General features: G+C 71.3%; 370 protein-coding genes and 5 pseudogenes. 154 read left to right on the top strand and 221 right to left on the bottom strand.

Translation table 11 applies throughout. The features are described 5' to 3' along the window. Positions 1-108 precede the first annotated feature (108 nt). From OG885_RS02165 to OG885_RS02185, 5 genes are all read left to right on the top strand, one after another. Positions 109-342: a DUF2945 domain-containing protein gene (locus OG885_RS02165; protein ID WP_405725025.1), complete on the top strand. Its 234-nt coding sequence runs from the start codon at positions 109-111 to the stop codon at positions 340-342. Between the two features lie 7 nt (positions 343-349). After that, positions 350-598, top strand: coding sequence for a DUF3140 domain-containing protein (locus OG885_RS02170; RefSeq protein ID WP_405725028.1), 249 nt, complete (start codon positions 350-352; stop codon positions 596-598). 100 nt (positions 599-698) lie between these two features. After that, complete coding sequence (locus OG885_RS02175) at positions 699-1271, top strand: DUF4383 domain-containing protein (protein WP_405725033.1); 573 nt, start codon at positions 699-701, stop codon at positions 1269-1271. Between the two features lie 315 nt (positions 1272-1586). Beyond that, on the top strand, positions 1587-2192 hold the full coding sequence (locus OG885_RS02180) for a dihydrofolate reductase family protein (RefSeq protein ID WP_405725036.1): 606 nt from the start codon (positions 1587-1589) through the stop codon (positions 2190-2192). Positions 2193-2250: 58 nt separating this feature from the next. Then, a complete protein-coding gene (locus tag OG885_RS02185; protein WP_405725038.1) occupies positions 2251-2526 on the top strand; it encodes a DUF3253 domain-containing protein in 276 nt (91 codons plus the stop codon). An 84-nt stretch (positions 2527-2610) separates the two neighbouring features. Here OG885_RS02185 and OG885_RS02190 read toward each other — a convergent pair whose 3' ends face one another. From OG885_RS02190 to OG885_RS02240, 11 genes are all read right to left on the bottom strand, one after another. Beyond that, positions 2611-6900, bottom strand: coding sequence for a discoidin domain-containing protein (locus OG885_RS02190; RefSeq protein ID WP_405725041.1), 4290 nt, complete (start codon positions 6898-6900; stop codon positions 2611-2613). A gap of 249 nt (positions 6901-7149) precedes the next feature. Further along, positions 7150-10521 carry a CARDB domain-containing protein gene (locus OG885_RS02195; protein ID WP_405725044.1) on the bottom strand — a complete coding sequence of 1124 codons (3372 nt, stop codon included), beginning with the start codon at positions 10519-10521 and terminating at the stop codon, positions 7150-7152. A 342-nt stretch (positions 10522-10863) separates the two neighbouring features. Then, positions 10864-11874 carry a LacI family DNA-binding transcriptional regulator gene (locus tag OG885_RS02200; protein WP_399960073.1) on the bottom strand — a complete coding sequence of 337 codons (1011 nt, stop codon included), beginning with the start codon at positions 11872-11874 and terminating at the stop codon, positions 10864-10866. 115 nt (positions 11875-11989) lie between these two features. Continuing rightward, positions 11990-14023, bottom strand: coding sequence for a glycosyl hydrolase family 28-related protein (locus OG885_RS02205; RefSeq protein WP_405725048.1), 2034 nt, complete (start codon positions 14021-14023; stop codon positions 11990-11992). A gap of 196 nt (positions 14024-14219) precedes the next feature. After that, positions 14220-15836 carry a glycoside hydrolase family 13 protein gene (locus tag OG885_RS02210; RefSeq protein ID WP_405725051.1) on the bottom strand — a complete coding sequence of 539 codons (1617 nt, stop codon included), beginning with the start codon at positions 15834-15836 and terminating at the stop codon, positions 14220-14222. A gap of 124 nt (positions 15837-15960) precedes the next feature. Further along, the gene (locus OG885_RS02215; protein WP_405725054.1) at positions 15961-16836 is read right to left on the bottom strand and encodes a carbohydrate ABC transporter permease; all 876 of its coding nucleotides are present in this window, start codon (positions 16834-16836) and stop codon (positions 15961-15963) included. 17 nt (positions 16837-16853) lie between these two features. Beyond that, positions 16854-17813 (bottom strand): carbohydrate ABC transporter permease, encoded by a 960-nt coding sequence (locus OG885_RS02220; RefSeq protein ID WP_405725057.1) that lies wholly within the window; start codon positions 17811-17813, stop codon positions 16854-16856. Positions 17814-17941: 128 nt separating this feature from the next. Further along, positions 17942-19354, bottom strand: a complete 1413-nt coding sequence (locus OG885_RS02225) for an ABC transporter substrate-binding protein (RefSeq protein WP_405725060.1) — start codon at positions 19352-19354, stop codon at positions 17942-17944. Between the two features lie 455 nt (positions 19355-19809). Further along, positions 19810-20661, bottom strand: a complete 852-nt coding sequence (locus tag OG885_RS02230) for an SCO6745 family protein (RefSeq protein ID WP_405725063.1) — start codon at positions 20659-20661, stop codon at positions 19810-19812. 175 nt (positions 20662-20836) lie between these two features. Next, positions 20837-21586: a dienelactone hydrolase family protein gene (locus OG885_RS02235; RefSeq protein WP_405725066.1), complete on the bottom strand. Its 750-nt coding sequence runs from the start codon at positions 21584-21586 to the stop codon at positions 20837-20839. Between the two features lie 664 nt (positions 21587-22250). After that, positions 22251-24788 carry a discoidin domain-containing protein gene (locus OG885_RS02240; RefSeq protein WP_405725069.1) on the bottom strand — a complete coding sequence of 846 codons (2538 nt, stop codon included), beginning with the start codon at positions 24786-24788 and terminating at the stop codon, positions 22251-22253. Between the two features lie 327 nt (positions 24789-25115). On the opposite strand from OG885_RS02240, the gene OG885_RS02245 reads away from it, so the two are divergent. From OG885_RS02245 to OG885_RS02255, 3 genes are all read left to right on the top strand, one after another. Continuing rightward, positions 25116-26210 (top strand): DUF1996 domain-containing protein, encoded by a 1095-nt coding sequence (locus OG885_RS02245; RefSeq protein WP_405725072.1) that lies wholly within the window; start codon positions 25116-25118, stop codon positions 26208-26210. A 12-nt stretch (positions 26211-26222) separates the two neighbouring features. Continuing rightward, the gene (locus OG885_RS02250) at positions 26223-27983 is read left to right on the top strand and encodes a discoidin domain-containing protein (RefSeq protein WP_405725075.1); all 1761 of its coding nucleotides are present in this window, start codon (positions 26223-26225) and stop codon (positions 27981-27983) included. An 86-nt stretch (positions 27984-28069) separates the two neighbouring features. Next, positions 28070-29110: a LacI family DNA-binding transcriptional regulator gene (locus OG885_RS02255; protein WP_405725078.1), complete on the top strand. Its 1041-nt coding sequence runs from the start codon at positions 28070-28072 to the stop codon at positions 29108-29110. A gap of 5 nt (positions 29111-29115) precedes the next feature. On the opposite strand, the gene OG885_RS02260 is transcribed toward OG885_RS02255, so the two are convergent. Beyond that, positions 29116-29451, bottom strand: a complete 336-nt coding sequence (locus OG885_RS02260) for a hypothetical protein (protein WP_405725081.1) — start codon at positions 29449-29451, stop codon at positions 29116-29118. 71 nt (positions 29452-29522) lie between these two features. Then, the gene (locus tag OG885_RS02265; RefSeq protein WP_405725083.1) at positions 29523-30374 is read right to left on the bottom strand and encodes an MBL fold metallo-hydrolase; all 852 of its coding nucleotides are present in this window, start codon (positions 30372-30374) and stop codon (positions 29523-29525) included. Between the two features lie 223 nt (positions 30375-30597). Here OG885_RS02265 and OG885_RS02270 point away from each other — a divergent pair, with 223 nt between their 5' ends. From OG885_RS02270 to OG885_RS02280, 3 genes are all read left to right on the top strand, one after another. Then, positions 30598-31158 (top strand): hypothetical protein, encoded by a 561-nt coding sequence (locus tag OG885_RS02270; protein ID WP_405742545.1) that lies wholly within the window; start codon positions 30598-30600, stop codon positions 31156-31158. Between the two features lie 126 nt (positions 31159-31284). Next, positions 31285-35043, top strand: coding sequence for a CHAT domain-containing protein (locus OG885_RS02275; protein ID WP_405725085.1), 3759 nt, complete (start codon positions 31285-31287; stop codon positions 35041-35043). Positions 35044-35073: 30 nt separating this feature from the next. Next, a complete protein-coding gene (locus OG885_RS02280; RefSeq protein WP_405725088.1) occupies positions 35074-38238 on the top strand; it encodes a CHAT domain-containing protein in 3165 nt (1054 codons plus the stop codon). 21 nt (positions 38239-38259) lie between these two features. Here OG885_RS02280 and OG885_RS02285 read toward each other — a convergent pair whose 3' ends face one another. From OG885_RS02285 to OG885_RS02310, 6 genes and pseudogenes are all read right to left on the bottom strand, one after another. After that, a complete protein-coding gene (locus OG885_RS02285; protein WP_405725091.1) occupies positions 38260-39942 on the bottom strand; it encodes a CATRA conflict system CASPASE/TPR repeat-associated protein in 1683 nt (560 codons plus the stop codon). After that, the gene (locus OG885_RS02290) at positions 39914-40297 is read right to left on the bottom strand and encodes a CATRA system-associated protein (protein WP_405725094.1); all 384 of its coding nucleotides are present in this window, start codon (positions 40295-40297) and stop codon (positions 39914-39916) included. Before OG885_RS02290 ends, OG885_RS02285 begins: the two co-directional genes overlap by 29 nt. Before the next feature lie 324 nt (positions 40298-40621). Then, positions 40622-41176: a Pycsar system effector family protein gene (locus OG885_RS02295; protein ID WP_405725097.1), complete on the bottom strand. Its 555-nt coding sequence runs from the start codon at positions 41174-41176 to the stop codon at positions 40622-40624. A 284-nt stretch (positions 41177-41460) separates the two neighbouring features. Beyond that, positions 41461-42639, bottom strand: a complete 1179-nt coding sequence (locus tag OG885_RS02300) for a hypothetical protein (protein ID WP_405725100.1) — start codon at positions 42637-42639, stop codon at positions 41461-41463. A 92-nt stretch (positions 42640-42731) separates the two neighbouring features. Further along, positions 42732-43475, bottom strand: a pseudogene (locus OG885_RS02305) (delta-60 repeat domain-containing protein); the annotation flags it as partial. 283 nt (positions 43476-43758) lie between these two features. After that, a complete protein-coding gene (locus OG885_RS02310; RefSeq protein ID WP_405725103.1) occupies positions 43759-44172 on the bottom strand; it encodes a hypothetical protein in 414 nt (137 codons plus the stop codon). A gap of 371 nt (positions 44173-44543) precedes the next feature. On the opposite strand from OG885_RS02310, the gene OG885_RS02315 reads away from it, so the two are divergent. Both OG885_RS02315 and OG885_RS02320 read left to right on the top strand, forming a co-directional pair. Continuing rightward, on the top strand, positions 44544-45626 hold the full coding sequence (locus OG885_RS02315) for a hypothetical protein (protein WP_405725106.1): 1083 nt from the start codon (positions 44544-44546) through the stop codon (positions 45624-45626). 3 nt (positions 45627-45629) lie between these two features. After that, on the top strand, positions 45630-49586 hold the full coding sequence (locus tag OG885_RS02320; RefSeq protein WP_405725109.1) for a helix-turn-helix domain-containing protein: 3957 nt from the start codon (positions 45630-45632) through the stop codon (positions 49584-49586). A gap of 9 nt (positions 49587-49595) precedes the next feature. Here the strand turns inward: OG885_RS02320 and OG885_RS02325 are convergent, their stop codons facing one another. Then, the gene (locus OG885_RS02325) at positions 49596-49934 is read right to left on the bottom strand and encodes a thioredoxin family protein (protein ID WP_405725110.1); all 339 of its coding nucleotides are present in this window, start codon (positions 49932-49934) and stop codon (positions 49596-49598) included. 93 nt (positions 49935-50027) lie between these two features. Beyond that, positions 50028-51167, bottom strand: a complete 1140-nt coding sequence (locus OG885_RS02330; RefSeq protein WP_405725113.1) for a helix-turn-helix domain-containing protein — start codon at positions 51165-51167, stop codon at positions 50028-50030. A gap of 87 nt (positions 51168-51254) precedes the next feature. Here OG885_RS02330 and OG885_RS02335 point away from each other — a divergent pair, with 87 nt between their 5' ends. Together OG885_RS02335 and OG885_RS02340 are read left to right on the top strand one after the other, a co-directional pair. Continuing rightward, positions 51255-52310 carry a ferredoxin reductase gene (locus tag OG885_RS02335; RefSeq protein WP_405725116.1) on the top strand — a complete coding sequence of 352 codons (1056 nt, stop codon included), beginning with the start codon at positions 51255-51257 and terminating at the stop codon, positions 52308-52310. A 7-nt stretch (positions 52311-52317) separates the two neighbouring features. After that, the gene (locus tag OG885_RS02340) at positions 52318-53463 is read left to right on the top strand and encodes a fatty acid desaturase family protein (RefSeq protein ID WP_405725119.1); all 1146 of its coding nucleotides are present in this window, start codon (positions 52318-52320) and stop codon (positions 53461-53463) included. Positions 53464-53533: 70 nt separating this feature from the next. On the opposite strand, the gene OG885_RS02345 is transcribed toward OG885_RS02340, so the two are convergent. Then, entirely contained in the window at positions 53534-54118 is a 585-nt protein-coding gene (locus OG885_RS02345; protein ID WP_405725122.1) for a DinB family protein, read from the bottom strand. Between the two features lie 98 nt (positions 54119-54216). Between OG885_RS02345 and OG885_RS02350 the strand changes: the two genes are divergently transcribed. Next, complete coding sequence (locus OG885_RS02350) at positions 54217-54876, top strand: glyoxalase (RefSeq protein ID WP_405725125.1); 660 nt, start codon at positions 54217-54219, stop codon at positions 54874-54876. A 385-nt stretch (positions 54877-55261) separates the two neighbouring features. Here the strand turns inward: OG885_RS02350 and OG885_RS02355 are convergent, their stop codons facing one another. Both OG885_RS02355 and OG885_RS02360 read right to left on the bottom strand, forming a co-directional pair. Beyond that, positions 55262-55621, bottom strand: a complete 360-nt coding sequence (locus OG885_RS02355) for a DoxX family protein (RefSeq protein WP_405725128.1) — start codon at positions 55619-55621, stop codon at positions 55262-55264. 42 nt (positions 55622-55663) lie between these two features. Next, the gene (locus tag OG885_RS02360; RefSeq protein ID WP_405725131.1) at positions 55664-56155 is read right to left on the bottom strand and encodes a dimethylsulfonioproprionate lyase family protein; all 492 of its coding nucleotides are present in this window, start codon (positions 56153-56155) and stop codon (positions 55664-55666) included. Positions 56156-56236: 81 nt separating this feature from the next. Here OG885_RS02360 and OG885_RS02365 point away from each other — a divergent pair, with 81 nt between their 5' ends. Next, positions 56237-57088, top strand: a complete 852-nt coding sequence (locus OG885_RS02365) for a LysR family transcriptional regulator (RefSeq protein ID WP_405725134.1) — start codon at positions 56237-56239, stop codon at positions 57086-57088. Between the two features lie 77 nt (positions 57089-57165). Further along, a complete protein-coding gene (locus OG885_RS02370) occupies positions 57166-58296 on the top strand; it encodes a bifunctional class I SAM-dependent methyltransferase/NUDIX hydrolase (protein ID WP_405725137.1) in 1131 nt (376 codons plus the stop codon). A gap of 29 nt (positions 58297-58325) precedes the next feature. On the opposite strand, the gene OG885_RS02375 is transcribed toward OG885_RS02370, so the two are convergent. Next, on the bottom strand, positions 58326-59066 hold the full coding sequence (locus tag OG885_RS02375; protein ID WP_405725140.1) for an SDR family oxidoreductase: 741 nt from the start codon (positions 59064-59066) through the stop codon (positions 58326-58328). Between the two features lie 75 nt (positions 59067-59141). Here OG885_RS02375 and OG885_RS02380 point away from each other — a divergent pair, with 75 nt between their 5' ends. Further along, positions 59142-60785 carry an ADP-ribosylglycohydrolase family protein gene (locus tag OG885_RS02380; RefSeq protein ID WP_405742546.1) on the top strand — a complete coding sequence of 548 codons (1644 nt, stop codon included), beginning with the start codon at positions 59142-59144 and terminating at the stop codon, positions 60783-60785. A gap of 29 nt (positions 60786-60814) precedes the next feature. Here OG885_RS02380 and OG885_RS02385 read toward each other — a convergent pair whose 3' ends face one another. Together OG885_RS02385 and OG885_RS02390 are read right to left on the bottom strand one after the other, a co-directional pair. Beyond that, the gene (locus OG885_RS02385) at positions 60815-61147 is read right to left on the bottom strand and encodes a hypothetical protein (protein WP_405725143.1); all 333 of its coding nucleotides are present in this window, start codon (positions 61145-61147) and stop codon (positions 60815-60817) included. Continuing rightward, the gene (locus OG885_RS02390) at positions 61054-65679 is read right to left on the bottom strand and encodes a DUF4062 domain-containing protein (protein ID WP_405725146.1); all 4626 of its coding nucleotides are present in this window, start codon (positions 65677-65679) and stop codon (positions 61054-61056) included. The genes OG885_RS02385 and OG885_RS02390 overlap by 94 nt, the downstream gene beginning before the upstream one ends. Here OG885_RS02390 and OG885_RS02395 point away from each other — a divergent pair. Next, positions 65678-66430, top strand: coding sequence for a phosphotransferase family protein (locus OG885_RS02395; RefSeq protein ID WP_405725149.1), 753 nt, complete (start codon positions 65678-65680; stop codon positions 66428-66430). The genes OG885_RS02390 and OG885_RS02395 overlap by 2 nt on opposite strands. Here OG885_RS02395 and OG885_RS02400 read toward each other — a convergent pair. Next, positions 66417-67208: a class I SAM-dependent methyltransferase gene (locus OG885_RS02400; protein ID WP_405742548.1), complete on the bottom strand. Its 792-nt coding sequence runs from the start codon at positions 67206-67208 to the stop codon at positions 66417-66419. The genes OG885_RS02395 and OG885_RS02400 overlap by 14 nt on opposite strands. Before the next feature lie 220 nt (positions 67209-67428). Between OG885_RS02400 and katG the strand changes: the two genes are divergently transcribed. After that, the gene (katG, locus tag OG885_RS02405; protein WP_405725152.1) at positions 67429-69621 is read left to right on the top strand and encodes a catalase/peroxidase HPI; all 2193 of its coding nucleotides are present in this window, start codon (positions 67429-67431) and stop codon (positions 69619-69621) included. An 83-nt stretch (positions 69622-69704) separates the two neighbouring features. On the opposite strand, the gene moaA is transcribed toward katG, so the two are convergent. The 6 genes from moaA to OG885_RS02435 all read right to left on the bottom strand — a co-directional run bounded on the left by moaA (position 69705) and on the right by OG885_RS02435 (position 76916). Continuing rightward, positions 69705-70694 (bottom strand): GTP 3',8-cyclase MoaA, encoded by a 990-nt coding sequence (gene moaA, locus OG885_RS02410; protein ID WP_405725155.1) that lies wholly within the window; start codon positions 70692-70694, stop codon positions 69705-69707. Between the two features lie 26 nt (positions 70695-70720). Next, positions 70721-71848 (bottom strand): XdhC family protein, encoded by a 1128-nt coding sequence (locus OG885_RS02415; protein WP_405725158.1) that lies wholly within the window; start codon positions 71846-71848, stop codon positions 70721-70723. 149 nt (positions 71849-71997) lie between these two features. Next, positions 71998-74193, bottom strand: a complete 2196-nt coding sequence (locus tag OG885_RS02420) for a xanthine dehydrogenase family protein molybdopterin-binding subunit (protein WP_405725161.1) — start codon at positions 74191-74193, stop codon at positions 71998-72000. Then, a complete protein-coding gene (locus OG885_RS02425) occupies positions 74190-75170 on the bottom strand; it encodes an FAD binding domain-containing protein (RefSeq protein WP_405725164.1) in 981 nt (326 codons plus the stop codon). Before OG885_RS02425 ends, OG885_RS02420 begins: the two co-directional genes overlap by 4 nt. A gap of 3 nt (positions 75171-75173) precedes the next feature. Then, on the bottom strand, positions 75174-75818 hold the full coding sequence (locus tag OG885_RS02430; protein WP_405725167.1) for a (2Fe-2S)-binding protein: 645 nt from the start codon (positions 75816-75818) through the stop codon (positions 75174-75176). A 54-nt stretch (positions 75819-75872) separates the two neighbouring features. Continuing rightward, positions 75873-76916, bottom strand: coding sequence for a zinc-binding dehydrogenase (locus OG885_RS02435; RefSeq protein ID WP_405725170.1), 1044 nt, complete (start codon positions 76914-76916; stop codon positions 75873-75875). A 376-nt stretch (positions 76917-77292) separates the two neighbouring features. Between OG885_RS02435 and OG885_RS02440 the strand changes: the two genes are divergently transcribed. The 3 genes from OG885_RS02440 (at position 77293) to OG885_RS02450 (ending at position 80514) form a co-directional block, all read left to right on the top strand. After that, positions 77293-78213 (top strand): helix-turn-helix transcriptional regulator, encoded by a 921-nt coding sequence (locus tag OG885_RS02440; RefSeq protein ID WP_405725173.1) that lies wholly within the window; start codon positions 77293-77295, stop codon positions 78211-78213. 113 nt (positions 78214-78326) lie between these two features. After that, positions 78327-79388 carry a nitrous oxide reductase family maturation protein NosD gene (locus OG885_RS02445; protein WP_405725176.1) on the top strand — a complete coding sequence of 354 codons (1062 nt, stop codon included), beginning with the start codon at positions 78327-78329 and terminating at the stop codon, positions 79386-79388. 43 nt (positions 79389-79431) lie between these two features. Beyond that, positions 79432-80514, top strand: coding sequence for a methyltransferase (locus OG885_RS02450; protein ID WP_405725179.1), 1083 nt, complete (start codon positions 79432-79434; stop codon positions 80512-80514). Between the two features lie 89 nt (positions 80515-80603). Here OG885_RS02450 and OG885_RS02455 read toward each other — a convergent pair whose 3' ends face one another. From OG885_RS02455 to OG885_RS02535, 17 genes are all read right to left on the bottom strand, one after another. Next, positions 80604-80939 carry a TcmI family type II polyketide cyclase gene (locus OG885_RS02455; protein ID WP_405725182.1) on the bottom strand — a complete coding sequence of 112 codons (336 nt, stop codon included), beginning with the start codon at positions 80937-80939 and terminating at the stop codon, positions 80604-80606. A gap of 20 nt (positions 80940-80959) precedes the next feature. Next, a complete protein-coding gene (locus tag OG885_RS02460; protein WP_405725185.1) occupies positions 80960-81439 on the bottom strand; it encodes an SRPBCC family protein in 480 nt (159 codons plus the stop codon). A gap of 1 nt (position 81440) precedes the next feature. Then, the gene (locus OG885_RS02465) at positions 81441-81698 is read right to left on the bottom strand and encodes an acyl carrier protein (protein WP_405725188.1); all 258 of its coding nucleotides are present in this window, start codon (positions 81696-81698) and stop codon (positions 81441-81443) included. A gap of 56 nt (positions 81699-81754) precedes the next feature. Then, entirely contained in the window at positions 81755-83002 is a 1248-nt protein-coding gene (locus OG885_RS02470) for a ketosynthase chain-length factor (protein ID WP_405725191.1), read from the bottom strand. Further along, positions 82999-84267: a beta-ketoacyl-[acyl-carrier-protein] synthase family protein gene (locus OG885_RS02475; RefSeq protein ID WP_405725194.1), complete on the bottom strand. Its 1269-nt coding sequence runs from the start codon at positions 84265-84267 to the stop codon at positions 82999-83001. Before OG885_RS02475 ends, OG885_RS02470 begins: the two co-directional genes overlap by 4 nt. Beyond that, a complete protein-coding gene (locus OG885_RS02480; RefSeq protein WP_405742549.1) occupies positions 84264-84698 on the bottom strand; it encodes a cupin domain-containing protein in 435 nt (144 codons plus the stop codon). Before OG885_RS02480 ends, OG885_RS02475 begins: the two co-directional genes overlap by 4 nt. Positions 84699-84790: 92 nt before the next feature. Beyond that, entirely contained in the window at positions 84791-85936 is a 1146-nt protein-coding gene (locus tag OG885_RS02485; RefSeq protein WP_405725197.1) for a SchA/CurD-like domain-containing protein, read from the bottom strand. Between the two features lie 162 nt (positions 85937-86098). Further along, on the bottom strand, positions 86099-86752 hold the full coding sequence (locus OG885_RS02490) for a class F sortase (RefSeq protein ID WP_405725200.1): 654 nt from the start codon (positions 86750-86752) through the stop codon (positions 86099-86101). A 119-nt stretch (positions 86753-86871) separates the two neighbouring features. Continuing rightward, positions 86872-87408 (bottom strand): hypothetical protein, encoded by a 537-nt coding sequence (locus OG885_RS02495; protein ID WP_405725203.1) that lies wholly within the window; start codon positions 87406-87408, stop codon positions 86872-86874. A gap of 230 nt (positions 87409-87638) precedes the next feature. Then, positions 87639-89321 (bottom strand): FAD-dependent oxidoreductase, encoded by a 1683-nt coding sequence (locus OG885_RS02500; RefSeq protein ID WP_405725206.1) that lies wholly within the window; start codon positions 89319-89321, stop codon positions 87639-87641. A 166-nt stretch (positions 89322-89487) separates the two neighbouring features. Further along, positions 89488-90171 carry a response regulator gene (locus OG885_RS02505; protein ID WP_405725209.1) on the bottom strand — a complete coding sequence of 228 codons (684 nt, stop codon included), beginning with the start codon at positions 90169-90171 and terminating at the stop codon, positions 89488-89490. Continuing rightward, entirely contained in the window at positions 90168-91349 is a 1182-nt protein-coding gene (locus OG885_RS02510; protein ID WP_405725212.1) for a sensor histidine kinase, read from the bottom strand. The genes OG885_RS02505 and OG885_RS02510 overlap by 4 nt, the downstream gene beginning before the upstream one ends. Positions 91350-91440: 91 nt before the next feature. Continuing rightward, the gene (locus OG885_RS02515) at positions 91441-93648 is read right to left on the bottom strand and encodes an MMPL family transporter (RefSeq protein ID WP_405725215.1); all 2208 of its coding nucleotides are present in this window, start codon (positions 93646-93648) and stop codon (positions 91441-91443) included. Between the two features lie 227 nt (positions 93649-93875). Continuing rightward, positions 93876-94610: a D-Ala-D-Ala carboxypeptidase family metallohydrolase gene (locus tag OG885_RS02520; protein ID WP_405725218.1), complete on the bottom strand. Its 735-nt coding sequence runs from the start codon at positions 94608-94610 to the stop codon at positions 93876-93878. A 361-nt stretch (positions 94611-94971) separates the two neighbouring features. Beyond that, complete coding sequence (locus tag OG885_RS02525) at positions 94972-95454, bottom strand: hypothetical protein (protein ID WP_405725221.1); 483 nt, start codon at positions 95452-95454, stop codon at positions 94972-94974. A 30-nt stretch (positions 95455-95484) separates the two neighbouring features. Further along, positions 95485-95946, bottom strand: coding sequence for an SHOCT domain-containing protein (locus OG885_RS02530; RefSeq protein WP_405725224.1), 462 nt, complete (start codon positions 95944-95946; stop codon positions 95485-95487). 655 nt (positions 95947-96601) lie between these two features. Next, a complete protein-coding gene (locus OG885_RS02535; protein ID WP_405725227.1) occupies positions 96602-97261 on the bottom strand; it encodes an HdeD family acid-resistance protein in 660 nt (219 codons plus the stop codon). Positions 97262-97513: 252 nt separating this feature from the next. On the opposite strand from OG885_RS02535, the gene OG885_RS02540 reads away from it, so the two are divergent. Beyond that, positions 97514-98923 carry a DUF2252 domain-containing protein gene (locus OG885_RS02540; protein WP_405725230.1) on the top strand — a complete coding sequence of 470 codons (1410 nt, stop codon included), beginning with the start codon at positions 97514-97516 and terminating at the stop codon, positions 98921-98923. Positions 98924-98951: 28 nt separating this feature from the next. Here the strand turns inward: OG885_RS02540 and OG885_RS02545 are convergent, their stop codons facing one another. The 3 genes from OG885_RS02545 to OG885_RS02555 all read right to left on the bottom strand — a co-directional run bounded on the left by OG885_RS02545 (position 98952) and on the right by OG885_RS02555 (position 101431). Beyond that, on the bottom strand, positions 98952-99149 hold the full coding sequence (locus tag OG885_RS02545) for a hypothetical protein (protein WP_399964853.1): 198 nt from the start codon (positions 99147-99149) through the stop codon (positions 98952-98954). A gap of 128 nt (positions 99150-99277) precedes the next feature. Next, a complete protein-coding gene (locus tag OG885_RS02550) occupies positions 99278-99784 on the bottom strand; it encodes a hypothetical protein (RefSeq protein WP_405725233.1) in 507 nt (168 codons plus the stop codon). A gap of 18 nt (positions 99785-99802) precedes the next feature. Next, complete coding sequence (locus OG885_RS02555; protein WP_405742551.1) at positions 99803-101431, bottom strand: MFS transporter; 1629 nt, start codon at positions 101429-101431, stop codon at positions 99803-99805. 227 nt (positions 101432-101658) lie between these two features. Between OG885_RS02555 and OG885_RS02560 the strand changes: the two genes are divergently transcribed. Continuing rightward, the gene (locus tag OG885_RS02560; protein WP_405725236.1) at positions 101659-103728 is read left to right on the top strand and encodes a SpoIIE family protein phosphatase; all 2070 of its coding nucleotides are present in this window, start codon (positions 101659-101661) and stop codon (positions 103726-103728) included. Positions 103729-103770: 42 nt separating this feature from the next. On the opposite strand, the gene OG885_RS02565 is transcribed toward OG885_RS02560, so the two are convergent. From OG885_RS02565 to OG885_RS02575, 3 genes are all read right to left on the bottom strand, one after another. Then, positions 103771-106449, bottom strand: coding sequence for a LuxR C-terminal-related transcriptional regulator (locus tag OG885_RS02565; RefSeq protein WP_405725239.1), 2679 nt, complete (start codon positions 106447-106449; stop codon positions 103771-103773). A gap of 48 nt (positions 106450-106497) precedes the next feature. After that, positions 106498-107346 carry a class II glutamine amidotransferase gene (locus tag OG885_RS02570; protein ID WP_405725242.1) on the bottom strand — a complete coding sequence of 283 codons (849 nt, stop codon included), beginning with the start codon at positions 107344-107346 and terminating at the stop codon, positions 106498-106500. 145 nt (positions 107347-107491) lie between these two features. Continuing rightward, a complete protein-coding gene (locus OG885_RS02575; protein WP_405725245.1) occupies positions 107492-107668 on the bottom strand; it encodes a hypothetical protein in 177 nt (58 codons plus the stop codon). A gap of 224 nt (positions 107669-107892) precedes the next feature. On the opposite strand from OG885_RS02575, the pseudogene OG885_RS02580 reads away from it, so the two are divergent. Next, positions 107893-108502: pseudogene (locus OG885_RS02580) on the top strand (GAF and ANTAR domain-containing protein). A gap of 222 nt (positions 108503-108724) precedes the next feature. On the opposite strand, the gene OG885_RS02585 reads toward OG885_RS02580, so the two are convergent. Next, positions 108725-109405: a DUF4232 domain-containing protein gene (locus OG885_RS02585; protein WP_405725248.1), complete on the bottom strand. Its 681-nt coding sequence runs from the start codon at positions 109403-109405 to the stop codon at positions 108725-108727. A 230-nt stretch (positions 109406-109635) separates the two neighbouring features. On the opposite strand from OG885_RS02585, the gene OG885_RS02590 reads away from it, so the two are divergent. Further along, a complete protein-coding gene (locus tag OG885_RS02590; RefSeq protein WP_405725251.1) occupies positions 109636-112023 on the top strand; it encodes an ATP-binding protein in 2388 nt (795 codons plus the stop codon). Here the strand turns inward: OG885_RS02590 and OG885_RS02595 are convergent. The 15 genes from OG885_RS02595 to eccD all read right to left on the bottom strand — a co-directional run bounded on the left by OG885_RS02595 (position 111990) and on the right by eccD (position 144061). Beyond that, positions 111990-113498, bottom strand: coding sequence for a DUF4246 domain-containing protein (locus tag OG885_RS02595; protein ID WP_405725254.1), 1509 nt, complete (start codon positions 113496-113498; stop codon positions 111990-111992). The two genes, OG885_RS02590 and OG885_RS02595, sit on opposite strands and share 34 nt — an antisense overlap. 74 nt (positions 113499-113572) lie before the next feature. Continuing rightward, complete coding sequence (locus OG885_RS02600) at positions 113573-114256, bottom strand: DUF6766 family protein (protein ID WP_405725257.1); 684 nt, start codon at positions 114254-114256, stop codon at positions 113573-113575. 87 nt (positions 114257-114343) lie between these two features. Continuing rightward, a complete protein-coding gene (locus OG885_RS02605; RefSeq protein WP_405725260.1) occupies positions 114344-114751 on the bottom strand; it encodes a hypothetical protein in 408 nt (135 codons plus the stop codon). Between the two features lie 129 nt (positions 114752-114880). Then, positions 114881-116008: a mannose-binding protein gene (locus OG885_RS02610; RefSeq protein ID WP_405725263.1), complete on the bottom strand. Its 1128-nt coding sequence runs from the start codon at positions 116006-116008 to the stop codon at positions 114881-114883. Positions 116009-116071: 63 nt separating this feature from the next. After that, positions 116072-117046, bottom strand: a complete 975-nt coding sequence (locus OG885_RS02615; RefSeq protein WP_405725266.1) for an RICIN domain-containing protein — start codon at positions 117044-117046, stop codon at positions 116072-116074. Between the two features lie 411 nt (positions 117047-117457). Next, on the bottom strand, positions 117458-120385 hold the full coding sequence (locus tag OG885_RS02620; protein ID WP_405725269.1) for a hypothetical protein: 2928 nt from the start codon (positions 120383-120385) through the stop codon (positions 117458-117460). Between the two features lie 264 nt (positions 120386-120649). Next, on the bottom strand, positions 120650-135466 hold the full coding sequence (locus OG885_RS02625) for a hypothetical protein (RefSeq protein WP_405725272.1): 14817 nt from the start codon (positions 135464-135466) through the stop codon (positions 120650-120652). Then, complete coding sequence (locus tag OG885_RS02630; protein WP_399964828.1) at positions 135467-135832, bottom strand: hypothetical protein; 366 nt, start codon at positions 135830-135832, stop codon at positions 135467-135469. Then, positions 135829-136311, bottom strand: coding sequence for a YbaB/EbfC family nucleoid-associated protein (locus tag OG885_RS02635; protein ID WP_405725275.1), 483 nt, complete (start codon positions 136309-136311; stop codon positions 135829-135831). The genes OG885_RS02630 and OG885_RS02635 overlap by 4 nt, the downstream gene beginning before the upstream one ends. Beyond that, on the bottom strand, positions 136308-139520 hold the full coding sequence (locus OG885_RS02640) for an AAWKG family protein (protein ID WP_405725278.1): 3213 nt from the start codon (positions 139518-139520) through the stop codon (positions 136308-136310). The genes OG885_RS02635 and OG885_RS02640 overlap by 4 nt, the downstream gene beginning before the upstream one ends. Before the next feature lie 76 nt (positions 139521-139596). Further along, on the bottom strand, positions 139597-140094 hold the full coding sequence (locus OG885_RS02645; RefSeq protein ID WP_405725281.1) for a type VII secretion system-associated protein: 498 nt from the start codon (positions 140092-140094) through the stop codon (positions 139597-139599). 74 nt (positions 140095-140168) lie between these two features. Further along, positions 140169-140489 carry a WXG100 family type VII secretion target gene (locus OG885_RS02650; protein ID WP_329343124.1) on the bottom strand — a complete coding sequence of 107 codons (321 nt, stop codon included), beginning with the start codon at positions 140487-140489 and terminating at the stop codon, positions 140169-140171. Between the two features lie 61 nt (positions 140490-140550). Beyond that, positions 140551-140895: a hypothetical protein gene (locus tag OG885_RS02655; RefSeq protein WP_405725284.1), complete on the bottom strand. Its 345-nt coding sequence runs from the start codon at positions 140893-140895 to the stop codon at positions 140551-140553. 127 nt (positions 140896-141022) lie between these two features. Further along, complete coding sequence (gene eccB / locus OG885_RS02660) at positions 141023-142585, bottom strand: type VII secretion protein EccB (RefSeq protein ID WP_405725287.1); 1563 nt, start codon at positions 142583-142585, stop codon at positions 141023-141025. Between the two features lie 75 nt (positions 142586-142660). Next, on the bottom strand, positions 142661-144061 hold the full coding sequence (gene eccD, locus OG885_RS02665) for a type VII secretion integral membrane protein EccD (RefSeq protein WP_405725290.1): 1401 nt from the start codon (positions 144059-144061) through the stop codon (positions 142661-142663). 215 nt (positions 144062-144276) lie between these two features. On the opposite strand from eccD, the gene eccCa reads away from it, so the two are divergent. Beyond that, positions 144277-148272 (top strand): type VII secretion protein EccCa, encoded by a 3996-nt coding sequence (gene eccCa, locus OG885_RS02670; protein WP_405742553.1) that lies wholly within the window; start codon positions 144277-144279, stop codon positions 148270-148272. A gap of 196 nt (positions 148273-148468) precedes the next feature. Here eccCa and OG885_RS02675 read toward each other — a convergent pair whose 3' ends face one another. Then, positions 148469-149668 carry a S8 family serine peptidase gene (locus tag OG885_RS02675; protein ID WP_405742555.1) on the bottom strand — a complete coding sequence of 400 codons (1200 nt, stop codon included), beginning with the start codon at positions 149666-149668 and terminating at the stop codon, positions 148469-148471. Positions 149669-149844: 176 nt separating this feature from the next. On the opposite strand from OG885_RS02675, the gene OG885_RS02680 reads away from it, so the two are divergent. The 3 genes from OG885_RS02680 to OG885_RS02690 all read left to right on the top strand — a co-directional run bounded on the left by OG885_RS02680 (position 149845) and on the right by OG885_RS02690 (position 155542). Further along, the gene (locus OG885_RS02680) at positions 149845-153162 is read left to right on the top strand and encodes a right-handed parallel beta-helix repeat-containing protein (protein WP_405725293.1); all 3318 of its coding nucleotides are present in this window, start codon (positions 149845-149847) and stop codon (positions 153160-153162) included. Between the two features lie 88 nt (positions 153163-153250). Beyond that, positions 153251-154120 carry an alpha/beta fold hydrolase gene (locus OG885_RS02685; protein WP_405725296.1) on the top strand — a complete coding sequence of 290 codons (870 nt, stop codon included), beginning with the start codon at positions 153251-153253 and terminating at the stop codon, positions 154118-154120. Between the two features lie 231 nt (positions 154121-154351). Beyond that, positions 154352-155542, top strand: coding sequence for a beta-1,3-glucanase family protein (locus OG885_RS02690; protein ID WP_405725299.1), 1191 nt, complete (start codon positions 154352-154354; stop codon positions 155540-155542). An 84-nt stretch (positions 155543-155626) separates the two neighbouring features. On the opposite strand, the gene OG885_RS02695 is transcribed toward OG885_RS02690, so the two are convergent. From OG885_RS02695 to OG885_RS02710, 4 genes are all read right to left on the bottom strand, one after another. Then, a complete protein-coding gene (locus OG885_RS02695) occupies positions 155627-156667 on the bottom strand; it encodes an NAD(P)-dependent alcohol dehydrogenase (RefSeq protein ID WP_405725302.1) in 1041 nt (346 codons plus the stop codon). Positions 156668-156686: 19 nt separating this feature from the next. After that, entirely contained in the window at positions 156687-157481 is a 795-nt protein-coding gene (locus tag OG885_RS02700; protein WP_405725305.1) for an SDR family NAD(P)-dependent oxidoreductase, read from the bottom strand. Between the two features lie 7 nt (positions 157482-157488). Continuing rightward, positions 157489-158133, bottom strand: a complete 645-nt coding sequence (locus OG885_RS02705; RefSeq protein WP_405725308.1) for a TetR/AcrR family transcriptional regulator — start codon at positions 158131-158133, stop codon at positions 157489-157491. A gap of 100 nt (positions 158134-158233) precedes the next feature. After that, entirely contained in the window at positions 158234-159694 is a 1461-nt protein-coding gene (locus OG885_RS02710) for an MFS transporter (protein ID WP_405725311.1), read from the bottom strand. A gap of 219 nt (positions 159695-159913) precedes the next feature. On the opposite strand from OG885_RS02710, the gene OG885_RS02715 reads away from it, so the two are divergent. The 4 genes from OG885_RS02715 to OG885_RS02730 all read left to right on the top strand — a co-directional run bounded on the left by OG885_RS02715 (position 159914) and on the right by OG885_RS02730 (position 162868). Beyond that, positions 159914-160624, top strand: a complete 711-nt coding sequence (locus OG885_RS02715) for a TetR/AcrR family transcriptional regulator (RefSeq protein ID WP_405725314.1) — start codon at positions 159914-159916, stop codon at positions 160622-160624. Positions 160625-160687: 63 nt separating this feature from the next. Then, a complete protein-coding gene (locus OG885_RS02720; protein ID WP_405725317.1) occupies positions 160688-160948 on the top strand; it encodes a hypothetical protein in 261 nt (86 codons plus the stop codon). Positions 160949-160979: 31 nt separating this feature from the next. After that, the gene (locus OG885_RS02725; RefSeq protein ID WP_405725320.1) at positions 160980-161810 is read left to right on the top strand and encodes a PP2C family protein-serine/threonine phosphatase; all 831 of its coding nucleotides are present in this window, start codon (positions 160980-160982) and stop codon (positions 161808-161810) included. Between the two features lie 50 nt (positions 161811-161860). Beyond that, a complete protein-coding gene (locus OG885_RS02730) occupies positions 161861-162868 on the top strand; it encodes an MASE1 domain-containing protein (RefSeq protein ID WP_405725323.1) in 1008 nt (335 codons plus the stop codon). A 34-nt stretch (positions 162869-162902) separates the two neighbouring features. On the opposite strand, the gene OG885_RS02735 is transcribed toward OG885_RS02730, so the two are convergent. Further along, positions 162903-163742 (bottom strand): GntR family transcriptional regulator, encoded by an 840-nt coding sequence (locus OG885_RS02735; protein ID WP_405725326.1) that lies wholly within the window; start codon positions 163740-163742, stop codon positions 162903-162905. A 308-nt stretch (positions 163743-164050) separates the two neighbouring features. Between OG885_RS02735 and OG885_RS02740 the strand changes: the two genes are divergently transcribed. Then, a complete protein-coding gene (locus OG885_RS02740) occupies positions 164051-165478 on the top strand; it encodes a cellulose binding domain-containing protein (protein WP_405725329.1) in 1428 nt (475 codons plus the stop codon). Between the two features lie 70 nt (positions 165479-165548). Here the strand turns inward: OG885_RS02740 and OG885_RS02745 are convergent, their stop codons facing one another. The 4 genes from OG885_RS02745 to OG885_RS02760 all read right to left on the bottom strand — a co-directional run bounded on the left by OG885_RS02745 (position 165549) and on the right by OG885_RS02760 (position 168869). Further along, entirely contained in the window at positions 165549-166967 is a 1419-nt protein-coding gene (locus tag OG885_RS02745; RefSeq protein ID WP_405725332.1) for a hypothetical protein, read from the bottom strand. Positions 166968-167174: 207 nt separating this feature from the next. Continuing rightward, positions 167175-167255 (bottom strand): putative leader peptide, encoded by an 81-nt coding sequence (locus tag OG885_RS02750; protein WP_405742557.1) that lies wholly within the window; start codon positions 167253-167255, stop codon positions 167175-167177. A 113-nt stretch (positions 167256-167368) separates the two neighbouring features. Continuing rightward, positions 167369-168010, bottom strand: a complete 642-nt coding sequence (locus OG885_RS02755) for an NADPH-dependent F420 reductase (RefSeq protein ID WP_405725335.1) — start codon at positions 168008-168010, stop codon at positions 167369-167371. A 49-nt stretch (positions 168011-168059) separates the two neighbouring features. Next, positions 168060-168869, bottom strand: a complete 810-nt coding sequence (locus tag OG885_RS02760; protein WP_405725338.1) for an inositol monophosphatase family protein — start codon at positions 168867-168869, stop codon at positions 168060-168062. A 125-nt stretch (positions 168870-168994) separates the two neighbouring features. On the opposite strand from OG885_RS02760, the gene OG885_RS02765 reads away from it, so the two are divergent. Then, positions 168995-169903, top strand: coding sequence for a LysR family transcriptional regulator (locus tag OG885_RS02765; protein ID WP_405725341.1), 909 nt, complete (start codon positions 168995-168997; stop codon positions 169901-169903). Positions 169904-169972: 69 nt separating this feature from the next. Here OG885_RS02765 and OG885_RS02770 read toward each other — a convergent pair whose 3' ends face one another. Beyond that, positions 169973-170680: a DUF2238 domain-containing protein gene (locus OG885_RS02770; RefSeq protein WP_405725344.1), complete on the bottom strand. Its 708-nt coding sequence runs from the start codon at positions 170678-170680 to the stop codon at positions 169973-169975. A 70-nt stretch (positions 170681-170750) separates the two neighbouring features. Beyond that, complete coding sequence (locus OG885_RS02775) at positions 170751-171209, bottom strand: DUF5707 domain-containing protein (RefSeq protein ID WP_405725347.1); 459 nt, start codon at positions 171207-171209, stop codon at positions 170751-170753. Positions 171210-171453: 244 nt separating this feature from the next. On the opposite strand from OG885_RS02775, the gene OG885_RS02780 reads away from it, so the two are divergent. The 3 genes from OG885_RS02780 to OG885_RS02790 all read left to right on the top strand — a co-directional run bounded on the left by OG885_RS02780 (position 171454) and on the right by OG885_RS02790 (position 173617). Beyond that, positions 171454-172203, top strand: a complete 750-nt coding sequence (locus OG885_RS02780; RefSeq protein WP_405725350.1) for a hypothetical protein — start codon at positions 171454-171456, stop codon at positions 172201-172203. Positions 172204-172346: 143 nt separating this feature from the next. After that, a complete protein-coding gene (locus tag OG885_RS02785) occupies positions 172347-172697 on the top strand; it encodes a VOC family protein (protein ID WP_405725353.1) in 351 nt (116 codons plus the stop codon). Between the two features lie 296 nt (positions 172698-172993). Next, on the top strand, positions 172994-173617 hold the full coding sequence (locus OG885_RS02790; protein WP_405725356.1) for a histidine phosphatase family protein: 624 nt from the start codon (positions 172994-172996) through the stop codon (positions 173615-173617). A gap of 30 nt (positions 173618-173647) precedes the next feature. On the opposite strand, the gene OG885_RS02795 is transcribed toward OG885_RS02790, so the two are convergent. The 3 genes from OG885_RS02795 to OG885_RS02805 all read right to left on the bottom strand — a co-directional run bounded on the left by OG885_RS02795 (position 173648) and on the right by OG885_RS02805 (position 175687). After that, positions 173648-174316, bottom strand: a complete 669-nt coding sequence (locus tag OG885_RS02795; protein WP_405725359.1) for a Type 1 glutamine amidotransferase-like domain-containing protein — start codon at positions 174314-174316, stop codon at positions 173648-173650. A 72-nt stretch (positions 174317-174388) separates the two neighbouring features. Next, positions 174389-175189 (bottom strand): hypothetical protein, encoded by an 801-nt coding sequence (locus OG885_RS02800; protein ID WP_405725362.1) that lies wholly within the window; start codon positions 175187-175189, stop codon positions 174389-174391. 171 nt (positions 175190-175360) lie between these two features. After that, a complete protein-coding gene (locus tag OG885_RS02805) occupies positions 175361-175687 on the bottom strand; it encodes an ANTAR domain-containing protein (RefSeq protein ID WP_405725365.1) in 327 nt (108 codons plus the stop codon). A gap of 188 nt (positions 175688-175875) precedes the next feature. Between OG885_RS02805 and OG885_RS02810 the strand changes: the two genes are divergently transcribed. Beyond that, positions 175876-176874: a helix-turn-helix transcriptional regulator gene (locus OG885_RS02810; protein ID WP_405725368.1), complete on the top strand. Its 999-nt coding sequence runs from the start codon at positions 175876-175878 to the stop codon at positions 176872-176874. Here OG885_RS02810 and OG885_RS02815 read toward each other — a convergent pair. Next, positions 176822-177349 (bottom strand): NUDIX hydrolase, encoded by a 528-nt coding sequence (locus OG885_RS02815; protein ID WP_405725371.1) that lies wholly within the window; start codon positions 177347-177349, stop codon positions 176822-176824. The two genes, OG885_RS02810 and OG885_RS02815, sit on opposite strands and share 53 nt — an antisense overlap. A 109-nt stretch (positions 177350-177458) precedes the next feature. Between OG885_RS02815 and OG885_RS02820 the strand changes: the two genes are divergently transcribed. Beyond that, complete coding sequence (locus tag OG885_RS02820) at positions 177459-178268, top strand: phosphotransferase (RefSeq protein WP_405725374.1); 810 nt, start codon at positions 177459-177461, stop codon at positions 178266-178268. Positions 178269-178275: 7 nt separating this feature from the next. Here the strand turns inward: OG885_RS02820 and OG885_RS02825 are convergent, their stop codons facing one another. After that, a complete protein-coding gene (locus OG885_RS02825; protein WP_405725377.1) occupies positions 178276-179424 on the bottom strand; it encodes a hypothetical protein in 1149 nt (382 codons plus the stop codon). A gap of 162 nt (positions 179425-179586) precedes the next feature. Next, complete coding sequence (locus OG885_RS02830; RefSeq protein ID WP_405725380.1) at positions 179587-180828, bottom strand: MFS transporter; 1242 nt, start codon at positions 180826-180828, stop codon at positions 179587-179589. Positions 180829-180967: 139 nt separating this feature from the next. Here OG885_RS02830 and OG885_RS02835 point away from each other — a divergent pair, with 139 nt between their 5' ends. Further along, positions 180968-181903 (top strand): LysR family transcriptional regulator, encoded by a 936-nt coding sequence (locus OG885_RS02835; RefSeq protein ID WP_405725383.1) that lies wholly within the window; start codon positions 180968-180970, stop codon positions 181901-181903. A 99-nt stretch (positions 181904-182002) separates the two neighbouring features. After that, positions 182003-183145, top strand: a complete 1143-nt coding sequence (locus OG885_RS02840; RefSeq protein WP_405725386.1) for an NAD(P)/FAD-dependent oxidoreductase — start codon at positions 182003-182005, stop codon at positions 183143-183145. A gap of 23 nt (positions 183146-183168) precedes the next feature. On the opposite strand, the gene OG885_RS02845 is transcribed toward OG885_RS02840, so the two are convergent. The 5 genes from OG885_RS02845 to OG885_RS02865 form a co-directional block, all read right to left on the bottom strand. Continuing rightward, positions 183169-184125 carry an amidohydrolase family protein gene (locus OG885_RS02845; RefSeq protein ID WP_405725389.1) on the bottom strand — a complete coding sequence of 319 codons (957 nt, stop codon included), beginning with the start codon at positions 184123-184125 and terminating at the stop codon, positions 183169-183171. Positions 184126-184277: 152 nt separating this feature from the next. Further along, a complete protein-coding gene (locus tag OG885_RS02850) occupies positions 184278-184418 on the bottom strand; it encodes a hypothetical protein (RefSeq protein WP_405725392.1) in 141 nt (46 codons plus the stop codon). Positions 184419-184694: 276 nt separating this feature from the next. Next, complete coding sequence (locus OG885_RS02855; RefSeq protein ID WP_405725395.1) at positions 184695-185741, bottom strand: LLM class flavin-dependent oxidoreductase; 1047 nt, start codon at positions 185739-185741, stop codon at positions 184695-184697. A 240-nt stretch (positions 185742-185981) separates the two neighbouring features. Then, entirely contained in the window at positions 185982-186815 is an 834-nt protein-coding gene (locus tag OG885_RS02860; RefSeq protein ID WP_405725398.1) for a PIG-L family deacetylase, read from the bottom strand. Between the two features lie 265 nt (positions 186816-187080). Beyond that, positions 187081-188895 carry an alkyl/aryl-sulfatase gene (locus OG885_RS02865; RefSeq protein ID WP_405725401.1) on the bottom strand — a complete coding sequence of 605 codons (1815 nt, stop codon included), beginning with the start codon at positions 188893-188895 and terminating at the stop codon, positions 187081-187083. Positions 188896-189207: 312 nt separating this feature from the next. Between OG885_RS02865 and dctA the strand changes: the two genes are divergently transcribed. The 5 genes from dctA (at position 189208) to OG885_RS02890 (ending at position 195084) form a co-directional block, all read left to right on the top strand. After that, positions 189208-190662: a C4-dicarboxylate transporter DctA gene (gene dctA / locus OG885_RS02870; RefSeq protein WP_405725404.1), complete on the top strand. Its 1455-nt coding sequence runs from the start codon at positions 189208-189210 to the stop codon at positions 190660-190662. Next, positions 190662-191864: a glycerate kinase gene (locus tag OG885_RS02875; protein WP_405725407.1), complete on the top strand. Its 1203-nt coding sequence runs from the start codon at positions 190662-190664 to the stop codon at positions 191862-191864. The genes dctA and OG885_RS02875 overlap by 1 nt, the downstream gene beginning before the upstream one ends. A gap of 23 nt (positions 191865-191887) precedes the next feature. After that, a complete protein-coding gene (locus tag OG885_RS02880) occupies positions 191888-192787 on the top strand; it encodes a LysR family transcriptional regulator (protein ID WP_405725410.1) in 900 nt (299 codons plus the stop codon). 131 nt (positions 192788-192918) lie between these two features. Further along, on the top strand, positions 192919-193998 hold the full coding sequence (locus tag OG885_RS02885) for a tartrate dehydrogenase (protein WP_405725413.1): 1080 nt from the start codon (positions 192919-192921) through the stop codon (positions 193996-193998). A gap of 168 nt (positions 193999-194166) precedes the next feature. Next, positions 194167-195084, top strand: coding sequence for an NAD-dependent protein deacetylase (locus OG885_RS02890; protein WP_405725416.1), 918 nt, complete (start codon positions 194167-194169; stop codon positions 195082-195084). 120 nt (positions 195085-195204) lie between these two features. Here the strand turns inward: OG885_RS02890 and OG885_RS02895 are convergent, their stop codons facing one another. Both OG885_RS02895 and OG885_RS02900 read right to left on the bottom strand, forming a co-directional pair. Further along, positions 195205-195408 carry a cold-shock protein gene (locus OG885_RS02895; RefSeq protein ID WP_059190954.1) on the bottom strand — a complete coding sequence of 68 codons (204 nt, stop codon included), beginning with the start codon at positions 195406-195408 and terminating at the stop codon, positions 195205-195207. A gap of 270 nt (positions 195409-195678) precedes the next feature. Then, positions 195679-196605, bottom strand: a complete 927-nt coding sequence (locus tag OG885_RS02900) for a phytoene/squalene synthase family protein (protein ID WP_405725420.1) — start codon at positions 196603-196605, stop codon at positions 195679-195681. Positions 196606-196798: 193 nt separating this feature from the next. Between OG885_RS02900 and ligA the strand changes: the two genes are divergently transcribed. Continuing rightward, complete coding sequence (gene ligA / locus OG885_RS02905; RefSeq protein ID WP_405725423.1) at positions 196799-198910, top strand: NAD-dependent DNA ligase LigA; 2112 nt, start codon at positions 196799-196801, stop codon at positions 198908-198910. 94 nt (positions 198911-199004) lie between these two features. On the opposite strand, the gene OG885_RS02910 is transcribed toward ligA, so the two are convergent. Then, positions 199005-199691 (bottom strand): TetR/AcrR family transcriptional regulator, encoded by a 687-nt coding sequence (locus OG885_RS02910; protein WP_405725426.1) that lies wholly within the window; start codon positions 199689-199691, stop codon positions 199005-199007. Positions 199692-199744: 53 nt separating this feature from the next. Here OG885_RS02910 and OG885_RS02915 point away from each other — a divergent pair, with 53 nt between their 5' ends. Continuing rightward, entirely contained in the window at positions 199745-200863 is a 1119-nt protein-coding gene (locus OG885_RS02915; RefSeq protein WP_405725429.1) for an FAD-dependent oxidoreductase, read from the top strand. Between the two features lie 51 nt (positions 200864-200914). On the opposite strand, the gene OG885_RS02920 is transcribed toward OG885_RS02915, so the two are convergent. The 7 genes from OG885_RS02920 to OG885_RS02950 form a co-directional block, all read right to left on the bottom strand. Next, positions 200915-201280: a hypothetical protein gene (locus tag OG885_RS02920; protein WP_405725432.1), complete on the bottom strand. Its 366-nt coding sequence runs from the start codon at positions 201278-201280 to the stop codon at positions 200915-200917. A gap of 20 nt (positions 201281-201300) precedes the next feature. Further along, positions 201301-201696 carry a VOC family protein gene (locus OG885_RS02925; RefSeq protein ID WP_405725435.1) on the bottom strand — a complete coding sequence of 132 codons (396 nt, stop codon included), beginning with the start codon at positions 201694-201696 and terminating at the stop codon, positions 201301-201303. Then, positions 201693-202220 (bottom strand): hypothetical protein, encoded by a 528-nt coding sequence (locus OG885_RS02930; RefSeq protein ID WP_405725438.1) that lies wholly within the window; start codon positions 202218-202220, stop codon positions 201693-201695. Before OG885_RS02930 ends, OG885_RS02925 begins: the two co-directional genes overlap by 4 nt. 120 nt (positions 202221-202340) lie before the next feature. Continuing rightward, positions 202341-203078 (bottom strand): flavodoxin family protein, encoded by a 738-nt coding sequence (locus OG885_RS02935; protein WP_405725441.1) that lies wholly within the window; start codon positions 203076-203078, stop codon positions 202341-202343. Between the two features lie 62 nt (positions 203079-203140). Further along, a complete protein-coding gene (locus OG885_RS02940) occupies positions 203141-203857 on the bottom strand; it encodes a hypothetical protein (protein ID WP_405725444.1) in 717 nt (238 codons plus the stop codon). Next, on the bottom strand, positions 203854-204378 hold the full coding sequence (locus OG885_RS02945) for a SigE family RNA polymerase sigma factor (protein WP_405725447.1): 525 nt from the start codon (positions 204376-204378) through the stop codon (positions 203854-203856). The genes OG885_RS02940 and OG885_RS02945 overlap by 4 nt, the downstream gene beginning before the upstream one ends. 204 nt (positions 204379-204582) lie before the next feature. Then, positions 204583-208290, bottom strand: coding sequence for a helix-turn-helix domain-containing protein (locus OG885_RS02950; RefSeq protein WP_405725454.1), 3708 nt, complete (start codon positions 208288-208290; stop codon positions 204583-204585). Positions 208291-208481: 191 nt separating this feature from the next. Between OG885_RS02950 and OG885_RS02955 the strand changes: the two genes are divergently transcribed. From OG885_RS02955 to OG885_RS02965, 3 genes are all read left to right on the top strand, one after another. Next, complete coding sequence (locus OG885_RS02955; RefSeq protein ID WP_405725457.1) at positions 208482-209741, top strand: acyltransferase family protein; 1260 nt, start codon at positions 208482-208484, stop codon at positions 209739-209741. A gap of 124 nt (positions 209742-209865) precedes the next feature. Further along, on the top strand, positions 209866-211032 hold the full coding sequence (locus tag OG885_RS02960) for an MFS transporter (RefSeq protein WP_405742559.1): 1167 nt from the start codon (positions 209866-209868) through the stop codon (positions 211030-211032). Positions 211033-211130: 98 nt separating this feature from the next. Continuing rightward, positions 211131-212003 carry a LysR family transcriptional regulator gene (locus tag OG885_RS02965; RefSeq protein WP_405725460.1) on the top strand — a complete coding sequence of 291 codons (873 nt, stop codon included), beginning with the start codon at positions 211131-211133 and terminating at the stop codon, positions 212001-212003. Between the two features lie 56 nt (positions 212004-212059). Here OG885_RS02965 and OG885_RS02970 read toward each other — a convergent pair whose 3' ends face one another. The 11 genes from OG885_RS02970 to OG885_RS03020 form a co-directional block, all read right to left on the bottom strand. After that, positions 212060-212488 carry a VOC family protein gene (locus tag OG885_RS02970; RefSeq protein ID WP_405725463.1) on the bottom strand — a complete coding sequence of 143 codons (429 nt, stop codon included), beginning with the start codon at positions 212486-212488 and terminating at the stop codon, positions 212060-212062. A 260-nt stretch (positions 212489-212748) separates the two neighbouring features. After that, positions 212749-213381, bottom strand: a complete 633-nt coding sequence (locus OG885_RS02975) for a sigma-70 family RNA polymerase sigma factor (protein WP_405725466.1) — start codon at positions 213379-213381, stop codon at positions 212749-212751. Positions 213382-213563: 182 nt separating this feature from the next. Next, the gene (locus tag OG885_RS02980; protein ID WP_405725469.1) at positions 213564-214202 is read right to left on the bottom strand and encodes a hypothetical protein; all 639 of its coding nucleotides are present in this window, start codon (positions 214200-214202) and stop codon (positions 213564-213566) included. 81 nt (positions 214203-214283) lie between these two features. Further along, positions 214284-214796 carry a copper chaperone PCu(A)C gene (locus OG885_RS02985; RefSeq protein ID WP_405725472.1) on the bottom strand — a complete coding sequence of 171 codons (513 nt, stop codon included), beginning with the start codon at positions 214794-214796 and terminating at the stop codon, positions 214284-214286. Beyond that, positions 214793-217051 (bottom strand): heavy metal translocating P-type ATPase, encoded by a 2259-nt coding sequence (locus tag OG885_RS02990; protein WP_405725475.1) that lies wholly within the window; start codon positions 217049-217051, stop codon positions 214793-214795. Before OG885_RS02990 ends, OG885_RS02985 begins: the two co-directional genes overlap by 4 nt. Beyond that, a complete protein-coding gene (locus OG885_RS02995) occupies positions 217048-217365 on the bottom strand; it encodes a hypothetical protein (protein ID WP_405725478.1) in 318 nt (105 codons plus the stop codon). Before OG885_RS02995 ends, OG885_RS02990 begins: the two co-directional genes overlap by 4 nt. A 52-nt stretch (positions 217366-217417) precedes the next feature. Continuing rightward, positions 217418-218146 (bottom strand): YcnI family protein, encoded by a 729-nt coding sequence (locus OG885_RS03000; protein WP_405725481.1) that lies wholly within the window; start codon positions 218144-218146, stop codon positions 217418-217420. Positions 218147-218186: 40 nt separating this feature from the next. Continuing rightward, positions 218187-218765, bottom strand: coding sequence for a hypothetical protein (locus tag OG885_RS03005; protein ID WP_405725484.1), 579 nt, complete (start codon positions 218763-218765; stop codon positions 218187-218189). Between the two features lie 68 nt (positions 218766-218833). After that, complete coding sequence (locus tag OG885_RS03010; RefSeq protein WP_405725487.1) at positions 218834-219607, bottom strand: ABC transporter ATP-binding protein; 774 nt, start codon at positions 219605-219607, stop codon at positions 218834-218836. A 4-nt stretch (positions 219608-219611) separates the two neighbouring features. After that, positions 219612-220577: a FecCD family ABC transporter permease gene (locus OG885_RS03015; protein WP_405725490.1), complete on the bottom strand. Its 966-nt coding sequence runs from the start codon at positions 220575-220577 to the stop codon at positions 219612-219614. Between the two features lie 56 nt (positions 220578-220633). Next, the gene (locus OG885_RS03020; protein ID WP_405725493.1) at positions 220634-221677 is read right to left on the bottom strand and encodes an ABC transporter substrate-binding protein; all 1044 of its coding nucleotides are present in this window, start codon (positions 221675-221677) and stop codon (positions 220634-220636) included. A 144-nt stretch (positions 221678-221821) separates the two neighbouring features. Here OG885_RS03020 and OG885_RS03025 point away from each other — a divergent pair, with 144 nt between their 5' ends. Beyond that, a complete protein-coding gene (locus tag OG885_RS03025) occupies positions 221822-222388 on the top strand; it encodes a GNAT family N-acetyltransferase (RefSeq protein ID WP_405725496.1) in 567 nt (188 codons plus the stop codon). Here the strand turns inward: OG885_RS03025 and OG885_RS03030 are convergent. Beyond that, positions 222357-223271: an NAD(P)-dependent oxidoreductase gene (locus tag OG885_RS03030; protein WP_405725499.1), complete on the bottom strand. Its 915-nt coding sequence runs from the start codon at positions 223269-223271 to the stop codon at positions 222357-222359. The genes OG885_RS03025 and OG885_RS03030 overlap by 32 nt on opposite strands. 113 nt (positions 223272-223384) lie before the next feature. Between OG885_RS03030 and OG885_RS03035 the strand changes: the two genes are divergently transcribed. Then, on the top strand, positions 223385-223984 hold the full coding sequence (locus tag OG885_RS03035; RefSeq protein WP_405725502.1) for a TetR/AcrR family transcriptional regulator: 600 nt from the start codon (positions 223385-223387) through the stop codon (positions 223982-223984). Between the two features lie 33 nt (positions 223985-224017). Here OG885_RS03035 and OG885_RS03040 read toward each other — a convergent pair. From OG885_RS03040 to OG885_RS03055, 4 genes and pseudogenes are all read right to left on the bottom strand, one after another. Next, a pseudogene (locus OG885_RS03040) lies at positions 224018-224866 on the bottom strand (alpha/beta hydrolase); the annotation flags it as partial. 102 nt (positions 224867-224968) lie between these two features. Further along, positions 224969-226192, bottom strand: a complete 1224-nt coding sequence (locus tag OG885_RS03045) for an RNA-guided endonuclease InsQ/TnpB family protein (RefSeq protein WP_405725505.1) — start codon at positions 226190-226192, stop codon at positions 224969-224971. 174 nt (positions 226193-226366) lie between these two features. Beyond that, positions 226367-227059 (bottom strand): annotated as a pseudogene (locus OG885_RS03050) (alpha/beta hydrolase); the annotation flags it as partial. A gap of 233 nt (positions 227060-227292) precedes the next feature. Beyond that, positions 227293-228354 carry a LacI family DNA-binding transcriptional regulator gene (locus tag OG885_RS03055; RefSeq protein WP_405725508.1) on the bottom strand — a complete coding sequence of 354 codons (1062 nt, stop codon included), beginning with the start codon at positions 228352-228354 and terminating at the stop codon, positions 227293-227295. Between the two features lie 227 nt (positions 228355-228581). Between OG885_RS03055 and OG885_RS03060 the strand changes: the two genes are divergently transcribed. The 5 genes from OG885_RS03060 to OG885_RS03080 all read left to right on the top strand — a co-directional run bounded on the left by OG885_RS03060 (position 228582) and on the right by OG885_RS03080 (position 236145). After that, entirely contained in the window at positions 228582-229508 is a 927-nt protein-coding gene (locus OG885_RS03060) for a carbohydrate ABC transporter permease (RefSeq protein WP_405725511.1), read from the top strand. 4 nt (positions 229509-229512) lie between these two features. Further along, complete coding sequence (locus OG885_RS03065; RefSeq protein WP_405725514.1) at positions 229513-230433, top strand: carbohydrate ABC transporter permease; 921 nt, start codon at positions 229513-229515, stop codon at positions 230431-230433. Between the two features lie 70 nt (positions 230434-230503). Further along, positions 230504-231841: an ABC transporter substrate-binding protein gene (locus OG885_RS03070; RefSeq protein WP_405725517.1), complete on the top strand. Its 1338-nt coding sequence runs from the start codon at positions 230504-230506 to the stop codon at positions 231839-231841. 105 nt (positions 231842-231946) lie between these two features. Next, positions 231947-233986 (top strand): beta-galactosidase, encoded by a 2040-nt coding sequence (locus OG885_RS03075; protein ID WP_405725520.1) that lies wholly within the window; start codon positions 231947-231949, stop codon positions 233984-233986. Positions 233987-234105: 119 nt separating this feature from the next. Then, the gene (locus OG885_RS03080) at positions 234106-236145 is read left to right on the top strand and encodes an RICIN domain-containing protein (protein WP_405725523.1); all 2040 of its coding nucleotides are present in this window, start codon (positions 234106-234108) and stop codon (positions 236143-236145) included. A gap of 91 nt (positions 236146-236236) precedes the next feature. Here OG885_RS03080 and OG885_RS03085 read toward each other — a convergent pair whose 3' ends face one another. After that, positions 236237-237322: an FAD-dependent oxidoreductase gene (locus OG885_RS03085; RefSeq protein WP_405725526.1), complete on the bottom strand. Its 1086-nt coding sequence runs from the start codon at positions 237320-237322 to the stop codon at positions 236237-236239. A 167-nt stretch (positions 237323-237489) separates the two neighbouring features. On the opposite strand from OG885_RS03085, the gene OG885_RS03090 reads away from it, so the two are divergent. The 3 genes from OG885_RS03090 to OG885_RS03100 all read left to right on the top strand — a co-directional run bounded on the left by OG885_RS03090 (position 237490) and on the right by OG885_RS03100 (position 240159). Continuing rightward, entirely contained in the window at positions 237490-238359 is an 870-nt protein-coding gene (locus OG885_RS03090) for a hypothetical protein (RefSeq protein ID WP_405725529.1), read from the top strand. Beyond that, a complete protein-coding gene (locus tag OG885_RS03095) occupies positions 238359-239330 on the top strand; it encodes a hypothetical protein (protein WP_405725532.1) in 972 nt (323 codons plus the stop codon). Before OG885_RS03090 ends, OG885_RS03095 begins: the two co-directional genes overlap by 1 nt. Before the next feature lie 76 nt (positions 239331-239406). Then, positions 239407-240159: a hypothetical protein gene (locus tag OG885_RS03100; RefSeq protein ID WP_405725535.1), complete on the top strand. Its 753-nt coding sequence runs from the start codon at positions 239407-239409 to the stop codon at positions 240157-240159. A gap of 27 nt (positions 240160-240186) precedes the next feature. On the opposite strand, the gene OG885_RS03105 is transcribed toward OG885_RS03100, so the two are convergent. Genes OG885_RS03105 through OG885_RS03120 form a run of 4 tightly spaced genes read right to left on the bottom strand, consistent with a single transcriptional unit; the run spans position 240187 to position 252922 of the window. Beyond that, positions 240187-246282: a hypothetical protein gene (locus OG885_RS03105; RefSeq protein ID WP_405725538.1), complete on the bottom strand. Its 6096-nt coding sequence runs from the start codon at positions 246280-246282 to the stop codon at positions 240187-240189. A gap of 30 nt (positions 246283-246312) precedes the next feature. Next, positions 246313-248937, bottom strand: a complete 2625-nt coding sequence (locus tag OG885_RS03110; RefSeq protein WP_405725541.1) for a hypothetical protein — start codon at positions 248935-248937, stop codon at positions 246313-246315. Next, a complete protein-coding gene (locus OG885_RS03115) occupies positions 248934-251855 on the bottom strand; it encodes a DUF6603 domain-containing protein (protein WP_405725544.1) in 2922 nt (973 codons plus the stop codon). The genes OG885_RS03110 and OG885_RS03115 overlap by 4 nt, the downstream gene beginning before the upstream one ends. Before the next feature lie 5 nt (positions 251856-251860). Continuing rightward, positions 251861-252922 (bottom strand): WD40 repeat domain-containing protein, encoded by a 1062-nt coding sequence (locus tag OG885_RS03120; protein ID WP_405725547.1) that lies wholly within the window; start codon positions 252920-252922, stop codon positions 251861-251863. A 224-nt stretch (positions 252923-253146) separates the two neighbouring features. Here OG885_RS03120 and OG885_RS03125 point away from each other — a divergent pair, with 224 nt between their 5' ends. Next, the gene (locus OG885_RS03125) at positions 253147-254373 is read left to right on the top strand and encodes a DUF2235 domain-containing protein (protein WP_405725550.1); all 1227 of its coding nucleotides are present in this window, start codon (positions 253147-253149) and stop codon (positions 254371-254373) included. A gap of 81 nt (positions 254374-254454) precedes the next feature. Next, a complete protein-coding gene (locus OG885_RS03130; protein ID WP_405725553.1) occupies positions 254455-256401 on the top strand; it encodes a phospholipase D family protein in 1947 nt (648 codons plus the stop codon). Positions 256402-256416: 15 nt separating this feature from the next. Here the strand turns inward: OG885_RS03130 and OG885_RS03135 are convergent, their stop codons facing one another. Both OG885_RS03135 and OG885_RS03140 read right to left on the bottom strand, forming a co-directional pair. Further along, positions 256417-257295, bottom strand: a complete 879-nt coding sequence (locus tag OG885_RS03135; RefSeq protein WP_405725556.1) for a peptidoglycan-binding protein — start codon at positions 257293-257295, stop codon at positions 256417-256419. Beyond that, the gene (locus tag OG885_RS03140) at positions 257214-258038 is read right to left on the bottom strand and encodes a BTAD domain-containing putative transcriptional regulator (protein ID WP_405725559.1); all 825 of its coding nucleotides are present in this window, start codon (positions 258036-258038) and stop codon (positions 257214-257216) included. Before OG885_RS03140 ends, OG885_RS03135 begins: the two co-directional genes overlap by 82 nt. Before the next feature lie 164 nt (positions 258039-258202). Between OG885_RS03140 and OG885_RS03145 the strand changes: the two genes are divergently transcribed. Together OG885_RS03145 and OG885_RS03150 are read left to right on the top strand one after the other, a co-directional pair. Next, a complete protein-coding gene (locus OG885_RS03145) occupies positions 258203-258919 on the top strand; it encodes a peptidoglycan-binding protein (protein ID WP_405725562.1) in 717 nt (238 codons plus the stop codon). A gap of 9 nt (positions 258920-258928) precedes the next feature. Further along, entirely contained in the window at positions 258929-259612 is a 684-nt protein-coding gene (locus OG885_RS03150) for a peptidoglycan DD-metalloendopeptidase family protein (RefSeq protein WP_405725565.1), read from the top strand. Between the two features lie 57 nt (positions 259613-259669). On the opposite strand, the gene OG885_RS03155 is transcribed toward OG885_RS03150, so the two are convergent. Further along, the gene (locus OG885_RS03155; RefSeq protein ID WP_405725568.1) at positions 259670-260527 is read right to left on the bottom strand and encodes a nuclease; all 858 of its coding nucleotides are present in this window, start codon (positions 260525-260527) and stop codon (positions 259670-259672) included. 259 nt (positions 260528-260786) lie between these two features. Between OG885_RS03155 and OG885_RS03160 the strand changes: the two genes are divergently transcribed. The 3 genes from OG885_RS03160 to OG885_RS03170 all read left to right on the top strand — a co-directional run bounded on the left by OG885_RS03160 (position 260787) and on the right by OG885_RS03170 (position 263955). Continuing rightward, positions 260787-261917: an ABC transporter substrate-binding protein gene (locus tag OG885_RS03160; protein ID WP_405725570.1), complete on the top strand. Its 1131-nt coding sequence runs from the start codon at positions 260787-260789 to the stop codon at positions 261915-261917. Positions 261918-262054: 137 nt separating this feature from the next. Next, a complete protein-coding gene (locus OG885_RS03165; RefSeq protein ID WP_405725573.1) occupies positions 262055-263311 on the top strand; it encodes a sensor histidine kinase in 1257 nt (418 codons plus the stop codon). After that, on the top strand, positions 263308-263955 hold the full coding sequence (locus OG885_RS03170) for a response regulator (protein ID WP_405725576.1): 648 nt from the start codon (positions 263308-263310) through the stop codon (positions 263953-263955). Before OG885_RS03165 ends, OG885_RS03170 begins: the two co-directional genes overlap by 4 nt. On the opposite strand, the gene OG885_RS03175 is transcribed toward OG885_RS03170, so the two are convergent. Beyond that, complete coding sequence (locus OG885_RS03175; RefSeq protein WP_405725579.1) at positions 263948-264568, bottom strand: TetR/AcrR family transcriptional regulator; 621 nt, start codon at positions 264566-264568, stop codon at positions 263948-263950. The genes OG885_RS03170 and OG885_RS03175 overlap by 8 nt on opposite strands. Before the next feature lie 40 nt (positions 264569-264608). Then, complete coding sequence (locus OG885_RS03180; RefSeq protein WP_405725582.1) at positions 264609-264941, bottom strand: non-heme iron oxygenase ferredoxin subunit; 333 nt, start codon at positions 264939-264941, stop codon at positions 264609-264611. Between the two features lie 273 nt (positions 264942-265214). Between OG885_RS03180 and OG885_RS03185 the strand changes: the two genes are divergently transcribed. The 3 genes from OG885_RS03185 to OG885_RS03195 all read left to right on the top strand — a co-directional run bounded on the left by OG885_RS03185 (position 265215) and on the right by OG885_RS03195 (position 267891). Continuing rightward, a complete protein-coding gene (locus OG885_RS03185) occupies positions 265215-266573 on the top strand; it encodes a DEAD/DEAH box helicase (protein WP_405725585.1) in 1359 nt (452 codons plus the stop codon). 83 nt (positions 266574-266656) lie between these two features. Next, complete coding sequence (locus OG885_RS03190) at positions 266657-267340, top strand: class I SAM-dependent methyltransferase (RefSeq protein ID WP_405725588.1); 684 nt, start codon at positions 266657-266659, stop codon at positions 267338-267340. A gap of 227 nt (positions 267341-267567) precedes the next feature. Further along, positions 267568-267891, top strand: a complete 324-nt coding sequence (locus OG885_RS03195; protein WP_405725591.1) for a hypothetical protein — start codon at positions 267568-267570, stop codon at positions 267889-267891. Between the two features lie 37 nt (positions 267892-267928). Here the strand turns inward: OG885_RS03195 and OG885_RS03200 are convergent, their stop codons facing one another. The 4 genes from OG885_RS03200 to OG885_RS03215 all read right to left on the bottom strand — a co-directional run bounded on the left by OG885_RS03200 (position 267929) and on the right by OG885_RS03215 (position 270999). Further along, entirely contained in the window at positions 267929-268618 is a 690-nt protein-coding gene (locus OG885_RS03200; RefSeq protein ID WP_405725594.1) for an NADPH-dependent F420 reductase, read from the bottom strand. Between the two features lie 80 nt (positions 268619-268698). After that, positions 268699-268941: a DUF5133 domain-containing protein gene (locus OG885_RS03205; protein ID WP_405725597.1), complete on the bottom strand. Its 243-nt coding sequence runs from the start codon at positions 268939-268941 to the stop codon at positions 268699-268701. Between the two features lie 143 nt (positions 268942-269084). Continuing rightward, positions 269085-269786: a hypothetical protein gene (locus tag OG885_RS03210; RefSeq protein ID WP_405725600.1), complete on the bottom strand. Its 702-nt coding sequence runs from the start codon at positions 269784-269786 to the stop codon at positions 269085-269087. Between the two features lie 124 nt (positions 269787-269910). Next, positions 269911-270999, bottom strand: a complete 1089-nt coding sequence (locus OG885_RS03215; RefSeq protein ID WP_405725603.1) for a YihY/virulence factor BrkB family protein — start codon at positions 270997-270999, stop codon at positions 269911-269913. 104 nt (positions 271000-271103) lie between these two features. On the opposite strand from OG885_RS03215, the gene OG885_RS03220 reads away from it, so the two are divergent. From OG885_RS03220 to OG885_RS03255, 8 genes are all read left to right on the top strand, one after another. Then, positions 271104-272087, top strand: coding sequence for a tetratricopeptide repeat protein (locus OG885_RS03220; protein WP_405725606.1), 984 nt, complete (start codon positions 271104-271106; stop codon positions 272085-272087). 155 nt (positions 272088-272242) lie between these two features. After that, positions 272243-272683, top strand: coding sequence for a hypothetical protein (locus OG885_RS03225; protein WP_405725609.1), 441 nt, complete (start codon positions 272243-272245; stop codon positions 272681-272683). A gap of 126 nt (positions 272684-272809) precedes the next feature. Beyond that, a complete protein-coding gene (locus OG885_RS03230) occupies positions 272810-274333 on the top strand; it encodes an acyl-CoA carboxylase subunit beta (RefSeq protein WP_405725612.1) in 1524 nt (507 codons plus the stop codon). Between the two features lie 51 nt (positions 274334-274384). After that, positions 274385-276220 (top strand): fatty acyl-AMP ligase, encoded by a 1836-nt coding sequence (locus OG885_RS03235; protein ID WP_405725615.1) that lies wholly within the window; start codon positions 274385-274387, stop codon positions 276218-276220. Continuing rightward, entirely contained in the window at positions 276217-280209 is a 3993-nt protein-coding gene (locus tag OG885_RS03240) for a beta-ketoacyl synthase N-terminal-like domain-containing protein (RefSeq protein WP_405725618.1), read from the top strand. Before OG885_RS03235 ends, OG885_RS03240 begins: the two co-directional genes overlap by 4 nt. A 22-nt stretch (positions 280210-280231) precedes the next feature. Continuing rightward, the gene (locus OG885_RS03245) at positions 280232-281176 is read left to right on the top strand and encodes an alpha/beta hydrolase (protein WP_405725621.1); all 945 of its coding nucleotides are present in this window, start codon (positions 280232-280234) and stop codon (positions 281174-281176) included. Between the two features lie 122 nt (positions 281177-281298). Continuing rightward, positions 281299-282519, top strand: coding sequence for a PucR family transcriptional regulator (locus tag OG885_RS03250; protein WP_405725624.1), 1221 nt, complete (start codon positions 281299-281301; stop codon positions 282517-282519). 137 nt (positions 282520-282656) lie between these two features. After that, a complete protein-coding gene (locus OG885_RS03255) occupies positions 282657-283298 on the top strand; it encodes a cutinase family protein (RefSeq protein ID WP_405725627.1) in 642 nt (213 codons plus the stop codon). Positions 283299-283367: 69 nt separating this feature from the next. Here the strand turns inward: OG885_RS03255 and OG885_RS03260 are convergent, their stop codons facing one another. The 8 genes from OG885_RS03260 to OG885_RS03295 all read right to left on the bottom strand — a co-directional run bounded on the left by OG885_RS03260 (position 283368) and on the right by OG885_RS03295 (position 294618). After that, positions 283368-285089, bottom strand: a complete 1722-nt coding sequence (locus OG885_RS03260; protein ID WP_405725630.1) for a hypothetical protein — start codon at positions 285087-285089, stop codon at positions 283368-283370. Between the two features lie 521 nt (positions 285090-285610). Continuing rightward, on the bottom strand, positions 285611-286474 hold the full coding sequence (locus OG885_RS03265) for an endonuclease/exonuclease/phosphatase family protein (RefSeq protein WP_405725633.1): 864 nt from the start codon (positions 286472-286474) through the stop codon (positions 285611-285613). 47 nt (positions 286475-286521) lie between these two features. Next, the gene (locus tag OG885_RS03270; protein ID WP_405725636.1) at positions 286522-288546 is read right to left on the bottom strand and encodes a hypothetical protein; all 2025 of its coding nucleotides are present in this window, start codon (positions 288544-288546) and stop codon (positions 286522-286524) included. A 157-nt stretch (positions 288547-288703) separates the two neighbouring features. Next, complete coding sequence (locus OG885_RS03275) at positions 288704-290149, bottom strand: NlpC/P60 family protein (RefSeq protein WP_405725639.1); 1446 nt, start codon at positions 290147-290149, stop codon at positions 288704-288706. Between the two features lie 177 nt (positions 290150-290326). Next, complete coding sequence (locus tag OG885_RS03280) at positions 290327-291283, bottom strand: DUF1353 domain-containing protein (RefSeq protein WP_405725642.1); 957 nt, start codon at positions 291281-291283, stop codon at positions 290327-290329. A 99-nt stretch (positions 291284-291382) separates the two neighbouring features. Further along, positions 291383-291757, bottom strand: a complete 375-nt coding sequence (locus OG885_RS03285; RefSeq protein WP_405725645.1) for a DUF6083 domain-containing protein — start codon at positions 291755-291757, stop codon at positions 291383-291385. A gap of 182 nt (positions 291758-291939) precedes the next feature. Then, complete coding sequence (locus OG885_RS03290) at positions 291940-293349, bottom strand: AMP-binding protein (protein WP_405725648.1); 1410 nt, start codon at positions 293347-293349, stop codon at positions 291940-291942. A 195-nt stretch (positions 293350-293544) separates the two neighbouring features. Next, the gene (locus OG885_RS03295) at positions 293545-294618 is read right to left on the bottom strand and encodes an endonuclease/exonuclease/phosphatase family protein (RefSeq protein WP_405725651.1); all 1074 of its coding nucleotides are present in this window, start codon (positions 294616-294618) and stop codon (positions 293545-293547) included. An 87-nt stretch (positions 294619-294705) separates the two neighbouring features. Here OG885_RS03295 and vanR-Sc point away from each other — a divergent pair, with 87 nt between their 5' ends. The 4 genes from vanR-Sc (at position 294706) to OG885_RS03315 (ending at position 298068) form a co-directional block, all read left to right on the top strand. Continuing rightward, positions 294706-295377 (top strand): VanSc-type vancomycin resistance response regulator transcription factor VanR, encoded by a 672-nt coding sequence (vanR-Sc, locus tag OG885_RS03300; RefSeq protein WP_399964070.1) that lies wholly within the window; start codon positions 294706-294708, stop codon positions 295375-295377. Further along, a complete protein-coding gene (locus OG885_RS03305) occupies positions 295370-296452 on the top strand; it encodes a sensor histidine kinase (protein WP_405725655.1) in 1083 nt (360 codons plus the stop codon). Before vanR-Sc ends, OG885_RS03305 begins: the two co-directional genes overlap by 8 nt. Positions 296453-296619: 167 nt before the next feature. Next, the gene (locus OG885_RS03310) at positions 296620-297024 is read left to right on the top strand and encodes a nuclear transport factor 2 family protein (protein WP_405725658.1); all 405 of its coding nucleotides are present in this window, start codon (positions 296620-296622) and stop codon (positions 297022-297024) included. A gap of 30 nt (positions 297025-297054) precedes the next feature. After that, positions 297055-298068 carry a threonine/serine dehydratase gene (locus OG885_RS03315; RefSeq protein ID WP_405725661.1) on the top strand — a complete coding sequence of 338 codons (1014 nt, stop codon included), beginning with the start codon at positions 297055-297057 and terminating at the stop codon, positions 298066-298068. Here the strand turns inward: OG885_RS03315 and OG885_RS03320 are convergent. Continuing rightward, positions 298034-299026, bottom strand: a complete 993-nt coding sequence (locus tag OG885_RS03320) for a LysR family transcriptional regulator (protein ID WP_405725664.1) — start codon at positions 299024-299026, stop codon at positions 298034-298036. The genes OG885_RS03315 and OG885_RS03320 overlap by 35 nt on opposite strands. 217 nt (positions 299027-299243) lie before the next feature. Here OG885_RS03320 and OG885_RS03325 point away from each other — a divergent pair, with 217 nt between their 5' ends. From OG885_RS03325 to OG885_RS03335, 3 genes are all read left to right on the top strand, one after another. Beyond that, positions 299244-300239, top strand: coding sequence for a transcriptional regulator (locus tag OG885_RS03325; RefSeq protein WP_405725667.1), 996 nt, complete (start codon positions 299244-299246; stop codon positions 300237-300239). Between the two features lie 74 nt (positions 300240-300313). After that, a complete protein-coding gene (locus tag OG885_RS03330; protein WP_405725670.1) occupies positions 300314-300472 on the top strand; it encodes a hypothetical protein in 159 nt (52 codons plus the stop codon). Positions 300473-300661: 189 nt separating this feature from the next. Beyond that, positions 300662-302173, top strand: coding sequence for an FG-GAP repeat protein (locus OG885_RS03335; protein ID WP_405725673.1), 1512 nt, complete (start codon positions 300662-300664; stop codon positions 302171-302173). 63 nt (positions 302174-302236) lie between these two features. Here the strand turns inward: OG885_RS03335 and OG885_RS03340 are convergent, their stop codons facing one another. The 3 genes from OG885_RS03340 to OG885_RS03350 form a co-directional block, all read right to left on the bottom strand. Next, a complete protein-coding gene (locus OG885_RS03340) occupies positions 302237-303346 on the bottom strand; it encodes a hypothetical protein (RefSeq protein ID WP_405725676.1) in 1110 nt (369 codons plus the stop codon). A gap of 2 nt (positions 303347-303348) precedes the next feature. Beyond that, a complete protein-coding gene (locus OG885_RS03345; protein ID WP_405725679.1) occupies positions 303349-304410 on the bottom strand; it encodes a hypothetical protein in 1062 nt (353 codons plus the stop codon). Positions 304411-304763: 353 nt separating this feature from the next. Further along, positions 304764-305183 carry an alpha/beta hydrolase-fold protein gene (locus OG885_RS03350; protein WP_405725682.1) on the bottom strand — a complete coding sequence of 140 codons (420 nt, stop codon included), beginning with the start codon at positions 305181-305183 and terminating at the stop codon, positions 304764-304766. Between the two features lie 11 nt (positions 305184-305194). On the opposite strand from OG885_RS03350, the gene OG885_RS03355 reads away from it, so the two are divergent. Continuing rightward, the gene (locus OG885_RS03355) at positions 305195-305713 is read left to right on the top strand and encodes an adenylate kinase (protein ID WP_405725685.1); all 519 of its coding nucleotides are present in this window, start codon (positions 305195-305197) and stop codon (positions 305711-305713) included. A 40-nt stretch (positions 305714-305753) separates the two neighbouring features. Here the strand turns inward: OG885_RS03355 and OG885_RS03360 are convergent, their stop codons facing one another. Next, a complete protein-coding gene (locus tag OG885_RS03360; RefSeq protein ID WP_405725688.1) occupies positions 305754-306275 on the bottom strand; it encodes an AAA family ATPase in 522 nt (173 codons plus the stop codon). Positions 306276-306328: 53 nt separating this feature from the next. Next, on the bottom strand, positions 306329-307360 hold the full coding sequence (gene denD, locus OG885_RS03365; RefSeq protein WP_405725691.1) for a D-erythronate dehydrogenase: 1032 nt from the start codon (positions 307358-307360) through the stop codon (positions 306329-306331). A gap of 212 nt (positions 307361-307572) precedes the next feature. Between denD and OG885_RS03370 the strand changes: the two genes are divergently transcribed. From OG885_RS03370 to OG885_RS03380, 3 genes are read left to right on the top strand one after another with little or no spacing between them, the layout of a single operon-like run. Next, positions 307573-308772, top strand: a complete 1200-nt coding sequence (locus tag OG885_RS03370) for a serine hydrolase domain-containing protein (protein ID WP_405725694.1) — start codon at positions 307573-307575, stop codon at positions 308770-308772. A gap of 17 nt (positions 308773-308789) precedes the next feature. Then, on the top strand, positions 308790-310013 hold the full coding sequence (locus tag OG885_RS03375; RefSeq protein ID WP_405725697.1) for a serine hydrolase domain-containing protein: 1224 nt from the start codon (positions 308790-308792) through the stop codon (positions 310011-310013). A gap of 46 nt (positions 310014-310059) precedes the next feature. Continuing rightward, positions 310060-311604 carry a serine hydrolase gene (locus tag OG885_RS03380; RefSeq protein ID WP_405725700.1) on the top strand — a complete coding sequence of 515 codons (1545 nt, stop codon included), beginning with the start codon at positions 310060-310062 and terminating at the stop codon, positions 311602-311604. A gap of 13 nt (positions 311605-311617) precedes the next feature. On the opposite strand, the gene OG885_RS03385 is transcribed toward OG885_RS03380, so the two are convergent. After that, complete coding sequence (locus OG885_RS03385) at positions 311618-312403, bottom strand: helix-turn-helix domain-containing protein (RefSeq protein WP_405725703.1); 786 nt, start codon at positions 312401-312403, stop codon at positions 311618-311620. A 70-nt stretch (positions 312404-312473) separates the two neighbouring features. Between OG885_RS03385 and OG885_RS03390 the strand changes: the two genes are divergently transcribed. Next, positions 312474-313292 (top strand): phytanoyl-CoA dioxygenase family protein, encoded by an 819-nt coding sequence (locus tag OG885_RS03390; protein ID WP_405725706.1) that lies wholly within the window; start codon positions 312474-312476, stop codon positions 313290-313292. Continuing rightward, the gene (locus tag OG885_RS03395) at positions 313289-313567 is read left to right on the top strand and encodes a hypothetical protein (RefSeq protein ID WP_405725709.1); all 279 of its coding nucleotides are present in this window, start codon (positions 313289-313291) and stop codon (positions 313565-313567) included. The genes OG885_RS03390 and OG885_RS03395 overlap by 4 nt, the downstream gene beginning before the upstream one ends. Positions 313568-313582: 15 nt before the next feature. Here OG885_RS03395 and OG885_RS03400 read toward each other — a convergent pair whose 3' ends face one another. Beyond that, the gene (locus OG885_RS03400) at positions 313583-316402 is read right to left on the bottom strand and encodes an ATP-binding protein (RefSeq protein WP_405725711.1); all 2820 of its coding nucleotides are present in this window, start codon (positions 316400-316402) and stop codon (positions 313583-313585) included. Between the two features lie 141 nt (positions 316403-316543). Here OG885_RS03400 and OG885_RS03405 point away from each other — a divergent pair, with 141 nt between their 5' ends. From OG885_RS03405 to OG885_RS03425, 5 genes are all read left to right on the top strand, one after another. Next, positions 316544-317557 (top strand): helix-turn-helix domain-containing protein, encoded by a 1014-nt coding sequence (locus OG885_RS03405; protein ID WP_405725714.1) that lies wholly within the window; start codon positions 316544-316546, stop codon positions 317555-317557. Beyond that, on the top strand, positions 317554-318492 hold the full coding sequence (locus OG885_RS03410) for a helix-turn-helix domain-containing protein (protein WP_405725717.1): 939 nt from the start codon (positions 317554-317556) through the stop codon (positions 318490-318492). Before OG885_RS03405 ends, OG885_RS03410 begins: the two co-directional genes overlap by 4 nt. A 273-nt stretch (positions 318493-318765) precedes the next feature. After that, the gene (locus OG885_RS03415) at positions 318766-319734 is read left to right on the top strand and encodes an alpha/beta hydrolase (RefSeq protein WP_405725720.1); all 969 of its coding nucleotides are present in this window, start codon (positions 318766-318768) and stop codon (positions 319732-319734) included. Between the two features lie 20 nt (positions 319735-319754). Further along, the gene (locus tag OG885_RS03420; RefSeq protein ID WP_405725723.1) at positions 319755-320471 is read left to right on the top strand and encodes an alpha/beta fold hydrolase; all 717 of its coding nucleotides are present in this window, start codon (positions 319755-319757) and stop codon (positions 320469-320471) included. A gap of 111 nt (positions 320472-320582) precedes the next feature. After that, positions 320583-321035 (top strand): VOC family protein, encoded by a 453-nt coding sequence (locus tag OG885_RS03425; protein WP_405725726.1) that lies wholly within the window; start codon positions 320583-320585, stop codon positions 321033-321035. Here OG885_RS03425 and OG885_RS03430 read toward each other — a convergent pair. Next, positions 321032-321595, bottom strand: coding sequence for a dihydrofolate reductase family protein (locus OG885_RS03430; RefSeq protein WP_405725729.1), 564 nt, complete (start codon positions 321593-321595; stop codon positions 321032-321034). The two genes, OG885_RS03425 and OG885_RS03430, sit on opposite strands and share 4 nt — an antisense overlap. 177 nt (positions 321596-321772) lie before the next feature. Here OG885_RS03430 and OG885_RS03435 point away from each other — a divergent pair, with 177 nt between their 5' ends. Both OG885_RS03435 and OG885_RS03440 read left to right on the top strand, forming a co-directional pair. Continuing rightward, positions 321773-324778: a glycosyl hydrolase gene (locus OG885_RS03435; protein WP_405725732.1), complete on the top strand. Its 3006-nt coding sequence runs from the start codon at positions 321773-321775 to the stop codon at positions 324776-324778. 104 nt (positions 324779-324882) lie between these two features. Next, a complete protein-coding gene (locus OG885_RS03440) occupies positions 324883-325530 on the top strand; it encodes a dihydrofolate reductase family protein (protein ID WP_405725735.1) in 648 nt (215 codons plus the stop codon). A gap of 20 nt (positions 325531-325550) precedes the next feature. On the opposite strand, the gene pgm is transcribed toward OG885_RS03440, so the two are convergent. Then, positions 325551-327191, bottom strand: a complete 1641-nt coding sequence (gene pgm, locus OG885_RS03445) for a phosphoglucomutase (alpha-D-glucose-1,6-bisphosphate-dependent) (protein WP_405725738.1) — start codon at positions 327189-327191, stop codon at positions 325551-325553. A gap of 144 nt (positions 327192-327335) precedes the next feature. On the opposite strand from pgm, the gene OG885_RS03450 reads away from it, so the two are divergent. Beyond that, positions 327336-327971, top strand: coding sequence for a class I SAM-dependent methyltransferase (locus tag OG885_RS03450; protein WP_405725741.1), 636 nt, complete (start codon positions 327336-327338; stop codon positions 327969-327971). A 136-nt stretch (positions 327972-328107) separates the two neighbouring features. Continuing rightward, positions 328108-328614, top strand: a complete 507-nt coding sequence (locus OG885_RS03455) for a cupin domain-containing protein (protein ID WP_405725744.1) — start codon at positions 328108-328110, stop codon at positions 328612-328614. 64 nt (positions 328615-328678) lie between these two features. Here OG885_RS03455 and lexA read toward each other — a convergent pair whose 3' ends face one another. Next, positions 328679-329350: a transcriptional repressor LexA gene (gene lexA / locus OG885_RS03460; protein WP_405725747.1), complete on the bottom strand. Its 672-nt coding sequence runs from the start codon at positions 329348-329350 to the stop codon at positions 328679-328681. Positions 329351-329463: 113 nt separating this feature from the next. Between lexA and OG885_RS03465 the strand changes: the two genes are divergently transcribed. Next, on the top strand, positions 329464-330192 hold the full coding sequence (locus OG885_RS03465; protein WP_405725750.1) for a 2-phosphosulfolactate phosphatase: 729 nt from the start codon (positions 329464-329466) through the stop codon (positions 330190-330192). A 58-nt stretch (positions 330193-330250) separates the two neighbouring features. Here the strand turns inward: OG885_RS03465 and OG885_RS03470 are convergent. Beyond that, positions 330251-330615: pseudogene (locus OG885_RS03470) on the bottom strand (hypothetical protein); the annotation flags it as partial. A gap of 219 nt (positions 330616-330834) precedes the next feature. Between OG885_RS03470 and OG885_RS03475 the strand changes: the two are divergent. Together OG885_RS03475 and OG885_RS03480 are read left to right on the top strand one after the other, a co-directional pair. Next, positions 330835-332268, top strand: a complete 1434-nt coding sequence (locus OG885_RS03475) for a diacylglycerol/lipid kinase family protein (RefSeq protein WP_405725753.1) — start codon at positions 330835-330837, stop codon at positions 332266-332268. After that, positions 332261-332857 (top strand): phosphatase PAP2 family protein, encoded by a 597-nt coding sequence (locus tag OG885_RS03480; RefSeq protein WP_405725756.1) that lies wholly within the window; start codon positions 332261-332263, stop codon positions 332855-332857. Before OG885_RS03475 ends, OG885_RS03480 begins: the two co-directional genes overlap by 8 nt. Before the next feature lie 23 nt (positions 332858-332880). On the opposite strand, the gene OG885_RS03485 is transcribed toward OG885_RS03480, so the two are convergent. Continuing rightward, positions 332881-333312, bottom strand: a complete 432-nt coding sequence (locus OG885_RS03485) for a helix-turn-helix domain-containing protein (protein ID WP_405725759.1) — start codon at positions 333310-333312, stop codon at positions 332881-332883. A gap of 80 nt (positions 333313-333392) precedes the next feature. On the opposite strand from OG885_RS03485, the gene OG885_RS03490 reads away from it, so the two are divergent. The 4 genes from OG885_RS03490 (at position 333393) to OG885_RS03505 (ending at position 336177) form a co-directional block, all read left to right on the top strand. Continuing rightward, positions 333393-334241: a class I SAM-dependent methyltransferase gene (locus OG885_RS03490; protein ID WP_405725762.1), complete on the top strand. Its 849-nt coding sequence runs from the start codon at positions 333393-333395 to the stop codon at positions 334239-334241. Between the two features lie 103 nt (positions 334242-334344). Further along, positions 334345-335049, top strand: coding sequence for a GNAT family N-acetyltransferase (locus tag OG885_RS03495; RefSeq protein WP_405725765.1), 705 nt, complete (start codon positions 334345-334347; stop codon positions 335047-335049). 317 nt (positions 335050-335366) lie between these two features. Beyond that, positions 335367-335831 (top strand): cyclic nucleotide-binding domain-containing protein, encoded by a 465-nt coding sequence (locus OG885_RS03500; protein ID WP_405725768.1) that lies wholly within the window; start codon positions 335367-335369, stop codon positions 335829-335831. A 73-nt stretch (positions 335832-335904) separates the two neighbouring features. Next, positions 335905-336177, top strand: coding sequence for a hypothetical protein (locus tag OG885_RS03505; protein WP_405725771.1), 273 nt, complete (start codon positions 335905-335907; stop codon positions 336175-336177). 10 nt (positions 336178-336187) lie between these two features. On the opposite strand, the gene OG885_RS03510 is transcribed toward OG885_RS03505, so the two are convergent. Together OG885_RS03510 and OG885_RS03515 are read right to left on the bottom strand one after the other, a co-directional pair. Next, positions 336188-337018, bottom strand: a complete 831-nt coding sequence (locus OG885_RS03510; protein ID WP_405725774.1) for an SDR family NAD(P)-dependent oxidoreductase — start codon at positions 337016-337018, stop codon at positions 336188-336190. Positions 337019-337087: 69 nt separating this feature from the next. Then, positions 337088-339223 (bottom strand): glycoside hydrolase family 36 protein, encoded by a 2136-nt coding sequence (locus tag OG885_RS03515; protein WP_405725777.1) that lies wholly within the window; start codon positions 339221-339223, stop codon positions 337088-337090. Between the two features lie 76 nt (positions 339224-339299). Between OG885_RS03515 and OG885_RS03520 the strand changes: the two genes are divergently transcribed. The 5 genes from OG885_RS03520 to OG885_RS03540 all read left to right on the top strand — a co-directional run bounded on the left by OG885_RS03520 (position 339300) and on the right by OG885_RS03540 (position 346024). After that, positions 339300-340331, top strand: a complete 1032-nt coding sequence (locus OG885_RS03520) for a LacI family DNA-binding transcriptional regulator (protein ID WP_405725780.1) — start codon at positions 339300-339302, stop codon at positions 340329-340331. 66 nt (positions 340332-340397) lie between these two features. Beyond that, positions 340398-341726, top strand: a complete 1329-nt coding sequence (locus OG885_RS03525) for an ABC transporter substrate-binding protein (RefSeq protein WP_405742561.1) — start codon at positions 340398-340400, stop codon at positions 341724-341726. A 2-nt stretch (positions 341727-341728) separates the two neighbouring features. After that, complete coding sequence (locus OG885_RS03530) at positions 341729-342652, top strand: carbohydrate ABC transporter permease (protein WP_405725783.1); 924 nt, start codon at positions 341729-341731, stop codon at positions 342650-342652. Continuing rightward, entirely contained in the window at positions 342649-343473 is an 825-nt protein-coding gene (locus tag OG885_RS03535; RefSeq protein ID WP_405725786.1) for a carbohydrate ABC transporter permease, read from the top strand. Before OG885_RS03530 ends, OG885_RS03535 begins: the two co-directional genes overlap by 4 nt. Positions 343474-343489: 16 nt before the next feature. After that, on the top strand, positions 343490-346024 hold the full coding sequence (locus OG885_RS03540) for a cellulosome protein (protein ID WP_405725789.1): 2535 nt from the start codon (positions 343490-343492) through the stop codon (positions 346022-346024). 76 nt (positions 346025-346100) lie between these two features. Here OG885_RS03540 and OG885_RS03545 read toward each other — a convergent pair whose 3' ends face one another. Beyond that, a complete protein-coding gene (locus OG885_RS03545) occupies positions 346101-347606 on the bottom strand; it encodes an alpha/beta fold hydrolase (protein ID WP_405725792.1) in 1506 nt (501 codons plus the stop codon). Positions 347607-347783: 177 nt separating this feature from the next. On the opposite strand from OG885_RS03545, the gene OG885_RS03550 reads away from it, so the two are divergent. From OG885_RS03550 to OG885_RS03595, 10 genes are read left to right on the top strand one after another with little or no spacing between them, the layout of a single operon-like run. Further along, complete coding sequence (locus OG885_RS03550) at positions 347784-349040, top strand: ATP-grasp domain-containing protein (protein WP_405725795.1); 1257 nt, start codon at positions 347784-347786, stop codon at positions 349038-349040. Further along, positions 349037-349897: a Rossmann-like domain-containing protein gene (locus OG885_RS03555; RefSeq protein WP_405725798.1), complete on the top strand. Its 861-nt coding sequence runs from the start codon at positions 349037-349039 to the stop codon at positions 349895-349897. Before OG885_RS03550 ends, OG885_RS03555 begins: the two co-directional genes overlap by 4 nt. After that, the gene (locus OG885_RS03560) at positions 349894-350970 is read left to right on the top strand and encodes a PLP-dependent cysteine synthase family protein (protein WP_405725801.1); all 1077 of its coding nucleotides are present in this window, start codon (positions 349894-349896) and stop codon (positions 350968-350970) included. The genes OG885_RS03555 and OG885_RS03560 overlap by 4 nt, the downstream gene beginning before the upstream one ends. Continuing rightward, positions 350967-352016, top strand: a complete 1050-nt coding sequence (locus tag OG885_RS03565; protein WP_405725804.1) for a dipeptide epimerase — start codon at positions 350967-350969, stop codon at positions 352014-352016. The genes OG885_RS03560 and OG885_RS03565 overlap by 4 nt, the downstream gene beginning before the upstream one ends. Further along, positions 352000-353250 (top strand): MFS transporter, encoded by a 1251-nt coding sequence (locus OG885_RS03570; RefSeq protein ID WP_405725807.1) that lies wholly within the window; start codon positions 352000-352002, stop codon positions 353248-353250. Before OG885_RS03565 ends, OG885_RS03570 begins: the two co-directional genes overlap by 17 nt. Before the next feature lie 13 nt (positions 353251-353263). Beyond that, positions 353264-354052, top strand: coding sequence for a class I SAM-dependent DNA methyltransferase (locus OG885_RS03575; RefSeq protein ID WP_405725810.1), 789 nt, complete (start codon positions 353264-353266; stop codon positions 354050-354052). 21 nt (positions 354053-354073) lie between these two features. Further along, entirely contained in the window at positions 354074-355633 is a 1560-nt protein-coding gene (locus OG885_RS03580) for an ABC transporter substrate-binding protein (RefSeq protein WP_405725813.1), read from the top strand. Beyond that, positions 355630-356583: an ABC transporter permease gene (locus OG885_RS03585; protein ID WP_405725816.1), complete on the top strand. Its 954-nt coding sequence runs from the start codon at positions 355630-355632 to the stop codon at positions 356581-356583. Before OG885_RS03580 ends, OG885_RS03585 begins: the two co-directional genes overlap by 4 nt. Next, complete coding sequence (locus OG885_RS03590) at positions 356580-357401, top strand: ABC transporter permease (RefSeq protein WP_405725819.1); 822 nt, start codon at positions 356580-356582, stop codon at positions 357399-357401. Before OG885_RS03585 ends, OG885_RS03590 begins: the two co-directional genes overlap by 4 nt. After that, complete coding sequence (locus tag OG885_RS03595) at positions 357398-358960, top strand: ABC transporter ATP-binding protein (protein WP_405725822.1); 1563 nt, start codon at positions 357398-357400, stop codon at positions 358958-358960. The genes OG885_RS03590 and OG885_RS03595 overlap by 4 nt, the downstream gene beginning before the upstream one ends. Before the next feature lie 131 nt (positions 358961-359091). Here OG885_RS03595 and OG885_RS03600 read toward each other — a convergent pair whose 3' ends face one another. Beyond that, positions 359092-360372, bottom strand: coding sequence for a hypothetical protein (locus OG885_RS03600; protein ID WP_405725825.1), 1281 nt, complete (start codon positions 360370-360372; stop codon positions 359092-359094). Positions 360373-360432: 60 nt separating this feature from the next. After that, complete coding sequence (locus OG885_RS03605) at positions 360433-361893, bottom strand: hypothetical protein (protein ID WP_405725828.1); 1461 nt, start codon at positions 361891-361893, stop codon at positions 360433-360435. Between the two features lie 192 nt (positions 361894-362085). Here OG885_RS03605 and OG885_RS03610 point away from each other — a divergent pair, with 192 nt between their 5' ends. Further along, positions 362086-362655 carry a phosphoribosylanthranilate isomerase gene (locus OG885_RS03610; protein WP_405725831.1) on the top strand — a complete coding sequence of 190 codons (570 nt, stop codon included), beginning with the start codon at positions 362086-362088 and terminating at the stop codon, positions 362653-362655. A gap of 16 nt (positions 362656-362671) precedes the next feature. On the opposite strand, the gene OG885_RS03615 is transcribed toward OG885_RS03610, so the two are convergent. The 5 genes from OG885_RS03615 to OG885_RS03635 form a co-directional block, all read right to left on the bottom strand. Continuing rightward, complete coding sequence (locus tag OG885_RS03615) at positions 362672-363739, bottom strand: P1 family peptidase (RefSeq protein WP_405725834.1); 1068 nt, start codon at positions 363737-363739, stop codon at positions 362672-362674. 42 nt (positions 363740-363781) lie between these two features. Further along, complete coding sequence (locus OG885_RS03620; RefSeq protein WP_405725837.1) at positions 363782-364459, bottom strand: haloacid dehalogenase type II; 678 nt, start codon at positions 364457-364459, stop codon at positions 363782-363784. 77 nt (positions 364460-364536) lie between these two features. Then, positions 364537-369738, bottom strand: coding sequence for a family 43 glycosylhydrolase (locus OG885_RS03625; RefSeq protein ID WP_405725840.1), 5202 nt, complete (start codon positions 369736-369738; stop codon positions 364537-364539). 267 nt (positions 369739-370005) lie between these two features. Beyond that, positions 370006-370458, bottom strand: coding sequence for a hypothetical protein (locus OG885_RS03630; RefSeq protein ID WP_405725843.1), 453 nt, complete (start codon positions 370456-370458; stop codon positions 370006-370008). A gap of 95 nt (positions 370459-370553) precedes the next feature. Further along, positions 370554-371105 carry an FABP family protein gene (locus tag OG885_RS03635; protein WP_405725846.1) on the bottom strand — a complete coding sequence of 184 codons (552 nt, stop codon included), beginning with the start codon at positions 371103-371105 and terminating at the stop codon, positions 370554-370556. 369 nt (positions 371106-371474) lie between these two features. Here OG885_RS03635 and OG885_RS03640 point away from each other — a divergent pair, with 369 nt between their 5' ends. The 3 genes from OG885_RS03640 to OG885_RS03650 all read left to right on the top strand — a co-directional run bounded on the left by OG885_RS03640 (position 371475) and on the right by OG885_RS03650 (position 374947). Continuing rightward, positions 371475-372182, top strand: a complete 708-nt coding sequence (locus OG885_RS03640) for a DinB family protein (protein WP_405725849.1) — start codon at positions 371475-371477, stop codon at positions 372180-372182. 177 nt (positions 372183-372359) lie between these two features. Further along, positions 372360-373814 (top strand): hypothetical protein, encoded by a 1455-nt coding sequence (locus OG885_RS03645; protein WP_405725852.1) that lies wholly within the window; start codon positions 372360-372362, stop codon positions 373812-373814. Continuing rightward, complete coding sequence (locus OG885_RS03650) at positions 373811-374947, top strand: ARPP-2 domain-containing protein (protein ID WP_405725855.1); 1137 nt, start codon at positions 373811-373813, stop codon at positions 374945-374947. Before OG885_RS03645 ends, OG885_RS03650 begins: the two co-directional genes overlap by 4 nt. A gap of 5 nt (positions 374948-374952) precedes the next feature. Here the strand turns inward: OG885_RS03650 and OG885_RS03655 are convergent, their stop codons facing one another. Together OG885_RS03655 and OG885_RS03660 are read right to left on the bottom strand one after the other, a co-directional pair. Continuing rightward, positions 374953-375405 (bottom strand): GNAT family N-acetyltransferase, encoded by a 453-nt coding sequence (locus tag OG885_RS03655; RefSeq protein ID WP_405725858.1) that lies wholly within the window; start codon positions 375403-375405, stop codon positions 374953-374955. 74 nt (positions 375406-375479) lie between these two features. Further along, entirely contained in the window at positions 375480-376139 is a 660-nt protein-coding gene (locus OG885_RS03660) for a YceI family protein (protein ID WP_405725861.1), read from the bottom strand. 249 nt (positions 376140-376388) lie between these two features. Between OG885_RS03660 and OG885_RS03665 the strand changes: the two genes are divergently transcribed. Beyond that, on the top strand, positions 376389-377117 hold the full coding sequence (locus OG885_RS03665) for a carbonic anhydrase (RefSeq protein WP_399964272.1): 729 nt from the start codon (positions 376389-376391) through the stop codon (positions 377115-377117). 67 nt (positions 377118-377184) lie between these two features. Here OG885_RS03665 and OG885_RS03670 read toward each other — a convergent pair whose 3' ends face one another. Beyond that, positions 377185-378123 carry a hydrolase gene (locus OG885_RS03670; protein WP_405725865.1) on the bottom strand — a complete coding sequence of 313 codons (939 nt, stop codon included), beginning with the start codon at positions 378121-378123 and terminating at the stop codon, positions 377185-377187. Between the two features lie 200 nt (positions 378124-378323). On the opposite strand from OG885_RS03670, the gene OG885_RS03675 reads away from it, so the two are divergent. Next, positions 378324-379265 (top strand): hypothetical protein, encoded by a 942-nt coding sequence (locus tag OG885_RS03675; protein WP_405725867.1) that lies wholly within the window; start codon positions 378324-378326, stop codon positions 379263-379265. A 123-nt stretch (positions 379266-379388) separates the two neighbouring features. Continuing rightward, positions 379389-380192: a polyphosphate kinase 2 gene (gene ppk2 / locus OG885_RS03680; RefSeq protein WP_405725870.1), complete on the top strand. Its 804-nt coding sequence runs from the start codon at positions 379389-379391 to the stop codon at positions 380190-380192. A gap of 10 nt (positions 380193-380202) precedes the next feature. On the opposite strand, the gene OG885_RS03685 is transcribed toward ppk2, so the two are convergent. Together OG885_RS03685 and OG885_RS03690 are read right to left on the bottom strand one after the other, a co-directional pair. Continuing rightward, entirely contained in the window at positions 380203-380562 is a 360-nt protein-coding gene (locus OG885_RS03685) for a metalloregulator ArsR/SmtB family transcription factor (protein WP_329331850.1), read from the bottom strand. A 207-nt stretch (positions 380563-380769) separates the two neighbouring features. Further along, positions 380770-381144: a hypothetical protein gene (locus OG885_RS03690; protein ID WP_399964276.1), complete on the bottom strand. Its 375-nt coding sequence runs from the start codon at positions 381142-381144 to the stop codon at positions 380770-380772. Positions 381145-381537: 393 nt separating this feature from the next. Between OG885_RS03690 and OG885_RS03695 the strand changes: the two genes are divergently transcribed. Together OG885_RS03695 and OG885_RS03700 are read left to right on the top strand one after the other, a co-directional pair. After that, positions 381538-382722 carry a globin domain-containing protein gene (locus tag OG885_RS03695; RefSeq protein WP_405725874.1) on the top strand — a complete coding sequence of 395 codons (1185 nt, stop codon included), beginning with the start codon at positions 381538-381540 and terminating at the stop codon, positions 382720-382722. 491 nt (positions 382723-383213) lie between these two features. After that, a complete protein-coding gene (locus OG885_RS03700) occupies positions 383214-385151 on the top strand; it encodes a PAS domain S-box protein (protein ID WP_405725877.1) in 1938 nt (645 codons plus the stop codon). A 15-nt stretch (positions 385152-385166) separates the two neighbouring features. On the opposite strand, the gene OG885_RS03705 is transcribed toward OG885_RS03700, so the two are convergent. Both OG885_RS03705 and OG885_RS03710 read right to left on the bottom strand, forming a co-directional pair. Next, positions 385167-386867 carry a GAF domain-containing protein gene (locus OG885_RS03705; RefSeq protein WP_405742563.1) on the bottom strand — a complete coding sequence of 567 codons (1701 nt, stop codon included), beginning with the start codon at positions 386865-386867 and terminating at the stop codon, positions 385167-385169. A gap of 142 nt (positions 386868-387009) precedes the next feature. Further along, a complete protein-coding gene (locus OG885_RS03710; protein WP_405725880.1) occupies positions 387010-387705 on the bottom strand; it encodes a response regulator in 696 nt (231 codons plus the stop codon). A gap of 118 nt (positions 387706-387823) precedes the next feature. Here OG885_RS03710 and OG885_RS03715 point away from each other — a divergent pair, with 118 nt between their 5' ends. The 6 genes from OG885_RS03715 to OG885_RS03740 all read left to right on the top strand — a co-directional run bounded on the left by OG885_RS03715 (position 387824) and on the right by OG885_RS03740 (position 394524). Then, positions 387824-388252 carry a pyridoxamine 5'-phosphate oxidase family protein gene (locus OG885_RS03715; protein ID WP_405725883.1) on the top strand — a complete coding sequence of 143 codons (429 nt, stop codon included), beginning with the start codon at positions 387824-387826 and terminating at the stop codon, positions 388250-388252. A 36-nt stretch (positions 388253-388288) separates the two neighbouring features. Continuing rightward, positions 388289-388972: a class I SAM-dependent DNA methyltransferase gene (locus tag OG885_RS03720; RefSeq protein WP_405725886.1), complete on the top strand. Its 684-nt coding sequence runs from the start codon at positions 388289-388291 to the stop codon at positions 388970-388972. Continuing rightward, positions 388902-390830, top strand: coding sequence for a SpoIIE family protein phosphatase (locus OG885_RS03725; RefSeq protein ID WP_405725889.1), 1929 nt, complete (start codon positions 388902-388904; stop codon positions 390828-390830). The genes OG885_RS03720 and OG885_RS03725 overlap by 71 nt, the downstream gene beginning before the upstream one ends. A gap of 123 nt (positions 390831-390953) precedes the next feature. After that, positions 390954-391826, top strand: coding sequence for a formyltetrahydrofolate deformylase (gene purU / locus OG885_RS03730; RefSeq protein ID WP_399964297.1), 873 nt, complete (start codon positions 390954-390956; stop codon positions 391824-391826). Between the two features lie 55 nt (positions 391827-391881). Further along, positions 391882-393144 (top strand): serine hydroxymethyltransferase, encoded by a 1263-nt coding sequence (gene glyA, locus OG885_RS03735; protein WP_405725893.1) that lies wholly within the window; start codon positions 391882-391884, stop codon positions 393142-393144. Positions 393145-393156: 12 nt separating this feature from the next. Next, on the top strand, positions 393157-394524 hold the full coding sequence (locus OG885_RS03740) for an L-serine ammonia-lyase (RefSeq protein ID WP_405725896.1): 1368 nt from the start codon (positions 393157-393159) through the stop codon (positions 394522-394524). A 59-nt stretch (positions 394525-394583) separates the two neighbouring features. Here OG885_RS03740 and OG885_RS03745 read toward each other — a convergent pair whose 3' ends face one another. The 9 genes from OG885_RS03745 to OG885_RS03785 all read right to left on the bottom strand — a co-directional run bounded on the left by OG885_RS03745 (position 394584) and on the right by OG885_RS03785 (position 408849). Beyond that, entirely contained in the window at positions 394584-395189 is a 606-nt protein-coding gene (locus OG885_RS03745; RefSeq protein WP_405725899.1) for a sarcosine oxidase subunit gamma, read from the bottom strand. Next, entirely contained in the window at positions 395182-398502 is a 3321-nt protein-coding gene (locus tag OG885_RS03750; protein WP_405725902.1) for a sarcosine oxidase subunit alpha family protein, read from the bottom strand. Before OG885_RS03750 ends, OG885_RS03745 begins: the two co-directional genes overlap by 8 nt. A gap of 24 nt (positions 398503-398526) precedes the next feature. Then, complete coding sequence (locus tag OG885_RS03755; protein ID WP_405725905.1) at positions 398527-399759, bottom strand: sarcosine oxidase subunit beta family protein; 1233 nt, start codon at positions 399757-399759, stop codon at positions 398527-398529. 22 nt (positions 399760-399781) lie between these two features. Next, positions 399782-400642, bottom strand: coding sequence for a bifunctional methylenetetrahydrofolate dehydrogenase/methenyltetrahydrofolate cyclohydrolase (locus tag OG885_RS03760; RefSeq protein ID WP_405725908.1), 861 nt, complete (start codon positions 400640-400642; stop codon positions 399782-399784). A gap of 13 nt (positions 400643-400655) precedes the next feature. Further along, positions 400656-403094, bottom strand: a complete 2439-nt coding sequence (locus OG885_RS03765; protein WP_405725911.1) for an FAD-dependent oxidoreductase — start codon at positions 403092-403094, stop codon at positions 400656-400658. A gap of 206 nt (positions 403095-403300) precedes the next feature. Then, a complete protein-coding gene (locus OG885_RS03770; RefSeq protein WP_405725914.1) occupies positions 403301-404260 on the bottom strand; it encodes an ABC transporter substrate-binding protein in 960 nt (319 codons plus the stop codon). 13 nt (positions 404261-404273) lie between these two features. Further along, the gene (locus OG885_RS03775) at positions 404274-406274 is read right to left on the bottom strand and encodes an ABC transporter permease (RefSeq protein ID WP_405725917.1); all 2001 of its coding nucleotides are present in this window, start codon (positions 406272-406274) and stop codon (positions 404274-404276) included. Then, positions 406274-407359 carry a glycine betaine/L-proline ABC transporter ATP-binding protein gene (locus OG885_RS03780; RefSeq protein WP_405725920.1) on the bottom strand — a complete coding sequence of 362 codons (1086 nt, stop codon included), beginning with the start codon at positions 407357-407359 and terminating at the stop codon, positions 406274-406276. The genes OG885_RS03775 and OG885_RS03780 overlap by 1 nt, the downstream gene beginning before the upstream one ends. 20 nt (positions 407360-407379) lie before the next feature. Further along, positions 407380-408849 carry an aldehyde dehydrogenase family protein gene (locus OG885_RS03785; protein WP_405725923.1) on the bottom strand — a complete coding sequence of 490 codons (1470 nt, stop codon included), beginning with the start codon at positions 408847-408849 and terminating at the stop codon, positions 407380-407382. A 218-nt stretch (positions 408850-409067) separates the two neighbouring features. Between OG885_RS03785 and purU (OG885_RS03790) the strand changes: the two genes are divergently transcribed. After that, positions 409068-409949 carry a formyltetrahydrofolate deformylase gene (purU, locus tag OG885_RS03790; protein ID WP_405725926.1) on the top strand — a complete coding sequence of 294 codons (882 nt, stop codon included), beginning with the start codon at positions 409068-409070 and terminating at the stop codon, positions 409947-409949. A gap of 94 nt (positions 409950-410043) precedes the next feature. Here the strand turns inward: purU (OG885_RS03790) and OG885_RS03795 are convergent, their stop codons facing one another. After that, a complete protein-coding gene (locus tag OG885_RS03795) occupies positions 410044-410880 on the bottom strand; it encodes a 5,10-methylenetetrahydrofolate reductase (protein ID WP_405725929.1) in 837 nt (278 codons plus the stop codon). Positions 410881-410883: 3 nt separating this feature from the next. Then, entirely contained in the window at positions 410884-412560 is a 1677-nt protein-coding gene (gene betA, locus OG885_RS03800) for a choline dehydrogenase (protein WP_405725932.1), read from the bottom strand. 151 nt (positions 412561-412711) lie between these two features. Here betA and OG885_RS03805 point away from each other — a divergent pair, with 151 nt between their 5' ends. Further along, positions 412712-413509: an IclR family transcriptional regulator gene (locus tag OG885_RS03805; RefSeq protein WP_405725935.1), complete on the top strand. Its 798-nt coding sequence runs from the start codon at positions 412712-412714 to the stop codon at positions 413507-413509. A gap of 12 nt (positions 413510-413521) precedes the next feature. Here the strand turns inward: OG885_RS03805 and OG885_RS03810 are convergent, their stop codons facing one another. From OG885_RS03810 to OG885_RS03835, 6 genes are all read right to left on the bottom strand, one after another. Beyond that, a complete protein-coding gene (locus OG885_RS03810; protein WP_405725938.1) occupies positions 413522-414652 on the bottom strand; it encodes an aromatic ring-hydroxylating dioxygenase subunit alpha in 1131 nt (376 codons plus the stop codon). Positions 414653-414782: 130 nt separating this feature from the next. After that, positions 414783-415943: an NAD(P)/FAD-dependent oxidoreductase gene (locus tag OG885_RS03815; protein WP_405725941.1), complete on the bottom strand. Its 1161-nt coding sequence runs from the start codon at positions 415941-415943 to the stop codon at positions 414783-414785. Continuing rightward, positions 415940-416302 (bottom strand): bifunctional 3-phenylpropionate/cinnamic acid dioxygenase ferredoxin subunit, encoded by a 363-nt coding sequence (locus OG885_RS03820; RefSeq protein WP_399955510.1) that lies wholly within the window; start codon positions 416300-416302, stop codon positions 415940-415942. Before OG885_RS03820 ends, OG885_RS03815 begins: the two co-directional genes overlap by 4 nt. Before the next feature lie 196 nt (positions 416303-416498). Beyond that, a complete protein-coding gene (locus OG885_RS03825; protein WP_405725944.1) occupies positions 416499-417131 on the bottom strand; it encodes an MBL fold metallo-hydrolase in 633 nt (210 codons plus the stop codon). Then, positions 417131-418216: an S-(hydroxymethyl)mycothiol dehydrogenase gene (locus OG885_RS03830; protein WP_405725947.1), complete on the bottom strand. Its 1086-nt coding sequence runs from the start codon at positions 418214-418216 to the stop codon at positions 417131-417133. Before OG885_RS03830 ends, OG885_RS03825 begins: the two co-directional genes overlap by 1 nt. A 143-nt stretch (positions 418217-418359) precedes the next feature. After that, positions 418360-418959, bottom strand: a complete 600-nt coding sequence (locus OG885_RS03835) for a YciI family protein (protein ID WP_405725950.1) — start codon at positions 418957-418959, stop codon at positions 418360-418362. Between the two features lie 80 nt (positions 418960-419039). Here OG885_RS03835 and OG885_RS03840 point away from each other — a divergent pair, with 80 nt between their 5' ends. Together OG885_RS03840 and OG885_RS03845 are read left to right on the top strand one after the other, a co-directional pair. Further along, positions 419040-420308: an MFS transporter gene (locus OG885_RS03840; protein ID WP_405725953.1), complete on the top strand. Its 1269-nt coding sequence runs from the start codon at positions 419040-419042 to the stop codon at positions 420306-420308. A gap of 56 nt (positions 420309-420364) precedes the next feature. Further along, the gene (locus OG885_RS03845; RefSeq protein WP_405725956.1) at positions 420365-421222 is read left to right on the top strand and encodes a fructosamine kinase family protein; all 858 of its coding nucleotides are present in this window, start codon (positions 420365-420367) and stop codon (positions 421220-421222) included. Between the two features lie 5 nt (positions 421223-421227). Here OG885_RS03845 and OG885_RS03850 read toward each other — a convergent pair whose 3' ends face one another. Both OG885_RS03850 and OG885_RS03855 read right to left on the bottom strand, forming a co-directional pair. Continuing rightward, the gene (locus OG885_RS03850; RefSeq protein ID WP_405725959.1) at positions 421228-422247 is read right to left on the bottom strand and encodes a hemolysin family protein; all 1020 of its coding nucleotides are present in this window, start codon (positions 422245-422247) and stop codon (positions 421228-421230) included. Further along, positions 422244-423572 carry a hemolysin family protein gene (locus tag OG885_RS03855; protein WP_405725962.1) on the bottom strand — a complete coding sequence of 443 codons (1329 nt, stop codon included), beginning with the start codon at positions 423570-423572 and terminating at the stop codon, positions 422244-422246. Before OG885_RS03855 ends, OG885_RS03850 begins: the two co-directional genes overlap by 4 nt. A gap of 173 nt (positions 423573-423745) precedes the next feature. On the opposite strand from OG885_RS03855, the gene OG885_RS03860 reads away from it, so the two are divergent. Further along, positions 423746-424201, top strand: coding sequence for a tellurite resistance TerB family protein (locus tag OG885_RS03860; protein ID WP_399955485.1), 456 nt, complete (start codon positions 423746-423748; stop codon positions 424199-424201). 23 nt (positions 424202-424224) lie between these two features. Here the strand turns inward: OG885_RS03860 and OG885_RS03865 are convergent, their stop codons facing one another. The 4 genes from OG885_RS03865 to OG885_RS03880 form a co-directional block, all read right to left on the bottom strand. Next, positions 424225-425157 (bottom strand): M56 family metallopeptidase, encoded by a 933-nt coding sequence (locus tag OG885_RS03865; protein ID WP_405725965.1) that lies wholly within the window; start codon positions 425155-425157, stop codon positions 424225-424227. A 6-nt stretch (positions 425158-425163) separates the two neighbouring features. After that, positions 425164-425550 carry a BlaI/MecI/CopY family transcriptional regulator gene (locus tag OG885_RS03870; protein WP_405725968.1) on the bottom strand — a complete coding sequence of 129 codons (387 nt, stop codon included), beginning with the start codon at positions 425548-425550 and terminating at the stop codon, positions 425164-425166. Positions 425551-425579: 29 nt separating this feature from the next. Beyond that, positions 425580-426164, bottom strand: coding sequence for an ATP-binding protein (locus tag OG885_RS03875; protein ID WP_405725971.1), 585 nt, complete (start codon positions 426162-426164; stop codon positions 425580-425582). A 113-nt stretch (positions 426165-426277) separates the two neighbouring features. Beyond that, positions 426278-427951: a cellulase family glycosylhydrolase gene (locus OG885_RS03880; protein WP_405725974.1), complete on the bottom strand. Its 1674-nt coding sequence runs from the start codon at positions 427949-427951 to the stop codon at positions 426278-426280. A 249-nt stretch (positions 427952-428200) separates the two neighbouring features. Here OG885_RS03880 and OG885_RS03885 point away from each other — a divergent pair, with 249 nt between their 5' ends. After that, complete coding sequence (locus OG885_RS03885; protein ID WP_405725977.1) at positions 428201-428974, top strand: SDR family NAD(P)-dependent oxidoreductase; 774 nt, start codon at positions 428201-428203, stop codon at positions 428972-428974. A gap of 72 nt (positions 428975-429046) precedes the next feature. Here the strand turns inward: OG885_RS03885 and OG885_RS03890 are convergent, their stop codons facing one another. Then, positions 429047-429784 (bottom strand): GntR family transcriptional regulator, encoded by a 738-nt coding sequence (locus tag OG885_RS03890; protein ID WP_405725980.1) that lies wholly within the window; start codon positions 429782-429784, stop codon positions 429047-429049. Between the two features lie 175 nt (positions 429785-429959). Between OG885_RS03890 and OG885_RS03895 the strand changes: the two genes are divergently transcribed. After that, the gene (locus OG885_RS03895; protein ID WP_405725983.1) at positions 429960-430907 is read left to right on the top strand and encodes an alpha/beta fold hydrolase; all 948 of its coding nucleotides are present in this window, start codon (positions 429960-429962) and stop codon (positions 430905-430907) included. Here the strand turns inward: OG885_RS03895 and OG885_RS03900 are convergent. The 5 genes from OG885_RS03900 to OG885_RS03920 are packed head-to-tail and all read right to left on the bottom strand — an operon-like array spanning position 430904 to position 435797. Beyond that, positions 430904-431395 (bottom strand): carboxymuconolactone decarboxylase family protein, encoded by a 492-nt coding sequence (locus OG885_RS03900; RefSeq protein ID WP_405725986.1) that lies wholly within the window; start codon positions 431393-431395, stop codon positions 430904-430906. The genes OG885_RS03895 and OG885_RS03900 overlap by 4 nt on opposite strands. Before the next feature lie 27 nt (positions 431396-431422). Continuing rightward, positions 431423-432880 (bottom strand): carboxylesterase/lipase family protein, encoded by a 1458-nt coding sequence (locus OG885_RS03905; protein ID WP_405725988.1) that lies wholly within the window; start codon positions 432878-432880, stop codon positions 431423-431425. Then, positions 432877-434097: an amidohydrolase family protein gene (locus tag OG885_RS03910; RefSeq protein ID WP_405725990.1), complete on the bottom strand. Its 1221-nt coding sequence runs from the start codon at positions 434095-434097 to the stop codon at positions 432877-432879. Before OG885_RS03910 ends, OG885_RS03905 begins: the two co-directional genes overlap by 4 nt. Beyond that, a complete protein-coding gene (locus tag OG885_RS03915; protein ID WP_405725993.1) occupies positions 434094-434915 on the bottom strand; it encodes a fumarylacetoacetate hydrolase family protein in 822 nt (273 codons plus the stop codon). The genes OG885_RS03910 and OG885_RS03915 overlap by 4 nt, the downstream gene beginning before the upstream one ends. Positions 434916-434921: 6 nt before the next feature. Then, positions 434922-435797 (bottom strand): fumarylacetoacetate hydrolase family protein, encoded by an 876-nt coding sequence (locus OG885_RS03920; RefSeq protein ID WP_405725995.1) that lies wholly within the window; start codon positions 435795-435797, stop codon positions 434922-434924. A gap of 106 nt (positions 435798-435903) precedes the next feature. Between OG885_RS03920 and OG885_RS03925 the strand changes: the two genes are divergently transcribed. Together OG885_RS03925 and OG885_RS03930 are read left to right on the top strand one after the other, a co-directional pair. Beyond that, positions 435904-436626 carry an SDR family NAD(P)-dependent oxidoreductase gene (locus OG885_RS03925; RefSeq protein ID WP_405725998.1) on the top strand — a complete coding sequence of 241 codons (723 nt, stop codon included), beginning with the start codon at positions 435904-435906 and terminating at the stop codon, positions 436624-436626. Between the two features lie 41 nt (positions 436627-436667). Next, a complete protein-coding gene (locus OG885_RS03930) occupies positions 436668-437450 on the top strand; it encodes an SDR family NAD(P)-dependent oxidoreductase (RefSeq protein ID WP_405726001.1) in 783 nt (260 codons plus the stop codon). Positions 437451-437592: 142 nt separating this feature from the next. On the opposite strand, the gene OG885_RS03935 is transcribed toward OG885_RS03930, so the two are convergent. The 9 genes from OG885_RS03935 to OG885_RS03975 form a co-directional block, all read right to left on the bottom strand. Then, positions 437593-439569 carry a hypothetical protein gene (locus OG885_RS03935; protein ID WP_405726004.1) on the bottom strand — a complete coding sequence of 659 codons (1977 nt, stop codon included), beginning with the start codon at positions 439567-439569 and terminating at the stop codon, positions 437593-437595. Between the two features lie 90 nt (positions 439570-439659). Then, positions 439660-440073, bottom strand: coding sequence for a VOC family protein (locus OG885_RS03940; RefSeq protein WP_405726007.1), 414 nt, complete (start codon positions 440071-440073; stop codon positions 439660-439662). Then, entirely contained in the window at positions 440070-440864 is a 795-nt protein-coding gene (locus OG885_RS03945) for an ABC transporter ATP-binding protein (protein WP_405726010.1), read from the bottom strand. The genes OG885_RS03940 and OG885_RS03945 overlap by 4 nt, the downstream gene beginning before the upstream one ends. Further along, positions 440861-441721 (bottom strand): ABC transporter permease, encoded by an 861-nt coding sequence (locus OG885_RS03950; RefSeq protein ID WP_405726013.1) that lies wholly within the window; start codon positions 441719-441721, stop codon positions 440861-440863. Before OG885_RS03950 ends, OG885_RS03945 begins: the two co-directional genes overlap by 4 nt. Positions 441722-441727: 6 nt before the next feature. Next, the gene (locus OG885_RS03955; RefSeq protein ID WP_405726016.1) at positions 441728-442495 is read right to left on the bottom strand and encodes an ABC transporter permease; all 768 of its coding nucleotides are present in this window, start codon (positions 442493-442495) and stop codon (positions 441728-441730) included. A gap of 5 nt (positions 442496-442500) precedes the next feature. Further along, positions 442501-443508: an ABC transporter substrate-binding protein gene (locus OG885_RS03960; RefSeq protein WP_405726019.1), complete on the bottom strand. Its 1008-nt coding sequence runs from the start codon at positions 443506-443508 to the stop codon at positions 442501-442503. Between the two features lie 14 nt (positions 443509-443522). Continuing rightward, positions 443523-444890: an FAD-binding oxidoreductase gene (locus OG885_RS03965; RefSeq protein ID WP_405726022.1), complete on the bottom strand. Its 1368-nt coding sequence runs from the start codon at positions 444888-444890 to the stop codon at positions 443523-443525. 108 nt (positions 444891-444998) lie between these two features. After that, positions 444999-445919: an amidohydrolase family protein gene (locus tag OG885_RS03970; protein ID WP_405742565.1), complete on the bottom strand. Its 921-nt coding sequence runs from the start codon at positions 445917-445919 to the stop codon at positions 444999-445001. 502 nt (positions 445920-446421) lie between these two features. After that, positions 446422-447246, bottom strand: a complete 825-nt coding sequence (locus OG885_RS03975) for an SDR family NAD(P)-dependent oxidoreductase (protein ID WP_405726025.1) — start codon at positions 447244-447246, stop codon at positions 446422-446424. 127 nt (positions 447247-447373) lie between these two features. On the opposite strand from OG885_RS03975, the gene OG885_RS03980 reads away from it, so the two are divergent. Then, entirely contained in the window at positions 447374-448699 is a 1326-nt protein-coding gene (locus OG885_RS03980) for a hypothetical protein (protein WP_405726028.1), read from the top strand. A 1-nt stretch (position 448700) separates the two neighbouring features. Here OG885_RS03980 and OG885_RS03985 read toward each other — a convergent pair whose 3' ends face one another. Beyond that, positions 448701-450383: a hypothetical protein gene (locus OG885_RS03985; RefSeq protein WP_405726031.1), complete on the bottom strand. Its 1683-nt coding sequence runs from the start codon at positions 450381-450383 to the stop codon at positions 448701-448703. Between the two features lie 40 nt (positions 450384-450423). Next, positions 450424-451581 (bottom strand): methyltransferase, encoded by a 1158-nt coding sequence (locus OG885_RS03990; protein ID WP_405726034.1) that lies wholly within the window; start codon positions 451579-451581, stop codon positions 450424-450426. 321 nt (positions 451582-451902) lie between these two features. Here OG885_RS03990 and OG885_RS03995 point away from each other — a divergent pair, with 321 nt between their 5' ends. After that, complete coding sequence (locus OG885_RS03995) at positions 451903-452829, top strand: GNAT family N-acetyltransferase (RefSeq protein WP_405726037.1); 927 nt, start codon at positions 451903-451905, stop codon at positions 452827-452829. A 17-nt stretch (positions 452830-452846) separates the two neighbouring features. Continuing rightward, positions 452847-453626, top strand: a complete 780-nt coding sequence (locus tag OG885_RS04000) for a class I SAM-dependent methyltransferase (RefSeq protein ID WP_405726040.1) — start codon at positions 452847-452849, stop codon at positions 453624-453626. Here OG885_RS04000 and OG885_RS04005 read toward each other — a convergent pair. From OG885_RS04005 to OG885_RS04035, 7 genes are all read right to left on the bottom strand, one after another. Beyond that, positions 453605-454243, bottom strand: coding sequence for a class I SAM-dependent methyltransferase (locus OG885_RS04005; protein WP_405726043.1), 639 nt, complete (start codon positions 454241-454243; stop codon positions 453605-453607). The genes OG885_RS04000 and OG885_RS04005 overlap by 22 nt on opposite strands. Before the next feature lie 42 nt (positions 454244-454285). Next, on the bottom strand, positions 454286-454966 hold the full coding sequence (locus OG885_RS04010) for a response regulator (protein WP_405726046.1): 681 nt from the start codon (positions 454964-454966) through the stop codon (positions 454286-454288). A gap of 40 nt (positions 454967-455006) precedes the next feature. Then, positions 455007-456206 carry a sensor histidine kinase gene (locus tag OG885_RS04015; RefSeq protein ID WP_405726049.1) on the bottom strand — a complete coding sequence of 400 codons (1200 nt, stop codon included), beginning with the start codon at positions 456204-456206 and terminating at the stop codon, positions 455007-455009. Positions 456207-456501: 295 nt separating this feature from the next. After that, complete coding sequence (locus tag OG885_RS04020; protein WP_405726052.1) at positions 456502-458697, bottom strand: MMPL family transporter; 2196 nt, start codon at positions 458695-458697, stop codon at positions 456502-456504. A 160-nt stretch (positions 458698-458857) separates the two neighbouring features. Continuing rightward, on the bottom strand, positions 458858-459826 hold the full coding sequence (locus OG885_RS04025) for an SGNH/GDSL hydrolase family protein (protein WP_405726055.1): 969 nt from the start codon (positions 459824-459826) through the stop codon (positions 458858-458860). A gap of 264 nt (positions 459827-460090) precedes the next feature. Further along, positions 460091-460543 (bottom strand): flavodoxin family protein, encoded by a 453-nt coding sequence (locus OG885_RS04030; RefSeq protein WP_405726058.1) that lies wholly within the window; start codon positions 460541-460543, stop codon positions 460091-460093. 61 nt (positions 460544-460604) lie between these two features. Continuing rightward, positions 460605-461306: a hypothetical protein gene (locus tag OG885_RS04035; protein ID WP_405726061.1), complete on the bottom strand. Its 702-nt coding sequence runs from the start codon at positions 461304-461306 to the stop codon at positions 460605-460607. Between the last annotated feature and the right edge of the window lie 67 nt (positions 461307-461373).

Below are 461373 nucleotides of genomic sequence, written 5' to 3' on the forward strand. Positions count from 1 at the left end.
GTGCCGGCGGGGCCGCCTTCCGGAGGGAGGTGTCCGCGAAGCGCGTCGGGGCTGGGACCGGTACAACGCTCCGCCCTGCGGGAACTCGGAAGCCAGGAGGCTGAAGACATGACCAAGGACGAAAGCCAGGACAACAACCTGCGCAAAGGCGACAAGGTCACCTGGCGCAGCCACGGGAGCGAGGCGACCGGCAAGGTCGAGAAGAAGATCACCCGCCGCACCGAAGCCGCCGGACGGACGGTGGACGCCTCGCCCGACGAGCCGCAGTACGAGGTGCGCAGCGACAAGTCCGGACGATCCGCCGTCCACAAGCAGTCCGCCCTCAAGAAGCGAGGGAAGTGAGCCACGCATGGACCACGAGCAGACATGGAGCGAGTTCCGCGATCTGGTCACCATGGCGCCCGCGGAACTGGACAAGTGGCTCAAGACACCGGAGTCCCGAGACGCCGGACAGCACCAGGGCGGCGGTGAGTCCACCGGCCACGCCTCAGGCCGCCGCCACCTGGCGCAGCGCCCCTCCGGGGACGTCGCCGATACGACGTGGCGCCACTCCCTCATGAACTGGGGTCACGACCCCCTCTCCGGCCACGGCGGCTGAACGCGAGCCACTCCGGCTCACGGACCTCGTGGCAGGTGCAACCGTTGACACCGAACCATCGGAAAGGAGGGCATACCCCCCAGGGAGAGGATCACCTGACATGCAGCTCCGCGACGAACTGCCGGTCGATCACCAGCTCGCCACCGTCTACCGTTACGGCGCCGCGTTCTGCGGCGTGGTCCTGCTGATCTTCGGAGTTCTCGGCTTCGCCGACCGGCTCAGCCCGTTCGGCACCGACGGCGACACCATCGCCGGCATGACCACCAACGGCGCCCTCAGCCTCGTCTCCGTCGTCGTCGGCCTCGTGCTGATCGCCGGCGCCGTGATCGGCGGCAACTTCGCGTCCACGCTCAACATGACGGTGGGAACCCTCTTCCTCCTCAGCGGTTTCTGGCACATCTTCGTGCTGGACAAGGACGCGAACTTCCTCGACTTCGGCATGACCAACGTCATGTTCAGCTTCGTCATGGGCCTGGTGATCCTGACCTTCGGCATGTACGGCCGGGTCACCAGCAGGCTCCCCCATGACAACCCGTACTGGCGCCGCCGCCACCCGCGCCAGGCGGCCGAGGAGTCCCTGGCACGCCGACGCCGGCACGCAGGAGCGATCGGCTCCGCCGAGACCCCGACGGCGGCACTCCCCGGTACGGCCACCGACGGCACGGTCCGCTGACCGCTCCGTCCGCACACCCCGACCAGCAGCCGCCACCCACGACGTCGGCTCGGCCACGGTTGAATGCCACCGTGGAGAACATCTGGACACCCGCGCACCAGGCGGTGGAGAACGGGGACGCAGAGACGCTGGCACGGCTGCAGTGCTCCTGGCCTTCGGCGCCGACCCGCAGCTCCCGGGGCCCACCGGGCAGACTGGCAGACACCCCTGGACCTCGCCGCTCACTACGGCCATCGCGTTGCTCCACGGCGCGGCCGATGAGTTTGTGGGTCTCGGTCGGTCCAAGCTCGTGACACCCCACGAAAGGACACTGCCATGTCGGAGCTTCTCGTCGACTTCATCACCTCTCTCGACGGCTATGCGTCGGGAGAGGGATGGCCCGGGTTCTGGGGGCTGGAGGGCCCGGAGTACCTCGCATGGCTCGGCGAGCAGCCCGAGGTCACCTACCTGATGGGGGCGAACACCTACCGTCTGATGTCGGGCTTCGCCGCGGGCGAAGTCCCCGGTGGCCAGGACGAGTTCCGGCCCGAGGAAGAGGCGTCCGTCGACGAGCTCACGCGGGCGTCCAAGGTGGTGTTCTCCTCCTCGCTGGAGGAGCCTCTGGCGTGGGCCAACTGCACGCTCGTCCGTGACGACGCCGTCGAGGCGGTCCGCGCCATGAAGTCGACCGGCTCGGGGCTCCTCAGCACGATCGGCAGCCTCAGCCTGTCCCGGGCCCTGCTCCGAGCCGGACTCGTCGACCGCTTCCGGGTGGTGATGTTCCCGGTGATCACCGGAGCCACGGGCGAAGAACGCATCTACGACGGCTATCCGGACGTCGCCCTTGAGATGACCGAGCACCGCACCTTCGACGGCCGCATCCAGCTGGTCGAGTACAAGCCCCGCGTGCTCGAACACCCGCCGCTCGGCACCCCTGCGTAACGCCGCCCCATCTGGAGCTGGACCAGCGCGATTCTCACAGGGTGCCACACTGGATTGCATGGCGGAGAGGGACCGGGACCTCGCCCAGCGGCTGGAGACGGCGATCACGAACCTGCTGGAGCGTCGTGCCGACACAGCTTCGATCTGCCCGTCCGACGTGGCGCGCGAGGTCTACGAGGGCGACGACGACGGCTGGCGAGCGCTGATGGAACCGACTCGGCAGGCGGCTTGGCGTCTGGCGGCCGTGGGCCAGGTCGAGGTGACGCAGGGTGGACGGCCGGTCGTGGAGGGCGAGGCGCGCGGCCCCCTTCGTATCCGTAGGGCACGCCGCTGACACGCACATGTGCCCGCGCCCGCCGCGGTGTGCGGCGGGCGCGGGTTGTCGTTGTTGTTGCTATGGCAGGTGTGACCGGGTTTGTCAGCAGGGGTTGACGGTCAGTTTGAACGTGGTCGTCGTGTTGCGGATGTCCTGGGCGTTGTTGCCGGTGCGCAGGCAGTTGATGGTGGCCTCGCCGACGGCGGGGCCCTGGCCCGGTTCGGGCATCTCGTTGGCCCAGACGCCGAAGCCGGACTTGGCGTCCCACGCGTCGCCGCTCTTGCGGGCGCCGGTGATGGAGATGTCGTTGAGGATGGTGTCCTTCACCGGGTTCTCGGGCGTGGTGCCGTTGTACTTGGTCTGGAACATGAGGCCGCTGTAGGTGGGGTCGACGATGTCTACGTGACTCACCCGGATGCCCTGGAAGACCTTCGAGGCGGAGAAGAACCAGATGCCGGGGAAGGTCTGGTCGCCCCAGAAGTGCCCGCCGGCGCGGACGATCGAGATGTTCTCGAACGTCGTCGGATCGGTGCCGAAGCCGTTCATCGGGTAGCCGAAGTCGAGCGAGGAGATGGTGATGCCCGAGTAGACGAGGGTGTCCGCGATGTGGATGTTGCGGAAGGTGTTGTTGTAGCCGCCGTAGACGGCGACACCCGCGGCTCGCCAGGTCAGGGTGGTGGTGAGGTTCTCGTAGAGGTTGTTCTTCATGTCGGCGCCGCCTGCGTCGATGGCGGAGAACAGCGCGAAGCTGTCGTCGCCGGTGGCGCGGGCGTCGTTGTTGGTGACGAGGTTGTCGGTGGATCCGTTGGTCATGTTGATGCCGTCGGCGAACAGGTTGCGGATCCGGGAGTTCTTGATGGTCATGCGGTCGGTGTTGGCGCCCCAGTAGAGGCACACCATGTGCTCGTTCCAGATGTCGTCGATGGTGATGTCGGAGACGTTGGCGAAGTCGAAGACCTTGCCGGGGCCGTCGATGCGCGAGGTGTAGTTGCCGAAGTAGGCGAAGCCCTTGAAGAGCGAGCCCTTGGCGGTGGCGTCGGCGCGGAAGCCGATGTCGGTGTTGTCCTGGGTGCTGGGGGCGTGGAACTGGGTGTACCAGGGGCCGGCTCCGACGACCTTGACGGGCTTGCCGTAGACCTGGAACTTGCTGCCGGTCTCGTAGTCGCCGGGCGGGAGGTAGACGCCGACGAGGGTGTTGGTGGTGTCCATGCGGACCTTGTCCAGGGCGTTCTGGACGTCCTGGTGGGTGAATCCGGTGGGCACGGCGTAGGTCGCGGGGTCGGGGTTGGCGGCCGGGGCGGCCTGTTCGAGGTTGATGAAGTCGATGGTGTAGGTGGAGGTGTTGGCGGAGCCCTTCTGGAGGCGGATCGTGCTGCCGGCGGGTACGGTCTCGCCGAGCATGAGGTGTGCCTCGTCGTAGATGTGCCGTGGGGCGCCCGCGCCGGGCGAGTTGCCGGGTGAGGCCTCGGCGCCGTAGAGCCAGGCGTACTTGGAGGTGAGCGGGATGGCCTTCTTGAACGTGCCGTCGACGTACAGGTCGAGGGTGGCGTCGGTGCCGCCGCCGCCCGCCGCGTCGGGGATGGAGAAGCGGGTCACCAGGGTGTTGGTGGCGGCGCGGGTGGTGAACTCGACGTACTCGCCGGTGGCGTCGAGGCGGACGGCCTTGCGCCCGGAGGCCTCACCGGCGGGGTCGCCGACGGTGCGGTTGGGGCCGAGGACACTGGCGCCGCCGCCGGTGGTGCCGTCCTCCGCCTCGTACATGTCGTAGGGCATGTTGGCGCCGCGGCCGACGAACAGGGGCTGGGTGGCGGTGTTGTTGTCGCGCTTGACGGGGAGTTCGTTGGTGTCGGCGGCGAGGACGGTCTTGACGGTGTAGGTACCGTTGGCTGCGGTCCAGGGGCCGAGGGTGACGACGGTGGAGTCGCCGGGGGCGAGGGTGGCGTCGTAGGAGCCGGTCAGGGTCTTGACCGTGGTGCCCTGCTTGTCGAGGAGGGTGAGGGTCACGCCGTGGCTGCCCGCGGCGGTGGGCTCGGTGCCCTGGTTCTTCACGGTCGCCTTGAAGGTGACGGTGTTTCCGGCCGACGGGCTGGAGGGGGTGGTGGTGACCGAAGTGGTGATCACGTCGGAGCTGGCGACCGGCTTGACGACGAGGGGCGTGGGCCGGGTGTAGGTGTTGTTGGACTCGTTCTGCTCGATGACCGTGCCCGTGTCGTCGGCGACGGCGCTGAGTTCGTAGGAGCCGGCTTCACGCTGTCCGATGGAGGCGGTGACGGTGGTCGGTGCGCCGGCCGCGAGGGCGCCGACGTCGGCGGTGGCGACCTTGGTGCCTCCCAGGCGTACCGCGAGCTTGCTCGCCGCCGCGGCGGCGGCGCCGTCGTTGCGGACGGTGGCGGCGACGGTGATGGCGTCCGACTCGACCGGCGAGGCGGGTGTCGTGGTCAGGTTCGTCACTTGCAGGTCGGGGTTGGGTGCGGGCACGCCGATCACCTGGAGCTCGGCCAACTGGCCTGCCGGAGCACCGGAGTTGGCGGTGAAGCGGAGCCTGACGTCGGCGGTGCGGGCGGTGACGGGGATGGTGACCGTGTTGGCGCTCGCCGGGTCGAAGGCGTAGCTCTTGGCTGCGACCAGGCTGGTGAAGTCGGAGGCGTTCTGGTCCCGGCCGAGGACCTCGATGGTCTGGGTGCGGGCGGACCAGGCGCTGTCGGGGTTCAGCTTGAGGACGAGACGTTCGAGGTCGGCGTTGGCGCCGAGCTTGACGGTGAGGGTGTTGGGGTAGCTGCCCCCGGCGCCTTCCCAGTAGGTGGCGGTGCTGTTGTCGTTGGCGTTGGCGGCGACATACGTGTGGACGGTGGAGGAGGCGTCGATCGGCTTGCCGACGGCGAGGTTGGAGCCGTTGCCGCCGCTGCCGTTGCGGGTGACGCTGTTGCTGTTGCCCGACTGGTTGCCGGCGGCGTCCCTGGCGCGGACGTAGTAGGTGACGGTGCTGGTCGCGGGCTGGGTGTCGGTGAAGGTGGTGACGTTTCCGGCGACGCTGTCCCTGAGGACGTTGTTGGCGTAGATGTCGTAGCCGCTGACGCCGGTGTTGTCGGTCGAGGCCGTCCAGGTGAGCTTGATCTGGCCGCTGCCGGGCTCGGTGTAGGCCAGGTTCGCGGGGGCGGTAGGCGCCTGGGTGTCGCCTGCGTCGCCGACGCGGGTGACGGTGTTGCTGTCGGCGGACTGGTTGCCTGCGGCGTCATGGGCCCGGACGCGGTAGGAGACGGTCTGGTTGGCCGCGCGGTTGTCGGTGAAGGTGGTGGCGTCGCCCGCGACGGAGGTGAGCAGGGAGCCGTTGGCGTAGATGTCGTAGCCGGTGACGCCGGTGTTGTCGGTGGCCGCGGTCCAGGTGAGCTTGATCTGGCCGCTGGCGGGTTCGGTGTAGGCGAGGTTCGCGGGAGCGGTGGGTGCCTGGGTGTCGCCGCCGCTGGGGCCGTAGATCTCCAGCTCGGATATCTGGGCGGCGGGCTGTACCGAGTTGGCGGTCACCAGGACGCGGACGAAACGCGTGGTGGTCGAGTCGAGGGTGATGGTCGCGGTGTTGTCGTTCGCCGTGTTGAACGTGTAGGCCTGCGACGCCGAGAGGTCGGTGTAGGTGCTGCCGTTGGTGCTGCCCTGGATCTTGAGGGTCTGGCTGCGGGTCTCCCAGCCCGCGGGGAGCTTGAGGACCACGCGGTTGACGGCGAGTGAGGCGCCGAGGTCGGCCTCGAGCCACTGCGGGAGGGCGTTGTTGGTGCTCTCCCAGTAGCTGGCGCGGTTGCCGTCGTTGGCGTTGGGCGCGGCGTACACGTCGGTGTGGCTGCTGGCCTTGAGGGTCTTGCCGGAGGCGAGGTTGGTCGAGGACTCGCCCGCGGCGTGGACTTCGAGTTCGGAGAGCTGGGCGGCCTGCCAGCCGGTGTTGGCGCTGACGGCGATGCGGACGTAGCGGGCCTGTGCGGCGGGGAAGCCGATGGTGACGGTGTTGGCGGAGCCGGGGGCGAAGGTGTAGGCGGCGGAGCTCTTGAGGGTGGTGAAGCTGGTGCCGTCGGCGCTGCCCTGGACGGCGAGGGTCTGGGAGCGGCTCTCCCAGCCGGCGGGCAGCTTCAGGACGACCTCGTCGATGCGTTGGCTGCTGCCGAGGTCGGCCTGGACCCACTGGGGCAGGCTGCTGCCCGCGCTCTCCCAGTACGTGCCCTGGTTGCCGTCGGTGATGTTGGCGGCGGCGTAGCCGTTGTTGGTGTTGCTGGCCGAGGCGGTGTCGCCGAGCGCGATGTTGGGTCCGCCGGCGGCGTGGGCGGTCATCAGGGGGCCGCCCAGGGCCAGCAGGCTCGTGACGATCGCGGCGCTCAGCCACCGTGATCTCCAGGTGGGGGTTCTCATCGTTCCTCGCATTTCGTGATCGCACGTCGGGGTGCGGGTCGCGGCGCTGGTGAGGCGTACGCTTCTGACGCCATTGAATTCAGACTTTGCGTTGAACGGTCAGAGAGTTGCAGAGGATTGTCGCAACGTCTACAGATGCGGCACGGGGAGTTGTCAGGCGCCTGACCAGGCACGATGCCTCGCGTGAGCGCGGGCATGCCGGTTCGGCGACCCGCGCACGGCGGGCCGCCGAACCGTTCGCCGCGCAGGTCAGCTGCGGTTGATCACGAACTGGGAGCCCGGCTCGACGCAGACGTCGCCCTCCGCCGAGCCCGTGATGGTCACACCGGTCAGGGTGGCGCTGCCGCGGGCGCCGCCCATGGCGAGGACACCGCAGCCGTTGAGCGACTTGTCGATGCGGACGTTGCTCACCTTCACGCCCGGCATCGCACCGCCGCCGGTCTTGAACTGGATGCCGTCGTAGGTCGAGTCGTGGATGTCGGTGTCACGGATGGTCACCCCGGGGATGTCCGGCCCCTGCGCGAACAGCGTGATGGCACCGAACTCCTGGTCCTCGTTCCAGAACGCCCCGCCGGTGCGGTACAGCGCGTTGTTGGCGATGAGGGTCTGGCCGGAGAACGGGATCGGGTCGTGGTCGGTGGCCAGCATGATGCCCGGGTAGTTCATGGTGTCGGCGACGACGTTGTTCTCGATCGTGTTGCCGTAACCGCCGTACACCGCGATGCCGTTGGCGCGCCAGGGCAGTTGGACGGTGTTGTTGCGGAAGTGGTTGTCGTGGCCGACGTCGACCGAGGTGTCCTTGACGTACTTGCTCGCCCACACCGCGAGCGCGTCGTCCCCGGTGTTGCGGAAGGAGGAGTTGTACACCGTCGAATTGCGGGTGCCGTTGGCGAAGTTGATGCCGTCGGCATAGGTGTCGCGCACCCGCATGCCGGTGAACTCCAGGCCGTCGCCGGGGTTCCACAGCTCGGGGATGTTGGAGTAGTCGCGGCCGACCCACACACCGACGTTGGCGTGCTCGATCCACACGTTGCTGATCTTCGTGTTCTTGCCGAAGCGGCCGTTGAGGCCGACGCCGCCCTCGGCGTTGCCGTCGCCGCCCCGGATGGTGCCGGAGCCGAAGATCGCGAGGTCGGAGATCTTGGTGTTGTCGTCGATGTCGAAGCCGAAGTTGCCCTCGTGCGGGTGGTTGATACCGCCCGCGTCCTGGGGTGCGGTCAGCGTGTAGACCTGCGAGTGCCACATGCCGGCGCCGCGGATGGTCACGTCACGGATGCCGACCTGGTTGTACTGCCCGCGGTTGAGGGGGTCGTCGGTGAGGATCTTCTGCTCCTGGCGCCACTGTCCGGCGGGGATCCAGACGCAGGCGATGTCTCCGTTCTGGTCGGCCGTGACGGCCCGTTGGAGGGCGTCGGTGTCGTCGATGCCGTCGTTGGGCACCGCGCCGTAGGCGGTGATGGAGGTGCACTCGGCGGGCTTGGTGGCGGGCGGCGCCACCTGCTCCAGGTCGATCAGGTCCAGGACGTAGTAGGCGGCGGTGTCCCCCGCGTCGCGCTGGAGGCGGAAGATGGTGCCCGCGGGGTAGGTCGTGGTCAGCAGCGCCTGCGCCTCGTCGAACAGGCGGCGCGCGTCGCCGCCGGGACGGTTGGTCAGCCCCTCGGGTTCGTCCGTGCTGCCGTACAGCCAGCTGTGCTTGGACGACAGGGTCAGCTTGCGCACGAACGTGCCGTCGGCGTAGAGGCTGAGGGTCGCCTCCCGGCCGCCGCCGGCCGCCGCGTCGGGGATGGAGTTGCGTACGACGACGGAGTTGGCCGCGTTGGTGGAGGTGAACTCCACATAGTCGCCTGTGGTGTCCAGGCGTACCGACTCGCGGCCCGAGGACTCGGTGGCGAAGTTGGTGTGCCCGAAGGTCCGCTTGCTGTCGGCCGTCAGCAGGGTGCCCCGGTAGCGGTCGGTCTCCGCCTCGTACTCGGTGTACGGCAGGGCGGCTCCGCGTCCGACGACGATGGAGCGGGCGAAGACGTTGTTGTCCTCGTTGGTCTCGGTGACCGTGCCGGTGGCGTCGGCGGTGGCCGTCAGGGTCGCACCGCCGCTGCTGGCCTTCCAGGTACCGCTGATCGCGACGTCGGCCGTGTCTCCCGCGGCGATCGCGCCCGCCGTGCCCTTGAGGGTCTGCTCCCCCACGGTCACCTGCGTGACGCTGCCCGCCGGGACGGCGGTGGTGCCCCGATTGCGGACGGCGACGGTGAACGAGACGTCGGCGCCGACCGCGGGTGAGGTCGGGTTGGTGGTGATGCCGGTGACCGTCAGGTCGGGGCCCGGGCTCTGGGAGACGGTCAACTTTCCGGCCGCCGTGCGGCTGTTGTTGCTGTTGTCGGACTCGGTGACGGTGTCGCTCGGGTCGACGGCGGCCGAGACGGTGTAGGAGCCCGTCGGGCGCTTGCCGACAGGCACGTCGACCGTGGTGGACTGCCCCGCGGCCAGGCCTGCGACGGGGGCGGAACCGGCGACGGTGCCCTCGACGCTGACGTCGAGTGCGCTCGCGGGCGCGGCGGCGGTGCCGGCATTGCGGACGGTGGCCTTCACCGTCACCGGGTCCGCCTCGGAGGGGGCGGCCGGGGACCAGGTCAGGTCGGTGACGACGAGGTCGGGCTGCGGGGTGGCGGTGCCGAGCACCTCGATTTCGGCGACCTGTGCGCCGGGCGCGCCGGTGTTGGAGGAGAAGGCGAGGCGTACGTCGGCGACCCGGCCGGTGACCGGGATGAGGACGCTGTTGCCGCCGGAGGACGGACTGAAGGAGTAGTCGGCGCGGGCCTTGAGCGTGGTGAAGCCGGACACGCCCGTGGCGCGACCGAGGACTTCGAGGGACTGGGTCCGTGGCCCCCAGGCGGCGTCCGGGTTGAGCCTGACGCGCACCGCCTCGATGTCCGCGTCGGAGCCGAGCTTGACGGTGAGGTTCGCCGGGAAGCCCGCCGACTCCCAGTAGGTGCCGAGGTTGCCGTCGTTGGCGTTGGCGGCGACGTAGTTCTGGGTGGTGGAGGATGCCTCGACGGGCTTGCCCCGGGCGAGGTCACCCGCCTCGGTGGGCGGCTCCTCGGGTTCCTGCCCGGCGTCGCCGAAGACCTCCAGTTCCGACAACTGGGCCGCGTTCCAGCCGGAGTTGGAGGTCACCTGCACCCGCACATAGCGGGCGGTGGCGGCCGGCAGGTCGATGTCCACGGTGTTGGCGGCGGACGGGTTGAAGGCGCGGCCCTGTCCGGCGGCGAGGGTGCTGAAGGAGCCGCCGTCGGTGCTGCCGAGGACGGACAGGGACTGGGTGCGCGCTTCCCAGCCGGTGGGCAGCTTCAGCGCGACTCGGTCCAGGGGAACCGGCGTGCCGAGGTCGACCTGGACCCACTGCGGGAACGAGCCGGTGGGCCCTTCCCAGTACGTCTGCTGGCTTCCGTCGGTGACGTGGGCGGCGGGGTAGCCGCCGAGGGCTCCGCCGGCCGTGGCCGTTCTGCCCAGGGCCAGGTTGGTCTCGGCCGCGGCGTGTGCCGGGGCGGGGAGCAGTCCGGTGGCTGTCAGACCCGCGAGCAGCAGGCCGACCCCCAGCCGTCTGCTCAGGTTGATGCGTCTCATGGTGGCCTCTCCGCAATCCGGGCACGGTGCGGCGGCCCCGCCGCCACCGCCCGGACCGGGCCCGCGGGCGCGGCGGGGCCGGGGAGTGGGGGGTGACGGGGTCGCGCGCCGAGATCCCAGCACGACTTCATTGAGGGATGGCGCCGTTGAGTCGATTTATTGAGTAGTTATGTGACTCACTTGCAACGCTGAGGTGACAGGTTTCTCCAAAATGAAGCCCGTGTCAACGTCTCCGTCAGGTTCACGACAGGGAACTGTTGGAGAAACGACAACGGCACCGGTGTCGTGGCCGCCGGGGAGGCGGTGACACCGGTGCCGTGTGGCGAACGCGGGATCAGACGGTCATGCGGTGGGCGGCTGCGCGGTGGAACCGCGCACCACCAGCTCCGGCTCGAAGAGCAGCTCGCCCGGGTGCGCCGCGCTCCCCTGGATCTGGGCGCACAGCAGGTCCACCGCCGCACGCCCCATGGCCTCGATGGGCTGGCGCACGGTGGTCAGCGGCGGTTCCGTGCAGGTCATGAAGGCGGAGTCGTCAAAACCGACGACCGACACCTCACCGGGCACGGCCAGGCCCCGCCGGCGCGCGGCCCGGATGGCGCCCAGGGCGAGCGGGTCGCTGGCGCAGACGATGCCGGTCACCCCCGCCTCCAGCAGCCGGGCGGTCGCCGCCTGACCGCCCTCCAGGGAAAAGATCGACCGCTGGACCAGGGCGTCGTCCCACACCGTGCCCACCGCGTCGGCGGCGAGTCGGGCGGCCGCCAGCTTGCGGCGCGAGGGCATGTGGTCCTCGGGCCCCAGGACCAGGCCGATCCTCTCGTGCCCCAAGGACGCCAGATGCCGCCAGGCCTGCTCGACCGCGACCGCGTCGTCGCACGCCACGCACGGGAAGTCCAGCCCGTCGATGGAGGCGTTGACCAGCACCACGGGGATCTTCCGCTCCGCGAGCTGGTGGTAGTGCTCGTGCGGGGCGTCGGCCTGCGCGAACAGGCCGCCGGCGAAGATGACACCGGAGACCTGCTGTTGCAGCAGCAGCTCTACGTAGTCCGCCTCGGACACGCCGCCCCGGGTCTGCGTGCACAGCACGGGCGTCAGCCCCTGCTGGGCAAGTGCACCACCGATGACCTCGGCGAACGCCGGGAAGATCGGGTTCTGCAGTTCGGGGAGCACGAGGCCGACGAGTCGGGCCCGCTCACCGCGCAGCTGGGTCGGCCGCTCGTAGCCGAGCACGTCCAGAGCGGTCAGGACCGACTGACGGGTCGCCTCGGACACCCCGGGCTTTCCGTTGAGGACACGACTGACCGTCGCCTCGCTGACCCCAACCTTCTTCGCCACCTGAGCAAGTCGTCGTGTCATGAACGCAAGCCTAGCGCAAAATACGCAAGCCAATTGCAGAGGATTCCGATTTTCCGTCGTCTGCGCGACGCTCCACTCGCCCCTTTCAGGGCTTGCGCACGGAGCGCGCCGGACGTCACCAGGGTGCGGGCGCCGGAGGCTCCACCACCGGGGGCCGGTCCTCACAGGTGAGGGTGTTCGGCAGCATCCATCCGGCGAGCCAGCCCCCGTCGTTGCCGCCGAGGTCGGTCAGCGCGAACTCAGAGCCGCCGACCGGGAAGTTGAAGGAGCCGCAGTTGTTCACCCCGACCGCGCCGACATTGCGGGCGTCCACGTTCTCGAAGGTGGCGGAGCCTTTCGTACGGGCGCTGAGCACGGAGTTGCCGGTGCCGTCGACGCGGATGTCCTTGAAGTGAACGGACGGGATGTCGTAGAGGTCCTTCACTCCGTACTCGCTCACGAGCATGATCGCGTTGTGAGTGCTGTCGAGGTAGTGATCGCCCGTGACCCGGATGTCGGCGTCGATGGAACCGTCGAGGGCGTAGAGCCACAGGGCGCCCAGCCCGATGCGCCAGTTGAGGTCGAGGGTGCCGGCGCGGGCCGTGGTGTTGTCGGTGAGGTGCAGGAACCCGCCGAACGGGGTGGCGCCGAAGCGTGCGCCCGCGTGCAGTGCGCTGCCTTCGCGCACCGGGTCCGCGACGAGGTTGCCGCTGACGGTGTTGTCGCGACCGCCGTAGATCGCGATGCCGTTGGCGAGCGTCGGGGACTGCACCGTGTTGCGGGAGAAGGTGTTGCCGGAGTCGCCCGTCTTCTCCGACCACATCGCCAGGCCGTCATCACCGGTATTACGGACGAAGTTGTTGTGCACGAGCGAACTGGTCACGCCCGTATGGAAGTTGAGGCCATCGGCGATCTGGTCGACGATGACGTTGTCGCGCACGCGCAGGTTCTCCATGGGGCCGTCGAACCACAAACCGGCCTTCGTGTGGTGCAGATACAGACCGCTGATGGTGGAGTCGCTCATGGCGCCGCCGATCGCGTTGACCTGATCGGTGTCGACGCGGTCACGGACATCGCCTTCGACGGCGAAGCCGGACAGGTGCACGTCGCGGCTGCCGCCGTCCGCGGCACTCCTGCCGTACAGACCGACGCCGGTGTGGCGGGAACCGTCGGGCGCGGGAGCGTCCAGGGTGACCTGGCGGCCCTTCAGAACCGTGTGCCAGCTGCCCGCCCCGGTGATCGTGACGTCGTCGACCTCGATGTGCCGGTCGACCTGGAAGGTGCCTGGTGGAAGGTAGACGGGCCGGTCGACGCGGCGGGCGAAGGCGATGGCCCGCTCGATCGCGGGCGCGGCATCCCGCCGGCCGGTGGGGTCCGCGCCGAATCTGCGGACGTCCACTCCCCCACGAACGGCCTTCGGCGGCGCGACCAGCTGGGAATCGAGCAGATCCACCACGGTCCAGGGCGCGCGGCTGCCTGCGGGCACCGTCAACCGGACGCGGTCGCCCGCCCGGTAGGTGCGGTTCAGGAGCAGGCGCTGCTCGTCGTAGAAGTGCGTGGGCCTGAACGGCTTGTCGATCTCCGGGGTGGGCGTGGTCGCCGAGGGCACGCACGAGCACTCGGTGATCCACCAGTCGGGGTGCAGCAGGTCGGCGCGGGGGTCGTTGGTGAACGGGTACTGGTTGTAGAGCCAGGAGTACTGCGACGTGAGCGTCATGGTCGCGCGGTGTCGGCCGGCGAGGCGTACGTCGAGGGGCGCGGTGATGCCGCCGCCTTCCGGCGCGTCGGGAATGCTGTAGCGCACGGTCAGGGCATTGGCGGCGCGCGGCAGGACGAACTCGACGTACTGACCGGGCGTCAGCCGGACCGCCTTCCGTCCGGACGCCTCCGAAGCCAGGGTGTACGGGGTGCGATCGGGACCGATGACCGTGCCGTCCGTGGTGACGTTCTCGGCTTCCTGCTCGTCGAAGTCCACGTCCGCGCCGCGCCCGGCGACCAGTGCGGGATCCAGTCCGGCGCGGGTGACGACCGGACGGCTGCCGGATGCGTCGGGGGTGCGGGCGGGCGCCGCGGCGGCGATGCCGTCGGCCGCCAAGCCGAGAGAGAGCAGCGCACAGAACAAGGTGGTGGCTCTCGCGCCGGTGCGTGCGCGGACACGTCTGGAAGACATCGGGGGCTCGCTTCTGTCGGAGGGAAGGGCGCGGCACGTCGAGCGGTGAGCGGGTGAGGCAGGTGCAGTGATCGCGGACATGGACCTGCGCGGGGCGGCGCGGGCGGGTGGAACCTGCGCGCCCGGCCGACCTGCTCCGGACGGCGGGGCACGCAGAGAACGATGGACGGGGCGCACGGAGCGCCGTGCGTCTGCGTCAGGCGCCGTCGGCAGCCCTCAGCCACACCGCCGTGTCCGCCGGCAGCGTCCCGTCGGTCCCGAGCGGTCCGCTGGCCAACAGGAGTTCACGGTGCGGGGGAAGCCCGGCCGGCGCGGCGGACAGATTGACGACGCAGATCACTCCCCCCGGGCGCGCGAAGGCCAACACTCCTTCCTCGGCAGGCAGCCAGCGCATGGGCCCGTCGCCGAGACCCGGCTCGGCGCGGCGGATGCGCAGCGCCTGCCGGTAGAGCGCGAGCATCGAGGCGGCGTCGACGCTCTGGCGGTCCACGGCGTAGTGCGCCCAGTCCTCGGGCTGCGGCAGCCAGGGCTCGGCCCCCGCGCCGAACCCGTAGGCCGCGGTATCCGCCTCCCAGGGCAACGGCACCCGACAGCCGTCGCGACCGGGGTCGATGCCGCCGGAGCGGAAGTGCATCGGGTCCTGGATCCGGTCGAGCGGGATGTCCGCCTCGGGCAGGCCCAGTTCCTCGCCCTGATAGAGGTAGACCGACCCGGGCAGCGCCAGGGTCAGCAGCGCGGCGGCCCGGGCGCGGCGGGTGCCCAGGGCGAGATCGGTGGGAGTGCCGAAACGCTTGGTGGCGAAGTCGAAACCGGTGTCGTCACGGCCGTAGCGGGTCACGGTGCGGGTGACGTCGTGGTTGCACAGCACCCAGGTGGCGGGCGCGCCGACCGGGGCGTGCTCGGCGAGGGTGTCGTCGATCGTGCGGCGCAGCCGGCCGGGCTCCCAGGGGCAGGACAGGAAGTTGAAGTTGAACGCGGTGTGCAGTTCGTCGGGGCGCAGGTAGCGCGCGAAGCGTTCGGCGTCGGGCAGCCACACCTCGCCGACGAACACCCCGCCGTACTCGTCGGCGATGGCACGCCAGGACCGGTATACGTCGTGCAGCTCGTCCTGGTCGATGTACGGGTGGGGGTCGACGCCCTCCTCGAAGTCGGCGAGCGCGGGGTCCTTGGCGAGCAGTGCGGCGGAGTCGATGCGGACGCCGGCGACGCCGCGCTCGAACCAGAAGCGCAGCACGTCCTCGTGCTCCTGGCGGACCTCGGGGTGGGCCCAGTTGAGGTCGGGCTGTTCGGGGGTGAAGAGGTGCAGGTACCACTCGCCGTCCGGGACCCGGGTCCAGGTCGGTCCGGAGAACTGGGAGGGCCAGTTGTTCGGGGGCAGTTCACCGTTCTCGCCCCGTCCGGGACGGAAGTGGAACCGCTCCCGCTCCGCGCTGCCGGGCCCGGCGGCCAACGCCTGCTGGAACCAGACGTGCTGGTCGGAGACATGGTTGGGGACGATGTCGACGATGACGCGGATGTCGAGCGCGGCGGCCTCGGCGATCAGTTTCTCGGCTTCGGCGAGGGTGCCGAAGGCGGGACCGATGGTGCGGTAGTCGGCGACGTCGTAGCCGCCGTCGACGAGGGGTGAGGCGTACCACGGGGTGAACCAGACGGCGTCGACACCGAGTTCGGCGAGGTAGGGCAGTCTCGCCCGGACGCCCGCGAGGTCACCGGTGCCGTCGCCGTCGCCGTCGGCGAAGCTGCGGGGGTACACCTGGTAGATGACGGCGTCGCGCCACCAGTCGGCGGTGCGGGGCGCGTGAGGGGCTGCCACAGAGCGTTCCTTTCGGGCAGGAAGAAGGTCGGGCAGGAAGAAGGTCCTCGCCGCCGCCCCGGTTGCTGCGGGGCGGATGGACAGGGCGGCGGCGAAGCTCATTGGGGGTTCGGTGCGGTGGGCGTCAGCCCTTGAGGCCTCCCGCGGTCAGGCCGCTCATGATGTTGCGCTGGAAGATCAGGAAGATGAGCAGGGTCGGTATCGAGGCGATGGTCAGCGCCGCGATCAGCACGTTGACGGGCACGCCGTTGGACAGCGAGTAGATGCCGACGTTGAGAGTCTGTTTGGCGGGGTCGGGCAGCGTGAGCATCGGCCACAGGAAGTCCTTCCAGACTCCGACGACCGCGAAGATCGAGACCACGCCGAGGATGGGCCTGGAGATCGGCAGCACGATGGAGCGCAGGGTCCGCATCGGGCCTGCCCCGTCCATGGAGGCGGCGTCCAGGAGTTCCTGCGGGATGGAGTCGAAGAAGCGCTTGAGCAGGAAGATGTTGAACGCGTTGGTGACCGACGGCAGCCAGATCGCCCAGGGCGAGTTGAGCAGGTTGCGCTCCACGATCGGCACGTCCAGAACGGTCAGGTACTGGGGTACGACGAGGACGGTCGCCGGGATCATCAGCGTGGCGAGCATCATGCCCAGGATCGCCTTGCCCAGCACGGGACGGAGCTTGGACAGTGAGTACGCGGCCGCGACGTCCAGGACGAGCTGGAAGGCGAGGGCGCCGAACGCGTAGTAGAGGGTGTTGAACAGCAGCGTGGACAGGTCCATGACGTCCCAGGCCCGGCTGTAGTTCTCCGGTGTGAAGCTGTGCGGTGCCAGGGTGGGCGGGGTCTGGATCACCTCCTGGGTGTCCTTGAAGCCGCTGGAGACCAGCCAGTAGAGCGGCCCGAGGAACACGAGGCTGAATCCGCCGACGACCAGTGCGAAGACGGTCCAGTACACCGCCTTGCCCTTGCGTTTGGCGAGCACGGCCGGCGCGATGAGTGTGCGTGTGGACATGGTGGACTCCCCCTGGCCTACTTGTCCTCGGCGCGGCTGAGCTTGACGTACAGCGCCGAGAATCCGGCGAGCAGTACGAGGAGCATCAGACCGAGCGCCGCCGCGGCACCGTAGTTGTTGAAGTTGAAGGCGTACTGGTAGATGAGGTAGACGACGGTGGTCGTGGACCCCTCGGGGCCGGCGCCGCCGGTCAGGAGGAAGGGTTCGACGAAGACCTGCATCGTCGCGATGATCTGCATGAGCAGCATCAGCGACAGGATGAGACGGGTCTGCGGGATGGTCACGTGCCAGATCTTGCGGAACAGGCCCGCGCCGTCGAGTTCCGCCGCCTCGTACAGCTCGCCGGGCACTGACTGGAGTGCGGCGAGGTAGATCAGGGTGGCGCCGCCCATGTTCATCCAGGTCGCGGCGATGACGACGGACAGCATGGACAGGTCGGGGTCCTGGAGCCACTGCTGTTCGGGCAGGTGCAGGAAGCCGAACAGCTCGTTGAGGAGCCCGTATCCGGGGTCGTACAGGTACTTGAAGAGCAGGACCGAGGCGACGGGAGGCAGCATCACGGGCAGGTACACGAGCAGCCGCAGATAGCCCTGGCCGTGCCGGAACTCGTTGATGACCACCGCGACGACGAACGGCACGGCGAAACCGAGGACCAGTGCCAGGACGGTGAACAGCAGCGTGTTGCGCCAGGCCTGCCAGAACGCCGGGTCGTTGAAGACGGTTTCGAGGTTGTCGAAGCCGACCCAGGTCGTCTGTCCGCTCTCGGTCTTCTGGAAGGCGAGGAAGAACTCCCGGATCATCGGATACCAGGAGAACACCAGGAAACAGAGGACGGCTCCGATGAGGAAGCCGTGGGCCGTCAGATTGCGTCTGAGGCTTCTGGCGAAGGAACCGCCGGGGGCCGCGGGGCCCGCGGGGCGCGGCTCGGGAGGGCGGGGTGGTCCCGCCTTGCTCGGGGTCAGGCTCGGGGCCGACATCGTCGCTCCTCGGTACTCAACTGCCGTTGCTGCGGCCGTATCTGATGCCGTCGCAGCGGTCGATGCTGCTGCTGCCGTTGCTGCTGCCGGGCGGGGCCGCCGCGGTCGGGCCGCCCCGCCCCGGCCGGTCACTGGTTGGCCAGGACCTGGTTGACCTGCGACTCGGCGGTGGACAGGAGCTTGTCGATGTCGGCGTTCTTGTTGGTGAGGATGCCGGACATCACGTTGTCGAGGACCTTGTAGATCTCCTGGGCCTTCGGCGGCTCCGCCTTGCCCGGGACCGGGTTGTCCATGAACGCCTTGAAGTTGGCGACCGGCATGGTGGCGTTGGCCTGGCGGGCCGCGTCGTCCTTGGTCTTGGACTCGTTCAGCCAGAAGTTGGGCTGCGGGACCCCGACGGGAAGCTTGTCGGCCTTGGTGCGTTCCCAGTTGAACTGGCCCTTGCCGACGCTGAGGTTCTTGAAGTTGAGCCAGGCGATCGCGGCCTTGATCTTGTCGCCTGAAATGCCCTTCTTGATCATGTAGTTGTTGCCGCCGGCGAGGGTGCTCTGGCCCCCGGGGATCGGCCCCATGCCGAAGTTCTCGTACTGGGCGCCCAGTTGCTGGACCATGTACGCGATGTCGTCGGGCGCGGCGAGGAACATACCGAGCTTGTCGGTGGCGATCTGCTTCTGCAGGTCTCCCCACTTCAGCAGCTGGGTCTTGCCCATGCTGTCGTCCTCCCAGCGCATGGCGTGGAGGTTCTCGGCGACCTGCTTGCCGATGTCGTTGTTGAAGGCGGCCTTCTTGCCACTCGCGTCGACGATCTCGCCGCCGCGGCTGTACGTCTGCGCGGTGAAGTGCCAGCCGCCGGTGTTGCCGGCGCTGTACTCGCCGAAACCGGCGATGCCGTCGCCGAGGTCGGCGATCTTCTTGGCCGCGGCGCGGACCTCGTCCCAGGTGCGCGGCGGGGTGTCGGGGTCGAGGCCGGCCTGCTTGAAGAGCTTGCGGTTGATCAGCAGGCCCATCGTGTAGTTGCTCGTGGGCAGGCCGTAGAGCTTGCCGTCCTGCTTGAGCTGCCCGAGCACGTTGGGGTCGATGTCCTTGAGCAGCGGCACCGTCCTGTCGTTGACGTACGCGCTGATGTCGGCGGCGCCGCCCTCGGAGAGGACCTGGTCCAGGTCGGTGAAGTAGGTGTAGAAGACGTCCGGTTGCGACTTGGCCTTGAGCATCGCCGTGAACCGCGCCGGCTCCAGGCACTGGCCAGGGGTGGAGCGCCCCTCGATGGTGACGTTCGGGTACGTCTTGTTGAACTCGGCGACGTCCTCCTTCCACTCCTTGAGCTCGGCCGCCTTCGCCGTCGGGGGCATGCAGTCGATGGTGAGGGTCACCTTCGTCCTGGGGTCCAGCGGGGCGGACGGGTCGCTCGATCCGCTCCCCTCGGAGTTGTCCCCGTTGTCACTGCTGCTGGTGCCGCAGGCGGCCAGGGCGGTCAGTGTCAGAGCGGAGACGAGAGCGACCGCGCTGGCGCGGCGCGTACGACGGAACCGGGCAACTCTCATGGGTGGGTCCCCTTCGGGCATGACGTGGAGGAGGCCCCACCTTCGGTACTGGTGCGTTGTGGGGCGGGCCACACTCAACCACCACCGACAAGTGAACGCAAGATTGCGCGTCAAACTCGTAATTGCTCGACAATCGAGCGTCGTCTGGTCGGCAACGATGCAAGAGGGGTCCGGCGACCACCCTCGCCGGAACCACCGAGAGAGCAGCCCGGGCACCACGCCACGACCTGCACCCTGGTGCGTACCCGACGAACCGCCGGTAGCGACGGCAAACCGGAATCGGTGCCGCCGAGCGGCGGTCACACCCACCCGCGCCTGCAAGCTCCGGCGCTTAGGACGCAAAGGCTTGATAAGCGCGAAGGCCAGGCGCTGCGGTTGCCGCGCCTGGCCGTCCTCATGCCGACTTGGAGTGTTGGCGAACTCTGTTCATGCGGAGCTGCGATTCCTGCGGCGTGTCACTGTGAGCCTGTCGCCACCAGCCTCGCGGTGATGGGTTGGAGCTCGGTCATCAGTTCGTCGAGTTCGACGGGGGTCAGCGCGTCGTAGGGCGGGGCGGCCAGTTCGTCGGTCAGGGTTTCGATGCGTTGTTTGGTCTCGCGGCCCGCGTCGGTGAAGTGGCCGTCGGCGTCGATGAGTCCGCGTTCGCGCAAACGATCCATGACGGCGTCCAGACGCTTTCTCGGCAGGTGATGGATGCGTCCGAACGACTCCGCGGGGTGAATGCCCATGTCCAGCGCCGACAGCACATGGGCCTGCGTACCGCCGATGCGTGCCCCGACCAGAGCGGCGATGTGCCCGTCACCGCGGTGCTCGCGCAGCATCGTCGCAGAGTGCCACAGCCGGGCCACAGGGTCGCTCGGCACCGCGAGGGTGCGCATCCCGGCGTACATCACCCTGCCCTCCGTGGGCGCGCTCCTCGCGGCCTTGGTGATCAGGTCGGCGGCGCGCACCAGCCCCGCGGAATCGGCCAGCTCATCACCGAGGATCCGCCGTAGAGAAGCCACGCTCCCCCGCTCCCGTGCGGCGAGGGACGCCTCGGGCGGGATCGTCTCCCAGGCGCTGGGGATGTGCCGTGCCGCTTCCCCCTCGGCGAAGCTGTAGAAGGCGGCGTGCACCACCTCGGCCGGCACCCGCCCCAGCGGCGCCGCGCGGCTGGCGAAATAGCCGTCCCAGTAGGTGCGGTGGCCGAGCGCGGCCATTTCCTCATTGCACTCGTCCGCGAGGTAGGTGACCAGGCAGATCGGTTCCAGGAGCTCATACATGCGACGGGCGATGTGGGTCGTCGAATCCACGCGCGTCCTACCCATCAGGCTCTCCCCTTTGCTAGGTGTGCCGACTTGGACCGTCCCGCACGCCCAAACTCATCGGCAACCGAGATCCCTCCTCCCGCGCTCGAACACGGTTCCGCCACAGCCCCCGCCGCAATATGCGGCTACAACGACAGCATCGACGGCTGGGCTCGGTGGGCCCATCCCCGGAGCCTCAGCCGTTGGCCAGGATGCGATCGAGGAGGGCCAGCAGACGGTCCCAGTGGCGCTGCAGTCCGGCGGGGTCGAAGGCGTCGGTATCGGACATGGTGAAGCCGTGCACGGTGCCGGGGTAAATCTCGGAGGTGTAGTCGAGTCCTGCGGCTTGCAGGGCATGGTTGAGTTCGCCGAGAGCCTCGGGCGTCAAGTCGCCTTCCGCGTGGCCGAGATGGACCTGGCCGGTGATCTTGGAGAGCAGGCGGTGCAGGCCGTCGGGTCCGTCTGCCACCACGGGGCAGTGGAACCCGGCGACAGCGGCCACCTGGCCGGGGTGGGCAGCGGCCGTACGCAGCGCCAGGAGGCCGCCGATGCAGTAGCCGGTCACCGCGACCGGACCGGCGCCTACCTCGGGCTGTGCGGTGAGGAACCTGAGGTAGGCGTCTGCGTCACCCGGGACACGTTCGTCGGCCAGGTGCGCCTCGATCAAGGGCATCAGCTGGGCGAAGACCGCGGGCCGGGCGTCTTCGCCGATGTGCTCGGGAAGTTCGATCACCGGTGCGGGGCCGTGCCGGTAGAAGTAGTTGGGGACCAGCACGTAGTACCCGTGCCGGGCCAGTTCGCGGGCCATCTCCCGCACTACGGGCCGAATGCCGAAGCCGTCCGCGTACATCAGGACCCCTGGGTACCGCGCCCCGTAGTCGGGGAAGGCGACCAACGCGTCGGCCTGGCCGTCCGCGGTGGCAATGTGCAGCGTCTTGGTGGGCATGAACTCTCCTGTCGTGATTGACGTGTCGTGCGTGCTCTGGTCATCACGACAGGAGGCGGAGCCCGCGCAGCAGCGCAGGCCCGTTGGGCGCTCAGAGGAGCACCGGGTCACCAATCCGTGTGTGGCGCAATGCCGTCCCGGTATTCATGCTGCGCAGCGTAGCCCAGCGAACGCCGACCCCACAGGTGGTGCGTTCGTGCGCTGCTCTGGGTAGGAAGACCGGGTCGGTCCGGACGGCACATCTGAGGGAACTGGCATGACGGGGCACGTGTTCATCAGCTGCAGCCGGAAGGGCAGGTCCTACGTCGCCGACTCAAGTCCCGTCTCCACCAGGAGGGCATTTCGGGTTGGTCTATCTGCCTCTCTGCTGGGCCCGCAGACGTCGGTTCACCAAGGCGGGCTCATGGGTGGCGGACGTGGCCATGAGTGGGGAAAGCGATCCGTGGCTTCTGGCTCCGACGCCCGCCGCGGTGCTGCTGTGCTGGTTCGCCGTCGCGGCCCGGGCGGCGCAGGCCTTCCGCGACCGTCCACGCTGAGGCCCGTTGCCTGTCCCCCTTGATGGTTGCCACCAGGCCGTACCGCGAGACCGCGTCCGCCGGGACCCGTGGCTCGCGGGTCCCGGCGGGTGGTCAGGGGCGGCGCGGGGCGGCGCCCGTCGCGTCGGTCACGGGAACGACGTCAGCTTCGAGGGCACGGTGTCCGTCCCCGAGGTAGGTGCGCCGGTGTTGTTGACGACGTGGGCGTACTGGCCCTTGCCGCCGAGCGAGATCACCAGCACGTCGTGCAGCTTCACTCCGGCGTTGACCGGGACCTGGAAGCCGTGTGTCTGGACGATGGTCGGATCGGAGGTGTAGTTGCAGTAGCTGCCGAGTCCCCACGCCTCGTGCTGGGTCACGGAGTCGGCGACCTTGTAGGCGGCGTAGCCGACGATGCCGTCGTGGGTGATGGCGGCGGCGTTCGGGGCGTCGTAGGCCTTCTCGTTCTGGAAGAAGATCGTGCGGCCGCGTTCGCCGTTCCACAGGACGTCGTACTTGTTGAAGTGCTCCACGAACAGGCCCGTGGCCAGGACGTCGTCGCCGTTGACGCGCAGGCCGTAGTCGGCGCGGTTGGTGTCCCAGCCGACGCCGGTGCCGTGGTCGGCGCGCCACAGCCAGGTGTGGTCGATGACGACGTCGTCGCTGTTGACGACGACGGAGTTGGTGGCGAGGCCGGCTCCGGCTCCGCCGATGCGGACGAACACGTCCTGGACGGTGGTCGGGTCGGCGGAGTGGTCGGCGCCGGCGCCGGGCTGCCCGATCTGGAGGAGGGTGTCGGAGTTGACGGGGCCCGCGTCGATGAGGAAGCCGGCGAGTCGCACGCCGTCGACGTCGGCCACGTGCATGGCGTCGATGCCGTTGTCCGGTACGAGGGTGGCCAGGCCGAGTCCGAGGACGACGGTGTCGGCGCGGGTGACGTTGATGGTCTGGTCGAGGTGGTAGACGCCGGGTGTGAACAGGAGGTTGAGGCCCTGGGCGAGTGCCTGGTTGATGGTGGCGGCGGTGGCGCCGGGCTTGACGACGTAGAACTGGTCGAGCGCGAGGGAGGTCCCGGCGTTCGCCGGCCAGGAGACGCCGCGGGCGTTGGTGCGCTTGGCGGGCACGAACACCTTGTAGGTGCTGCCGTCGAGGTAGAGGAAGGGCTTCTCGCGGGAGACGGGCGTGGTGTCGAGGGTGGTGTACGGGCCCGAGTCGAAGTTGGTCGCCGGGGCGCCCTGCACACCGGTGAAGGTCATGTTCCACACGCCGTTGGTCCAGCCGCCGACGGAGCTGTCGCGGGTGTACCACTGCTGCTGGGAGTAGGGGCCCACGGTGCCGTCGATCTTGGAGTCGGCAATGTAGCCGCCGGAGGCCCAACCGTAGCCGTTCGGGGCCAGGTTGAGGCCGCCCTTGACGTGGATACGGCGGAAGGGGGCGGCCTGGGCGACGGCCCAGCGGTCGGTGCCGTTGGACGGTGTGATGGCGAGGTTCTCCGCCGAGCGCCAGAAGTTCTGGGTGGCGTTGCCGTTGAACCAGCCCGCGTCGACGGTGATGTCACCGTTGATCTGGGTGTCGTCGGGGTTGAGGCCGAGTCCGGAGATCGAGGTGTAGAAGCCGAGTTGGGCGTTGATGCCGTTGTAGGTGCCGGGCTTGAGCAGGAACTGGTAGCGGCCGTTGCCGAACTGGCTGGACTCCTGCTGGGCGAAGACGTCGTCGAACTTCTGCTGGAGACCCGGGGTGTTGGGGTCGACGACGATGACGTTCGGCCCGAGGTCGCCGCCGCCCTGGACCGGGGGAACGCCGCCGGTGGTGGTGTGGACGGCGACCTCCCACAGGGAATAGCCGTACCCCGTGGCGCGGACGGTGCCGTTGACGCGGAGGTAGCGGCCGGAGCCGGTGACGTCGTAGGAGGCCGTGCCGCCGCTCGCGCCGGTGACGCTCTTGAGGGTGCTCCAGTTCTGGCCGTCGGAGGAGGCCTGGATCTGGAACTCCTTGGCGTAGGCGGCCTCCCAGCTCAGGTCGATCTTGCAGAGGTCCTTGACCGAGCCGAGGTCGACCCGCACCCACTGCGGGTCGGATGCCTGGCTGGACCAGCGGGTGCCGGTGTCGCCGTCGAAGGCGGCGGAGGCGGGGGTGCCGGCGTTCTCCGTGGAGGAGGCCGAGGCGGGCCTGCCCTTCGCGGCGTTCGCCGTGTCGCAGGAGGACGTGCCGGTGCCTGAGGTGCCGAAGACCTGGAACTCCCAGAGGGAGTAGCCCCATGGGGTGGCGCGGTGGATGCCGTACATCCTGACGTAGCGGCCCTGCCCGGAGACGTCGAGGCTGTCGGTGCCTCCGTCGCCGCCGGTGACGGAGGTCAGGTCGGTCCAGGTGCTGCCGTCGGCGGAGGCCTGGATCTTGTAGTCCTTGCCGTAGGCCGCCTCCCAGGTGAGGACGACCTTCGAGAGCGTGGCGGTGGTGCCCAGGTCGACCTGGAGCCACTGGGTGTCGGTGGCGGCCGACGACCAGCGGGTGGCGGTGTTGCCGTCGACGGCGCCGGCTGCCGGGGTGCCGGCGTTCTCGTCGGAGGAGGAGGTCGCCGTCTTGCCTTGTGACAGCGGGAGTTCGGCCGCGCCGGCCGAGTGGGCGGCGGGGAGGGCGAGCAGCGCTGCCAGGGCGGCGAGCACGACGCCCATGGATCTGAGTCTCATGGAGGTCCCTGCGGGTGTGGTGGGGAAGGGAACACGGGGAGTTGCCGACGTGCAGGCGGATCGACACGCCAAGGGCTGCACCCCGACGCTTAGTTCACGTCTTGATTTAACTGATGAGTCGCAACTCCCGGCAAGCCTTCGGAAGTTGAAATCTTTCCGGGTCCGCTTCTGCCGGATCCCTTGACACCTTGATGACATGCCCTCAACACTCCTCGGCGGGAGAGCGCTCTCCCACAGCCGATCCGGCGCTCCCTGACGTCGAACCGCGCCACAGTGCCCGGCACCCGGCACTCGCTCCGGACCCCCACAGCACAGGAGGAGATCTCCATGTCATCGAGATCGAAAGGCCTGTCAGCCACGCTGATCACCGGCGCGCTCCTGCTGACCACACTCGGACTGAGCGGCGTCGCCGTCAGCTCCGGCCCGCCCACACCGCACAGCTCGGCCGCCCGGACGTTCGCGGCCACGCACTCCGGGCACGCGATGGCCGCGTCCGTCGCCAACTCACCCGAGGACCCGGACGGCGACGGCTACATTCCCGCGAACCCGCCGGTCACCGGCGTGACACCGTCCACGCAGAACCCGCCCCACCGCTACTTCCACGAGTTCCAGGCCAACTGCTCGGTCACCCACACCCGCCCCGACGACCCCATCGTCTACCCGCAGCAGCCCGGCACCTCCCACGACCACACGTTCATGGGCAACACCACCACCGACGCCTACAGCACCACGACCTCACTGGAGACCGGCGCCACCACCTGCAAGGCACCCGGCGACCGGTCCGGCTACTGGATGCCCACCCTCTACAACGGCGACCGGCAGATCCTCCCGGTGGGACCGCAGGTCATCTACTACAAGGCGGGCGTCACCGACTACACCAGCGTGCGCCCCTTCCCCAAGGGCCTGCGGTTCGTCGTCGGCAGCCCGATGCAGAGCGCCGACGAGTTCCGCCACCACCCCGGCTTCGTCGAAGGCTGGGAGTGCGGCGACAGTTTCTTCAACACCGAGTTCCCGGCGACATGCCCCGACCGCGCCGACGTCCAGCTCAACATCCGCTTCCAGGCGCCCAGTTGCTGGGACGGCAGGTACCTCGACACCCCCGACCACAAGAGCCACATGGCCTACCCCGTGGTCAAGCCCGGCACGAACGACAACATCTGCCCGGCCGACCACCCGGTCGCCCTGCCCATGATCGAGTTCAAGATGGCCTTCCCGGTCAACGGCGACATGTCCAAGGTGCGCCTGGCCAGCGGAGCGGGCCACACCTTCCACTACGACTTCTTCAACGCCTGGGACTCCCCCACGCTCAAGGCGCTGGTCGACCACTGCCTCGTCGGCGGGCTGCAGTGCGACGCACGCGGCTACGACCAGACCCACCCGGAAGCAGGCGCGGCACTCGACGTGCACTACCAACTCCCCTGAGGAGCACCAGCGATGACCCCACGACCCCGCACCCGCTCCAGAACCCGCCGCACCGCGGCACCCCTCACCGCCGGCGCCCTGGCCGCCGGCTTCCTCGTCGCACTTCCCGCCGCCCAGGCACACGCCGCCGGCAGCGTCGTCAAGGTCACCGGCAACCAGGGCTCCTGGCAGCTGACGGTGGACGGACGACCGTACCTGATGAAAGGACTGACCTGGGGCCCGAGCGTCGCGGACGCCGAGAAGTACATGCCGGACCTGCGGTCCCTGGGCGTCAACACGATCCGCACCTGGGGCACCGACGCCTCCAGCAAAGTCCTGTTCGACTCCGCGGCCGCCCACGGCATCAAGGTCGTCGCCGGTTTCTGGCTCCAGCCCGGCGGCGGCCCCGGCAGCGGCGGCTGCGTCGACTACGTGACCGACACCGCGTACAAGAACCACATGCTCGACGAGTTCCCCCAGTGGGTCCAGACGTACAAGGACAACCCCGGCGTGCTCATGTGGGACGTCGGCAACGAGTCCGTCCTCGGCCTCCAGAACTGCTACAGCGGCGCCGAGTTGGAGAGGCAGCGCGACGCCTACACCACCCTCGTCAACGACATCACCAAGAGGATCCACGCCGTCGACCCGGACCACCCCGTCACCTCCACCGACGCCTGGGTGGGGGCGTGGCCGTACTACAAGAAGAACGCGCCGGATCTCGACCTGTACGCCGTGAACTCCTACAACGCGGTCTGCGACATCAAGTCCGCCTGGGAGCAGGGGGGTTACACCAAGCCCTACATCGTCACCGAGACGGGTCCGGCCGGTGAGTGGGAGGTTCCCGACGACGCCAACGGCGTCCCGCTCGAACCCTCCGACCGGGCCAAGGCCGACGGCTACACCCGCGCCTGGGGCTGCGTCACGGGACACCAGGGCGTCGCGCTCGGTGCCACGATGTTCCACTACGGCACCGAGTACGACTTCGGCGGCATCTGGTTCAACCTGCTGCCCGCGGGCGAGAAACGTCTGTCGTACTACGCGGTGAAGAGGGCCTACGGCGGTGACACCACGCACGACAACACCCCGCCCGTCATCTCCGACCTGGCCGTGGAGGGCGACGCGGGCAAGGTGGCGGCCGGGCACGACCTTGTGTTGTCGGTGAGGGCCACCGACCCCGACGGCGACCCGCTCTCCTACGAGGTCCTCGACAACAGCATGTACGTCGACCAGAGCAAGAACCTGGCCTCGCTGCCCTTCACCGACCTCGGCGGCGGCCGGCTGAAGGTGACCGCACCCGACCGCCCGGGCGTGTGGAAGATGTACGTCAAAGTGACCGACGGGCGTGGCAACGTCGGCGTGGAGACCCGCTCGATCCGCGTCGTCCCACCCGTGCCGCCGGGCACCAACCTGGCCCAGGGCAGACCGGCCACCGCCTCGTCGTTCCAGGCGAGTTACGGCGACTGCCCCTGCCCCGCCGCCAACGCGGTCGACGCGAACCCCGCCACCCGCTGGGCCGGCGACTGGAGCGACCCCCAGTGGCTCCAGGTCGACCTCGGCACCCGCACCACGTTCCGGCACGTCCAGCTGTACTGGGAGGCGTCGTACGCGAAGGCGTACACCATCCAGACCTCCGACGACGGCCAGAACTGGCGGCCCGTGCACACCGTGTCCGACGGCAACGGCGGCATCGACGACTTCGACGTCACCGCGACGGGACGGTACGTCCGGGTCAACGGCACGGCGCGGGGCACCGGTTGGGGCTATTCGCTGTACGAGTTCGGCGTCTACGCCTGACGGTCGCCCTGTCGACTCGCGCCCCCGTCGGCCTGTCGCCGGAGAGCGCTCTACTGCTTGATCGGCCGGTCCGTTAGGGTGCCTGCATGCGCAGACGGGCCCCGACGTTGGAGGACGTCGCCCGGGAGGCCGGTGTCTCCCGGGCCACCGTGTCCCGGGTCGTCAACGGCACCCGCAACGTCGATCCGCAGATACAGGACCTGGTCCGCCGCGCCATCGACCGAACGGGATACGCCCCCAACCGGGCCGCCCGTTCCCTGGTGACCCGGCGGACCGAGACCGTGGCCCTGGTGGTGTCCGGCGCGGGAGACACCACGGACGCCGCCCAGAACGCCTTCGCCGCCCGTGTGTTCGCCGACCCCTTCTTCGGACGGGTGGTCGCAGGGGTCGTCGGCCATCTGCGCCCCCGCTCCCTGCACCCCGTGCTGATGTTCGCCGAGTCCGCCGAGGCCCGTCAGGAAGTGCTGACTTACCTGCGGCAGGGGCGTGCCGACGGCGCCCTGGTGGTCTCCACCCACGCCGACGACCCGTTGCCCGCCCTCCTCGCCGACGCCCGGCTCCCCGCGGTGCTCTTCGCCCGGCCCTCACGTCCGGTTCCGCTCAGCTACGTCGACCTGGCGCACCGGGACGGAGCACGCCTGGCCGCCGAGCACCTCCTCGCACGCGGCTGCCGCCGACTCGCCACGATCAGCGGCCCCTTGGACGTCGCCGCGAGCCAGGAGCGACTGGCCGGCTTCCGCGACACCCTCGCCCGGCACGGCCGCCCCTACGTCCCCGTCGCCGAGGGCGGCTTCACCCTCGACAGCGGCATCGCGGCCATGTCCGACCTGCTGGCCCGCCACCCCGACACGGACGGGGTGTTCGCGGCCAACGACCTCATGGCGCAGGGCGCGTGCCAGGTGCTGCGCGAACGTGGGCGCCGGGTTCCGCAGGACGTGGCAGTCGTCGGCTTCGACGACTCCAGCGTCGCCGTCACCTGCCGGCCCCAACTGACCACCGTCCGCCAGCCGGTCGAGGAGATGGCCGCTCAGATGGCCCGGCTGCTCGACGACCACGTCCACGGCCTACGGACCGAGGCGACCTCGGTCGTCTTCGAACCGGAACTCGTGGTGCGCGAGTCGGCGTGAGGATGTCATTCCTTCTGGATCGGTACGGTGATGTGCCTGTTACGGATCACCACTCGCTCCGCTTCGTCACTGATGAGGAAATCGTCTTTCACCGGCGTCGCCGTGATGACCTGCGGAACACTTCCGTCCGGTGCGTGTTCAACCAGGTTGAGATGAAGTTCTTCAGGAACCGGAACAATCGGTGGGGCCGCGAGCTCCAAGGTCAGTTCGAAGCCTTCGGTGTTGCACGCGCACGTACCCTCCACCGTGACCCAGCGCTCCCCCTTGCTGTTTCGATACGCCGTGGCGGTGAAGTCCCGAGCACCAGCGTCGCAGGCGTAATCGTTCGAAGACTCAGACATGCTGACTCCCATCGTCTAGTCAACCTCGCCCTTCACATGCGGCGGCGTGAGGAAACGCCCCAGGGCCACGGTCACGTTCCCGAGGGCCGCGGCTGTTCCCGTGGTACCGAACTCTCGGCAACCGCCATCCACTGGTCCAGGTCGGCCTGGGTGAACTCCGTCCACGGAGGGATCTCCGGGAGCCGGCGGAGGAAGTCGTAGGCCTCGGAAATCTTGGCGCCTTGGAGGACCGGGCAGTGACAACCAGCGACGGCCTCGGCGTTCAGGTGTTGGAAGTCGTCCACGACCCTGCCGAACTTCTCGCCGTCCAGCAGCGCCACCCACGGTGAGACCAGCCGTCCGCCGAAGAACTGGCCGTCGCGGAACTCGTCCCCGGACAGCGCCGCTATGTCTGGCATCGGGGTGGGTACGTTCGTGGCGAAAGTGTCGACGGACCACAGGACGCTGGTCCTCGAATCGAACAGGGCGCGCGTCGTGGGGTTGTCGTAGAGGGGCGGTCGTTTGGCGACCAGCGTGCGGTCGCCCACGTCTATCGTGTCGCCGTCGGTCATGAAGCGGCACCGGTTGACGGGGGTCTCCCACTCCTCGGCCATGCGGCCGATGGAGAACCACGTTGTCAGCAGCGTCGCGTTCGGGCATTCGGCCAGAACCGCCAGGAGGTTGCCGGCGTGGTCGCGGTCGTCGTGAGTGAGGAAGATCCACCGCACGTCCAGAGGATCCACGACGGACCAAGCCGCCTCCAACCACTGGGAACGCACCGCTGGCGCCCCGGTGTCCACGAGAACTGGCTCGGCTCCCCGGATCACCATCGAGTTCATAGGAAAGTGGCCGACCGGCGGGGCCTCAAGAGCCCACGGGATGACAAAGGTCTCCTCGGCGATCTTGTACGGCTGTAGAAGATCGAACGTTTCCATGGCCTGCATCGCTGCTCTCCCTAGAACGGAGTCGGCGCAGCGTCCTTACATCCAGTGCAGCCCCATAGCGGGGCACCGTCAAACGCAGAACCCAGCTTTCGCCCGACCCCACTGGCATTCCAGGGTCGCCTTCGGGTGCCGGCCGATCATCCCGCTGACACGGCCTCCACCCCCGTGGCAGGGTCGGCGGTGATCGATCCGGCAGAGGGAAGGGGCTTTCGTGGAAGCACGGATGTGGGACGCGCTGGTCGGCGTGGCGAAGGAGACGTACACCGCCTCGCTGGGCGAGGGCACGGTTCCGCGCCCGCTCATCATGCCGCTGGTGCGCGGCGAATTGGTCGGGATGATCTGGGCCCGCCCGCTCAAGGCCGGTCAGGACGCGCTCACCGGGATCGCGGAACTCGCGAACATCGCCGCGGCGGCCGGCGCGGACGAGGTGGTCCTGGTCTGGGAGACCCACGACGTCGCCACCGCCTGCGAGCTGCCCGTCGTCGGCCCGACGCCCTGTCTGAATCTGGCGCTCGCCACTCGGGAGGGGCACGTCCTGCACCAGTACCCCTACAACGAGGAACTCCTGTCCCGCAGTCCCGAGGGCTGGGCGTCCCTCGCCCCGGACTGGATGCCGGCCCCCGCGCCGCAGCCGGGCGGCGAACTGGTGCCGCCGATCCAGGCCGCGGTGGACTTCTCCTTCATCCCGATCGAGATCGACCATCCCTCGCCGTTCGGCGTCACCGTCGTACTGATGGAAGAGGACGGCTACCGGGTGAGCCTGACGGAAGCGTTCGCCTGTTGACCCGTCGCCCGAGGACTGGACCACCAGGCGATCCGTCCACGCCGCTGGATCGCCTGGCGGGGTCAACCTGTGTCACATCCTGTCAACTGTGCGTTTCGGGTGGGCGGAACGAGCAGACTGGTGTGCGTGGCGGACGTGGATGTGGTCGTGAATCGGATGCTGGCCCGTTTCGATGTGAGCCGCTCGTCGGAGGTGAACCGAGCGCTGGCGTCCGCGACTGAGGACCCGCAGAGTTGGCTGCGGCCGGCCGCAGGGCTGCTGCGCGCTTCGTGGAACGGGGACGGCCTGGGTGCGGCGGCTGCCGCGGTCGCGCTGATGGGGCTGGCGTTGGACACGGCCCCGCATGACCATCCCGGGCGCGCCCGCTGGGCGCTGCATCTGTGGCTGGCGGAACACACCCTCTCCACGCTGTACGGGGACTACCGGCTGTCCCAGGAAGTACGTCACCGTCTCGCCGCGCAGACCCAGAACCGCGCGGCGAACGATCCGGTGGCGGTCGCGGCCACGTACCCGGATCTTCCGCTGCCCCGCCACTTCGAGGCGCCAGCGCCCATCGAACACGACGCCGAACGCCTCGTCGCCGGGTTGCCCCAGGACGATCTCGCTCGGGCCACGCTGCTGGTCCGGCTCGCCCAGGCCGCCTACCAGCGCTACGAGTCCGGGAACACCGCACAGCTCACGGACGCCTGGGAACGGGCGCGTGCCGCGCTCTGCGCCGTGACGCCGGACCACATCGAGGCGGCGGCGGTCGGGCGTATGGCCGCCTATGCCGGCGTCGCCTGGTTCCGCCTGCACCTGCAGGACCATTCGGCGGTCGAGACCGCGGTCCGCGCGGGACGCCTCGCCGTGGACGCCGTGCACCGCACACGGGGCCACGGAGCCCCCTACGACCGGTACGAGGCCGCCACCGCGCACTTCGTCCTGGCGATCGCCCTGATGTCGGCGGCGACCGACCATCCGGACCTGGCGACCGTCGACGAGGCGATCGCCCACCTTGAGGCGTTCCGGACCGACGGGCCTCCGGACGACCGCGGCATGTACAGCGTCAACATGGCGTCCATGCTGAGCGCCCGGGGCTTTCTGGCGTGGTCGCCGGAGGACATGACGCGGTCGGATGAGCTGTGGGCCGCGCTGGAGCGCGAGTTGCCGGCCGGTCATCCGCTGCTTCCGCACATCGCGCTCAAGCGGGAAGGCGCGGCCAAGGTGGTTCGGCTGATGCGCACCTTCCCGTTCAACGTGAGCGGGTTGATCGGCGATCTGAAGCCGTTGTTGGGCGGTGTGCTGACGGAACTGCCTCCGTTGCAGTTGGACGCTCCGCTGACGCCACCCGGTTATGTGTCCCCCGGGTCGGGGGGACAGCCTGGGATGGAGTGGGACTCCGACAGTCAGGGTGTCCCCTTCTCCGCGATGACCTCACCGGTCGCCGAGCCCGTTTGGCCTCCCGGTCCGGACACCGTGCCCGCCCCGGGCCCGCAGCCGGCTCCCGAACCGGTCACCTCGCTGTTCGGGGCAACGCCGCCGCCGCTCGCCGATCTGCCGCCGGACGCGGCGGCCGTCTGGCGCAGCATGGTGGCGGACGACGGCACACCACTGGATCCGCGGCTTCTCGCACTCGCCGAGAAGGAGTTGCGCGACCGGCTCGCGCGACCGGGCCGGGACGACGGACGCGGCTGGATGGCGTCCGTCCTGGTCCATGTCATAGCCATCGGCTCCACCCTCACCAATGACCCGGCGCGGATGGAGCGCGCCGTCAGGTGCGGTGACGAGATGCTGGCGGACCTGCCTCAGGCCGGCCCCCACTACATCGACCTGTTGTGCACGGTGGAGAACTACCGGCACATGTACGGCGTGATGTGCCGGCACAGCGCGACCGTCGAACGCGCCGCGAGCGCCCTGCTCTGGGCCAGGGAGCAGCTGCCGGTGGGCTCGATCGCCTGGCTGGGCGGCTCGATCACCTATGCGCACGCGCTTTCCGACCTGTCCGGGCTGTTGCGCGACCCGGTCAGGTCGGCGGAGGCGGTACGCATCACGCAGGACGCGTTGCGGCGGCTGGAGGCACTGCCGGAGCAGGCGGCCGTCCTCGGCACGGAGTCGTTCCAGGGCCGTCTGCGCCCGGCGTTCGACCAGATCCACCGTGCCGTACTCGCCACCGATGCCTATGTGCGGGCGGACAACGACGCGTTCGACTCGGCCCAGGCGCAGTGGGATCCGGCAGCGGAACAGCTGCTGCCGCCGACCGCGAGGTTCGAGAGCGCCCGCTCGGCACTCCTGCGCGCCGTCGAGGGCCGCGCGTGGGATCAGGCCGCCGACGCCGCCGCCGTCGCACTGGACGTGCTGCCCCTGCTGACGTCCCGCGCACTGGGCCGGGACGATCGCCAGAACGCCCTGCGCACCGCGATGCAGGGCCGCCCCTACCTCATGGCCACCGCTCGCCGGGGTGACGCGGGTCTGCCCGACCAGATCACGGGGACCAGCCTCGGCCGTACCGGATGTGCCGTGGCCATCGCCGCGGGCCGGCCCGAGCAGGCGCTGACGTTGCTGGAACAGGGCCGGGCCGTACTGATGGCTCAGGACCTGGAAGCCCGTACCGACGTCTCGGACCTGGCCGAGGCCTGTCCCGGACTGGCCGCCCGATTCACGGCCCTCAGTGAGCGGATGCTGCGCGCCGAGCGGGCCGGCGCGGGTGAGGAGTCCGCGCGGGTGCGCGAACAGCACACCGTGGCAGAGGAGTGGCGGCTGCTGTTGACGGACATTCGGGCACAGCCCGGGTTCGAGCGGTTCCTGCTGCCGCCGACCGTCCGGCAGTTGCGGGACGAGGCCGCTCAGGGGCCGATCGTCATGATCAACGTCGACCCGCTGCGCTGCGACGCGCTCGTGGTGACAACGGGAGGCGTCAGGCATGTGCCTCTCGATGTGACCGAAGGCAATGTGGCCGACAGGGCGCAGGAGTTCCTGGCCGCGGTCGCCCTGGACAGTGACTCACCGCGCGAGCAGGAGCAGGCGCGCGAGGTCGTCTTCCGCACGCTGGAGTGGCTGTGGGACACCGTGGCCGAACCGGTCCTCGACGCCGCGGGTCTCACCGCGCCCCTCCCCCACGACACACCCCGGCAGACGATCCCCCGGCTGTGGTGGTCCGCCTCCGGCCCCCTGGCCCACCTGCCGCTGCACGCCGCCGGTTATCAACGCAAGGGCCACCTCGCCCAGCGGCGGTCGGTCCTGGACCGGGTCGCCTCCTCCTACACCCCCAGCATCAGGGCGCTGCGCCACGCCCGTCAGGCCGCCGCACCCGCCGGTGCGGGGGGCTCGTACCTGGCCGTGGCTCAGCCGACCGGGGCCGGCGGTGCCCCAGGGGCGTCCGCCAGGGAAGTGGCCTCGGTCGCACGGGTGTTGGCGACACTGCGCATCCTGGACGGCCCCGATGCCACGCCTGCCCGGGTGCTCGCCGAGCTGCCCGCAGCAGCCGTGGTGCACTTCGCCTGCCATGGCGTGAGCGATACGGAGAATCCGGCCGCGAGCCGACTGTCCCTGGCGGGCGGTCCGCTGAGCGTCGCCGAGATCTCCCGGCAGCGACTGCCCCACGCACAGCTCGCGCTGCTCCTCGCCTGTCACACCGCCCGGACCAACCGGCTGCCCGACGAAGCGATCCACCTGGCGTCGGCCTTCCAGGTGGCCGGCTTCCCCCAGGTGATCGGCGCCCTGTGGGAAGCCGCCGACCTGGCATCGGGCAAGCTGACGGAGCAGTTCTACCGCGCCGTCCGCGGTTACGGGTCCGGCATCGACGTACGCCAGTCCAGCCGCGCCCTGCACGTCATCGTGCACGGCCTGCGCACCCGCTACGCCAAGTCCCCCGCCGTCTGGGCGCCCTACATGCACACGGGATGCTGAGCACGGTGCGGACGGCCACAGGGGCGTCGGATGCCGTCTGACAGAGGCGAAGGCTCGCAGGACACGGCCCGCGCGCTCTACGAGGAGGGCGTCGCCGTTCTGGAGGAGGCCCGTCGGCTGCGTGACGAGCGTCTGCTGTCACGCGCCGTAGGACTGCTGCGGCGCTGCGCGGACACGGCGGACACGCGTGTCGCCGCGCTGTCTGCGCTGGATGTGGCGTTGAAGACCCTTTACTCCTGGACCGGGGAGCTCACCGACCTGCACGGCGCGACAGCGGCCGGACGAGCGGCGCTCGACGCCCGTGGCGGGAGCCATCCGGACCGGGCGGCTGCCATGGTGAACCTCGCCGACTCATTGCGCGTACTGGCCGAACGGACCGGGGACGACGACGCGTTGGACGAGGCGATACGGCTGGGTGAGGCCGTGGACGCGCAGGGGCACACCGATCCGTTGCTGCGCGTCGTGACCCTCAACAACCTCGGATTGTGCCTGCGGGTGCGGTTCGAGGCCGGCGGCGACCTCGCGGACGTCCGGCGCGCCGCCGACTTCGGGCAGCGGGCGGTGGACGCGATGCCGGACCAGTACGCCGATGCCGCGTCCGTGCTGTCGAACCTCGCCGGCACCCATCAGACGTGGTTCGAGCGCAGCCACGAGCGCTCGGCCCTGGACCGGGCCGTGGAGTTGGGCCGTCGAGCGGCGAAGGCCGCGCCCGATGGGCATCCGTCCCGGGCGAGCATCCTGTCGAACCTCGGAACGGCGTTGCAGATCCGCTGCGAGGCCACCGGTGACAGCGCCGATCTGCGGGCGGCCATCGAGACGGGCGGCGCCGCCGTGCGGGCCACGCACCCGCACGATCCGGCGCTGCCGGCCAGGCTCGCCAACCTCGGTACCGCGCACGTGACCCGGTTCGGCCTCAGCGGCGATCCCGAGGATCTCGACCACGCGGTCCGGCTGTTGGAGAGGGCGATCGAGGCCACCGAGGCCGATGACCCGGCCCTGGCGGGTCGGCTCGCCAATCTGAGTGTGGCGGCCCGGCTGCGTTTCGACGGGCGCGGGAGCACAGCCGATCTCGACCTGTCCGTCAGCGCCGCACGGCGGGCCGTTGGGGAGTGCCGTTCCGGCCGCCAGGGCCTGGCCGGGCACCTGTCCAACCTCGGCGCGGCGCTGCGGGCGCGCTTCCGGTCGAGCCGGGATGCTGCCGACGCCGAGGAGTCCGCGGCGGCCTTCCGTCAGGCCCTGGACCTGAGTCCCGCCGACCACCCGCGGCGTGCGGCCTTTCTGTCCAACCTCGGCGGTGTCCTCTACGAGCGGGCCGCGCTCGGCGACGCGGTGACGCTCGGCGATACGGCAGCGCTCGGCGATATGGCAGCGCTCGACGGCGCGGCGACGCTCCGCGATACGGCGCCACTCGACGGTGCGGCAGCGCTCGGCGATACGGCAGCGCTCGACAGCGCGGCGACGCTCCGCGATACGGCACCACTCGACACTGCGGCGTCACTCGACACTGCGGCGACGCTCGACGATACGGCGACGCCGACTCACCACGTGGCCGCCGCGGTGCGCGTCTTCCGCGAGGCCGCCGAGATGCCGACCGCGCAGACCCGGGTGCGGGTGGCCGCGGGTGCCGCCTGGGGGCGTCTCGCGGCCGAACTCGGCGACTGGGACACCGCTGTCGCGGGCCTGCGCCTGACCGTCGGGCTGCTCGGCCTGCGTGCCCCGAGGGAACTGGACAGAGAAGACCAGGAACGGGAGCTGGCCGAGCACACCGCACTCGCCTCGGACGCCGCGGCCTGCGCGATCCGCCTCGGTGACCTTCCGCAGGCGGTGACCCTGCTGGAGCAGGGACGCGGCATCCTGCTCGGCCAGGCACTGGACGCCCGCACCGACCTCACCGACCTGCGCCGCCGCGACGCGGCCCTGGCCGACCGTTTCCGCGAGGTGTGCCGCCATCTGGACAGCCCGGTGCCCGACCCGGGGCAGGCCGACGCCGACGGCACCGCCGTCCAGGAACGCAGGGCCCTGGCCGGCGAGTTCAACGCGGTCCTCGAGGCGATCCGCGCACTGCCGGGTTTCGGGACCTTCCTCGGCCCGCCCTCCTTCAGCGAGTTGGTGCCGCCACCGGGCACCGGGCCCGCGGTCCTGGTCAATCTCAGCGAACTGGGATCCGACGCCCTGATCGTCCACGGCGACCACGCGTCCCGCGTCCCGCTGCCGCTCGCGACACCTGAAGCGGTCCGCGCCCAGGTATCCGTCCTGCTCACCTCGCTGGAGGCCATCCAGGGCGAGGACACCCCCGACCGTGACGCCCGCACACGGCACGAGCAACACATCCTGGGTGTGCTCGACTGGCTGTGGCACGCGGTCACCGGGCCGGTCCTGCGCCGGCTCGGCACACCCGCGACGCCCGATCCCGGCCTGCGCCCACGGGTGTGGTGGGTCCCCACCGGCCTGCTGTCCTTCCTGCCCCTGCACGCCGCGCAGCGCCGCGACACACACGGGGACCCGGGCGAGGGAGGAGCACTCGACCGTGTGGTGTCCTCCTACAGCCCCACCCTGCGCAGCCTGTCGTTCTCCCGTCGCCCGCAACCACCGGGACGCGACCGGCTGCTCATCGTCTCCGCGGCGGCCTCGCCCGGGCATGCCGCCCTGCCCGCCACCCGCCGGGAGACCGCGCGCCTCGAGGCGCTCCCGGTGGCCAAGACACTGCTGGCCCAGAACACCGCCACCCGCGACCGGGTCCTCACCGCGCTGGCGGACCACAACTGGGCGCACTTCGCCTGCCACGCCACGACCGACACCGCCTACCCGTCACGCAGCGCCTTGGTCCTGCACGACCACGACAGCGCGCCGCTGCGGGTGTCGGACATCGTCACGGCCCGGCCCACCGACGCCAAGGTCGCCTATCTCTCGGCCTGTTCGACCGCGCAGGGTGCGGCGCTCCTCCCCGACGAGGGCATCCACATCACCTCGGCGTTCCATCTCGCGGGCTACCGGCACGTGGTCGGCACGCTGTGGCCCGTCGACGACCATCCGGCCGGCCGCATCACCCGCGACTTCTACCGCGGGGCCGGCACCGCCGAAGGACTCTCCGCCGAGTCGGCCGCGTCCGCACTGCACTCAGCCGTACACGCCGCCCGGCGGCGCATGCCCGGACACCCCAGCGTCTGGGCGGCACACGTCCACGTCGGCGCCTGACCCGCGGTGGCGCCCCGCATCTCATGCGGGAATCCACAGCCAGGCATGCTGACGGAACTCCTTCACCTCGACCAGGCGCCGTTCGAAGCGTCGCGCGTCCAGCCCCGGATACCCCTCGCCGACGACGTAGGCGTACAACTGCTCGGAGACCAGCACGGCGAGGTCGATGTCGGGATGCTCGGTCAGGGCACCCCGCAGTACCGCGCTGTTGAGCAGTCGGCTGACGTCCACGATCGTGGACCCGGCGAACCCCAGCGCGGCGATCCCGACCGGCCCGAAGGCCGTGGACATGCGCAGCCGCATACGGTCGCGGTAGCGGTCGTTGTCGGCCACCAGACGTGTCTGCCAGGACAGGAGCAACTGCGGCAGCGCGCGGTGCAGTTCGGCGTCCGCCGGGAGGAAGACGTTCATTCCGTCGCCGGTGTCCTGGTGGTCGGTCTCCTCCATCCGATGGCCCATGTCGCCGAGCACCTCCCGCACCAGGGCGGCGAGCCGCTCCTGCACCCGCGCCTTGTCGGGGGAGGTACGGCTGCTGTAGCGCTCGATGTCCACGGCGAAGCCCATGCGCACGCTGATGCGATCCGGTCGGGGAGGCGGCTCCGGCCGCGGCGGCTCCACGAAGGTGACGTCCTGCCGGGCGAGTCGGCCGAACTCTCGAGCCACCTCTCGCGTTGTCTCCAAGTACTCCGCGTCGTCGCCCAGTTGACTGCCGAGCCACTCGGCGAGCCGCCGGTCGCCGGGGAACGGCTCCGCAAGCGCGTCGGTCATGTTCCCGACGGCTATCTCCACGGTGCGCCTCATCGCGCGTACGTCCCTCAGGGCCGACGTCAGGTCGGCCTCGTCCCGCCGCAGCCGGGCCAGGGCGGTGACATCGGTCGACTCCCGCTCCAGTGCGGCGCGCACTTGTGCGACGTGGCCGTCCGCCCTGTCGATGAGCTCCTTGAGCTGCCCTCCGTCACCCCGAACGCGGGCCTGATAGCGGAGTTTCGCCGCGTGCATCAGATAACGGGCCAGTGGCGGCATCGCCGGATCACCCTGGCTGAACGTCCACGCGCTCAGCTCGGCAGCCCGCGCCGCGGGGGCGAGCACGACGACACGCCGCCCCGCCTGGTCCTCGTCCGGTGACACCTCCCACACGGCCATCGCGTCCCCGGTGCTCCAGCCGCGCTGCCACCAGTACGGGGCGTTCTCCGCGCCGGGCAGCACCGCACGCACCTCGTGGGCGATCACGTCGAGCGGCGGCACGGAGGGCCCGGCGACCTCCGCCTGGTACACCCGTACGACGCCGAGCTGGGCGTCCATACCGCCCGCCGCCAGCTCGTCCCACCATCGGTCGAACTCGACCCAGCCGGGCGGCGACGCGGAGCCGATGCGCAGCCGGCGGGAGGGGGTGTCCAGCGGGGCGGCGAACACCATCGACAGGTTCACGACGTCGTGTTCACGGCGCACCACGGCCTGGTAGTCCGCCGCCCGGTCCTGGATCGCCGCCGCGGCTCGCCCCGGAGCGAGCATGCCGGCGTCCAGCGGCAGGGCGGTGGCCAAGCCGGTGTCCGGAACCTCGTCGATCATGCCGAGGCCGTCCCGGCAGCGGTCCCACACATCGCGGATCTGCCGGTAGGCGGACTTGGCGTGCGGACCGTCGGTCGGTGCGAAGACGTGCACCACGAGTTCCTGGTCAGCGAGCGGGCGTTCCGCTTCCGTCACCGTCACCTCCCGGACCGTCCGTGGAGGCGTCGGCCCGCTCCTCCCGTCGCGTCCCCTCCTGTTGCCCGCCGAGCGCGTGCACCAGGTGGTTGGCCCGGTCGCGGGTCCGCTCCGGTACCGGGATCACCGACTGGGTGCCGATCCTGGTCACCCGCACCGGCCCGGTCAGTTCCAGTTCGGCGGTGGCCTCACGCAGTGCCTCGCCGTCTCCCCGGGCGAGGGCGTCGGCGAGCGAGCCGACGATCGCGTCGACGCGCTCCCAGCGCTGCGGCGCGAGGTGCCACTCGATCAGATCCTGCAGAACGTTGACGGCGTCGTCACGTGCCTCGTCGTCGATCGGAACCCCACCGGCCATGTACGCCCCTCTGTCCGCCGCCCGCGCAGATGCCGACTCAATGTAGCGTCCGCGTGACGCTGTGTCCGCTCGGTCCCGACTCTCCCCGCACCACTCCGCTTCCCGTCCGCGTCGCCCTGCCGCGTGCCCGGTCAGCCATGGCCGACGAGGACCAAGGGGGCCCAGTGGGACGGCAGTTCGGCCTAGCGGGGGTCCAGCACGGCTCGGCTGATGCCCAGGTCGGGCAGTCGTGTAGCCAGTTCCGGGGATCCGGCCCTGAGTTCGGACACGTCGTTCACCCGCACTCCCCCGTTCGCGAGCTCTCGCGACGGCGCCTCGCCTCGCTCACCCCGCCGTCTCAGCCGCGCTCAGAACCGCCGCCACCGCCAGGCCCAGCAGCGCGAAGAGCAGCAGGCCGATGCTGCGGCTGACCCAGCGGAACTTGCGGCGGGCCACGAGAGCGTTGGCCCAGATCTGGTCCACGACGGCGGCCACCAACGCGTCCTCGTCCCGCAGCAACTCGGTCAGCCGGTCGCTGTAGTCGGAATGGCTCGCGGAGTAGGCCCGGCCTATGTGGTCGTAGAAGAGCAGGCTGGTGGGCATGGTGCCGACGGTGAGCTGTTGTCTGGGCCACAGCACCAGCCCCGCGGTGAGCCCTGCCGCCACGGTGCACGCAGCGGACGCCGCCGCCGCGGAGGCGAACCAGACCGAGCGATCGCCGTCACCGTTGACCAGGCTGTACAGGACGCCGGCGACCACTCCGGCCGCCGTGAGAGTCGCGGCGGCCTTCGCCTCCGCGTGTTTGATCCAGTCCCGGATGGTGTCCAGGATCCGCCAGGCGTTGTCCGATCCCGCCTGCTGAGGGACGACGTCCGTCGCCGCCGTGGACTCTCCTGCCATCGCTTGGCTTCCTTCCACACATCGGCTCCGAACAGGTGGCCGGAAAGCCCGCCACCACTCCGGGGCGGACCCGGGCGCCACCAATCGTTTCCAACGAAGGGAGGATTCATACCCTTGACGCACCTCCTCGCGCGCAGGAGGTGGTCGGCCTCTCGCCCGGAACGACGCCTGAAGTGCGATCGCTCTCAGGCGCGAGTGTGATGAGGAGGACCGTGGCAGGCGCCTCGGGCGCTTGTGAGCGCGGCTTCCACCGCTCCCCAGTCGCCGTCGAGTTGCCGCGTTGACTACGGACAGCTGACTGCGGTGTCGCCGGGGCCGGTGGCGCAGGTGTCGGTGCCGGGGCCCCCGTTGAGGGTGTCGGCGCCGTTGCCGCCGGTCAGGATGTCGGTGCCGGCTTCGCCGTTGAGGGTGTCGTTGCCGTTGTCGCCGCTGACCTTGTCGTTGCCGGGGCCGCCGTTCAGGGTGTCGGCACCGTTACCACCGCTGATGGCATCGCTTCCGGATCCGGCGTAGACGATGTCGTTGCCATTGGCCGCGTTGATGTTGTCGTTTCCGCTGAAGGAGCAGATCACGTCATTGCCGGCCCTGCCCGAGAGGTTGTCGGCGCCGGGGGTGCCGAGGATCGTGCAGCCGTGAGCGTTGTTCACCGTGGTGGCCACGCTGTCGGTGTCGTTGCCGGGCGTCGGGTCGGATTCGGTGGCGTCGGCCGTGGCGGTGTCGGAGAGGGCGCCGGTGGCGGTGGGTTCCACCACGACTGTCACGTGGGTGCTCGCGCCGGGGGCGAGCGTGCCCAGTGCACAGGAGGCACCGGTGGCAGTGGTGGTGCAAGTGCCCTGGCCGGGAACGGCTGTCAGCACCCGGCCGGGGCCGGTGAGGGTGTCGGACAGGGTGACGTTCGTGGCCGAGTCAGGGGTGCTCTGGTTGGCCACGGTCACCGTGTAGGAGGCCTGATCACCCAGACTGACCGTGGTCGGCCCCGTCTTGATGACGGCCACGTCCGTCCCGGAAACCTCTGCGGTGCCGACCTCGTAGCGGGCCAGCGCGAAGTCGTTGTTGCCCAGGCCTGCGGCGACGATCTTTCCGTCCGGCTGCCGTGTTACCGCGAGCGCCTGGTCGTTGCCTCCGCCGAAGTCAGTGGTCACTTTGCCATCGGCGCTGAAAGAGGTGTCCAGGCTGCCGTTGGGCGTGTACCGCGCGAGGGCGAAATCGCCGGTGCCGGCCGCACCGGCGGCAACGATCCTCCCGTCGGACTGCAGGACCATCCCGGACGCCCCGTCGTTGGCACCCGTGATCGCTGTGGTCACCTTGCCGTCGGAGTCGAACGTGGCATCGAGGTCGCCCTGGGAGGTGTAGCGGGCCAGCGCGAATCTGCCGCCGCTCAGGCCCGCAGTGACGATCTTGCCGTCGGGCTGCACCGCCACCCCTGACGCACGCTCGCTGGTTTCGCCGAAGTCAGTGGTCACTGTGCCGCCGGTGCCGAAGGAGGTGTCCAGACTGCCGTCGCTGTTGTAACGGGCAGCCCGAAGTCCCCGTCCGGCTGCCCGTCGACGACTGCCTCCCCCGCCGCGATGATCCTGCCGTCGGGCTGCAGTGCCACCGCGACCGCGGCGAAACCAGCACCGAAGCCGGAGATCACCTTTCCGTCGGAATCGAAGGAGGTGTCCAGGCTGCCGTCCGCGTTGTAGCGGGCCAGCGCGAAACTGCTGCCGCTCCGACCTGCCGTGACGATCTTTCCGTCAGCCTGCATCACGACCGCCTGGGCCACGTCGATGTCACCGAAGTCGGTACTCACCTTTCCATCGGTGTCGAAGGAGGTGTCGAGACTGCCGTCGCTGTTGTAACGGGCCAGCCCGAAGTTGAAACCCGGCCCGGTCGCGCCGGCGGCGACGATCTTGCCGTCGGGCTGCAGGGCCACCCCGTGAGCCTCGTCGCCGCCTCCGGTGAAGTCGGTGCTCACCCGCCCGTCGGTGTCGAAGGTGGCATCCAGACTGCCGTCGCCGTTGTAGCGGGCCAGCACGAAGTCGCCGCCGCTCCGGCCGGCAGCGATGATCTTCCCGTCGGGCTGCGACGCCATCGCGAAAGCCACATCGTTGCCACCGAAATCCGTGGTCACCTTTCCGTCGGTGTCGAAGAGGGTGTCCAGGTCGCCCGGTGCCGCCAGCGCGAGGCTGGGGCAGAACACCACGAGCGCAACAGACACGGCCGCCACCACCCCGGCACGGCCACTACCGGGCCGACGCCTGCCCGCGGCACCAGAGGTGCGCTGTGTGCCCCTGAAGAGAGGAATCCACCAGGTCATGGCCGCTCACACTGCCTTCCGCTGTCACGCCGTACTGCGGTCAGTCCGGAGCCGGCATACCTCTCGGTCCCCTCGCGCCCGGGGCCGGTCCCCGGACGTACGGCGCACGCAGCCGACCGGGCTCAGCCCACAGCCTTTCCCCTCACCGTCGACGGCGCTCCTCGGGTTCCGCCAAGTGGTGCTGCGCCAAGGCAGTACTTGCCTGCGAAGCACGTGCCGCCTGAACCGACCGGGTTCCCGGCGCGGTCCGCGCGCGGGAACCCGGGGTGTGCCGGATCAGGGATCAGCGGTAGCAGTAGGCGGTCTCGCTGGTCGCCCCGATGGTGGTCCTGACGAAGTAGCCGACGCTGTCGGCGCCGCCCTTCACCTTGGCCGGTACGGTGAACGACACGGTCCTGCTGCGCTGGTCCACGGGGGAGCTGCTCGCCACGGCGAGGTCCTTGGTGCCGGCGAACGTGGTGACGTACAGGGCCGTCGCCCCGGGGCCGCTGTCGTTGACCCGGGCCGTGACGGTCACCGACTGGTTGTGGAAGGTGACCGAGATGTGGTCGGCGCCGCTGGAGGAGTTGCCGACCGCAGGGCAGGACCGGGCCGCCACGGCCGGGAGCGCGGAGGACGGTGCGGCCGCCGTCGCGCCCAGTGCCAGTGCCGACACGGCCGACATGGCCAGAAGCGAGATCGTGTTCTTGCGGATCATGGTTCGTGTTCCTTTCCGGCATGACGATGTGTCACGCATGGGTGAGGGGTTGAGGCCAGGACCGCCAAAAGGCCGCCGCTTGCTGCGGACGACCGCGGTTCGGGCTTGCCACCACCCTGCGGACCAGCGCTGGGCCACCGCCAGAGGCGCCCCGTATTCCTCCCGGTCATTGCCCGGAATACGCGGCTGACCTGCGGCGGAGCGGTCGTGGGGAAAACCCCTTGAGGAGTACGCCGCCCAGCCGGTTGCCGCAGGTGCACGCATGCGGGCGCCATGGGCGCGCTCCCTCGCCCGGCTCTGCGTTCATGCGCCGGGTGAATCCGGCACGTCACCGCACCCGCCGTCGTTCGGGGCGGCCGATGCTCATGGACGTGAAGCAGAAATCCGGCGCTCGCCGCCCGTTCCCCCTGCCCCTCCGTCTGCTCTACCTGCTGTGCCTGCTCCCTGTGCTGGCCCTGCTGCCCCCGTCGACCCCTGCTGCCACCACCCCGGTCCGGGCCGCGCCGTCAGCCCTGCCCGGCGGGAAGACCACCTTTGTCGTCGCCACCGCGAAACTCCACAACGGCACGGTCTACGACAACTGGACACAGCTCGGCTGGTACCGCTTCGACGCGTCGACCGGCCAGGTCCGGGCTGAGACCTTCGTATGGCGGCAGAACGCGCCTGCGGACCAGCTCCGGCGCGAACGGGCCGGGACCCTGCCCGACGCCAAGTGCAGCGGAGGCGTCGGGCAGGTGACCCGCTGCCAGGTCATGACCGCCCCCGGCTACTCGGCCCAGTCTTCGCCCCAGCCCCCCGTGCAGCGCACCGGCGGATACGGTCTGCGGTCGCAGAACGGCACCACCTACCTCGACATCCGCTGGCCCCGAGGCGTCACCGAGACCTGGTCGGTACATCCCCTGTCCTCCCTGGTGCGACTGGAGTGGGTGAGCTCCAACAACAGCACCACGGGATACGCGTACGGCAGCAACGCCCCGATCAGCGAACGGCGCGGGATGGACACCGTGCAGGGGCACGGAACGCTGCCGTACACGAGCACCGGCTGGACCCGGGACACGGTCAAGAAGGAGGAGCACTCGGGGTTCCAGCCCTCGCTCTACCAGCGCTGCCCCACCACCACCTGGTGCCTGACCCACTTCCAGAAGACCAGCACGGTCTGCGACTGCGGCCAGGACCGTCCGGCGACCTCGATCGAGTACTACATCACCCGGGTCAGCAGCAGGGACAGACGAGACACCCAGTGGCACTGGTGCTCCTGTCTGGTGCAGGACCACGGCACCTGTTATGCGGGAAACTCCCACATCAAGCCGCTGCTACAGATCATCGACGACGACCATCGGTTCCGTGGCTACGTGGGAGCCGAGGCGTCGTTCTACCCCTATGAGACGACGGACCACAGCGACCCCCGGCGCCAGGACATGCTCGGTGTGTTCCGGTTCGCCGAAGTGGGGTGACCTGTGGACGACACGGGGGAACCGGCGGCACCGGACTTCGGCGCGAGGATGAGGGCGCTGCGGGAAGCCCGCGGCATGTCGCTCAGCGAACTCGCGGTCGCCGTCAACTACAGCAAGAGCCATTTGTCCAATGTGGAGAACGGACGGAAACGGCCGCACCGGGCCCTGGCCGAACGGCTGGACACCGCGCTCGGGGCCACGGGCGAGCTGACCCGGCTGTGCCCGCAGTCCACGGCACGGCCCGGTCAGCTTCCCGGGCCGTGTCCCTACCGAGGGCTCGCTCCCTTCACCCAGAGCGAGGAGCGCTGGTTCTTCGGCCGTGAGGACGCGACCGGATCACTGCTGGCGAAAGTCCAGGAGGCGGTCCGTGCGGGCCGAGGGACGGTGATACTGCTCGGTGCTTCTGGAGTGGGGAAGTCGTCGCTGGTGAGGGCCGGCCTGCTGCCCCGCCTGGCGGAGCAGGCGGCCGGGCTGCCTGCCGAGGAAGCGGCCCTCACCCCGGTCGTGGTCACGCCGACCGCACGGCCCGTCGAGCAGCTGGCGGCCGCGCTCGCGGAACCGTTGGGGCGCCCGTCCGCGGACCTGGCCGACGTACTCGCCGCGGGTCGTTTTCCCGAGGGCGGCGAGAAGCTGCTGCTCGTCGTGGACCAGTGGGAGGAGGTGTTCGCGCTGTGCGCCGACGCCGCGCAGCGCGCCGCGTATGTGACGGCGGTGTGCCGGGCGCCGTTCGCCGTCCTGGCGGTGCGCGCCGACTTCTACGACCGGTGCCTGGCCCATCCTGATCTCGCGAAGGCGCTGGCGGAAGGGTCGGTGCCGCTGGGCGCGATGTCACGCGCGCAACTGCTGCGGGCCGTGCAGCGGCCCGCCGAACTCGCGCGACTGCGCGTGGAGCCGGAACTGGTCCGGCGGCTGCTGGAGGATCTCGACCCCACCGGCCGCGGCTGGGAGCCGAGCAGTCTGCCCCTGCTGTCCCATGCGCTGTTGACGACGTGGCAGCACCGCACCGGCCCTGACCTGACCGTGCAGGGCTATGAGAAGGGCGGCGGCCTGCGCCGCGCGATCGCCGAGAGCGCGGAGGCGGTCTACCAGGAGCTGTCCGCGACCGAGCGGGAGAGCGCACGGCACCTGCTGCTGGAACTGGTGCAGGTGGGAGAGCAAGGAGCGGACACTCGCCGCCGGTCCCGGCTGGACCGGCTGGCGCCCGGGCAACGGGCCGTGGCCGAAGCGTTCACCCGGGCGCGGCTGTTGACCTGCCAGGACGCGACGGTCGAGCTGAGCCACGAGGCGGTGCTGTGGGCCTGGCCCCGCCTCGCGGGCTGGATCGACGCCGACCGTGCGGGGCTGCGGCTTCGCCAACGCATCACGGACGGGGCGCTGGCCTGGGAACGGGCGGGGCGGGCGGAGGAACTGCTGCTGCAGGGTGCCGCACTGACGCTGGCCTGCCAGTGGGCCACCGACCACCCCGGGCCCGAGGCGCTGCCGGCCCGGGACCGGGCCTATCTGAAGGCTTCGGGGCATGCCGCGCAACGTGGGGTCCGCCGACTGCGACGACTGCTGGTGGCCTTGGCCGGCGTGACGGCACTCGCGGTACTGGCGAGTGTGCTGGCCGGGTTCGGCCTGGCGCGCGCCCGCGAGGAAACCACGAAGGCCCGGGCCGGGCAGGCGGCCGCGGTCGCGGACCGATTGCTGGCCACCGACCCGGGACGGGCGGCAGCGCTGGCGGTCGCCGCACACCGCTACGCACCGGATTCCCAGGCGGCAAAGGAGGCGGTCGCGGCGGCGGCCGGCGTACCGGTGGCCCGTCGTCTGACGGGCGCCGGCGGCAGACGGCTCTCCGCCCTCGCGGTGAGCCGGCCGGCGCAGGGCACGCCGGCGCTGCTCGCGAGCGGAACCGAGGACGGGCTGCTCACCCTGCGCGGCGCGTACGCCGACCACGGCCTGCCGGCCGGCGGGCCCGCATGGCACCACCGGATCGGACACGGCACCGCGACCGCGGTGTACGGACTGGCCTTCAGCAAGGACGGAAGCACCCTGATCGCCGGGACCGGCGATCAGGTACGGCTGTGGCAGGTGAGGCACCGACCACAGCCGCACCTCGCTGACGGCAGGGTGCTGTGGCGGGCCCCCGAGCGGTACCGGGGCGCTGTGAGCGATCTGCGGCTGTCCCCCGACGGCACGGCCCTGGCGGCGGCAGTGACACATCCCGCGGGTGGATACGTCCTGGTGTGGGACTGCGACGCCCATGGTCCGCGAGGCGGCCCGGTGAGCACCCTCAGGCTGCCGAACCCCAACCCGAAAAGCCGGACTCCGTCCAAGGACAGGCAGAAGTACGGCAACCCTTACGCCGTCGCCTTCTCCGCCACCGGACGGCTCCTCTCCGCGGCCGGCTCCCACCGCGGTTCCACCGGACGGGATCGAGGGATCGCCGCCGTGTGGCGGCGCCCAGCGGACGTGGGAGGGGCCGGCTTCGTCCTGCACGGGACGCTGCGTCTGAGAACCAGTGCGCCCGAGGCCACCCTCTCACCGGACGGAAAGCGGCTGGCCGTGTCCGTCGGCGACGGCTCCCTGCGCATCTGCCCCGTGGCCGGACTGCGAGAACCCTTCGTCTGCGAGGGAGCCGTCGACGCGCCGCGCCTGGGCGAGTACGCGGCGGGCATGGCCTACAGCCCCGACGGCAGGCTCCTGGCGGAGGCCGACCACAACGGCCCGGTCCGGCTGCGCGACGGGCTCACCGGGCGACCGCTGCTCACCCTGCCCCATCCGGGCAGCCTCGTCTCTCTCGCGTTCTCCCCCACCGGCGACCTGCTGCTGGCAGGCGCCGCCCGCAGCGACGAGATCAGCGCCTGGAGACTGCCCCTCGACACTCTGCTCGGGCACACCGCACCGGTTGTGGCATCGGCCATGCCCGCGACCGGGACGTGGCTGGCCACCGCCGACCGGCACACCGTGCGGCTGTGGGACACAAGCAGCCACGAGACGCGCCCCGTCGCCGAACTGCGTCCCGCCGACCACCTGTCGGCCACGGGGGAGGTGACCGCCCTGGCCACCGACCGCGAAGGCGCCCGGCTGGCCGTGGCGACGAGCGACAACGTGGTCCTGCTCTATGCCGTCTTCGGCCGTGCCCGCCTCCGCTACCTCGGTACGGCCGGACAGTTCTCCACGCTGCGTCCGGTGTACTCGGTGGCCCTCTCCCCCAGCGGCGACCGGCTCGCCTTCGGCAACGACGAGAAGGGCGTCCAACTGTTTGACGTACCTCGGACGCCGGGTGAGCGCCTGCCTGCTCCCCTCGCCCGTCTCACGCTCGCCCCCGCCGACCGAAGCCATGTGCTGTCGCTTGCCTTCTCCTCCGGCGGGGACCGCCTCGTGGGAGGCACCGAGCGGGGTGGACTGGCCGTGTGGAACACCCGGCGGGCGACCACCACCGAAAAGGCGAGGTCCGGTGGGGGCCCGAGCACTCCCGCGCTGCACGTCCTGTCGGCCCACGCAGACGGGGTCACCTCGGTGGCCCTCCTCGGCACGTCAGGATCCCGCCTGGCCACCGGCGACCAGCAGGGCACCGTGAGGCTCTGGCGCTGGAACGAGTCCGCGACGCTGCCCCTGTCCCCGGCGGGCGACGCGACAGCCGTGCACACCGGCGCCGTCACCGCGCTCACGGCCACCCGTGACGGCACCCGCGCGGCCAGCTCCTCCACGGACGGCTCCGCCCTCGTGTGGGACACCACCACAGGCGTTCCGCGCATCCGCTACCGGCTCGACGTCCAGGACGAGTCGCTCACCTCGGCCCGCCTCGCCCCGGCCGGCGACGACCTGTGGACCACGGGCACGGCCACCGCCCGCCGCTGGCCCACCTCCTACGCCGCCGCCAGGACGACACTGTGCCAGATCCTGGGCGAGACCGGCCTACATCCCACGGACGCCCGCCTGTTGCCGCGTGCCGGGACGGCAAGCGCGTGCGGCTGACCGGGACGCTCAGAGGTGGCCGTCCAAGAGGTTCCGCACCTCGGCGAGGGTCATGGGCCCGGTGCCGTGCGCCACTGCCTCGCCCTCCTTCAGCAGGACGCAGGACGGGGCTCCGGTGATCCCGTAGCGCTCGGTCGCCGCCGGACAGCGCGTGATGTCGGTGCGGACGACCGTCAGGCGGCCGGTGTGGTCGTCGGCGATGGCACCCACGACGAGGTCCATCGCCCGGCAGGGCTCGATGGCCTTGGGCCACGTCCCGATGAAGTAGGCGAGGACCGGAACCCCGCTCATCCGGAGGATGAAGTCGAACTCCGCGTCCTCACGGGGTCGGTGCACCCGCGTCGCCATGCAATCCCCTGGTCTCACGTTCCGTCATGCCACCCCCATCATCCCTTGCGGAACGAGCCACGGTTCCGCGTCCGCGGGTGGCGGACGTGCCCGTCAGCTGTGCCGAAGACCGACCGCCAGCGTCAGTTCGAGGACCCGCTGCGGCGATGCGAGATCCGGGAACAGCTCCCGCAGCTGTGACATCCGGTACCGGACGGTCTGCGGGTGGACGAACAGCGCCGCCGCCACCTCGTCCCGTCTGCCCTGGTGCAGCAGCCACTCCCGCAGTGTCTCCTCCAGGCGCCGGGCGGTCGCGGGGGGCAGGGTCCGCAGCGGTGCGAGGGCTCGGGCGCGCAGGTCGGCGTACGCGTCCACGTCGGCGCTCAGCACCAGCTCGGGCAGGTGGTCCTCGGTGTCGTGGATGTCGGAGGAGAGGGAGCGTGCGCGGGCGGCTCGTGCGTACGAGGCGGAGGCGCGCGTCCAGGGCCGGGGCGGGCCGACCACGGCGGCGCGGTCGGTCAGCTGCCGCAGGAGGTGGGATCGGTCGGCGTCGGGGACGAGCAGCACGCCGGTGGCGTCCGGCAGGTCGTCGAGGACGAGGGTGCTCGGGTCGAGGGTGCGGTAGGCGGGCCGGGCCTGGCCGGCGGGCAGCAGGACCGCGGTCAGCGACAGGGGCGGCTGCCACCCGGCCCGCTGGGCGGAGACCAGCAGCACGTCCGGGCTCGCGCCGGCGAGGAGGTCGCGGGCCAGGTGCTCCAGGTGGCGCTCGTGGTCCCTGCCCCGGGCGGCCAGTTCGTCGGCGTGGCCCGCGGCGCTCGCGGCGGAGAGCTCGTCGATGTAGGCGAAAGTCAGCTCGGCGAACTTGGCGACCTCGGCGGCGGGCAGACCCGCGGGTACGGCACCCGCTGCGAGGCCTCGCCAGGCCACGCGGGCGCCGACGCGGTAGGCGCTGAGCAGGGCGTCCATCGAGCGGCCGTCGCGGACTTCGCCACGGCCCAGTTCGTAGGCCGCGTCGCCGCCGTCGCCGGCGGTGGCGTTCCCGCTGGCGAGGTCCAGGTAGTGGCCCAGGGCGGTGCGGACGGCTCGGCGGATGGTGGCGCCCATGTGGCCCGACAGGGCGTTGGCGTAGGAGGGGACCTCGTCGATGATCGCCTGCACGACTTCGTCGGCGGTGGTCTTCAGCGCGGCCCGAAGCGCGGTGACCGTCGTCTCATCCAGGGCCAGCTCGCTGGCCCTCCGGATTACTTGGCTCACGTTTTTATTCCCTGCGAACAATTCCACCGACCAGATTCACGTCCTTCGGTCAGGACTTTACGCCCTGAGACGCAGCAAGCTGGAGCCATGACGAGTACTGCCCTCCGCAGCAGGGCATGGAAACTGCTGGAGATGGTCACGACGCCGCTGCTGCCGTCGGACTACCTCGACCTGGTCAGCCCGCTGCGTGCGGGCGCGGACCTGCGCGGGCGCATCGAGGCCGTACACCCCGAGACGGGTGACGCGGCGACCATCGTGATCAGACCGGGCCGCGGCTGGCGCGGCCACACGGCCGGTCAGTACGTGCGGGTCGGGGTTGACGTCGACGGCGTGCGCCTGTGGCGTGCCTACTCCCTCACCTCGCCGACACACCGCCCGGACGGCCGCGTCACGATCACCGTGAAGGCGATCCCGGACGGCAAGGTCAGCAACCACCTGGTCCGCAAGGCGAAACCGGGCACGCTGATCCACCTCGACCAGGCGACCGGTGACTTCGTGCTGCCGCGGGCCAAGCCCGCCAAGGTGCTCTATCTGACGGCCGGCAGCGGCATCACGCCCGTGATGGGCATGCTGCGCGACACCGAGTTCGACGACGTCGTCATGGTCCACTGCGCGCCCCAGCCGCACGACGTGATCTTCCGGAACGAGCTCCACGACCTGGTCGCGGACAAGAAGCTCCGGCTCACCGAGGTGCACACCGACACCGACGGCATGCTCGACATCGCCCGGCTCGACGAACTCGTACCCGACTGGACCGACCGCGAGACCTGGGCCTGTGGGCCCGCGGGCCTGCTCGACGCCGCCGAGAAGCACTGGAGCGAGCACGGCGTCCCCGAGCGTCTGCACACCGAACGCTTCCGCCCCAGCATCGTCGTCGCCGGCGACGGCGGCGAGGTCACGTTCAGCACCACCGGCAAAAAGGTCGACGCGGACGGCGCCACGCCGTTGCTGGACGTCGGCGAGGAGGCCGGCGTGCTCATGCCCTCCGGGTGCCGCATGGGCATCTGCTTCGGCTGCATCACACCGCTCAAGGCGGGCGCCGTCCGCGACCTGCGCACCGGCGAGATCACCGAGGCCGAGCCGGGCGTCCTCATCCAGACCTGTGTGTCCGCCGCGGCGGGCCCCTGCGACATCGAACGGTAGGAACACCTTGACCGCTATCGACCCCACCGCCCACCTCACCGCGGAGCAGATCGAGGAACTGGGCCGCGAGCTGGACGCGATCCGCGACGAGGTGATCGCGAGCCGCGGCGAGAAAGACGCCGCCTACATCCGCAAGGTCATCTCGGCGCAGCGCAAGCTTGAGCTGGTCAGCAGGGGCGTCCTGCTGTTCTCGATGTTCCCGCCCGCGTGGCTGATCGGCACCGCCGGTCTCTCGGTGGCGAAGATCATGGACAACATGGAGATCGGCCACAACGTCCTGCACGGCCAGTGGGACTGGATGCGCGACCCGAAGATCCACTCCACCACCTGGGAATGGGACCACGTCTCGCCGTCCGACCAGTGGAAGCACTCGCACAACGAGCTGCACCACACGTACACCAACGTGATCGGCAAGGACAACGACCTCGGCTACGGCATCATGCGCGTCGACGAGGACCAGAAGTGGCATCCGTTCCACCTCGGCCAGCCGCTGTGGAACTTCATCAACGCCTGCTTCTTCGAGTACGGCATCGCGGCGTACGACCTGGAACTCGGCAAGAACCTGAACAAGCGCCGCCGCAAGAACCCGGAGTTCCGCGCGCGGGCCAAGGCCGTGGGCCGCAAGATCCGCAAGCAGGTGCTCAAGGACTATGTGATCCACCCGCTGCTGTCGGGTCCGTCGTTCCTCCCCACGCTCGGCGCCACGTTCACCGCGAACCTGGTCCGCAACCTCTGGTCCCACTCGGTGATCATGTGCGGGCACTTCCCCGAGGGCGTACAGGTCTTCGAACGCCGGTCCATCAAGGGCGAGACGCGAGGCCAGTGGTACCTGCGCCAGATGATGGGCTCGGCGAACATCAGCGGCAGCAAGGCCATGCACTTCATGACCGGCAACCTCTCGCACCAGATCGAGCACCACCTCTTCCCGGACCTGCCGAGCAACCGGTACGCCGAGGTCGCGGTGAAGGTGCGCGCGCTCTTCGAGAAGTACGAGCTGGAGTACGTGACCGGCCCGCTGCCCAAGCAGGTCTTCTCCGCGTGGCGCAAGGTCGTCCGGCTCTCGCTGCCGAACAAGACGGACAAGACCCACAAGACGAACAACAAGCCCCTGGTCGAAACGCCGGACCGCGAGCAGGAGCTCGTCGTCGCCTGATTCCCGTATCGGGGCAGATTGGCTGTAGCTGTTCAGATCCGGCCCGGCAGCAAGGACTGCCAGGCCGGATCTAGCCCTTGTCCGGTACGGCAGCCCTGGCGGCCTGCTCGATCTTCGCGTAGTAGGACGCGCGGGCTTCCTCGTCGATCCGCTGCTCGTACTCGGGGCGCAGCCCGGTGCGGCCGTCGAGGCTCTCGCGCAGGATGTCGGCGTGCCCGGTATGCCGGATGGTCTCTCCGAGGACATGGACCATGACGGCGAACAGGTTCGTGTTGGGGTAGGGCTCCGACCACCACGGCACATGGCCGGGGGCGTCGAGGGGGAGCTCCTTGATCGTCGCGTCCGAGTGTTCCCACGTGCGGCGGTAGAACCCGGTGATCTGATCGCGCGTCTCGTCCTCGGCCGCCCAGAGGTCATCTCCGTCGTAGTCCTGCCACCGGGGCAGCGGTTCCGGGGAAGGGCGGTCGAAGACCTCGCCGAAGTACCTGGCCTCGACGGCGGCCACGTGCTTGACCAGGCCGAGGAGGTTGGTCCCGGTCACGGTCAGAGGCCGGCGGGCGTCGTATTCGGACAGACCGTCGAGTTTCCAGAGGAGCGCCTCGCGGTCCCGGCGCAGTCTGTTGTGCAGGTTGTCTTTCGCGAACTCATCGATCATGCGGCATGAGCCTGCCATGGGCTGCCCGTGGTCTCAAGATCGTATGAGGGACCGGTCAGGATCGGAGAAGCCTCGGAGTCGGTGCCTGTCCTAGCGTGATGGTCATGGCAACCAAGACTCCCACCGCGGCCGACATCTCCCTCACGTCCGTCACCCTGGAGGTGACCGACCTCGCCGCCGCCGACGCCTTCTACCGGGCGTTCGGCGTGGACGCATATGTACACCTCCAGGCGTCGGAGGCTCCTTCCACCGGGTTCCGCGGCTTCACGGTCGCGCTCACGGTCTCCCAGCCGGGCACCGTCGACGGCTTCGTCAGCGCCGCCGTGGACGCCGGCGCCACCGTGCTCAAGTCCCCCTCGAAGTCCTTCTGGGGCTACGCCGGCGTCGTCCAGGCGCCGGACGGCACGATCTGGAAGATCGCGACCTCGGCGAAGAAGGACACCGGCCCCGCGACCCGCACGGTCGACGAGGTGGTCCTCCTCCTCGGCGTCGAGGACGTGAAGGCCACCAAGCAGTGCTACGTCGGGCAAGGCCTGACCGTGGCCAAGAGCTTCGGCGGCAAGTACGTCGAGTTCACCCCCGGTCGGCACAGCCGCGTGAAGCTGGCGCTGTACAAGCGCACGGCCCTGGCCAAGGACCTCGGCGTCGCGGCCGACGGCACCGGCTCGCATCGCGTCGTCCTCGGCGGCGCCGACGACGGCTTCACCGACCTGGACGGCTTCGTGTGGGAGGCCGCACCGCCTGCCGCCAAGCCGTGAGCGGTGTCCGAGGGATGTGCCCGGCCTGACGCGATCGCCGAACGGCTGCCGTGGCTCGCTCCTGACCTTCGGCGGCCCTCAGCCCCGCGCCCGGCTGCACGGCATCGCCATCCGCACTGGGACGGTTGCCGGCCACACTGCGCACCGCCGCGACCGACCGCGTCGCCGAAGCCGACGCACACCGCCGACCCACTCGCCGAACGACCAGGACTGGCATCTGCTGTTGTGGTCGCAGACGCCGGAGCAGGAGCAGGCCGTAGCGTCCAGGTGGGCGGCGTCGACGCCGCCGAAGGGTGGGTAAAAACCTCCTGCCGCCCCCTCGTGTGCCGGTCATGCGGTCACCCGGAAGCGGTCTCCGTTCTACCGCCCTCGCAAGGGGGTGTGATCACAGTCTGACGGCCGGCCAGACGGTCACGGCAGCGGTCGCGATGAGTCCGATGTTGAGGGCGATCCGGCGGTCTCCATCGGTCAGGTGCACGGCGATCGCACCGGCCTGAAGGAGGACGAAGCCGATGGCCGCGGCCGGAGCCAGCGCGGGCGCGATGCCGGTCAGCGGTGGCAGGACCAAGCCGAGCGCGCCGAGTATCTCGACCGTCCCCAGCGCTCTGAGGGCGGGCAAGGGGATGCGGTCGACCCAGGCCATCATCGGGCGGAGCTGCTCGGGGCTGCGGACCACCTTCAGTGTGCCCGCGTAGCAGTGGAAGAGGGCGAGCAGGCCCGCGACGAGCCAGTAGGCGATGTTCATCGTTTCCGTTCTCCGTGGAGGCGCTGTTCCGTCGGGTCGGGTTCAGGCGAGGTGGGCCAGTTCGGTCGCGTAGCGGCTCATCGCGTCGATGGTGGCCTGTCGTGTCAGCGGCCGGCTGTCGGCGAACGCTGCCTGGAGGTCTCGGAAGTACTGCACGTAGAGGTCGGGGGTGAAGGTGCTGAGCAGGACGGCGGGCTGGTCGGTCACGTTGGCGAAGGTGTGCGGGGTACCTGGCGGCACCATCACGAGCGTGCCTGCCGTGGCGTCGTGGTCGTCGTTTCCGACGGTGAACCGCACGGTGCCCGACAGGACGTAGAAGCCCTCGTCGTGTTGGGCGTGCCGGTGCTGCGGCGGCCCCTGGGTATGGGGGGCGAGCACGGACTCGGCGATCGCGAGACGGTGCCCGGTGTGACTGCCGTCCTCCAGAACACGCATGCGCGTGGTGCCCAGAACGATCGTCTCGCCGTCGCCGGGACCCACCACCGACAGGACGGAACCGGCTTGCGGCTCGCCGCTCTTCGCTTCTTCGGTCATGCTCACGAGTGCACCGCCGGGAGCCCGCCCGTGTCCAAGACCCATCCCGCGGCGCCGATACCCCGTGGGTATCGTTGCAGCGTGGAGCTACGGACCTTGCGCTATTTCGTGGCGGTCGCCGAGGAACTCCATTTCGGCCGGGCCGCTACCCGACTGCATATGAGCCAGCCGCCGCTGAGCCGGGCGATCAAGCAGTTGGAGGCCGACGTCGGGGCGCTGCTCTTCGCCCGCTCGCCGACCGGCGTCACGCTCACGCCGGTGGGCACGGTGCTGCTCGACGAGGCGCGCGCCCTGCTCGACCATGCCGAGCGCGTTCGTGTACGCGTCAGCGGGGCGGCCGGCGCCGCGACCATCACCGTCGGCATCCTGGGCGACGGCTCGGACCCGGGCGCGTCCAGGCTGGCGGCCGCCTACCGTCGAAAGCACCCCGGCGTCGACGTCGTCGTCCGCGACACGGACCTGACCGATCCGACGTGCGGGCTGCGCGCCGGGCTGGTGGACGTCGCCCTGACCCGGGCGCCGTTCGACGAGACCGCTCTGACGGTGCGTGCGCTGCGAGCCGATCCGGTGGGCGTGGTCCTGCGCGCCGACGATCCGCTGGCCCGCCACGACCGGTTGCGGCTGGCCGAGCTGGACGACCGCCGCTGGTTCCGGTTCCCGCAAGGCACCGACCCCGCCTGGCAGGCGTACTGGAACGGCGGCAAGCCGCGCGAGGGGCCGGTCGTGCGCGCCGTTCAGGAGTGCCTGCAGGCCGTGCTGTGGAACGGCACGGTCGGCCTGGCGCCGCTCGGGCACGACCTGCCCCCGGAGCTGGCGGTGGTACCGCTGACCGACATGGCCCCGAGCCGGGTGGTGGCGGCGTGGAACGAAGACGACACCAACCCCTTGATCCGGTCCTTCGTCGACGTCGCGACAGCCGCGTACCGCAACTGAGCACGGGCACACTGCCTGCGCGCCCACACGTTCCTCTCACGACTCCCCACCCCTCCATCCGGCAAGGAGCCCTCCCGGTGGCCCACACGACGCCCGCCACATGGAACACGTACTACGCCGACGGCGGCGCGTTCCGTCCGCTCGGTGACGCAGAACGACGCCTGCTCGCCCAGCACGCGCCCGCAGCGGACGGCGCCCTGGCCCTGGATGTCGGCTGCGGGCTCGGGGAGTTGGCCCGCCATCTGGCCGCCGCCGGATACACCGTCGACGCCGTGGACCACTCCGGCACCGCCCTGGCCCGCGCCCGAGCCGACACCGCCCCCGACACACCCGTCACCTACCTGCTGCACGACATCGAACACGGTGACACCGACGAACTGCCCCACCCTGCATACGACCTGATCACCTGCCGTCTGAGCTGGGCGTTCATCCATGACCGCACCCGCGTGCTGAACCGGCTGCGCGAACGCCTGCGCCCCGGCGGCACTCTGTGCGTCATCACGCCCGTCCCCTCCGCCGTCCCGGAGGACAAGCGCGGCATCGCCCTGGACGAGGAGGAGATCGGTCTGCTGTGCGGGGGCTGGAAGGTCGCCGACTGCCACGACGCCGACGGCCTGGCGTTCCTCGTGCTGCGCGAGCCGATCATCCGGACGGTCCGGTGTGCCGCCAAGGGGCGGCCGTCCCCGCATGCCCTGACCGGAGCCGGCGTCGTCGTCACCGACTCGCGGGGTCGGATCCTGCTCGGCTGGTCGGCCCGTCGCGAGGTGTGGGAGCTTCCCGGGGGCAAGAACGACGCCGATGAGGACTTCGTCGCCGCGGCCGTGCGGGAGCTGGAGGAGGAGACCGGGCTGGTCGCCGACCTGGAGGACGCGCGGCTGCTGGCCCTGCTGATGGACTCCGTCCATGGCATCCCCCGGCTGACGGCCGCCGTCCGCGTCCCCGCCTTCAGCGGCGAACCGGCCGTGCGCGAACCGGACTTGATCCGGCGGTGGGAGTGGATGGAGCCCGCCGACCTGCCCCACCTGCCCCAGCCGCTGTTCACACCGAGCGCGCACGTCATCAACACCGTCCGGCCCGGCCTACTGCCCGACCTGCCGCCCGTCCACCGCTATCCGATCACCGCCACCGCCGCCCCCGCGCCGGCCCCCGCGCCCGCCGAACAGACCGCCGGAGCCGACGAGTTGCAGCAGACGACGCCCGACCGGTGACCAGCGACGGCTGCCGACAGCGGCCGGCGTCAGAAGTACTCCTGGTTGATCGACTGGAGAGATATTTCGAGGATGTGGACGTGGTCCGGTGCGACCAGCACCTGCACCACCTGGTCCGCGACATCCGCCGCCAACAGCCCCTTCTGCCGCTGCCCGTCGGCCATGCGCTTCCGGAGTTCCGGTCGGGTGATGCCGGCGCCTTCGTTGGTCAGGGTGAATCCGGGAGAGACGGTGGTGACACGCACGCCGGCCGCTGACAGTTCGAGGCGTAGTCCGGCACTGATCCGGTCGACCGCCGCCTTGGAGGCGGCGTAGACCGACTGTGCCGCGTGCCGGACCCGTTGGCCCGCCAGTGAGCTGATGTTGATGATCTGGCTGGCCTCACCGCGGGTGAGGAAGGGCAGCGCGGCTCTGGTGACGTCGAGCAGCCCGAGTACGTTGACGTCGAGGAGTTCCTGCCATTGTTCGCGTTCGCCGTCCGCGACGGTGTCCAGACGAACGATGCCCGCGTTGTTGACCAGAGCGTCGAAGGCGCCCACCTGGGCGCCGATTCGGCTGATCGCCTCGCCGGTCGCGGACGCGGAACGCAGATCCGCCGGTACGGGCAGCCCGCCCGTGCGGGCTACGGCGTCCGCCAGCCGCGCGCCGGGGCGAGCGAGCAGGAGCGGCACGGCTCCGGCGGCCGAGAGTGCCTCCGCGATGGCCAGTCCGATGCCGGCCGAGGCCCCCGTGACCAGAACGCGTCTTCCGTTCAACGTGCGTGTGCGCAAGGTCAGTTCCGTCCCGTCGTCGTGCGCGGTCGTGGTGCCGTTGTCCCATGTTCCAATGTCCGGGGGGTGATCTCCATGGACGTGCTGGCGTTGGAGCTGGAGACGGCGGTCGTTGACGCCGTGTCTGCGGGGTACCGGATCTGGCGGTCGGTGTTCGCGGCCCGGGGCAAGCTGCTGACCAGTGACGACTGGGCTGGGGTGCTGGCGCGGTCGATGTCCTCGGGGTCGTCGGTGGGTGTGGTGGCAAGGGACCTCCTGAGTTCCCGGGGTGGGTGCCGCGACAGCGAACTGCCGGACAGGGAGGAGCTGGACGCCGTCGCGGCGACGGCATGGGAACCGCTGATCCGCCAGGGCACCGCTCAGGACGGCGTACGGGAGTGGCTGTACCAGGCCGCGCGGATCGGGATGCGCTGCGTCGCCTTCAGCGTCACCTGCCCCGCCCTGGTCGAGGAGAGCCTGCACCGGCTGGGCTGGGGCGAGTTGGTCGTTGCGGGCGCCTTGGACGAGGTCCTCGCGATGGTGCCCGGACGAAGGAGCGCGGACGTCGGCCGGCCCGGTCCGCTCACCTTGGTCAGCGGATCCCCTTGGCTCATCGAGCATTTCCATGAGCGCGGGGCGCGGTGCCTGGCGGTCGCGAACAAGTTCTCGTCGTACCTGGTCGAGCCGGTGCCCGGCGTCACGCTGGTACAGCCACGGTTCATGAGTCTGCCGGCAGCTCTCGATTCGCTGCACGACAGCGCTACAGGCCTGCGCGGAGCGACCGCGCCGCAGCGCGAGCGCCTGTGGGGAAGTCTGGCGGGACTGGCCCTCGGTGACAGCGTGGGCAAGCTCGTCGACAAGCGGCCGGCGCCGCGACTGGATCGGGAGACCGAGGAACTTCTGGCCGATCTGACCTCGGGCCGGGAGCCGCCGGCGGGTTTCACCGGCCGGGTCACCGACGAGACGGCGCTGCTGTTCGCCTCGCTCGACGTCCTTCGCGTGCAACGGCGTATGTCCCGGGACGCGTTCGAGGCGGTGCTGCGCCGGATCAACCCGCTGGGCGGACGGCAGATCTACAAACTCCGAGCACGGCGGGACCTGTTCAGCGTCGCCGAGGACGGGGTGACCAACGGCTGCATCTCGCGGTGTGTACCGCTGGCGTATCTGTACGGGCCGGAATCCTGCGGCGATCTGGTGTTCGAGGTCCACAAGCTGGTGTCGGTGACTCACTTTTCGCCGGACTCGATGATGGCGGCGATGGTGTTCACCTTGCTCCTGTCGGGATTGCTGCGCGGTGAACCCCCTGATGTCGCGGTCGAGTTGCCGCTTCGCGTGGCGCAGACCCTAAGGCGCCTCGTGCCGGGCGGCGACGCCGTACTGGAGGCGCTGCGTGCGGCGGCGGTCGTACCTGGTGACGGGCGGCCCGCCGATGTGGTGGACCGCATCGAGGACGAGTTCGGGATGGCGGTGGAGGCCAGGTCGTCGGTGATCGCTGCCATCGCTCTCGCGGTGGCCGACTGTCCGATGGCGGCCACGACGGGGCTGCTGCTGCGTCGGCGCGGAAGCTGGGATCTCGACTCGACGGCCGCGCTCTACCTGGCGCTCGCGGGGGCCGTACGACCGGCCGAGATCCCGACGAAGTGGGTGTCCAGGATCGAGGCGAGGACCGGCCGCAACCTGGCCGTGGAGGCGCGGATGGTGGATGCCGTCCGTACCGAGACGATCAACGCTGGTTCCTGACGGCCGGGCGCCGAGCCCGGTCGGTCACCTCACCTCGCCTCCCCGTGCAGGAGATCGAAGGTGAAGACGCCGCCATGGCCCGCGGCACAGACGCGCCGCTCGTTCGTGAACCAGGCGCAGGCTCGGAGCGGGTGCGCTACGCGGATCATGGTCAGGCAGACGCCCTCGGGTACGTCCCACACACGTAGTTCCCCGGCCTCGTCGACGCTCGCGAGCAGGTTGCCGGTGGGATCGAAGGCGACTGACCGGACCGTTCCCGTGTGTCCCGTCAGGTCGGCCACGACGGTGGGCGGCTCACCGCGCCACAGCCGAATGACCCGGTCCTGCCCGCCGGTGGCGAGGAGACCGCCATCGTGCGCCACGTCGCAGGCGGTGACCCAGCCGGTGTGCCGGGACGGATATCTCCTCGATTCCGTGCTCGACTTCCTTCCCGATCCGCCGTGCGGTTCGGGAAGCACAGCATCCCGTCGTCGCCGGTGCTGACGACCCAGCGGCCGTCGGGCGAGAACGCGCAGGTCCGGGCCCATCCCTCATGGCAGTGGGCGTCATGGAGGAGTCGGCCTTCCAGGTCGAGGACGGTGACCCGCCCGTCGCTTGCGGCGGCGGCGATCCATGAGCCGTCGGGAGAAAGAGCTGTCGAGAGAACGCTGCGCCGTGCCTGGCCGGGGAAGTCGGCGAGGAGCGCACCGCTGTGTGCGTCCCAGCGTCGGATGCGGCCGTCGTCTCCGCTGCTCAACAACCAGTTTCCGGAGGCGTCGACGGCGACGGAGGTGGTCGCCCCGTCATGGGCGTCGATGAGGCGTACGGTGTCGCCGGCCGCGGACTGCAGACGAATCGACCCGTTGGAGCTCGCCGCGGCGACACGCCGGCCGTCGGCGGAGACGGCGCAGTCACGCCAGTGGGACACGTCCGTCTCGATGACGGCGCGCGGTCGTCGCCGCCCTATGTCCCACACGCGTACGCTCTCGTCGCCCCCCGAGGTCACCAGCAGGCCGGCGGAGCCGGTCGCCATCGTGCGCACCCCTGACGGATGGCGGCCCAGCACGGTCGGCAGTGCTCCTGCGGCGGGATCCCACAGACGTACCTCCGGGTCATCGCCCGCCGTCGAGATCAGGCCGCTGTCGCGGTCGAAGGCACAGGCCCAGATCGCGCCCGTGTGTCCTTCGAGTACGGCGGACTGTGTGCCCGTCCGGAGGTCCCAGATCCGCACCAGCCGGTCGTCCCCGACGCTGACCAGCGTGTGGTCGCCCGGGCCCGGGCACAGCGCGCGGACGTAGCCGCTGTGTCCCCGCAGGACCGCGCGCTCGGATCCGTCGGCCGCGTTCCACAGCCGTACCGTGCGATCGCCGCCCGCGGACGCGATCCACTGCCCGTCGGGGCCGTAGACACAGGTCCGGACGGCTCCGGTGTGACCGGTGAGCGTCATCAGCGGCTCCCCGGTCGGAACGTCCCAGATCTTGACCGTGTGGTCGTCGCTGCCGCTGGCCAGGCGTGTGGAGTCGGGGCTGAACGCGCAGGTGCGCACTGGCGCGGCGTGGCCGGCCAGGGTGGCGAGGGCCGTGCGGTGGGTGGCGTCCCAGATCTGTACGAGGTGATGGTCGTCCGCGGTCGCGATGAGTCGGGCATCGTGGCTCACGGCGCAGGCGCGCACGGTTGCGCGCTCGGCGGGAAGCGCACCGAGAAAGGCCCCGGTGGCCAGGTCCCACAGCCGCGTCCGCCGGTCCTCGCCCGCCCCGGCCATCCACTGGCCACCGGGTTCGACGGCACATGCCTTGACGGCGCCGCTCGGCCCGCCCGACTCGGGCGGCGGTTGGTCGAACCTCGCGGGATCCCAGAGCAGGATGGTGCCGTCGACATCCGCGGTGGCGAGCCAGGCTTCCTCGCCGTCGCTGCCCGCCGCGCTCGCCCAGATCGCGCCCCGGTGCCCGAGCAGCTCCGCCCGCAGCCCGGTGTCTTCGCCGTCAACGCCCCACACCCGTACGGTCCGGTCGTCGCCGGCCGTCGCGAGCCAGGTTCCGTCGGCGGCCGCGGCGCAGGCGCGGATCCACCCGGTGTGTCCGTTGAGGAGCAGGCGCATCTCCCCGGTCTCGACGTCCCACACCCGGGCGCTGCCGTCAGCGCCCCCGCTCGCCAGCCATCGGCCCCGCGGATCGACGGCGAGGGCGCGCACCGGGCCGGTGTGTCCGCGGAGCGTTCTGAGCAGCACACCGTCCCCGGCGTGCCACAGCCGGACGGTGCCGTCGTCGCCGCCGGTCGCGAGCCACGATCCGTCCGGCCCCGCGGCGCAGGCCCTGATCCACCCGGTGTGGCCGGTCAGCGTGAGGCGTACGGTGCCCGACTTGACGTCCCACAGGCGGATGAGGCGGTCGGCTCCGGCGCTGGCCAGCCAGTCGCCGCGCGGGCTGACGGCGGCGGCACGCACGGCTCCGGTGTGGCCGGTCATCGTCCTGGTGACGTCTCCTTCCCCGCGCAGCGACCGGACGGTGATGGTGGCGTCGTCGCCGGCGCTGGCCACCCAGCGGCCCAACGGGTCCACGGGACAGGCCCAGTTCATGCCCTTGCCGGCCCCGTCGGCGAAGACATGCTGGACGTGGCCGGTGCGTACCTCCCAGATCCGTACGACGCCGTCTCCGCCGGTGCTGGCCAGTAGCTGTCCGTCCCGGCTCGCGGCGCAGGCCCAGACCCCTGACGTGTGGCCGGTCAGCGTGCGTCGCAGGGCCGCGTGCGGGAGGTCGGCGGGCGGCCACGCCGGACGCAGCCGCGGCTCTGTCAGACCCGACTCGAAGGCGGAGATGCACGGTTCGAGGTCCGAGGTTCTTTCCAGGCGGCTGAGGAAGACTGAGGTGAGGGCGTGTTCGGGCCGGGTGCCGGTCAACAGGTGCGCGCTGCGGCCGATCGCGCGATGCAGTGCCCGCGCTTCGGGCGAAGTCGCCCGGGCCAGATCCTCCTCGACGGCGACCGGTCCGAGCACTTTGAGCTTTTCGGTCAAGTAGCCCAGGTGACGGCAGAGTTCCTCGAACTCATCGCCCGCACCTGCTTCGGGCAGGTGGTGTCCGAGGTTGCGCCACATGTAGGTGTCGTCCGCGGGCAGCCGCCACCAGGGACGCGGACGCTGACCATCGCCCCGGGCGCCGTGGAAACCGTCCGTGCCGTCGACCCCTTCCATCGCCTTCGCGATGACCGCCGCCAGGAGCTGCCCGTTGAGTTCCGTGAGTCCTGCCGCGCCCACCCGCGTGCGGAGGTAGTCCCGGATCACGTCGTGGAGGCGGACACCCCGACCGGTGGCCGTCGGCAGCGCCAGGGAGAGATCGACCAGGTCCTCGCAGAGCAGGTCGGCCTCAAGGGGCGAGAGGTCCCCGGTCGCCGACCAGAAGGTCTGCACCGTGGACGCCGGGATGTCCTGGTCCTCGGGGAACACGGCGAGTTCCAGGAACCTGGCGAGGTCGTCGCCGGAGAGACTGTCGAGGCTCGCCTCGACCGTGGCCGCCACGGCGTCCGCGCGGTCCTCCGAGCGCCGGACGTCCAGGGCCGTCGGACCCTTGGCACGCAGACGTTCGTCAATGCGTTCACCGGCTACGGCGGCCGACTCACCGGCCGCGACATAACGCCGCAGTGCCTTGTTGACGAGGGACAGCAGCACGGGCCAGCGCCCGGTGCGGGCGAACAGCCGATGGGCGATGTGCATGGGCAGGTCGGGCAGGCCACGCGACAGCAGGGTGAGCGCCTCGTCGTCCGTCATCGCTCCGACGACCACCGACACGGAATCCGCGGGAAGAATGCTGCTGACGCGTGTGGTGATCAGTCGGGCGCAGTTCTCGGCGCCGCTCAGGAAAGGGCGGAGTTGGGATCGGGTCCATACGTCGTCGATGACGATGAGAAACCGGCGGGCGCCGATGAGTTCACCGAGCCGAATCCCCGCGACATCCGGATCGGAAAGGGTGGGGCGCGTTCCCGAGACCATCTCCGAGAGGTCGTTCAGTTTCTCCGCCAGACGTCCGGCCGTGGTCTCCTCCCCCACGGTCACCCACAGGACACCGTCCGGAAATCGGCTGCCTGTCTCGGGTGCGAGGCAGGTGGCAACGGCGAGCGTGGTCTTGCCGAAGCCGCCCGCGCCGCGCAGTGCCGTGGTGATGGCCACCCGGCCCGGTTCCCGCCGGCCGAGGAGCGAGAGTAGTTCCCGGGCCTGGACGTCGCGCGGGACCGGAGCCACGGTGACCGGCGGAACCATCCAGATGCGACCACGCGGTGGTTCGGGAGGCCGGACGGCGGTGGCCGCGCGGAGTTCGGTGAGCGCCTGGTAGATCTGACCGCTGAGGTCGGAGGGTGACTCGAACGTGGCACAGACGATCTCGGAAGTGAGCAACGCCTGCCGGAACGCCGCTTGTCGGGCGGGATGGACGAGATCGGCGAACGTACCCACCGGGACGAGAGCGTGTTCGCTGAGCATGAAGATCAGCGTGGGAATGCCGTGGGCCCGAGCGGTTGCATACTCCAACTCGGTGTACGAGACATTCGGGCGGTCGACCACGGGTGAGCCGTACCGGAAGCCGATGATGCCGACATAGATGTCCGACTCGACGACTTGACGTTCGCAATACGACGCCGGGGCCTCGTCGCGTGCCGAGAACTGTGACATCTCGACCGGAATATCGCCCGCCTTGAGAACCGCGTCACGAGCGGCGTCGACAAATGTCCGCGCGGCCGGGTACGCGCTGAATTCGGATGTATGGCTGACGAAAACCTTGCGCGGCACAACGCCCACCGGCCCAAGGTACCGCAGACCGAGGGCCCGGTGACCAGGTATCACGGCACGAACGGCAGGGCGCTGTCGGCCGCGTCGCACGCGAAAAACCCGGCGACGTCGGCGATCAGGCCCGGGATACTGGTGGCCCATGGATGAGGTCGAAGTCGTCGTCGCCCATTCCGAGCGCGCGACGCTGCGCGTCGGCGACGTGTTCCTGAAGGTGGACGCCGATCAGGCGCGCATCGACATCGAGGTCGAGGCGATGTCCCTCGCACCGGTCCCGACCCCGGCGATCCTCTGGCGCAAACCGCCCGTACTCGCGACCGCCGCACTCCCGGGGACCACGCTCGGACGCCTCGGCGGACCGGCGACCGGGTCTCCGGCGGCGTGGGCCGCGGCGGGCGCCGCCCTCCGCACGCTGCACGACGCGCCCCTGCCGCCGTGGCAGGGCCGGGCCGGGCGGAGCATCGAAGAGTTGACGAAGGAACTCGACGCCGAGTGCGAGTTGCTCGTTGCGCACGACGTCCTGCCGACCGACCTGGTCACCCGCAACCGCCAGGTCGCCGAGGCCGCGCTGCGGCCATGGACTCCGGCGTTCACGCACGGCGACCTGCAGATCGCGCACGTCTTCGTCGACGCCGACGAGGTCACCGGCATCATCGACTGGTCCGAGGCGGGCCGGGGCGATGCCCTGTACGACCTCGCCACCTTCATCCTCGGACACGAGGAGCACCTCGACGACGTCATCGCCGGCTACGGCACCGACATCGACCTCGACGTGATCCACGCCTGGTCGTCGCTGCGAAGCCTGCTGGCGGTTCGCCCGCTGATCGAGCAGGGCTTCGACCCGTTCGCACCTGGCTGCGAGGTGGACGTGCTGAGATCCGTCAGCCCGGCTTGACCGCCAAGGTCGCGAAATAGCTCGACAGGTAAGCAGCGGACGCGTCCGAGTGGTGTGGTGCTTCTGCGAAGCCGGTGAGGACGAACCCCGCCGCGAGTTGCCCGCCGATCTGGTCGGTGAGGGTGTGGCTGTATTCAAGAGCGGCATCCGCGCCGAACTTTGTGGTGCGTTCCTCGGCGGAGTAATGCGTGACATCGCTGTAGGGCAGTTTGTGTACGACGATCAGCTCGCCGCGCTCGTCGAGCGCCTCGTGGTCGAACAAGTACGTATCCGGGTTGAGGAAGCCCGCGAGTAGAGTTCCGCCCGGTCGCAGCACGCGGAAGCACTCGCGCCACACCGGCGCCAAGTCCGGTGCGAACAGGTTCGAGACCGGATGGAAGACGACGTCGAACGCCGCATCGCCGAAGGCACCGAGGTCGCGCATGTCGCCCAGGACGGTGCGCAGCTCAAGCCCGTCGCGTGCCGCCACCATCTCGTCCTGACCGAGCTGGCGGGGCGAGTTGTCGAACACCGTGACCCGCGCCCCCGCTGCGGCGAGGATCGGACCCTGCTGGCCACCGCCGGACGCCAGGCACAGCACGTCCTTGCCGGTCAGATCCGTCGGCAGCCAGGAGCGGTCGACCGGCTCACGTCCGACGAGGACGATCGACCAGTCGCCCCTGCGGGCACGCTCGACATCCTCGGCACTCACCGGCCTCGACCACTCATTGCCCTCTTGGACATATTTGTCCCAGGCCGCCCGATTGTGGGCAACGGGGTCGACACCCATGTCCTGCACGATCAACTCTCCCTGCTACGGCCAAGCGGGTACCTGCGGTACCGACAGTCAGTGCCGCCAGCCAACACGATCGCAGGGTGCGCACTCAACGAGGTTTCCATCCTGTGGGCCCGATGACTGCCTCCGCGCGCGTGTCGGATTGCCCGACTCCGGTAAAGCGAACAACGTCAGGAGCAACAACCGGCAAAGGGACATATCCGACCAGGAAGCAGGATGACGCATGCCCGGCAGTGAGAGCGAGAACCCGGCAATCCCCTCCCCCACCCCCACGGCGACCCGGCCGCGGACGAACCGGGACTGGTGGCCCGAGCAACTGGACCTTCAGGTTCTCCATCAGCATTCGTCGCGTTCGAATCCGATGGACAAGGGCTTCGACTACGCCAAGGAGTTCGCGACCCTCGACGTGGAAGCGCTCAAGCGTGATGTCTTCGAGGTGATGACCACCTCGCAGGACTGGTGGCCGGCCGACTACGGTCACTACGGCCCGCTCTTCATCCGCATGAGCTGGCACTCCGCGGGAACGTACCGGACGGCCGACGGCCGGGGCGGCGGCGGTGCCGGCGCGCAGCGCTTCGCTCCGCTGAACAGCTGGCCGGACAACGCGAGCCTGGACAAGGCGCGTCGGCTGCTGTGGCCGGTCAAGCAGAAGTACGGGCAGAAGATCTCCTGGGCGGACCTGCTGGTCTTCGCCGGGAACTGCGCCATGGAGTCCATGGGGTTCAAGACCTTCGGGTTCGGCTTCGGGCGGGAGGACCAGTGGGAGCCGGAGGAGATCTTCTGGGGACCCGAGGACACCTGGCTCGGCGACGAGCGCTACAGCGGGGACCGGGAACTGGGCGGCCCGTTCGGCGCCGTACAGATGGGCCTGATCTACGTCAACCCGGAAGGCCCCAACGGCACCCCGGATCCGCTGGCCGCGGCCCGCGACATCCGTGAGACGTTCGGGCGGATGGCGATGAACGACGAGGAGACGGTGGCGCTCATCGCCGGCGGCCACACCTTCGGCAAGTGTCACGGGGCGGTCGACCCCAGCTACGTCGGCCCCGAGCCCGAGGGCGCTCCCATCGAGCAGCAGGGGCTGGGCTGGCGGAACACCCACGGCAGCGGAGTCGGCGGCGACGCGCTGACCAGCGGGCTCGAAGGGGCGTGGACGTACGAGCCGACGAAGTGGGACAACGGATTCCTCGACAACCTCTTCGGCTACGACTGGGAGCTGACCACGAGCCCGGCCGGTGCCCACCAGTGGACGCCCACCGACCCCTCCGCCCGGGACAAGGTGCCCGACGCCCATGATCCGTCCAAGCGGCACGCCCCGATCATGCTGACGACGGACCTCTCGCTGAAGCTGGACCCGGTCTACGGCCCGATCGCCCGGCGCTTCCACGAGAACCCGGACCAGTTCGCCCTGGCGTTCGCCAAGGCGTGGTTCAAGCTGCTGCACCGCGACATGGGTCCCCGCTCGCGCTACCTCGGCCCGTGGATTCCCGAGCCTCAACTGTGGCAGGACCCGGTTCCCCCGGTCGACCACGACCTGATCACCGACACCGACATCGCCGCCCTCAAGGCGACCATCCTCGCCTCCGGCCGGTCCGTCCCCCAGCTCGTCACCACCGCCTGGGCCGCGGCCGCCAGCTTCCGCGGCACCGACAAGCGCGGCGGCGCCAACGGGGCCCGCATCCGGCTCGCACCGCAGAAGGACTGGGAGGTCAACGCCCTCCCCGAAGTCACCGAGACGGTACGCGCACTCGAGCAGGTCCAGCAGGACTTCAACGGCTCACAGACCGGCCGGACGAGGGTCTCGCTCGCCGACCTGATCGTCCTGGGCGGCTGCGCGGCCATCGAGAAGTCGGCGGCCGACGCCGGACACGAACTGACCGTCCCCTTCACACCGGGGCGCACGGACGCCACACAGGATCAGACCGACGTGGAGTCGTTCGCCGTCCTCGAACCCAAGGCGGACGCGTTCCGCAACTACCTCAAGGCGGGCGAGAAGCTCTCCCCCGAGACGCTCCTGCTCGACCGAGCGAACATGCTCAACCTCACCGCCCCCGAAATGACCGCCCTGATCGGCGGCATGCGCGCCCTCGGCACCACCTACAAGGGCTCCGCGCACGGCACTCTCACCAACCGGCCCCAGACCCTGACCAACGACTTCTTCGTCAACCTCCTCGACATGCGCACCCAATGGTCCGCCTCGGCCACGGACGAGAACGTCTACGAAGGCCGGGACCGCGACACCGGCGAGGTGAAGTGGACCGCGACCGCCGTCGACCTGGTCTTCGGCTCGCACTCCCAACTCCGCGCCCTCAGCGAGGTCTACGCCTCCCATGACGCCGACGCGAAGTTCGTACGGGACTTCGTCGCCGCCTGGGACAAGGTGATGAACCTCGACCGGTACGACGTCCGCGCCTGAGCGAGCCCCAGGGCCCCAGGTCAGGAGCTCCCTGAGCTCCTGACCTGGGGGTATCGAAGACGTTCCCTCTCAAGACGTCGCCCTCAGCCTCCGATGGCGGACATCGGTCGGTCGGGCTGTACGAACGTCGGGTCGTCCAGGCCCGCGCCCGCCTTCTTGCCCCACATCGCCGTCCGCCAGATGCTCGCTATCTCCTCGTCCGGGGCGCCGGAGCGCAGGGCCGCGCGCAGGTCCGTCTCCTCCCGGGCGAACAGGCAGGTGCGGACCTGGCCGTCGGCGGTCAGGCGGGTGCGGTCGCAGGCCGCGCAGAACGGGCGGGTGACGGAGGCGATGACGCCCACCACATGCGGGCCGCCGTCGACGATCCAGCGCTCCGCCGGGGCCGAGCCGCGCTTCTCCGAGCCCTCTTCCGTCAGCTCGAAGCGGGTGCGCAGGGAAGTGAGGATGTCGCCCGCGGTGATCATGCCGTCGCGCTTCCAGCCGTGCTGGGCGTCCAGGGGCATCTGCTCGATGAAGCGGAGTTCGTAGTCGTGCTCGACCGCCCAGGCGAGGAGGTCGGGGGCCTCGTCCTCGTTGAGACCGGGCATCAGGACCGAGTTGACCTTCACCGGGGTCAGGCCCGCCTCCCGGGCGGCGTACAGGCCCTCGATGACGTCCTTGTGGCGGTCCCGGTGGGTCAGGGTCTTGAAGACGTCCGGGCGCAGGGTGTCGAGGGAGACGTTGACCCGGTCCAGGCCCGCGGCCTTGAGGGCCGTCGCGGTGCGCTTGAGGCCGATGCCGTTGGTGGTCAGGGACATCTGGGGGCGGGGCTCCAGGGCTGCCACGCGCTCGACGATGCCGACCAGGCCGGGGCGCAGCAGGGGCTCGCCGCCGGTGAAGCGGACCTCCTCGATGCCGAGGGAGGTGACGGCGATGTCGATCAGCCGGACGATCTCGTCGTCGGTGAGGAGGTCGGGCTTGGCCAGCCACTGCAGGCCCTCCTCGGGCATGCAGTACGTACAGCGCAGATTGCACCGGTCGGTCAGCGACACACGCAGGTCGGTGGCCTGCCGGCCGTAGGTGTCGATGAGCACGTTGCTTCCTCTCTCCGGCCGGCGCTTCACACCGCCGCCGGCACGTGACCGGTGTGCCCGTGAATGGGGCCGGTGCGCTGGGACAGGGGCAGGCCGGTGCCCCGGTTCCGATCGGCGATGATCTCCGCGGCGATGGACATCGCCGTCTCCTGCGGTGTGCGGGCGCCGAGGTCCAGGCCGATCGGGGAGCGCAGTCGGGCCAACTGGGCCTGGGTGAGGCCGACTTCGCGCAGGCGGCGCAGCCGTTCGTCATGGGTGCGGCGGGATCCCATCGCGCCGACGTATCCGACGGGCAGGTCGAGGGCGAGCCGGAGCAGAGGGATGTCGAATTTGGCGTCGTGAGTGAGGACGCAGATCGCGGTACGGGCGTCCACGGCCGTCTGCGCCAGGTACCGGTGCGGCCAGTCGACCACCACCTCGTCCGCGTACGGGAAGCGGGCCGGGGTGGCGAAGACGGGGCGGGCGTCGCACACCGTGACGTGGTAGCCCAGCAAGTCACCCGCCCGGCTGAGCGCGGCGGCGAAGTCGACGGCACCGAAGATGAGCATACGGGGCGGGGACGCGTGGACGTGGACGAGGACGGACAGCCTCTCGGGGCAGGTGTCCGCGTCGCCGCCGACCTCGACGCGTGCGGTGCGTCCGGCCCGTAGCAGGGCACCGGCCTGTGCCGTCACCTCCCGGTCCAACTCGCCGTTGCCCAGGGTTGCGTGGGCCGCGTCACCGATGACACACACCGTACGGCCCAGGAGTTTTTCAGGTCCGTCGACCACCTGTGCCACGGCGGTGGGCCGACCGGACACGACCTCCGCGAAGGCGGCGGCCAGATGGGGCTGCGCGGCAGGGTCGACGCGCTGGACCAGGACGTCGAGTTCGCCGCCGCAGGTCAGTCCGACGGCGAAGGCGTCGTCGTCGGAGTACCCGAACCAGGCCCGCTGAGGCGCACCCCCGTCCTTGAGTACCTGCCGGCACAGCTCGTGGACGGCGCCCTCGACGCAGCCGCCGGAGATGCTGCCGACTGCGTTGCCGTCCGCGTCCACCGCCACCGACGTACCGACCGGCAAAGGTGCGCTGCCAGTGACGTCGACGACGGTGGCCAGGGCGAACGGACGTGCCTCACGGCACCAGCGGTGCAGTGTGTCCGCGATGTTGAACATGGGCCTGTCTCCGTGGGTGTGGGGAAGGGCCGCCGCCGCGCTCCACGGGGGCGCGAACACGACGGCGGCCCTGAGAGGTCCGGCAGCCGGACGGGCAAGGGGGTGTCCTGGGCACCGCGCTTCTCCTCCGCGGCCCAGAACACCCCGGCTCAGATCAACGCCTCGGCGGTGATGGGCAGTTCGCGGATGCGACGGCCGGTGGCGTTGTAGACGGCGTTGGCGATGGCGGCCGCCACACCGACCTGGACGATCTCCCCGATCCCCTTGACACCGAGGGGGTCGGCATCGGGGTCCTCGCCCTCCAGGTAGATCGCCTTGAGGTCGCGGATGTCGGCGTTCACCGGGACGAGGTAGTCGGCGAGGCTCGCATTGACGATCCGGCCGTCGCGGTGGTCGGTGACCGTGTGCTCCAGGAGGGCCTGGCCGATGCCGCCCACCATGCCGCCCAGCGCCTGACTGTCCGCCAGCTTGGGGCTGACGACGCGGCCGACGTCGTACACACCGAGCATCCGCCGCACCCGGACCAGGCCGAGCGTGGCGTCCACGCCGACTTCGGTGAAGACCGCGCCGTAGGAGAAGTAGGAGTGGCGCGCGGGTTCCGGTGCTCCGGCGTAGGCGCCGTCGGCTTCGAGGTGGGTGAGCTTGTTGCGGGTCAGCAGCCGCTGGTAGGTCTCGCCTCGGGTGGGGTTGTCCTGGACGTGCAGTCGGCCGTTGCGGACGACGACGTCCTCGGCCTTGACGCCGTACAGCGGCGACTCCTCGTCCTCGACGGCCAGCTTGATCGCCTGGCCGCGGACCTTGTTGCATCCGTCGAGAACGGCGGAGCCGACGACCGTCATGGTCATCGAGCCGCCGTGCGGCGGGGTGGGCGGATAGAGGGAGTCGCCGAGCCGGAAGGTCACGTTGCGCATGGTCAGCCCGAGGGCGTCGGCGGCGACCTGGGTCTGCGAGGTGTAGGTGCCCGGCCCCATGTCGATGGTGGCGGCCTCCGCCACCGCGGTGCCGTCGGCGTCCAGACGGACCCGGGCCTGCGCGGGAAAACGCCCGGGGTCGTACACGGCCGCGGCCATGCCCAGGCCTATCAGCCAGTCGCCGTCGCGCGTCGAGCGGGGCTTGGGGTTGCGCCGGTCCCAGCCGAACTCCCGCGCGCCGACGCTGTAGCACTCGCGCAGCCTGCGGGTGGACCAGGGCAGCCCGTTCGACTCGTCCTCGGCCGGCTCGTTGCGCAGCCGCAGCTCGATCGGGTCGACACCGAGCCGGTCGGCGAGTTCGTCCATGGCCGACTCGATGGCGAAGGACGCGTTCGAGAAGCCCGGACCGCGCATCCACAGCGGGGTGTTCACGTCCAGCGGTACCTTGCGGTACTCCTGGCTGACGTTGGGCGTGCTGTAGAACATCTGCCCGGCGAGCATGATCGCCTCTTCGAACTTCTCGTACGAGGAGGTCTCCGCGTCCATCTCGTGCACCATGGCGGTGAGGCGGCCCCGCCGGTCGCTGCCGAGGCGCAGACGGTAGTCGTAGGAAGGCCGGAAGCCGGTGCCGAAGTACATCTGCCGGCGGGACAGGACGAGCTTGACGGGGCCTTTCAGCTCGCGGGCGGCGAGCGCCGCGACCACCGTGTGCGGCCAGCAGCGCAGGCCGCTGCCGAAGCCGCCTCCGACGAACGGGGAGATGACCCGCACGGATTCCATGGGCAGGTCGAAGACCGTGGAGAGTTCGGTCTGGGTGCCCACCACCCACTGGGTCTTGTCCCACACCGTCAGCTTGTCGCCGGTCCAGCGGGCGATGGTGGCGTGCGGTTCCATCGGGTTCTGGTGGTTGCGCGCCATGCGGTAGTCCAGGTCCAGACGCACCGCCGCGTCGCGCAGCCCGGCCTCCGCGTCACCGCGGGCGTACTTGGTCGGCTCGTCCGGCTTCGCCTCCGCCAGGTCGGTCGACGGCTTCTTGGCCTCGTAACGCACCTTGACCAGGCTGGCGCCGTGCTGGGCGGCCTCCAGGGTGGTGGCGACGACGACGGCGACGGGCTGGCCGTGGAAGAGGACCTTGTCGTCCTGGAAGACCCGCAACCTGCCACCCTCGGGGTTGTTCGAGCCGGGGTTGTCCCGGTACGGCAGCTTCGGCGCGTTGCGATGATGGATCACCCGCAGCACGCCGGGCTGTTTCTCGGCGGCGCTCGTGTCGAGCGAGGTGATACGGCCGACGCCGATGCCCGCGTCGACGATGACCGCGTGCAGGACGCCGTCGACGTCGTGCTCGGCGGCATACAGGGCCTTGCCGGTGACCTTCAGCCGCCCGTCGACACGGGACAGCGGGGCGCCGACGGCCGCCTGGGGCTGGGGACTCACTTCGTACCTCCCACGACACGCAGCTGACGCTCGACGGTCCGCTTGAGCAACTCGGGCTTGAACCCGTTGTATTGAAGGGTCCGCGCACCGTCGGCGGCCTTCTCCGCGGCGGCTGCCCAAAGGACTGCCGAGGGGCGTTCACCGATGAGGGTTCGCTCGACGGCGGGCAGCTTCCAGGGCACGGTGCCCACTCCCCCGGCGGCGACCTTCGCCTCGCGGATGACCCCACCCCGGACGTGCAGGGCGACAGCCGCCGAGGTGAGGGCGAACTCGTAGGACTGCCGGTCGCGGACCTTCAGATAGCCGGACTTCAGCGGGCGTGGGAGCGCGGGGATCTCAACCGAGGTGATCAACTCGCCCTGACGGAGGGCCTGTTCATGGTTGGGGGTGCTGCCGGGCCGCAGCAGGAAGTCCGCGAAGCGGATACGGCGTTCCCCGTCCGGACCCAGCAGGTGCACGGTCGCCTCCAGGGCGGCGAACGCCACGGCGACGTCGGAGGGGTGCGTGGCCACGCAGGCGTCGGAGGTGCCGAGGATCGCGTGGGTGCGGTTGTGGCCCTCCAGGGCGGCGCAACCCGAACCCGGCTCACGCTTGTTGCAGGCGGCGGTCACGTCGCGGAAGTAGGTGCAGCGGGTGCGCTGCATGACGTTGCCGCCGATGGTGGCCATGTTGCGCAGTTGGGCCGACGCGCTCAGCTCCAGCGACTCGGAGATGACCGGATACAGCGCCCGCACCTTGGGATGGGCGGCGGTCTCGGCCATCGTCACCAGCGCGCCGATCCGCAGGCCGCCGCCCTCGGTGGCTTTGACCTCGCGCAGCGGGAGGCCGCTGATGTCGACGAGGGTCTCGGGGCGTTCGACGGTCTCCCGCATCAGGTCGACGAGGGTGGTGCCGCCGGCGATGTAACGGCCGCCGCGTCGACCGGCGTCGAGGGCCTCACGGGTGTCGGAGGCACGGGTGTAGGAGAAGGGACGCATGGCTCACTTCCCCGCCGTCTGCTGGACGGCGCGCGCGATCTTGACGTAGCAGCCGCAGCGGCAGATGTTGCCGCTCATCCACTCCCGGATCTCCTCCGGGGAGCCGGTGTGGCCCTCCTTGATGCAGCCCACGCCCGACAGGATCTGGCCGGGAGTGCAGTAGCCGCACTGGAAGGCGTCCTCGTCGATGAACGCCTGCTGGAGCGGGTGCAGTTGGTCCCCGTCGGCGAGGCCCTCGATCGTGGTGACCTCGGCGCCCTCCAGCCGAACCGCCAGCGTCAGACAGGAGTTGACGCGCCGCCCGTCGACCAGCACCGTGCACGCTCCGCAAGCCCCGGCGTTGCATCCCTTCTTGGAGCCGGTCAGGTCGAGGTGCTCGCGCAGCAGATCGAGGAGCGAGGTGCGGTTGTCCACCGTCACCGTCCGCCGGGTGCCATTGACCGTCAGAGACACCCTGCTGGTGGGCGCCACGGCAGCCGCCGCGTCCTGCGAACCGACCAGGACGGACCCTCCGATGACACCACCCGCGACGGCTACCCCGCCGACCGCGGTCGTGGTGGCGATGAAGGTCCGCCGGGTGGGCGCCGAGAGGGACACGTCAGGCTCGGTGGGGCGTGGTGGGACGGCGGACACGGGTTCAGTGGACATAGGTGCTCCTTCGCGTGACGGTACGGCTCGGCGGCATGGAGGAGAGGGAAGCGGTCAGCTGTTGACGAGGACCTTGAGGGTCTTGCGGTCGGCCATGTCCTGGTAGCCGGCCGGGACGCCGTCCAGGTTCGTGGTGACGTCGAAGACCTTGCCGGGCTCGATGGCGCCGCTGAGGATGTCGGGCAGCAGTTCCTCGATGTAGGCGCGCACCGGCGCGGGTCCGCCGGCCAGGCGGATGTTGTGGCGGAAGAGGCTGCCGAAGCCGATCGGGGCTTCCTCGTACTGCGGGACGCCGACCCGGCTGATGACGCCGCCCGGGCGGACGACACCGACGGACTGCTCGTAGGCGGGCAGGTTGCCGACGCACTCCAGGACCACGTGCGTGCCGTGCCCGCCGGTCAACTCCCTTACCTGGGCGATGCCTTCTTCGCCCCGTGCGGAGATGACGTCGGTGGCACCGAACTCCCGGCCGAGGTCGGTGCGCGCCTGGTGACGGCCCATCAGGATGATCTGCTCGGCGCCGAGCCGCCTGGCCGACAGCACGCCGAGCAGGCCGACGGCGCCGTCGCCGATCACGGTGACGCTGGTGCGCTCACTGACCCCGCCCGCGACGGCGGCATGGTAGCCGGTGCCGAGAACGTCGGAGAGCGTCAGCAGGGACGGAATGAGGGCCGAGTCCGGGGCGACGGGGAGCTTGACGAGGGTGCCGTCGGCGAGCGGGACACGTACCGCCTCGGCCTGCCCGCCCTCCTCCGGCACACCGTCCCAGAAGTTGGCCTGGGCGTGGGCGCAGGAGGTGTGCAGACCCTCGCGGCAGAACGCGCAGGTGTTGTCCGAGAGGGCGAAGGGCGCGACGACCAGGTCACCCCTCTTGACCGTGGTCACCTCCGAGCCGGTGTCCTCGACGACGCCGATGAACTCGTGCCCCATCCGCGCGGGACCGTCCTCGGGCTTCGCCGACGCATATGGCCACAGGTCGCTGCCGCAGATGCAGGAGGAGGTGATGCGGACCAGGGCGTCGGTGGGGTGCTTGACGACGGAGTCCGGGACGTTCTCGACTCGCACGTCGCCGGCGCCGTACATGAGGGTTGCGCGCATGATGTGTTCTCCGATGGTGGTACGTGTCCAGTGCCTGTCGGCTCCTGGCCGACGCGGCGGAGCGCCGGGTCCGCTCGCGCTCCGGTGCACGGTCTTCGGTCCGACGCGGCGGCCTCCGCGACGCTTCAGGACGCCCCTTGCGATCCCACACAACCGCCCTCGCCGCAGCCGAGGAAGGTCGTGTTTATGGGGGGTATAACCTCAACCCCCCAACGCGCGGCCGATGACCGCGCGAACGACGAACGCGGTCGCACCGACCACGAACGTGCCCAACGCCGGCACATTGACGACGGGCAGCATCCGGACGGGCCGGCACCTTATGGGGGGGTACAAACTCGACCTCCCTAAACGGCCACCGGTCGCTACCGTGGACGAAATGGAGCAACGACCCGACAACCGCACCGAGATCCGGGACTTCCTCGCCAGCCGCCGAGCCAAGATCACCCCGGAGGAGGTCGGGCTGCCCACCAGTGGCCGGCGCCGTGTCCCGGGACTGCGCCGCGAGGAAGTCGCCGTCCTGGCGGGTGTGAGCACCGAGTGGTACACCCGGCTGGAGAAGGGCCACATCAGCGGAGTGTCGGAAGACGTGGTCGAAGCGGTCGCCAAAGCGCTCCAGCTCGACGAGGACGAGCGCACCTATCTGTTCGACCTCGCCCGCGCCGCGAGACCAGCGGGCCGTAAGCCGACCCGCCGCAAGGACGTCCCTGTGCCGTCCCGCATCCAGTGGATGCTCGACTCCATGACGATGGCCTCAGCGTCCGTCCAGAACGGCCGTCAGGACATCGTCGCCGTCAACCCGCTGGCCCGAGCCCTGTTCGCGCCGCTGTTCGACAGCGCCACCACCGAAAAGGGGAACCGCCCCAACTTCGCCCGCTACATCTTCCTCGACCCGGGCTCCCAGGAATTCTTCGTCGACTGGGACAAGGCCGCCCGCATCACAGCCGCCCTGCTGCGCGCCGAGGCCGGACGGGAGCCTCACGACCGCACGCTGCGTGATCTCATCGGCGACCTGTCCACGCTCAGTCCCGACTTCCGCGCGCTGTGGGCCGCCCACGACGTCCGTATCCAGCACCACGGGCCCAAGAAGTTCCGGCATCCCGACGTCGGCCCCTTGGAACTGACCTATCACTCCCTGGCGCTGCCCCTGTCCGACCGGGCCGTCCACGACCTGGTCGTCTACGTCACCGAACCGGGCACCCCCTCCGAGGACGGGTTCAAGCTCCTCACGAGCCTGGCGGCCCCCCAGCGCCCGGCAACCGACACCACCGACGCCTCTCGACGAGAGGCCACACCCTGAGATCGCGGAGCCGACTGCCGCGGGGCACCTCTCACGACGCGCCGGCTCCGTGACACGCCGCCGGACGGCCTATCGGGACCCTTCACCGATCTTCTGGTCATAACGTGCGGAATATGATGAAAACTCATGTCACCTACCTGGCATGTGCCGCCGCACTCACCGGAGCGGCGCTCGGCGCCGGCCCGGCGGTCGCCGCGGACCACATGACGCACCTGGTCTTTCCAGGAGAGTCGATCCAGAAGGCCGTGGACGCCGCAGCGCCGGGAGACACCGTTCTGCTGACCCCCGGCACCTACCGCCAGAGCGTCAAAGTGACCACGCCCGGCCTCACCCTGCGCGGCACGGGCCCCGAGACCGTCCTGGAGCCGGCCAAGACCAAGGCCGCCGAGAGCTGTGGCGAGAACGGCAACGGCATCTGTGTGGTCGGCACGAAGGACAAGAACATCGAAGGCGTCACCATCGCCTCCCTGACCGTGACCGGCTTCGCCAAGGCCGGGGTCATCGGCGTGGGGACCGACAGGCTGACCGTACGGAACGTGACCGCCGCGAAGAACGGGGTGTGGGGGATCGCGCAAGAGCGTTCGGTCCGCAGCGTCCTGCGCCACAACACCGTCCGGGACAGCGGGGACGCCGGCGTCTTCCTCGCGAACACCATCCGAGCCGAGGAGGGCGCCGTCGACACGGAGGGAACCGTGGTCGAAGGCAACCTCCTGCAAGGCAACCGGATCGGTGTCACCGTCCGGCGGCTGCGGAACCTCACCGTCGCGCACAACCGTGTCACCGGCAACTGCGCGGGCATTTTCGTCGTCGGCGACGAGAACAAGCCGAGGGCCGGTGCCCTGACCGTGCGCGACAACCGCATCGCACGGAACAACAAGTCCTGCCCCAAGACCGCGCGGCTCGACGCGATCCAGGGCTCCGGCATCGTACTCACCGGCGCCGAGGACACCCTGGTGACGAAGAACCGCGTCACGGACAACGTCGGCGACTCCTCGATGTCGGGCGGCATCGTCCTGCTCAAGAGCTTCGTGGGCACCGCCAATGACCGCAACCGCATCACCGGCAACGTGCTGCAGGGCAACTCCCCTGCGGACCTCGTCAACGCGGACACCGGCGAGGGCAACACCTTCCAGGGCAACACCTGCCGGGCGTCCAGGCCCGCAGGACTGTGCTGACGGCCGCGGAACCGCTCATGAACTCCCAGAAGGAGGGCGGCCCATGACGACCGCACAGACCGCACAGACCACGCAGACCACCCACACCGCACAGACCTCACCTACCGCGCCGGCCGCACCGCCGTCACCCATGCGGCTCAGGGAACTCGCGTTCGGAGCGGCATGCGCGGCCGCCCTCCGCGCGGCCACCCGGCTGAACGTCGCCGACGCCCTCGGTGACAACCCCCAGACCGCGGAGGAACTCGCGGCCGCGGTACGCACCGAACCCAAGCCGCTACGACGGCTGTTGCGGGCCCTGTCCTGCTACGGCGTCTTCGCCGAGCAGCCGGACGGAACCTTCACCCACACCGACATGTCCCGCCAGCTGCGCGTGGACGACCCGCACAGCCTGCGCGACATCGTCCTGTGGTGCACCGAGCCGTGGACCTGGGACGCGTGGCCGCGACTGGACGAGGCGGTGCGCTCCGGCCGCAACGTCGTACAGGAGCTGTACGGCAAGGAGTTCTTCCCCTACCTCAACGAGGACGCCCCGGAGTCGGCCGACGTCTTCAACCGGGCCATGACGACCTCCAGCATGCAGTCCGCGCGCGATGTCGCGCGTTTCCTCGACCTGTCGGCAGCCACCTCGGTCGCCGACATCGGGGGCGGTCAGGGGCATGTGGTGGCGAGCCTGCTGGAGAAGTACCCGGCGCTGCACGGCACCCTGCTCGACCTGCCGCGTGTGGTGGAGAACGCCGACGCACGCCTTCGGGCGGGAGGCGCACTCGCCGACCGGATGCGCCTGGTACCCGGTGACTGCCGGGAGGACGTCCCGGTCAAGGCCGATGTGTACGTCATCAAGAACATCCTGGAGTGGGACGACGACAGTACGACCCGGACGCTGCGCAACGTCATCCGGGCGGGCGGCCCGGGAACGCGGGTCGTGGTCATCGAGAACCTCGTCGACGACTCCCCCTCGATGCGGTTCAGCACCGCGATGGACCTGCTGCTGCTCCTGAACGTGGGCGGCGCCAAGCACACGAGCGCCAGCATGGTCGACAGGCTGACCACGGCGGGCCTGGTCATCGACGACGTACGCCCGGTCAACCCCTATCTGCACGCGTTCGACTGCACCGTCCCCGAGTGATCGAGTCCCCCGGCGAAACCCTTCACGAACCGCCGGTCGCCGGGCACGCAACCCTCGCGTGCCCGGCGACCGGCGGTTCATCCGGTGCTTCAGGAAGGGGCGTTGTCCCGCTCCCAGCGGTAGAAGCAGCGCGCCATGGCGTCCTTCGGTGAACGCCAGGTCGCCGGATCGTACGCGGTGACGTACGCCGACAGCCGCTCGCTGACGTCCCGGAACTCGGGATGCCCGGCCACCTTGGCGATCGCGGGTCCGGGGTCCCGCTCCGACTCGATGAGGTGCAGATAGACGTCGCCGAACTGGAAGAGGCTGCGGCGGGCGACTCCCACGAGGTGGGGCAGCTCACCCCGGTCCGACTCCTCGAACACCTTGGCGATGTCGAGGGCCGACTCCGGCGCCATGCGGGCGATGATCAGGGATTGGTGCATCGTCCTGCCCTCCGTCCGGTTCAGTCGGACAGCACCGGCGCGGGCCGGCGCTCCGTGGCTGCCTGCTCGATCCGGTCCCGGATCAGGGCCATCTGCACCTTGGAGTTCCGGTTGATGTTGTCGGTCATCCAGGCGTCGTCGACCGGTGCGTCCGGCTTCATCGCGAAGTCCTGGGTCCACACCATCCGGGTGCCCTCGAGCACCTTCTCGTACTGCCACACGATGTTCATGTAGGCGAAGGGCCCGGTCTCGACCCGGCGGGCCCGCACCGTGAGCGTGTCACGGTCCGGCTCGCGTTCCGACACCCAGCTCCACACCTTCCCGTTGTCGTCGGGGTGCATGGTCAGCCGGAAGGTGGTCCGGTTCCCCTCCTCGGAGAGGATCTCGGCCGAGGCGTACTCGCTGAACAGCTGCGGCCAGCTCGCGACGTCGTTGGTCATGTCCCAGACCAGGTCGAGCGGCGCACCGATGGTGATCTCGTTCTGGGTGTGCCCGGCCATGTCAGGCTCCCGCCAGTAGAACGCTGTTGACCAGTTCGAGGAACTGCTGCGGGGTCTTGCTCTTCTCCGCGTCCGGAGGCATGGGCGTGCCGTACCGGTTCTCCAGCTCACCCACGATGCCGAGCAGCGCGAGGGAGTCGATCCCGAAGGTGTCGAAGCCGGTGTCGTAACGCTGCCGGAGGTCCTCCGGGGGGACGGTGACTCCGGCGGACTTCTTCATGAGCTCACTGAGCTCCTCCACGGTGATGCGGTCACTCATGCGGTGTGTCTCCCTGCTGTGTCGGGTGCTGTGTGATGAGTGCTGGCGATGCCCCGTCACGAGGCGCCGCCGGCGCCGCGCCGGAGCACGAGCGCCGAGTTCGACCCCATGAGTCCTCGGCTGAGGACGAGCGCCGTGCGCAGTTCGGCCGCACGGGCGCGCGAGGTCACGAGGTCGAGGTCGTGGCAGGCGTCGAAGACGTTGGGGGTGGGCGGGATCAGACCGTGCTCCATCGCGAGCACCGCCGCGGCGACGTCCAGGACGGGCGCCGCCGAGTAGCTCCGGCCGGTGCCGGTCTTCGGCGCCGTGACGGGGACGCGCCTGCCGTGCGTACCCAGAGCGTCCACGATCGCCAGTGCCTCGGCACGGTCCGCCTCCGGTACACCGAGGGCGTCGGCGAACACCACGTCGATCTCCTCGGGCGCGCAGTCCGCCTCTTCCAAGGCGCCCAGGACGGCCTGGACGAGCCCTTGCCGGGACTGCTCCCAGCGGGAGGCGCCGGTGAACGTGGCCGCGTGGCCCGCCACGGTGGCGCGCACGGACGCACCCCGTTGCCGGGCCGAGTCCTCGCTCTCCACGACGAGCATGGCGCCGCCTTCGGCGGGAGCGAATCCGCAGGCCGCCGAGGTGAAGGGGCGGTAGGCACGGTCGGGCTCGTCGACGGTGCTCAGCTCCTCGTAACCGAGCTGGCAGACCATCGAGTAGGGGGCGAGCGGCGCCTCGGTCGCGCCGGCCACGAGCACGTCGGTGCCGCGCCGCACGGCCCGGGCCGCGTGTGCCACGGCGTCGAGGCCGCCCGCCTCGTCGGCGGCGACCACACCGCACGGGCCCTTGAAGCCGCGGCGGATGGAGATCTGGCCGGTGCTCGCGGCGTAGAACCAGGCGATGGACTGGTACGGCCCGACGAAACGGCTGCCCTTGTCCCACAGCTGCTGCAGTTCCCGCTGCCCGAACTCGCCGCCGCCGGAACCCGCCGCGGTCACCACACCCACGGAGAACGGCGCCGCGTCCGTTTCGCTGCGGCCGAGGCCGGCGTCGTCGAGCGCCTGGTCGGCCGCGGCCATCGCGAAGTGGGTGAACCGGTCGGTCTGGACGAGGTAGCGCTCCTCGACCAGGCTCGGCGGGTCGAAGTCCCGGACCTCGCCGCCCACCCGCAGCGGCAGGTGCCCGCATCCCTCGCGGGTGATCCGGTCCAGGACGCTGATGCCTTCCTTGGTCGACTTCCAGAAGGTCTCGGTGCTGGTTCCGTTGGGCGCGACCACGCCGATCCCGGTGAGGGCCGCGCGCCGGGGATGTCCGCTCATCGTGTCTTCTCCCTCGGCAGGGTCAGGACCACCGCGGACTGGAAGCCACCGAATCCGCTGCCCACGGAGAGAACACTGTTCAGCCTTCGCTCACGGGCGACGCGCGGGACGTAGTCCAGATCGCACTCGGGGTCCGGCGTCTCGTAGTTGGCGGTGGGCGGGACGACCTGGTGGGCCAGGGACAGCGCACAGGCGACGAGTTCGATCGCGCCGATCGCGCCGAGGGAGTGGCCCACCATGGACTTGATGGAACTCATGGGTGTGTCGTAGGCGTGTGCGCCGAGGGCCCGTTTGACCGCGGCCGTCTCGTGCCGGTCGTTCTGGACGGTGCCCGAGCCGTGCGCGTTGACGTAGTCGATCGCCGTACGGTCCAGCCGGGCCTGGTCCAGGGCGCCCTCGATGGCCCGGGCCATCTCCAGGCCCTCGCCGGTCAGACCGGTCATGTGGTAGGCGTTGCCGAACGTGGCATAGCCGCCGATCTCGCAGTACACGTGGGCGCCGCGGGCCCGGGCGTGTTCGAGCTCCTCCAGGACGAGGACCGCGCCGCCCTCCCCCATGACGAAGCCGTTGCGGTCCGCGTCGAAGGGGCGCGAGGCGTGGGCGGGATCGTCGTTGTTCGGGGAGGTCGCCTTGATCGCGTCGAAGCAGGCCATGGTGATCGGTGAGATCGGCGAGTCCGACGCCCCGGTTATGCAGATGTCGGCCCGGCCCTCCTCGATCGTGTGGAAGGCGTATCCGACCGCGTCCAGGCCCGAGGTGCAGCCGGTGGAGACCGTCTGCACCGGGCCGCGGGCCTCGAAGCGCTCCGCCACCGTCGAGGCGAGCGTGCTCGGCGCGAACGCCCGGTGCAGCTGCGGGCCGGCCTGCCGGTGGTCCACGTCCCAGCGCTTGCCTCCCTCGCTCACCAGCACGTAGTCGTGCTCCAGTCGGGTGGTGCCGCCGACCGCGGTGCCCAGGGAGACCGCCACGCGCCACGGGTTCTCCGCGGCGAGGTCGAGGCCGGAGTCCCGTACCGCCTCCTCCCCGGCCGCCAGGGCGAACTGTATGTACCGGTCGCACCGTGCGATCTGCTCCGGGTCCAGGCCGTGGGCCGCCGGGTCGAAGTCGCACTCGGCGGCGATCCTCGAACGCAGCCCGGCCGGGTCGAAGAAGGTGATGCCCCGCGTCGCCGTGCGCCCGTGGGACAGCAGGTCCCAGAAGGCCGGCACTCCGATGCCTTCGGGGGCGACGACGCCCATGCCGGTGACCGCCACGCGCCTGGTCATGAACGGACCTGAGGCTCGGCCACCCGTCCCACGCTCGTGTGGGTCGGCTCCGCCGCGATCGGCACCCCGTCCGCGTCCTCGGTGTCGACATGGCCGAGCGGCGGGCTCGGGGCGAGCGGGCCGAGGTGGAAGACCATGCGGGCCTCCACCTTGCCGACGTTGCGGAAGCGGTGCCGCATGTAGGCGGGGATCAGCAGCCCTTGCTCGGGCTGCAGCGGGTGGGTCTCGCCGTCCAGGTCCACCTCCAGCTGTCCGCAGAGGACGTAGATGAACTCCTCGGAGTAGGGGTGGTAGTGCTCGGCGATGCGGTCGCCGGGCTGCACGATGGCCACGCCCATGAAACCGCTGGTGGAGCCGACGGTGGCAGGGGTGAGCATGGCGCGCAGATCCCCGCCGCGCCGGGTGTTGGGCTCGACCTCGCTCAGGTCCACGATTCCAGGAAGTTTGTTCACGACGTTCCTCCGAACATGTGTTGCACCGGCACGGGGCGTGGACACCACGGCCCCGATGCCGACGTGCCGAATCAGGCGTCGGGCGCCTGGCGGTCGGTGACGAGTTCCATGCGGGGGACGCTCAGGTGGTGAGCCGGGACGCCGTCCTTCAGCGCCGCGCCGCCGAGAGCTTCCGTGTCCAGGAGTTCCGCGATCTCGGTCGCCTGGGCTGGGTCCGACAGACCCGGCATGGCAACGTTGTCGAGGCCGCCCCGTACGTCCACGAGCCGCACCACCACGTCATCGCGCTGGAAGATCGTGCTGCGCAGCAGCGGCGTCTGCGGATCGTTGGCCGCTGCCACGTCCTGACGGGCGAGCAGCTCGGCCAGGCGCATCCCGCGCCCTTCACGGGCCGGGTAGTACAGCGCCTGCCGTACGGCGCCCGCGCTGTCCTGGCCCGATGTCACATGGTGTACGGCGGGCAGCGCCGCGCGGGTGAAGAAGAGCCGCGCGGCCTCCGGGTCGTCGAGGTCCCTGTCCTGCTCCAGGTAGGGGTTGATGGCTTCCTCGACGGCACGTACCTCGGGCTGCTTGGCGACATGGCGCAGCGCGGCGAGCAGGTCGCCCCGCACCTCGATGGCGCGGACCACCCGGTTGCCGTGCATGAACAGGGAGGTGCGGCACAGCTGGGTGGTGTCGTCGACCCGCGACTCCGGCGAGGCGTACCCGGCCAGGATCGCGGCCACGGTCTCCTCGCTGCCCGGCTTGACCGTGAACGTGAGCGCGTGCCGGACCAGGCCGTCACCGATCCTCGGGGACGCCTGGAGCCCTCGGGCGCCGGGCTCCACGGCCGCCGCGGGGCCGCCGGTCTCGCGCACGACGTGGAAGCGAAGTGACCGGGTGTCACGGACGCAGCTGTGCAGTGGCTCCACCATCCGCACGTGGTCCTCACTGTTCACCCAGGTGAGGAACGGCGGAGCACTCTCCCACTCGCTGGTGATGAGCCATTGCGAGGGGTTCTCGATGGACTGGCACAGCTGGTCGCTGACATGCCCGGGGACCGACGCGACCTGGTTGCACAGTTGCTCGTACGCCTCCAGGAACTGCTGCTGGGCACCTTCGTAGACGTCCACCAGCAGGACGACACGCAGCCGGGAGCCGTCGAACACGGACTGAGAGACGCGCTGCGACGCCTCTCGCATGAGGGATTCCGAAACACGTTCGGACGTGGTGGTCATCCTGCGCACATCTCCTTGACGGGAAGGAACCGGACGGGTCTCGCTCACGTCGACGTGTGCCTCCGACGTGCTCGATCCCCTCGATCCTGAGCCCGCTGCCGAAACCGCGCGACTCGTATGCCCCTGGGCGGGCGACCCCGGACCCCGGCGGACGGGGCCCGCTCAGACCAGGTGGGCGAAGACCACCAGGTTGTCCGTGTAGTCCCTGACCGTACGGTCGTAGTCACCCGCACAGGTGATGAGCCGGACCTGCGCCTGGTCCGTGTCGGCGTAGACGCGCCGGCTGGGGAAGTTGTCCTTCTCGAACGTCTCCACGTCGTCGACCACGAAGGACGCCGTGCGCCCGTCGTCCCGTCGCACCTCGAAGGAATCGCCCTTCTTCAGCTCCCCGAGGTCCGCGAAGACGGCCGCCGAGGTCATGGTGTCGACGTGACCGGCGATGATCGATGTGCCCGCCTCTCCCGGGGAGGCTCCCTTGGCGAACCAGCCGACGAGATTGGTGTCGTCGGCCGGGGGCGGCTGGAGCTGACCGGTGCTGCCGATGGCGAGTTCCGTGAACGGGGCGTCGACGGAGATCTTCGGAATGAGCAGGCGTACGGGTCTCGCTCGCGGCAGATGTTTCCCCGCGGTCCGTTCGGCCGGCGGAGCCGCCGCGGCTTCGGTGTGCGGGGCCTTGGGCGGGCGGGAGGCGTCGGACGGCGTGGTGTCGTTGCCGCCGAACAGGACCATGGCCAGCACCAGGGCCGCTACCGCGCCCACCACCAGCGTTTTGGTGCGGGGCTCGTTGTCTGCGAGGGAAGAGGGACGGGCTGCCATCGGGTGCTACCTCACCGGGGCGTGGCGGAAGATCGGACGAGGGACTGCACGGGGGAACCGGCGGGGCCGCCACGCGACACGCGCGTGGCGGCCGCAGCGGCTATCGCAGAGGGCATGGCTCAGGCCATGCTTTCGGCGGTCTTCTTACGGCGCGCCGCGTACAGACCGGTGGCGGCGACCGCCAGGGCGGCCAGCCCACCCGCGGTCACGGCCGGCGAGGCCAACGCGCCGCCTCCGGTGTGCATTCCACCGCTCGGCTTCTCCTCGCGGCCGCTCCACTCGTCGCCGCCGTCCTGCTTGCCGCCCCAGGAGTCCTCCTGCTTGCCGCTGCCGGAGTCCTTGCCGTGCTCCTTGTCCTTGTACGTCTCCGGGTCGAACTTGGGGTCCTTCGCGGTGTCCGAACCGTCGGGGTTCACCGCGGTCAGGGCTCCACCACCGGTGTGCATGCCACCGCGCGGCGAGTCCTGGTCACTGTCCTTGCCGTGCTCCTTGCCGTAACCGGAGTCCTTGTCGTGCTCCTTGCTGTAGCCGGAGTCCGAGTCGTGCTCCTTGCTGTAACCGGAGTCCGACTGGTCCTCCCAGTCGTTCCCGGCGGCGTGGGCGCCGGGGGCACCGAGAACGAGGACGGTCGAAGCCGCCGCGGTGGCAAGGAGCATGCGAGCAGAGTGCATCTGACATTCCCTCCGCCGAGGAGCGGACAGCTGGCGCTTCGTCAGCTGAGGTGACCCGTCCTCGACATGATCCACCGTCAGTGCGCACGGCTCCTCGCACCACTCGGGACGATCGCTCGGGTGAACTCACCCTCCGCCGAACGGGAGTGGGATCCCGCCCCATGACACGGCCGACCGGCCCCGCCGAGGGGACTGGTCGGCCGTGTCTGCCGAGGTCAGACCGTTGCCAGCAGCGTGGTCAGAGCGTGGCGGAGCGCTGATTCGGCGTCAGGCTCGGGCGCTGTGGCCCGCCAGGCCACGAACCCGTCGGGTCGGACAAGTACGGCGCCTTGCGGCGTCGTTCCATGGACGGCCGACCAGTCCGTCTCGCCCTCGGGCGTCAGCTCGGCGTCGGAGGCGCCGCCTACCCGGTACGAGGCGAGAGGGACGGACAGCGACGCGGCGACACGGATGGCCGCCTCGTGCCAGCCACTTGGGTGATCGGCGTCGCTGAGCAGGACGAACGACCGCTCGTAGAGATCCAGGGTGGAGATCCGCTCGCCCCGGTGGCGGACCGCCAAGTGCGGCGCCCTGCTGCCGGGTTCCCCGGACAGGTCGAAGCGTTCCGGTACGACCGGGGCCTCGGGGTCGGTACCGAGGACGGCGCCGCGTGGATAGCGGTAGCCGAGGACCGCGCCGAGCATGCCTCGCTGCGGGCCGCCGCCTCCGCCGCCACCGCCCATGCCGGGGGGCGGAGCGAAGCCGGGGTGGCTGTGCTCCACGGACCGTTCGGAGGCACGGGCGCCGGTCGCCTCGGCCACAGGGCGCCGCTCCGCGTCGTAGGTGTCCAGGAGCGCCTCCCCTGCCCAACCGTCGAGCACTGCGGCCAGCTTCCACGCGAGGTTGTGCGCGTCCTGGATGCCCGTGTTGGAGCCGAAGGCTCCGGTGGGCGACATCTCGTGGGCCGAGTCGCCGGCCAGGAAGACCCGTCCTGACCGGTAGCTACGGGCGACCCGCTGGGCGGCGTTCCAGGGAGCCTTCCCCGTGACCTGGACGTCGAGGTCGGCCACGCCGACGGCACGCCGGATGTGCTCCGCGCACCGCTCGTCGGTGAACTCCTCCAGCGTTTCGCCGTGTTCGGGATGCCAGGGAGCGTGGAAGACCCAGTTCTCCCGGTTGTCGACCGGCAGCAGCGCCCCGTCGGCCTCCGGGTTCGTCAGGTAGCAGACGATGAAACGGCGCTCGCCCACGACATCGGCGAGGCGGCGGGACCGGAAGGTGATGCTGACGTTGCTGAACAGGTCACCGGGACCGTTCTGGCCGATGCCGAGCTGCTCGCGCACGGGACTGCGGGGACCGTCGGCGGCGACGAGGTAGTCCGCGCGGATGGTGGTGTGCTCGCCGGTCTCGCGGCTCTTGACCACCGCGGTGACACCGTCGGGGTCGGTTTCGAACGACAGCAGTTCGGTGCCGTAGCGCAGATCGCCACCGAGCCGCTCGGCGTGGTCGAGCAGCACCGGCTCCAGGTCGTTCTGGCTGCACAGACACCAGGAGCTGGGACTGAAGCGGGCCAGCGCACCGCCCGCGTCGATCTCCTTGAAGAGCCACTCGCCCGCGTCGCCCACCAGGGTGGGCGTCTGGAGGATCCCGTGGTTGTCGTCCAGGGTGGCGGCGGCCTCCCGGATCCCGGGCTCGACTCCGGCCGCCCGGAACAGCTCCATCGTCCGGACGTTGTTCCCGCGCCCACGGGGGTGGATGGAGGTGCCGGTGTGGCGCTCCACCAGGGTGTGCCGTACGCCCAGTCGGCTCAGGAACAACGAGGTCGACAGGCCGACGAGAGAACCGCCGACGATGAGGACAGGGACGTGATGAATGGTGTGGTCGCTCCGGTCGTCGCTTCGTTCCGTTCTTCGGTCCATGACCCGCCTCCAGCTCGTGGTGTCTGCCGACTCGGCCGATTCGGCCGCGACCCTCATCCATGCCCCTCGGAATCGCCACGGGCCCAAGCTTCACCCGCTCAACTCGCCGGGTTCGCCGAGTCAGCGGACACGCTCGCGTTCCGTGCCCCACGGACAGCACGGGTTTTCAGGCCTGCGGACCTGACCGCGGTTTCACCAGGCCGCTCTGGTAGGCGATGACGACGAGTTGCGCGCGATCGCGGGCGTGGAGTTTCGTCATCGCTCGCTGGATGTGGCTGCGTACGGTCATCGGGCTCAGGACAAGGTGCTCGGCGATCGCGGTGTTGGATTTGCCGAGCGCGGCCAGTGCCATGACCTCGCGTTCGCGGTCGGTGAGAGTTCTGACGTCGTCGGGCAGGGCGAGGAAGTCATCGGTGTCGGGGGTGGCGAGGAACCGGGCGATGAGGGTCCTGGTGGCGGTGGGCGACAGAAGGGCCTCGCCCGCCGCGACGGTGCGGATGCCGGACAGCAGGACCTCGGGGCTGACGCCCTTGCCGAGAAAGCCGCTCGCCCCGGCGCGCAGGGCCTTGGCCACGTTCTCGTCGTTCTCGAAAGTGGTGAGGACGAGTACGTGGACCTGCGAGAGCTCTGGCCGGGCGCAGATCGCCGCGGTGGCGGCCACTCCGTCGACGCCCGGCATGCGCAGGTCCATGACGACGACGTCCGGACGGTACTCGGCGGCCCGGTCGACGGCTTCCCGTCCGTCGGCAGCCTCGCCGACCACGGTCATGTCCTCGACCGAGTCGATGAGGATGCGGAAGGTGGCGCGCAGCAGGGCCTGGTCGTCGGCGAGCAGGACACGGATGGTCATGGGGCGGAGCCTTCGTCGTGACTTTCGAGCGGAAGGGTGCAGGCGACTTCGAAGCCGCCCTGCGGACGGTGGCCCGCGTGGAAGGTGCCGCCCACGGCCGTGGCACGCTCACGCATCGTCAGCAGGCCGAAGCCGCCCACGGAATCGGAGGAGCCGGCCGGGGAAGCGTCGTTGGTGACGGTCAGCGTCACGTAGTGCGGGGTGTAGGCCAGGCGAACCGCGGCCGTCCGTGTGGCCGCGTGCTTGCTGACATTGGTCAGCGCCTCCTGGATGATCCGATAGGCCGTCAGGTCGAGCACAGGAGTGAGGCGATGCGCGTCACCGTCGACCGTGACGGTCACCGCCAGCCCGGCCGCCGCGCAGGTGTCGACCAGCTCTGAGAGGTCCTGCAGTCCCGGCGCGGGGGTCAGGCCGTCCTCCGGGTCGGACTCCTGGCGCAGCAGTCCGACGGTCGCCTTCAGCTCGCGCAGTGCAGCGGACGTCGTCCGCGGCAGCCTGGCGATCATGTCGAGCGCCTGGTCGGGATGGGTGCGTGCGAGGTGGGCGGCGGTACCGGCCTGAGCGTCGGCCAGGGTCAGATGGTGGGCGACCACATCGTGCAGTTCGCGCGCGATGCGCATACGTTCCTGGATCACCCGGCGCCGTGCCTCCGCCTCGCGTTCCCGGACCGCGTGCTCGGCGCGGGCCGCCCCGTACTCGCGGCGCACGCGGACATAGCTGCCCAGAGCGGCGGAGAGCAGTACCCATGCCGTCGGATTGACGACGGCGAGTACGGGCGAGTCGTGGAACGGGGCGACGAAGAACCCGGTCGCCACGATGCCGGCCACGGCGACGCACGCGCTGTTCCACGTCGTTCGGCGGCGGCTCTGGACGCTCAGGGAGTACTGCGCGACCAGCAACGGCGCCATCACGAGGGGAGTCAGCAGGTAGCCGAACGCCCCCTGGGCCAGGACACACAGCAGGGTCACCGCCATGACGGGAACGGTTCGTGTCCGGCGCCATCGCAGGGCGGCGCAGCCGACGACCGCCAGCGCGACACCCGGCCACAGGGCGGCCTCGGCCAGGACGGCCCAGGTGACCAGGACACTGGCCATCGTGATCGCGAACAGCAGGACCAGCGTCACGGCTTCAGCCGCCTTGGGACGGCTCGCCGCCCAGCGCCGCCAGCTCGTGTTCATCTCGCTCCGGGGGAAGTACCAGGGCAGTCATCGTCACATACCCGCGGTCCGCGGGGCCCGTAGGCCGACCCCGCGGACCGCGGCTCAGGCATCAGACGCGCGCCGGTTCCTGTGTGCCGGGCGCCCTCTGCGCATCCGGCACCTGAGGCGTGCTGAGCCCGGCGCCTTCGACATCGACGCGGGGCAGCACCCGGTCGAGCCACTTCGGCAGCCACCACGCCCTGTCGCCCAGCAGGGCCAGCACCGCGGGCACGAGCGCCATGCGGACGACGAACGCATCGAACAGCACCGCCACGGCGAGACCGAAGCCGATCGTCTTGATCATGGCCTCCCCCGCTCCCATGAATCCGGAGAAGACCGCGATCATGATGACCGCCGCGGCGACCACCACGCGGGCGCTGTGCCGGAAGCCGGTGACGACCGCCTGCGGGGCGCTGTCCCCGTGGACGTACGCCTCCCGCATCCGGGCGACGAGGAACACCTCGTAGTCCATGGCGAGACCGAACACGATGCCCACCAGGAAGATCGGCATCAGGCTCATGATCGGCCCCGGCTGCTCCACGCCCAGCAGTGCGGCGCCCCAGCCCCACTGGAAGACCGCGACGACCGCGCCCAGAGCGGCCAGCACGGACAGCAGGAATCCGAAGGCGGCCTTGACCGGCACGAGCAGCGAACGGAAGACGACCAGGAGCAGGAGGAGGGCGAGGATCACGATGACACCCAGGTAGGGCACGAGCGCGTCCTGGAGGGCCTGCGCGATGTCGATGTTCATCGCGGTGCTGCCGGTGACCTCGAAGGTCGCCCCGGTCTCCCGCTCCAGCCCGGCGCGTTCCTGACGGATCGTCTGGACGAGGTCCTTGGTCTTCTCCTCGTTCGGGCCGGTGGCCGGGACCACCGAGAACAGCGCGGCGTCGCCTGCCGGGTTCAGCCCGGCCGGCGAGACGGACACGACGCCTTCGGTATCGCCGATCGCCTCGGTGATCCGGGCGACGGCGGCCTTGGGGTCGTCCACGCCCTTGACGTCCGCGACGACGGTGAGGGGTCCGTTGAAGCCCGCGCCGAAGCCCTCCGCGAGCGCGTCGTAGGCACGCCGTTCCGTGGACGAGACCGGCTTGGACTCGGCTCCCGGCATGCCCATCTCCAGCTGCGCGGCGGGCAGCGCGAGCACGCCCAGGCCCACCACGCTCGCCACCAGCACGGTCACCGGACGGCGCAGCACGAACCCCGCCCAGCGCGAACCGCCGTTGTCCGCGGACCGGTTCACCCGGCCGCGCTTGCGGGCGGCGCGGGAGAGCACCGCGTTCGGCCACATGCCGAGCAGGGCGGGCACGAGGGTCAGGGCGACCAGGACCGCGACGACCACGGCACCCGCGGCGCACAGCCCCATCTTCGTCAGCATCGGTACGCCGACCACGGACAGCCCGGCCAGCGCGATGATGACGGTGAGGCCGGCGAACACGACGGCCGAGCCGGCCGTACCGACGGCCAGGCCCGCCGCCTCACGCGGCGCATGCCCGTGCGCGCGCTCCTCCCGGTAGCGGGAGACCACGAACAGGGCGTAGTCGATGCCGACGGCCAGGCCGAGCATCGTGGCGAGCGTGCCGGTCGTGAGGGAGAGGCCGAAGGTGCTGCCGAGGGCCAGGATGGCGGCCATGCTGACACCGACGCCGATGAGGGCGGTCAGCAGCGGCAGTCCTGCGGCGGCCAGCGAGCCGAAGGTGATCAGCAGCACGACCGCGGCCAGGACGATGCCGATCGCTTCGGCCGATCCGCCCGCCGCCGGCTGTTCGGCGAGCGCGGTGCCGCCCACCTCGACGGTGAGCCCGGTGTCCCGGGCCTGCCCGATCGCCTTCTCCAGTGCGGTCTTGTCGGCGTCGGTGAGATCGCCTGCCTCGACCTTGAAATTGACGGTGGCGTACGCGGTGGAAGCGTCCTCGCTCACCGCCTTCGCGGCGAACGGACTCACCGCGCCGGAGACCTCGGGCTCGGCGGCGGCATCCTTGACGAAGGCGTCGATCGCGGCACGGTTGGCCGCGGCGGTGACCTTCTCCCCCGCGGGAGCGACGAACACGATCCGCGCGGTCGCGCCGTCGGCGGCCGAGCCGGGGAAACGCTCGCCGATGAGGTCGAAGGCCTTCTGCGCCTCGATGCCGGGCATGAAGGACGTGCCGTCGTCGGACGCGGCCGGGGCCTTGGCGGCGCCGAGGCCGACGGCACCGAGGAGCACGGCCCACAACAACGTCACGAGCCAACGGCGCCGGAAGGCGGTTCGGCCCAGCCGGTAGAGCAAGGTAGCCACGGGAAACGGGTCTCCAGGTCTGGTCTCGGGTGGACCACCAGGCTCCCCCGCGGGCCCGCCCGAGGGCGTCGTGCCCGTGCGCGCACTTCCGCTTGGTGACACAGCACCAGCGGGCCCGCACTCCTCATCCTCAAGGAGGAGACGCTCAGGCCATGATCGACGGCATGCGGCGGCCGACCTCTGGGCCGGTCGGCCGCCGCACAGGGATGATCAGGTGTGACGCCCGGTCAGATGCCGCAGGTCGGTGCGGACCAGTAGGGCGAGGGGTCGAGCGCCACATGTGTGTGATCGTTGTGGTCCGGGTAGCCCGGGCCGAGGATCTCCGAGAACCCGTGCGTACGGGCCTGCTGGGCGAGTCGGCACAGGCTCACCGAGCCGGTCAGGTCGGCCGCGTCGCCGTAGAGGTGGCGGCTGGTGGACGAGCCGCCGACCGCGCTGTTGCAGGCGTAGGAACGAAAGCCGCTCGAGATGGAGATCGGCACATCACCCAGTGCGTGGCGCATCGCCTCCAGTTTCCACATGGTCTTCAGGGCGTTGGCCTTGGCCGTGGCCGCGGAGACCGCACCGCCCGACCAGTCGGCATTGCACTTGTTGAGTTCCGCGTAGGCGAAGTGGACCGGCGTGCAGTCCGCGTCCTGGAGGGCGTAGATCTTGGCGTAGGTCGCGGGGCCCGCCACGCCGTCCGCGCTCAGGCCGTACGCCGACTGGAACTTCGCGACAGCCGCCGCGGTCCGGGCCCCGTACTGGCCGTCGTACGACAGGCGCTCGCCGGAGGTCACCCATCCGGCGACACGTATCTGCAGCTGTGTCACATCACTGCCGGAGGTTCCCTGGGAGAGGGTGCGGCCCCAGGTGTAGCAGTCGTCGGCCGCGGCGGTGCCCGCTCCGAGCCCCACCCCCACCACCGCTCCTGTCAAGACCATGACAAACGAGGCGACCAATCGTGCCACCCGTATCAACATTCCGGCCTCCCGACCGCGCGTCCCGAACCAGCTCGGACCAAGGGATGGACTGCCACGGCGTGGCCGTCCACCGCTCAGCGTGAGGCCGGTCGGCTACGCGCGTCAACCGCGCGAACTCCCGTCATTTGTCCAGACCTTGGCGGGGTCGCCTGCGCCGTTCGGCGGGCAGGCCGGACAGTGCCGCCCGGTTCGGCCGACTGGAGGCGGAGTCGACCGAGGGGCGGCCACGCACGGGCGAGCGGCCGGATCAGCGGTGCACCCTGGGCGAGGGTCCGGACGCTGACCGGCCGCGGCTTCTGCGCTCGACGTCTCTTGCCGTATGTCGACCAGACGGTGTCTCGCAGGTCGGCCCGATCCTTGTTCACGCGGGCCCGTGCGGCGTGGAGACCGGTGGGCGATCCTCGGCCATGGGGGGTGCCTCGGACAGGTCGTAGAGGTTGTCCCGCTGGACCACGCACAGCGCCCAGATGATGAAGCCGGACAGGGCGATCATCACGACCGACCACACCGGGTAATACGGCAGGGAAAGGAAGTTGGCGATGATGACGAACCCGGCGATGACCACGCCGGAGACGCGCGCCCAGGTGGCCGTCTGGAACAGCCCGATACTGACGATCACGGCCACCACGCCCAGCGCGAGATGGACCCAGCCCCAGCCGGTCAGGTCGAACTCGAACACGTAGTTGCGCGTCGTGACGAAGATGTCGTCCTCGGCGATGGCCATGATGCCCCGGAAGATGTCGAGCAGGCCGACGAGAAAGAGCATCACGGCTGCGAAGGCGGCCAGGCCGGTCGCCCATTCCTGCTTCGCCGTGTGGGCCGGCCGGGTATGTGTCGCGGTCATCGTGCGCCTCGATTCATGTGGTCCGAATGCTCAGCCACCGGTGGTGCCGGAGGCGGAACCCGCGTGCTGGGTCGACCCCTGGCCGGCCAGGACCAGGTCCTTCGCCCTGCGGAACTCCTCGTCCGTGATGTCGCCGCGCGAGCGGATCTCGGACAGCTTGGCGAGCTCGTCGACGCTGCTGGTCCCGCCGGACGCGGTCTGCCTGATGTAGGCGTTGAACTCGTCCTGCTGCGCACGTGCCTGGGCGATCTCCCTGCGCCCCATGTTCTTGCCGCGGGCGATCACGTAGACGAACACGCCCAGGAACGGCAGCACGATGGTGAACACCAGCCAGCCGGCCTTCCCCCACCCGCTCATGGCGTCGTCGCGGAAGATGTCGACGACGATCCGGAACAGCAGGATGAACCACATGATCCACAGGAAGAACCAGAGCATGCTCCAGAAGACGCTCAGCAGGGGATAGTCGTACGCCAGGTACGTCTGCGCGCTCATCTCTCTCCTCCGTCCCGGGCACTCGCCCGGCCGCCGTTGCGTGCTGTGCTCAGCGTGGACGGGACCAGCACGCGGTGGCCTCACCCGATGCGGGTGAACGGGAAGCGGCCGTCAGCCGCCCGGTACCAGGCGGTGGAGGCCACGTACTCGCCGAGAGCCAGGCCGGAGACGGCCCACCCAGCCACACAACCAGCCACGGCAGCCAGCGCCGGACCGCGGTGCGCACCGGCTTGCGCGGCAGGTGCCGGCACCGCTCGCACGGCGTTCCTCACCGCGCTCCCGCTCCGCATGACCGTCGCGGCATTTGCTCCCCGTTGGCTCCAGGACCTGCTGGCCGACTCGCTCCGGGCGGTTCTGGGAGTGCGCGGCGACACGCTCGACGAGCTGCGCGAGGTCTTCTCCGCCACCGGCGCGACGAGCAACACCGCAGGAACCGTGGGCGTGGTCGTCACCTTGGTGTCGGCGACCGCGTTCAGCCGGGCGCTTCAGGCGGCCGGGACAGCAGCCGGGCCGGGGCGCCGGCCCGCAGACTCTCCACGATCGAGTGACCGTGTACGCGTGCGATGTCGGAGGTGTGCGGGACGCGCACACGTGGCGGGGTTCTCCGACCGTGACTCACGGGTCCGCCCCGCGGATCGCCGGGCCGCGTGCGGTGTCATGCCGCCGCGTCGGGGGCCCGCGGCCCCTGGGGCAGCGTCTTTCGCAGGACGGCTCGCCAGGCGAGGGCGACCGCTGCCTCGGCCAATCCCAGCAGGACGAGCCACAGGCCGAGCAGCCGGGTCAGGGCGCGGGCCGACTCGGTCGGCAGCGCGAGCACCACGATCCCGGCGACGATGCCGAGCACGGCGGCGGCCGCGACGACGCCACGGTGGGGCAGGTACTCGACGGAGATCGCCGTGTAGAGGGTGAGGATGCCGGACACCAGCCAGACGGCCCCCGTGATCAGCGAGAGCGCGGCGATGGTCTGAAGGGGGTTGCGCAGGCTCAGCACCCCGGCCAGGACGTACAGCACGGACAGGAGCAGTCCCGGCAGCCGCTCGTGCCCCTCCCGCCCGAAGACGGCAACGAACCGGAACGCGCCGGCCGCCAGCAGGTACAGGCCGATGAGGACGGCCAGGACGTGCAGGGTCGCCTCCGGCCAGACCAGCACCAGCACCCCCGGCACGAGCGTCGCCGCGGCCGATGCCAGGAGCCAGGTCCAGGACCGGCCGAGCCGCGCGAGTTCCGCCGCGGAGTCGCCGGTGGCAGGGTGGGCCGCCCCGTCGGGCCCGTACGGCTGCCCGGTGCTCGATACCGGTTCACGCGACATGGTCATGGCTCCTCCTCGCGTGATCAGCCGTCGCTCCGAGAGCCGGCGGGGCGGGTGAAGGGGTGTGCACACCCGACCGCTCCAGGGTCACGCCTACCGCTCGGTGACCGGCTCACCCACCACGGGTGAACCATCGGCGCCGCCGTGGCGGTGAGCTGGAAGTCCCCCGGCGCCCGGCTCATCCGGCGCCCGCACCGCGCACCGACCGCTTTCCCCGTCGTCGTCCTGGCGCCGGGCACCGAACCAGGAGGCGGGACCATGACCGTGCCGAGCGTTTTCACCACGTCGCTGTCCCCGGCCGAGCGAGCGACGTACGGCAGGGAGGCGCGTCGGCGGGCGCCGCGTTCGTCCCACGGCTGGTACGAGGCCGCAGCGCAACGGCTCGACCCCGTCGAGGTGGTGGAGCGTCAGTCGGCGGAGCGGGTACCGGAGTTGGTGCCGATCCGCTACGGCCGCATGCTGGAGTCGCCGTTCCGTTTCTACCGCGGCGCGGCCGCGATCATGGCGGCCGACCTGGCGGCCCTGCCCGACACCGGGCTTCAGGTGCAGCTCTGCGGGGACGCCCACCCACTGAACTTCCGGCTGCTCGCCTCGCCGGAACGGCGGCTGGTCTTCGACATCAACGACTTCGACGAGACCCTGCCCGGGCCGTTCGAGTGGGACGTCAAACGGCTGGCGGCAGGTTTCGTGACGGCGGCCCGGGCGAACGGCTTCTCACGCAAGGAGCAGAACAGCACCGTGCGGGTCTGTGTGCGGGCCTACCGGGAGCGGATGCGCGAGTTCGCCGGCATGCGCACCCTGGACATCTGGTACGCACAGGACGCCGCTGACCGGCTGCACGAGCTGCTGGCCTCGGCGATGGACAAGGAAACGGCGCGCCGTACGGCTCGTGCCGCGCGGCGGGCCCGCACGCGTACCCATCTGCGGGCCTTCGACAAACTGACCGAGATCACGGACCAGGGCCGACGTATCACCCCCGATCCGCCCCTGATCACCCCACTCGACCAGCTGATGGACGATCCTTCCGAAGAAGGGCGCGAGAAGGAGCTCCGCGGCCTCGTCGACCAGTACGCGCGGACCCTGCCGTCCGAACGCCGCCACCTGCTGCGCCGCTACCGTCTGGTGGACATGGCCCGCAAGGTGGTGGGCGTGGGCAGCGTCGGCACGCGCTGCTGGATTCTGCTCCTGCTGGGCAGGGACGACGACGATCCGCTGCTGCTTCAGGCCAAGGAAGCCGGGGAGTCGGTGCTGTCCGCCCACACGGGCGGTGACCGTTACGACAACCAGGGGCGCCGGGTGGTGACCGGACAGCGTCTGATGCAGACGACCAGTGACATCTTCCTGGGCTGGACGAGCGTCGTGGGCTTCGACGGTCAGGACCGGGACTTCTACGTGCGCCAGCTGTGGGACTGGAAGGGCATCGCCCAGCCGGAGACCATGCAGCCGAGCCTGCTCGACCTCTTCGGCCGGCTCTGCGGGGCGTCCCTGGCGCGCGCACACGCCCGCTCCGGCGACCCCGTCGCCCTCGCCGCCTACCTGGGGGCGGGCGACGGTTTCGACCGTGCGCTCACCGAGTTCGCCCAGGCGTACGCCGACCAGAACGAGCGGGACTTCGCGGCGCTGGAAGCCGCGCGCCGCTCCGGTCGGATCAGGGCGGAGCGGCTCTGAGCGGACTCCGCCGCTCACCATGGGCCCGTCACTCCGGTAGCTGGCGCATTTCCAGGACGCGCAGGCCCAGCGACTGGCACCTCGCCAACAGGCCGTACAGGTGCGCCTCGTCCACGACGGGGCCGTACAGGACTGTCTGCCCGGCCATCACCACGTGGCCGAGTTCCGGAAAGGCCTTGGCCAGCGTTTCCGACAGGTGTCCTTCGACTCGGATCTCGTAGCGCACGAGCTCTTCTCCCACGGAGTGCGAGGGACGGGTGGACGGTGCCCTTGCCTGCGATCGTCTCGCCCCCGTGTCGGCTCGGGCCTCACCCGGTACAGGTGACCGACCGGGCGCCGGCCGGACGGCGGCCATCAGTGCGTCAAGACGATCTTGAAGAGGATGATCAGCAGGCCGAGCACCAGATTGACCGACGCGGTGGCCGCCATCAGCCGGGGCGAGGCACCGGCGTGCCGGGCAGCGGCCACGGACCAGCCCACCTGGCCGGCCACGGCGACGGCCAGGGCCAGCCAGACGGCGCCGCGCACGTCCATGCCCAGGAGCGGGCTGACGGCCACGGCCGCGGCCGGCGGGACGGCGGCCTGGACGATCGGCCACTCGTCACGGCATACGTGTGCCACGACCCGGCGGTTCAGGGGCTGCTGCGCGAGGCGGGCGCCGAACAACTGGGCGTGCACGTGCGCGATCCAGAACACCACGCCGGTGAGCAACAGCAGCAGCACCAGCTCGGTGCGGGGGAACGAGCCGAGGGAACCGGCGCCGATCACCACGGAGGCCGCGAGCATGGATCCGTAGACGCCGCCGGTGTAATCCTCTCCCGCTCCCCGGGACGTGCTCGGGGCGGTCTTGATCCTGGACACGGGCGGCTCCCTCCGGACTCAGTGCGTCGAACCCGTCGCTTCGGCCGGAACGTCGTCGTCCTGCCGCCGCGGCCTGCTCTCCCGGGCGGTCGGCAGGTGCGGGGTGACCAGGAAACTGGCGAGAGCGATACCGCCCGTGGCCAGGATGGCCGCCTTCAGACCGTCCAGTTGCGCGGCGGCGTAGGAGTCCGCGACGGCTTCCGCCTCGGACGCCGGCAGTCCGGCGCGCTCGGCGGCCGTGCGCACCTGGTCGGTGGGGACGAAGCTGATCCCGGCCTCCAGGGAGACACCGACCTGGTCACGCGTCGCTTCGGACAGCTGAGGATGGTTTTCCACCTCTGCCGTGAAGGCGTGTGCCAGCGCACCGATGAGGATCGACCCGATGAGTGCGGTGCCCAGCGCGGAGCCCAGATTCTGTGCCGTGAACTGCAACCCTCCGGCCTCGCTGCGTTCCTCCTCGCCGACGCTGGACTGCACGACATTGCCCAGCTGCGAGGCGAGCAGGCCGATGCCCACGCCCAGCAGGGCCATGGCTCCGGCGAACTGGGCGTCGTCGATGGCCGGCTCGATGGTGGCCAGCAGCCACACGATGGAAGCCGCGAGGATCAGCAGGGCCAGCCGAACGACCCGGCGCGGCCCCAGGATCCTGCCCAGCGACGACGCCGACAGGGAGGTCACGAACATGGTCACGGACACCGGAAGCAGACGCAGCCCCGTCTCGAAGGCGTCGAACCCCTGAACCACCTGCAGGTACAGCGGGATGGTGAAGAACAGCCCCAGCAGGATGAGGTTCTGGCTCAGCAGCGTCAGCAGCCCGGACCGCAGCACCGGTCTGCCCAGCAGCGACAGGTGGACGAGAGGGTCGGCGCCGGCGTCGTCGCGTCGACCCTCCCAGTGCCGGAAGACGGCCAGGACGGCCACCCCGGCCGCCACGACGAAGAGCGTGGGGGCGAAACCGAGGACGGTGAAGGGAGCGTTGCGGGGCTGCACCCACCCCCAGGAGCTGCTCTGCAGTACCCCGAGCACGCAGAGCCCCAGCCCGGCCGCGGAGAGCACCGCGCCGACCCAGTCCAGCCGGGGAGGCGGACCGGTCGGGGCGGGCGTCGCGATCACCCGCCGGCACAGCAGGACGGCCACGACGATCACGACCTCGCCGGCGAAGACCAGCCGCCAGGTCAGATACGTCGTCACCCAGCCGCCCAGCAACGGGCCGACCGCGATGCCGGCGCCGGCGAGCCCGCCGATGACCGCGTAGGCCACCGCCCGGTCCTTCCCGCGGTACGACTCCGCCACGAGGGCGGCCATGGCCGGCAGCACCATGGCCGCACCGAGTCCCTCGATGACGGACCAGCCGAGGGTCAGGACCCACAGCGTGGGTGCCACGGCGGTCAGCGCCGAGCCGACCGCGTAGACGACCAGTCCCACGAGGAACATCCGGCGACGTCCCAGGATGTCCCCGAACCTGCCACCGATGATCATGAACGCGGCCATGACCAGCGCGTACAGGGTGATGACCGCCTGGATGGCGGTCACCTCCGTGTCGAAGTCCTCGACCAGCTGGCTGACGGACACGTTCATGACGGAGGTGTCCAGGACCATCAGGAACTGGGCCGTTCCGAGGACGATCAGCGCCTGCCAGTGCTTCATGCCCGCCATGGTCGGAGCTCCTTCCGGCGGCACGTCCCGGCCGCCGTGGCGCCCGGTGTCTGCCCACCGTGGCCGCGGCCGACCCGCGGGGACCTCCCCCACCGCGGGTGAGTCTCAGCGGGGCCGTCACCGTCCGTACACGGCTCGCACCCGAGGATGCAGCAGCCCGGAGCGCAGAGGACGCTGGGAGGACGTCCCGGTGCGCGAGGGAAACGTAGGTGATCTCCATGGCACACGGTGCCGCCGGCCGACTGCCGGAAGAGACGGCGGTCTCGATGCTGGACGCGTTGTTCGACCAGGCACCGATCGGGCTGCATCTGCTGGACGCCGAACTGCGGGTGGTACGGGTCAACACCGCGACGCCCGCCATGCGGGGGATGGCCGGGGACGCGCCGGCGGGGCGCCCGGCCCGCGAGGTCTACGACATGGTCGACGCCGATGTCGAGCCCCTGCTGCGCAAGGTCCTGGACACGGGCGTGCCGCTGGTGCGGCACATCGTGCCCGCCCGCGTCGACGGGGTGCCGCAGCACTACGAGGTGACCGCACTGCGCCTGCGGAACCCGCACGGCAAGGTGCTCGGTGTGGCGGTCGCCGTGGTCGACGTCACCGACAGCGAGCGGACCCGGGCACGGGCCCGGGTGCTGGACGCCGTACGCGTGCGCGTGGGCCGTACGCTCGATCCCACCGCGACCGGCGAGGAGCTCGTGGCCGCGGTGGTCCCCGAGTTCGCCGATGTCGCCATCGTGGAGGTGGTGGACGCGGTGATCCGTGGCGACGACCCGCCGCTGGCTCCCCTGCCGCCGGGCACACCGCTGATGCGCACCGCGTTCCGCAGCAACCGCACGCCCTCGCCCCAGGCCCACCCGGTGGGGGACGTGTGCGGTCTGCCGGCCCCCACGCCCTTCACCCAGGCCCTGGCAGACCTGCGCCCGCGTGCCGTCGAGCTGGACGGCACCGCCCCCTGGCTGTCCGTCGACCCCGCGCGTGCGGAGGCCATCCGCTCGTCGAAGGCCCACTCCCTGCTCGTGGTCCCGCTGGCGCTGCGCGACGCGGCGCTCGGCGTGATCAGCCTGTACCGCGCCGGACCGTCGCCGGCCTTCGACGCGGGCGACCTGGAACTCGCCGTCGAGCTGGCCGCGCACACGGCCCTGTGCATCGACAACGCGCGCCGCTACACCCGGGAGCACACCGTCGCGGCCACGGTGCAGCGGCAGTTGCTGCCCCGCCGCCCGGAGACCCAGTCGTCGCTGGAGGCCGCCTATCTCACCCTGACGGGCGTTGACCCCGGTGCCTGGTACGACACGATCGCCCTCTCCAGCGCCCGCACCGCCCTCGTCGTCGGCAGCGTGTCGGGCCGCGCCCTGAACGCGGCCGCGGCCATGGGGCAGCTGCGCACCGCCGTGCGTTCGCTGGCGGCGTTCGACCTGCCCCCGGATGAGCTGATGGCCCGTCTGCACGCGACCGCCGGTCACCTGGCCGCGGAACGAGCCGGTCTCCCCCTCGGCGATCCGGTGCGCCGCGAGGCGCTGACCGCCGACTGCGTGTACGCGGTCCACGACCCCCTGTCCAGCACCTGCACGCTGGCCGCGGCCGGTGCTCTCACCCCGCTGGTCGTGCGCCCCGATGCCACCGTGGTGCTTCCCACCGCCCCGGCGGGGCCGCGCCTGGGCACGGCACCGGACGCGCCCTTCGCGGCCACGGAGATCGACGTACCGGACGGCAGCGTGCTGGTCTTCACCAGCGATCCGCTCCTCACGTCGTACCTGTCGGAGGTCTCCGGACCGTTGCCCTCGGCGCCCCACTTCCGGGACCGCCCGCTCCAGGACCTGTGCGACGCACTGGTGTACGCGCTCGCGGCGGGCCCGGGGATCGGCGCCGCGGCGGTGATCGTCGCGCGCACCCGGGCCTTTCCCCCCGACCGGCGCGCCTCGTGGCCACTCGACTCGAGCCCCGCGGCCGTCGCCGTCGCCCGTCGCCGTACCCGTGAACAGCTCGCCGCCTGGGGCCTGGACGGCGAGACCGCGGACGACACCCAGCTCATCGTCAGCGAACTCGTCACCAACGCCGTCCGCTACGGCACTGCGCCCATCGGGCTCCGCCTGATCCACGACCGGACCTTGACGTGCGAGGTCCGGGACGCCGGCTCGGCCTCTCCGCACCTGCGGCACGCGGGCGTCGTGGAGGAGGGCGGACGCGGCCTGTTCATCACCGCCCAGCTCGCCCAGGCGTGGGGCACCCGGTACACGGCGTCGGGCAAGACGATCTGGACCGAGCAGACGCTGCCGCCCGTCGGCTGAACGGCAGCTCGCCGTGCCGGGCGGGGGGTGCCGGCGGAGGGATCACAGCAGCCGGAGGTCGCGGGCGCGGCGCACCGCGTCGCCGCGCCGGTTCACCGCGAGCTTCCGGTAGACGCTCTTGAGGTGCGTCTTGACCGTGTTCGCCGAGAGGTAGAGGTCGGCGGCGATCTCCTCCGTCGACATCATCCGGGACAGCCGCTCCAGTACGTCCCGCTCGCGTCCGCTCAGTTCCACCGGCACGAGCGGTGCGGGCGCGGACTCCGGCCGCGACCGCTCGCCATGTGCCGGCGGGCCCGGCGCCAGCCAGCCCGCCGCCAGTTCGTGCAGGTCGGCCGTGGCCAGGAAGGGCCGGATCCAGGCTCCGGCGTCGAGGAACGGACGCCGCAGCCGCTCACGGCGGGCGTCCAGGAGCGCCCGCGCGACGAGTCGGTGAGCGGCGGCGGAGTCTCCCGCCCCCGCAGCGGCCTGAGCCCTGACCAGAGCCGCCCGCACGGTCACCGCCGGACCCGTCCCGCCCTGGGTGCGGACGCTGTCGAGCAGGTCGATGGCCGCCTCGGGGCGTCCTGCGGCGAGCTGGATAGCCGCGGCCTCCACGGCACATGCCGGCTGGTCGCCGCTGACGCTCCGGAGCGCCTCGGCGGCCTCGTCCGGCCGTCCTTCGGCCAGGTGGGCGGCGGAGGTGACAAGCGCTTCATGGCTTGCCGCCCACGGAGAGGTCACCGTGCCGGAGACGGCCGCGTCCGACGCCTCGACGGCATCTCGTGCCCTGCCCCTGACCAGCAGGAGACGGGCTGTGGCGAGGGCACGTCCCGCCATCGGCACCGGATCACACGTTCCGGCCGGCAGCTGGGCCGTCTCGTCGAGGAGGGCCTGGGCCCGGTCCAGTTCATGGCGGTCGACGGCCACGGCCGCCAGCACCAGCCGTCCGATGCCGGAGCCGGACGACTGAGGCAGACCGTCCCGCTCGGCCTCGGACACCGCTGCCAGGGCCTTGCGCTCCGCCCGGCCCAGCCAGCCGTTCAGGTAGTCCAGCAAGGCCAGGTGCGCCCTCGACTCCTGCCGGGGCATCGCGGTCAGGGCTCCGTCGGGAGCTCCGGCCACCGCGCTCAGGGCAGTACGCGCATCCTCGAAACGTCCGGCCCACAGACGCACCGATCCCAGATGGGTCAGCAGCAGGGCGGTGAGTTCGGGATGCCTGTCCAGGAGGTGCTGCGGGACTTCCCGGCGCAGTGCGTCGGCGGCTTCGGCGGCCTTCTCGGCCTGCGGGGGGCAGCCGGCCAGGCGGGCGGCCAGTGTCTCCAGCAGCGCGCAGCTCAGCTGGGCGGCCGCCCGGCCGGGCGCGAGGTCCGCCAGCTGTTCCTCGGCGTGGCGCAGGCTGGCCAGGCCGTGGTCGAGGTCGTAGCGGGCCAGTTCGCGAGCGGCCCGCACGAGGTTCGTCTCGGGGCTCGTGGCCCCGGGCGCCATGGGAGCGAACAGCTGGGCCAGGTCGTCCGAGGGCACTCCTGTGAAGAGCCGGCCGATCGAGAGGTCGTCGATGAGGGCGCCTGCCGCGACGTCCCAGTCGCCCGCGGCGGCGCCGTGCGCGACCGTCTCGGGCAGGAATCCGGCACCGCGCAGCCACCGCGCGGCCCGCCGGTGCAGTTCCGGCTCCAGCCCGGGCAGCCGCATGCGCAGATGCGCCCGGAGTATCTCCCCGAACAGCGGGTGGAGCCGGTACCAGGAGCGCCCGAGGTGTTCGACGAAGGCGTTCGCGCGGTGCAGCCCGACGAGAAGGGGCTCGGCATCGGTCCGGCCGGTCAGTGCGTTGGCCAGCTCGGGACAGAAGCGCTCCAGGACGCTGACGCGCAGCAAGAGGTCCTGTGTCTCCTCCGTCTGGCCCTTGAGGACCTCGGCCAGCAGGAAGTCCGCGATCGTACTGCGCTCCGCCTCGAACTCCTTCAGATACAGCTCCGGATCGGCGTTCTCCCGGGCGGCCAGCGCGGACAGGCGCAAGCCGACCGCCCACCCGCGGGTGCGCTCCACCAGGGCGCGCACGGCGGGGACCGGAAGGCTCAGACCGTGCAGCTCCAGCAGGGCGACGGCTTCCTCGGGGGTGAAGGCCAGCTCGGCGGCGCGGATCTCCGTCAGTTCACCGGCCGCCCGGTAGCGGTGCAGCGGCAGCAGCGGTTCGGTGCGGGTGACGAGGACGAGGTGCAGCCACCGCCCCGCGTGGTGCAGGACGAACTCCAACTGCTCGGCGATCTCGGGTGCGGTCACCCGGTCGCAGTCGTCGAGCACGACGACCACGGGCCGGTCACGGTCGTTCAGTTCGGCGGCGAGCGTCGCCAGCAGCCTGCCGTCCACCCGGGGCGGGTCCGCCGGAATTCCGGCCGGGTCGGCGGCCAGTGCACCGGCGGCATGCAGTGCCTGAACGACGTAGGCCCAGAACACCTCGGGGTGCCGGTCCCCCGCCTCCACGCTGAGCCAGGCGACCGGATGCCGAAGACCGGCCGCCCAGTCGGCGGCCAGCAGGGTCTTGCCGGCCCCGGCCGCGCCGTTGAGCAGGGTCAGCGGTGTCCGCAGGGCCTGGTCGAGATGGTCGACGAGCCGCTGCCGCCGCAGAAAGGTGGCGGGCCGCGCGGGGAGGGCGAACCGGGTGCGCAGAAACGGATCCCCGAGGGGGTCGGTGCGGGGAACGATCGGAACCCCCGGCCCCTGATCACCCCGGTAACTCTCGGCCACGCCGCTCACCACCTTCGCCCCGGTCCCTCAGGGGCAGATGCGGGCTTTTCAGCCTCGCGCCGTGTCCAGTCCGATCCGGAAGGCGTGGAGCTCGTCATGGTCCGGCTCGATGACGCCGTAGCTGTCCTCCGGTACCTCGTTCCACGCGCCGGGGAGGTCACCCAGCGGTTCGGACACGACCATGCGGGTGTCGTCCGAGACGTTCCGAAGGAACTCGGCGTCCGGGTGGAGGGCGCGCAGGGTGTCCACCCTGGTGCTGAAGAACAGCGACCGCGAGCGGCCTTCGCTGGAGTGGCGGAACGCCCAGACGCGCTCGCCGTCGGCCACCGCGACGGTCATCTGGAGCGGGTGCCGCACACCGTGCTTGTGTCCCGTTCTTTCGACGAAGGCCGCCATGCGCGCGACGGCGCCGGGCGGGTCGTCCGTCAGACCGAAGGTCAGGGCCAGGAAGAACATGAGTTCGGAGTCAGTGGACCCCTCGATGTCGGCGTACAGCGCCGGATCGACCGCCAAGGCCAGGTCGCGCCGCAGGAGGCGGAAGTCGTTGATCATTCCGTTGTGCATCCACAGCCAGCGGCCGTTACGGAAGGGGTGGCAGTTGGACTGCTGCACGGCCGTCCCGGTCGCCGCCCTGATGTGGGCGAAGAAGAGGCCCGAACGAACGTGGTGGGCGACCTCGCGCAGATTCCGGTTGTTCCAGGCCGGGTCCACGTCCCGCACGACCGCCGGAGTGGCCGGCGCGGCGTCGGCGTACCAGCCGATACCGAAACCGTCGCCGTTGGTCGTCTCGACGCCCATACGGGAGTGCAGGCTCTGGTCGATCAACGAGTGCGACGGCTCGAAGAGCACCCGGCTGAGGAGGACCGGGGTGCCCGAGTAGGCGATCCAGCGGCACATTCTGGGTCCCTCCGCTGCGAGGCTCGACACCATCCGCAGAGGCTGACGCGAGGGCCGTTCAGTCGTCCCTGCGAGAACCACCAGTATCTCTTGCCCCGGCCTCTCGGGCACGTCGAGCCCGGACCCGGCCGCCCCGACGTCGACGTCAGCGTCTGCGGCCGCCACGGGACCAGCCGCTGCCGATACCCGCGAGATGCAGGGCGAGGGCGGTCAGCCCGAGGAGCATCACGTTGGTCGAGCTGAAGGTGTCGTTGGTCGAGATGTCCGCCGCATTGATCAGGAACGCGATGAAGAAAAGGACTGCGGAGATGATGGCCAACATGGCGGTGCCTCCTTCGAGTTGGGGCTCTTCGCCCGTGTGCCGTCCGAATGCCCCTCAGCCGCCGGAACACACAGCCGGCCGCCGATGAGTTGCGCGGCCGTCACCGCGCCGCCGCCACCCGCGAGGCGCAGTCTGTGAGTGGGGCGTGATCGTGGGTAGACGGCCTCCGACAGGCCCGTTCGAGTACGGGAGGAATCGTGGACTGGGCCCGGTTCGCCGAACAGATGGCGACGATGGCACGCAACCTGCTGGCGCAGGAGTCCCTGACCGGGACCCTGCAGCGGATCACCGCGTCGGCGACCGAGCTGGTCACGGGCTGCGACGCGTCCGGAATCCTGGTGCTGCACGGCAAGCGGCAGGGCAGCTTCGCAGCCACCGAACAACTGGTCACCGCCAGCGACGCGCTGCAACGGGACCTGGGCGAGGGCCCCTGCTTCGACGCCGCTCCAGCGCTGGCCGTCCTTCGCCCCGAAAGCCAACGAACTGGGGGTGGGCAGCATGATGGGCATCCTGCTGTTCACCGACGACGACGACTTCGGCGCACTGAACTTCTACTCCCGCCGGCCCGGCGCGTTCACGGGGGACAGTGAACTGGCCGCCTGGCTGCTGGCCTCGCACGCCGCCGTCGCCTTCTCCAGCGCTCGCACCCACGCGGAGATGGAAGAGGCTGTCGCGACGCGGCATGTGATCGGTGAAGCCATGGGCATCCTCATGGCCACCCACCACCTCACCGAAGAACAGGCCTTCGACGCCCTGCGCCGCTACTCCCAGGAGACCAACACCAAACTCCGCGAGGTCGCCCGCCACGTCTGCGAACGAGGCAGCCTCAGCTGAACCGCACCTCGCCCCACCCGCGGCTCCCCCGGCTGCTGGTCCGAACCGAAGGAGCCCTGAGCCGGACCGGCGCCTCTGGGAAGCGACAGGCCCGGCCCCCCGCTCCAGGTCCCCCGTCTCCGCCGCCCGACACGCCCTACGCACCAGCCCACTCGGAACTTCGCCGGCAGAGCAGCCCCGGCGCTACGGAGCCGGCGCCGAGAGCGACGCGTGTCAGGTGGGTCAGAAGTCGTCCGCGCCGTTGCGGAGCTCGGGGGTCCAGTAGCCGACCAGGGCCTGGGCGGGGTCGGCGGCGATCCCGCCCGATCCGGGCGCGGAGACGGCGATGACCGTCGGGTCCCCCTCCAGCGTGACCGAGAACGCCGACACGGGTTCGTTGTCCTCGTCAGTGCCGCCGTCCGAGACCTTGAGCAGGGCGTAGGCCGGGGCTCCCGCGGCCAGGACGACCGGGGCGGCGGGCTTGCTCTTGGCGACGGCCGACACGTCCTGCTTGTGGCTTTCCAGGAGCTGGACGTGCGGGAAGCCCGCCAGACGGCAGGAGTGCCCCGAGGTGTTCTTGGCGGTGAGCACGAGGTGGGTGTAGGGCGGGCCGTCCTGCTTGGCCGCGGTGATGGTGACGTCGGCGGCGGCGCATACCGGGGTGGAGGTGCTCGCCTGCCGGCCGGACGAGTCGTCGGGCGTGCCGGCGTCCGCCGGACCCGAAGACGTGCCCGCCCCCGTCGAACCGGCCGAGGACGTGACGGTCGCCGCGGCGGACGCGCCGTCCGACACCGTCGCGGTGGCCGAAGCGGGCGACGTGGCCGCCGCGTTGTCGTCCTCGCCGCTCTGGCAGGCGGTGAGGGAAAGGGCGAGTGCCGTACCGGCGACGGCCAGCATCGTGGAACGGGTGAAGCGAGCGGTCATGATGGGTTCCCCCGGTGAAGTGGTGCACAGCCGTCGGCCTGTTCCCGGCGGCCGGGATGATCTGGTGGGCATGACGCGCGCGAGCAGGGCCTGCGGCACCTTGCGCGTCGGACCTCAGTCGATCACCGCGAAACCCTCGCCACCAGGCAGTTCACCCGGCAGAAGTACCGTCCGTCATACTTCTGCCGGAGGCTCGCACAAGGGGAGCCGGACGATCGGGGATCTCAACGGTGCGCGGTGCCACACCGGCCGGCGGCGAGTTCAGGCAGCGACTGCGGCACTTCCGGACCCGCGCCGGGCTCAGCCAGGAGGCACTCTCCGAGGCAGCCGGAATCAGCGTCAGAGCCCTGGCCGACATGGAACGCGGACGCACCCTCGGCCCGCAGCGCCGCACGGTCCAGGCACTCGCCCAAGCCCTGGAGCTGAGCGCCGACGACGCGGCGGGTCTGGAGGAGTCCGCCTCGCTGGGCCGTCCACGTCCACGTCCCCGCGCCGTCGCGGACCCGGCCGGGCCCCACACCCTGGCCCTGCCGCGCGACATCCGGGACTTCACCGCGCGAGGCCCGGCACTTGCCCAACTGCTGGAGCTGGCAGCAGAGCTCACAGACGAGGGACCCGGTGATGTCGAGCCGGCGGCCTCCGCGGTTTCCGTGATCACCGGTCAACCCGGGCTCGGGAAAACGGCGTTCGCCGTCCACGCCGCGTATCGCCTCGTCCCGCACTTCCCCGACGGACAGTTCGCTCTGGACCTGCGCGGCATGGACGCCGAGCCGACACCGCCCAGGGACGCGCTGGCCCGGCTCCTCGGCGCGCTGGGCATCGCCGACGCCGCGCTGCCGAGCGGCCTCGACGAGCGTGCCGCCCTGTGGCGTTCACTGCTCATCGACCGCCGGGTGCTCCTGCTCCTCGACAACGCCGTCGACGAGGAGCAGGTCCTTCCCCTGCTGCCCGGTACCGGCCCGTCGCTGACGCTGGTCACCAGCCGTCACTCCTTGGCGGGTCTGGGGTCCGTCCACCGCACCGACCTGGCACTGCTGCGCCGGGAGGAGGCGGTGGAGCTCCTCACCCGCATCCTCGGACCACAACGCGTCCAGGCCGAGGCCCAGGCGGCCCGCGACCTCGCCGACCTGTGCGGACACCTGCCCTTGGCGGTCCGCATCGCCGGTCAACGCCTCCTCAGCCGCCCGCACGAGCGCCTCACCAAACTCGCCACCCGCCTGGCCGCCGAAGGGCGCCGCCTCGACGGCCTCCAGGCCGGAAGCCTGCGAGTGCGTGCCGCCTTCGCCCTCTCCTACCGTCAACTCCCGCCCGACACCCGGACGTTCCTCCGCCGCGCCGCACTGGCCGCAGGACCCGACTTCGGTCCCGAGACCGGCGCCCTGCTGGCCGGGCTCTCCTACGACCAGGCCGGGGCCTGCGCCGAGGAACTCACCGACGCCGGACTGCTCCAGAGCGACGCCGTCGCCGAGCGCTACAGCTTCCACGATCTGCTCAGGCTCTACGCCCTCGAACAGACCGAGACGGAGGACGGCCCCGACGTCCGCGAGGCCGCCCTGGACCGTACGGCGCGCTGGATGCTCAGCCGCGCCACCGCCGCCGCGCTGCACTACGAGGTCCACCGGGACCGGTCCGTGCCCGCCGGTGACCCCGATCCCGACACGGCACCGGTCGGCAAGAGCGAGGCGCGAGCCTGGCTGGAGGCTGAGCGGGCGCAGTGGCTCGCCGCACTGCACCGGGCACACCGGTCCGGCTGGCACCGGGAGGTGCTGGACACGGCCGAGGCCATGCACTGGTTCTCCGACATGACCCAGCACTGGGAGCAGTGGGTGGAGGTCTTCACCTGTGCCAGCGATTCCGCCCGCGCACTGGACGACCGCAGGCAGGAGGCGGTCCACCTCAACTACCTCGCCTGGGCCCACAACCTCTGCGCCCACGACCCCGAAGCCGCCCTGACCGCGGCCGACGCCGCGCTGGAGGCCGCCCGTGACTGCGGGGACGGCCTCCAGGAGGGCTGGGCGCTCGGCTACGGCGCGGGCGCGCTGCACCGGCAGGGCCGACCCGAGGACGCGCACGACCGGCTGCGGGAGTCGGCCCGCTGCCTCGCCGCACTCGACTCCCCCGAGGCCCGACTCGCCGAACTGACCATCCTCAACACCCTGGGCAACCTGCTGCGCCACATCGGCCGAGCCGCCGAGGCACTGGAGATCCACCGCCGCAGCGAGCAGATCTGCCGGACGGGGATTCCCGGCCGTACGGCCGAGTTGGTCGCGCTGTATCACGCGGTCGCCCGGCAGCAGATCGGCAACGACCTCGTGGCCCTCAAGCGCTGGCACGAGGCTGAACCCTCACTGCGGCAGGCACTCGCCGACTTCGAGGCGGCACACATGCCCATCTGGGCCGAACAGGCCCGGCTGGACCTGGGGCGCGCGCTCAGCGGCAGCGGGCACCCCGAGGCCCGGCAGACGCTTCTCACCGCGCGGGACGCTCTGGCAGCGCTGAAGAGCCCCCTCCAAAGCGAGGCCACGGCTGCTCTAGCCGCACTGAGCCAGCCCGCCGACGCGCACGCACGCAGAATCGACGAGGCTCAGTGCTCGCAGAGGGAGAACTCGCGTTCGTAGAGCTGCTCGTTGTGCTCGTCGACGAAGAACTTGCGTTCCCGCATGAGCTCGTCGCGGTACTCCTTGGCCTGTTCCAGAGTCATGGTCGAGGAGTCGGACCACGGCTGCTGCGGTGGCACATCAGATGTCGACACGATCTTCTGTGACGGGTCGACCAGGAAGAACACAAGGATCTTGCGGTATCCCGGGCGGGTCGGATCCGCGAGGCGGAACGAACCGACGCGGTGTTGCAGGATGTTGGGGAAGGCAAGGCAGCGGCCCGCGGGGGTCGACGCCGATCCCAGCACCTGGTTCAGCTCGCCCTCGTTCTCCAGGCCGTAGACCTCTCGCACACCGTTGTCGTCGCTCTGTTCGTAGTCCGGTTCGGTCAGGGCCGCACGGAAACTCAGGTGGCTCTCGGTGATGTTCTCGCTGTCCCAGTAGTAGATGCCGGTCGAGACGATCCGCTCGTTCAGCATCCCCTCGACATGCCAGGAACCACCCGGGTATTCGGGTTTGTCGGGGGTGAGATGGATGGCGGCAACCTTGACGATGACCTGAAGGGAGCGGCCGCGCAGGTCGATGCGGGCGGACTCGTCGGGCGACTCGGGCGGGGTGAAGGCAGGCGCGTCCGGGATGACCGGACGACGGTTCTCCCACCAGTCGTCCTGGGCTTCCCTCCACGTCTGGACGGCTTCGGCGTACGCCACATCGTCACTGTAGGAGGACTTCTCCGGGTACTCCGGCTCCGCGTCGTACCACCCGTACGGATCGGCCTCGATCCGCAGAGGGCGCGGATGACGCAGGTCGGTCAGCACGTTCTCCAGAAGGGGGCGGAAGCGAGCGAACAAGTCGGGCAGGACAGCGGCCAGTTCGCGATGTGTCTCGGGATGGACGTTGTTGACGTAGGACCGGAAGGCGACAGCGCCGTCCTCGCTGACGTCCACGTCCGTCGGCAGCCACTGGAACTTCTCCGAGAACTCGTACTTCGAGTACTGGTTCGTCGGATTGTGCCAAGCCCGCTCGAGTTCCCCGCTCGCCTCTCTCACCAGACAGAACAGTGAGGGGTGGACCAGATCCAGGACAAGGCCGTCGGATCCGGGATGCCAGTCCTGTTCCGCGTCGGGAACGTCTTCCAGGGCGCGCACCGCCTCGCGCAGGCGCACTCTGAGCTCGTCGTCGACGAGGGTGTCCGAGTGCCACACTCCGTCGACGGCGGACACCTCGGCGCCGGTCGACGCGTCGCGCAGCGCGGCGTAGTACCGCAGTTCGGCCAGCACGTAACGGACCTGTGCCTCGGTGAGGCCCTGGGCGAGCGCCTCCTGCGTCCATCTGGCGACGATGCCACCGTCGTTCATCTTCTCGAACCACCGCGGCTTCGCCCGGATCTGTGCACTGCACTCCATCATCTGGAGTTCCCGCAGGGTTCGGGGCGCCGCGAACCCTATGGAACGGGCGGAGTGAAAGGGCAGCGGAAAAGCGGACAGGTCAGTCAACTCTCTTGATCTTCCCGGTAGGTGAGTGGTGGCCGGAAGAATACGTGAGGGGACTGACACAACGACCCCGGCGCTCAGCCCTCGACGCCGGTGGAGGTGTGGGCGGAACCGACGGGCTTGGACTCGGGGGATCCGCGTTGGCGCAGGTAGACCGAGAGGATGGCCATCGAGGCGACGGCCAGGAGTTCGGACTGCCAGTTCTGCAGGGTGCGGTTCCAGAAGTCGGCGGAGCCCAGGTACTGCGGCCAGGAGACGGGTGCCTGGAGCTGGCGCAGGTGTTCCTCGTTGTAGGCGGCTACGCCGGCGATGGACTGGGCCAGCCATGACCACGTGAAGATGACGGCCATGACGATGCCCAGGGAACGTGAGTAGAGGGTCTGCCGCCATCCCTTGTCGGCCGCCCAGCGGGGTGAGGACGGGTCCGCGTGGTCGCCGACCTTCTGCTCCCGGTCGCTCTCCACGCCGGCCTTGCCGAGTTCCTTGGATTCCGGTGATCCGTGCTGGAGCAACCAGACGGTGCCGAAGACGTAGAGGAAGAACTGGAGGTATTCCGACTGCCAGTTCTCGGTGACATCGACGGCGAAGTCGGAGGTCGCGAGGTACGGGAGGAAGCCGAGCGGATGCAACCCGTCGGTGACGAGCTGGTTGTTGAAGTCGGCATGGCCGGAGATCGCCTGCCCGATGAGCGTGAGCAGGAAGCCGGTGCCGAAGGCGAGGGTCAGGCCGTTGTGCTTGCCGAATCGCGTGAGACGGTTCACCGGTGCATCAGCCCCACCGCGGTGAAGTAGCTCAGGCCGACGCCGACCGTCAGCAGGACCAACGTGAACAGGGTGCGCATGGTCTGCTCAGCCTCCTTTGACCTGGCACTGGTACGGCTGCTGAGAACGTGGCTCGCAGCCTGCCGCGGTGATCAGCCAGCCGGTCGGGAAGGACGACAGGAACAGGGTGTCGGTGGTGAGGACCACCTGGGCCTGCTGCCCGTAGACCTCGCTCCCGCGCAGGGCTCCCGCGTGCGGCAACTTCTCTTCGGCGAGGGCCTTGGCGCAGGGGGCTTTCGCGGACTCCGTCAGTTCCTGCCGGGTCTGCGGAGCGAGTGCCGCGCAGGCGCGTGGCCAGTCGGCCTGCCGGACACTCCGCTCGAAGCGCAGAGCCGCCCGGGAGGCCGCTGACTCCCGCTCGCCGAGCGTGGCACAACCGGTCAGACACACGGCGCAGGCAAGCACCATCAGGCCCGTACGTCTCCAGGGCGGCACGAAGACCTCCACGCATACGTCGGAAATGTCTCGGCCATGGTCGTGCAGCGGCGCAGGCGGGGGCGGTAGCCGCGCCGTGCCCCGGTGCGGACGCAGAGCGTTCGGATCAGACGCCCCGGCCGCCCGGTCTCAGGTGGACCAGGTCACCGTGGTGCCGTCCATGATGACCACCTTCCCGTCCGCCCGGAGAATCAGCTTCGCGCCCGGATGACCCCAGACGTCGGCGCCCCAGATGGGCCGGTCGTCACCGTTGTGGATGACCAGGTTGCCATCCGTCTGGAAACGGGCCGTGTGGTTGGCGCCGAAGGTCATGGACGCCCAGGTGGCCTTTCCCTTCTCGTTGTAGACGACGAGATTGCCGTCCGACTGCATGACCATCTTGATCCGGTTGGTGCTCCAGGACTCGCCCGCGGACAGCGTGCTCGGGGCCGAGACCGAGGTACTGGTCCACACCGGTGTCGTGGGCTCGGCCTCCTTCTCCGTGGTTCTCGCGGACCGGGTGGCGCTGGGGGTCGCCTTGGGCTTGGTGTCCGAGGCCGTGCCCACGCCGTCCTTCGACTCCTTGCTCCGCTTGGGGCTCGGCTCGGGCTTCTTGGACGGTTTCTCGCTCGGGGCGGTACTGGGTGTCCGGGTGGCGTAGCCGTCCGGTGCCTGGTTCGTCGCGCCCGCGCCCAGGACGGTGTCGGCATCCTCGTTGCCGACGGAACTCGCCGTCTCCTGCTTGCCGTCGTCGTCCTTGGCGCCTCCCATCAGCAGGAAAGGCACGGCGATGAGCGCGGCGCCGACGATGGCCGCGGCGGCCAGCATCGGCTTCTTGGGCCGTCCGCCGTGGGACTCCCCCGCGTCGGCACCGGGGTGGCCGGTGTCCGTGGCGACCAGCGGAGCGGCCCCCCTCAGCGCGGGTACCTCACCACGGAACTCGCCCTGGGCACCGCCCTCCGCCTCACCGGACTCCGGCTTCTCGGCCGTGGCCGGCTCCTCCCGCGGTTCGCGCGTGAGGGAGGTGCCCGACAGCGTTGTCGCCTCCTCGGCGGCGTCCTCTCCCCCGGTCGCCGGACGGGTGGGGGCGGCCGCGGCGCCCTCGTGCTCCGCTGGTTCGCCCGTCGCCGCCTCCGGAACCGGCACCGTCCTGCCCGGGGTCAACGCCCCTTCGGGCGGCTCCGGGGAAGCGGACAGGGTGACCGCGACCCGGACCTGCGGCGCGCCTGCGGCGGTGTCGGAAGAAGTGCCGTCTCCCGCTTTTCGTTGTGCACTCATGCCGGCGTTCTCTCCGTCATCTGTCGGCTTTCGTGGGGCAGTTGGCGTTGTCGCGGGCGGCTGTCAGATCGTCCAGCGGTCGGCGGGGCCGCATCCGCCGATCTCCAGGTGCGCGTCGTTCCCGGCGGACGCGCCCCCCTCGAGGCCGAGACAGAGGTTGTTGCTGGAGTAGCTGCGGATCCAGTACGAGCCGTCCGAGCGGGGGTCGAGCCACCACAGCTGGTTGTCGGCGGTCGCACGGCAGTAGTACTCGGTGACATTGGTGCCCGTGGCGGCCGAGCCGTAGTAGGGCAGGTCCATGCAGTACTTGTCCTTGCTGTTCCTGATCAGGAACAGGGAGGCTCCCTCGGGCCCGCCGGTGGCCTCCACGACCTCCAGGTTCCACAGCTGGTTGTCGCCTGCCGTGCCGTTGCAGGGGTACTGGTTGACCGGGCCGTCGATCTTGCCGTTGCCGTAGTCGGGGACATCGGCGCACAGGCCCGTCGTGGAGTTCCTGACCAGGACGGTGCGCGCGCTGGAGGCCGCGTTGGCCTGCCGGCGCAGCTTCTCGGCGGCGCTGAGCGTGGCGGCCTTCTTCGACTGGGTCTTCTCGGACTCGGTGGCCCTCGGCGCGGCCTGCTTCGGCTCGGCCACCGGCGCGCGGCCGGGGTCCTTGGACCGCTTCTCCTCGGGCGACTCGCTGGGCGAGGGGGAGGTGGAAGCGGCGGGTGACGGCGTTTCGGTCGCGTAGCTCTGCGAGGCGTGCGGGATCCGATCCGAGTCCAGGACCGTGCCGGCCGCGTTGTCGGTCCGGTCCGAGCCCCGCTCGTCCTTGTCTCCCTGTCCCGCCACGAGGAAGGGGACCCCGATCAGGAGCGCCCCGACGATGGCAGCGGCGGCCAGCATCGGCTTTCTGGGGCCGCCGTGCGACGCGGCGACCGTCGCGGCTCCCCCGCCTTCGCTGCCCGCTCCCGCTGTGGCGATGTCGGCGCCTGGCGCGATGTCCGCGGCGTCGGGCTCGCTTCCGGTGTGGGCGGTCGTGGACTTCGCGGGCTCCACTCCCTCCGGGGCCGCCGACGCTTCCCCCTCACGGGCCGTCGGCGCTGCCTCGGAGCTCTCGGTCTCGCCGCCGCCCGACGTCTCGCCCTGCGTGCGGTCAGGCTCGCTTCCCGGGTTCGGGGAAACGGCGGATGCGGAGGGTAACGGAGCAGCTGTGCCGGAAGCGTCCGGTGCGGCCGACGGTATCGGAGCCCCTGACGTGGCGCCGGTGCTCCCGCGTCCTCCTCCCCCCGGTGCCAGCGCCGCACCGGGGTCCTGCGCCGTCCCCTGGAGGGGTATCGCCCGGCGGACTGTCACCGACGGCGAGCCGGGCGCGGACGATGCCCCGGAGGCTCCGGACGCGCCGGGCTCTGTCGGCGACGCCTCACCGGCGGGATCGGTCTGACGAGCCATACGACTCCCCTACTCGTGTCAGTGGTTCGCTGTGGTTTCCGGCGTCGTGGTGCCGAAGGGCCCGGAGCAGCGCTCCGGCCACTGATCGGCACTCGCCGGGGCCGAGCGTCCGCGCACCGCCTCGTCCAGCCGGGCGAGTGCGGCGCGGTCCCCTTCGGGGTCGGGCGGCACCGGCACCCGCGAGCCGGGCAGTTCACGCAGGAAGATCTGTCGGCCCAGGTCCTGTCCGCCTCGGCGGACGTCCAGCACCCGGAAGAGGGCCCCGGGGGTGAACACCACTTCCTCCGGCCCGCCGCCGGGGTCCAGGAGCTGCCGGACCCGGCGGGCGCCGACGGACCAGATGACGTAACTGGCGCCCGTCGTCATCGACGGACGGACCGGGTCGAGCGGGGTGGCGCTCACCGGGGCCACGTCGCGCAGCAGAGTCCCGGGACTCGGCATGCTGCCGGCGGAGACGGCGCCGGTGGCGCGCAGCACCACGCCTCGGTAGGAGGGCAGCCGGCTCAGCGCTGAGGCCAGGCATGCCACGTACGGCAGCAAGCCGGCGTCGTGCGCGTGCAGCGAGCGCAGCAGAGCCTGATGGCTCAACGGCCCCTCGCTGTTGTGCAGATAGAGCCTCAGCGCGATCAGATCGGCGCGAGCGGCTTCCTGTTCCTTGCCCCGCAGGGCGGGCATCCGAGCCAGCGCCCGGGCCACGGCCGTCCCGTGCCGGTCCCATTCCGTATCCGCCAACGTACGGAAGACGGTGCGCTCGTCCTCTGTGCTGCGGTGCCCCGGGCCGAAGGGGACGGGAGGCAGCGTCCTGTTCAGCCGCTCCGGGCCATCGGGTCCGCGGGGGCTTCCGTCACCGGCATCGGTGTCTGCCGACGCCGGCGCAGGTGTCCGGCCCGAGGGCCGCGCCTGCGACTCGTCGGGGGTCTCGCCCGTGGCCTCGCCGGGGCGGGAGCCGGTCGTCTCCTCGGGGCGGGTCGTCTCGCCGGGCAAGGACCCGGTGGTGGCGACGCCACGCGGGGTGGCGGGCGCGCTCTCTGACGTGGTGGGAGCCGGCGGCTCTGACATCTCCGGCGGGACGGCGCCTTGGGCGGTGTCTGCCGTGGTGGCAGACGCGAGCGGTTGTACGTCCCTGCCGCGGTCCCCGGCCTTCCGCCCCGGCGTCACGGCAGCCGATGTACGGTCCGGTGAAGTCGGTTCCACAGCGGCCGTGTTGGGCGCGTGCGAGGTCGACGCACTCGTGCCGGCCGAGTCGGCGCGCTCGGCACTCTCCGGCCGGGCGGCCCTGCGCGGGGTCGGTGACGCTGCGGCGCCGGCCGTCGCCGCTCCGGCCGTCGCGTCGGCCGCGAGCTGTCCACCGACCCCCGTGGCAGCGGCAGGCTGCGCAGACCGTGTGCTCCGGCCGCTCGGCGCAGCCGGGGACGGCAGGGCCGGGCGCCCAGCGCGTCCTGGCGCGGACGTCGTGTGCGGTCGGCCGGTCGTGTCCGGCGGACCGGGCACCTCTCTGCGTGCCGGACCGGGAGCCGCCAGGGAGGCGAATCTGATCGTCCGCAGGCCGTGCCCCGCGGCCAAGCGGCGCAGCTCACGGCCGCCGTCCCGGGGAACGCCGTGCACCTGCAGGGTCACGCTCGCCCGGAGAGCGGGACGCAAGGCGCCCAGCAGGACCGACAGGGCCGGCCACAGGGACGGGTCGAGGTGTTCGCCCGGAAGGCCGACCTCGATGAGCGGACCGGACGCGCTGACGGGGCGCTCCGTGTGGGACAGCCGGGGACCAGCCGACGGGCCGACCCACAGGCCGGCCCTGGTGACCGTGACCTGCCACTGGTCGGAGAGGGCGACCACCCCGTCCGTGGGCTGGGCGGCGCCCGGCAACGGCGGCGTCCAGCGCAGCAGTCGCGGTGCCGGTGGCTGGGCCGCGCCCCGGGAGGGCCGGCACATGACGGCGTCCACGAAGGGCAGCCATCGCGGCGTCCGGTCGGCCCCGACCAGGACCGACTGCGCGGAGTACGTCCCCAGCGGACGGTCGGCGGCGATGAGCGGCAGCCCGGTCATCAGTTCCACCTCGACGTCCAGCCGGTCGGCCACCGACTGCGCGAGCGGAAGCAGGTCGCGCCGGCCGCCCGGCGCCAGCCGTACGGTCGATCGGACCGTTTCCGGCAGAGCGGTGAGCACGTCGCCGACATCGTCGGCCAGCACATCCTCGCCGTAGGGAACACCGACCACGACCGCGAGTCGCCCGGGCGAGACCGGCACGGAGTGATACAGGTCGCCCGGCCGGGTGGAAGCCGCCTCCGCGGGGCGGACCAGCAGTCCCGCCGGGATCTGCTCGACGACGCACCCGCTCGCCGTGACCGCAGGTACGGCGCGCAGCGCGCTCTGCCAGGACGGGGCCGGGCTGCGCGGTCCGAGCGGCGTGGGCCGGGTCTGCGGGGCGAAGCGCCACCATCCGCCGTCCGTCGCGGAGCCGACCGGGACGCCGGGGACGAAGAGCGTGCCTCCCGGCACGAGAAGGGGCGGCCCGTCCGGGGCTTCCACGCTCAGTCCCCACGCGTCGGCGATCCTGCGCGCGGTGGCGGGCCGGTCCGCGCTGTCGAGTCCGGCGTCGGCCATGGCCAGTCTGACCGTTTCGGTACCCAAGTCGCCGAGGCTGTCGAGCAGTTGGCTCAGCCGAGGCCAGAAGGAGTCCGCCGCGACGCTGTCGCTGCCCGCGATGAGGGTCACCGTCGTGTCGTCCGAGCGCTGGCCGCGGGCGAGGTCGGCGATGTCGGTGGGGCTCAGCGAGTCGTCCGCGGGGGAACGCAGCAGCAGCAGGCCGTCGTAGTCCTCCACCAGCACCTGTGCGGCCGGTCCGGTGGTGTCGTCCCGGGACGTCGGGCTCGCCGTCTCGCCCCGCCGAGCGGTCTGCGGCCGGTCGTCACCACCGCGACGCCTGCCGAAGGAACTCCAGCGCGTCATATCGCACCGCTGCCGGTCGGGAGCATGGCCACCGCGGCGGGACCGTTGTCGTGCCCGGTCACCGGCACGTCCTCCAGCAGTACAAGACGCGTTCCATCCCTTCCGCCTCGTCAGCCTCTTCGAACACATTAGCTTCAATCGGCGAGTCTGCGGTCGGCGCCCCAACCGGACTGCCCGGCATGGTTACTTGACGGTGTGCGCGACATGAACTGCCGGTTCCGAACGGACAATTCCGCTCCTGACGGAACATCAGCATGCTTGAGCTCACAGGGAAGTTGATGCCGTCGCCGCACGATAGACACCGTCTATCCGGGCCAGGACGATAGCAGGCCCGTACAGGGGTCCGAACTGCCTGACCTCGCCGTCCGGTTGAATGATGGCGAGTCTCACACCCAGCTCCTGGCTCAGTAGTTCGGCGACCGTTTCGGTGACGAGGCCGCCGTCCCCGCTCTGCCGCAGCAACCGGTAGCGCTCGGGCAGGGAGAGGTCGACCTCCGTCACGGGAAGGCCGGTCCCGCCGAGTTCGACGAAGACACGTTGTTCCGCGTTGAGCGCCACGCCCGCCTTCATGAGGTCGGCGGTGGACACTTCCTGGCTGCCGCCGAGCCAGTCAAGGGCGGCGAGTCGCGGCGCCCTGTCCGCGGCGTCAGGGGCGGCGAGCCGCTGCTCGACCCAGCGGTGCACCGCGTCCGGTCCGCCCGCCGCCGTGAGCGCGGCCACGAGTTCCGCGTCACCCTGAGTCAGCTGCGCAGGGTCGGCCCGCAGCGCGTGGACCAGCGCCTCGGTGAACCGGTCGCCGTCTCCCGGTACTTCATGCAGGTGCAACGGCGCACCGCCGAGGGTGAGGACGCCCGACTCGCTCCAGACAGGCGCCGGCGGTGCGGCAGCCCGGCTCTCCTCACCCGCGGCGACGGTGTGCTCTGTCGCCTTCTCCGGCTCGATCGGCCCGCCGACAGTGGTAGCCAGCGCGCCGGTCTCGGCCCGCAGTCGCGCCAGGGTCGCCGCCGACAGCCCGGCCGTCAGACGTGCCGCGTCGGCCTCGTCCGCGCCGTGCCGGCGAAGGAGGTTCGCCAGCCGGTCGCGTGTCTCCGCGTCCCGCGTGGTCAGGTCGGGCGGCGGGGCCGGCCGGTCCTCTCGTTCCGGCCGTGAGGCCGGGGCGGTGCCGGTGGGTGCGGGGGCTGTGGGGATGAGCGCCTCGTAGTGGTCCCGGCCGTTGTAGTGGACGTACACGACAGGGCCGGTGGCGTCCGGGGCGAGGTCCACGAGGGTGTGGTCCCCGTCGGCTGCCGGCTGGACGAGGACGAGCCGCACGCCCAGCCGGTGGGCCAGCAGCGCGGGCGCGTCGTCGTAGAACGGGGTGTGCCAGAGCGCCGGGGACGCCAGCGACCGGGCGACCAGAGCGCCGTACCCGGTGGTGGCGAACGCGTGGCGGTCCGCCGGGATCTGGGCCCTGGACTCCGGGAGCAGGGAGGACCGGATCCGCCGCCACACCGCGTCCGCCCGTGCGCCGCCCGCCGGAGCGCGCAGCAGGCTCAGCACCTCTGCGCGCAGGGTGGCGGCCTGGGCCCGCCGGGTCAGGCTTCGGGCCCGTTCCGGCTCCGACTGCCACGGGTCGGCCGGGGCAGCGGGGACAAGTTCCGCGACGGCTGCCGCCGGGAAACCGGAGAACAGCTCGCGTTCCTGGTCGTCGGCCGCCAGGGCGCGCAGGTCCGCCCGGCGCCGCTCGTGCGACAACTGCCGGGTGATCCCGTCGCGTTGCTCGTCGGTGAGGTCGGGCGGGTCGCTGTGGCCCAGCAGATCCTGCAACGCGGTGAGGCCGGGGAACAGGTCTGCGACCAGGGTCTCCACGGGGTCCTGGGCGGCGTGCAGGGCTCGGAACGCAGCGGCGTCGGCCGATTCCGCGTACCAGTGGGCGAGGTCGTCCCGCACCTGCCGCACGGCCGGACCAGGTGCCGGCCGGCCAGGGTGTTGCGCCGCGATGCTGTCCAGCACCGCGTGGAACAGGCAGTCACCGTCGCCGGGCACCGGTCCTACGGTGAAGGAGCGGCCGTCGGTGTCGACCCTGCGGGGTGATCCCCCGGGTGGCACCGGCGGCGCTACGGAGGTGGAGTCGCCGCCGGTCGAGGTCCGTGCCGTGGTGTCCCCGTCGACCACCGGCGCCGCGGCCTTGATCAGTGCCGTCTCCGCCTCCGTCACGGGCGGCTGGCCCAGGGGCCGGGCCGGCTGGTAATGGCGGTCGGCCAGGCTGAGGACGACATGCGGGCGAGGGGCTCCGGCGTCGTCGATCAGGCCCTCAAGTCCCCTTCCTTCCCTGGCACTTGCCGGGTCGAAGTGGTCGAAGGTCCCGTCGGCCCGGACCACGGTGATCCGCACGCCGAAGGTCCGCGCGGCCAGCATCGGCAAGAGGTCGGCGGCGGAGTGGTTCCAGCCACGCTCCGTCGCGGCGTCACCGCGCCGCAGCAACTGGGCGACCGCGAGTCCCGCGCGGGCCTCCGCGCTCAGGTCGGCGGCGTGCGGGATGACGCCCAGGGCCTCGAACTCGCGCCGGGCCGGCGTGTCCGTGCCGAGGTCCAGGCCCGCGTCGCTCACCTCACGCGCGGTGAAGGAATCGGTGTCGTCGGGGGTCACGAAGGCCAGCAGATCCACGTCGGCCGGATCGGTCAGCCGGGCGGCCAGCCTTCGGCGCAGCTGAGTGACGGCGTCCGGGCTCGCGGCGTCGATGCCCGCCGCGGCGAGCAGTTCGGGTGTCGCGCCCGACAGGCCGTGCAGGAGCGCGTGGAAGAAGGCGTCACCGTCGTGGTCCACCTCACTGAGCACATAGGTCTGCCGGCCGCCGGGCGCGGTGAGGACGGTGTGCTCCTCGGTGACGGTCCGGGTGTAGCGGGGCCGCTCGGGGGGCGGGGGCACGGTCGGCTTCGGCGGCGCCTGGTAGGTCACGGCCGGGGGTTCTTCGAGGCCGTCGAGTTGCCGTCTGCCCTCCACGGTGGCCGCCAGCCGGTGCCAGCGGGTGAGCTGGTCGGTCGCGGCCCGCACTCGGTGGTATTCCGCCGCGGCGGTGTCCGCGGCGGCCCTCAGCCGCTCCAGATCCTGGCGTCGGGCCTCGAAGGCGTCACGGGCCGCCTGGAGGCGTTCGGTGGCCGCCGCCTCGGCCCGCGCGGGCTGATCGAGCCGTCGGGCCGCCGCGGTCTGCCGGGTGCGGGCGCCGGTGACGCGTCGGTCGGCGGCTTCACGGCGGGCGTCAGCGGTCTGCCGGGCCCGAGCGGCGTCGGCGGCCGGGGTGAGCGGCGTGGTCCGACCGGATGCGGCCTGCTCCAGCACGGCGAGCCGGTCGGCGGCCTCCTCGCGTGTGCGGCGGGCGGTCCCGACGGCGCGGTCGGCCGCGGCACGCAGTTCGTCCGCTCGCCGTCGCGCGGCGGCCAGGTCGGCGGTGGCCTGTTCGAGATGGTCGGGGGGCAGTTCGTTGCCGGGCAGTTCGGCCCAGCCGGGCAGCATGTCCAGCGTCTCCTGCGCCGTGGTCACCAGCGCCGCCGCGGTGGTGCGGTCCGCCGTCGCGGTGTCCTGCGCCGTCCTCAGGCGAGCCTCGGCCGTGTCGAGCGCGTCCGCCGCCCAGTCGAGGTCGCGCGCGGCCTCGCGGGCCGTCGCCGCGTCCGCCTCGGCCTGTTCCCACGCGGTGTCGGCCGCTTCGGCGGCGTCCAGCAGCGGGTTGAGGCGGTTCCGCGCCTCGATCGCCGCGGTCTCGGCCGTACGTACCGCGTCGCGCAGGTGGATCGCGGTACGCCGCTTCTTCCAGTAGGCCTGGTCGGCGTCGACCCAGCCCTTGCTCGCCTTCCCCACCGCGTCCCAGGACGTGCCGACGGAAGCGGGAAAGTTCTCGTCGGTGATCAGCGACAGCTCGCGGGCGACGTCCTCCCGCACCCAGGCGACGACGTACGCCTCGGACTCCATGGCCTGCGGCCCCGGCCGGACGTGGCCGAAGGTCCCGCGCAGCAAGGTCACGGCCTTGGAGTCCTTGAAGGTGCGGTGGACGTCGCCGACACCGACGAAGGTGGTGGGGATCGCGAACAGGAAGGTGCGTGCGGTCTTCGGCTTGAGGTTCCTGGAGGTCAGATGGTCGTCCCCGACCGGCATGCCGTCGCCGTCGAGGGCGTTGGGGCCGGGGCCGAAGAGCCCGATCTGGTTGAGGCCGACCCCGCTCGGCGAGTCGTACAGGAAACCGCCGCCGAGGTTGCCGCCCTGTGTGTGCTCCCCCGCCGACGAGGTGCCCGCGTTCTCGCCGTGCCGCCGCAGTACCTCCAGCTTCTTTCCGTCGGCGACGGTCAGCAGCAGGGCGCGGCTGAAGTCCGGAGTGGAGTGCAGGGACAGTTCGCCGTCGTCGGTGCCGAGGAAGGACTTCTCGGTCAGCCCCGCGATCCGGTAGCCCTCGGGCTCCAGGGTGCGCGGGTAGAACGCGGTGACCGCCATGTGGCTCGTGCCGTCCTCCAGGGCCTGCGCGGAGCCGGTGCCCAGTCGTGTCAGGCCCGTCGTCCGGGTCGTGCGCAGGAGCGCGGTCAGGGTCGCGGCGTCGGGGCCGTCCGGGGACTCCAAGGCGGTGAGGGAGAAGCCCGCGTCGTAGGACCGCGTGAGGAGCAGGTCGTTCGCGGCGCGGATGTTGTCCACCCCGATGACGGCCCTGGGGTGGAAGCCGTTCTCGGGGAAGGTGAACGGCCGTCGGACTCCGTCCCCGTACACGACGGTCACCTGCCGCCGCACCGGCGGGACCGGCGTCGGCCGGGGTGCCCTGGCCAGCGCGGGGTCGGCACCGGGATCCGGGGCGGGCAGGGCCCTGCGTGCGCCGGGCGCGACAGTGCCGGAGGGGTCGCCGGACGAGCCTGTGCCGGGCGTTGCCGGGTCCGGCGGCGTCGGCTGCATCAGGCTCAGCGGCACATGCTCGCGCAGGCCCCCGACCGCGTGTTCCTCGACGATCCTCCGCCTGCCCCGGAACCGGTCCAGGGCCGTGGTCGTGCCGTCCTCCGCCGTGCGCCCTGAAGCGCCGCCCGTCTGCGGGGTGTCGTCCGCTTCCAGGGTGATCCGCATCGTGTACGGGGTGACGATCTCCGCGTGCGGTTCGGTGGACGCCGCCCGGTAGATCGTGACGGTGGTGGTCGTGTGGCTCGACGACACCGTCCGCTTGGAGGAGCCGCCTTCGGTGTACGTGGGCCCGGCGCCCGCGACGGACGCGTTGCCGGTCTGCACCAGCTGACTGGTCTGGAGCGCGAGGTCCGCCCCGGAGGACGCCTCCGAGTTCTTCTGGACGGCCTCGATGGCCCGCCGGTTCTCCTCCATCTCCACGCTGTGGTCGAGCCCGTGGAACTCCGGCGTCCCCGCGACGAGTTCGACCCGCACCCGTACCCAGCGGGTGCCGATCCGTACGCTGCCCCATCCGGAGCCCTTGACCGCGACCATCGCCGACGGCCCGGTGGTCGCCATCTCCCCCTTCAGGGCCCGGGTGGCGCGGGCCGACACCAGTTGCCGGATCTTCTCCCGGCTCGGCTCGTCCAGGCCGAGACCGTCGATCCGCCGCTCGAAGGCGAGCAACGCGCCGGTCGGATCCAGGGAGTTCACCGCGTACGTGCCGAACGGCGCCCCGAGGAGCCACGGTTGGGGCGACCAGAGGTGCCGGGTGTAGCGGGGGACGTCGCCGAGTCCGTCGTCGATCAGGCCCATCCGGTAGGCGCTCTTCTCCGGCAGATGCGCCAGCAGACCGGCGGGGGTCGTCACCTCCGTGCCCGCGGCCCCCGCCAGCGTCGGCGGAACGAGCGAACTGCCCGCGGCGGCCCGCCCGAACCGGCCCGTGCCGAGGCGGCTGGTCGTGAGCGCGAACCAGTGCTGCACATCGCCGGCCACCAGCACCTGGTGGGTGAACCCCTTGCGGTTCATGTCCGCGACGACCGTCCGTACGACGTTGCTGCCGCGGGCGCGGGACCGCGAGACGGGGTTGGCGACGAGCCCGTAGACGCTCAGCAGGCCGTGCCCGGGGTCGCGGGCGGCGTTGTAGCCCAGTTGGCCGCCGAAGACGAACGTGGTGGTGTTGCTGACCTTGCCGGATGCCTGGCGGGTGCCGCCGAGGATCATCTCGGTGTCCATGGCCATCGAGCCGGTGAGCAGGGTCAGCCCCGACACCGTGGTCGCGTACCGGAAGGTCCCCCACAGTTCGGCGGCGGGCCCCTTGCCGAGCAGACCGCTGCCCGCCAGGCCCAGCGGGCCGGAGCTCTGGTCGAAGTTCGCGGTCAGGTACTGGGGAGTGAAGACGCGGGTGATCGCCTCCCGGGTGGGGGCACCCTCCTTGACCAGCTGCCAGGCGCTGCCCGAGGCGCCCCGCAGCACCCGGTTCGCCTCCGCCACCAACTGGGGTGACAGGACCACGTTCACGATCACGAACGGGTGCCGGCGTAGCTCCCGGAACAGGTCGGTGCCACGCCCGGAGAGCCGTGCCGTGCCCGGGCCGCTGCCGTCAGGCAGCGTGAGGTCGCCCTTCGCCAGGGCGAGGGCGCGCTCCGAACTCATCGACACGGGGGCGGGCTCGTCGGCGAGATACGGGTTGAGCGCCCCGTCCGCGTGCGGGTCTGCCTCGGGGGTGTGCTGGACGGGCACGCTGATCAGCACCTGGCCCGTCACCGGGCCGCCGCCCCGCAGCAGCCCCTGTGCCGTCCGGCCGAACAGGATGTCGGTGGGTTCGTCGAGGACCAGCAGTCCCGGCAGCCCGAGGCCGAGGCCGCGGATCAGGCCGCGAGGGCGCCAGTACCCGCTCAGGGTCGCGGTGAGTTCGAGGTCGTAGCGGTACAGGTGGGTGGGCTGGTTGCTCACCGACATCGGCTCGTTGGTGACGGTCGAGCCGAAGCCGGTCTCCGCCTCCCGCTGCCAGCCCTTGCGCGCACCGAGCGTCAGTCCGAGCGTGTTCTGCGGCAGCCCCGCGTCGTCGACGTTGTTGTCGCGCCCCGACAGCGTGCCCTCGAATCCCAGGTCGGCGCCCCGCCTGGCGCTGGTCTGGCCGTCCATCCGCTCCACGCCCTGGGCGCTGAACCGTATGCCCTCGTTGAGGTCCTTGCCCTCGTAGCGGCGTCCGGTCAGCGTGCCGTGCACCCAGACGGTGTAGTAGGTCTGTCCGACGGAACCGGGGTCGGTGAGCCGGATGCTCAGTCCCACCGTGGTCAGCGCCTCCAGTCCGGCGGTGACGCTCTGCTGGGACAGCACACCGAGGATCTGCAGGGTGTTCTGGAGGGCCGCGTGGTACTTCGCGGGGTCCGACCACTGGGGCGGCACGGGCAGGCTCTTGGCCGCGTCGAGGACCCTGCCGGGGTCGCGCCGCATCATGTCGTGGAATCGGGCGCGCCAGCCCTTCGGCAGGTTGAGCTGGTCGAGGGGGACGACCAGGCCCCGGCGCCGGGCGGCGACGGCGTTCACGACGCTGTCCGCGAAGGCGTCCAGCAGGGTGCGGCCCACGCCGTCCGCCGCGTCCGGCAGCACCCGGGAACGGCTGCCGTCGTCGAAGGCGAACTCCTTCACCCGGTGCATGCCCAGGGTCCGCGGCCGGTCGAGCGTCAGATAGGCCGGGGCGAACGGCACGGCGCCGTGCCGCAGGACGAGCGAGGTGCCGTCGTCCCAGCCGGCCAGCCGCCGCGCCTCGGAGCTGGTCATCCGGTCCAGGCTCCAGGTCAGGAACTGGGCGGGCGGCCCGCTGTCGCCGGCCCGACGGACCCGGACCGACTTCACGACCACGTACAGGGCGGTCCTGGGGCCCTTGACCTGTCCCGCCGACTTCAGCGACCCCGCGCCGCCGAGGCCGCCCTGACGGTTGCGGGCGAAGGAGTACTGGGCGTTCGGCCCGAACTGGAGCCGCAGGTCGAACGGGGCCAGGCCCGGCTCGAAGAAGTTGAAGGCAGGTCCGGCCGCGGCCTGGAGCAGCACGCTTCTGCCCTGCGCCCGGCTGCGTTCGCTGCGGACCGTGGAGGTGTTGATGTCCCGCATCTCGGCCTTGTCGGTCTCCCCGAAGAGTACGGCGGTACGGGGAACGACCTCCTCGACGACGAAGACGCCCAAGGGCGACTTGTTCTTGTCGTCGGCGAAGAGCGGCGGGGTGGTGATGCGGCCGCGCGCCATCGTGGCGCTGTGCCGCTGGAAGCTGTCGCCGGAGAAGAAGGTGTCCAGTTCGTCGTAGGCCGTGCTGCCCGGCAGCGCGCCGATGAGCTGGGCGGCCCAGTCCCGGATCACCGCCACCGGCCCGTAGCCCTCCACCCGGACGAAGCGGTACTGGGAGTCGCGGCCGAGGTCGATGGATCTCGGGATACGACCGGGACTCGTCACCTTGGTCACGCTGTCGGGGAGCCGCACCTGAAGGCCGTTGCGGACACCGAACTCGAAGCGGACCGGCACCACTTGGGCGATCTCAACGCCGTCGTCGCCTGCGTCGGTGTCGGTGTCCGTGTCGGTGTCCGTGTCGGTGTCGGTGTCGGTGTCGGTGTCGGTGTCCGTGACGATCTGCCCGGTGGCGTCCGTGACCCACATCTCGTAGTGGAGGTCGTCCAGGTAGGTCCGGGAGTCGTCGAGTGTGCGGGTCTCCATCTGGTTCTGGCGCTGGTCCGTCAGCGTGTAGCCGACCTTGTCGATGAAGCCGAACCGGAAGGCGAGGCGGCCGTAGCCCCCGAAAGCCGCCGCGCCGACGGGTCCGAGCGGCCCGCCCAGGCCGTACTGGGAGTTGGCCTGCATGTTCTTGGTGAAACCGAAGACCGCCGCGGCCCGGTGCATGCTGTCGATCTTCGAAGCGTGCCCGATGCCGTCGTCGTACGGCGTCCAGTTCCCGTGATGCCGCGCCCTGATGTGCAGCACCCGCAGCCTGCCGTCCTCGTTGAGATACGGGAACGGACGCCCGCGATCGGTGAGGGACTTCGGCTTCTGTGCGAGCAACCGCGTGATGCCGGCGGACAGTTGCTCCTGATGGCGAGGCCGCGCGCCGGCTCGGCGCCCCAGCTCGTGCCGGATCCTGTCCACCACCTGGGCTATCCCGCGCAGGGCGACCGTGCTCTGGCCGAAGGTGCTGGGATTGTCCAGGAGTTGACGTCGCTCGTCGTCGGTCAGGTCGCCCGGCAGGAGTGCTTCGAGATCATCGACGTACGCGGGCATGGTGCGGTCGGCGTCGAGCTGTGCGGGGGCGCGCCGCTGGGCGGAGGGGGCCGGCAGGGCGGGATCGAGCACGGGGGCGTCACGCTTGACCTGGGCGGGCAGGTCGAGCGGCAGGTGGACGGCCCGGGAACCCTCTCCCTCAGGTGTCAGGAACACGCCCTTCGAGCGGTCCGCGACCAGACTGTACGGGGCCGCGTCGGGGTCGAGTTCGTCCAGAACGTCACGCAGGGCGTCGATGTTCTCCACGCGGCCGATCCAGCCGCTGTCGCCCCGCAGATACGCCCCCGACGGCAGATGGACGAAGTCGTCGCCGAAGCCGACCCAGCCCTCCGCGCTCAACTCCATCCCGTCGGGCAGCCTGACGCGGCCCGTGTCACTGACCTCGTACCCAAGGGACGCGGCGGCCGACGAGCCGGACCGGACCGACGCCGAGTCGTGAGGGTCGGACGGTTCACGCAGGGTGACCGGGAACCATGCCTCCTGTGGCGTGTTCTTGCCCTTGCCCTGGTGCACCGGCACGGTCCCCACGGGCACGACGGCCGGGGCGGTCTCACCTTCCGAGGCGCGCCGGGGTGCCATCAGGGTCACGGCGCGCCCGACAGGCCAGCGTGACGCCAGCGGGTCGACTCCGTTGTCCCGGGATCCACCGCGCAGCCCGCCCCGCCGCCCGCCGCCCGAGCCCGCGTTCGGGTCGAAGGCCATCGAGGGCAGAAGCAGCGGCGCCTCGGTGGCGGGGGCGCGGGGCGCGGGCGCGGTCCTGGTGCCGCCGGCGGGCGCACTTGGATCGAACGCGGTCTGCGGCAGCAGGAGCGGTGGGGCGGCGGAAGGGGAATCCGAGTCGTCGTCGGAGTCCGAGCCCTGGTCCGAGCCGGAATCGGAGCCGGAGCCGGAGTCGGAGTCCGAGTCGGAATCGGAATCGGCGTCGTCATCCGAGTCGCCCTCCGCATCGTCATCGGATTCCGCCACGGCCCCGGCCGTCTCCGACCGCGCCGCATCGTCATCGTCGGCGAGTTCGGGCAGGTGCTCGCGCACGACGTCCATGTCCAGCGGACCCGCGTCGGCCGGGAGGCCGCCCACGGACTCGACCGTCGCCAGGACGTGTTCGTCGAAAAGGTCGTCGTCGGGGCCGAGTTCATAGACCCGGGAGACGTACTCGGAGATCGCGTCGGGTCCGGACAGTTCAGGGAAGAGCGTGCCCGCCGTGTCGCGCAGACGCTGGAACGCCCCCAGCCATCTGGCCTGGCCCGCCTGGTCGTTGCCGGGGATCTCGTCGCCGAACATGGCCCTGGCGGTCCGTACCGTGTCGACCACCCGGCGACGGAGCTCTCCCGGCGAGTCGCCGGTCAGGCCCATCTCCTGGGCGAGGCCGTCGACGAGCCGGGTGTCGCGCGGGCCGCCGAACTGGTTGAAGCCGTCCCAGCGCGCCCACCGCAGGTGCTGGTCGAACAGCTCCATGCCGTCCCTGAGGTGGGCGGCGATCTCCGGCACCGAGAACCCGCCGAGGAACAGCGAGTGGGAGTTCATCAGCACGGCGGGCCGGAAGCCCTGCTCCAGCAGGAACTTCTGCATCAGCGTGTGGACGTTGACCCGGCTGTTGGCGTCCGTGAACGGCTGGAGGATCTGCAGCGCACGGGTCACCCGCGCGATCGCCCGCAGCTTGTCGTCGGGGCTGACCGCGACGGCCACCTCGTCGTAGTACCGGTCCAGCAGCTCCTGTACGGCGTTGCGGGCGTCCTCGACGGTGTAGTTGCTGGAGACCCGGCCCCCCAGCCAGAAGACCATCATCGGTCGCGGGCCACCCGGCTGCTGCGCGTTGAAGTCGACCAGCAGGGGGCGTCCGAGAACCGTCTCCTCACCGACGTCCGCCGCCAGGCGTTCCACTCCCGTGCCCCGGTGGGTGACCATCGAGGAACCCGACCAGGTGGTGGACCTGTTCTGACCGCCGTCGGTCAGATGACGGGTCGCGAGGTCGTGCATCTCCTCGTAGGCAGCGACGTCGACGCGGGTCCAGTCCCGGTCGCCGCTGCCGCCGTCGAGGACCTCGGCGTACAGCTCGGTCATGCCCTTGCGGTAGCCCGGGTACTTGGTGCGGTCCAGGTGGCCGCCGATGTCGTCGGGTCTGGGCGCGAAGACCTCGTCGTGCACGTTCGGGTCGATGAACAGGCGCCACCAGGAGCCCTGGAGCAGCAGGTCCGACAGGCGCGGTACGGCGGAGCGGGGTGGCCGGCCGGAGGTGCCGCCCTGGTAGAACTCCCGGACCCGTTCGTTCGGGAACCGGCCGCCGACCGCGACGTGGTCGCGCAGGTCCTGCTCGCTGAGCGGTTCCAGCCGGTTGTACCGGTCCCAGGAGTCGTCGTAACCGAAGTCCAGGTCGTGACGGTCCGGATGGTCTTCCTCGGTGGCCCACAGTTCGGCGGCCTTCAGCACTTCGTGCAGCGAGTGGTGGCGGTTGCCCAGCAGGGTGCCGATGAGCGCGAGGCGCATCAGCCCGAGGTCGAGGCCCGCGTCCCACTGCGTGTTGGCCGCCTCGACCGCGTTGAGCCAGAAGTAGGCGGTACCGGACAGGCCGGTCATGAGCAGGGCACCGGTGCTCTGGGCGGCGTAGTGCGGGGAGTCCTCCACGGTCAGCGGGCGCTCGTCCGTGGGCAGCGGGGCGGGCGGCCGGTGGGAGATGCCGGAGCGCTCGGCGCCGGTCGTCCATGTGCTGCCGCCCTCGGAGAAGTCCCGCTCGGCCTGGCTGAGGGGCGGGCGCAGACTGTTCGGGTCGCGCTGCGGCGTCGGGCCGTCCGAGGGGGTGCCGCGCCAGCGCCGGTCGGCCTCGATCAGCGGCGGATATGCCTTCCGCGTCTTCTGGAGGTTGTCGAAGACGTGGTAGCGCAGGGCGTTCCACAACAGCACCGTCCGCTCACGGAAGTTGCCGTTCTCCACGACCTGTTCGAGCGCGTCGAGGGACCGGCCGACCGAGCCGGGCACGGAGTTGTCGAGGGAACCGAGCATGGGCCGCAGCAGCGGCGGCGTCTTCTCCCACAGCAGGGCGACGAACCGTTTGACCTCCTCCGTGACGTCCGGGTGCTCGGACAGGAAGTCCGCGAGCCTACGCTCGAACTCCTCCGCCTCGCTCTGGTACCGCAGCCGCTCCAGGTCTTCGGGACGGGCCAGGCCGTCATCATCGGGGTCGTCATCCGGGTCGTCGTCCGGGTCGTCCGGGTCATCGTCAGAGTCGTCGTCGTCATCGGAGTCCTCCTCGGACTCGGATGCCGAGTCCTCCGCCGCCGCGGCGACCGGCGTGGGGCGCGCCAGAGGCGCCGCGACCGGGCTGTCGTCCTCGGAGTCCGACTCCTCGTCCGAGTCGGACTCGGAAGAGGTCTCGTCCTCGGAGTCGGCATCGGGGTCAAGAGCAGGCGCCGGTGCGGACGCCGTGGGCGGGCGGCGCGGTGGTGCGGCGATCGGTTCGGTGTCCGAGTCGTCGTCGAGGTCCGACTCGTCGTCTTCGGATGCGGCCGAGTCGGAGGACTCGTCGTCGGAGTCCGAGGACTCGCCGTCCGACGCGAACGGTTGCGGGCCCGAACGGGAGCCGCCCTCCCCGGCGGTGGGCACCGCCGTCGGCGGGGCGGGTACACCGCCGTCGGCGCCGCCGCGCAGCCGGGTGGGCAGGTCGAGCCCGTGTCTCAGCCGGTCGGCCAGGGTGGTCGCCGCTTCCCGGCCGCCGCCCGTCACCAGCACGTCGGCCACCTGCCGTACGGCGCTCTGGTACGACTCCAGGGCGTGCCGCGAGTCGGCGAGGACCGGATGCAGCTCCAGCGGGAGCACGAGGGAGACGGCCGTGCTCCAGGCCTGCCCGGCGTTGTCCCTGGCCTCATCCGGCAGGGCGTCGGCGAAGTCGACGTAGGCCTCCTGCCAGATGCGGCGGGTGGCGTTGGCCGCCGTCGTGTCGAGCTCCGGGGACCAGGGCCCGGGCTGCACCATCAGCGACTTGACCTGGTCGAGGACGGCGGGGTCGGACGGGTCGGTCACATCGCCCGGCTCGGCGGGCAGGTCGGCCGGCGTGATGCGGTCGGCGATCCACTGACGCTGCCCCTCGTCGCGTCGGACGACCGGCACCTGCCCGCTGTGCGGGTCCGGGGCGTAGGGGTCGATCCCCAGCTCCCGCAGGCGTTCCTCGGTCTGCGTGAGGTGGGACTCTGCCTGCCGCACGTCCTCGGTGGCTCGCGTGAGCGCGTCGGCGTCGCGGCTCGATCCGACGCCCGTCTCCACGCGCTGCCGAATGGTGTCGGCTCTGCCCTCGGCCTCGGCGACGGCACGTCTCGCCTCGGCGTGCTCGTCCCGCGCTTCGGTGACGACTTCCGGGGCAGGCTGGCGCGCGACGCCGCCCGTACCGATGCCCGGCGTGTGGGACGGACCCGTGGCCGTCGACACGGGGCTCGCGGGCGTGATGGTCTGCGGGTCGGAGGACGAGGTGTCCGACCACACGGACTCCGAGTCGTCCAAATCGGTGGCCGTGGCGGCGGTGTCCGTACCCGCCGGGCCCGGAAGGGCGACGGACGACTTCGGCAGCGTGAGACCGGAGGCGTCGGTGAAGTCACCGGTCGCCGAGGAGGTGGTCGAGAGCGGCGAGGCAGGGTTGAGCACGGACTCGATGTCCGACGACGCCGGGGACTGCGGGAGCGAGTAGTCGATGGGCGTGGCATCGAGACCGGACGGCGACGGCGTGGGAGTGAACGCCGAGTTCGGCGTCGTACGACTCGGCGTGGCGGACGTGGTCGACGACGGCAGCGGCCCCGGGAGCACCGGCGACGAGGACGGCACTACACCCGCAGGACCTGAACCGCCGAAGCCGCCACCGGAGTTCACGGACCCGGACCCCGACCCGGACCCGGATGAGCCGCCCGCTCCCCCACCGGACCCGGACAGGTCGTTGATCTCGGTGAAGGTGTTCTTGTTGTCGAAGTACTTGTTGTACGCCCACAGCCCCGCGCCGCCCAGGGCGACGGACGCGCCGAGTTCGAAGACGGCGCTGGAGCCGCTGCCGACGAACGTCTCCCACTTGAAGTCCCAGTTGCCCTCGAAGGCACCGGTGACGATGTACTCGCCGAGCCCCTCGGCGGCGCCGGCGATGACGAAGGCGCCGACGACCTCGGGCGGACCGTTCCTGAGGAGCTTGTAGGGCAGGTCGTTCGGGTTGAACCTGAACTTGTCGAGGACGTCGGCGTTGAGGTCCTTGAAGATCGACTTGAAGGGTTTCGCGACCCATTCGAAGACGCTGCCGAAGAGACCGACGACCGCGCCGAACGCGGCGGCCTTGCCGACGTCGCCCCAGTCGATGCCGTCGGGCTTGCGCCGGCCGCTGTTGAGGGCGATCTGGGCCAACCGGACGGCGAGGGTCTGCAGGGCCTCGGTGACCGCCTCGGTGAGGGTCGGCAGGATGTGGGTCATCGTCAGCAGCCGGTCGATGATCATCAGGACCGCGAACCTGCTCCGGGCCCGGGCCAGGAAGATCTGCGACACGGAGGCGCCGCCCGTGAACGCCATCAGGGCCGTGAGGATCGCCAGTTCGGCGATCAGCATGATGATCTCGGCGATGATTTCCCACTTGGCGCCCTGGACGTTCTGGGAGAGGTCGATCTGCCGGTTCTCGAGGTCGGTGATCTGGTCGAGGACCCGCTGGACGGGGTCGTTGCCGCGGCCCTCGCCGATCAGCATGGTGAGGCCCTGGACGTACTGTTCCGCGACCGCGGGCGGCAGGGAGTCCCGGGACTTCTGGATGGTCTCGCGGGCCGTGTCCCTGAGCTTGGTGAGGTTCCTGCCGTAGTAGCTGTAGAGCTCGCGGCTGGCGTAGAGCAGATTCTCCCTGGCCTGCAACGGCATCTCACCGATGAGGACGAACAGCATCTTCCGGACGTCCGGTGGGAAGTTGATCTCCTCCATTCAGTGCTTCCCGGACCCGGAGCCGTCCTCGAAGGAATCCAGCCGGTTGTTCTGCAGGTTGATCCCCTCCAGCGCGTCCTGCTGGGTGCCCTCGATGTTGCGCAGGTTGCCGAGGGTGGCGGATCCCAGGTACGCGAAGGCGTTGCCGTACTCCCGGAACACGGACAGCAGGGTCTCGTTGGCCTCCGTGTAGGCCGGGAAGTTCTGCTGGTAGAACTCGTCGTCGTAGCCGTACGCCCCCTGGTACTCGGCCTGTTGGGCGACGAAGTCGTCCCCGGCCTTCTTGGCCAGGTCCGGCAGGACCCCGATCAGTTCGACGCCCTGTCGCAGACCGGCGGGGTTCGCCTCGTACCTGTCCGAGCTCATGGCTGCCGTCCTTGTCCTCGGGGCTGGTTGTCGTCGGGGTCCTCGTGGATCTCGTCGCGCAGCCGGTCCTTGGCCGACCGGCCACGGCCGGTCCCCGTGCCGTCCTCCAGCGCGGAGCCGAAGAGGCGGTCCCAGTCGATGTCGATGCCGCCGATTCCCGTGGCGCCGCCGCCTTCCCGCTGGGTGAGCGGGGCGAAGGTCTCCATCACGCGGTGGGCCATCTGCGCGCGGGCTTCCTGCACGGCCTCCAGGATCGAGGCGGCCAGCTGGGGGCCGGGCAGGTTGCGGAACCGGCCGTCGAGGAACTTCAGCCCGGTCAGCTCTCCCTGCGCGCCGACCGTGGCCTCCACCGTGCGGTCGCGGGAGCGCGCGGTGGCCGAGGCCTGGTTCAGTTCGCCCTCGGCGCGTGCCACGGCTTCCTGTACGGCCTCCAACTCGGCCATGGCCTGGGCCAGTTTCTGCTTCATCGACTCGCTCATCGGCCGATCACGGCGGGTGCGCCTCCTTCGTCCGCGCCCCAGACGTCCTCGTCCTCGGGCTCCCACGCCTCCCGGGCGCGGTTTCCGCTCTGTGTCTCCGGCCGCCCCGGCGCTCCCTGGCCGCCGGCCGGCGGGACGAAGGGGGTCGCACCGGCCGTGGGGCCACTCGCCGCCACCCGCACCTCGTCGTCCGCGTAGCCGCCGTTGCCGCGGGCCGCGCCCGAACCGGTGCGGGTGCGGCGGTTGCTGATGACGTCGCTGTCGATGACGTTGCGGACCCGCTCGCCGTCGTTGTTACCCGCGCCGCCGCCCGCGCCCATGCCTCCCATGCCTCCCATCGGCATGCCTCCCATGGGAGTTCCGCTGCCGGTGGACGACCCCGTGCCGGCCGCGCCGTCCTGCCCGCCACCGGTCGTGGCGAGGCCCGGGAACGCACCCGTGTTCAGCTGCTGACGGTTGCTCGACGCGGTCTGGGCGGTGTCCGACGAGCCGTAGTCCAGGGGGGATTGGTAGGGGGTGTCGTCGTACAGCTCCTCCTCGTAGGAGGGCTGGTCGTACGACGGCTGGGAGCCTGCGGACGAGCCGTACGTCGGCAGGTCGCCGCCGTTGAGATAGCCGGAGGACGTCGTGCCGTCGGGGAGTGTGATGGTGGTGGCGCCGGTGTCCGGGTCGACGATCTGGACGGTGCCGTCCGCGTACTCCGTGACCACGTGCCCGCCGGCGTCGAGGTGGGTGACGCTGCCGTCCGGATTGGTGAGCAGATCACCGGTGTTGAGCGGGCCGGAGAGGGTGGTGCCGTCGGCGCGGGTGACGGTGGAACTGTGGGTGAGCGGGTCGATGGTGGTGGAGCTGCCGTCGGGGTACTCGGTGACCACGCGCCCGGAGGAGTCGATGTGGGTCTCGCCGCCGCCGGGGAGGTCCAGAGTGGCGTCGTTGACCGGGCCGCTGATGGTGGTGGGCGACAGCTGTGACGGGTCGCCGTTGTTGAGGATGTCCTGGCGCGCGTCGTCGTACTGGGCGAGCGCCTCCTGCTCCCGCTTGGCCGCTTCCTGCTCCAACTGCCGCTGTTCGGCCTCGGCCTGGGCCTGCTTCTTCTCCTGCTCGGCCTGGAGCCGCTCCTGTTTGGCCTCCTGCTCGGCCTGCTTCTCCTCGGCCTTCTTCTCGGCCTCGGCCTGCTTGGCCTCCTGTTCCTTCTCCTTCTGCTCCGCCTTGGCCTCGGCCTCCTTCTCCTTGGCCTCCTGCTTGGCCTCGGCCTCCGCCTGCTTGGCCTCGGCCTTCTTCTCCGCCTCGGCCTGCTTGGCTTCCTGCTCCGCCTGCTTGGCCTCGGCTTCCTTCTCCTTCTGTTCGGCCTTCGCCTCGGCTTCGGCTTCCTTCTGCTCCTGTTCCTTGCGCTGGCGCTCCTGTTCGGCCTTGGACTGGTTCATCTGGGCGATCTGGAGCTGTTCCTGACGCGCCTGCGCCTCGGCGGCCTTGGCTTCGGCCTCCTTCTCCTTCTGTTCCTGCTTGGCCTCCGCCTCGGCCTGCTTGGCCTCCTGCTCCTTCTCCTTCTGCTCCGCCTTGGCCTCGGCCTCCTTCTCCTTGGCCTCCTGTTCCGCCTTGGCGGCGGCCTCCTTCTCCTCGGCCTTTCTCTCCGCCTCGGCCTGCTTGGCCTCCTGCTCCTTCTCCTTCTGCTCCGCCTTGGCCTCGGCCTCCTTCTCCTTGGCCTCCTGCTCGGCCTTGGCGGCGGCCTCCTTGGCCTCCTGTTCGGCCTTCTCCTTGGCGGCCTTCTCCTCCGCCGCCTTCTCCTTGGCCTCCTGCTCGGCCTTGGCCTTTGCGGCCTCCGCCTCGGCCTTGGCCGCCTGGTCCTTCATCCACTGCATGTAGGCGGCCTGCTGAGCGGCGGCTTCGGCCGCCTTCTTCTCCGCCTCCTCCTCCTTGACCTCGGCCTCGTCCTTGGAAAGGCCCTCCTCCAGGGAGCTGCCGCCACGGGACTTGATGTCGCCGAGGTCGAAAGTGGACTTGCTCCAGGCGTCCTTGACGTCCTTCAGGGCGGCGACGGCGGCCTTGTCGAGCTGGTCGACGACGGACTTCTGCCAGTCGAGGAGCGCCTGGTTGCCGATCTTCGCCCAGGTGGCGAGGTCCTTCAGGTCACCGAACTCGCGGGCGGGGGTGTTCGCGTCGCCGGGGTCCTTGGCGTTGTTGTCGAACCCTGCCTCCGCGACGTAGTTGACCGTCGAGGGAGCCTCCGAGTAGCTGGGGACGATCTCGTAGGTGATCTTCGTGATGTTGTGGTCCCACACGTACTTCGTGATGCGGGACAGCAGGGCGTGCAGCCAGCTGAGCGGATTGCCGTCCTTGTACTCCCAGGTGGCCCAGCTGGTGTGCAGGTCCCAGGCGGCTGAGCGCAGCGCCTTCTTGGCGTCGCGGATCTCGTTGCCCTGCTTGGAGAAGTAGCTGCCGTTGGGACTCATGTCGTCGGCGTAGTCGCTGTACTGCTTGTTGAGCTTCTTGACGAGGTCCCAGAAGACACCGGCGGCGGTGCCGCGCCAGGCGTCGTTCTTCTCCAGGCCGACCCGGGTCTGCCACTCCTCGATCTTCTTCTGCTGGTCGACGAAGAACTTGGCGGCCCGGTCGAACGCCCCGGCCACCACGTCGAAGTTGTTCAGGGTGACGGACGCCGCCTCGTCGACGGAGACCTCGTTCCACGAGAAGCCGTGGGTGCCCTCGGGCTTGTTGAGCAGCGCTTCGAGGGCGAGCCCGGTGCCGTAGCTGTACTGGGCCAGCGGCCGGGTGTCCCAGGTGGGCTTGCCCATGCCCAGGTGGTTGTCGTACTGGCTGCTGAAGGTGCCGCCCTCGACATAGCCGCCGGACGGCGGGTCGTCCCCGCTCTTCTGGCCGAGGAGGGTGATGCGCGCCTTGTGCATCGTCACGTCCGACCCGGCTCCGCCGTTCCCGCTCGTGCGGTAGAAGGGGATGACGAAGTCGGTGTTCTGGATCCGGTAACCGGCGTTCTCGTAGAGCCAGTTGAGATCCTCGGTGTCGACGTAGTCCACCTGGGAGACGTCGGATATCTCGACCTTCATCAGGGGGATGCCCTCGTTGCCGACCAGGGTGTCGAAGAGGGTGTCCCGCGCCGGTGCGACGTAGCCGGTGAACAGCTTGATGGCTTCGTGCCAGTGGTCGTTCGTCGCACTGAGATCACCAGTGATCTTGCTGGGGTCGAGAGCCATGACGAAGGGCCTTTTCCATCAGGTGGGCCGGTGGTCGGACCGGCGGCGGGGCGGTGAGCGGTGGCGGTTTCGGAGATCAGTCGTTCTCGTCGCCGTCTCCCGAACCGGACCCTTCCGAGAGGATGCTGTCCACGTCCTCGAAGAAGTCGAGGAAGTCCTCGCCCTTGATCTTGTCGAGGTTCACGTCACGGGCCTTGAAGAGCTTCTCGATGGTGTCCTCCAGGCCGTCCTGGATCTCCTCGAAGAGCTCACCCTGCTGTTTGAGGATCGCGGTCACCTCGCCGATGAAGGCGTTCAACGCCTTCACCACGTACTGCCCGTTGGTCCAGCTGTTGTCACCGGCCATCAGACCGATCGCGATCGGGTTCTTGTCCTGGCCGGTGAGGAAGCCCGCCCGGCTGCCTCCCCCCTCCTCCAGATCGACGAGGGCCGGCACCGCAAGGGTGGTGTCTCCCGGCGCCGTGCCTTCCAGGCCCATCTTGCGCAGTTCGTCCGCGAACGGGATCACGTCGTTGTCGAGGAAGTTCTGCAGCCAGGCCTTGTTCAGATTGACCGTGGGGGCGGTCTCCGCCATGCCGTACTCCTTGGGATGCTGCGCCTGTCGGTTACCGCCCCGGGGTCATGGGGCCGCGGGGGAAGTGAGGGCGGTCAGCCGCCGATGCGGACGCTCTGCCACAGCTGCGTCAGGGAGTTCTCGCTGTACTTGTAGGACCCGGAGACATCGGTGAGCAGGGCCGAGTTCTCGGCGAGGATCCGCTTCATCGTCTCGACAGCGTTGTCCCAGGCGGCCTGCTTCTCGGTGTAGACGGAGCGGTCCTCGCCTTCCCAGGTGTTGCGCAGCTCCTGGAGCTCCGCCTCCAGGTTGGTGAGGATGCTGTCGATCGCCTTGGTCTGCTGGACCATGTCGTCGGCGGCGTTCTCCATGTGGGAGTAGTCGACGTAGATGAGTCCGTCGGTGAAGTCGGGCATGGCTGTCCTCGTCTCTTGGCGGGCTTTGCGGGCTTGTCGGGCACAGGGGCCGGAGGGGGTGTCAGCCCGCCAGCTCGTTGAAGATCGCCTCGGAGCGGTCGTAGGCCTGCTGGATCGACTGAACCGCCGAGCCCTGCTGCAGGCCCTTCGCGCGGAGCGTCTCGTTGAGAGTGTCGATCATGCTGTTCAGGTTGACCGAAATGATCTCCGCCTGCTGGTCCCAGCGTTCCAGCAGCTGCTGGAACGCGCCGCCGTCGCTGCCGGCGTACCCCGACGACAGGGTGTTCTTCATGTTGTCGACGTCCTGACGGCACCGCTGCACGCCGGCGAAGGCCTGCTCCAGCGCGGTGACGCCATTCCGTGTCGCTTGTTCCTCTGACTGCTGCTTACCGGTGGGCGTTGTCATGGGGGGCCGCGCCTCCTGAGGTTCAGGGTGAGTAAGTGAGCTTAGATGATGGTGAGTTGAATGATTTTTGGTCTACCTCACCTCGCGGCCGTCTGGCCAACCCGGGCGATGGGATGACGCCAAGAGTTCATCCCCCGTCCGCTTCCGCCCCGTCCGGTCCACCGGCCGTTCGCGCGGCGCCGGTGCCACGTGGCTCAGCCGCGGGCGCACCAGCCGCCGGGCCGTCCGCGGCAGCGCCTGCCCCACCGGTTCCGCAGCGCGGTGCCGTCGTGGTGCTCGTCCCCAGCGCCGCCGCCTCGGGGGTCAGATCGGGCCCGGTCGGCAGCATCGCGAGCAGTGGTGCGGGAAGCCCGCGGGCCTGGCTCTCCGCGTAACCGAGCGCCGTCAGCGCCTGCGCCGAGCCCACCCGGTACTTCATCCCGGTGTCCGTCACCAGGTAGAGCGTGCCGCCGACCTCGCTGCCGCTCGCGCCGAGCACCCGCACCAGGTCCCCGCCGCCCGGCGCCACGGTGATCCTGCCGACCGGCACACAGGCCGGGGTCAGCCCCTCCGGCGGGGCCTGGGCCGCCGGGCCGAGGTCGGCGGCCGCGACCAGGGCGACGCTGATGCGCGGGCCCTTGCCGCCCGGCTGCACCCGGACGCAGGCGGTCGTGCCCTCCTCGACTCCGACGATCTGCGGCGGGGCGGCGGGCCGGTCGGTGTCCTGGACCGAGGTGTCGGCCCCGGGCGCCAGACGACCGCTCAGCGCGTCCGCGCCCAGCGTCTCGACCCGTGCCGCGCGCCCTTCGTAGACCTTCTCGCGGACGTCCGGGGCGCCGAGCAGCAGTGCCGCGCCGGTGGCGGTCAGGGGGACCAGGCCCTCGCGGCGCAACAGGTAGTAGCGCTCCGCGGAGCCGGGCACGGTGACGCGGAAGACCTCGCCGATCCGGGTGCTCCGGCCGCCGAGCTCGGGGCCCTTCGCACCCAGGCCCGGCACCTCCGCCGGAGTCAGATCGGGGCCGGACGGCACGGAGTTCAAGAAGGCCGCCGACACGGCGACGCGCGGTGTGGAGCCGTATCCCAGGGCCTCGCGGGCGTCGGCGTCCCGGTCCAGCCGCAGCTTGCTGCCCCTCCACACCAGATAGTCGGCCTTGTCGGGCCCGGTCACCAGCAGCGCCTGCGTGGTGGGCAGGCCCGCGGCGTCGGCCGGCACGCCGACGGCGAGCGTGGTGCCGGTGGAACCGGCGACGCTGCCCGAACACACCTGCCAGGGGCCGTCGTCCAGCTCACCACTGCCCGGAAGCGCGTCAGGGGCGCCGGTGATCCCGACGGGCGCCCCGTGGGGCGTACCGCTCAGGGAGCCCGCCCCGACCGTCGCGACCGTCATGTCGGCGCCCGCCAGCAGCCGCGCCGAGGCGTAGTTGCGCACCGGCCGCAGTCGGCCGTCCAGATACAGATAGCGCGACCCGGTCGCCTTGTTGACCACGAGCGTGCCCGGCTCCTGCCAGGAGTCCTTGGCTCCCGGCTTGAGCATGCCGAGCACGAACGCCCCGGCGGAGAGCAGCACGGCGATCACCACACCGATGACCACTCCGCGGTTGGTCCGTCCCTGCGGGCTCTCGGGCGCGTCCGGATCCGCGCGCAGCATGCTGGAGGTGAGCCGCCCCATGACGAACATGTGCGCCTGGACCTGATCACGTCGGGACTGCATGGCGGCGTTCGGTGCCTTTCGGTTCAGCGTGGGTTCGGCCGTCGAGCGGCCTCGATCCGGTCCTCGGCAGCGCGCTCAGCCGTTGAGGGAGCGCAGCGCGCCGTAGACGCCGAGCACCCACAGGGCGAGCGGCAGCAGGCTGATGGCCAGGGCCGAGTGCAGCAGCTCCGCCGCGCGGCCCCAGTAGGGCACGAGACGGCGGCCGGGCACGGTCCAGGACGCGATGGCCAGGGCCGCCGCGACCGCCAGCAGCCCCGTGGCCACGCCCAGCCGAGTCCCGGGCGCGAGGTCGGGTGCGTCGGCGAGGACCAGCAGGAGCAGCCCTGCCACGCCCGGGACCGCCAGGGACAGCCGCTGCCAGACGTTGCCCAGCCCGCGCGCGTGCAGCACCAGCAGCAGGGACAGCACCGCCGTGGTGATCGCCGCGGCGAGCCCGCCGTCGCGGGCGAGGACCGCGACACAGGCCGCGGCGACCGTCCCGACCGCCGCGTACAGGGAGGTCATCCAGCCGTCGGCGAGGACGGCCCGTTCGGCGACCGCCGACGCCGGATGGGGGTCGATGCCCTCCTGCAACTGCTGGGCGTTGGTGGGCAGCGGAGGCATCCGCATGCCGGACATGCGGAACGACAGCGAGGGGACGAAGGCGCCGAGCGCCACCGCCACGACGGCGAGGATCCCCGCGACGTGCGCGGGCGGCAGATCGGCGGCCAGCATCAGGGCCGCGGCCACCGCGCCGAACACCGCGATCACGGCGAGCCCGAGGAAGAACGCGGCGAACGCCGCCACGACCGCGAGCGCGAGGACGGCACCGCCGGTCGCGGCCGCGCTCGCCGACAACAGCCGTGCGCCCAGTGCCTCGTAGGCGTGCCTGCCGCTCAGTTCGCCGCCCGGCAGCAGCCAGCCGGCCAGCGCCAGGTACGGCGCGACCATGAAGCCGAGGACGGCTCCGGCCCCGGCGTCCCCCACCGCCCGGCTCGCGGCACCCGCGCCGGCGAGCAGCAACAGCCCGGCGACGGAGGCGAACACGGCCCGGGGAAGCGCCGAGCCACCGGGAAGCGCGGCCAGCAGCAGCCCGCCGCCGAGCACCGCCACGACGATCCCGAGCAGCAGCCGACGGCCCGCCCGCGGGCTCCAGCCGTAGGGGTGTTGGCGCATGGTGGTGGCGATGCCGTCCACCAGGTCGTCCAGATGCACCTCGGGCAGCGCCTCGGTGCGAGGCCTCAGGAAGAGGGTCTCGCCGTCGCGCATTCCGTAGGCGTCCAGGGTGCGTTCCTCGTCCAGTGGCTCGCCGCCCAGGCGCTGGAGCACCCAGCCCCCGTGGTCGAGTCCGGCCTCCTCGAGGTCGTCGCCCGCATAGCCGAGGACCGCGGGCAGCAGGTCGGCGACGGGGACGTCGGCGGGCACGGCGAGGTCGACGGTCCTGGCCGGGGCACGGACCGTCAGACGGCACAGCTCGGCCACCTGAGTGTCAGTCATCGGGCTGACTCACGCCTCTCCGAAGATGGTGCTGACAGGGCACGGAAACACCGGTCGGCGCACCGCTGAACATCGGGTTAATGCCCCAGGCGCAGTCAAGTCGCCCGGAAGGGACGGTAGTTCGCCGCCCTCCCGACGATCGTAATATCAGCCGACCGGTGGTTGCGTCCTGCCCCACCCTCCTCCCCTGTCCCACAAGGAGACGGCTCTTGAGTGTGGTCCTGTTCCGACGCCCGGCCCGGCGCCGAGGCCCTGAGATGCCCGACGGGGAACTCAGCCTCCAGGAACCACCGCCCCTGCCCGAGGTGGTGCCGGACTCCTCCGCCATCTGGACCTACCTCCCCATGGCCCTGATGTCCGTCTCGATGATGTTCATGTTCATGCGGCCCGGTGCCACCCGAGGCAGCGGCGGGTTCATCTACCTGGCCCTGGGCGTGATGGTGGTGGCCGCCGCCGCGATGATCGTCGGGCAGGCGATGCGGCGCAGCAGCGAACGCAAGCAGCGCCTCAAGGGCGAACGGCGTGACTATCTGCGTTACCTCGGCCAGATTCGGCGCAAAGTGCGCGGTGCCGTGGCCGACCAGCAGCGCGCGCTGTCCTGGCGCCACCCGGAACCCGCGGCCCTGTCGTCGATGGTGGGCACCACCCGGCTGTGGGAACGCCGACCTCGCGACGAGGACTTCGGCGAGATCCGGGTTGCCGTCGGTGACCAGAAACTTGGCCTGAAACTCACACCTGTCTCCACCAGTCCCGTCGAGGACCTGGAACCGCTCAGCGCCCACGCGCTGCGCAGCTTCATCCGCGCCTACGCGACCGTGCCGGACCAGCCGATCGCCATCTACCTGCGGGCCTGGGCCCGGGTGCTGTTCCGCGGCGAGGAGGAGCGGATACGTGCCCTCACCCGCGCCCTCCTCGCCCAACTGGTCACCTTCCACTCGCCGGACGACCTGTGGCTGGCGTTCTGCGTCGCGGACGAGCGGCGCGCGGACTGGGAGTGGACCAAGTGGCTCCCGCACGCCCTGCATCCGCACGACAGCGACGGCGCCGGTCCGGTCCGCATGACCGTCTCCGCCCTGGGTGAGCTGGAGGACCTCATCGGCGCGGAGTTCCAGGAGCGGCCCGCCTTCGACCCGGACGCCGTCCCCGGCCGGGAGGAGCCCTTCACCGTCATCGTGATCGACGGCGGCACCGTCCCGAGCGGCCACCGGCTCGACGGCCCCGGCTACCGCAACACCGTCGTGCTCGACCTCTCCGGCGCCCTCAGCTGGCGGCCAGGACGCGTCACGCTCCGCTTCGAGGTGTCCGACGACTCCTTCGCCCTGGTGCGCACCGACCGGGACCGCAAGGAACAGACCACCGTGCTCGGCCGACCCGACGTCTTCGGTATTACGGGCGCTACCGCCCTGGCCCGTCGCCTCGCGCCCTACCGCATGGGCATGGGAACCGGCCCCGACGCCGCCGAACCGCTGTCCACCAACGTCGAACTGACCACCCTGCTGGGCATCCCCGACCTGTACCGGCATGATCCGACCGCCCTGTGGCAGCAGCACACCGGCACCGCGCGCCTGCGGGTCCCCGTCGCCGTCGGCGCCGACGGACAGCCCGTGGAACTCGACATCAAGGAGTCCGCGCAGGGCGGCACAGGACCGCACGGCATGCTCATCGGCGCCACCGGCTCCGGCAAGAGCGAACTGCTGCGCACCCTCGTCCTCGCACTCGCCCTCACCAACTCCTCCGAGACCCTCAACTTCGTCCTCGTCGACTTCAAGGGCGGCGCCACCTTCCTCGGCCTGGACGAACTGCCGCACACCTCCGCCGTGATCACCAACCTGGCGGGCGAGGCGGCCCTGGTCTCCCGTATGCAGGACGCCCTGCACGGTGAGCTGATGCGCCGCCAGGAGCTGCTGCGCTCCGCCGGCAACTACACCTCGGCCCTTGACTACGAGAAGGCCCGCGCCTCCGGCGTCCCGCTGGAGCCCCTGCCCAGCCTGTTCGTCGTCGTCGACGAGTTCAGCGAACTGCTCGCCGCTCACCGGGAGTTCATGGAACTCTTCGTCATGATCGGACGGCTCGGACGCTCGCTCGGGGTCCATCTGCTGCTCGCCTCGCAGCGCCTCGACGAGGGCCGGATGCACCAGCTGGAGAGCCATCTCTCCTACCGGATCGGCCTGCGCACGTTCTCCGCGATGGAGAGCCGCGGTGTCTTGGGCGTCCCGGACGCCTACCAGTTGCCGCCCGCACCGGGCAGCGGCTTCCTCAAGTCCGGCGTGGAGGCCCTGACCCGCTTCCGTGCCGCGTACGTCTCCGGCCCCTACCAGGAGCGGCGCGGGCTCGCCCACCAGGCCCGCGTCACCAGCCAGACCGTGCCGTGGACGACGACGTACGTCATGCCCCGGCAACTGCCCCTCGCACCGGACCCCGACCCGGAGCCCGAGCTCGACGAGAACGGCGAGACACTGCTGTCCGTCGCCGTGGCACGCCTGCGCGACGCCGGCCCCGCGGCACACCAGGTGTGGCTGCCGCCGCTGGACCGGCCCACCACGCTCGACCAGGTGCTGCCGCCGCTCACCCCCGATCCCGAACTGGGTCTCACCGCAGCCGGCCGGACCGGACAGGGCCGCCTCACCATCCCCATCGGCATCGTCGACCGGCCCTTCGACCAGCTCCGCGACCTGCTGACCCTCGACCTGTCGGGGGCGGGCGGACACATCGCCGTCGCCGGCGGTCCGCAGAGCGGCAAGAGCACCATGGTCCGCACGATCCTCACCGCGCTCGCCCTCACCCACACCCCCCGCGAAGTGCAGTTCTACTGCCTGGACTTCGGCGGCGGCACCCTGTCGGGGCTGGCCGGACTACCCCACATGAGCGGCGTCGCGGCCCGCCTGGAGACCGAGCGCGTCAGCCGTACGATCGCCGAGGTCACCTCCCTGCTCGCGGCCCGCGAACGGTTCTTCCTCGACCACGGCATCGACTCCATGGCCACCTTCCGGCGCCGCCGCGCGGCCGGCGAGTTCCCGGACGAGCGCCACGGCGACGTGTTCCTGGTCATCGACGGCTGGTCCACGGTCCGCCAGGACTTCGACCGGCACATCCAGACCTTCGGCGCGATCGCCGCACGCGGCCTCAACTACGGCATCCACCTGATCGTCACCACCGCCCGCTGGGTGGAACTGACGTCCTCGATCCGCGACCAGGCCGCCACCCATCTGGAGCTGCGGATGGGCGACCCGATGGACTCCGAGATCGACATGCGGCGCGCCGCGACCGTGCCCCGGCTGCCGGGGCGCGGCCTGACCCGCGACACCAAGCTGCACTACCTCACCGCGCTCCCCCGCATCGACGGCACCGAGTCGGCCGACGACCTGACCGAAGGCGTCGCCGACCTGGTGGCGGCGGTCAAGGAGAGCTGGCAGGGCCCGCCCGCCCCGCCGGTCCGCATGCTGCCGACCAAGCTGCCCTACGCCGACCTGCCGGCCCCCGCGCAGGCGACCGGCCCCGAAGGCGGCTTCCGCATGCCGATCGGTCTGGAGGAGGAGGAACTCTCCACCGTCTGGCACGACTTCACCGAGACCCCGCACATGATCGTCGTCGGGGACACCGAGAGCGGCAAGACCAACATGCTGCGGATGGCCGCCAAGGCCGTCATGGACCGCTACACCCCCGCCGAGGCACGCATCCTCGTCGTCGACTACCGCCGCGAACTGGTCGAGGCGATCCCGGACGAGTACCGCCTGGGCCACGCGGTCTCCATGGACGCCCTCAAGGACATGATCTCGGGCGCCGCCCGGGCGGTCACCACCCGTCTGCCGGGCCCGGAGATCACACCGTCCCGCATGCGCAAGTGCGACTGGTGGAAGGGTCCACGGCTGTTCATCCTGGTCGACGACTACGACCTGCTGGGCGCCGGGCCCATGAACGCCCCCTTCGACCCCCTGCTCAATCACCTCGCCCTGGGCTGGGAGGTCGGCCTGCACCTGATCGTCTCCCGCTCGGCGGCGGGCGCCGGACGCGGCCTGAACGAAGCCCTGCTGCGCCGCCTCCAGGAGGTCAACTCCCCCACCCTGCTGCTCTCGTGCCCGCCGTCGGAAGGGTTCATCATCGGCAGCCTCAAGGGCCGCAACCTGCCGCCGGGCCGCGCGACCCGGGTGACCCGCCGCAAGTCGACCCAGCTCCAGACGGCACTGCTCGACCGGGTCCGCGCGGATGCGTGAACCCACCCACTCCCCGCGGGCAGACACCCCGCCCGCGGGACCCGGGCACCGACGGCGCACGCCGTCGCGGCCGAAGCCAGAAGGGCGCCCAGGCCACCAACTGGCCCCGTTGGCCACCGGGTTCGCACCACATGCGACACCGCTCGGCGGCTGTCCCGGCGCGCCGGGGCTCAGCAGGCGGCCGGCACTGGAACGCTCAGTTCTCCCCCGCACGCCAGCCGCGCGCACGGCCACGCGGGACCACCAGCGCCGCCGCGACCACCAGCGCCACCAGGCCCGCGCTGCCCGCGGCCACCACCAGGGCGCGGTTGCGGGGCTCGACCGAGGCGGCCTGCGGGACCACGGCCGCCTCGGGGCTCGGCATGGTGCCGGAGGTCTCCGGCAGCACGGTGGTCAGCGCGGCGTAGGGGTCGAGGCGGGGCGGGGCGGCCGGGTAGGCGGCCTCCGTCAGCCGCCGGGACACCTCGGCCGCGGACAGCTCCGGGTAACGCGCCCTGACTTGGGCCGCCGCTCCCGCGACATGCGCCGCGGCGAGGGACGCGCCCGAGCCGATGTAGTGCCCCTCGCCCGCCGGGCCGATGCCGACCACGCCGTCACCCGGCGCCGCCAGGTCCGCCCCGGAGACCACCGGGGCGTTCTCGGGCCGCTTGCCGTCGGGCCCGAAGTCGGTCACCGCCAGCACTCCCGGCGCCGCGGCGGGCCAGTACCAGGGCTCGGGCTTCGCCACCTGCCCGGACCGGTCCTTGGCCAGGGCATCGGGCGCGAGCGGCGCCACCACCAGGGCGTCCTTCTTGCCCGCGTAGGCCACCGCGGCGGACAGGACCGCCTTGCCGTCGGCCAGCGCCCGGCCGACGTAGATGACCTCGGCCCCTTCGTCGGCCGCCTGGCGGATCGCGTCCGCGAGCCGCTGAGCGGTAACGTCACCCCGCTCGTCCGTGCCCCGTACGGCCAGGATCCGGGCCCGGGGCGCCAGCCCCGCCGGTCCCGTCGCACGGTCCCCGTCAGGTGCCGCCGCGATCAGCCCCGCCGCGAAGGTGCCGTGCCCGACACAGTCGTTGCCCGCGTCACCGAGCGCCGTCACCCGGCCCGACAGTCCGGACGCCTTCTCGCTCACACCCGTGTCCACGACCGCCACGGTCGCACCGGCCCCCTCCGAGAGGGTCAGCGCCCGGCGCGCGCCGAGCGAGGTCAGCGCCCACGGCTCCGTCTCCACCCGCTGGGTCGAGGCCGTCGCACAGGGCTCGTCCGAGCCCAACGAGGTCCGTACGGCGGGAAGTTCCACGGAATCGGCCGCCGCGGGAGCGGCCCCGACGGCCGCCAGCAGCACGGCGACGACCGCCGAAGCGGCCCCGGCGGTCTGCGGACGGTGGATTCGAACAGCACGCATGGCGCACATCCTAGGCACGCCGTGCACCCCGCACCGCGCCGGTGTCCTGCGCCATCTCCCCTGGCTGTCCTGGAAGTTGACAGCCGGTGTCCCGTAGCGTTCACCGCGTGCGCACCACCGTACGACCGCGCCCCGATGGGGCGGAGCGGTACCGGCGGGCGCATCACCACAAGGAGGATCACAGCGTGTCACGGCAGTTGCTCAGGGTCTGCCCAGGCCGATCGGACAGCTTCCAGAAGATCGGCGACGCCCTGGCGAAGGCACGCACGGGCGCGGTGATCCGCGTGGCTCCGGGCCGCTACGACGAGAACCTGACCGTCAGGACCCGCGTCACGATCGTCGCCGACGGCGAGCCGGGCAGCGCCGAGATCTGTCCCCGCCGGGGCACCGCCGTCCTCCTGGTCGCCGACGCCGTCCTGCTCACCGACCTGACGCTGCGGGGCGGCAGCGAGGACCTGCCCGTCGTCGACGCCCCACGCGGCCAGGTCGCCATGGACGGCTGCACCGTCATCGGCTCCGGCTGGACGGCCGTGCTGGCCAGGGAGTCCGGTTCGCTGGCCATCCGCGGCTGCCGGATCAGCAACCCGGACGGCGCCGGAGTCGTGGACACCGCCTCCACCGGCAGCATCGTCGCCGACTCCCTCCTCGAGAACCTCGGCACCTCCGGCGTCGTCATCAGCGAGGAGGCCGACACGACCGTGCGGGACTGCCGGATCCGCGACGCCCGCGCCAACGGCGTCCTCGCCAACGGCTCGGCGCAGGGGCTGGTGGAGGGCTGCGACATCTCCGCCACCGACAAGCCCGCGATCGCCCTCGAAGGCCGCTGCGCCACCCGCGTCGTGCGCAGCGACGTCCACGACACCACGATCGGCGTCTATGTCACCAGCGGCTCCCGCCCCGTCCTGGAACACGTCACCGTCACGGACACCTCCGGCCCCGGCATCCTGCTCGGCTCCGCCGCCGACCCGGAGGTCCTGAACTGCCGCACCGCACGCACCAAGGGCAGCGGGCTCGCCGTCACCGAACGCTCCCGGGGTTCGTTCCGGGACTGCTCGTTCGACAGCGCGGCGGCCCCCGCGATCCGCGTCGTCGGCTCCAGTTCCCCCTCCCTCACCGGCACCTCGGTGCGTGACTGCGCCGACAAGGACTGCGCCGTGCTGCTGGAGGAGGAGTCGGCGGCGGAGTTCGACTCCCTGCTGATAGCGGACGCGGCCGGCGCCGGCATCCGGATCCGCACCGCGGCCAATCCGCTGCTGCGCCGCGCCCGGATCACCTCGCCGGGCGGACACGGCGTGGAGGTCGTCGAGGACGGGCGCGGACGCCTGGAGCACTGCGAGGTCGACCGGGCAGGGGGCGCCGCGCTGCGGATCGCCTCGGGCGGCCGGCCCGAGATCCGCGACACGGTGCTGCGCGAGGCGGCCGACGCCGCCGTGTCCGTCGGCACGGCGGGCATCGCCGCCCTGCGGGACTGCCATGTCGAGTCCGCCGGGGGATCCGGCCTCGCCGTGGACAACGGGGGCGAACTCTCCGCGCTGCGCACCCAGATCACGGAGTGCGGGGCCCACGGCGTGCTGGTGTCCAACGGCGGCCGGGCCGCCCTGACCGGCTGCCGGCTCACCGGCAACGTCGGCGACGGCATCCGCGTCGACAGTTCCGAGCCGGTGACCACCACCGACTGCACCGTGCGCGACAACCGCGGCGCGGGCCTGCGCCAGACCCGGGTCAACGAACAGCTCGGCGTGCACGACCTCAGCAGCGCCGGCAACGGCGCACCGGACGCCTGGGGCGACACCCTTCCCCCGGACGTCGCGGCGGCCGGGCCCGGCGGCGGCGAACACGCCAAGGAACCCCGAGGACCGCTGGAGCAACTGGAGTCACTCGTCGGACTCGCCGACGTGAAGCACCAGGTGCACACCCTGCTGAACCTCAACCAGCTCGCCCAGCGACGCCTCCAGCTCGGCATGCCCGTCCCCTCGATGAGCCGCCACCTGGTCTTCTCCGGCCCGCCCGGCACCGGCAAGACCACCGTGGCCCGCCTCTACGGAGGCATCCTGGCGGACCTCGGCGTGCTGCGCTCCGGACATCTGGTGGAGGTCTCCCGCGCCGATCTCGTCGCCCAGGTCATCGGCGGCACGGCCATCAAGACCACCGAGGCGTTCAACGACGCCCTGGGCGGCGTGCTGTTCATCGACGAGGCGTACACGCTGCTGTCCGACAGCAAGGGATCCGGCGCCGACTTCGGCCGGGAGGCCGTCGACACCCTGCTGAAGCTGATGGAGGACCACCGCGACGACGTGGTCGTCATCGCGGCCGGCTACACCTCCGAGATGGACGCCTTCCTCGCCTCCAACCCGGGCCTGGCCTCCCGCTTCACCCGGACCATCGAGTTCGACAACTACTCGGTGGACGAGCTGGTGACCATCACCGAGAACATGTGCGCGGCGCACCGCTACGAACTGGCCCCGGCGACGCTGGAGGCGTTGAGCCGCCTCTACGAGCGGATGCCGCGCGATGCCACCTTCGGCAACGGACGCGCGGCGCGCAAGGTGTTCGAGGAGATGGTCGACCGGCAGGCCCACCGGCTGGGCGCCATGACCAACCCGGCGGAGAGCGACCTGAGTCTGCTGCTGCCCGAGGACGTGGCCGCGGACGCCGGTTCCGCCGGCGAGAGCGGACCGGGTGCCGAGGAACTCCTCGCCGAACTGCACGCCATGGTCGGCCTGACCGCCGTGAAGAACGAGGTGACCGCTCTGGTCAACCTCCTCACCGCCACCAAGCAGCGCCAGGCCGCCGGACTGCCCGTCCCCAAAATCAGCCACCATCTGATTTTCTCGGGCCCGCCCGGCACCGGAAAGACCACGGTCGCCCGCCTCTACGCGGACCTGCTGCGCTCCCTCGGAGTCCTGCCCAAGGGCCAGCTCGTCGAGGTCGCACGGGCCGACCTGGTCGGCCGCTACGTCGGCCACACCGCCCAGCTCACCAAGGAGGCCTTCGAACGCGCCCTGGGAGGCGTGCTGTTCGTCGACGAGGCCTACACCCTCACACCCGAGGGCGCCGCCTCCGACTTCGGCCGGGAGGCGGTCGACACCCTGCTGAAGCTGATGGAGGACCACCGCGACGAGGTCGTCGTCATCGCGGCCGGCTACACCCGCGAGATGGACCGTTTCCTGGCCTCCAACCCGGGCCTGGCCTCACGCTTCTCCCGGACGGTGGAGTTCGAGAACTACACCACCCAGGAACTGCTCGACATCCTCGCCCGCTCCGCCTCGGGGTACGGCTACGACTGCTCGCCGGAGGCCCTCGACGCCCTCAGGGCCCATATCGACGCCCTCCCCCGCGACCGCTCCTTCGGCAACGCGCGCACGGCCCGCCGACTGCTGGAAGCCATGATGACCAACCAGGCGGGCCGCATCGGCACGCTTCCCGCTCCCGGCCTCGACGACCTGCGCCTGCTGCTCCCGGAGGACCTGCCGCCCCGGCCCACGACGACGATCCCACGCTGAGACCGACGCCGAACTCGGTTTCTCGGACGGAGTCGGTGGAACCCGCGGGGCGTGGACGGTGTGCCGACGAGAGCGGGAGGTTCGGGCCTTGTTCGAGGGCTTTGAGACCGGGCGGGTTCAGGTCGACGACGCATCCATTCTCGTGCGCCACGGCGGGGAAGGGCCGCCGGTGGTGCTGCTGCACGGCCACCCCAGGACATCGGCGACCTGGCATCGCGTCGCCCCGCTCCTCGTCCGCCGCGGTTTCACCGTGGTCTGTCCCGATCTTCGCGGGTACGGCCGCTCCACCGGTCCGGCGCCCACCGCGGACCACGCCGGGCACTCCAAGCGGGCCGTCGCCGGTGACGTGGTCGAGGTGATGCGCTCCCTCGGCCATGCCCGGTTCTCGCTCGCGGGGCACGATCGCGGAGGCAGTGTCGCGCTACGTCTTGCCCTCGATCACCCCGACGCGGTCTCGCAGGTGGCGCTGATCGACTGTCTGCCCCTCAGCGAGCACCTGTCCCGCATCACGGCCGAGTTCGCCACGCAGTGGTGGCACTGGTTCTTCTTCGCCCAGCCGGACATCCCCGAGCGGGTCATCAACGCCGATCCGGACAGCTGGTACCGCGGCGATCCTCAGATCATGGGGCAGGAGAATCACGACGAGTGGCGTGCGGCCATGAGAAACCCCGATGTGGTGCGGGCGATGCTGGAGGACTACCGGGCCGGTCTCACCATCGACCGGCGGCACGAGGAGGACGACCGCGCGGCCGGAAACCGGATCCAATGCCCGGCATTGATCCTCTGGTCGCTCCGGGACGACCTCGAAGACCTGTACGGGGACCCGCTGAAGATCTGGCGGCAGTGGGCACCGGATGTACGGGGCCACGGCATCGACGCCGGGCACGACGTGGCCGAAGAGGCTCCAGAGGCGCTCGCGTCGTCCCTTGCGGGTTTCTTCGCCGGACGGACTGAGTGAGGAACCTCCGGTCCGCCGCCCGAGATTAAGCGCGGTTTAAACGCGCCTTAAACGTTCTTCGTGCTCCTCCTCGATTCCAAATAGCCGCAGCTCAGGGCGATTTGAGGCTCAGCGTTCCGGTTGGCACATCGCGCGGTCGTGCGTATTGTCCTGGCCCACGGGATCTCCGACGCACACCTGAGAGCGCTCTCAGACTGCTGAACGCCTTTGCAGAGCCCCGAAGGAGCACTCATGACACCCCGTCACCAACGCAACCTGAGCCGCCGCAAGATGCTCTTCGCCCTGGGCGGCGCGGCCGTCGCCGTCCCCGCGGTCGCGACCATCGCCCCACATGCCCTCGCAAGCCAGGACGGCGCCTCCGCGAGTGACGCGCTCCCGGTGACCGTGCGCAACAACAGCGGTGCCTTCGACAACACCTCCGTGCATCTGTACGTCGTCGGCAACCTCGACGGCAAACAGGTACGGCTCACTCCGGACGGCAACCTCGCCCCGGTCTCCCTGTCGGACAACCAGGCCGACGGTTACACCGACTACTCCCTGCCTCTGGCGAGCAGCGGCGAGACAACGCTGTCCCTCCCCTACATGTCGGGCCGTGTCTATGTCTCGCTCGGCGACAAGCTCAAGTTCAAGGCCGTCACCGACGGCAACGGCGACGCGGCCTTGCAGTACCCGGCGGGATGGGTCGCCTCCGACCCGAACTACGGCGTCCTGCACGACTGCGCCGAGTTCACGTACAACGCGGCCGGCATGTTCTGCAACACCACGATGGTCGACATGTTCAGCGTGCCGATGAGCATCCGGCTCACCGGTGACCAGGACCAGACGACGGGCACCCTGCGCGACGGCGGGCGCGCCGCCGCCTTCGCCGCCGTCAAGGAGATCGAGGACTTCGCGCGGCTGGTCGTGGACGACACCCGCGTCATCGCCCCCGGTCACGGTCTGGACGCGGGCCTCTTCGCCGCCGACTACTTCGCCCCGTACATCGACGAGGTGTGGAGCACCTACACCGGCAAGGACCTCACCGTCACCACCAACGCCGGTACCTTCACCGGCCGGGTGCGCGGCGAGCGGTTCACCTTCGACGGGCCGGCCTCCGTGTCCTTCGCCAAGCCCACCACCCGCGACGTCCTCTTCTGCGACGGCAGCCTCGCCGCACCCAACGACGGCACCACCGGTCCCGTCGCCGCCGTCCTGGGCGCGGGCCTCAACCGCTCGACCCTGCTCACCGACGCCACCCAGCCCGCGACCGACGCCGCCGCCTTCTACCAGGCCGAGCTGACCAACCACTACGCGAGGGCGATGCACGCGGCGACCCAGGACGGCAGGGCCTACGGCTTCGCCTTCGACGACGTGGCGGACTTCGCCTCGTACATCCAGGACACCCACCCGACCGGCTTCACCCTCACCCTGTCGCCGTTCTGACGACGCCCCGGCTGACCGGGACCCACACGCCGACGTGAAGGCGATGACGTACACACGCCACCGCCTTCACGCACTCTGTCGGCGTCAGCCGTGCGGCAGGATCACCGCGCGCCCGTTGACCTTCCCGGCGTGCAGCCGCTCATAGGCCAGCGGCGCCTCGTCCAGCGAGTACGTCTCGGTGTGCACCGACACCGCGCCGGCCCGGGCCAGCCCGAGCACCTCGATGAGTTCGCCGCGGCTGCCCCAGTAGGGCGCGGTGACCGAGACCTCGAAGGGGAGATGCCCGAACCCGACGGGCAGCGTCCCGCCGCCGATGCCCACGATCGTCACGTCGGCCTCGACGGCGGCCACCGCGCCCGCGGTGCGCACGGTCGGTTCGGCGCCGACGAAGTCGAACACCGCCTCCGCGCCCAGACCGCCGGTCAGCGCGCGCACCGCGTCCGCGGCCCCGGCGTCCGACAGCACCGCCTCGTGCGCGCCGACCTCACGGGCGAGGCGCAGCTTGTCCTCGCCGACGTCGAGCGCGATCACGCGGGCCGGTGTCAGCGCGCGCAGCAGCTGGATGGCGACGTGCCCGAGCCCGCCCGCGCCGATGACCACGGCGGTCGAGCCGGGGACCAGCTTGGGCAGCGAACGCTTGATCGCGTGGTACGGGGTGAGCCCCGCGTCGGTCAGCGGTACCGCGGCGACGGGGTCGAGCCCGTCGAGCGGCACCAGGTGGCGAGGGTCGTCCACGAGCAGGTACTCCGCCATGGAGCCCGGCGCCCCGAGCCCCGGCGGGCGGATGCCCAGCGCTTCCGCGCGCAGACAGTAGTTCTCCTTGCCCTCGGCGCACTTGGCGCAGGTCCCGCAGCCCCAGGGTCCGTAGACGGCGACCGAGTCGCCCTCCCGCACCCCGCTGACGCCCGCGCCGAGCGCGGCGACGGTGCCGACGCCCTCGTGGCCGAGGGTGAGCGGGAGGTCGTAGGGGAATCCTTCGGCGGGCCAGTTCATCACGGCGATGTCGGAGTGGCACACGCCGGCGGCGGTGACCTTCAACAGGACCTGGCCGGGGCCCGGTTCGGGATCGGGGACGGTGACCACCTCGGGCGGCGCGCCGATGGTGCGGTACTGAAGTGCCTTCATGGTGTTGCTCCTGTCCGGCTCAGACGGCCGTGTAGGCGCCGTCGACCAGGTGGTAGCTGCCGGCCACGAAGGAGGCGCGGTCGGACAGCAGGAAGACGATGAGTTCGGCGACCTCCTCGGGGCGGCCCAGCCGGCCGGCCGGGTGCAGGCCCACGAGCCCGTCGTAGGCGGCCTGGTCCATGCCCTGCAGCAGGGGGGTCTCGATGAAGCCGGGGCCGACCGCGTTGACGCGGATGCCCTTCGCGGCGTACTCGGCGGCGGTGGCCTTGGTCAGGCCGACCACGCCGTGCTTGGCGGCCACGTAGGCGGAGGAGCCGGCGAAGCCGACCGAGCCGAGGATGGAGGCCACGTTGACGACGGCACCGCCACGGCCGGTGGACTCGATGGCGGGGAGCTCGAAGCGCAGGGAGTAGAAGACGCCGTCGAGGTTGGTGCGTACGACGCGGTCGTAGGCGGCGATGTCGTACGTGCCCGTCGGGGCGCTCGGGCCGCCGATGCCGGCGTTGTTCACGGCCAGGTCGAGGCCGCCGTAGGTCTCGACGGCGAAGGCGACGGCCGCCTCGACGGAGTCCGGGCGGGTGACGTCGAGTTCGACCGCGGCGGCCTTGATGCCCTCGGCGCGCAGTGTGGCGGCCGCCTGCTCGGCGCCCTCGGTGTTGTGGTCGGCGATGACGACGTTGGCTCCGCCGGCGCCGAGGCGGCGGGCGGTCGCGAGGCCGATGCCGGAGGCGGCGCCGGTGACGAGGGCGGTCCGCCCGGCGAACTCGGTGGCTTGGTCGGACGTGGTCTCGGTCGCGTGTTCGGTGGTGCTCATGGTGCTCTCACTCTTCGGCAGTGCTGTCGGGGGCCGCGGACGCGGCCTCCGAGATCAGGGCGTCGTAGGCCTGTTCCACCAGGTCGGCGAGGTCTGCGGCTCCCGAGTCGGGATCGGCGGCGCGGCGTGCCCAGAGGCGCAGCGCGGCCGTGAGGACGCCGGCGGCGGCGTCGACGACGACGGCGGGGCGCAGGTCCCGCAGGTCGTCGGTGCCGAGCCGCTCGGCGAGGATGCGGATCGAGTCCTCCTGGGCGTCGACGCGGATCCGTTCGTACGCGGCGAACAGGGCGGGCTCGCGGTCGACCAGTGCCAGCAGTGCGCGCATCCTGGGGCGCAGATGGTGGGCCGGGTTCTCCTCGTCGGCGAGCCAGGCGCGCACGGCGCGCCGGTAGGCCAGCAGGGGCGGCTCGGTCGCGGGGCGGTCCCGCAGCAGCGCGTTGATGCGGTCGCCGTCGCCGCGCACGAAGTCGAGGGCCGCGTCCTCCTTGCCGGTGAAGTGGCGGCTGAAGGTGCGGCGGGTGACGTCCGCGCGCTCGGCGATCGCCTCGACGGTGGTGTGCGCGAGGCCGCGTTCCAGGATCAGGTCGACCGCGGCGACGGCCATGGCGTTCCTGGTCTGTCGTGCCTTGCGCTGTCGCCGGTCCTCGGTCATGTCCTCAACGGTACACCCTGATGTCCCAATGGGACATCTGACCCATTGGGACATCACATTCACCGGAAGATCCGCCTCATCGAGACATGACCCGGACGGCTCAGGCCGCCTCCTCCACCGTGTGCGAGTCGGTCAGGGTGAGGGCACCGCCGGCCGCGATCAGGCCGACGACCACGGCGAGCACGCCGTAGATGATCCGTTCGCCGTGGAAGAAGGACCGCACGAGGTCACTGCTCCAGACGCCCGCGGGCAGCTGGGTGCTGACCAGCGCGGCGATCAGCGTGCCGACGGCGGCGGTGCCGACGCTGGTGCCGACCTCCTGGGCGGTGTCGTTGAGGGCCGCGCCGATCGAGGTGCGGTTGGCCGGCATCGCGTCGACCAGGGCGATGGCGCAGATCGTCATGACGGTGCGCAGCCCGACGGTCAGCACGACCATGGAGGCGGCGATGGCGGCGTACCCGTGGTCGACGCCCCAGGCCAGCCCGGCGAGCGCGCCGGCCAGACAGGCCGCGCCGACCAGACAGGCCACTCGGTGGCCGAACCTCTTGGCGAGCCCCTCCGACAGCGGGGTCGCGACGATCATGGTCACGATGATCGGAAGGTTCGCCAAGCCGGCCCGCACGGGGCTCCATCCGTAGGCGTACTGGAAGTGCAGGATCAGCCCGAACATCACGCCGGCCATCGCTATGGACGTTCCGATCTGGGCGATGGCCGCGCCGCGGACGGTCCCGTTGGAGAAGAGGGTGAGGTCCAGCATGGGCGCCGCGCTGCGCCGCTCGTGACGGACGAACGCGATGCCGGCGGCCACGGCCCCGAAGACCGACGCGAGCGTGACCGTGGAGAGCCAGCCGTGTTCGACGCCGCTGGTCAGCGCGTAGCAGGCCAGGCCGATGGCGAGGACGCTCAGGACGGCGCCCGGCAGGTCGAGTCGGTCGTCCGTCAGGTCCTCGGCACGGTCGGCGGCGACCCCGAGCCGCACTCCGATGCCGGCGATCAAGGCGATCGGCGCGTTGATCAGCAGAAGCCACTGCCAGCTGACGTGGGCCAGTGCCGTGCCGCCCAGCAGCGGGCCGAGCACGAACCCGGACATGCCGACGACGATCATCAGGGTCATCGCCCGCATCCGCAGCGCCTGGTCGTCGAACAGCCGGAAGACGAGCGAGTTGGTGATGGGCGCCATGGCCGCGGCGGCGATGCCGAGCCCGGCCCTCAGCGCTATGAGCTGTCCGGTGGAGTCGACGGCGATGACGCACAGGCTCAGCGCGCCGAACACGGCGAGGCCGATCAGCAGCACGCGTCGGCGTCCGAAGCGGTCGGCCAGCGATCCCGCGGTCAGCAGCAGGCCGCCGAAGGTGAGCGAGTAGGCGCCGGTGACCCATTGCAGTGCGGTGGTGCCGCCGCCGAGGTCGCGGCCGATGGTCGGCAACGCGATCGAGAGCAGGGTGTTGTCGACCATCTCGACGAAGAAGGCCAGACAGAGCGCGGCCAGCGGGATCCAGGCCGCGCGCAGGGATGAGTAGGTACGGGTTGATGCGGACTCGGTGGTGGTGGTCGCGGTCATGGCCGGCCTCCCCTCGGAACGTCGCCCGCCGTCGAACGACGCCGGGCGAAGGAACAGGATTCGATTAACGAACAAGGTTCGATACTGGAACGCCGTTCGACAGTAGAACGTCGTTCGATAAGAGCGCAAGTCTGTGATTGGATGGATGCCATGCCACGCCCGCGAACACGTACCGCCGCCGAGAGCTCCCCCCGAGGACGCCAACGTGCTTCGCACTCCATGGAGGCCGTCCTCACCGCAGCCGTGGCCCTGCTCGACGAGGCGGGCCAGTCGGCGCTCACCTTCCGCGCCCTCGCCTCCCGGCTCGGCACGGGCGTGGGGACCATCTACTGGTACGTCTCCAACAAGGACGAACTGTTCGACCGCGCCACCGACCACGCGGTCGGCGGCATCCTGACCGCCGTCGAAGAACTGCAGGAGAGCGACGACCCGATCGCCGACCTGCGCGCGATGGCCGTCGTCCTCTTCGACGCGATGATGGACCGGCCGTGGCTGGCGGCCTACTTCATGCGCAACACCGACGTACAGGGCCACTCACTACGGCTGTACGACAAGCTCGGCCGCCAGACTCTGCGCCTCGACCTCACGCCGCGGCAGCGCTTCCACGCCGTCTCGGCGATCACGGGCGTCGTCGTCGGCACAGCCGCCGACCTGGGCGCGGAACTCCCGCAGGAACTGCTCGACGGAGACGTGGACCGCGTGGAGTACCTCAGCCGCTACGCCGAGACCTGGCGCTCGCTCGACGCCGCGGACTTCCCGTTCGTCCACGAGATCGCCGACGAGTTCGCCGAGCACGACGACCGGGAGCAGTTCCTCGCCGCCCTGGACCTCACCCTGGCGGGCCTACGCCTCCAGGCGGGCCCCCGCGCCCCGAAGGACAACGTCACCGAGTCCGACCCCACCGCGAACGGCTCCCGCCCCACACCGTGACCCGGCACGTCCAACGCCTCGGCTCGGCCACGACTTGGAGTCGATGCGGCCAATCGTGAGGCAGTGCGCGGCGACGGGGCGGACCCCGCGAGGAACTGGGCTCCCGTCCTGTGGTTCGGCGGGTTCACCCTGGGCGTGCTCGCGATCGCCGTGATCTTCCTGTGCACGGCCCATCCCTACGCGGGAGCGGTCCAACTGCTGCTGGCGGCCGTCACCCTGCTCCTCACGCTCGCCGCATGGCCCGACCAGCACGAACGTGCTCCCGGGCCGGTGTCCCGAGCAGCGCCGCTATCATCTGATATGCGTCCTTTCGGGCGAAAATGATGAGCAGGGTAAAAATCCTTCGGAGCGACCCATGTCCCGCAAGGACCCCACGTACGACGGCGACGAGCTGCTGGCCAGGCTCGGCTCACTGACGTCCCGGGCGCGTGAGCACGCGGAGCTGCAGCGCTCCCAGGTCGAACTGGCCCTCGCTCTGCAGCGCGGCATGCTGCCCACGGAGATGCCCTCAGCCCCCGGCTACCAGCTGGCCGTACGCTACGTACCCGCCTACCACGGCCTCAACGTGGGCGGGGACTGGTACGACGCGTTCCACCTTCCCGACGGCAGGATCGGGCTGTGCATCGGGGACGTGCAGGGCCACAACATCGAGGCCGCCGCCTTCATGGGGCAGGTCCGTGTCGGTCTGCGCGCACTCGCCTTCGTGACGAGCGAGCCCGGTGAACTCCTCGCCCGGACGAACGACCTGCTCCTGTCCCTGGGCGCCGATCTCTTCGCCACCTGCACCTTCCTCCGCCTCGACCCGTCCACCGGCCTCCTGGAGAGCGCGCGGGCCGGGCACATCCCCTGCGTCTGGGCGACGGCGGACGGAAAGTCCGGGATCGGCAGCGACGAGGGCGGCCCGCCGCTGGGCATCCAGGCCGGCGCGACGTACCCCGTGACCCGTTACCGGCTCACCACGGGCGGCGTGCTCGTCCTGCTCACGGACGGCGTGGTGGAGGGGCCGTCCATGACGGTCGACCAGGGCCTGGACCAGGTGGTCCGACTCGCCGGCATCGCCGCCGTGGCGGGCCTCAAAGCCGGCTCGCTGGCCGCCGCCGTGATCCGGGGCGCGGACCAGGTGGGACACGAGGACGACGCCGCCGTACTGGTCATCGGCCACGCGGGGACCGAAGCTCGGCAGTAGGGCGCCATGCCGACGCTCCCGCCTCGCCGGAACCGCGGCCTCGGTGTCTGATGGCTTGTGTGGTGAGTACCGACAAGCTGCACTGGACCGGCGTCTTAGCCCTCCAGACGCTCGCCGTCGCCGCCTGCTACTACGCCGCTGGACGCCTCGGACTCCTGCGGAACCTGACCGTCGAGGGGGCGGTGTTCACCCCCATCTGGCCGCCGACCGGTATCGCGGTGGCCGCCCTGCTGATCCTCGGGCTGCGCGTCTGGCCCGGCATCGCACTCGGTTCCCTGTTCGTGATCATGCACCTCACCTCGCTGCGGCCCGAGGTGCTCGGCAATCTGGCGGGCAACACGGCCGCGCCCGTCTGCGCGTGCCTCATGCTGCGCGCGGTGGGCTTCCGCACCGATCTGAGCCGGCTGCGCGACGGCCTCGCCCTGGTGTTCCTCGGGGCCCTGACCGGCATGCTGATCAGCGCCACGGTGGGCGTCGGCATGCTCGTGATCACGGACCGGCTCCATGGCCACGGCTTCTGGGCGGTGTGGCTGGCCTGGTGGGTCGGCGACGCGATGGGCGTCCTGATCGTCACCCCGCTCCTCCTGGTGCTCTACGCGGCGCGCTGGCCCCCACCCCTGTTCCGCTGGCGGGAGGCCACCGCACTCGCCCTCATCACCTGCGGCGCGGTACTGCTGGTCACCCACAGCAGCCTCAGCATTCTGTTCCTCGTCTACCCCCTGCTGATCTGGACGGCGCTGCGCTTCCAGCTGGCCGGCAGCATGCTCTGCGCGCTCCTCACCTCCGTCGTGGCCACCCTCGCCGCCACCGAGCGCGTCGGCCCTTTCGCCGGTCTGAACCAGATCGAGGTGATGATCAAACTGCAGGCCTTCAACGGCACCATGGCCCTGACGGCCCTGCTGCTCTCCGCCGTGATCACCGAGCAGCGCAACACCCGGCGCTCGGTGGAACGGGCCTGCCAGGAACTGGTCGAGGTGCTCGAACATCTCACCGCGGGGAGCGCGCCACGAGGCGGGCCGGCTCCACCTCGCGGCGAAGCGGAGGACCGGCCCCGGTAGCCGGCTCCCGCCACCGCCGTGCGGCCGTACGGCCTCAGTGTCCCGCCTGGATGTCCCCCCGTGTCGAGGAGGCGATGGCGTCCCGGTGGGCGAAGTCGCCCGGGGGGATGCCAGGGTGGTGCCCGAGCCGGTCGGGGGGTGCGGTGGTCGCGGGGCCGAGGGTGAGCCGGGAGACGATCCGGTAGCGGTCACCCCGGTACAGGGAGTGGACGTACTCGACGGGCCGGCCCCCGGTGTCGGAGGTGAGCCGCTCGAAGAGCAGTGCCGGGGACAGCTCGGGCACGTCGAGCAGTTCCGCCTCGGCACGTGTGACGACCGTCGGCTCGATCGCCTGCACGGCCTCCCTCACGTGGACGCCGTGCTGCCGGCGCAGGTGCTCGTAGAGGTCGCCGGCCTCCAGTTCCGCCGCGGACAGGGCAGGCACCAGATCGGCCTTGATGTGCAGGTGCTCGATGGCCATCGGGGCGCCGTCGACCAGCCGGAGCCGCGCGACGTACACGATCTCGGCGGCGGGTGAGATCCGCAGCTTGCGGCCCACGCGCGCGCCGGCCGGGATGGTGGTGAACTCCAGCAGGCGGCTCGACCAGGCGCCCGCGGCCTGCGGCACGGTCATGGACTGCTCGGCGGAGACGAGTTCCTGGGTGATCTTCTGCGGCGCCACGAACATGCCCCGCCCGTGTTCGCGTACCACCAGGCCCGCCGCGACGAGTTCGTCCGCCGCCGCGCGCAGGGTCGGGCGGGACACCCCCAGCTGAGTGCACAGGGCGCGCTCGGAGGGGATGGCGTCTCCGGGGCGGCGGGACTCCACCAGGTCGAGGAGAAAGTCACGGACCCGCTCGCGCTTGAGCACCGCGCCGGGCGCGTCGGCCTTCATGCGTTCCCCCTCGCGCTGAGTCCTCAGCTGTCCGGTTGACCACCTGACCAGTGGCCAACCGATGGTTGCCGCTCCTTGACGAGCGGAGTGTAGCCGCAGACCACCAGAGACCGTCGACATATTCGCCGCCGGTACGCCAAAGTCCGCGTCTGCAGCGGGGGTTGACGTCCCAATTGGTCTATGCCACCTTCGTCCTCACCTCAACTGGCAAGCTGACCAGTCGTCTTCACTGGTCAGTTGGTCAGCAGCTCCGCCGGCTCCGGCATCCCATTCCGGGAATCACCCCCACCTTTCTGGAGGGAACCACGATGAGATCCAGAACGAACCGGTTGCGCGCCACAACGGCCGCCGCCCTCGCCGTCGGCATGGGCGCCGCCGCGCTCACCGCGCTCCCCGCCCCCGCGAACGCGGCCACCGACGGACTGAGTGTCCAGTACCGGACCAGCGCCTCCGGAGCCAACGCCGATCAGGCGGAACCCTGGTTCAAGGTGACGAACACCGGCACCAGCGGCATCGCCCTGCAAAACGTCAGGATCCGCTACTACTTCAAGGCCGACTCGGCGAACGCGACCTACCGTTTCGCCTGTTCCTGGGCCGTCAAGGGCTGCGCCAACGTCACCGGCACCTTCGGCACGCTCGCCAACCCCACCGCCACGGCGGACCGTTACCTGGAGATCGGCTTCACCTCCGGGGCCGGCTCCCTCGCGCCCGGCGCCGACACCGGCGACATGCAACTGCGCTTCTACCAGTCGACCTGGGCCCCGCTGAACCAGAGCGACGACTACTCCTTCGGCGCCTCCCAGACGTCGTACGCCAACTGGTCCAAGGTCACGGCCCAGCTCGCCGGCACCACCCTGTGGGGCCAGGCCCCCGCGGGCAACGACCCGACGAACCCGCCCACCGACCCTCCCACCGACCCTCCGACCGGCGGCGCCACCCTGTTCGACGACTTCAACTACACCAGCCACACCGACCCGAGGATCTCGGCGAACGGCTGGAGCGTACGGGCCAACTCCGGTGGCCCCGGCGTCTCCGGTGCCACCTGGGCCCCCGAGAACATCACCTTCGCCACCACCGGCGGCAACTCCGTCATGAACCTGGAGACCTCGACCGCCGGCACCGGAGCGAGCACCGAGCAGACCGAGATCCTCACCAAGGCGACGAAGTTCAAGAACGGCACCTACGCGGCCCGCGTCAAGTTCAGCGACGCGCCCAGGTCCGGGCCGGACGGCGACCACCTCGTCCAGACCTTCTTCACCATCAACGACCTCAAGGCACCCCTGGCGGACGACTACGCCGAGTACGACTTCGAGTATCTGCCCAACGGCGGCTGGGGCGAGCCGTCCGACATCCTCTACACCACGTCCTGGGAGACCTACCAGGCCGACCCCTGGGTGGCGGTCAACCAGCACAGCGAGAGCCGCCAGAGTTACACCGGCTGGCACGACCTCGTACTGACCATCGACAACAGCAGCATCAAGTATTACGTCGACGGCCAACTCTTCGGTACCCACGACGCCGCGTACCTGCCGGAACGGCCCATGTCCATCAACTTCAACCAGTGGCTGATCGACTTCGGCGGGCTGACCAGCAGCACCCCACGGGCGTACGACGAACAGGTCGACTACGTACTGCACGTCAAGGACCAGGTCCTCACACCGGCGCAGGTCGCCTCCAAGGTGGCGGCGTACCGCAGCGCGGGCACCACGTTCCAGGACGACGTCCCCGCCGCCTGACCCGCCTCTCCTGCCTGCCGGGGCCCGGTGCTCACCGGGCCCCGGCACCTACGTGCCGCCCGCTCCCTGATCAGCCCGCTGTCACACGGACCACGCCGGTCACCGTGCCCTGGTAGTAGGTTCCGTCGGGTCCGATGGTCCCCGCCATCTGCAGACTGTCGTAGAGCGATCCGATCCCCACCTGCTTCGACCGGGTCACCCTGCCCGTGGCCGGATCGATCTCGGCGTACACATACGGGTCGAGCAGGCTCGTGGTGCTGGTGCCGGGGATGACCGGGTTGCGTAGGACCGTGCGCAGCTTTCCGTCGGCGGTCGAGAGCCGGGGCACCGCCGCCGACCGCAGTTCGTTGTCCCACACCAGGTCGCAGCCCGATCCGTCCGGGCGTACGTCGACCCGGCTCAGACCGCCTTCGAAGGCGGCGGACGCGGGCACGGCCGTACCCGCGTCGGCCGGCACGGCCGGGTAGGGATAGCCGTAGGTGGCGGCCACGAAGACACTGCGGCCCGCGCCGATCGGTGAGTTCTCGCTGCCGGGTCCTCCCGCCAGCAGGACCGGCACCGAGCAGACCGTCGCGCCGGTGGCGGTCTCGTACACCTGGAGACCGACCGTGGTGTCGGCGTTGTCGACGATGGTCACGTACTCGGTACCGTTCCCTGGCCCGAAGAAGGTGGGAGTGGAGCCGCTGCCCCAGCTCAACTGTCCGGGCTTGCGCGCCTGTCCGCGGTCGTAGGCGCGGCGCCAGCTGATCAGCGGGGTGCCGTCCGGACCCGCGGTCAGCAGGTAGGTGGCGTGTGTCGAGGTGACCGCCGTTCCGGCGGGAGCGGTGGAGATGCTGTTGGAGACACGCTCCCCGTCCGGCAGTGACAGCGTCCGCACGGTGCCGGTGCGGTCGTCCGCGGTGCCCACCGTGCCACCGCCGGTGGCGAACCAGACCCGCCCCTGCCAGTCCGGCGCGAGGCCGGTGACGGCGTCGTCCTCGGCGATCGCGGAAGCCAGGGACAGGCTCTGGTCGACGGTCAGTTCCCAGCCGCCCGCCGCGGTGCGGTGATGGCCGACTCGCAGCAGGGAGCGGCTGCCGTCGATGACGGTGAGACGGTCCGACTGGTCGATGTAGGCGTACACGCCGCCGAGCAACGAGCCCTTGGTCAGCTCCAGTTCGGCCAGGGACGCGCCGCTCTTCGGGTCGAGGAGGTGCACGGTCGGGACCTGGCCGAAGATCGGTGTGCACAGCACCACCGGGTAGCCGTCCGACCCGATGAGGAGGGTCGGGCAAGCCGACGCCAGTGCGGTGCGCCGCGCCGTGAGGGTGCCCGCGCCCGGACCGGCCAGCGGGGTCAGGTCCGAGGATCCGGTGTCGCCGTGCATCGTCGCGGTGCCGTCCGGTCCGGCGTACGGATTGTGCGGCGGCGCCGGAAGAAACTCCGCGGTGGCGGCGCCGGCGGGAGGGGCGGTCCCGACTGCGGTCGCGGTGAGTGAGACGGCGGCCATGACGGCGAGGGCCAGTCGGGTACGTCGACGACGGAGCCGCCGCGACGGGGGCGCAGCCACGGAAACGGGCACGGGCACAGATACAGGCACGGACATGACAACTCCCGGCGATGAGAAGTAAGGAGAAGAGGGCGATCACGCAGTGAGCGGCGAACCGGACGGCCGGAAAGACATCGATCCCAACGGGAGCGGAAGAAGGGCGGTCGGTCAGGCCGGGCGACAACAGGCGCCGGCGACACGCACGAGATCGACGTGAAGACGTCGCGTGAGGTCAACTCGCAGGCCCATACGAGTGATCGAATCAGCACCGGGAGGCGACGGTCAAGGGCTCACCCGGGCACCTGGCTCAGCGGCGCCCGCCCGGTCCCACGGATCTTGCGGGACCGGGACCGCCGGCGCGGTCAGCGGGCCAGGGAGACGGCGAACGGGGCCAGGCCGTTGCGGCGCAGGACGTGGGGGACGACGAGGATCATCGCTTCGGTGGCGCGGGCCGTGGTGATGTCGCCGAGGTCCTCGATCCATTCGGGGCGCCAGCCCAGTTCACCCAAGAGGCCGGTGACGGTCCTTTTCGCCGCTTCGTCGTCGCCGGAGAGATAGGCGGTGGGAGGGGTGTTGAGGGCCCCCGGGGCGGTCATGACCGTGAACAGCATGGTGTTGAGGGTCTTGACGACATGGGTGTCGGGCAGGGCGGCCTGGAGCTGTTCGGCGAGGCTGCCACCGGGGTAGCGCAATGCGCCGGGCAGGCCGTCGGCGTCGTCCTGCGTGGCGTTGCTGACGTCGATGAGGATCTTGCCTGCGAGTTCGTCCCGTAGCGCCGACAGGCGCTCCAGTGAGCTGTCGCCGGGAGTCGCGTTGATCACGATGTCCGCGGTGTGTGCGGCGGTGCGGTGATCCGCGTGGCGGATGCGCGGTCCGTCGGTCGGCCCGGCCGTCGCGTCGCTCTGTGTGCGGTGGCCGAGGGTGAGGTGATGCCCTGCCGCGGACAGGGCGTGGGCGAGGTTGGTGCCGACACGGCCGGCGCCGAGGATGCCGATGTGGGTCATGGTGGTGCTACTCCTTGCGGACTGGGGAGTTCGGGCGGGTGCGGGCCGGTCAGATCTCGGTCAGGACGTCGAGGGCGGCGGTGTGGATGCCGGGGGCGGCTGCCAGGAAGTCGTGGCTTCCCGCGTTCCAGGGCTTGCCCTCCAGGTCGGTGACGGTGCCCCCGGCCTCGCTGACGAGCAGGGCTCCGGCGACGAGGCCGGAGCGGACGTCGGAGAACTGCCAGAAGGCGTCCATGCGTCCGGCGGCCACGTGGATGAGCTGCAGGGTGGCCGGGACGGAGACGCGGACGACGAGACCGGCGGTGAGCATGGCGGTGACCGAGGCGCCGATCCGGCGGAAGGTGTCGGTGCTCTCGCCCGGGCGGGCCTGGCCGGTGCCGATCAGCGCGGCGCCCAGGTCGTCCTTGGCCGACACGGTCAGAGGACGGCCGTTGAGGTGGGCGCCGCCACCGGCGGTGGCGGTGTAGGTGTCACCGGTCAGCGGGAGGTGAACGACCGTCAGGACCGGCTGGTTGTCGCGCACCAGGGTGGCGGTGACCGCCCAGTCGGACATGCCGTGAACATGATTGATGTTGCCCTCGGCCGGGTCGACGACCCACCACTCGCCGGGCGGGAGCGCCCCGCCGGCCAGCTCGTCCTCCACCCACCGCGACCCCTGCCTCGCCCGCAGCAGCGGCTCGCGCAGCACGGCGAGGACCGCGGCGTCATTCGCGTGGATCTCCTGGACGATCTCGCTCAGACTGACGCCCCGGGCCTCGGTGGTGTAGCGCTCTCGCAGTGTGGCCGCGGCGGCCTGTACGGCGCCGGTCACCTCGGACAGCAGCGTGGCGCCGAGGTCGAAGGACATGGCTGTGCTCATGGCGGGCTCCTTGAATCGCAGTGGGAGCGGGGCGACTTGGGCGCTTGCCCTGCCCCGCACCTCCCACGCTAGAACCCTCGCGGATTACCAACAAGTGCATGGTTGTCACTCGTACAGTTACCGCCATGCAACTGGATCTGAATCTGCTCACCGCCCTGGACGCCCTGCTGGAGGAAGGCAGCGTGGCCGGCGCCGCGGCCCGCCTCCATGTCACGGCACCCGCCATGAGCCGCTCCCTGGGCCGCATCCGCAAGGCCACCGGCGACCAGATCCTGGTCCGCACCGGACGACACATGACACCCACCACGCGCGCCCTGGCCATGCGCACCGAGGTCCACGCCCTCGTGCAACAGGCCCACCGGCTGCTGTCCCCTCAGACGGACCTGGATCTGACCGCACTGGAGCGGGTGTTCACCGTCCGCTGGCACGACGCCCTCACCACCGCCTGCGGGACCGCCCTGGTCGCCGCCGTGCACCGCGAGGCCCCCGGAGTGCAACTGCGCCTGACCGGCGAGCCCGGCAACGACACCCCCGAACTACGCCGCGGCGAAGTCGACCTCGCCTCCAGCGCCGGCCCACCGTCCCAGCCCGACATCCGCCACCGTCTCATCGGCCACGACCGGCTCGTCCTCGCCGTCCGCGCCGGTCACCCACTCACCGAACAGCCCCTGACCGTCGCGCGGTACGCGGCAGCGGCTCACCTCACCGTCTCCCGGCGCGGCAGCCTTCACGACCGGATCGACGACACCCTGGCCGCGCTCGGCCACCAGCGACACGTCATCGCCTCCGCGCCCACCACAGGCACCGCGCTGCAACTCGCCCGCGACACCGACCTGGTGGTCACCCTCCCCGACGCGGCCACCCGCTCCACCCGCGACCAACTCGGGCTGACCACCCTGGCTCTGCCGCTCGACCTCCCCGACGTACCCCTGTGCCTGCTGTGGCACCAGCGATACGACAGCGACCCCGCACACACCTGGCTGCGCGAAACAGCCACCCGAACCCTGCGGTCCCTCTTCACCCCGTCGTCGTGAGAACGCGCGCCCCGGGCCAACAGCCAACACACGCCCGGAGCTGCCCGGTCGGGGCGTTCTCCGCACGGGTCACCGACCGGACGCGGTTGCGGCCGTAGCCGGAATGAGGCGAGCCAGGAAACGGTCGTGGAGACGGGAGAGGAGCAGCAGCGAGACGGTGGCGCCGATGAGGCAGCAGAACATGTCCCACTGGGTGTCCCATACGTCGCCCTGGGTGCCCAGGAACGCGTCCGCGGCGTCCTTGCCGATGACGGCGGAGAGCCATTCCAGCATCTCGAAGACCGCGCTGAAGGCGAGGCAGGCGCAGACGGTGAGCGGGGCTAGCCAGCGGCTGCCGCGCAGGGGTGAGGTGCGGACGAGCAGTTCACGGACCAGGATCGCCGGGACGAAGCCCTGGACGAGGTGGCCGAGGCGGTCGTACGGGTTGCGCGACAGGTCGAACCAGTCGCGTACCCACTCCCCCGCGGGCACCTCCGCGTAGGTGTAGTGACCGCCCGTCATCAGGACAAGGGCATGCACGGCGAGCAGGCAGTACAACAGGTTGCTGAGCGGGAACCGCTTGCGCAGCACGATCAGCAGCGGCAGGCCCACGATCACCCACACCGTCTCCAGGACCCAGGTGGTGAAGTCCTTCGGATGCCAGGCCGAGACCGCGAGTGCGACGGTCACGAAGACGGCCAGCACGGCCGGCAGCCGACGTCGGCCGGGAGCGGTACCGGGCCCGGGCCGGCCGGTGGGCGGCTGCTCCTGGGCGGGCGCTGGGGCGAGTGGGGACATGGCTGGTTCCTTGTGTGGGTGGGGACATCGTCCTCGGGGCCGAGGACTGGGTGTGTGTGCGGTTGTTCGTCTAGCGCACGGTGAAGTCGGCCGCGGTGGTGTCCAAGGTGGTGGTGCCGTCCTTGGCCGTGGCGAGGACGGCGATCTGCCAGGCGCCGCGTGGGGACGACGCGGCGTCGGCGGCGGTGACCTTGACGGTGTAGGTGCAGCGCACGGTGTCTCCCCCGAGAGGAGCGCAGACGGCCGGCTCCGCGGCGGCCATGTCCTTCTCGGTCAGCCCCTTCTCGCCCAGGGACGACTTCTCCGGCCAGGCCAGCACCTTCACGCTCTTGGTGCCGGACGACGCGGTGACCTCGGTGGCGAAGGTGAGCGAGCCGTCCCGGCCGCCGTCGGGAGCGGTATAACGGGCGGCACTGTCGGCCAGGGCCGGGGGCTGCTCCCCGGCGTAGGCGAGAGCGAACGCACCGGCGCCCGCACCACCCAGGACGACAACACCTGCGGCCACGGACAGAGCGATACGACGGGACATGGGATTCTCCATAAGAGTCATCAGCACTGGAACCAACCGGCGCAACTGCCTTGCGCCGCAGCACAGATACTCGCCGGGAGAGGAACCGCCGGACATCGGCGCATCTACTCAACTCGGCCTGAGTAGCCGACCGGGGCGGGCCCGCTCTGCCTCGGCGTCACGGTGAGATGGGATGCCCGACAACCCTGACAGAGGGCGGGGACACGGCGCAGCGAGCAACGAACGAGGGAAGGGGCGAGGGGCCATGACGAGCGGGCACCAGGCTCACGGGGCAGCCTCCGACCCGCGGCCGTTGCAGACGCGTGCCCTGACCCGGGAGGCCGGGCGGGCGCGGCAGCTCCTGGCCGCCGGGGAGTGGCGCCCTGCCGCGGCGGACTCCGAAGCAGCAGCGCGCGTCCTGGCCCGCCTCACAGCCCCGCTCCCGACCCGGCGGTCCGTGACCACACGGACGCTGGCCACGGACCGCGACCGGCGCCTCCAACGCATCCTGCGAACCACCCTCCACCACCTCGACGCAGGCGCAGTCAGCCCGCCCGCAGCCGCCCTCCTGGCCGCCGTCGCCCGCGCCTTCCTGCCTTGGCACACCACCCCGAACCCACCGCCCGCGGCGGCGGCCCCGAGATACGGAACCCCGGTGGGCACGGCGGACGACCCGGCCGTGCCACCGACAGAGGCGGGCGAGGCCCTGCTTCCCGATCTGATCGCACTGTTCGCCGTGCTGGCCTCGGCGAGCCCACCTGGGATCGTCCCGCTCACTCCCCCGGTCGAGCCCTGGCACATCCAGTACGCGGGCCGCTTCCGTCGCTACGGCAGACCCGCTTTCGGGGTGTGGGCAGCCGAGACCATCGGCTGCCCGGCATGCGGGGGTAAGGCCGGCCCGTGGACGGTGACGTGCGACTGGCGCCTGATCACGCTGGGCTGCCCGTGCGGGGCGGTGACCCACCAGCACGGCCTTGCCTTCTCCGAAGTCTGGCTCCTCTTGCCGGACCTGTGACCGAGTGCCGTGACTGACCGCCAGCAGGTTGGTGCCTGGCAGATTGCGCGGATCCAGCCCGGCGGGTGAGCGAGGAGCTTGTGGATCTTGCGTGCCACGATGCCGGGACACCACCCCAGCACGTCCATGGACAGGAGCAGGACATGATCAACGGTGCGCATGTCATCGTCTACAGCCAGGACGCCGAGCAGGACCGCGCCTTCATCCGTGACGTCCTCGGCTTTCCCGGCGTCGACGCGGGCGGCGGGTGGCTCATCTTCAAGCTGCCTCCGGCCGAAGTCGCCGTACACCCCGCCGACGGCCCACCCCAGCACGAGTTCTATCTGATGTGCGACGACCTCGATTCCCAGCTCGGCGAGTTCCGCGCCAAGGGCGTCGAGGTCACCCGCCCGGTCAGCGAACAGCGCTGGGGCCGACTGACGGCGATCCGGCTCCCCAGCGGCGCCGAACTTCCGCTGTACGAACCGCTGCACCCCGTCGCCCACGACCTGTGATCCCGCGGCGGTCGTACGGCCACGCCGCTGCGGCGATCGAGGTGTGATGCATGGTGAGGACCCTGATCGCCCCGGGGGCCACCACGGCCCGCAGGTGTGCCATGGGGCAACGGGCCCGCGCGTCGTACGGCTTCCTCCACGCGGACACGTGCTGTTCACCCTCGGGGCCGTGGGGCACAGGCGCCGGTGCGGACAAGGAGTTGCTCAAGGGAGCGGCACTCTGACGGAAGGAACCGGCACCCAAGCGCCGGCGTCCATGGAAGCAAAGATCACCCATGGGCGCGGAGGAACTCTCGATGACCGGCACAGCCACCCGTTACCTCTATCTCGTCCGGCACGGTGAGGCACTGCCGGACGAGAGCGGGTTGACGGAGGCCGGCCGACGGCAAGCCACACTCCTCGGCCGACGCCTCCGCGGCATCCCCTTCACAGCCGTCCACCACGGCCCCTTGCCGCGGGCCGAACAGACCGCGCGCCTCATCGCCGACCAGCTGAAGGACGTCCCCCTGAACGCCTCGCAGGTCGCCGGCGACTACGTCCCGTACCTACCGGAGAAGGACGAACTACCGCCGGAATCAGCGGACTTCTATCTCCGCTTCCTCGCCGGAGCCGGCGCAGAGGAGCGAGCGCACGGACCCGCGCTGGCCCGCCAGGCGCTCGCTCTGTTCACCGGGGCGGTGACGGCCGAGGAGGACCGGCACGACCTGGTCGTCACCCACAACTTCCTGGTCGCCTGGCTCGTCCGGGACGCCCTGCACGCACCGAAGTGGCGCTGGCTCGGCCTCAACCACGCCAACGCGGCCCTCACCGTCATCCGCTACGCGCCCGGCCGCCCCGCCACCCTCCTCGTCTCCAACGACATGCGGCATCTGCCGAGCGAACTGCGCTGGACGGGCTTTCCCGCCGAGCAGCACGTCTGAACGCGACAGACCTGCCCACCGGCCCGCCGGTCAGGAATGGAACCTCCACCGGCCTTCAGAAATGACGTCCACCTCGCCGTCCCTGACCCGCACGGCCGTCTCGTCGTCGAGGAAGTAGATCGGGAAGTCCGCCTTCGCGACGATGCGATCGGCCCAGGCGTCGTCCCGCTCGGGAAAGTCCGGCGAGTACAGATGAGGCTTGAGATACCAGTCGAAGAGCCCGAACGGCGGCTCCACGGTCGCCGTACCGAGCACGTGGAGGTCCGCGGTGTCCCCGATCACGTCGGCGGAGTGTCCGGTGAGATGACGGCTGAAGATCATTGATCCGGCGCTGAACCCCACATAGACCCGGCTCTCCAGCGCTTCCAGGAACCCGTCGGCAAGGCCGTTGCCGGTGATGCTGCGCGCGAGGTGGTAGTGGTTGCCGCCGCCGACGTAGATGACGTCGGCGTTCAGCAGCCGGTCGAGCACCGTCCGGCGGGGCAGGCCGTTCAGTTCCAGGACGTCGAACTGCCGCCAGCCCAGGCCGTGCAGCCGGTTCATGTCCGCGAGGAGCCACCCGTGGTCTCCGGGTTCGGCGACCGACGCCGTCGGCACGTACACGACGTTCGCCGATCCGAACGGCCTGCCCACCATGTCCCGCAGCGCGTCCCGCTCGGTCTCGTTGCGCAGGCCACTCGCCGTCAGCAGAAAGTTCATCGGGCGAGCCAAGCACGACCCACGGACCAGCGCAACGAACCCGGGCCCCGGGACCCACCCGCCCAGCCGGGATCAGGCCAGCTTCTCCAGCTGTGCGTCGAGGACGTCCTGGGGGATCTCCGGCGGCTGGATGGGGTTGAGGGACAGGAAGGTGGCGATGGTGGAGTCCTGGCGCACGACCAGGACGGTGACGGGGATCTCGGGCCCCGCGCCGCCGTCAACAACGACCTGGGTGGCGTCGAAAGCCAGGGCCTCGTCCCCGTAACCGGAAACGGGGCGGGGCCGCGCGCCGGAATACCCCAGCCCGGCACCGGGAAGCGCAGCCGACGGCCGCATGTCGGCGGTGGTGCACTTCCCCAGCGCTGCCCGCAGTTCGGTCATCACCGTTCCCGCGTCGGCACGCGTGTAGGAGGCCAGGCCCACACTCGCGTGCTGCCCCATGCTGTCGGAGTCGGACACCACGTCCTGGGTGACCTCCGCCGTGAAGTCGTGCAGGCTGCCCAGTTGTGCGGCCGCGAAGACGGGTCCGCACGGCGCGGGCGTGACGGCACGGTAGGTCGCCACACTGTCGCGGTCCACCGGGCTGCCCTTCCCCGAGACCGTGGTGACGCCGTAGCCCGGCACGTCCTGCGCACTCAGCGCCAGACGGTCAAGGGCCTTCTGATCGAGCCCCTTCCCGCCCGCAGCAGCCGGCGCACCGGAAGCCTGCTGCGATGCCGTCCCCGAGGACCCGCCGGACCCGCCGGACCCGGGCTGCGCACCTCCCCCGGCGCCACCCCCACCGGCCGTCCCGCACGCGCCCACCAGCGCCAGCACCACCGCCGCACCCACCGCCGCGACGACCCGTCTTCCGGCCGCAGAACCACGCATCATCCACCCCGCCCCCGGGTGCCCTCCCGGGCTCACCCGCACAAAAAGCCTTGGCATATGCCCTGGCTGTAGTTCGCAGGGAGCCTAGCGGGCGCCTGTGAAACCCCCGCACCCGGTAGCCCAGGCCGGTACCCACGGGCGGGTGCGGAAGTGGCCCGGCGAGCGGGGCCACCGTCAGCGTCTCGCCCCGCCCGGGGCCTTCCGCCCGGCTCTGTGCCGTGCCGCCGCGTTCAGCGCGTCGCGGACCTCGCCCGGCAGCGATCGGCGATGCGGCCAGTCGACGACGAGCTGCGCGATCTCACGCATCTTGATGTTGGTGCGCTGGGAGACCTCCCGCAGGATCTCCCAGGCAATGGCGGGACGTACGCCGGTGCGCGCGACGACCACGCCGAGGGCCTGGTCGATGACGGCGTGCGCGGTGACCGCCTGGCGGAGCTGGGCAATCTCCTCTTCGAGGGCCGCGATCCGGACAGCGCTTTCGGGGGATTCTGGAATCGTCACGTGGACCCTCTGGTCTAGCTGGTCTTTTCGGTCTAGGTCACTGCTGCCCGCTCCCGAAGTCGGCGAAAGTCCGGCAAACGAACCGTCGTGCCACGGTTGTCCACAAAACGAATTCCGGCTGGGTATACGGCCACGTCAGACCGTCCGCCGCGTCTCACGTCGCCGGGAGGTGATGCCAAGATGGGGCGATGGACTCGCTCTTGTTCGAAAGCGACGACCTCGAAGTGACAGAGGACTTCCTCTGCCGCGCCTACGCCGACATGCGCATCGGCAGCGCCACGCCCCAGTCCAGCCGGGCCCGGGTACGACGCGACGCCACCCCGTCCATCAGCATCGACGAACTCGACCTCGACTTCGAGATGTCGTACTCCGTCAGCCCGCTGGGCAAGATCTGCCTGTGCGTCGTCCATGAGGGAACCGTCCAGGACCACGTCCTGCGCGGTGTGGACGACAACTTCGGCCCCGGAGACGCCGTGCTGTTCGCCCCGCCCGACGAGCCGTACGAAGGCCGGATCTGCGGTGCCCGCTACAACATCACGATGGTCGACCCCGCGCTCCTGAACCTGGTCGCCGCCACCGAGGCCGGTCCGCCGCACGCGCCCGTACGGCTGACGGGGCACCGGCCCCGTACCCAGGCCGACGCCGACCGGCTCAAGAGCACGATCTTCTACCTGCGGGACCACGTCCTGTCCGACCCCGGGATCGAGTCCCATCCCCTGATCCTTTCGACCGGCAGTCAGCTGCTGGCAGCGAGCATCCTGGCCGCCTTTCCGAACACCGCGCGCACCGACGCCACCGCCCAGGACCGCGTCGACGCGCACCCCGCCACCCTCAGGCGCGCCATCGCCTATATCGACGACCACGCCGACCAGCCGCTGACGGTGGCCGACATCGCCGATGCCGTGCACGTCACCGTCCGCACCCTGCAGTACGCCTTCCGCCGCCATCTCGACACCACACCGCTGGCCTATCTGCGCCAGGCCCGGCTCGCCCACGCCCACCGGGACCTGCTGTCGGCCGGCCCGGACAGCGACGTCTCCGTGGCGGGTGTCGCGGCCCGCTGGGGCTTCCTGCACCCGGGCAGGTTCGCCGCGCTCTACCGGGCCGCCTACGGCGTCAATCCCGCCCAGACCCTCAACGGAGGCCGCGCTCCGAGGAACCTGCGTCAGGGGCAGCGCAACATATGAGATACCGATCGAAAATCTCCTGACTGTCAGGAGTGAAGGTCCAGCCCCGCAGCGCCCGCAGCAACTCGGCCTCGGTCAGCCACCCGTACCAGGCCACCTCGCCCGGGTCGCGGGCGGCGACCTCCTCAAGCACGGCATCGCACACACCGAGCCAATGCGGGCTGAGCCCCGCCCGGTTGAGGAACCTGAACCGAAAGCTCACGCTCGCGCGCACCCCCATCTCCTCACCGAGCTCACGCGCAGCCGCCTGCTCATAGGACTCGCCGACTGCCGCGGCGCCCCCGACACCGAGTTCGTAATGTCCGGGATAACGGGACAACTGTTCGGCCCGTCGGTGGACGAGAAAGCGACCCTGTCCATCACGGCAGACCACCACGCCGACCCGGTGCAGCCACCCCTCCCGTACGGCCTCCCTCCGGCTCACCACTCCCAGCGCCTGGTCCTGGGCATCGACGCGTTCCACGAGTTCATCCACGCCACGTACGGTCCCAGACACCACTGACAGCACCCCGCCCCGGCGTCCTGCGGCGGGCGCACCTCGGAACCGTCCGCCACCCGGCCGACCTGGCGGTAGCGTGATCGGCATGACGGCTGAGGGCGGGACGGTGGAGGGTGAAGCCCTGGTCGGCGGCATGGCGAACGTGGGCGCGGTCTTCCGCCACGGTGGTGCGGTGGAGCGCCCTGCGCCGCGCACCGCACGCGCCCTCCACGCCCATCTCCGCGCCCTCGCGGAGCAGGGGTTCGACGCGGCGCCGAGGCCGATCCGGCTGACCGCGGACGGTCGCGAGCGGTTGACCTTCCTCCCCGGCGACGTCGCTCTGCCGCCGTTTCCGCGGTGGGCGATGACCGAGGCCGCGTTGGGATCGGTGGGCGGATTGCTGCGACGCCTGCACGACGCGAGTGCGGCCATCGTGGTCGACGCACGCGCCGAGTGGCCCCGGTCCCTGGCGGACCCGGAGGGCGGAACGATGCTGTGCCACAACGACGTGTGCCCGGAGAACGTCGTCTTCCGCGACGGGCGAGCCGCGGCCCTGATCGATTTCGACCTGGCGGCCCCTGGCCGACCGGTGTGGGACGTCGCCATGACCGCGCGCTACTGGGTCCCGATGCTCGATCCCACGTCCGCGGCAGATCTGCATCCCGCGGGTTTGGACGCCCCGACCCGCCTGCGCATCCTCGCCGACGGATACGGCCTCGCCCCACAGGACCGCGCCGAACTGCCCGGCGTCATCGAGCAGGCCACCGCGTCCTGCCGGGCCTTCGTCGCCGACCGGGTGGCCGCCGGCGACCCCGTCTACGTCCAGGCGTTGTCCGAGCGCGGTGGTTGGCAGCGTTGGGACCGCATCCAGGAGTGGCTGAGGGACCACCGTGGCGTGTTCGCGGCCGCGTTGTAGAACGTGATCAGCAGGACGCCTCGTGACCGTCGATGAGCCCCTGGATCGCGGAGAAGATCCCCTCCAACGCGCCTGATTCGGAAGCGAGAGAGGGCAGCGTGACCGACGGCCAGGCGTTGTAACCCTTCGCCGGCAGAACCTCCAGCTTCTTCTGCAGGTCAGGGACGGCTGGTAGGGCGGAGGCGAATGCCGCCGCTCTCTCGCGGCCGAGGTGGTGGGTGATGGAGCCGAAGGCGAAGGAGAGCTCATCCTTCACCGGGCCCTCCTGAAGGGACAGGGTCCAGACGGGCACCTGCCGTCCGGCGACCGGGTAATAGACGGACATGCTCCGGTACTTGGCCGTGCCGCCCTCCAGTCGCCCGTTGACCGAAGCATGATGCAGCAGAGCGGTGGCGATCCGGCGCGCCTCCGCGTCGGGGCGCGTCCGGATCGCCGCGTCCATCTCGGCCCGCGTGGTCCTTTGCGTGGTACGGCGCCCGGAAGGGGACTTCGCCGCCGTGGCGACCTCGCCGTGGATGCGCGGTACGAGGACACGAAGATCTCCACCGCCGCGGTACTGGGTCAGCTCGACGGCGTACACATCGGTCTGCCGCAGCTGCCGGTTCAGGAACTCGACGATCGCCCGCAGCTCCAGCGGAATGCGATCGGCGACGAACAGCAGACGCATCTGCCCCGCGGCCAACCGCTCCTCCACCGTCACCCAGAAGTCCTCCGCGGAACGGTCACCGAGAAGCTCCCCGTACATCTCCTCCGGCGACCGGCCGTCCAGGGCGCAGGTGTCCTCGAAGGAACGCTGCAACAGAGCGGCCGGCCAGTACCGGGCGGCGTTGGCCGCGTAGTCCAGCATCTGGCCCACGACCTCACGCCGGATCCGGGTGTCGGTGGCCCGCTTGACCTCCACCAGGGTCGGCACACCGTCGGCGTCGACGAAGAGATGGTCCAGCCAGTACGCCGGGGCACTCGCCGCGTCCGTCGGAACCCCCATTTCCCGAGCCACCAGCGTCAGTCTCAAGGGCCGGCCGTCGGCCAGCGAGCCGAAGTCCAGCACACGCGGGTGGCGGGCGAGCAGTTCCTGGAACTCCGCCTCTGTCTCGAACCCGGCCGGCTCCAGGGCCTGAAGTTCCTCGCCCAGTACGAACACCGGCTGATCGGTCATGTGCTCCCCCACTCGCGCGGCCACGCTCGCCGCCGCTGACTGTTCCCCCACAGATTCATACCGGAAGGGCCGGGCGACCGGGGTCTTGGTTGGCGTCAGTCAGTCCTGGGTGGGGTGTGCGGTTCGCTGGAGGCGGTGCGGCTTCAGCGGCCTTCGCCGGTTTCACCGGCTGCTGGACAGTTCCGGCTCCAGCCTCGGCGTCGGGTCCGGGCGGGGCAGCAGCAGCGGTGTGGTCAGGATGAGCAGTCCCGCGGCCGTGAGAGCGGTGCGCGGGCTCGTGGCGTCGGCGAGCAGTCCGGTGAGTGCGGTGAGGACGGCGATGGATGCCTGCTGCCCGATCGACCAGGCCGACAGGGTGCGGGCGACGAGATGCTTGGGGGTGTGCTCCAGCCGGTAGGTGGCGAGCACCGGGCCGTAGAGGCTCATGTTGACGATGATCGCCAGCTCGACGGCCATCACGGTGATGAGGCCGACGATGCCGGGACGGACCAGGGCCAGGCCGATGAGCCAGATCGCGCGCAGGGTGCCCACGGTGCAAAAGACGCGGTGGCGGCCGAAGCGGGCCACGACACGGCGGGCCAGCCGGGAGCCGATCAGGCCGCCGAGGCAGGGGGCGGCGAAGGCGAGGGCGTACTGCCAGGGCGGGAACCCGAGTTGGCGAAGCAGGAGCACGGCCAGCAGCGGCTCGGTCGCCATGATCAGACCGGCGACGAGCATTTGGTTGAGGTAGAGCGGCCGCAGGCCGGGGTGGGCCATGATGTGGCGCCAGCCGTCGAGCAGTCCGCCCGCTCGGGTCGGGTTCTTGTCGGTCGTTCGTGGTGCTTCCTCCTGGCCGCCGATCGCGGTGATGCCGAGAGCGGAGAGCAGGTAGCTGATCGCGTCGGCCACCACGGTGGTGACCGGCCCGAACACGCCGATCGCCGCTCCGCCCAGTGGTGGACCGACCGCGATGGAGCTCCAGTTCGTGGATTCGAACCGCGCGTTGGCGACGAGAAGGTCGTCCGGCCGTACGAGCGCCTTGAGGTAGGCACCGCTGGCGGCGTTGAACGCGATCCTGGCCGCGGCGACCACGGCCGAGACCACGAGCAGGTGGACGAAGCTCAGCCACCCGAAGGCGTAGCCGAGCGGGATCGTCGCCATGGCCGCACACCGGACCAGATCCATCATGATCATGACTGGGCGCTTGCGCCGGAACTCCACCCACGGCGCGAGCGGCACCGCGATCAGCGCGCCCACCGCAGGACCCACCGCCGACAGCGCGGACACCTCGGCGGGTCCGGCATGCAGCACCAGCACGGCGATCAGCGGCAACGCCCCGAACCCCAGCCCGGACCCGTACGCGCTCACCGCGTACGACGCCCACAGCCAGCCGAACGGCCGGCCCAACCGTCTCCTGCCCATCATGCTCGGCGCACTCCCCTCTGGCCCCATCCGAACAAACCCACGTTGACCGATGAGAGACAAGCGGGCGGGACAGCGGCAGGTCAAACAACCGACCTGGCGGCGATCCACAACCATCGGTTGTTCACTAGGGTGGGTCGGCGTGGATCTCGAAGCAGTACGCACCTTCGTCGCCGTCGCGGAAGCCGGCCAGTTCCAGAAGGCCGCCGACGACCTGGCGATCACCCAGCAGGCCGTCTCCAAACGCGTCGCCACGCTGGAACGCACCCTCGGCGTGCGGTTGTTCACCCGGGCCCCGCGCGGTGCCGAGCTCACCATCGACGGCCAGGCGTTCCTGCCCCACGCACGCGAGCTGCTGCGCGTCGCCGAGCGGGCGAGCGCTTCCGTGCGCCCCGGCCACCGTCCGCTGCGCGTCGACGTGATCGCCTCGCGCAGCGCGCAGTCCCACCTGATGCGCGGCTTCCACCGCGCACACCCCGACGTCGACCTCGACGTGGTGATGCTGTTCGACATCGAGACCGCTGTCGCCGCCATCCGCTCCGGCACGATCGACGCGTCCTTCCGCGCCGTCGCCGCGCCCGGCCGGCCTCTCCCCGAGGACATCGAGTCCGTCCGCGTGCTCGACGAACCGCTCCAACTCCTCACCGGCCCCGACCACGCGCTGGCGGGCGCCCGGTCGGTCACCCTCGCCCAGCTCACCGGGCACCGCATCTGGATGCCGGGCATCGCCCCCGGAACGGAGTGGGGTGCCTACTACGACGACCTCGTCGCCGAGTTCGGCCTCACCATCGAGGTGACGGGCCCCAACTTCGGCTCGGACGCGCTCCTCGACACCATCGCCGACACCCCGGCCCTGGCGACCTTCATGGGTGAGCACACACGCCTCATCTGGCCCGCCGAGCACGGACTGCGGCGCATCCCGGTGACCGACCCGACCCCCGTCTACCCGCACTCGCTGCTCTGGCACCGTGACAACCCGCACCCAGCGCTGGCCACCCTCCGAGCCCACCTCGCCACCGCGACGACCGGCCACAGCGCCGCCGGGACCTGGGTGCCGGGCTGGGTGACCAGAAGTTGACAGCCTGCGTCGGTGGTCAGCTCACAGTCCGCGGAAAAGCCATTGCCGCCGACCCGCATCGGATGTCTGATGGTTCGGCCACCGATCAGCGGAGGGACCATGAGGACGTCCGTGGAGCTGCCCAGACGTGTCGCGGTCATCGGAGTGGGCGTCCTCGGGGCCTGCGTCGGCTGGAACCTGTCCCGGCAGGGCGCCCAGGTGATCTTCCTCGACGCGGATCGGCCGGGCGAAGGCGTCACCAACTGGTCCTTCTCGTGGGTCAACGCCAGCAACAAGACCGTCCGCAGGTCCTACTTCGATCTGAACGTCGCCGGCATGGCGGCCCACCGTGACCTTGCCGACGCCATCGGGCCGGACTCCTGGTGGTATCCCAGCGGTCATCTGCGCTGGGCGGGCGATGCCGCGGCGGAGACGAAGCTCCTGGAGACAGCCGAACTGCTGGCCGGCTGGGGCTACGGGGTCGAGGTGTGTCCCGGCGCCGAGGCGCGCCGCCGCCTCGACCCCGCTGTCGCGATCCCCGGCGAGGTTTCCGTCGTGTTCTACCCCGACGAGGCCTGGGTGCACGGACGCCGACTCGTCGGCCGTCTCGTCGGCCTGGCCGTCGCGGCCGGCGCGGAGCTCCGGTCCGACACCGCCGTCCGTGACATCGGCACCGGTGCCGACGGGGGTGTGCGGACGGTTGGCCTGTCCGATGGGAGCCGCCTCGACGTGGACATCGTCGTGAACGCGGCGGGTCCCGGCGCCGCCCGTGTCGCCGGGCTCGTCGACCGCCGTCTGCCGATGCGCCGGGAACCCGGCGTCGTCGCCCGCGTCGGCTGTGCTCAGGTCCCGGTCCGCCGGCCCCTGCATGCGCCTCGGATCGAGATCCGTCCTGACGGGGACGGTTCGGTGGTCCTCCACAGCCGTGAGGTCGACGCGCTCATCGACACAGGCGAGGAGCCGGCCGAACTCGCCCGATTGCTCCACGACATGGGGCAGCAGGTCGTTCCCGGACTCGGCGACTCCCGCGTCACCGCGGCGCGGGTGGCCAACCGGCCCATCCCGGCCGACGGATTCCCCTCGGTGGGAGCTGTGCCGTCCGTCCCGGGGTACTACGAGGCCGTTTCCCACAGCGGGATCACGCTCGGGCCGGTCATCGGCCGGCTACTGGCCGCGGAGATCCTCAGCGGGAAGCGAGACGCGATGCTCGCGGACTTCCGCCCGGAGCGGTTCCGCGCCCACACCTCACACCCGCCCGGATGACCGGACGGTCCCAAGGCGAATCTTCAGCATCCGAAGAGCGTCACGGCGTTGTCGTGGCACACGCCCCGCAGCCACTCCTCCCCCAGGCCCAGCCGCTCCAGAGCATGGAGCTGATGCAGGTACGGGTAGGGGATGTTGGGGAAGTCGGAGCCGAACAGGATGCGGTCGCCGAGCTCGGCGAGCCGGGGCAGGGCCTGGCTCGGGAAGGGCATGAAACTCTCGGAGAAGTCGGTGAACGCCATCGTGGTGTCCAGGCGCACCTCGGTGTACCGCTCGGCGAGGCCGAGGAAGTCCTCGTACTCGGGCATTCCCATATGGGCGATGATCAGCCGCAGCTCCGGGTGCCGGGTCAGCACCCGCGCGATCGGCTTGGGGCCGGTGTGCTTGCCGGGCGCGGGGCCCGAGCCGCAGTGGATCACCACGGGGACCCGGGCCTCTGCCAGCACTCCCCAGGCCGGCTGGAGGAGTTCGTCGGCCGGGTCGTAGGCCCCCACTTGCACATGCGCCTTGAACACACGCGCGCCCGCCTCGACGGCCTCGCGCACATATGTCTCCACACCCGGCTCGGGGTAGAGGGTGGCGGTGTGCAGACAGTCCGGGGTGCGGCGGGCGAACTCGGCCGCCCAGTCGTTCAGCCAGCGGGCCATGCCGGGTTTGTGCGGGTAGAGCATCGAGGTGAACGCCCGCACGCCGAACGCGCGCAGCACGGCCGCCCGTTCGGCCTCCTGCTGCCGGTAGGTGATCGGCCACTCCAAGCCGCCGGTGAGTGGCCCCAGCGCGTCGAAGTAGGCCCACACCTTGCGCAGGACACGTTCGGGCATGAAGTGGGTGTGGACGTCGACGAGTCCGGGGAGCCCGAGTTCCTCCCAGAAGCGGCGGACCTCACCGGCTTCCGCCTCCAGGGCGGAGACGTCGTCGGTGTCACTCGTCGCGCCCGGCGGGTGTGCGTGGCTGTCAGGCGCCAGGGGGTGATCGTTCACGTCTTCCACGATCGCCCCCGGCGTGGGGACGGGTCCAGCCCTTTCGCCCGGACGGTGTGAGTGATCCATCACCCGGACCGGTCCCGGCGGACGGCACGTCCGGGCGACGGTCGCGGTGCACTGCGACGCGGGATTCCTCCCCTGCCCCGCCCTCACGGTGTGCGGTGCGGGCCCAAGTCCTGTAGTACGTCGCCCAGTTCGGCGGCGGTGAGTGCAGGGCCGGGCAGCGGCTTCGGTGTCGGTGTCGGTGCGTTGTGCAGGCCGGCGAGGAACAGGGCGAGGGGGCGGCGCAAGGCGTCGGGGGTGGAGGCGGCGCTCGCGGGCCATGCGCAGGGAACCAGGGCCGCGGAGACGGTGGGCGCGGCATGGCTGGGATAGGGCTGTGAAGGAGCGACGCACCACCGGTGGACTGCTGAGCGACCGCCCAGACGAACGGAAGGTGCGCGTGCCCTCCCCGACACTCCAGGACCTCTCCCCCGCCGGCCACGAGCCCTTCCGCAGGAGACGTCGAAGCCGCACCGCGCTTGTCGACACCGGCCGGCGAGAACCTCCAGGACGTGTCGCGGGTGTCAGGCCAGCAGCCGGGCGAGTCGGGTCATTTCGGCCTCCGGGTCCACGACGGGCTGGATCACCAACTCGTCGACCCCCGACTTCTCCAGGACGTCGATCCGCTCGATGACCTCGCTCCTCGTACCGACCAGGCCGAACTTGTCCACCAGGGAAGGCACGATGAGCTCGCGGTCCTCGGGGGACAGCCGGCCCAGGTAGTTGCGGTAGAGCGCCTGGTGGAGCCTCGGATCGGTGGGGGTGGTACCGCGCGAGCGGAGCAGACGGTCGACAGCCGCGGCCTCCTCCGGAGGGAGGGCAGCGCGGAAGGCGGGGTTCTCCGCGGCGAGGATCAGCGCGCTCAGGGCGATGTGCCCCACCGCGTCCTTGACCGGATCGCCGTAGCGGTCCTCGCCGTCGGCCAGGACATACAGGGAGGTCATGAGATACGAACGGGTCTTGTCGGCCGCGCCCTCATCCCGTGCCGCCGCCCGTCGGGCCTGGCCGAGGGCGGTCCAGGCCGCGGGGTCGTGCAGGCCGAAGGAGATCAGTCCCGCGCCGAGCCGGCCAGCGACCGCGGCGGCCTTCAGACCGAACGCGGCCACGACGAACTCCACGGCATCCTCGGTGTTGACATACGGCCCCACATGCAGAAACCGCACGCGGCTCGACCGGGTGCCCTCACGGTAGTCCGACTCCCGGCCCGCGGTGAGATCCCGTAGGGCCGCCGTGAACGACTCCAGTTCCGCCACCGTCGTGGGCCGCATGCTCAGCGTACGGCGCGCCGTGTTGCCCGTTCCCACCCCGCAGATGACGCGACCTGGAGCGAGGGCGTTGAGACTGCTGATGGCCGCCGCGGCGGCGGGCGCGGAACGTAACGCCGGTGACGTCACACCGATACCGAGCCTGATCCGGTGGGTGGCCTTGGCGCACAGGGCGAGGCTCACGAACGGGTCGCCGTGGACCATCGGTGTGTCGTAGACCCAGAAGCTGTCGAAGCCGAGTTCCTCGGCGCGGGCGGCCAGTTGCTCCACTCCCGGCCGTGCTGTCATGACGATGCCCGTCCGCATGCCGACTCTCCTCGCCGTCGAGCGGAGTGGCTGCACCACTCCCGCTGCCATGCCCGTAGTCATTCCCCCGCGGTCCCTGGACATCCGGACCGTCGGAGGCTCATCGCGTCGAAGGCGGCGTTGTGGCCGCCCGGGCCGAGGAACGCGGCGCCATGGGCAGCAGGGACATCGAGAGGACGGCGGCGACGCCCGCCCCCGTCCCGCCACCTGATCCCTCGGTGGCGGGACGCGGCGACGCGGTCAGCGCAGGCCGGCGAAGAGGTCGTTCTCGGGTACGGCCGCGCCGGTGGTGTCCTGGACGCGTACGAAGGTCTCGATGCCCATCAACTCGCCGAACCTCTCCTTGCCCATCTTGAGGAAGAAGATGTTCTCGCCCTGGCTGGCATGCGCGGCGAGCGCGTCGAACTTCTGGCCGCTGAAGCCGGTCGTGTCCACCCACGTGGTGATCTGGTCGTCGGGGAGACCGATCTCGGCCAGCGCGGCGGCCTCCGCCGGGTCCGGCTCCGGCATGTCCTCATGGAACTCGCGCATGACCTCGCCGAACCGCTGCATCATCGAGCGGGGCGCCGTCGTCCAGTACACCTTCGGTGACAGGTCGGTCATCTCCAGCGCCGCCATCGTGATGCGGTGGGCCTGGATGTGGTCGGGGTGGCCGTAAAAGCCGTTCTCGTCATAGGTGACGACCACATCGGGCTGGTAGTGCCGCATGAGCTCCGCGAGCCGCGCCGCGCCTTCCTGCACAGGGGTCCGCCAGAAGGATCCGGGGGCGTCGTTGCCGGGCCAGCCCATCATTCCGGAGTCGGCGTAGTCCAGCATCTCCAGATCGCTGACCTTGAGGACGTCACAGCTGGCCTCGAGTTCCTGCCGGCGCATCGAGGCGACCGCCGCCGGATCGTGTCCGGGTTCGCCCGGCTTCACACCCCCCGGTCCGTCCCCGCAAGCGCCGTCGGTACAGGTCACGAGCACCGTGCGCATGCCTTCCGCCGCATACCGCGCGAGGACCCCTCCGGTACCGGTGGCCTCGTCGTCGGGGTGGGCGTGCACAGCCATGAGGGTCAAAGGGCGGTCAGTCATGAAAAAGTCCTCCTGCGGACAAATCTCTGGGTCCAGATGGCGCGGCGGACACACCGCGGCCTCGAGGCTCGGTTCCTGGTGGGGGCGGATGACCCTGCGGCCCCCTCTTCCCCCGCCCATGCGGCACCGGTCCCTCTCCCGATGCAACCTTCCCGGCCGGACCGGGTGTTCCCGACGCGGCCTCTTGGCTTGTTTCAGGCGTGCGAGGTCGGCGGGTGGACCGGTGGGCGAAGGTCATCCGACCCCGGTGCCGGCGGCCGTGGCGTCAGGGCGTGACGATCCTGAAGTCCGGGTCGGGTTCGTCGAGTACGGCGAACAGGCGGGTGAGGACACCGACGTCACCCTCGTTGTTCACGCCGTCCAGGCCCTTGCCCGCCAGGAGGCCGAGGAGTTGGGGCTTGGTGAGGGTGAGGGCCAGGTCGGCGGTCGTGTCCTTGGGGCCGGGGTGGTGGATGAGGACGCCGTTGGACAGGGTCATGCGATGGGTCTCGTCCAGGTCGGTGAACGTCCACAGGATCGTGAACTTCTCGTCCCAGGCGCGGGGGCCGTTGACCCTGATGGCCAGGGAGTCGAACGCCTGGGTGACGCTCAGGGCGGAGGCCATGCTCGCGGCGAGGGCGATCGCCGTCCGCGGGACCGGATGGTCCAGTTCGTAGGCGCCCTGGAGGAAGAAGTTGCGCCACGTGGCACATTCCGCGCCGTGGCCGAGGCGGGTCAGGACGTCGGCGAGCAGATCACGGGCGCCCTGGTGGTCGGGGTCGGCGAAGACGACGTGCGAGGCCAGTTCGGCGGCGAAGCGCAGGTCGCCCTCGTCGGCGAAGCCGCGCGCGGTCTCGGTGGCCCGGTCGGCGCCGCCCAGAGCACGGACGTACCGCTCGCCCTGGGCCTGTGGGGGGTGCTGCCACAGATGGGCCGGGTTGCCGTCGAACCAGCCCATGTACCGCTGGTAGATCGCCTTCACACCGTGGGAGACCGAGCCGTAGTAGCCGCGGGCGTGCCACGCCCTGCGGAGCGCGGGCGGCAGCTGGATCTCCTCGGCGATCTCGATGCCGGTGTGCCCGGAGTTCATCATGCGCAGCGTCTGGTCGTGGAGGTAGCCGTACAGGTCGCGCTGCTCGGTGAGGAAGTCCACGATCCGTGCGCGGCCCCAGACCGGCCAGTGGTGCGAGGCGAAGACCACCTCCGCCTCGTCGGTGAACAACTCGATCGCCTCGTTGATGTACCGCGACCACACCCGGGCGTCACGGACCTGCGCGCCCCGCAGGGTGAGGAGGTTGTGCAGGGTGTGGCAGGAGTTCTCCGCCATGCACAGGGCCCGCCGCTCGGGCAGGAAGAAGTTCATCTCCGCCGGCGCCTCGGTGCCCGGCGTCATCTGGAAGACGAACCGGACGCCGTCCAGGATCTCCTCCTGGCCGGTGCGCGTGATCTCCAGCGTCGGCGGGATCAGGCCGACGGAGCCGGACGAGGTGGCCATGCCCAGGCCCATGCCGACCTGCCCCTGTGGTCCGACGGGCGTGGAGAACGCCGCGAAGTACATGCCGCGGCGCACCATCGCGGTGCCCGCGTACACGTTCTCCGAGACCGCGTGCTCCATGAAGTGCTCCGGCGCCACGATCGGCACGTCGTCGTCCGGAGCGATCACCCCCATCACCCCGCCGAAGTGGTCGAAGTGCGGGTGGGTGTAGATCACCGCCGTCACCGGGCGTTCGCCCCGCCGCTCCCGGTACAGGCCCAAGCCCGCGGCGGCCGTCTCCGCCGACACCAGCGGGTCGACCACCACGACACCCCGTTCGCCCTCGACCAGGGTCATGTTCGACAGGTCCAGGCCGCGGATCTGGTAGACGCCCTCGGTCACCTCGTACAGCCCCTGCCGCGCGCACAGCGCCCCCTGCCGCCACAGGCTCGGGTTCACGGTGTCCGCCGGCGGATCGGTCTTCAGATAGGCGAAGGCGTCGCTGTTCCACACCACCCGGCCCGTGCCGTCCTTCACCGCCCCGGGATCGAGCGCGGCCACGAACCCCCGGTCCGCGTCCTCGAAGTCCCTCGTGTCGTCGAAGGGCAGCTCGCTGGTCGCGGTCATGGGTCCTCCCGGTCTCGCTGCGACGACGCCGCACGGCGCACACGCCTCTCACCCTCGGACCAGGCCCCGTCGCCTGCAGGGGAGACGGGTCCGAACGGGTGAACGAGGGACGCGCTGTACGAAGCGGGTCGGAGAGGGGGCCGTCGGCAGGGACGGTGCCGTCGCGGCCGAGGCTCTGCCGCATCGATAGGCCACACCTATACGGGGCATCGATTTTTGGTCGTGGACCCCCCGCGCCGGGCCCGGGTTCACTGTGGCCCAAAGCTGGCGCGGACCGATCGGGCTCGGTGGCGCGCGATCAGGGAGGCTGCAATGACGCATACCCCGGGCAACGGACGAGCCGAGCAGGCCGCGCGTATCGCGGCCAAGCCGTGGTACCGGCAGTTGTACGTCCAGGTGCTGGTGGCGATCGTGATCGGCATCGTGCTGGGCTGGCGGTGGCCGGATCTGGCCACCGACATGGAGCCGATCGGCACGACGTTCATCACCGCGATGAAGATGCTGATCGGACCGATCGTCTTCCTGACGATCATCGGCGGCATCGCCGGCGTCGCGGACCTGAAGAAGGTCGGCCGCACCGGGATCAAGGCGCTGACCTACTTCCAGGTCGGCACGATCGTGGCGCTGCTCACGGGCCTGGTGGCGATCAACGTCTTCCGGCTCGGGGACGGTGTGCACGCCGATCCGTCGACGCTGCAGACCACGGGCGACGCGAGCCAGTACGTCGAACAGGGCGAGCACCAGCACTGGTGGGAGTTCCTCACCGGCATCGTGCCGGACAGTTTCTTCGGCCCGTTCGTCGAGGGGAAGATCCTCCAGGTGATCTTCCTGGCCGTCGTCTTCGGCATCGCGATCAAGCTGGTGGGCAGGACGGGCGAGCCGATCATCGCGGCCGTGGGACGACTGACCGAGGTCGTCTTCAAGGTCCTGTCCTTCGTGATGAAGGCGGCACCGCTGGGCGCCTTCGGCGCCATGTCGTACGCCATCGGCAAGTTCGGCCTGTCCACGCTGACCAGCCTCGGCTCGCTGATCCTCCTCTTCTACGTCACCTCGGCGCTGTTCGTCGTGGTCGTGCTCGGCGGTGTGCTCGCCCTGTACGTGCGGCTGAACATCTTCCAGCTCTTCCGCTACTTCAAGGAGGAGTTCTGGCTGATCCTCGGCACCTCGACCGCCGAACCCGCGCTGCCCGGGCTGATGCGCAAGCTCCAGTTCATGGGCGCCGAGCGGCCCACGGTCGGCCTCGTCGTGCCGACCGGCTACAGCTTCAACCTCGACGGCGCCGCGATCTATCTGTCACTGGCCACCCTCTACATCGCCCAGGCCACCGACACCTCCCTCTCCCTCGGCCAGCAACTCGGCCTGCTGGCCGTCATGTTGCTCACCTCCAAGGGCGCGGCGGGCGTCGCGGGCGGTGGTTTCATCGCGCTCACCGCCACGCTGTCGACGGTCGGTTCCGTCCCGGCGGCGGGCATCATGCTCATCTTCGGTATCGACAAGTTCATGTCGGAGTGCCGGGCGCTGGTGAACTTCTTCGGCAATGCCGTCGCCACCCTGTTCGTCGCCAAGTGGGAGAACGGGCTGGATCTGGAACGGGCGCGGGCCGTGCTGGCCGGGCGGGCGGGTGAGCCCTCGCTCACCACCGAGCCCGACCCCGAGCCCGAAATCAAGTCCGAGTCCGAGTCCGGGTCCGGGTCCGGGTCCGAGTCCGAGGTGGTACTGGCCAAGCAGCGCTCGGCCGCCGTTCACCCCGCCGAGGTGACGCCCTGATGCCCCCCGCCCTGATGCCCTCCGGCCTGACACCGTCCGTCCTGATCGCGCCGGACAAGTTCAAGGGCTCCCTCGCCGCCGATGCCGTGGCCCGCGCCGTGGCGGACGGGCTACGGGCCGCCGCCCCGCACGCTCACGTCACCACGCTCGCCCTCGCGGACGGAGGGGAGGGCAGCGTGGCCGCCGCCTGCACGGGCCGCTTCCGCGCCGAGACGGTCGTGGTGACGGGACCGGTCGGGGAGCCGGTGACGGCCTCCGTCGCCCGCGACGGCCGTACCGTCCTCGTCGAGGCCGCCGCCATGTGCGGCCTCGGCCTGCTGCCTCAGGGGCGTACGGCCCCGCTGACGGCCACCAGCCGCGGCATCGGCGAGGCCGTCCGGCACGCGCTGGCCGGCGGGGCCGACACGCTCGTCCTCGCGCTCGGCGGTGTCGCCACCACCGACGGCGGCGCGGGTCTGCTGCAGTCCCTGGGTGCCGTCCTCGCCGACGCCGACGGCACCCCCGTGGGCCCCGGTGGCCGCGGACTCACCGACCTCCACCACGTCGACCTCACCGAGGCCCGCGCCGCACTCGCGGGAGTCGACCTGATCCTCGCCACCGACGTGGACAACCCCCTGCTCGGAGCGCACGGCACCGCCGCCGTCTACGGCCCGCAGAAGGGGGCGACCGCCGACGACGTACGCGAGTTGGACGCGGCACTGACCGGCTTCGTACGACGGTTGGCGGCGGCCGGTGTGCCGGACGCGGACGGCCTCGCCCGTACCGCCGGAGCGGGCGCGGCCGGCGGGCTCGGGTACGCCGGGTTGCTGCTGGGCGGCCGTGTCCGCTCCGGGGCGGATCACTTCCTCACGCTGCTCGGTGCCGACGAACTCCTCGCGGACGCGGACCTCGTGATCACCGGCGAGGGCAGCCTGGACGAGCAGTCCCTGTCGGGAAAACTGCCGGTCGCCCTCGCGCGACGGGCCCGGCGGCAGGGCGTCCCCGTCCATGCGGTCGCGGGCCGGTGCACCCTGTCCCCCGAGCAGGCCGGCGCCCACTTCCGCTCGGTGCAGGCCCTGACGGATCTGACGGACCAGGACTGCGCCACCGACAGCGCGCTGTCCGCACAGCTGCTCGCACGGTACGGCCGCGCGGTCGCCGAGCGCTGGATCGGCGGCTGCGGGGAAGGCGCCGTGCCGGCGGCTAGGTTGACCCTGACCTAGGACGACCGATCGGCGGAGGCACCGTGGACGCGCGGCAGCTGGAGTACTTCCTGGCCATCGTGGAGCACGGCGGCTTCAGCAAGGCCGCTGCCGCGCTCCACGTGGCCCAGCCGTCGCTGTCGCAGGCCATGGCGAACCTGGAGGCCGACCTCGGCGTCGCCCTCTTCCACCGGGTGGGCCGGGGCGTCGTCCTCAGCGAGGCCGGCGCCGAACTGCTGGAGCCCAGCCGCCGTGTCCTGCGCGACCTGGCCGCCGTGCGCGACACCGCCGCCGCGCTCGCCGGGCTGCACGGCGGCACGGTGGAGGTGGCCACCATGCCCTCCCCCGGCATCGAGCCGCTGACCACCCTCGTCCACCGGTTCGCCGAGCTGCACCCGTCCGTCACGGTCAGCACCCAGGCCGCGTTCACGCCCGACGAGGTGGTGTCCCTGGTCCGCAGCGGCGCCTGCGAGCTGGGCCTGCTGGGGTCGGCGAGCCCCGTCAACCCGTCCGGGATCGACGTCCTGCACGTGGAGGACCAGCCGTTCGTGGTCGTCGCCGCCCCCGGCGGGGCCGTCGAGGACGATGTCACGGTCCGGCCCGAGGACCTGGCCGGGCAGAAACTCATCGCCTCACGCACGGGCAGCCTGATGCGCACCATCGTCGACGACATCACGGCGGGCGGCACCGGCACGGAGATCGTGACCATCGTCGACCACCGCACCTCCATCCTGCCGCTGGTCCTGACCGGCGTGGGCGTCGCCGTGCTGCCCTCCTCGTGGACCCGTCTGGCCCGCCGGTGCGGGGCCGTGGTGGCACCCATCGAACCGACCGCCCACCTCCATGTGGCGATGGTCAGCCTGCCCGCACATCTGACGCCGGCCGCCCGCGCGTTCCTGACCCTCACCAGGTCACTGGCGCAACGCCGGGTCCGCGGCGCCTGACATGTCGACGAGCCGCCGCGCAACCGATCGGCCACGCCTATACGTCGTATCGAATCCATGTCTTGGACGGGCCACCAGGACGCTGTGTTGACTCGAAGCGACCCCGAAATTCAGTCGGCCGGAGGCACTTCATGACCACCACACCCCGCACGTTCCGCATCGCCGCGATCCCCGCCGACGGCGTCGGCAAGGAGGTCGTCGCCGCGGGGCGTGCCGTCCTCGACGCCCTGGCCGAGGAGTCCGGCGGGGCCTTCGCCTTCGAGTGGCAGGAGTTCCCCTGGGGCTGCGAGTACTACGAGCGCACCGGCACGATGATGGACGAGGACGGGCTCGACCGGCTCAAGGACTTCGACGCCATCTACTTCGGCGCCGTCGGCTGGCCGAACGTCCCCGACCACATCAGCCTGTGGGGGCTGCGGCTGAGGATCTGCCAGAGCTTCGACCAGTGGGCCAACGTCCGCCCCGTGCACTTCCTGCCGGGCGTCACCAGCCCGCTGCGCAAGGCGGACGACACCGAGCTCGACTGGGTGGTCGTCCGCGAGAACAGCGAGGGCGAGTACGCGGGCCTCGGCGGCCGCAACCTCGGCGGTCGCGGACCCGGCGGTGAAGTCGCCGTCCAGTCCGCCCTGTTCACCGAGGTGGGCTGCGAACGGATCATGCGGTTCGCCTTCGACCTGGCCCGCACCCGGGCGCACAAGAAGGTCTCCTCCGTGACCAAGAGCAACGCCCAGCAGTACGGCATGGTCCTGTGGGACGACGTTTTCAAGCGGGTCGCCGCCGACTACCCGGACGTCGAGACCGAGAGCGTGCTCGTCGACGCGATGTCCGCGAAGTTCGTGCTCAGGCCGGAGGACCTCTCCGTCGTCGTCGCCTCCAACCTCAACGCCGACATCCTCTCCGACCTCGGCAGCGCCCTCGCCGGCAGCCTCGGGCTCGCCGCCAGCGCCAACCTCAACCCCGAGCGCCGCTTCCCGAGCATGTTCGAGCCCGTCCACGGCTCCGCTCCGGACATCGCGGGCCAGGGCCTCGCCAACCCGATCGGCGCGGTCGGCAGCGCCGCGCTGATGCTGGAGCACTTCGGGCTGCACGACCAGGCGGCCCGCCTCAACAAGGCCATCGAGGCCACGACGGCCGCCGGCATCCTCACCCGCGACGTCGGCGGCACCGCCTCCACGGAGGACGTCACCAAGGCGCTGATCGACGCCCTGTGAGCCACGCGGGCCAGGGAATCGGGGACGCCAGGTCGAGTCGTACGGGTTCGTCGCGGTCGCAGGGCAACGCGCCGTCGACGACCCGTACGGCGGCGACCTGGTACGGCAGGCACCGGCACGTTCGCCGGCCCCGCGTGACCGGTCTCCGGGATTTCGTACCCTTGCGGCATGCGCATGCGTCCCACCCTGAGCTGGACCCCTGCCGAGGATCTGCCCCCGGCCACCACGGATCTGGGCCCGGTCGTGGAGGTCCTGAGCGCCGGCGGTGTGCTGGTGCTCAGCGGGGCGGGTATCTCCACGGAGTCGGGCATCCCCGATTACCGGGGCGAGGGCGGGAGCCTTGGCCGGCACACGCCGATGACCTACCAGGACTTCACCGCGAGTGCCCAGGCCCGCCGTCGTTACTGGGCGCGCAGTCACCTCGGCTGGCGCACCTTCGGCCGGGCCCGCCCCAACGCCGGGCACCGGGCCGTGGCGGCGTTCGAGCGGCACGGCCTGCTCTCGGGGGTGATCACCCAGAACGTGGACGGCCTGCACCAGGCCGCGGGGAGCGAGGGTGTCGTCGAGTTGCACGGCAGCCTGGGCCGGGTCGTCTGTCTTTCCTGCCGTGCTGTCAGCTCGCGCCGGGCACTGGCCCTGCGGCTGGAGGAGGCCAACGCGGGCTTCGCGCCGACTGCCGCCGGGATCAACCCCGACGGCGACGCCGACCTCACCGACGCACAGGTGGGCGACTTCCAGGTGCTGCCCTGCCTGATCTGCGACGGCGTCCTCAAGCCGGACGTGGTGTTCTTCGGCGAGACGGTGCCCGCCACGAGGGTCGAGCAGTGCCGCCAACTGGTCCGCGACGCGAGAGCGCTACTGGTGCTGGGCTCTTCCCTGACCGTGATGTCCGGTCTACGGTTCGTCCGCCAGGCCGCCCAGGCCACCAAACCCGTGATCATCGTCAACCGGGACCCCACCCGAGGCGACTCCTACGCCCTCACCCGCGTCGCGCTGCCGCTGGGAGCAGCTCTGACCAGCGTGGCCGACGCACTGCACCTGAACGTCGGCACCGAGCCGACCGGGGGACGAACCGGGGAGGCTTGAGCAGGCCCACGCCTCCCGGAGGCTGTTCTGGAACCGCCTGTACGCCGCCGCGGTGCTCGACACACCGCGACGGCGTACATGGGTTCGACTGGCCCCCGTAGCCCGGGTACCGGGCCGGGATCAGGCGGGGGTGATGTTCTCCGCCTGCGGGCCCTTCTGGCCCTGGGTGATGTCGAAGGTCACCGCCTGGCCCTCCTGGAGCTCACGGAAGCCGGAGGCGTTGATGTTGGAGTAGTGCGCGAAGACGTCCGGACCGCCGCCGTCCTGGGCGATGAAGCCGAAGCCCTTTTCGGAGTTGAACCACTTCACGGTTCCGCTGGCCATGCTGATGCCTCTCAGTCGATGTCAGGAACCGCACCGCGCGGCCCTGGAGGTGATCGCCCTGGTCCGGCACTGCACAGCAAAACGCCCACGCCAAGGCGCGGGCAGGTACTGCGAACCACGACAGCTGGAGCAGACGCTACACGGCGAAGCGGATCATCTCCAGAGAGCGACAACTATGTACCGCATCGCGCCGGTTGGGACAGCGTGGCCGCGAGCCGTTGTGGGCGAGGACAAGTCGCCCCGGACCCTGCTTCACGCACGCGTACCCCCTCAGAACCGCAGGCCCCGGGCCGCGCGATATCCCCGCCACAGGACACGCAGGGCCGCGGACGGCGCCGGGCTCGCCCCGCGCTGAAGCAGGGAGCCGCTGTTGCGCCGCACGGCCTCGAGCCGGAGTTCCTGGACCGAGATCAGAGCGCTCAGGAAGGGCCGGTACTCCCGGGCTACGAGTTCCGGCAGGCTCCGGCACCGGGCGAGCACCGTACCCGCGCGCTCGGCCTGGGCGTCGACGAGACGTCCGACCGCCGGTGCGCACTCCTGTGGTCTCTCGCGCAGGCTCTCCAAGTCGAGACCATGCCGGTCCAGTTCGTCCTTCGGGATGCCGACACGGCCCTGGCCCACGTCCTCGGCAAGGTCGGCCAGGAAGTCGGTCCGTTGCATCGCCTCGATCAGGCGACGGCATCCGCGCTCGAACGGCTCATGCTGCTCGGCGTCCGGCGCAGGCCCGATCAGCGAGGCCGTCAGCATCAAGGCGGGCAGGGAGTAGCGGTCGACGTAGTCCTGGAAGTCCGCCTCGGTGGCGAAACCGGACCAGGTGGCCTCGACCGGCGCTCCGTCGAGGAAGCCTCGCACCCGCGCTCCCAGGACCGGATGACGCCCTGCCGTGTCGGCGAGGGCCCGGAGGGTTTCGTTCTCGGTGGGTCCGCCGGCCAGCGCTGCCGTGACCTGCCCGTCCCAGGAACGGAGCGTGTCCTGGCGTGTGCGGATGTCGCCGGAGTCGATGCGCCGGTCGGTCTCGTCCATGAAGGCGACGGCGGCGATGACAGCCGGGTGGATCGGGGCGGGGAGCAGCAACCTGGTCGCCAGGTACTCCTCGCGACGGTTGCGCCGTACGAGCGTTCGCTGGGCGTCGTAGGAATGCCGCAGGTGCGGGTCGGTGATGCCGGCCCGGGTCAGGGCGACGGACCAACGGGTCACTGCTCTCCTCGGATCTGTGCACTGTTGCCGACCGGGACCGGCCCGCCGCACCATCGGGACCGGACCGTCCGACCCTATGGTGCGGGCCAGCCGCGCCTCACCACGCCTCTCCACCGTCATCGGCGCCTGATGCGCCACCCGCGCCAGGTGCTCAGCGAGGGGATTGTCAGTGGTGGCAGGCAGGATGGCGGTCATGACGACACCAGCTGCACAGATCGTGGATGCCGCCGCCTACGCGCAGGCGGTCGAGGACGCCGTGAAGGCTGCGGCCGCCTATTACGGGGGCGGCACCTCGCCCCTGGACGACGACGTCTACGACCGGCTGGTGCGCGGCATCGCGCTGTGGGAGGCCGACCATCCCGACCAGGTGCTCCCGGACTCCCCCTCGGGCAAGGTCGCCGGCGGCGCCGTCGAGGGGGATGTTCCGCACACGGTGCCGATGCTCAGCCTGGACAACGTCTTCTCCGCCGAGGAGTTCACCGCCTGGTCCGCCTCGCTGGAGCGCCGCGTCGGCCACGACGTCACCTCGTTCAGCATCGAGCCGAAGCTCGACGGTCTGGCGGTCGCCGCCCGTTACTCCCGCGGCCGGCTGAGACAGCTGATCACTCGCGGCGACGGGACGGCCGGAGAGGACGTCAGCCACGCGATCGGCACCATCGAGGGCCTGCCCGGCACCCTGTCGGAGCCGGTCACCGTGGAGGTCCGCGGTGAGATCCTGATGACGACCGCGCAGTTCGAGCACGCCAACGACGTGCGCACGGACCATGGCGGGCAGCCGTTCGCCAACCCGCGCAACGCCGCGGCCGGCACCCTGCGCGCCAAGGACCGCGCCTACACCGTGCCGATGACGTTCTTCGGGTACGGCCTGCTTCCCCTGCCCGACACCGACCCGGCCCTCGCCGAGCGGCTCGGCGAGAGCGCGCACAGTCAGCTGATGGCTCGGGCCGCCGAGTTGGGCGTGAACACCACCGCGTCGACCGCCGTGCCCGGTACCGTCGCCGACGGCGTCGAGCAGGTCCTGAGCCGGGTGGCGGAGATCGCCGCGTTGCGCGCCGAACTGCCGTTCGGGATCGACGGGGTCGTCATCAAGGCCGACCTGGCCGCCGACCAGCAGACCGCCGGCTCCGGCACCCGTGCCCCGCGCTGGGCGATCGCCTACAAGCTCCCGGCCTTGGAGAAGATCACCCGCCTGCTGGAGGTGGAGTGGAACGTGGGCCGCACCGGCATCATCGCCCCGCGCGCGGTCCTGGAACCGGTGGAGATCGACGGCTCCACCATCACCTACGCCACTCTGCACAACCCGGCCGACATCACCCGCCGTGACCTGCGCCTGGGCGACCATGTCATGGTCTACCGCGCCGGGGACGTCATCCCCCGTGTCGAAGCCCCCGTCGCCCATCTGCGCACCGGCGAGGAGCAGCTCATCGTCTTCCCCGAGGCGTGCCCGCGCTGCGGGTCGGCCATCGACACCAGCGAGCAGCGCTGGCGCTGCGAGAACGGCCGCAACTGCCATCTGGTCGCGTCGCTGTCCTACGCCGCCGGCCGCGACCAGCTCGACATCGAGGGCCTCGGTCACACCCGGGTCGTCCAGCTGGTCGATGCCGGTCTGGTCGCCGATCTCGCCGACCTGTTCGCCCTCACCCGCGAGCAGTTGCTGGCCCTGGACCGGATGGGCGAGACCAGCACCGACAACCTCCTGGCCGCGCTGACCGCGGCGAAGGCCCAGCCGCTGTCGCGGGTGTTGTGCGCGCTGGGGGTGCGGGGCACGGGCCGGTCCATGTCCCGGCGGATCGCCCGGCACTTCGCCACCATGGACAACATCCGGGCCGCCGACACCGAAGCGATGCAGCGGGTCGAGGGCATCGGCACCGAGAAGGCCCCGTCCATCGTCGCCGAACTCACCGAACTGGCCCCGCTCATCGACAAACTCGCCGCGGCCGGGGTCAACATGACCGAACCCGGCGCCACCGCGCCGCCCCCGGCCGACGCAGACGCTGACGCTGACGGAGACGGAGACGGCACCGACGAGTCCGGGGCAGCCGCGACGACGGATCTGCCGCTGGCCGGGATGACCGTCGTCGTCACCGGCTCGATGACCGGCGCTCTGGAGAAGCTCTCGCGCAACCAGATGAACGAGCTCATCGAGCGAGCCGGAGGCCGCTCCTCCTCCAGTGTCTCCAAGAAGACCTCCCTGGTCGTCGCCGGAGACAGCGCGGGGTCCAAGCGCGCCAAGGCCGAAGACCTCGGTATCCGGCTGGCCGCACCGGACGAGTTCGCCGCACTCATCGCCGACTTCCTCGACTGACCTGCGCCGCGGGGTCCGGCCCGCGCCGGTCCCGCCGCTCCCGCGGGTTCCGCCAAGAAGTCGGGCTGACCGCATCCGGGGGCTCTTGGGATGGTCAAGGCCGCTCGAGTCTCGCGGCCACGGCGTCGAGGACCCAGTCCAGGCCGGTCGCGAAGGAGGTCTCGGTGTCCACGTCGGTGCCCTCGTGCACGGCCTTGGCCAGCGCCGGGAAGCGGCCGGTGGCCAGCATCCTGGTCACATGCGGGCCGGACGCGCGTCGCCAGTCGTGCTTGGACAGGCCCGTGGCGCGTTCGGCCCGCAGGTTGGCGATCTCGCGCCTGATCGCGCCGGTCGTATAGGCGCCGACCGTCTCCGTGGCGCGCACGGCCGTGTCGATGTCGACGAGGCCGTCCAGGGCCGCCAGTTTGGCCTCGGTCACGGCGAGGCCGTTGGGGCCCAGGCTGGGACGGCCGCCGAGCAGGTCGGCCAGCCACTCGTGGCGCAGGGCGGCCTTCCTGGTGCGGTGGGCGAGCACGCGGAGCGCCTCCCGCCAGTCGCCGGGCGGCTCCTCGGGGAGGATCTCGGCCTGGACCTCGTCCACCATGAGGTCGAACAGTTCTTCCTTGGTCGCGATGAAGCCGTACAGCCGCATCGGGCCGGCGTTCAGCCGGGCGGCCACCTTGCGCAGCGACACCGCTTCGAGACCGCCCTCGTCGGCGAGCGCGACGGCGGCGGCGACGATCCGCTCCCGGTCGAGCGGCACGGGGCGAGTCGGCGGCTCCGGCCGGTCCCAGACAGTCATGTTCACATCGTACGGTTGCGATGCGACGTATCGGATCAATACAGTGTATCGACATGAGACATCGCATCGCCGTGGTCGGGAGCGGTCCCGCCGGCCTCACCTTCGCCCGTGTCCTGCACCGCCACGGCCATCCGGTCACCGTTCTCGAACGCGATCCCTCCCGCACGGCCCGGCCCCCGGGCGGCACGCTGGACCTGCACAAGGGGCTCGGCCAGGTCGCGCTGGAGAAGGCGGGGCTGCTGGCGGAGTTCGAGGCGCTGTCCCGCCCCGAGGGGCAGGCCATGCGCATCCTGGACACGGACGGGACCGTTCTGCGCGACTGGCCGGCCCGTCCGGACGACCGGGCCAATCCCGAGATCGACCGCGGGCACCTCCGTGACCTGCTCCTCGGCCCGCTGGAGGTCCAGTGGGGGCAGGAGGTGACACAGGTGGTGCCGGGGGGCCGGGACGGCGCGACGGTCCGCTTCGCGGACGGGCGGCAGGAGGCGTTCGACCTCGTGGTCGGCGCGGACGGCGCCTGGTCCCGGACCCGTCCGGCCGTGTCGTCGGTGACACCGCACTACACCGGCGTCACCTCGGTCGAGACCTCCCTCGACGACATCGACACCCGCCACCCCGACCTGGCCCGGCTGATCGGCGAGGGTTCCATGGCGGTGTACGGCGTGAACCGCGGCATCGTCGCCCAGCGCAACAGCGGCGGCCACGTCAAGGTGAACGCCCAGTTCCGTACGCCGCTGGACTGGCACACCGGCCTCGACCCGGCGGACGTGGAAGCCGTGCGCTCGAGCCTGCTGGGCCTGTTCGAGGGCTGGGCCGCGCCCGTCCTCGACCTCCTCCGGCACGGCGCGGCCTTCGTCCACCGTCCCCTCTACGTACTGCCCGAGTCCCACACCTGGCCCCACGTCCCCGGTGTGACGCTCACGGGCGACGCCGCCCATCTGATGCCCCCGTTGGGGGCGGGCGCGAACCTCGCGATGCTGGAAGGGGCCGAACTCGCCGAGGCCATCGCCACCGGTCCGGACGATCTGGACAAGGCGGTCCGCGCCTTCGAGGAACAGATGTGGGCCCGGGCCGGAAAATGGGCGAAGATCACGATGTCCGGTCTGGAACGCCTGGTGAGCCCGGACCCCGCCAACGCTCTCGCCGTCTTCGACCAGGTCCAGCCGTCCTGACCGCCCGGCGCGACAACGGCGGCACGGCACCGCCGCGGCGTCTCCGTCGGATCACCCCTCGCCGAGAAGCTCGGGATCAGGAACCGGCTGACCGATCCGGGACGGCCAGTCAGGGCGGAACCGTGCCACGAAGTCCGTGAAGTCGTCCCGCAGATACCGCGAGTCGCACGGCTTCAGCCGGATCTGCCGACGGTCGTCGGCCCACCAGATCTCGAAGTCGGCGACCGTACCTTCCACCGGCCAATCCTCCCCGCGATCCGGAAGCAACGCCACGTCCACGAAGCCTCCGACGCACAGGCCGATGTCCACGAAGATCCCGATCACACCGGGCCTGGGAACCTTCACGACCGTTCCCTCGACGACCTGCCCGAAGCGCAACCCCCGCCGGACACTGGCCCACTCAGCATCTGTCACCATGAACGCCCCCTGGTCGCAAGCTAGTTCTGCGGCGCCAAGGAGCGAAGCACGCAGAACTCGTTGCCCTCCGGGTCCGCCATGACCACCCAGTTCCGGCCTGGGCCCTGGCCCACGTCCGCCTTGGTGGCGCCGAGGCCGAGCAGTCTGGCCACCTCGTCCTCGGTGCTGCCGTCGATCGGGCTGACATCGAGATGAAGCCGGTTCTTCGCGGCCCTGCCCTCCGGCACCTGGACGAACAGCACGGTGGGCGGCATCTGACGGGCCCGTACCTCCTCGACGGTCGGCACCCAGGACCCGATCTCGACCTTGCCCTCGCTCCGCTCGATCACCTTGAAGCCCAGGACCTCGCACCAGAAGGCGGCGAGTCTCTCGGGATCGTGGCAGTCAACGGCCAACTCGGTGAACCTGCTTGTCATGACTCTCCCGGATAGTGCGGACGGGACTCAGCATATGGGCCGGCTGACGCCCAGCTGTCGGCCCGCGACCCGGCCGCGCCCACGCCGCACACCCACACACGAACCGGCACGTGCGCCGCCTGATCCCCCGCATCATCCAACTCCGCCCAGGCGACGCCCCCTGGCTCCGCATCGGCGAGGAACCCCGCCACGATCGGCCCAGGTTCGTGGCACGGCACATAGGCACCGCCGAACGGCAACGCGTCCGGGGCCACCGAGCCCGTCGAGCACCTGAGCTGTCCCGCCTGCTCGTCGTGCCACACATAGAACGTCGCCACGCCGGAGAATCCCAGCTCACGGACGCGACCCCGGACAGCTGAGGCCGTCCGCCCGAACGCGGCCACCACGTCGGAGACGGACAGCGACCTCCTGTCCTCGGGCTCCGCACTCAGCCACCAGGTGTTGGCCGCCCATTCCACACGCCGGTCAGCGGGATCCAACACCAATGCCTCGTCCGCCACCTCGGCGATCCATTCCAGCAGCACGGTGGAAGTATCCCGGAACTCGGCGCCCCACCACGGCCCCCCGTCTCGTCGCCCACGCCCGCCAAGGGGCCCGGACGGCGACACCCCGTGGTGCGCCGCCTGGGCCGTCGGCGTGCTCCCTCAGCGGTGTTCGGGGTTCTCCGCCCCCGGTCGGCAGCCCGCGTCCCACTGGGAGCGCTGGTTGCCGTACGCGGGGATGCCGCCCGCCCGCTTCAGCAGGGCGGCGGTGTGCATGAGGTTCCAGGTCATGAAGGACGTGTTGCGGTTGGTGAAGTCGTTCTCCGGGCCGCCCGAACCGGGGTCGAGGTACGACGGTCCCGGGCCGGCCGGTCCGATCCAGCCGGCGTCGGCCTGGGGCGGGATCGTGTAGCCGAGGTGCTGGAGGCTGTAGAGGACGTTCATCGCGCAGTGCTTCACGCCGTCCTCGTTGCCGGTGATCAGACAGCCGCCGACGCGGCCGTAATAGGCGTACTGGCCCTGTGGGTTGAGGATGGCGGAGCAGGCGTAGAGGCGCTCGATCACTCGCTTGGTCACCGAGCTGTTGTCGCCGAGCCAGATCGGCCCGGCGACGACCAGGATGTCCGCCGCCATCACGCGCTCGTACAGTGCGGGCCACTCGTCGGTGGCGAAACCGTGCTCGGTCATGTCCGGGTAGACGCCAGGGGCGATGTCGTGGTCGACGGCACGGACCTCTGACGTGGTGACCCCCCGCGCCATCATGATCTCCGCGCTCTTGTCGATCAGCCCCTGAGTGTGGCTGAGCTGCGAGGACGGTTTGAGGGTGCAGTTGATGAACAGAGCGGTCAGGTCGTCGAAGCGGTACGCGGCGTCGGTGGCGGGCGCGGGTTCGGTTGTCATGAGGGCAGCTTCTCGCGAGTGTTCCGTTTTGTCCCGGTCACACGCGGCTCGTCCGCCGCCGCTCACCGTCCCCCCATCCGGGCCAGCTCCTCCCCGTCGGCGCCGTACACCCGGAACTGCGCGTCGCCGAGCAACCCTTCGCTCGCGTCGGCGGGTTGCGGTGCGCCGACCGCGTAGGAACTCACATAGGCCGGACGGCCGGCCAGCCGCACGATGGGGAGGACGGTGGTCCGGCCGTTCTCCGTCATCGTGATGCGGGCGGCGGGCGTCTTCCCGGTGTACGCGAAGACGTACACCATCCCGTTGGCCAAGGGGTGCGTGTTGAAGGTCATCGGGATGGCTCCCGGCTGCTCCACGTCCAGGTACCCCACACAAATGGGTTTCTCGTCAGCCGGGTTCGCGTCGCAGTACTCACGCTTCTTGAGCATGTACCAGACGCCGAGTCCCGCTTCGATCCGCTCCCCAGGTCGTACGACACGGACCGGCGAGCGGTCCTCGGCCGGGTCGTGGCTGGCGGAGGGGCCGGGCGTCGGCGCTTGGGTGCTGGAGACTGCGGGCGAGTGCGTGGTCTCGTGGGGCAGGACCAGCCGGACGGCCGGCGCGGTCAGCAGCGCGACGGCCAGCGTGGCGGTCACCAGCCTGCGGCGCCGCTTGATGAGCCTGGCCCGGTGGACGACTCGGTCACGCGGGAACGCCGTGGGGGCGCAGTCCCGTGCGGCTTCGTCCAGCATCTGCCAGAGCTCGGGGGACGGTGGCTGCGGGGAGATGTCGGTACTCATGCCCGGGGTCCGTCCTGTTCCGTGTGCGCCGTCCCACCGGCGTAGTCCGACAGGGCCGCGCTGGAGCGCAGCTTCTTCAGCGCCCGGCTGGCCTGGCTCTTCACGGTGCCGACGGAGCAGCCGAGGAGGTCCGCCGTCTGCTGTTCGCTCTGGCATTCCCAGTAGCGGAGCACGACGATGGCCCGCTGGCGGGGCGGCAGCGTGGCGAGGGCGTCGAACAGTTCCGAGCGCGTCTCGTAGTTCTCGCTGCCGGACGGGCCGCGCTGCTCGGGCAGGTGGGGTGTGAGGAGTTGTACCACTCGTCGTTTGCGCTGCCGGGTGGTGTTGTTGTTGATGAGCGCGCGGCGGACGTACTGGTCGGGGGCGTCCAGGGTGCGTATGTGATGCCAGCGCAGATAAATCTTCGCCAGCGTCACCTGGACGAGGTCCTCCGCCTCGTGATGGTCGCCGTTGGTCAGCAGATACGAGGTACGCAGCAGCCGCGGCCACCGGACGGCGGCGTACGTCTCGAAATCCCGCATGTCGCACGCGTCATGTGCGTCGTTCGCGCCGTGCGGGTCATACGCGCGAGCCTCTTTCTCATCGTCCCCCGGCCCCTCTCCGCGTGAGGCGATGGGCATTGGGCTGGTCATCACACGCACCCCGGTTCACCCCGATTCCTTCCCCGGTGCGCGCTGGTCAGGGCGCGCACGATGTCCTCCTCAGTAACACCCCTCCTGGAGGGCTCAGGTTGCACGCGCCGGGCAGCCGGATTCAGCGGCCCCGGCGTCCGGATGGCGGGACCGTTCGACGGCGGTGAGAGACCGGCCGACGGTCGCGCAGAGGGTGCGGACGGCCTCGGCGGGGTCGGGCAGGTCGACGGTCCACAGGCCGACGGAGCTGCCCGTGGCGATCGCCAGGGTGCGGCCGTCCGGGCTGAACGCCATCGCCGTGGGCGAGCGGGTCGGCAGGGTGCCTCTCTTCTGGGTGGTGCCGAGATCCCAGAGCTGGACTCCGCTCACGGTGCTCATGGCCAGGGTGCGTCCGTCGGGGCTGTACGCCGGCGAGGTCACCCCTTCGCCGACGCCGAAGTCGGCCAGGAGATCACCGGTCCGCATGTCCCACGTCCTCACCTGGCCGTTGCTCGTACCGACGGTGGCGAGGGAGCTTCCGTCCGGGCTGAACGCGAGGGACAGTGGGCCGCGGATGCCCGGGCGCAGGGTGCGCGCTGTGCGGCCGGTCGCGGGGTCGAGCAGGGTGACCCGATCGCCGTCGTCCTCGATGCCCACGACGGCGAGGGTGCGGCCGTCCGGGGGGAACGCCAGCCCTCTCGCCAGCTCGCCGCCGCCTGCGTGGACGGTGTGCACCGCGCCGGTCGACAGGTGCCAGATCCGTACCGCGCCCTTCGCCCCGACGAAGGCGAGGCGGGTTCCGTCGGGACTGAAGACCGCCGTGTCGGCGGCGTCCAGGGCCCGGCTTTCGCGCAAGCGGCCCGTGGCGAGGTCCCGGACCTCGATCACCTGGTCCTTGCCCGCCCGGGCCACCAGGGCCCGCCCGGCGGGGTTGAAGCCGAGCGCCGCGAGGCGGGAGCTCACGAAGGGCAACCGCGGTCCACTGAGCTCCGGAGCGGCTTCGGGTGCCAACGCCAGGGTGGCTCGGGCGTCGCCGGTCCGGGCATCCCACAGACGTACGGCCCCACGCCCCGGCGGCCCTTGGTCTACCGCGGACACCAAGCTTCCGTCCCGGCTGAAGCTCAGGCCGGTGACGTGCGTGCCGGTGGGGCCCGGCAGCGTGGTCCGTGGGCGGTCGGCGGACAGACTGTGGACGCGGGCGGCAGGGTCCGTGTTGCTGCTGGTCACGAGGGTGCGGCCGTCCTCGTCGAGGGCCACCGTCACGGCCCCCCGGCCGTGGTGACCGGCGGTGACGGTGGCGATCGCCGTACCGGAGACCGTGTCCCACAGGCGGACCGTGTCACCACTGCCGAAGAGGGCGAGGGTCCGCCCGTCCCCGCTGAACCGCAGTCCGTTCAGGGCCACGGGGACATCTCTGATGGTGCGCCGGATCGCGCCGGTGGCCGTCTCCCGCAGTTGCACCGAACCGTCGGTGCCGGCGATCGCACAGGTCCGCCCGTCGGGGCTGAGAGCCACGGCGCCGCCGCCCCCGATCAGGCTGTCCCGTGAGGTGCGGGTGCGGCCCGTGGCCAGGTCCCACACCCGCGTCTGTCCGCCGAGTCCGACCGCGCCGACGGTACGGCCGTCGGGGTCGAAGGCGACCCCTTGCGGGTCGGGATGGTCGGTGAAGCGGTGTCGGGTACGGCCGGTGGACACCTCCCACACCCGTACCGCCGCCGGGGAGGTGGCCGCCACGCTCCGGCCGTCGGGGCTGAAGGCGAGCGAGCGGACCGCGCCGTCGGGTATCGGGAAGGTGCTGAGCTTCCTGCCGGTCGCCGGATCCCACAGGGTCACCGCCGCACCGGCGTCACCGGTGGTGGCGACGGCGAGGGTGCCTCCGTCGGGGCTGAGGGCCGCGACCTGGCTGTCCTCGTCGTCGGCGGACGCGGTGAACGCCTGCCGGAGGCGGCCCGCGGGCAGGTCCCAGATCCGCACCCTGCCGTCCGAGCTGTGGGTGGCGAGGGTGTGTCCGTCAGGGGTGAGGGCGAGGGACTCCACCGGTGCGGTGCCGTCGGCGAGGCGCTCGCGCAGCGGTGACGCGGCGGCGGCGTACAGGGCCGCGGCGGCCTCACGGGTCGGGCTGGTCCGGTAGGCGTGCACGGCGAGGAGGGAGGCGAGGTCGGGATCCGAGTCGAGCAAGGCACGGGACTGGGCGGCGAGTTGACGGGACTGGGCGGTGTGCTGGGCGCTGACCGCGCTCCGCCACTGCCCCACGGCGAGGCCGGCGGCGACCAGGGCGAGGCACAGGGCGGTGGTGACCGCGGTGAGCACCAGTCGGTACCGGCGACGGCCTCGCCGTGTGTCATCGCGGCTGGCGTCGAGGAAGTCCCGTTCCAGCTCGGTCAGTTCCCCGCGCGGCGCGCCGCCGAAGTGTTCCTGTGCGGCGGTGAGCCTGCTGCCCCGGTACAGGGCGCCCTTCTCCCGGCCCAACTCCCGCCAGGTGTATGCCGCTTCGGTCAGGTTCCGGTGTGCGCGCAGGCGTTCACGGTCCGCGTCGATCCAGCCGCGCAGCCGGGGCCACGACGTGATCAGGGCCTCGTGGGCCATCTCGACCGTGTCGCCGTCCAGGGTGAGCAGCCGTGCCCGGGCGAGTGCCTCCACCACCGCGGCCGTGTCGTCCCGGCCGGTGCCGGGCAGTTCGGCGCGCCGGAGGGGACGACGGGTGTCGGGGGTGCCGTCCCCGGGGGCGACCAGGCGCAGCAGCACCCGGCGGGCGGCGGTCGCCTGGTCGTCGGTGAGGCCGTCGTAGATCTTCTCGGCGGTGGTGGCGATCGCGCCGTCCAGGCCTCCGGCCGCCTCGTACCCCGCCACGGTCAGGGTCTTGCCGCGGCGTCTGCGCCAGGTCTCCAGCAACGCGTGGGACAGCAGCGGCAGTCCGCCCGGCTCGTCGGCGACCTCCTTCACCAGCCGGGCGGTGAGGGCGCGTTCCACGGTCAGTCCGGCGGCCGTGGCCGGCTTGACGACGGCGTCCCGCAGTTCCACCGGGCTCATCGCTCCGGCCAGGAGGTTGGCGTCGCGCAGGGCGTCGGCCAGCTCGCGGTGCTCGGCGCAGCGGCCGTAGAAGTCGCCGCGCACCGCCAGCAGCACACGCAGACGGGCGGCGGGCTGCCGGGCGGTGAGCAGCAGATCGATGAAGCGTGCGCGCTCGGCCGGGTCCTGGCAGAGCGTGAAGACCTCCTCGAACTGGTCGACGATCACGAAGGTGTCCGCCTCGGCGGGGGCGGGTTCCAGCAGGGAGGCATGGCTGCGGACGGGATGCTCGCCCGGCGTCAGGATCCTGATCGCGGCCGGCCGCAGGCCCGGCTCCCGTGTCGTTCGCAGGACGGGGATCAGGCCGGCCCGCAGCAAGGAGGACTTGCCGCTGCCGGAGGGGCCGAAGACGGCGGCGAACCGTCGTCCGCGCAGCAGGTCGACGAGGCCGGCGGTGAGCCGGTCCCGGCCGAAGAAGAGGTCGCTGTCGCCGGTCTCGAACCTCGCCAGGCCCCAGTACGGCGGGAGAGTGCCGTCGTCGTCACCGGCCGCTCCCTCCGCGGCTTCCCTCCACCGCGCCTCCCACTGCGCCAAGTCCCCACCGCACGCCCGCGCATAGGCCAGGGCCACCGGCAGCGTCGGCAACTGCTCGCCCGCCGCGGCCTGCGACAACGTACTCACCGAGTAGCCCGCCCGCCGTGCCAGCGACCGGTAGGTCATTCCCTCCGCCGCCCTCAACTCACGTAACCGGTACGCGAATCGCTGCACCGGTCCCGCCGCCGGATCGACCGGCAGCTCACGACGCCCCGCCACACCTTCCCCCCTCCGGCCGCCCCTGCTCCACCGCGGACAGCCGTTACACGTACGTCCCGGACCACCGAACGGCTCAGCCGGCCGCCGCATTGTTCGGCCGTCGGATCGGCGCTGCCGAACAATGCGCCGCCCGCTGGACTCGTCCACGGAAAGGCCCATGGCACACCTCACCGAATGGACGACACCCGCGCATGGAATCCCCTCCCGCCGTCGCCGCACGCCGTCCCGGCACCCACCCGAAGGCAGGTCCGTCACGGTTGGGGTGGCTGGACGCGTTACGCGGCATCGCCGCACTCGTCGTGGTGTTCGACCACTCGTCGTACACGTTCTTGGCCCACTTCCGGGCGGAGTTGATGCCGCAGTTCAACACCAGCCGTTACGGCATCATGGTGTTCTTCCTGGTGAGCGGCTACATCGTGCCCGCGTCGCTGGAACGCCGGGGCTGTGTGCGGACGTTCTGGATCGGGCGACTGTTCCGGGTGTACCCGCTGTGGGCGGCCGTCGTCGTCCTGCTCCTCGCCGCCCACCTCCTGGGCGTCGCGGAGATCCGTGACTTCGGCGCGCGGAGCGTGGTCTCCGTGGTCGTCGCCCATGTCACCATGCTCCAGGAGCTGTTGGGGACACCCAGCCTCCTGCTGGTGCTGTGGACGCTCTCCTACGAGATGTCCTTCTATCTCCTCGTCGTCGCCCTCTTCACGGTCCGCCTTCACCAGCGGTCCGCGGCTACGTCGGTCCTGCTGGCTGTGCTCGCCGCAGTGAGCGTGACGGTCGGCGTGACGGTCCCGCCCTCCGCCCTGACCGGCCTTCTCGGCACCGGACCGCTCATCGCCTCGGTCTCGGTCACCATGGCGGTCGCCGTCGGTTGCGCGAGTTCCGGCTCTCCCTCGCTTCGGCGGTTCGGGGGCGTCCTGGGCGGGGTGTTGGCGCTCGTCCTGGTCGCGTTCAACGGCACGGTCCCGCTGTGGGAGAGCCTGGTGATCCTCGCCGTGATGTTCCTGGGCACCGCGGTCCACCACGCCGAGAACGGTCGGAGCAGTCGGCGCCACGCGGTCGGCTGCGCGGTCGTCGTGGTCGCGTGTGCCGTGGGGAGCGCGTACGGGTACGGCGGCGACGCCCCCTTCGCCCGGCGCGGCTGGATCGTCGCGTTCCTGCTGGCCGTGCTCACCTTCGGCGCCGGGCTGCTGGTGCGCCGCCAGCGCCTGCCGCGGCTGCTGACCGGGCTGGGGGCGATCAGCTACTCGGTCTATCTGGTGCATCCGGTACTGCTGGCGGTCGTCGACGGCACGGTCGGCCGGCGCCGGGACGACGATGCCGTACTCGAAGTGGCGTTCTTCGTCGTGCTGTTGCCCGTGTGTGTGCTGACCCACCGGTACGTCGAGGAGCCGGGCCGGCGCTGGGGCCGACGGTTCGCGCGACCGACGGCGGTGCCCATCTCTGATCGAGATGACTGACATTCCGGATCATCGTCTCCGATGAGGAAGCACTCAGGGGCGGATCGACGCTTATGCCTGCGTGACCACAGCGAAGAAGTTCAAGAAGGCGCACCCGTCCGCGACCGCGCCGGCTCCCCAGGGCGTGTCCGGCCGGTTGGTGGCGCTGCTGGCCGTCGCCTCGGGCATGACGGTCGCCAACCTCTACTACGCCCAGCCCCTGCTGTCCTCGCTGAGCGGGGTGTTCCACACGAGCACGGCCACCGCGGGCGCCCTCGTCACGGTCACCCAGATCGGCTATGTGATCGGCATGCTGTTCCTGGTCCCGCTCGGCGACCGGCTGGAGAAGCGGAACCTGGTCACCGTCCTGCTGACGGTGACGACCCTGGCCCTGGTGGCGGCGGGACTCGCCACGAGCTTCCCCATGCTGCTGATCGCCTCTCTGGTCAGCGGCGCCACCTCGGTCGTCGCGCAGATCCTGGTGCCCTTCGCCGCCGGACTCGCCCCCGACCACGCCCGCGGTCGTGTCGTCGGCCGGGTGATGAGCGGGTTGCTCACCGGCATCCTGCTCTCCCGTACGGTGAGCAGCCTGGTCTCCGACCTCGCCGGCTGGCGTGTCGTCTTCCTCGGCTCCGCCGCGCTGATGGCCGTGCTCGCCGTGGCCCTGCGCGCCGCGCTGCCGCAGCACGCGCCGACCATCACCGTCCCGTACCACCACGTGCTGCGCTCCACCGCCGGGCTGGTGCGCACGCACCCGGTGCTGGTGCGGCGGGGCCTCTACCAGGCGGCGATGTTCGGCGCCTTCAGCGCGTTCTGGACCACCGTGTCCTTCGTCCTGACGGGCCCTCACTTCCACTACTCCCCCGTCGGGGTCGCCGTGTTCGCCCTCGTCGGCGCGGCCGGCGCGGCCATCGCCCCGTTCGCCGGACGGTGGGCCGACCGGGGGCTGGTCCGTCCCATGACCGGCATCGCCTTCGTGGCTGCCGCGCTGGCGTTCGCGGTCGCCGGGTTCGGTGGACACAGCGTCGTCCTGCTCGCCCTGGCCGCGATCGTCGTCGACATGGCCGTACAGACCACGTTGATCCTCGGCCAGCACACCGTCTACCAGCTCGACCCGGCCGCCCGTGCCCGCCTCAACAGCGCCTTCATCGCCCTGTTCTTCGTCGGCGGCGCGGCCGGCTCACAGCTCGGGTCCGTCATGTACCACGCGGGCGGTTGGACCGCCCTGACCGTCCTGGGTGCGGCCCTGCCGCTCGCCGCCCTTCTCTACTGGGCCACCGAACAGCCGCGGAACCCCGAGGCGGGTCGCTGACGGATGCCTCACGACGGGACGCCGCCCGCATACGATGCCGACGAAGATCGGCGACCGTCGCAGCAGCGCCGGTCGGAGCGCTGCCTGACCTGGAGCGGATGATGGATCTGCGGCAGATGGAGGTCGTCGTCGCGGTGGCCGACGCGGGCGGTTTCACGGCGGCGGCCAGGCGACTGAACGTGGTCCAGTCCGCCGTGTCCAGCACGGTCCGCGCCCTGGAGCGCGAGCTGGGCACCGCCTTGTTCGACCGCACCACCCACCGCGTCGCGCTCACCCCGGCCGGCGAGGCGTTCGTGCCCGCCGCGCGCGCGACGCTCCGGGCCGCCGAACAGGCCCGGGAGGCCGTGGACGCCGTGCAGGGGCAGCTCCGGGGGCGGGTGACCGTCGGCACGATGCAGGGTGTCTGGGCGGGGCTCCACCACGCGTTGGCCGCGCTGCGGGCCGAACATCCGGGCGTGGTCGTGCAGTTGCGGCAGGCCGCCGTCGCCGACATCCGGCAGGCGCTGCGCGAGGGGACGGTGGACCTGGCCGTGGTGGCGCTCGACCGCCAGCAGCAGCGTGGGCTCGCCACGCGGCTGCTGGCCCGCGAGGACATGGTGCTGCTGGCGGCGCCCCGGCGGGACCTCTCCGGGGCGACACCCGACGGGCCGGTGCGGCTCGCCGACATCGCCCGGCTGCCCCTGGTCGACTTCACGTCCGGCTGGGCCATTCGCTACGCCGTCGACCGGGCCTTCCGGGCCGCGGGCGTCGACCGCACCACGACCTTCGAGGTGAACGACATCGGCGCGGCGGCCGAACTGGTCCGCAACGACCTGGGCGTGTGCGTCATGCCCCAGTCGATCGCCGACCGCTTCCCCGATCTGCCCCAGTACCGCTTCGATCGCCACGCACCCCACTGGAAGATCATGGTGGTACGGCCCCCCGGCGAGCCGTCTCCGGCGGCCGCCGCGCTGCTGCGCCACATGACCTGACCACGTGCCTCTCGGTCACATGCCCTTGCGGACGCCCGGTTTGGTGCCTTCGCCCTCTAGGGACGGACGTAGGGCCGCGTCATGATCTCCATGTTGTGGCCGTCCGGGTCGTCGAAGTAGGCGCCGCGGCCGCCGAACAGACGGTTGATCCGCCCGGCATCGGTGTGGGCGGGGTCGGCGTAGTACGTCACGCCGACCGCTTCCAGACGGCCGATCATCGCGTCGAACCGGTCCTCGGGCACGAGGAAGGCGTAGTGCTGGGACTGGATCGGCTCGTCCCGCTTCTCGTAGTAGTCGAGCGTGACTCCGTTGCCGAGGTCCACGGGCACGAACGGCCCGAAGGGGGCGCCCACCCGCAGCCCCAGGATCACGGCGAGGAACTCGGCGGACAGGTGCCGGTCGCTCGCGTAGACGGCGGTGTGGTTCAACTGGACACCGGCCGTCGGCGGTTCGGCGTCGTACGGGTACGGCTGGTCAGGGGACATGAAAGGTGAGTCTCCGGTCTTGGGATCCGCTGGAACGGGGCGCCGCCTACGGGCGCCGGGAGCAAAGACACGGAGGAAGGGGCGGGCCTCGTGCCCGCCTCGCGCTCACGCCGAGGCCGGGAACCTCACTCGTGTGTGGCCCAAGGCCGACCCGGCAGTCACCCGACCGACCCTAGTGATCGTCGCCGGCGGGGGCAACGTCATTCGGGGCGGCGCTCCGGCAAGGGACCGCCGCCCCGACATCCGCGTGCGGAAAGGCCTCAGATCGCCGCGAGGACGGCAGTCGACTCCTCCGCCTCGGTCAGCAGTTCCCGCAGGCTCGCCCGGGCGCGGGCCACACGGGAGCGGACCGTGCCGATCGCACAGTCACCGGCCTCGGCGACCTCCGCGTACGGCAGGCCGGCCAGCTGTGTGAGGACGAACGCCTGCCGGCGCTCGGCGGGCAGCGTGGCCAGCAGGTCCAGCAGGGCGATGCCGTCGTCGAAGCCGGGCAGCCCCTGCGGCTGGGCGTGCTCCACGGCCAGTTGCCAGTCCGGTACGTCGGACAGACGCGGCCGGGCGGCGGCGTACCGGTAGCTGTCGATGACGGCCCGGCGGGCGATCGACAGCAGCCACGCGCGCGCCGAGGAGCGCCCTTCGAAGCGGTGCAGGCTGCCGAGCGCCCGCAGGAACGTGTCCTGGGCGAGGTCGTCCACGGCCTGGGGGTCGCCGCACAGATGGGCGACGTAGCGCTGGACGTCCCGCTGGAGCGCGCGCACGAACCGCTCGACGGCGTCCGGGTCACCGCCGCGGGCGGCCAGGGCCCAGGCGGTTATCGACTCGTCGATCGAGGCGGACGTGCCGGTTCTGGCGTCCGTCGCGGTGGGCGAGTCAGGCAGGGCAGAGGTGATCACCTGGTGTCCTTCTCGGGATCCGTGAACCGGACCGGTGCGCGCGAGGGCGCGGGGGCCGGTGAATGGGGAGACGGCCCTACGGCACGCGGGGACGGGCGCACGCCATGACGTGTGCGGAGCCCGCGTGGGCGTACGGCCGAGACCCGAGGCACGCTGGGGCGGCCTCGGGTTGCCCGCTGTCGTCAGCCGACAGCCGGCCCCACCGGAGGACCCCGGGAGGTGATCGCGTGGATGAGAAGGCGCAGGGCCGGGGCCCGGTCCGAGCGCGGGCGCCCGCGACGGACGCGGGGGCGGTCGGCGGGCGTCGGCAGCGCGAGGAGCAGCCGGAGCGGCGCCGCCAGCCGTGCGGCGACGGCGCGCAGGATGCGGAAGGCGGCCTTCTCGCCGTACGCCAGCCACAGGCCGGTCAGGAGCGCGGCGAGCAGGTGGGCGGCGAGCATGCCGTACGACGACGAGCCGACGACGCCGCCACCGCCGCCGTGCATGGGGTGCCCCATGTGCATCGACCCCATGCCCGCGTCCATGCCCATGTCCATGTGCATGCCCATGGCGGTCGACTCGTCCGGTGACGTCTGCGCGAGTGAGAACGCCTGGTGCAGCACCGTCTGTACGACGACCACGGCCGTCACGATCAACGGCAGCCCGCGTTCCCGGCCGGCCAGACCCCAGCCGACGGCACCCGTCCCGCTCACGCCGGCCGCAAGGACCCAGGCGGGCACGTCGGCGCCGGACATCAGGACGTGGCCGAGGGCGGCGAGCAGCACACAGACGGCCGCGAACACCGCGGCCCGTACTGTGCGAGAACACCACCCTGTTGTCATGGCGCCTCATCCTCGCATCCGGGCAGCGGTCGGCAGGCGGGGGTAGGCGAATCCACAGGTGTCACAGCGGGTCGGACGTGTTCAGCCGCCCGGCCGGACGACCAGGGCGAGCGTCTCGATGGCCCCGCTGTGCTCGAAGTGGAGCGTGAACGCGACGAGGTCGCCCGCCCGCCACCCCGCCCGGGGCCGCAGGACGACGTCCACGTCCCGGGGCGACATGGTCAGTTCGCCGCGTGCGGGGACGGGGACCGTGGTCACGGTCTCCCGGGAGGCGGCCGCCTCGCCGGTCATGAGGTGGCGGCTGAGCTCGATGTCGCCCCCGGTCTCGGCGGACGTCACCCGGAGCAGCCGGTCGTCCGCGTCGCCCGTGTTGGCGATGTCGAAGAAGGCCGCGGTCTGTGTCGTGTCGCCGTACGGCAGGAGCACCCGCCCCGGGGAGACGGTGATCCGGGGCGGGCTGCCCGCCTGCCCGGCGGTGACCCAGGTGGTCAGGCATCCGAGGGCGAGGCCGCACGCGGCGACGGGCACGAGCGCGGCGTTCAGGGTGTCGGCGAGGCGGCGCCGGCTCGGGCGCCATGGGTTCTGTGCGGTCATCGGGTGCGCCTCCGGGCGGGCGAGGACGAGGGCGTCGGCTGCCAGGCGCGCAGGCGCAGGCTGTTGACGACGACCAGGACCGAGCTGGCCGACATCGCCGCCGCGGCGACCATGGGGTTCAGCAGACCGACCATGGCGAGCGGGACGGTGACGACGTTGTAGCCGAACGCCCAGACAAGATTGGCGCGGATCGTGCCGAGGGTGCGCCGGGCCAGCCGGACGGCGTCCGCCAGCGCCTCGATGTCGCCGCGTACGAGGGTGACGTCGGCGGCGCCGATGGCCACGTCCGTGCCGGTGCCCATGGCGATGCCGAGGTCGGCGCGGGCGAGGGCGGCGGCGTCGTTCACGCCGTCGCCGATGACCGCGACCCGGTGCCCCCGCGCCTGGAGGCCGCGCACGAGGTCGGCCTTCTCCTCGGGGGTGCAGCGGGCGTACGCCTCGTCGATGCCGAGTGCCTGGGCGACGGCCCGGGCGGGTGCCTCCCGGTCGCCGGTGGCGAGCACGGGTCGTACGCCCAGACGCCGGAGCCGGTCGACGGCCCGGTAGCTGCCGGGGCGTACGACGTCGCCGACCTCGATGAGCGCTTGGGCGACGCCGTCCACGTACACCAGTACCGGCGTGTACGCGGCGCCTTCCATGACTGCCAGGCCGTTCGGCAACTCGTCGTCCGGCGACCGGACTTCGACCAGGCACCCCTCCACCCGCCCCCGCACACCCCGACCGGGCAGCGCACTGAACTCGCCCACTTCGGGGAGCTGTTCACCCGATTCACGCCGGGCGTGCGCGGCGATCGCCCGCCCGACCGGATGCTCCGACCCCTGTTCCACCGCGCCCGCCAGGCGCAGTACGGCGTCCCGACCTGGACCGTCCGGTACGGCGGTGACGCGGGCGACGCTCATATGGCCGGTGGTGAGGGTGCCGGTCTTGTCCAGGACCACGGCATCCAGGTGCTGGAGTCCCTCCAGGGCCTGCGGACCGGTGACGAGAACGCCGAGTTGGGCCCCGCGCCCGGTCGCGGCCATCAGCGCGGTCGGCGTCGCCAGGCCGAGGGCGCACGGGCAGGCCACGACCAGGACGGCCACGCACGCGGTGACGGCCGCCTGCGGAGCGGCCCCGGCGCCGAGCCAGAAGCCGAGCGCGGTGACGGCCAGCGCCAGCACGACCGGCACGAAGACCCCGGCCACCGAGTCGGCCAGTCGCTGCGCCTTCGCCTTGCCCGCCTGGGCCTCGGTCACCAGCCGGGTGATCCGGGCGAGTTGGGTGTCGGCGCCGATCGCGGTGGCCCGTACGAGGAGCAGTCCGCCCGCGTTGACGGCCCCGCCGACGACGGCCGAGCCCGGCCCGACCTCCACCGGTTCGCTCTCGCCGGTGACGAGGGAGACGTCGACCGCCGAACTCCCGTCCGTCACCTGCCCGTCGGTGGCGACCCGTTCGCCGGGCCGCACGACGAAGACCTGTCCCACACCCAAGTCCTCGATGGCGACGAGCCGTTCGGTACCACCCTCTCGTACGGCCACCTCCTTGGCGGCGAGCCGGGCCAGTGAGCGCAGCGCCTCCCCCGTTCCGCGCCGGGCCCGCGCCTCCAGGAAACGTCCGGCCAGCACAAACAGCGGGACACCGACGGCCGCTTCGAGGTAGACGTGTGCGACCCCGTCCTCGGCGGCGGAGGGCACCAGGCTGAACGGCATCCGCATGCCCGGGTCGCCCGCGCCGCCGAGGAACAGCGCGTACACCGACCAGGAGAAGGAGGCGATCACACCGAGCGAGACCAGGGTGTCCATGGTGGCCGCCGAGTGCCGCAGCCCGCGGGCCGCCCGGGTGTGGAAGGGCCAGGCGCCCCACACGGCGACCGGTGCGGCCAGGACGAGGCACAACCACTGCCAGTTGCGGAACTGGAGATCCGGCACCATCGACAGCACGAGCACCGGTAGGGCCAGCAGGGCGGTGATCAGGAGGCGTCGCCGCTCCTCGCAGGTCTCGTCGGGCGCGTCGGCCTCCGCGCGCCGCCGCTGCTTCGGCGGCTCGGGCAGCGCGGCCGTGTAGCCGGCCTTCTCCACCGTCTCGACGAGCTCCCGCGGGCTGATCCCGGCCGGATGGCTGACGCGGGCCCGGCCGGTGGCGAGGTTGACGGTCGCCGTGACGCCGTCCAGCCTGCCGAGCTTCTTCTCGACGCGTCTGACGCAGGCCGCGCAGGTCATGCCGCCGACCGTGAGGTCGGTGGTCACCAGGGCCGTCACGGATCCGGTGCCGCTCACCGGTCCGCCCCGTGTGTGCCGCCGTCCATGTCCATGTCGTCCCCGTCCGCGGCGTCGCCGTTGGTGCCGGTGCCGTGCATGCCGGGCGCCACCGGGCCGGAGGCCGCGCCGACGGCGTACGACACGGTGAACATCAGCGCCAGCAGCAGGAGGAAGCCGCAGAGCGCGGGCGGCGGCGCGAACCTCCGCGGCGCCGCGCCCGCGCCCGGGGCGGAGGGAGAATGCCGGAACTCGTCCATCAACCGCGTCTCCAGATCACAGGTCGTACGGCCTTCGGCCTTGCCGTTCCAGGAGTCGGAGTGACGGGCCGTCAAGTTCCGTGACGCCTATGTGATCCATATCACGCGAGTCGTAGCGGCGTGTGCGTTACTCGGCGCGCGCCCCGGGGGTACGGCCGCGCACGACGGCGAACACCGCTGCCGCGAGCCCGAGTACGCCCACGACGAGCCCGGCGACGCCGAGCCCCCGTGCGGTGGAGTCGCTGCCCGACGCCGTCGACTCGGTGCTCTTCGCGCTCGCCGACGGAGTGACCGCGCTTCCGGCGTCCGCGGTCTTCGCGGCCTTCGCGGTGAGCTTGAGGGCCGGTGCCGGGTTCTCCGGCTCCTCGTCGCCCTGCGCGGCCTCCTCGATCCAGCGGACGGTCTTGCCGTCGGAGTACGTCTGGAGGGTCTTGAAGGTCAGCTGGTCGGTGTCGTCCGGCAGTTGGCCGAAGGCGACGTCGAAGTCCTCGTAGTGCCCGGCCGTGATCTTCCCGCCGGTCCAGGTGATCTCGGAGACGGCGTCGGTGATGCTGCCGTCGTCCGTCTTCACCGGCGTCCTGAGCTTGGTGGTGGTGACCTTGGCGGTCCAGCCGTCCCGCGGCGAGACGAGCACACCGAGGACGGGGTGGTCGGTGGGCAGGAAGACCTGCACCTCGGTGGTGCTCGCGGTGTCCTCCTCGTTGGGGACGCGGAAGGTCAGGACGCCGTCCGTGGCGCCCTTGGCGTAGCTCTCGGGGTGGACGGTGACATGTGCGGAGGCGACGCCCGCGGTGGCGAGGAGGCCGACGGCGGCGAGGGTGAGGACGGCGCCGACACGGCGCGGGGTGGTGGACATGGCTGAGGAGATCTCCGTACTGCGAAAGGGATGTCGGGGTTCAGATGGCGTACGACATCCCGGTCGGCGGTCCTCGCCGACGCACGGCGTACCGCAGCCGCGCGCTCCTCAGCGATCGGCAGGACAGCCGGATCCGCGGTCGGGGCCGGGGCCTCTCCGGCGCTCCTCCGGCCGTCCGCCACCACGCGACGAGCCCCGGCACGAACTCGACCGCCCACCGCAGCAGCGCCCACAGCGCGGCCTCGCCCCGCCGCAGCCACCAGGTGAGGGTGAGCGCCGCTCCGATGTGGACGGCGGTGGCGTGCGGGGTCAGGGCGTGCGAGTGGGCGTGGGCGTGTGTGGTCATCCGCATGCCGTGCAGGGCCATCGCGGAGTGCTGCTGCCGGACGGAATGGAAGGCGACGTGGAGTCCGCCCTGGGCGGCGAGCATCACGGCGCCGATCCCGGTCAGCGAGCGTTCCCGGCCGCCGAGGAGACAGCCGACCGCGAAGACGGGTACGGCCGCGGCGATCTGGAACCGCACCGGCGGTGCCTCGCCCGTGGCCAGTGCGTGGCCCCCGGCGGCGAGCAGCACGCACAGCACCGCGAACACCGCCGCGCGCACGCTCCGGACCGCCACCGACACTCTCATCGCCCCCGATGCTGCCATGCCGCCCGGGAGCCTCCGCGTCCGCCCGTGCCTAGGCGTCATGCGAGCGGCTGCGCCTCGTAGGTGATGCGGATGACACCGTCGGCATGCCGTTCGGTGCGCGCGCGGACGCCGAAGACGTCGGCGAGCAGGTCCGGGGTGAGCACGTCGAGGACCGGGCCCGCCGCCGCCACCGTTCCCTCGTGCAGGACGACCAGGTGGTCGCAGAGGCGGGTGGCGAGGTCGAGGTCGTGCAGGACGGCGAGTGCGGTGACGCCGCTGGCGCGGACCAGGTTGAGCAGTTCGAAGCGGGCGCGGATGTCGAGGTGGTTGGTGAGTTCGTCCAGGACGAGAAGGCCGGGTTGCTGGGCCAACGCGCGGGCCAGCAGGACGCGTTGGCGTTCGCCGCCGGAGAGGGAGGTGTAGTCGCGGTGCGCGAAGGGGCGTACACCGCAGCGGTCGACGGCGTCGGTGACGGCGGCCCGGTCCTCGGTGCCGTCGCGGCCCAGCAGACCGTGGTGCGGGGCACGGCCCAGGGCGACGATCTCGGTGACGGTCAGGCCGGCGGTGCTGCCGCCCCCGTCCTGGAGGACGGCGGCCGTGCGGCGGGCCGCGGCGCGGGCGGACAGGGCCCATACGTCGTCGCCGCCGACCCGGACGACTCCGTCCTGCGGGCGGAGCGAGCGGTAGACGGCGCGCAGCAGGGTGGACTTGCCGCTGCCGTTGGGGCCGACGAGCCCGACGATGTCACCCTGCCGGGCCGTCAGGCTCACCTCGCGCAGGATCGGGACCCGGCCCAGGGTGAGGTGGAGGTGGTCGACGGTGAGATTCATGACATCAGTCCATGCCCTTGTCGCGGCGCAGGAGCCAGAGGAAGAAGGGGGCGCCGAGCAGCGCGGTGAGGATGCCCAGGGGCAGTTCGGCGGGGCGGGTGAGGGTGCGGGAGAGCAGGTCGACGAGGACCAGGTAGACGGCGCCCAGCAGCGCCGTCAGGGGCAGCAGCCGGCGGTGGTCGGCGCCGGTCGTCAGCCGCACGAGGTGCGGGATCATCAGGCCCACGAAGCCGATGCCGCCCGCGACGGCGATGACGGTGCCGGTCAGCAGCGCGCTGAGGACCAGCAGGACCCCGCGCAGCCGGCTGACGTCGACGCCGAGCGCGGTGGCCGACTCGTCACCGGCCAGCAGCACGTTGAGCCTGCGGCCGAACAGGGACAGCAGCACGGTGGTCGCCACCACCACGGCGGTGACCGTGGGCAGTTGGTCCCACTGGGCGCCCGCCACGCTGCCCAGCATCCAGAACATGACGGCCCGCAGTTCGGTCGGGGTCGCTCGCAGCTGGACGAAGCTGGTCGCGGAGAGGAGGACGTAGCCGACGGCGACCCCGGCCAGCACCAGTCGGGTGGGCGCGAGTCTCCCCCGGCGCTGTCCGAGGGCGAAGACCAGCGCACCCGCCACCATCGCACCGGCGAAGGCCGCCGCCGGCACGCCGAGCCCGGCGAGGGCGGTGCCGCCACCGAGGGTGATGACGAGGACCGCGCCGAGCGTGGCGCCGTAGGAGAAGCCCAGCACCGTGGGATCGGCGAGAGGGTTGGAGACCACGGTCTGCAGGACGGCGCCGGTGACGGCCAGGCCCGCGCCGACCAGGGCCGCCAGGACCACCCGCGGGGTGCGGAAGTTCCAGACGATCTGGTCGAGCGCGGGGTCGGACGGTGCCGCTCCCGCGCCGGTCAGGTGATGCAGGACGATCGACCACACCTCACCGAGCGGGACGTTGACCGCGCCGACGCTGATCGCCACGATCATGGTGGCCGCCAGGGCGATGGGCAGGACCGCGAAGGCCAGCGGGACGGTGAGCCCGCTCAGAACACGTCGGGGTGGAGCGTCCTGGCGATCTTCCGCACGGCCAGGTCGTTGCTGGGGCCGAGGTACATCGAGTCGGACAGCGTCACGTACGTGTGGTTCCTGGCGGCCGGCCACTGGGGGAACTCCTTGAGCAGCTTCTCGGCGTAGGCCGCCGGGTTCGGGTCGTTGTAGGCGATGACGACGACTGCGTCGACGTCGGTGGCGGCCACCTTCTCCTTGCTCAGGTCGGCGAAGGTGGTCCTGGAGGCGTCCGCGAAGGCGTTGACGGCGCCGGCCTTGGCGAGGATGTCGTTGACGATGCCGTTGGAGACGACCGAGCTGAACTCGTTGGCGCCCATGGTCATGTGGGAGAACAGCACCATGACCTTGGGCCGGTGCTGCCCCTCGACCTTCTCGGCGACGGTCGCGATGTTCTTCTCGGAGGCGGCGATCAGCTTCTCCGCCCTGTCACCGACGTTGAAGATCCTTCCCATGTCGCGCAGCAGCCGGTAGCTGTCGGCGAGCGTCATCCTGGAGGGCTCGGCGTCGCAACCCTGAGGGGAGACATAGCTGTTGGCGCCGATGTCCCTCAACTGCCCGCGGGTGGCGAAGCCGTTCTTCTGGTCGAAGCCGTACGAGGTGAGGGACAGGACGAGATCGGGGCGCAGGCCGAACATGGCCTCGCGGGGGATGTCGTAGGCGTCGTTGAGCTTGACGTCACCGGTGGGCAGGGCCTTGACGGCGGCGGCGCGGCCGGGGACCTCGGACATGCCGTAGCCCTGCTGGTTGGCGATGATCCGGTCCTGGAGACCGAGGGCGAGGAGCGTGGAGACCTCGGCGACCGAGGCTCCGTTCATGACGACGACCCGGCTGGGGGCCTTCTCGAAGGTCTCCTCATGTCCGCAGTTGTCGAGGGTGACCGGGTAGCCGGCCTTCGACGCCGCGGCCTCCCTGTCCTGACCGTCGCTCTCGTCGCCCTGCCCCGACGAGCCGCCACACGCTGACACGAGCAGGCAGAGGGCTACGGCCAGAGCGGTGGCGACCGGCCGGTTGATCGGCATACGGGCTCCTTGCGTTCGGGGTGTCGTGCCCGGGTGGTGGAGGGTTCTGTCGCAGTAGTCGGGGCGAGACGGCAGAGAGTTCCCCTCGGCTGCGGATCGGCGGGGCGTTGAACCGGGCGGCCCGCCTCCGGCACGATCCACTCCGTGGACGCCTACCTCGACACCGAACGCCTGACGCTGCGCCGCTTCACCGCCGACGACGCGGAGCTGCTGATCGAGTTGGACAGTGACGCGGCGGTGATGCGCTATCTGACCGGGGGCACGCCGACCGCTCCGGAACTGGTTCGCCAACACCATCTGCCGAAGATCCTCGCCGGCTACGAGAGTTGGGGCGGACGACTCGGGCTGTTCGCCGCGCACGAGAGGGAAGGTGGCGCGTTCATCGGCTGGTTCTGTCTGCGTCCGGGACCGCGGGGCCCGCTGGACGAGGCCGAACTCGGCTACCGGCTGCGGCGGTCGGCCTGGGGCAGGGGCTATGCCACCGAGTGCTCAAGGGCGTTGCTGGCCAAGGCGTTCACCGAACTCGGTGTGCGCAGGGTCTGGGCCGAGACGATGGCCGTGAACCGCGGTTCGCGCAACGTCATGGAGAAGCTCGGGATGACCTTCACCGACGCCACCCCCACCCCCTCCGGCATGGAGCCGGCCGAGGGCTCCGAGCACGGGGGCGTGCGCTACGAGATCACGAAAGAGCAGTGGGAGCGGCACCGGTAGACACGGGGTCACCGTCGGTCCGGGCCTCGATCGCCCGCAGTACGGCCACCATGTCCTCGCCGCCGTGCCCCCGCGCCACGGTCTCGCCGAAGAGGGCGTGACAGACGTCGAGGAGCGGGGAGGCCAGCTTCGTCCTGCGGGCGGCCTCGGCGATCAGCCGGTTGTTCTTCAGCACGTCCACGGCGCCCGCCTGGACCCCGAAGTCACGGTCCACCAGCTTGGCGCCCTTCACTCGGGAGACGGCGCTGGCCATGGGGCCGGCGTCCAGGACGTCCCGGAGCAGCCGCTGGTCGAGGCCGTGCCGGTCGGCGAAGTGGAACGCCTCGGTCAGCCCGGTGACCAGGGTGATCAGGAAGAGGTTCACCGAGAACTTCATGAGCAGGGCGCCCGGTACCGGCCCGCAGTCGAACGTCTCGCGGCACAGCGGCGCGAGCAGCGGCCGCACGGCCTCCACCACGTCCCGCTCCCCCGCGAGCATCCCGACCAACTCCCCCTGTTCCGCCGGGACTCGGGAGCCGGAGACCGGGGCCTCGACGTATCGTCCGCCCGCGGCACGGACGGCCTGCGCCAGGTCCGCCGAGTACTCGGCGGAGGTGGTGCCCATGTGGACGAGGGTGCGGTCGGTGACACGCGCGGTGAAGGCCGCGGTGCCGCGGCAGAGGACCTCGTCCATGGCGTCCTCGTCGGACAGCATGAGGATCACGGTCCGCGCCCGCGCGAAGACCTCGGCACTGGTGGCCACGACGTCCGCTCCGGCGGCGCGCACGGGGTCGCACCGGCCCTGCGTGCGGTTCCAGACGACGAGGGGTGTCCCCGCGCGGGCGAGGTTGAGGGCCATGGGCTGCCCCATGACACCGAGGCCGACGAAACCGACGTGCACCATGCGCCACACCACCCGTCGCCCAGCATCGACTATGACAGCGGTCATAGTAGCCGACGCCTTATGACCGTGGTCATAAGATGGCGTGCGCAAGCTTCGACTGAGTGGAGGCCGGTATGGCGGAACGAGGGCCGCGGGAGCGGATGGTCTTCAGCGCGGCCCAGCTCATCCGGCGCGACGGCGTCGCCGCCACCGGTATGCGTGAGGTCGCCGCCCACGCCGAGGCGCCGCGCGGATCGCTCCAGCACTACTTTCCGGGCGGCAAGGAACAGCTCGTCAACGAGGCGGTCGGCTGGGCGGGCCGGTACGCGGGCAACCGTGTCGCCCGCTTCCTCGCCGCGCTGCCGGAGCCGACGCCCAGTGGGCTGTTCGCCGAGATGGTCCGCCAGTGGACCGACGAGTACACCCGCGCCGGCTTCGCGGGCGGCTGCCCCGTGGCCGCCGCCACCGTGGACTGCGCCGAATCCACCGAATCCACCCGGGAGGCGGCCGCCGCCGCGTTCGCCGGCTGGACCCGGCCGGTGGCACGGGCCCTCGCCGACATGGGCGTACCCGAGGAACGGACCGGCGCGCTGGCCACCCTCATGATCAGCGCCCTGGAAGGGGCGATCCTCATGGCCCGGGCCGAACAGGACGTACGCGCCCTGACGACCGTGGCCCGCGAACTGGGCCCGCTGCTCGACGCGGCGGTGCGGGCGGGTGAAGGGCGCCCCTGACGGGCCGGGCCGACGACCGGACAGTCGCCTTCATCATCTGCAGGTGATGTCCGAGGCCGGGAGTCGGCCGGTGGCGAGGTAAGCGTTGACCGTGGTGTCGACGCACGGCGCGCCGTAGACGCCGTACACCGCGTGCTGGTCAGCGCCCCGCAGGGTGAGCAGGCGGGAGGAGGGCCAGGCCCGGCGTACCGCGGTGGCACCCTCGTAGGTGGTGCGCGGGTCCCCGGTGGCGTTGACGAGCAGGGCGGGCAGGTCGTCCCGGACGGTGGTCGGGCGTTCGCGGGGCGGGTCCCAGAAGGCGCAGGGGTTCAGGTTGTTGGTGACGGGGCCGAACAACGTGTCGCGCGCGCGGGCGTGTTGGACGTCGCGCCAGTAGACCTCCGGATCCCGCGGGGCGGCGATGTCACCGCAGACGATCGCCATCTGCACGCTGCCGTAAGGCGAGTCGGCCCCGGTCAGCATGAACCCGAGAACCTCGGCGAGCCACGGGGACGGGTCCACCCGGTGTCCGCCCGCCGCGCGCAGCAGGTCCCGCACGCCCTGCGCGAAATCGCCGTAGGCGGTGTCGTTGTCCTGTGAGAGGCCGTTGAAGACGACCAGGGGAACGCCGTGTGCGTCCACCCGGTGGTCGCCGATCCGCAGGGGTGTGCGGGCGGCGGCCGACTGGACCCGGTCCACGGCCGCCAGCACCGCCGCGCGCGTGCGGCCGAGGCCGTACGTCGTGTCGTGGGCGGCGGTCCACGCGGCCCAGTCCCTCAGGGCGTGGCGGTTGGCCTTCTCGGTACCCCGCAACAGGCGGGGGCCGTAGCGGTCCGGGGCGATGACCCCGTCCAGGACGACCCGGTCGACGCGGGCCGGGAACATCGTCGTGTACACCTCGCCCCCACCCCAGGCCCTGCCCCCACAGGTAACTACCGTACGATTGACATGCTCGTCGCCCTGAAGGGCGAGGATTCTGGCCTTCCCCGACTGGAGACTGTGCCGCTACGCGGCACAGTCTCCAGTCGGGATTCCGTGGCTTCCTGTTTCTTCGCGCTGTGCCGGGATTGCTCCTGGTCTTACCGGCGCTCCGCAGGCTGATACCGCCAGTCCGGCGGCCGTCTTCACGTTGATCGCGGCGTTGATGTCCCGGTCGTGGACAGTGCCGCAGGCGCTACAGCTCCATTCCCGGACGTTCAGGGGTTTCGGGCCGTCCTTGACGCCGCAGGTAGAACAGGTCTGGGAGGTCGGTTCGAACCGGCCGATCTTCACCAGGGTGCGGCCGTACCGTTCCGCTTTGTACTCCAGCATGCTGATGAACGATGACCAGCCGGCGTCATGCACGGACTTGGCCAGCCTGGTGCGGGCCAGAGCCTTCACCGCCAGGTCCTCCACGGCGATCCCTTGGTTCTCGGAGATCAATTTCGTGGAGAGCTGGTGATGGAACTCACGGCGTGCGTCAGCAACCTTGGCGTGGGCCCGGGCGACCTTCAGGCGGGCCTTGGCCCGGTTCTTTGATCCCTTCTGCTTGCGGGACAGCTCCCGCTGGGCTTTCTTCAGCTTCTTCTCCGCGCGCCGCAAAAACCGCGGCGAGTCGATCTTCGTGCCGTCGGAGAGCACCGCGAAGTGAGTGAGGCCGAGATCGATGCCGATGGTGCGGTTGGTTTCGGGCATCCGGGTGGCGTCTGCGGCGGGGTCGGTGTCGATAACGAAGGAGGCGAAATACCTGCCGGACGCGTCTTTGACGACGGTGACGGAGGTGGGGACGGCGGGCAGGGTGCGGGACCATTTCACCTTCACTGCGCCGATCTTCGGCAGGTTCAGACGGCCGCTTCCGGTGATGGTCCAGCGGGCGTTGGCGGTGAACCGGATCGACTGCCGGGCGTCCTTACGGGATTTGAAACGCGGTGCGCCGAGTTTCGGGCCCTTGCGGGTGCCTTTGAGGGAGGCGAAGAAGTTGCGGTAGGCGGTCTCGGCGTCCCGCAGGGACTGCTGGAGGACGACAGCGGAGACCCCACCCAGCCAGGCTCGCTCCGGCGTCCGTTTCGCTTCCGTGATCAGGCGTGTGGACAGCTGACCGGCCGTCGGGAACGGCTGCCCGGCCCCACGGGCGTCCTCACGGGCACGCACGGCGTCGTTGAACACGACGCGCGCACACCCGAACGCCCTGGCCAGCGCGGCCTGCTGAGCGGCATCGGGGTACAACCTGAAGGCGTACCGGAGCTGCATGACGATCACACTAGGTACGTCGAACCCATGTCGCCACCGGGAACATGTGAACGATCCGTCACCGTCACGAGCGTGGTCCGGCTTCGCCGGAATACCACCACGATGCTCCGCGTCGCACCTAGAGGATTCGCTTCACCTCCGGCCTGAAGGCCGGAGCACTGCGAATAGATCCCGGTAACCCAGGTAGGAGATCCGCCGCTCACCGAGGGCGGCACGGATCACGTCCAGGTCCCGTACGGTGTTGCGGGTGGTGGCGTACGGCAGCACGTCCCCCGCGTGCCGCCGGCAGCGCTCGGCGAGGTCCGCGGAGAACGCCGCCACGCGGTCGAAGCCGGCCCGGTCGACGCCCGCGCCGCGGAACGCGGAGCCGGTCGGCCAGTGGCAGTCCAGCGGGGTGCTGCGGCCGACGAAGCGGGGGTCCACGCCCACCACGTCGTAGCGCGCCCCGACGTCCTTCATCGCCTGGCGCACCCACGGCGGGTCACCGAGCGTCTGCCCGCCGGGGCCGCCGCCGTTGAGCAGCAGGGGGCCGACGCGGTGGGCGGCGTCGGTGGCCCGGATCCGGGAGATCGCGACGGTGATCGTGCGGCCGTCGGGGCTGGCGTAGTCCAACGGCACGGTCACGTCGGCGCATTGGGCGCCCGCCTGCTCCAGCTCCTTGCCGGTCGCGTCGTCCGGGCCGAGTACACAGCTCGTCCAGTCGAGGCGCTGGTGGTGGTAGCGGGCGAGCGGGTCGGCGGCGAGCGCCTGGGCCGGGAGGGCCGTGGCGGGCAGCGCGGTGAGGGCGAGAGCGGTGGCGGCCAGGCCAAGGACCGCCTTCCTCGTCGTACGCGAAACGCCCTGCGGCGAGCGTATTGAACGGATCACTGGTGTTCCCCTTCGGAAAGCCGCTGTGGGCAGCGGGCGGTCCGTACGCCTAGACGCTATGGAGGCGCGGCGGCGGGGTCACTCTGGCTGGCAGCCGGTTCGTGAGTGGGGGCAGCCCCAGCGGGGAACAGGGGGCGTGCCCCAGGGCCGGGGCCCCAACTCGGCTGTCATCCCTGCCTCGTTGAGGCCGCCCTTGGCTGCCCGCCGAGGCGGCGGGCCCCTCCGGCCGGTGCTCAGTGCGTTCTCGGCGCCGCCGTGCTCGCGCGGACGATGAGGCGGGTCGGCACGAGTGTCGTGCCGTGCGGTGCGGCGTCGTGGCGCATCTTGCGCAGCACCGCCTGTACGCAGAGCCGGCCGACCTCGGCGAAGTCCTGGTGGACGGTCGTCAGGGGCGGCTGGAAGGACGACGCCTCGGCGATGTCGTCGAAGCCGATGACGCTGACGTCCTCGGGGACCCGGCGGCCACGCTCGTGAAGGGCGCGCAGCAGGCCCAGGGCCATCTGGTCGTTGGCCGTGAAGACCGCCGTGCACTCCTCGCGCGCGGCCAGCTCCAGGCCTGCCCGGTAGCCGGACTCCGCCGACCAGTCGCCCCGCACCAGCGGCGGCACCGGTCGGCCCGCCTCGGCGAGCGTGGCCTGCCAGGCGTCGGTGCGGCGCTGGGCGGCGTAGGAGTCCTCGGGGCCGGCGAGGTGCCAGACCGTCTCGTGGCCGAGGCCGAGGAGATGCTCGACGGCGGTGCGGGTGCCGCCCGCCTGGTCGGTGTCGACGACCGTATACCGCTCGCCGGCGTCGGAGTCGGCGACGACCACCTGGACGTGGGGCGGGATGTTGATGGTGGCCGCGTCCAGGAGGTGCACCTCCATGATGACGATCACCGCGTCGACGGCGAGTTCCTCAAGGCGGGAGAAGGCGCCGCGGACCTCGTCCTGGGTGGGGACGGTGGCCTGCAACAGGGTCACCGCGTACCCCTCGGCGGCCGCCGCGGTCGCGATCGCCTCCAGGGTGCGGACGTTGCCGGTGGTGGAGAGGGAGAAGGTGATCACGCCGAGGGTGCGGAACTCGCCGCGTTTCAGGGCGCGGGCGGCGCTGTTGGGGCGGTAGCCCAGCTCCCGCATGGCGGCGAGGACCTGCTGCCGGGTCTCCTCGTTGACGCCCGCATAGCCGTTCGACACGCGGGAGACGGTCTGGGAGGACACCCCGGCCAGCCGTGCCACGTCGGCCATCGAGACCGAGGGAGCGCCCACTCGACGGCCCCGGCGCGGCGCCTGCGGCAGCGAGCTGTGCGTCGCGTCCATTTTCAACCCCCTGCCTCTCCTTGCATCGCTTTGATCACGATCCTCCAGGGGGACCCTTGACCTCTGTCAGCGGAGGAGTGTAGACATGCCGCCATCGGATGTTTACGTAAACATAACAGCTCAAGCCGCTTTTCCGCTGATCGATGTTTGCGTAAACATCACGGCCGCACCGCACGGGAGACCACCGCGGCGCGCGGGTTCCATGAGTGAACGAGCGAGGAACGATCATGACAACGCTGCAACCGCCGGCCGCCGCCGAGCCGCGCCCGGCACCGCCTCCGGCGAAACGGGACCGACGCTCCTGGACCGGGTGGGGGTTCATCGGCCCGTTCGTGGCGGTCTTCGCACTGGTCTTCCTCGCGCCCATCGCGTACTCGATCTACCTGAGCCTCTTCCGCGACCAGCTCATCGGCGGCAACCAGTTCGTCGGCCTGGACAACTACACCCAGGCGCTCAAGGACGACCAGTTCTGGCAGGCCGTCGGCCGGGTGGCGCTCTTCCTGGCGGTCCAGGTGCCGATCATGCTGGGCATCGCCCTGCTGGTGGCGCTGGCGCTGGACAGCGGCCGGCTCTACGGCAAGAGCTTCTTCCGGATCACGATCTTCCTGCCGTACGCCGTGCCCGCCGTCGTCGCCACCCTGATGTGGGGCTTCATGTACGGCACCAAGTACGGCCTGGTCGGCGACATCAACGAGGCGTTCGGCACCTCGCTGCCCGACCTGCTCTCCCCCGACTGGGTGCTCGCCTCCATCGGCAACATCGTGACCTGGGAGTTCGTCGGCTACAACATGCTGATCTTCTACTCGGCCCTGCGCGTCATCCCGACCTCGCTGTACGAGGCCGCGGAGATCGACGGCGCCGGTCAGTGGCGGATCATCAGCTCGATCAAGCTGCCCGCGATCCGGGGCGCGATCGTCATCGCCACGATCTTCTCGATCATCGGCAGCTTCCAGCTCTTCAACGAGCCGAACATCCTGCGCCCGCTGGCCCGCAACGCCATCACCACCGACTACACGCCGAACTTCTACACGTACTCGCTGTCCTTCAACGGCCAGCAGCACAACTACTCCGCGACGGTGGCCATCATCATGGGCGTCCTCACGATGATCGTCGCCTACGCCGTCCAGCTGCGCGGCATGCGCAAGGGAGCGTGACCCGATGAGCACCTCTGTCACCGCTCCCCCCGCCAAGAGCGCCTCGCCGCTGCGTACCCCGCGCAAGAAGCACACCCCGGGCAAGCCCAAGCGCAGCCTGCTGCTCACGGGGCTCATGGCCCTGATGGTCGTCTACACCGTGGCGCCGCTGATCTGGCTGGTCATCAACTCGACCAAGACCCAGGCGGGTCTGGGCGCCTCCAACGGACTGTGGTTCGCCCACGACTTCGCCCTGTGGGACAACATCTCGACCACCTTCACCTACCACGACGGCATCTTCGTCCGCTGGCTGCTGAACACCCTGCTGTACGTGGTGCTCGGCGCGGGCGGCGCGACGCTGCTCGCGGTGCTGGGCGGATACGCGCTGGCGAAGTTCGACTTCCCCGGCAAGCGCGGCATCTTCGCCGTCGTCATCGGCGCGGTGGCCGTGCCGGGTACGGCCCTCGCGGTGCCGACCTTCCTGATGTTCAGCAAGATGGGGCTCACCGACACCCCCTGGGCGGTGATCATCCCGTCGCTGGTCTCGCCCTTCGGCCTCTATCTGATGTGGGTGTTCGCCGCCGAGGCGATCCCGACCGAGCTGCTGGAAGCGGCCCGGATGGACGGGGCGAACGAGGTGCGCACCTTCTTCCAGGTCGCGCTGCCGCTGCTGGCCCCGGGGATCGTGACCGTGCTGCTGTTCACCACGGTCGCCACCTGGAACAACTACTTCCTTCCGCTGATCATGCTGAAGGACCCGAACTGGTACCCGCTGACGCTGGGCCTGAGCGCCTGGAACTCGCAGGCGGAGACCATCGGCGGTGACGTCATCTTCAACCTGGTGATCACCGGCTCCCTGCTCACGATCATCCCGCTGATCGCCGCCTTCCTGTTCCTCCAGAAGTACTGGCAGTCCGGCCTCGCCGCCGGAAGCGTCAAGGAATGACGCCACCGACCCCCCAATGAGTCACCCCCACCCTCACCCGTCCCACCCACGAAGAAGTGGAAGCACCTCCATGCGCAGAACAACGAGCCGCATCCTGCGCGGCATCGCCCTCGTCTCCACCCTCGCCCTGGGCGCCACCGCCTGCGGCGGCTCGGACGACGACTCCGACACGAAGGCCGTGTCCGCCGCGGACATCAAGGCGGCCCTGGACAAGGGCGGCGACATCACGGTCTGGGCCTGGGAGCCCACCCTGAAGACCGTGGCCGCCGACTTCCAGAAGAAGTACCCGAAGGTCAAGGTCAACCTGGTCAGCGAGCGCTCCGGCGACAAGCACTACACCGCGCTGTCCAACGCGATCTCGGCCGGCAAGGGTGTCCCGGACGTCGCCCAGGTCGAGTACTTCGCGCTCGGTCAGTACTCCCTCACCAAGGGCCTGACCGACCTGGCCCCCTACGGCGCCGACAAGCTCGCCTCCAAGTACACGGCCGGTCCGTGGAACGCGGTCAGCGACGGCGACAAGGTGTACGGCCTGCCGATGGACTCGGGCCCGATGGCGCTGTTCTACAACAAGAAGGTCTTCGACAAGTACAAGATCGCCGTCCCGACCACCTGGGACGAGTACCTGGACGCGGCCCGCAAGCTCCACAAGGCCGACCCGAAGGTCTACATCGCCAACGACGCCGGTGACGCGGGCTTCACCACCTCCATGCTGTGGCAGGCAGGTTCGCGCCCCTACAAGGTCGACGGCACCAAGGTCGGCATCAACTTCGACGACGCGGGCGCCAAGAAGTTCGAGACCGTCTGGCAGAAGCTGATCGACGAGAAGCTGCTCGCCCCGATCAACGGCTGGACCGACGACTGGTACAAGGGCCTCGGCGACGGCAGCATCGCCACCCTGGCCAGCGGTGCCTGGATGCCCGCCAACTTCGAGACCGGTGTCCCGGGCGCCAAGGGCCAGTGGCGTGCCGCCGCGCTCCCGGCCTGGACCAAGGGTGAGAAGGCGAGCGCCGAGAACGGCGGCTCCTCGCTGACCGTCCCGGCGCTGGCCAAGAACAAGGAACTCGCCTACGCCTTCACCGAGTACGCCAACTCCGGCGCCGGTGTCGCCACCCGTGTCTCCGAGGGCGCCTTCCCGGCCACCAAGGCGCAGCTGGAGGACCCCGCGTTCCAGAGCAAGAAGTTCGACTACTTCGACGGTCAGGAGGCGAACAAGATCTTCGCCGAGTCCGCGGCGAACGTGGCGAGCGACTGGTCGTACCTGCCGTTCCAGCAGTACGCGAACTCGATCTTCAACGACACGGTCGGCAAGGCGTACGTCTCCAACACCACGCTGGCGGACGGTCTGAAGGCCTGGCAGGACGCTTCCGTCAAGTACGGCGAGGAGCAGGGCTTCACCATCGAGAAGTAGTTCTCGCAGAAGCCGAGAAGTAGTTCTCGCGGACGCAACGAACGCCGGGCGGCGCGGCTCCCGGGCCGCGCCGCCCCCGTGCACCACCCCTTCGGAAGGACCGCCATGATCTCCACCCTCCACTCCCGCAGAAGCGGGGCGGACGGTGACCTCACCCCGCGTCTCGCCTTCGGCGCCGACTACAACCCCGAGCAGTGGCCCCGGGAGGTGTGGGAGGAGGACGTCCGGCTGATGCGCGAGGCCGGTGTCACCGTCGTCTCGGTGGCGATCTTCTCCTGGGCACGTCTGCAACCGACCGCCGACAGCTGGGACTTCGGCTGGCTCGACGAGGTCATGGACCTGCTGCACGCGGGCGGCATAGGCGTCGACCTGGCGACCGCCACCGCCTCCCCGCCGCCGTGGCTGACCACCGCCCACCCGGAGATCCTGCCGGTCACCGCGACCGGCGAGACCCTGTGGCCGGGCGCCCGCCAGCACTGGCGGCCCACCTCCCCCGTCTTCCGCGAGCACGCCCTGCGCCTGGTCCGTGAGATGGCGACCCGCTACGCCGACCATCCGGCGCTGGTCGCCTGGCATGTCTCCAACGAGCTGGGCTGCCACAACGTCTACGACTACTCCGACGACGCGGCCCACGCCTTCCGCGACTGGCTGCGCGCCCGCTACGGCACCCTCGATGCCCTCAACCACGCCTGGGGCACCGCGTTCTGGTCGCAGCGCTACAGCGCCTGGGAGCAGATCCTGCCCCCGCGTCTGGCGGCCTCGCACCCGAACCCGACCCAGCAGCTGGACTTCAAGCGCTTCTCCTCCGACGCCCTCAAGGACTACCTGCGCGCCGAGCGGGACCTGTTGAAGGAGCTCACCCCGGACGTCCCGGTCACCACCAACTTCATGGTGATGGGCGAGACCAAGGGCATGAACTACGCGGACTGGGCCGAGGAGATCGACTTCGTCTCCAACGACCACTACGTCCACCCCGGCCCGCAGTCCCGTGACGAGCTGTCCTTCTCCGCGAACCTCACCAGCGGCATCGCGGGCGGCCGGCCCTGGTTCCTGATGGAGCACTCCACCAGCGCCGTCAACTGGCAGCCGGTGAACGTGGCCAAGCGGCCGGGCGAGCTGGCCCGGGACTCGCTGCTGCACGTGGCGCACGGCGCGGACGCCGTCTGTTACTTCCAGTGGCGGCAGTCGGCGGCGGGCGCCGAGAAGTACCACTCGGCGATGGTTCCGCACGCCGGCGCCGACAGCGAGCTGTTCCGCGCGGTGGCCGAACTCGGCGCCACCCTCAAGTCCCTCGCGCCGGTGGCCGGTTCGCACCGGGAGAGCGCCAAGGTCGGGATCGTCTTCGACTGGGACTCCTGGTGGGCCAGCGAGCAGGACTCCCACCCCACCTCCCTGCTCAACTACCGCCAGGAGGGCCTGGACTGGTACTCGGCGCTGCTCGCGCTCGGCGTGCGCGCCGACCTGATCACCACCAAGAGCGACTTCGCCCGCTACGACGTGCTGATCGCGCCCGTCCTGCATGTGATCCCGGCGGAGCTCGCCAAGGAGCTGACCCGCTACGCCGAGCAGGGCGGCCACCTCGTCACGACCTACTTCTCCGGCGTCGTCGACCAGAACGACCATGTGTGGCTGGGCGGTTACCCCGGCGCGCTGCGCGAGCTGCTCGGCATCCGCGTCGAGGAGTTCGGCCCGCTGCTCGCCGACGAGTCGGTGACCCTGGACGACGGCTCGACCGGCACCCTGTGGACCGACCGCATCACCCTGGCCGACGACCGGACCGAGGTCCTCGCCCGCTACGACTCCGGCAACCAGGCCGGGCGTCCGGCCGTGACCCGTCGTACCGCGGCGGCCGGTTCGGCGTCGTACGTCTCCACGCGCCTCGGTGTCGCGGGGCTGACCGCGCTGCTGCCGCGCCTGCTCGGGCCGGCCGGCGTGACGAGCGAACTCCCGGCCGAGGCACGCGGACGCGTCGAACTGGCCGTCCGCAAGGGCGCCGAGGCGAGGTTCCTGTTCCTGGTGAACCGGACCGACGACACGGTGCCGCTGCCCGGCTTCCCCGGCGACGTGCTCTACGGCACGACCGGCGACGACGGGCTCGTCCTCGGTCCGCGCGAGGTCGCCGTGGTGCGCCGACCGCTCGTCTGACCCACCCCCCACCTCTGTCCCCCGGGCGGCCCCTGACCCGCCCGGGGGCACACCCCTCCCCGTGCGTCCGGCGGGAGGGACCACCGCAGCGTTTCCACCTATGAAGCTGGGAGCACACGATGGCAGGACTCACCCGCAGCAGACGGCTCCTCGGGGCCGCCTCCATGACCGCGCTCGCGACCGGAGCGGCACTGCTCTCCGTACCCGCACCGCTCGCACAGGCCGACACGGTCACCGCGTCGGTCACCGTCCAGCCCGATCCGTCGTACAAGCAGGAGCAGTTCGAGGGCTGGGGCACCAGTCTGGTCTGGTTCGCCAACGCCACCGGTGACTACCCGAAGGAGATCCGCGAGAAGCTCGCCGATCTGCTCTTCGGGGACGACGGTCTGGCCCTGAACATCGCGCGGTACAACATCGGCGGCGGCAACGCCCCGGACGTCAAGGACTATCTGCGCGCCGGTGGCGCGGTCGAGGGGTGGTGGAAGGCCCCCGCGGGCACGACCCGCACCGACACCGACTGGTGGAGCGCCGACGACCCCGCCGACTGGAACGCCGACGCGGACGCCACACAGCGCTGGTGGGTCGACCACATCAAGAACGACATCGACCACTGGGAGACGTTCTCCAACTCCCCGCCGTGGTTCATGACCGAGAGCGGCTATGTCTCGGGCGGGTTCAACGCCAACGCCGAGCAGCTGAAGGAGAGTTCGGTCGGTGACTTCGCCGCCTACCTCGCCGGGGCGACGAAGCGGCTGGAGAAGTCCGAGGGCATCAAGGTCGACACCGTCGACCCGTTCAACGAGCCCAACACCGGCTACTGGGGAACCCGTCTGGACGCCAACGGCGAACCCGTGGGGGGCCGTCAGGAGGGTGCGCACATCGGGCCCGCGATGCAGGAGAAGGTGCTGGCCGCGCTGGCGCCCGCGCTGAAGAAGGCCAAGGTCAAGGCCGACATATCGGCGATGGACGAGACCAACCCCGGTCTGTTCGCGACGAACTGGAACTCCTACTCGCAGGCGTCCAAGGACCTCGTCGGCCAGATGAACGTCCACACCTACGGCACCGGTCAGCGCACCACGGTCCGTGACCTGTCCAAGGCGGCCGACAAGCCGCTGTGGATGAGCGAGGTCGAGGGCGACTGGGGCGACGGGCAGAGCTTCACCGACATGCGCCCGGGCCTGGGCCTGGCCCAGCAGATGGTGAACGACCTGCGTGAACTGGAGCCCAAGGCCTGGGTGTTCTGGCAGCCGGTCGAGGACTACGACAACATGAAGCCGGGCGGCGAGTCCGCCAAGGGCGGCAACTGGGGTTCCATCCAGCTCCCGTTCAGCTGCACGTCGGCCGACACCCTCCAGTCCTGCCCGATCTACACGAACACGAAGTTCGACACGGCCCGCAACTTCACGCACTTCATCAAGCCCGGCGACCGTCTGATCAAGGTGGACGACACCTCCAGCGCCGCCGCGGTGACGAAGGACGGCAAGGGCGCCTCGCTGGTCCACGTCAACTCCACCACCGCGCCCCGCGCGGTGACGATCGACCTGTCGAAGTTCGAGAAGATCAAGGACAACGCGACCGTCACCCCGACGGTGACCGACGCGGCCGGCAAGCTGGTGCGGCAGGCCGCGGTCGACGTCGTGGACGGCAAGGCGACGTTCACCGTCCCCGCGCAGTCCGTGACCTCGTTCGCCGTCAAGGGCGTCTCCGGTGTCGCGAAGGACGCAAGCCTGTTCAGCAAGGGCGCGTCCTACACCCTGACCGGTGTGCAGAGCGGCAAGGCGGTGACGGTCGGCGCGAACGGCACCAACCTCACCATCAACTCCGCGAACGGCACGGTCGCGCAGGAGTGGCGCCTCGAGGCGAAGTACGGCAAGAAGGGCAGCAACCGCGCCCGCTACGTCTTCGCCAACCCGGCCGAGGGCAAGCGGCTCGCCGTACGGGACAACGTGCCGGTGATCGAGCCCGACACCGGCGACCGGGACCCGGCGACCGAGTGGATCCTGTCCACCACGGGCGACGGCACCTGGACCCTGGTGAACCAGGCGACCGGACGGCTCCTGGAGGTCGGCGGCCAGGCGACGAACGAGGGCGCGGCCGTCACGACGTGGCAGGCCAACTCCGGTTCCAACCAGCGGTGGCGGATCACCGAGGTGAACTGACCGCACCGCGGACCCCGTTCAGAACAGACGCCCGGCCGGGCTTCCCGGCCGGGCGTTCCGCGTGTGCCGTCGTTCGGCCCCACCACCGCACCTAGGCCGTGGACCGCAGACGGAACCGCTCGTGGGGCTCGGCGCGGCCCGTGGCGAGGTCGGCGGCCATCGCGCCGATGAGCGGGGTGAACTTGGCGCCGTGGCCGGAACAGGGGGAGACGATGACGAGGGGCCCGTGCCGGTCGAGGACGAAGTCGTCGTGGGGCGCGGTGGTGTAGAGGCAGGTGGCTTCCGCGACCGGGTCGGGGTCCAGGCCCGGGAGCCGGTCACGGACGAAGTCGCTGACGCGGGTGCGCGACGACGGGTCGACGACTCCGGTCCGCGAACCGGCCGTCGTGGGAGTGCCCCGGTCGTGCTCGGCGACCTTCACGGCGGACAGTGCTCCTCCGTCGCTGCCGGACGGCAGTCCGTAGGTCTGCATCGTCTCGTCCCCGAACACCAAGGTCGGCCACCCGAGCGAGGGGTCCCGCTGCCGGAAGTGGAAGACCTGCTGCTGGGTCACCTTCAACGGCGGCAGGGTGACCGGCAGATCCAGCTCGGGCAGCCAGGCTCCGGCGGCGATCACCACGGTGTCGGCGGTCAGTTCCCGGCCGTCGTCCGTACGCAGGCGCACCTTCTCCCGCACGTCGAAGCCCGTGACCCGGACGCCGGTCCACGCCTGCGCCCCGTGCTCGACGGCCCGGCGCACACACGCCGCGACCGTCGCGTCGGCATCGACCACTCCGGCCTCCGGGTGGTGGAGGACCGGCCCGTCGAAGCGGACGTACGGCCAGCGCTCCGACGCCTCCCGGGCGGACAGGACCTCGTGCGGCACCCCGGCCTCGGCCAGCACCCTGGCCAGGCCGCGCGGGTCGCGTCCCGCCCCGAAGTCGAGGCCGCCGGTCGTCCGCAGCAAGGTAGTCGAACTGTCCCGCTCCAGCTCCCGCCACTGTTCGTACGCCTGGCCGGTCAGCCGCACGTACAGGTCCTCGGCGTACGCGCGCCGGAAGATCCGCGAGCTGCCGTGCGAACTCCCCCGCCGGTGACCGATGCCGTACGCCTCGATCAGGGTGACCTGGTGGCCGCGACGGGCCAGCTGCCAGGCGGTGGCCGCGCCCATCAGGCCGGCACCCACGACGGCGATCAATGCCCCTCCCAAGGAGTCCAGTTCGTGCCCGTGAGCGGCACACATGCCATGGGCGAGGACTCTACCGTCAGGGCGATCACGTCCCAGGAACGCGCACTCGCGTCCGTGACGACGGCCGGGCGTTCGTTCAGCAGGAAGAGTGTCGGAAATGCGCTTATTCTGCACTTATGGCCACTATGCGTGCCCGGCCCATCGCCCTGGCGATCATCCTCGGTCTCGTGGCCGTGCTCGGGATCGTCTGGTTGGTCAGATCCGCGACCATCGACGGCGAGAACACCGCTGACAAAGGAACCGTCAGCTCCGCGGCCGCCTCCAACGGCAACGGCAACGATCCCGACGCCGACGGGGGCATCGGGGGAAACGACACCGATCGCCAGGATGACGGGAGCTCCAGCTCCGCGTCCGCCTCGCAGGGCACGTCGGCCACGGGCAGCAGCACGCCGGGCGGCGGCACGCGCAAGGACGGTCGCCGGTCCATCCATGTCAACGGGGTGCACCTCGACGGCAACCCCAGCGGCAGCGGCTGCGCCACCATCATCAACAAGACGAGCACGCCGGCCACCTTCAACAGCGTGTCCTTCACCGTGGCCAGCGGCCCGGCCAAGCCGGCTGTCAGCTCCGACAACGCGGCGCACTGTTCGAACGGCAACCCCCGGTGCCTCGGGGCCAGGGTGCAGGAGGGATATCAGTGTGACGCGGGGGCAGTCCTGCCGCCCGGCTCCCCGAACGGCACGTATGTCATCACCACAACGGTCAACTTCACCTACGTGTGCGTGGACCCCGAGAACTCGCCGTGCGACGAGGTGAAGGACTGGGGCGGTTCGCCACCGACGGCCAAGGATCCGGTGGTGATCAGTGGTTCGACGTCCAACAATGTTCCCCCCGTGACGATCGTCGTGGGAGGGGAACCGGAGGACAACCCGGAGGAGGAGGTCACTCCGGCGCCCGACACCCCTGAGAACGTCACACCCGCGCCCGAGGACGACCAGCCGCTGCCCGACGTACCCGACGGGGCGTCCGATCTGGAGCTGGGCTGATGGCCGAGGAGGCGCCGCCGCGGGAACCGCCGGCCGCCCCGCCCAGGCCGCCCACGCCGCCCGTGGCGGAACCGCCGCAGGGACCCGAGTCCTCCGCCGACCAGCTCCCCGTCTCGACCCGCGTCCGGAAGCTGGCGGAGGCGATCGGTCCGACGACCCTGGCCACCGCGCTGCTCGTCTACTTCGGCTATGTCGCCACCCGCGCGCGCTACCAGTACTTCGGCGTCCCCCTCGACATGACGGGACTGTCCAACCAGGACCTGATGCTGCAGGGCCTGGAAGTGGTGTACGTCCCGGCGGCCTTGATGTTCCTCGGCATCCTGGCGTGCGTCGGCATCCACGCCCTCGTCAGATGGCTGCTCGCCCGCGACACGGGCAGCGACGCCTCCGCCAACCGGGCCCTGCTGGCGTACCTCATCATCCTCGTCGGCGTGCTTCTCATCGCCCGGGCCCTGATCGGCATGTTCGTCGCGGACTCCGACACCAGTGTCGTCATCGGTGCCACACCGCTGTCGCTGGCGATCGGGCCGGCGGCGGTGGCGTACGGCGTCTGGGTCTACTCACAACAGCGCGGCCGGCCCCTGCTGTCGCAGCGCATGGCACACAACGGGGCCCTGTGCGCGGTGGGGTTGTTCGTCGCCGGGCTGTTCTGGGCCTCGACACAGCTGGCCTGGGCGTACGGCACGGGTCGTGGCGAGGAGGACGCGTCTCGACTGGTGGACCGTCCGGAAGTCGTCATCGACACCAAGGATCCGATCGACGGCCTGCCCACCGGCGTCACGGAGACCCCGCTCGATGCGAAGGGGAAGGACGCCGGGGCGTACCACCACCGCTACGCGGGCTTCCGGCTGTTGCTGTCGTCCGGTGGGCGGCTGTTCCTGGTCACCCCGGACTGGGTGCTCGGCCGGGACCGGACGGTCGTCCTCCCCTATGGGGACGACATCCGGGTGCAGCTCCTGCCGCAGCCCTGAGAAGGGAACCGGTTCGTCCGGCAGCATCCGCCGGGCGTCCGCGCTAGCGTCCAAGAGAAGCGTAGGGAGCGGTGCGATGGACCTGTTGCCGGTCGAGATCAAGGTCAACGTAGACAGCGACGTGGCGGCGGCCCTGTCCGCCCTCGGTGGCTCGCACGGGGTGCGGACCACACGTCGGATCTGGTTCGCCGAGGACCGGGACGGCGTCGCCGAGCGCCGGGTGCCGCTGCTGGACGCCGGAGTGATCGTACGGTTCAGGCTCGGTGACGATGCGGACGATCTGACGGTCAAGTTGCGGCCGTGCACGAGCAGGCAGTTGGTCGGCCGCTTCTCCGCCCCGTTCGACGCGGACCCGTTCACCTACAAGATCGAGGAGGACTGGTCGGCGGACCGCCAGGTACTGGCCGCCTCCCTCGTGCACGACCACCCGCCGGGAGCACTGTCGGAGGCAGTGTCTCCCGGCGGCGACCCCGCCGCGTCGGTCGACCCGCTGCACCACCAGTTCCTGCACGCCTGCGCGCCCACCGTCCCGTTCGGCGGGCTGGTCGCGCTGGGACCGATCCTCGCGACCAAGGTCGAGGACGTTCCGCTGGGCGGCCTGAAGGTGAATCTGGAGGCGTGGTCGGTGGCCGGTCTGGACTTCCTGGAAGTCTCGATCCGGGTCAAGCCCAAGGACGACGACGAAGCCGAGGAACTCGCCAAGCGGGCCGAACGCAAGCAGCGCGAGCTGGAGGACGCGGTGCGGGGCCGCGGGGTGGCGCTCTCCGAACACCCCGAGAACAAGACCCGCCGCGTCCTCACCGCGCTGGTGAGGAGCATGCACAACTGATCTCTCGCGTACGTCGGTGATCCGACGTCACGGCCACGGCTCCGTCGGCCGTACCGTGTCGAAAGCGAGCCCGCTGGAGCTCTCCCCGGTACCGGGCGCCTTCTCCCTGCGGACCCAGCTGTGCCAGGAGCCGTCGTACCAACGGGCCAGCACCGGGCGGCGGGTGACGTACACCCCGTCGCGCGGCACCTCCTCCTCGTGCACCCACAGTCCGGGCGTGATCAGGCGGCCCTCGGGGCGGGCGTCGAGGCCGGGAGCGGTGAGGTCGGCCAGGCGGAAGCGGATCTCGGCGGTGCGGATCGCCTCGGGGACGAGAGGGAACCAGTAGTCCGGCACGATGGTCTGCACCGCGTACGCGGGCAGCTCACCGGCGGGGACGGGCTCGGGCGGGGTGCGGCGGGCCCAGCTGTCCCGGCGGTCGACCGGTTCGCCCCGGCCGTCGGTGTAGTGGTGCTGAACGGCCCAGGCGAGGTTGGCCAGTTCGTCGCGGGCCAGCACCACGTGTTCCAGGGGCCGGCCCGGCTGGCCGGGCTCGGTGGGCAGGATCAGCAGACCGGACGCCGCCGGCTGGTCGGGGTCCGGGCTGTTCAGGGTGAACATCGACCAGGACGGGTCGTCCTCGCCGGCCCGCCGGATCAGATGGTGGCGGCCGAACACATCGCGCACCAGCAGCCGGTCCACGACCGTGAGGGAAGAGCTCGGCACCTCCAGGGGCACCAGGAACCAGTCGTTGCCGAAGACCGTGGCGAACGAGATCAGCAGCAGCCGGCCGGTGTCGAGCGTGGACACGTCCGTCGCGCCGAGGTCGACGCGCGCGTCCTCCATCTCCCAGAACCGGTCGGCCGGCAGTCCGCCGTAGCGCACGGTCGAGGGCAGGCCCTCCTCGGCGAAGGTCCGGCGCGGTCCCTGCGGTGCCGCCTCGGCCTCGGGGTCGGGGTGGACGTCCAGGCCGTACCAGTCGAGACCGTCGCCCTGGTACTCCTCGGCGCGCAGGACCGTCCCGCCGGTGGACAGTTCCACGGCGTACTCGAAGCGGTGCGGATCGAAGCAGTCCGGGCCGTGCTCGGCGAGTTGTCCGCCCCACCATGTGCGCCACCGCCCGACCACCTCGGCGAGGTGCGGGTCCGGTCCGCTGTCGAAGGTGCCCGCGTCCAGCGCCGCCGCCACCGACGCCGCGTCCGGCACACGGCCGTCCAGCAGGCCGATCAGGCTCGCGTCCGGCTCTCCGGCCGGGAGCAGATGGGCGGCGAGTGCCGTGCGGGCGGCGGTGAGCAGTTCGGCGTCGTCGCACATCCGCAGCAGTGCGGCACCGCCCTCGGCGCGCAGCCGTTCGTCGACCTGGACGGGTTCGTCCTCGATCTGGGTGTCCAGCGGTCCCAGGCGTGGATCGTAGGGAATCCAGTCCGTGCTCCCGCCCGGTCGCCAGGCGTCGATCGGCGCGCTGCCCCCGTTCATCCGGACCACCGCGGGCGACCCGGCGTCCTGAGCGGCGAACTCGCCGAACTGCCACTGCCGGGTGAGCAGCCACAGCGGGTCGTGCACCTTGGCGGCCAGTCCGGGTTCGATGTCGCCGGCGCGGTGGCTGGGCTCCAGCCGGAAGGGCCCGTCCGGGTCGGTGTTCGGCCGCCGGGTCTCCATCCCGGCCAGTGCTCGGCCGGTCGCGCCCTGCGGGCTGATCCGGATGCCGGGGAGGAGGTCGTCCAGTTGGGGCAGGTCCTGGAGGTCGATCGCGCGCAGCTTGGCCAGTTCGAGTGTCTCGCGCAGCACTTGCACCAGGCCGTCGGAGGTCCAGCCCCGGCTCAGGTCGGGGGGCACGGCGATGAGGACGCTGTGCGGGGCCTTGGCGTCGGGGCGGTCGTAGTGGAAGGCCACGCCGGTCAGTTCGGTCTGTGGGGCGGCCTCGGCGGGTGGCACGCCCTCGGGCGGCAGGGGCGGCTGGTCGGAGCCGGGCAGCAGTTCGATCCACTCGTCGAGGACGACACCGGTGACAGCCGCGCCGGGCGGGACGTCCACGGGCGCGTGCCAGACGAGATGGGTGGTGGCGGGCGGGCGGTGGCCGGCGGGGAAGGTGCCGCCGATCCACGCGTCGCCGGCGCCCGCCGGATGCTGTGCCGCACGCAGCCGTTCGGCCCGTCCGGCACGGGTTCCGGCCAGCAGCAGCGTCTCGTGCAGGGTGCGCACCATCGGCCGTACGGCCGCGTTGCGCCGCAGCCAGTCCTCCAGTTCGGCGCCGGGCACGTCGCCGGGTGAGGGGGGTGGCGGTGTGGGTGCGGTGAGCGTGGGCAGGAGGGGTACGTCCGCGCCGAGCACCTCGGTCAGTGTCGTGCGGGCCCGGGACAGCCAGGCCTCGGCCGTCCGCGGGGTGACCTGTTCGGCGGCCAGGTCGCGCAGTGCGCCCTGCGCCGGGTGTCCGGCGACCAGGGGGCTCGCGGCGAAGGCGGCGAGGCGGGTCCGCAGCCCGGCCGTGTCGACCGTGCGGCCGGCGGGCTCCTCGAGCAGGTGTGCCGGCAGTAGTGGTTGGGCGGTGGTCAGCAGTGACCGGATCCGGGCCGCCCGCCCGCGCAGACCGCTCCAGCCGGGGCCGGTGAACTCGACCGGTGTGTCCGGCGGGACGCTCATGGCGGTCCGAACGGCCTGCCGCAGCCCGGCCGGTTGCACGGCGGCCGCGTCCAGTACCGTCCGCAGGGCGCCCAACCCCAGGCGATCGGCGGAGAGTTGGAAAGCCACCTGGCCGTTGGACTGAGCGCCGCCCTCATGGCTCTGGCCGTCGGCCTGAGCGTCGCCGCCATGGTTCTGGCCGTCGGGCTGAGCGTCGCCGTCCTGATTTTCGCCGTCGGTGTGTCCGCCGAGCATCCCGGTCAGCGTCCAGCCCGCCGCCGGGCCCAGCAGTTGGGCGGCCCAGGCCTCCAGGGCGGGTTGCAGCGCGGCGAGCGGGTCGTCGGGCCAGCCGGTCGGGGTGGCGTCCGCGGGCAGCAGCGCGGCGATCCGGTGGGTGAGGGCGCGGGCCCGGTGCGGTGTGCGCAGTACGCGGAAGGTGTCCGGCACGTCCTCGCCACGGCCCAGGGTGTCGGCGGTCAGGCCGGCCCGGATCGGGTTGCCGCCCACCAACTGGTGCACGCTCTCGGCCAGCACCAGGTCGCCGACCGCGTCCAGGGCGTCGACGAGGTCGTCCAACAGCGGTGTCACCGCCGCCTGTTGCTCAGGCGGGACGAGGGCCAGGGCGCTGCCGTCGGCCCGTGCGAGGGCCATTCCGTCGACCACGTTGCGCGCCCCGATCGCCTCCGCGCTGCGCGCCCACAAGTCGGCGTCGCCCGCCTCTCCTTGCGGTTCGGGCACGACCGGCAGAGGGAACGCGCGGCGGAACTGTGGGACGAGAGTGTCCAGTTGCGCGTCGTGCAGGGCCCGTTCGAACCGGTAACCCAGCAGGGAGCCCAGGTTCTGGCCCTGGCGTACCCCGCCGAGCAGCCAGCGGGCGACGCGGGCCCGGCGGGAGGTCAGGTTGACCGCGTAGGACTGTTCGTCGGGGTTGCCGAGGAAGCCCGAGCGCAGGACGGCCGCCGTGGCGGCGTGTTGCAGGGACGGCGCGTGGATGTAGCCGTCCTGGGCGGACACCTCGACGGTGGTGTCCACGTCGTCCAGTTCGATGTCGACCGTCTCGCGCGCCTGGGGCGGGAGCAGGTTCTCCACCCAGCCGTAGCAGCCGAACCGGACGCCCTCGACGCCGGACGCCCGCAGTTCGGCCAGCCGCCGTGACGCCAGTGAGGTGACCCAGGCGTCCAGCCGGTGCGCGTAGGCGTCGATGACCTCCAGCAACAGTTCGGGCAGCCGGGTCACCGGTACGGCCGCGAGCGTCCGCAGCGCCTGTTCGAGGCGGGGCAGCGCGGCGGTTGCGCGGGTGGCGGCGGTGGTTCGTTCGGTGCGCTCCTGCTCGTCGAGTCCGTCGATGACGTCGGCCACCAGTTGGTCCACGTCGCTGGTGGCGGCGAGCGCCTGGCGCACGGGGTCGTCGGTGCCCTGCTCGCTGTCGTCGCCGTCGAAGAACGCCCAGTTGGGCAGGAACAGCAGGGCGTCGAGCAGTCCGCTCGCGTCCGGTGGGGCCTCGGGCGGGAACTCCTGCGGGGTGCCGTCGTCCTCGGGCGGCGCCTCCCCGCCGTCCTGGCCGTCCTGCGGTTGTTCGCCTCCCTCGTCGGGGGTCTCGCCCTCGCCCGGTTCCTCGGCCTGTACTCCCGGAAGGTCGAAGAGGGTGCTGCGCCGGGGCGGGGTCTCGCGCCCCGAGGACAGCTCGACCGGCCACGCCGCGTCGAAGGCGGCGGCGTCCAACTGGCCCGCGAGGAAGGCGCGTACGGCCCCCAGATAGTCCGCGGTGGCCGTCGCCCGGGCCGGGAAGGCGGTGGCGTCCGGGGTGATCCGGGTGACGAACCCGGGGGCGCCGGTCCCGTCGTCCAGGCCCCAGCCGAGGGAGGTCCAGCCGTCGCCGCTCGTCGTCCAGCGCAGCATCCCGTCGGGTGCCAGTCCGGGCAGGCCGGGCCTGGCGGGGGGCTCGTCGCGCGAGGTCTTCGGCACGGCGAACGTGGGACCGTCCATGCGGCGCATGGCCAGGCCGGTCGCCACGGGCAGCCGTTTCAGCGCTTCCACGGTGACCTGGTCGACCGGCAGGCCCGGCTGGACATGGGGGACGGGATCGATGGGGATCCTGCCGTTCAGCGCCGCTCGCCAGCACTCGCGCAGCCGCAGCAGCCAGGGAGCGAGGAGGGCGTCGACGTCACGGGTGCGTTCGGCACGCCAGTCGCCCAGCGCGGTCACCGGCAGCACGCCGTACGGCTGACGCCCGACCCGCAGCATCGGCAGCGGCCCGCGACCGCGCACATGCTCGGCGAGGTGGTCGCGGACGGCCCGCCACGGGCGGCCCGGGGCGACGCCGCTGACCTGACGGGTGCCCAGGTCGAGGGTGCTCAGCGCGGACTCGGCGAACCCCTTGCCGAGGGTGGGCCAGGTGAGCAGGGTCAGCGCGGCGACGGCCGACGGCTCGGGGTCGTCCGCGCCGGAGCAGCCGCGCAGGAACCCGGCGTCCGGCAGACCGAGCGCCGCGGCCAGCGCGTCGGCGACCGGCCGCTGCCCCGCCTCCGGGTCGGGGTCGGGGCCGGGGTAGGCGGGTGCGGAGGACCAGCCGGAGCGGGTGCGGGGGGTGTTGTTGGTGGCGGTTCCGGAGGGCAGGATGCCGAGTCCGCCCGCGAACCGGTGGCCGTGCAGCAGATCGCGCAGCCGGGCCGCGCCGTCCGCCGCGGAGTCGTCACGGACGCCGACGACCAGCAGTTCGTCCAGGTGGTCGGTGCCGTCGGGCGGGAAGGTGAGCTCGATGCCCATGCCGGCCTTGAGCGCCTGGAACCAGTCGGTCTCCCAGCCCTCTTCCTCGGCGCGCAGCAGGCCGATGGGCAGCGGGTCGGGCACCGGGCGGCCCAGCTTGTCCAGGACGATCTGGCCGTCGAGCAGGCCGAGGAAGCGCCAGCGGTTCGGCATCGCGACCTGCCGCTCCCGTTGTTGGCCCGGGTCGTCGGGGCGTTCCCCGGGCGGCGGGGAGCCGGGGCGGGCGGCACGGACCGCCCAGGACGCGCGGGCCGGGCGCAGCTTGCCGAGGACCTTCTGCCAGGCGTCGGGGCCCGGCTTCTGCCAGTACTCGGCGGCGGCGGCCGCCTCGGCGGGCGTCAGCCGGGGGTCGAAGGGGGTGAGCAGGATGTCGTCCGGGTAGATCCGCACGCGCAGGGTGCTCGGCTCCCACCAGATGGTCTCCACCCGCACCGGCAGCAGGGCGACGGGGTCGGTGTTGCCGTCGGGGAAGAGCGCCGCACCCTCGCCCAGGGCGCGGGTCAGTTCCTCCTCGGCGTCGGCGACGAGGCTGTTGGACTGCTCGGCCGTCCGTTGCAGTTCCGTGAGGGCGGCCTCGGCCTCGGTGAGCAGTTCGGCGCTGGGGCGCTGGCCGATCTGGACGGGGTCGGGCAGTCCGGCCCGGATGTGCTCCTGGAGGCGCCGTACGACGGCCTCCTGCTCGTCCGCGAGGGCCTGGGCGGTATCCGCGTCGGTGCGTGCCCGGTCCAGTTGCGCGCGGGCGGCGAAGGCGTCCGTCATGTCGGGGGTGCTCCTGTCCTCGCGCGGTGGTCAGCCGCCCAGCAAGGTGGTGGCCCGGAAGGCCAGTTGGAACGGCTGCTGGAAGGCGATGCGGGCCATGTCGGCCGGGTCGTGGCCCCACAGCGGGGGGTCGGGCTGGCGGGTCGGTGGTCCGGGTGCGGGGTCGAGCCGGACACACGCGGCCTCGGGCACTCCGACGGCGCCCCAGGTCAGGTCCGCCCACGTCTTCAGCTCCTCGGGCGGCCCCCCGGAGTCGAACCCGAACTGGGTGCCGCGCATGGGTTCGCGGAAGACGAAGAACCAGTCCTCGGCGCGGGCCCGGGCGGCGTCGAGACCGGCGAACAGATAGAGCACCGTGGACTCGTCCAGCGCCAGTGGGGTGGCCGGCACTCCGTCGAACGTGAGGGGCAGCTTGCCGTCGACACCGCGTACGGCGAGCAGGGCGGTGCCGGGGAAGCGGCGCAGCAGGTCGCCGCGCACGAGGAGCACCAGGTTGCCCTGGCCGCCGGTGCGCAACCGGCTGCCCAGCGGGGTGTCCGGCGGCCACAGCGCGATCTCCTCGACGTCCTCGTCGTCACCGGGCCAGAACCGGGCGAAGGGCGTGCCGCGCTGGTCGGTGGGGAACTCCCGCCACAGCAGTTCCCGGTTGAACTCGTGGTTGAGTCCGACGAGCAGGGCGGCGACGAACTCGGGGTTGGTCTCCAGCAGGGTCACCGAGTCGGGCGGCAGCGCGCTGATGCCGGGCAGTGCCCACTCGGGCCAGCGGGCCAGGAGTTCTTCGGCGATGGGCACGGTGAACTTGGGGTGGGCCATGATCGGCCGCAGGGGGCGGGCGTCGGTCGGGGCGCGCTCCGCCCAGAAGTCGGCGGGGATGCGGTCGGCCATGCGCAGCATCTGGAGCCGCGCCGCGGCGAGTCCGGCGCGCAGTTCGCCCGGCAGGCCGTTCTCGGGCGCGTCGTCGCCCATGACGCCCAGGTCTCTCAGCCCCCGCGCCAGGACCGGGTCGGCCGGCTGGTCGTCGGGGGTGTCCCCGCTCGCGCCACGCCGGGCGCGGCGGGCGAGGGCGCCGTTGCTGCGGGTCAGCCGGACGAACGAGGTGCTCGCCGTGCCGGCCAGCACCTTGTCCTTGGCCGAGGCCAGCAGACCGGCCAGGGTGGTCCCGATCACCTCCGGTGCCGTCCCGGACTCGTCCGGGTCCGGGGCGGCCAGCGTGGTCTCGGACGCGACCGACGCGGGGACGGACAGCGCCATGCGGCCGCTGACCGGTGCCATGACGGTGACGAGGTCGGCGACCCCCAGTGGGTCCAGATGCTTGCGCTGGGCCCGCTCGGCCGCGACGGCGGCCAGTTCCCCGGTGGCCAGCAGCCGGTTGGCCTGCCGGATCTCGCCGACCTGTTCCCAGGCCCGGGCCATCAGGAACTCCTGCTCCAGCTGCACGTAGCGGGTGCCGAGCGCGGCCGCCACCCGGCGGCGGACCTCCAGGTTGAGGGTGTTCATCCAGCTGTCCGGCTCGTCGGGCACGGTCTGCCGGCCGGTGTGGTGGCTGCCGTAGAGCGGCGGGGCGACGGCGACCGTGTCCCGGTCCTCGACCGGCTGTCCGTCACCTTCCTCGGCCGGCTGGTCCGCTCCCTCCTCGCCCGGTGTCACGGGCTCCTCGCGGCGCCGGGCCGGTGCGTCGAGGCGTTGGGTGAGCAGGGTGCGGAACCGGTCCTGTGCGACGGGGTCGGACCAGGTCTCGGGCACCGCCGTGCCGGGGGGCCGCAGAGCGCCGTCCATGGGCACGGTGGCCGGTCCGGTGGCCGGCTCGGCGGGCCAGGGACGGCCGACGTCGATGGTGCGGCTGCCGAGTCCGGCCTCGGCGGCGGGCCGGAAGCGCAGTCGGCGGGCCAGTTCCTCGAAGGTGCCCGCCTTCCCGGTGCGGAATCTCCACCAGTGGTAGACGGGCAGGTCGACGGTGTCCCGCCCGGCGATCGGCCAGGCGTCCTCGGTGGCCGCTCCCCCGGGCGTCACGTTCAGACCCGCGTCGCGTCCGGCGGCGGTCGCCGGCACCAGGGCGGCGATCCAGCCCCGGTCCGGGGCCAGTCGGCGCGGGCACAGCAGCCGTGCGACGACGTCGGCCGAGTGGGCGCGAAGCCCCTGCTCCACGAGCGTCCGCGCACCGATGTCGTCGGTGACGTTGTCGGGCAGTCGCGCCTCCACATGGGCCCAGGCCCACCGCTCGGCCGGCGGGGGCAGCGCGGCGACGGGAGCGGTGAGCACCGGGAGCGGGCGCGCGTCACGGGGTGGCGCCGCTTCGTCCTCGGCCAGCACGATCAGCGCGAGCCAGGGCTGCGGGGTGGGGCCGCCCGAGGGGAACGCCGTTCCCGGGGACAGCAGCCAGGGCAGGTCGGCGTGCGCCAGCTCCACCCCGGCGAGCACGTTCTCCGCGGCGTCGACGGTGCCGGGCGGTGGTTCCTCCCGCAGGACCATGGTGCGTTCGAACCCGAACACGTCTCCCGGCCCCACCAGCGACAGCGTCGGTCCCTGCACCGGCGGGAGCTGCTCACGGCGGCCGTCGATGTCACGGGTGAACCGCACCGACGTCGCCAGCGCCTGGCCCTGGGCCGAGGCGGCGGCGCCAAGTCGCGCCGAGGAGAAGAACCATCGCGTGCTCATGGGTGGATCTCCCAGCGCTCGACGAGCCGCACCGCGTCCTGCGGTCGCGCGAGTTGTCCGCGGACCGCCTCCCACGCGTCCGTCGTGGCGTCGACCAGCGTGACGTCGTCCAGCAGTGGTTGAAGCGTGTCGGCGGCGGCCACGGTGAGCGTCGGCGGGCGTACAGCGACGGCCGCTTCGCGGGTGCGCCACCGTTCCAGCCGCTCGGCGGCGCTGACCCCGTAGACCGCCTCGCGGCGGAAGAGCCCCGGCCAGGAGGAGAACTGCCGCTCGGGCAGGGGCGGTTCGTAGCCCGTCTCGTAGCCGTCGTCGACCCGGTGCCCGACGCCGACGCGGATGCCGTCGTCGGGGCCCGTCCGCAGGCCGCCGGCGTAGCTGGCGAACGCGGGCCTGGTCAACTGCTCTTCCTCGGTGAGGTCGAAGAACTCGCCGGGTACGAACCGCTCGGGCAACGAGGGAAGTCCGGCGGCGGGCCGCGGCGTACCGAGGGTGATCTCCGTGATCGTCCAGGTCTGCACCGGCACCGGTCGTCGTTCGAACCGGGAGATCGGCACGCCCAGCGGCACGGCGTGCTGGGTGACGCGCAGGGTGGCGTCGGGGTGGACGAGGTTCCCCTGGTTCAGCTTCTCGGTCGCCGCGGGCGTGAACACGAGCGCGGTGCGCTCCTCGGCGGGCCGTTCCGCCGCCCAGGCCTTCGCCCGCGCCAGCTCCGCGGTGAGCGCCTCGATCGGCGGACGCGCGGGCTGTTGCCCGACCGCGGGCGGCGAGCCCCAGCGGACGTCGAAGTCCAGCTCGACGTCCCAGAACAGCACCGAGATGCTGCCCGTGCCGAAGGCGTGCCACGGCGCCGGGCCCTCCAGGGTGAAGTCGAGGCCGATGCCGGCCAGTCGGCGGCCGAAGGCGCGCACCGCCACCCCGGCGCGTACATGGACCGAGAACGCGAACGGGTCGAACACGAACAGGGCGTCAAGGCCGAGCCAGCCCTGCACCCCGCAGCCGGCGATCGAGGCGTCCAACTGCACCTGGCCGCCGAACATCAGCGCGTTGGAGGTGATCGCGAAGTAGGCCTCCATCCGCAGTCCGAACCCGTTGCCCGGGGCCAGGTCGACCTGGAGCCGGCGCAGCGCGGGCACCCGGGCGGGCCGGGTGTAGCGGGGGTGGAAGCCACCGGCGGACAGGACGAACTCCGGCTGCGCGCCGCCGCGTACCAGCAGATACAGCTCGCCCCGCACGGCGAGTCCCACGATCCACGAGCCGGACAGCGACACCAGGAGCTCGACCAGCGGGACGGCCGGTTCGAGCCGGCCGAGCACGCTCGCCTGCAACCGGATGAGCGGCGCCGCCGGGTCGGGCAGCCCGACCAGCAGCCGTCCCACCAGCACCGCGCGGGCCGGGGCGGGCAGTTCCAGGATGAGGGCGCCGGACAGTGACACCATCCGTCCGCCCCAGGTGATGCGGACCATCGGTCCGACCAGGAAGCGCCCGGTGGCGACCGGGAAGGCGGCGCCGAGGGAGCCGGTGATCTCCTGGGCGCGTTCCACCACGCGGTCCGGGAACAGCACATGGTCGGCGTTGCCGTCGCAGACCAGTTGCTGAAGGGCGGTGATGTCCGCCCGCCGGTTGATGCCGACCAGGCCGCCGACCGCGTCCAGCGCGAATCCGAGGCCCAGTTGAATGCCGGGGGCCGGGAACTGGGCGGAGAGCAGCACCAGGAAGCTGGTGGGGGCCTTTTCGTCGGGTGGCCGGAACAGCGCGACGGCCTGCACCCGCAGCACCCCGAGGTCGACGGAGATGAGCCCCGCGTACCCCTGGTCCGGGGTCCGCCGCACCACACCGCCGCCGGAGACGGGTGGCAGCTTCAGCTCGGTGCCGATGCCGTCCGGGAACAGTTCACGCAGCCGACTCGGGTCGACGCCCGGGCGGGTCGCCGGGGAGAACGCCACGGGCAGGTCGATTCCGGCGCCGTCCAGGAAGACCCGCAGGGGCAGTCCCGGCAGCCCGGCGGTGGCGGACACGGAAAGGGCGAGCCGTGGCCCGCCCGCGTCGGAGGTCAGTTCCAGGGCAGCGCCCCGGGTGGACACACAGGGCGCGTTCACCCGCAGCGGGAGGGGGACACGCAGCGCGCCGCTGCCCGTGAAGCGCAGGCCCTCGGCGCCGTCCGCCCGGAGGGTGACGTCGACCGGTCCGGAGCCGTCGGACATCGGGCTGCCGCCGCCGAGGCCGACCAGCCGGGCCAGCGCGGCCGGCAGGACGGCGGCGGTGAGCCGGCGCAGCTCGACCTCGACGGCCGCGGGCACGCCCGGGGCCGCGGTGACCTTGAGGCCGATTCCGTCGACGCCGATGCCCGGTCCTTCGGTCATCCCGGCGGCCAGTCGTCCGGTGCGCTGCAGTGTGATCGTCGCGGTGCCGCCGGGCGGCGCGGGTGGCAGGCCGGGTCCGAAGGCGGTGTCCCAGCCCTCGGGCGGGGCGGCGACGGTGGCCTCCGCGCTCCACGCCTGCGTGGCCGTCGAGGGCAGGGAGAGGGCGGTCCCCGGGGTGACCACCACGTCGAACACCGGCCCGTCCGGGGCCGGGGACGGGGTCACTCCGAGCACGGCCCGCCCGAATGCCGCTCCGGACGGGGCGGTGAGGACCAGCGCCACGCCCCGCGCGCCGGGCCCCCGCTGCCAGCCGTGCAGCCGCAACGGCACGGGCGAGTCGGCTGCCAGGTCGCCGAGCATCTCCCGTACGAGTTCCACCAGCGAGTTCCCGGCAGGCAGCCGGTCGTGCACGGCGAGCAGCCGTCCGGCGAGGATCGTGCCGGCGGCGGTGGGATCCTCGCCGAGCTCGGGCAGATCGCGCACCAGACCCGCCACGGCGTCCCGGGTCAGGGCGCGCAGTTGGTCGGCGATCTGGTGCAGGAGTTCGTGCGAGTCCATGGCGCTCACCCCTGGTTGGCTTCGCCGTTGTCGATGACCAGCGCGCGGTTGAAGCAACCGACGCCGAGCCAGCGGCCGTTGGGGCTGAACGCCATCGTCAGCACCTCTTCGGTGCCCACCGCGTACAGCTCATCGCTGTTGAGGTTGAACAGCCGTACGACGTTGTCGATGCAGGCGCTGGCCGCCAGCTTGCCGTTCGGGCTGAACGCCACGTGGGTGACGGCTCCCGGGTCCGAGCCACCGGCGACCAGCTTCGGCACCTGAGCCTTCTTGGTCCCGGACTCCGCCTCCAGGACCCGCGCGAACCCGTCGGAGCCGCCGACCACGGTCCAGTTGCCCTTCGGGTCGAACGCCACGCAGTTCGGGCTGGTGACCTCGTCGTTGGCCTCGCCTCCGACCCGCCACTCCTCCGCTCCTCCCTGCGCCTTGAACATGCGGGTGGTGTCGTCCGCGGAGCAGCACAGCACCTTTGTCCCGTCCGGGCTGAAGGCGACCGCGTGGACGGCGTTGGCGGGGGTCAGCTTCCCGAGCTCGGCGCCGGTGGCCAGGTCGAGGACCCGCGCGGACCCGGCGAACTTGTGGTTCCCGCCGTGGCGTTCGTCGATGGCCAGCGCGATCCGGGTGCCGTCCCGGCTCAGATCCACGTCGGCGATCAGGGGCGGGTCGACCGTGATCCGCTTGATGGTCGCGCCGGTGGCCTGTTCGAGTACGGCGACGAGGGTGTCGGTGACGGCGATCACTCGCCCGTCCGGGGCGAACCGCACGGTGTTCACGGAGTTTCCCGGATCGAGCGGCCCCTGCCAGACGACCGCGCCGGTCTTGCTGTCCCGCAGCGACACCGACTCGAAGTCGGCCACGGCGATCCGGGTGCCGTCGGGACTGAAGGCGATCCCGGTCACGGAGCCGTCCACGGGGACGTCCAGTGGGACACCGATGCCGATCGGGCGTATCCGGAGCAGGGAGTCGCTGCCGGCGCCGGCGAAGCGGGTGCTGTCCGGGCTGAAGGCGATCGCCTGGACCGAACCGTCGTGCTTGACGGGGAGTGCCACGGTGCCCGGCTCACTCATGAGCGGCTCCTCCTTGACGGCGAGGAGTTCGGTGGTGACGTCAGGTCGTCTGCTCGTCTGCGAAATGCGGCAACTCACCAGCCTAGCCGCAATGTCGACGCCCGCCACATGAACCGTTGCAGGCCACCGACCCGAACTGCTGTCGCATGGCGCGACCGTTTGAGCGGTGCCAGCATGGAGGTGGTGTGATATGACACTCCGCGCTCTCGCGAGGAGGGATGGTCATGGCGAAACGTCTGATCGTCTGCTGCGACGGCACCTGGAACTTCGCCGACCAGCCCAGCAAGACGAACGTCGCCAAGGTCGCCCTGTCCCTGCGGTCGGGAACCGCCGCCGGTAAGGAACAGCGCGTCTACTACCACAGCGGCGTCGGCACCCTTCGGCGGGAACGGCTGCGGGGCGGCGCGTTCGGCGCGGGCCTGTCGCGGAACATCGTCGACGCCTACCGCTTCCTCGTCGAGACGTACGAGCCCGACGACGAGCTGTTCCTGTTCGGCTTCAGCCGGGGCGCGTTCACCGCGCGCAGCCTGGCGGGGCTGATCCGCAACTGCGGCATCCTGCGCCGCGACCACGCCGACCGGATCCCCGAGGCCTGGGCGCTGTACCGCGACCGGATCGAGCAGCCCAACGGCGCGGCGGCGACGTTGTTCCGCCGCTCGTACGCGCGTGAGACGGAGATCCGCTTCATCGGGGTGTGGGACACGGTGGGTTCCCTCGGTATCCCGGTGCCGGACGCGGCCTGGCTCCAGCCGGCCGCCAACCGGTTCAACCACCGCTGGGCGTTCCACAACACCGAACTGAGCGGCTGGGTCAGGGCGGCCTTCCACGCGCTGGCCATCGACGAGCAGCGCTCGGCGTTCCGGCCGACCCTGTGGCACCAGCAGCCCGGCGCCGCCGAGCAGGGCCAGGAGCTCCAGCAGGTCTGGTTCTCCGGGGTGCACTGCGATGTGGGCGGCAGCTACATGGAGACGGGGCTGTCCGACATCCCGCTGCTGTGGATGGTCGATCAGGCCCGCCGCCACGAGCTGGAGTTCGACGACGACGCGCTCAGCGAGGCCGGCCCGAAGAAGATGGAGCCCGAGAAGAGCATCGACTTCCGGGTACGGCCGGACGCCCTGGGAAAACTGCACGACTCACGGACCAAGATGTTCAAGCTGGCCAAGCCGCTGTACCGGCCGATCGCGGCGGCGCTGAACGACCAGGGCGAGCCCGACGGGAACGAGTTCCTGGCGGTGCCCGCCAAGGAGCGGTACGACCAGGAGCCCGGTTACCGGCCGCCGGAGCTGGAACGGTATCTGACCGACGCGGAGCGGATCCGCCTGGAGCCCGTCCTGCTGCCGGGACTGGCCGCGGGCCTGCCGCCCCTGCCGTCCACGCCGTCCACGCCGTCCACGCCGTCCGGCCAGGAGGCGTCGGCCGATACGAGCGGCGACCTCCACCGCACGACGTGACACCGCCGTGGCCGCTCGGGCCACAGCCGCCGACTGCCGGACCACGCGAAGGCGGCCCCACCTTGGTGAAGGAGAACCGGGATGCTGACCTCCGCGCTCTTCGCCGGCGACGCGCTGCTGGAAGCGATCGCGCAGGACCAGGACCGCATCTCGCGGACCCGGCACCGCAACGACCCGGCGGTGCAGAAGATCCAGATCGCCCTGCTCGACCAGGACCCGGACTGTCTGCCCCGGTTCGGGGCCGACGGCGACTACGGCGACGAGACCGCCGGCGCGGTGGCCCGGTTCAAGGTCGAGGTGCTCGGCGTTCCCCAGGCCGAGGTGATCGACGACGTCGGCCCGCTGACGGTGCAGAAGCTGGACGAGCTGCGCGCTGCCGCCGAACGCCCGCCCGTGGAGAGCGTCGTACCCGAGGACTGGCTGCTCACCGAGGCCGAGACGGGGCCCTTCCGCTCCCCCGCCTTCACCCTCGACAACCTGGTGCTGTTCTTCGTCGACGGCGAGGGGTACTACGACACGCTGGCCGCGCGGCTGGACGCGCTGGCCGCCGGTGACCGGGTGCTGTTCGCCGGCTGGCGGTTCTCGCCCGAGCAGATGCTGCGCCCGGCGACCGCGGGCTCACCGGGGATCCTCAACCGGCTCCTCAAGCTCCACACCGACGGTGTCGTCGTCCGCGCGCTCCTGTACGGCTCGCAGTTCTCCACCCTGCCCGTGCGCAGGCCCAGGGTGCCCACCCTGCCGTCCAAGGACAACTTCGACTTCCGCACCGCGCTCGTCGGCGCGGGCGCCCAGGCCGTTCTCGACGCCCGCGTGGGGCACTTCGGCTCCCACCACCAGAAGTGCGCGGTGGTGCAGGGGACCGCCGAGGGGCCGTGCGCGTTCGTCGGCGGCATCGACGTCTGTCTCGACCGCTGGGACAACGCCGCCCACGTCGATCCCCCCTTCCGGCAGCGGGAGCCCGACTTCCTCGGTGTCAAGGCGAGCCTGCCCGGCTGGCACGACGTGCAGTGCGGGGTGTTCGGGCCCGCCACCGCCCAGATCTGGCAGGCCCTGGTCCAGCGCTGGAACGACCCCACCACGCCCAGCCGCATCGATACCCCGCCGGTGCCGATCCCGTCGTCGGAGGAGCCCGGCCCCTCGCCCACCTCGGGCACCCAGGCCGTGCAGGTGCTGCGCACCCTCACCTGCAAGGGCGTCTACTCCTTCCTGCCGGGCGGCGAGTTCACCGTCACGGCCGCCTACCGCAAGGCGATAGGACGGGCGCGGCACTACATCTACATCGAGGACCAGTACCTGTGGCCCTCACCGCTCGTCGACGACCTGCGCGACGCCGCCGCCCGGGGTGTCCAGGTCATCCTCGTCACCGCGCGCGACTTCGACGCGCCGGGGCTGGGCGACGTCCACAAGGCGCTGCGTGCCGAGGCCCTCCAGCGCATCGCCTCCGCGGCGCCCGCGAACGTCCACTGCTTCCATCTGGAGCAGGCGGCGACCGCCCTGCAGATCTACGTCCACGCGAAGCTGATGATCGTCGACGACCAGTACGCCGCCGCGGGCAGCGCCAACCTCAACTTCCGGTCGCACACCACGGATTCCGAGCTGCACCTGGGCGTCTTCGACACGGATCTGGCCGACGGCACGGTCGGCGGCGCACCCCACCGCTTCGGCGTGTCCGTGCGTGATCTGCGCACTCAGATCTGGGGCGAGCACCTCAACGAGGACCCGTCGCTGCACGAGGACCCGCTGGTGGGCCTCGGCCGTATGCCGACCGGGGGCGGCAAGACCGGCCATCTGGTGAACTTCCCGGTTCCGCCGCAGGTTCCCGCCGTGGACTGGCGCGAGGTGCTGCGGGAACTGCTGCGCAGCGTCCAGCAGATGGAGAACTGGCAGCTTCTCGCTCCGGTGGTGTTCGGCCCGCTCGCGATTCCCCTCCCGCTGGTGCCGGGCATGGACCTCGGTGTCCTCGCGGACGTCGTGCCCAGCCCCGAGGCGTTCCTGCGGGACCTTCTCAACCCCAACACCGTGTGCTGAGCGGCGTGTCGGTGGTCAGGCTCCGAACACGGTGAACCCTAGGCCGGAGAGCTGGGACGCGAGGGCGGACACCGTGTCGGGGTCGTCGAACGCCCCGTTCTCGGCGAGGCCGTTGGCCGCCTGGAACTCCTTGACCTTGCCCTGGGTGAGGGGGCCGTCCACGCCGTCCTGGGTCAGCGGCCTGACGCCCAGGGCGAGCAGTGCCCCTTGTACGCCGAACACGTCGGAGACGTCCAGCACGAGCTGTTCGACGGGCACTCCCTGCGCTTCCGCGGCCGACGCCAGCAGGAGATGGGCCCGGTCGAGCTTGTTGCGGATACGGATGGTGCCGACGTCCGGTGTGAAGTGGCACTCGTCCGCGGCACCCGGCCAGTCACGGACCGCCACATGGCCCTGGAACTTGGGGAAGCGGAACATCGGGCCCATCCCCCAGCACATGCTCAGCGTGGCCAGCTGGGCGTTGGCCGGCCATGAGGCGAACTCCCCGAAGCCCTCCCGCCCGGTGAGCACCGTCTCCATCTCGTCGAGCTTGGCGAACACATGGCGGTCGATCTCGTCGTCCTCCACGTGCAGCCGCGTCAGCGGCGGCCTGAAGTTGCCGTGCCCGAAGGGGGCGAGGTCCAGCCGCGACTTGACCGCGTCCCACTCGGCGGTGACCTCCTCGGACGTCGCCTCGCTCTCCGTGTCGTTGACCAGCCAGCGCAGCAGGCCGGCGGCGGCCAGGGAGAGGGCGCGCTCCTGGGCGGTGGGCGCGGAGTTGTCCCGCGCGGTCTCGTCGATCTTGTTGCCGATTCCGGTGCTCACATACCCCTTCACATCGAGGTACATGAAGTGGACCCGCCCTTCGAGAGGGTCGTTGAAGGAGATCCAGTAGTCGCGAACGCTCTGGTGCATGGTGCGGCCTTTCTCGCTCTGTCTCCCCCACCTTCGGGAAGCATCCGCGCGAACCTCGACGAGGGCCCGACGCCGAGCTCCTCCTCCAGCAGGCGGCGGAACGCCTCGTAGTGCCGGACCGCCTCGCCGACATTGCCCTCCGCGAGATGCGCCGACACCATGGCCCGGTGGGCGCTCTCCCGCAGCGGCTCGGCCCGTACGGCCGCCCACGCCACCTCCACCGCCAGGGCCGGCCTGCCCTGCCGTATCAGCGCCTCGGCCAGTGCGTCGAGGGCGTGCAGCCGCAGTTGCCGCAGGCGCTCGCGCTCCAGCAGCACCCAGTCCTCGTCCCAGCCCGGCAGCAGGTCCTCGCCGGTCAGGAGTCCCAGCAGGGGCAGCGCGTGGAGTGCGGTGCCGTCGCCCTGTACGACGTCCAGGGCGGCCCGGGTGAGCGCGTGGACGTCCACCCGCAGGGCGCGAGTGACCAGCAGGGCGTCGCCCTGGCAGCCGATCAGGGGCGGCTCGGCTCGCGGCAGCTTCCACAGGGTGGTGCGCAGACTGCCCCTGGCGTGTGCCTCGGTGACCTCGGGCCACAGGGTGCCGGCGAGGACGGAACGGGAGACCCGCCCGCGCAGGCCAATGAAGGCCAGCAGCCGTTGGGCGTTGCGGCACAGTTCGACGCTCTCGGAGCCCAGTTCCAGCCGGAACTGGCCGAGCAGTCGCAGCCGGGGAGGAGCAGACACCACCTTGACCGCCTCACGCACGGTGTTCCGCCACCATTTTCGTCCTCTGTCGCACCCCCCGGCAACTCGGCAGGAAGGTCTCCCCGCCTCCCCGATGACGCCGCGGTGACGCCCTGCTGACGCCTCCTCCGTACCGTCGGACGCACCGATCGCATTCGGAACCAGAGACCGGGAGCGCAGCCATCATGGTCGCTCTGTCCAACGTCCAGTTCGGCAAGCGGAACGAGGACGTACGCACCGTGCAGAAAGCCCTCATCAAACGGGGCCGCAAGATCCCCGACGGAGCCACCGGCCTCTTCGGCGAACAGACCCGGGCCGCCTACCGCGCCGAACAACTCGCCCAGGGCTTCAAAGGCAGCGACGCCGACGGCAAACCCGGCCTCACCTCCCTCACCACCCTCGGCCACTTCGCCCACTTCACCGTCGAACGCGAGCACGCGTCCACCGACGGGGCGGGGGCGCTCGCCCTGGCCCGGGTCACCTTCCGCGATCCGGGCGACGATTCGGGCGAGGCGGCGATGCGCCGCTACGCGCGCAGGGCCTGTGAACTGACGGGCATGGACCCGCAGTTCGGTGTCCAGGCGCTCACCACCATCGCCCGGCGCGAATCCGCCTACAACCACCCGAAGTTCCGGGTGAACACCACGGACGTCAACGCGCACGGCCGTACCGCCGCAGACGGCCACCCGCTCAACTGCTCCCGCGGCGCCACCCAGTGCGTCCCGTCCACGTTCGCCACCTACCACCAGGCGGGCACCGCGGACACGCCCTATGACGTGGTCGCCTGCATGTGCGCGACGGTCAACTACGTACGCCACCGGTACCACGTGAACCGGTCCGGCTCGAACTTCGCCGCCCGCGTCCAGCAGGCCGATCCGCACCGGCCACCCCACTGGTACTAGGAGTCCCCCATGGTCGCTCTGTCCAACGTCCAGTTCGGCAAGCGGAACGAGGACGTACGCACCGTGCAGAAAGCCCTCATCAAACGAGGCCGCAAGATCCCCGACGGAGCCACCGGCCTCTTCGGCGAACAGACCCGGGCCGCCTACCGCGCCGAACAACTCGCCCAGGGCTTCAAAGGCAGCGACGCCGACGGCAAACCCGGCCTCACCTCCCTCACCACCCTCGGCCACTTCGCCCACTTCACCGTCGAACGCGGGGGCGCGTCCCCCTCGACTCGGCCCGCCGGCAAGGGACATGTGGCCTCCCCCGTGCCCGGGCACAAGGTCACCTTCCAGTTCTTCGAGCGCGGCGACTACGCCTGGAAGCCCGACGGCGTCGGCCGGCACACCGGGCAGGACTTCGCCGCCGACTCCGGCGTCCCCGTGGTCGCCGTACGCGGTGGCACCATCGCCTGGTCCAACGGGCAGGGCGGGGCGTACGGCCAGTGGATCGGCCTGTCGGCGGACAACGGTCACATCTACACGTACTGCCATCTCTCGCAGCGCCAGGTGAAGGCGGGCCAGCGGGTCCACGCCGGGCAGCAGCTCGGCAAGGTGGGCACCACCGGCAACTCCACCGGGCCGCACCTGCACTTCGAGATGTCGAAAGGCTCCTCGTGGTCCTACGGCAACGTCGCCAGGCCAAGCTGGTGACCTGAAAGGCCCTGGCAGGCCCCACCGGGGCTGCCAGGGCCTTCACATGGGCAGGGGTCAGGAGTCCTCGAAGAGCAGGTCCTCGGACGGATGGGTCATCCGTACGGTCTGGCCGTTCGAGGTCTCCACGACTCGGTGCAGACCCACGCACCGCTCACCCGTGGACAGGATGGAGAAGCGGTCCCCGACACCGGCCAGGAAGGCCGGGAAGGACGCCAGCGGCATGTCCAGTTTGAGGTAGTCCACCAGCCGACGGAACAGCTTGGGGAGCAGTACGGCCTCGTCCGTCAGCGAGGACAGGCCGGTGATCTTCGCCCCGGTCGTGGTGACATCGCCGGGCCACAGGCCCCGTCCCGCCTCCCGGGCCTCCGTGGCCGCGGTGGTCAGCTCCACCCTCAGACTGGTGAACAGGCTGCGGTAGAACGTCGGGTACACCAACCCCGTTGTCACCATGTGGTGGTTGAGGGTCGTCCTCAGCACGGCGGCGTCGACGTCGATCTCCAGACCACTGTCCCCGGGCGGTGTTCCGCGCCCGGCCAGGGCGATGCACCGGCCGTGGACATCGGAGCCGCGGGTGAGGACGAACCCGGGAACCTGCTCCGGGGTGCTGGCCGTCACGCTCTCGTCCGCGTGCTGGACGTCGGTGAAGCCGAGCCAGCTGAGCAGTTCGTCCCGCGCGGCATGGGCGAACTGCAACGGCTGGTGGACACGGTTGGGGCCGTAATGGGTCTCCAGGGCGTCGATCGCGTCCAGCCGCAGCGAGGCACGCCCCGCCGCGGTGTGTTCGACGGCGCGGCCCAGTCCGCCGCCGACCAGACTCCACTGCGCGGGGTCGTCGGCCGTGAAATGCACCGTGTCCCCGTCCGGTTGGGAGCCCTTGACCTCGTAGAACCCCTTGATGAGCAGCATGGGCATGGCGACACCTCCGCGACGGGTCGGCCCCCCTTCAAATGGTGCGCCTGGATCGGGAGTTCCGCACCTCAGCGGCGGTCGGCGAGCTGCCGACGACAGGTTCTCTGTTCAACCGTTCGGTTGAACGCGTCTTCCAACTCCCGGAGCCCGCCTCCCTCCGCACGGACGACGCGCGGGCGGGGCGGGCGGCGGCACACTGATCACCGCCCGTGGCTCGCGCCGGGCCTTTGACGCCACCCCCCTCTCAGAGAGGTCTTCTCGCATGCCCTCTTCGCCCAGCAGACGACATGTCCTCGCCCTCGGTGCCGCGCTCGGCGTGGCCGCCTCGGCGGTCCCGGCCGCCGCTTCTCCCGGCGCCTCGGGGCGCTCCGGCGGCCGTGAGGAGACCCGGTCGCTCGACGAGCTCTACCGGGCCGCCGTGGCGGACGGCGGAAAGCTCGTCGTCTACGCCGGCGGTGACACGCCCACGCAGCAGGACGGCACCAAGGCCGCCTTCCAGGACCGTTTCCCGGACATCGACCTGACACTGATCGTCGACTACAGCAAGTACCACGACGTCCGCGTCGACAACCAGTTCGCGACCGACACCCTGGTCCCCGACGTCGTGCAGCTGCAGACGCTCCAGGACTTCGACCGCTGGAAGCAGCAGGGCCGGCTGCTGCACTACAAGCCCGCGGGGTTCTCCAAGGTCTACGACAAGTTCAAGGATCCGCAGGGCGCGTGGGTGGCCACCGGCGCGATCGCCTTCAGCTTCCTGTACGGCACGGCAGCCGTCGGGCAGGACGCCCCGCGCACCCCGCAGGAGCTGGTCGACCCGAAGTGGAAGGGCAGGATCGCCTCGTCGTACCCGCACGACGACGACGCCGTTCTCTACCTCTTCAGCCTCTACGCCCGGCAGTACGGCTGGGACTGGGTGGCCCGCCTGGCCGCCCAGGACGTGCGGTTCGCACGCGGCAGCAACTCCCCCGGCGACGCCGTCTTCGCCGGACAGAAGGCGATCGGCATCGGCACGGCGGGCTCGCTGGTCGCCCCTGAGTCGTCGCCCGCGCGGTTCGTCGTCGCCGCCGGGCACCCGTTCATGGGCTGGGGGCAGCGCACGGGCATCCTCAAGCAGGCCAAGAACCCGCTGGCCGCCAAGCTGTTCCTCAACTGGCAGCTGTCGACCGAGCGGCAGAACAACTCCTTCAACGGATGGTCGGTGCGCACCGACGTCACTCCTCCGGTCGGCCTCAAGCCCCTGTGGGAGTACCCCGAGGCGCACGTGGACGGCTTCCCCCGGTTCATGGCCGACCGCGCCGAGGTGGAGCGCTGGAAGCAGACCTTCGCCCTGTACTTCGGCGAGGTCCAGGGCGCCCCCACGCCCGGCAGCCTCGGACTGCACCCGGGCGCCTAGGCCCTGGTGCGGCGGTGCGGTGGTCGCGCGGATTCCGGTCCGGCGCGACCACCGCACCGCTCTTCACATGGGCCATACAGGCCGTGGATAGACTCGGTTCTCCTGTCCTGATGGATCTTCCGTCCAGGGGGTTTGCCGTGTCCGACCCCGGCCCCGCGCACGCGTTCACGCCGTTCCGTCGCAGCGGGTTCGGCCCGAGGCAGCTGCCGCACCTGTTGTTCTTCCTGGTCGTCGGTGCCGCGGCCGTACGCCTGGCGCGGCTCAACGTCCCCCTGTGCTGGGAGGTCGTGACCGTCAGCGCCCTGCTCGCCGTGACGTACGCGGCGGGCCTCGCGCTGGGGGACGGACTGGGCCCGCGGGCCCGGCACGCCTGGGTCGCCCTGCTCCTGCTGCTCTGGGCGATCCTCGTGTTCCTCGCCCCGCCGCCCTTCACCGGCGCCTACGTCTGGTGCGCCGTACCGCTGGCCTGTGTGGCGCTGCGCAGCGTCCCGCCCCGGGCCGCCGGTACGGCGCTGACCCTGATCACCGCCCTGCTCGTCGGTCAACTGACCCGTACCGCGGGCGGGTTCGACCCGGAGATGGTGCTGGTCCCGGTGGCAGCGGTGTGGGGCACGGTGGCGCTGTACCGGACCCAGCAGCGCGACGTCGCGGAGCGCGAGCGTCTCCTGGCGGAACTGCGCGGCACGCGGGACGTCCTGGCCGCCGAGCGGCATCGCAGCGGTGTGCTCGAGGAGCGGGCCCGTATCGCTCGCGACCTGCACGACACGCTCGCGCAGGACCTGTCCGGCAGTCTCATGCTGTTGCAGGCGGCCGAACAGGACTGGGACGAGAGGCCCGACGCGGCCCGCACCCATGTCCGGGCCGTCGCCGAAGGTCTGGACGCGGGCCTCGGCGAGACGCGGCGGATCATCCAGGACCTCGCCTCACCGACCGTCGCCGAAGCCGGACTCGAGGGTTCCCTGCGGCTGCTGTGCGCCCGGGCCCACCAGCCGGGTGACGCCCCCCAGATGCGGTTCGGCGCGGTGGGCGACTCGGCGGTCGAGCTGGACGAACACACCGAGACCGCCTTGTTCCGGGTGGCCCAGAACGTCGTGGCGAACGTCCGCGACCACGCGCACGCGACCCAGGCGACGGTGACGCTCCGGCGCCTCCAGGACCGCGTCGAGCTGGACGTGAGCGACAACGGCGTCGGCTTCGACCCCGCCCGCGGCGGCGGGCCGGTGCGAGCGGGCCGGGGCTTCGGCCTTCTCGCCGCCCGAGCGCGTCTGCGCGAGTTCGGGGGTGACCTGGAGGTCGTCAGCACGCCGGGGCGCGGCACCCGCATCCGGGCCACGGTGCCGACGACGGTACGGCCCCGCCCGCAAGCACCCCTGTCCGCGGCGGCCGCCCGATGACAACCCCGACCCGGCGCGTCCTGATCGCCGACGACCACGCTGTCGTACGCGCGGGGCTGCGCGCCCTGCTGAGCGGCGCTCCCGACCTCGAAGTGATCGCGGAGGCCGGCACCGGCGAGGAGGCCGTGCGGCTCGCCCTGACGCTGACACCCGATGTCGTCCTGATGGACCTGCGCTTCGGCGGCACGGACGACGGCATCGACGGCGTCGAGGCCATCCGCCGGCTGGCCGCCGAGGCTCCGGGCCTGCCGGTGGTGATGCTCACCAGCTATTCGGGACGCGCCGACACCGTACGGGCGCTGGAGGCCGGCGCACGCGGCTATGTCCTCAAGGCCGGTCCGCCGGAGGAGCTCTTCAGCGCCGTGCGCAGCGCCGCCGAGGGCGGATTCGGGCTGGCGGCGGACCTGGTCGGCGCGCTGGTCGGCCAGGTCGTCGCCCCGGCGCCCGAACTGACGGGGCGGGAGAGGGAGGTCGTCCGGTTGATGGCCGACGGCCACAGCAACCGCGCCATCGCGGGCGCCCTGTATCTGAGCGAGGCGACCGTCAAGACACACCTGGTGCGCGTCTACCGCAAGCTCGGCGTGGACAACCGGGCGGCGGCGGTGGCCGAGGCGGTACGCCGGGGCCTGCTCGAACTCACCTGACCCGCCTCCCCGGGCCCGCGTCGGCGTCGGTCACCCGCCGCACGAGATCCGCCCACGTGCGCCGCAGCCGCACCGTGGTGACCCGCTCCTCGTGGCGCAGCTGGTCCAGGGTCTCCAGGTCCACGAAGGAGAGAAGGGCGTGGGCGAGCAGGGCGTGGTCGCCCACGACGTCCGCCTCCCGCAGGAGCGACTGGACGTGGTGCCGGAAGGCCCGGCCGTAGTGGGTGGTGCGGCGGCGTTCGACGGGGATCTGGCGGCCGAGTGCCGGGCCCAGGTCCGTGGCGTCGGCGACGCGGTCGATCAGCGCACAGCCGAACGCCGTCAGCCGGTCCCGCGCCGGCACGCCGGGGCCCAACGGGGGCGGACCCGAGGTGTAGAGGTCGTAGAACTCCCCCTCGACGTCGTCCAGCAGCGCCAGCAGGAGCCCGTTGCGGTCGCCGAACCGGCGGAACAGCGTGCCCTTCCCGACCCCGGCGACCTGTGCGACCTCGTGCATCGTGACGTGCTCGGCGCCCCGCTCGGCCACCAGCCAGGCGGCCGCCTCCAGCAGCCGGGCCCGGTTGCGGACGGCGTCGGCACGCTCCCCCGCGGGATCGCCCGACGGGTCGGTCATCCAGCGCTCCGGAGCATGACCTCGACGCGCCCCCGACCGGTCATCCAGCGGTCCGCGGCACGATCTCGACGTACACGTCACCGTCCTCGATCCGCACCGGATACACGGGGACGGGCCGCGAGGCCGGCGGGTCGAGGGGCTTGCCGGTGCGCAGGTCGAAGCGGGAGCCGTGCAGCCAGCACTCGACCGTGCACCCCTCCACCTCCCCCTCGGAGAGCGAGACGGCGCTGTGCGAGCAGACGTCGTGGATCGCGAACACCTCACCCTCGGTCAGGACCAGGGAGACGGGCACGCCGTCCACCTCGAACCGCCGGGGCACACCCTCCTCCAGTACGTCGAACCTGCACAGGTACGTGTGACCGCTGATGGGCATGGGACTCCTGGGGTGCATCCGGGGCACGCTCGTCCGCCCCACGGCCGGGCGGGTGATCATGCCGGTCCGCCCACGCTAGCGAGCCGGCCGGGCCCGGAAACCCGCCCACGGTCCGATCCGGTCTCGGCACTTGGACCTAGGACGCCGCCCGGAGCAGCGGGTCGCGCGAGTGGCCGCTGATAAAATGGGGCCACGCTTCGACTTCGCCGGGGCCCGTGCCAAGGGGTACGGGCCTCCTATCGTTCCGGGGCGCCAGATCAGGAAGGTTCCCCCATGAACGCGCAGCCGTCGAGTCCTGGACCGACCGTGCCGCCCGGCCTGCCCCCGGCCGCCTCCTTCGACGCGCTCGGGCTGCCCCCTGAGCTGGCGCGGACCATGACCGACCTCGGCGTGACCGAGCCCTTCCCGATCCAGGCGGCCACCCTGCCCAACGCACTGGCCGGCCGCGACGTCCTCGGCCGTGCCCGGACCGGATCCGGCAAGACGCTGGCCTTCGGCCTCGCGCTCCTCGTCCGGACCGCGGGCCTGCGGACGGACGCCAAGCGGCCGCTCGCGCTGGTCCTGGTGCCGACCCGGGAGCTCGCCCAGCAGGTCAGCGACGCGCTGACCCCGTACGCGCAGACCCTTAAGGTGCGGCTGGCGACCGTGGTGGGCGGGCTGTCGATCAACCGGCAGCAGGCGGCGCTGCGGGCCGGGGTCGATGTACTGATCGCGACGCCGGGACGGCTGACCGACCTCGTGGAGCGCCGGGACTGCCATCTCGACCAGGTGCGGATCACGGTGCTGGACGAGGCCGACCAGATGTGCGACCTGGGGTTCCTGCCGCAGGTCACGGAGCTCCTCGACCGGGTGCGCCCCGACGGTCAGCGGCTGCTGTTCTCGGCCACGCTCGACCGCAACGTGGACCAGCTGGTGAGCGGCTATCTGCACGACCCGGTGCTCGCGTCGGTCGACCCCGCGGCGGGCTCGGTCACCACGATGGAACACCATGTGCTGAACATCCACGCCGCCGACAAGTACGCGACGGCGACCGAGATCGCCGCCCGGGACGGCCGGGTCCTGATGTTCCTGGACACCAAGGCCGCCGTGGACCAGTTCACCCGCCATCTGCGGGCCAGTGGCATCCGGGCCGGCGCCCTGCACAGCGGCAAGTCGCAGCCGCAGCGCACCCACACGCTGGGCCAGTTCAAGGACGGTGCGATCACCGTGCTGGTGGCCACCAACGTCGCCGCGCGGGGCATTCACATCGACACGCTCGACCTCGTCGTCAACGTCGATCCGCCGGCCGACGCCAAGGACTATCTGCACCGCGGCGGGCGCACGGCTCGCGCCGGGGAGTCCGGGACCGTGGTCACCCTGGTCACGCCCAACCAGCGACGCGACGTGAACCGGATGATGTCCGAGGCCGGGATCCGGCCGACGGTCACCCAGGTGCGCTCCGGCGAGGCGAAGCTGACCGCCCTCACCGGCGCGAAGCGCCCGCCGACCGGGACGAAGACCTCCACCGGCAACATCCCCTTCCGTGGACTCGGCGACCGTACGGGCCGCCCCGCGAAGGAGTCCCGCAAGGCCGCCGAGGCCCGCAAGGCGGCGGAGGCCCGTGCCGCGGCCCGGGTCCGCAGGGGCCGCTGACCCCGAGCGGTTGTGGCACGCCGTTTTTGCCGGTCCGGCAACGAGTGTGGCGTGACCGGGGCACCAGGGGCGACGGTGGTCCGATGACCGACGACATCACCGCACCGACGCCCGTCCCCGCCACGTCCTCCTCGCCCGCCGACGCGTATGCCGGAGACCCGGCGGTGCGGGCGGAGTGGGACACCCGTTACGCCGACCGACAGCAGTTGTGGAGCGGCGAGCCCAACGGCGCGCTGGTGGCCGAGGTCGCCGGGCTCGCCCCCGGCCGGGTGCTCGACGTGGGCTGCGGCGAGGGCGCCGACGCCGTCTGGCTCGCGCGCGCCGGCTGGGAGGTGACCGCGCTCGACGTCTCGGGCGTGGCGCTGGAGCGGGCGGCCGGGCACGCACGGGACGCCGGCGTCACCGTGCGCTGGACGCACGCCGCGCTGACCGAGGCGGCGCTCCCGCCGGCCTCCTTCGACCTGGTCTCCGCGCAGTACCCCGCCTTGCAGCGCACCCCCGACGCCGCGGCCGAACGGGCGCTGCTCGATGCCGTCGCCCCCGGCGGAGTGCTGCTGCTGGTGCATCACGCGGGCATGGAGAGCCGGTCGGCGGACGACAGCGGCTTCGACCCGGCCGACTACGTCTGGCCCTCGATGGTCGCCGCGCTGCTCGACGAGGACTGGGAGGTCCAGGTGGACGAGGAGCGGCCCCGCGTGGCCCCGGACGGCGGCGCGGGCGCGCACCACACCGACGACGTGGTGCTGCGGGCCCGCCGGCTGCGCTGACGGCCCTGGTCGTCGGCAGCGGCTGTCACTCACCCTCGGGCCTCGCGGAACCGCTCCGCGGCGCTGGTAGCCTCCGCCTCTACGACGACGCGGGGGAGGCGAGCGTGGAAGCGGGGTTTCACGACGGCGCGGCGGCGAGCGTGGGGGCAGAGCCGTCGGGCGCACCCCCGGCAGGGCCGTCGGGTGCACCGCGCCGGGCGCTCAGGGGGACGGCCGCGGGGATCCTCATGGGCGGGTTGACCGCGGTCGTCTCCGTCGCCGCGATCGGCAGGGCCTGGGCCGCGTGCGATATCGGCGGCGGCGCGGCGGCCAACGGCATGACCTTGCTGGTCCTCACGCCGCTCATCTGGATCGCCGCCGCCTTGCCGTGGATCGTCCTTAACAGCACCCTCGGAAGACGGCACAGCGGGGCGGCCTGGGCCGCAGGGCTCCTCTTCGCCCTGTGCCTGACCTGGTTCCTCGTGACGTGGCTCGGTATGCCGGACTCCTACCCCGCCCCGCTGTGCCCGGACAACGTCCCGCCCTGGTGGCCCCGCCTCCTCCCCGTCTGACCGGGGCGGACGAGCCGGATGCCGCTCCGCCGGGTCTCTAACGGGCGCCCTGGACATGGAAGTTGAAGTCGGTGTGGCCGAGCGTGCCCATCAGGCGCAGCCAGATCGGCAGCACCATCTCGGTGCCCCGGGCGGTCTCGATGCCACCGAGGTCGATGACGCTGGACTCGGGCCAGCCGAAGGAGACCAGCAACTCGGTCACCTGCTTCTTGGCGCCGGTGTCCTCACCCGAGACGAAGACGTTGTGCGGGCCGGCGACACGGGCGGGCTCGACCATGACGGGGCAGCTCATGGTGTTGAGCGTCTTGACGACCTTCGCGTCGGGAAAGTCACGCTGGATCTGCTCGCCGAGGCTGTCGGTATTGACCGGGTCGAGCGTGGGCGGCATACCGGCCGAGAAGTCCAGCGGGTTGGCGATGTCGATGATCACCTTGCCCACGAGGTTCGTACGGCCCGCCGCGTCCAGCGCGGCCAGGGCCGCGCCTCCGGCGGTGGTGTTGACGACCGTCTCACCGAAGGCGGCGGCCTCCGCGAAGGGCTTCAGCTGTACGTCCGTGTGGTCGGCGTGCCAGACGGCGAACGGCGGATTGCCCATCCCGTCGGGCTCCGTGCGGGCCAGGGTGGACTGCGGATCACGGGTACCGATCGCCACCTCGTGGCCCAGCGAGGCCAGCTTGGTGGCGATCGTCCGGCCGACGATGCCGGTACCGAGAACTGCGTAACGCATGAGGATCATGGTCCTTCCCGGACGGGGCGACGGCATGCGCCCGGCTCGGGAACGAACCTAGACCGACTCGTACCGTATTGCTATGCGGCCAGCGTCTTGTCCTTCGTCGCGCTCGCGGCCTCGGCGCCGTACCTCCGCAGCAGCGCGTCCGCCACGGTCAGGGCGTCCGCCGCGGTACGGGCGCCGGTCAGTACGCACAGCGTGTACGTGGCGTCCTCGAGAGCGCGACCGCTGCGACCCGTGGCCAGCCTGTCGTGATCGATACGCGCCTCGGCGAACCGTGCCAGCGCGGCACGCAGCTCTCTCTCCGCCGGAAGAATCATGACGAGTCCCCTCTCACACCGCCGCTCGGCACCCGGCGGCGCCGGGCAGAAACCCAAGTGCCCAGCCTCCGAAGATCTACGCATCGGGCCTGCGTGGACCGGGGAACGTTCCGGCCGAAGCGCGACGGTCGCGGAGCGGAGGTCTATGCCGGGACGAGGACGGTCAGCCACTGCGCCTCGCGCGGCCGGTAGCCGTAACGGTTCATCAGGCCGGAGACGATCGCCGGGACATGGCCGGCTCCGTAGACGACGGCCACCCGGATCGGCTCGTCGGCGCGCTCCGTGTGGATCTCGCCGAGCGCGGCGAGCAGGCGTTCGTCGCGCCGGCCGGTCATGGCGTGTTCCACGGGGTCGTCGGCGAGCATCTCCGCCCGCAGGGTCTGCGGCAGATCGTCGACGGCCATGTCCTCGTCGAGGAAGGCCCGGGGGCCGCGCAGCGCGAACACGAGGCCCAGCACGGGAGCCGCGACCAGGAGGAGCACGTACATCCAGCGCGGCAGTGTCCTGAGGTCCGCCATCGCCTCGGCCGCGGTCACGTCCGGGTTGATCACCGGTACGGACTCCGGCAGGAGCACGTCGTCGCGCTGCTCCTGGAGGCCGTTGCGCCGGCGCCGTGGGGCGAACCGGTAGGCGAGGGTGAGGGCGCTCACGCCCGCCGAGCGGCCCCTGATGCCTTCAAGGACGATGAGGTCGCAGTCGCGGAGTCGGGTGCGGACCTGCGAGTAGAAGGTCGGCGAGGCGACATGCAGCATCGGGAAGATCACGAATTCGAGCGGGGTGCCCTTTCGCCGCATGGTGATCACGGCGGATCGGACGGCATACCCGGTCACCTCGATGATCTGCATGATTCCCCCGCGCGCCGCAGCCGTTGCCCGTGCACCCGTACCCGGACACGAGTGCGACCCGCAGCGCGGTTCCCGGCCCGGCGACCGGGGGCGTCTCCCAGGCCGCCCGGCGGCCAGGGGTGTCTCAGAGGCCGTCCGCGAGGCGTTGCCGGTCCTTCTCGTCCCACGTCCTGGTGTCGCGGGGCCGGGTGTACGGCTCGGCGTCCGGCGGGAGGCCTCCCTCCACGGCCCGCTGCCGTGCCGTCTCCGCGTCGAACTCCAGGCCCAGCAGGATCGCGAGGTTGCTGATCCACAGCCAGATCAGGAAGACGATGACGCCGGCCATGGTGCCGTACGTCTTGTTGTACGAGGCGAAGCCGGCGACGTAGAGGGCGAAGCCGGCGGAGGCGACCAGCCAGATGAGCAGGGCCAGGACGCTGCCCGGCGTGATCCAGCGGAACCCCATCACCCGGGCGTTGGGCGTGGCCCAGTACAGGATCGCGATCATGATCGTGACGAGGAGGACGAGGACGGGCCACTTGGCGATCGCCCACACCGTCAGCGCGGTGTCTCCCAGCCCGAGGGCGGTCCCGGCCTGGCGGGCCAGGGCGCCGGTGAAGACCACCATCAGCGCGCTCGCCACCGCCAGCACCATCAGGACGACGGTCACCCCGAGCCGTACCGGAAGCACCTTCCACACCGGGCGCCCCTCCGGCATGTCGTAGACGGCGTTGGCGGCGCGGATGAACCCGGCCACGTAGCCGGACGCCGACCACACCGCCAGCGCCAGGCCGACGATCGCCATGACCGAACCGGTACCCGACTGGTCCTGCAACTGCTGGACGGCCCGGGTGATGATGTCGCGGGCCGAGCCGGGGGTGAGCTGCCTGAGGTTGTCCAGGACGGTGTCGGTGGCCGACCTGCCCGCGATGCCCAGCAGCGACACGAGCACCAGCAGGGCCGGGAACAGCGACAGCACGCCGTAGTACGTCAGGGCGGCGGCGCGATCGGCGAGTTCGTCGTTCTTGAACTCACTCAGGCTGCCTTTGAGTACGGCCCGCCACGCCCTCGCGGGCAGCTTGGCAGGCGAGTCCGGCGCCCGCCGCTCCACCTCGGGGGACGGCCCGGTGTCGGGGACGGTGACGCCCCGGTCCGCCTCGTCGCCGGGAGCGTCCCGCACCGACCGGGAGTGCCGCTCACCGTTCCCCTGCCCGACGTTCTGCCGCTCGCTCATGGCCGCCGGGTAACCATCCAGGTCTAGCTCATGTACGCACGGCCACGGCCACCACCGCCCGACCTGTGGCCATGGATGCTCTCCGCCCTGGCTATCCTCTGTCGATGTCCAATCAGTCAGTGACCGCGGGAGTCGCTCTCGCCGGTGTGATGGCGCACTGCGGCGGAAGCCCGGTCGATGCCGTGAAGATGCTGGTGGGGGCCGTCGCCTCGGCCCCCGCGGCGGCGGAGCCCTATGAGGTGCTCGCCGAGTTGTGGCGAGAGCGGCGTTCGGAGCTCACGGCGGGGCTCGCGGGCGACGGCTCCGTGAGCACGCTGCCGGCACAGGCCTACTTCTTCTTTCTCGACGGCGCGATGGACGACGCGGTGATGACCCTCGGCTCGGTCACCGGGGTGCGGCCCGACGTGGCCTGGGGCTTCGCACCCTGGTTCGGCGACACACGCCTGCTCGGTGGCGTGAGTGCCGGGGCCCTGGCCGAGGCCTGTCTGCGGACCTTGGACTACGGCCACGACCTGGACTCCGACGAGATGCGTGCCCGGTTCGCGCCCTGGTTCCGGGCCATCGACGTCGTGTCCGCGCGCAGTCCCCTGCCGGAGTCGCTGGCCTCCATGGCCCGGCTGCCGCGAGCCTGCGGCCGCCCCGATCTGTCGTTCGCCCTGTGCGACCGCGCCGACACCGCCGGCCCCTCGATGTGGACCGAGGTCGCACGAGCGGGCACCTGGCGTGCGACGGGCGACCTGGACCGGACCGCGACGGCCTTCGAACGTGCCCTGGCCCTGGAACCCGACAACTGGTCGCTCTACTTGGACCTCGCCGACGTCCGCGCCGAACAGGGCGACTTCGCCGCGGCCGTGCACCGCACCGAGCAGGGCCTGACAGTCGCCCCCGACGAGATCACCCTCCGCGCCGCACACGCCGCCTACCGCACCCGCCTGTCCGGCTCGGCGGAGGATCTACGGGCCCTGATCCACATGGCGCCGGAACTCACCGCCACCGGCTACCGCAACCTGTTGCTCGACTACGCGTGCGCGGGCGAGGACCTGCCCCACCACCTGGTGGCCGAAGCCCGCCGGGCGCGCGAGAGCTGAACACGAGGGCCTCCTCGGCGGCCACGGTCACGACGAACCGCTCGGCGCACACGCCGCTCTGGCCGTCAACGCCAACCCCTCGACGGACCAGGCGAATTCGACGGACCGGCCGACCGGCTGGCGCCTCTCCCGCGCAGCCGGTTAGCGTCACCGGCATGCGTAGAAACCCGCCGTCGATCCGGTCCGAGCACGCCCTCAACGCCGCCCTGGTCGCCCACCTCAGAGCCGAGAGCGCGCCGCCGACCGGACCGGAGGACTACGCGCTCGGGGAATGGCAACTGCACACCCACCCCGACCTGATGAGCCGCCTCCGCGAACTGTCCCTGGACGAACCGCTCCGCGCCGCCTACGGCGTGCCCGTCGTGGCCCCGGACGGAGTCGTCGCCGCCGTCGCCCTGGGCATGGATGTCCTGCTGCTGCGGCTTCCCGTCCCGCCGGTCGGGCTCAAGGCGCAGAAGCCCGTCGCCTCCCTCGCCGACCACGGATGGCATGCCGTCGACGCCTGGCAGAGTGATCTGCGCACGCTCGAGGGAGATCATCGGCTCATGACCGCCATCCAGGACGCGGTCACCCACACCCGCTCGCTCGTCGCGTAGCCGGAGCCCTTGTCATGCGGGGATGAATTTCCGTTCCGCAGGACTCAACTCCCCCACAGCTCACACCAATTCGCTCAGACATTCGTCGCCGCGCTGCCATATTCGACAACCACTTCGGAGGTGGTTGTGACCAAAGAGGCGGAGCGGATCACCGACCTGGCCCGACGCCGCGAGCGGGCGCTGGCGGTGGAAGGGGCGCGCAGGCGTGGGGAGTTCGGGGCGCGGGAGCGGATCGAGCGGCTGGTGGACAAGGGGTCCTTCACCGAGACCGGGCTGTTCGTGCGGGCCCGGGCGGGCGGGGACGACGACCGGCGCCCTTACGGCGACGGGGTGGTCACCGGGTTCGGGACCGTCGACGGGCGCCGGGTGTGCGTGTTCGCCCAGGACTCCGCCGTGTTCGGCGGCAGCATGGGTGAGGCGTTCGGCGAGAAGACCGTCGCCCTGATGGAGCTCGCTCTGCGGACGGGTTGCCCGGTCGTCGGGCTCAATGACGGGGGCGGTGCCCGTATCCAGGAAGGCGTCGCCTCCCTCGCCCTCTACGCCGAGCTGGTGCGCCGCAACGTCCAGGCGTCCGGGGTGATTCCACAGATCTCGGTCGTGCTCGGCCCGTGCGCGGGCGGCGCCGCCTACTCGCCCGCGATCACCGACTTCACGGTCATGGTGGACGGCGCCTCGCACATGTTCGTCACCGGCCCCGACGTCATCGAGTCCGTCACCGGAGAGCGGGCCACCGCCGAGGAACTGGGCGGCGCCCGCACCAGCAACGCCGTGAACGGCAACGCGCACTTCCTCGCCGCCGACGAGGAGGACGCCCTGGACGTCGTACGCGCTCTGCTCGCGTATCTTCCGGCCAACAACCTGGAGCCCCCACCGGCCTACGCGCCCGGCGACGCCCCCTCCGGGGAGCTGCTCGACTCCGTCGTGCCGGATCGCCTCGGACAGGCGTACGACATGCGGACGATCCTGCGGGCGGTGGTCGACGACGGTGAACTGCTGGACGTGCAGGAGCTGTTCGCGCCGAACATCGTCTGCGCTCTGGCGCGTGTCGAGGGCCGGTCGGTCGGTGTCGTCGCCAATCAGCCGCTGCACGCCGCCGGGGTCCTCGACATCGACGCCTCCGAGAAGGCGGCGCGGTTCGTACGGTTCTGCGACGCGTTCGGCATTCCGCTGCTCACGTTCGCCGACGTCCCCGGCTATCTGTCCGGCGTACGGCAGGAGCGCGGCGGCATCATCAGGCGCGGTGCCAAGCTGCTGTACGCCTATGCCGAGGCCACCGTCCCCAAGGTCACGGTCGTGGTGCGCAAGGCGTACGGGGGCGGGTACGCGGTGATGGGGTCCAAGCACCTCGGCGCCGACATCAACCTCGCCTGGCCCAGCGCCCGGATCGCCGTCATGGGCGCCGAGGGGGCGGTGGGCCTCCTGCACCGGCGCGAGCTGGCCGCCGCCGACGATCCCGAGGCGCTGCGGGCCCGGCTGGTCGCCGCGTACGAGCGCACCCACGGCACGCCGTACCTCGCCGCCGAACGCGGGTACGTCGACGCCGTCATCGCCCCGCGCGACACCCGCGACCACATCTGCCGCGCCCTCACCGCCCTGCGCGGCAAACGCGCGCCGCTGCCGCAGCGCAGGCACGGCAACATCCCGCTCTGAGCCGTCCAGTCAGGAGCCACTTCCGCCCCGCGACTTCAGGAGCCACGTCCCATGGACAGCCGCCACCCCCCGCTCTCCCCCGCGTGCCCGACCCTGCCCGAGTACCTGCGGCACTGGGCCGCGACCACCCCCGACCGGCGGGCGCTCACCTTCGTCGAGTACCCGGCGCCGCACTCCCGCGGGGTCCACAGGACCCTGACCTGGCGCCGCCTCGACCTGCGGGTGCGTGCGCTGGCCGCCCGCCTCGCCGAACAGGCCGAACCGGGGGCGCGCATCGCGCTGTTGTGTCCGCAGGGCATCGAGTACGTCACCGGGTTCCTCGCAGCGCTCACGGCCGGGCTGATCGCCGTACCGCTGTACCCGCCCGGCCTGCCCGGTCACGCGGACCGGCTCGCGGGAGTGCTGGCCGACGCCAGTCCCTCGGCCGTCGTGACCACGAGTGGGGTACGGCGGGAGGTGGAGGAGCTCTGTGCGCGGACCGCGGAGAACCCGACGCGGATCGTCTGCGTCGACGAGGTGCCGGACGACGCCGCGGACGGCGACCGGCAGCCGGCCGCACCGGACGCCGAGGCGATCGCCTATCTCCAGTACACCTCCGGTTCCACGCGTGCTCCGGCCGGGGTGGAGATCACCCATGGCAACGTCGTCGCCAACGCCCGGCAGGCGCTCAGCGCCTACGGTGCCGACGCCCGTCCGGTGACCTGTGTGGGCTGGCTGCCGCTCTACCACGACATGGGGCTGGTGCTGAGCGTCGCCGCACCCGTGGTGCGCGGTGCGCTGTCGGTGCTGATGGACCCGGCCGCCTTCCTCAACGAACCCGCACGGTGGCTGCGGCTGCTCGGCACGCATCCGCGGGTCCTGAGCGCGGCGCCCAACTTCGCGTACGACTACTGCGTCGGCGCCGTCACCGACGCGCAGAAGGCCGACCTGCGTCTCGACGGGGTCGCCGCGCTGATCAACGGAAGCGAGCCGGTCCGCCCGGGCACGGCCGACCGCTTCCACGCCGCCTTCGCCGACCGGGGTCTGCCGGCCACGGCGCACTGTCCCTCGTACGGGCTGGCCGAGGCCACCGTCTTCGTCAGCGCCGCCCGGCCGGGTGAGCCGCTCGGCCGGTTCGCGCTTGACCGGGACGCCCTCGCCGCCGGTAAGGCCCTGCCCGCGCGGCCCGACGACCCCAGGGCCGTCCTGCTGGCCGGCTGCGGTACCCCGGCGGGGCAGCGGGTGCGCATCGCCGACCCGGCCGGCCGTGCCGTACCGGCCGAGGGTGAGGTCGGGGAGATCTGGGTGCAGGGGCCCAACGTCGGGCGCGGCTACTGGGGTCGGCGCGAGGAGAGCGAGCGGGTCTTCGGGGCGGAGTTCGACGGCGGCCCGGACGCGCCGGGCGGGCGGTGGCTGCGCACCGGGGACCTGGGCGCGGTGCTGGACGGGCAGTTGATCGTCACCGGGCGGCTCAAGGACCTCGTCATCGTCGACGGGCGCAATCACTATCCGCAGGACCTGGAGGCCACGGCGCAGGACGCGCATCCGGCGGTGCGGCGCGACCGGCTCGCCGTGTTCGCCGTGCCGGCGGCCGTGGGTTCGGTGGGTGGCACCGGCGAGCGGGTGGTCCTGGTCGCCGAGCACATACGGACCGTGTCCCTGGGCGAGTTGGACGTGCCGGGCGTGGTGCGGGCCGTACGTGGGGCCGTGTCCGCGCGGCACGGGCTGCGGCTCGCGGACATCCTGCTCGTAGCGCCGGGTGCCGTCGCCCGTACGTCCAGCGGCAAGGTGTCGCGGGCGCTGACGCGGGCCCGGTATCTGGAAGGGGCCTACGGGAGGGCGGCCGAACCAGCGGCCGGCCCAGCGCCCGACCCGGCAGTCGATCCCGCGTCGAGGGCCGCCGGATGAGGGGCCTCGACGCGGCGGCGCTGCGGCGGCTGATCGCCGAGCGGGTGGCGTCCTGGCTCGGTACGGCCGTGGCGGACGTTCCGATGGACCGGCAGCTCGCGGAGCTCGGCATGTCGTCGCGGGACGCGATCGCCCTGACCGCGGAGCTGTCCCGCGTCACGGGCTGCGAACTGCCGCCGACCCTGCTGTGGGAGGCGCCGACCGTGCAGGCGCTGGTGGCCCGGTTGTGCGGTACGGCTCCGGGACCCGCGCCGCTGGTCATGGCGCCCGGTGCGCCGGGCGAGCCCGTCGCGGTCGTCGGCGTCGGCTGCCGGTTGCCGGGCGGGGTGCACGGGCCGGGTGACTACTGGCGGCTGCTGTGCGAGGGCGGGGACGCGATCCGGCGCGTGCCCGAGGACCGCTGGCGGGACTTCACCGCCTTCCCGCCCGCCGACGCGCATCCCTACGGCGGTTATCTCGACGACATCGCCGGGTTCGACGCGGACTTCTTCCGCATCACTCCGCGTGAGGCGGCGGTGATGGACCCCCAGCAGCGGATCCTGCTGGAGGTCGTCCACGAGGCCCTCGATCACGCCGCCCTCCCGGCCGCGTCCCTGGCGGGCACGGCCACGGGTGTCTTCGTCGGGGTGTCCGCGCCGGAGTACGGGCAGTTGACCGGCGCGGACCCGGGCTCGGTGGATCCGTGGGCGCCGGCCGGCGCCGCGCTGAGCGTGACGGCGGGCCGGCTGGCGTACGTCCTGGACACACGGGGGCCGTGTCTGGCGGTGGACACCGCCTGTTCCTCCTCGCTGGTCGCGGTGCACCACGCCTGCGTCAGTCTGCGGGCGGGCGAGAGCGACACGGCGATCGCCGCGGGCGTCAATCTGCTGCTGTCGCCGGCCGTCACGGTCGCCTTCCGGCGGGCGGGCGCCCTCGCACCCGACGGGCGGTGCAAACCGTTCTCCGCGGTGGCCGACGGCATCGGGCGCGGCGAGGGCTGCGCTGCCGTGGTGCTGAAGAGGCTGTCGCACGCCGAGCGGGACGGCGACCGGGTGCTGACGGTGATCCGTACGACGGCTGTCAACTCCGACGGCCGGTCGAACGGCCTCATGGCCCCCAACCCGGCAGCCCAGCGGGCCCTGTTGGAGACCGCTTACGCCCGCGCCGGGCTCGCCCCGGCGCACGTGGACCACGTCGAGGCGCACGGCACCGGCACCCCGCTCGGCGATCCGATCGAGGCGGGCGCGCTCGACGCGGTCCTCGGGTCCGGCCGCGACCCCGACCAGCCGCTGCTGCTGGGCTCGGTCAAGGGCAATCTGGGCCATCTGGAGGCCGCGGCGGGGGTCGCCGGTCTGGTGAAGACCGTGCTCGCCCTGCACCACGACCTCATCCCGCCCTCCCTGCACGGCGAGGGCGGAGACGCCCTGCACGACACCCGGCTGCGTCTGGTGAGCGAGCCCGAGCCATGGCCCCGCTACGGCGGCACGGCCACCGCCGGCGTCTCAGGATTCGGGTTCGGCGGCACCAACGCCCATGTGGTGCTTGAGGAATGGCGCCCTCTCAGCCCGCCCCCTCCCCCGGACGACGACCAGCCCGCCGCCCGTCTGCATCTCCTCTCCGACGCCGATCCCGAGCGCGTCCGCGACACCGCGGGCCGGCTCGCCGCGTGGCTGCGGACACCGGCGGGGCGCGCGGCACACCCCGCCGACGTGGCGCGCACCCTCGCGGGCCGCACCGGCCGCGGTCCGGTCCGTGCGGCGGTCGTGGCCCGCGACCGCGACGAACTCGCCGTCGCCCTGGACGAGTTGGCGGAAGGCCGCCCGCACGAGCGGGTCATGACCGGCGACCGGGACCTGGTGGGGCCCGGCACGGTCTGGGTCTTCTCCGGTTACGGCACCCAGTGGTCCGGGATGGGGCGCCGACTGCTCGCCGAGGAACCCGCGTTCGCCGCCGCCGTCGAGAAGCTCGACCCACAGCTCGCCGCGGAGTGCGGCGGCCTGTCCCTGTACGACCACCTCGCGTCCGGCACCGGTCTCGACCGACTGGAGACGGCCCAACCCCTGCTGTTCGGCGTGCAGTTGGCGCTCGCCGAGCTGTGGCGGTCGTACGGTGTCGAACCCGCGGCCGTGATCGGCCACTCCATGGGCGAGGTGGCGGCCGGTGTGTGCGCCGGGGCCCTGGACGTGAGCGACGGGGCCCGGGTCATCGCGGTACGCGCTCGGCTGCTGAGCGGGCTGCGGGGTGGCGCGATGGCCGTCGTGGACCTCGACGACTCCGAACTCGGTCGGCTGGAGCGGGACTTCCCGGGCGTGGAGGTCGCCGTCCACTCCTCGCCGCGGCAGAAGGTCGTGACGGGGGCGGAGGTGGCGGTGGAGCGGCTGGTGGACCGGCTGCGCCAGGAGGGCCGGGCCGCACGGTCGATGCGGGTCGTGGGCGCCGGGCACTCCCCGCAGGTCGACCCGCTGCTGCCGGGGCTGACCGAGGCGCTGGCCGGGGTGCGGGGGCGCCGGGCGCGTGTCCCGGTGTACTCCACCGTCCTCGACGACCCGCGCGGCGTCAGCGCGTTCGACGCCGCTCACTGGGCCGCGAACCTCCGCCGCCCGGTGCGTTTGGACCGGGCCCTCGAAGCGGCGGCGGCCGACGGGCACACCGCGTTCGTCGAGATCTCGCCGCATCCGGTGCTCACGGCCGCTGTCACCGACACCGTGCCCGGTGCGCTCACGCTGGCCACGCTGCGCCGCGACGCGGACGGATCGGCCGCGTTCGCCGGGCAGTTGGGCGCCCTGTACGCGGCGGGCGGGCGGCTGCCGCTGCCGGCCGGCCGGGTCATCGACCTGCCGGGGCCGCGCTGGCGGCACGCACGGCACTGGTGGACGGACGGGAAGGCGGGGGCGGTACCTGGACGGCTCGACGCGGTCGAACGCGACGCCGCCTTGCAGGCGACGCGGCACTCCCCCGTCGTGACCCGTCTGATCCACCACATCGCCGCCGTGTCCGGCCACTCCCCCACCCGTATCGCCCCCACCAGCGCCGTCACGGACCTCGGTCTGGACTCCCTCATGGCGGTCCGTGTCCGTACGGCCGTCGAGCGTGAGTTCGGCGTCGAGCTGTCCCTGCGCGACCTCCTCGGTGCCGCCACGGTCGCCGAGGCGGCCGCCCGCGTCGAACATGCGCTCCCCCGGTCGGCCGGTGGCGCGACCCCGCGTCCCTTGCGCGCCACCGGCTCCCGGCCGCACCTGTTCCTCGTGCACGCGGCGGGCGGTCCGACCACCGTGTACAAGGCGCTCGCCGAAGCCCTCGACGCCGAGCAGCCGGTCTTCGGCCTCGACCGGATCGACGAGGCCCGTACGGTGACGGAGAAGGCACGCCGGTACGCCGAGGCGATCGACGCCGCCTGCCCGAACGGCCCGCTGCTGCTGGGGGGTTGGTCCTTCGGCGGCTTCGTCGCCCAGGAGACCGCCCGGCAACTGGCCGCCGCCGGACGGGACATACCGCTCGTGGTGCTCATCGACTCCGTACGCCCCCTCCCCCGCCCCGGGGTGACGCCGGGCGACCGGATCCGCGCCCACTTCGAGGGGTTCGCGCGGCATGTCGCCGAAACCTACGGGGTGCGCCTGGAGTTGCCGTACGACGACCTGGCCGCCATGGACGACGACGGGGACCGTATCGACACCGTGCTCCGGGCCGTACGGGAGGCCGTCGACGTGCCGCCCGCCGCGTTGGCGCACCAGCGGGCCTCCTATCTGGACCTCAGGATCGGTGAGGCGCACCGGCCCGACCGGTACGACGGGCCGGTGCTGCTCTACCGGGCCACCGAACCGGCGCCGCACACGGTGCGCGACCCCGCCTACGAACGCGACGACGAGACGCTGGGCTGGGACGAGGTGTGCCCGGAGCTGGCGGTCGTCCAGGTGAAGGGCCATCACCTGGCCCTGCTCGACCCGCCGTGCGTCGACGAGATCGCCACCCATCTGGACCGGGCGCTCGCCGAGCGCGCCCCCGCTCGCTGAACCGGAAACCCGAGGAGCCGCCATGCCCGACCACATCACCAGAGTGTCCCGGCGCACCGTCGCGAAGGCGGCGACCGCCGCCGGTCTGGCCGTTCTGTTCGGCACCGCGACCGGCACCGGCCGCGCCCGGGCGGCGACCCAGGTGGGGCCGCGTACGTTCGACGTGTCCGTGCCCTCCGCCGCCCTGCGGCGCAGCGCGCCGGTGCGGCTGATCCTGCCGTCGGGTTTCGACACGCAGCCGACCCGGACGTATCCGGTCCTGTATCTCCTGCACGGCGCCCACGACGACTACACGTCCTGGACGCGGGAGACGGACATCGAGGCGTTCACCGAGGGCCGCGAGCTGATCGTGGCGATGCCGGACGCGGGGCCGACCGGCATTCCCAGCGTGTGGCGCGACGGCTCCGACTACGAGGCCTTCCAGGTGACGGAGGTCCCCGCGCTGCTCGCCCGGGACTACCGGGCCTCCGGTGTGCGGGCCGTGGCCGGTGTCTCGACCGGCGGGTACGGGGCGATGGCGCACGCCGCCCGGCATCCCGGCGCGTTCGCCGCCGCGGCCTCCTACAGCGGTGTCCTGGACACCACCGCGCCCGGGGTGCCCGCCATCGTGGACGCGATCGTGGCCCGGGAGAACCTCCCGGCCGCCTCCCTGTGGGGCAACCCGATCCTCAACCTGCTCATCTGGCGGGACTTCAATCCCCGGGCCCGCGCGGACGGCCTGCGCGGCACCTCCCTGTACGTCTCCCAGGGCAGCGGTCTGCTCGGGGGCGGCGGCGATCCACTGCCGGGTGTGCTGGAGAGCGCGCTGTGGCCGTCCGCGCACACCTTCGCCGACGCGCTGGCGCGGCTCGCCATCCCGGTCGACAGCCACTTCTACTCGGGCGGAGGGCACAGCTGGGCCTACTGGAAAGGGGAGTTCACCGCGTCGTGGCCGATGCTCGCCCGTGCCCTGGGCGTGCCGGAGTGATGTCGGTGCCATGGGGGCACGGAACGGAACGGAGGGGACGCCCGTCCAACCCAGGACGTCCCCCTCGCCCCACGGGCAACACCGCGCGGGCCGGCCGACTCCGGGCGAAAGGAGTGTCCGCGATGGCGTTCCCCACCCCGCGCGACCCGACGAACGGTTCCGAGGCCACCCAGGTGCCGGCCGGGCTGGCCGAGCTGCTGCGCGCCCAACTCGCCGCCGTCGCCGACCAGGTGGAGGAGGAGGTGCGCCGCCAGGTGCCCGAGTACGCCCAGCCGCCCGACGGGCCGTACGGCAGAAACCTGCGGGCCGGGGTGGTGCAGGCGCTCACCCTGTTCGTGGACCACATCGCCGACCCGCGCGACGACGGGGAGTCGATCGCCGCGACGTACTACGCCCTGGGACGTGGCGTGGCCCGGGAGGGCCGCAGCCTGGACGTGCTGCAGTCCGCCCTGCGTGTGGGCGGCATGCACGCCTGGCGCTGCATGGGCCGCACCGCGGAGACCCTCGGGCTGGACTCGACCGTCGTGGCCGCGCTGGGCGAACTGGCGTTCCAGACGGTGCACGAGGTCGCCGAGGCCGCCGCGGCGGGCTACTCGGAAGGCCAGCTGCGCAGCACGGACGAGTTGGAGCGGCGCCGCCGACGACTGCTCGAACTGCTGCTGGGTACGGGCCCGGTGGCCCCGGAGGCGGTGCGGAAGCTGGCGCACGGCGCGCGGTGGACGGTGCCCCGGCACGTCGCCGTCGTGGTGCTCGCCGGCGCCCCCGACCAGCGCGAGGAGGACCGGCCGCTGGCCTCGTCGGGGGCACTGGTGGACATGGAGTCCCGGCCGCCGCGCATGCTGGTGCCCGATCCCGACGGCTCCGGCCGGTGGGCGGGCCGCAGCTTCACCCTCGCGTTACGCGGGCGTCCGGCGGCCATCGGTCCGACGGTGCCGCTCGGCGAGGCGGCGCAGTCGCTGCGGTGGGCCACCCGGGCGCTCGGGCTGATGGGGCGGGGCATCCTCCCGCGGCAGGACGTGGTGCGCTGCGCCGACCATCTGTCGACGCTGCTGCTGCACGCCGACGAGCCGCTGCTCGGCCGGTTGGGGGCCCGCGCCCTCGCCCCGCTGGAGACGGTGTCGACGGGGCAGCGCGCACGGCTCAGCGAGACGCTGCTGGCCTGGCTGCTCAGCGGCAGCAACGTCCCGGACGTCGCCGCCCGGCTGCACGTCCATCCGCAGACGGTCCGCTACCGCCTGCGCCAGCTGGAGAAGCTGTTCGGCGACGCCCTGCACGATCCGGACGCCCGCCTGGAGATGATCCTGGCGCTGCGCGCGGAATCCGCGCACCCGCGACCGGACTGAATTCCAGCACTCATCCCGCAATAAAAAATCGCACCGCTTCCATAATCGCGTCCATAACACCCTTTCAGGCATCACGAATACGTTGAGGAAGTCCCCTTTCGCAGGCGCATCCCGCGCCCCCATCGCGGAGGAATTCCATGCGTATCCGTGTATGCCTGGCCGCGCTCTCGCTGCTCGGCGGAGCCGGCGTCGCCACCCTCACCGCACCCGCGGCATCAGCCGCGGCCTGCACGGACATCGACGTCGTCGCGGCCCGCGGCACGTTCGAGCCGGGCACGCTCGGCTTCATCGTCGGCGACCCCGTGTATTCCGCGCTCCAGAAGAAAATCACCGGAAAGACCCTCTCCAGCTACAAGGTGAACTACCCGGCGGACCTCTCCCTGACGTCGGCGGCGCAGGGCAACGCGGATCTGGTGAATCACGTCAGGCAACAGGCCACCGCCTGTCCGAACCAGCGTTTCGTCCTCGTCGGCTATTCGCAGGGCGCGAACGTCGTCGACAACTCCATCGGCATCAGCAGTGAGGGCGCGGTGGTCGGCAGTCCCATCGTCGCCACGCTGCCGACCGCGGTCGAGCCGAAGGTCGCCGCCGTGCTGCTGTTCGGCAACCCGATCCGGGCCCTCGGCAAGAGCGTCACCGGCGCCTACCAGAGCCGCACGATCGACTTCTGCGCCACGGGCGACCCTGTCTGCGAGAGCGGCGGCAGCGACGTCGGGGCACATCTGGGCTACACGGCGAACGCCGACACGGCGGCTACGTTCGCCGCGGGCAGGGTCTGAGCCTGACGGAACGGAAAGAGGCCCGGGAGGAGTTGCTCCTCCCGGGCCTCGCGTATGTTTCCCCGACGGTCAGTCGAGGGTCTCGGCGAACCGTGCGAGGCCGCTGGAGACGACCTCGGGGAGGCCGTCGTTCTGTACGGGGGCGGCGGTGAGTACGTCGAGGTGCTGGTAGCCGGGGGCGATGAGCGGGTGCAGGTCGTCCGGAACGCGACCCGCCAGCAGTCCGTCGCCCGCGAGGACGGTGAGGGTGGGGTGGGCGGTGATCCCTTCGGGATGCGCGAGGAGCTTCTTCACCTGCGGGGAGCCGGCGAGTTCGAGGTCGGTGACGAGCTTGGTCGGGAAGTACTGCTCGGTGAAGTCGAGCGGCTGCTCGGCCAGGCTGCGGGCCAGTTCCCGGAGGTCGGTGACCTCCTTGCCGGCGGCGGTGAACGGCGTGCCGTCGGCCGACCGGTACCCGGGGTCGTCGGCGGCGCCGACACGGTCGTAATTCCGCCATGTGTACAGCGGCCCGTGCGCACGGTCCGGGATCGCCTTGTAGTCGATGCCGAACAGCCCGGGCTGTTGTGAACTCCCGTTGGCGACGGGGAAGTTCTTGTCGGCGACCGGTCCGCCGTCGAAGAAGCCGACACTGCTCTGGAGGAACGCGAGGGGCACGGAGTTGTCGTCGAGCAGGGCGCCGAGCACGGCATCGTTGGTGAGCCGGAAGTCCTTCACGCCGGGTGAGCCGGTGACGAAGGTGGGGGTGTCCCTGGAGAACAGGAAGCGGTTGGTGGCCTCGATGTTGAGGTTGGCGGGAAGGTAGCGGGGCAGGTCCGCCTCGGCTCCGGGGGCTTCGAGGGCGCCGAGGCCCGCGATGGCGAGGAGGGTCATGGTCTCGGGGTTGAGCAGCACCGGGGCGGACAGGGCGCGCGGCAGCACGCCGCTGTCGAGGCCGGCCTGCACGACACCGTAACCGAGGCCCACGTCGGGGAGGTTGGTGTCGTCGGGGATGCTGCCGCTGAGGTCGGCCAGCGAGGTGGAGACGGTGGTGTCGAGGGCGAAGTAGCCCGCGCACTGGCGGTGTCCGGCGTCGGCCGTGGTGGCCGGGTTCCCGTCGAAGTCGGCGGTGGCGAAGTAGCCGGTGACGACGCCGCCGAGCGAGTGCCCGCCGCACAGCACCTTGCGTTCGCGCACGCTCTGGTCGGGCAGTTCGCTGGTCAGCAGGTCGTACTCGTCCCGGACGGTCTGCTCGATGCCGAGCCGCGCCATCCACCCCAACTGACCGTTGCCGGCGTACCCGTTGAAGGTCCGTCCGCCGACCTGCTCGCCTCGGTAGTAGTAGTCGACGGCCGTGTGCTGGTCGCCGGAGGCGATGCCGGTGCGGTCCTCCAGGCAGTTGGAACGCCGGTCCAGGGCCCAGAACTCGATGTGCCGGCCACGGGCGGCGGCGGCCGTCACCACGTTCCTCGCGACACTGTCGAACGCGCCCGCCCCCTCCAGGATGCCCGGCTGGGCGACCAGGATCCGGTCGGCGTCGGCCGCGGCGGCCGGCCCATCGCCGGCGCGGTAGCGCAGATACGACAGCCAGTCGCACGCGGCCGGCCGCGGCCCCGCCGACTCCGGCAACGGCGCCTTCACCCGCACGACCGTCTCCCGCACCCCGGCGACCGGGGACGTCGACACCACCGGAGTCTCGGTCCGCGCCCCGTCCGCATGAGCACCGGGCGCCGCCGCCGTGAGCGTCCCGGCGGTCAACAACACGGCGAGGACCGCGTTGCGCCACGCTCCCCGCTTTCTCCTATCCATGTCCATGCCACGGACGCTAGGGACTCGACCAGGCCGATCTCAGGCGGTGCTGACGGGAACTCAGTTTTACGTCGCCCGCTTGTCACCACGGCACAGCGCACCCCGGGTGGGCCGGCGCCTAAGGTGCGTACCTGGAGCATGTCCGCGCCCGACAACCGGGCGACCAGGTGCTGGAGTTGGAGGTGCCGGCGCCCCACCGCCTCGCGTACGGACTCGTCGGCCGCGGCGGCGTACCCCTGCATCACGACCAGGCCGACCGTACGGTGGCTCCGGAGCAGGCGTCCACAGGCGTCGCCGAGGGCGACGAGTGTCGGTTCGAGGATCTCCGCGCGCCGCTGGGCGGCAGGCTTGCGCGGCGCGACGGACCCCGTCATGCCCCGGCCGTCCGGCCCTTGATCTGCTTCGCGTCACGCGACCAGCACCGCGCGCCGGGTCACCTCCCCGTACAGGCCCGTGCGCGTGAAGGAGTAGTCCGGGAACGACTCCGCCATGCCCGCCACGAAACCCCGGAGAGAGGGCGCGTCGCCTCAGTTCAGGTCGAGATCCGCTTGCAGCAGGTCGTGGTCCGAGTACGGGGTGAGGTGGACCTGGTGGCGGAGTGAGGCGACGCCGCGCAGGAAGACGTAGTCGAACTTGCTGTGCCAGTCGGTGGTCGTGTCACAGGCGCCAAAGGCCGTGGGGCGGCACTGCGGGTCGGTGTCCTCGGCCAGGGCCCAGAGCGGGGCCAGTTCGGCGGTTTCCGGCGTGGCGTTGAAGTCGCCGACCACGATCGCGCGGTCGTACCGGGCGACGGCCTTGGCGAGCACCTCGGCCTGCTCCGCGCGGACCGACTCCTGGCGGCGCTGGGCGAAGTGCGTGTTGAAGACCCGGACCTTGTGGCCGTCCACCGTGGTGGTGACCGCCATGTACCCGCGGTCCTCGGAACCGCCGTCGGGATACTCCACGAGGACCGGGTCGGTCATGGGCGCCGCCGAGAGGATCGCCTGGCCGTAGCCGCCCGGGTTCCACGGCACTCCCCCGCAGCGGCCCCACTTCTGCAGCACCGTGCCGTACTCGACGTGGTACTTCAGCCCGTAAAGACCCTCCAGATAGTCCCGGATCCTCGCCACATCACTCGCGCACGCCTCCTGCAACCCGATGACCTGGGGCGCGTACGTGGCGATCTCCGTCGCCCGGTCGACGTTGGCCTGCTTGCACGGGTTGCACATGTTCCACGTCATGACCCGGTTCGGCACGACCTTCTTGGCCGCGCCGACCGGGAGCGGTCTGCCGATGACCGCACCTCTCGGCGCGCTGGAGCCGACGAGCAGCACGCCGACCGCGATCACCGCACCCGCACACCACCGCGCGCCCCGTCCGAACACCCATGCCTCCCCGAGCTGGTTACGCACGTACGAGGCTATGCGACGGACCTGTCGGCAACCTGTCGCCGATCCGCTCAGCCGACGAGGTCGGTCGGCTCCAGGAGCGTCCGGTCCTCCGCGAGCTCCGCCGCGCCCTTGTCGGCCAGGGCGTTGACGGCCGTGTTGAAGCGCTCCATGGAGGTGGGGTGGTCCGGGCCCAGGACGTACTCCTTCAGGGTGCGGCGCTCGGGCGCCATCGGGTCGTTCAGCGGCTCGCGCACCGACCGGAGGATGTCCGGGAGCTGGGTGCAGTCCCGGTCGAGGAGATACGCGCCGCCCGCGGTGGTGTAGGCGGCCCTGAACTCCTCGTCGGGCAGGTCGTGGGCGTTGGTGAGGACGTACGGCTTGAGGCTGGCGACGAAGTCGGCGACCACGGAGGAGACATCGCTGACGAGCATATCCGCCTGGTTGAAGCACTCGTAGAGCGTGGGCAGTTGCTCAAGGATCACATGGTGGCGGAGTGCGCCGTGGCTCTCCCAGAACAGTCGGTGCCACTCGGCGTGCAGGGTGTGCCACTCGGCCGCGTCGTCGAGCTCGGGAAGACGTGCCTCGCGGGTCCGCTGGGCGTCGTCACCGCGCTGGCGCCCGGCCAGCTCGTCGAGCCGGGTACGGATCTCCGTCAGCCGCGGACGGACGGCGGCGAGGTCGGTCTGCGCCGGTGCGGCCCGGTGGAGTTCGTTGTCGGCGTGCAGCAGCTCGCGGATGGCCCGGTCCGCCTCGGCCGCCTCGGCCGAGCGCTTGCCGGTGAGTGGATGCGGCTTGTAGATGACCCGTACGTCCTCGGCCAGCAGCTTCTCGACCAGTCGGACACCCATCGGGATGAGGGACGTGTGGCAGTCGTCGTCGCTCCAGCCCTCCCAGGTGGGGGCGTACATGACCACCGGGCGCACACCGGGCACGCGGTCGGTGTGGAGCTGGATCGGCGCCAGCTGCGGACGGCCCACCTCGACGATCGCTGCGTCGCTGATGGCGTGCCGCACCCGCCGGTACCGGTCGCGGCCGGCCCGGCCGGCCACCCAGATCTCGTCGTACACCTTGCTGACCCGGTTGCTGCTGGCCAGCTTGTCGCTGTCGCCGTGCCCGATGAAGACGTGCTTGGCCTCCGCGATGCGCAGCATGTGGACGTTCTTGCCGGCGTTGCCGGGATAGAGGACGACGCGGACGCCGGACAGGTCCAGTTCGGCCAGGTCGTCGGCCTTGGGGACGCACAGGACGGGCAGTCGGGTGCGGCCGAGGTAACGGAACGAGGCCCGTTCGCGCAGGATGATCAGCGGGCGCCGGTCGAGCCGCTCCAGCGTCTCCAGCCACATGTTCACCTGGTACATGAAGTCACGGGACACGGCGGCGAAGCTGAAGTAGAGCGCCACCTCGGGCCCGTATGCCGCGAGTTGCCGGTTGACCTCGGCGAACACGTCCTCCCGCACCGGCATGTGCCGCGCCCGCAGGTACTGCCCCGCCAGTGCCAGCACCGCCACCGCGGTGATGCCGAGGGTCAGCGCGAAGCCGGCGTACGCCCACTGTCGGGTTTCCGTGGCCAGCGCCACCAGAAAGCCGACGTGCGCCGGGAGGTCGAGGTGCAGCAGCTTGCGCAGAAAGCGCCGGAAGAGGATGGCCGGAGGCTGCTGCGGGAGCGGCAACCCGCTCATGTCCAGGTTGCGCACCACCAACGGCAGCACGCGACGGCGCCGGACCGCGTGATGCAGGGCGGTGTACAGCATCACGAGCGCGAAGTGGACGCTGAACACGGCGAGCGCGGAGACCAGCAGCGCGTCCGACGCGCCCATCCGCTCGGCCAGCGCCAGCAGCATCACCGTACGGACGGCGAACCGAAGCGTGCGGTCCAGCTGGAGCGTCGCCAGCCGGCGCACGAACCCCGGCGCCCGCACGTGCAACGCCTCGTCGGCGGCGTAACTCACCATCGACGCCACCGCGAAGCCCCCCAGCCACGGCAGCAGCGCGAAGACCGGCAGCGCCATGAAACCGGCTGCCAGCAACAGGACAAGGAAAAGGTCGGTGGCCCCGCGCACCCGCAGCGCACCACACAACTGACGGACCATCATGGACAAGGTTCCCCCCAAGGAACTGAGCACGGTGCGGTAACACCGTTGGTCGCCAGTTCGACCCGGGGAGGCCATACATGGTTGTGCACCCGGAGATCACAAAATGTTCAGCTTTGGTTCATGCGGGATTCAGGGAGAACTGCCCGGCCGTGACGTGTCAGGCGGGGCGGATCGCTCCCCTGATCGCGGTCTGCCCGGCGAAGAACACCGACTCCTCGCGGACGGGTGTCCCCGGCCCCGGGGCATGGATCATCATGCCGTTCCCGGTCCAGATGCCCACATGGCTGAGGTCGTCGTGGAAGAAGACGAGATCGCCGGCCCGTACGTCCGCGAGGGCGACCGGCATCCCCGCCCCGGCCTGCGCCTGGACGGTCCGCGGGAGTGTCACCCCGGCCACCTTCCAGGCGGCCTGGGACAGACCGGGGGCGTCGAAGGAACCCGGCCCGGCCGCTCCCCAGACACAGGGACGGCCGATCTGCGCCCGCGCGAAGTCGATCACCCGCTCGGCCTTGGTGCTGCGGACGATGTCCACCGGCGGTGGCGCGGGGCGATCGTACGCGGCGGGGGCGACGGGAGCGGGAACGGCGGGGGTTTCGAGGGGCGTGGGAGCGAAGGTCACGGCCGGGGCGGGGGCTGTGGGCGCCGGGGCGAGGGTCGCGACCTCAGGGGTCGGATAGGCGGGTGGCGCCGTGTACGCCGGTACAGAGGGGGCCGGCTCAAAGACCACTGGCTCAAAGGCGTTTGGCGCAACGGCCGGTGGAGCAAGGGCCGTTGACGCGACGGCTACCGGCTCATGGGTCGCCGCCACAGAGGGTGCCGGAAGTGCGGTCTCGTAGGTCGCCGCCATCGCGTCGATCGGCCACTCGGCGGTGTACGAAGGGGCCTGCTCGGCCGCCCCGCCTCTGAGATACGGGGCGATCCCAGCCGTCGCCGGACCGGTGCCGAACAGCGCGCCGTCGTTCGCGGGAGGACTCACCTCGTAGGAACCGATGACGGAGTCCTGAACGGCCGGCAACACGGCGGTGGGCTCGGGGAGTTGTGTCATGGATGACTCGGGCAGCGGCCACTGGGTGGCGCCGCCGCCGAGGACCGGCTGCGGACCCGTGCCCCACGCCCCCGCGTCCGACCGGGACTCGACGGGCGGCACCGGACCGGCCGTCAACTCCCGTACCGGCGCGGCGGGAAGCTCCGGAACCGACGCCTCGGGCGCGCGGGGCGCCTCCAGCGCGAGGGGCTCCGCCGGACGTTCCGCGGGGCGGGCGGGCCGGGGTGCGCGGGCCGCGGGAGCCGGCCGGGCCGACGGCCTGCGCCCTTCGGTCCGCGGCGCCGCGACGGTCGGGCCCAACTTGGCCCGGGCCGCGTCGAACCACTGTCGCGTCAGGTCCGAGAGCGCGGGCTCCACGCTGTCCTGCGAGCCGCGGCCGCCCCCGCCCCGCTGGCGCGGGATGGCCAGCGCGCGGGTCGCGTTGAAGGTGCCCGTGTCGCTCTCGGCCCGGTCGTAGAGGCTGTTGATCCGCCGGCGGACCTCGTCACGGCTCGGCGCCTCTCCCTCACCTGCTGACGGGACACCTGAGGACTGCGAGCGCAGGGGTTCCGGCGACATGGGACGGGCTCCTTCCGTACGAGAGCGCACGAGACGACCTGTTGTTCGAAGTACATCGTGCGGGCCAGGGTCAACCTAGCCAACTTGTGATCCTTTCGTGAAGATTGAAGGGTAAAATGCCCGATACGCTTCTGTGACCTTGGGCACGGCCGGGACGGCGGGATCCCTTGCCGCGCCTCACTGTTGGAGCAGCACCACGACGAAGACGAGCAGCACCAGCGGCGCCGTGGCCCAGGCCAGCGCGAGTGCCGCCTTCGGCGCCTTCCTGGTGAGCTTCTCCAGCGCCTGGTAGAGCCCGGTCAGGAGGAGCAACGCGACCGTGACGTGCAGCAGTAGCGCGAGGCTCACCCCCAGGACCGCCCCGGCGATCCGGAAGGGCCCCCACAGGAGCGCCAGCGCCAGCGGGATCACGACCGCGCCCGACAGACCTCCGGCCAGCTCGACGAACCACCTGCGGTCGCCCATCCAGGGAAGTTCCGGAAGGAAGGCGGGCAGGGTGTCGAACAGGTCGAGCGTCGCCCACAGGCCGAGCACGGCGACGGCCACGACGGTGAGGGCCGCGGTCAGGCGACAGCGCCACGCGTGCGGGGTGGACCAGCCCGTTCCCCGGCCGTCGAGCATCGTCGCCGTCGCCACCGCCGACCACACCAGCCAACGCCGGATCAGCCCCGTGCCGGCGTCCGCCATCGCGTCGCGCAGGACACGGTCGGCCTCCGCGCGCAGCACGACATGGTGGTCGGTCGAGACGTACGTCGGCTCGTCGGGCCAGTGGATCAGCCCGTCGTGCAGCAGCGTCGCCGGGAGGTGCTCTCCGGTCTTCGGCACCAGCCAGGTGAAGAACGCGGGCACCGACGTCAGATCGCTGCGGAAGGTCCGTGTCTCCCGGGGGACGAGGAGCTCACCGAGGTGGCGGTCCCGGTAGGCGATACGCCGCCGCATCGCGAACTCCTCGCGGCCCTCCTCGATGACCCGGACCAGTTCGATGCGCGGGTCGCAGCCGGGGTCGGGCGCGATCTCCGGCTGCCCTTCACCGGCGTCGACGCCACCGTCGTAGAACCGCCGCGGCTGCGCGGGAATCGGCTCCTGCGCGGCCTTCCTCGTCGTCGTGCCCGGTGCCACCTCGGACGCAGACATGCGCGTCCCCTCTCGCCAGCGGAATTCGTGCCCTCCTTACTCTCTTCCGTCGATCGGGGGCCGCCACCCGTCCGCGTGACACACCGTCACCCGTGTGCCTTACGGCCGGTCGGCGGGCAGGCACAGCATGCGATGCGCCGGTACGACGGGTTCGCCGGGCAGGGGATCGAGTCCGCGCACCCGTACCGCCACGACGTCGAGGCCGGCGAGCGACCGACCGGGAAGCCTCGTCAGACGCCAGCGGAAGGGCTCGGGAACGTCCTTGGCGGGCAGCGCGACCTCGGCGAGGCTGACCCATCGGTCGTAGTTGGTCGGGTACACGCGGACGGGCCTCGCGCACTGCGGACAGGTCGGCGGCTCGATCCATGACGGATCGTCAGGATCGGGCTCGGGTCTCGGCGCGGCCGTCGCTCCGTCGAGTCGCGCCATCTCGTTCGCGAGGACGTTCCAGCACCTCTCGCAGAGCCTGGCCATGAGATCGATCCGGCCACGATCGCGCACGGTCTCGCCGATCGCCCCGCAGCGATGGCATAACCACCCTTGATCCCTTGATGCCCCCATGTGTTCGATGATGAGTGAATACGACACGATTGCAGTAGAGGGCGATTCGGACGCGTCCGGTCGGCGCTGTTCAGCCGCGTCCCGACGCCGCCGCGCTACCCCTCGGCGAGGCGGCCGGTCACCGTCAGGGCACCGGTCTCGGTGGAGCGTGCGACGGTGCCGGTGCGGAGGTAGCCGTCGGGGGTGAAGGCGTGGGTGGTGCGGTCGGGGGCTCGGTAGTAGCCGCGCGGGGTGTGGGGGCCGCGGATGAGGAGTTCACCGGGCGTCCCGGGAGGGACGTCGTTGTCGTCGGCGTCGACGACGCGGATCTCGTCGTCGGGTGAGGGGGGCCGACCGTGGGTGGCGAGCGCCGCGTCGTCCGGGGCGGCGGGCGGGGTGAGGATGAGCAGGCCCTCCGGCGTGGCGTAGAGCTGCTGCACGCGGCAGGCCAGGTCGGTGCCCAGTTGCCGCGCGGTTCCTCGGTCCGCCGGCGCGCCGCCCATCTGGATGAGTCGCAGGCTGCTCAAGTCGGCCTGGTTCTCGGGGAGTTCCTCCAGCCAGCGTCGGGCGACCTCGGTCACCACCGAGGTGCAGGTGACCCGCTCACGGGCGATGAGGCCGAAGCACTCGGCCGGGGTTGGCTTCTCGGCCAGGACGGCGGTGCCGCCGACGGAGAGCGTGCCGAGGATGCCGGGGCAGCCGAAGGTGAGGGTGAACTCGGCGGGCAGCGCGGCGAGATACACGTCGTGCTCGGTGAGCGGGATCGACTCGGCGGCGGCCCGGACCTGGTAGGCGTAGTCGTCGTGGGTGCGCGGGACGAGCCGGGGCGCCGTCCCTGTGGTCCCTGTGGTCTCGGCGGTCCCGGCGGTCCCGGCGGTCCCGGCGGTCCCGGCGGTCCCGGCGGTCCCGGCTGAGAGAAGGAAGAAGGCCACCTCGTCGGCGCTCCGCGCCAGGGGGCGGTCGGGTGGGGCGTCCACGGAGCCCAGCGGGAAGTAGTGGCAGCCCGACGGGTCGGTGGCGAGTCCGCCGTACGGGGAAGAGGTGCCCGGCGCCTCGTAGATGAACACCCGCCGCAGGAAAGGCCATCGGGCCGCGATGTCCGCGGCCGTCGCCCGGTGGTCGACGCCCTCGTACGTCGAGGGAGCGACATAGCCGACGGCCTCACTTATCCGGGCGGCCTGGGCCACCTGGGCCGCGCGGTACGACAGCGGACAGAACACGGGAATCGCTCCCGCGCGCATCAGCGCGAACGCCGTGACGACGAGCTCGGGGACGTTCGGCAGCCGGACGACGACCCGTTGCCCGGGACGCAGGCCACGGAGCCGGAAGCCCGCGGCCATGCGATCGACACGCCGGTTCAGTCGCGCGTACGTGAGACGGGTGTCGCCCTGCACCAGCGCGGTCCGCGGACCGTACTCCAGGGCCCAGCCGCGCAGCAGGTCGTCCAGCGTATGACCCCGCCAGTGCCCGGCCGCCCGGTAGCGGTCCACGAACACCTCGGGCCAGGGCGTGCAGCCGTCGAGCATGGAACTCCTTCGCGCTCTTGTGGACAGGCGACCGGTCGGACTCGTCCGTCGCCCGGAGGGCCAGGGTGAGCGCAGCCACTCACGGTCAGTCTTTCCGCATCACGCCCGCTCCTCGTACTGGCGGAACCCACGAAGATCCGCGCCGCGCCCCGGTCTCCTCCACGAACGACCCGGGCCCGCCGGGAGGCGCCCCGCTCACCAGCTGATCCCGGCCGCCACCGGCAGATGGTCGCTGCCGGTGGCCGGCAGCACCCAGGAGCTCTTCGGCTCCACTCCCCTGACCAGGATCTGGTCGATCCGTGCCACCGGGAAACTCGCCGGCCAGCTGAAGCCGAACCCGTCCCCGGCCACCTCCTGGGCCGAGCGGAGCCGCGAGGTGAGGCCGGCGAGCGCACGGTCGTCGGTGGTGCCGTTCAGGTCGCCGAGCAGCACCAGGCGCTCACTGCGGTCGGCGGCTACGGCCTCGGCGAGCGCCTGCGCGCCCCGGTCCCGTGAGTCGGTCCAGAAGCCTCCCCTGGGCATGAGGCGTACGGAACCGAGGTGGGCCACGTACACCGTCAGCGGACCCTGGTCGGTGGTCACCGTGGTGCGCAGCGCCCGGTTGTAGCCCAGCTTCTCGTCGGCGGACTTGGCCTCGCCGAGCGGCCCCGCGTCCTGCTTGATGTCGACCGGCCCGGTGTCGGACAGGGGCAGCCTGCTCCACAGGCCGACCGTGCCCCGCACCGCGTGGTGGGGGTACGCCGTCGCCAGCTCCTTCTCGTACGTGCCGCGGTCCTGCTCGGTCAGCTCCTCCAGCGCCAGCACGTCCGCCCCGGACGCGGCCAGGTCGCGGGCGGTCGCGGCCGGGTCGGGGTTGTCGGCGCCGACGTTGTGGCTGACGAGGGTGAGATCGGCGCCGGAGTGGGACTTGTCGACGAGCAACCCGCCGTAGAGGTTCAGCCACACGGTCACCGGCAGCAGCAGCGCGATGACCGCGGAGGCCGAACGGCGCCACAGCGCCCCGGCGAGCAGCACCGGGACGAGCAGCCCGCACCACGGCAGGAACGTCTCCACCAGGCTGCCGAGGCTCCCGCGGTCCGTGATCCGCCCGTGGCCCAGCATGACCAGGCCCAGCAGCAACGCCAGGACCGCGAACACCGGGCCACGCTTCCAGGGCCCCCACCGTCCGACCGCCTTCTCCCCGGCCTGCTCGGCGCCGGTCTGTTCCCCTCCGGTCTGCTCCGCGCCGGCCTGTTCCCGCTCGGTCCGCGTCTCCACGCTCTGCCTCATAGGGCCAGTCAAGGCAGCGCGGTGTTGCCGACGCGTATGCGGTTTTCGATATGCCGACGATATGTGTCCGCTCGTAGCCTGGAGGGCATGCGTGTGCTGATCGTCGAGGACGAACCCTTCATGGCGGAAGCCATCCGCGACGGACTGCGCCTCGAAGCGATCGCCGCCGACATCGCGGGAGACGGCGACACCGCCCTGGAACTGCTGGGTGTCAACGCGTACGACATCGCCGTCCTCGACCGTGACATCCCCGGACCGTCCGGTGACGAGGTCGCCAAGCGCATCGTCGCCTCCGGCAGCGGTATGCCGATCCTCATGCTCACCGCGGCCGACCGCCTCGACGACAAGGCCTCCGGCTTCGAACTCGGCGCCGACGACTACCTCACGAAACCCTTCGAACTCCGCGAACTCGCGCTCCGCCTCAGGGCACTCGACCGCAGACGCGCCCACAGCAGGCCGCCCGTGCGGGAGATCGCGGGGCTGCGCCTCGACCCGTTCCGCAGGGAGGTCTACCGGGACGGCCGGTTCGTCGCCCTGACCCGGAAGCAGTTCGCCGTGCTGGAGGTCCTCGTCGCCGCCGAGGGCGGTGTGGTCAGCGCCGAGGAGCTCCTGGAGCGGGCGTGGGACGAGAACGCGGACCCGTTCACCAACGCGGTACGCATCACCGTCTCGGCGCTGCGCAAGCGGCTCGGCGAGCCGTGGGTCATCGCCACCGTGCCCGGTGTCGGCTATCGGATCGAGGGCGAGGACCGTGGATAGGCGGCCCGGGCTGAGCGTCCGCCTCAAACTCACCCTGAGCTACGCCGGATTCCTCATGGTCGCCGGCGCCCTGCTGCTCGCCGCCATCGGGTACTTCCTCCTGGAGGAGGGGTGGCTGCAGACCAACGAGAAGGGGGCGTGGCGAGCCACTCCGGGCACCACGTTCGTGCGCGGTTTCGCCCCGATGGCCGCCACGGTCATAGGGTTCCTCCTGATCTTCGGCCTCGTCGGAGGATGGCTCCTCGCCGGCCGTATGCTCGCCCCCCTCGACCGCATCACCCACGCCACCCGCACGGCCGCGGCGGGATCGCTCGCGCACCGCATCCGGCTGCCCGGGCCGCAGGACGAGTTCCGTGAACTCGCCGACGCCTTCGACACGATGCTCGCCCGGCTCGAAGCCCACGTCGCCGAGCAGCGGAGATTCGCCGCCAACGCCTCCCACGAGCTGCGCACCCCGCTCGCCATCTCGAAGACGCTCCTCGACGTGGCCCGCACCGACCCGGACCACGACCGCGACGAGGTCATCGACCGCCTCCACGCGGTCAACACCCGGGCGATCGACCTCACGGAGGCGCTGCTGCTGCTCAGCCGCGCCGAGCAGCGGTCCTTCACCCGCGAGCGGGTCGACCTGTCCCTCATCGCGGAGGAAGCCACCGAGACGCTGCTGCCCCTCGCGGAGAAGCGCGGCGTCACCCTCGAGACGACCGGTGACATCGCCCCCGCGGCCGGCTCGGGACCGCTCCTGCTGCAACTGACCACGAACCTCGTGCACAACGCGATCGTCCACAACCTGCCCGAGGGGGGCACGGTACGGGTCACGACCGGCGTCCGCCCCACGTCGGTGCTGCTCACGGTCGAGAACAGCGGTGGGTACCTCGCCCCGGACCTCGTCCCCACCCTCACGGAGCCCTTCCGGCGCGGCACCGACCGCGTCCACACCGACCACGCGGGCGTCGGCCTCGGCCTCGCCATCGTCAAGACCATCACCGAGGCCCACGACGGCACCCTGACCCTCACACCGCGCGCCGCCGGCGGGATCCGCGTCACCGTGGAACTGCCGGCCCTCCCTCCGTGAAGGCCCGGCCGGCCGCCCGCTAATTCGAGCAGGATCGAATCCCTTGCCGCCCGCCCCGGATCGGAGCCTCATGGAACGGCAGCGGGCGTCCCATGACCCATTGCCCCATAAACCAAGGCCCCATGGCCCCATGGCCCCACGAGCACAGACCAGTGAGGACGGCACACATGGCCGCAGAGTCACCGACCCAGACCGTGCAACGCCTTTTCCCGCTGCTCGCCGAAGGCAGGAGCGCGGAGGCCGCGGCGCTGTTCGCCGACTCGGTGTCGTTCTCCATCCCGCACCCGCCGGGCATCCCCTGGGTGCCCGAGGTGGACTCGGCGGACGGCATGCGGACGTTCTTCGAGTTGCTCAAGACCCATGTGCGGGCCAAGGAGTTCGAGCTGCGTCAGATCATCGCCGAGGGCGACGACGTGGTGTTGACCGGACGCATGGTCTCCGAGGTCAGGAAGACGGGCCGGGACATCGACACCGCGTTCGCCCTGCACACCACGGTCCGGGACGGGCGGATCACCCGATACCACCTCTACGAGGACACCTACGCCGTCGCCCAGGCCTGGTCCGGCAGCTGACAGCGCGCCCGCTCGCTACGCTCGGGCGCCATGCGGCAGACACGCCTCGACACCGCCCGGATCCGCGCGGCTCGCCAGGTGATCGACCCGGTGTTCCTCGACACCCCGCTGTACCGGTGCGAGGCGCTGGAGCCCGAGCTCGGCTGCGCGGTGAGCATCAAGCTGGAGACGGCGAACCCGGTCCGCAGCTTCAAGGGCCGCGGCACCGAGCTGGTCGCGAGCCGGCTCGCCGAGGACGGGGCACGGGCCGTGGTGTGCGCCAGCGCGGGCAACCTCGGCCAGGCCCTCGCCTGGTCCGCTCGTGGCCGTGGCCTCGACGTCACCGTCGTGGCGTCGCGCTTCGCGACCGAGGCCAAGCTCGACCGTGTCCGCGCGCTGGGCGCCCGGCTGGAGTTGGTGGACGGCGACCACGAGACGGCGCGTGAGCGGGCGGCGGCCATCGCGCGGCACGACGGGGTGCGGCTGCTGGAGGACAGTCTCGACCTCGAGACCTGCGAGGGCGCGGCGACCATCGGCCTGGAACTCGTGGACCGCCCCGCCACGGTCCCGCCGTACGACGCCGTCCTGGTCGCGCTCGGCGGCGGGGCGCTGGCCACCGGCGTCGGTCATGTGCTCAAGTCCCTCGCCCCCGGGGTCGAGGTGATCTGTGTACAGCCTCAGGGGGCGCCCGCGCTGACCCTGTCGTGGCGGGCCCGGCGCGTCGTCACCACCGACACGACCGACACCATCGCCGACGGGGTCGCCGGCCGGTTCCCCATCCCCGCCGTGCTGGACGACCTCCTCCTGGTCGCCGACGACGCCGTCCTGGTCCGGGAGCCGTCGATCGTCACCGGGATGCGGCTGCTGCTCGACCACGCCGGTCTCGTCGTCGAACCGTCGGCCGCGCTCGGCATCGCGGCGATCCTGGAGGACCGCGCACGCTTCGCGGGCCGGCACGTGGTGACGATCGTGTGCGGCGGCAACGTCGACATGGGGGCCTACCGCCGCTGGATCGGCCCCGCCGCCCCGCTCACGCCGGATCAGGGGGTACCGGGGGAGCTTTGACGTCCGTGTCCGCGGTGTCCGGTTCCGCGGTCCGCGCCTCGTGCAGGACCTGGCGGGCCACTTCGCGCAGCGCGGACACGGCGGGCTTGTCCCGGTTCTCCGGGAGCCAGGCGAGTTCGGCGGTCGAGACGCCCAGCTCCGGGACGTCGACGTAGGTGAGGCCGGCCCGTGGGTACAGGCGGCGGGCCGCGGCGGGCAGGAAGGTGATCGCTTGCTGCTGGGTGACGGCGAGGACCATGCTCTCGGTGTCCCTGACGACCGGTCCGTAGCGGACCCGCGTACCGTCCGGGCGCGGATTGACCGTGAGGTGGTCCCACCAGGAGCGGGGCACCTCCGGGGGCATGTCGACGACGACACGGTCCGCGAGCTGGGCGAGGGTGAGCACGTCCCGGTCGGCCAGTGGGTCGTCGGCGGGCAGGCAGACCACGCGGGTCTCGGTGGCCAGGTGCAGGGACTGGATGCCCGGGGGCAGCGGGCCGCGGAGGAAGGCCGCGTCGACCTCGCCGGTGCTCAGCTTGCTGAACATGTCGAGGAAGGACAGGTTGCGGACCTCTGTCTCCAAGTCGGCGTGCGAGCCGCGGAGTCGGGTGAGGATGGCCTGGGCGTAGGGCATGGCGGCCTCGGCGCCGAGGCTGCCGATCCGCAGCCGGCCACGGGTCGTACCGGCGTGGACGTCGGCGGCCTGGAGCAGCCGGGCCATGGCGTCGACCACCGCCCTCGCGTCCTGGACGAGAGCCTGGCCGGCGACGGTGAGCCGTACCGCCCGGCCGCCGCGTTCGACGAGTTCGACGCCCAGCCGCTGTTCCAGCGACCTGATCTGCTGACTGAACGCGGGCTGGGTGACATAGACCCGTGCGGCGGCTCTCCCGAAGTGGAGTTCCTCCGCGAGGACGAGCAGCAGCCGGAGTTGGTGAAGGCTCGGTTCGCGCGTGGCACCAACCCCACGACCAGGTCTCATACAGGGAAGTCTATCGAGCGGGAGCCGATCCTCTCCGCTTCCGTTCTTCCGGTCCCGCGGCGCTCTGGAAAGGATCGACCCAGTCGCCGGGCCGGCCCGGGGCCCGAGCGGCCCTTGCCGCCGAGGGGTCGGCAAGGGGGCCGGTGTCGCAGCCCGGTCCGGCGGCCCGAGCAGCACCTCGCTGATCGGGTGCCCCCAACACCCTCGAGGAACGCCCTTGCTTCGCATCCACTTCGGCTGGAGCGATCTGCAGAACGTGCGGATCGCCCGGCAGCCCGACCCGCTGTGGGAGTTGATGTGCGCGATCTGCCGCTGGCAGACCCACCAAGGACCACTGGCCTTCGGACACTGGCGCAGAGAGACCACCGAGCGGCTGACCCAGGACGCCCGGGCCGCGCATGCCCTGCGCATCCTGCGGACGTACGTCCCGACCTCCGGATACATCCCCGACTTCCTCACGCCCACGGTCACCGGTGAGGGGCTGGAGGCCGGCCTGGAGGCCGTCCGGGCCACACCGCGTGACCGGCTGGCACTCGAACTGACCAGGCTCGCCGCGTCGACGCGCTTCCCACGACGGGTGAGAGGCCTGTACGAGCCGACCTTCGGTTCACTCATGCTCGTGGCGGACGTCATGCGGCACTCGTTCCGCACGCTGCTGGAACCGTACTGGGAGCAGGTACGGTCCGCCGTGAGCGACGACGTCTGCCTGCGCACACGAACGCTGCTGGACGGCGGAACCGCCGCGCTCCTCGACGGTCTGCGTCCGTTCGCCCGCTGGAACCCGCCGTACCTGGACGTCGACTATCCCGTCGACCGGGAGTTACGGCTCGAGGGCCGCGGGCTGGTGCTCGTGCCCTCCTTCTTCTGCTGGCGCAGGCCCACGGCCCTGGCGGACCCCGGGCTCGATCCGGTCCTCGTCTACCCCGTCACCAAGCAGCCGATCGAGATCCTGCGCACCGGTGGGGAACGCCTGGACCGGCTCCTCGGCCGGACCCGCACCGCCGTCCTCGTCGACGTGGCGGGCCATCGCGTTCGTACGACGACCGAGGTGGCGGTCTCCCTGGGGCTGGCGCCGGCCAGCGCGAGCTACCAGATCGGTGTGCTGCGCGGGGCGGGCCTGGTCGTCAGCCACCGCGACGGAAAACACGTGGCCCACTCGGCCACACCCCTGGCCCACAGCCTGCTGGCCGGCACGGGGGCGACGATTCGATGAGCGTCGAAAGCATGGCAACGCCCGGAAGACCTGTGCCAACGTCCCGGTGACCGGCGAGAGAACAGGGGAAACGCATGAACCTCCGCAAGCGTGTGCTGACCGTGGTGTTCCTGACAGCTGCCGCACTGGGTGCTCTCGGCGCACCGGCCATGGCCGTGCCCATGCCCTGGGAGACCAGCGGGACACCCACGACCGTCCTCACCGTGCAGTGCGGCAATCCCTGCTACCAGTAACCAGGCGCCCCGTCCCGCAAGTTCGCCGACCACGACCCTGTGTGTCGGGGCTCCGCAACAGATGTCACCGGCGTGTCACAGCCCTCCCGGGCACCACAACTGCCCGGGGGACACCGGTGTCGAACCCTGCGTCGGAACAGACCAGCCGACCAACTGACTGACCATCAACCTTTCACGGGGGAAACAGACATGAGCTTCACCCTGCGCACCGGCCGCCGTACCGCGGGTTCGGCCGCCGTCGCCGCCGCCTCGTTCCTGCTGCTGGCCGGCGCCGGCATTGTGGCCGCGCCCAGCGCGTTCGCGGGTGTGCCCGGCGGCACCGCCGCGGCCGACCGCAACAGCGACTTCGACGGCGACGGCTACAACGACGTCGTCATCGGCGCTCCGGACGGCACCGTCGACGGCAAGGAAGGCGCCGGGTACGTCACCGTGCAGTACGGCGCGCCCAACGGCATCGGCACCAACAACACCGTGCCCCGGGGCGGCGTCCAGCTGGTGAGCCAGTCGACCAAGGGCGTCCCGGGGACGTCCGAGTTCGGCGACCGCTTCGGGCAGGCCGTGGCCACCGGGGACCTCGACGGCGACGGCTACGACGACCTGGTCGTCGGCGCTCCCGGCGAGGACGAGGGCACGATCGAGGACGCGGGCCGGGTGACCGTCCTGTACGGCTCCGCGCAGGGCCTCGACACCGAGCGCACGTCGAGCATCACCGCCGCCCGGCCGACCGCCGACGCCCGCTTCGGCCTGGCCCTGGCCGCCGCACGTTTCACCGGGGACATCGACGGCGACCAGCTCACCGTCCTCGACCAGGCGGGCCTGAACGTCTTCACGTACCACGCGGGCGTCCTGCGCCAGGTCGGCACCCCGCACTCCACCGGTCACGCCCTCAACGGCGCCTACCTGACCACCGGCGACTACGACCACAACGGCTTCGCCGACCTCGTCGTCTCCGGCTACAGCCCCGACGACGACTACACCAAGGGCTGGTCCGCCCTGTACGCCGGCGGCACCGAGGGCCTCGCCTACCAGCGTGACCTGCACGGCGGTCTCGGCTCGGCCTCCGGCGACATCAACGGCGACGGCTACGACGACCTGGTCGTCGGCCAGCTCAGCGCCGTGGACGAGTCCACGGGCGACGCGAACGCGCTCGGCGGCCTCGTCGGCGTGTACTACGGCGGCGAGGACGGCCCGTCCGGCACCCAGGGCCCCGACAGCGGCGCGCAGTGGTGGTCGCAGAACTCCCCCGGCGTACCCGGCACGGGTGAGCGCGGCGACGCCTGGGGCAACGACCTGTCCGTGGCGGACGTCGACGGTGACGGCCGCGCCGACGTGGCGGTCGGCGCGCCCGGTGAGGACGTGGGCACGGTCGCCGACGCGGGCGCGGTGTGGCTGCTGCGCGGTTCGAAGGCCGGGCTCACCGGCACCGGTGCCCAGTCCTTCGACCAGAACACCGCCGGCATCCCCGGTACGGCCGAGGCGAGCGACGCGTGGGGCGCCCAGGTGCGGCTGGTCGACACCAACGGTGACGGCCGCGCCGAACTCGTGGCCGCCGCGCCGGACGAGAACGCCGGCGACGGCGCGGTGTGGCTGCTGCCCGCCGGCGGGAGCGGGCTGCGCGCCGACGGCTCCTCGTCCTACGGGGCGGCGGCTCTCGGCGGCAACGCCCACGGCGCCCACTTCGGTTCGGTGATCGACGAGTAGCCGATCCGTCGAGGTACGGCTGCGACGAGCCGCAGGGGGCGGCTCGTCGCACCCGTACCGCGCTCAGCCGAAGCGCAGGACGCGCGGGGCGAAGGTCCCCTCGGGGCCGTCGGCGCGGCCGACCGACCACACCTGCGCCGTGCCCGGCACCGGCGCCAGCCGCAGTGTCCTGGAGTGGCCCTCCCCGGCCACCGCGGGTTCCTCGTACTCGGTGAACGCCTCACCGTTCCAGGCGAGGAAGTCCGGTCCGGGGACGAGCGGCGGAGTGCTGCCGGGCGGGCCCCACTTCTGCGAGCGGGCCACCGCGATCCAGCCGAGCCCGCCGGACGCGGTGGGCGCGAGTGAGGTGATGCCGCCGAAGTCGGTGGGCACGGTCACGTGGCTCCAGCTCTGCCCGTCGAAGCGGACCAGCAGGGGCGGGATCGGCCGCCCCGGCGGGCCGCCGACGAACCCGGCGGTGCCGCCCGCCCACACCTCTGTCGGGGAGACCGCCAGCACGCTGCCCACGGCCGACCGCGGGAATCCGTCCACGATCGTCTGCGTCCAGGACTGTCCGTCCCAGTGCGCCACCGCCGCGCCCGCGCTGGTCTCCCCCGCGGCCCAGACGTCGTCGGCCGCCAGGATGTGCAGGCCGTACACGGACCCCGGCGGCACCGGGACGTCCCGCCAGCCGTTCCCGTCCCGCCGCAGCAGGGCTTGTGCCCCGTCGCGCGAACCGATCAGCCAGGTCTCACCGCCGCCGGCGACGACCTCCGTCAGCAGGACGCCGCGCGGCGGCCGGGTCTCGTTCCAGGTGACTCCGTCGGAGCGCAGGAGTCGGGCGCCGCCCGCCGCGTCACGGCCGACCGCCCAAATGGTGGTCGCCGAGGTCGCCGCCACGGACAGCAGCTCGCCCTGCCAGCCGGTGCCGGGCAGACTCTGGCGCTGCCACGCGGTGCCGTCCCAGCGCAGCACCAGCGGGAAGCCCGGTGCCTCGCGGCCGACGGCGTCGGTGCCGACCGCCCACGCCCGGTCCGGCCCGGTCGCCACGGCCTCGTTCAGCGCGGCCTGGGGACGGACCTGGGCCGGGAGCGGCAGATGCTGCCAGGACGTGGTCCGCGCCGCGGCCGAGGTCATGAGCGGCATGGCGGTCAGGGCGGCGGCGAGGGCCGTGACGAGAAGTCTGCGGGTCATGGTCAGCCTCCCAGCCGCTCGCTCATCAGGTTCGGTTTCGACCCGTAGATCTCGGCGGTCCCGAAGGACAGCAGCGCGGTGCCGGCCTTCGCGAGGACACTCGGTCTGACGTCGATCGCACCGGTGCGCTCCGGGCCGTAGGAGAAGGTGGCGCGTGAGCCGTCCACCCGCGCGTACCTGGACTGGAACGCGCGGTCGCTGCGCGTCGGCAGCCACAGCGCGCCGTCGGGGCCGCGCACCATGCCCTCGGTGTAGGTGTCGCCGAGAGGAGGGTGAGTGGTGTGCCAGGCATGTCCGTTGAAGGTGCTCAGGTAGGTGCGGGACACGCCGTCGGTGTACTGGCTGCCGCCGATCGTGATCCGGCGGGACGGTTCGAGCAGGATCGTGTGCACGTTGCTGTCGGCGGGCAGCGGCACCTTCGCGTCCCGCCACACCGTGCCGTCCCAGCGCAGGACGGCGGTGCCGGTGCTGGTGTCCGCCCAGGCCCAGGCGTCGTCGGCGCTCCGCGCGGTGACCCCCATCAGGAACAGCACACCGTCCGGGGTGGATTGCGTGGTCCAGCCGGAGCCGTCGTAGCGCAGCACCTTCAGGCCGGTGTCGTCCTCGCCCACCACCCACGCGGCGCCCGGTACGGCGGTGAAGTCCTGGTAGGTCCACAGGGTTCGCGGCAGCGGGACGGCGCTCCAGCCGTTCGCCGACCGGCGCAGGATCTCCCCCGCTCCCGCGCGGTCGTGGAAGATCCACACCTCCTCGCCGACGAACTGCACCTTGCCGAGCCGGCCGAGGTCGTCGGCGCCGGGGAAGGAGGTGTCCCGGCTCCACGCCGTACCGTCCCAGCGGTACAGCATCGGCCGCGGTCCGTCGGCGGCGTGCTCGTACCCCGTCGCCCACGCCTCGCCCGGCCCGCGGGCGGCGAGATCGGACACCGTCACCGGCGGGGCGGCCGCCGGTACCGGGAGCACCGACCAACTCGGTGTGGGCGGCGCGGCCGATGCCGAGGGCGGCGACAGGGCGGCCGCGCACGTGATGAGCAGACAGACGATGACCGCACGGAGACCGTTCACGAGACCTCCCAGGCTGCGAAGGCCGCACACCGTACGGGCGTTCACCCCCCGGTGAACAGGGGGCATTCGGCCATCACGGGCCCCGCCGGCCCCGCGCCCCGGTCAGTGGCCCGGCCGCAGGGCGTCCAGCAGCAGGGGCAGGGAGCGGTGGAGTTCGCGCTCCCAGTAGGGCCAGTCGTGGGTGCCGGGACCGTAGAAATCGGTGGTGAGCCGCACTCCGGCCGCTTTCAGCCGGTCGGCGACGGCGTGGCGACCACCCTGCGGTGGCCCGCGCCGTGGCCGTGCTCCAGCAGGGGCAGCAGCTCCCGCAGATGGAAGGTCTCCCAGGCCGGGGAGCCGCCCTTGCCGTGGTTTCACCAGTCGCTGTACCAGCCGTACTCGCCGCCCTCGGGCATGACGACCAGGGTGTCGCGCAGCTGGGGCGTGGTCGCGACGTCGGTCTCGCGGGTCCAGCTGTCGTACGTGTCGCAGCAGCCGTGAAGCAGGAGCAGCACCGGCCACCGCTGGTTCTTCCGGCGTTCGTCCCAGTCCTCCGGGGTCAGCAGCCGGACCTTGGCGGGGCGTCCCAGTGCGGGTGAGGAGACGGTCAGGTCGACCAGCCGGGGCCCGACCTCCTCCTGCGCCACGACGCGGACGCCGCCGGGCCCACCGCCCTCCTCACCACCAGCCGCCGCGGCCGCGGTTCCCGGCAGAACCGCCATGACCAGGGCGACCACTACGCCAGACTGCTGGTCTTCGACGGAAGGCAAAGTTCCGGCGGCAGTCGAGTGCAAGGAGTGCACCCTTGGAACGGATCTTGGTGGTGGGTGTCACCGGTGCGGGCAAGTCCACGCTGGCCCGCACCCTGGGCGGTCGGCTGGGCCTGCCGTACCACGAGATGGACGCGCTGTACTTCAACGGCCCCGACTGGGCCGTCAACGACAGCCTCACCGAGGACGTGTCGCGGCTCACCGCCGAGCCCCGCTGGGTCGTCGACTCGCTCGGGTACCCGGAAGTCCGCGACCTGCTGTGGGAGCGCGCCGACGCTGTGATCTGGCTGGACTACCCCAAGCGCGTCGTCATGCCGCGTGTCCTGCGCCGCTCCTTTCGGCGCAGCGTCACCCGCGAGGCGCTCTTCGGTGGCAACCGGGAGACGTGGCGGGGCTGGCTGAGCCGGGAGCATCCGGCCTGGTGGGCGTGGTCCCAACACGGCCCCCGGCGCCGGGAGATCGAGCGCCGGGTCCGCGACCCCCGTTTCGCCCCGCTCGACACCCTCCGCTTCGACCATCCCGACGCCACCCAGGCATGGCTGTCGTCCGTCTGACCGGCGCCGGTCTCCGGTCAGGGACGTCGACCCCGTGCGGCTACCGGCCCTTCCTCGCCGCGGACAGGAACCCCAGGGCCGTCGCGACGTTCGACGGCAGATCGGTGGTCGTGTCCAGCACCAGCCGGTGGTCGGCCCATGGCGCGAACTCCTCGCGAAGCCGCCGCACCGCCTCCCACGTCGGCTCGGTGAAGCCCTCGATCCCGCGCGACCGGCTCTCCAAACGGCGGCGGTGCGCGGCCTGATCCGAACAGACCACCTCGACGAACACCACCGGAACGCCGCGGCGCTTCCCCAGTGACCGCCACTGTTCCCGCGCCGCCTCCACGGCGTTGACCGCGTCGACGATCGCGCTCTGGTCCAGGGCGAGCACACCGTCCGCCACCGCTTCCGCGACGACGTACGCGGCCGGGCCGGTGGGCTGGTCCCGGCCCACCCCCGCGCGCCACATCGCCGCCTCGATCGGGTCGACGGACACGACTGGGGCGGCCAACGCCCGCCCCAGGGCCTCGGCGACCGAACTCTTTCCCGTACCGGGCAGCCCCGCCATCACGATCAACACGGCGAAAGCCTCGCATGTCGTCCACTGCACCGCGGCGGCAACGGGCTTTCCCTTCACCCGAGTTGTCGTGGGCGGAGAGGGTCCGTGAGCGCCTCGGGGTGGTCGGTGGCGTAGTCCCGTACGACCGCCTCGAAGCTCGGGTCGGGCAGCAGGCCGAGGTGTGCGGCGCGGCTGTTGTCGAAGTCCGCGGGCCAGGAGCCCACGACGGTCTCCACCGCCGGGTCGGGGGCGAGGGACACCAGGTCCGCGGTCCGGGCGCCGGCCAGCCGCCGCAGTGTGTCGAGCATGCCGGCGACCGAGACGGTGAGCGCGGGCACGTTGACCGGCGTCGGTCCCTGGACCTGTCCGGGTCCGCCGCCGTGCCCGGCTTCCGCGATGCGCAGCAGGGCCTGGACCGTGGTCCGCGGGGAGGCCAGGGCGAGCCGCATGTCCGGGGCGACCGGGCAGACGGTGGGCCGTCCGGCGAGGGGCTCGCGGATGATCGCGGAGACGAAGCCGGACGCGGCCGCGTTGGGCCTCCCCGGTCGTACCGCCACCGTCATCAGCCGGGCCACGCGTCCGTCGACGTAGCCGCGGCGGGTCATGTCCGCGATGAGGTGCTCGCACATCAGCTTCTGTGTGCCGTAGCTCGATCGCGGGGTGGGCAGCGTCGTCTCGCTGACCGTCGGCGAGGGGTCCCCCGCCGACGGCCGGCCGTAGACGGCGATGCTGCTGGTGAAGACCACCCGTACCGTGGGCCCGCCGGTCGCCGACTGCGCCCGCGCCGCTTCGAGGAGCGCGCGCGTGGCGTCCACGTTGACGCGCATCCCGAGGTCGAAGTCGGCCTCGCACTCGGCGGACACGGCCGCGGCGAGATGGAACACCACGTCCACCGGCTCGGCGAACACCTCGTCCAGGCACGCGACCAGGTCGCCGTCGACCACGCGCGTGAGCGGGTCCGCGGGCTGCCCGTCATCGGGTGGAGCCTGGCGATCGACCAGCACCAGCCGGGTGACCGGTGCGCCGGCGAATGTCCGCGCGCGCAGGAGTTCCCTCACCAGCAGGCGTCCCACGAACCCGGACGCCCCCGTCACGACGATCCTCACTCGCCTCTCCCTCTCACCAGAAAGTCAGCAGACGGTCATCAGACAGTCAGCAGCTCACACGATGGCGCGCCCCGAGGCGATAGGTACGTCAGAGCGATTCGTACGACGCGAACGGGTGGACTCGTACGACCGGAGCCCGTACGACGAACGCGCGCTCACGGCCCGGATGGTGACGTGACTGCCTCCCCCAGACCTGGAAGAGGCACCGAGACGTGAGACGACGTATCCCCACCCGCAGTGTCCTCGCCGCAGCGCTGCTCGTGGCGTCCCTGCTGACCCCGCTGGCGGCGGCCCCCGCCACCGCCGCCCAGCCGCCTCGCACGAGCGTCGGTGAGGACGACTGTCCCCGGCACGAGCTCGATCCGAAGCTGGTCTCGCGGCTGGACACAGCCATCGAGAAGGTCCGCCGGGAGGCCGGAATCCCCGGTGTCGTCGCGGGGCTGTGGATGCCGGGCAAGGGCAGCTACGTCCGCGCCACCGGTGTCGCCGACAAGGCCACCGGCCGGCCGATGACCTCGGACGTGTTCGTCCGGATCGGCAGCGAGACCAAGACGTTCACGGTCACCGCGCTGCTCGAACTCGTCGACGACGGCCTGATCAGGCTCGACGACCCGATCTCCCGGTACATCCACGGCGTGCCCAACGGGCATCGGATCACGCTGCGCCACCTCGCCGAGATGCGCAGCGGCCTCTACCCCTACACGGCCGACGCGGACTTCCAGCACGACCTGCTCAGCGACCCGGCACGGTCCTTCACCCCGCGGGAGGTCCTGGCGTACGGCTTCAAGCACAAGAACACCTTCGCGCCGGGCGCGAAGTTCGAGTACTCCAACACCAACCTCGTACTGCTCGGTCTCGTGGTCGAGAAGGTCAGCGGGCGCTCCCTCACCGACTTCCTCGACGAGCGGGTGCTGCGGCCCGCCCGGCTGCATCACACGCTGCTCCCGCGGGACTTCGAGTTCCCCCGGCCGCACCCGCGCGGGTACACCAACCAGACGCTGACCGGTGAGGTCGCCGACAGCACGGACTGGAACCCCAGCTGGGCCTGGGCTGCGGGGGCGATGATCTCCGATCTGCGCGACCTGCGGCGCTGGGCGAAGATCGTCGCCACCGGCACGCTGCTGCGGCCCGAGACCCAGGCGGAGCGGCTCACGATGCTCCCCACCGGCTTCCCCGGCACCAAGTACGGCCTGGGCATCTTCGAGAGCGGCGGCTGGATCGGGCACAACGGGTCCATCCCCGGCTACGAGACGGTCACCGTCTATCTGCCCTCGAAGAAGGCCACCCTGGTGCTGATGATCAACACGGACATCTTCTCCGAGGGCCAGGAGCCGTCCACGCTGCTCGCCCGGGCGATCACCGAGATCGTGACGCCGGACCACGTGTACGCCCGTCCGATTCCCCCGAAGTAGAGAGGATCGCCTCCGCCATGAGCCCCACGCACCGCCCCTCACGGTCCCGCCTCGCCGCCACGGCCGTCACCGCACTCCTCACGCTCCTCGCCCTCGGCACCCCGGCGACGGCGGGCGGAAACGGCCACCACCGGCCGTGTACGAGGTCCCAGTCCCCGGATCACGGACCGGCCCGCGACATCGTGCGGATCGCCGAGCGGGCCAAGGCCGAGATGGACCTGAAGTCCGTGATCGTCCGGGTCACCGTCGACGGCCACGACGTCGTCACGACCGCGCTCGGCAGGTCGATGACGGGGGTCCCGGCCGATCCCGCCATGCACTTCCGCAACGGCAACATCGCCATCAGCTACCTGGGCACGGCCCTGCTGCGGCTGGTGGACCAGGGAGTGGTCGGTCTCGACGACCCCGTCAAGCGCTGGCTCCCCGACCTCTCGCACGGCGAGAAGATCACGCTGCGCATGCTGGCCGCCTCCACCACCGGTCTCGTCGACTACGTCCGCCTCCCCGCGTTCCAGAAGGCCGTCGTCGCCGACCCGTTCCGGCAGTGGACGGCCAAGGAAGTGGTGGCCCTCTCCACGAGCGAGCCGCGGTGGTACGAGCCGGGCACCAACTGGAGTTACTCGCACGCCAACTTCGTCCTCCTCGGCGCCGCCCTCGAGAAGATCACCGGCACCCGGCTGGACGTCCTGCTCCAGCGGGAGGTCATGGGTCCGCTGAACCTGCACGAGACCCGCAACAGCTTCACGCCCGACATCCCGACGCCGGTCCTGCACGCGTTCACCGACGACCGGGGGACGTATGAGGAGTCCACGTTCTGGAACCCCTCCTGGACCACCGCGCCCGGCGCGGTCCAGACCACCGACATCTGTGACCTGGCCCGCTCGGCCGCCGCCATCGGCGCGGGCGAGCTGCTCTCCCGCGCCTCGTACAAGGAGCTGCTGAACCCGGGGACGGTCGGTCTGGGCCACGCCACCCGCACGTGCCCGGCCACGGTCTGCATCGCGAACACCGCGGCCACCCACTACGGCATGGGTGTGCTGGTCCTGGGCGACTGGATCTCCCAACACCCGCTGTTCTTCGGCTACTCCGCCTCCATGGACTACCTCCCCTCCGAGCGGCTGGCGATCGCCGTGTCCACCACCCAGGGCCGCAAGGCGGCGGACGGCCACAGCGCCCACACGATCGCCCAGCGCATCACCGCCGCCCTGGCCCCGGACCACCCGATCCCCGACTTCGGCTGAAACACCTCCGCGCGACATACGGCGGCGGGGGTCTTTCAATGGAGGGGTGAGCACTCTTGGGTGGATCGCCGCGGCCGGACTGTCGGCGCTGCTGGGCGCCGCTTCACCAGGGCCCTCGCCGCCCCCTCCACAGCCCCCGCCCCAGCTCGACGACGCGGAGGTCCAGCGGGCCGTCGACCAGCTGGACGGTGTGGTCAAGTCGGCCATGAAACGCACCGGGACCCCCGGCGTGGCGGTCGCCGTGGTGCATGACGGCAAGGTGGTCCATCTCAAGGGCTACGGGGTCCGCAAGGCCGGTGAGAAGGCCGCCGTGGACGCCGACACCGTCTTCCAACTGGCGTCCGTCTCGAAGCCGATCGCCTCCACCGTCGTCGCCGGAGCGGTGGGCGTGGAGGGCTGGACCCAGCCCGTCGCCCCGAACGTGCCGGATTTCCGTCTGAAGGACCCGTGGGTCACCTCCCATGTGACGGTCGCCGACCTCTTCTCGCACCGCAGCGGCCTTCCCGACCACGCCGGGGACCTCCTGGAGGACCTCGGCTACGACCGCGAGTACATCCTTTCCCACCTGCGCTACGAGCCGCTGACCCCGTTCCGCGCGAGCTACGCCTACACCAACTTCGGGCTGACGGCCGCAGCCCAGGCCGTCGCCGACGAGAAGGGCGTGTCCTGGGAGAAGCTCGCCGAGGACACCCTCTACAAGCCGGCCGGCATGAACTCCACCAGTTCCCTGTTCGAGGACTACGCGAAGTCCGCCGACCGGGCCTGGGGCCATGTCAAGACTGCCGACGGCGAGTGGAAGGCCGAGTCCGTGCGGGACCCGGACGCGCAGTCCCCGGCCGGCGGCGTCAGCTCCAGCGCCCGGGACATGGCGAGGTGGCTGCGGCTCCAGCTGGGCGACGGCAAGCTGGACGGCAAGCAGGTCATCGACGCCAAGGCCCTGGAACGCACCCACTGGCCCGAGGCGGTCTCCAACCCGCCCCACGCGGCGGCCGGCCGGACCGGCTTCTACGGCCTCGGCTGGAACGTGAGTTACGACGACGCGGGCCGGCTCAAGCTCTCCCACACCGGAGCGTTCGCGCTGGGCGCGCACACCAACGTCACCATGCTGCCCGGCGAGGACCTCGGCATCGTCGTCCTCACCAACTCCTCGCCGGCCGGGGTCGCCGACGCCGTGGCCCTCGACTTCTTCGACATCGCGGAGACAGGCAAGGTCAGCCGCGACTGGATCCCCCTGGTGGACGGGCTCTACCAGCAGCAGGCGGACGAGGGCCGGTCGAAGACCGACTACGCCCACCCGCCCTCGGGTGCCGCGCCCGCGAAGGCGGCCGACACCTACACCGGCACGTACGAGAGCGACTACTACGGGCGGGCGCAGGTCGTCGCCGACGCCAAGGGCCACCTGACCCTGCGCCTGGGTCCGGAGCCCCAGTCGTACCGGCTCACGCACTACGACGGTGACACCTTCAGCTTCGAGACGGCCGGCGAGAACGCGGTCGGCCGGACCGGGGTGTCCTTCGATCCGGGCAAGAAGTCCTTCACCGTCGAGTACCTCGACGCCCAGGGGCTGGGCACCTTCACGCGGACCGGCTAGAGGTGCCGGGCGCTCACCCGCTCGCCGCCTGGCGCACCGCGCGGGGTGAGGCGCCCAGTTCCTTGCGGCACGTCTTGTTGAACGCCTGGAGGTCGGCGATGCCGACGGCGGCCGCGATGGCCGGGATCGCGAGGGTCGAGGCGTTCAGGAGGTGCCGGGCGCGCTCCATGCGGCGGTGTCTGATGTAGCCGACGACCGTGTACCCGGTGTCCTCGCGGAAGAGACGGGTCAGATGGGTGTGCGAGACACCCGCGGCGCGGGCGACGGCCGGGATGGTCAGGGGTCCGGCCAGGTGTTCCTCGATATGGGCCATGGCCGTGCGCAGCGCGGGGTGGCGCGGGCTCGGGCTGTTGTCCGCGGAGCCGGTCAGGGTGGTCGTGCGCCACAGCACCGTCCACAGCTCCGCCGAGGCGCGCAGCGGGGACTGGGTGCTCGCCGCCACCGTCTGGCGCAGCAGCCCGCTCAGCACGGCCGCGTCCGCGCCGGTGTCCTGCATCGCCGGTAGCCGGCGCCGCTCTCCGCTGCCGGGCAGCCGGAAGTGGGCGTAGAGGTGCTCGCAGCGCGGGGCGTCGTAGTGGAAGTGGACCTCCGTGTCCGGCGGCACCAGGCTCAGATGGCCGGGCCGGATCGGGTGCGCCACCCCGCCGAACTCCAGGGTGCCGGAGTAGCTGTACAGGTGGAGCTGCCACAGTCGCGGCAGCCGGAAGACCTCGTGCGGCCCCGCCGCCCCGTGCACGCCCACACCCGCGTTCGCCACCTGGGGCGGCAGATCGAGGGCCAGTTCCACCTGTTGCCACATGGTGGAAAATTACCAGCAGTCGTCGATTACGACCCATTGCAGGAGAGGTGGACGAACCTAGGCTCGGCGTATGTCAACCACACCTCAGCTGTTGAGCAGCGTCCAGGTGGCGCGGTTCGTGGCACACGGTTTCCTGCGTCTCGACGGCGTCGTCCCGGCGGAGATGAACGAGGAGGCGCTCCGCGTCTTCACCGGCGATCTGCCGGTCGTGCCGTACGGCACCCCGGTCCCGAAGGCGTTCCCCGAGGGCTCCTTCGCCCGCAGGCTCGTCGAACTGCCCGCCGTGGCGAGGGCGTTGGAGAGCCTGGTCGGTCCGGACCCGACCGTCGACCACCACTTCGTGCACACGCGTGAGCCGCACGAGGGCAGCGCCCAGCCGTTGCACGCCGACGCCCTCATCGACGTCCGCCCGGACGCCTTCGACGTGCAGCTCATGTACTACCCGCAGGACGTCACCGCGGACATGGGCGGCACCCTCGTCGTGCCGGGCAGTCATCTGCGCCGCACCAACGAGTCCGACACCGGCCGCTACCAGAACCTCCTCGGCCAGACCCGGCTGACCTGCCGCGCCGGCACGGTCATGCTGCTGCACCACGGCATCTGGCACGGCGGGCGGCGCAACGACAGCGACACCGTCCGCCACATGTACAAGATCCGCTTCAACCCGACCGTGCCACAGGTCCGGTTGTGGGACGTGTCGGACCTGAACTCCCCTGACGTGGCCGCCGAGTTGGGGCACACCTTCCCCTGGTACGAACCGGCGACCGGCCGACTGGAGATCCACCACCGGATCCACCTGTGGCGCGCCCTGAGCGGGGACAGCGACTTCGACATCGACCACTGGGCCACCCGTATCGCCAACCGCCCCGCCCTGAGGAGCCAGGCATGACCGTCACGGACCGCCAGCAGGTGCTCGTCCTGTATCTGTCCACCTCCGCCCTCGACTCGGGCGTCGTCGGCTGGGCCCGCTACGACGGCACCGGCACCACCCGTCCCACCACGGGCGACAGCGACGAACCCCCGTACGCCACCGGTGTCGCCGCCCTCCAGGACGGCTGGCGGCTCTTCCAGGCCGCCCAGCTCATCCCGCCCTACCCGGGCGCTGAGCACCAGACCTCGTTCCTCAAGCACGAGTTCTTCTTCGAGAAACTCGTCCGACTGTGAGGCGCCGAGGAGTTGTCAGTCCGAGCCCGGCAACCGGCCGAGGGCGTCGCGCAGTTGGGCGCGGCCGGTGATGCCGAGCTTGGGGAAGATCTTGTGCAGGTGGAAGCCGATGGTGCGCGGGGAGAGATAGAGCCGGGCACCGATGTCCCGGTTGGTCAGGCCCTCCGCGGCGAGTTGGGCGATCTCCAGCTCCTGCGGGGTCAGCCCGGCCAGGGCGTCGGACGGGGCGGCGGGAGTCACGGGCACGCCCGCCGCGCGCAGTTCGGCGGTGGCCCGCTCGGTCCAGGGGCGCGCGTCCAGTCGTACGAAGGTGTCGAGGGCGGCCGTGAGATGGGGGCGGGCCTCGGCGGCGCGTCGGCGGCGGCGCAGCCATTCGGCGAAGTCGAGGCGGGCGAGGGCGTGTTCGAAGGGCCAGCGGGCGGCTGCCGGGTCGTCGGTCGCCGCGCGGAAGTGGGGTTCGGCGTCCTCGGGTTCACTCAGCAGGGCCGAGGCGCGGTGCACGATCGCGGCCAGCCGGGCGGAGCGCGGCTGTTCGAGGGTGCGCCGCACGGCGTCGAGCACGGTGCGGGCGTCGTCGGTGCGGCCCGCGCGGACGGCCGCGGCGGCGAGGTCGGCGAGGTGGTAGAGGGAGGCGTGGTAGTGGACGGGGGCCGGCCGGTCCTCGTCGGTGAAGGCGCGGCGGAGCTGGCCGTACGCCGTCTCGTGGTCGCCCTCCGCCAGCGCGGCGAGGGCGAGCGCATGGCGGTGACGGACGTACAGGCTGCGGGAGTTGCGCAGGTCCCGGCCGCGGACGGCGTCCGCCACGAGGGCCCGGGCGCCGGTGTGGTCCCCGCGGGCGGCGCGCACGGTGGCCTGGAGGAGCGGTGAGCCGACGCCGACGTTGTCCGCGCCCGCCTCCGTCGCCAGCCAGAAGGCCTCCTCGGCGGCGGCCAGGGCCTCGTCCCAGGCGCCGCTCTCGAAGTGCGCGAGGGCCAGTGCCTGCGCGACGGTGCAGTTGGCGCCCGCCGTGGCGGCCCGGCGCAGATGGTCCATGGCCCGGCCGAGCAGACGTACGGCCTCGTCGGTCTCGTCCAGGATCCAGGCCGCGCCGCCGAGGGTGACGAGTGCGGGCAGGGTGCCGTCCGTGTCCTCGGACAGGGTGTCGACGCCGTGGGCGAGGTTCTTCAGCGTGCGCTGCCGGTCGGTGAACGGCTGGGTCGCCGCGCGCGTCCAGACCCGGTCGGGCCCATCCGGCTCCTCCGCGACAAGGCTGTCGATCCGCTGGATCTCGTGCCGGTGGCGGGGGTCGCCCGAGTTGTACGCCGGGGTCGCCGCCGTGCCCAGTGCGCTGAGGGCGAGGGCCGGTGCCGGGGTGGCCATGGACGCGGCGACGGGGAGCAGGAAGGCGAGGGCGTCGTCGTGGCGCAGGGTGACGGCGAGGGACCAGCCGGCCCGCAGGGAGGCTTCGGCGAGGAGTTGCGGGTCGTCGGTCAGCGTGGTGACGCGGCCCGCGATCTCCCCGACCCATTGCGGGTGGCCCGCGTACATGGCGGATTCGGCCGCGAGGAGCAGGCGGCGGGCCCGGGTGTCCGGCTCGGGGGTGAGTTCGGCGGCGCGTTCGAGGGCGGTCGCCGCGGCCGCGTGTCCGCCTCGGTGCTGGAAGCGGCGCGCGCTCTCGGCCAGGGCCTCGGCGATCTCCTCGTCGGGGCCGAGGGCGGCAGCGGCGAGATGCCAGGCCCGGCGGTCGGGTTCGTGGGCCAGCGCGGCGGCGAGCGCCAGATGGGCCGCACGGCGTTCGGCGAAGGTGGCCGCCTGCTGGACGGCCGAGCGGACCAACGGGTGGCGCAGCCGCACCCGGCCGTCGTCGACCCGTACCAGGCCCGCCTGCTCGGCCGGCTCCCACACCTCCGGCCCGCTCACACCCGGGATCTCCGAGAGCTGAGCGGTGCCCGCCGCCGCCACCAGCAGCAGGGCGCGCCGCGTCGCGGACGGCAGCGTGGGCAGGTCGGCGGCGAACAGGTCCTCCAGGCGTGCGGTCAGCGGGAGGGAACCGGTCGCCGCGAGCTCCCGGCCGGCCGGATCGCGGGTGAAGGCGCGCGTGAGTTCGATCAGGGCGAGCGGATTGCCCGCGGCCTGCGTGAGGATCTGCGAGCGGATCCGGCCCTGGGGAGGACGCGGCTGGGCGTCCAGCAGCCGGCCGGCCGCGGCCCGGTCCAGCGGGCCCGCGCTCAGATGTGGGAAGTCGCGGTCGAAGCGCGCCGGGACCGCTCCGTCACGGGCGGCGAGCAGCAGGGACACCGGCTCCCCGTCCAGGCGCCGGGCGGCGAACGCGAGGACGTCCAGTGAGCCGACGTCCAGCCACTGGGCGTCGTCGACGGCGATCAGCAGGGGACGCTCCGCCGCCGCGTCCAGGAGCAGGGTCAGCACCGCGGTCCGGATCGTCAGCGCGTCGGGCGCCGACGCCCCGTCGGCGCGGTCCATGCCGAGCGCGTGGCGCAGGGCGTCGCGCTGGTGTGCGGGCAGCCGGTCGAGGCCTGGGAGCACCGGACGCAGCAGCTGATGCACCCCGGCGAAGCCGAGGTCCTGCTCCCCTTCGCAGCCCCGCACGCGCAGCACCCCGCGGTCCAGCTCCGCCGCCCGCGCGATCGCCCGGTCGACCAGGGCGCTCTTGCCCGCGCCCGGCTCACCGGTCAGCACGAGCACGCGGGGGCCGCTGGCGTCCGCCGCGTCGATCAGCCGCGCGATCCGCGACAGCTCACGCTCTCTGCCGAGAAGCGCGGGGTCGTCCTCCAGCCCGGCGCCGAAGTCCCCACTGCCACTGCTGTCACTGCTGTCGCCGAAGCCACCGAAGTCCATCAATTTCCGTTCCCGCCCGCCCCACTCACACCCCATCCTGCCAGGTCGGACGCGGAGACCGGTCATATGACAGAAGCGGGGCCCGCCACCGCGCTGACAGCATCGAGGACCGGGTAGGGCACGAAGACCGGGGGCACGGCCATGGGTGGCGAAGCGGACGATTCCGTCAGGGCGGACGAGTGTGCGGTACGGCGGCGCGGCCAGGTGTTCCGCACGAGTTCGGTGCCGCCACGCGAGAGCCTGGAGTTCTGGCACGACGCCGTACTCGCCACGCTGGTGGGGATGGACATCCGGACGCAGAGCGGGACGTACGACGCCACCATGCGCACGGACCGGCTGGGCGAGCTCCGTCTCACGACGGTCGACTGCGATCCCGGGGAGGTCCACCGGAACTCCGGCCAGGTCGCGCGGGGGGACGGCACCCAGGTGTTCGTCGCCGTGCAGGCCAGCGGCACCGCCCAGGTCGAGCAGGACGGCCGGTACACGGAACTGGCACCCGGTGACATCGCGTTCTTCGAGACCGTCCGCCCGTACCGCACCCGGTTCCCGGAGCGGTTCCAGCTGAAGATCTTCGCCGTGCCGCGCGGTCTCCTCGGCCAGCCGGAGGCGGCGCTCGGCCGGCTCACGGCACGGGCCATCCGTCCGGTGAGCGGGCTCGCCGCACTGCTGTCACCGTTCATGACGCGTCTGGCGGACACCTCCGAGAGCTACACCGGGCCGGTGGCCGACCGGATGGCCGACAGCGCCGTGGGTCTGCTGGCCGCGACGGCCGCGCAGCAGCTGGGCGAGGACCCGGCCGACCTGCCCGGCACCGAGCGGGTGCTGCTGCTGCGGGTCCAGCGGTTCATCCGCTGGAACCTTGCGGACCCGGACCTCACGCCCGCGGTGATCGCCCGGGCCCACGGCATCTCCGTGCGCTATCTGCACCGACTCTTCGAGCAGGAGGGCACGACGGTCGGCCGCTGGATCCGCGGCCTCCGGCTCCAGGAGTGCCGCAGGGAACTGACCGACGCGGCCGACATGGGCAGCGTGGCCCGCCGCTGGGGCTTCAGCGGCACCCCGCACTTCGGACGGGCGTTCCGCCGGGAGTACGGCACCTCTCCCACGGACTGGCTGCTGGGCGAACGCGCGGGTCACGCCCTGGAGGCGTCATGAGGGCGCCGACGCACGGGGAGCGGTCCTTCTCGACCGCGTACGGCGAGGTCGAACTGGTCGTCCCCGCCGACCCGGAGTCCTGGCGAGGCTCCCTGCGCCTGCTCCACCTGGGCATGCTGCAGATCGCGACCGAGGAGTCCGACGCGGTGGAGGTCGTAAGGACCGCCCGCGACGCGACGGCGGACGGCAGGACACACCTCTTCGCCCGCCTCCAACTCGAAGGCACCGCGCTGGTGTTCCAGGACGGCCGCCGGGCGCGGCTCCGCCCGGGAGACCTGGCCTTCCACGACGCCGGCCGGCCCTTCAGCCTGGCGTTGCCGGAACGGCAGCGCGCTCATGTCCTGATGATTCCCCGGCAGTTGGTGCGGCTGGGCGAGGCGGACATCCGCCGGGTCATGGCGAGGACCATCGGGGCGGCGGGGCCCGAGGGCCCGGCCTCGCTGCTGCTTCCGTTGTTGGGCGGCCTCGTGGACGAGATCCACACGGCCGCACCGGCCGCCCGCGAGGAACTCGCCCGCGCCGTCACGGACCTCCTCGCGGCCCTGGCCGCCGCTCAACTGACGGCGACGGGGCACCAGCGGCCTCCGGCCGGCGCGGGGGAGACCGCGATCTTCGAGCGCGTGAGGACCAGCATCGAGGCGCGCCTCGGTGAGCCCGAACTCTCCCCCAAGGTCCTCGCCGAGGCGCACGGCATCTCCCTGCGCTATCTGCACAAGCTCTTCCAGGAGCGGAGCACCACGGTCGGCGCGTGGATCCGCCGACGCAGGCTCGAAGCCTGCCGGGCCGAGCTCGCCCGCCCCTCGGCGGCCGACCGCTCCATCGCGGCCGTGGCCGCCCGCTGGGGTTTCGTCAGCCCCGCCCACTTCAGCCACACCTTCCGCAAGGCGTACGGGATGTCACCCGCGCAGTACCGCGCACGGGGGCACGGCGGCTGACGAGGTACGCGTCCGCGACCTCCACCCGTGCACGTCCGCGACCTCCACCCAGGCACTGCCGGACGGACGCCCGCGCCCTGTCGGACCGGCACCCGTGCGCTACCGGACCGACGGCCACGCACTACCAGACCTGCACCCGCACACTGCCGCGGCGGCACCCGTGCACTGCCGGACCGCCACCGGTGCGCTGTCGGGCAATTCACCCCGTCCCCGCGGTTCTAGCGTCGTCCTCGAAGCGCCCGCACAGCGCATCCGAACACTGAGGAGAACCACATGTCCGACGTCGTCGAGCCGGTCCAGCCGGTGCTGGAGCCGGCAGCCGCCGCCTTCGCCGAGGCGACCGCCAACCCGCCCTACCTCTTCGACCTGCCGCCGGCCGAGGGCCGCAAGGCGGTCGACGAGGTGCAGTCCGGGGACATCGCCAAGCCCGCCGTCGACGAGGAGTGGGTCACCGTCCCGGGCGGCCCCACCGGCAGCGTCCGGGCCCGCGTCGTCAAGCCCGAGGGCGCGACCGGCAGCCTGCCCGTGGTCCTCTACATCCACGGCGCGGGCTGGGTGTTCGGCAACGCCCACACCCATGACCGCCTGGTGCGCGAACTCGCCGTCGGCGCGAACGCCGCCGTGGTCTTCCCCGAGTACGACCTCTCCCCCGAGGTGCGCTACCCGGTGGCCATCGAGCAGAACTACACGGTCGCCAAGTGGGTCGTCGAGCAGGGCGCGTCGAAGGGCCTGGACGCCTCCCGACTGGCCGTGGCGGGCGACTCGGTGGGCGGAAACATGACCGCCGCGCTGACGCTGATGGCCAAGCAGCGCGGTGATGTGCCGCTGGTCCAGCAGGTGCTGTTCTACCCGGTCACCGACGCAAACTTCGACACGCCCTCGTACCACCAGTTCGCCACCGGCTACTTCCTGCGCCGGGACGGCATGCAGTGGTTCTGGGACCAGTACACGACCGACGAGGCCGAGCGCGCCCAGATCACCGCGTCCCCGCTGCGGGCCACCACCGAGCAGCTCACCGGGCTGCCCCCGGCCCTGGTCATCACCGGCGAGGCGGACGTCCTGCGCGACGAGGGCGAGGCGTACGCCAACAAGCTGCGCGAGGCCGGCGTCGCGGTCACCGCGGTGCGGTTCCAGGGCATCATCCACGACTTCGTCATGCTCAACGCCCTGCGCGAGACCCACGCCGCCGAGGCCGCGATCACGCTGGCCGTCGACACCCTGCGCACCGCGCTGCACGGCTGACCCGAGAAGGAGAACCGCACATGTCCACCACTCCCACCGTCCTCCTCGTGCACGGCGCCTTCGCGGACGCCACCAGCTGGTCCGGGGTGATCGAGGAACTCCAGAAGCACGGCGTCCCCGTCATCGCGCCGCCCAACCCGCTGCGCGGCCTCGCCTCCGACGCCGCCTACGTCGCCTCCGTGGCGGCCCAGATCGACGGCCCCGTCGTCCTCGTCGGCCACTCCTACGGCGGCGCGCTCATCACCGTGGCCGGTGTCACGGAGAACGTGGTCGGTCTGGTCTACGTGGCGGCCTACGTCCTCGAAGAGGGCGAGAGCCTCGGCGAGTTGCAGGGCCGCTTCCCGCTCTCCCCGCTCGTCAGCAACCTCAAGGAGTGGACGTACCCGATCCCGGGCGGCGAGCCCGGCGTCGAGGTGACCATCGCCGAGGACGCGTTCCCGTCGGTGTTCGCCGCTGACGTGCCCGCGGACGTCACCAAGGTCCTGGCGGCCGCCCAACGCCCGCTGGCCGCCTCGGCGTTCGGGGAGACCGCGCCCGTCGCCGCGTGGCAGACCAGGCCCTCGTGGGCGCTGGTCGCCGGCGCGGACGAGGCGATCAACCCCGAGGTCGAGCGCTTCGGCGCCAAGCGGGCCGGGGCCACGATCGTCGAACTGGAGGGCGCCTCGCACGCCGTGGCGGTCTCCCGCCCCAAGGAGGTCGCCGACCTCATCCGTGACGCGGTCCGCGCGACGAGCTGACGCGCGCGGAACGGACAACGGCACGGCCGGACTTCTGTACTGTGTCCGGCCGTGCCCTTGCCCTTCCCCGGGCCGCGGGCGGACGGAACACACTCCCCCAGGAGGCCCGGCATGGCGATCCAGCGCATGGACAACGTTCTCATCGTGGTCGACGACCTCGACGCCGTCATCGCGTTCTTCGTCGAACTCGGCATGGAGTGGGAGGGCACGATGCCGGTCGAGGCAGGCTGGGCGGACCGCGTCATCGGGCTCCACGGCGCCCGGCAGGACGTCGCCATGCTGAGGACCCCCGACGGCCACAGCCGACTGGAGCTCACGAAGTTCCACACACCGAAGGCGCTCACCGCCGAACCCGCGCCCGCACCGGTGAACACGCTGGGCCTGCGCCGCATCATGTTCGCCGTCGACGACCTCCAGGACACCCTCGCCCGGCTGCGCCCCCACGGCGCCGAACTCCTCGGCGAGGTCGAGCGGTTCGAGGACAGCTATCTGCTCTGCTACGTCCGCGGCCCAGAGAACCTCCTCGTCGGCCTGGCCGAGCAACTCGGCGGCCAGGCCCGCTAGCGCTTCACACGGTGGCGGAGGTACACCACCCCCGACCCGATGGCGCGGGTCTCGACGAGTTCGAGGTCCACCCGGCGCTCCTCCCGGGGGAAGAGCGGGGTGCCGCCGCCGACCAGTACCGGGTAGACCATGACCTGGTACTCGTCGATCAGGCCCGCCGCGGCCGCCTCGGCGGCGAGTGTCGCGCCGCCGATCGCGATGTCGCCCTCCCCCGGCTCGGCCCGCAGCCGCTCGATCTCCTCCGCCACAGTGCCGGAGGCCAGTCGGGCGTGGCCCCGCACCTCCGACAGCGTGGTGGAGAACACCACCTTGGGCAGCGGATTCCAGAGCGCGGCCCACTCCTGCTCCGCCTCGTCGAACGAGGCCTGCTGCTCGGGCGACTCCCAGTACAGCATCGTCTCGTAGAGCCGCCGCCCCAGCAGATGGACGCCGACCTGCCGGATCTCCTCGATCCAGAAACGGAAGACCTCCTTGTCCGGTGCCGTCCAGTTGAAGCCGCCGTCCGGCCCGACGATGTAGCCGTCGAGGGAGCAGCTCATCGAGTAGGTCACGCTGCGCATCAGAAGTCCTCCTGGGTGCGGGGTTCGACAGTAAGACCGTCGGGCGCCGCGAAACTCATCGCGACGCGCACAAGCCGGTTGCTCCTCGCACGGATCTTGACTCGGACGGGATCGCGCACTTAGCGTTCCGGCGTTTACGACAGATTGAATCGTTTCAGTAAATGATGGGGGCGCACCATGCAGAAGCCCGTTCCGCGGCCTGGCGGGATATCCCGGCGTACCGTGCTGGCCGCGGGTGCGGCCACGGCCCTCACCGTGGCGGGCGCGGCGCACGCCGGTGCCGTACCGCTCAGCGGCCCGCCGAAGCTGTCCGGCGACTGGTTCCGCACACCGCCGCGCTCCGTGCGTCCCAGGTTCCGCTGGTGGTGGCCGGACGGTCTCGTCGACCCGGCGGAGATCGCCCGTGAGATCGACCGGATCGCCGACGCCGGTTTCGGCGGGGCCGAGATCGCCGCCGTGCACCACAGCATCAAGGACAAGTCCGTCCTCGACACCGCACACCACGGCTGGGGCAGCGCCCCGTGGCGGGAGGGCGTCGAAGCCGCCCTGCGGCAGGCCGCCCGCCGGGGCCTGACCGTGGACCTCACGCTCGGCCCCAGCTGGCCCGTCGCCGTCCCCGGCGTCACCCCCGACGACGAGGCCGCCGCCCGCGAACTCGCCTACGGCCGCGCCTCCGTGCCCGCCGGCACCACCTACCAGGGCCCGGTGCCCGAACCCGTACGCGCCGCCGCGAGCGGCGTCACCTCGCGCACGCTGCTCGCCGTCCAGGCGGCCCGCGTCGAGCCCGCCAACGCGACCCGCAAGGAGACCGGCCTCGACCTCGCCAGCGTCCAGGACCTCACCGCCGCCGTGGCGGACGGCGCACTCACCTGGACGGCGCCGGCCGAGGGCGACTGGGTGCTGATCTCCTACTGGCAGCGCGGCACCGCCCAACAGCCCGAGTCGGGCCCGCACTCCGCCCCGGCCGCCTACGTGGTCGACCACTTCAGCCCGGCCGGCACCGCCGCCGTCACCGGCTTCTGGGAGCGTTCCGTGCTCACCGGCCCCGTGCGCAGGCTGCTCCGGGCCGCCGGCGGTGCCTTCTTCGAGGACTCCGTGGAGCTGGAGACCGACTCCCTCGTGTGGACCCAGGCGCTGCCCGCGGTCTTCGAGGAGCGCACCGGCCGTTCCCTGCTGCCGTACCTCCCGGCTCTCGTCCTGGACAAGAGCAATCAGGTCTTCGCCTTCGAGGCGCAGGTCACCCGGCAGATCAGGCACGACTTCTGGGAGACCGTCTCCCACTTGTTCAACACCCACCACATCACCGCCCTGCGGGACTGGGCGCACTCCCTCGGCATGGGGCTGCGGTCGCAGCCGTACGGCCTCCAGACCGACGCCATCGCGTCGGCCGCGCTCCTCGACATCCCCGAGGGGGAGTCGCTCGGCTTCAAGAACCTCGACGACTACCGCTGTCTCGCGGGCGGCCGGGACATGGCCGGGCACACGGTGCTGTCCTGCGAGTCGGGCGCCTACAACGGCTCGGCCTACAGCACGACCTGGGACCGGTTCCTGCGCACCATGGGCGGCGCCTACGCGGCCGGTGTCAACCAGACGGTGGTGCACGGCTTCTCCTACGCCACCGCCCCCGGTGTGAGCTGGCCCGGCTTCGCCGCCTTCAGCCCGTACAACGGCGCCCCCGGCTACGGCGAGTCATGGGGTCCGAGACAGCCGACCTGGCGACACGCTCCCGACATCGCGGGCTATCTCGGCCGGATCCACCAGGTGCTCCAGACCGGCACCCCGCGGGTCGACGTGGCCGTCTTCCGGCAGACCGGCTACACCGCCACCGGCATCGGCGCCTCCTGGTTCACCGCGTCCGGCGTGCCGCTCGGCTGGACCCACCAGTTCCTCAGCGGGCCACTTCTCGATCTTCCCAACGCCCGTGTCTCGGAAGGCCGGTTGGCCCCCGAAGGCCCCGCCTACAAGGCGCTGTTCGTCGAGGGCGACTTCTTCTACTCCTCGACCCCGACCCTGGCCCTCGCCGACGCCCGCAAGCTGCTGAGCCTGGCCCGTGCGGGGCTGCCCGTCGTCCTGCTCGGCGCCTTCGACCAGGCCCTGACCCCGGGCGTGCCCGGCGCGGACGAGACGGCGCGACTGCGCGAGGTCCTCGCGAGCCTCCTCGCCCTGCCGAACGTCACCAGGGTCACCGACAAGGCCGCCGTCGGCGACGCGCTCGCCGCCCTCGGTGTCGCTCCGGACGCCCGGTACGCCACCTCCTCGACCCTGCTCAACTTCCACCGCGTCAGCGGCGACACCGACCTGTTCTACCTCTGCAACGGCAAGCACGCCGAGACCGTCAAGCCGCCTGTCGCCGCCATCGACCACGCCGTCACCCTGCGCCCGACCAGACGCGGCACGACCGTCCCGTACCTCCTCGATCCATGGACGGGCGAGGTCAGCCGGATCGGCCGCTACACCGAGGACGACGACGGCATCACCCTGCGCGTCACCCTCGAACCCGGGCAGGCCACGGTCGTCGCCCTCGGCCGCCCGGGCCTCTTCGGGGACCGCAACGGCGGTCGGCAGTACGCCGTGGCGAGCGACGCCGACAGCGTGCTGTTCACCGGCCGTGGTCTGGCCGTCCGTGCCGCGGCCGCGGGCACGTACACCACCCGGCTGTCCCGCGGCCGTACGGTCACCACCACCCTGCCCGCCGTGCCCGCACCGGTGCCCCTGGCCAGTTGGCGGCTCGACGTCGAGGACTGGACTCCCGGCGCCGGACCGACCGACACCGACATCGTCCGGCGCACGCTCTTGCTCGACGCCCTGCTCCCCTGGTCACAGATCCCCGAACTGGCCGACTCCGCCGGCATCGGCCGCTACCGCACCACCGTGGCCCTGCCCGCCGACTGGTCCGCCGCACACGGGGCGCACCTCGAACTGGGCGTGGTCAGCGACACGTTCCGGGTCACCGTCAACGGCATCCGGCTGGCCCCCGCCGACCGGCTCCACCCGGTCGTCGACCTCGGCGGCCATCTGCTGCCCGGGAGCAACGTGATCGAGGTGGAGGTGGCGACGCCCCTCATCAACCGGCTCCGGGTGGCCCAGCCGGCCGTCTTCGGCACGGCCGCCCGTCAGGCGTACGGACTCTCCGGGCCGGTCCGGCTGGTGCCGTACGTCCAGGGGCTGGTGGACTTGGACTGACGACGCGCTGGCGGGCGCGTTCCCGGGTTTTCTCCGGCCGACTCGGCGATCCTGGAGGGAGCCAGGACGAAGCCCGACCGGAAGAACACGAGGAGTCGCCCGCCATGTCACTAGCCCGCGTCCACAACTTCGCGATCTCGCTCGACGGCTTCGCCACCGGTGAGGGGCAGAGCCTCGACGCACCGTTCGGTCACGCCGGTGAACGGCTGCACGAATGGATGTTCGCGACTCGCTGGTGGCACGAGTCGAGCGGCCGCTCGGGCGGGAACAGGGGCGTCGACGACGTCTTCGTGCGGCAGTTCACGCCCGGTATCGGCGCCGAGATCATGGGCTCCCGGAAGTTCGGCCACCCCGAGTGGCACAAGGACCCGGAGTGGAAGGGCTGGTGGGGTCCCAACCCGCCCTTCCACACACCGACCTTCGTCCTCACCCACCACCCGCGTCCGTCGATCGAGATGGAGGGCGGGACCACCTTTCACTTCCTCGACACCTCGCCCGCCGAGGCGCTGGCGACGGCCCGCGAGGCCGCGGACGGCCAGGACGTACGCATCGGCGGGGGCGCCACCACCATCCGCGCCTTCCTCACGGCCCGACTCATCGACCATCTGCACGTGGTGGTCGTACCGATCGTGCTCGGCCGGGGCGAGCGCCTCTGGGACGGCCTGGAGGCTCTGGAGGAGGCGTACGACGTCGAGTCCGCGCCCTCCCCCAGCGGGGTCACGCATCTGACGTTCACCCGCAAGGAGTCCTGAGCCGACCGCCCCCGCGCGGGTCAGCTGCCCAGCGCGTTCAGCACCACGGCCCTGGCCTCCTCCTGGACCTGCCGCAGATGGTCCGCGCCGAGGAACGACTCGCCGTAGATCTTGTAGACGTCCTCGGTGCCCGAAGGGCGGGCCGCGAACCAGGCGTTGGCGGTGCCGACCTTGATGCCGCCGAGGGCGGCGCCGTTGCCGGGCGCCTCGGTGAGGACCGTGGTGACCGGCTCGCCGGCGAGGGTGTCGGCGGTGACCTGGCGCGGGGAGAGCTTGGCGAGCAACGCCTTCTCCTCACGGGAGGCGGGGGCGTCCACGCGCGCGTAGGCGGGGGCGCCGAAGCGGTCGGTGAGCTCGGCGTAGTGCTTCGAGGGGGTCTTGCCGGTGACCGCCGTGATCTCGGAGGCGAGCAGGGCGAGCAGGATGCCGTCCTTGTCGGTGGTCCACACCGAGCCGTCGCGGCGCAGGAAGGAGGCGCCGGCCGACTCCTCGCCGCCGAAGCCGAGCGTGCCGTCGGAGAGGCCGTCCACGAACCACTTGAAGCCGACCGGCACTTCGACCAGCTCCCGGCCGACGTCCGCCGCGACCCGGTCGATCATGCTGGACGACACCAGCGTCTTGCCGATCCCGGCCCCCGCCGGCCACTGCGCGCGGTGCGAGAACAGGTAGGAGATCGCCACCGCCAGATAGTGGTTGGGGTTCATCAGGCCCCCGTCCGGCGTGACGATGCCGTGCCGGTCGGCGTCGGCGTCGTTCCCGGTGGCGATGTCGAAGCGGTCGCGCTGCTCGATGAGCGAGGCCATGGCGTACGGCGAGGAGCAGTCCATGCGGATCTTGCCGTCCCAGTCGAGCGTCATGAAACGCCAGGTGGGATCGGTGAGCGGGTTCACCACCGTGAGGTCGAGCCGGTGCTGCTCGGCGATCCGGCCCCAGTAGGCGACCGAGGCGCCGCCGAGCGGATCGGCGCCGATCCGCACCCCGGCGGACCGGATCGCGTCCAGGTCCAGGACGTTCGGCAGGTCGGCGACGTAGGCGCCGAGGAAGTCATGGCGACCAGTACCGGGGGCGGCCAGGGCGCGGGCGTACGGGACGCGCCGTACGTCCTTCAGACCGCCGAGGATGATCTCGTTGGCTCGGTCCTGGATCCAGGAGGTCGCCTCGGAGCCGGCCGGGCCGCCGCTCGGCGGGTTGTACTTGAAGCCGCCGTCGGCGGGCGGGTTGTGCGAGGGGGTGACCACCACGCCGTCGGCGAGGCCGGAGGTGCGGCCCCGGTTGTGGGTGAGGATGGCGAGCGACACCGCCGGGGTGGGGGTGTAGCCGTCGGTCTGGTCGATGAGGACGGTGACGTCGTTGGCGGCGAACACCTCCAGGGCCGTGATCCGGGCGGGTTCGGAGAGGGCGTGGGTGTCGGCGCCGAGGAAGAGGGGGCCGTCGGTGCCCTGGGCTGCGCGGTACTCGCAGATGGCCTGGCTGGTGGCGGCGATGTGGTCCTCGTTGAAGGCTGCCGCGAGGGACGAACCCCGGTGCCCCGAGGTGCCGAACGCCACGCGCTGCCCGGGCTCGGCCGGGTCGGGGTGGAGCGCGTAGTACGCCGTGACCAGCCGGGCCACGTCGATGAGGTCCTCGGGCCCGGCGACCTGTCCCGCTCGCGCGTCCTGCATTTCCCCGCTCCTCCGCAAGAGTCGACCGTTGGGTACGGCCCATTCTCCCCTGCCCGGAGCCCGGGGACGCGCATCGGGCACCCGTTGTGGCACGTGTACGGCGGATGCGACGATGCGGGTCGACGAGCGAAGGGGACCTCGACGATGGCGTACGACGAGCAACGGCCGCCCGCCGCCGTGCTGTTCGACGCGCTGGGCGCCGACTACGAGAAGGCGTTCGCCCACGCGCCCGCGCACCTCGCCGCACTGGAGTGGCTGGCCGAGCGGCTGCCGCCCGCCGCCCGCGTCCTGGACGTCGGCAGCGGCACGGGACGGCCCACGGCCGCCGCGCTCGTCGCGGCGGGTCACTCGGTGCTGGGCGTCGACATCTCCCCCGTCATGGTCGACCTCGCCGCCCGTCAGGTGCCGCAGGCCGAGTTCCGCCACGCCGACATCCGTGAACTGCCCCTCGAAGCCGACGTGTTCGACGGGGTGTGCGTGTTCTTCTCGCTGCTGCAGATGACCCGTGCCGAGCAGTCGGCCGTGCTGGCCCGGCTGGCCGGGGCCCTGAAGCCCGGCGGGCATCTGGTGCTGGCCACGGTGCCCGCGGACGTGGAGGACGTCGAGGTGGTCTTCATGGGCCGCCCGGTCCGCGCGACGAGCTTCGCCGAGGAGGGAGTGACCGCGGTGGTGGAGGCGGCCGGCCTCACCGTCCTGTCCCGCCACCAGCCCATGTTCACCCCCGACCATCCGGACGCGAGCCCCGAGCCCCACCTGTTCCTGCACTGCCGCCGCGACTGACACCCGCGTCCGGTTTTCGCCGTACTAGGTCCCCGGCCCTCGTCCCGGCCCGGGCCAAGATCGGCCGCGAGCCTGATGCCGTCGCCCTACCGCGGGAGACGCCCTTTGCGGTGAGACACCGTCAAAGGAGTGCAGCATGTCGTATCTCTCCTACCCGGAGCCCCGCTACCACGGCGACAAGGGGGAGGTGAACGCGGCCTTCCGCCCGGCCGACACCCCGCCGGACGTCTCCTCGCCCGGCGGCGCCACCCACTACCTCGCCACGCACGAGTCGACCGGCGGTGAGTTCGGGCTCTACAAAGCCGAGTTGGGGGCGCGGTCCGCGGGCGCCAAGACACACTTCCACAAGGCGATCTCGGAGTCCTTCTACATCCTCTCCGGGGAACTGGAGCTCTACAACGGCGAGAAGTGGGTCACCGGTCGCCCGGGGGACTTCCTCTACGTGCCCGTAGGCGGTCTGCACGCCTTCAAGAACGTGACCGACGAGCCCATGTCCATGCTCATGCTGTTCTCGCCCGGCGCGCCGCGCGAGGAGTACTTCGAACAGGTCGCGGAGATGAGCCGGCGCAGCGCCGAGGAACTGAAGGAGTTCCGTGTCCGACACGACAGCTATTTCGAGGAGGACTTCGAGGCCGGGACCTAGGAAAGGAAAGGGCGTCGGGGGCCGTGAACTCCGTCTGTTCCCGCCGGCTGACCGTCATCGCCGGTCAGAGGACGCGCAGGACTCCGACCACCTTGCCGAGGATCTGGGCCTGGTCGCCCGGGATCGGCTCGTAGGCGGGGTTGCGGGGCATCAGCCACACCTGGCCGTCCTGGCGGCGGAGCACCTTCACGGTGGCCTCGTCCTCCAGGAGCGCGGCGACGATGTCTCCGTGGTCGGCGCTGTCCTGGCGTCTGACGGTCACGATGTCGCCGTCGCAGATCGCCGCCCCGATCATCGAGTCGCCGGACACCGTCAGGGCGAACAGGTCGCCGTCGCCCACCACCTGCCGGGGCAGGGAGTAGACGTCCTCCACCATCTCGTCGGCGAGCAGCGGTGCGCCGGCCGCGATCCGGCCGACGAGGGGTACCTCGACGGGTTCCGCGCCTCGGTGGCCCAGGTCGGGTGCCCAGGAGGGGCGGACTTGGTAGGCGCGGGGGGTGTGGGGGTCGCGGTAGAGGACGCCCTTGCGCTCCAGCACCATCAGCTGGTGGGCGACCGAGGACGTACTGGCGAGTTCCACGGCGTGGCCGATCTCCCGCATCGACGGCGGGTAGCCCTGCCGGTCGACCGTCTCGGTGATGTAGCGGACGATGGCCGCCTGGCGGCTCGTCAGCTCTCCTTCGGCGACCCGGGGCCCCGGGGGACGGCCCCGGCGGGCGGGCGTTGTGTTCTCCATCCGGGGCACCTCCGTACAAGATCCTTACGCAATGTGACCATAACCCACCCTCACCCTAATGGGAACACCGATTCGATCGGCGGTCCCGGCCCGGTCTCGGCCAGACTGGGGTGATGACTCATCGATTCGTCGGCGTCGGGGCGCTCACCGACGTTCCACGCGTGGCGGTCGTGATCGACGTGATGCGGGCCTTCACCGTGGCCGCCTGGGCCTTCTCGCGGGGTGCGGAGCGGATCGTCCTGGCCTCCTCGGAGGAGGAGGCACTGGCGTTGAAGGCGGCTTCTCCGGGGTGGCTGGCGCTCAAGGACGGGCCTCCGGCGGCGGGGTTCGACGCGGTGAACTCGCCGGGGCTCATGAGATCGGCGGATCTGGCCGGTCGTACGGTGGTGCAGAAGACGACGGCCGGCACCGTGGGCGCGCTGGCGGTCGCCGACGCGCCGCTGGTGCTGTGCGCGAGTTTCGTGGTGGCGGGCGCGACGGCGCGGTTCCTGCGCGCCGAGGGGCGGGAGCCGGTGACGTTCGTCGTCACGGGTGAGGACGGGCGGGCCGACGAGGACCTGGCCTGCGCCGAGTACATCGGGCGGCGCATCACCGACAGCGATGTCGAGGCGGGCCCCTATCTCCGCCGGGCGCGGACTTCCAAGGCAGCCGGTGAACTCGCCGACGGAGTGCGGCGCGGATACCGCGGAGTTGATCCGGACGACGTCGAACTGTGCCTGGAGGCCGACCGGTTCGACTTCGTGATGGCGGCCCGGCGGGAGGAGTCCCTGCTGGTGCTGCGGCCCCTCCCCCGTGCCGCTGTCGACGACGGGGGCGAGGAACGCCGTACTGCTCGCCGGTGACCGGTTCGGCCCAGGTGGCGTCGAGCGTTGCTCGTGCTGCCGGTGACCCGTTCGGGCGTCAGGGCTTCAGGAGTGCCTTGATGGCGCGGCGTTCGTCCATCGCCTTGTAGCCCTCGGCCACCTGGTCAAGCGGCAGGGTCAGGTCGAAGACCTTGCCCGGGTCGATGCGGCCCTCGAAGACGTGCTGCCGACGCCGTCGGTGAGGTCCTTCACCCGGGCGATGCCTTCTTCGCCGCGCTCGGTGACGATGTCGGTGGAGCCGGGCCCGACCTGCGCGGCCTGGGCCGCGAACCAGCCGGTGCCCATCACGTCGGACAGGGCCAGCAGGCTGGGCAGGAAGTCGTCGGCAGGGTGCTCGGGCGTGGCGACCAGGGTGCCGTGGGCGTTGGGGATGCGCACGTACTCGGCCTGGCAGGTGCTCAGCCTGACGTGGGTGACCTCGCCGCCGACCGCCACTCCCCCGTAACGAGCCGGCCCGCGCGGTTCCGCGTCTCCTCCTCGTGCCGCGCCGACCGCTTTCGCGGCAGCGGAGCCGCGCAACCGGCACCGCGGCGGAGCAAAGGGACTGCGGTCGGGCGATCTTTGCGGAGAGAATGGCACTACCAGCCCAGACCTGGGGTCTCGCGAATCTCCCGGAGCATCATGAACACGGCCCCCTCGACGAACCGCACGAAGCCGGGCGGCTCCGACGGACGGGCGCGGGCCCTGGCCCGGCTCGCACTGCTCTGTCTGGCGGGCGCCGTCGCGGCCGTGGTGGCAGGTGCGGGCCAGATCCTCATCCTGCTGCTGGGCCTGGGCGGACTGGGGCTCGCCGGCGCCGGCCTCTGGTGGGCACTGGCACACCGGGGACTGCCGCGGCTGTTCGGCGCCCTTCTGGCCGTCGCCGCGCCGGTGGGCGTGCTCGTGCTGTACGCCGTCTCGGGGCTGTGGCTGTACGCGGTGGCGGCGCTCGGCGCGTGGGCCGCGGCGCTGGCCTGCGCCAGAAGTGCGCTGCGTCGTCGGCGCCGACCGCACGGCATGCGCTCGCGTTCCGTACGGCCGCCCAACCGACCCGTGCTGATCATGAACCCGCGGTCGGGTGGCGGGAAGGTCGCCCAGCATGAGCTGGTGGAAAGGGCAGAGGCGCTGGGCGCACGGGTCATCCTGCTGGACCTGGACCTGGACACGGGGGCCGAGGCCGACGCCGCTCCCGCCGCTCCCGGTGGCCCCCCGCCTCCTGCCACCCGCCCCGACCCCGCCGCGCTGGCCCGGCAGGCCCTCGCCGAGGGGGCGGATCTGCTCGGTGTGGCCGGCGGCGACGGCACGCAGGCGCTGGTCGCGGAGGTGGCCGCGGCGCACGGCGTACCGTTCATGGTCCTGGCCGCCGGGACCCGCAACCACTTCGCGATGGACCTGGGTCTCGATCGCACCGACCCGGCGAGCGGCCTGGACGCCCTCACGGACGGCGTGGAACTCCGTGTCGACCTGGGCGACGTGGCCGGGCGGCCGTTCGTCAACACGGTGTCCTTCGGGGCGTACGCCGAGATCGTGCAGAGCCCCGACTACCGCGACGCGAAGGCCGTCACCGCGCTCGACCAGCTGCCGGACCTGCTGACCGGCGAGGCCTCCTCCAAGCTCCAGGCCCGGGCCGACGAGGAACCGCTCCCGGTGCCGCAGGCGCTCTTGGTGAGCAACAACCCCTATGTCCTCGCCGACCCGCTGGGCGCCGGGCGCCGAGAGCGGCTCGACGCGGGCCGGCTGGGCGTGCTCGCCGTACGGATCGAGGGCGCCGCCCAGGCCGCCGAGCTGGCGTTCCGGGGTGAGCGGGCCAGCGGCATCACCTCGCTGACCGCACGTCGGGTGACCGTCGAGGCCGACGCCGATGTCATCGCCGTGGCGGTGGACGGCGAGGCGCTCACCCTGCCGCCGCCGGTGGTGTGCACGGTACGGCCCGGCGTGCTGCGCGTCCGGGTGCCCCGGCACCGGCCCGGCGCGCCCTACATAGCACCGTCCGTGGACTGGCGGCGCATCGTCCGCCTCGCCTTCGACCGCCCTTCCCCGATCACCGGCACGACGCAGGAGCACAGCGATGCCTGACCGCCCCCAGCCCGACCGCCTCGATCCCCGAGCGCTGCTGCGCGATCTCGCCGCCCTCGACCAGGCGCTCTACGAGGCCGTGACGGTCACGCACACCCCGACGCTGGACCACGCCCTGCGCCGGCTGTCGGCGGCGGCCGACCACTCCAAGATCTCGTTCGCGGTGGCCGGGCTGCTCGCTCTGTGCCCCGGCCGCCCGCGCCGTGCCGCGGCCCTCGGGGTGGCGGCGATCGGCGTCGCCTCGACGACGGCGAACCTGCTCGGCAAGCGGCTGGTGCGCCGGCACCGTCCGCACCGGGCCGAGGACTCGCCCTTTCCCGGGCGGCACGTCCCCATGCCGAAGTCCGCGTCGTTCCCCTCCGGCCACACCGCGTCGGCCGTCGCCTTCGCGGCCGCCGTCGGCCCCGTCCTCCCGGTCGCCACGCTTCCGCTCGGTCTGCTCGCCTGCGCGGTCGGGTACTCCCGCGTCCACACCGGTGTGCACTACCCGGGCGACGTCATCGCGGGCGCCGTACTGGGCACCGGCGCGGCGGCCGCCATCCTCGCCGCCACCGGGTGGGACGGCCCGCACCGCACCCGCCTGCCCTGATGCCGGCCGCGGCCCGGGCGGGATCAGCGGGGCCCGGCGGTGCGCCTGCCCGGCGGGGTCACGCCGCCCGTCGCCGCGGCGGCGAGGAGGCCGCGGAAGGTGGGGCATTCCAGGTGGCTCGGCGCGGGACAGGCGGCGGCGTGCCGCAAGGAGTCGCGCAGGACGCTCAGTTCACTGATCCGGGCCTCCAGTTCGTCCGCCTTGGCCGCGAGCATCCCTCGGTCGATGTCGGGCTGCCCGTCGGCCGCGAACGTGCGCGCGATCTCGTCGAGCGAGAAGCCCGCGGTGCGGCCCAGCGCGATCAGCGCGAGGCGCTCGATGACATCGGGGTCGTACTGGCGGCGCAGACCCCGTCTTCCGCAGGAGGCGATCAGCCCCTTCTCCTCGTAGTACCGCAGAGTCGAGGCGGGGACGCCCGCGCGTCGGGCCACCTCGCCGATGTCCAGGACCGTCATCTCGTTTGACCTCAAGTCGGCTTGAAGTAGCACGCTGTCATTCCGGACCCGCCGTCGGCAAGCAAGGACAGGAGACGATCATGGAGATCAAGCACCCGACCGAGGACGACCAGCCGGGCCGCTGGGGCGGTCGCGCCGGCCATGTCTGGGTCGCGAAGCAGGAGTTGCTGGACGGGCTGCTCAAACCCTTGGAGGAGCTGCTCGTCGAGGGGCTGACCACCGCGGCCGGAGGCCGGGTGCTCGATGTCGGCTGCGGCACCGGGAGCACCACGGTGGCCGTCGCCCGGCGGCTCGGTCCCGAAGGGCGGTGCGTGGGCGTCGACATCTCCGAACCGATGATCGGCGCCGCCCGGGACCGCGCGGCCGAGGCGGGCGTGCCGGCGTCGTTCGTCGTGGCGGACGCGGCGGACCATCCGTTCGAGCCCGCGACCTTCGACGCCGTCGTCTCGCGCCTGGGTGTGATGTTCTTCGACGACTCGGTACGGGCGTTCACTCACCTTCGGCGTGCCGCGCGGGACGGGGCCGGGCTGCGGTTCGTCGCCTGGCGTGGGCCCGAGGAGAACCCGTTCATGACCACGGCCGAGCGGGCCGCCGCCCCGCTCGTACCGCAGCTGCCGGCCCGACGGCCGGACGGCCCCGGGCAGTTCGCCTTCGCGGACGCGGACGTGGTCCGCGGCGTCCTGGCCGAGAGCGGGTGGGGTGAGATCGGCATCGAGCCGGTCGAACTGCCCTGCGTACTGCCGACGAGCGAGCTGGTGGGCTACTTCACCGAGCTCGGCCCCCTCGGGATGCTCCTCCCCGACCTGGACGAGGAGATCCGGCCGCGTGTCGTCGAGACGGTCCGCGCCGCCTTCGAACCGTTCGTGCACGGTCCCGAAGTCCGCTTCACGGCGGCCTGTTGGGTGGTGGACGCCAGAGCGGCAGGCTGACGCCCGCCCACCCACAGGGCGCGACATTTCGGTCGTCAGCGAGGGAAGGGGACGTACGATGCGGGAGCCGCGCCCGGCCTCCCCCGTCACGAAAGGCCCCACGATGACGAACAGCGACGCCACCGTGCTCGACGACCCGGTGGGCTCGTCACTCGGCGGTCATCACGCGCATCTCGCCCAGGCGCTCGGCCGGGCCGCCACCTATGTACCGGGGGTCGCGTCCTTCTCGGCGGTGCCCGCCGACGCGGAGGCGAGGGACTGGGCCGATCTGGCCCAGCTGCTCGGGGGCGGGCAGTTCGCCGATCTGTTCAGCTGCCCGGCCGCCCCACCATCGGACTGGGAGCCGGTCTTCGTCCTCGAAGGCCGGCAGCTGATCCGGCCCGGCGGCGGCCCGGCCGAGCAGGCGGACGACGTGAGCGGTGCCGACGTGGTGGAACTGAGCGCGGCGGACGTCCCCGAGATGCTCGACCTCGTCACCCGCACCGAACCGGGCCCGTTCTGGCCCCGCACCCACGAGCTCGGCACCTACCTCGGCATCCGCGACGGCGGCCGGCTGGTGGCCATGGCGGGCGAACGGCTCCGGCCGCCGGGCTGGACCGAGATCAGCGCGGTCTGCACGGCCCCGGAGGCACGCGGCCGGGGCCACGCCCGGCGCCTGATCGGCGCGCTCACCGCACGCATCGAGTCCCGGGGCGAACGCCCTTTTCTGCACGTGGCCGAGGCGAACACCGGTGCGCTCGCGCTGTACGAACGACTCGGCTTCGAGAGCCGGAAACCGGTGACGTTCCGGGGATTCCGTACGCCGTGACGGGCCGCTGAGGGGAGGTCAGCGGGGCGGCGGGCCGGGGCCGGCGTGCGTCGTCCACCCGACTCCTCGACGATGCCGGGCGCCGAGCCGATGACGGCGGGCGGGGTGACCCTGATCGCACAGGGTGCCGACGGTCGTCCGCAGGGTGACGGAGGGTGCCGCACGGGCTGCCGGGTGGCCCTGGGGTGGGGCCGAGTGGCCCATGGCCGGGGCGGGACCCAGTGGTCACGCTGGTGGTGGTAGCTCCGTAGACCTTCTCGGAGGCCGTACGCCTGTCCCAGAGCCCTTGGGGCACGTGACTGTCTGGAGGCGGCACCATGAACGCTCCCGCAACGACGAGCATGCCGCGGGCGCTGCCCGCCGCGCACCGGGACCGTCTGCTGCGGATCGCCCGCGAGGTGTCCTTCCCCGAGGGTGTCCGGCTCTTCGAGGAGGGCGCGCGGGCGGACCGGTTCTGGATCATCCGGACCGGCACCGTCGACCTTGACGTCCGGGTGCCGGGCCGGCGCGCCGCGGTCATCGAGTCCCTGGGACACAACGAGCTGATCGGCTGGTCCTGGCTGTTCCCGCCGTACGTCTGGCATCTGGGCGCCGGGACGTCGTCGCCGCTGCGGGCGTACGAGTTCGACGCGTCGGCCGTACGTCAGTTGTGCCAGGCCGACCCCGACTTCGGGCGGAGCATCGCCCGGTGGGTCGGCGAAGTGGTCGCGCATCGCCTGCAGGCGGCCCGCACCCGGCTGCTCGACCTGTACGCCCCCTACGGCAGCGGCGGACTGCGCTGACCTCGGCCTATCGATCACGTCTGCGTGGGCCGATCGTCCGGCCCACGCAGACGTGATCGATAGGCTGGCCGACGTGGACGAGACGTGGGAGACGGTGTGCCGGGTCTGCGGATTCGACGACGGCGACGTGTTCTGGGCGGACGGCTGGCCGACCCAGGAGATCTGCTCCTGCTGCGGCAACGAGTCGGACGTCGGTGACGAGAGCGTGATGGGGCTGCGCACCTGTCGCGGCTACTGGGTCGGCCAGGGCGCCCCGTGGACGAGCCCCGGTATGGAACGCAAACACAAGGCCCAGGGGTGGGACCTGCTGCGGCAGTTGGCGAACATCCCGGAAGAGTGGCGCTGACACCCGCACGTCACAACCCGGCCTGCGTGGGGCGCGACTTGCTCAACTGCTTCAGCAGAACCGCCTCCAGCAGGCTGGTCACCCGCAGTGGGGCCAGTCGCCGGGCCCGCCACAGGGTGGTCGTGCCCCGTCCGGGGAACGCCAGGACGCGTCCCCTGGCCAGGGCACGTTCGGCGGAGCGCAGCACGATGTCGGGGTGGATGCCGGGGGCGTCGCTGATGACGTCGGGATGGCCGCGTTGCATCTCGGTGAGCATCGGCGTCTCCACGGCGGGCGGGCAGACACACACGACCCGGACGCCGCTGCCTGCGCACTCCCGGGCGAGCACCTCGGCCATCGCGACGAGCGCGGCCTTGGACGCGGAGTAGGCCCCCACCGACGTCATCGGCACCCATCCGGCGATGGAGGCGACCAGGATCAGCGCGCCACCCCGCCCGGCGGCCATGCGGGGCACGACGGCCCGGGCCACCTGCACGCTGCCGAGGTAGTTGACCCGCACCAACTGCTCGATGTCGGCGAGTGGTTGGTCCAGCAGCCGGCCCACGCGGGCGATGCCGGCGCAGTGCATGACCCGCGTCGGCGTTCCGACGGCGGCCTCGACATCCTGGAGGGTCCGGTCCAGTGCGTCGGCGTCCGTGACATCGCAGGTGAAGGTGTGCAGGCCATTGTGGCGGGGCAGTTGGGCGAGGCGCTCGGCGTCGATGTCCAGGGCCGCGACCGGATGGCCTCGCCGGGCGTGGGCGAGGGCGGCGTGTCTCCCGATGCCGCTGGCCGCTCCCGTCACCAGGACGGCCTGCGCGCCGGTGTCCGAAGTGGTGCCGATCCGCCTGCTTCCGATCACGTCGGCTCCCGCGAAGAGGACTCGGAGGTTCCGAGGCGGCACGTCGCAGCCTCGCAGAAGAATCCTTGCCTACGCCCCCGCGGTCAACCGCACCAGCAACACACCCGGCGTCCGCGGCACCGACACCCTGACCGCGTCCCCGTCCCACTCGGCCGTGCCGACGGACGCGTCCCCCGGGTGCAGGACCTCCGGGTGCACCGCCTGCCCGGCCAAATGGCCGACGGGCAGGCTCAGTTCGGTCTCCCCGCCGCGCCGCCACACCGACAGGTACGTCGTACGGCCGTCAGGCACGCGCATGCCGAGTGCGAGCCACTCGTCCGTCCAGCCCGGCAGCCCCAGCGGCCAGAACGGCAGGGCCGTCGCGAGGTCCCGGCGGATGCTCCTGTACACGTCCACCGCGTCGCGCACGAGCCGGAGTTGGGGCGTGGACATCCGGTTCAGATGCCCGGACAGGTGGATGCGGCCGAGGAGCGCGCCGCCAAGGGCGAAGCGGATCAGGTCGTCGTCGAACTCGGGTTGCGGGTACGCCCACACGGCGCCCTGTTCCGGCGGGACGGCCGTCGGGGCGGAGGCGGAGATGGGCGGGTAGCGCAGCGGGTCCTGCTGGTCGCTGGTGGACTGGAGCTGGGTGACGGCCAGGGTGGCGCCGTCCATGCGCAGGCCCCCCGAAGCGCAGTTCTCGATGACCAGTGCCGGGTACCGGTCCAGGACGTCGGAGAGCCAGTCGAGGTATGCCTGCGCGTGCCCCAGCAGCCCGGCGCCGGGCGCGAGGTCGCCGGGGCCGTGGGTGCCGGGGTCGACGACGATGTTGTAGTCGAGCTTGAGATAGCCCACGCCCCACTCCCCCACGATCCGGTCCACCGTCCGGTCGAGGTGGGCGCGGGCGGCCGGGTGCCGCAGGTCGAGCTGGTGGCGGCCCTGTTCGGTGAGGCGTACGCCGTCGCGCTGGAAGAACGCGTCGGGCGGCAGCGTCGTCGCGAGCGGACTGTCCACGCCGATGACCTCCGGCTCCAGCCACAGCCCGGGCACCATGCCGCGTGCGCGGATGCGGTCCAGTACGGCTTGGATGCCGCCGCCCGGAAAGCGGCGGGGCGAGGGTTCCCAGGCACCGACGCTGTTCCACCAGCCGCCGTCGGCGGTGTCGTCGTACCAGCCGGAGTCGATGCAGAAGTACTCCGCGCCGGCCTCGGCGGCGGCGTCGATCAGTGGGAGGAGTTTGGCCGTCGTGGGGTCGCCCATCAGCGTGTTCATGTAGTCGTTGAAGACGACCGGCAGGTGTGTGTGGTCCGGGTGCGGGCGGCGGACGAGGCGGCGGTACGAGGTGAGGGCGCCCATCGCCGCGTCGAACCCGGTGCCCAGCGCGAGCACGCCCGCCACCGTGGTGAACTCCTCGCCCGGTGCGAGCCGGACCCGCCACTGGTGTGCGGCGTCGGTGGGGCCGTTCAGCGCCAGGTGGCTGCCCCCGGCGTGTTCGCCGAGGTCCCAGCGCCAGCCCGCCGGGGACTCGATCTGCCACAGCCAGGTCCGGCCGTCGTCCCGTCGGGTCAGCGCGCCCATCGGCAGATGGCCGTCGGTGGGCCAACTGCCGCGTCCGGTCAGGGCGAGGGCGGCCCGGCTGTCGTGCTGGTGGGCGTCGGCGTTGATGTCGGCGACGGTCGCGCGCAGCGGTTCGGTGTACCAGCGGCACTCCGCGAGCCAGTCGTTGCGGGCACGGTGGACGTCGAGGGCGTCCGGCCCGGGCAGGCCGGCGAGCAGGAGGCTGCTGACGGACTGGACGACGAGAGGTGTGTCGCCGTCGTTGCGCAGGCGCACCCGGGACCGCAGGACGGGGACGCCGGACGGGGAGGACAGCTCGGCGAAGGCCGTCAACCCGCTTGCGGGGTCGTGGAGTTCGACAGTGAGGCGCTCCCATCCATCACGGCGGTCCGCGTGGTGGCCCCGGTAGCGGAGGCGGGAGCCGAGGGCCGTGCCGGTGAAGCGCGGGCCGGACCAGCCGCTGCCGTGCCCCAGGGCGGTGAGCTCGACGAGCGGGAGCGCGGTCTCGGGGTCGCCGGAGCCGGTGCCGTCGAGCCGGATCGGCCGCAGCGTTCCGTCGGCGGCGGTGGCGAACTCGGCCCTCAGCTGCGCATGTCCCCAACTGAACGTGCCTCGTGAGGAGTTCGGAACGCGCTGATCGAGCTCCCCCGTATCCGCCGTACCGGTCAAGGCGCTCCCCCTCGGTCGCGTGAATCCGTTGTTACGTTCTCTTGACGCCCCGTGTGTGACCGGTCACAATCCTCGCATGAATGTGACCGGTCACACAAGGAGCCCGGCAAGCATCAGGGACGTCGCGGCCGCCGCCGGCGTCTCCTACCAGACCGTCTCCCGGGTGATCAACGGCCACCCCAGCGTCAAGCCGTCGACCCGGGAGCGGGTGCTCGCCGCCATCGACGAGCTGGGCTTCCGGCGCAGCGCGACCGCGCTCGCCCTGGCCAGCGGACGCACCCGGGCCGTGACCGTGCTCACCGCCAACACCACCCACTACGGCTACGCCTCGATCCTCCAGGGCGTCGAGGAGGCCGCGCGCGCCGCCTCCTACGCGGTCGGGATCAGCGTCCTGGAGTCGGCCGACGAGACCGCCGTCGCCGCGGAGGTGCGAAGAGCGGCCGACGCGGGTGGCGGCCTGATCGTGATCGCCTACGATCCGGCCGGTGTCCGCGCCCTGGGCACCGTCCCGGCCGGGGTGCCGGTCGTCGGCGTGGTGGAGACCCCGGCGAGCCCGCCCGGCGAGCACCGCCCCTGGGTGTGGACCGACGACCGCGCGGCCGCCTACGAGGCGACCCGTCATCTGCTCTCGCTCGGGCACGAGACCGTGCACTACGTCGCCATCCCGTCCAGCACCCGCCGCACGAGCGCCCGCACCAGCGGCTGGCGGCAGGCCCTGAAGGAGGCCGGCGCCCCGCAACCCCGCCCGGTGCAGGGCAGTTGGGGTCCCGCGGGCGGCCACGCGGCGGGGCTGAAGCTGGCGAAGGACCCCACCGTCACCGCGGTCCTGTGCGGCAACGACGACCTGGCGCTCGGCGTCCTGCGCGCCCTGCACGAGGCGGGCCGCCCGGTGCCGGGCGCGGTCAGCGTGGCCGGGTTCGACGACGCCCCGCACTCCGCCTATCTCACGCCCTCCCTGACGACCGTACGCCTGGACTTCACCGGACTGGGGCGGTCCGCGTTCGCGCTGCTGCACGGGGCGCTGGAGGAGTCGGCGCAGATCGCCCCGCACCCGGTCTCCGTCCCGGAGCTGGTGGTCCGGGAGAGCTCGGGGCCGCCGCCCTCCTGAACACCGCCCGTCTGCACGGCAGTTGTGAGTCCCGCTTCCTGAACCACCTGCTCCGAAAGGCACGTGATGAAGAGAAGAGCACTCCCCGCACTGGCCCTGATATCCGCCCTCGCCCTGGCCGCCACCGCGTGCAGCGACCCCACCGCGGCCGACTCGGACTCCGGCTCCGACGCCAGACAGACGGCCGTTGACCCCACCGCCCGCCTCGACGGCGTGAAGCTCACGATGTGGACCGCGCAGAACACGGTCAACGCGCCGAAGCAGGTGATCGACGCGTTCGAGAAGGCCACCGGCGCCGAGGTCGAGACCCAGGCGATCCCGGACCTGTACGAGCAGAACGTGCCGACCAAGCTGGCCTCCGGCGACCGCCCCGACCTGATGTTCTGGCAACCCAGCATCTCCACCCTGCCGTTCGTCCAGCCGAAGCAGAACCTCCTCCCCCTCGACGGGGAACCGTGGGAGGCGAAGCTCGGCGACACCGAGAAGTCGCTCGGCATGATCGACGGCAAGCGGTACGCGGCGATCGTCACCAGCCCCGCCATGCTCGGCGTCTACTACAACAAGGACGTCTTCGCCAAGGCCGGACTGAGCGAGAAGGACTTCCCGAAGTCGTACGACGAGTTGCTCGCCCTCGGTCACAAGGTGGTCGACAAGACGGACGCGGCCGCCTTCTACGAGGCCGGCGGTGACAAGTGGCCGTTGCAGTGGCAGACGCAGATCCAGCTCACCGACCTCGACCAGACGTGGTGGGACGGGCTGAACCGGAACAAGGAGAAGTGGACCGACCCCGTCGTGGTCGGCGCGATCAAGAAGTACAAGGACAAGCTCCTTGACGCCGGGCTGGCCCAGAAGAACTACCGCACCGGCACCTTCACCGGACAGGCCGACGCCCTGTGGAAGGGCGAGGCCGGGATGGTCCTCAACGTCACCTCCTTCCAGAGTCAGTTGCAGGCCAAGTACTCCACCGCCGAGATCGACCGGCGGATCGGCTGGTTCCCCGTCGCCAACTCCTCGGCCACCGGCCTGTATTCGCCCGACCAGACCAACGGTGTGGTCGCCTTCAGGACGGGAGACGAGAAGCGGCAGAACGCGGCCCGGCAGTTCCTCGCCTTCTGGCTCGGGCCCGACTACGCGGACTACATCAAGGCGATGAAGATCCCGTCCGTGCAGCCTTCCGTGCCCACTCCCGACGGTCTGCCGCAGACCTCCAAGGACCAGGTCGAGGCCCTGTCGACCGCCATCGGCGTCTTCCAGGCGAAGGCGATCGTCGCCCCGGACACGCATCTGTACCTGGCCGACATGATCTACGGGAAGAAGAACCCGCAACAGGTCGCCCAGGCCATCCAGGACCAGTTCGCCCAGGTGGCCAAGGCGCAGGCCGCGCCCGGATTCTGACGATGGCTCATACGGTCGTACGCGCCAAGAAACCCGCGCCGGTGTCGGGCGCGCCGAAGAGGCCGGGGCGACTGCCGCGGGCCGCGGTGCACCATCCCTGGTGGTTCGCCCTCCCGGCGATCGTCGTCTTCGCGGGCTTCTTCCTGGTCCCCAACCTGCTCAACTTCTACTACCCGTTCACCAACTGGTCCTCCTACCACCCGGACATCGCCTTCACCGGCCTGGACAACTTCAGGACCATCGCCGACGACGGCTCTCTGCTGCGGGCGATCCGGACGACCCTGCTGTACGCGGTGCTCGCGGCGTTCTTCCAGAACGGCTTCGGACTGGTGCTCGCCCTGCTCCTTGAGGACGACACCCGCTTCAACCGCTTCTTCCGGGCGGCCTTCTTCCTTCCGGTGCTCATCTCGGCTCTGGCGACGGGCTACGTCTTCCAGGCGCTCCTCGACCAGGACGGCGCCGTCAACTCCGTGCTGGGGGGCGACATTCCGTGGCTGGGGTCGACGACGTGGACGCTGGTGGTGGTCTCGCTCATCCACGGCTGGAAGTGGATGGGGCTGGCGATGCTGATCTATCTGGCCGGGCTCAAGGGCATCCCGGGGGACATGCTGGAGGCCGCGCGGATGGACGGGGCCGGGCCGTTGCGCACCTTCTGGTCGGTGCGGTGGCCGATGCTGGCCCCGGCCGTCACCTTCAACGTGACCACGGCGCTGATCGGTTCGATGAACACCTTCGACATCGTGCAGGCCACGACCGGTGGCGGGCCCGCCGCGTCCACCGAGGTCTTCAACATCTACATGTTCCGGATCTTCGGGCAGGGCCTGTACGCCCAGGCCTCCGCGATGAGTCTGGTCCTGTTCCTGGTCGTGGTGGCCGTGGCGATCCCGCTGGTCGTCGGACTGCGCCGAAGGGAGCAACTCCTGTGACCCCGGTGTGGCGTTACGCCCGCCCGGCCCTCGTCGTCCTGCTGGCCGGCCTCGCCGTCGGCGTACCGCTGTGGCTGGTCGCCGTCACCTCGGCCAAGCCCCAGGCCGAGGCCATCAGGCCGAACCTGGACCTGCCTCGGCACTGGCAGCCCGCGGACAACTACGCGGACGCCGTCAGCCAGGGCGAGATGCTCCGCGGCTTCCTCAACTCCCTGCTGGTCGTGGTGCCTTCGGTGATCCTCGTCCTGCTGCTGGGGGCGGGCGCCGCCTGGGTCTTCGCGCGCCGCGGGTCCAAGCTGGTCTCGGCGGCGTACGCGCTGTGCATCAGCGGTCTGCTGCTGCCGCCCGCCGTCATCACCATCGTGATGGAGCTGCGGCAGCTCGGCCTCGCGAACACCCGCCCCGGCATGATCGCCGTCTACACCGGCATGTATCTGTCGACGTCCGTCTTCTTCATGACCGGGTTCATCCGGGCGATCCCCGTCGAACTGGAGGAGGCGGCCCGTATCGACGGGGCACCCCCGTGGCGGATCTTCGCGCGGATCGTCCTGCCCCTGCTCAGGCCGGTGATCGCCACCGCGACGATCATGGTGATGCTCTATGCCTGGAGCGATGTCTTCTACGCGTTCTTCGTCCTCGGCGGCGGAGAGCGGGCGACCCTGCCGCTCAACCTGTACCAGGTCGCCAGCGCCCAGCTCTACCTCGAGAACTGGCATCTCGTCTTCGCGTACGTCGTGGTGATGAGCCTGCCGATGGTCGCCGTGTTCCTCGTCGGCCAGCGAAAGATCGTGTCCGGAATCACCAGTGGAGCCGTCAAATAACCGGAGGTCCGCCAGCGTGCTCGCCCCCACCCGCACGAGATCCCGAACCGCCCTGCTGACAGCCGTGCTCGCCCTCGCCGCCCTCGTCCCCACCCTGGGCTCCGCGTCGGCCGCCGACCCGCAACGTCTCACCGTCGACCTGGCCGACTCCGAGGGCCCGGTGACGCTCGGCGCCAACGGCGCCCTGTACGGCCTCGGCGACGACGGTGTCCCCAGCGATGCCGCCCTGGCACCCCTGAAGATCACCAGCATCTCGCAGAAACCGGAGGGCGGCGCCCAGCACCCCAACGGCGACGCACTCTCCGTCTCCAAGTCGTTCTTCCGCAACGGCGGCGGCGAGATCAACGTGATGATGCAGGACATGTACGCCAAGTGGCCGTACGAGGATCTCGGCATCGAGGACTACCTCCCCAAGGTCGACAAGATCACCCAGGAGATAGCGGCCGACCCGAACAGCGACCGTTTCGTCTACATCCCGTTCAACGAGCCGGACTTCATCTGGTACAAGCTCAACCTCACCGACCAGGCCGCGTACGAGGTCGAACGCGACCGCTTCTTCGCGCACTGGAAGACGGTCTACCACCGCATCCGCGCCATCGACCCGGACGCGGTGATCGCGGGGCCCAACGAGACCGGCTACTACCCGCGCTTCCTGCGGGACTTCCTCACCTTCGCCCAGCGCGAGAACGTCCTGCCGCAGATCATGACCTGGCACGAGCTGAGCTCCGGGTCGCTGCGCGACTTCCAGGGCCACTACGACAACTACCGTGCTCTTGAACGGGAGTTGGGCATCGGCCCGCTCAGGATCAACATCGACGAGTACGCGAATCGCCGGGACCTGTCCGTGCCGGGGCAGCTCGTGCAGTGGGTCTCGATGTTCGAGAGGAACAAGGTGTACGCCAACATGGCGTACTGGGACGCCGCCGGCAATCTCAGCGGCCAGGTGGTGCGCTCCAACATCCCCAATGGCGGCTGGTGGTTCTTCCGTTGGTACGCCGGGCTGACCGGCGACACGGTGAAGGTGACCCCGCCGCAGCCGAACACCATCGACACCCTCCAGGGCCTCGCCTCCCTGGACTCCTCCCGCCGCCAGGCCCAGGTCCTGCTGGGCGGTTCGGCCGGCGACTCCGATGTCGTGGTGCGCAACGTCCCCCGCTCCGTCTTCGGCCGCACGGTCACCGCGACCGTCGCCGAGGCGGCCTGGTCCGGGTACGAGGGGCAGCACGCCGCGCCGCAGGTGCTGACCCGCGCCAAGCTCAAGGTGGCGAATGACGGCACGGTGACCGTCCCGCTGCGCGGCCTGCACAAGATGTCGGCGTACCGGATCGTCCTCACCCCCGCAGGCTCGGGCACCCCCTCCCCCGCCGCCGTCCCGTGGTCGGCGTCGTACGAGGCCGAGGACGCGGCGATCACCGCCGGGCAGATCTACACGCAGGGCACGGTGAGCAACGCCAACGGCTACGCCGCCTCCGGCACCAAGGACGTCGGCTCCCTCAACGAGCCTTCCAGCAAGGTGGACTTCACGGTGTCGGTCCCGACGGACGGCACATACGACCTGTCCATCCTCTACGGCAACCAGTCCGGCGGCCCGGCCACCCAACGGTTGTCGGTCGACGGCGCCGACCCGGTCACGGTCTCGTACCCCTCCACCGAGAACTGGACCTACCGCGCCAAGAACGACGTCGACATCCGGCTCACGGCGGGCTCCCACGTGCTGACCCTGGCCAAGGGCGACGCCGAGGTCACACTCGACCGCATCGACCTCACGGCCCGTACCGGCGAGGCCTCCGCGTCGTACGAGGCCACCCTCGCCGACATCAGCGGCAGGCCGTCGTACGACTACTCCTCGTCGTCCGGCGTCGGCACGGGCGCTCTCGTGCTGCGTACCGGTGACAAGGCAGTCTTCGACGTCTACGCCCCGCGCGACGGCTACTTCACGGTCCGCTCGCGTGCCTCCGCGCCCGTGAGGCTGCGGCTGCACGGGGAGACGGTGACGGCCGCGCCGGGACAGCCCCTACGGTTGTACCTGGTGGTCGGGAACAACCGTGTCGCGCTGAGCGCGAAGCACACCTCCGTCCGTTCTCTCGACGTCTCGGGCGACGGCTCGACGGCCAGCACGCTCGCCTACGAGGCCGCGTCGGCCACCCTGTCGGGCGGCGCCGAACTCGTCGACTCCGCGCACGCCTCCGGCGGCTCCTACATCGGCTCGCTCGGCAACAGCCCTGACAGCACCGCCGAGTTCACGGTGAACGCGCCACGGTCCGGCCGCTATCTCCTCGTCGTGCGGTACGCGCACAACGAGCGGCGCGACAACGGGCACGCGTACAACACCGACATCATGTCCCGTACGGCGGACATCACCGTGGACTCCGGCGCCCCGACCCGGGCCACCTTCAAGAACACCTGGAGCTGGGACGACTACTGGACGCTCGGCGTCCCGGTCGAGCTGAAGAAGGGCCCCAACACGGTGACGTTCGGCAACCCGATCGGATGGGCGCCGAACATCGACCGGATCGAACTGGGGCGTGTGGTGGGAGAGTTCCGGCACTGATCGCGGCGCGCCACGTCACCGGGCCCGTGCGACCTCACGGCCCGGTGACACGTGCGTCACAGGGGCGGCTCCAAGGTCAACTCACCGTGCGAGGGACCTGGGGCAGCCCGGGGCCGGTGCAGCGTACGTCCGTCGCCGGGAGCGTTCCGTCGACGAGGTAGGCGGCGGCCCTCTTGTCCACGCAGGTGTTGCCGCGGCTGGCGAAGACGCCGTGTGAGTAGTCGTGGTCGAGGGTGATCAGCCGGGAGCCGGGCAGGAGGCGGCGCAGCTGGTGGGCGCCCTCGATGGGGGTCACGGGATCGTGGACGGAGGCCACCAGGAGGAGGGGCGGGGCCTCGGGGCTGCCGAGCCGGGTGCGGTGGGCCGGGCGGTGCGGCCAGTAGGCGCAGGTGGAGGCCTCCATGCCGGCCAGGACGGGCTGGGGGTCGAGGGTCCGGGTGCGGCGGATGTCGGCGAGGATGCGGCGCGGGGCGGGACCTGGGCCGTCGGCGCACTTGGTGACGCGGTTGGCGGATTCGTAGGTGTGTGAGTCGGGGCTGTCGAAGGCGGTGGCGGGCCGGAGGGCGGCTATGGTGCCGTCGCGCAGGTAGGCGCGGAGGCCGTCGGCGAGGCCCGTCCAGCGTTCGGTGCGGCCCAGGGCGCGGTAGACGGCACGGTCGAACTCCGCGGGGCCGAAGCCAGCGACCGGATGGGCGGCGAGGCCCTCGCGGACGCACAGATACGCCTGGCGGACGGCCTGTGCGCTGTCGCCGAGGGCGAAACGGTCCGCGTGGGCGGCGGCCCAGGCGAAGAACGTGTCGCGCTGCCGCAGCAGCGCCCGGCTCTGGACGACATCGAAGTCGTACCAGTCCCAGGGGCCGACGACACTGTCGAGGACCATCCGGCCGGTGCGCTGCGGGAAGCGGGCGGCGTAGGCGGCGCCGAGATAGGTGCCGTAGGAGACACCGAGGAAGTTGGTCCGCGGTTCCCCGAGCGCGGCCCGTATCGCGTCCATGTCCCGCGCGATCTGCTCCGTCGAGAAGTACGGCAGCACGTCGGCCTCGCGTGCCGCGCAGTCGTCGGCCATGCGGCGCAGGGACGCGAGATAGGCCTGTTCCGCGGTGGACCCGACGGGGACGGGGTCGGCGCCGGGGCTGTCGAAGAGGCCGCCCATCGGGCCGCAGTCCACCGGTGCGCTCTGTCCGGCGCCGCGCGGGTCGAAGCCGATGACGTCGTACGCGCGCCGCACACTCTCGGGGAGTCTGGCGCGCTTGGTGACCGCGTACGGCAGTCCGGAGCCGCCCGGGCCGCCGGGGTTGACGAGCAGGGCGCCGCGGTGTTCGGCCGGGGTGCCGGAGGCCGGGACGCGGGAGACCGCCACCACTATGCGTCGGCCGTCGGGGCGCGCCCAGTCCAGCGGGACGCTGAGCCGGGCGCACTCGACACGGTCGGGGACGGTGGGCTGCGGGACCGTGTCGGGGCAGGCGCCGAAGTGGAGGGCGGCGGGTGCGGGTGGGGGTGTGGTGCGGGCCTGGGCGGGGGCGGCGGGCAGGGCGGCGGCCGCGGCGGCGAGCACGCACAGCAGGACGGTACGACGAGACAAGGATCGCTCCGGGCAGAGGGCGGTGAGGGAGGGCACGGCAGTGGGGGACGGCGGTAAGGGACTGGTAAATGAAAATGATTATCGATAGCTTGTCTGGGCGCAAGGCCCGGCCCCTCCCGCCCGAGGGCTTCTCCGGGCTGCCCTGAATCCTGAACTGACTGCACGAAAAGGGGAGTTGTGGCTCATCTGCTGATGGTCGAGAGCTGGGTCGGGTCGATGAGCAGACTGCTGCCGAGGGCCATCCGAGAGGGTGGGCACGAGTTCACGTTCCTCACCCGCGATCTGCACCACTACCTGCGCTCGGCACCCGAGGGCACCGCTCACCCGCTGCTCGGCGCCCGCAATGTCCTCACCGGCGACACCAACGACCTGGACACCCTGCTGCCCGAGATCGAGCGGTTGCACGCGGTCCTGCGCTTCGACGGCGTGCTCACCTCCTGCGATTACTACCTGCCGGCGGTGGCGCGGATCGCCGGACGGCTTGGTCTGCCGGGCCCCGGCCCGGAGGCGGTCGAGAACGCCTGCCGCAAGGACGCCACCCGCCGCGTCCTCGCCGACGCGGGGGTGCCCGGACCGCGTTACGCCGTGCACGAGGAGTGGGCCGATCTCACCCGCGCGGCACGGGAGATCGGCTATCCGCTGGTGGTCAAGCCCGTCGACCTGTGCGCGGGTATGTATGTGCGCCGCGTGGACGACGAGGAGCAACTCGCCACGGCTGTGCGCGCTCTGTCGGACTTCCCGGTCAACGCCCGTGGCCAGCGCAGGGATCCCGCGGTCCAGCTGGAGGAGCTGCTGGACGGCCCCGAGGTGAGCGTCGAGACCGTGTCGTACGCCGGGGCGGTGCACGTGGTGGGCGTGACCGACAAGAGCATCGGCGGGGCACCCGCGTTCATCGAGACCGGGCACATGTTCCCGGCCGCCCTGTCGGCCGCCGACACCGAGGCCGCCGAGCACACCGCCCGCACCGCGCTCAAGGCCCTCGGCCTCACCGACGGGGTCGTGGCGCACACCGAGATCAAGCTGACCTCCGCCGGTCCGCGCGTGGTCGAGGTCAATCCCCGGCCGGCCGGGAACCGCATCACCGAACTGGTCCGCCATGTCACCGGCATCGACCTGGCCGCGGCCTTCGTCGACGTCTCCCTCGGCCACGCACCCGATCTGCGGGGCGGCGACACCGGGCTGCGCAGCGCGGCCGTCGGCTTCCTGGTACCGGAGGCCGCGGGCACACTCGAAGCCCTCGACGGGAATCAACTCCGCGATGCGCCAGGTGTATTGGAGCTCCAGCTCGCCGAGCCGGGCCGACCGGTCACCGCGGCGGGCAGCAACAACGAGTACCTCGGACACGTCATGGCGGCCGACGCCACCGGGCTCGGCGCCCGGGAGCGGGTCGAGGCGCTGCTCGGCGAGCTGCGGTCCGGGCTGGTGATCCGATGACCACCGTCACCGGCACCATGGGTCTCGACGACCTCCTCACCCGCGTCCGCGCCGGTGAGCTGGGCCCTGATCCGGCCGCACAGCGCGTCGCCGTGGCCTTCACCACGCGACAGGCCGTCCGGCACGACGGACGCGGCACCGGCTATCGCAACGAGGTGCTGAGCCTGCGCCTTGGCGGAGCCGTCGGCTCCTGCGCGGTGGAGCCCGGCACCCTGCCCGACGAGACCGTGGAGGAGTGCGTCGGCGCCGATGTGGCCCGCCTGCTGGAGCATCCGTCGCTTCCCGTGCGCGTGGCCGCGCTGGACGCCTATCTGATGCACGTCACCCCGCACACGCCGGAGCACGGGGCACGTCCCGTCGCCCTGCCCGCCGGTACCTCGCTCGAGAAGTCCCGCGCCCGGGCGGCGGCCGTGGTCGGTCTGCTCGATCTGCCGGCGGGCGCCACCGTGCTGGTGGTGGGGGTCGTCAACTCCCTGCTGGAGGCGCTGCGTTCACGGGGGCTCGATTACGTTCCCTGTGACCTCAAGGGCGGGCTGACCGAGTGGGGCGAGGCGGTCATGACCGACGCGCTCGCCGAGGCGGGCCGCTGCGACGCGCTGCTGGTGTCGGGGATGACCCTCGGCAACGGCACCTTCGAACCGCTGCGGGAACACGCGCGGACGTACGGCAAGCAGCTGGTCGCGTTCGCGCAGACCGGCAGTGCCGTGCTGCCGCGCTTCCTCGGCCACGGGGTGAGCGCGGTGTGCGCCGAGCCGTACCCCTTCTTCTGGCTCGACGGCGGTGCGGGAACCGTCCACCACTACGGCGGCGACCCAGGCGCTGCCTCTCGCGGCGACCTTCCGGAGGGCGAACGATGACCACCGCCGCCGTCCTCCCCGTCGCCCGTCCGGAACTGCTCGGCCTGCTGGGCCGCACTCCCCTGCTCCGGGTCACCGCCGAACTGCCCGGTCCGCACCCCGGCTTCTGGGCCAAGCTCGAAGGGCTCGCGGCGGGCGGCATGAAGGCGCGGGCCGCCGTGTCGATGCTGCTGGGCGCCCGGGAGCGCGGCCAACTGCTGCCCGGCGCACCGGTGGTGGAGTCGACGTCGGGGACGCTCGGCATCGGGCTCGCCTTCGCGGGCCAGGCTCTCGGACATCCCGTCGTGCTGGTCGGTGACAGTGAACTGGAGCCCTCCATGCGGCAGTTGCTGCGTGCCTACGGGGTCCGGCTGGAGCTCGTGGACCGTCCGGCCGCCGTGGGCGGCTGGCAGGCCGCGCGGCTGGATCGGCTGCGGGAGCTGCTGGCGGTGCTGCCCGGCGCGTACTGGCCGGACCAGTACAACAACCCCGACAACACTGCCGGTTACGCCTCACTGGCCGCCGAACTCGTCGACCGCCTCGACCATCTGGACATCCTGGTGTGCAGCGTCGGCACGGGCGGCCACAGCGCCGGCCTCATCGGCCCGCTGCGCCGACGCTGGCCCGCGCTGCGGCTGATCGGCGTCGACTCGACCGGGTCCACCATCTTCGGCCAGCCCGCCCGGCCCCGGCTGATGCGCGGGCTCGGCAGCAGCATCCACCCGCGCAACGTCGCCTACGACGCCTTCGACGAGGTCCACTGGGTCGGGCCCGCCGAGGCCGTGGACAGTTGCCGTCGCCTCGCCCTGGGCAGCTTCGTCAGCGGCGGCTGGAGCACCGGCGCCGCCGCCCGCGTCGCGGCCTGGGCCGCCCGCGTCCATCCCGGCGCGGTCGTCGCCACCGTCTTTCCCGACGGCCCGCACCGCTACCTCGGCACCGTCTACGACGACGACTTCGCCGCCGCCCACGGCCTCGACCCGGCCACGGCCGCCACCCGCCCCGTCGAGATTCCGCACCCCCGCGCCGCAGAGGCCACCGGCTGGGTGCGCTGCACCCGCGTCGCCGATCCCCTGCTCCTGGAAAGGACCCTGTGAAGGCCAGCCTGCGCACCGTACGCCTCGCTCTCGCCGAGCCGCTGCGCATCTCCCGCTCCACCATGTCCGCCCGCGACGCGGTGTGGCTGACCGTCGAGCACGACGGTGTCACCGGCCACGGCGAGGCCGTCACCAGCGTCTACTACGGCCTCGACACCGACACCCTCGTACGGCTGCTCGCTGCGGCCGGTACCGCCCTCGCACGCTTCCCCGACCCGGAAAGCGCCCTGTACGCAGCCGAGTTGACGCCCAAGGACACGCCTCCGGCAGTGACCGCCGCCGTCGAGGCGGCCCTGTTCGACCTCGTCGGCAAGCGGGCCGGGGTCCCCGTCCACCGGCTGCTCGGTACGGAGGAACCGCCGGTCGCCGCCACCGCCCGCACCATTGGCATCACCTCGCCGGCCGACGCGGCGGCGCAGGCGCGACGGCTCACGGCGAGCGGCTTCGAGGTCCTCAAGGTCAAGGCGGGAACCGTCGACCCGGAGGACGACGTGGAGCGCGTCCGCGTCATCCGCGACGTCGCTCCCGGCGCCCGACTGCTCCTCGACCCCAACGGCGCCTGGACGCCGGCCCAGGCCGAGGCGCTGCTCCCCCGGTTCGCCGAGCTCGGCGTCGAGGCCGTCGAGCAGCCGCTCGCGCCCGGCACCCCGGAGGCCCTGGGCGCCCTGGCGGAACGCTCACCCCTGCCGGTCATCGCCGACGAGGACGCGGTGGACCTCGACGACGTACGCCGCCTCAGCGGACGCGTCCAGGGCGTCAACGTCAAGCTCGCCAAGTGCGGCGGTATATGCGCGGCCCTGCGGATCGCCGCGTCGCTCGACGGCAGTGGCACCGAGCTGATGCTGGGCTGTCTCACCGCGAGCAGCCTCGGGCTCGCGCCCGCCGTGCACCTGGCCGACCGCGCCCGCTGGACCGACCTCGACGGACATCTGCTGCTCGCCCACGACCCGTGGACCGGCATCGGCGGCACGGACGGCGTCGTACGCGCAAACGACCTGCCCGGACTGGGAGTCGTGGAGGTGGGGGCCTATGAGGACGTGGCGTGAGATGCGCGGCTTTCCGCTCGCCGTCCAGCTCCTGCTGGTCAACCAGCTCGGCGTCAACACCGGCTTCTATCTCCTCATCCCCTACCTCGCCACCCATCTCAGCGACAACCTGGGCATGTCGGCGGCCGTCGTCGGCATCGTCCTCGGGGTGCGCAACCTCAGCCAGCAGGGCCTGTTCATCATCGGCGGCTCGGCCTCCGACCGGCTCGGCGCGCGCGGTGTCATCATCGCCGGATGCGCGCTGCGGACCGTCGGGTTCGCGCTGTTCGCGCTCGGCGACGACCTGGGCGTGCTGCTCGCCGCGTCCGTGCTCAGCGGGCTCGCCGGGGCGTTGTTCAACCCGGCCGTGCGCACCTACATCGCCCAGGAGGCGGACGAGCGCAAGGCGGAGGCGTTCGCCCTGTTCAACGTGTTCGCCACGACCGGCGCCCTGATCGGCCCGCTGCTGGGCAGCGCGCTGCTGCTCGTCGACTTCCGTACGTCCGCGCTCACCGCGGCCGGGATCTTCGCCGTCCTCACCGTCGCCCAGGCCCTGGTGCTGCCCGCCCACAAGGTGGAACCCGGCCAGGGCACGGTGCTCGGGGACTGGCGCGAGGTGCTCGGCAACCGGGCCTTCCTCGCCTTCGCGCTCGCCATGGTCGGCATGTTCACCCTGGAGAACCAGCTGTATCTGCTGCTGCCCGACGGCGCACGGCGGGCCACCGGCTGGGACGGCGCCGCGGGGCTCGTCTTCCTGGTCGGCACGCTCACCAACCTGGCGCTGCAACTGCGGATCACACGGGCCCTCAAGGCGCGGGGTGACAGGGCGCGCTGGATCGCCACGGGCCTCGGGCTGATGGCGGTGGCGTTCCTGCCACCTGCCCTGGTCGTGGGCTCCTCCGGCCATCCCGTGCTGCGCGCGCTGCCCGTCCTGGCCGGCGCCCTGCTGCTCTACCTCGGGGTGATGGTCGCCCAGCCGTTCGTCATGGAGCTGATCCCCGGGTTCGGCCGCAGCGAGCTGACCGGCACCTACTTCGGCATCTTCTACGTGGTGTCCGGCATCGCCGCCGCCGTCGGCAACACCGTCGTCGGCTGGGCCATGGACGCCGGGGAGCGCGGCGACACCGACTGGCTGCCGTGGGCCTGCTGCGCCCTCTTCGGGCTGGCGTCGGCGCTGGGCGTGGCCTGGCTGCACCGGACGGGCTCGCTTCCGACGCCGCAGAAGCCCGCCGTACCCGTACCGGCGACGGCTTGAGGAGGCACCCCGGATGGCTCCTCCGCGCAATCTCCTCACCGACAACCCCGAGCTGTACGAGGCCCGCTTCCCCGACCCCGACCGGCTGGCCGGGCGCTGGACGGAGGACTGTCTGCGCCGGCACGGGGCCGGACCCCGCGTCCTCGACATGGGCTGCGGCACCGGCCGCGACGCCGCCCATCTGGCCGGCGTGGGCCGCACGGTCACGGGCGCCGACGTGTCCGAGGCGATGCTCGCCCACGCCCGCGTCCACCATCCCGGACCCGCGTACGTCCACGCGGACCTGCACGGGTTCGACGTGGGGGTGTTCGACGCCGTCGTGTGCCTGGACAGCGCGCTGCTGTACTGCCACACCAACGCCCAGCTGGACGCGTTCCTGACGTCCTGCCGACGTGCCCTGTCGCCCGGCGGGCTGCTGGTCGCGGAGATGCGCAACGGCGCGTACTTCCTCGGCCGTACCGATCTCCTGGACACGCCCACCGTCAGCTCCTTCACCTGGCGGGGCACCGTCCACCGCTCCACGACCACACTCACCGTGGACCGTACGGCCCAACTCCTGCGCCGCACCCGCGTATGGACCTCGGACGACGGTTCGGCTCCGGTCGAGCAGCGCTCCGCGTGGCGGCTGCTGTTCCCGCAGGAACTACGGCAGTTGCTGACCTCGCACGGCTTCGAGGTGCTCGAACTCCACGACGGTCCCGGCCCGCGTACCGAACCACCGTGGCGGGAGGGCCGGTTGCCCGACGGCACGACGGACGCGGACCGGCTGCATGTCGTCGCCCGCCTCAACTCCCCTGCCTGACCTCAACCTTCAAGGACATCCATGTACGACGAACGTCATCCCGGCCTGCGCCGACGCGGTTTCCTCGCCGCCACGTCACTGGGCGCGCTGACCCTCGCCGGGTGCGCCGGCACCGACGAGGGCGAACCGAGGAGCGACGCTGCTCCGAAGAGCGGTGGGCGGCTGCGGGCCGCGTTCGCCGGCGGCGGGGCCGGCGAGACCCTCGATCCGCACCTGGCCAACCTCTTCGCCGACGCGGCCCGCGCCAAGGCCCTGTACGACAAGCTCGCCGACTACGGCGCCGACCTGTCCGCCCAGCCCCGGCTCGCCGAGAAGTGGGAGGCGAACAAGACCCTGGACCGTTGGCAGGTGACGCTTCGTCAGGCCAGGTTCCACGACGGCCGGCCGGTCACCGCCGCCGACGTCCTGTACAGCTACCGCCGTATCGCCGACCCGGACCAGGCGTTCCGCGCCAAGGCCTCCCTGGAGCCCATCGACCTCGACGCCAGCCGGGCCACCGGACAGCGGTCGATCGAGTTCGTGCTCAAGCGGCCCACGGCCGAATTCCCCAACGTGCTCGCCGCGTTCGGGGCGTACATCGTCCCGGACAAGGCAACCGACTTCGACAAGAAACCCATCGGCTCCGGCCCCTTCCGGTTCGTCTCCTTCGCCCCCGGCCGCTCGGCCGTCTTCCGCCGGTACGACGACTACTGGGAGGGCGCCCCGCACCTGGACGAGGTCGAGTTCGTCGTCGCCAACGAGGAGTCGGCCCGCGTCAACGCGCTCCTCGGCGGACAGATCGAGTACGCGCACGAGTTGAACCCCACAACCGCCCGCGCCCACGAAGGCAAGGGACAGATCGAGATCGTGCGGCTGCGCAACAGCGCCATGCAGGCGTTCTGCATGAAGACGGACCGGCCGCCCTTCGACGACGCGCGGGTACGGCAGGCGTTCTTCCTCCTCGCCGACCGGCGCGAACTCGTCGACGGGGCCCTGTCCGGAGCGGGGGTGGTCGGCAACGACCTGTTCGGCAAGGGGTACGAGTACTACGACGACTCGCTGCCCCAACGCGAACAGGACCTCGACAGGGCCCGCGCCCTGCTCAAGCAGGCCGGCGCCGAGAACCTCAAGGTCACCCTGGACACCTCGGCCGTCGCCGCCGGGTTCACCGAGGCCGCGAGCATCTTCCGCGACCAGGCCGCCAAGGCCGGAGTCACCGTCGACGTGAAGATGGGCAGCAAGGACTCCTACTGGGCCGACATCCTCAACAACGGCACCCTGTGCTGCTACCGCTCCGGCGCCCTGCCCATCGAGGCCCACATCTCCCAGCGGCTGCTGACCGACTCCACCACCAACGCCACCAAGTGGCGGCACAAGGACTTCGACGCGCTCTACGAGCAGGCCCAGTCCACCCGCGACGCGACCGCGCGGGCCGCCGTCTACGACCGGATGCAGCGCCGTCTGTACTCCGAGGGCGGGTTCCTCATCTGGGGGTTCGCCGACTGGATCCTCGGAACGGCCCGCAATGTACGGGGCGTTGAGGCCAAGGCCCCCGCCAACACACTCGACTGGGCTCGGTTCGACAAGGTCTGGCTGGCGTGAGCGGACTGCGTTCCTTCGTCGTCCGGCGGCTGCTTCTCGGTGCCGTGCAGACCGTGGCCGTGGTGCTGCTGGTCTTCGCGCTCACCGAGGCGCTGCCGGGCGACGCGGCGGTCGCCCTGGCCGGTGACCAGCCCGACCCGGCCCGGATCGCCGCGATCCGCGAGGCCATGCGGCTCGACGAGCCCGCCCACGAGCGGCTGGCCGACTGGGCGACAGGGCTGCTCCACGGCGACCTCGGCACCTCACTGGTCTCCGGCCGCCCGGTCGGCCGGTACATCGCCGAGGGGTTCGGGCCGACGCTCCTGCTGGCCACGCTCACTCTGGTGCTGCTGATCCCGCTCGGCTTCGGCCTCGGGGTGCTCGCCGCCCGCCATGAGGGGCGCCTGGCCGACCGGTTGATCAGTTCGGTGACGCTCGCCGTCTACGCGATACCCGAGTTCGCCCTCGGGGTGCTCCTGGTGACCGTCCTGGCACTCCAGTTGGCCTGGCTGCCCCCGACCGCCGTGGGCTACGGCACCGACCTGCTCGGCCATCCCGCCGCGCTCGTCCTGCCGGTGCTGGTGCTGCTGTCGCGTCCGGTGTGCTCACTGTCCCGGCTGGTGCGGGCGGGCATGATCGACGCGCTGGCCTCGCCGTACGTGGCCCAGGCCCGCCGCTACGGCATCTCCGGCACCCGCATCCGCTACACCCACGCCCTGCCCAACGCGCTCGCCCCCGCCGTACAGCAACTCGCCCGCACCGTCGACTGGTTGCTGTGCGGCGTCATCGTCGTGGAGGCGCTGTACGTGATTCCGGGGCTCGGCACGGTGCTGCTCGACGCCGTCGCCGAACGCGACGTGCCGGTGGTCCAGGGGCTCGCCGTCGTGTTCGGCGTGCTGACCGTCGTACTGAATCTCGGCGCGGATCTCGTGGCCCACCGGCTCACTCCGCGGGCGGGGGTGGCCGCGTGAGCACGGGGCGTACGGGGCGCTTCGCGTTCGGGGTCGCGGTCATCGCCGTACCGCTGGTGATCGCCTTGCTGGGGCCGGTGTTCGCGGGTGAAACGGGGCCGCGGGCAGCGTCGTTCACCCTCGGCGGGGGTCACTGGCTCGGCACCGACTTCGTGGGCCGGGACGTGTGGCGGCAGGTGCTGCACGGGGGCCGTCCTGTGGTGCTGACCGCGCTGGCCGCCACGGCGTTGTCGTATCTCGTCGCGCTTCCGGTCGGTCTGCTCGGCGCGCTCACCCATCGGCGCTGGCTGGAGGAGCTGGTGATGCGTCCCCTGGACGTGTTGCTCGCCGTGCCCTCGCTGTTGCTGATCCTGCTGGCGGCGACCGTGTTCGCGCCGGGCGCGGTCGGGCTCGCCCTGCTGGTCGCGCTGGTCAACGTGCCCGACGCGGCCCGTCTCGTCCGGGCCTCCGCCGCGGAGGCCGCCGCCCGGCCCGCCGTCGAGGCGCTGCGGATGCAGGGCGAGACCTGGTGGCGGACGGCCGTCGGCTATGTCGGGCGGTCCATGCTGCGCACCCTGGCGGCCGACGCCGGGACACGGCTGACGGGCGTGCTGTATCTGGTCGCGACGGCGGCGTTCCTCGGTGTGGGGGTGGCTCCGGACGCCGCTGACTGGGCGGTCATGGTCGACCGCAACCGTACGGGCCTGTTCGTCCAGCCGTGGGCCGTCGTCGTACCCGCCCTGTTGATCGTCGCCCTGACGACCGGCACCAACCTCCTTTTCGACGCCGCGCTCGGGGGCGACCGGGGCCGCGGCCCAAACATGAGGTCGATCAGATGAACAAGACCGACGAGCCCGTGGCCGAGCTGAGGGAGCTGCGCGTCGAGGTCGACGGCCGGGCGATCGTCGACGGGGTGACGCTCCGGGCCCTGCCCGGCAAGGTCGTCGCCCTCGTCGGGGCGTCCGGCAGCGGCAAGACGACCACGGGGCTGGCCCTGCTCGGCGAGTTCCCGCGGGGCGCCCGCGTCACCGGTGAGGTGCGTCGCGGGACCGATGGTCCGGTGGGTTACGTCCCCCAGCATCCCGCGGCCGTTCTCAACCCGGCCCGCCGGGTCTCCGCGCTCCTCATGGACATCGCCCGCGCCCAGGTGAGTCATCTGCCGCGCACACAGCGCCGGGCGGCAGCCCGCGAACGGGTTCTGCGCGCCCTCACCGAGGCCCAACTCCCGCACGCGGCCGTCTTGTTGAGGCGCTACCCGCACCAGCTCTCCGGTGGTCAGCAGCAGCGTGTCGTCCTCGCCCAGGCCCTGCTGCTGGGTGCCCGGATCGTCGTCGCCGACGAACCCACCACCGGGCAGGACGCGCTCACCAAGAGCCGTGTCGTCGAGCAGCTGGCCGCCGTCGCGGCACGCGGCATCGCGGTCGTACTGCTCAGCCATGACCTGGACGTCGTACGGGCCCTCGCCGACGAGGTGATCGTCATGCGGGCCGGGCGCGTCGTCGAGTCGGGTGCGCCGGAACGCGTCTGGCTCGCGCCACGACACCCATGGACGCATGAACTCCTGGCCGCACAGCCGGAGTTCAGGGCACTCGACGACGTATCCGGGAGGCCCGTCCTGGAGGTCCACGGGCTCATCGCCCGCCATCGGGACGCCAAGGTGCTGCTGATGCACCGACTCGACCTGCGCGCAGGCGAATGCCTGGCCGTCATCGGCCGTTCCGGCAGCGGCAAGACCACCCTCGCCCGCTGCCTGGCCGGGCTCCACCGCGACCACGACGGCGAGATCCTCCTGGAGGGCACCCCCTTGCCGCGAAGCCTGCGTGCTCGCAGCCGCGCGCAACTGGCGGCCGTGCAGTACGTCTTCCAGGACCCGCGCGCGGCCTTCGACGAACACCGTCCGGTCCTGCACCAGGTCGCGCGCACGGCGGTCCGACTGCGCGGCAGCGACCCCGTCGAGGCATCCCATGAGGCCCTGGCCACGCTGGCCGCACTCGGTCTGGGCGAGGATCTCGCCCGCCGGCGTCCCGGGCTGCTCTCCGGCGGCGAACTCCAGCGGGCCGCCCTCGCCCGCGCCCTGCTGGCCCGCCCCCGCGTGCTCGTCTGCGACGAGATCACCTCCGGCCTCGACAGCGTCACCCGCCGCGGCATCCTCGACCTCCTCACCGCCCTGCTGCACGACCGTGACGACCTGTCGCTCGTCCTGATCACCCACGACCTCGACACCGCCGCCCTGGCCCACCGCATCGCCGTCCTGGACGCCGGCGAACTCGTCGAACAGGGCCCGGCCCGGCGCGTCCTCACCACGCCTCGGCATCCGTTCACCAGGTCCCTCATGGAGACGGCGAGGCGGCTGCCGACACCTGTCGGTACGGCCGACCAGGAAACCCCGACCGTCTAGGACAGGAACCGATCTAGTGACGACCTAGCGCAGGAGACGCTGGACGCCGAGCTCAGCGGGCGCCGCGAGGGGCGCAGCAGCGCTCCGGTCCGGCGGCCCGGCTGAGCCGCCCGGCGGCGACCGCACAGGGTCTATGGCGCGGGGTCGACCGGGGGCAGTACTGAACGGACTTCCTCCAGGAGCCTCGGATAGTCCTCGCCGTAGGTGACCACGCCCGCGAACACCGCGTCGAGTGCGGCCCGGAGAGGGTCCGCCTCCCCGGCTCCGGTCACCGCGGGGAGTGCCATGTGCGGCTGGGAGATCCGCTGGGAGCGTTCCGGGGCGCCGATCGTGACAGCCATGGTGGCCGACCCGGCTCCGGCCCGACGCTTCGGCACTTCTGCTATGACGGCGGTGGCGGGGCCGATCACCTGAGGTTCCGACCAGGTCTGCACCCCCGGTCGCTCCGTGGGCGGCTGGAACGGGGGCCGCTCGGGCGGTACGGCCTCACCCACCGTCCCGTCCGGGGCGTGCGGGTCGTCGGACAGGGTCCGCCACATGCGGTCCCAGTCGTCGAAGGGCGGCGGCAGCGGGCGCCGTTCCTCCAGGGCGGCCAGACCGTCGGCCACCCAGCCGAGGGCGGTGAGACCGGACAGCTCGCACGCCCGCCGAGCCGCCAACACCGCCACCGTGCGCTGGACTTCAGGACCGGCGGCGTCGATGGCGTGGACCAGGGACGGGTCGAAGCGCACCAGACCCGAGACGTTCCCCTGGACGGCGCGCAGCGCCTCGCTGGGCAACTGCCCGCCCCACTCCCAGCGTTCGTAAGCCAGCTGGTGCTCCCGCTCGGCCCGCTCCTTCTCCAGCCGCTCGCGGAGTTCGGCCTCGGCGCGCTCGGCGGGGGTGGGCGGCGGCGGTTGCTCACGGGCGAAACCGTGCCAATAGGCGGCGATCTTCGACGTCTGCTTGAGTATGCGGTCGGCCTCCGGCGGGGCGGGCCAGAACTGCAACAGATAGCAGTCCAGTTGCGGCTCGGAGTCCAGCCGGGTGTCCTTCCTGTTCGCCTCGTCCATGCCCCTGGCGCAGTAGCGCACCCGGTAGTCGGTCACCTCCAGGTGCAGTTCCCACATGTCCTCGCCCGCCCACTGCACCAGTTGGCTCTCCGCCGAGGCCGGCCGGAAGGACACCTCCACCACGTCCTCCCACTGCGGGTCCAGCGGCGGCGGCTCCTCGTGGACCTCGACGGTGAAGCCGACATCGCCCGTGTGCAGCCCGGTCGTCAGCCACAGCGAGCCCGGGGTCGCGGCGCCGCACAGTCCGCCGCTCTGTCCGGCGAACGCCTCGTCGAGATCCGGGCCGACCGTGTCCGGGTCGCTCTCGACATAGATCTGACCGTAGTGAACGAACACTTCGCCCTCGACCGGCCTGCGCATCGCTACCTCCCGCGTGGTGTGCCCACCACCCTACGGACGGCCACTGACAATGCCGTCAGCTCAACGCGACTCGGCCCTGGTCAGCCGGTTGTGGAGGTGGACGAGCAGCGGACGGGTCTGCGCTGCGACGTCGAGGCCCAGGCGGACGCTCCAGTAGCGGCCGTGGTCGCTGGTCTGCGCCACGACGATCCGGCGCGACCCGGAACCGGCGTTCGGAGAGCCGTGCGCCATGTGCGACCACGCTTCCCGGATCTGCGCCTCCAGAAAGGCCCGGTCGCCCGACGCGTCGGTGAGCAGTACGAAGCGATGGACGGGTACGCGGTCGATGACCCGCTGCAGTTCGAACCGGGTGCCCTCGTTCTCCCGTCGGTAGCCGGACAGATCGATGACCACCAGGTCCACGTGGGTCAGCAGCGTGTCCACCGCCGACTTCCAGAAGCCGCCGTGGCACAGCAGCGCACGGATTGGATAGCTGCCGTAAGCGTCCTTGACCGGTACCGCGCCCCGTGCGGCACCCACGAGTCGGTGGCGGCCCCGGGGCAAGGGGTGGACGGGCTGGTGGTAGAGCTCCTCGGACATCCGGGCCCGGGTGTTGATGAACATCTTGGCGGTCCCCAGCCGGTGCGCCTTGCGCAGCTCCGCGGGGGACACCGAGGCGGCGCTGCGGATCAGATGGACGTACCCGAACTCCCGCCAGGCGCCGCGCATGAAGTCCCGGACGCGCGGTTCGTTGTCGAAGAGGCGGAGGTAGGCGATCCGCCAGGGCTGCCGGTCGATCACGTTCTTCTCCCGGGTGACCTGATGGAGTTCCGCGTAGCGGCCCGGGATCGGCGGCTGGAACCTGACGTCCAGGGAGGGGATGGCGGAGGCTCGGCGGGGGGACACCAACGCCGGGTGGGAGAGGGTGAGTCCGACGAGGTTCGGGTCCTCCGAGAGACGCTCGACCGTGCGGGAGCTGTACCAGCGGCGGAACAGGGCGACGGCGGGCACCAGACAGGCCGCGGCGAACAGCGCCAGGAACACGCCCGTGTAGATCTTTCCGAGCCGGCTGTCGTCCTCCTGCGTCGGTGTCTCGCCCAGCAGGACGAGCACACCGTAGAAGGCCAGCGCGGCGAGGATCATGGCGACCCAGGAGCCCAGGAAGGCGCCCACCGTGTAGTAGCCGGCCCGCACGCTCAGCCGTCCGGAGCGGCGCACCGAGTCGTGTCTCGCCTCCGGCGGTACCAGCGCGGCCAGTTCGGGGTCCCGGGCCCAGCGCTCGTATCGGCGCGCGGTGCGCCATTGCGCGACGGCGACCGCCGTCCCGGCGAGGAAGCCCAGCCCCACGAGTCCGATAACCGCCGTCATCGTCGGAAAGAACCGGTCCGGCACGTCCAACTCCACGTACGGCCAGCCGTCCGGCCAGTCACCGAGCCCATAGGACCGTACGACCCACGCCAGCACCCCGGCGACCAGGGTCATGCGCGCCCGCCCGAAGACGTCTCCACGCAGTTCCTCGGGGTCCTTCCGCACTCTGCGCATGCCCCCACCCCCGTGTGTCGCGGCGAGTGTAGATCTGCGGCTCGGGGGACGGAAACGTTCCGTCGGACTGTCACACGAAAGGGCGTCTCAACACGTCCCCCGCCGCCTCTGTCCGCCGGGGTGCGGGAACCACCAGGTCGGCCGACGCATACGGTGAGCACAGGTTCGTGACATGGGCGAGAAGGAGACGGGATGAGCGGGCGGCGGGCGACGGGGTCCGGTGGGTTCGTGAAGGTGTGCGGACTCACCCAGAAACAGCAGATCGACTGGGCCATCGAGCTGGGATACGACGCCATCGGGATCGTGGTGACGCCCAAGAGCAAGCGCTACTGCCCGCCGGAGCGGGCCGTGGAACTCGCCGCCCACGCGCGCGGACGGATTCCGTCGTTCGCCGTGGCCCTGGCCCACGCCGAGACGACCGCCGTCGCCGAGCACTTCGACACGATCCAGGTGTACGAGATGGTCGACATCCCCAACCTCGCCCTCGCGTCCGGCGCCCCGCCCGAGCGCCCCGAGGCCCTGCAGTACTTCTTCTACGACGCCAGCACCGGCAGCGGCGTCTTCGCGGACATCCCCGAGTGGGTCAGGGACGTACCCGGCCGGGTCGTGATCGCCGGCGGCCTCGACGAGGACAACGTGGCGGGCGTGATCGACGCGTTCGCCCCGTACGGGGTGGACGTCTCCAGCAGTGTCGAGACCGCGCCGGGCGTCAAGAGCCGGGAGAAGATGGCCGCCTTCATCGCCGCGGCCCGCTCGCGCTGACCCCGCGCGGGACGGTTCAGCCCGCTCGCGCCAGCAGGTCGAGCAAGGGCCCCGCGGGCAGCGGGTGACGCGTGCGCCCGTGCGGGCCGGTGGTCGTGGTGGCCGTCAGCAGGGAGTTGAGGACGGCCTCCTCCACGGCGTCGAGCACGGCGACGAAGAGGGGGTCAAGCAGGTCGTCGGGCAGTACGGCCGGACCGGCGGCCTCGCCCAGGGGGCGGGTGCCGAAGGCGAGACCGTAGTCCCCGCTGCCGTGACCGTACCCGGCGCCGACCCGGGCCAGCGCGTAGACCGCTCGGTGGGCCACCCGGGTCAGCTGACGGGCGTCGAGCGGTGCGTCGGTGGCGGCCACGACCATGCAGGAACCGCGGTCGGGACCGGCGTCCGGGTCGGGCAGACCCACATCGACGGGGGTTACCGTACGGCCCGAAATCCTGAGCGTGCCACCGAAGTTGGCCTGCACCAACACGCCCAGCGTCACCTCACCTCCTCCCAGTACCAGCCTCCGTGACGAGGTGCCGACACCGGCCTTGAAGCCCAGCGCGGCTGTGCCCGTCCCCGCGCCGACGCATCCCTCGGCCACCGGCCCGCCGGACGCGCCTTCCAGGGCGGCCCGGACGTGTTCCTCGCGGACCGGGCGGGAGCGGATGTCGGACAGCAGCCCGTCGTTGCACTCCCCCACCACCGGGTTCACGCTCCGCACGCCCTCGTTCCCCGGCCGGTCCAGCGTCCAGCCGACCAGGGCGTCGGCGACCCGGAACGCCGAGAGCGTCGACGTGAGCAGCACCGGCGTCTCCAGGGCGCCGAGTTCGGACACCTGTGTACCGCCCAGCAGCTTGCCGTAGCCGTTGCCCACGAACACCCCGGCGGGCAACGGGCGGGCTGGGCTCACCCCGTCGGGCACGATCGCGGTGACTCCGCTGTGCACGCGCGGCGGATCGATCAGCGTGGTGTGCCCCACCCGGATGCCCGGCACATCGGTGAGCGCGTTGTACGGCCCGGTGGGCAGATCGCCGACGCCCAGGCCGATGTCCCGGGCCCTGGGGGCGGTGGGTGAGGGGGACGGATCCGGGGCGGGTGCGCTCATGAGGGGCACCCTACGTCCGGGGCGTCGTCACCTCCGCCGGGTCTACGACTTGTCGAGCCGGTCGGCCAGGTCGGTCAGGTCGTCGGCGTACAGGTCGAACCGGTCCTCGGGCGCGGGCGGGTCGCCGACCGGGCGGGCGACGTACGCGGTGCGCAGGCCGAGGCGCTGGGCTCCGCGCAGGTCCCAGGCATGGGAGGCGACCATCAGCAGCCGCTCCGGCGGCAGCCCGGAGACGGTGACGGCCAGCCGGTAGACGGCCGGATCCGGTTTGTAGGTCCCGGCGTCCTCGGCGGACAGGGCCTGGTGCCAGCGCAGTCCGGCGTGGGCGTTGAGCCCCAGCAGGGCCGTGCGGCTCGCGTTGGACAGGCCGATCAGGGGGAACCGTTCGGCGAGGCGGGCGAGCCCTGCCACGGTGTCGGGCCACGGCGGGAGCCGGCGGGCCGACAGGGCGAGCGCGGTGGCGTCGCCATCGACCGCGTCGGCGACCAGCTGCGCCGCTTCCCGGTCGATGACCTCGCTGGTGACATAAGCCCTTGCCCCGTCCACGACGCGGCGCTGCTCGCGCTCGACGTGCTGTTGCCACAACGCGAGGAGCTCCTCGACCCTGGTCTCGTCGAGCGAGGGATCGAGCGCGCGGATGCCGGCGCGGAGCCCCGCCGGTTCGTCGACGAGGGTTCCGAGCACGTCGAACACGAGGGCGTCGATCTCCAGCGCTGCCATGGACGGGGCCTCCTGAACGGTGGGGTACGGCGGGCGGCGCGGGCCCTTGTCGGTGCCCGCGCCGCCCGGTGCCCGGCTCACCGTCGGGCGACGCCGATGGTGATGATGCCGGTCAGCTTCGGGCTGGTGGCGTTGTCGTAAACGATGTCGCCGCCCGCCTTCTTCCAGATACTGACGCGGAACGTGTCCGGGGTCGCGGTGATCCGGAACCCGTATCCACCCTTGCCGTCGATCGTGCCGGATCCCTGGTAGACGGCCCGGGAGCCGGTGACCACGAGCCAGTCGGAGCCCGTCGAGCGGAACTTCAGCCTGGCCGCGCCGAAGTCGAAGGACGCCTTGCCGGTCGGAACGGTGGCCCCCTTCTCGTACAGGGCGACGAAGGAGAAGGCGGCCTTGCCGGACAGGTCCGGGCGGGCGGGGTAGGCGCCGGCCGGGGAGGTGAAGACGCCGGTGCCGAAGGCGGGGCCGGCCGAGCGGTCGTAGACGATCAGCTCGGGCAGGGTCGTGGCGTCCGAGGCGTTGTCGTCGTCCGTGACGGTGACCACCGGGCGGCGGATGCCGGCCTTGGTGTAGGTGTGCTCGGCCCGGCAGCCGGTGGCGGTGACCTTGCCGACCCCGGGTGCGCTGCCGTCCTTCCAGTCGACGGTGCAGGTGTGGGTGTCGGAGGTGCCCGGGTCGGTGAAGGCGGCGGTGACGACGGCGGTCCTGCCCACCGACACCGGGGACTTGGGTCCGGTGGCGGAGGTGATGGCCGGTGCCGCGTTGGCGACCTTCACGGTGGCGGTGTCGCTGCTGCGGCCACCGGTCAGGGTGACGGTGTAGGTGCCGTCGTCGGTGCAGGTGAGGGTGGTCCGCGCCGCCGCCTGGTCGGCGAAGGTGCAGGGCGCGCCGTCCTCGACCGACCACTTCGGGCTGCCGGCCCCGGAGAGGGTGCCGTTGAGGGCGATCGCGCTGCCCTCGGCGCCCTCGGCGTCCGGACCGGCGTGCACGATGGTGACCGGGTCGATGCTGGTGAGCGTCGGAACGACCTTCTTGATCAGGCCGTCCGCGTCGAACTCCAGCTTGTCCACGGTGGTTTCACGGTGCGTGCCGTCACCGCCGGGGATGGCGAAGCGGTGGTAGGCGATGTACCAGTCGTCCGTGTTCGGGACGTGGACGACGGAGTGGTGGCCGGGGCCCTTGATGCCGAGCGAGAGGTCCTTCTCCAGGATCACTCCGCGCTTGGTCCACGGGCCGGCGGGCGAGGGGCCGGTGGCGTAGGCGACCCGGTAGTTCTCGTCCCGGGTGTCGTTCTCCGACCACATGAGGTAATAGGTGCCCTTGCGCTTGACGACGAAGGAGCCCTCGTTGTAGCCGCTGGGGGTGATGTCCTTCATCTTCGCGGTGTCGATCGAGACCATGTCGGCGTTCAGCGGAGCGACGTAGGCATGGCCGTTGCCCCAGTAGAGGTACGAGGTCCCGTCGTCGTCGGTGAACACGGCCGGGTCGATCATCTGGCCGCTGAACTGGCCTGCCTTCAGCAGGGGTTGGCCGAGGGCGTCCTTGAACGGGCCGGTCGGCGAGTCGGACACCGCGACACCGATGTTGGCGTCGGCGCAGAAGTAGAAGTAGTACTTGCCGTCCTTCTCGGCGATGGTCGGCGCCCAGGCGCGGCTGTCCGCCCAGGAGACGTCGGGGCCGAGGTCGAGGATGACGCCGTGGTCCTTCCAGTGGACCAGGTCGGTGGAGGAGTACGCCTTGAACTGCGTGCCGCTCCAGCCGTCGAAGCCGTCGGTGGTCGGGTAGAGGTAGAAGGTGTCGCCGAAGCGGACGATGTTCGGGTCGGCGTTGAGGCCGGGCAGGACCGGGCTCTTCATGACGAGCGCCGACACCGTCCAGGTGCGCTTCTTGCCGTCGGAGCCCGTCACTTCGTAGGTCACCGGCTGGGTGAAGTCCTGGACGCTGCCGGAGGCGGGGCTGATCGCCGCGCCGTGGGCGAGGGTGAACTCCGGGGCCAGCGAGGTGAGATCGGTGCCTTCCTTCAACGGCAGGGTGATCTTGCTGTCGGCGTTGTCGATGATCGCGTCGACCTTCAGATCCGGCTGCGTGGCCTTGGCGATGCCCGCGGTGTTGCCGCTGAGCTCCATGACCTCCGCGGCCGACAAAGCGCGGTCGTAGATGCGGAAGTCGTCGACCTCGCCGGCGAAGTAGGGGTCGGCCGAGTACAGGGAGCGGCCGATGTAGCCGCTGTAGTCCTTGTTGGCGTCGTACAGTTCGGACGGCTTGATGCCGGTCGTGGTGCGGGCGGCCTCGACGCCGTCGACGTAGAGGACCATGAGACCGGTCGTGCCGTCGAGCGTGACGGTGACGTGCCGCCACTCGCCGGGGGTGAGCTGGGAGCCGGCCGTCAGCTTCGACTCGGCGGACCAACTCGCCTTGGTGATGGCCGAGTAGAGGCTGGAGCCGCCGTTGGACGGGGTGGCGAACAGGTACTTGTCACTGTCGGGGCCGAGCCCGAACAGCCACTGGAAGCTTGCCCCGCCCTGCCACTTGGCGTACGTCGACACGGTCACGCTGTCGGCGTTCTTCAGCACCCCGTTGGGGATCTTCACGTACGGGGAGGTGCTGGAGTCGCCGGACATCTTGAACGAGCCGCCGTCGACTCCGGTGCCGAAGGCGGGAGTTCGGGCGTAGGTGCCGTGGTAGCCGTGGCCGCTGGCGTCGCGGGCGATGTTGCCGCCGGTCTCGTCGAAGCCGTACTCCAGGAGCAGGTCCGCGGGGACGTCCGGGCCCTCCGCCGAGACGGTGACCTCGGCCTGGACCGGGAGTGCGGCGCCGTCGGGCAGGCTGCCGGTGACCGTGAAGGTGCCGGGCTGCGCGTACTTGGAAGCCGGGACGTCCTCCCAGTCGACGGCGACGGGGCGCTTGACGCCGTCGGCGTAGGTGGCGATGACGGTGGCCGGCAGGACCGGGGCCTCACCGGTCCTGGTCTTCACCTGGATGTCCTCGACGCTCTCCACCAGCTGGTCGGGCTGGTAGGCGCGCAGCAGGCGGTCGTACTCGGCCTGGGTGACCGGCAGGACCGTGCCGTGGCGCGGCTTGGACGGCAGGTCGTAGTCGGCGACCGGGGTCCAGACTCCGGAGTCGAGGTCGGTCGTCTCGAAGGGGATGTAGCCGCGTCCGCCGAACTCGTCGAGGAACGCGTACCACTTCTCCTCGGTGTTCGACTTGAACACCAGCGGCCCCTCGGCGGCGTTCATCGCGCCCTTGCCGATGCCCTCGGCCACCGCGCTCCACGAACCGAGGATCGAGTCGCTCTTCTCCTCGAAGATGAACTTGCTGTTGGGGGTGGAGGAGGTGTTGTTCCGCTCGTCCTTCGAGAGGCGGTAGTAGGTGCCGTCGTGCTGGATCATCGTGGAGTCGATGACCGAGTAGCCGCGGTCGACCCAGACCTTGGGCTCGCTGAAGGTGTAGAAGTCGCGGGTGGTGGCGTACATCATGCGGTTGTACGTGTCGCCCGAGTGCGCCTCGTTGTCGTACAGCTTCGAGGCCCAGAAGACCACGTACTCGCCGAGCGCGGCGTCGTAGAAGGCCTCCGGTGCCCAGGTGTTGCCGGCGCTGTCCGGGGAGACCTTCACCAGGCGCTGGTTCGTCCAGTGGACGAGGTCGGTGGACTCCCAGACCATGATGGACTTGCTGCCGCTGCGCTGGGCGGCGTCCCAGTCGCCGTTGCCGTAGATCCGCAGGTCGGTGGCGATCTGGTAGAACTTGTCGCCCTCGGGGGAGCGGATGATGAACGGGTCGCGCAGGCCCTTCTCGCCGAGTGTGGAGGTCAGGACCGGCTTGCCGTCGTTCAGTTCCCGCCACTTCAGCGGGTCGTCGCCCTTGCTGAGGGCGGAGTAGAGCTGTTCGCCGTCCGAGGTGCCCTCGCCGGTGAAGTAGCTGAACATATAGCCCTTGAGGGCTTCCTGCTTCGGGAGTTCGGGGACCTTCGCGGTGAAGGTGCGGGTCGTCCTGGCGTCGCCCTTGGTGACGGTGGCGGTCAGTTCGACGGTGGTGGCGCCGTCGCCGTGCGCGGGCCGGTGGACGGCTCCGTCGTCGGTGATCACGTCCGAACTCGCCGAGGTCCAGGCGACCTTGGTGCCGTAGTCGCCGGCCGCGGGGAGGGTGAGGTTGCCGCGTACGTCGTCCAGGTTGTGGACGGTGAGCGCCTCGGCGGCCTGTTCGGTCGCCGACTGGTCGTCGAAGTCGGGCAGGACCGTGACCTCGAAGGTCCTGGTGTCGGTCACCGTGCCCTTCTTCAGCGTCGCGGTGAGCGTGGCGTGGGCGTTGGGTTCGCCGGCGGCGGGGCGGGTCACCTTGCCGGTGTCGGAGACGGCCGCGGTGTTGTCGCTGGCCCAGCTGATCGTGGAGCCGCCCGCCGTGCCGGTCTTCGGCAGGTCCAGGTCGGCGGTGACGGCGCCGGTGTCGCCGAGGTCGAGGGCCGCCTTGTCGTCGGCGACGCCCTGGGTGGCCACGGGGAGCGAGAGCCGCTCGACCTCGGAGGCGTCCAGAGCACGGTCGTAGACCCGGAAGTCCCGGACGCGGCCCTTGAAGAGCTTGTCGCCCGAGTAGACGGACTTGCCTATGTAGTTGGCGGTGGTGGTGCCGGAGCCGATGGCGCCGGGGGTGATGGTCACCGCGGTGTTGCGGCCGACCTCGACACCGTCCTCGTACAGCACGGCCGTCGAGCCGGTCTGCGTGTAGGTGAGGTGCTTCCACACCGCGCGGGTCAGGTTGTGCGCGTCCGAGGGCTTGGTGGTCTGCTCCGTCGACCAGTTGCCGGTCGCGATCGAGGTGCGCAGGGAGTTGCCGGTGGTGAACAGGTAGCCGTTCCCGTTGCTCCCGCTGGAGTTGCCGAAGCCGTAGATGAAGTACGGCGTGGTCTGCGCCGCATCGATCAGCACGTCCGTCGAGACGGTGATCGAGGTCATGCCCTTCATGACGTCGTTCGGGACCTTGACGTAGGTGTCGGAGCCGTTGAAGGCGAGGCCCTGGCCGGTGCCGGACCAGTCGGCGGTGCCGCTGACCGTGCCGTCGCGGCCGTTGCCGGAGGCGTCGGTGACAGTGGAGCCGGAGGCGGCGTCGAGCTTGTACCAGAGGGCCAGGCCGTCGGTGACGTCCGCGGTTTCGGCCTCGGTCGCCGCGGTCGCGGAGGTGACGGGGGCGGCGAGGCCCAGGAGCAGCGACACGGCGGTCAGGCCCGCGAGGCGGCCCGCCCAGCGTCTCGCGCGGGTACGCGGACGTGCGAGGTGCGTCATGTGGGGTTTCCCTGCTGAGGCATGGCTGACGGGGGAGGGGAGGGCAAACGGGAGTCAGCCGGGAACGGACGCCTCGGCCAAGGGCGCCCTGACGTTTCGGCTGGATGACGTCGTGTTGCGAGAGTGTCAATCGGCTGGTGGGGCAGCGTCAAGAGGTTTCGAACAATGTCCGACAGGCCGAACAAACAGGGTCGCGGGTGGTCAACGCTCGGAGCTCCCAGCCGTGTTGACGCGGGCCCTGGCGGGCCCGCGTCCCCTCCTACGGCCTCAGCCCACCGCGCGCTTCACGAGCGCGCCGATCCGTTCCTCCACCTCGGCCGTCACCTCGGTCAGGGCGAACCCGGCCGCCCACATCGTGCCCTCGTCCAACTGGGCCAGATCACTGAAGCCGAGCGTCGCGTACCGCGCCTTGAACTTCTCCGCGCTCTGGAAGAAGCAGACGACCTTGCCGTCCAGCGCGTAGGCCGGCATGCCGTACCAGAGCTTGGGCGCGAGGGCCGGTGCGGCGGCGACGACAACGGCGTGCACCCGCTCGGCCATCACCCGGTCCGAGTCCGCCATCTCGGCGATCTTCGCGAGCACGTCCCGCTCGGCCTCCGCCGCCTTGTCCGCGTTCGAACGCCGCCGCGCGGCCGTCTTCATCTCCCGCGCGTGATCCTTCATCGCGGCCCGCTCCTCGGCCGTGAAACCCTCGTAGGAACCGTCGTCGGTACTGGTCATGGCTGCTCTCCCCGTGGTGAACCGTGCTGTGCCGGAATCCGGTCGGGGGACTGTATCCCGGCCGCCCACCGCGGTGAACCCTTCGCGGGCAGCGGTCAGCCCTGGCTCCCGCGCCGCAGTTCCGCCGAGAGATGGTGCTGCAACGGCTGCCCGACCGCCGCGAGATCGTGGACGAACGTGAGCGTGTCCTCGTCGGTGAGGGTGTAGCGGCGGCGGGTGGCCTCGACCTCCTTGGCCGTCGGGGTGAGGGCCACTTGGTGGGTGGACAGGTCGACGGTGTTCTCCGTGGCCCGGCCGACGGCGATCTCCGCGATACCGGTGGGCTGGGTGATCAGCGCCTCCACCCGGCCGTCGGGCTGGAGCCGCCACCAGCCGCTCTCGCGGGCCGCCGGGCGCAGCGGCGTGTCGTCCGCGTCGATCAGCCAGGCCCGCGCCTCGTAGTGGAGGAAGGGCCGGCCGTCGTGGCTGAAGGTGACCTCCTGCGCGTAGGCGAAGTCCCCGTCGAGGGTCGGGTATCCCCCGCGGCCCCGGCCGCGCCACGTGCCGAGAAGGCCGAGCACCGGCTTGAGCAGGGCGTGCGGTACGGGTGCCTCGTCCGGCCCGTGGGCTTCGCGGTACGGGTACGGGGGTGCGGCGGGGTGGGACACGGCGGTGCTCCTCGAAGTCGGGCCGGTGGCGGGAGAAGCCTAGGTCGTGTCCGCGAAGTCCCGTCGTCCGCCCGGCGGGCGGGCCGGGCGGCGTCAGGTGCGTGCTCTCGGCGTGCCGGCCACGAACCCGCGTACTGGTTGTCCGTGGGTTCGTGCCCGGTGCGGCGAGTGGGGGCACCTCCCACGCCCTCAAGGCAGTGGGGGAGCGTGCATGGCGGCTCCCGGCAGGCGGGACTTCGCGGACACGGCCCAGCCGCGCCGCCACAACCTCACTTCCGCAGCCGCTAATTCACTCGCCCGGCCGGAAGCCGAGCCCATAGGCTCCGCCCGCGCACCTGGGACGCGACACACGACCGCGAGGGGAACCCCATGGACACGCCCGGCTCACCCACCGACCGCTTCGGTCTGCTGCTCGACCAGTTCGACCGCGCCAGGGAGATGGCCCAGGTCCGGCTCATCGGCCTCGGCGACGAGGAGTACCTGTGGGAGCCCGTACCCGACTGCTGGTCGCTGCGGCGTCGCGGCGAGGCGGTGACGCCGAGGGCGTTCGGGCCGGGTGACTGGGTGCTCGACCTGGGCGCGCCGGACATCCCGGCGAACGAGTACGAGGAGGTCGGCCGACAGGTCGCCTCGGGCATGTCCGTCGAGAAGATCGCCGACGACTGGAGCGTCAGCGTGGAGCGGGTCCAGGAGATCCTCGACCACACGGGCCCACTGGAGCCCGACAGGACGCCGGTCACCACCATCGCGTGGCGCCTCGGGCATCTGCATTTCGAGTTCGCGGGCGCGTGGGAGTGGGCCTTCGGCGAGCGGCGACAGGATCCGAAGCAGATGGTCGACTTCTCGCCTTCGGCCGCCGTGACCCTTGAGCGGTTCTGGCCGGTGATCGACCGCTGGCGCGACAGCGTGGGCCGGATGACGGAGGAGCAGCTCGACACGGTCGGTTTCTCCCAGTACCCCTACGGCTCCGATGCCGACGAGCCGTACATCGGCGTGCTGTCGGGGGCCAACCTCGAGTTCATCCACCACATGGCCGAGATCGCGCTGCTGAGGGACCTGTGGCGGGCACGCTTCTGACCACAGCCGACGGCCGGGGAAATGCCGTGGAGCCGCAGCTCGGCGGCGTGTTAGCGTCCCAGCGCCGGCCGCGGGACTTCGGTGCGACTTCCGGAACCTGCCTGTACAGCAATGATTCGCAGCTCGTGCCCCCATTCCCCGGCCGGCATCCGGTACCGAGGGGGGCGGGCAAAAGGCATGGAGTCGTACGGGGATCTCGTCGCGGCCGACGACGTACTGCTCTTCGTCAACGCGGCGATCACCGCGACCGGGCAGCGCGAGTTCCACACCGACGCTGGCACGCAGCGGCTCTCGCTCGACTTCCTGCACGCGTACATGCTCGGCAACTACCGCGATCTGTACGCCGGAGTGCTGGCGCTCGACATCAACGACCACAACGCCGCGCTGATCGTCCGCCGGCTGCTGGAGACCTCCGCCGAGGCCACCGTGGAGCAGCGTCGCGGTGAAGGCCGGCTGATCGCGGGGCGGTTGGCGCTGCTGCCGCCCCAGCGGGTCTACGGGCTCTTCCGCGCGCTGCGCCGCGCCGGGGTGAACAACCGCCGTACGCGCGCGCTGCTGCGCGACTGGCTGGCCGCCCGTCCCGATCTGGCCTTCGACGCGGTCAAGTACCGCAGTGGCCTCAAGCAGGCCCTGCGGCACGCGCATCTGTCGCCGGGCGACGGGGAGCTCGGCACGTTCCTGTTCGCGCCGCTGAGCCGCGCCCACTACGACACCCCGATCCTGGAGACCTGGCGCCGGGCGCACTACGAACAGGCGGCCCTCTACGAGCTGCCGTACACCGTCGCCGAGGGCTTCGCCGCCAAGCACGGCATCGCGCGTGGCGCCTTCTTGGAGCGGATCGCGCCCCGGCTGACGCGTCTCGAGACTCTGCGGCTCCAGGAGACGGCCGAGCGACGAGGGGTCGCGGACTCGGTCAGGGCCGACCTGGCGCGGATGCCGCTGACGCGGCTCGCCGGCTATGTGCTGTCCCTGCCCGCCGCGGAGCGGGTCGAGCGGCGCGAGGAACTCACCGGCGCGCTGCGGGCGGCCGCCGTGCGGGTGGCGGGCGCGCACCGGGGGACATGGGGCCGGGTGACGGCCGTACTGGACGACAGCTTCTCCTCCTACGGCTCAGGGGTGAAGCGGCGCCGGCCGCTGGCGGTCGCCCTCGCCTGCCACTACCTCCTCGAAGCGCTCGCCGACAGCTACACCGGACTGTGGACCTCCGGCCGCCGTGACGCGCTGCTCGCGCATCCCGTGGGTCCGACCCCGCTGGGCGAGCGGATCCTCGACGCGCTCGAGACGGCCCCGGACCGGCTGGTCATCGTCTCCGACGGCTGGGACAACGCCCCGCCCGGGCTCGCCGCCGAGGTGCTCCGCGTCTGGCGCACCCGCCTCGACCCGGAGCGCCGCACCAGTGCGGTCCACCTCAACCCGGTCTACGACGCGGACGACTTCGACGTACGACGGCTCGCCCCGAGTGTGCCGACCGCGGGTGTGCGGGACGCGGAGGATCTGCCGGCGCTCGTCGAGATCGCGCAGTTCGCCGAGGGGCGGACCGGGCTGGCCGAGCTGACGGCCTACCTGGACGCCCGCGCGGAGCGGCTCACCGCCGCGCCGGGACAGCGGGCCGCGGCCGGGGGTGCGCGATGACGTCGTACAGCAAAGTCCATGCCCCCGCCGACCTGTTCGACGGACTGCGGACGCGTCCCTCGCAGGTGTGGGGCGCGGTGCGGCTGGTGCCGCTCGTGCGGGCCGAGCCGGTGGAGGACCTGCGGCTGCACCCGCGGATCCATCCCGGTCCCGGCGTGGTCGACCTGGGCCGCAAGGGCAGTTACTGCTCCTACATCCCGCACAGCTTCGTCGCCGAGTGGAGCGGGGACGGCTCCCCCGCCGCCGCCTACGGCACCCAGCTCGCCGAGGGGCGGCCCGGGCAGGAGCCGGTGGCGGCGGTCGGGCTGCACTTCCATCGGCGGATGGCACGTCAGGAGGCCCGGCGGCGGCAGCGGTTCCTGCCGCTGCACCTCGCGCTGGAGGGCTATCTCGCCCTGCACTTCGGCGGTCCCACCATCGCCTGGGAGGAGTGGTCGCGGCAGGCCGTACGGCAGGGTCTCTCGCCGCGCGTCGAGGCCGCCTACCTGGGACTACAGGTGCCGGGGCTGGCCGACGCGCTGAGCGTCTTCGAGATCCACCCCGGCCAGTGCGGTGTGCTCGTCTACCTGGCCGACGCGCTGGCCGCCGCGTTCGTGGTGCCGCATCCGGAGGACTACCGGACGCTGCATCCGACGCTGGTCCAGGACCTGTACGGCGATCTGGTGCACCACTACGCGACGCTGATGCCGCCGGTGTCGGACTTCCGGGCGCACATCGCCGGCACCGGTGTCCGGTCGCTGGGCGAGCTGCGGGCGGCCGCCGCGGAGCAGACGGACCGCTGGGCGGAGTTCCACGACACGACCATGGCGGCCGGTCTGGTGGAGCAGGAGAGCGTCTGGCAGCCGGTGCGGCGCATGGGACGTTTCACGCTCTGCCGGTTCCTGCCCGAGTTCCGTCCCAAGCAGGACAACCACATCGGCGAGGCGATCGTCGACGAGCACGGCCGGACCGTCTACCTCAAGACCTTCCGGCTCTCCGAGACCCAGGTCCGGCGCGGTTTCCTGCTCAGCCGTCTCGCCGCGCACGACTGGCATCTCGCGGACACGGCCGCAGAGTTCGGCATCGACAGCGCCGCGCTCGCCCTGCGTCTGGAGACCGCCGGTTTCGGCCATCTGCTGCGCCAGCGTCGCTGACCGGGTCAGGGCGTGCGGTTCGCCGGGGTGCGGACCATGTACACGTCCACCTCGTCCTCGGACTCCAGCACGAAGCCGTGCCGCTCGTAGAGCCTGCGGGCCGCGCTGCCCTGCAACACGTTCAGCCGGGTCAGGGCACCCTCCCGGTCTGGGCGTTCCAGCAGGCTGCTCAGGACGGCCGAGCCGATGCCCCGGCCCTGGAGGTCCGGGGCGAGGAGGAAGTGCTCCAGCCAGTAGGCGTCAGCGGCCGGCCGCAGCGCCACACACCCCACCAGGGCACCGGCCACCTCGATGACCCAGGTGTGCTCCGGCTGGTACGCGTCACGCAGCCGCTGCCGTACCCGGTGTTCGTCGTATCGCCCGAGCCGCTCGAGGTCCGCCCTCATGACGACGGCACGGATCTCGACGATCGATTCGAGATCCGCCGTCGATGCCGCTCGGAGTTCCCAGTCCGCCATGATCATGATGTTATCGCCGCGGCGGGAGAGGGCTGTCGGCCCACCGGAGCCGGGCGGATGGCCGCGATCGGGTCTCAGCCGATGGGAGCCGTACGGATCGCCGCGATGTCGAACTGGAGGCGCACCTTCTCGCTGACCATGGCCCCGCCCTCGGCCAGCCTGGAGCTGTAGTTCAGGCCCCATTCGGTGCGGTCGATCGTCGTGGTGCCGTCGAAGCCCGCGCGCTGGTAGCCGAAGGGGTCGGTGACCTGGCCGATGTAGGTGAGCTCGAGGTCGACGGGGCGGGTGGTGGCCTTGATGGTGAGGTCACCGGCCATCCGGTAGACATCGTTGCCAAGGGGTTCCACCGCGGTGCTCTTGAAACGCATCCGCGGATGGTTCGCCGAGTCGAAGAAGTCACGGCCCACCAGGTGCGCGTCCCGTTGCTCCACGCCCGTGTCGACGCTGGCCGTGGAGATCGTGATCTCGGCCTGCGAGCGGGACGGGTCACGCCCGTCGAAGTAGAGCCGGCTCTGGTACTCCGCGAACGCGCCGCGCACGGTGGTCACCATGGCGTGCCGTACCGAAAAACCGATCCTGCTGTGCGCCGGGTCGATGACCCACTCACCGGTCAGGCCGGCCAGGGCGGGGTCCGGGAGCAGGGCGGTGGGGGCGCCCGGACTGCCGGTGGGAGCGTGGGGGGTGACTGTGGGCTCCGCTCGGCGGAACGGAGTGCCACGGCTGAACAAGTTCATGATTCACCTGATTACTGCACGGGAGTTGGCGTGGCAAGCCCGCATGGGCGGTGGACGAAAACTCCACAGGTTCCCCATCCAACTCCCCCAAGGCGCGGGCGTCCGATGACCCAACCGGGGGTAAGAGGCGACAGGTTGTCCCGCATGCAGTGCACAGGAACCTCGGTGAAGGTCATGCTTCTCCCCTGTTTTGCCCTGCTGTTGGCAACGGGACGGATCACGGCCGGAGTCGGACATACGTTCCTCTCCGTGAACTCTCAAGCCACCCCCGACAGACCCGTCCGCCGTACGTTCCTGCGGGCCGGACTGACCGGCGCCGCAGCTCTCGGCACCGGCCTCACCCTCGCCGCGTCCCCGGCGTCCGCCGCCTCCCCGAGGTCGCACCCTCGCCCCGACACACCCGACGCGGCACTGCGCGAACTGGCCGCGGGCAACCGCCGCTGGCGCACCTTCCACGAGCAGCACCCGGACGAGACACCGGCCACCCGTCAGGCCCTCGTCTCCGGCCAGCACCCCTTCGCGGTCGTCCTCGGCTGCATCGACTCCCGGGTCCCTCCCGAGCTGGTCTTCGACCAGGGGCTCGGCGACCTGATGACCGTGCGCAGCGCCGGCGAGGTCCTGGACGAGGCCGTGCTCGGCAGCATCGCGTACGGGGTGCTCGAACTGGCGATACCGCTGGTCCTCGTCCTCGGGCACCAGTCGTGCGGCGCGGTGCGGGCGGCGGTGGAGGCCGAGGAGTCGGGTGAGCAACTACCCGCGCACATCCAGTACTTGGCCGACCAGATACGACCGAACATCGATCACACGAAGGACGGCGCCGCGCGTATCGACGCGACGATCGACGCCAACGTCCGCGCGGTCCGCGCGCGTCTGGCGGCCGAGCCCGACCTCGCGGCGAAGGTGACGGGCGGACAACTGGCCATCGTGGGCGCGCGTTACGAGCTGAGCAGCCAGCGCGTGCATCGCGTCGACAGCTGACGCACGAGGGCGGCCCCGGGTCGGTGTCCCGGGGCCGCCCACCGCGTCACCGCGCTGTCGGCTCAGCTCATGACGAGAGCCATTCGGTGGCGTTGAGGGCGAGGGCGGCGTTGGTGGCGCCGGAGTCGTTCCAGCCGTCGTAGAGCGTGTTGCCCGACTGGCCCGTGCCGTCGTCGATGGGTGAGCTGTCGCCCCAGAAGGCGACCTTGCCGCTGCCGAAGGTGCTGGTGGCGAAGAACGCGCCGGTGTTGCCGGAGTAACCGGTGCGGTAGAGCAGGCCCTTGACCGAGGAGTTGTCGGCGGGCTTGAGCGTGGCCGTCGTGCCGCTCGCGATCAGGCTCTTGGTGACCGTGCCGAAGGAGCCGTGCAGGACCGCGTTGCTGCTGTCGCTGATCGCGCTCGGGTAGTCGGAGCTGATGCTGAGGGAGTCGATGGAGAAGCCGAACGGGTCGGTGGAGTCGACGCTGTTGTTGGTCATCAGGTCGTTGAGGATCTCGACCGCGTCCTCGCCGTCGTTGTTGCGGTCGGCACCGGTGTGGTCGGAGATCATGAACAGACCGCCGCCGTTCTTCACGAAGTTCATGATCGCCGTCTTCTCGGCGGTCGTGAACAGCGTGTTGGGCTCCGGCAGCACCAGCGTGTCGAATTTCGACAGGTCGGTGGCCGAGGTGCCGCCGTAGGTGAGGCTCGACCCCGACGGCAGCGTGTCCAGCGAGTAGTCGCCGGTCTGTTGAAGGGCGACGCCCCAGGACGACAGGGCGCCGGTCCAGTCGGTCTCGGCGGACGGTGAGGCGTCCTGGCCCAGCGGGTCGGGCTGGCTGGTGGAGATGATCCAGTCGGCGTTGCCGGCCGTCTCGGCGTGGGCGTTGTCGAACAGGACGCGGTGGGGGGTGGCCGCGGCGGCCGGGGTCACCGTGACCGCCTGGACGGCGGCGCCGGTGGCCAGCAGGCCGAACACGGTGACGGCGGTGGTGAGTCTGTGGCGGGACTTGCCCAGGACGAGCATGCGAGGAACCTCCATGAGTGGGGGGACGGGAGGCGGTGCGGATGCCGGATCTTCGCGCGTAGAGCGGCAGTTGGGACGCCCACCGCTCGACACAGGCGGGACGCTACACACAAGATCCAGAAGGGCGGCAGGGCCTGCCGGGGGTTCATGTCGATCTCTTACCCCGCTGGAAGATCGACCGGGGCACTACGCTCCCGGGCATGGCTCAGTCTCCCTCCCCCGCCCGGATCATCACGCGGCTCGTCGACGGACGTGTCCACGCCTACGACCTGGCCGTCGACACCACCGGCGTCCTGGCCCCCGTCATGACCTTTCGGCCGGTCGACGGGGACGACGTCGTGGGACACACCGCTGCCGCCGATCTCCGACGCGCCTACTACACGACGCTCCACGCGGTCGTCTGCGTGACACCGGAGGGGACCGAGGTCTGGCGGTCGGTGTTCGAGCCGCGGTCAGAACAGCGGTACGGGCACCGGCCGAGCTGCGCGCTGTCGACGGACGGCCGGACGATGTGGGTGTACCGGCCTGACGCCATGGCGGGCCGCGGGCCCGACCGTTGGGTCGCCCTGGACGCCGGGACCGGAGCGGTGCTCGCGGAGGCGGAGCTGGAGACCGTCGGGCACGGCGGCGAGCACCTTCTGCACCCGGCGGGCGACGCGGTCCTCCTCGATGTCGGAGAAGGGCAGGACGGCTCGGCCATCCACCGCGCGACCCTCACCGGCGACCGGCTCGACCTCGTCCGCTACCCCTGGATCGACCGGTGTCTCATCGCCCTGTCCCCCGACGGCAGCGGGTTCATGACGGTGGACCACGACCAGGGTGACGTCTCCCTCCACACCTACCCGGACGGCCGGCCGACGCTCACCCTCCGCGTCGAGGCCTTCGGACACGACTCGGACGAGACCTTCGTGGAATGGAGCGGCGGCTATCTGACCCAGGACACCGTCGTCGTCACCCTCGTCGGCGAGACCGAGGACGAGGAGGAGTGGTTTAGCCACTACCGTGTCGACCTACGCTCCGACGGCACCCCGACGCCGTTCGACGCCCACGCGGAGCACGCCTACGACCTGCACCCCCTCGGAGACGGAACCTGGCTCACGACGTCCCCTTCCGGCCACCCGTCCCGCTGGTCCGACTCCTAGCGCGCCCGCACCCCTCGCGCACGCGCGTGGCGTCGGCACCGGCCTGCCCGTTCCCACGCTGATCGGCCAGTACTGTGCCGACACGGGGACTCGACCACGTATGCGAAGAAGTGGGTGGACGGCATGGCCGGTAAGGCGAAGGAGAAGCTGGGGCGGAAGGTCTATGAGGGTGAACTGCTCAGGTTGCAGACCGAGTTGGTGAAGCTCCAGGAGTGGGTGCGGGCGGAGGGCGCGCGGCTGGTCGTCGTCTTCGAGGGGCGGGACGCGGCCGGCAAGGGCGGCACGATCAAGCGGGTCTCCGAGCATCTCAACCCCCGCGTCGCACGGATCGCGGCCCTGCCGAAGCCGACCGAGCGGGAGCGGACGCAGTGGTACTTCCAGCGGTACGTCGAACATCTCCCGGCCGCCGGAGAGATCGTGCTGTTCGACCGGTCCTGGTACAACCGGGCCGGCGTGGAGCGTGTGATGGGGTTCTGCACCCAGGAGGAGTACCAGCTGTTCCTGCGCCAGTGCCCGATCTTCGAGCGGATGCTGGTGGAGGACGGGATCCTGCTGCGCAAGTACTGGTTCTCGGTGAGCGACGTCGAGCAGCAGGACCGTTTCCGGCGCCGCCTCGACGACCCGCTGCGCCGCTGGAAGCTGTCCCCGATGGACCTGGAGTCGCTCAGCCGCTGGGAGGAGTACTCCCGGGCCAAGGACGAGATGATGGTGCACACCGACATCACCGAGGCACCGTGGTTCATCGTCGAGAGCGACGACAAGAAGCGGGCGCGGCTGAACATGATCGCCCATCTGCTGGCCTCCGTGCCGTACCAGGAGGTCCCGCCGCCGGTCCTGGAGCTCCCGGAGCGCCCGGCGTCCACCGGTTATGTTCGTACGCCGCGTGATCTCCAGACCTACGTCCCGGACCACACGGCGAGCCTCTGATCCCCGCGGGTCATCCGCTGGTGCGCAGGGGTTCGGCGGGGGCGTCCGCCTGCCGGAGTTCGGCGAGGAGCTCGTTCTGGCCGGCGAGCAGCTCGGTGAGGATCCGGCGGGCGGCGCGCAGCAGTTCGGCGACGTCGCCGCCGGCGAGGGCGTAGCGGACGGTGGAGCCTTCCCGCATGGACACGACGATGCCGGAGCGTCGCAGCACCGCCAGTTGCTGGGAGAGGCTGGACGGTTCGATCTCGATGTCGGCCAGCAGGTCCCGTACGGACACCGGTCCGTGCTGAAGGAGCTCCAGCACCCTGATCCGCACGGGGTGGCCGAGCATGCGGAAGAACTCCGCCTTGACCTGGTAGAGGGGGGCCTGCATGGATGCTCGCTCCTTGTCGGCTGAGGGACTGCGGCTGCCGGGGTGCGACGGCACCTGAGGGGGCGCCGCCGCACCACAGGCCGCCCTCGGACGCCGATCCTTCACGTCCCGGGCCGTGCGCGAACACACATTGGAACCATGCTGATGTGGTGACTTGAAGAAGTCTTCACATGAAGGGCAGCGGTGGTCCCGGCGGCGGCGCCCGTGTCAGATCTCGATGCCCTCCTCGACCCGTTTGAGCTGGTGCCGGGCCATGGCCAGGTTCGAGCGGGCCTTGTCGAGGACGAGGTAGAGGAACAGGCCGTTGCCGCTGCGGCCGGTGACCGGGCGGATCAGGTGGTACTGGCTGTCCAGCGTGATCAGCATGTCCTCGATCCGGCCCTTGAGGCCGACCTGCTCCATGGTGCGCACCTTGGCCCGGACGACGTCCGTGTTGCCGGCCGCGGCGACGGTCAGGTCCAGGTCCTTGCTCCCGCCCAGGGTGCCCAGCGCCATTCCGCTGGTGTAGTCGACGACCGCGGCCCCCAGAGCCCCCTCGACCCCGGCCATCATCTCCTTCAGCGACACTTCCACACTCGCCACAGTGCCTCCCTTGCGCTGTGTTGACTGCGACGGACCGGCGCCGCCGGCCCGCCTCGATGTCCCGGACCGTACGCACGCGGCCCGTCCGCGAGGAGCGACTCTCTGGGACTGATCCGTGAGGGCCCGACTACGACCGGACAGTGGCGTGACCGGACCGTTCGATGGACCTGAACTTCCGTGTTCGACCGAGAAGTTGACTCGCCCCCGGCCTGTTTCGCCGTCGCCCCGGCCCCCGCCGGAGCGGGGCGCCGAGCGGCCCTCCCGGCGTTGGGCCGATCGGCCCCGGTCCTGGTCCCATGGGGCCCTGGGGCGGGCGGGGGTCCGGGGGCGAGGGTGGTGTGCGGCGGGGCCGTGTCCCGCACTTCCGCGTTCCCCCTCATCCCCGGAGGCTTCATGCTGTCCGCAGAGTCCGCCGCCGTCGTCCGGGCCACGCTGCCCGCCGTGGCCGGAGCCCTCGACGAGATCACCACGCGCTTCTACGGCGCGATGTTCCGCGACCGCCCCGAACTGCTGGACGGGATGTTCAACCGGGGCAACCAGGCGAGCGGCGCCCAGCGCCGGGCCCTGGCCGGGTCGATAGCGGGCTTCGCGACCGCGCTCCTCGCCGACCCGGACGTCCGTCCGGACGCGCTGCTGGCGCGGATCGCGCACAAGCACACCGCGGTCGGGGTCACCGACGACCAGTACACGATCGTCCACAAGTACCTGTTCGGCGCGATCGCCGAGGTGCTCGGCGACGCGGTCACCCCCGAGGTGGCCGCGGCCTGGGACGAGGTGTACTGGCTGATGGCCGGCGCGCTCATCGCCCAGGAGTCCCGCCTCTACCAGGACGCGGGCGTCGTGCCCGGGGACGTCTGGCGGCCGTGGACGGTCGTCGGGCGCCACGAGGAGACCGCGGACGTCGTCTCCTTCGTCCTGCGTCCGGCCGACGGCGCCCCGGCCCCGGCGGCGAGGGCCGGGCAGTACGTGAGCGTCCGGGCCCTGATGCCGGACGGCGTGCACCAGTTGCGCCAGTACAGTCTGTCCGGCGACCCGGGCGGCGAGCTGCGGCGGATCACCGTCAAGCGGGTGGGCGGCGGGGAGGTGTCCACCCTGTTGCACGCCACCGTGCGGGCCGGCGACGAGCTGACCCTGTCCCTGCCGTTCGGCGACGTCGCCCTCGACGAGTCGGACACCCCGCTCGTCCTCGCCTCCGCCGGCATCGGCTGCACGCCCATGGTCGGCATGCTGGCCCGCCTCGCCGCCACCGGCTCCACCCGCCGGGTGCTGGTCCTGCACGCCGACGACTCCCCCGGCACCCACGCCCTGCGCACCGAGACGCGCGCCCTCACCGAGCGGCTGCCGCAGGCCGACGCCGTGTTCTGGTACGAGCGTGTCGGCATCGCCGAACCCGAGGCCCGCTCCGGTCTGATGGACCTCGACGGGGTCGACGTGCCCGCCGGCGCGACCGTGTACCTGTGCGGCCCGCTGCCGTTCATGCGCGCCGTCCGCACCCAGCTGCTCGACCGCGGCATCCCGCCGCGTCACATCCGCTACGAGGTCTTCGGCCCCGACCTGTGGCTGCCGGATGCCTCCTGACGCAGGGGACGACCCATCCGCGGCGCCCACGGCCTCGTGGAAGAGGACGCTGAGCATCCGCCGGCCGTCCCCGCATCCGGCCGGGCCTGGCTCATGCCGCCCGGCTCCCGGTCGGCGCCCACACCGACCGGTACGGCGGCCGCCGACGCTGCTCGCGGTGGCGGCCCCGGCACCCTGGTCCGCGGCGGTACGTGGGTGCGCCGGGTGGCGCCGCTCCGGGCGCCGGTGTCGGGAGCCGCGGGCGGTCCGCGGCGGTGGGGCGGTCCGGTGGGCCGGACACCAGCCACACCATGAACCGGCGGCTGCCGCTGCGTGCCGTACCCGGTGTCGGCCCGGCCGGCGAGCGTCGTACCGCTGTGAGACGGCCATCGGGCGCATATGCGGCGGACAGGTTCCGCCGGGGTACGGACAGTAAGCGACATAGCGTCCCGGGTCCCGTCCGGGTGCGGTGAGATGACCCGCACCATCACCGGCGGCGGATGGGAAATGGCATGGACCTGGTTCCAGTAGCGGACGAGGCGGGCGGCGGGGAGCGGACACCCTGCGGCTGCGGCGGGGAACTCCGGCCGGGAGCCGACGAGGACCGGTTCCGCGGCCTCCTGGAAGCGGCACCGGACGCGATGGTCATCGTGGACGACAGCGGCATCATCAAACTCGTCAACGCCCAGACCGAGGCCCTGTTCGGCTATCGCCGCGAGGAACTCCTCGGCCATCCGGTGGAGTTGCTGATCCCGCACCGCTTCCGCCCGCACCACACCCGGCACCGCGGCGGATACGCCGCCAACCGGCAGGTCCGGCCCATGGGCGCCGGGCTCGATCTGCACGGACTGCGCAAGGACGGCACCGAGTTCCCGGTCGAGATCAGCCTGAGCCCGCTGGAGACCGCGGACGGGCTGCTGGTGTCCGCCGCGGTCCGCGACGTCAGTGACCGCAGGGCGGCCGAGGCCCGGATCAACGAACTCGCCGCGCTCGTCGAGTCCTCCCAGGACGCGATCCTCGCCAAGACCCTCGACGGGTACATCACCTACTGGAACGCCGCCGCGCAGAGCCTGTACGGCTACACCGCCAAGGAGGCCATCGGCCGCCATGTCTCGGTGCTGGCCGCGAGGGAGAAGCGCGGGGAGGTCGCCGCCCTGCTGCAACGGCTGCGGCACGGGGAGAAGGTCGAGCACTTCGAGACCCTGCGCCTGACCCGCGGCGGCGAACTGCTGGACGTCGACGTCACCCTGTGGCCCACCCGCGACACCGGCGGACGGGTCGTCGGCGCCTGCGCCATCGTCCGCGACATCAGCGACCGCAAACGGGCCGAGGCCGAACTCAAGGTCCTCTACGAGCAGCAGCGGCACATCGCGCTGACCCTGCAACGCAGTCTGATGGGCACCCCGGCCACGATCCCCGGGCTGGCCACGGCGAGCCGGTACCGGCCGGCCACCCAGGGTGCGGGCGTGGGCGGCGACTGGTTCGACCTGATCCCGCTGGGGGCCGGCCGGGTGGGGGTCCTGATCGGCGACGTGATGGGCCGCGGGCTGGAAGCCGCCGCCGTGATGGGCCAGTTGCGCTCCGCCGCGCACGCCCTGGCCAAGACCGGCATGCAGCCCCGCCAGCTGATGCAGGCCCTGGACACCTGTGTCGCCGACCTGGACGTCCCCGACCAGCTGGTCACCTGCTGCTATCTGGTCGTCGCCCCGGACAGCGGCACCGTCACCCTCTGCTCCGCCGGCCATCTGCCCGTCCTGGTCGCTCCCCCGGGCCGCGCCGTGAGCGGTCTGCGGACCCCGGTGAACGCTCCGCTCGGCGTCGGCGGCATCCTCTACGAGCAGTCCTGCGCGGACATCCCGCCCGGCGCCACCCTCGTCCTCTACACCGACGGGCTGATCGAGACACCCGGCAGCGACATCGAGGAGCGCCTCGGCCAACTCACCTCCGTGCTCGACTCGTTCGCCGTCGACGCACCCTGTCTGGAGAGCGCGGCGGACCACGTCCTGACCAGTCTGCTGCCCGACGCCGACAGCCACGACGACGACGTGACCCTGCTGCTGGCGCAGCTTCCGGCCGCACCGCTGGCAGCGCTCACCACCGATCTGCCGGCCCTGCCGTCCTCGGTGCCCGAGGGGCGCGCCTTCCTCAACAAGGCGCTCACCGCCTGGGAGTGCGGCGGCCCTGCGGAGGAGGCCCGGCTGCTGCTCTCCGAGATCCTCACCAACGCGGTCCAGCACGCCGAGGGCCCCATCGGGCTGCATCTGTGCCGGACGGCCACGGACCTCACCGTGGAGGTGAGCGACCGCAGTCCGCACCTGCCCCAGCCGCGGATAGCGGCGCAGGACGAGGAGTCGGGCCGCGGTCTGCTGCTGGTCCGTGCCCTGGCCGACGGCTGGGGGGTGCGCCCCACCGACGAGGGCAAGACCACCTGGTTCACGCTCAAGCTCTGAGGCGCGCGCCCCGCGCTACATGTCCTGGACGGGGACGCGCCACACGAGCCTCGTACCGCCACCGGACGGCGAGTCGGACTCCAGTTCCCCGCCGAGTTGTTCGGCGCGTTCGGCCATGTTGCGCAGCCCGCTGCGGCGGCCTCCGGCCGGGATGCCCACGCCGTCGTCGGAGACGGTCAGCCGCAGATCGCGGCCGTCCGTCTCCAGGACCACGTCGGCGCGCGTCGCCCGCGCGTGCCGGGCGATGTTGGTCAGGGCCTCGGAGAGGACGGCCACCGCGTGCTCGGCGACGTCCTTGGGCACATGGGTGTCCAGCAGGCCCTCCATCCGCACGCTGGGCGCGAAGCCCAGCACCGGTGCCGCCTCCCCTACGGCTCGCACCACGCGGGCCCGCAGTCCGGAGCCGGGGGTGTCCTCGCGCGAGCGCAGGCCGAAGATGGTCGACCTGATGATCTTGATGGTCTCGTCAAGGTCGTCCACCGCCCGCGCCACCCGCTTCGACGCCTCGGAGTGGTCGATGAAACGGCCCGCGCTCTGCAGGGTCATGCCGGTGGCGAAGAGCCGCTGGATCGCGAGGTCGTGCAGGTCCCGGGCGATCCGGTCGCGGTCCTGGAGGACGGCGATCTGAGCGGCGTCGCGCCGGCGGTCCGCCAGCTCCATGGCGACCGCGGCCTGTGCGGCGAACGCCTGGAGCGGCTCGATCTCCTGCCCGGCGTACACGGTGTGCCCGGCCTCCCGCACCAGCAGCACGACGCCTCGTACGCCCTCGCCCGTGCCGATGGGTACGGCCACCGCGGGCCCGAGCCCGTCGACGCCCGACGGGACGGCCGATATCCACGCGTCCCGTGCGACGTCGGCGACGGTGGCGGGCACCCCACTGGAGAAGGCCCGGCCGATCAGCCCGTCGTCCACGGAGGCCAGCAGGCCCCGGTAGGCGTCGGCGCCCGCCCCGATGGCCAGTTCCGTCGCCAGCGAGCCGGTGCCCTCCACCGGGACCGCGACCAGCGCGAGCGCGGCGGCGGTGATCTCCCGGGCCCGTTCGGCGATCACCCGCAGGACCGTGCCGCGCTCGCTGCCGGACATCACACCGTGCGTGATCTCGGCGGTGGCCCGCAGCCAGCGCTCGCGCAGCCGGGACTCCTCGTACAGACGGGCGTTGTCGATGGCCACACCGGCGGCGACGGCGAGCGTCGACAGCACCGACTCGTCCTCCTCGTCGAACTGCGCCCCGCCCCGCTTCTCCGTCAGGTACAGGTTGCCGAAGACCTGGTCACGCACCCGGATCGGGACGCCGAGGAAGGTGTTCATGGGCGGGTGATGGGCCGGGAAGCCGTACGAGGCCGGGTGCTCGGAGATCTTCACCAGTCGCAGCGGCTCCGGGTGCGTGATCAACTCACCGAGGATGCCGTGCCCCTCGGGGTAGGGGCCGATCCGGGCGATCTGCTCCTCGCTGACGCCGACGGTGTGGAACGCCGAGAGCCGCTTGCCGTCCGAGCCGATCACACCCAGCGCCGCGTACCGCGCGTCGACCAGCACCGCCGCGGCCTCCACGATGCTGCGCAGCGCCTGCTCCAGGTCGAGCTCGCGCCCCACCGAGAGGACCGCCTCCAGCAGACTGTGCACCCGGTCGCGGGTGCCGCGGGCCGCGTCGAGACGCGCCTGCAATTCCTCCAGCAGCTCGTCCAACCTCAGCTGCGGCAGCCGCACCCGGGCCATAGAGAACTCCTCGGAGCTTCCCACCTGCGATCCTCCGGCTCCGTACGCCCTGCGGCGGCCTACCGTGCCACCTTCCTGCCACGGTATCCGCCCGCCGGACCCGGCGGCAGACAAGCCCCGGGGGCCCGCGGTGCCTGCCGGTTCAGCGGCCGTCCCGGCGGAGCCGGTCCTGGGCCTGGGTGGCGATGACGGCGGCCTGGATACGGCGCTCGACGCCCAGCTTGGCCAGCAGCCGGGAGATGTGGTTCTTGACGGTCTTCTCGGCGAGATACAGCCGCTGCCCGATCTGGCGGTTGGTGAGACCCTCGCCGATCAGGGCCAGGATCTCCCGTTCCCGCTCCGTCAGGCCTGGCAGTGCCTCGGGCTCCTCCTCGTGTTTCTCTCCCTCGCGCAGCCGGGTCATCAGCTTGGTGGTGGCGGACGGGTCGAGCAGCGACTGGCCCGCGGCGACGGTGCGCACGGCGGAGACCAGGTCGGAGCCCTGGATCTGCTTGAGGACGTACCCGGACGCCCCGGCCATGATCGAGTCCAGCAGGGCCTCCTCGTCGTCGAAGGAGGTCAGCATCAGACAGACCAGCTCGGGCATGCGCGAGCGCAGTTCCCGGCAGACGGTCACGCCGTCGCCGTCCGGGAGGCGTACGTCGAGGACGGCGACCTGGGGGCGCAGGGCGGGGACCCGCACCAGGGCCTGCTCGACGGTGCCGGCCTCGCCGACGACGGTGATGTCCGGTTCGTCGTCGAGCAGGTCGCGCACCCCGCGTCGTACCACCTCGTGGTCGTCCAGCAGGAAGACCCTGATCGGGTCCTCGGGGCCGGGCTGTCCAGCGCCGTCCGCCATCGAACGCTCCTCGTCGCGTGTGCGTCGCTTCTCCCTGCGATCCTTCTCGTTTTCAGGCCCGAAGACCAGGGCCATCCGGCCCTAGCCCCGGTGGAGGTCGCGGCGTTCCATCGCCTTCATGACCATCAAGAGGGAACTGGACGGTTCCGAAGCCCTGAGACTGCTCGGCGGGGTGTCCCTGGGCCGGGTCGTCTTCACCCGTCACGCGCTGCCGCAGATCCGCCCCGTCAACCACGTCGTGGACGGCGGCGACATCGTCATCCGCACCCACGAGGGCGCGGCCCTGACCTCGCACACCCGCCAGGCGGACGGCCAGGGGGTGGTGGTCGCGTACGAGGCGGACGTCATCGACCCGGACACCCATCTCGGCTGGAGCGTCGTCGTCACCGGATACGCGCATCTGGTGACCGACCCGCGGGAACTGGCCCGGTACCGGACGATGCTGCGGCCCTGGGTGGACCAGACGGCGGACTACGCCGTCCGAATCCGCCCCGACCTGGTGACCGGGGTCCTGCTCACCGCAGCGGACGCGGTACCCGATATGTGAAAAAATCGCCTGAAACGGCATCGAAGGAGGAGTCCTGTGAGCAGCCCCGCCGACGACTCCGGCTACGCGCACCTGCGGCTCGACCGTACCGGTCAGGCCGCGGCCTTCGACGCCCTCGGTGACCGTTACGACGAGGCCTTCCCGCACAAGGAGGGGCAGGTCGCGGCCGCCGAGTGGCTGATCCGGTCGCTGCCGACCGGGTCCCGCGCGCTCGATCTGGGGAGCGGCACCGGCATTCCGACCGCGCTTCAGCTGGCGGAGGCGGGCCTGAAGGTCTTCGGTGTCGATCTGTCGGACGGAATGGTGGCGCTGGCACGCAGGAACGTGCCCGCCGCGGAGTTCCGCCAGGCGGACATCGCCGACCTGCGGCCCGGCGGCCCGCTGGATCTCGGCCGGTTCGAGGCGGTGGCGGCCTTCTTCTCGCTGCTCATGCTGCCGCGCGCGGAGATCCCGCCGGCCCTGCGGACCATCCACCACCTGCTGGTGCCGGGCGGTCTGTTCGCGCTGTCGATGGTGGAGGCCGACGTCGACGACTTCTCCATCCCGTTCGTCGGCGAGAGCATCCGGGTCTCCGGTTACCTCAGGGACGAGCTGCGCGAGGTCGTCGAGACCGCGGGCTTCGAGATCGTCGACGAGTCCTCGTTCACCTATGCCCCGGCCTCCGCGGACATCCAGCCCGAGGTGCAGATCTTCCTGCGCTGCCGACGGCGGCACGCCTGACGACCCTGCTCCGCCCGCGCCCCCGGCGCGCGGGCGCACGGCGGGAAGGACACGCATGACGAAGCGCCTCGGGACCGGCAAGCGCACCGGCAGAAAAGCCGCCGGTGCGCAGGGGCGCGGCACGCCCGCCCGCCGGCCGACGCGCTCCGGCCCCGCGTCCGTCCCCGGCGACCGCGCCGACGAGCCGCGCCCGGCCGAGCCGCAGACGGACCGGCTGCGGTATCTCGACGCGGCGACCCGCAGCATCGCCCGCGGCATGGACCTCGACGAGACCCTGTCCGAGCTGTGCCGGGCGGCCGTCCCGGCCTTCGCCGACACGGCGCTCGTTCATCTGTACGACCCGCTGCCGGTCGGCGACGAGACCACTCCCGTCCCCGGCGTCCTGAGGCTGCACACCACGCGACAGACCTCCCCACAGGCCCTGCCCTCCGCGGCCGAGGCCGTGCATCCGGCCGTGGGCGGCCCACTGGCCACGCGGCTGAGGGACGGCCGGCCCGTCTTCGGTGACGCGCCGAACGCCGCCGCGACGGTGACCGAGCTGCTGGGCCCGGCGAACGTCGGCACGACGCCACCGCCCGGACGGCGCCTGATCCTCGCCCCGCTGCACGGACGCAGCCACGTCCTCGGCAGCGTCGTCCTCCTGCGCGGCGCCGGCCGCCCCGTCTTCACCGACGACGATCTGCTGGTCGCCTCCCAGCTCGCCACCCACACCGCGCTCGGCATCGACAAGGCGATGCTGTACGCCCGTGAGGCGTCCGTCGCCGACACGCTCCAGCGCACCATGCTCCCGCCCTCGCTCCCCGAGCCGCCCGGCGTCCGGCTGGCCAGCCGCTATCTGCCGGCCTCGCGGACCGCGCAGGTGGGCGGTGACTGGTACGACACGATCCCGCTGCCGGGCAACCGGGTCGCCCTGGTCATCGGCGACGTGATGGGCCACTCCATGACGTCCGCCGCGATCATGGGGCAGCTGCGCACCACCGTGCAGACCCTGGCCCTGCTCGACCTGCCGCCCGACGAGGTGCTCCACCACCTCGACGAACAGGCCGAACGCCTCGGCACCGAACACACCGCGACCTGTCTGTACGCCCTCTACGACCCCGTCCTCCAGCGGCTGCTGGTGTCCAACGCCGGCCATCTGCCGCCGGTGCTGCTACGCCCCGACGGAACCGGCGAGATCCTGTCGGTCCCGCCCGGGCCGCCGATCGGTGTGGGCGGCGGCGGCTTCGAGTCCACCGAGATCCACGCCCCGGCCGGGGCGACCCTGCTGCTCTACACCGACGGCCTGGTCGAGTCCCGCGACTCCGATGTGCTGACCGGCGTCGAGAACCTGCGCGCCCGGCTCCGTACGGCCGCCGCACAGGCCGCTCCCCCGGCGCTGGAGACCCTCTGCGACGCGGCCCTCGGCGCGCTGGGCACGGGCGACCGGGACGACGACGTCGCGCTGCTCGCCGCCCGGTTCGAGGGCATCCTGCCGGAGACCGTCGCCTACTGGTACATGGCACCGCGACCGCAGACCGCAGGCCAGGCCCGGAGGCTGACCCGCAGGACGCTGCACCGCTGGGGCCTCGACTCGCTGATCGAGACCACGGAGCTCATGGTCAGCGAGGTGGTGGCGAACGCCGTGCGCTTCGCCTCCCGCCCGATCACCCTGCGCCTGCTCTGCACGGACGTGCTGCGCTGCGAGGTCGGGGACGACTCGCCGGTGGTGCCGAGGATGCGGCACGCCCGGCTGAGCGACGAGGGCGGCCGGGGGCTGTTCCTGGTCGACCAGCTGTCGGAGCGCTGGGGCGCGACCCGGCTGAGCACCGGCAAAGTCGTCTGGTTCGAACAGTCGCTGCCCGACGACGTTGCTCATTGAGCAGAGTTTTTCTCATTACGGAACACAACCGGGGCTGCGACGCCCTTGACCAGACCCTCTCACGCTTGGACCATGTTGCGTATCGCTCGCACTGTTGCTCATGACGCACTGCTGGAGGATGCCATGCCCCCTCGCCCCCACACCGGCCGCGAGTTCGTCCTCACCCTCTCCTGCCCCGACCAGGCCGGACTGGTCCACGCCGTCAGCGGCTTCCTCGTCACCCACTCCGGAAACATCCTGGAGAGCAGGCAGTTCGACGACCGGCGCCAGGGGCGCTTCTTCATGCGCGTGCACTTCGACGTCTCCGACCCGAAGGCCTCGGTGGAGTGGCTCAGCGCCGACTTCACACCGGTGGCCGAGGCGTACGGCATCGACTGGCGGCTGTGCGACGCCCACGCCCCCACCCGCGCGCTCATCATGGTCTCCAAGTTCGGGCACTGCCTGAACGACCTGCTGTTCCGCAAGCGGGCCGGCTCGCTCAACATCGAGATCCCGGCGATCGTCTCCAACCACCGCGAGTTCGAGGGCCTGGCCGACAGTTACGGCATCCCCTTCCACCACATCCCGGTGACCAGGGACACCAAGCCCGAGGCCGAGGCCCGACTCCTCGAACTCGTCCGCGAGTTGGACATCGACCTGGTCGTCCTGGCCCGCTACATGCAGATCCTCTCCGACGACCTCTGCAAGCAACTCGAAGGCCGGGCCATCAACATCCACCACTCCTTCCTGCCCAGCTTCAAGGGCGCCCGGCCCTACCTCCAGGCCTACCAACGGGGCGTCAAGCTGGTCGGGGCCACGGCCCACTACGTCACACCGGACCTCGACGAAGGCCCCATCATCGAGCAGGACGTCGTCCGCGTGGACCACTCCCGCGACCCCGACGAACTCGTGACCATCGGTCAGGACGTCGAGGCGCAGGTCCTGGCGCGGGCCGTGCAGTGGCACAGCCAGAGCCGCGTGCTGCTCAACGGCCACCACACCGTGGTCTTCCGCTGAGCACCCGCTCCTCCCGCACCGATCACCCGTCCGCGACAGCCCTAGGAAGCCGCAGATGACCGTCCTGAACACGTCCCTGCATGAGCTCGACCCGGAGGTCGCCGCCGCGGTCGACGCCGAGCTGAACCGTCAGCAGTCCACCCTGGAGATGATCGCGAGCGAGAACTTCGCCCCGCTCGCGGTCATGGAGGCCCAGGGCTCGGTCCTGACCAACAAGTACGCCGAGGGCTACCCCGGCCGCCGCTACTACGGCGGCTGCGAGCACGTCGACGTCGCCGAACAGATCGCCATCGACCGGATCAAGGAACTGTTCGGCGCCGAGTACGCCAACGTCCAGCCCCACTCCGGCGCCTCCGCCAACCAGGCCGCCCTCTTCGCCCTCGCCTCCCCCGGCGACACCATCCTCGGCCTCCACCTCGCCCACGGCGGCCACCTCACCCACGGCATGCGCCTGAACTTCTCCGGCAAGCAGTTCAACGTGGTCGCCTACCACGTCGACGACGCCGGACTCGTCGACATGGCCGAGGTCGAACGCCTCGCCAAGGAACACCGCCCCAAGGTGATCATCGCCGGCTGGTCCGCCTACCCGCGCCAGCTGGACTTCGCCGAATTCCGGCGCATCGCCGACGAGGTCGAGGCCTACCTGTGGGTCGACATGGCCCACTTCGCCGGCCTCGTCGCCGCAGGACTGCACCCCAACCCCGTCGAACACGCCGACGTGGTCACCTCCACCACCCACAAGACCCTCGGCGGCCCGCGCGGCGGCATCATCCTCGCCAAGCAGACCTTCGCCAAGAAACTCAACTCCTCCGTCTTCCCCGGCTTCCAGGGCGGCCCCCTGGAACACGTGATCGCCGCGAAGGCGGTCTCCTTCAAGGTCGCCGCCTCCGAGGAGTTCAAGGAGCGCCAGCGGCGTACCGTGGAGGGTGCGCGCATCCTCGCCGAGCGCCTGACCGCGGCGGACGCCCGCGAGGCCGGGATCAACGTGCTCTCCGGCGGCACGGACGTGCACCTGATCCTGGTGGACCTGCGCGAGTCCGAACTGGACGGACAGCAGGCCGAGGACCGTCTCCACGAGGTCGGCATCACGGTCAACCGCAACGCCGTCCCCAACGACCCGCGCCCCCCGATGGTGACCTCAGGCCTGCGTATCGGCACCCCGGCCCTGGCCACCCGCGGCTTCACCGCCGCCGACTTCACCGAGGTCGCGGACGTGATCGCGTCGGCGCTGAAGCCGTCCTACGACGTCGAAAGCCTCAAGACCCGGGTCAGGGCACTCGCCGACAAGCACCCGCTCTATCCCGGCCTGACGTCGTAACGGAGCTGCCTGATGGCCATCTCGGTCTTCGACCTCTTCTCGGTCGGCATCGGACCTTCGAGTTCACACACCGTGGGTCCGATGAGGGCGGCCCGCACCTTCGTCGTGCGCCTCGACGAAGACGGGCTGCTCGCCCGAACCGCCTCGGTCCACGCCGAGTTGTACGGCTCCCTGGGCGCGACCGGCCATGGCCACGGCACACCGAAGGCGGTGCTGCTCGGCCTGGAAGGCCACGAGCCGCACACCATCGACATCGTCCGGGCCGACCAGGACGTCGAACGAATCAAGAGCGCAGGACGCCTGTCTCTGCTGGGTGAGCGTGAGATCGCGTTCTCCTACGACGACGATCTGGTCCTGCACCGCCGCAAGACGCTCCCCTACCACGCGAACGGCATGACGCTGTGGGCGTTCGACGCGTCCGGGGCGGAGCTGCTGTCGAAGACGTACTACTCGGTCGGCGGCGGCTTCGTCGTCGACGAGGACGCCGTCGGCACCGACCGCATCAAGCTCGACGACACGGTCCTCAAATACCCCTTCCGCACCGGCGACGAGCTCCTGCGCCTCACCAAGGAGACCGGCCTCTCCATCTCCGCGCTGATGCTGGAGAACGAACGGGCCTGGCGCACCGAGGAGGAGATCCGCTCCGGACTCCTCGACATCTGGCACGTCATGCAGGCCTGCGTCTCGCTCGGCATGTCCCGCGAGGGCATCCTGCCTGGCGGGCTGAAGGTGCGTCGCAGAGCCGGCGTGACCGCACGCCAACTCCGTTCCGCAGGGGATCCGTTGGCGCACGCGATGGAGTGGATCACGCTCTACGCGATGGCGGTGAACGAGGAGAACGCGGCGGGCGGCCGCGTCGTCACCGCCCCCACGAACGGCGCGGCCGGCATCATCCCGGCCGTCCTGCACTACTACATCAACTTCGTCCCCGGAGCCGACGAGGACGGCGTCGTCCGCTTCCTCCTGGCCGCCGGCGCCATCGGCATGCTCTTCAAGGAGAACGCCTCCATCTCCGGCGCCGAGGTCGGCTGCCAGGGCGAGGTCGGCTCCGCCTGCTCCATGGCCGCCGGCGCGCTGGCGGAGGTGCTGGGCGGCTCCCCGGAGCAGGTCGAGAACGCCGCCGAGATCGGCATGGAACACAACCTCGGCCTCACCTGCGACCCCGTCGGCGGACTCGTCCAGATCCCCTGCATCGAACGCAACGGCATGGCCGCCGTCAAGGCCGTCACCGCCGCACGTATGGCCATGCGCGGCGACGGCTCCCACAAGGTCTCCCTCGACAAGGTCATCAAGACCATGAAGGAGACCGGCGCCGACATGAGCGTCAAGTACAAGGAAACGGCTCGGGGCGGACTCGCGGTGAACATCATCGAGTGCTGAGTCCGGACGCGACGGCGGCCCGGTCCGTGGGGTTCCCACGGACCGGGCCGCCGGTGCGTTCAGACGTATTCCGTCGCCGCGTCCAGCAGCCACTCCGCCAGATAGCCGGCGAAGGACGAGCGGACCAACACCCAGAACCCGGCCCGGGGTTCGCCCCGGGCGACCAGGACGACCTGGGTGCGGCCGAGGGTCGTCTGGGCGCAGCGTCCGGCACCGAAGGCGCGCGGGTGGAGGTCCAGCGCGCAGCCGTGGGCCAGCAGGTCGCGGGCGCTGGGGCCGGTGACGAGGAGCGTGGTGCGCTGGGCGGAGACGTCGATCACGGAGACGAGTTCGTCGCCGGCCGCCTCCCGGACGCGGCTCTCCAGGTCCGCGGCGGAGCCCGGTGGGGCGACCAGCAGCCATTCGTCCGGGCCGAGCCAGAGCGCGGTCAACTCTCCCGCGCGGACCACGGTGTTGGGCTGGAGGGGCAGTTGGAGGTCGAGGGCGAGTCCTACGGCCTCCGCCGCCGCGCCCTTGGCGTCGAGACGGACGTTCAGCTGGGTCAGGAAGGGGAGTTCGGCCAGCCGTATCGCGCCCCCGGACGTCCGGGTCGCGGCAGCGAAGCGGTCCGCGGCGGGCGCCAGCGGGCTGCGGAGCGGGGCGGCGGTCAGGGTGGTCTCAGCCATCGCGGCGGGCTCCTTCGGGGTCGTAGAGGACGGGGCTAGCGACGGTCACCGGGACCAGCCGGTCACCGACGGGGGCGTACAGGCGCTCGCCGATGCGGTCCCGTCCGCCCTTGATCAGGGCGAGGGCGAAGGTCCGGCCGAGGGCGGCGCTGCGGTAGCTGCTGGTGACATGGCCGAGCATCGGGACCGGCGGGGCCGGGAGCACGCTGTCGGTGATCAGGTGGGTGCCTTCCGGGAGGAAGGTCGCCGGGTCCTCGGGGAGGAGCCCGACCAGGTGCTTGCGGTCGGCGCGGACCGTGTCGGCGCGGGCGAAGGAGCGCTTCCCGATGAAGTCGGGCTTCTTCTTCGAGACGGCCCAACTCATGCCCAGATCCTGGGGGGTGACGGTGCCGTCGGTGTCCTGGCCGATGATCGGGTAGCCCTTCTCGGCGCGCAGGACGTGCATCGTCTCGGTGCCGTAGGGGGTGATGCCGTACGGGGCACCGGCCTCGTACAGCGCTTCCCAGAGAGCGCGGGCCGCCCACGGCGACACGTTGATCTCGTAGGCGAGTTCGCCGGAGAAGCTGATCCGGCACACCCGTGCCTCTATGCCGGCGACGGTCGTCTCACGCCAGGCCATGAACGGGAAGTCCTCGTTGGCCAGGGCCAGTTGGGGCGCGAGCGAGCCGAGGACCGCGCGGGACTTCGGGCCGACCAGGGCGACGGTGGCCCACTGTTCGGTGACGGACGTGCAGTGGACCTTGAGCTCCGGCCACTCCGTCTGGAGCCATTCCTCCATCCAGTCCAGTACGGCGGCGGCGTTGCCGGTCGTCGTGGTGACCAGGTAGCGGTCCCGGTCGACGCGGATGACCGTGCCGTCGTCGAAGACCATGCCGTCCGGGCGGCACATCACGCCGTAGCGGATCATGCCGACCTTCAGGGTGCTCATCATGTTGGTGTAGAGCAGGTCGAGGAAGACACCCGCGTCCGGGCCCTGGACGTCGATCTTGCCGAGGGTGGAGGCGTCCATGAAGCCGACGCTCTCGCGGGTGGCGGCGCACTCGCGCAGGACGGCGGCCTCCATGTCCTCGCCGGCCCGCGGGTAGTACCAGGGGCGCTTCCACTGCCCGACGTTCTCGAAGAGGGCGCCGTGCTCGATGTGCCACTCGTGCAGGGCCGTGGTGCGGGCCGGGTCGCTCAGCGCGCCCCGGTCACGTCCGGCGAGGGCGGCGAAGGAGACCGGCGTGTAGGGCGGGCGGAAGGTGGTCGTGCCGAGCGCCGAGATGTCCACGCCGAGGAGTTCGGCGACGACACCGCTGGCCAGGACTCCCGAGGTCTTGCCCTGGTCGTTGGCGGTGCCCGCGGTCGTGTAGCGCTTGGTGTGCTCGACCGAGCGCATGCCGGCGCCGGTGGCACGGGTCAGGTCGTCGACGGTGACGTCGCGCTGGAGGTCGACGAAGCGCGGGGCGCCTTCGCGGCCGGGGACGGTGAAGACCTGCATGGCCGGGGTCGGCCGCGGCCGCGCGGCCGGTTGCGGCAGGCTCGGCGGCTGCGGGGTGTACCCCTGCGCCTCGATCGCGCGGGCGCCCGCCGCCGCGCCCTGGGCGAGGACGTGGGCGACGTCGAACACGCCGCTCGCGCCGCCCGCGACCTCGACGGCCTGGCGGCAGGCGTCCGGGACGAAGGTGCCGAGTTCGGCGTCGTGGCGGAGTCTGCCGCCCGCCTGGCTGTAGAGGTGTGCGACCGGGTTCCAGCCGCCGGAGACGAGGAGCAGGTCGGCGGCGAACTCGCGTCGACCTGTGGTCTCGCCGTACGGGGCGACGGTCACCGCGCTCAGGCGGGGGCCACCCTCCGTACCCGTGACGGCGTGGCCGGGCAGGACCTCGATGCCGGCCCCCCGGGCGCGCTCGGCCCACTCCCCCGGTTCGGGGCGCGTGTCGACGATCACCGTGACGTCGACGCCCGCGGCGGCGAGGTCCAGGGCGGCGGCGTAGGCACTGTCGTTGGTCGTGAACACCACCGCGTGGCGGCCGGGCAGGACGCCGTAGCGGTTGACGTAGGCGCGGGCCGAGGCGGCCAGCATGATGCCGGGACGGTCGTTGTCCGCGAAGGCGAGGGAGCGTTCGTGGGCACCGGTGGCGAGGACGACGCGGCGGGCGCGGATGCGCCAGACGCGTTCGCGGGAGACGTCGGTGGGGGCGGCGGCGCCGAGGTGGTTCGTGCGGCGTTCCACGGCGAGGAGGTGGTTGTCGTCGTAGTAGCCGAAGACGGTGGTGCGGCGCAGGACGCGGACGTCGGGGGCCGCGTCGAGGTCCTCTGCGGTCCGTTCCACCCAGTCGAGGTGCTCGGCCGTGTTCAGCAGGCTGCCGCCGGGTTCGGGCTGGTCGTCGGCGAGGATGACGCGGGCGCCGGTGCGGGCGGCGGCGGTCGCGGCGGCGAGGCCGGCGGGGCCCGCGCCGACGATCAGAAGGTCGCAGTGGGCGTGTACGGCGTCGTAGCGGGCCGGGTCGGGTTCCGTGGCGAGGCGGCCCTGGCCGGGGAGGCTGGTGGCGACGAGGCCGTCGTAGAGCTCGATGGACGGGGCGGGGAGCATCGGTTCGGGGAACGGGGCCTCTATCTGGACGACCGCGTTGGGTTCTTCGACGCCGGCCGAGAAGATGCCTCGGGGGCGGCCGAGTTTGATGCTGGTTCCGGCCTCGATGACGCCGTTGGCGAGGAGGGCGGAGGCGAGGGTGTCGCCCTTGTTGGCGTGGTATTCGATGCCGTCGAAGGTGAAGGTGAGGGGGTGTTCGCGGTCGATTCGGCCGCGGGTGGGGTGACGGAAAGGCGGATTCTCGCCCCCGCCGCCCCTACCCGTCCCTCCCCCACTCTCGGCTTCGCTCGAGCGGGGGGACCCCCATCCAGGGGCTGCCGCCCCTTCAACCCCGCTCCCAGGGGGCTCCGCCCCCTGGACCCCCGTCGGCCCCGAAAGGGCCTCGTCCTCAAACGCCGGACGGGCTGAGAGAGATGGGCCGGCGTGGAGAGGTGCCGGACGGGCTGGAGTTGCCGGCCGCGGTTCCCCTGGCGCGGGACGTTGTTCTCCCGCCCTGTACACCGCCAGCACCTCGTTCGTCGACGTGTCCCGGATCGCGTTGAACCAGCGGCGGCAGCCCGCGGCGTGGGTCCAGCGTTCGGCGAAGGGGCCCTTCGGGTTGTCGCGGAAGAAGAGGTAGCGGGCCCATTCCTCGTCGGAGAGGGAGGCGGGGGTCTCCGGGTAGGGGACGTGGGCCTGGCCGCCGTAGTGGAACTCGGCCTCGTCGCGCGGTCCGCACCACGGGCAGGGGATGAGCAGCATGTCGTTCGGCTCCCTTGAGGATCCCTAGTGGGCCACCGCGGCCGCGCCGTGCTCGTCGACGAGCGCGCCGGTGGTGAAACGGTCGAGCGAGAAGGGGGCGTTGAGGGGGTGGGGGGTGTCGTGGGCGATGGTGTGGGCGTAGACCGAGCCCACTCCGGGCGTTGCCTTGAAGCCGCCGGTGCCCCAGCCGCAGTTCAGGTAGAGGTTCTGGACCGGGCTCAGGCCGACGATGGGGGACGCGTCGGGGCTGACGTCGACGATGCCGCCCCAGGTGCGCAGGACGTGGGCGCGGGCGAAGACCGGGAAGAGCTCCAGGGCCGCGGACATCTGCTCCTCGATGATGTGGAACGCGCCGCGCTGGGTGTAGGAGTTGTAGGCGTCGATGCCCGCGCCCATCACCAACTCGCCCTTGTGGGCCTGGGACACGTACACGTGGACCGCGTTGGACATGACCACCGTGGGGTGGACGGGTTCCAGCAGTTCGGAGACCAGGGCCTGCAACGGGTGGCTCTGGAGCGGGAGTTCGATGCCTGCCATCGCGGCCAGGACCGAGGTGTGGCCCGCCGAGCACAGGGCCACCTTGCCGGCCGCGATCGGGCCGAGTGAGGTCTGGACGCCGACCACCCTCCCGCCGACCACGTCCAGGCCCGTGACCTCGCAGTTCTGGATGATGTCGATACCGGCCGCGTCCGCCGAGCGGGCGAGGCCCCAGGCCACGTGGTCGTGTTTGGCGATGCCGGCGCGTGGCTGGTAGGTGGCGCCGAGGACCGGGTAGCGCACGTCAGGGGAGGTGTTGACGATCGGGCAGACCTCGCGCACACCGTCGGCGTCGAGCCACTCCGCGTCCACGCCGTTGAGGCGGTTGGCCTCGACGCGGCGCACGCTGTCGCGGACGTCCTGGAGGCTGTGGGCGAGGTTCAGTACGCCTCGCTGGGAGAAGAGGATGGGGTAGTCGAGGTCGTCCGCCAGTCCCTCCCAGAGTTTCAGCGCGTGCTCGTAGATGCCCGCGCTCTCGTCCCAGAGGTAGTTGGAGCGGATGATCGTGGTGTTGCGGGCCATGTTGCCGCCCGCGAGCCAGCCCTTCTCCAGTACGGCGACGTTGGTGATGCCGTGGTTCTTCGCCAGGTAGTGCGCGGTGGCCAGGCCGTGTCCGCCGCCGCCGACGATGACGACGTCGTACGACCGCTTCGGGGCGGGGTTGCGCCACAGCCAGTCGGGGTGCTCGGGGAGTTCGGCACCGGGGGTGCGGGGGCTCATCGGATGTCTCCGTTCGGCACGTTCATACGGTGTTCGCGTTCCTCTCGGCGGCCTCGACCACGTTGGCGAGCAGCATCGCCCGGGTCATGGGGCCGACCCCGCCCGGCATCGGCGCGACCCACCCGGCCACCTGTCGGGCGCCCGGGTGGATGTCGCCGACCAGGCCCTGCTCGGTGCGGGTGATGCCGACGTCGAGGACCGCCGCGCCGGGGCGCAGCATGTCTGCGGTGATCAGGCCGGGTGAGCCCGCGGCCGCGATGACGATGTCCGCCTCGCGCACATGCCAGGCGAGACCCTTGGTGCCGGTGTGGCAGAGGGTGACCGTGGCGTTCTCGGAGCGGCGGGTCAGGAGCAGGCCGATGGGGCGTCCGACCGTGATGCCGCGGCCGATCACGCAGACGCGGGCTCCGGCGAGGGGGATGTCGTGGCGGCGCAGGAGTTCCACGATGCCGCGCGGGGTGCACGGGAGGGGGGCGTCGCCGCCGAGGACCAGGCGGCCGAGGTTGACGGGGTGCAGGCCGTCGGCGTCCTTGGCCGGGTCCATGCGTTCCAGTACGGCGCCCGCGTCCAGGTGCTTGGGGAGCGGGAGTTGGACGATGTAGCCGGTGCAGGCGGGGTCGGCGTTGAGTTCGTCGACGACGTCCTCGACCTGCTGCTGGGTGGCGTCGGCGGGCAGGTCGCGGCGGAGGGAGGCGATGCCGACCTGGGCGCAGTCGCGGTGCTTTCCGCCGACGTAGGCGTGGCTGCCGGGGTCGTCGCCGACGAGGACGGTGCCGAGGCCGGGCGGGCGGCCGGTGGTGGCGGTCAACTTGGCCACGCGCTCGGTGAGTTCGCGGCGTATGACGGAGGCGGTCGCCTTGCCGTCGAGCAGCTGCGCAGTCATCGTCTTCCCTCGGTCAGCCACGGAGGCGGGACATGGTCGGGTCGAACAGGGGCTCCGCGGCGACGGTCGCTTCCACGCGCTGGTCGAAGTAGCCGATGTGCAAGGCCGTGCCGGGGGTGGTGAGTTCGGCAGGGAGCCAGGCGTAGGCGATGCCCTTGCCGATGGTGTAGCCGTAGGCGGCGCTGGTGACGTAGCCGACGGCGCGGTCGCCGGCGTAGACCGGTTCCTTGCCCAGGACGACCGAGCGCGGGTCCTCGATGGTGAGGCACGTGAGCCTGCGCCGTACGTCGGTCCTGCGGCGCTCCAGGGCGGCCTTGCCGATGAAGTCGTCCTTGTCGAGCTTGACGGCGAAGCCGACGCCGGCCTCGTAGGGGTCGTGCTCGTAGGTCATGTCGGTGCCGAAGGAGCGGTACCCCTTCTCCAGGCGGAGGCTGTTGAAGGCGCCGCGGCCCGCGATGACACCGCCGAGCGGCTTCGCCGCCTGCCAGAGGGTGTCCCAGAGTTTCTGGCCCTGGTCGGCGGTGGTGTAGAGCTCCCAGCCGAGTTCACCGACGTAGGACAGGCGCATCGCGGTGACCGGGACGCTGCCGATGTAGGCGCGCTTGGCGCGGAAGTACTTCAGGCCCTCGTTGGTGAAGTCCTCGTCCGTCAGGGGCTGGAGGACCTTGCGGGCGAGCGGGCCCCACAGGCCGATGCAGCAGGTGCCGGGGGTGATGTCGCGGACCTGGACGGTGCCGTCGGCGGGGAGGTGGCGGGTGAACCAGTCGAGGTCGAGGTTGCCGTTGGCGCCGACCTGGAACTGGTCGCGGGCGAGGCGGGCCACGGTGACGTCGCTGCGGATGCCGCCGTCGTGGTCGAGGAGCAGGGTGTAGGTCACGGAGCCGACGGACTTGGCGACCTTGCCGGTGCACAGCCGTTCCAGGAAGGCGCCGGCGCCGGGGCCGGTGACCTCCAGGCGCTTGAGGGCCGTCATGTCGTACATGGTGACGGTCTCGCGGGTGGCCTGGGCCTCGGCGCCGACGATCGGCGACCAGTACCGGGCGGCCCAGTCGTTCGGGGTGGGGATCGAACGGCCTTCCACGAGGCCCGCGTTGGCCTCGTACCACTGCGGGCGTTCCCAGCCGTTCGCCTCCAGGAAGAAGGCGCCGTGTTCCTGCTGGCGGGTGTGGAAGGGGCTGGTGCGGATCGGGCGCGGCTTACCGGAGGGCTGGAGGGGGTGGAGGATGTCGTAGACCTCGACGAAGTTCTGGCAGTCGCGGGCCAGGACGTACTCCGGGGAGAGCTGGTGCGGCTCGAAGCGGTTGAGGTCGCACTCGTGCAGGTCGAAGGTCGAGCAGTGGCCGTCGACCAGCCACTCGGCCAGGGCCCGGCCGACGCCCGCGGAGTGGGTGACCCAGACGGCCTCGGCGACCCAGAAGCCCTTGACGTCCGGGGACTCGCCGAGGAGCGGGAAGTTGTCGGTGGTGAAGGAGAAGAGGCCGTTGATGCCTTCCTCGATCTTCGCCTCGCGCGTCGACGGAAGCAGGGACTGCGTCTCGGTCCAGGCGGGGTCGAAGTCCTCCTCGGTGAACTTCAGGACCGACGGCATCTCGGCGTTCTCGTCGAAGGCGCGGATGTCGTCGGCGGAGATCGGCATGGGGCGGTGGCCGTAGTAGCCGATGCCGATGCCGTCGTAGCGGTCGCGGTAGTAGAGGTCGGCGTCCTGGTGGCGCAGGATCGGGCGGACCGCTTCCTCGGTCTGGCCGGCGAGGGCCGGGACGGGGCCGGTCCAGGCGAGCTGGTGGGCGAGGGGGGTCAGCGGGAGGTTCAGGCCGACCATGCGGGCGATCCGCGGGCCCCAGATGCCGGCGCAGCACACGACGATGTCGGCTTCCAGGTCGCCGTGGTCGGTGCGGACGCCGGTCACCTCGCCGTCGGTCCGCAGGATGTCGAGGACCTCGTGGCGGGGCAGGAACCGCACCCCTCGCTCGGTGGCCCGGCGGATCTGTGCCTCGACGGCGAGGACGGCCTTGGCGAGGCCGTCGGTGGGGACCAGGAGGCCGCCGAGGACCCGGTCGGGGTTGACCAGGGGGTGCTGTTCGACGCACTCCTCGGGGGTCAGCAGCCGGGACTCGATGCCCCAGGCGGTGATCCAGCCGTGCCGGCGGTGCAGTTCGGCGAGGCGCTCGGGGGTGGTGGCCACTTCGAGGCCGCCGACCTGGAGGAAACAGGGCTTGCCGTCGACGTCGAGGGAGCAGAACTTCTCGACGGTGTACCGGGCCAACTCGGTCATGGTCTTGGAGGAGTTCGTCTGGAAGACCAGGCCCGGGGCGTGCGAGGTGGAGCCGCCGGTCGCCGGGAGCGGGCCCTGGTCGACCACGGTCACCTCGGTCCAGCCACGCTCGGAGAGCTCGTCCGCAACGGCCGCGCCGACGACGCCCGCTCCGATGACGACCACTCGGGGTCCCGCCATTGCCGCACCTCCGGTTCAGTTGCTTTCTACGCAACGTGATTCAGGTTGCGCAACTCAATGTGCCTGTCCCGCAGGTGGGTGTCAAGAGCCCGGTGACGTGCGAGAACACCCCTCGGAAAACAGGAATGCCCGGTGGGCGGCGCACGTCGCGTGCGCCGCCCACCGGGCATCCGTCAAGGAGTTACTCGATCCAGTCCGTCATGGAGTTACTTGATCCAGGCGTCCACCTTGGCGCGGTTGGCCTCGACCCACTTCTTCGCCGCCGCCTCGGGCGTCATCTTGTCCACGGCGATGTACTTCGCGACGGTGTTCTGGTCGTCGTTGGTCCAGTTGAAGTTCTTCACCAGGTCATAGGCGGGGCTGCCGGACTTGGCGAACTTGGCGCTGACTATCTTGTCCAGGTCGTACTCGGGGTAGTCGCAGGCGACCTTCTCCGCGTCGGCGTCACAGCCGTCCTTGTAGGCCGGCAGCGCGACCTTCTTCAGCGGCACCTCGGACAGGAACCACTGCGGCTCGTAGAAGTAGCCGATCACCCATTCCTTGTTCTTCTCCGCCTTGCGGAAGGCCTGGATAAGGGCTGTCTCGCTGCCCGCGTACACCACCTTGAAGTCCAGCTTCAGGTTCTTCACCAGCGCCTCGTCGTTGGTGACGTACGAGGGGTCGCCGTCCAGGAGCTGGCCCTTGCCGCCCGACTCGGAGGTCTTGAACTTCGCCGCGTACTTGTTGAGGTTCTTGTAGTCGAGGATGTCGGGGTGGGCCTTCGCCAGCCACGGCGGCACGTACCAGCCGATGATGCCCTTGTTGCCAGTGGACCCGGCCTCCACGGCGGTCTTCTGGTCGGTGATGTACTTCTTCTTCAGGTCCGGGTGGCCCCAGTTCTCCAGGACGGCGTCCACCTCGCCGGTCCCGAAGCCCTGCCAGGCGATCTCCTCCTTGAGGTCCTTGGAGTTGACCTTGCACTTCAGGTCGTTCTCCGCGACGTACGCGACGACGGCCGCGTCCGCCTCGTACCCCACCCACGGGTTGACCGCGAGGTTGAAGGTGCCGCACTTGCCGGACTCGCCCGAACCGGCGCTGTCGTCGCCGACCTTCGCGCCGCCGCAGGCGGTGAGGGCCAGGCCCAGGACCGCTGCGCCGGCCGCTCCGGCTCGCCAGTGTCTTGCCATGGTGTGGTGCTCCTTATGCGCTGGTGCGGCGAGCCGCCGCCTGAGTGATCCGGTCGAACATGACGCCGAGCAGCACGATGGCGAGCCCGGCCGCCAGGCCCTTGCCGTACAGCTGTCCCTGGGAGAAGCCGGCCACGACGTCGTAGCCGAGGGCGCCCGCGCCCACCAGGCCGCCCACCACGACCATCGACAGCACGTAGATCAGGCCCTGGTTGGTGGCCAGGGTCAGCGCGCTGCGGGCCATCGGCAGCTGGACCTTGGTGATGATCTGCCAGGTGTTGCAGCCCGCGGAGGTGGCGGCCTCCACGGTGGTGGCGGGCACGTTCCGCACCCCGTCCGCGATGATCTTCATGGCGACGGGGGCGGCGTAGACGACGGCGGCGACGATCGCGGTGAAGCGGGTCGCGCCGAACAGCGCGAGGAACGGCACGAGATAGACGAACGGCGGCATGACCTGGGCCGCGTCCAGTGTCGGCCGCAGCACCCGGTCCACCAGGGCACTGCGGCCCATCCAGACGCCGAAGACGATGCCGAGCAGCATCACGAGCACTGTGGCGACTGCGGTGGACGCCAGGGTCGTCATGCTGTCCGACCAGACGCCGGTGCCGACGAGCAGCGCCACGCACACCGCCGTGGTGACGCCGGCCCGCCAGCCGCCGAGGACGACGCCGATCCCGATCAGGGCCGCGCCGACGAGCCACCACGGGGAGTCGGTGAGCAGCGACTGGAACGGATTGAGCAGACCGTTGGTGAGGGCGTCACGGAACGCGTTGGTGAGGCCCGACAGGTTGTCCTGCGCCCAGGTGGTGACGTTGTCCGCCGCGCTGCGGATGGCGGTGCCCGTGTCCCCCGCGCCGGGGAACTCCGCCGCCCACAGATAGGTGTGCGAGAGGTAGACGAGGACGGCGGTGACCACCGCGCCCGCGCCCAGCAGCGGGCGCCGCCAGGCCAGGAACCGGTTCTTCGAGCGCCGGGCCGCCTCCTCTCGTCCGGCCGCCGCGGTCGTCACCCGGTCGAGCACGATGGCCATGACGACGATGGCCAGACCCGCGTTGAAGGCGGTGCCGACATCGAGCGACTGGAGCGCCTGGAGGACGGTCTTGCCGAGGCCCGGCGCGTCGATCAGGGCGGCGATGGTGACCATGGCGAGGGCGGCCATGATGGTCTGGTTGACGCCCATGACGACGGTCCGCTTGGACATCGGCAGCAGCACCTTGGTCAGGGACTGCCGTCGGGTCGCGCCGAGCGAGTCGGCCGCCTCGACCGTGGTGTGCGGTACGGAGCGGATGGCGTGCGCGGTGATGCGGATCGCGGGCGGGGCCGCGTAGATGAGGGTGGCGATGTTGGCGGAGGCCGGCCCGATGAGGAAGAACAGGGTCAGCGGGGCGAGGTAGACGAAGGTCGGCATCGTCTGCATGAAGTCCAGGAACGGCGTCATGATCCGGTTGAACCGGTCGGACAGCCCCGCCCAGACGCCCAGCGGGATCGCGAAGAGCAGGGCCACGCCCACCGCGGAGACGGTGAGCGCGAGGGTGTCCATGCTCTCCTGCCACAGCCCCTGGAGGCCGAGGAAGGTGAAGCCGGCCACCGCGAGCAGCGCGACCCGCCAGTTGCCGACGGCCCAGGAGACGAAGCCGGCGAGGCCGACCACGCCGAGCCAGCCGATCTGCGGGAGCGGCCGGTCGCCGGAGGGCTGTGAGATGAGGTCCTGCACGAAGGTCACCAGGGAGTCGATGACCAGGCGGATCTCGTTGAAGAAGTACAGGAAGAGCGGGTTGGAGTTGCGGTCCGCACCGATGGAGTCGTTGACGTCGTTGAACCAGCGGTGCAGATCGGTCAGATCGGCCGCGGCCAGCGTGAGGGTCTGCTTGCCGCGCAGCACGGCGAAGAGCAGCAGCCAGCCGACGAGGATCGCGGCGATCACCATGGACCGGCTGACGCGCCGCACGGCCTTGACCGGCGGGGCTTCCTCGACCGTCCCGGTCTTCTCCGGTTTCTCCATGACGACGGTCATCACGCGTCGCCTTCCTGCCCGGCGACGACGGCGAGGATCTCCTCGTCGCCGACGATGCCGAGCAGTTTGCCGTTCTCGACGACCTTGACCGGCCGGTCGGCGGCGAGCACGGCCCGGGTGGCCTCCTTCACCACGACGTCCGGGCCCAGTTCGGGGCCGTCGAGCTCGTCGCCGTCCTCGGGGGCCCGCATGATCCAGCGCAGGGTGAGGACGTCGCCGCGCGGCACGTCCTTCACGAACTCCCGTACGTAGTCGTCGGCGGGGGCGCCGACGAGTTCGTCGCCGGTGCCGCACTGGACCATCTTTCCGTCGCGCATGATGAGGATGCGGTCGCCCAGCTTGAGGGCCTCGGAGAGGTCGTGGGTGATGAACACCATGGTCTTGCCGACCTCGTGGTGCAGCCGGATGACCTCGTTCTGCATGTCGCGGCGGATCAGGGGGTCGAGCGCCGAGAACGGCTCGTCGAAGAAGAGGACGTCGGGGTCGCCCGCCAACGCCCGGGCCAGGCCCACGCGTTGCTGCATACCGCCGGAGAGCTGGTCGGGGTAGGAGTTCTCGTAGCCGGCGAGGCCGACGAGTTCGACGACCTCCTGGGCCCGCTTGACCCGCTCCCCCCTGCCCATGCCGCGGATCTCCAGGCCGAACGCCACGTTGTCGACGACGCGACGGTGGGGCAGCAGACCGAAGTGCTGGAAGACCATGGAGAACTTGCGCCGGCGCAGATCGCGCAGACGGGCCGCGTCGGCCTGGCGGATGTCCTCCCCCTCGAAGACGATCTCGCCCGAGGTGGGCTCGATCAGCCGGGTCAGACAGCGCACCAGCGTGGACTTCCCGGAGCCGGACAGCCCCATGACGACGAACACCTCGCCGGGCGAGACGTCGAAGTGGACGTCGCGTACGGCGGCGGTGCATCCGGTGCGGTCCATGAGCTCGCGGCGGGACAGGCCGCACAACTCCTCGGAGTCCGGGACCTGGTCGGCCTTGGGTCCGAACACCTTCCACAGCCTGCGCACGGAGATGACCGGGGTGGAGCCCGAGTCCTGGGGCGTGCCGCGCCGCTGCGGCACCTCGGTCTGTGTGGTCACGATCGACCTCTTTTCGGCGTTCAGCCGCGGAACCAGTGCTGCGGCCGGGGTTGGATGTTCTGCCAGATGTGTTTGGGCTCTCGGTACTCGTTCAGGCCGGTCGGTCCCAGCTCCCGGCCCACGCCCGAGTGCCCGAAGCCACCCCATTCCGCCTGCGGCACATAGGGGTGGTAGTCGTTGATCCACACGGTGCCGTGGCGCAGCCGGCGGGCGACCCGCTGGGCCTTTCCGGCGTCCTGCGTCCACACGGCGCCCGCGAGTCCGTACTCGGTGTCGTTGGCGATCCGGACGGCGTCGTCCTCGTCGGTGAAGCGCTCGACGGTCAGCACCGGCCCGAAGGACTCCTCGTGCACGACCCGCATGTCCTGGGTGCACGCGTCGAGGACGGTCGGCGGGTAGTAGTGGCCGCCCGCGAGCGCCGGGTCGGTGGGGCGCTCGCCGCCGCAGCGCAGGACCGCGCCCTCGGCGACGCCCGCGGCGACGTACGCCTCGACCTTGGCCAGGTGCTGGGCGGAGATCAGCGCGCCGGTCTCGGCGTCGGGGTCGAAGGGGCCGCCGAGCCGGATCTGCCGGGCGCGCCGGACGATCTCGTCGACGAGGCGGTCGTGCAGGGAGTCCTCGACGATGAGGCGGGCGCCGGCCGAGCAGACCTGGCCCGAGTGCAGGAAGACCGCGGTGAGGGCGAAGTCCACGGCCGTCTCGAAGTCCGCGTCGGCGAAGACCACGTTGGGGTTCTTGCCGCCGAGTTCCAGCGCGACCTTCTTCACGGTCGCGGCGGCGGTGGCCATGATGCGCTTGCCGGTCTCCACACCGCCGGTGAAGGAGACCAGGTCGACCGCCGGGTCCTCGGAGAGTGGTGCGCCGACCTCGGGTCCGGTGCCGAGGACGAGGTTGGCGGCGCCGGCCGGGAGTCCGGCCTCCTCCAGTGCCTTCATCAGCAGGACGGAGGTGGAGGGGGTGAGTTCGCTGGGCTTGAGGACGATCGTGTTGCCCGCGAGCAGCGCCGGGGCGACCTTCCAACTGGCTTGCAGCAGCGGGTAGTTCCAGGGGGTGATCAGGCCGCACACCCCAACGGGCTCGTACACGACGCGACTTACGGCGTCGTCACGGCCGGTGTCGATGACGCGCCCGGCGTCGGTGCCCGCCAGTCCGCCGTAGTAGCGGAAGCAGGAGACGACGTCGGCGATGTCGTACTCGCTCTCCACGAGCCGCTTGCCGGTGTCCAGGGACTCGGCGCGGGCGAACTCCTTGGCGTCGCGCTCGATCAGGTCGGCGGTGCGCAGCAGCAGCGCTCCGCGCTCCGGTTCGGGGGTGCGCGGCCAGGGGCCCTCGTCGAAGGCGCGGCGGGCCGCGGCGATCGCCGCCTCCGCGTCCGGACGCGTTCCTTCCGATACGGCCGCCACCAGGGAGCCGTCGGCGGGACATCGGATGTCCCGGTGTCCACCGGACACCGGGTCCCGCCATTCACCATCCACATACAGGTCTGCCACGCGCCGAGCCTTTCAAGGGAAGTTCGTTGCGCATCGTGCACCCGATTGCTTGTGGTGGAACACCCTGGCGAATGTGCAGACATACGTCAAGGGGTTCGCCGATGACGATTCGACACGAGCCCCAATGGGTCCCCTTCTCTTGACCGAGGGACCCCCTCACGCCAACCATGTTGCGTATCGCTCACCTTGTTGTGCAATACGCACCGTCGGAGGCTGATGTGTCCACCCCGTCCCCCAGGCCCCGGCCCGGTCGCGAGTACGTGCTCACCCTGTCCTGCCCCGACCACGCCGGTCTGGTCCACGCGGTGAGCGGCTTCCTCGTGCGGAACTCGGGCAACATCCTGGAGAGCCAGCAGTTCGACGACCGGCTCCAGGGCCGTTTCTTCATGAGGGTCCACTTCGACGTTTCGGACCCGGACGCGGATCTGGAAAACCTGCGTTACCGGTTCGGCCCCGTCGCCCAGGCCCACCGCATCACCTGGAGCCTGCGGGACGCGTCGACCCCGACCCGGACGCTCATCATGGCGTCGAGGTTCGGCCACTGCCTGAACGACCTGCTCTTCCGCCGGCGCACCGGCGCGCTGAACATCGAGATCCCCGCGATCGTCTCCAACCACCGGGACTTCGAGCAGCTGGCCGACACCTACGGCATCCCCTTCCACCACGTCCCGGTCACCAGGGACACCAAGGCCGAGGCGGAGGCCCGACTGCTGGAACTGGTGGGGGAGTTGAACGTCGACCTCGTCGTCCTGGCCCGCTACATGCAGATCCTCTCCGACGACCTCTGCAAGCAGCTCGAAGGCCGCGCCATCAACATCCACCACTCCTTCCTCCCCAGCTTCAAGGGCGCCAGACCCTACGAGCAGGCCTACGACCGCGGGGTGAAGCTCGTGGGCGCGACGGCGCACTATGTGACGCCGGACCTGGACGAGGGCCAGATCATCGAGCAGGACGTGGTCCGGGTGGACCACTCCCTCGACCCGGCCGAACTGGTCACGGTCGGGCGGGACGTGGAGGCGCAGGTGCTCGCGCACGCGGTGAAGTGGCACAGCGAGAGCCGCGTCATGGTGGACGGCAACCGCACGGTGGTCTTCCGCTGAGCGACGCCGGCGAAGCCCGCGAGGGGACGGACCGGAGATCCGGCCCGTCCTCTTTGTATACGGCTTCATGTACGGCTTCATATACGGCGACCTTTCAGCCGCCCAGCCGCTCCAGCAGCGCCCGCCGCCACGCCTCCGTCTCGGCGATCTGGTTGAAGGTGAACAGGTCCAGCCCCGCCACCCCCGCCGAGGGCCGGGTGAGCGCCTCCTCGGCGCGGGTGAGCAGCTTCTCCGGTGAGTAGCCGCCGGGCGCCGCGAAGCGCACGAACCAGGACGCGTGCTTGGTCAGGAACCGCGTCGACTCCCCCACCCCGATCTTCGTGGCCATCGCCAGCAGCTTCGCCCGCTGCACCGGACCGGCGACCCCCACATGCACGGGCAGGGTCACGTCCCGGCCCCGTACGCGCGCGATCCACTCCCCCAGGACCCGGGGGTCGAAGCAGAGGTTGCTCACCAGGTACGTGGCGTGCTCACGCTTGTCCCACATGGCCTGGATGGTGAGGTCGTCGTGGATGAGGGGGTGGCTCTCGGGGTATCCGGTGATGCCGACGTGGGTGAACGGGTCACCCAGTTCGCCGAGCTCGCGCAGCACCGGCAGCGCCCCCTCGTAGGGCCCGGCGGGCGGGTCCGCGTCCCCGGCCGGGACGAACACGTCGTCCACCGCGGCCTCCCGGAGCCGGGAGGCGACCTCCTTCAGATGCACCTCGTCCCGCAGCAGCCGTGCGGGCACGTGCGGGACGACCCGGTAACCGTGCCCGGCGAGCCGCTCGGCGAGGGCGAGCGTGGGCTCCAGGCCCTTCACCGGGGAGGCCGTCACGGTGACGACGACATCGCGCGGGACATGGGCGAGGACCTTGTCCTCGGTCGCCTTCGCGGGCAGCACCTCGTAGCGGACGCTGTCCAGCAGCGCCCGGAGTCCATCGGCACCCAACGTCTACCCGGCCTGCTTCTGGGCGTCACGGTGGCGGTAGAACGCGGCCTTGGACGGCGCGAGCGGCTCCTTGCCGAGGATCAGGTCGGCGGCCTTCTCGGCGACCATCATCACCGGGGCGTAGATGTTGCCGTTGGTGACGTACGGCATGACCGAGGCGTCGACCACGCGCAGCCCCTCCACCCCGTGCACTCGCATGCTGGTCGGGTCGACGACGGCCATGTCGTCGGTGGCGGGCCCCATCTTGCAGGTGCAGGACGGATGCAGGGCGGTCTCGCCGTCCTTGGCGACCCAGTTCAGGATCTCCTCGTCCGTCTCGACGGAGGGCCCGGGCGAGACCTCCCCGTCGTTGTAGGGGGCGAGGGCCGGCTGGTTGAGCAGCTTGCGGGCGACCCGGATCGCCTCGACCCACTCGCGCCGGTCCTGTTCCGTGGAGAGGTAGTTGAAGCGCAGCGCGGGGTGTTCGCGCGGGTCCTTGCTCTTGATCTTCACCGAACCGATCGCGTCGGAGTACATGGGCCCGACGTGCACCTGGTAGCCGTGGCCGCCGGCCGGTACGGAACCGTCGTAGCGGACCGCGATGGGCAGGAAGTGGAACATCAGGTTGGGGTAGTCCACGTCCTCGTTGCTGCGCGCGAAGCCGCCTGCCTCGAAGTGGTTGGTGGCGGCCGGGCCCTTGCGGAAGAGCCATTGCAGGCCGATGAAGGGGGCGCGCCACTTCGCCAGGTACGGCTGCATGGAGACGGGCTGCTTGCAGGCGTACTGGATGTAGACCTCGAGGTGGTCCTGCATGTTCTCGCCGACGCCGGGGAGGTCGTGCACGACGTCGATGCCGAGGGCGCGCAGCTCGTCCGCGTTGCCGACGCCGGAGAGCTGGAGCAGCTGCGGGGAGTTGATGGCGCCGCCGCACAGGACGACTTCCCTGGCGCGGACCTGCTGGGGGGCTCCCTTGCCGCGCTGGTACTCGACGCCGACGGCCTTCTTGCCCTCGAAGAGGACACGCGTGACGAGGGCGCGGGTCTTGACGGTGAGGTTGGGGCGCTTCCGTACGGGCTTGAGGTACGCCTTCGAGGCCGACAGCCGGCGTCCGCGGTGGACGTTGCGGTCGAACTTGGCGAAGCCCTCCTGCCGGTAGCCGTTGACGTCGTCGGTGGGGGCGTAGCCGGCTTCCTCGGTGGCCTTCTGGAAGGCGGTGAAGAGCGGGTTGGTGGCGGGGCCGCGCTCCAGGACGAGGGGGCCGTCGTGGCCGCGGAACTCGTCGTCGGGGTCGGCGGCCAGACAGTTCTCCATGCGCTTGAAGTACGGCAGACAGTGCGCGTAGTCCCAGGTCTCCATGCCGGGGTCGGCGGCCCAGCGCTCGTAGTCCATGGGGTTGCCGCGCTGGAAGATCATGCCGTTGATGCTGCTGGAGCCGCCGAGGACCTTGCCGCGGGCGTGGTAGACGCGCCGGCCGTCCATGTGGGGCTCGGGCTCGGACTCGTACTTCCAGTCGTAGAACCGGCTGCCGATCGGGTAGGTCAGCGCCGCGGGCATGTGGATGAAGACGTCCCACGGGTAGTCCGAGCGGCCGGCCTCCAGGACCAGCACCCGGTTCGCCGGGTCCGCGGAGAGCCGGTTGGCCAGCGCACTGCCGGCCGAACCGCCACCGACGATGACGAAGTCGTATTGCAGGGGAGCCATGGTGCCTCGTCTCGCTCGCGCCGTAGATACGCGAGGCATGCTAGTATCAGTATCGCTATACGCACTAGGTTGCGAACCACGCAACTTAGAGGGGTTTGGTTTCGCCGTCGTTACTTGCAGTGGTGTTGTTTACTACGCGTATAGTTTCACTGTGAGCAACTACAGCACTGACTCAGAAACGTCGAACTCACAAGCCGGCGGGGTTCAGTCCGTGGACCGCGCCATCAGCGTCATGGAGATCCTCGCCCAGCGCGGCGAGGCGGGCGTCAGTGAGGTGGCGGCCGAGATCGACGTCCACAAGTCCACCGCCTTCCGCCTGCTGGGCGCCCTGGAGGCCCGCGGTCTGGTCGAGCAGGCCGGCGAGCGCGGCAAGTACCGGCTCGGCTTCGGCATCGTCCGGCTGGCCGGCGCGGTCACCGGACGCATCGACATCACCCAGCAGGGCCGACCGGTGTGCGAGCGCCTCGCCGAGGAGATCGGCGAGACGGTGAACATCGCCGTCATGCAGGAGCACTACGCGATCAACCTGTACCAGGTGCGCGGTCCGGGAGCCATCACCGCGCACAACTGGGTCGGCCAGCTGACCCCGCTGCACGCCACGTCCAGCGGCAAGATCCTGCTGGCCCACCTGCCCACCCAGGACCGTGCCGACCTGCTCGCCGAGGCTGGTCTGAAGAAGGTCACCGCGCGCACCATCACGGCGAAGACGAAGCTGGAGAAGAACCTCGCCGAGGCCCGCGAGCGCGGTTACGCCTGGACGCTGGAGGAGCTGGAGATCGGCCTGCACGCCATGGCCGCCCCGATCCGCAACCGGGACGGCGACGTGATCGCCGCGCTCAGCGCCTCCGGCCCGTCGTACCGCTTCACCGAGGAGCGGCTGCACGAGCTCTCCCCGGTGCTGCTGAAGGGCGCGGAGGAGATCAGCCACCGCATGGGCTACCTGGGCTGAACCGGGCCGCGGTCACCCCTGGGGGTTGCCCAGGCGCTCGTTGACCCAGTCGTGGAAGGCCCCGATGTGGTGCTCGCTGGGCACCAGGACGCCGCCCTTGGCGTACATCCGGGAGCTCATCCCGGGCTGGGTGCGCTCGCACGCCTCGAAGTCCTGCCGGTTGACCCGGTCGAAGAGCTCGACGGACCGGCTGACGTCCTTGCCGCTCTCCACGACGTGCGGCAGATAGAGCCAGTCGCACTCGACGATCGTGCGGTCGACGGCCACCGGGTACATGCGGTGGAAGATCACATGGTCGGGGACGAGGTTGATGAACACCTGCGGCCTGACCGTGATCGCGTAGTAGCGGCGGTCCTGGTCGTCGGCGACGCCCGGAATCCGGTCCAGACCCTCCGAGCCGTCGACGGTGAAGCCCCGCACCTCCTCGCCGAACTCGGCGCCGTGCCCCACGTAGTACTGGGCCGCGTAACCGTCCGCGAACTCCGGGAGCACCTCGGTGAGTTCGGGGTGGATGGTGGCGCAGTGGTAGCACTCCATGAAGTTCTCGATGATGAGCTTCCAGTTCGCCTTGACGTCGTAGACGATCCGCTTGCCCACGGAGAGGTTGTCGATGTCGTAGTGCTCGATCGACTCCACGTCACCGAGCCGGCCGACGATCTCGCCGATGACGTCGTCCTCGAAGGAGGGCGGGTTCTCCGCGAGGCACACCCACACATAGCCGAGCCATTCCCGCACGGCCACGTTCACCAGGCCGTACTCGGTGCGGCCGACGTCGGGCATCTTGGTCAGGTTGGGCGCGGCGACGAGCTTGCCGTTCAGGTCGTAGGTCCAGGCGTGGTACGGGCATTGGAAGGCCCGTTTGACCTCGCCGGTCTCCTCCGTGCAGAGCTTGGCCCCGCGGTGCCGGCACACGTTGAAGTACGCGCGGATCGACTGGTCGCGCGAGCGCGTGACGAGAATGCTCTCGCGGCCCACGTCGACCGTGCGGAACGCGCCGGGCTTGGCCAGCTCCGAGGAGCGGGCGACGCAGAACCACATGGTCTCGAATATGCGCTCCTGTTCCTGGGCGAAGATCCCGGGATCGGTGTAGGAGGAGCCGGGGAGGGTGGCGATCAGGCTGTCCGGCAGGCTGGTCGAGGTCACAGCGCACTCCTCGGGAACGTCGTGGTGGGGGCGCCCCAAAGGGGCGCGGGGCGGTACTTGTCTGCGGCTCCGCCGCGGGGCGCGACCAGCCACAACGGCGCCGCGGAAGAAGAACGACACATCGCGGCACTCACAGCGAAGCGCTCAGCTGCTTGCGCCAGCGGGTGAACAGCCGCGGCTGGTTCAGCCCGAGGACGGCGACCGGCTGCCCGGCCCGCCGGTAGACGGCCAGGACGTCGCGGTCGTCCGCGGTGCCCTGTTCGACCCTCACACTGTCGGCGCCGGCCGCGTGACCGGCGAACTGGATCCGCACGCCGTACTGGTCCGACCAGAAGTAGGGCGGCCTGGGCGTGCCCGGCTCGACCGCGCCGCCCGCGAGCAGGGTGGCCACGGCGGCGGCCGGGCGTTCCAGCGCGCCGGTCCAGTGCTCGACGCGGCGGTGGGCGCCCACGCGGGGGTCGTACCAGTTGGCGCAGTCGCCGACCGCGACCACGCCGGCCAGGCTGGTGCGGCCGTCGGCGCCGCACTTGACGCCGTTGTCGAGCGTCACGCCGGACCCCTCCAGCCACTCGACGCAGGGCCGGGCGCCCACCCCGACGACGACGATGTCCGCGGGGAGACTGCGGCCGTCCTCCAGCAGGACGGCGTCCACCCGACGCTCCCCGCCGAGCCCCTTGACCCCGACCCCGCACAACAGCCGTACGCCGTGGTCAGTGTGGAGGCCGGAGACGACGGCGCCCATGGTCTCGCCGAGCGGTCCGGCGAGCGGTGTCGGGGCCGCCTCGACCACCGTCACGTCGAGCCCGAGGGCGTACGCGGTGGAGGCGACCTCGGCGCCGATGAAGCCGCCGCCGATCACCACCAGCCGTCCGCCGGCCGCCAGTTCGTCACGCAGGGCGCGGGCGTCGTCCAGGGTGCGCAGGGTGTGCACCCCGGCCAGGCCCTCGCTGCCGGGCAGGCCGCGTGCGGCGGCCCCGGTCGCGATGACGATGCCGTGGGCGCGCAGGGCGCGGCCGTCGGCGAGCCGGACCGCCCGCTCGGTGCGGTCGAGCCCGGTGGCGCGGGCGCCGAGCAGCCACTCGACGTCCAGTTCCTCGTCGTCCGTCTCCAGGGCCAGGTCCGCCTCGCCGAGGGTGCCGGCCAGGAACTCCTTGGACAACGGGGGCCGGTCGTACGGGCGGTGGAGCTCGTCGCCGACGACGACCAGCCGGCCGTCGTAGCCCTGCTTGCGCAGCGAGCGTGCCGCCGACAGTCCGGCCAGCGAGGCGCCGACCACGGCCACCGTCCTCACGCGGGACCCCCGGCGAGCCGGGCGGCCACGCAGGGCGGCAGGTTGGGGGCGTCGGCGGAGAGCCGTACGTAGATCATGCCGTCCTCGACGGCGACCTCGTGGGTCCGCACCGGGAGCTTGGCCGGCGGGGCGTCGACCGCGCCGGTGCGCAGGTCGAACTTCGAGGCGTGCAGCGGGCATTCCACCTCACAGCCCTCCAGCCAGCCGTCGGCGAGCGAGGCGTCCTGGTGGGTGCAGGTGTCGTCGATCGCGAAGATCTCACCGTCGTCGGTGTGGAAGACCGAGACCGGCGGATCGATGTCGAGCCTCATGGCCTCGCCTCGCGGCAGATCCGCGAGACGGCACGCGGGAATCATCATGACACCTCGGTGCGTATAGCGAAACGGATTGCGGTTAGCGCAACGCCAGTCTGCGGGCCGCTCTGAACCGTTGTCAAGGCGTCCAAAGGCCCGGTTCCAACGGTTCTCACGGTCTGCCTCCAGGCAGCTCGAAGCGCCCGAACCACCTGCGGAAACAGGCGGAACGGGCGCTGTACGACAGCGTGCGGACGGGGGTTCAGAAGCCGCGGTCGATCCACTCCTGGAGGTGCGGAGCCTCGGCGCCGACCGTGGTGGTGTCACCGTGTCCGGTGTGCACGACCGTGTCACCCGGCAACGCGAGCAGCCGGTCCCGGATCGACTCGACGATGGTCGGAAAGTGGCTGTACGACCGTCCGGTGGCCCCCGGTCCGCCGGCGAACAGCGTGTCGCCGCTGAAGAGGGCCCCCAGAGCGGGGGCATGGAGGCAGACGGCACCGGGAGCGTGGCCTGGTGTGTGCAGCACGGTCAGTTCGACGCCGGCCACCGCGAGCCCCTGGCCGTCGGCCAGTTCGGCGTCCGGCGCCCGGTCGGGATGGGTCTGTTTCCACAGCGGCAGGTCGTCGGGATGCAGGAGGACCGGTGCTCCGGTGCGCTCGGCGAGTTCGGGCGCGGCGTCGATGTGGTCGTTGTGCGCGTGGGTGCACACGATCGCCGTGAGCCGGCGTCCGGCGAGGGCCTCGACGATCGCGTCGGCGTCATGGGCGGCGTCGATGACGATCGCCTCGGTGTCGTCGCCGACGATCCACACGTTGTTGTCCACGTCCCAGGTGCCGCCGTCCAGCGAGAACGTCCCCGAGGTGATGAGGCGTTCGATGCGGGCACCGGGCATCAGAGGACCACCACCGAGCGCAGGACGTCGCCGTCGTGCATCCGCTCGAAGGCCTTCTCGACCTCGTCCAGCGCGATGGTCTCGGTGACGAAGGCGTCCAGGTCGAGCCGGCCCTGGAGATAGAGGTCGACGAGCATCGGGAAGTCGCGGCTGGGCAGGCAGTCGCCGTACCAGGAGGACTTCAGGGCGCCGCCACGGCCGAAGACGTCGAGCAGCGGCAGCTCCAGCTTCATCTCCGGGGTGGGCACGCCGACGAGGACGACGGTGCCGGCGAGGTCACGGGCGTAGAAGGCCTGCTTGTAGGTCTCCGGGCGGCCCACCGCCTCAATCACCACGTCCGCGCCGAAGCCGCCGGTCAGCTCCCGGATCGCCTCCACCGCGTCGGTCTCGCGCGAGTTGACCGTGTGGGTCGCGCCCAGCTTCCTCGCCGTCTCCAGCTTGCGGTCGTCGATGTCCACCGCGATGATCCGCGCCGCGCCCGCGAGGTTCGAACCGGTGACGGCCGCGTCGCCGACGCCGCCGCAGCCGATGACGGCGACCGTGTCACCGCGGCCGACGTTGCCGGTGTTGATCGCGGCGCCGATGCCCGCCATCACCCCGCACCCGAGCAGGCCGACAGCGGCGGCGGACGCGGCCGGGTCGACCTTGGTGCACTGGCCGGCCGCGACCAGCGTCTTCTCGGCGAACGCACCGATACCGAGGGCGGGCGACAGCTCGGTGCCGTCCGTCAACGTCATCCTCTGCTTGGCGTTGTGCGTGTTGAAGCAGTACTGCGGCCGCCCGCGCAGACACGCACGACACTGCCCGCACACCGCACGCCAGTTGAGGATCACGAAGTCACCGGGCGCGACATCGGTGACACCCTCCCCCACCGACTCCACCACGCCCGCCGCCTCATGCCCCAGCAGGAAGGGGAAGTCGTCGCTGATGCCGCCCTCGCGGTAGTGCAGGTCGGTGTGGCAGACCCCGCAGGCCTCGATCTTCACCAGCGCCTCGCCGGGACCCGGGTCGGGCACGATGATCGTTTCCAGGCTGACGGGGGCACCCTTCCCCCGCGCGACGACAGCACGGACCTGGTGCGACATGGCCACTCCTCGGCTGGTACGAGACTCAAGGCAGACTGTTGCTCATTACGGCACTCATCTCATGTGCCGCAACACAGCATCGTGGAGCGCCGACCCGGGGTCAAGGACTCGGATCCGCCGCATACGCCGCCGCCCCCTCGGCCCTACCGGCGCCCCCCGAACTCCCAGTCGTGGATCTCGACGCTCTCGTACAGCCCCGCCCGGGCGTACGGCTCGTCCGCCATCAGCGCTTCGGCGGCGGCCCGGTCGGCGAGCTCGACCAGCAAGGCGGTGCCCAGCCAGGTGACTCCGTCCTCGCCCAGCAGCGGCCCGTACGCGATCAGGCGGTCGCGATAGCCGTCTTCGAGATACCGCCGCTGCGCCGCGTCCAGCAGCCCGAGGTCAGCGCTCGCGTCCGCCCCGCCCTGCGCGAGGATCAGGAACCGGCCGAATCCCGCCGTCGCTCCCGTGTACTCCCACATGGTGCGGCCCAGCGTGTTCCGCCACCGGCGGATCAGCACGTCCCGGTAGACGCCCGCCTTGTAGTTGGGCTCATCGAACGCGAACGTCCGCGCGGCGGCCGCGTCGGGCAGGTCGACGATGTGCATGCTGCCGCTCACCCCGTCACCCTCGGCCGGGAACGTGGGTCCCCGAGCGATCAGCTCCTCGGCATAGCCGTCCATGAACGCCCAGTGGTCCTCGGTCAGTTCCCTGCGCAGATCGAGGGAATCCGCCCGGTCACGGCAGTAGACGAAGTACTCCATGTCACTCCTCAAGAAGGTCGTCCGTACGAGATGGCCGGTTCGGATCGCCACCCCGTATCGATCTTCTAGTGTCCGTGGCCATGACACGCCCTTCGCCCCCTTCGCCGTTGTGGCGTGACCAACGATTCCTCCTGCTGCTGTCCGCCCGGGTCGTCTCCGTCCTCGGCAACGGCTTCGCCCGGGTGGCACTGGCCTTCGCGGTGCTCGCGCTGCCCGGGGCGAGTGCGGGACGCCTCTCGCTGGTGCTGGCCTGTCAGGCGTTGCCGCAGCTGGTGTTCGTCCTGGTGGGCGGCGTGATCGCGGACCGGATGTCACGGTCGCGACTGATGGTCCTGGCGGATGTCCTGGGCACCTTGGCCTACGCGGGCCTGGCCGTGATGGTGCTGAGCGGGCACGCGCCACTCGCGGGCATGTGTCTGCTGGCGGTCGCCGCCGGGACGGCCACCGCGCTGTTCGCGCCCGCGATGGACGGTCTGGTGCCGCTGCTGGTCCCGACGGTGCGCCTGCAACAGGCCAACGGTCTGCTGCGGATGGGCACCAACGCCTCCCTGCTGCTGGGGCTCGCGTTGTCCGGGGTGACGGTGGCCCTCGTCGGCGCCGGATGGGCGCTCGCGCTCAACGCCGCGTCCTTCGCGGTCAGCGCCGCGCTCACGGCCCGCCTCCCGGTGGCGGCGCGACCACGCGGCAGGACCTCCGGCTGGGCCTCCGGTTGGACCGAACTGCGCGAAGGGTGGCGGGAGTTCGCCTCCCGGCAATGGCTGTGGGTCGTCGTCGCGCAGAGCGCGGTCGTGGTCGCCGCGCTCAACGCCAACGTCGGCGTCCTCGGGCCGCTCATGGCCGACCGGCACCTCGGCGGGGCACGCGCGTGGTCCGTCGTGGTGGCCGCCCAGGCCGTCGGGACGATCGGCGGGGCGGGGCTGGCCGCCCGGGTGCGGGTGCGCCACCCTCTCCTGGTGGCCGTGCTGTGCATGTTCCCGGCCGCCGTACCGATCGCGCTGCTGAGCGCGCGGGCCCCGGTGTGGATGATCGCCGCGGCCATGTTCACCGCCGGGGTCGCCAGTGACGTCTTCGGCGTGCTGTGGGCCACCACCGTGCAACGCGAGATCCCCGAGCACCTGTTGTCGCGGGTCAGTTCCTACGACTGGTTCGGCTCCCTCACCCTCGCCCCGCTCGGCCTGCTCGTCGCCGGGCCCGTCGCCGCGGCCGTGGGCCTCGGCCCCGCGCTGGCCGGCTGCTCGGCCCTGGTGGTGCTGGCCACCGCGGGGGCGCTGCTCTCACCGCAGGTCCGGACCCTGCGGTCCCCGGCGGGCCGGGTGTCGGCGGACTCCCTGGAGGGCGCCGGTTCCTAGACTCGTGGGCCGGATGCGAGGGAGGTCGTCATGGTGCTGGACGCGGAGTGCGGCGTATGAGCGGCGACGGGCCCGAAGCCGTGGCGGCCCGACTCACCGGGCGGGCCGCGGTGTCGTCGCGGCGGCTCACCGCAGCGGTCACCGAAGTCGCCCTCGCCGACGGACCGGTGGTCGTCAAGGACGCCGGAAGCGCGGGGGCGGCACGCGCTGAGGCCGCGGGGCTGGAGTGGCTCGCCGCCGCCGATGCGGTCAGCGTGCCGGTGGTGCACGGGCGGGAGCGGCAGTGGCTGGTCACCCGGTGCGTCCCGCAGGGGCGGCCGGAGGCCCCGATGGCGCTGCGCTTCGGCCGTGCCCTGGCCGCACTGCACGCCACCGGCGCCGGCGCCTTCGGCGCCCCACCGCCGGGCGGGCCGAGGGACGCGTACATCGGCGCCGCCCCGATGAGCAACGTACCCGGCGACGACTGGCCCGACTGGTACGCCCGGTACCGGGTGCTCCCCTATCTGCGCCGCGCGGTCGACGACGGGACCCTGCGGGCCGCCGAGGCCGCCCCGATCGAGCGGGTCTGTGAACGCGTCGGGCAGCTCACCGGCCCCGCCGAGCGGCCCGCGCGACTGCACGGGGACCTGTGGAGCGGCAATGTGCTGTGGGGCGCCGACGGACAGGTCTGGCTCATCGACCCCGCGGCACACGGCGGGCACCGCGAGACCGACCTGGCCATGCTCCAGCTCTTCGGCTGTCCTCATCTCGCCGAGGTGTTGGAGGGCTACGAGGAAGCCATGCCGCCCGCCGCCGGGTGGCGGGAGCGGGTGGGGCTGCACCAGCTCTTCCCCCTGCTGGTGCACACCGTCCTGTTCGGCCGCTCCTATGCCGAGCAGACCCTCGCCGTGGCCCGCCGGTACGCCGTCGGCTGATTTCGCTACGGCTGCGGTTGCAGATAGCGGGCGAGCAGGTCGTCCAGCGTCACCATCCCCGTCAGCAGGCCCCTCTCGTCGCGTACCACCGCGAGGGAGGCGCGGTGGCGGCGGAGCAGTTCGATCGCGTCGGCGACGGTCGTGACCTCGGTCAGCTCCGGTACCGGGCGGGCCAGGGTGCGGGCCGTCGCCGTGCGTGAGCGGGCGCGGGCCACGAGCGCGTCGCGGGCGTGGACCGAGCCGAGCACCTCGCCGCCCTCCTCGCGCACCAGCAGACGGGTGCGGTCATGGTCGGTCGCGAGGCGGAGGATGTCGTCGATGCCCGCGTCCCCGGCGACGGAGGTGATCCGGGCAGCCGGGATCCGGAGCTCGACGACAGGGGTCTCCGGCTCGACGAGCGAACGCGTGAGCAGCTCCGAGTCGGTCTCGCTGATCAGGCCGAGACGCTCGGACTCCTCGACGAGATGGGTGAGTTGCTCGCGGTTGTGGACCGAGGCCAGCTCGTCGCGCGGGGTGACCCGGCACAGCCGTACGAACGCGTTGCTGATCCGGTTGAGGACGCCGATCAGCGGCCGTACGACCTTGACCACGGCCCGGAAGGGCGGCGAGAGCAGCATCGCGGAGCGCTCGGGGTGGGCGATGGCCCAGGACTTGGGCGCCATCTCGCCGACCACCATGTGCAGGAACACCACCACGATCATGGCCACGGCGAAGGCGACGGCGTAGCTGACGGCGCTCGGCAGCCCCACCTTGTGCAGCAGCGGGTCGAGTTCATGGGAGATGGCCGGCTTGGACACCGACCCGAGGCCCAGAGTGCAGACGGTGATGCCGAGTTGGGCGCCGGCCAGCATCAGCGACAGCTCCCGCATCCCGGCGAGTGCCGCCTTGGCGCCGCGCTGTCCCTGGGCCGCCGCCTTCTCCATGCGGTGCCGTTTGGCGGCGACCAGCGCGAACTCGGCGGCGACGAAGAACCCGCTGCCGATCAGCAGCAGGACGGTGACGAAGACCGCCATAGGGAAGCTCATGCCGGTTCCTTTGCCGTCTGCTGGATGCGGACCCGCTCCGGTACATGCCGGTCCAGGGTGCGTACGTCGATCAGGGCGCGACCCCCGTCGGCGAGGTCGACGGTCAGCCGGTCGCCGATGGCCGGGAAGCGGCCGAGCCGGTCCACGATCAGGCCGGCCACGGTGTCGTAGTCCTCTTCCTCGGGCAGCTCGATGCCGGTGACCTCGGCGATCTCGTCGAGCCGGCGCCCGGCGTCCACCAGCCAGCCGTCTCCGTCGGGGACGGCGACCTCGATGACCGTGTCGGTCTCGTCGGCGATGTCACCGACGAGTTCCTCGGCGATGTCCTCGTAGGTGACGATGCCGGCGACACCGCCGTGTTCGTCAAGGACGACCGCGAACTCCTCGTCCCGCTCGCGCAGTTGCTCGACCGCGTCCGGCAGCGGCAGGGTGTCGGGGAGCAGCAGCGGTCGGCGGGCCAGTGCGCCCGCGGTGGTGGCGGCCAGGGCGACGGCGGGCAGGCGCATCAGCTCGCGTACGCCGATGACGCCCGGGACGTCGTCCGGGTGGTCGCCGAGCACCGGGTAGGTGGAGTGGCCGTGCTTGGCGATCAGGTCGACGGCCTCGGCGGCGGTGGCGTCCTTGCGGACGAAGACGGCGTCGACGCGCGGGACCATGACCTCGTCGAGGGTGCGCTCGGAGAACTCCAGGGCGTGGTCGATGAGGGCGGCGGTCTCCTTGGGCAGCTCGCCCTGTTCGTGGGACTCGCCGATGAGATGGCCGAGTTCCTCCAGGGTGGCGCCGTGGTGCAGTTCCTCGACGGGCTCGATGCCGACCTTGCGCAGCAGCCGGTTGGCGGCGCCGTCGAAGATGTGCACGAGCGGACCGACGACCTTGAGATAGGCGAGGGTCGAGCCCGCGAGGGACTTCGCCAGGCGTTCCGGCACGGCGATGGCGAGGTTCTTCGGGGCCAGTTCGCCGAGGACCATCTGGACGACGGTGGCGAGGACGAAGGCGAGCACGACCGAGATCCCGCCGACGGCTCCCTCGGGCACCCCGGCGCCGGTCAGGGCGGGTTCCAGCAGCGCGGAGACGGAGGGCTCGGCGATGAAGCCGACGACCAGGCCGGTGACGGTGATGCCGAGCTGGGCGCCGGACAGCATGAACGACAGCCGCTCAAGGACCGTCAGCGCGCGAGCGGCCCTGCGGTCGCCCGTCTCGGCCTCGCGGGCGAGGGCGAGCCGGTCCGCGGAGACGTACGCGAACTCCTGGGCGACGAAGTAGCCGGTGCCGGCGGTGAGGACGAAGACGGCCAGCAGGCCGAGCAGGGCGTTGGTGGTACTCATGCGTGTCCCGGGTCCGTGGGTCGGGCGGACAAAGCGTGCTCCTTCAATGGTCGTTTCCAGGATCGCCGGAACTTATCGGCCCAGCCGCTAGTTTCTACGTTGCTGTAGATATTAGGGGGTTGCCGGTCCGTCAGTGGGACGGGCCGGGCCCCGACACACCTTTGGGAGTTGCGATGGCCCTGTGGGACCGCATCAAGGAGTCCGCGTCGACGATGCAGACCCAGCTCGTGGCGAAGAAGAACGACCTCAAGAGCGGCGCGTTCCGCGATGCCAGCATGGCCATGTGCGCACTGGTGGCGGCGGCCGACGGCACGGTGGATCCGTCCGAGCGGCAGCGCGTCGCCCAGCTGATCGCCGGCAACGAGGTGCTGCAGAACTTCGACGCCATGGACCTTCAGCGGCGCTTCGACGAGAACCTGAACAAGCTCACCGCCGACTTCGCGTTCGGCAAGGTGAGCGTGCTCCAGGAGATCGGCAAGGCCAAGAAGAAGCCCGCCGAGGCGCGGGCCGTCATCCAGATCGGCATCGTCATCGGCGGCGCCGACGGCGACTTCGACAAGACCGAGCAGGCCGTCGTCCGCGAGGCGTGCTTCGCCCTTGACCTGCCGCCGCACGAGTTCGACCTCTGAGTCCGGTGCCCGGCGACGCCTCGCTACAGGGGCGTCGCCGCACGCAGGATGAGGACCATCGTCACCGCGGAGTTGGCGGACGACATCGCCGACACCGCGGTCCCGGCGGCGGCCGCCCAGGCGGCGAGGCCCACCGCCGTGAACATCGACGGCCAGCTTCGCGGCGCGGGCGCCGGCCGCAGCAGGGCGGCCACCCGGCGCGGTACGGGTCCGGGCAGCGCGAACCCGGCGAGCGCGGGCACCGGAGTCCCGTGTGAGACCAGGGCCGCCTTGCCGATCGCGCGCGCCACGGTGCGCCGGTCACCGACGACCCGCGCGGCCTCCTCGTCCGCCCAGCGCTCGGTCGTGTAGGTCACGGCCGTGCGCAGCGGCCCCAGGAACGGATTGGCGCGCGCCGCGAGTTGCGCGACCAGCAGGAACCGGTGGTGCCGGGCGGCCAGATGGGACCGCTCGTGCGCGAACAGAGCCCGCCGCTCGGCGGGCCGCAACCCGGCCAGCAGCGCCGTCGTCACGACGATCCGACCCCGGGCCCCACCGGGCAGGGCGTACGCGTACGGCTCCTGCTCCGGGAGTACGACGACCTGCGCGCCCGGCAGCCCGGCCAGCGCCCGGTGTGCGCGCCGCCGTGTCCGGCCGTGCCGCCACAGGGCGCGACCGCACACCATGGCGACGGCCAGCAGCACCGGGATGGCGGCCCGCCCGGCCACCTCGTCGTAGGGCACGGCCGCGCGGACCTCGGGGTCCGACCAGCCGTCGGGCAGCGGGTTGCCCGGCAGTTGGGCGGTGCCGACCACCATCAGCAGCGCCAGGCAGACCGTGCTGCACAGCGCCATGACCCCGGCCACGGCCGTCAGCAGCCGGGTGGCGAGGCGTGGATGCAGATGCTGCTCGGCGAGCCGCGCGATCGGCCAGGCCGTCAGGGGCAGGACCAGCGGCAGAAAGACGAACACCCCCATGAGGTCTCAGTCTTCCCCTTCGCTCTCCGCCTGCCCCAGCAGTTCCCTCAGCAGTCGCTCGTCGTCGGGTTCGAGGGAGGTGACGAAGCTGGCCAGGACCGCTTCCCGGTCGCTCTCGCCGTCGAGCAGCCTGCGCATCCGGTGCGCGGCGAGCCCCGCCTCGTCCGACACCGGCGTCCACGCGAAGGAGCGGCCCGCGCGTTCGCGGGTCACCGCGCCCTTGGCCAGCAGTCTGGTCAGGATCGTGATCACCGTCGTGTAGGCCAGATCCCCGCCGAGACGCTCCTGCACCCAGCCCGCGGTCGCCGGTCCGTCCGCCGCCCTGAGGGCCGACAGGACCTGCACCTCCAGCTCGCCCTGCCCCCGTCGCCGGGGACGCCGGTGATCCGTCACTCCCTGTCTCCCTTCCGCTGCCGCGCACGTCACGGGCGGTCCATCGTAAGGACACCTGGTGCCGGATCCTCAGGCCCGGGTGGTCCCATGGCCGATCGCACCGCCTGGACCCGGTCCGCGAGGGCGGCGGCGGGGACGTCCAGGAGCTCGTAGCCGAAGGCGCGGTAGCTCTCCTCGTGGACCCTCTCGAACTCCAGCGACTCCTCGAAGCTGATGCGGCGGGCGCTGGTGGGCTCGCAGAAGCCGAGGTTGCGGACGAAGAACACCCGGCGCTCGTAGATGTGCTCGGCCGTGATCCGCTCGATCTCCGCGGTCAGCGACGGGGGGATCGGGCGGCCGAGGTACCGGGCGAGGGCGTGGGTGCAGATCGGTGAGCGGTCGTACACCTGCACCGGGCCGGTGGCGGGGGCCGCCAGTTGCCGTGCCTTCTGCATCCCCACGATGTCGTCCAGGAACGAGGCCCGGGTCCATGGCTCGTCCTCGCCCCGCGCCTGGGCCTGGGCGATGACGGCGGTGGCCGCCTCCTCCACGACCGGAAGGCCGAGGTCGGCCAGGCCGTGGAGGAGGGAGGTCTTTCCGGCACCGGGGGTGCCGGTGAGGATGTATCGACGCATGGTCGCGCAGTTTAGGGGTGCTGGACCATCAGCTGACCGGGCACGCGGCTGACCGGCGGGCGCATGCCGCCGCCGGTCAGCCCGGAGCACCGGTGGTCAACCGGGGTGAGCGATCAACTGGTCGCGCAGGTGCTGCCGTTGAGCGTGAAGGCGGTCGGTGCAGCGTTGGTCGTGCCCTTGGCGCCGATGAAGCCGACGGTGACCGAGCCGGCGGCGGGGACGGTCGACGTGTACGAGGCGGGGGTCACGCTGACGTCGGCGCCGCTCTGGGTCGGGGTGCCGCCCCACATGTTGGAGACTGTCTGGCCGTTGGCGAAGGAGAAGGCGAGGGTCCAGCCGTTGATGGCGGTGGCGCCGGTGTTGCGGATGGTGATCTCTCCCTGGAAGCCGCCCGGCCACTCCCCCACGACCCGGTAGCCGACCGAGCAGTTGAGCACCGGGGCCTTGCCGGTCGTGACGTTCACGGTCGCCGAGCGGGCCGAGCGGTTGCCCGCCGCGTCCCGGGCGTAGACGGCGAAGGTGTACGCGGTCTCCGCCGAAAGCCCGGTCACGGTCACCGAGTTGGTGGTGGAGGCGGCGACCTTGGTCTCGGTGCCGCCGCTGACACGGACGACGTCGTAACCGGCGACGCCGACGTTGTCGGTGGAGGCGGTCCAGGTGAGGCCCGCGGAGGTGGCCGTCACCGCGGAGGCGCTCGGGGTGCCGGGGGTCGTGGGCGCCTGGGTGTCGCCGGAGCCGCCACCGCCGTAGACGGTGGCTTCCTTGGCGGTCTGGGCGATGCCGTTGGTGCCGTTGAAGATGCGCTGGCCCCAGGAACTGAGCTGGTTGGGGTCGAAGTCGATCGCGAGGTCGAGGATGGGGTCGGTGTTGCCGCTCCACGACCAGGCCAGGTATCCGAGGTCGAGCTGCTCGGCGGTGGCCATCATGGTGTCCTCGTCCGGGTCGCCCCACTGGTCGGCCGGGCCCCCGAACTCACCGATCAGGATGGGGAGTTTGGCGTTGACGAAGGCGTTGAGGTAGTCGGTGATCTCCGCGGCGGTGTCGAAGACGCTGTACATGTGGATCGAGAAGATCAGGTTGCCGGTGGTGTCGGCGTTGTAGACGTTCTGGGCGTTGGTGCGCATGACCTGTTGCCAGTCCTGGCCCCAGTTGGGGGCGTCCACCATGATCGTGTGCTCGAACCCGGCGTTGCGGAGCTTCTTGACCGCGGCGATGGTGGGGTCGGTCCAGCCCTCGGGGCTCGTGTTGCCCCAGGGCTCGTTGCCGATGTTGATGATGATGTAGTTCTCCTGGCCCGCGAGCACGCTCTTCAGGCCGATCCAGTAGTCGGCGGCCTGGTCGAGCGTGCCGGCCGCGCTGTCCTCGCCGTAGCCGGTGGTGTCGTGCACCTCCAGGACGCAGATGAGCCGGTTGGCCTTGCACTGGGTGACAACGTTGGCAACGTCCGCCGCGGTGTTGGCGGTCCAGCGGTGACCGTCGGCCAGGACGACCCGGACGGCGTTGGCGCCGAGCGCCTTGATGTCGGAGAGCGACTGCGTCTCGTTCGGATACCAGGTGTGGGCGTGGTTCACGCCGCGCATCACGAAATCGTTGCCGTTGCCTTCGAGCAGCCGGCCGTTGCTGATGTGGAGGCCGGTGGCCTGGACGCCCGGCGGCTCGGCCTGGGCGTGGGCGGCGGCGGGCCAGAGCGCGCCGAGCAGGACGAGCCCGAGAAGGGCTGCCGCCAGACGGGCGAGGCGGCCCGATGTCGTCGTGCTCTTTCTTGTCGTGCTTCTTGTTCTTCTCACTGCGACTCCTGGGAGTGAGCGCCAAGAAACTCAGGCATGGGAGGAGAGCGATATGGGAGCGCTCCCATAAAGCCATCGCGCCAGGTACACGTCAAGGGAATGAGCAAAGACCCCTCAATACGCCGCAGACTGTCGACACTATCGGGAATGACGAACGCCATCACCCTTGACCCCGCCGTAGTGTCGACACTAGGAATGGGGGTGAGCCGCACCGCGGTCTCGTACGACTGCCTTGAGAAGGGGGTCCCAGTGACCGGCAGGCTCTCCGGAAAGGTCGCTCTCGTCACCGGCGCGGGCGCCGGGATCGGACAGGGGTGCGCCCTGCTCTTCGCCGAACAGGGCGCGACAGTCGTCGGCTGCGACATCGACGCGGCAGCGGCGGAGCGGACCCGCGAGCTGGCGGCCGAACGCGGTCTGGGCCTCGACGTCCTGGCCCCGCTGGACATGACCGAACCCGCGGACGCCCGCCGGTTCGCCGACGAGGCGGCGGCCCGGCACGGGCGGATCGACGCGCTGGTGACGGCGGGCGCCGTCGCCCCGCACATGGCCCCGGCCGTCGCCATGGACTTCGACGCCCAGTGGACGCCCACGATGCGCGGCGAGGTCGACGTCGTCTTCCTGCCCGTACAGGCGGCATGGCCGCACATGGAGGCGTCCGGGGGCGGCTCGATCGTCAACTTCGCCTCGGTGAACGCCTTTCGCGGCAGCGGCACCTTCGGCATGGTGGCGCACTGCGCGGGCAAGGCCGCCGTACTCGGACTGACCCGGCAACTCGCCGTGGAGGGAGGCCCGTTGGGCATCCGCGCCAACACCGTCTCCCCCGGCATGGTCCGCACGCCCGCCACCGAGTCGGCGGGGGCGCACGAGGGTGCGGCGCGCGAGACACTGCTCGCCCGGATCCCGCTGGGGCGCACCGGGACACCCGAGGACATCGCGTGGTGCGCGCTCTATCTGGCCTCGGACGAGGCCGCGTGGGTGACCGGCGGCAACTTCCCCGTCGACGGCGGGGTCCTGGCCAAGTGAGCGGCGCTCAGGGGTCGTCGGGCGCCGGAGACGGTGGCGGCGGGCGCACCGGGGAGGCCCGGCCGTCGGGCTTCACGACTCCGTGCGGCGCTTGCGGGCCGGCTTGCGGACGGCCGTGTCCTGCTCCAGCTGCTCCTCCACCGCCCGCAACGCCCGGACGGTCGCCCCCGCGATCAGGGCCGAGGCCAGCTCGCCGTCGCGCTCCTCGCAGGCCTGGAGCAGCCGTTCCTGGTCGTCGATGCTGTAGGCGAGGCGGCCGGTGCGGGTCAGGCTGAGGTGGCGCAGCATCAGGGTGCGCAGGGCGAGTGAGTCCAGGATCTGCTTGAGCGTGCCGTTGCCGACGACCTCGGTCATCCGTTCCTGGAGCTGGACATGGGCCCAGAAGTAGGAGTCCACGTCACCGGAGTCGGCCAGCTTGCGCATCCGCTCCACCCGGGCGCGCAGTTCGGTGAGTTGGGCGTCGGTGGCCCGCTCGACGAGGAGGCTCGCGAGCATCGCGAGGAGCTGCCGTCTGACCTGGTAGATGTCCCGGATGTCCTGGAGGGAGGGCGCGGCGACCCGGGGCCGGCGGCGCGCCTTCATCTCGACGAGGCCCTCCTGTTCGAGGAGCATCAGCGCCTCGCGGACGGGCGTACGGCTGGTGTCGAACCGGCGTGACAGCTCCACGCTGTTGAGGTCCTGTCCCGGTTCCAGACGGCCCTCGATGATGCCCGCGCCGACCCATTCCGCGATCTGCGCCACGAGCGGTTCCCGGCGGTCCCGCAGCCGCAGGAGGCGTTCCAGCACCTCGTGCGTGTCCTGATCGGTCATCGGGCGCCTCTCCCTGCCTGCCACGGGCTCACAGCCGATTCAACGGTGTCGACACTATCTCATCCCTCCGCAAGCCCCTCCGGGGATCCCCCTTCACCTGTCGACAGACAGCGCTGTCTGCGGCTGTCTGTCGGTCAGCCGCACCAACCGTCGTACGACGACCTATGGAGGACACATGAATCCGGACCGCACACCCTTCGGGCCCAGCCGACGAGCGGTCGTCGGGGGTGCCCTCGCCGCGCTCGCCGTCACGGGCGCTGTCGAGGGCACGGCTTCGGCCTCGTCGCGGAGCGAGCTGCCGTGGGAGCCCGTCCCGGTGCCCGGGCAGGTGCCGGTGACCGAGTACCAGGTGCCCGTCGCCGGCGGCGGTAGCCTGTGGTGCTGGGACACCGGGGGCGACGGCGAGCCGGTGGTGCTGCTGCACCCGGGGTCCGGCAGCGGTGAGAGCTGGCCGTACCAGCAGCCGGTGCTGGCCGGGGCGGGCTTCCGGGTCGTCGCCTACTCGCGCCGGGGCGCGTACCGGTCGGTGGCCGGGACCAGGGCGGAGGCCGACACCGCGTCCGGGGACCTGGACGCCCTCGCCGACCATCTGGGCCTCGGCACCTTCCATCTCTCCGGTTCGGCGGCGGGCGGCCCGGTCGCCCTCGACTACGCCCTGGCCCGCGGCGACCGGCTGCTCAGCCTCACCGTGTCCGGCAGCGTGATGGGCATCCAGGACGCCGAGTACCAGGACCTGACCGCCGCGCTCCAGCCGGATCCGTTCGGGGACATGCCGGTCGAGTTCAAGGAGCTCGGTCCCTCGTACCGGGGTGGCGACCTGGCCGGGGTGGCCGCCTGGCTGGAGATCCACGAGCGGGCGAAAACCGCCGACTCCTTCCCGCAGTCGTTGGCGAACACGATCACCTGGGCGGCGCTGGAGACCCTCACTCTGCCCGTCCAGCTCATCACCGGCGACTCCGACCTGTACAGCCCGCCGTCGGTGATGCGGCTCAACGCACAGCACCTCGCCGACGTCGAGACCCACGTCGTCACCGAGGCCGGCCACAACCCGCACTGGGAGCAGCCGGCCGCCTGGAACAGGCTCCTGATCCGGTTCCTGCGCCGCCACCGGACGCGTTCCTAGACGTCCAGGGCGACCAGGAAGCGGGACACCATGTTGTACGCCGCTACGGTCGCCGTCAGTTCGACCAGTTCCGCGTCGGTGAAGTCGGCGCGCAGGGCGGCGAACAGCTCGTCCGGGACCTGGACGTCACGGGTCATCGCGTCGGTGTAGGCGATGACCCGTCGACGCCGGGGGTCGAGGGCCGGTTCCTCGCGGCGCAGTTCGGTGAGGTCGGCGTCGGTGAGACCGGCCCGGCGGGCGTCGGGTTCGTGGGCGGTCCACTCGTAGGCGGCGTGGTTGAGGACCGCGATCCGCAGCACCACCAACTCCCGGATCGCCGGGGACAGTTCCATCCGGGTCCGGACGGCGCCGAGCAGGCTGTTCCAGCCGTCGGCGAGTTGAGGGCTGTGCAGCAGCATGCGGTCGAGGGGATGCAGGTCGCCGCCCCGGCGGGCGCGGATGCGTCCGGCGATCTCGCCGCTGCCGTCGGTGTCGGGGAGTCGGGCCATGCGGGGTCCTTCCAAGGGTTGTGAGAGTCACAGGGGGCGGGGACAGCGGGCCAGGTGCCGCAGTGTCTCGATCCGGTCCACCTGACCGGCGCTCACCGTGTCGCCGAAGACCATGGCCTCGGTTCCGGTGAAGCCGGGCCAGGGCGGGAGGCCGTCGCCGTTGGGGTCGCCCGTCGTGATGAAGCGGGCCCAGGTGTCCGCCATGGTGCGGGCCAGCTCGCGGTCGGTCGGGGTCCAGGGCCAGGGGCGGCAGTCCATGGTGTCGAGGGCGTAGGGGAGTTCGGCGGTGTGATGGACGCCGTAGGAGGGGAGTCCGTCGCGTGGTGGTGCCAGGTCCAGGTCTGCGGGTAGGGGTGGGGTGCGCTCGAAGCGGTAGAGCCAGGTCACTGCCTTGGCCTGGTGGGCTGTCGCCCAGTGCCACACCGGGTATGTGAAGCGGCTCTCCCCGGTGAAGAGCCGTGCCGTGCGGCGGGCTTCGGCGCTGTCGCGGACGGGGTAGTGGTCGTCGGTGCCGGGTTCCACGGGGAGGGTCCGCAGGGCGTCCAGGGTGGCGTACACCGAGCCCTCGTCGCTGTTGGTGCCGACCAGGAGGGGTACGGGGTGCTGGCGGCCGGTGGCGAAGACGTCGTCGGTGGGTTCGGTGAGGAAGTCGCCGTCGACGACGGGGCCGAAGTGCCCGGCGAGGACGAGTTCCACTCCGTCGATGCGGCGCAGGGCCGCGATGTCCCGGTCGCCGAACCGCTCGGCCCAGCGCAGCCCTTGCTTCTGCGCCTCACCCTGTTCGGGCAGGGGGCCCTCCGCTCGTCCGATGCCCGAGGCGCTCTGGCCGAGGGCGGCGCGGAAGAGGGGGCGGGCCGCGGGGGCGGCCATGAGGTGGCAGACGTGGGCGGCTCCGGCGGAGTTGCCGGCGAGGGTGACCCGGTCGGGGTCGCCGCCGAAGGCCGAGATGTTCTCCCGGACCCAGGTGAGGGCGGCGAGGATGTCGAGGAGACCGTAGTTGCCGGAGGCGCCCTCGGGGTCCTCGGCGGCCAGTTCCGGGTGGGCGAGGAAGCCGAGGGCGCCGAGCCGGTGGTTGAGGGTGACGACGACGAGGCCGCGGCGGGCCATCGCCCGGCCGTCGTGGATCTCCTGGCCGCCGTGGCCGTAGCGGTTGCCGCCGCCGTGGATCCACACCATCACCGGCAGTCCGCCGCCGGTGTCCGGGGTCCAGACGTTGAGGTAGAGGCAGTCCTCGCTCATCACCAGGGCCCGCGGGTCGGCGAAGTTGGTGTGGTACATGATCGAGTCGCGGGGCGGCTGCGGCTGGAGGGGCGCGGGTCCGAAGGTGCCCGCGCGCCGCTCGCCGTCCCAGCCCGGGGCCGGTCGGGGCGGGCGCCAGCGCAGGTCACCGACGGGTGGTGCGGCGAACGGGATGCCCTTGAACACGGCCACCCCGTCCTGCCGCTCCCCCACGAGCCGCCCGCCGGACGTCCGTGCCCTGATCATGCCGGCGCCTTGTGCAGCCGGCCGTCCTTCATGACGGCCGTCAGCCGGTGGCGGTCCTGGAGAAGGGCGATGTCCGCCAGCGGATCCCCGTCGACGAGCACGAGGTCGGCGAGGAACCCCTCGCGGATCAGGCCGAGTTCGTCACCCATGCCCATGATCTGGCCGCCGTGGAAGGTCGCGGCGCGCAGCGCCTGGGCCGGGGTGAAGCCGAACCAGTCGACGAAGAGTTCGAGGTCCTTCAGGTTGCGGCCGACCGGGTTCCAGGCGAAGCCGTAGTCACCACCGGGGAGCACCCTGATGCCGCGGCGGACGAGTTCGGGAACCACCTGGCGTACGGCTGCCGCGGTCGCCTCGACCTCCATGCCGGGCTCGGGTTCGCCGCCCGCCTCATGGAGGTTGGCGTGGATGATGCCGGGGGTGGGGGCGACGAAGAGACGGTCGCGGGCCGCTTCGAGGAGGTCGAGGGCTTCCTCGTCGGCGAAGGTGCAGTGGTAGACGGCCCGGATGCCGTGGCGTACGGCCGTCTTGATCGAGTCGGCGGCATGGGCGTGGGCGGTGAGCCAGACGCCGTGCTGGTCGGCGGCCCGCGCGGCGGCGGCGACCTCCTCGTCGGTGAACTGCACGATCCGCGAGGTGCCCTGGACGACGGCGCTCTCGCCGGACAGCGACAACTTGACGATGTCGACGTCGAGTTCGGCCATCTCGGTGACGAAGCGGGAGACCGACTCCGGGTCGGAGGCGCGTCCGTCGATGCCGGGGAAGTCGTAGACCCCGGGCTCCACCATGCCCGCGCTGCCCTCCCAGGAGGCTGCCTTGAGGCGGGGTCCTGGCATCCAGCCCTCGGCGAAGGCCTTGCGGGCCGCGGTCTCGGTACGGGGGAGCCGGTTGCCGCCGGAGTAGGCGCTGGTGATGCCGTGGTCGAGCAGGACGCGCCCGGCGTGGGCGACGAGCAGGGCCTTCTCGGCGTCGAGTTCGTCGCGCCGCGGGGAGCGGTGTTCCACGGTGGAGCCGAAGCCGAGGTGGGCGTGGGCGTCGACCAGCCCGGGCAGCAGGGTGCCGCCGGCTCCGTCGATCACCCGGGCGTCGGCGCGCAGATGGCGCGGGAGGCGGTCGGTGACGGCGGTGATGCGGTTGCCGTCGACGAGTACCTCGGCCGGGAAGGGGTCCCGTCCGCTGCCGTCGAAGACGCGGACGTCGGTGAAGAGGGTACGGGTCATCGGGTCGCGCGCCTCCGGAAGGTGTGCCGCATCTCCCCCACCCCGCCGATCCGGCTGACGAGTTCGTCGTCCGGCGTGAGGAACCGCTGGGGCGAGCGCCGGTTGCCGACCCCGGCCGGGGTGCCCGTGAAGATCAGGTCGCCGGGCAGCAGGGTGCAGAAGCCGGAGAGGTAGGAGACCAGTTGAGGTATCGGGAAGATCATGTCGCCGGTGCGGTCGTGCTGGACGACCTCACCGTTGAGCTCGCAGGTCAGCTCCAGGTCGTCCGGGTCGTCGACCTCGTCGAGGCTGACGAGGGCGGGCCCGAGGGGGCCGAAGCCGGGGTGCGACTTGGCGAGGGAGAACTGGGCGGGGCGGCCCGCGAGTTGGGCGAGCCGCTCGGACAGGTCCTGGCCGACGGTCAGGGCGGCCACCGGCTCCCAGCCCTTCTCGACCGGGACGTTCCGTGCCTCGTGGCCGATGACGGCGACGAGTTCGAGCTCCCAGTCGACGTCGCCCGGCGGGAGTTCGACGGTGGTGTACGGCCCGGTGAGGCAGGTGGGGAACTTGGTGAAGACGAGGGGTGCGGTGGGTTCCTCGTAGCCCGCCTCGGCCGTGTGGGGGCGGTAGTTGAGGGCGACGGCGAAGATCTGGCGGGGGGCCCGGACCGGCGCCTGGAGGTCGGAGGGGTCGTAGGGGCGGGCGCCCGTGGCGTGGGCGGACCACTCGCGCAGGTCGTCCCAGCGGGCGAAGAGGTCGGCCGCCAGGTCGGCGGGGACGTCGATGGCGCCGTCCTCGGTCAACAGCACCGGGCGGCCGTCGAGTTGTGCGATGCGCATGGGTGCTCACACCGTCCACTGTTCGGCGGGCGGCTCGTCCTCGCCGTACGCGTCGTACCAGGAGACCACCGGGTTGCGCAGCACGCCGAGGCCCTCGATCTCGGCCTCGACGACGTCCCCGGGCTTGAGGTAGTGCGCGAAGGGGTCCTCGGTGCTCGCGGCGACGCCGGCGATCGTGCCGGTGGTGATGATGTCGCCCGCGCTGTAGGTCTGCGGGGAGTGGTAGGCGACCAGTTGCGGGATCGACACCGACATACGGGCGGTGTTGGACTTCTGGCGGACGTCGCCGTTGACCCTCAGCTCCATGTCGAGGTCATGGGGATCGTCGATCTCGTCGGCGGTCAGGATGTACGGGCCGATCGGACAGAACGTCTCGATGGCCTTGGAGAAGGAGAAGACGCCGGACTCCATCTCCTTGCGCTGGATGTCCCGTGCGGTGATGTCGTTGAAGACGAGGTATCCGGCGATGTGCTCGACCGCCTGCTCCGCGCTGAAGAACCTGCCGGGACTGCCGATGATCACAGCGAGTTCGAGCTCGTAGTCGAGTTCCCGGGTCAGGTGCGCCGGGTACACGATCGGCTCGTCCGGGCCGATGACCGCGTCGACGTTCTGGAAGAACACGATGCCCTTGTTGACCGGGTGCGACCAGTCGACGCGGACCAGGTCCTCGTGGTGCTCACGGAAGTTGCCGGCCGTGTGGAAGAACTTCTTCGGCACGATCGGCGCCCGCAGCCGCACCTCGCCGAGCCCGAACGTCCGCCCTGTCTCGGCCACTTGGCCCTCGCGTTCGAAGAACGCCCGGGTCGAGGGCACGTCCAGCTCGACGACCGTGTCGCCGTCGATCCGGCCGACGAGCCCGTCGTCGAATGTCACCAGCTTCATCAGACCTCCCTAACTGTCGACACTCAGCCTGCCCAGGACGTCTTTGATCGTCAATAGCTGCGGTAAGTGTGGACACAATTCATGGCCGTGGCCTAAGTTCCAGAGCATGCGCACTACATGGGACTTCACAGGCACCCGGGCGCTGGTCGCCGGTGCGGGCGGGATCGGGGCGGTGATCGCCTCGGAGCTCGACGCGGCGGGCGCCTCGGTGGTCGTCCTCGACATCGACAAGGAACGGCTCCCGGAGAACGGCATCGCCGTGGATCTGACCTCCCCGGACGCCTGCCGCGCAGCCGTCGCAGAGGCCCGTCGACTCCTCGGCGGAATCGATGTGTTCGTGCACGCGATCGGCGTCAACGACCGCCGCCCGGTACTGGAGACACCGGACGAGGTGTGGGATCGGCTCATCTCCGTCAATCTCACGAGCGCCTTCCATCTGGGCAAGGCGGTCGGTGAGGTCATGGTGTCCGGCGGTCACGGGCGGATCGTCTATCTCTCCTCCGTCTCCGGCCTGCTCGCCCACCAGCACCACGCGCCGTACGCCGCGACCAAGGGCGGGGTCAACCAGCTGCTGCGGGTCATGGCCCGGGAATGGGCACCGCACGGCGTGACCGTCAACGCGGTCGCGCCCGGCTACACCGAGACCGACCTCACCCGCGAGTACCTCGCGACCCCCGGCATGCGCGCCTCGATGGAGGGGCTGGTCCCGGTCGGGCGGCTGGGCCGCCCCGAGGACCTCACCGGACCGGTGCTCTTCCTCGCCTCCGCCGAGTCGGCGTTCGTCACCGGGCAGGTGCTGTACGTCGACGGCGGGCGGACTCTCGTATGAACACCCCTTTTGCAGCAAGCGCCTTCACGATCGGAGCCCGTATGACCCCCGTTCCCTCACGCTTCACCGGCAAGACCGTCCTCGTCACCGGTGCCGGTACCGGATTCGGTGCCGAGATCGCCGTACGAGCCGCGCAGGAGGGCGCCGACGTCGCCGTCCACTACCGGCGGTCCCGTGCGGGCGCCGAGGCGACCGCCGAACGCGTCGCCGCGCTCGGCCGCAAGGCGTTCGTCGTGCAGGCCGACATCGCCGAGCACGAGCAGATCAAGCGACTGGCCGACGAGGTGTGGGCCCACTTCGGGCGGCTCGACGTGGCCGTCAACAACGTCGGGGACGTGGCCCGCGAGCAGATGTCCTGGCGGGACATCACCGAGGAGTCCATCGATCACGTCCTCGCCGTGGATGTGAAGGGCACCCTGCTGTGCACGCATGAGTTCGGGGCGCGGATGCTGGAGCAGGAGGGCGGGGGTGCGATCGTCAACGTGGGGTCCACGGTCGTCGTGCGCGGTAGCGCGCGGGCGCCTCAGTATGCCGCCGCGAAGTACGGGATCATCGGGCTGACCAAGTCGTATGCCCATGCGTTCGCGCCGGCGGTGCGGGTGAACGTGTTCGCGCCGGGGTTCATCGAGACGGAGGCGACGCTCGGGCGGGAGGACTGGAAGGGTGGGCGGGGCGAGGTGTTGCGGAACGCGACGCCCATGGGGCGGATTCCCGGGCCGGCGGAGTTGGCTGGGGCTGCGTTGTTCCTGGCGACGGAGGATGCGCAGCACATTACTGGTGGGTTCCTGGTGGCCGACGGCGGCTACAACATGATTGGGGCCTAGAGGGTTCGGGTTTGGCTGCGGGTTTGTGGGGGCTGGTCGCGCAGTTCCCCGCGCCCCTTTGGGCCGGCTGCTCAGCCCTTCTCGACAAGTTCCGGCCCCCGGGAGATGGTTCGCATCCCGGGGGCCGGTTGTCTGTCGTCTGTTACGCCACCGTCAGGGTCAGTGCTCCCGTGTAGCTGGTGCCCGGGGTGATCGCTGTCGCCGTGCCGTTGACCGTCAGGGTTGCCGTCTTGCCTGACGGGGCCTCTATCGCCGCGTCCGACGCCAACGTCAGGGCGCTCAGGTACGACGTGCCCGTCACCGTCCACGTCGAGCCGGCGCCCAGCGTCACCAGGACGCCGTTGTTGACCACCGCGCCCGGCGTGTTCGTGACCTCGCTGATCTCGCGGTACTCCGCCGAAGTGATCGTCGAGACGCTGTGCTTGGCCGTGGTCGCCGAGATGACGCCCTCGACCGTCGAGCCGCTGAAGGTGAGGGTGAGGTTCTGGCCCTGGAGGTTTCCGGTGCCGCCGCCTCGCACGGAGTTGTAGAAGTCGCCCTTGAGCTCGATGTCGGTGAAGGTGCCCATCGCGTCGGTGGACTGGGCACTGGTGGTGACCCAGGTCGAGGACTTCGTCGGGGAGCCTGTGGGCTCGGTGTAGGTGCCGATGGTCTCGGTCTTCCACGGCTTGCCTGACACCGAGACACTGCTCGGGCGGTCGGTGTCCATGAGCTGGAAGATGACGCCGTTTCCGGGGTTGATGGCGGCGCCTTGGGAGCCGTCCACCGTGAGGGAGCCCGCGACGGCCTTGCACATGAAGGCCGTCTTGCCCGTGTTGACCTGGGTGCCGCCGTCGATGGTGACCGAACCGGCCGCGTACCAGAGCACCATGAAACGTCCGGCGTTCACCTCGGTCGACTTCACCGGCAGCCTTTTCAACTCGGCGGTGGTCAGGCCGAGTTCGAGGGAGGTGTTGAGCGCGGCGACCGCCGCCTTCGTGCTGTCGCCGTAGTGGGCCGAGGCTCCCCAGTGGATGAGGGCGTAGTCGCCGACGTCGAAGGTGCAGCCGAGGAAGTGTTCGGTGACGTTGCCGATGGCGTAACTGCCGTAGCCCTGGCCGCCGGTGTTGGCGATGGTGGAGTTGATGGCGGTGAGGGTGCAGTAGCTGCCACCGTCGACCGAGAGGGCGCCCCATTTCTCCGAGGAGATGGTGGAGTTGATGTACGACGCCTTGGTGCTCGCGCCCAGCAGGTTGGTGGTGCGGACGTTGCCGGACAGGCCCAGCATCCACGGCACGGTGATCATGTAGCGGGTGTCGCCGGTGCCCGCGGTCGGGTACTCGTCGGGGACGGTGCCGTCGGCGCAGTGCAGGGTGGAGTTCTTGACGATGACGTGTGCGGAGGCGTCGGCGATGACCGCGGTGCGGACCACGCCCTCGTTGCTGATGGTGGCGCCGTCCAGGACGAGGGTGGTGCCCGCTCCGGTGCCGACCACGGAGGCGCCGTAGCCGATGAAGTCGCAGCGGCCGTTGCCGGCGAAGGCGATCTTCGGGTTGGTGAGGGTGTAGGTGCCGCCGCCGGTGACGTACACGCCGTTGAACGCCTCGCCGTTGGAGAGGAGTTGGATGTTGGTGGCGGCGGTGTCGGTGACCTTGCCGCCGCGTACGTCGGAGGGTACCGACTTGGACTCGTCGACCCCGTCGGCGTCGACGTAGATCGCCTGCCGGAAGGGGAAGGTGAGGTCGCTGTAGGCGAGGTCGTTGGCCTCGGCGACGGTGAGGACGATCGTGCCACGGTAGGTGCCGGCGGCGATCGCGGTGGCCACTCCCCCGTAGCCGTCGGTGAGTTCGGCGAGCCGGGCGCCGGTCTCCACGCCGTTGACGGTGAGGGTGAGGCTGTAGCCGTCGGGGACGGTGATGACGCCGCCCTCGGCGATGGTGAGGCGGGACGCGGTGGTCGTCGCGGTCAGTTCCAGGGTCTCCCCGGAGCCGACGGTGATGCGGTTCCCGGCCTTCGAGGCGGCGTGCGCGCTCGCGGGGGCGATGAGCGTGGGTGCCATGGCGGCGGCGACCGCCACGAGCAGCGCGCGGGGACGGGCCCGGTAGGTGACCTCGGGGCCTTGCGTGCCGGTGCTTGTCACGTGAACTCCCTTGTTCTCAGTGGCTTCCAGGCATGACTGACCGCCGAGGGGGTTGGCGGTCGGCCGGGTGAGGGGGGCTGAACCGGACGGTCAGGGGGTCCGGTTGATCAGCTCGATGAGATTGCCGAACGGGTCGGCCACGAACGCCATACGGGCGTCCGGGCGGGGCGCCGGGCACGGGCGCATCCGTACGGCCGCGCCCGCGGCGACGAGCCGGGTGAACTCGGTGTCGACCTCGGCGGCGGTGTCGACACTCAGGCACAGGTGGCCGTAGCCGAGCGTGCCCGCCGCCTCCAGCGGGCCGTCGGCCACCAGGCCCGGTACGGCGTCCGGTCGGTGCAGCAACTCGATGCGGTAGCCGGTGGCATGACGGAGCATCAGGCCGCGCAGGCCGGTACCGGGGACGGAGAAGGCGCGCTCCTCGGTGAGGTGCAGGGCCGCGCGGTACCAGCGGCTCGCGGCCTCCAGGTCGGGGACGGAGATTCCTATGTGGTCCAGCCTCACTGGCGGGCCGCTTCCGGTCCTGTCGGCACCTTCTCGCCGCGGATCTGCGCGAGCACCCGCGTGCGGAGTTCGGCGAAACGGGGGTCGGCCCGGGTCGTCAGCTGGTCACGGTCGTCGCCGAGGGGGACGGCGAGGTTGTCGAGGACGGCGGTGGGTTTCCCGCCGAGGACGATGACGCGGTCACCGAGGTAGACGGCCTCGTCGATGTCGTGGGTGACCACGACGACCGTGATGCCGAGCCGTCGGCGTAGTTGCAGGGTCAGGTCCTCCAGGTCGAACCGGGCCTGGGCGTCGACCGAGCCGAACGGCTCGTCCATCAGCAGCACCGGGGCGTCGTACGCCAGACCGCGCGCGATCGCCACCCTCTGCTGCATACCGCCGGACAGCTGCCACGGGTACTTCTCGCCGACGTCCTGGAGGCCGACCGCCTCCAGACACTCCAGCGCCCGGCGCCTGCGGACCGCCTTCTTCATGCCCCGGCCCTGGAGCGGGAAGGCGACGTTGTCCCAGACGCGCAGCCACGGCAGCAGGGAGCCGCGGTAGTCCTGGGAGACCACGGCGATGTCGGCATGCGGTGCGGTGAGCGGCTGCTCGCCGTAGCGGACCCGGCCCCCGGTCGGTGGGGTGAGTCCGGCCAGGCAGCGCAGGAGCGTGGTCTTGCCCGCGCCGGACGGTCCGACCAAGCACACCGCCTCCCCCGGGTCCACGCGCAGGGACAGCCCGTCCAGCACCCGGTGCGCCCCGAAGCTCATGGAGAGGTCCTCGACGTACAGGCTCGATCCGCGGGTCATACGACGGCTCCGTTGCTCTTCTCGATACTCGTGGCGGGCGGGGTCCGCGGGGCCCGTTCACGCGGGGCGCGCTGGTGGTACCAGCCCAGGAGACGGTGTTCGACCAGCAGGAGCAGCACGCTGAGGGCGTAGCCGACGATGCCGATCAGGATGGTTCCGGCCCAGGTCTCGGCGACGTGGAAGCTGGAGCCGCTCTGGAGGATGAAGTTGCCGAGCCCGATCGGTGATCCGTAGATCTCGCTGACGACCATGAGGACGACGGCGATGGACAGGGCGACGCGGACGCCGGCGAGGATCTGGGGCAGGGCGCCCGGCAGGATCACCCGGCGGAACCTCAGCGGCCAGGGGATGCGGTAGCCGCGGGCGGTCTCGTGCACGGCGGGGCCGATGGACCGTACGCCGCTGATGGTGTTGAGCAGGATGGGCCACACGGAACCGAGGAAGATCAGGAAGACCTTCGGTCCGGAGCCGATGCCCAGGGTGAGGATGATGACGGGCACGAAGCCGACGGTGGGGGTGGCGCGGGCGAAGTCGAGCAGGGGGCCCGTGGCCAGGCGCAGGGTGCGGACCTCTCCGATGACCAGCCCCGCTCCCACCCCCACCGCGGTCGCGAGGGCGAGGCCGAGCACGATGTTGCGCAGGCTGAACAGCAGGTCCTCGACGAGGTCGCCGTGCGCGAGTTCCTGCCACAGGACGGCGAGGACCTCGGTGAGGGGCGGGAAGTAGAAGCTGGTGCTGCCCGCGGTGGCGACGAGTAGGACGACGAACACCAGGGCAGGCAGCCACAGTTGGCGCAGGATCGGTTTCCACGGCAGGGCGGGCGGCCCCGGTCGGCGCGGCTTCGGTTTCCATGGCATGGCCTGCTACTCCTCTCCGGCGTGGGCGGGTGGCCGCCAGCGCAGCAGGCGGCGTTCCGCTCTCTGGGCGAGCAGGGTGATCGTGTAGCCGATGGCGCCGGCGGTCAGGATGTAGGCGTACGCCTTGGCGGAGGCGCCCGCCTGCTGGGACTCCATGATCATGTGGCCCATGCCGGGCAGCGTGGTGAGCACCTCGACGCCGATGGAGACCAGCACCGAGGTGGTGGCCGCCAGGCGCAGTCCCGTCATGATGGACGGGGCCGCCGCCGGCAGGACGACCCGGCGCATCCGCAGCATCCGGGGGATGCGGTAGCCGCGCACGGTCTCGTGTACGGCCTGGCTCACGCTGCGGGCTCCGTACTGGGCCTGGAGCAGGACGGGGAAGACGCAGGCGATGAAGACGACCGTCGCCTTCATGCCCGGGGTCGAGCCGAGGACCAGCAGGAACACCGGCAGGAGGGCGATCACCGGGAAGGAGCGGAGGATCTCCATGAGCAGCCGGGACGATTCCTCCGCGGCCGCGTACACGCCGGTGACCAGTCCGACCGGGATGCCTACGGCGATGGCCACGAGGAGTCCGGTGACCGCGCCGCGCAGGGTCTCCCCCATCGCCTGCCAGAAGGCGCCGCTGCCGAGGAGGTCACCGAGGGCGGCGGCCACCGACGCCGGGCCCGGCAGCGCGGTCGAACTGACCACGCCGACCGCGGCGATCAGCGCCCACAGCAGCAACATGGTGGCCAGTGCGCCGAGTTGCAGCAGCCGTACCTTGACCATGAGCGCTACTCCCCGGCCGTGGTCGGGGCCTGGTCCCAGTAGAGGGCGTCGTCCTTGGGCTCCTTGTCGAGGAGATCGAACGCGTGCATCTTCGTGATGACGGTGCGCATCACGGTCGTGTTGAGGGTCCTGTCGTAGTAGTTGGTGTCGTGGGCGTCGATGAAGTCGGCCGGGACCTGGGTGTACTTCTCGTCGATCGCCTTCACCGCCGAGGGGTTGGCGTTGGCGTAGGTGATGGCCTTGGCGACGGCGTCGATGAACTTCTTCGCGGTGTCCTCGTTCTTGGCCAGGTACTCCTGGCTGGCGAACAGCAGGCCCTGGACCATGCCGGGCACGTCGTTCATGCCGTTGCCGATGGAGCGAAGTCCGCTGTCGAGGCCGGCGAAGTAGAAGGGGCCGAAGGAGAAGACCGCGTCGGTCTTGCCGGAGGTGGCGGCGTCGGTGAGCGAAGTGGTCGGCAGCGCCACGAACTTGACCTTCTTCGGGTCGCCGCCGGCCTTCTGGACGAGGTACTCGCAGATAAACTGGATGGTGCCGCCGAGCGCGGAGATGCCGACCGTCCTGCCCTCCAGATCGGCGAAGGACTTGATCTCACTGTCCTTCTTCACGAGCAGACCGTCGGTGGGGTCGGTCTTCGTCGTCGCCGACTGGAGCCCGGTGACGATCCGTATCGGCATGTCCTGGGCGGCGCCCTTGAGGAAGCCGGAGCTGTCCGTCATGGCGAACTGGGCCTCGCCGTTGAGGACGGACGGGGCGTTCTGCGAGGTGTCCTGGGCGCCCGCCTTGATGGTGACGGAGAGACCGGCGTCCTTGAAGTAGCCCTGCTGCTGGGCGATGTAGAGCGGCTCGAAGATGGCGCCGTTGGAGCGCAGGACGGTCACCTTCGCCTTGCCGTCGGCCGTGGTGGCGGTCGCGGAGTCGCCGCCGCAGCCGGTGGCGGTGAGGGAGGCGACGGTGGCCAGGGCGGTGAGGGTGAGCAGGGTGCGGCGCCGCGGGTTTCTGGTGGTGTCCATGGAACGGCTCTCCTTCAGTGGGTCCGCGCGTGTCCCGCGACGGCGTATGCGGTGGTGGATTCCCGCGGGGCCATATAGGTCCGGAACAGGCCCTCGGGGTCGTAGGCGGCCCGGATCTCCTCCAGGCGTACGGCGTTCGCCGGGCTGAGTCCGTGGTCGAAGCGGTCGGCGAGGTTGTTGTCGGAGAACTGAAGCCCCTTGGACAGGTGCTGGATCTCCGCGAGCCGCCCGTGTGTCCAGTGCTCGTGGGCGAGGTCCTCGGCGGGGTCGGTCCAGCCGGCGTTGGGCGAGAGGTAGAGCTTGGCCTGGCTGGACCAGCAGGCGTTCGCGCGCTCGAGGTGGCCGCCCCACAGCATCCACAGCACATGGCTGGTGGTGTCGGGGATGGTGTCGAACAGCGGGCGGGCCGCGTCGAGAACCTTGTCGACCGGCTCGTCGGTCCAGATGCCGTCGAGGGCCCAGCGCAGGTCCGGCGGGGTCATGCGGTCCGCGTAGTCGTAGAGCTCGGCCATGGTGGTCTCCTGCGCGACCACCTCCCGGATCGCCCGGTCGCGGAACGGCACGTCCTCCAGCGGGGCGAGCGGGTTGTCGTCCGTGTCGCAGAAGGCGGTGGCCGTGACGGAGACCGTCTGCCGGGCGAGCCACGGCGAGAAGCCGACCTTCGCCGAGAACTCGACTGCGGGCGGGAGGAGTTCGAGGGTGTCGTACGACCAGGTCAGCACCTCGTCGAGGAGGTCGAGCGGATAGGTGTGGGCGGTCCGCAGGATGCGCCGGGGCAGATCGTGCAGATCGAGGTGGAAGCGGGTGACGACGCCGAAGAAGCCGGGGCCGCTTCCGCGTGCCGCCCACAGGAGGTCGGGGTGGGTGTCGTCGGTGGCGTGCACCAGGGTGCCGTCGGCGAGGACGACGTCCACGGCGCGGATGCTGAGGCAGGCGGGGCCGAGGCGGCGGGAGTTCCAGCCGTAACCGCCGCCGAGGATGAAGCCGCCGATGCCGACGGTCGGGGCGTGTCCGGTGGGGAAGAACAGGCCGTGCGGGGCGAGTTGATCGAGCAGCGCCGGGCCCTTCACCGCGGGCTGTACGGTCGCCGTGCGGGTCGCGGGGTCGACGGTGATGTCCTGGAGTCGTGACAGGTCCAGCAGCATGCCGCCGTCGCGGACGCCGTTGCCGACCCAGCTGTGGCCGCCGGAGCGGATGCCGATCGGGAGGCGTTCGCTGCGGGCGAGTCGTACGGCCGACACGACGTCCCGCTCGTCGTGGGCGAGGACGATGACATCGGGGTGACGGTCGGGCTTGCGGGCGTTCCAGACGGCGTCGAGACGGGCCTGTTCGTACGCCGGCTCGCCGCGACGGAGGAGCCTGTCCCGGGACAGCTCAGGCATGGCCGTTCTCCTCACATGGGGTTCGAGTCGGGACACTACTGTCGACACTTTGGGGCTTCAAGGGATGTGACAGCGAAATACCTGGCATCTCTGCCGACACTCGTAGATTCATGGCCCGCCCTCAGGCACGGGAGCGAAATCAAAGAGTTCGGCCGGGTTGTCGACCATCAGGCGCCGAAGCCGCGCGGCATCGGGCGCGATCCGCTCCACGAGGTCGACGAGCAGGCCGTCGTCGGGGGCGTCGCCGACGATGTTGACGTGCGGATAGTCGGTTCCCCACACCACACGCTCGGGCGCCCGAGCCACCAGGGCGGCGGCCAGCGTCACGGCGTCGTCGTACGGCGGGCCCTGGCGCGACATCCGGTCGACGCCGCTGACCTTCACCCAGACCCGCCCGGTGTCCAGCAGGGCATGGAGTGCACGCAGCGCCCGGCCGTCGGCAGGGTCGACACGGCCCATATGGTCGATGACCACCCGCCCCGGCAGAGCCCGCACCACATCGCCCAGGGCCCCGATCTCCCGTCCCGTGACGTGGAGTTGAACGGCCCAGTCGAGTCCGTCGACGCGTTGCAGCACCGAGTCGATCTCGGCCCGGGTGGGTGGGGTCCGCAGATGGGGCAGGAAGTTGAGCCGGAACGCCCGGACACCGGCCTCGTGAAGGCGCTCGATCTCGCCCCGCGTGGTGCCCTCGCCGATCAGCGCCACGCCCCGCAGCCGCCCGCTCCCGGCCAGCAGGGCGTCCACCAGCACGGAATGATCGTGCCCGTGACAGGAGGACTGCACGACGACGGCCCGCTCCAGCCCCAAGTGGGCGTGCAGAGCTGCCAGTTGCCCCTTCGGCGCGTCGACCGGCGTGAAGGTCCGGTCCACGGCGTACGGGAAGACGTCTGCGGGCCCGAGGACATGACAGTGGGCATCACAGCTGCCGCGCGGAAGCGCGAGGGACGGGCTGCGAGGGTCGGCATGCGGAGGCGGACAACCGAGCGAGGGCTCCACCTGCGGGGAAGGGCTGCCGGGCGAGGACGCCACCTGCGGGGAACGGCCGACGGGCGCAGGCCCCACCTGCCGCGACTGACAGCCGGGCGAAACCCCCACCTGCGAGGACGGGTCCCCGGACGACGACTCCACCTGCGGAGACAGGCCGCCAGACCCAGGCCCCACCTGCGAGGAACGGCCAACAGGCGCAGCCCCCACCTGCCGGGACAGACAGCCGGGCGAAACCCCCACCTGCGAGGACGGGTCCCCGGACGACGACTCCACCTGCGGAGACAGGCCGCCAGACCCAGGCCCCACCTGCGGGGACGGGTCCCCGGACGAGGACTCCGCCTGCGGGGACGGGCCGTCCGGCGCAGGCCCCATCCGGAGGGGCGAACTGCCCGGCGAGGGCTGCGGGGGCGGGGGGACGGGCGATGGCCCCACCCCCGGGACCGAGCCGCCCGACGAGGACTCCCCCTGCGGGGACAGGCCGAAGGGCGTCCGTGAAGGTGGGGCACCCGGCGCCGGCTGGGACTCGGTTGTGTGGGCGGTCGGTTCAGTCACAGCGGGCCGTCATTCCGCCGTCCACGACTATCTCCGTGCCGGTCACGAACCGCGCCTCGCTGGAGGCGAGGTAGAGCGCCGCGTACGCGGTGTCCCGGCCGTCACCCATGAAGCCGAGCGGGATGCGGGCCTGCCGCTGGGCGAGGAGTTTGTCGACGTCTCCGTCCGCACGCTGGTGCGCGAGCCGGGCCTCGACCATCGGGGTGTGCAGCTGCCCGGGCACGACCGTGTTGACGCGGATGTTGTGGGGCGCGTGCTCGACGGCGGTGACCCTCGACAGCTGGATGACCGCGGCCTTGGCCGACGCGTACGCCACCTGCGCGGCGCCCGTCCAGCGCAGCCCTGAGGCCGACGCGGTGTTGACGATGGCGCCTCCGCCGCCGCGCCGCATGACGGGGATGGCGTGTTTGCAGGCCAGGAAGACGCTGGTCAGATTGGTGCGCAGCTGGCTCTCCCAGTCGGCCAGGCTCAGTTCGACGGCACCGCCGGCACGTGAGCCGCCGACGTTGTTGACGAGGACGTCGATCCTCCCGGCCTCGCGCTCGCACTCCGCGAAGTACGCCTCCACCGCCTCGGGTTCGGTCACGTCGAGGACCGCGGTGCGGGCGGTGCCGCCCTCCTCACGGATCTGCCGTGCGGTGACCTCCAGGGCGTCCTTGTCCCGGTCGGTCAGGAAGACGGTGGCGCCCTCCCGGGCGAAGATCACGGCGGTGGCGCGGCCGTTGCCCCAGCCCGGGCCGACGCTGCCGGCGCCGCCGATGACGGCGATCCGGCCCGCCAGGCGGCCCTGCCGATGCTCGGACAGGTCTTGGTTCACGGGATCTCCCTCGCTCGGACTGCCGAAACTGTCGACAGTTCTAGCCAGGTGTCGACAGAAAGTAAACATCCAGGCTTCAGATGCATGCGTCTTGCCTTTAGTGTCGACACCGAGGTTGGATGGGCGTATGGACAAGCCCCTCGTGTTCACGCCCGACGAGATCGCCCGCTTCCGTGCCGAACTGGCCGCTCGCCGCGCACCCGGCGCCTACCAGCCCGGCCGCTGGTCGGTCAGCCCGCTCAACCGCCGTACGGACGTGGTCGGTTCACTGCCGACCTCGGTGCGGCTGCGCGACGCGACCCTGCGCTCGGTGGAGACGCTGCCGGGTGTCGTCGCGTCCACGGCCGCGAAGGAGCAGTTCCTGCGCCGACTCGTGGGCGCAGGAGTGCCGGAGGTGGTGACGGCGGGCCTCGACGGACGCGACGTGACGACCCTCAAGTCCGAGGTGGAGCTGGTCAAGGGCGAGAACCCCGACTGCCGGATCGTGTGCCCGTTGATGCGTTCCCCCGACGACATCGACCGGGCCGCCGCCGCGGGTTACGACGCCGTGCAGGTGTGGGTGCAGGGCTTCGGGGAGACCTCCGTGATCTACCAGGCGCCCGTCTACGCCCAGGCCTGGCGGGGCGAGGAGTGGCGCACCGAGGCGACCCCGCGCGAGCGGACGGCCGTACTGTCACGCGCGGCGCGGCTCGTGTCGTACGCCCGCGAGCGCGGCCTCGACGTCGTCGTGCCGCTGCTGATGGTGTCGTACGCCACCGAGGAGAGCCACGAGGAGACGGTCACCGCGCTCGCCGCGGCCGGAGCCACGGAGCACACCCTTTTCGACGGTCCGGGGGCGATGAGCCCGGAGGCGTACGGCCATCTGGTGCGCCGCACCCGTGCGCTCGCCCCGGAGGTGGAGGTGGGCCTGCATCCGCACAACACCTTCGGTCTCGCCGTGGGCTGCGCGGTGGCCGCCGTCCGCGCCGGCGCCACGGCCGTCGAACTGTCGGTCAACGGCTACTGCGGCGGCCCGGGCAACGCCGACCTCGCGGCCACCGCGCTCGCCTTCGAGGCGTTGTATGGCGTGAGGACCGGCATCAAGACCGAGCGGCTCACCGAACTCGCCCGCACCGCCGAAGCCCTGACGGGCTATCACCCCGCCTGGAACCACCCCGTCACCGGCACCCACGCCTTCTGCTGGGGCGGCATGGACCTCATCACCCAGGAGACCGAGGTCGACCCTCTCCTGCACAACTGCCTGGAACCGACGCTGGTCGGCAACGAGCGCACCGTCCCCTTCACACCCGACAGCGGCCCCTACACACTCGCCGACAAGCTGGCCGAGGCGGGTGCGCGGGTCACCCGCGCCCAGGTGGACGAAGTGCTGGCCCGAGCACAGGAGTTGATGGCCACGGAAGGACGGCTGCTCACGGACGAGGAGCTGGTGGCGTTGGCGCGGGAACCGCGCTGACTCACCCGCAGCAGCCGCCCCCGCCCCCCTTCCCCGACACCACGTCGAGCCGGCAGAAGCAGGACGCCTCGATCGGTACGTCCGCCAGCGCCACCGCGATCTTCAGCTGCTGGGCGACGATCCGCGCCTCCCCCGCCTTGCCGAGCCGGACCAGGCACTCGTGGAAGCCGTGCAGCGCCCAGACGTTGCCGGGGTGCTGCACGGCGCGGGGCAGCGTGTCGTCCAGGCCCAGGTCGGCGCGGTAGACCGCCTCGGCCTCAGCGACCCGCCCCTGTTCCAGGAGCAGGGCTCCGTAGGCGTGCCGGGTGGGCTGCATCCAGCCCCACGGCTCGTCGTAGGGCAAGGCGTCGACGAGCGCGATCGACCGCTCCAGCGCGGTGAAGGCGGCGTCGAAGTCGCCCTCGCGGTAGGCGAGTTCACCGTCGAGCATCGCGGAGGCGACGGCGAGGATGTCGGCGCAGGTGTTGTTGAACAGCATGCGCGTCTCGGGGACTCGGGCCACTGCCCCCCGGAACACGGTGCGTTCGGCCTCGGCCTCGGGGAGGCGGCCGAGGGCGGACAGGGCGACCCCGCGGGCGTAGTGGAGCATCGCGGTGGTCACGCTGTACAGCTCCGGGTCGGCGGGCAGCGGCAGTTGGAGAACGTCGGACCAGCGGCCGAAGCGGATCAGCGCATGGACCCGCATGGCGAGGAAGCCCTCCAGCCAGTCGGCCATGGGCGGGCTCGGCACCCGCAGCAGGTCCTCCGGGATCGACGCCGACAGCTCGGCGGCGGTCTCCAGGGCGACACGGGACTGGCCGAGGAACATCGCGCCGTAGATCTTGAAGTGGTAGTTGTGCGACCGGTACAGGGTGTAGAAGTTCATGGCCCCGGACCGTTCCCGGTACTTCTCGTCGGCGGTGATGGCCGCGCTGTTGTCCGACACGACCCTGCGGTAGTCGCCGCACAGCACGTCCAGGTGGGACGGCATGTGCTGGAGGTGTCCCGCGTCGGGCACCAGGCCACGCAGCCGGTCGGCGACCGGCAGGGCCGCCTCCGGGGTCGGGGACATCTCCATCAGATGGATGTACAGGTGCAGTACGCCGGGGTGCCGTGCGCCGGCGTCCGAGGCGAGCGCGCGGTCGAGCACCGACTTGGCCGTCAAGGTGCGCGAGCCGTCCGCCGGTTCGCCGGTCCTCAGGTCCCACAGCTGCCAAGGGGTGAGGTTCATCAGGGCGTCGGCGTACAGCGCGGCGATGTCGGTGTCGTCGGGGGCGAGTTCATGGACGGCGCGCATGCTGTCGGCGTAGGGCTCGTTCCACACCGCGCAGTCCGGCACGGGACGCGCCTGCGGATAGCGGGCGCGGAGCGCTTCGATCAGGGCCCGCTCCACGGGGGTGGCGCCGGTGGCCGCCTTCTCGTGGGCTCGCTCCACCGCGGCGTGGGTGCGCTCGACGGTCCGGGCGAGGTCGTCGCCGTCGAAGAACTCCCACGGCTTGTTGTAGTTGGGGCCGAGCGCGTACGCGATGCCCCAGTGGGCCATGGCGCAGTCGGGATCGGCCTCGGCGGCGGTCTGGAAGCATCTGACGGCCTCCTCGTGATGGAAGGCGTACGTCCACACCAGCCCGCGGTCGAACCAGAGTTGGGCCTCGGGCGAGTCGGTGGTCACGGTGCGGGTGTGGGTGCCGAGATCGTAGTAGTCCATGGGGTTCCCCCGAGCGCGAGCCAGGCCTGGACGCGTGACGTTACAGGGCATTTCGCCTCCGACACGCCGACATGGAGGGACGGGCGGCCAGGCGCCACAGGGAGGTGACCTCCGCGGCCCTGGCGGCGTGGAGCGGGTCCGTGGTGTCCCTCGACCGGGGGTGGCGTGGCCGGGTGTCGATCCGGTCCACCACCCTGAGGCCGGCTGCCGCGACGGCGGTGAGCAGGTCGCCGCGGCTCCGCAGACCGAGGTGCTCCGCGAGGTCGGACAGGACGAGCCATCCCTCGCCGCCCGGGGCGAGGTGGTCCACCAGGCCGTCCAGGAAGCCGTGCAGCATCGCGCTGTCAGGGTCGTACACGCCCTGCTCGACGGCGGACGTGGGCCGGGCCGGCAGCCAGGGCGGGTTGCACACGACGAGGTCGGCGCGGCCCGGCGGGAACAGGGCGGGGCCCACGATCTCGACCCGACCGGTGAGCCCCAGCCGCCGCACGTTGTCGCGAGCGCAGGCCAGGGCGCGCGGCGCGATGTCGGTGGCCACGACGCGTTCGACACCGCGCCCGGCCAGGAGGGCGGCGAGCACCCCGGTCCCTGTGCCGAGGTCGAAGGCGGTCCGGCAGGGCACGGCCGGGGGCAGCGGCGCCCGTGCGACGAGGTCGACGTACTCGCCCCTGACCGGGGAGAACACTCCGTAGTGCGGGTGGACGCGGGCGCCGAGGGCGGGCACCTCGATGCCCTTGGCGCGCCACTCCCGCGCGCCGACGACACCGAGCAGCTCGGTCAGGGCGACCGCCATGGTCCCGGCCGACGGGCCGTACGCCTCGGCGCACGCCTGGCGCACATCAGGGGCCCGGCGCAGGTCCAGGCTGTGGTCGTCCGCCAGCAGCACGATCAGCCTGCCCAGGACCCGGGCGCGATGGCCGCGTGCCCGGCGGTGCAGATGGAAGGAGTCCTCCGGGGTGTCGCCCGGACGGGCCGGTCGACCGTCGACGCGGCGGCGCATCGCGCTCAGCAGGTGTCGTGCGTTGTGGAAGTCGCCCCGCCACAGCAACGCCGTGCCCTCGCAGGCGAGTCGGTAGGCGGTGGCGGCCTTCGTCCGGTCGTCGGCGACGACGATCCGGCGGGGCGGTGGGGCGGCGCTCTCGGAGTGCCAGCGGGCGGATCGGGCGGTGCGGTCTTCGGTCCAGTGGATCGTGGACACGGAGGTACTCCTCGTGGTCGAAGTGCGGGGGCACGAAGAGCACTTCGACGAGGAGCAGCACCGACGGCCCGTACCGCGGCACGGGCTCGGAGATCGGGACAGGGAGGGTTACGGCTCCCGCGGTTCCCGCGACTCCTGTGGCTCCCGCGTCGAAGCGCGTGAGGAGGCGTCGCCCAGAACCATGCCGAGTGTCACGAGGGGTCCTTCCGGAGAGATGACGTACGAGGCTCGCACGGCGTCCCGCGCCCGGGCAAACCGTGTCGGTCGCCGGGCGCCGAAAACCCGTTGCGACCGCCCGCCGCCGCCAGGACCCTGGCCCTCATGCCCTACCTTCAGCGCCCCGCCGGGCTCGCCGACGCGCCCGCGATCACCGAGCTGCTCAATGCCGTCGACGAGATCGAGATCGGCCGGCGGGAGACCGACCTCGCCACGGTCGAGGCCGATCTGCGGCATCCCGAGGTCGACCTGGAGCGCGACTCCTGGCTGGCCTTCGACGGGGAGCGGCTGGTGGCGTACGGGCTGCTGTGGGACGACTCCGGGAACGAGCGGATCGACGTCGACCACTACGTCCTGCCCGAGCACCAGCGGGCCGGGGCACGGATCCTCGACGCCCTCCAGATCAGGGCCCTCGCCAGGGCCCGGGGCAACGGCGCCGCCAAGGCCGTCGTCCATCTACACCTCAACACCCGTCCCACGCTGGACACTTCGCTTCTCGAAGAGCGCGGCTGGTACGTCGTACGGCGCTACCACGTGCTGCAACGCCCCCTGGACCGGGCCGAGGACCACGCGCCGGAACCGCCGCTAGGCGTGCGCATCCGCCCCTGCACCGCAGAGGCGGATCGCCGACGCGCCCATCTGCTCTACCAGTCCACCTTCGCCGAGCACTTCGACTTCCAGCCCCGCGCGTACGACCAGTGGCTGCACGACATCGACGCCGAGCGCCTCGACTGGTCGCTGGTGTGGCTCGTCGGCACCGAGGAGTGGGGGGACGCCGGGTTCCTGATCGCGCGGGACGATCGTGAGGCCATGGGGTGGATCCGCAGCCTCGGGGTGCTGCGGGAGGCACGCGGAAGAGGGCTGGGCGGGCTGCTGCTCCGGCAGGCCTTCGCCGCGTTCGCCACGAGGGGACGGGACACCGTGGGGCTGGGCGTGGACACGGCCAACGCGACGGGCGCGCCCGAACTGTACGGGCGCAACGGGCTGAGCCTCCACTACGCGGTCGATACTTGGGAGGCGGTGCTGACCTGATCGTGGCGGTGAAAGGTGTGCGCATGTCCTCGACCCGGGACTTCTACGACGACCTGGCCGCCGACTACCACCTGATGTTCGCGGACTGGGAGGCGAGCACGGCCCGTCAGGCCGCCGTCCTGGACACCCTGGTCCAGCGGCGCCTCGGCGCGGGGCCGCATCGCGTCCTGGACTGCTCCTGCGGCATCGGCACCCAGGCGATCGGGCTGGCCGGGGCCGGGTACGACGTCGTCGGCAGCGACCTGAGCCCCCGCGCCGCCGCGCGCGCCACGGTCGAGGCGGCCGCACGGGGCATCCGGCTCCCGACGGCCGCCGCGGACATGCGCCGACTGCCGTTCGGAGCCTCCCTCTTCGACGTCGTCGTCTGCGCCGACAACGCGCTCCCGCACCTGCTCTGCGCGCAGGACGTCTCGGCGGCGCTGGGCGAGATTCGCCGCGTGCTGCGGGACGGCGGGCTGCTGGTGCTCACCCTCCGGGACTACGACGAGCTCCGCCGCTCCCGGCCCACCTCCACACCGCCCCAGGTCGCACAGACGTCGGACGGCCGAGTGATCACGTTCCAGCTGTGGCACTGGCACGAGGACGGCGAGCGCTACGACCTGGAGCACTTCCAGATGATCCCCGCGGGCGAGGGCTGGACGGTCCGGCGGCGCACCACCACCTACTGGGCGTTGACGCGGTCCCTGCTCACGCGGCTGCTCGCGGAGGCCGGCTTCGCCGACGCCCTGTGGCACGCGCCGGAGGCGACGGGGTTCTACCAGCCGGTCGTGACCTGTCAGGAGCGGGCCAGCACGTAGGCGCGGCGGGTCTCCGCCTCGTGGGCGTAGTGCGTGCGCTCCAGCTTCATCTCGACCGTGAGGCCCGCCGCTTCGAGCAGGACCGCGACATGGGCGGGGTCGAGGAAGCGGAAGTCGACGTCCACGGAGTGGCCCCACCACTCGTCAAGGTGCCGGACCTCCTCGCCGATGTGGAAGGAGACAAGGAGTGGGCCCCCTGGGCGCAGCACCCGCGCCATCTCCTCGAAGGCGCGCGGCAGTTCGGCCGGTTCGAGATGGATGACGGTGTAGAGGGCGACCAGGGAGCCGAACTCGGCGTCCTCGGCGGGCAGTTCCAGCAGGTCGCCCTGCCGGAACTCCACCTGCGGGAACCGGCCGCGCCCCGCCTCGACCATCCCCGCCGACAGGTCGACGCCGACCGTCCGCGCACCCTTCTCCGCCAGCCAGGCCGCCACATGCCCGGGCCCGCAGCCCAAGTCGCCCACCGGCGCCCCCGGTTCGGTCTGTTCGAGGAGCGCCGTGAGCAACGCCCGGTCGAGGGGCTTGCCTTCGAGCTCGGCGTGCAGCCGGGTCGTGTACTCCTCGGCCACGGTGTCGTAGCTGTGCCGTACGGAGTCGTGCCGCGCGTGATCACCCATACGGCCAGCATGGCACTCCTCACTGACATACGGCCCGCTCCCTCAGCGTGGCCCGGACGTCGGTCGTACCAGCCCGGTCTGGTAGGCGATGACGACCAGTTGGGCGCGGTCGCGGGCGCCGAGCTTGGTCATGGCGCGCTGGACGTGGGTGCGCACGGTCAGCACGCTGAGGACGAGGTGGTCCGCGATCTGCTCGTTGGACCGGCCCTCGGCGGCCAGCACGGTGACCTCCCGCTCCCGCGGGGTCAGGTCGGCCAGGCGTTCGGGCGGCGCCAGGAAGTTGCCGGGGGCCGGTGCGCTCAGGAAGCGGGTGATGAGGGCCCGGGTGGCGCCGGGTGAGAGCAGGGCCTCGCCGGAAGCGACGGTACGGATGCCGGCGAGCAGGGCGTCGGTGGTGACGTACTTGCCGAGGAAGCCGCTGGCACCGACGCGCAGGGCGCGGGCGACGTACTCCTCGGTCTCGAACATGGTCAGGACGAGGACACGGGTGCCGGCCAGGTCGGGGTCCTCGCAGAGGGCGGCGGTGGCGGCGAGGCCGTCCGTGCCGGGCATGCGGATGTCCATGAGGACCACGTCGGGGCGGTGCGTCCGGGCGAGCTCCAGCGCCTCCTTGCCGTCGGCGGCCTCGCCGACCACTTCCATGTCCGCGCAGGAGTCGATCAACAGCCGGAAGGTGCCCCGCAGGAGTGCCTGGTCGTCGGCGAGCAGGACGCGGATGGTCACGGGGTGGCCCTCTGTTCGTCGGCAAGCGGCACACGGGTGGTCACGGGGTCGTCCCTTGTTCGTCGGTGACATGGGAGTGCAGGGGCAGGGCGGTGGTGACTTCGAAGCCGCCCTCGGGGTGGGGGCCGGCCCGGAGGTCACCGCCGACGGAGTGGGCGCGTTCGCGCATGCCCATCAGGCCGAAGCCGCCGCCCGGCACCGGCGGGGCGACGCCGGTACCCTCGTTGGCGACCGTGATGAGCAGCCGGGAGTCGGAGTAGGCGAGCCGGATGCGGGCGGTGTGGTCGGAGGCGTGCTTGGTGGCGTTGGTCAGGGCTTCCTGGATGATCCGGTACGCGGTCAGGTCCACGCCGGGTGACAGCGGCCGGGGCTCGCCCTCGGTGGCGACCGTCACGGTGAGACCGGCGGACTCGCAGGCCGCGATCAGCTCGGGGAGCCGGTGCAGTCCGGGGGCGGGTTCCAGGGAGTCGGGGTCGTCGGGCTGACGCAGCACGCCCACGGTCGCGCGCAGTTCGAGGAGCGCGGCGGAGGTGGTGGCCGTCAGCTCGTCGAGGATCTTCTGCGCCTGTTCGGGCTGGGTGGGGGCGAGGTGGCGGGCGGTGCCCGCCTGGGCGTTGGCGACGGCCATGTGGTGGGCGACGACGTCGTGGAGCTCGCGGGCGATGCGCATCCGCTCCTCGGCGACCCGCAGCCGTGCCTCCTCCTCCCGGGTGCGCTCGGCGTGGACGGCCCGGGCCTGCACCGATTCCAGGTAGGCGCCGCGCAGGCGGGCGTTGCGGCCGCCGACCAGGGGCAGCAGCAGCCACAGGACGGGGCCCACGGTGCGCAGCAGCAGCATGTCGGTGGTGGGGCGGTCGAGGATGGCGGTGAGGACGATCACGGCCATGGTCGTGAGGCCGAGGACGCGGGTGGTCCTCAGGTCGGTCCGGGCGGCCACCCAGTAGAGGGCCATCATGAGCGGGGCCAGGGTCAGGGGGGTGGGCAGATAGCCCTGGGCGAGGGTGGCGATGGTGCAGGAGGTGACGACGACGGAGATTGTGCGCGGGTAGGTGCGGGCGGTGAGCAGGGCGAGACACGAGACGGCCGCGAGGACGACCGCGGGGCGGTCGTCACCCGGCTGGCTGGTGCCGGGGATGCTCAGCGAGGCGCCGAACGTGGCGCAGCCGAGCAGCGCCAGGATGGTGATGACGTCCATGACGCGGACGGATCGGCCGCTGTGGCGCTCCAAGCGGGGGTTCATCTGTATCTCCGGATCAAGGGCCTGAGTCCATGGTGGACGACCCGCGCGCCCCCGCGCACCGGAGGCCGCTGCGCTCAGTGGGCGGCACTCCGGATCCCAGGTGCCACGGGTCACCCCGCGCAGGGTGGACGACGCCCTCTCCCCTACGCCATGGGCCGCCCCGCGCGGGATGAACGACGCGCGCTCCCGTGAGCCACGAGCCGCCCCACGCGAGATGAACGACGTTCTTCCCCGCACATCACCGGACCGCCCGCGGCTCTCGCCACGGGCGGTCCGGCGGCCGGGGCCGCGCCCCTCAGACACGTACCTGCGCGCAGTCGTCCGGCGTCGGGTCCGGGTCGGGCTCCGCCGCCCCGGCCGGGTGCCGGGTGAGGGACTCGCCCTCGATGTCGACGCGGGGCAGCAGCCGGTCCAGCCACTTCGGCAGCCACCAGGCGCGGTCCCCGAGCAGGGCGAGGACCGCCGGCACCAGGGCCATCCGGACCACGAAGGCGTCGAAGAGCACGGCGATGGCGAGCCCGAACCCGATCATCTTGATCATGGAGTCGCTCTCGCCGATGAACCCGGCGAACACCGCGATCATGATCAGCGCGGCGGCGGCGACCACGCGGGCGCTGTGCCGGAATCCGGAGACGACCGCCTGCTCGGCGGACTCGCCGTGGACGTACGCCTCCCGCATCCGGGAGACGAGGAAGACCTCGTAGTCCATGGCCAGACCGAAGACGATGCCCACCAGGAAGATCGGCATCAGGCTCATGATCGGCCCGGTCTGCTCGACGCCGAACAGGCTCGCGCCGTGCCCCTCCTGGAAGACCACGACGACGGCGCCGAGGGCGGCGAGCACCGAGAGCAGGAAGCCCACGGCCGCCTTGAGGGGAACGAGCACGGACCGGAAGACGACCAGCAGCAGGATCACGGCCAGACCGACGACGGTGATGAGATACGGCACCAGCGCCGCCTGCACCTTGTCCGAGATGTCGATGTTCAGTGCCGTGGTGCCGGTGACCTCGAAGTTCTCGGTGCGCTCGGCGCGGATGGTCTTGACGAGGGTCTTGGTGCGTTCGTCGGTGGGGCTGGTGGACGGGATCGCGCTGAACACCGCGGTGTCGCCGGCGTCGTTGAAGCGGGCCTGGGTGACGGAGACGATGCCGTCCGTACCGGCGATCTTGTCGCTGATGGCCGCGACGTCCGCCTTCGGGTCGGCGATGCCGCGGGCGTCCACGACGATGGTGAGGGGGCCGTTGAAGCCGGGGCCGAAGCCTTCGGCGAGGTCGTCGTAGGCGCGGCGTTCGGTGGTGGAGGTGGACTTGGCCTCGTCGCCGGGCATGCCCAGCTGGAGGCCCGTCATGGGCAGGGCGAGGGCGCCGAGGCCCACCACGCCGAGAAGCAGTACGGGCAGGGGGCGGCGCAGGACGAAGCGGGCCCACCGGGTGCCGCCGTTGTCGGCGGCTTCCTTGGTCGCGGGGTTCTTGCGGATCCGTCGTGCCAGGACCGCGTTCGGCCAGAAGCCCAGCAGCGCGGGCACCGCCGTCAGCGCCACGAGGACGGCGACGACGACCGCACCGGCCGCGGTCAGCCCCATCTTGGACAGCATCGGGATGCCGACGACGGTCAGCCCGGCGAGCGCGATGACCACGGTGAGACCGGCGAAGACGACGGCCGAGCCGGCCGTGCCCACGGCCAGTCCGGTGGCCTCCTCGGGCGTACGGCCCTTGGCGCGCTCCTCGCGGTAGCGGGAGACGACGAAGAGGGCGTAGTCGATGCCGACGGCCAGTCCCAGCATCATCGCCAGGGTGCCGGTGCTGGTGGACAGCCCCAGGGCGCTGCCCAGGAGCGTGATGGCGAGCATCGTGAACGCGACGCCGATGAGCGCGGTGAGCAGCGGCAGCCCCGCGGCGGCCAGCGAGCCGAACGTGATCAGCAGGACCACGGCCGCGACCGCGATGCCGATGATCTCGGCCATGCCGCCGGCGCCGCCGCCGCTGTCCATGGCGGAGCCGCCCGTCTCGACGGTCAGCCCGGCGTCGCGCGCCTGCTCCGCCGCCTTCTCCACCGCCGTACGGCTGGCGTCGCTGACGTCGTTGGACTTCACCTTGTAGGTGACGGTGGCGTAGGCCGTGGACCCGTCCTTGCTGACCGCCTTGCTCTGGTAGGGGTCGGCGACACCGGCCACCTGGGAGCCGGTGGCGAGGGCGGCGACCGTCTCCTCGACGGCCTTCTTGTTCTCGGTGGCGGTGACCTTCTGTCCGTCGGGGGCGACGAAGACCACGCGGGCGGTGGCGCCGTCGGCGGCGGCGCCGGGGAAGCGCTCCTGCATCAGGTCGTACGCCTTCTGGGACTCGATGCCCGGCATCGAGAACTCCTCGTCGGAGGTTCCCGGGGCCTGCATGGCGCCCAGTCCGACGGCGGCCAGCACGGCCAACCACATCAGGGCGACGTATCCACGCCGCCGGAAGGCCAGTCGGCCCAGTCGATAGAGAAAAGCAGCCACGTCAGGAGACTCCACATCCGTGCTCGATCAGATCACCCAGACTGTCCCGGCGGGGGTCCCCGAGTCGTCGTCCGGCTGCTGGCAATGCCGTCTGCTGCACTGGCAGGACCGCCTACTGAAACCGCAGTACATGCCCGGCCGGCCATCTCCTGCCCCGGGACTACGGCCCGCGGGGAGAGCCCCGTCTCCCGGCGGCGCGCACCGCCCGCAGCACGGCCTGGGCCATGCCTCGCTCACCGCGCTCGTTGGGGTGCACGGGGGCCGCGGGAGCGGCCGGGATCAGCGGTTCGACCCAGCGCACGTCGGCCTTCGCGCAGGCGTCGCGGCCGTCGGAGGGGGCGTAGGTGTCGACGTACCCGGCCCCGGCGTCGGTCGCGGCCTCCCGCAGCATGGTGTTGAGCTGCTGCTCCTTCTGCCGCAGGTAGGTGACGTCGCCGGGGGCCAACCCCATCTCCGGGCCGCAGTCGGCGCCTCGGGCGGGCAGGATCGTCGGGTAGCCCACCACGTAGACGCGCGCCTCGGGCGCCCTGCGCCTGATGTCACCGAGTACGTCGGCCACGCGCCCGCTCGTCGCCTCGATCTTCGTCTCGACGGCGTCGGTGCCACCGGAGGTCTGCCGCTCCCGGCACGGGGCCCGGTCGGGCGCCGAGTCCCCGATGCGGCTCTTCAGTTGGTAGCGGACGCCGGCCTTGACGCAGCCGGTGATGAGGGAGCCGAAGCCGATGTCGTTGCCGCCGATCCCGACGGTGACCAGCCGGGTCGACGCGGACACGGCCGACAGCTGCGCCGGGTTCGTCCCGTCGTCGGTGTCCTGCGCCGCCGACAGGTCGCCCGTCGTGGCCCCGCTACAGCTCACATCACGGAACTCCGCCCGCTCCAGGCCGAGTTCGGCGGCGACCAGCGCGGGGTAGTTCCGGTCGGAGCGGTCGCACCCCGCGGGTTTCCCGTGCCGGCCGGGGATCTTCGGACCGGCGGTGTACGAGTCACCGAGGGCGACGTACGGGCCGCGCGGCGGCGGGGTCGGGGAGGTCGCCGTGTCTCCGACGCCGTCCCGGGCGACGCCGACCACGGTGACGAGCGCGGCGCACGACAGGGTCACCGCCAACCCGAGGCTGGTACGAGTTCTCATCCGGGGTCACGCCTTCCGGTACGGCGCCGACGCGGCGCGGGCGGTGCTGCACACCGCCTCAGGCTCGCCTCGCGAGCCCGCCCGCGTCGTCGTCCCGCTGCGGGCTGTGCGGGCTACTGAGCCCGCAGTAGCCGCCACCCGGTTCGTCCTCCGGAGGGACGAGACACTACGGAGCGACGAGACACTCCGGAGGGGCGAGACACTCCGGAGGGGCGGGACACTCCGGAGGGGCGGGACATCCTCGCCCTCTGAGAGAGGCCGCCGTCACCCCATCAACCCGGCCGCGACCGTCGCGCCCAGCTCCCAGCAGGCCTCCACATCGGACTTGCCCGGCGCGCCGGTCACCGTCACGGCGTCCGCCGCACGGCGCCAGCCGAGGCCCGTGGTGATGGCCTCGATGCCGCGGACCGCGCCGGTGACATCGCTGCCGCCGTGGACGTAGTAGCCGAAGGGCCGCCCCCGCGTCTCGTCCAGGCACGGGTAGTAGACCTGGTCGAAGAAATGCTTGAGGGCCCCGGCCATGTAGCCGAGGTTCGCCGGTGTGCCCAGCAGGAAGCCGTCGGCGGCGAGCACGTCGGAGGCGGTGGCCGCGAGGGCGGCCCGCCGCACGACCCGGACGTTCTCGATCTCCGGGTCGGTGGCCCCGGAGACGACGGCTTCCAGCAGCTCCTGGCAGTTGGGCGAGGGGGTGTGATGCACGATCAGCAAGGTAGGCACACCCCGCACCCTGCCGTCGGCCGGGCACCCTGCGCAAACGCGCCGGCCGCCCGGACCGCCGCTACTTCACCTTGCCGGTGAAGATCGCGGTCTCCGACTCGTAGTCGGGCGCCACCTCGATCTGGAGGAAGGACTGGCCCTTCGGCAGTTCGCAGCCCCAGGGCACGGAGAGCGAGCGGCCCGCCAGGATGCTGGTGTCGGGCAGACCGTCGAGTCCGTCGTCGTAGATGGACTCCCCTTCCTTGCCCTCGTCGCCATAGGCGCAGTTGACCGTCATCATCGAGGCGTCGATCTTCTTGTCCGACTTGTTCACGATCTTGATGGTGAACTTGGCGTACGGAGTCTTCTCCGGAGACGCGTACTCGCCGGAGACCGCCCGGGTGATCTTGGTCAGGCTGATCTCGACGTCGTTGTCGTACGCGATCGTGTCGTCGAAGCCGTAGGAGTCGTCGCCGGACTCCTCGGCCGGCGCGTCGGAGTCCGCAGCGTCGGTCGCGGAGTCGTCGGCGGCGGTGTCGCCCTCGGCGGGCGCCGTCTTGGTGACGGTGACGGTCGGCGCCGCCTCGGCCTTGCCGTCGCCGCTGACGCTCGCGGTGACGACCGCGGCGAGGACGGCCGCCACCACCGCCGCGCCGGCCGCGATGAGGACCGTCGTGGTCCTCTTCGGGCCCTGCGGCGCCTGAGGCGGCTGCGGCGCGTAGTAGCCGGGCGCGGGCGGCGGCGTGTAGCCGGGCATGGGCGGCTGCGTGTTGTCGTAACTCATGGTCCCCCCAGGGATGGTTCTGTTGCGCGATCAATCATCGCCCGGGGGAACGCCGTTGTGGAGGTGT

The organism is Streptomyces sp. NBC_00028 (assembly GCF_045041065.1).
In the GTDB taxonomy this organism is placed as follows: domain Bacteria; phylum Actinomycetota; class Actinomycetes; order Streptomycetales; family Streptomycetaceae; genus Streptomyces.

Coding starts and splice junctions, on each gene's coding strand:
- OG885_RS02750 (WP_405742557.1), bottom strand. CDS start 167,255: ATGGGCCTGCGAGTTGACCTCACGCGACGTCTTCACGTCGATCTCGTG.
- OG885_RS03895 (WP_405725983.1), top strand. CDS start 429,960: ATGAATCCGGACCGCACACCCTTCGGGCCCAGCCGACGAGCGGTCGTC.
- OG885_RS02895 (WP_059190954.1), bottom strand. CDS start 195,408: ATGGCCAGCGGAACCGTGAAGTGGTTCAACTCCGAAAAGGGCTTCGGC.
- OG885_RS03310 (WP_405725658.1), top strand. CDS start 296,620: ATGGCCGCAGAGTCACCGACCCAGACCGTGCAACGCCTTTTCCCGCTG.
- OG885_RS03620 (WP_405725837.1), bottom strand. CDS start 364,459: ATGGCAGCGCTGGAGATCGACGCCCTCGTGTTCGACGTGCTCGGAACC.
- OG885_RS02885 (WP_405725413.1), top strand. CDS start 192,919: ATGACCACCACACCCCGCACGTTCCGCATCGCCGCGATCCCCGCCGAC.
- OG885_RS03125 (WP_405725550.1), top strand. CDS start 253,147: ATGGCGAAACGTCTGATCGTCTGCTGCGACGGCACCTGGAACTTCGCC.
- OG885_RS02395 (WP_405725149.1), top strand. CDS start 65,678: ATGGATGAGGTCGAAGTCGTCGTCGCCCATTCCGAGCGCGCGACGCTG.
- OG885_RS02655 (WP_405725284.1), bottom strand. CDS start 140,895: ATGACAACGCCCACCGGTAAGCAGCAGTCAGAGGAACAAGCGACACGG.
- OG885_RS02530 (WP_405725224.1), bottom strand. CDS start 95,946: ATGAGCGCGCAGACGTACCTGGCGTACGACTATCCCCTGCTGAGCGTC.
- OG885_RS03705 (WP_405742563.1), bottom strand. CDS start 386,867: ATGGCCCGGGTGCGGCTGCCGCAGCTGAGGTTGGACGAGCTGCTGGAG.
- OG885_RS03295 (WP_405725651.1), bottom strand. CDS start 294,618: ATGAGGCAGAGCGTGGAGACGCGGACCGAGCGGGAACAGGCCGGCGCG.
- OG885_RS04015 (WP_405726049.1), bottom strand. CDS start 456,206: ATGAACCCCCGCTTGGAGCGCCACAGCGGCCGATCCGTCCGCGTCATG.
- OG885_RS03235 (WP_405725615.1), top strand. CDS start 274,385: ATGGACAGCCGCCACCCCCCGCTCTCCCCCGCGTGCCCGACCCTGCCC.
- OG885_RS03135 (WP_405725556.1), bottom strand. CDS start 257,295: ATGCACCAGAGCGTTCGCGACTACTGGATCTCCTTCAACGACCCTCTC.
- OG885_RS02520 (WP_405725218.1), bottom strand. CDS start 94,610: ATGTTGATACGGGTGGCACGATTGGTCGCCTCGTTTGTCATGGTCTTG.
- OG885_RS02185 (WP_405725038.1), top strand. CDS start 2,251: ATGGCGGAGAGGGACCGGGACCTCGCCCAGCGGCTGGAGACGGCGATC.
- OG885_RS03910 (WP_405725990.1), bottom strand. CDS start 434,097: ATGACCCGTACCCTCTTCACCGACGTCCGCGTCTTCGACGGCAGCGGA.
- OG885_RS02500 (WP_405725206.1), bottom strand. CDS start 89,321: ATGGACCGAAGAACGGAACGAAGCGACGACCGGAGCGACCACACCATT.
- OG885_RS03270 (WP_405725636.1), bottom strand. CDS start 288,546: ATGATGGTCCGTCAGTTGTGTGGTGCGCTGCGGGTGCGCGGGGCCACC.
- OG885_RS03820 (WP_399955510.1), bottom strand. CDS start 416,302: ATGATGATTCCCGCGTGCCGTCTCGCGGATCTGCCGCGAGGCGAGGCC.
- OG885_RS02245 (WP_405725072.1), top strand. CDS start 25,116: ATGTCATCGAGATCGAAAGGCCTGTCAGCCACGCTGATCACCGGCGCG.
- OG885_RS03775 (WP_405725917.1), bottom strand. CDS start 406,274: ATGACCGTCGTCATGGAGAAACCGGAGAAGACCGGGACGGTCGAGGAA.
- OG885_RS02830 (WP_405725380.1), bottom strand. CDS start 180,828: ATGATGGGCAGGAGACGGTTGGGCCGGCCGTTCGGCTGGCTGTGGGCG.
- OG885_RS03480 (WP_405725756.1), top strand. CDS start 332,261: ATGCCTGACCGCCCCCAGCCCGACCGCCTCGATCCCCGAGCGCTGCTG.
- OG885_RS03750 (WP_405725902.1), bottom strand. CDS start 398,502: ATGCTGCTCATCCCCTGCCCGTGGTGCGGACCGCGCGACGAGGCCGAG.
- OG885_RS02525 (WP_405725221.1), bottom strand. CDS start 95,454: ATGACCGCGACACATACCCGGCCGGCCCACACGGCGAAGCAGGAATGG.
- OG885_RS02190 (WP_405725041.1), bottom strand. CDS start 6,900: ATGAGAACCCCCACCTGGAGATCACGGTGGCTGAGCGCCGCGATCGTC.
- OG885_RS03250 (WP_405725624.1), top strand. CDS start 281,299: ATGGCGTTCCCCACCCCGCGCGACCCGACGAACGGTTCCGAGGCCACC.
- OG885_RS03570 (WP_405725807.1), top strand. CDS start 352,000: ATGAGGACGTGGCGTGAGATGCGCGGCTTTCCGCTCGCCGTCCAGCTC.
- OG885_RS02415 (WP_405725158.1), bottom strand. CDS start 71,848: ATGTTCAACATCGCGGACACACTGCACCGCTGGTGCCGTGAGGCACGT.
- dctA (WP_405725404.1), top strand. CDS start 189,208: ATGACGCATACCCCGGGCAACGGACGAGCCGAGCAGGCCGCGCGTATC.
- OG885_RS03180 (WP_405725582.1), bottom strand. CDS start 264,941: ATGCCCATCAGCGGTCACACGTACCTGTGCAGGTTCGACGTACTGGAG.
- OG885_RS02970 (WP_405725463.1), bottom strand. CDS start 212,488: ATGTCCCCTGACCAGCCGTACCCGTACGACGCCGAACCGCCGACGGCC.
- OG885_RS02175 (WP_405725033.1), top strand. CDS start 699: ATGCAGCTCCGCGACGAACTGCCGGTCGATCACCAGCTCGCCACCGTC.
- OG885_RS02775 (WP_405725347.1), bottom strand. CDS start 171,209: ATGTCCCGTCGTATCGCTCTGTCCGTGGCCGCAGGTGTTGTCGTCCTG.
- OG885_RS02470 (WP_405725191.1), bottom strand. CDS start 83,002: ATGAGCGGACATCCCCGGCGCGCGGCCCTCACCGGGATCGGCGTGGTC.
- ppk2 (WP_405725870.1), top strand. CDS start 379,389: ATGGCCGGTAAGGCGAAGGAGAAGCTGGGGCGGAAGGTCTATGAGGGT.
- OG885_RS03575 (WP_405725810.1), top strand. CDS start 353,264: ATGGCTCCTCCGCGCAATCTCCTCACCGACAACCCCGAGCTGTACGAG.
- OG885_RS02965 (WP_405725460.1), top strand. CDS start 211,131: ATGATGGATCTGCGGCAGATGGAGGTCGTCGTCGCGGTGGCCGACGCG.
- OG885_RS02205 (WP_405725048.1), bottom strand. CDS start 14,023: ATGTCTTCCAGACGTGTCCGCGCACGCACCGGCGCGAGAGCCACCACC.
- OG885_RS03210 (WP_405725600.1), bottom strand. CDS start 269,786: ATGCAGATCATCGAGGTGACCGGGTATGCCGTCCGATCCGCCGTGATC.
- OG885_RS03090 (WP_405725529.1), top strand. CDS start 237,490: ATGGCCACTATGCGTGCCCGGCCCATCGCCCTGGCGATCATCCTCGGT.
- OG885_RS03860 (WP_399955485.1), top strand. CDS start 423,746: ATGGCCCTGTGGGACCGCATCAAGGAGTCCGCGTCGACGATGCAGACC.
- OG885_RS03450 (WP_405725741.1), top strand. CDS start 327,336: ATGGCGTACGACGAGCAACGGCCGCCCGCCGCCGTGCTGTTCGACGCG.
- OG885_RS03770 (WP_405725914.1), bottom strand. CDS start 404,260: ATGGCAAGACACTGGCGAGCCGGAGCGGCCGGCGCAGCGGTCCTGGGC.
- OG885_RS03400 (WP_405725711.1), bottom strand. CDS start 316,402: ATGGACTTCGGTGGCTTCGGCGACAGCAGTGACAGCAGTGGCAGTGGG.
- OG885_RS02840 (WP_405725386.1), top strand. CDS start 182,003: ATGAGGACGTCCGTGGAGCTGCCCAGACGTGTCGCGGTCATCGGAGTG.
- ligA (WP_405725423.1), top strand. CDS start 196,799: ATGACGACACCAGCTGCACAGATCGTGGATGCCGCCGCCTACGCGCAG.
- OG885_RS03915 (WP_405725993.1), bottom strand. CDS start 434,915: ATGCGCATCGCACAACTCGACGGCCGCCCGGTGCTGTTGACCGAGGAC.
- OG885_RS03410 (WP_405725717.1), top strand. CDS start 317,554: ATGAGGGCGCCGACGCACGGGGAGCGGTCCTTCTCGACCGCGTACGGC.
- OG885_RS03395 (WP_405725709.1), top strand. CDS start 313,289: ATGACCGTCACGGACCGCCAGCAGGTGCTCGTCCTGTATCTGTCCACC.
- OG885_RS02910 (WP_405725426.1), bottom strand. CDS start 199,691: ATGACTGTCTGGGACCGGCCGGAGCCGCCGACTCGCCCCGTGCCGCTC.
- OG885_RS02335 (WP_405725116.1), top strand. CDS start 51,255: ATGACGAGTACTGCCCTCCGCAGCAGGGCATGGAAACTGCTGGAGATG.
- OG885_RS02255 (WP_405725078.1), top strand. CDS start 28,070: ATGCGCAGACGGGCCCCGACGTTGGAGGACGTCGCCCGGGAGGCCGGT.
- OG885_RS03120 (WP_405725547.1), bottom strand. CDS start 252,922: ATGAGTGAGCCGGGCACCGTGGCACTCCCCGTCAAGCACGACGGTTCG.
- OG885_RS03145 (WP_405725562.1), top strand. CDS start 258,203: ATGGTCGCTCTGTCCAACGTCCAGTTCGGCAAGCGGAACGAGGACGTA.
- OG885_RS03560 (WP_405725801.1), top strand. CDS start 349,894: ATGACCACCGCCGCCGTCCTCCCCGTCGCCCGTCCGGAACTGCTCGGC.
- OG885_RS03530 (WP_405725783.1), top strand. CDS start 341,729: ATGGCTCATACGGTCGTACGCGCCAAGAAACCCGCGCCGGTGTCGGGC.
- OG885_RS02745 (WP_405725332.1), bottom strand. CDS start 166,967: ATGGCCGCCGTCTCACTCACCGCGACCGCAGTCGGGACCGCCCCTCCC.
- OG885_RS03475 (WP_405725753.1), top strand. CDS start 330,835: ATGAACACGGCCCCCTCGACGAACCGCACGAAGCCGGGCGGCTCCGAC.
- OG885_RS03415 (WP_405725720.1), top strand. CDS start 318,766: ATGTCCGACGTCGTCGAGCCGGTCCAGCCGGTGCTGGAGCCGGCAGCC.
- OG885_RS03030 (WP_405725499.1), bottom strand. CDS start 223,271: ATGGTGCACGTCGGTTTCGTCGGCCTCGGTGTCATGGGGCAGCCCATG.
- OG885_RS02380 (WP_405742546.1), top strand. CDS start 59,142: ATGGACGTGCTGGCGTTGGAGCTGGAGACGGCGGTCGTTGACGCCGTG.
- OG885_RS02225 (WP_405725060.1), bottom strand. CDS start 19,354: ATGAGAGTTGCCCGGTTCCGTCGTACGCGCCGCGCCAGCGCGGTCGCT.
- OG885_RS03645 (WP_405725852.1), top strand. CDS start 372,360: ATGGAGTCGTACGGGGATCTCGTCGCGGCCGACGACGTACTGCTCTTC.
- OG885_RS03315 (WP_405725661.1), top strand. CDS start 297,055: ATGCGGCAGACACGCCTCGACACCGCCCGGATCCGCGCGGCTCGCCAG.
- OG885_RS03280 (WP_405725642.1), bottom strand. CDS start 291,283: ATGTCTGCGTCCGAGGTGGCACCGGGCACGACGACGAGGAAGGCCGCG.
- OG885_RS03255 (WP_405725627.1), top strand. CDS start 282,657: ATGCGTATCCGTGTATGCCTGGCCGCGCTCTCGCTGCTCGGCGGAGCC.
- OG885_RS02170 (WP_405725028.1), top strand. CDS start 350: ATGGACCACGAGCAGACATGGAGCGAGTTCCGCGATCTGGTCACCATG.
- OG885_RS03160 (WP_405725570.1), top strand. CDS start 260,787: ATGCCCTCTTCGCCCAGCAGACGACATGTCCTCGCCCTCGGTGCCGCG.
- OG885_RS02860 (WP_405725398.1), bottom strand. CDS start 186,815: ATGACTGACCGCCCTTTGACCCTCATGGCTGTGCACGCCCACCCCGAC.
- OG885_RS02355 (WP_405725128.1), bottom strand. CDS start 55,621: ATGAACATCGCCTACTGGCTCGTCGCGGGCCTGCTCGCCCTCTTCCAC.
- OG885_RS02180 (WP_405725036.1), top strand. CDS start 1,587: ATGTCGGAGCTTCTCGTCGACTTCATCACCTCTCTCGACGGCTATGCG.
- OG885_RS03490 (WP_405725762.1), top strand. CDS start 333,393: ATGGAGATCAAGCACCCGACCGAGGACGACCAGCCGGGCCGCTGGGGC.
- OG885_RS03760 (WP_405725908.1), bottom strand. CDS start 400,642: ATGACTGCGCAGCTGCTCGACGGCAAGGCGACCGCCTCCGTCATACGC.
- OG885_RS03485 (WP_405725759.1), bottom strand. CDS start 333,312: ATGACGGTCCTGGACATCGGCGAGGTGGCCCGACGCGCGGGCGTCCCC.
- OG885_RS02250 (WP_405725075.1), top strand. CDS start 26,223: ATGACCCCACGACCCCGCACCCGCTCCAGAACCCGCCGCACCGCGGCA.
- OG885_RS03020 (WP_405725493.1), bottom strand. CDS start 221,677: ATGCCGATCAACCGGCCGGTCGCCACCGCTCTGGCCGTAGCCCTCTGC.
- OG885_RS03465 (WP_405725750.1), top strand. CDS start 329,464: ATGACTCATCGATTCGTCGGCGTCGGGGCGCTCACCGACGTTCCACGC.
- OG885_RS03700 (WP_405725877.1), top strand. CDS start 383,214: ATGGACCTGGTTCCAGTAGCGGACGAGGCGGGCGGCGGGGAGCGGACA.
- OG885_RS03375 (WP_405725697.1), top strand. CDS start 308,790: ATGAGCCCCACGCACCGCCCCTCACGGTCCCGCCTCGCCGCCACGGCC.
- OG885_RS02715 (WP_405725314.1), top strand. CDS start 159,914: ATGGAGGCCGTCCTCACCGCAGCCGTGGCCCTGCTCGACGAGGCGGGC.
- OG885_RS03215 (WP_405725603.1), bottom strand. CDS start 270,999: ATGAGCGAGCGGCAGAACGTCGGGCAGGGGAACGGTGAGCGGCACTCC.
- OG885_RS02785 (WP_405725353.1), top strand. CDS start 172,347: ATGATCAACGGTGCGCATGTCATCGTCTACAGCCAGGACGCCGAGCAG.
- OG885_RS03045 (WP_405725505.1), bottom strand. CDS start 226,192: ATGCAGCTCCGGTACGCCTTCAGGTTGTACCCCGATGCCGCTCAGCAG.
- OG885_RS03925 (WP_405725998.1), top strand. CDS start 435,904: ATGCGCACTACATGGGACTTCACAGGCACCCGGGCGCTGGTCGCCGGT.
- OG885_RS03455 (WP_405725744.1), top strand. CDS start 328,108: ATGTCGTATCTCTCCTACCCGGAGCCCCGCTACCACGGCGACAAGGGG.
- OG885_RS04005 (WP_405726043.1), bottom strand. CDS start 454,243: ATGGGTGATCACGCGCGGCACGACTCCGTACGGCACAGCTACGACACC.
- OG885_RS02450 (WP_405725179.1), top strand. CDS start 79,432: ATGACGACCGCACAGACCGCACAGACCACGCAGACCACCCACACCGCA.
- OG885_RS02725 (WP_405725320.1), top strand. CDS start 160,980: ATGTCCCGCAAGGACCCCACGTACGACGGCGACGAGCTGCTGGCCAGG.
- OG885_RS02955 (WP_405725457.1), top strand. CDS start 208,482: ATGGAATCCCCTCCCGCCGTCGCCGCACGCCGTCCCGGCACCCACCCG.
- OG885_RS03605 (WP_405725828.1), bottom strand. CDS start 361,893: ATGCGCAGAGTGCGGAAGGACCCCGAGGAACTGCGTGGAGACGTCTTC.
- OG885_RS03290 (WP_405725648.1), bottom strand. CDS start 293,349: ATGCTCGACGGCTGCACGCCCTGGCCCGAGGTGTTCGTGGACCGCTAC.
- OG885_RS03930 (WP_405726001.1), top strand. CDS start 436,668: ATGACCCCCGTTCCCTCACGCTTCACCGGCAAGACCGTCCTCGTCACC.
- OG885_RS03855 (WP_405725962.1), bottom strand. CDS start 423,572: ATGAGTACCACCAACGCCCTGCTCGGCCTGCTGGCCGTCTTCGTCCTC.
- OG885_RS02650 (WP_329343124.1), bottom strand. CDS start 140,489: ATGCCCGACTTCACCGACGGACTCATCTACGTCGACTACTCCCACATG.
- OG885_RS03890 (WP_405725980.1), bottom strand. CDS start 429,784: ATGACCGATCAGGACACGCACGAGGTGCTGGAACGCCTCCTGCGGCTG.
- betA (WP_405725932.1), bottom strand. CDS start 412,560: ATGGCTCCCCTGCAATACGACTTCGTCATCGTCGGTGGCGGTTCGGCC.
- OG885_RS03245 (WP_405725621.1), top strand. CDS start 280,232: ATGCCCGACCACATCACCAGAGTGTCCCGGCGCACCGTCGCGAAGGCG.
- glyA (WP_405725893.1), top strand. CDS start 391,882: ATGACCGTCCTGAACACGTCCCTGCATGAGCTCGACCCGGAGGTCGCC.
- OG885_RS03725 (WP_405725889.1), top strand. CDS start 388,902: ATGCCCCGGCCTCCGCGGACATCCAGCCCGAGGTGCAGATCTTCCTGC.
- OG885_RS02485 (WP_405725197.1), bottom strand. CDS start 85,936: ATGACCACCACGTCCGAACGTGTTTCGGAATCCCTCATGCGAGAGGCG.
- OG885_RS02165 (WP_405725025.1), top strand. CDS start 109: ATGACCAAGGACGAAAGCCAGGACAACAACCTGCGCAAAGGCGACAAG.
- OG885_RS02705 (WP_405725308.1), bottom strand. CDS start 158,133: ATGACCGAGGACCGGCGACAGCGCAAGGCACGACAGACCAGGAACGCC.
- OG885_RS03095 (WP_405725532.1), top strand. CDS start 238,359: ATGGCCGAGGAGGCGCCGCCGCGGGAACCGCCGGCCGCCCCGCCCAGG.
- OG885_RS02940 (WP_405725444.1), bottom strand. CDS start 203,857: ATGAGTACCGACATCTCCCCGCAGCCACCGTCCCCCGAGCTCTGGCAG.
- OG885_RS03495 (WP_405725765.1), top strand. CDS start 334,345: ATGACGAACAGCGACGCCACCGTGCTCGACGACCCGGTGGGCTCGTCA.
- OG885_RS03630 (WP_405725843.1), bottom strand. CDS start 370,458: ATGACCAGTACCGACGACGGTTCCTACGAGGGTTTCACGGCCGAGGAG.
- OG885_RS03425 (WP_405725726.1), top strand. CDS start 320,583: ATGGCGATCCAGCGCATGGACAACGTTCTCATCGTGGTCGACGACCTC.
- OG885_RS02540 (WP_405725230.1), top strand. CDS start 97,514: ATGACCGTGCCGAGCGTTTTCACCACGTCGCTGTCCCCGGCCGAGCGA.
- OG885_RS02690 (WP_405725299.1), top strand. CDS start 154,352: ATGACACCCCGTCACCAACGCAACCTGAGCCGCCGCAAGATGCTCTTC.
- OG885_RS03200 (WP_405725594.1), bottom strand. CDS start 268,618: ATGCGTTACGCAGTTCTCGGTACCGGCATCGTCGGCCGGACGATCGCC.
- OG885_RS03385 (WP_405725703.1), bottom strand. CDS start 312,403: ATGTGGCAACAGGTGGAACTGGCCCTCGATCTGCCGCCCCAGGTGGCG.
- OG885_RS02790 (WP_405725356.1), top strand. CDS start 172,994: ATGACCGGCACAGCCACCCGTTACCTCTATCTCGTCCGGCACGGTGAG.
- OG885_RS03420 (WP_405725723.1), top strand. CDS start 319,755: ATGTCCACCACTCCCACCGTCCTCCTCGTGCACGGCGCCTTCGCGGAC.
- OG885_RS03955 (WP_405726016.1), bottom strand. CDS start 442,495: ATGGTCAAGGTACGGCTGCTGCAACTCGGCGCACTGGCCACCATGTTG.
- OG885_RS03225 (WP_405725609.1), top strand. CDS start 272,243: ATGCGTAGAAACCCGCCGTCGATCCGGTCCGAGCACGCCCTCAACGCC.
- OG885_RS03600 (WP_405725825.1), bottom strand. CDS start 360,372: ATGCGCAGGCCGGTCGAGGGCGAAGTGTTCGTTCACTACGGTCAGATC.
- OG885_RS03670 (WP_405725865.1), bottom strand. CDS start 378,123: ATGCTCGTCCTGGGCAAGTCCCGCCACAGACTCACCACCGCCGTCACC.
- OG885_RS03440 (WP_405725735.1), top strand. CDS start 324,883: ATGTCACTAGCCCGCGTCCACAACTTCGCGATCTCGCTCGACGGCTTC.
- OG885_RS02795 (WP_405725359.1), bottom strand. CDS start 174,316: ATGAACTTTCTGCTGACGGCGAGTGGCCTGCGCAACGAGACCGAGCGG.
- OG885_RS03175 (WP_405725579.1), bottom strand. CDS start 264,568: ATGACCGACCCGTCGGGCGATCCCGCGGGGGAGCGTGCCGACGCCGTC.
- OG885_RS03850 (WP_405725959.1), bottom strand. CDS start 422,247: ATGAGCTTCCCTATGGCGGTCTTCGTCACCGTCCTGCTGCTGATCGGC.
- OG885_RS03330 (WP_405725670.1), top strand. CDS start 300,314: ATGAACCTCCGCAAGCGTGTGCTGACCGTGGTGTTCCTGACAGCTGCC.
- OG885_RS03695 (WP_405725874.1), top strand. CDS start 381,538: ATGCTGTCCGCAGAGTCCGCCGCCGTCGTCCGGGCCACGCTGCCCGCC.
- OG885_RS02490 (WP_405725200.1), bottom strand. CDS start 86,752: ATGGCAGCCCGTCCCTCTTCCCTCGCAGACAACGAGCCCCGCACCAAA.
- OG885_RS03835 (WP_405725950.1), bottom strand. CDS start 418,959: ATGGAGTACTTCGTCTACTGCCGTGACCGGGCGGATTCCCTCGATCTG.
- OG885_RS03065 (WP_405725514.1), top strand. CDS start 229,513: ATGAGCACCTCTGTCACCGCTCCCCCCGCCAAGAGCGCCTCGCCGCTG.
- OG885_RS02465 (WP_405725188.1), bottom strand. CDS start 81,698: ATGAGTGACCGCATCACCGTGGAGGAGCTCAGTGAGCTCATGAAGAAG.
- OG885_RS03150 (WP_405725565.1), top strand. CDS start 258,929: ATGGTCGCTCTGTCCAACGTCCAGTTCGGCAAGCGGAACGAGGACGTA.
- OG885_RS02695 (WP_405725302.1), bottom strand. CDS start 156,667: ATGAAGGCACTTCAGTACCGCACCATCGGCGCGCCGCCCGAGGTGGTC.
- OG885_RS03655 (WP_405725858.1), bottom strand. CDS start 375,405: ATGGCGGACTGGGAACTCCGAGCGGCATCGACGGCGGATCTCGAATCG.
- purU (WP_399964297.1), top strand. CDS start 390,954: ATGCCCCCTCGCCCCCACACCGGCCGCGAGTTCGTCCTCACCCTCTCC.
- OG885_RS03650 (WP_405725855.1), top strand. CDS start 373,811: ATGACGTCGTACAGCAAAGTCCATGCCCCCGCCGACCTGTTCGACGGA.
- OG885_RS03640 (WP_405725849.1), top strand. CDS start 371,475: ATGGACACGCCCGGCTCACCCACCGACCGCTTCGGTCTGCTGCTCGAC.
- OG885_RS03615 (WP_405725834.1), bottom strand. CDS start 363,739: ATGAGCGCACCCGCCCCGGATCCGTCCCCCTCACCCACCGCCCCCAGG.
- OG885_RS02755 (WP_405725335.1), bottom strand. CDS start 168,010: ATGACCCACATCGGCATCCTCGGCGCCGGCCGTGTCGGCACCAACCTC.
- OG885_RS02915 (WP_405725429.1), top strand. CDS start 199,745: ATGAGACATCGCATCGCCGTGGTCGGGAGCGGTCCCGCCGGCCTCACC.
- OG885_RS03950 (WP_405726013.1), bottom strand. CDS start 441,721: ATGCCATGGAAACCGAAGCCGCGCCGACCGGGGCCGCCCGCCCTGCCG.
- OG885_RS02290 (WP_405725094.1), bottom strand. CDS start 40,297: ATGGCCGGTGGGGTTCCGATCGACGACGAGGCACGTGACGACGCCGTC.
- OG885_RS03920 (WP_405725995.1), bottom strand. CDS start 435,797: ATGAAGCTGGTGACATTCGACGACGGGCTCGTCGGCCGGATCGACGGC.
- OG885_RS02855 (WP_405725395.1), bottom strand. CDS start 185,741: ATGCGGACGGGCATCGTCATGACAGCACGGCCGGGAGTGGAGCAACTG.
- OG885_RS02710 (WP_405725311.1), bottom strand. CDS start 159,694: ATGACCGCGACCACCACCACCGAGTCCGCATCAACCCGTACCTACTCA.
- OG885_RS03830 (WP_405725947.1), bottom strand. CDS start 418,216: ATGTCGCACCAGGTCCGTGCTGTCGTCGCGCGGGGGAAGGGTGCCCCC.
- OG885_RS03000 (WP_405725481.1), bottom strand. CDS start 218,146: ATGTCCACCACCCCGCGCCGTGTCGGCGCCGTCCTCACCCTCGCCGCC.
- OG885_RS02825 (WP_405725377.1), bottom strand. CDS start 179,424: ATGACCGATCAGCCGGTGTTCGTACTGGGCGAGGAACTTCAGGCCCTG.
- OG885_RS03115 (WP_405725544.1), bottom strand. CDS start 251,855: ATGGACTCGCACGAACTCCTGCACCAGATCGCCGACCAACTGCGCGCC.
- OG885_RS02620 (WP_405725269.1), bottom strand. CDS start 120,385: ATGACGCGCTGGAGTTCCTTCGGCAGGCGTCGCGGTGGTGACGACCGG.
- OG885_RS02295 (WP_405725097.1), bottom strand. CDS start 41,176: ATGGCAGGAGAGTCCACGGCGGCGACGGACGTCGTCCCTCAGCAGGCG.
- OG885_RS03195 (WP_405725591.1), top strand. CDS start 267,568: ATGGGCGGGTTGACCGCGGTCGTCTCCGTCGCCGCGATCGGCAGGGCC.
- eccD (WP_405725290.1), bottom strand. CDS start 144,061: ATGACTGACACTCAGGTGGCCGAGCTGTGCCGTCTGACGGTCCGTGCC.
- OG885_RS04025 (WP_405726055.1), bottom strand. CDS start 459,826: ATGAGAACTCGTACCAGCCTCGGGTTGGCGGTGACCCTGTCGTGCGCC.
- OG885_RS03110 (WP_405725541.1), bottom strand. CDS start 248,937: ATGAGCACGCGATGGTTCTTCTCCTCGGCGCGACTTGGCGCCGCCGCC.
- OG885_RS03825 (WP_405725944.1), bottom strand. CDS start 417,131: ATGCCCGGTGCCCGCATCGAACGCCTCATCACCTCGGGGACGTTCTCG.
- OG885_RS02770 (WP_405725344.1), bottom strand. CDS start 170,680: ATGTCCCCACTCGCCCCAGCGCCCGCCCAGGAGCAGCCGCCCACCGGC.
- OG885_RS03660 (WP_405725861.1), bottom strand. CDS start 376,139: ATGAACTTGTTCAGCCGTGGCACTCCGTTCCGCCGAGCGGAGCCCACA.
- OG885_RS02350 (WP_405725125.1), top strand. CDS start 54,217: ATGGTCATGGCAACCAAGACTCCCACCGCGGCCGACATCTCCCTCACG.
- OG885_RS02730 (WP_405725323.1), top strand. CDS start 161,861: ATGGCTTGTGTGGTGAGTACCGACAAGCTGCACTGGACCGGCGTCTTA.
- OG885_RS03075 (WP_405725520.1), top strand. CDS start 231,947: ATGATCTCCACCCTCCACTCCCGCAGAAGCGGGGCGGACGGTGACCTC.
- OG885_RS02555 (WP_405742551.1), bottom strand. CDS start 101,431: ATGAAGCACTGGCAGGCGCTGATCGTCCTCGGAACGGCCCAGTTCCTG.
- OG885_RS03960 (WP_405726019.1), bottom strand. CDS start 443,508: ATGGACACCACCAGAAACCCGCGGCGCCGCACCCTGCTCACCCTCACC.
- OG885_RS03985 (WP_405726031.1), bottom strand. CDS start 450,383: ATGGACTACTACGATCTCGGCACCCACACCCGCACCGTGACCACCGAC.
- OG885_RS03845 (WP_405725956.1), top strand. CDS start 420,365: ATGAGCGGCGACGGGCCCGAAGCCGTGGCGGCCCGACTCACCGGGCGG.
- OG885_RS03105 (WP_405725538.1), bottom strand. CDS start 246,282: ATGACGGACGCCTTCGCCGCCCGCGCGCAACTGGACCGGGCACGCACC.
- OG885_RS02215 (WP_405725054.1), bottom strand. CDS start 16,836: ATGTCCACACGCACACTCATCGCGCCGGCCGTGCTCGCCAAACGCAAG.
- OG885_RS03675 (WP_405725867.1), top strand. CDS start 378,324: ATGGCTCAGTCTCCCTCCCCCGCCCGGATCATCACGCGGCTCGTCGAC.
- pgm (WP_405725738.1), bottom strand. CDS start 327,191: ATGCAGGACGCGCGAGCGGGACAGGTCGCCGGGCCCGAGGACCTCATC.
- OG885_RS02625 (WP_405725272.1), bottom strand. CDS start 135,466: ATGGAGGAGATCAACTTCCCACCGGACGTCCGGAAGATGCTGTTCGTC.
- OG885_RS03765 (WP_405725911.1), bottom strand. CDS start 403,094: ATGGCGGGACCCCGAGTGGTCGTCATCGGAGCGGGCGTCGTCGGCGCG.
- OG885_RS03240 (WP_405725618.1), top strand. CDS start 276,217: ATGAGGGGCCTCGACGCGGCGGCGCTGCGGCGGCTGATCGCCGAGCGG.
- OG885_RS03070 (WP_405725517.1), top strand. CDS start 230,504: ATGCGCAGAACAACGAGCCGCATCCTGCGCGGCATCGCCCTCGTCTCC.
- OG885_RS02310 (WP_405725103.1), bottom strand. CDS start 44,172: ATGATCCGCAAGAACACGATCTCGCTTCTGGCCATGTCGGCCGTGTCG.
- OG885_RS02460 (WP_405725185.1), bottom strand. CDS start 81,439: ATGGCCGGGCACACCCAGAACGAGATCACCATCGGTGCGCCGCTCGAC.
- OG885_RS02435 (WP_405725170.1), bottom strand. CDS start 76,916: ATGCGCGCAACCCTCATGTACGGCGCCGGCGACGTGCGAGTCGAGAAC.
- OG885_RS02235 (WP_405725066.1), bottom strand. CDS start 21,586: ATGCCCACCAAGACGCTGCACATTGCCACCGCGGACGGCCAGGCCGAC.
- OG885_RS02810 (WP_405725368.1), top strand. CDS start 175,876: ATGGACTCGCTCTTGTTCGAAAGCGACGACCTCGAAGTGACAGAGGAC.
- OG885_RS02455 (WP_405725182.1), bottom strand. CDS start 80,939: ATGCACCAATCCCTGATCATCGCCCGCATGGCGCCGGAGTCGGCCCTC.
- OG885_RS03035 (WP_405725502.1), top strand. CDS start 223,385: ATGGCGGAACGAGGGCCGCGGGAGCGGATGGTCTTCAGCGCGGCCCAG.
- OG885_RS02440 (WP_405725173.1), top strand. CDS start 77,293: ATGGAGCAACGACCCGACAACCGCACCGAGATCCGGGACTTCCTCGCC.
- OG885_RS03285 (WP_405725645.1), bottom strand. CDS start 291,757: ATGGCCAGGCTCTGCGAGAGGTGCTGGAACGTCCTCGCGAACGAGATG.
- OG885_RS02195 (WP_405725044.1), bottom strand. CDS start 10,521: ATGAGACGCATCAACCTGAGCAGACGGCTGGGGGTCGGCCTGCTGCTC.
- OG885_RS03405 (WP_405725714.1), top strand. CDS start 316,544: ATGGGTGGCGAAGCGGACGATTCCGTCAGGGCGGACGAGTGTGCGGTA.
- OG885_RS02240 (WP_405725069.1), bottom strand. CDS start 24,788: ATGAGACTCAGATCCATGGGCGTCGTGCTCGCCGCCCTGGCAGCGCTG.
- OG885_RS02425 (WP_405725164.1), bottom strand. CDS start 75,170: ATGCGTCCCTTCTCCTACACCCGTGCCTCCGACACCCGTGAGGCCCTC.
- OG885_RS03980 (WP_405726028.1), top strand. CDS start 447,374: ATGGACAAGCCCCTCGTGTTCACGCCCGACGAGATCGCCCGCTTCCGT.
- OG885_RS02640 (WP_405725278.1), bottom strand. CDS start 139,520: ATGGCTCTCGACCCCAGCAAGATCACTGGTGATCTCAGTGCGACGAAC.
- OG885_RS02675 (WP_405742555.1), bottom strand. CDS start 149,668: ATGTGCGCCATGCGTGCTGTTCGAATCCACCGTCCGCAGACCGCCGGG.
- OG885_RS02505 (WP_405725209.1), bottom strand. CDS start 90,171: ATGACCATCCGTGTCCTGCTCGCCGACGACCAGGCCCTGCTGCGCGCC.
- OG885_RS02925 (WP_405725435.1), bottom strand. CDS start 201,696: ATGACAAGCAGGTTCACCGAGTTGGCCGTTGACTGCCACGATCCCGAG.
- OG885_RS02220 (WP_405725057.1), bottom strand. CDS start 17,813: ATGTCGGCCCCGAGCCTGACCCCGAGCAAGGCGGGACCACCCCGCCCT.
- OG885_RS03205 (WP_405725597.1), bottom strand. CDS start 268,941: ATGATTCTTCCGGCGGAGAGAGAGCTGCGTGCCGCGCTGGCACGGTTC.
- OG885_RS03335 (WP_405725673.1), top strand. CDS start 300,662: ATGAGCTTCACCCTGCGCACCGGCCGCCGTACCGCGGGTTCGGCCGCC.
- OG885_RS02265 (WP_405725083.1), bottom strand. CDS start 30,374: ATGCAGGCCATGGAAACGTTCGATCTTCTACAGCCGTACAAGATCGCC.
- OG885_RS03390 (WP_405725706.1), top strand. CDS start 312,474: ATGTCAACCACACCTCAGCTGTTGAGCAGCGTCCAGGTGGCGCGGTTC.
- OG885_RS02890 (WP_405725416.1), top strand. CDS start 194,167: ATGCGCATGCGTCCCACCCTGAGCTGGACCCCTGCCGAGGATCTGCCC.
- OG885_RS02765 (WP_405725341.1), top strand. CDS start 168,995: ATGCAACTGGATCTGAATCTGCTCACCGCCCTGGACGCCCTGCTGGAG.
- OG885_RS03840 (WP_405725953.1), top strand. CDS start 419,040: ATGACACGCCCTTCGCCCCCTTCGCCGTTGTGGCGTGACCAACGATTC.
- OG885_RS03945 (WP_405726010.1), bottom strand. CDS start 440,864: ATGACCCGCGGATCGAGCCTGTACGTCGAGGACCTCTCCATGAGCTTC.
- OG885_RS03430 (WP_405725729.1), bottom strand. CDS start 321,595: ATGCGCAGCGTGACCTACTCGATGAGCTGCTCCCTCGACGGCTACATC.
- OG885_RS02875 (WP_405725407.1), top strand. CDS start 190,662: ATGCCCCCCGCCCTGATGCCCTCCGGCCTGACACCGTCCGTCCTGATC.
- OG885_RS03555 (WP_405725798.1), top strand. CDS start 349,037: ATGACCACCGTCACCGGCACCATGGGTCTCGACGACCTCCTCACCCGC.
- OG885_RS02635 (WP_405725275.1), bottom strand. CDS start 136,311: ATGAGCGAGTCGATGAAGCAGAAACTGGCCCAGGCCATGGCCGAGTTG.
- OG885_RS03625 (WP_405725840.1), bottom strand. CDS start 369,738: ATGACGCACCTCGCACGTCCGCGTACCCGCGCGAGACGCTGGGCGGGC.
- OG885_RS02390 (WP_405725146.1), bottom strand. CDS start 65,679: ATGGGCCACCAGTATCCCGGGCCTGATCGCCGACGTCGCCGGGTTTTT.
- OG885_RS02740 (WP_405725329.1), top strand. CDS start 164,051: ATGAGATCCAGAACGAACCGGTTGCGCGCCACAACGGCCGCCGCCCTC.
- OG885_RS03340 (WP_405725676.1), bottom strand. CDS start 303,346: ATGACCCGCAGACTTCTCGTCACGGCCCTCGCCGCCGCCCTGACCGCC.
- OG885_RS02760 (WP_405725338.1), bottom strand. CDS start 168,869: ATGAGCACAGCCATGTCCTTCGACCTCGGCGCCACGCTGCTGTCCGAG.
- OG885_RS03100 (WP_405725535.1), top strand. CDS start 239,407: ATGGACCTGTTGCCGGTCGAGATCAAGGTCAACGTAGACAGCGACGTG.
- OG885_RS02200 (WP_399960073.1), bottom strand. CDS start 11,874: ATGACACGACGACTTGCTCAGGTGGCGAAGAAGGTTGGGGTCAGCGAG.
- OG885_RS02735 (WP_405725326.1), bottom strand. CDS start 163,742: ATGAAGGCCGACGCGCCCGGCGCGGTGCTCAAGCGCGAGCGGGTCCGT.
- OG885_RS03080 (WP_405725523.1), top strand. CDS start 234,106: ATGGCAGGACTCACCCGCAGCAGACGGCTCCTCGGGGCCGCCTCCATG.
- vanR-Sc (WP_399964070.1), top strand. CDS start 294,706: ATGCGTGTGCTGATCGTCGAGGACGAACCCTTCATGGCGGAAGCCATC.
- OG885_RS02645 (WP_405725281.1), bottom strand. CDS start 140,094: ATGGCGGAGACCGCCCCCACGGTCAATCTGAACAAGGCCTGGCTGCAG.
- OG885_RS02585 (WP_405725248.1), bottom strand. CDS start 109,405: ATGACCGCTCGCTTCACCCGTTCCACGATGCTGGCCGTCGCCGGTACG.
- OG885_RS03130 (WP_405725553.1), top strand. CDS start 254,455: ATGCTGACCTCCGCGCTCTTCGCCGGCGACGCGCTGCTGGAAGCGATC.
- eccB (WP_405725287.1), bottom strand. CDS start 142,585: ATGCAGTCCCGACGTGATCAGGTCCAGGCGCACATGTTCGTCATGGGG.
- OG885_RS03185 (WP_405725585.1), top strand. CDS start 265,215: ATGAACGCGCAGCCGTCGAGTCCTGGACCGACCGTGCCGCCCGGCCTG.
- OG885_RS03055 (WP_405725508.1), bottom strand. CDS start 228,354: ATGGACGCGACGCACAGCTCGCTGCCGCAGGCGCCGCGCCGGGGCCGT.
- OG885_RS03740 (WP_405725896.1), top strand. CDS start 393,157: ATGGCCATCTCGGTCTTCGACCTCTTCTCGGTCGGCATCGGACCTTCG.
- OG885_RS03710 (WP_405725880.1), bottom strand. CDS start 387,705: ATGGCGGACGGCGCTGGACAGCCCGGCCCCGAGGACCCGATCAGGGTC.
- OG885_RS02945 (WP_405725447.1), bottom strand. CDS start 204,378: ATGCGGGATTTCGAGACGTACGCCGCCGTCCGGTGGCCGCGGCTGCTG.
- OG885_RS02535 (WP_405725227.1), bottom strand. CDS start 97,261: ATGACCATGTCGCGTGAACCGGTATCGAGCACCGGGCAGCCGTACGGG.
- OG885_RS03745 (WP_405725899.1), bottom strand. CDS start 395,189: ATGGCTGAGACCACCCTGACCGCCGCCCCGCTCCGCAGCCCGCTGGCG.
- OG885_RS03580 (WP_405725813.1), top strand. CDS start 354,074: ATGTACGACGAACGTCATCCCGGCCTGCGCCGACGCGGTTTCCTCGCC.
- OG885_RS03015 (WP_405725490.1), bottom strand. CDS start 220,577: ATGATCGTGGCGATCAGCGTCGGCGCGGTCAACGTCCCGCTCGGTGAG.
- OG885_RS02780 (WP_405725350.1), top strand. CDS start 171,454: ATGACGAGCGGGCACCAGGCTCACGGGGCAGCCTCCGACCCGCGGCCG.
- OG885_RS02510 (WP_405725212.1), bottom strand. CDS start 91,349: ATGAACACGAGCTGGCGGCGCTGGGCGGCGAGCCGTCCCAAGGCGGCT.
- OG885_RS02345 (WP_405725122.1), bottom strand. CDS start 54,118: ATGATCGATGAGTTCGCGAAAGACAACCTGCACAACAGACTGCGCCGG.
- OG885_RS03275 (WP_405725639.1), bottom strand. CDS start 290,149: ATGTCGCCGGAACCCCTGCGCTCGCAGTCCTCAGGTGTCCCGTCAGCA.
- OG885_RS02495 (WP_405725203.1), bottom strand. CDS start 87,408: ATGCTCCTTGCCACCGCGGCGGCTTCGACCGTCCTCGTTCTCGGTGCC.
- OG885_RS03865 (WP_405725965.1), bottom strand. CDS start 425,157: ATGGGGGTGTTCGTCTTTCTGCCGCTGGTCCTGCCCCTGACGGCCTGG.
- OG885_RS02630 (WP_399964828.1), bottom strand. CDS start 135,832: ATGAGCTCGGACAGGTACGAGGCGAACCCCGCCGGTCTGCGACAGGGC.
- OG885_RS02280 (WP_405725088.1), top strand. CDS start 35,074: ATGCCGTCTGACAGAGGCGAAGGCTCGCAGGACACGGCCCGCGCGCTC.
- OG885_RS02325 (WP_405725110.1), bottom strand. CDS start 49,934: ATGGCGACGCGGGTGCACCGACCCCGTGAGGACGCGGAGTTCGACTTC.
- OG885_RS02360 (WP_405725131.1), bottom strand. CDS start 56,155: ATGACCGAAGAAGCGAAGAGCGGCGAGCCGCAAGCCGGTTCCGTCCTG.
- OG885_RS04035 (WP_405726061.1), bottom strand. CDS start 461,306: ATGAGTTACGACAACACGCAGCCGCCCATGCCCGGCTACACGCCGCCG.
- OG885_RS03965 (WP_405726022.1), bottom strand. CDS start 444,890: ATGCCTGAGCTGTCCCGGGACAGGCTCCTCCGTCGCGGCGAGCCGGCG.
- OG885_RS02260 (WP_405725081.1), bottom strand. CDS start 29,451: ATGTCTGAGTCTTCGAACGATTACGCCTGCGACGCTGGTGCTCGGGAC.
- OG885_RS03875 (WP_405725971.1), bottom strand. CDS start 426,164: ATGCGTCGATACATCCTCACCGGCACCCCCGGTGCCGGAAAGACCTCC.
- OG885_RS02610 (WP_405725263.1), bottom strand. CDS start 116,008: ATGAGTGCACAACGAAAAGCGGGAGACGGCACTTCTTCCGACACCGCC.
- OG885_RS02800 (WP_405725362.1), bottom strand. CDS start 175,189: ATGATGCGTGGTTCTGCGGCCGGAAGACGGGTCGTCGCGGCGGTGGGT.
- OG885_RS02270 (WP_405742545.1), top strand. CDS start 30,598: ATGTGGGACGCGCTGGTCGGCGTGGCGAAGGAGACGTACACCGCCTCG.
- OG885_RS02575 (WP_405725245.1), bottom strand. CDS start 107,668: ATGTTGGCCATCATCTCCGCAGTCCTTTTCTTCATCGCGTTCCTGATC.
- OG885_RS03520 (WP_405725780.1), top strand. CDS start 339,300: ATGAATGTGACCGGTCACACAAGGAGCCCGGCAAGCATCAGGGACGTC.
- OG885_RS03595 (WP_405725822.1), top strand. CDS start 357,398: ATGAACAAGACCGACGAGCCCGTGGCCGAGCTGAGGGAGCTGCGCGTC.
- OG885_RS03170 (WP_405725576.1), top strand. CDS start 263,308: ATGACAACCCCGACCCGGCGCGTCCTGATCGCCGACGACCACGCTGTC.
- OG885_RS02445 (WP_405725176.1), top strand. CDS start 78,327: ATGATGAAAACTCATGTCACCTACCTGGCATGTGCCGCCGCACTCACC.
- OG885_RS02570 (WP_405725242.1), bottom strand. CDS start 107,346: ATGTGCCGCTGGATCGCCTACTCGGGCACCCCGGTCCTCCTCAGCCGG.
- OG885_RS03435 (WP_405725732.1), top strand. CDS start 321,773: ATGCAGAAGCCCGTTCCGCGGCCTGGCGGGATATCCCGGCGTACCGTG.
- OG885_RS02920 (WP_405725432.1), bottom strand. CDS start 201,280: ATGGTGACAGATGCTGAGTGGGCCAGTGTCCGGCGGGGGTTGCGCTTC.
- OG885_RS02980 (WP_405725469.1), bottom strand. CDS start 214,202: ATGACAACAGGGTGGTGTTCTCGCACAGTACGGGCCGCGGTGTTCGCG.
- OG885_RS03500 (WP_405725768.1), top strand. CDS start 335,367: ATGAACGCTCCCGCAACGACGAGCATGCCGCGGGCGCTGCCCGCCGCG.
- OG885_RS03525 (WP_405742561.1), top strand. CDS start 340,398: ATGAAGAGAAGAGCACTCCCCGCACTGGCCCTGATATCCGCCCTCGCC.
- OG885_RS02865 (WP_405725401.1), bottom strand. CDS start 188,895: ATGACCGCGACCAGCGAGCTGCCCTTCGACGACACGAGGGACTTCGAG.
- OG885_RS03190 (WP_405725588.1), top strand. CDS start 266,657: ATGACCGACGACATCACCGCACCGACGCCCGTCCCCGCCACGTCCTCC.
- OG885_RS02230 (WP_405725063.1), bottom strand. CDS start 20,661: ATGGGTAGGACGCGCGTGGATTCGACGACCCACATCGCCCGTCGCATG.
- OG885_RS03060 (WP_405725511.1), top strand. CDS start 228,582: ATGACAACGCTGCAACCGCCGGCCGCCGCCGAGCCGCGCCCGGCACCG.
- OG885_RS03155 (WP_405725568.1), bottom strand. CDS start 260,527: ATGCCCATGCTGCTCATCAAGGGGTTCTACGAGGTCAAGGGCTCCCAA.
- OG885_RS03685 (WP_329331850.1), bottom strand. CDS start 380,562: ATGCAGGCCCCCCTCTACCAGGTCAAGGCGGAGTTCTTCCGCATGCTC.
- OG885_RS02985 (WP_405725472.1), bottom strand. CDS start 214,796: ATGACCGCACAGAACCCATGGCGCCCGAGCCGGCGCCGCCTCGCCGAC.
- OG885_RS02430 (WP_405725167.1), bottom strand. CDS start 75,818: ATGTCCACTGAACCCGTGTCCGCCGTCCCACCACGCCCCACCGAGCCT.
- OG885_RS02935 (WP_405725441.1), bottom strand. CDS start 203,078: ATGACAACCGAACCCGCGCCCGCCACCGACGCCGCGTACCGCTTCGAC.
- katG (WP_405725152.1), top strand. CDS start 67,429: ATGCCCGGCAGTGAGAGCGAGAACCCGGCAATCCCCTCCCCCACCCCC.
- OG885_RS03715 (WP_405725883.1), top strand. CDS start 387,824: ATGACCATCAAGAGGGAACTGGACGGTTCCGAAGCCCTGAGACTGCTC.
- OG885_RS03755 (WP_405725905.1), bottom strand. CDS start 399,759: ATGAGCCCCCGCACCCCCGGTGCCGAACTCCCCGAGCACCCCGACTGG.
- OG885_RS03220 (WP_405725606.1), top strand. CDS start 271,104: ATGTCCAATCAGTCAGTGACCGCGGGAGTCGCTCTCGCCGGTGTGATG.
- OG885_RS02700 (WP_405725305.1), bottom strand. CDS start 157,481: ATGAGCACCACCGAACACGCGACCGAGACCACGTCCGACCAAGCCACC.
- OG885_RS03010 (WP_405725487.1), bottom strand. CDS start 219,607: ATGAATCTCACCGTCGACCACCTCCACCTCACCCTGGGCCGGGTCCCG.
- OG885_RS03260 (WP_405725630.1), bottom strand. CDS start 285,089: ATGGACATGGATAGGAGAAAGCGGGGAGCGTGGCGCAACGCGGTCCTC.
- lexA (WP_405725747.1), bottom strand. CDS start 329,350: ATGGAGAACACAACGCCCGCCCGCCGGGGCCGTCCCCCGGGGCCCCGG.
- OG885_RS03905 (WP_405725988.1), bottom strand. CDS start 432,880: ATGATCAGGGCACGGACGTCCGGCGGGCGGCTCGTGGGGGAGCGGCAG.
- OG885_RS03995 (WP_405726037.1), top strand. CDS start 451,903: ATGCCCTACCTTCAGCGCCCCGCCGGGCTCGCCGACGCGCCCGCGATC.
- OG885_RS03900 (WP_405725986.1), bottom strand. CDS start 431,395: ATGGCCCGACTCCCCGACACCGACGGCAGCGGCGAGATCGCCGGACGC.
- OG885_RS03610 (WP_405725831.1), top strand. CDS start 362,086: ATGAGCGGGCGGCGGGCGACGGGGTCCGGTGGGTTCGTGAAGGTGTGC.
- OG885_RS02820 (WP_405725374.1), top strand. CDS start 177,459: ATGACGGCTGAGGGCGGGACGGTGGAGGGTGAAGCCCTGGTCGGCGGC.
- OG885_RS03320 (WP_405725664.1), bottom strand. CDS start 299,026: ATGAGACCTGGTCGTGGGGTTGGTGCCACGCGCGAACCGAGCCTTCAC.
- OG885_RS02475 (WP_405725194.1), bottom strand. CDS start 84,267: ATGACCAGGCGCGTGGCGGTCACCGGCATGGGCGTCGTCGCCCCCGAA.
- OG885_RS02560 (WP_405725236.1), top strand. CDS start 101,659: ATGGCACACGGTGCCGCCGGCCGACTGCCGGAAGAGACGGCGGTCTCG.